423 protein-coding genes, 3 tRNA genes, 1 rRNA gene and 1 pseudogene (1 of these 428 only partly in view) are annotated in these 445,389 nt (G+C 69.4%); 235 read left to right on the forward strand and 193 right to left on the reverse strand.

The annotated features are described in order from the left end of the window. Positions 1–77: ribosomal RNA gene (locus ACZ6WN_RS00005) — 16S ribosomal RNA — on the reverse strand; the annotation flags it as partial. 972 nt (positions 78–1,049) lie between these two features. Beyond that, positions 1,050–1,418, reverse strand: a complete 369-nt coding sequence (locus ACZ6WN_RS00010) for a VOC family protein (RefSeq protein WP_465861874.1) — start codon at positions 1,416–1,418, stop codon at positions 1,050–1,052. Between the two features lie 47 nt (positions 1,419–1,465). Between ACZ6WN_RS00010 and ACZ6WN_RS00015 the strand changes: the two genes are divergently transcribed. Then, positions 1,466–2,035 (forward strand): TetR-like C-terminal domain-containing protein, encoded by a 570-nt coding sequence (locus tag ACZ6WN_RS00015; RefSeq protein WP_465861875.1) that lies wholly within the window; start codon positions 1,466–1,468, stop codon positions 2,033–2,035. A 13-nt stretch (positions 2,036–2,048) separates the two neighbouring features. On the opposite strand, the gene ACZ6WN_RS00020 is transcribed toward ACZ6WN_RS00015, so the two are convergent. Continuing rightward, positions 2,049–2,444, reverse strand: coding sequence for a TIGR03618 family F420-dependent PPOX class oxidoreductase (locus ACZ6WN_RS00020; RefSeq protein WP_465861877.1), 396 nt, complete (start codon positions 2,442–2,444; stop codon positions 2,049–2,051). Between the two features lie 23 nt (positions 2,445–2,467). Further along, positions 2,468–3,058: a dihydrofolate reductase family protein gene (locus ACZ6WN_RS00025; protein WP_465861879.1), complete on the reverse strand. Its 591-nt coding sequence runs from the start codon at positions 3,056–3,058 to the stop codon at positions 2,468–2,470. A gap of 94 nt (positions 3,059–3,152) precedes the next feature. Between ACZ6WN_RS00025 and ACZ6WN_RS00030 the strand changes: the two genes are divergently transcribed. Then, the gene (locus ACZ6WN_RS00030) at positions 3,153–3,623 is read left to right on the forward strand and encodes a winged helix-turn-helix transcriptional regulator (protein ID WP_465861880.1); all 471 of its coding nucleotides are present in this window, start codon (positions 3,153–3,155) and stop codon (positions 3,621–3,623) included. On the opposite strand, the gene ACZ6WN_RS00035 is transcribed toward ACZ6WN_RS00030, so the two are convergent. Next, positions 3,612–3,989 (reverse strand): winged helix-turn-helix transcriptional regulator, encoded by a 378-nt coding sequence (locus ACZ6WN_RS00035; protein WP_465861881.1) that lies wholly within the window; start codon positions 3,987–3,989, stop codon positions 3,612–3,614. The genes ACZ6WN_RS00030 and ACZ6WN_RS00035 overlap by 12 nt on opposite strands. A gap of 89 nt (positions 3,990–4,078) precedes the next feature. Here ACZ6WN_RS00035 and ACZ6WN_RS00040 point away from each other — a divergent pair, with 89 nt between their 5' ends. Beyond that, the gene (locus tag ACZ6WN_RS00040) at positions 4,079–4,924 is read left to right on the forward strand and encodes an SDR family oxidoreductase (protein ID WP_465861883.1); all 846 of its coding nucleotides are present in this window, start codon (positions 4,079–4,081) and stop codon (positions 4,922–4,924) included. Between the two features lie 2 nt (positions 4,925–4,926). Here ACZ6WN_RS00040 and ACZ6WN_RS00045 read toward each other — a convergent pair whose 3' ends face one another. Beyond that, a complete protein-coding gene (locus ACZ6WN_RS00045; RefSeq protein ID WP_465861885.1) occupies positions 4,927–5,421 on the reverse strand; it encodes a GNAT family N-acetyltransferase in 495 nt (164 codons plus the stop codon). 122 nt (positions 5,422–5,543) lie between these two features. Between ACZ6WN_RS00045 and ACZ6WN_RS00050 the strand changes: the two genes are divergently transcribed. Both ACZ6WN_RS00050 and ACZ6WN_RS00055 read left to right on the forward strand, forming a co-directional pair. Continuing rightward, positions 5,544–7,127: a flavin monoamine oxidase family protein gene (locus ACZ6WN_RS00050; RefSeq protein WP_465861886.1), complete on the forward strand. Its 1,584-nt coding sequence runs from the start codon at positions 5,544–5,546 to the stop codon at positions 7,125–7,127. Between the two features lie 26 nt (positions 7,128–7,153). Then, positions 7,154–7,783 (forward strand): Rid family hydrolase, encoded by a 630-nt coding sequence (locus ACZ6WN_RS00055; RefSeq protein WP_465861887.1) that lies wholly within the window; start codon positions 7,154–7,156, stop codon positions 7,781–7,783. A gap of 74 nt (positions 7,784–7,857) precedes the next feature. On the opposite strand, the gene ACZ6WN_RS00060 is transcribed toward ACZ6WN_RS00055, so the two are convergent. Both ACZ6WN_RS00060 and ACZ6WN_RS00065 read right to left on the reverse strand, forming a co-directional pair. After that, entirely contained in the window at positions 7,858–8,076 is a 219-nt protein-coding gene (locus ACZ6WN_RS00060; protein ID WP_336736908.1) for a hypothetical protein, read from the reverse strand. Between the two features lie 75 nt (positions 8,077–8,151). Then, entirely contained in the window at positions 8,152–9,564 is a 1,413-nt protein-coding gene (locus tag ACZ6WN_RS00065) for a flavin-containing monooxygenase (protein ID WP_465861889.1), read from the reverse strand. 136 nt (positions 9,565–9,700) lie between these two features. Between ACZ6WN_RS00065 and ACZ6WN_RS00070 the strand changes: the two genes are divergently transcribed. After that, the gene (locus ACZ6WN_RS00070) at positions 9,701–9,904 is read left to right on the forward strand and encodes a (2Fe-2S)-binding protein (protein WP_357333508.1); all 204 of its coding nucleotides are present in this window, start codon (positions 9,701–9,703) and stop codon (positions 9,902–9,904) included. Positions 9,905–9,988: 84 nt separating this feature from the next. Continuing rightward, positions 9,989–10,477, forward strand: a complete 489-nt coding sequence (bfr, locus tag ACZ6WN_RS00075; RefSeq protein ID WP_141801930.1) for a bacterioferritin — start codon at positions 9,989–9,991, stop codon at positions 10,475–10,477. Between the two features lie 26 nt (positions 10,478–10,503). Here bfr and ACZ6WN_RS00080 read toward each other — a convergent pair whose 3' ends face one another. The 4 genes from ACZ6WN_RS00080 to ACZ6WN_RS00095 form a co-directional block, all read right to left on the reverse strand. Further along, positions 10,504–10,890 carry a VOC family protein gene (locus ACZ6WN_RS00080; RefSeq protein WP_465861890.1) on the reverse strand — a complete coding sequence of 129 codons (387 nt, stop codon included), beginning with the start codon at positions 10,888–10,890 and terminating at the stop codon, positions 10,504–10,506. 10 nt (positions 10,891–10,900) lie between these two features. Then, the gene (locus ACZ6WN_RS00085) at positions 10,901–11,491 is read right to left on the reverse strand and encodes a hypothetical protein (protein WP_465861891.1); all 591 of its coding nucleotides are present in this window, start codon (positions 11,489–11,491) and stop codon (positions 10,901–10,903) included. A gap of 131 nt (positions 11,492–11,622) precedes the next feature. Next, the gene (gene glpK, locus ACZ6WN_RS00090) at positions 11,623–13,140 is read right to left on the reverse strand and encodes a glycerol kinase GlpK (protein WP_465861892.1); all 1,518 of its coding nucleotides are present in this window, start codon (positions 13,138–13,140) and stop codon (positions 11,623–11,625) included. Positions 13,141–13,196: 56 nt separating this feature from the next. Beyond that, a complete protein-coding gene (locus ACZ6WN_RS00095; protein WP_465861893.1) occupies positions 13,197–14,045 on the reverse strand; it encodes an MIP/aquaporin family protein in 849 nt (282 codons plus the stop codon). A 181-nt stretch (positions 14,046–14,226) separates the two neighbouring features. On the opposite strand from ACZ6WN_RS00095, the gene ACZ6WN_RS00100 reads away from it, so the two are divergent. From ACZ6WN_RS00100 to ACZ6WN_RS00115, 4 genes are all read left to right on the forward strand, one after another. Continuing rightward, on the forward strand, positions 14,227–14,997 hold the full coding sequence (locus tag ACZ6WN_RS00100) for an IclR family transcriptional regulator (RefSeq protein WP_465861894.1): 771 nt from the start codon (positions 14,227–14,229) through the stop codon (positions 14,995–14,997). Beyond that, positions 14,994–16,496 (forward strand): glycerol kinase GlpK, encoded by a 1,503-nt coding sequence (gene glpK / locus ACZ6WN_RS00105; protein ID WP_465861895.1) that lies wholly within the window; start codon positions 14,994–14,996, stop codon positions 16,494–16,496. The genes ACZ6WN_RS00100 and glpK (ACZ6WN_RS00105) overlap by 4 nt, the downstream gene beginning before the upstream one ends. Positions 16,497–16,627: 131 nt before the next feature. Further along, entirely contained in the window at positions 16,628–19,072 is a 2,445-nt protein-coding gene (locus tag ACZ6WN_RS00110; protein ID WP_465861896.1) for a hypothetical protein, read from the forward strand. Positions 19,073–19,210: 138 nt separating this feature from the next. Beyond that, positions 19,211–19,903 carry a carbon-nitrogen hydrolase family protein gene (locus ACZ6WN_RS00115; protein ID WP_465861897.1) on the forward strand — a complete coding sequence of 231 codons (693 nt, stop codon included), beginning with the start codon at positions 19,211–19,213 and terminating at the stop codon, positions 19,901–19,903. Positions 19,904–19,958: 55 nt separating this feature from the next. On the opposite strand, the gene ACZ6WN_RS00120 is transcribed toward ACZ6WN_RS00115, so the two are convergent. The 6 genes from ACZ6WN_RS00120 to ACZ6WN_RS00145 all read right to left on the reverse strand — a co-directional run bounded on the left by ACZ6WN_RS00120 (position 19,959) and on the right by ACZ6WN_RS00145 (position 25,441). Beyond that, a complete protein-coding gene (locus tag ACZ6WN_RS00120) occupies positions 19,959–20,732 on the reverse strand; it encodes a MerR family transcriptional regulator (RefSeq protein WP_465861898.1) in 774 nt (257 codons plus the stop codon). Positions 20,733–20,772: 40 nt separating this feature from the next. Beyond that, positions 20,773–21,537: an ABC transporter permease gene (locus ACZ6WN_RS00125; protein ID WP_465861899.1), complete on the reverse strand. Its 765-nt coding sequence runs from the start codon at positions 21,535–21,537 to the stop codon at positions 20,773–20,775. After that, positions 21,537–22,325 (reverse strand): ABC transporter ATP-binding protein, encoded by a 789-nt coding sequence (locus ACZ6WN_RS00130; protein WP_465861900.1) that lies wholly within the window; start codon positions 22,323–22,325, stop codon positions 21,537–21,539. Before ACZ6WN_RS00130 ends, ACZ6WN_RS00125 begins: the two co-directional genes overlap by 1 nt. A gap of 351 nt (positions 22,326–22,676) precedes the next feature. Further along, positions 22,677–23,789 (reverse strand): ImmA/IrrE family metallo-endopeptidase, encoded by a 1,113-nt coding sequence (locus ACZ6WN_RS00135; RefSeq protein WP_465861901.1) that lies wholly within the window; start codon positions 23,787–23,789, stop codon positions 22,677–22,679. Further along, positions 23,780–24,271: a hypothetical protein gene (locus ACZ6WN_RS00140; protein WP_465861902.1), complete on the reverse strand. Its 492-nt coding sequence runs from the start codon at positions 24,269–24,271 to the stop codon at positions 23,780–23,782. Before ACZ6WN_RS00140 ends, ACZ6WN_RS00135 begins: the two co-directional genes overlap by 10 nt. Before the next feature lie 504 nt (positions 24,272–24,775). After that, positions 24,776–25,441, reverse strand: coding sequence for a TetR/AcrR family transcriptional regulator (locus ACZ6WN_RS00145; protein ID WP_465861903.1), 666 nt, complete (start codon positions 25,439–25,441; stop codon positions 24,776–24,778). Positions 25,442–25,666: 225 nt separating this feature from the next. On the opposite strand from ACZ6WN_RS00145, the gene ACZ6WN_RS00150 reads away from it, so the two are divergent. Both ACZ6WN_RS00150 and ACZ6WN_RS00155 read left to right on the forward strand, forming a co-directional pair. After that, the gene (locus ACZ6WN_RS00150; RefSeq protein WP_465861905.1) at positions 25,667–26,953 is read left to right on the forward strand and encodes a helix-turn-helix domain-containing protein; all 1,287 of its coding nucleotides are present in this window, start codon (positions 25,667–25,669) and stop codon (positions 26,951–26,953) included. Further along, positions 26,950–27,843 (forward strand): phosphotransferase enzyme family protein, encoded by an 894-nt coding sequence (locus ACZ6WN_RS00155; RefSeq protein WP_465861906.1) that lies wholly within the window; start codon positions 26,950–26,952, stop codon positions 27,841–27,843. Before ACZ6WN_RS00150 ends, ACZ6WN_RS00155 begins: the two co-directional genes overlap by 4 nt. Positions 27,844–27,963: 120 nt before the next feature. Here the strand turns inward: ACZ6WN_RS00155 and ACZ6WN_RS00160 are convergent, their stop codons facing one another. The 3 genes from ACZ6WN_RS00160 to ACZ6WN_RS00170 form a co-directional block, all read right to left on the reverse strand. Further along, positions 27,964–28,329, reverse strand: coding sequence for a hypothetical protein (locus ACZ6WN_RS00160; RefSeq protein WP_465861907.1), 366 nt, complete (start codon positions 28,327–28,329; stop codon positions 27,964–27,966). Between the two features lie 67 nt (positions 28,330–28,396). Continuing rightward, the gene (locus tag ACZ6WN_RS00165) at positions 28,397–28,870 is read right to left on the reverse strand and encodes an agglutinin cell wall attachment protein (protein WP_465861908.1); all 474 of its coding nucleotides are present in this window, start codon (positions 28,868–28,870) and stop codon (positions 28,397–28,399) included. A 193-nt stretch (positions 28,871–29,063) separates the two neighbouring features. Beyond that, the gene (locus tag ACZ6WN_RS00170) at positions 29,064–29,513 is read right to left on the reverse strand and encodes an Lrp/AsnC family transcriptional regulator (protein WP_465861910.1); all 450 of its coding nucleotides are present in this window, start codon (positions 29,511–29,513) and stop codon (positions 29,064–29,066) included. A 72-nt stretch (positions 29,514–29,585) separates the two neighbouring features. Between ACZ6WN_RS00170 and ACZ6WN_RS00175 the strand changes: the two genes are divergently transcribed. Then, positions 29,586–30,245 carry a LysE family translocator gene (locus ACZ6WN_RS00175; RefSeq protein WP_465861912.1) on the forward strand — a complete coding sequence of 220 codons (660 nt, stop codon included), beginning with the start codon at positions 29,586–29,588 and terminating at the stop codon, positions 30,243–30,245. 21 nt (positions 30,246–30,266) lie between these two features. Here ACZ6WN_RS00175 and ACZ6WN_RS00180 read toward each other — a convergent pair whose 3' ends face one another. Continuing rightward, the gene (locus ACZ6WN_RS00180) at positions 30,267–30,656 is read right to left on the reverse strand and encodes a DUF1801 domain-containing protein (RefSeq protein WP_465861913.1); all 390 of its coding nucleotides are present in this window, start codon (positions 30,654–30,656) and stop codon (positions 30,267–30,269) included. Between the two features lie 103 nt (positions 30,657–30,759). Between ACZ6WN_RS00180 and ACZ6WN_RS00185 the strand changes: the two genes are divergently transcribed. Further along, entirely contained in the window at positions 30,760–31,218 is a 459-nt protein-coding gene (locus ACZ6WN_RS00185; RefSeq protein ID WP_378728062.1) for a MerR family transcriptional regulator, read from the forward strand. 32 nt (positions 31,219–31,250) lie between these two features. Then, positions 31,251–32,297, forward strand: a complete 1,047-nt coding sequence (locus tag ACZ6WN_RS00190) for an NAD(P)-dependent alcohol dehydrogenase (protein ID WP_465861914.1) — start codon at positions 31,251–31,253, stop codon at positions 32,295–32,297. On the opposite strand, the gene ACZ6WN_RS00195 is transcribed toward ACZ6WN_RS00190, so the two are convergent. Continuing rightward, on the reverse strand, positions 32,261–33,085 hold the full coding sequence (locus tag ACZ6WN_RS00195; protein ID WP_465861915.1) for a pentapeptide repeat-containing protein: 825 nt from the start codon (positions 33,083–33,085) through the stop codon (positions 32,261–32,263). The two genes, ACZ6WN_RS00190 and ACZ6WN_RS00195, sit on opposite strands and share 37 nt — an antisense overlap. A gap of 28 nt (positions 33,086–33,113) precedes the next feature. Continuing rightward, entirely contained in the window at positions 33,114–34,034 is a 921-nt protein-coding gene (locus tag ACZ6WN_RS00200) for a patatin-like phospholipase family protein (RefSeq protein ID WP_465861916.1), read from the reverse strand. Between the two features lie 58 nt (positions 34,035–34,092). Here ACZ6WN_RS00200 and ACZ6WN_RS00205 point away from each other — a divergent pair, with 58 nt between their 5' ends. Together ACZ6WN_RS00205 and ACZ6WN_RS00210 are read left to right on the forward strand one after the other, a co-directional pair. Next, positions 34,093–34,461 (forward strand): pyridoxamine 5'-phosphate oxidase, encoded by a 369-nt coding sequence (locus tag ACZ6WN_RS00205; RefSeq protein WP_465861917.1) that lies wholly within the window; start codon positions 34,093–34,095, stop codon positions 34,459–34,461. A gap of 63 nt (positions 34,462–34,524) precedes the next feature. Continuing rightward, on the forward strand, positions 34,525–35,433 hold the full coding sequence (locus ACZ6WN_RS00210) for an NAD(P)H-binding protein (protein ID WP_465861918.1): 909 nt from the start codon (positions 34,525–34,527) through the stop codon (positions 35,431–35,433). Positions 35,434–35,445: 12 nt separating this feature from the next. Here the strand turns inward: ACZ6WN_RS00210 and ACZ6WN_RS00215 are convergent, their stop codons facing one another. From ACZ6WN_RS00215 to ACZ6WN_RS00260, 10 genes are all read right to left on the reverse strand, one after another. After that, a complete protein-coding gene (locus tag ACZ6WN_RS00215) occupies positions 35,446–36,156 on the reverse strand; it encodes a lysostaphin resistance A-like protein (RefSeq protein WP_465861920.1) in 711 nt (236 codons plus the stop codon). Between the two features lie 93 nt (positions 36,157–36,249). Further along, on the reverse strand, positions 36,250–37,227 hold the full coding sequence (locus ACZ6WN_RS00220; protein WP_465861921.1) for a cyclase family protein: 978 nt from the start codon (positions 37,225–37,227) through the stop codon (positions 36,250–36,252). Next, the gene (locus ACZ6WN_RS00225; protein ID WP_465861922.1) at positions 37,224–37,472 is read right to left on the reverse strand and encodes a hypothetical protein; all 249 of its coding nucleotides are present in this window, start codon (positions 37,470–37,472) and stop codon (positions 37,224–37,226) included. Before ACZ6WN_RS00225 ends, ACZ6WN_RS00220 begins: the two co-directional genes overlap by 4 nt. Before the next feature lie 16 nt (positions 37,473–37,488). Next, the gene (locus ACZ6WN_RS00230) at positions 37,489–38,832 is read right to left on the reverse strand and encodes a TRAP transporter large permease subunit (RefSeq protein ID WP_465861924.1); all 1,344 of its coding nucleotides are present in this window, start codon (positions 38,830–38,832) and stop codon (positions 37,489–37,491) included. Beyond that, positions 38,829–39,647, reverse strand: coding sequence for an NAD(P)-dependent oxidoreductase (locus ACZ6WN_RS00235; RefSeq protein ID WP_465861925.1), 819 nt, complete (start codon positions 39,645–39,647; stop codon positions 38,829–38,831). The genes ACZ6WN_RS00230 and ACZ6WN_RS00235 overlap by 4 nt, the downstream gene beginning before the upstream one ends. Before the next feature lie 33 nt (positions 39,648–39,680). Next, a complete protein-coding gene (locus tag ACZ6WN_RS00240; RefSeq protein WP_465861926.1) occupies positions 39,681–40,082 on the reverse strand; it encodes a universal stress protein in 402 nt (133 codons plus the stop codon). After that, the gene (locus ACZ6WN_RS00245; protein ID WP_465861928.1) at positions 40,079–40,759 is read right to left on the reverse strand and encodes an RraA family protein; all 681 of its coding nucleotides are present in this window, start codon (positions 40,757–40,759) and stop codon (positions 40,079–40,081) included. Before ACZ6WN_RS00245 ends, ACZ6WN_RS00240 begins: the two co-directional genes overlap by 4 nt. Further along, complete coding sequence (locus ACZ6WN_RS00250; RefSeq protein ID WP_465861930.1) at positions 40,759–41,754, reverse strand: Bug family tripartite tricarboxylate transporter substrate binding protein; 996 nt, start codon at positions 41,752–41,754, stop codon at positions 40,759–40,761. Before ACZ6WN_RS00250 ends, ACZ6WN_RS00245 begins: the two co-directional genes overlap by 1 nt. Positions 41,755–41,788: 34 nt before the next feature. Then, positions 41,789–43,294, reverse strand: coding sequence for a tripartite tricarboxylate transporter permease (locus ACZ6WN_RS00255; RefSeq protein WP_465861931.1), 1,506 nt, complete (start codon positions 43,292–43,294; stop codon positions 41,789–41,791). A gap of 4 nt (positions 43,295–43,298) precedes the next feature. Beyond that, on the reverse strand, positions 43,299–43,862 hold the full coding sequence (locus tag ACZ6WN_RS00260) for a tripartite tricarboxylate transporter TctB family protein (RefSeq protein WP_465861933.1): 564 nt from the start codon (positions 43,860–43,862) through the stop codon (positions 43,299–43,301). Positions 43,863–43,986: 124 nt separating this feature from the next. Here ACZ6WN_RS00260 and ACZ6WN_RS00265 point away from each other — a divergent pair, with 124 nt between their 5' ends. The 3 genes from ACZ6WN_RS00265 to ACZ6WN_RS00275 all read left to right on the forward strand — a co-directional run bounded on the left by ACZ6WN_RS00265 (position 43,987) and on the right by ACZ6WN_RS00275 (position 45,926). After that, complete coding sequence (locus tag ACZ6WN_RS00265) at positions 43,987–44,745, forward strand: IclR family transcriptional regulator (protein WP_465861935.1); 759 nt, start codon at positions 43,987–43,989, stop codon at positions 44,743–44,745. Positions 44,746–44,761: 16 nt separating this feature from the next. Then, positions 44,762–45,409 (forward strand): class I SAM-dependent methyltransferase, encoded by a 648-nt coding sequence (locus ACZ6WN_RS00270; protein WP_465861937.1) that lies wholly within the window; start codon positions 44,762–44,764, stop codon positions 45,407–45,409. Between the two features lie 76 nt (positions 45,410–45,485). Further along, positions 45,486–45,926 carry an iron chaperone gene (locus tag ACZ6WN_RS00275; RefSeq protein ID WP_465861939.1) on the forward strand — a complete coding sequence of 147 codons (441 nt, stop codon included), beginning with the start codon at positions 45,486–45,488 and terminating at the stop codon, positions 45,924–45,926. Here the strand turns inward: ACZ6WN_RS00275 and ACZ6WN_RS00280 are convergent. Both ACZ6WN_RS00280 and ACZ6WN_RS00285 read right to left on the reverse strand, forming a co-directional pair. After that, positions 45,923–46,270, reverse strand: a complete 348-nt coding sequence (locus tag ACZ6WN_RS00280; protein ID WP_465861941.1) for a hypothetical protein — start codon at positions 46,268–46,270, stop codon at positions 45,923–45,925. The genes ACZ6WN_RS00275 and ACZ6WN_RS00280 overlap by 4 nt on opposite strands. A 40-nt stretch (positions 46,271–46,310) precedes the next feature. After that, on the reverse strand, positions 46,311–46,832 hold the full coding sequence (locus tag ACZ6WN_RS00285) for a DnaJ family domain-containing protein (protein ID WP_465861943.1): 522 nt from the start codon (positions 46,830–46,832) through the stop codon (positions 46,311–46,313). Between the two features lie 70 nt (positions 46,833–46,902). Here ACZ6WN_RS00285 and ACZ6WN_RS00290 point away from each other — a divergent pair, with 70 nt between their 5' ends. Beyond that, positions 46,903–47,505 carry a TetR/AcrR family transcriptional regulator gene (locus ACZ6WN_RS00290; RefSeq protein WP_465861945.1) on the forward strand — a complete coding sequence of 201 codons (603 nt, stop codon included), beginning with the start codon at positions 46,903–46,905 and terminating at the stop codon, positions 47,503–47,505. A gap of 136 nt (positions 47,506–47,641) precedes the next feature. Further along, a complete protein-coding gene (locus tag ACZ6WN_RS00295) occupies positions 47,642–50,671 on the forward strand; it encodes a 3-keto-alpha-glucoside-1,2-lyase-like domain-containing protein (RefSeq protein ID WP_465861947.1) in 3,030 nt (1,009 codons plus the stop codon). Positions 50,672–50,723: 52 nt separating this feature from the next. Here the strand turns inward: ACZ6WN_RS00295 and ACZ6WN_RS00300 are convergent, their stop codons facing one another. Next, positions 50,724–51,623: an AraC family transcriptional regulator gene (locus ACZ6WN_RS00300; protein WP_465861949.1), complete on the reverse strand. Its 900-nt coding sequence runs from the start codon at positions 51,621–51,623 to the stop codon at positions 50,724–50,726. 177 nt (positions 51,624–51,800) lie between these two features. Between ACZ6WN_RS00300 and ACZ6WN_RS00305 the strand changes: the two genes are divergently transcribed. Genes ACZ6WN_RS00305 through ACZ6WN_RS00315 form a run of 3 tightly spaced genes read left to right on the forward strand, consistent with a single transcriptional unit; the run spans position 51,801 to position 54,411 of the window. Beyond that, positions 51,801–52,145, forward strand: coding sequence for a putative quinol monooxygenase (locus ACZ6WN_RS00305; RefSeq protein WP_465861951.1), 345 nt, complete (start codon positions 51,801–51,803; stop codon positions 52,143–52,145). A gap of 5 nt (positions 52,146–52,150) precedes the next feature. Further along, a complete protein-coding gene (locus ACZ6WN_RS00310; protein WP_465861952.1) occupies positions 52,151–53,143 on the forward strand; it encodes an alpha/beta hydrolase in 993 nt (330 codons plus the stop codon). Further along, positions 53,143–54,411 carry a low temperature requirement protein A gene (locus tag ACZ6WN_RS00315; protein ID WP_465861953.1) on the forward strand — a complete coding sequence of 423 codons (1,269 nt, stop codon included), beginning with the start codon at positions 53,143–53,145 and terminating at the stop codon, positions 54,409–54,411. The genes ACZ6WN_RS00310 and ACZ6WN_RS00315 overlap by 1 nt, the downstream gene beginning before the upstream one ends. On the opposite strand, the gene ACZ6WN_RS00320 is transcribed toward ACZ6WN_RS00315, so the two are convergent. The 4 genes from ACZ6WN_RS00320 to dnaB all read right to left on the reverse strand — a co-directional run bounded on the left by ACZ6WN_RS00320 (position 54,380) and on the right by dnaB (position 57,574). Continuing rightward, complete coding sequence (locus tag ACZ6WN_RS00320) at positions 54,380–54,658, reverse strand: DUF6510 family protein (RefSeq protein WP_465861955.1); 279 nt, start codon at positions 54,656–54,658, stop codon at positions 54,380–54,382. The genes ACZ6WN_RS00315 and ACZ6WN_RS00320 overlap by 32 nt on opposite strands. Before the next feature lie 40 nt (positions 54,659–54,698). Next, a complete protein-coding gene (locus tag ACZ6WN_RS00325) occupies positions 54,699–55,400 on the reverse strand; it encodes a ferredoxin reductase (RefSeq protein ID WP_465861956.1) in 702 nt (233 codons plus the stop codon). A gap of 26 nt (positions 55,401–55,426) precedes the next feature. Continuing rightward, positions 55,427–56,026 carry a sulfite oxidase-like oxidoreductase gene (locus ACZ6WN_RS00330; RefSeq protein WP_465861957.1) on the reverse strand — a complete coding sequence of 200 codons (600 nt, stop codon included), beginning with the start codon at positions 56,024–56,026 and terminating at the stop codon, positions 55,427–55,429. Between the two features lie 117 nt (positions 56,027–56,143). Then, positions 56,144–57,574 carry a replicative DNA helicase gene (gene dnaB, locus ACZ6WN_RS00335; protein ID WP_396988869.1) on the reverse strand — a complete coding sequence of 477 codons (1,431 nt, stop codon included), beginning with the start codon at positions 57,572–57,574 and terminating at the stop codon, positions 56,144–56,146. Between the two features lie 473 nt (positions 57,575–58,047). Between dnaB and ACZ6WN_RS00340 the strand changes: the two genes are divergently transcribed. Both ACZ6WN_RS00340 and ACZ6WN_RS00345 read left to right on the forward strand, forming a co-directional pair. Next, on the forward strand, positions 58,048–59,400 hold the full coding sequence (locus tag ACZ6WN_RS00340; protein WP_465863504.1) for an MATE family efflux transporter: 1,353 nt from the start codon (positions 58,048–58,050) through the stop codon (positions 59,398–59,400). Positions 59,401–59,458: 58 nt separating this feature from the next. Beyond that, positions 59,459–60,034 (forward strand): DinB family protein, encoded by a 576-nt coding sequence (locus ACZ6WN_RS00345; protein WP_465861958.1) that lies wholly within the window; start codon positions 59,459–59,461, stop codon positions 60,032–60,034. 73 nt (positions 60,035–60,107) lie between these two features. Here ACZ6WN_RS00345 and rplI read toward each other — a convergent pair whose 3' ends face one another. The 7 genes from rplI to ACZ6WN_RS00380 form a co-directional block, all read right to left on the reverse strand. Beyond that, positions 60,108–60,560, reverse strand: a complete 453-nt coding sequence (gene rplI, locus ACZ6WN_RS00350) for a 50S ribosomal protein L9 (RefSeq protein ID WP_465861959.1) — start codon at positions 60,558–60,560, stop codon at positions 60,108–60,110. 11 nt (positions 60,561–60,571) lie between these two features. Further along, on the reverse strand, positions 60,572–60,808 hold the full coding sequence (gene rpsR, locus ACZ6WN_RS00355; RefSeq protein ID WP_008355445.1) for a 30S ribosomal protein S18: 237 nt from the start codon (positions 60,806–60,808) through the stop codon (positions 60,572–60,574). Between the two features lie 98 nt (positions 60,809–60,906). Continuing rightward, positions 60,907–61,497, reverse strand: a complete 591-nt coding sequence (locus ACZ6WN_RS00360) for a single-stranded DNA-binding protein (RefSeq protein WP_465861961.1) — start codon at positions 61,495–61,497, stop codon at positions 60,907–60,909. Positions 61,498–61,616: 119 nt separating this feature from the next. After that, complete coding sequence (gene rpsF / locus ACZ6WN_RS00365) at positions 61,617–61,904, reverse strand: 30S ribosomal protein S6 (protein ID WP_091044123.1); 288 nt, start codon at positions 61,902–61,904, stop codon at positions 61,617–61,619. Between the two features lie 103 nt (positions 61,905–62,007). Continuing rightward, entirely contained in the window at positions 62,008–65,271 is a 3,264-nt protein-coding gene (locus ACZ6WN_RS00370; RefSeq protein ID WP_465861962.1) for a heavy metal translocating P-type ATPase, read from the reverse strand. A 5-nt stretch (positions 65,272–65,276) separates the two neighbouring features. Beyond that, positions 65,277–65,480 (reverse strand): heavy-metal-associated domain-containing protein, encoded by a 204-nt coding sequence (locus tag ACZ6WN_RS00375; protein ID WP_465861963.1) that lies wholly within the window; start codon positions 65,478–65,480, stop codon positions 65,277–65,279. 34 nt (positions 65,481–65,514) lie between these two features. Next, on the reverse strand, positions 65,515–65,835 hold the full coding sequence (locus ACZ6WN_RS00380) for a metal-sensitive transcriptional regulator (RefSeq protein ID WP_008355454.1): 321 nt from the start codon (positions 65,833–65,835) through the stop codon (positions 65,515–65,517). A 74-nt stretch (positions 65,836–65,909) separates the two neighbouring features. Between ACZ6WN_RS00380 and ACZ6WN_RS00385 the strand changes: the two genes are divergently transcribed. From ACZ6WN_RS00385 to ACZ6WN_RS00400, 4 genes are all read left to right on the forward strand, one after another. Continuing rightward, positions 65,910–66,704, forward strand: coding sequence for a deoxyribonuclease IV (locus ACZ6WN_RS00385; protein WP_465861965.1), 795 nt, complete (start codon positions 65,910–65,912; stop codon positions 66,702–66,704). Positions 66,705–66,711: 7 nt separating this feature from the next. Beyond that, complete coding sequence (locus ACZ6WN_RS00390; protein ID WP_465861967.1) at positions 66,712–67,749, forward strand: LLM class flavin-dependent oxidoreductase; 1,038 nt, start codon at positions 66,712–66,714, stop codon at positions 67,747–67,749. A gap of 102 nt (positions 67,750–67,851) precedes the next feature. Continuing rightward, a complete protein-coding gene (locus ACZ6WN_RS00395; protein WP_465861969.1) occupies positions 67,852–69,909 on the forward strand; it encodes an acyltransferase family protein in 2,058 nt (685 codons plus the stop codon). 416 nt (positions 69,910–70,325) lie between these two features. Then, entirely contained in the window at positions 70,326–70,946 is a 621-nt protein-coding gene (locus tag ACZ6WN_RS00400) for a DUF5317 family protein (protein ID WP_465861971.1), read from the forward strand. Positions 70,947–71,165: 219 nt separating this feature from the next. Here ACZ6WN_RS00400 and ACZ6WN_RS00405 read toward each other — a convergent pair whose 3' ends face one another. Then, complete coding sequence (locus tag ACZ6WN_RS00405) at positions 71,166–73,076, reverse strand: CHAT domain-containing protein (RefSeq protein ID WP_465861972.1); 1,911 nt, start codon at positions 73,074–73,076, stop codon at positions 71,166–71,168. Positions 73,077–73,112: 36 nt separating this feature from the next. On the opposite strand from ACZ6WN_RS00405, the gene ACZ6WN_RS00410 reads away from it, so the two are divergent. Continuing rightward, entirely contained in the window at positions 73,113–73,463 is a 351-nt protein-coding gene (locus tag ACZ6WN_RS00410) for a hypothetical protein (RefSeq protein WP_465861973.1), read from the forward strand. 149 nt (positions 73,464–73,612) lie between these two features. Here ACZ6WN_RS00410 and ACZ6WN_RS00415 read toward each other — a convergent pair whose 3' ends face one another. From ACZ6WN_RS00415 to ACZ6WN_RS00425, 3 genes are read right to left on the reverse strand one after another with little or no spacing between them, the layout of a single operon-like run. Beyond that, positions 73,613–75,163, reverse strand: a complete 1,551-nt coding sequence (locus ACZ6WN_RS00415; protein WP_465861974.1) for a S8 family peptidase — start codon at positions 75,161–75,163, stop codon at positions 73,613–73,615. Between the two features lie 13 nt (positions 75,164–75,176). Next, positions 75,177–75,689, reverse strand: a complete 513-nt coding sequence (locus ACZ6WN_RS00420) for a hypothetical protein (RefSeq protein WP_465861976.1) — start codon at positions 75,687–75,689, stop codon at positions 75,177–75,179. After that, on the reverse strand, positions 75,689–76,300 hold the full coding sequence (locus ACZ6WN_RS00425; protein ID WP_465861977.1) for an RNA polymerase sigma factor: 612 nt from the start codon (positions 76,298–76,300) through the stop codon (positions 75,689–75,691). The genes ACZ6WN_RS00420 and ACZ6WN_RS00425 overlap by 1 nt, the downstream gene beginning before the upstream one ends. 290 nt (positions 76,301–76,590) lie before the next feature. Here ACZ6WN_RS00425 and ACZ6WN_RS00430 point away from each other — a divergent pair, with 290 nt between their 5' ends. Together ACZ6WN_RS00430 and ACZ6WN_RS00435 are read left to right on the forward strand one after the other, a co-directional pair. Further along, the gene (locus ACZ6WN_RS00430) at positions 76,591–77,748 is read left to right on the forward strand and encodes a lipid II:glycine glycyltransferase FemX (RefSeq protein WP_465861978.1); all 1,158 of its coding nucleotides are present in this window, start codon (positions 76,591–76,593) and stop codon (positions 77,746–77,748) included. Between the two features lie 7 nt (positions 77,749–77,755). Then, complete coding sequence (locus tag ACZ6WN_RS00435) at positions 77,756–78,808, forward strand: alanine racemase (RefSeq protein ID WP_465861979.1); 1,053 nt, start codon at positions 77,756–77,758, stop codon at positions 78,806–78,808. Here ACZ6WN_RS00435 and ACZ6WN_RS00440 read toward each other — a convergent pair. After that, on the reverse strand, positions 78,766–80,202 hold the full coding sequence (locus tag ACZ6WN_RS00440; RefSeq protein ID WP_465861980.1) for a glycosyltransferase family 87 protein: 1,437 nt from the start codon (positions 80,200–80,202) through the stop codon (positions 78,766–78,768). The genes ACZ6WN_RS00435 and ACZ6WN_RS00440 overlap by 43 nt on opposite strands. A gap of 12 nt (positions 80,203–80,214) precedes the next feature. Beyond that, positions 80,215–82,752, reverse strand: coding sequence for a transglycosylase domain-containing protein (locus tag ACZ6WN_RS00445; RefSeq protein ID WP_465861982.1), 2,538 nt, complete (start codon positions 82,750–82,752; stop codon positions 80,215–80,217). A 559-nt stretch (positions 82,753–83,311) separates the two neighbouring features. On the opposite strand from ACZ6WN_RS00445, the gene ACZ6WN_RS00450 reads away from it, so the two are divergent. Next, entirely contained in the window at positions 83,312–83,965 is a 654-nt protein-coding gene (locus ACZ6WN_RS00450) for a PadR family transcriptional regulator (RefSeq protein ID WP_465861983.1), read from the forward strand. 44 nt (positions 83,966–84,009) lie between these two features. Continuing rightward, positions 84,010–85,092: an inositol-3-phosphate synthase gene (locus ACZ6WN_RS00455; RefSeq protein ID WP_465861984.1), complete on the forward strand. Its 1,083-nt coding sequence runs from the start codon at positions 84,010–84,012 to the stop codon at positions 85,090–85,092. Between the two features lie 151 nt (positions 85,093–85,243). Here ACZ6WN_RS00455 and ACZ6WN_RS00460 read toward each other — a convergent pair whose 3' ends face one another. Beyond that, the gene (locus ACZ6WN_RS00460; protein WP_465861985.1) at positions 85,244–86,008 is read right to left on the reverse strand and encodes an ABC transporter permease; all 765 of its coding nucleotides are present in this window, start codon (positions 86,006–86,008) and stop codon (positions 85,244–85,246) included. A gap of 90 nt (positions 86,009–86,098) precedes the next feature. Between ACZ6WN_RS00460 and ACZ6WN_RS00465 the strand changes: the two genes are divergently transcribed. Further along, positions 86,099–87,364, forward strand: coding sequence for a helix-turn-helix domain-containing protein (locus ACZ6WN_RS00465; RefSeq protein WP_465861986.1), 1,266 nt, complete (start codon positions 86,099–86,101; stop codon positions 87,362–87,364). A gap of 16 nt (positions 87,365–87,380) precedes the next feature. Here the strand turns inward: ACZ6WN_RS00465 and ACZ6WN_RS00470 are convergent, their stop codons facing one another. From ACZ6WN_RS00470 to ACZ6WN_RS00480, 3 genes are all read right to left on the reverse strand, one after another. After that, positions 87,381–87,836: an SRPBCC family protein gene (locus ACZ6WN_RS00470; RefSeq protein ID WP_465861987.1), complete on the reverse strand. Its 456-nt coding sequence runs from the start codon at positions 87,834–87,836 to the stop codon at positions 87,381–87,383. A gap of 61 nt (positions 87,837–87,897) precedes the next feature. Next, positions 87,898–90,960, reverse strand: coding sequence for a hypothetical protein (locus tag ACZ6WN_RS00475; protein ID WP_465861989.1), 3,063 nt, complete (start codon positions 90,958–90,960; stop codon positions 87,898–87,900). A 117-nt stretch (positions 90,961–91,077) separates the two neighbouring features. Continuing rightward, positions 91,078–92,529, reverse strand: coding sequence for a CCA tRNA nucleotidyltransferase (locus tag ACZ6WN_RS00480; protein WP_465861990.1), 1,452 nt, complete (start codon positions 92,527–92,529; stop codon positions 91,078–91,080). Positions 92,530–92,579: 50 nt separating this feature from the next. Between ACZ6WN_RS00480 and ACZ6WN_RS00485 the strand changes: the two genes are divergently transcribed. The 5 genes from ACZ6WN_RS00485 (at position 92,580) to trxA (ending at position 99,822) form a co-directional block, all read left to right on the forward strand. Beyond that, positions 92,580–94,751, forward strand: coding sequence for a DUF6049 family protein (locus ACZ6WN_RS00485; RefSeq protein WP_465861992.1), 2,172 nt, complete (start codon positions 92,580–92,582; stop codon positions 94,749–94,751). Then, a complete protein-coding gene (murJ, locus tag ACZ6WN_RS00490) occupies positions 94,748–96,385 on the forward strand; it encodes a murein biosynthesis integral membrane protein MurJ (protein WP_465861993.1) in 1,638 nt (545 codons plus the stop codon). The genes ACZ6WN_RS00485 and murJ overlap by 4 nt, the downstream gene beginning before the upstream one ends. Before the next feature lie 52 nt (positions 96,386–96,437). After that, positions 96,438–98,189 carry a protein kinase family protein gene (locus ACZ6WN_RS00495; RefSeq protein ID WP_465861994.1) on the forward strand — a complete coding sequence of 584 codons (1,752 nt, stop codon included), beginning with the start codon at positions 96,438–96,440 and terminating at the stop codon, positions 98,187–98,189. Between the two features lie 205 nt (positions 98,190–98,394). Then, positions 98,395–99,369, forward strand: a complete 975-nt coding sequence (trxB, locus tag ACZ6WN_RS00500) for a thioredoxin-disulfide reductase (RefSeq protein WP_465861995.1) — start codon at positions 98,395–98,397, stop codon at positions 99,367–99,369. Positions 99,370–99,492: 123 nt separating this feature from the next. Then, on the forward strand, positions 99,493–99,822 hold the full coding sequence (gene trxA / locus ACZ6WN_RS00505) for a thioredoxin (RefSeq protein ID WP_091044069.1): 330 nt from the start codon (positions 99,493–99,495) through the stop codon (positions 99,820–99,822). Positions 99,823–100,059: 237 nt separating this feature from the next. Here the strand turns inward: trxA and ACZ6WN_RS00510 are convergent, their stop codons facing one another. After that, positions 100,060–100,716, reverse strand: a complete 657-nt coding sequence (locus tag ACZ6WN_RS00510) for a GNAT family N-acetyltransferase (protein WP_465861996.1) — start codon at positions 100,714–100,716, stop codon at positions 100,060–100,062. A gap of 67 nt (positions 100,717–100,783) precedes the next feature. Here ACZ6WN_RS00510 and ACZ6WN_RS00515 point away from each other — a divergent pair, with 67 nt between their 5' ends. Beyond that, complete coding sequence (locus ACZ6WN_RS00515; protein WP_465861998.1) at positions 100,784–102,100, forward strand: aminotransferase-like domain-containing protein; 1,317 nt, start codon at positions 100,784–100,786, stop codon at positions 102,098–102,100. A gap of 152 nt (positions 102,101–102,252) precedes the next feature. Here ACZ6WN_RS00515 and ACZ6WN_RS00520 read toward each other — a convergent pair whose 3' ends face one another. The 3 genes from ACZ6WN_RS00520 to rsmG form a co-directional block, all read right to left on the reverse strand. Next, positions 102,253–103,293, reverse strand: coding sequence for a ParB/RepB/Spo0J family partition protein (locus ACZ6WN_RS00520; RefSeq protein ID WP_465861999.1), 1,041 nt, complete (start codon positions 103,291–103,293; stop codon positions 102,253–102,255). A 154-nt stretch (positions 103,294–103,447) separates the two neighbouring features. Beyond that, positions 103,448–104,440, reverse strand: coding sequence for a ParA family protein (locus ACZ6WN_RS00525; protein WP_465862000.1), 993 nt, complete (start codon positions 104,438–104,440; stop codon positions 103,448–103,450). Between the two features lie 89 nt (positions 104,441–104,529). Then, a complete protein-coding gene (gene rsmG, locus ACZ6WN_RS00530) occupies positions 104,530–105,273 on the reverse strand; it encodes a 16S rRNA (guanine(527)-N(7))-methyltransferase RsmG (protein ID WP_465862001.1) in 744 nt (247 codons plus the stop codon). Between the two features lie 139 nt (positions 105,274–105,412). Between rsmG and ACZ6WN_RS00535 the strand changes: the two genes are divergently transcribed. Then, positions 105,413–105,703, forward strand: coding sequence for a GIY-YIG nuclease family protein (locus tag ACZ6WN_RS00535; RefSeq protein WP_465862002.1), 291 nt, complete (start codon positions 105,413–105,415; stop codon positions 105,701–105,703). Positions 105,704–106,361: 658 nt separating this feature from the next. After that, positions 106,362–107,117, forward strand: a complete 756-nt coding sequence (locus ACZ6WN_RS00540; RefSeq protein WP_465862003.1) for a L,D-transpeptidase family protein — start codon at positions 106,362–106,364, stop codon at positions 107,115–107,117. A gap of 88 nt (positions 107,118–107,205) precedes the next feature. Here ACZ6WN_RS00540 and ACZ6WN_RS00545 read toward each other — a convergent pair whose 3' ends face one another. From ACZ6WN_RS00545 to rpmH, 5 genes are read right to left on the reverse strand one after another with little or no spacing between them, the layout of a single operon-like run. Further along, positions 107,206–107,712, reverse strand: a complete 507-nt coding sequence (locus ACZ6WN_RS00545; RefSeq protein ID WP_465862004.1) for a Jag family protein — start codon at positions 107,710–107,712, stop codon at positions 107,206–107,208. A gap of 11 nt (positions 107,713–107,723) precedes the next feature. Continuing rightward, a complete protein-coding gene (gene yidC / locus ACZ6WN_RS00550; RefSeq protein ID WP_465862005.1) occupies positions 107,724–108,713 on the reverse strand; it encodes a membrane protein insertase YidC in 990 nt (329 codons plus the stop codon). Positions 108,714–108,717: 4 nt separating this feature from the next. Then, positions 108,718–109,035: a membrane protein insertion efficiency factor YidD gene (gene yidD, locus ACZ6WN_RS00555; protein ID WP_465862007.1), complete on the reverse strand. Its 318-nt coding sequence runs from the start codon at positions 109,033–109,035 to the stop codon at positions 108,718–108,720. Next, the gene (gene rnpA, locus ACZ6WN_RS00560; RefSeq protein ID WP_465862008.1) at positions 109,032–109,385 is read right to left on the reverse strand and encodes a ribonuclease P protein component; all 354 of its coding nucleotides are present in this window, start codon (positions 109,383–109,385) and stop codon (positions 109,032–109,034) included. Before rnpA ends, yidD begins: the two co-directional genes overlap by 4 nt. A gap of 25 nt (positions 109,386–109,410) precedes the next feature. Further along, the gene (gene rpmH / locus ACZ6WN_RS00565) at positions 109,411–109,548 is read right to left on the reverse strand and encodes a 50S ribosomal protein L34 (RefSeq protein ID WP_141778545.1); all 138 of its coding nucleotides are present in this window, start codon (positions 109,546–109,548) and stop codon (positions 109,411–109,413) included. A 611-nt stretch (positions 109,549–110,159) separates the two neighbouring features. Here rpmH and dnaA point away from each other — a divergent pair. The 3 genes from dnaA (at position 110,160) to gnd (ending at position 114,637) form a co-directional block, all read left to right on the forward strand. After that, entirely contained in the window at positions 110,160–111,830 is a 1,671-nt protein-coding gene (gene dnaA, locus ACZ6WN_RS00570) for a chromosomal replication initiator protein DnaA (RefSeq protein ID WP_465862010.1), read from the forward strand. A gap of 717 nt (positions 111,831–112,547) precedes the next feature. Beyond that, entirely contained in the window at positions 112,548–113,687 is a 1,140-nt protein-coding gene (gene dnaN / locus ACZ6WN_RS00575; RefSeq protein WP_465862012.1) for a DNA polymerase III subunit beta, read from the forward strand. Positions 113,688–113,728: 41 nt separating this feature from the next. Further along, the gene (gene gnd, locus ACZ6WN_RS00580) at positions 113,729–114,637 is read left to right on the forward strand and encodes a phosphogluconate dehydrogenase (NAD(+)-dependent, decarboxylating) (protein WP_465862013.1); all 909 of its coding nucleotides are present in this window, start codon (positions 113,729–113,731) and stop codon (positions 114,635–114,637) included. Between the two features lie 47 nt (positions 114,638–114,684). On the opposite strand, the gene ACZ6WN_RS00585 is transcribed toward gnd, so the two are convergent. Next, positions 114,685–115,083 (reverse strand): DUF2752 domain-containing protein, encoded by a 399-nt coding sequence (locus tag ACZ6WN_RS00585; RefSeq protein WP_465862014.1) that lies wholly within the window; start codon positions 115,081–115,083, stop codon positions 114,685–114,687. Positions 115,084–115,117: 34 nt separating this feature from the next. Then, positions 115,118–115,540, reverse strand: a complete 423-nt coding sequence (locus tag ACZ6WN_RS00590) for an NINE protein (RefSeq protein WP_465862015.1) — start codon at positions 115,538–115,540, stop codon at positions 115,118–115,120. A gap of 29 nt (positions 115,541–115,569) precedes the next feature. Between ACZ6WN_RS00590 and recF the strand changes: the two genes are divergently transcribed. The 5 genes from recF to ACZ6WN_RS00615 all read left to right on the forward strand — a co-directional run bounded on the left by recF (position 115,570) and on the right by ACZ6WN_RS00615 (position 122,991). Further along, a complete protein-coding gene (gene recF / locus ACZ6WN_RS00595) occupies positions 115,570–116,715 on the forward strand; it encodes a DNA replication/repair protein RecF (protein ID WP_465862016.1) in 1,146 nt (381 codons plus the stop codon). After that, positions 116,708–117,280 (forward strand): DciA family protein, encoded by a 573-nt coding sequence (locus ACZ6WN_RS00600; RefSeq protein ID WP_465862017.1) that lies wholly within the window; start codon positions 116,708–116,710, stop codon positions 117,278–117,280. Before recF ends, ACZ6WN_RS00600 begins: the two co-directional genes overlap by 8 nt. A 344-nt stretch (positions 117,281–117,624) precedes the next feature. Next, a complete protein-coding gene (gene gyrB / locus ACZ6WN_RS00605; protein WP_465863505.1) occupies positions 117,625–119,688 on the forward strand; it encodes a DNA topoisomerase (ATP-hydrolyzing) subunit B in 2,064 nt (687 codons plus the stop codon). Positions 119,689–119,737: 49 nt separating this feature from the next. Further along, positions 119,738–122,437, forward strand: coding sequence for a DNA gyrase subunit A (gene gyrA / locus ACZ6WN_RS00610; RefSeq protein WP_465862018.1), 2,700 nt, complete (start codon positions 119,738–119,740; stop codon positions 122,435–122,437). Continuing rightward, positions 122,437–122,991: a DUF3566 domain-containing protein gene (locus tag ACZ6WN_RS00615; RefSeq protein ID WP_465862020.1), complete on the forward strand. Its 555-nt coding sequence runs from the start codon at positions 122,437–122,439 to the stop codon at positions 122,989–122,991. Before gyrA ends, ACZ6WN_RS00615 begins: the two co-directional genes overlap by 1 nt. 65 nt (positions 122,992–123,056) lie before the next feature. Here ACZ6WN_RS00615 and ACZ6WN_RS00620 read toward each other — a convergent pair whose 3' ends face one another. Next, complete coding sequence (locus tag ACZ6WN_RS00620) at positions 123,057–123,548, reverse strand: type IV toxin-antitoxin system AbiEi family antitoxin domain-containing protein (protein ID WP_465862022.1); 492 nt, start codon at positions 123,546–123,548, stop codon at positions 123,057–123,059. A gap of 155 nt (positions 123,549–123,703) precedes the next feature. On the opposite strand from ACZ6WN_RS00620, the gene ACZ6WN_RS00625 reads away from it, so the two are divergent. After that, positions 123,704–123,777, forward strand: a tRNA-Ile gene (locus ACZ6WN_RS00625). Between the two features lie 131 nt (positions 123,778–123,908). Here the strand turns inward: ACZ6WN_RS00625 and ACZ6WN_RS00630 are convergent. Together ACZ6WN_RS00630 and ACZ6WN_RS00635 are read right to left on the reverse strand one after the other, a co-directional pair. Then, on the reverse strand, positions 123,909–124,379 hold the full coding sequence (locus ACZ6WN_RS00630) for a hypothetical protein (protein WP_465862023.1): 471 nt from the start codon (positions 124,377–124,379) through the stop codon (positions 123,909–123,911). A 134-nt stretch (positions 124,380–124,513) separates the two neighbouring features. Next, complete coding sequence (locus ACZ6WN_RS00635; RefSeq protein WP_465862025.1) at positions 124,514–125,443, reverse strand: MBL fold metallo-hydrolase; 930 nt, start codon at positions 125,441–125,443, stop codon at positions 124,514–124,516. A gap of 72 nt (positions 125,444–125,515) precedes the next feature. Here ACZ6WN_RS00635 and ACZ6WN_RS00640 point away from each other — a divergent pair, with 72 nt between their 5' ends. The 4 genes from ACZ6WN_RS00640 to ACZ6WN_RS00655 all read left to right on the forward strand — a co-directional run bounded on the left by ACZ6WN_RS00640 (position 125,516) and on the right by ACZ6WN_RS00655 (position 127,320). Further along, positions 125,516–126,460, forward strand: coding sequence for a hypothetical protein (locus ACZ6WN_RS00640; protein ID WP_465862027.1), 945 nt, complete (start codon positions 125,516–125,518; stop codon positions 126,458–126,460). An 80-nt stretch (positions 126,461–126,540) separates the two neighbouring features. Further along, positions 126,541–126,660: a DLW-39 family protein gene (locus tag ACZ6WN_RS00645; RefSeq protein WP_357333689.1), complete on the forward strand. Its 120-nt coding sequence runs from the start codon at positions 126,541–126,543 to the stop codon at positions 126,658–126,660. Positions 126,661–126,677: 17 nt separating this feature from the next. Further along, positions 126,678–126,750 (forward strand) — tRNA-Ala (locus tag ACZ6WN_RS00650). Between the two features lie 243 nt (positions 126,751–126,993). Further along, a complete protein-coding gene (locus ACZ6WN_RS00655) occupies positions 126,994–127,320 on the forward strand; it encodes a DUF6980 family protein (protein WP_465862029.1) in 327 nt (108 codons plus the stop codon). A 241-nt stretch (positions 127,321–127,561) separates the two neighbouring features. Here ACZ6WN_RS00655 and ACZ6WN_RS00660 read toward each other — a convergent pair whose 3' ends face one another. Beyond that, a complete protein-coding gene (locus ACZ6WN_RS00660; protein ID WP_465862031.1) occupies positions 127,562–128,197 on the reverse strand; it encodes a TetR/AcrR family transcriptional regulator in 636 nt (211 codons plus the stop codon). A 122-nt stretch (positions 128,198–128,319) separates the two neighbouring features. Here ACZ6WN_RS00660 and ACZ6WN_RS00665 point away from each other — a divergent pair, with 122 nt between their 5' ends. The 3 genes from ACZ6WN_RS00665 to ACZ6WN_RS00675 are packed head-to-tail and all read left to right on the forward strand — an operon-like array spanning position 128,320 to position 131,854. Next, complete coding sequence (locus ACZ6WN_RS00665) at positions 128,320–129,669, forward strand: flavin-containing monooxygenase (protein ID WP_465862033.1); 1,350 nt, start codon at positions 128,320–128,322, stop codon at positions 129,667–129,669. Continuing rightward, positions 129,666–130,523: an SDR family NAD(P)-dependent oxidoreductase gene (locus ACZ6WN_RS00670; RefSeq protein ID WP_465862034.1), complete on the forward strand. Its 858-nt coding sequence runs from the start codon at positions 129,666–129,668 to the stop codon at positions 130,521–130,523. The genes ACZ6WN_RS00665 and ACZ6WN_RS00670 overlap by 4 nt, the downstream gene beginning before the upstream one ends. Beyond that, a complete protein-coding gene (locus tag ACZ6WN_RS00675; RefSeq protein WP_465862035.1) occupies positions 130,520–131,854 on the forward strand; it encodes an MFS transporter in 1,335 nt (444 codons plus the stop codon). Before ACZ6WN_RS00670 ends, ACZ6WN_RS00675 begins: the two co-directional genes overlap by 4 nt. Here ACZ6WN_RS00675 and ACZ6WN_RS00680 read toward each other — a convergent pair. Genes ACZ6WN_RS00680 through ACZ6WN_RS00690 form a run of 3 tightly spaced genes read right to left on the reverse strand, consistent with a single transcriptional unit; the run spans position 131,827 to position 133,231 of the window. Next, entirely contained in the window at positions 131,827–132,444 is a 618-nt protein-coding gene (locus ACZ6WN_RS00680) for an SRPBCC domain-containing protein (protein ID WP_465862036.1), read from the reverse strand. The two genes, ACZ6WN_RS00675 and ACZ6WN_RS00680, sit on opposite strands and share 28 nt — an antisense overlap. Further along, positions 132,441–132,782 (reverse strand): ArsR/SmtB family transcription factor, encoded by a 342-nt coding sequence (locus ACZ6WN_RS00685; protein ID WP_465862037.1) that lies wholly within the window; start codon positions 132,780–132,782, stop codon positions 132,441–132,443. Before ACZ6WN_RS00685 ends, ACZ6WN_RS00680 begins: the two co-directional genes overlap by 4 nt. A 50-nt stretch (positions 132,783–132,832) precedes the next feature. Next, positions 132,833–133,231 carry a DUF1304 family protein gene (locus ACZ6WN_RS00690; protein ID WP_465862039.1) on the reverse strand — a complete coding sequence of 133 codons (399 nt, stop codon included), beginning with the start codon at positions 133,229–133,231 and terminating at the stop codon, positions 132,833–132,835. 170 nt (positions 133,232–133,401) lie between these two features. Here ACZ6WN_RS00690 and ACZ6WN_RS00695 point away from each other — a divergent pair, with 170 nt between their 5' ends. Further along, a complete protein-coding gene (locus tag ACZ6WN_RS00695; protein WP_465862040.1) occupies positions 133,402–133,821 on the forward strand; it encodes a MarR family winged helix-turn-helix transcriptional regulator in 420 nt (139 codons plus the stop codon). Between the two features lie 3 nt (positions 133,822–133,824). Here ACZ6WN_RS00695 and ACZ6WN_RS00700 read toward each other — a convergent pair whose 3' ends face one another. After that, on the reverse strand, positions 133,825–134,196 hold the full coding sequence (locus ACZ6WN_RS00700; protein ID WP_465862041.1) for a hypothetical protein: 372 nt from the start codon (positions 134,194–134,196) through the stop codon (positions 133,825–133,827). Between the two features lie 321 nt (positions 134,197–134,517). On the opposite strand from ACZ6WN_RS00700, the gene ACZ6WN_RS00705 reads away from it, so the two are divergent. The 6 genes from ACZ6WN_RS00705 to ACZ6WN_RS00730 all read left to right on the forward strand — a co-directional run bounded on the left by ACZ6WN_RS00705 (position 134,518) and on the right by ACZ6WN_RS00730 (position 139,306). Next, positions 134,518–135,522, forward strand: a complete 1,005-nt coding sequence (locus ACZ6WN_RS00705; RefSeq protein WP_465862042.1) for a TauD/TfdA family dioxygenase — start codon at positions 134,518–134,520, stop codon at positions 135,520–135,522. 150 nt (positions 135,523–135,672) lie between these two features. Then, positions 135,673–136,575 (forward strand): hypothetical protein, encoded by a 903-nt coding sequence (locus tag ACZ6WN_RS00710; RefSeq protein ID WP_465862043.1) that lies wholly within the window; start codon positions 135,673–135,675, stop codon positions 136,573–136,575. Positions 136,576–136,597: 22 nt separating this feature from the next. Beyond that, positions 136,598–137,473, forward strand: coding sequence for an SURF1 family protein (locus tag ACZ6WN_RS00715; RefSeq protein ID WP_465862045.1), 876 nt, complete (start codon positions 136,598–136,600; stop codon positions 137,471–137,473). Beyond that, positions 137,470–137,805, forward strand: coding sequence for a DUF3817 domain-containing protein (locus tag ACZ6WN_RS00720; RefSeq protein ID WP_465862046.1), 336 nt, complete (start codon positions 137,470–137,472; stop codon positions 137,803–137,805). Before ACZ6WN_RS00715 ends, ACZ6WN_RS00720 begins: the two co-directional genes overlap by 4 nt. Positions 137,806–137,883: 78 nt before the next feature. Then, a complete protein-coding gene (locus tag ACZ6WN_RS00725) occupies positions 137,884–138,393 on the forward strand; it encodes a peptidylprolyl isomerase (RefSeq protein ID WP_465862048.1) in 510 nt (169 codons plus the stop codon). Positions 138,394–138,499: 106 nt separating this feature from the next. Next, positions 138,500–139,306: a rhomboid family intramembrane serine protease gene (locus ACZ6WN_RS00730; RefSeq protein ID WP_465862049.1), complete on the forward strand. Its 807-nt coding sequence runs from the start codon at positions 138,500–138,502 to the stop codon at positions 139,304–139,306. Between the two features lie 144 nt (positions 139,307–139,450). Here the strand turns inward: ACZ6WN_RS00730 and ACZ6WN_RS00735 are convergent, their stop codons facing one another. Further along, on the reverse strand, positions 139,451–139,912 hold the full coding sequence (locus tag ACZ6WN_RS00735) for a cell division protein CrgA (protein WP_465862051.1): 462 nt from the start codon (positions 139,910–139,912) through the stop codon (positions 139,451–139,453). A 103-nt stretch (positions 139,913–140,015) separates the two neighbouring features. On the opposite strand from ACZ6WN_RS00735, the gene ACZ6WN_RS00740 reads away from it, so the two are divergent. After that, positions 140,016–140,744: a DUF881 domain-containing protein gene (locus ACZ6WN_RS00740; protein ID WP_465862052.1), complete on the forward strand. Its 729-nt coding sequence runs from the start codon at positions 140,016–140,018 to the stop codon at positions 140,742–140,744. Between the two features lie 23 nt (positions 140,745–140,767). On the opposite strand, the gene pknB is transcribed toward ACZ6WN_RS00740, so the two are convergent. From pknB to ACZ6WN_RS00775, 7 genes are read right to left on the reverse strand one after another with little or no spacing between them, the layout of a single operon-like run. After that, positions 140,768–142,576 carry a Stk1 family PASTA domain-containing Ser/Thr kinase gene (gene pknB / locus ACZ6WN_RS00745; RefSeq protein ID WP_465862053.1) on the reverse strand — a complete coding sequence of 603 codons (1,809 nt, stop codon included), beginning with the start codon at positions 142,574–142,576 and terminating at the stop codon, positions 140,768–140,770. Beyond that, on the reverse strand, positions 142,569–144,116 hold the full coding sequence (locus ACZ6WN_RS00750) for a protein kinase domain-containing protein (protein ID WP_465862054.1): 1,548 nt from the start codon (positions 144,114–144,116) through the stop codon (positions 142,569–142,571). The genes pknB and ACZ6WN_RS00750 overlap by 8 nt, the downstream gene beginning before the upstream one ends. Beyond that, positions 144,113–145,579 (reverse strand): peptidoglycan D,D-transpeptidase FtsI family protein, encoded by a 1,467-nt coding sequence (locus ACZ6WN_RS00755; protein ID WP_465862056.1) that lies wholly within the window; start codon positions 145,577–145,579, stop codon positions 144,113–144,115. The genes ACZ6WN_RS00750 and ACZ6WN_RS00755 overlap by 4 nt, the downstream gene beginning before the upstream one ends. Continuing rightward, entirely contained in the window at positions 145,576–146,979 is a 1,404-nt protein-coding gene (locus tag ACZ6WN_RS00760; RefSeq protein WP_465862057.1) for an FtsW/RodA/SpoVE family cell cycle protein, read from the reverse strand. Before ACZ6WN_RS00760 ends, ACZ6WN_RS00755 begins: the two co-directional genes overlap by 4 nt. Positions 146,980–147,002: 23 nt before the next feature. After that, on the reverse strand, positions 147,003–148,337 hold the full coding sequence (locus ACZ6WN_RS00765; protein WP_465862058.1) for a PP2C family protein-serine/threonine phosphatase: 1,335 nt from the start codon (positions 148,335–148,337) through the stop codon (positions 147,003–147,005). Then, positions 148,334–148,816 (reverse strand): FHA domain-containing protein FhaB/FipA, encoded by a 483-nt coding sequence (locus tag ACZ6WN_RS00770; protein ID WP_141802030.1) that lies wholly within the window; start codon positions 148,814–148,816, stop codon positions 148,334–148,336. The genes ACZ6WN_RS00765 and ACZ6WN_RS00770 overlap by 4 nt, the downstream gene beginning before the upstream one ends. Next, complete coding sequence (locus ACZ6WN_RS00775; RefSeq protein WP_045550788.1) at positions 148,813–149,520, reverse strand: FhaA domain-containing protein; 708 nt, start codon at positions 149,518–149,520, stop codon at positions 148,813–148,815. The genes ACZ6WN_RS00770 and ACZ6WN_RS00775 overlap by 4 nt, the downstream gene beginning before the upstream one ends. A 244-nt stretch (positions 149,521–149,764) precedes the next feature. On the opposite strand from ACZ6WN_RS00775, the gene ACZ6WN_RS00780 reads away from it, so the two are divergent. Both ACZ6WN_RS00780 and ACZ6WN_RS00785 read left to right on the forward strand, forming a co-directional pair. Then, a tRNA-Leu gene (locus tag ACZ6WN_RS00780) sits at positions 149,765–149,848 on the forward strand. A gap of 152 nt (positions 149,849–150,000) precedes the next feature. Continuing rightward, entirely contained in the window at positions 150,001–150,372 is a 372-nt protein-coding gene (locus ACZ6WN_RS00785) for a DoxX family protein (protein ID WP_465862061.1), read from the forward strand. Here the strand turns inward: ACZ6WN_RS00785 and ACZ6WN_RS00790 are convergent. After that, a complete protein-coding gene (locus ACZ6WN_RS00790; protein WP_465862062.1) occupies positions 150,369–151,022 on the reverse strand; it encodes a TetR/AcrR family transcriptional regulator in 654 nt (217 codons plus the stop codon). The genes ACZ6WN_RS00785 and ACZ6WN_RS00790 overlap by 4 nt on opposite strands. 69 nt (positions 151,023–151,091) lie before the next feature. Between ACZ6WN_RS00790 and ACZ6WN_RS00795 the strand changes: the two genes are divergently transcribed. From ACZ6WN_RS00795 to ACZ6WN_RS00820, 6 genes are all read left to right on the forward strand, one after another. Beyond that, complete coding sequence (locus ACZ6WN_RS00795) at positions 151,092–152,207, forward strand: oxygenase MpaB family protein (protein ID WP_465862063.1); 1,116 nt, start codon at positions 151,092–151,094, stop codon at positions 152,205–152,207. A gap of 96 nt (positions 152,208–152,303) precedes the next feature. Next, positions 152,304–154,856: a helix-turn-helix transcriptional regulator gene (locus tag ACZ6WN_RS00800; RefSeq protein ID WP_465862064.1), complete on the forward strand. Its 2,553-nt coding sequence runs from the start codon at positions 152,304–152,306 to the stop codon at positions 154,854–154,856. 66 nt (positions 154,857–154,922) lie between these two features. Beyond that, entirely contained in the window at positions 154,923–155,384 is a 462-nt protein-coding gene (locus tag ACZ6WN_RS00805; RefSeq protein ID WP_465862066.1) for a cupin domain-containing protein, read from the forward strand. A 24-nt stretch (positions 155,385–155,408) separates the two neighbouring features. After that, positions 155,409–156,602 carry a cytochrome P450 gene (locus ACZ6WN_RS00810; RefSeq protein ID WP_465862067.1) on the forward strand — a complete coding sequence of 398 codons (1,194 nt, stop codon included), beginning with the start codon at positions 155,409–155,411 and terminating at the stop codon, positions 156,600–156,602. After that, positions 156,599–157,132 (forward strand): TetR/AcrR family transcriptional regulator, encoded by a 534-nt coding sequence (locus tag ACZ6WN_RS00815; RefSeq protein ID WP_465862069.1) that lies wholly within the window; start codon positions 156,599–156,601, stop codon positions 157,130–157,132. The genes ACZ6WN_RS00810 and ACZ6WN_RS00815 overlap by 4 nt, the downstream gene beginning before the upstream one ends. Positions 157,133–157,200: 68 nt before the next feature. Beyond that, positions 157,201–158,058: an alpha/beta hydrolase gene (locus ACZ6WN_RS00820; RefSeq protein ID WP_465862070.1), complete on the forward strand. Its 858-nt coding sequence runs from the start codon at positions 157,201–157,203 to the stop codon at positions 158,056–158,058. A gap of 6 nt (positions 158,059–158,064) precedes the next feature. On the opposite strand, the gene ACZ6WN_RS00825 is transcribed toward ACZ6WN_RS00820, so the two are convergent. Further along, positions 158,065–158,790, reverse strand: a complete 726-nt coding sequence (locus ACZ6WN_RS00825) for a TetR/AcrR family transcriptional regulator (RefSeq protein WP_465862071.1) — start codon at positions 158,788–158,790, stop codon at positions 158,065–158,067. Positions 158,791–158,881: 91 nt separating this feature from the next. On the opposite strand from ACZ6WN_RS00825, the gene ACZ6WN_RS00830 reads away from it, so the two are divergent. Beyond that, positions 158,882–159,226, forward strand: a complete 345-nt coding sequence (locus tag ACZ6WN_RS00830; RefSeq protein WP_465862072.1) for a DoxX family protein — start codon at positions 158,882–158,884, stop codon at positions 159,224–159,226. A gap of 24 nt (positions 159,227–159,250) precedes the next feature. Here ACZ6WN_RS00830 and ACZ6WN_RS00835 read toward each other — a convergent pair whose 3' ends face one another. After that, positions 159,251–159,829 (reverse strand): PadR family transcriptional regulator, encoded by a 579-nt coding sequence (locus tag ACZ6WN_RS00835; RefSeq protein WP_465862073.1) that lies wholly within the window; start codon positions 159,827–159,829, stop codon positions 159,251–159,253. A 16-nt stretch (positions 159,830–159,845) separates the two neighbouring features. Between ACZ6WN_RS00835 and ACZ6WN_RS00840 the strand changes: the two genes are divergently transcribed. Continuing rightward, the gene (locus tag ACZ6WN_RS00840) at positions 159,846–160,664 is read left to right on the forward strand and encodes an alpha/beta hydrolase (RefSeq protein ID WP_465862074.1); all 819 of its coding nucleotides are present in this window, start codon (positions 159,846–159,848) and stop codon (positions 160,662–160,664) included. Here ACZ6WN_RS00840 and ACZ6WN_RS00845 read toward each other — a convergent pair. After that, on the reverse strand, positions 160,642–161,433 hold the full coding sequence (locus ACZ6WN_RS00845; protein WP_465862076.1) for an IclR family transcriptional regulator: 792 nt from the start codon (positions 161,431–161,433) through the stop codon (positions 160,642–160,644). The two genes, ACZ6WN_RS00840 and ACZ6WN_RS00845, sit on opposite strands and share 23 nt — an antisense overlap. A gap of 136 nt (positions 161,434–161,569) precedes the next feature. On the opposite strand from ACZ6WN_RS00845, the gene ACZ6WN_RS00850 reads away from it, so the two are divergent. The 15 genes from ACZ6WN_RS00850 (at position 161,570) to ACZ6WN_RS00920 (ending at position 176,488) form a co-directional block, all read left to right on the forward strand. Further along, positions 161,570–162,880: an MFS transporter gene (locus tag ACZ6WN_RS00850; protein WP_465862077.1), complete on the forward strand. Its 1,311-nt coding sequence runs from the start codon at positions 161,570–161,572 to the stop codon at positions 162,878–162,880. Beyond that, on the forward strand, positions 162,877–163,623 hold the full coding sequence (locus ACZ6WN_RS00855) for a fumarylacetoacetate hydrolase family protein (RefSeq protein ID WP_465862078.1): 747 nt from the start codon (positions 162,877–162,879) through the stop codon (positions 163,621–163,623). Before ACZ6WN_RS00850 ends, ACZ6WN_RS00855 begins: the two co-directional genes overlap by 4 nt. Continuing rightward, the gene (locus tag ACZ6WN_RS00860; RefSeq protein ID WP_465862079.1) at positions 163,620–164,573 is read left to right on the forward strand and encodes a sugar kinase; all 954 of its coding nucleotides are present in this window, start codon (positions 163,620–163,622) and stop codon (positions 164,571–164,573) included. The genes ACZ6WN_RS00855 and ACZ6WN_RS00860 overlap by 4 nt, the downstream gene beginning before the upstream one ends. Positions 164,574–164,599: 26 nt before the next feature. Next, on the forward strand, positions 164,600–165,529 hold the full coding sequence (locus ACZ6WN_RS00865; RefSeq protein ID WP_465862081.1) for a 2-hydroxyacid dehydrogenase: 930 nt from the start codon (positions 164,600–164,602) through the stop codon (positions 165,527–165,529). Positions 165,530–165,618: 89 nt separating this feature from the next. After that, positions 165,619–165,723 carry a mycofactocin precursor MftA gene (mftA, locus tag ACZ6WN_RS00870; protein WP_465862082.1) on the forward strand — a complete coding sequence of 35 codons (105 nt, stop codon included), beginning with the start codon at positions 165,619–165,621 and terminating at the stop codon, positions 165,721–165,723. Continuing rightward, positions 165,723–166,007 carry a mycofactocin biosynthesis chaperone MftB gene (mftB, locus tag ACZ6WN_RS00875; RefSeq protein ID WP_465862083.1) on the forward strand — a complete coding sequence of 95 codons (285 nt, stop codon included), beginning with the start codon at positions 165,723–165,725 and terminating at the stop codon, positions 166,005–166,007. The genes mftA and mftB overlap by 1 nt, the downstream gene beginning before the upstream one ends. Next, positions 166,004–167,236 (forward strand): mycofactocin radical SAM maturase, encoded by a 1,233-nt coding sequence (gene mftC, locus ACZ6WN_RS00880; protein WP_465862084.1) that lies wholly within the window; start codon positions 166,004–166,006, stop codon positions 167,234–167,236. The genes mftB and mftC overlap by 4 nt, the downstream gene beginning before the upstream one ends. Continuing rightward, positions 167,233–168,435 carry a pre-mycofactocin synthase MftD gene (gene mftD, locus ACZ6WN_RS00885; RefSeq protein ID WP_465862085.1) on the forward strand — a complete coding sequence of 401 codons (1,203 nt, stop codon included), beginning with the start codon at positions 167,233–167,235 and terminating at the stop codon, positions 168,433–168,435. Before mftC ends, mftD begins: the two co-directional genes overlap by 4 nt. After that, positions 168,419–169,114, forward strand: coding sequence for a mycofactocin biosynthesis peptidyl-dipeptidase MftE (gene mftE / locus ACZ6WN_RS00890; RefSeq protein ID WP_465862086.1), 696 nt, complete (start codon positions 168,419–168,421; stop codon positions 169,112–169,114). The genes mftD and mftE overlap by 17 nt, the downstream gene beginning before the upstream one ends. Further along, a complete protein-coding gene (mftF, locus tag ACZ6WN_RS00895; RefSeq protein ID WP_465862087.1) occupies positions 169,111–170,517 on the forward strand; it encodes a mycofactocin biosynthesis glycosyltransferase MftF in 1,407 nt (468 codons plus the stop codon). The genes mftE and mftF overlap by 4 nt, the downstream gene beginning before the upstream one ends. A 102-nt stretch (positions 170,518–170,619) precedes the next feature. Next, on the forward strand, positions 170,620–171,912 hold the full coding sequence (gene mdo, locus ACZ6WN_RS00900) for an NDMA-dependent methanol dehydrogenase (protein WP_465862088.1): 1,293 nt from the start codon (positions 170,620–170,622) through the stop codon (positions 171,910–171,912). 86 nt (positions 171,913–171,998) lie between these two features. Continuing rightward, a complete protein-coding gene (locus ACZ6WN_RS00905; RefSeq protein WP_465862090.1) occupies positions 171,999–173,186 on the forward strand; it encodes an AAA family ATPase in 1,188 nt (395 codons plus the stop codon). Positions 173,187–173,205: 19 nt separating this feature from the next. After that, on the forward strand, positions 173,206–174,726 hold the full coding sequence (locus tag ACZ6WN_RS00910) for a VWA domain-containing protein (RefSeq protein ID WP_465862091.1): 1,521 nt from the start codon (positions 173,206–173,208) through the stop codon (positions 174,724–174,726). After that, complete coding sequence (gene mftM / locus ACZ6WN_RS00915; protein WP_465862092.1) at positions 174,723–175,643, forward strand: mycofactocin oligosaccharide methyltransferase MftM; 921 nt, start codon at positions 174,723–174,725, stop codon at positions 175,641–175,643. The genes ACZ6WN_RS00910 and mftM overlap by 4 nt, the downstream gene beginning before the upstream one ends. A 242-nt stretch (positions 175,644–175,885) precedes the next feature. Next, positions 175,886–176,488, forward strand: coding sequence for an acetate uptake transporter (locus ACZ6WN_RS00920; protein WP_465862093.1), 603 nt, complete (start codon positions 175,886–175,888; stop codon positions 176,486–176,488). 25 nt (positions 176,489–176,513) lie between these two features. Here ACZ6WN_RS00920 and ACZ6WN_RS00925 read toward each other — a convergent pair whose 3' ends face one another. Genes ACZ6WN_RS00925 through ACZ6WN_RS00940 form a run of 4 tightly spaced genes read right to left on the reverse strand, consistent with a single transcriptional unit; the run spans position 176,514 to position 181,047 of the window. Continuing rightward, positions 176,514–177,197, reverse strand: coding sequence for a MadR family response regulator transcription factor (locus ACZ6WN_RS00925; protein ID WP_465862095.1), 684 nt, complete (start codon positions 177,195–177,197; stop codon positions 176,514–176,516). Positions 177,198–177,216: 19 nt separating this feature from the next. Continuing rightward, positions 177,217–178,593: a MadS family sensor histidine kinase gene (locus tag ACZ6WN_RS00930; RefSeq protein WP_465862096.1), complete on the reverse strand. Its 1,377-nt coding sequence runs from the start codon at positions 178,591–178,593 to the stop codon at positions 177,217–177,219. Then, positions 178,590–179,834, reverse strand: a complete 1,245-nt coding sequence (locus tag ACZ6WN_RS00935) for an iron-containing alcohol dehydrogenase (RefSeq protein ID WP_465862097.1) — start codon at positions 179,832–179,834, stop codon at positions 178,590–178,592. Before ACZ6WN_RS00935 ends, ACZ6WN_RS00930 begins: the two co-directional genes overlap by 4 nt. A gap of 1 nt (position 179,835) precedes the next feature. Next, positions 179,836–181,047 (reverse strand): helix-turn-helix domain-containing protein, encoded by a 1,212-nt coding sequence (locus tag ACZ6WN_RS00940; RefSeq protein WP_465862098.1) that lies wholly within the window; start codon positions 181,045–181,047, stop codon positions 179,836–179,838. Between the two features lie 157 nt (positions 181,048–181,204). On the opposite strand from ACZ6WN_RS00940, the gene exaC reads away from it, so the two are divergent. Genes exaC through ACZ6WN_RS00965 form a run of 5 tightly spaced genes read left to right on the forward strand, consistent with a single transcriptional unit; the run spans position 181,205 to position 185,482 of the window. Further along, positions 181,205–182,728, forward strand: a complete 1,524-nt coding sequence (exaC, locus tag ACZ6WN_RS00945; RefSeq protein ID WP_465862100.1) for an acetaldehyde dehydrogenase ExaC — start codon at positions 181,205–181,207, stop codon at positions 182,726–182,728. After that, entirely contained in the window at positions 182,728–183,138 is a 411-nt protein-coding gene (locus tag ACZ6WN_RS00950; RefSeq protein WP_465862101.1) for a DUF779 domain-containing protein, read from the forward strand. The genes exaC and ACZ6WN_RS00950 overlap by 1 nt, the downstream gene beginning before the upstream one ends. After that, entirely contained in the window at positions 183,113–185,056 is a 1,944-nt protein-coding gene (acs, locus tag ACZ6WN_RS00955; protein WP_465862102.1) for an acetate--CoA ligase, read from the forward strand. Before ACZ6WN_RS00950 ends, acs begins: the two co-directional genes overlap by 26 nt. A 1-nt stretch (position 185,057) precedes the next feature. Beyond that, positions 185,058–185,336, forward strand: a complete 279-nt coding sequence (locus ACZ6WN_RS00960) for a hypothetical protein (protein ID WP_465862103.1) — start codon at positions 185,058–185,060, stop codon at positions 185,334–185,336. A gap of 23 nt (positions 185,337–185,359) precedes the next feature. Further along, complete coding sequence (locus ACZ6WN_RS00965; RefSeq protein ID WP_465862104.1) at positions 185,360–185,482, forward strand: hypothetical protein; 123 nt, start codon at positions 185,360–185,362, stop codon at positions 185,480–185,482. A gap of 23 nt (positions 185,483–185,505) precedes the next feature. On the opposite strand, the gene ACZ6WN_RS00970 is transcribed toward ACZ6WN_RS00965, so the two are convergent. Next, positions 185,506–186,444, reverse strand: a complete 939-nt coding sequence (locus ACZ6WN_RS00970) for a helix-turn-helix transcriptional regulator (protein ID WP_465862105.1) — start codon at positions 186,442–186,444, stop codon at positions 185,506–185,508. Positions 186,445–186,587: 143 nt separating this feature from the next. On the opposite strand from ACZ6WN_RS00970, the gene ACZ6WN_RS00975 reads away from it, so the two are divergent. The 5 genes from ACZ6WN_RS00975 to ACZ6WN_RS00995 all read left to right on the forward strand — a co-directional run bounded on the left by ACZ6WN_RS00975 (position 186,588) and on the right by ACZ6WN_RS00995 (position 192,401). Next, positions 186,588–187,808: a cytochrome P450 gene (locus tag ACZ6WN_RS00975; RefSeq protein ID WP_465862106.1), complete on the forward strand. Its 1,221-nt coding sequence runs from the start codon at positions 186,588–186,590 to the stop codon at positions 187,806–187,808. Between the two features lie 3 nt (positions 187,809–187,811). Further along, a complete protein-coding gene (locus ACZ6WN_RS00980) occupies positions 187,812–188,834 on the forward strand; it encodes a 2Fe-2S iron-sulfur cluster-binding protein (RefSeq protein WP_465862107.1) in 1,023 nt (340 codons plus the stop codon). Positions 188,835–188,944: 110 nt separating this feature from the next. Then, positions 188,945–190,045: an S-(hydroxymethyl)mycothiol dehydrogenase gene (locus ACZ6WN_RS00985; protein ID WP_465862109.1), complete on the forward strand. Its 1,101-nt coding sequence runs from the start codon at positions 188,945–188,947 to the stop codon at positions 190,043–190,045. After that, positions 190,045–190,653 carry an MBL fold metallo-hydrolase gene (locus tag ACZ6WN_RS00990; RefSeq protein ID WP_465862110.1) on the forward strand — a complete coding sequence of 203 codons (609 nt, stop codon included), beginning with the start codon at positions 190,045–190,047 and terminating at the stop codon, positions 190,651–190,653. Before ACZ6WN_RS00985 ends, ACZ6WN_RS00990 begins: the two co-directional genes overlap by 1 nt. A 41-nt stretch (positions 190,654–190,694) precedes the next feature. Continuing rightward, the gene (locus ACZ6WN_RS00995; protein WP_465862111.1) at positions 190,695–192,401 is read left to right on the forward strand and encodes a cation:proton antiporter; all 1,707 of its coding nucleotides are present in this window, start codon (positions 190,695–190,697) and stop codon (positions 192,399–192,401) included. Positions 192,402–192,410: 9 nt separating this feature from the next. On the opposite strand, the gene ACZ6WN_RS01000 is transcribed toward ACZ6WN_RS00995, so the two are convergent. After that, positions 192,411–192,788 carry a winged helix-turn-helix transcriptional regulator gene (locus ACZ6WN_RS01000; RefSeq protein WP_465862112.1) on the reverse strand — a complete coding sequence of 126 codons (378 nt, stop codon included), beginning with the start codon at positions 192,786–192,788 and terminating at the stop codon, positions 192,411–192,413. Positions 192,789–192,901: 113 nt separating this feature from the next. On the opposite strand from ACZ6WN_RS01000, the gene ACZ6WN_RS01005 reads away from it, so the two are divergent. Beyond that, a complete protein-coding gene (locus ACZ6WN_RS01005; RefSeq protein WP_465862113.1) occupies positions 192,902–193,267 on the forward strand; it encodes a DoxX family protein in 366 nt (121 codons plus the stop codon). 8 nt (positions 193,268–193,275) lie between these two features. Here the strand turns inward: ACZ6WN_RS01005 and ACZ6WN_RS01010 are convergent, their stop codons facing one another. The 3 genes from ACZ6WN_RS01010 to ACZ6WN_RS01020 all read right to left on the reverse strand — a co-directional run bounded on the left by ACZ6WN_RS01010 (position 193,276) and on the right by ACZ6WN_RS01020 (position 196,474). Beyond that, positions 193,276–194,832, reverse strand: a complete 1,557-nt coding sequence (locus ACZ6WN_RS01010; RefSeq protein WP_465862114.1) for a multicopper oxidase family protein — start codon at positions 194,830–194,832, stop codon at positions 193,276–193,278. Next, on the reverse strand, positions 194,829–195,239 hold the full coding sequence (locus tag ACZ6WN_RS01015) for a hypothetical protein (protein WP_465862115.1): 411 nt from the start codon (positions 195,237–195,239) through the stop codon (positions 194,829–194,831). The genes ACZ6WN_RS01010 and ACZ6WN_RS01015 overlap by 4 nt, the downstream gene beginning before the upstream one ends. Before the next feature lie 74 nt (positions 195,240–195,313). Next, a complete protein-coding gene (locus ACZ6WN_RS01020) occupies positions 195,314–196,474 on the reverse strand; it encodes an ROK family protein (RefSeq protein ID WP_465862117.1) in 1,161 nt (386 codons plus the stop codon). Between the two features lie 166 nt (positions 196,475–196,640). Between ACZ6WN_RS01020 and ACZ6WN_RS01025 the strand changes: the two genes are divergently transcribed. The 3 genes from ACZ6WN_RS01025 (at position 196,641) to ACZ6WN_RS01035 (ending at position 199,739) form a co-directional block, all read left to right on the forward strand. Beyond that, positions 196,641–197,810, forward strand: coding sequence for a glycoside hydrolase family 19 protein (locus ACZ6WN_RS01025; protein ID WP_465862119.1), 1,170 nt, complete (start codon positions 196,641–196,643; stop codon positions 197,808–197,810). A 191-nt stretch (positions 197,811–198,001) separates the two neighbouring features. Beyond that, positions 198,002–198,865: an alpha/beta hydrolase family protein gene (locus ACZ6WN_RS01030; protein ID WP_465862121.1), complete on the forward strand. Its 864-nt coding sequence runs from the start codon at positions 198,002–198,004 to the stop codon at positions 198,863–198,865. A 100-nt stretch (positions 198,866–198,965) separates the two neighbouring features. Beyond that, positions 198,966–199,739, forward strand: coding sequence for an IclR family transcriptional regulator domain-containing protein (locus ACZ6WN_RS01035; protein ID WP_465862123.1), 774 nt, complete (start codon positions 198,966–198,968; stop codon positions 199,737–199,739). Positions 199,740–199,756: 17 nt separating this feature from the next. Here the strand turns inward: ACZ6WN_RS01035 and ACZ6WN_RS01040 are convergent, their stop codons facing one another. Genes ACZ6WN_RS01040 through ACZ6WN_RS01075 form a run of 8 tightly spaced genes read right to left on the reverse strand, consistent with a single transcriptional unit; the run spans position 199,757 to position 207,630 of the window. After that, positions 199,757–200,713, reverse strand: a complete 957-nt coding sequence (locus tag ACZ6WN_RS01040) for a PDR/VanB family oxidoreductase (protein ID WP_465862124.1) — start codon at positions 200,711–200,713, stop codon at positions 199,757–199,759. Continuing rightward, on the reverse strand, positions 200,710–201,216 hold the full coding sequence (locus tag ACZ6WN_RS01045; protein ID WP_465862126.1) for a hypothetical protein: 507 nt from the start codon (positions 201,214–201,216) through the stop codon (positions 200,710–200,712). Before ACZ6WN_RS01045 ends, ACZ6WN_RS01040 begins: the two co-directional genes overlap by 4 nt. Beyond that, on the reverse strand, positions 201,213–202,328 hold the full coding sequence (locus ACZ6WN_RS01050) for a zinc-dependent alcohol dehydrogenase (RefSeq protein ID WP_465862127.1): 1,116 nt from the start codon (positions 202,326–202,328) through the stop codon (positions 201,213–201,215). The genes ACZ6WN_RS01045 and ACZ6WN_RS01050 overlap by 4 nt, the downstream gene beginning before the upstream one ends. Continuing rightward, positions 202,325–203,197 carry an ABC transporter ATP-binding protein gene (locus ACZ6WN_RS01055; protein ID WP_465862129.1) on the reverse strand — a complete coding sequence of 291 codons (873 nt, stop codon included), beginning with the start codon at positions 203,195–203,197 and terminating at the stop codon, positions 202,325–202,327. The genes ACZ6WN_RS01050 and ACZ6WN_RS01055 overlap by 4 nt, the downstream gene beginning before the upstream one ends. Positions 203,198–203,230: 33 nt before the next feature. After that, the gene (locus ACZ6WN_RS01060; RefSeq protein WP_465862131.1) at positions 203,231–204,067 is read right to left on the reverse strand and encodes an ABC transporter permease; all 837 of its coding nucleotides are present in this window, start codon (positions 204,065–204,067) and stop codon (positions 203,231–203,233) included. Then, entirely contained in the window at positions 204,064–205,140 is a 1,077-nt protein-coding gene (locus ACZ6WN_RS01065; RefSeq protein WP_465862133.1) for an ABC transporter substrate-binding protein, read from the reverse strand. Before ACZ6WN_RS01065 ends, ACZ6WN_RS01060 begins: the two co-directional genes overlap by 4 nt. Positions 205,141–205,151: 11 nt before the next feature. After that, positions 205,152–206,435 (reverse strand): Rieske 2Fe-2S domain-containing protein, encoded by a 1,284-nt coding sequence (locus ACZ6WN_RS01070; RefSeq protein WP_465862135.1) that lies wholly within the window; start codon positions 206,433–206,435, stop codon positions 205,152–205,154. Next, positions 206,422–207,630, reverse strand: a complete 1,209-nt coding sequence (locus tag ACZ6WN_RS01075; protein ID WP_465862137.1) for an MFS transporter — start codon at positions 207,628–207,630, stop codon at positions 206,422–206,424. Before ACZ6WN_RS01075 ends, ACZ6WN_RS01070 begins: the two co-directional genes overlap by 14 nt. A gap of 122 nt (positions 207,631–207,752) precedes the next feature. Here ACZ6WN_RS01075 and ACZ6WN_RS01080 point away from each other — a divergent pair, with 122 nt between their 5' ends. The 3 genes from ACZ6WN_RS01080 to ACZ6WN_RS01090 all read left to right on the forward strand — a co-directional run bounded on the left by ACZ6WN_RS01080 (position 207,753) and on the right by ACZ6WN_RS01090 (position 210,197). Continuing rightward, positions 207,753–208,559 carry an IclR family transcriptional regulator domain-containing protein gene (locus ACZ6WN_RS01080; RefSeq protein ID WP_465862138.1) on the forward strand — a complete coding sequence of 269 codons (807 nt, stop codon included), beginning with the start codon at positions 207,753–207,755 and terminating at the stop codon, positions 208,557–208,559. 61 nt (positions 208,560–208,620) lie between these two features. Then, positions 208,621–208,983 (forward strand): non-heme iron oxygenase ferredoxin subunit, encoded by a 363-nt coding sequence (locus ACZ6WN_RS01085; protein ID WP_465862139.1) that lies wholly within the window; start codon positions 208,621–208,623, stop codon positions 208,981–208,983. Continuing rightward, a complete protein-coding gene (locus ACZ6WN_RS01090; protein WP_465862140.1) occupies positions 208,980–210,197 on the forward strand; it encodes an NAD(P)/FAD-dependent oxidoreductase in 1,218 nt (405 codons plus the stop codon). The genes ACZ6WN_RS01085 and ACZ6WN_RS01090 overlap by 4 nt, the downstream gene beginning before the upstream one ends. A 73-nt stretch (positions 210,198–210,270) precedes the next feature. Here ACZ6WN_RS01090 and ACZ6WN_RS01095 read toward each other — a convergent pair whose 3' ends face one another. Further along, a complete protein-coding gene (locus ACZ6WN_RS01095; RefSeq protein WP_465862141.1) occupies positions 210,271–210,801 on the reverse strand; it encodes a Dps family protein in 531 nt (176 codons plus the stop codon). A gap of 137 nt (positions 210,802–210,938) precedes the next feature. On the opposite strand from ACZ6WN_RS01095, the gene ACZ6WN_RS01100 reads away from it, so the two are divergent. The 10 genes from ACZ6WN_RS01100 to ACZ6WN_RS01145 all read left to right on the forward strand — a co-directional run bounded on the left by ACZ6WN_RS01100 (position 210,939) and on the right by ACZ6WN_RS01145 (position 221,808). Beyond that, a complete protein-coding gene (locus ACZ6WN_RS01100) occupies positions 210,939–211,913 on the forward strand; it encodes an AraC family transcriptional regulator (RefSeq protein ID WP_465862142.1) in 975 nt (324 codons plus the stop codon). Between the two features lie 233 nt (positions 211,914–212,146). Beyond that, positions 212,147–213,439, forward strand: a complete 1,293-nt coding sequence (locus ACZ6WN_RS01105) for an ABC transporter substrate-binding protein (RefSeq protein ID WP_465862143.1) — start codon at positions 212,147–212,149, stop codon at positions 213,437–213,439. Further along, complete coding sequence (locus tag ACZ6WN_RS01110) at positions 213,436–214,224, forward strand: ABC transporter ATP-binding protein (protein WP_465862145.1); 789 nt, start codon at positions 213,436–213,438, stop codon at positions 214,222–214,224. The genes ACZ6WN_RS01105 and ACZ6WN_RS01110 overlap by 4 nt, the downstream gene beginning before the upstream one ends. A gap of 136 nt (positions 214,225–214,360) precedes the next feature. After that, positions 214,361–215,077: an ABC transporter ATP-binding protein gene (locus ACZ6WN_RS01115; RefSeq protein ID WP_465862146.1), complete on the forward strand. Its 717-nt coding sequence runs from the start codon at positions 214,361–214,363 to the stop codon at positions 215,075–215,077. Then, the gene (locus tag ACZ6WN_RS01120) at positions 215,077–215,943 is read left to right on the forward strand and encodes a branched-chain amino acid ABC transporter permease (protein ID WP_465862147.1); all 867 of its coding nucleotides are present in this window, start codon (positions 215,077–215,079) and stop codon (positions 215,941–215,943) included. Before ACZ6WN_RS01115 ends, ACZ6WN_RS01120 begins: the two co-directional genes overlap by 1 nt. After that, positions 215,940–216,962: a branched-chain amino acid ABC transporter permease gene (locus tag ACZ6WN_RS01125; protein WP_465862148.1), complete on the forward strand. Its 1,023-nt coding sequence runs from the start codon at positions 215,940–215,942 to the stop codon at positions 216,960–216,962. The genes ACZ6WN_RS01120 and ACZ6WN_RS01125 overlap by 4 nt, the downstream gene beginning before the upstream one ends. A 101-nt stretch (positions 216,963–217,063) precedes the next feature. Beyond that, positions 217,064–217,921: an alpha/beta fold hydrolase gene (locus ACZ6WN_RS01130; RefSeq protein WP_465862149.1), complete on the forward strand. Its 858-nt coding sequence runs from the start codon at positions 217,064–217,066 to the stop codon at positions 217,919–217,921. 130 nt (positions 217,922–218,051) lie between these two features. Beyond that, positions 218,052–219,842, forward strand: coding sequence for an FAD-dependent oxidoreductase (locus ACZ6WN_RS01135; RefSeq protein WP_465862151.1), 1,791 nt, complete (start codon positions 218,052–218,054; stop codon positions 219,840–219,842). A 26-nt stretch (positions 219,843–219,868) separates the two neighbouring features. After that, on the forward strand, positions 219,869–220,921 hold the full coding sequence (locus ACZ6WN_RS01140) for a maleylacetate reductase (RefSeq protein WP_465862152.1): 1,053 nt from the start codon (positions 219,869–219,871) through the stop codon (positions 220,919–220,921). Continuing rightward, positions 220,921–221,808, forward strand: a complete 888-nt coding sequence (locus tag ACZ6WN_RS01145) for an intradiol ring-cleavage dioxygenase (RefSeq protein WP_465862153.1) — start codon at positions 220,921–220,923, stop codon at positions 221,806–221,808. Before ACZ6WN_RS01140 ends, ACZ6WN_RS01145 begins: the two co-directional genes overlap by 1 nt. Before the next feature lie 188 nt (positions 221,809–221,996). Here the strand turns inward: ACZ6WN_RS01145 and ACZ6WN_RS01150 are convergent, their stop codons facing one another. The 5 genes from ACZ6WN_RS01150 to ACZ6WN_RS01170 all read right to left on the reverse strand — a co-directional run bounded on the left by ACZ6WN_RS01150 (position 221,997) and on the right by ACZ6WN_RS01170 (position 228,073). After that, positions 221,997–222,986: a hypothetical protein gene (locus ACZ6WN_RS01150; protein WP_465862154.1), complete on the reverse strand. Its 990-nt coding sequence runs from the start codon at positions 222,984–222,986 to the stop codon at positions 221,997–221,999. A 94-nt stretch (positions 222,987–223,080) separates the two neighbouring features. After that, positions 223,081–223,830, reverse strand: a complete 750-nt coding sequence (locus tag ACZ6WN_RS01155; protein WP_465862155.1) for a Clp protease N-terminal domain-containing protein — start codon at positions 223,828–223,830, stop codon at positions 223,081–223,083. Positions 223,831–223,862: 32 nt separating this feature from the next. Next, a complete protein-coding gene (locus ACZ6WN_RS01160) occupies positions 223,863–224,669 on the reverse strand; it encodes a class I SAM-dependent methyltransferase (RefSeq protein WP_465862157.1) in 807 nt (268 codons plus the stop codon). A gap of 140 nt (positions 224,670–224,809) precedes the next feature. Next, a complete protein-coding gene (locus ACZ6WN_RS01165) occupies positions 224,810–226,153 on the reverse strand; it encodes an FAD-dependent oxidoreductase (protein ID WP_465862158.1) in 1,344 nt (447 codons plus the stop codon). 645 nt (positions 226,154–226,798) lie between these two features. Then, complete coding sequence (locus ACZ6WN_RS01170) at positions 226,799–228,073, reverse strand: HNH endonuclease signature motif containing protein (RefSeq protein WP_465862159.1); 1,275 nt, start codon at positions 228,071–228,073, stop codon at positions 226,799–226,801. Between the two features lie 536 nt (positions 228,074–228,609). On the opposite strand from ACZ6WN_RS01170, the gene ACZ6WN_RS01175 reads away from it, so the two are divergent. After that, complete coding sequence (locus ACZ6WN_RS01175) at positions 228,610–230,631, forward strand: ArnT family glycosyltransferase (RefSeq protein WP_465862160.1); 2,022 nt, start codon at positions 228,610–228,612, stop codon at positions 230,629–230,631. Next, positions 230,628–231,854: a glycosyltransferase gene (locus ACZ6WN_RS01180; RefSeq protein ID WP_465862162.1), complete on the forward strand. Its 1,227-nt coding sequence runs from the start codon at positions 230,628–230,630 to the stop codon at positions 231,852–231,854. The genes ACZ6WN_RS01175 and ACZ6WN_RS01180 overlap by 4 nt, the downstream gene beginning before the upstream one ends. On the opposite strand, the gene ACZ6WN_RS01185 is transcribed toward ACZ6WN_RS01180, so the two are convergent. After that, the gene (locus ACZ6WN_RS01185) at positions 231,851–232,690 is read right to left on the reverse strand and encodes a helix-turn-helix transcriptional regulator (protein WP_465862163.1); all 840 of its coding nucleotides are present in this window, start codon (positions 232,688–232,690) and stop codon (positions 231,851–231,853) included. The genes ACZ6WN_RS01180 and ACZ6WN_RS01185 overlap by 4 nt on opposite strands. 101 nt (positions 232,691–232,791) lie before the next feature. On the opposite strand from ACZ6WN_RS01185, the gene ACZ6WN_RS01190 reads away from it, so the two are divergent. Further along, complete coding sequence (locus ACZ6WN_RS01190) at positions 232,792–233,814, forward strand: aldo/keto reductase (protein ID WP_465862164.1); 1,023 nt, start codon at positions 232,792–232,794, stop codon at positions 233,812–233,814. 8 nt (positions 233,815–233,822) lie between these two features. Here ACZ6WN_RS01190 and ACZ6WN_RS01195 read toward each other — a convergent pair whose 3' ends face one another. Then, positions 233,823–234,902, reverse strand: a complete 1,080-nt coding sequence (locus ACZ6WN_RS01195) for a citrate synthase (protein ID WP_465862165.1) — start codon at positions 234,900–234,902, stop codon at positions 233,823–233,825. 114 nt (positions 234,903–235,016) lie between these two features. On the opposite strand from ACZ6WN_RS01195, the gene ACZ6WN_RS01200 reads away from it, so the two are divergent. From ACZ6WN_RS01200 to ACZ6WN_RS01220, 5 genes are all read left to right on the forward strand, one after another. After that, complete coding sequence (locus ACZ6WN_RS01200) at positions 235,017–235,997, forward strand: DUF2332 family protein (protein WP_465862167.1); 981 nt, start codon at positions 235,017–235,019, stop codon at positions 235,995–235,997. Between the two features lie 327 nt (positions 235,998–236,324). Then, positions 236,325–237,854 carry a Re/Si-specific NAD(P)(+) transhydrogenase subunit alpha gene (locus ACZ6WN_RS01205; RefSeq protein ID WP_465862169.1) on the forward strand — a complete coding sequence of 510 codons (1,530 nt, stop codon included), beginning with the start codon at positions 236,325–236,327 and terminating at the stop codon, positions 237,852–237,854. Between the two features lie 11 nt (positions 237,855–237,865). Further along, positions 237,866–239,266 (forward strand): Re/Si-specific NAD(P)(+) transhydrogenase subunit beta, encoded by a 1,401-nt coding sequence (gene pntB, locus ACZ6WN_RS01210; protein ID WP_465862170.1) that lies wholly within the window; start codon positions 237,866–237,868, stop codon positions 239,264–239,266. 85 nt (positions 239,267–239,351) lie between these two features. Beyond that, the gene (locus ACZ6WN_RS01215; RefSeq protein WP_465862171.1) at positions 239,352–239,987 is read left to right on the forward strand and encodes a YitT family protein; all 636 of its coding nucleotides are present in this window, start codon (positions 239,352–239,354) and stop codon (positions 239,985–239,987) included. Between the two features lie 53 nt (positions 239,988–240,040). Beyond that, a complete protein-coding gene (locus ACZ6WN_RS01220; RefSeq protein WP_465862172.1) occupies positions 240,041–240,655 on the forward strand; it encodes a nitroreductase family protein in 615 nt (204 codons plus the stop codon). A gap of 2,129 nt (positions 240,656–242,784) precedes the next feature. Here the strand turns inward: ACZ6WN_RS01220 and ppgK are convergent. Next, positions 242,785–243,540, reverse strand: a complete 756-nt coding sequence (ppgK, locus tag ACZ6WN_RS01225) for a polyphosphate--glucose phosphotransferase (protein WP_465862173.1) — start codon at positions 243,538–243,540, stop codon at positions 242,785–242,787. Positions 243,541–243,617: 77 nt separating this feature from the next. Between ppgK and ACZ6WN_RS01230 the strand changes: the two genes are divergently transcribed. After that, entirely contained in the window at positions 243,618–245,036 is a 1,419-nt protein-coding gene (locus ACZ6WN_RS01230) for a fatty acid desaturase (RefSeq protein ID WP_465862174.1), read from the forward strand. A gap of 67 nt (positions 245,037–245,103) precedes the next feature. Here the strand turns inward: ACZ6WN_RS01230 and ACZ6WN_RS01235 are convergent, their stop codons facing one another. Both ACZ6WN_RS01235 and ACZ6WN_RS01240 read right to left on the reverse strand, forming a co-directional pair. Next, entirely contained in the window at positions 245,104–247,446 is a 2,343-nt protein-coding gene (locus tag ACZ6WN_RS01235; RefSeq protein WP_465862175.1) for an MMPL family transporter, read from the reverse strand. 21 nt (positions 247,447–247,467) lie between these two features. Further along, complete coding sequence (locus ACZ6WN_RS01240; RefSeq protein WP_465862177.1) at positions 247,468–248,031, reverse strand: TetR/AcrR family transcriptional regulator; 564 nt, start codon at positions 248,029–248,031, stop codon at positions 247,468–247,470. 112 nt (positions 248,032–248,143) lie between these two features. Here ACZ6WN_RS01240 and ACZ6WN_RS01245 point away from each other — a divergent pair, with 112 nt between their 5' ends. The 6 genes from ACZ6WN_RS01245 to ACZ6WN_RS01270 all read left to right on the forward strand — a co-directional run bounded on the left by ACZ6WN_RS01245 (position 248,144) and on the right by ACZ6WN_RS01270 (position 257,970). Then, positions 248,144–248,716 carry a TetR/AcrR family transcriptional regulator gene (locus ACZ6WN_RS01245; RefSeq protein ID WP_465862179.1) on the forward strand — a complete coding sequence of 191 codons (573 nt, stop codon included), beginning with the start codon at positions 248,144–248,146 and terminating at the stop codon, positions 248,714–248,716. A gap of 60 nt (positions 248,717–248,776) precedes the next feature. Continuing rightward, positions 248,777–249,991, forward strand: a complete 1,215-nt coding sequence (locus ACZ6WN_RS01250) for a M15 family metallopeptidase (protein WP_465862180.1) — start codon at positions 248,777–248,779, stop codon at positions 249,989–249,991. A 51-nt stretch (positions 249,992–250,042) separates the two neighbouring features. Next, positions 250,043–251,995, forward strand: coding sequence for a M13 family metallopeptidase (locus ACZ6WN_RS01255; RefSeq protein WP_465862182.1), 1,953 nt, complete (start codon positions 250,043–250,045; stop codon positions 251,993–251,995). Between the two features lie 165 nt (positions 251,996–252,160). Next, the gene (locus ACZ6WN_RS01260; protein ID WP_465862183.1) at positions 252,161–253,828 is read left to right on the forward strand and encodes a M4 family metallopeptidase; all 1,668 of its coding nucleotides are present in this window, start codon (positions 252,161–252,163) and stop codon (positions 253,826–253,828) included. 404 nt (positions 253,829–254,232) lie between these two features. Further along, positions 254,233–255,858, forward strand: a complete 1,626-nt coding sequence (locus tag ACZ6WN_RS01265) for an ABC-F family ATP-binding cassette domain-containing protein (protein WP_465862184.1) — start codon at positions 254,233–254,235, stop codon at positions 255,856–255,858. A 27-nt stretch (positions 255,859–255,885) separates the two neighbouring features. Further along, a complete protein-coding gene (locus ACZ6WN_RS01270; RefSeq protein ID WP_465862185.1) occupies positions 255,886–257,970 on the forward strand; it encodes a DEAD/DEAH box helicase in 2,085 nt (694 codons plus the stop codon). 12 nt (positions 257,971–257,982) lie between these two features. Here ACZ6WN_RS01270 and ACZ6WN_RS01275 read toward each other — a convergent pair whose 3' ends face one another. Beyond that, positions 257,983–258,678 (reverse strand): response regulator transcription factor, encoded by a 696-nt coding sequence (locus tag ACZ6WN_RS01275; protein WP_465862187.1) that lies wholly within the window; start codon positions 258,676–258,678, stop codon positions 257,983–257,985. Continuing rightward, on the reverse strand, positions 258,675–259,877 hold the full coding sequence (locus ACZ6WN_RS01280; protein WP_465862188.1) for a sensor histidine kinase: 1,203 nt from the start codon (positions 259,875–259,877) through the stop codon (positions 258,675–258,677). Before ACZ6WN_RS01280 ends, ACZ6WN_RS01275 begins: the two co-directional genes overlap by 4 nt. A gap of 164 nt (positions 259,878–260,041) precedes the next feature. Between ACZ6WN_RS01280 and ACZ6WN_RS01285 the strand changes: the two genes are divergently transcribed. The 3 genes from ACZ6WN_RS01285 to ACZ6WN_RS01295 all read left to right on the forward strand — a co-directional run bounded on the left by ACZ6WN_RS01285 (position 260,042) and on the right by ACZ6WN_RS01295 (position 262,319). Then, on the forward strand, positions 260,042–260,347 hold the full coding sequence (locus tag ACZ6WN_RS01285; RefSeq protein WP_465862190.1) for a hypothetical protein: 306 nt from the start codon (positions 260,042–260,044) through the stop codon (positions 260,345–260,347). Further along, positions 260,334–261,641 (forward strand): cytochrome P450, encoded by a 1,308-nt coding sequence (locus ACZ6WN_RS01290; protein WP_465862192.1) that lies wholly within the window; start codon positions 260,334–260,336, stop codon positions 261,639–261,641. Before ACZ6WN_RS01285 ends, ACZ6WN_RS01290 begins: the two co-directional genes overlap by 14 nt. A 291-nt stretch (positions 261,642–261,932) precedes the next feature. Further along, positions 261,933–262,319, forward strand: a complete 387-nt coding sequence (locus tag ACZ6WN_RS01295) for a hypothetical protein (RefSeq protein WP_465862193.1) — start codon at positions 261,933–261,935, stop codon at positions 262,317–262,319. Positions 262,320–262,338: 19 nt separating this feature from the next. Here ACZ6WN_RS01295 and ACZ6WN_RS01300 read toward each other — a convergent pair whose 3' ends face one another. Beyond that, complete coding sequence (locus ACZ6WN_RS01300) at positions 262,339–262,653, reverse strand: hypothetical protein (protein ID WP_465862194.1); 315 nt, start codon at positions 262,651–262,653, stop codon at positions 262,339–262,341. Between the two features lie 455 nt (positions 262,654–263,108). On the opposite strand from ACZ6WN_RS01300, the gene ACZ6WN_RS01305 reads away from it, so the two are divergent. Beyond that, positions 263,109–264,443, forward strand: a complete 1,335-nt coding sequence (locus ACZ6WN_RS01305) for a hypothetical protein (RefSeq protein ID WP_465862195.1) — start codon at positions 263,109–263,111, stop codon at positions 264,441–264,443. Between the two features lie 103 nt (positions 264,444–264,546). Here ACZ6WN_RS01305 and ACZ6WN_RS01310 read toward each other — a convergent pair whose 3' ends face one another. Further along, complete coding sequence (locus ACZ6WN_RS01310; RefSeq protein WP_465862196.1) at positions 264,547–265,041, reverse strand: hypothetical protein; 495 nt, start codon at positions 265,039–265,041, stop codon at positions 264,547–264,549. A 253-nt stretch (positions 265,042–265,294) separates the two neighbouring features. On the opposite strand from ACZ6WN_RS01310, the gene ACZ6WN_RS01315 reads away from it, so the two are divergent. Beyond that, complete coding sequence (locus ACZ6WN_RS01315) at positions 265,295–265,588, forward strand: DUF4333 domain-containing protein (protein ID WP_465862198.1); 294 nt, start codon at positions 265,295–265,297, stop codon at positions 265,586–265,588. 8 nt (positions 265,589–265,596) lie between these two features. Here the strand turns inward: ACZ6WN_RS01315 and ACZ6WN_RS01320 are convergent, their stop codons facing one another. The 6 genes from ACZ6WN_RS01320 to ACZ6WN_RS01345 form a co-directional block, all read right to left on the reverse strand. Continuing rightward, a complete protein-coding gene (locus ACZ6WN_RS01320; RefSeq protein WP_465862199.1) occupies positions 265,597–266,115 on the reverse strand; it encodes a hypothetical protein in 519 nt (172 codons plus the stop codon). Next, positions 266,112–267,665 carry a putative T7SS-secreted protein gene (locus ACZ6WN_RS01325; RefSeq protein WP_465862200.1) on the reverse strand — a complete coding sequence of 518 codons (1,554 nt, stop codon included), beginning with the start codon at positions 267,663–267,665 and terminating at the stop codon, positions 266,112–266,114. The genes ACZ6WN_RS01320 and ACZ6WN_RS01325 overlap by 4 nt, the downstream gene beginning before the upstream one ends. Further along, entirely contained in the window at positions 267,602–268,150 is a 549-nt protein-coding gene (locus ACZ6WN_RS01330) for a type VII secretion target (protein WP_465862201.1), read from the reverse strand. Before ACZ6WN_RS01330 ends, ACZ6WN_RS01325 begins: the two co-directional genes overlap by 64 nt. A gap of 109 nt (positions 268,151–268,259) precedes the next feature. Next, a complete protein-coding gene (locus ACZ6WN_RS01335; RefSeq protein ID WP_465863506.1) occupies positions 268,260–269,051 on the reverse strand; it encodes an endo alpha-1,4 polygalactosaminidase in 792 nt (263 codons plus the stop codon). A 68-nt stretch (positions 269,052–269,119) separates the two neighbouring features. Further along, on the reverse strand, positions 269,120–270,727 hold the full coding sequence (locus ACZ6WN_RS01340; RefSeq protein WP_465862202.1) for a DHA2 family efflux MFS transporter permease subunit: 1,608 nt from the start codon (positions 270,725–270,727) through the stop codon (positions 269,120–269,122). Between the two features lie 34 nt (positions 270,728–270,761). Beyond that, positions 270,762–271,496 (reverse strand): molybdopterin-dependent oxidoreductase, encoded by a 735-nt coding sequence (locus ACZ6WN_RS01345; RefSeq protein WP_465862203.1) that lies wholly within the window; start codon positions 271,494–271,496, stop codon positions 270,762–270,764. 107 nt (positions 271,497–271,603) lie between these two features. On the opposite strand from ACZ6WN_RS01345, the gene ACZ6WN_RS01350 reads away from it, so the two are divergent. The 5 genes from ACZ6WN_RS01350 to ACZ6WN_RS01370 all read left to right on the forward strand — a co-directional run bounded on the left by ACZ6WN_RS01350 (position 271,604) and on the right by ACZ6WN_RS01370 (position 279,039). Further along, complete coding sequence (locus ACZ6WN_RS01350) at positions 271,604–274,303, forward strand: DEAD/DEAH box helicase (RefSeq protein ID WP_465862204.1); 2,700 nt, start codon at positions 271,604–271,606, stop codon at positions 274,301–274,303. Beyond that, positions 274,300–274,983 carry an SWIM zinc finger family protein gene (locus ACZ6WN_RS01355; RefSeq protein ID WP_465862205.1) on the forward strand — a complete coding sequence of 228 codons (684 nt, stop codon included), beginning with the start codon at positions 274,300–274,302 and terminating at the stop codon, positions 274,981–274,983. Before ACZ6WN_RS01350 ends, ACZ6WN_RS01355 begins: the two co-directional genes overlap by 4 nt. A gap of 34 nt (positions 274,984–275,017) precedes the next feature. After that, complete coding sequence (locus ACZ6WN_RS01360) at positions 275,018–275,581, forward strand: SACE_7040 family transcriptional regulator (protein WP_465862206.1); 564 nt, start codon at positions 275,018–275,020, stop codon at positions 275,579–275,581. Between the two features lie 66 nt (positions 275,582–275,647). Next, positions 275,648–277,174 (forward strand): carboxyl transferase domain-containing protein, encoded by a 1,527-nt coding sequence (locus ACZ6WN_RS01365; protein ID WP_465862207.1) that lies wholly within the window; start codon positions 275,648–275,650, stop codon positions 277,172–277,174. Further along, a complete protein-coding gene (locus ACZ6WN_RS01370; RefSeq protein ID WP_465862209.1) occupies positions 277,174–279,039 on the forward strand; it encodes an acetyl/propionyl/methylcrotonyl-CoA carboxylase subunit alpha in 1,866 nt (621 codons plus the stop codon). Before ACZ6WN_RS01365 ends, ACZ6WN_RS01370 begins: the two co-directional genes overlap by 1 nt. Positions 279,040–279,043: 4 nt before the next feature. On the opposite strand, the gene ACZ6WN_RS01375 is transcribed toward ACZ6WN_RS01370, so the two are convergent. Continuing rightward, on the reverse strand, positions 279,044–279,547 hold the full coding sequence (locus ACZ6WN_RS01375) for an RICIN domain-containing protein (protein ID WP_465862210.1): 504 nt from the start codon (positions 279,545–279,547) through the stop codon (positions 279,044–279,046). A 125-nt stretch (positions 279,548–279,672) separates the two neighbouring features. On the opposite strand from ACZ6WN_RS01375, the gene ACZ6WN_RS01380 reads away from it, so the two are divergent. The 4 genes from ACZ6WN_RS01380 to ACZ6WN_RS01395 all read left to right on the forward strand — a co-directional run bounded on the left by ACZ6WN_RS01380 (position 279,673) and on the right by ACZ6WN_RS01395 (position 284,157). Beyond that, complete coding sequence (locus tag ACZ6WN_RS01380; RefSeq protein ID WP_465862211.1) at positions 279,673–280,611, forward strand: hydroxymethylglutaryl-CoA lyase; 939 nt, start codon at positions 279,673–279,675, stop codon at positions 280,609–280,611. Between the two features lie 100 nt (positions 280,612–280,711). Next, complete coding sequence (locus tag ACZ6WN_RS01385; protein WP_465862213.1) at positions 280,712–281,821, forward strand: hypothetical protein; 1,110 nt, start codon at positions 280,712–280,714, stop codon at positions 281,819–281,821. After that, positions 281,821–282,948: a hypothetical protein gene (locus ACZ6WN_RS01390; protein WP_465862214.1), complete on the forward strand. Its 1,128-nt coding sequence runs from the start codon at positions 281,821–281,823 to the stop codon at positions 282,946–282,948. Before ACZ6WN_RS01385 ends, ACZ6WN_RS01390 begins: the two co-directional genes overlap by 1 nt. Positions 282,949–282,978: 30 nt before the next feature. Further along, positions 282,979–284,157 carry a hypothetical protein gene (locus tag ACZ6WN_RS01395; protein WP_465862215.1) on the forward strand — a complete coding sequence of 393 codons (1,179 nt, stop codon included), beginning with the start codon at positions 282,979–282,981 and terminating at the stop codon, positions 284,155–284,157. Here ACZ6WN_RS01395 and ACZ6WN_RS01400 read toward each other — a convergent pair. Next, entirely contained in the window at positions 284,154–284,756 is a 603-nt protein-coding gene (locus ACZ6WN_RS01400; protein ID WP_465862216.1) for an AAA family ATPase, read from the reverse strand. The genes ACZ6WN_RS01395 and ACZ6WN_RS01400 overlap by 4 nt on opposite strands. 90 nt (positions 284,757–284,846) lie before the next feature. Beyond that, on the reverse strand, positions 284,847–285,545 hold the full coding sequence (locus tag ACZ6WN_RS01405) for an EcsC family protein (RefSeq protein WP_465862217.1): 699 nt from the start codon (positions 285,543–285,545) through the stop codon (positions 284,847–284,849). Positions 285,546–285,713: 168 nt separating this feature from the next. Here ACZ6WN_RS01405 and aat point away from each other — a divergent pair, with 168 nt between their 5' ends. Next, complete coding sequence (gene aat / locus ACZ6WN_RS01410) at positions 285,714–286,334, forward strand: leucyl/phenylalanyl-tRNA--protein transferase (RefSeq protein ID WP_465862218.1); 621 nt, start codon at positions 285,714–285,716, stop codon at positions 286,332–286,334. Here aat and ACZ6WN_RS01415 read toward each other — a convergent pair. Beyond that, positions 286,331–286,657 carry a rhodanese-like domain-containing protein gene (locus ACZ6WN_RS01415; RefSeq protein WP_355228780.1) on the reverse strand — a complete coding sequence of 109 codons (327 nt, stop codon included), beginning with the start codon at positions 286,655–286,657 and terminating at the stop codon, positions 286,331–286,333. The two genes, aat and ACZ6WN_RS01415, sit on opposite strands and share 4 nt — an antisense overlap. Before the next feature lie 9 nt (positions 286,658–286,666). Further along, positions 286,667–287,530: an Fpg/Nei family DNA glycosylase gene (locus ACZ6WN_RS01420; protein WP_465862219.1), complete on the reverse strand. Its 864-nt coding sequence runs from the start codon at positions 287,528–287,530 to the stop codon at positions 286,667–286,669. 205 nt (positions 287,531–287,735) lie between these two features. Between ACZ6WN_RS01420 and ACZ6WN_RS01425 the strand changes: the two genes are divergently transcribed. Continuing rightward, entirely contained in the window at positions 287,736–288,932 is a 1,197-nt protein-coding gene (locus ACZ6WN_RS01425) for an AAA family ATPase (RefSeq protein ID WP_465862220.1), read from the forward strand. Between the two features lie 28 nt (positions 288,933–288,960). On the opposite strand, the gene ACZ6WN_RS01430 is transcribed toward ACZ6WN_RS01425, so the two are convergent. From ACZ6WN_RS01430 to ACZ6WN_RS01440, 3 genes are all read right to left on the reverse strand, one after another. Beyond that, on the reverse strand, positions 288,961–290,025 hold the full coding sequence (locus tag ACZ6WN_RS01430) for a LacI family DNA-binding transcriptional regulator (protein WP_465862222.1): 1,065 nt from the start codon (positions 290,023–290,025) through the stop codon (positions 288,961–288,963). A 113-nt stretch (positions 290,026–290,138) separates the two neighbouring features. After that, the gene (locus ACZ6WN_RS01435; RefSeq protein ID WP_465862224.1) at positions 290,139–291,458 is read right to left on the reverse strand and encodes an Nramp family divalent metal transporter; all 1,320 of its coding nucleotides are present in this window, start codon (positions 291,456–291,458) and stop codon (positions 290,139–290,141) included. A 271-nt stretch (positions 291,459–291,729) separates the two neighbouring features. Further along, entirely contained in the window at positions 291,730–292,644 is a 915-nt protein-coding gene (locus ACZ6WN_RS01440; protein WP_465862226.1) for a dihydrodipicolinate synthase family protein, read from the reverse strand. 239 nt (positions 292,645–292,883) lie between these two features. Here ACZ6WN_RS01440 and ACZ6WN_RS01445 point away from each other — a divergent pair, with 239 nt between their 5' ends. The 3 genes from ACZ6WN_RS01445 to ACZ6WN_RS01455 all read left to right on the forward strand — a co-directional run bounded on the left by ACZ6WN_RS01445 (position 292,884) and on the right by ACZ6WN_RS01455 (position 294,279). Next, positions 292,884–293,051 (forward strand): hypothetical protein, encoded by a 168-nt coding sequence (locus tag ACZ6WN_RS01445; RefSeq protein ID WP_465862228.1) that lies wholly within the window; start codon positions 292,884–292,886, stop codon positions 293,049–293,051. A gap of 99 nt (positions 293,052–293,150) precedes the next feature. After that, a complete protein-coding gene (locus tag ACZ6WN_RS01450; protein WP_465862229.1) occupies positions 293,151–293,495 on the forward strand; it encodes a VOC family protein in 345 nt (114 codons plus the stop codon). 31 nt (positions 293,496–293,526) lie between these two features. Next, a complete protein-coding gene (locus ACZ6WN_RS01455) occupies positions 293,527–294,279 on the forward strand; it encodes a hypothetical protein (RefSeq protein WP_465862231.1) in 753 nt (250 codons plus the stop codon). Here ACZ6WN_RS01455 and ACZ6WN_RS01460 read toward each other — a convergent pair. The 9 genes from ACZ6WN_RS01460 to ACZ6WN_RS01500 are packed head-to-tail and all read right to left on the reverse strand — an operon-like array spanning position 294,239 to position 303,912. Then, entirely contained in the window at positions 294,239–295,423 is a 1,185-nt protein-coding gene (locus tag ACZ6WN_RS01460) for an acyl-CoA dehydrogenase family protein (RefSeq protein WP_465862232.1), read from the reverse strand. The two genes, ACZ6WN_RS01455 and ACZ6WN_RS01460, sit on opposite strands and share 41 nt — an antisense overlap. Positions 295,424–295,464: 41 nt before the next feature. Further along, positions 295,465–296,616, reverse strand: a complete 1,152-nt coding sequence (locus tag ACZ6WN_RS01465) for an acyl-CoA dehydrogenase family protein (RefSeq protein ID WP_465862235.1) — start codon at positions 296,614–296,616, stop codon at positions 295,465–295,467. Beyond that, positions 296,616–297,533 (reverse strand): 3-hydroxyacyl-CoA dehydrogenase family protein, encoded by a 918-nt coding sequence (locus ACZ6WN_RS01470; protein WP_465862236.1) that lies wholly within the window; start codon positions 297,531–297,533, stop codon positions 296,616–296,618. The genes ACZ6WN_RS01465 and ACZ6WN_RS01470 overlap by 1 nt, the downstream gene beginning before the upstream one ends. Then, positions 297,530–298,309 (reverse strand): enoyl-CoA hydratase/isomerase family protein, encoded by a 780-nt coding sequence (locus ACZ6WN_RS01475; protein ID WP_465862237.1) that lies wholly within the window; start codon positions 298,307–298,309, stop codon positions 297,530–297,532. The genes ACZ6WN_RS01470 and ACZ6WN_RS01475 overlap by 4 nt, the downstream gene beginning before the upstream one ends. Then, positions 298,306–299,508: a 3-oxoadipyl-CoA thiolase gene (gene pcaF / locus ACZ6WN_RS01480; RefSeq protein ID WP_465862238.1), complete on the reverse strand. Its 1,203-nt coding sequence runs from the start codon at positions 299,506–299,508 to the stop codon at positions 298,306–298,308. Before pcaF ends, ACZ6WN_RS01475 begins: the two co-directional genes overlap by 4 nt. Beyond that, complete coding sequence (locus tag ACZ6WN_RS01485) at positions 299,505–301,145, reverse strand: AMP-binding protein (protein ID WP_465862239.1); 1,641 nt, start codon at positions 301,143–301,145, stop codon at positions 299,505–299,507. Before ACZ6WN_RS01485 ends, pcaF begins: the two co-directional genes overlap by 4 nt. Before the next feature lie 24 nt (positions 301,146–301,169). Further along, complete coding sequence (locus ACZ6WN_RS01490; protein WP_465862240.1) at positions 301,170–301,910, reverse strand: SDR family NAD(P)-dependent oxidoreductase; 741 nt, start codon at positions 301,908–301,910, stop codon at positions 301,170–301,172. A gap of 27 nt (positions 301,911–301,937) precedes the next feature. Then, on the reverse strand, positions 301,938–303,086 hold the full coding sequence (locus tag ACZ6WN_RS01495) for an acyl-CoA dehydrogenase family protein (RefSeq protein WP_465862241.1): 1,149 nt from the start codon (positions 303,084–303,086) through the stop codon (positions 301,938–301,940). A 28-nt stretch (positions 303,087–303,114) separates the two neighbouring features. Continuing rightward, the gene (locus tag ACZ6WN_RS01500; protein ID WP_465862242.1) at positions 303,115–303,912 is read right to left on the reverse strand and encodes an enoyl-CoA hydratase-related protein; all 798 of its coding nucleotides are present in this window, start codon (positions 303,910–303,912) and stop codon (positions 303,115–303,117) included. Between the two features lie 132 nt (positions 303,913–304,044). On the opposite strand from ACZ6WN_RS01500, the gene ACZ6WN_RS01505 reads away from it, so the two are divergent. From ACZ6WN_RS01505 to ACZ6WN_RS01530, 6 genes are all read left to right on the forward strand, one after another. After that, positions 304,045–304,716, forward strand: a complete 672-nt coding sequence (locus tag ACZ6WN_RS01505) for a TetR/AcrR family transcriptional regulator (protein WP_465862244.1) — start codon at positions 304,045–304,047, stop codon at positions 304,714–304,716. Positions 304,717–304,781: 65 nt separating this feature from the next. Beyond that, a complete protein-coding gene (poxB, locus tag ACZ6WN_RS01510; protein WP_465862245.1) occupies positions 304,782–306,506 on the forward strand; it encodes a ubiquinone-dependent pyruvate dehydrogenase in 1,725 nt (574 codons plus the stop codon). Positions 306,507–306,818: 312 nt separating this feature from the next. Continuing rightward, entirely contained in the window at positions 306,819–307,229 is a 411-nt protein-coding gene (locus tag ACZ6WN_RS01515) for a hypothetical protein (RefSeq protein WP_465862246.1), read from the forward strand. 326 nt (positions 307,230–307,555) lie between these two features. Beyond that, entirely contained in the window at positions 307,556–307,996 is a 441-nt protein-coding gene (locus ACZ6WN_RS01520) for a hypothetical protein (protein ID WP_465862247.1), read from the forward strand. A gap of 15 nt (positions 307,997–308,011) precedes the next feature. Further along, positions 308,012–308,323 (forward strand): hypothetical protein, encoded by a 312-nt coding sequence (locus tag ACZ6WN_RS01525; protein ID WP_465862249.1) that lies wholly within the window; start codon positions 308,012–308,014, stop codon positions 308,321–308,323. A gap of 17 nt (positions 308,324–308,340) precedes the next feature. Further along, complete coding sequence (locus tag ACZ6WN_RS01530) at positions 308,341–309,069, forward strand: hypothetical protein (RefSeq protein WP_465862251.1); 729 nt, start codon at positions 308,341–308,343, stop codon at positions 309,067–309,069. Positions 309,070–309,146: 77 nt separating this feature from the next. On the opposite strand, the gene ACZ6WN_RS01535 is transcribed toward ACZ6WN_RS01530, so the two are convergent. After that, complete coding sequence (locus tag ACZ6WN_RS01535) at positions 309,147–310,601, reverse strand: dihydrolipoyl dehydrogenase family protein (RefSeq protein ID WP_465862252.1); 1,455 nt, start codon at positions 310,599–310,601, stop codon at positions 309,147–309,149. 1 nt (position 310,602) lies between these two features. Next, entirely contained in the window at positions 310,603–311,175 is a 573-nt protein-coding gene (locus ACZ6WN_RS01540) for a hypothetical protein (protein WP_465862253.1), read from the reverse strand. A gap of 139 nt (positions 311,176–311,314) precedes the next feature. Between ACZ6WN_RS01540 and ACZ6WN_RS01545 the strand changes: the two genes are divergently transcribed. Further along, complete coding sequence (locus tag ACZ6WN_RS01545; RefSeq protein ID WP_465862255.1) at positions 311,315–311,887, forward strand: TetR/AcrR family transcriptional regulator; 573 nt, start codon at positions 311,315–311,317, stop codon at positions 311,885–311,887. 60 nt (positions 311,888–311,947) lie between these two features. Here ACZ6WN_RS01545 and ACZ6WN_RS01550 read toward each other — a convergent pair whose 3' ends face one another. The 6 genes and pseudogenes from ACZ6WN_RS01550 to ACZ6WN_RS01575 all read right to left on the reverse strand — a co-directional run bounded on the left by ACZ6WN_RS01550 (position 311,948) and on the right by ACZ6WN_RS01575 (position 316,953). Continuing rightward, complete coding sequence (locus tag ACZ6WN_RS01550) at positions 311,948–312,874, reverse strand: ABC transporter substrate-binding protein (RefSeq protein WP_465862256.1); 927 nt, start codon at positions 312,872–312,874, stop codon at positions 311,948–311,950. 28 nt (positions 312,875–312,902) lie between these two features. Continuing rightward, positions 312,903–313,604, reverse strand: coding sequence for an ABC transporter permease (locus ACZ6WN_RS01555; RefSeq protein ID WP_465862257.1), 702 nt, complete (start codon positions 313,602–313,604; stop codon positions 312,903–312,905). Beyond that, a complete protein-coding gene (locus ACZ6WN_RS01560) occupies positions 313,601–314,257 on the reverse strand; it encodes an ABC transporter permease (RefSeq protein WP_465862259.1) in 657 nt (218 codons plus the stop codon). Before ACZ6WN_RS01560 ends, ACZ6WN_RS01555 begins: the two co-directional genes overlap by 4 nt. 335 nt (positions 314,258–314,592) lie before the next feature. Continuing rightward, positions 314,593–315,315, reverse strand: a pseudogene (locus ACZ6WN_RS01565) (ABC transporter ATP-binding protein); the annotation flags it as partial. Between the two features lie 214 nt (positions 315,316–315,529). Continuing rightward, complete coding sequence (locus ACZ6WN_RS01570) at positions 315,530–316,063, reverse strand: cysteine dioxygenase (RefSeq protein ID WP_465862261.1); 534 nt, start codon at positions 316,061–316,063, stop codon at positions 315,530–315,532. Further along, complete coding sequence (locus tag ACZ6WN_RS01575) at positions 316,060–316,953, reverse strand: amidohydrolase family protein (RefSeq protein ID WP_465862263.1); 894 nt, start codon at positions 316,951–316,953, stop codon at positions 316,060–316,062. The genes ACZ6WN_RS01570 and ACZ6WN_RS01575 overlap by 4 nt, the downstream gene beginning before the upstream one ends. A 65-nt stretch (positions 316,954–317,018) precedes the next feature. Here ACZ6WN_RS01575 and ACZ6WN_RS01580 point away from each other — a divergent pair, with 65 nt between their 5' ends. Then, complete coding sequence (locus ACZ6WN_RS01580; protein ID WP_465862264.1) at positions 317,019–318,035, forward strand: NADP-dependent oxidoreductase; 1,017 nt, start codon at positions 317,019–317,021, stop codon at positions 318,033–318,035. Between the two features lie 6 nt (positions 318,036–318,041). Here ACZ6WN_RS01580 and ACZ6WN_RS01585 read toward each other — a convergent pair whose 3' ends face one another. Beyond that, positions 318,042–319,409 carry a lytic murein transglycosylase gene (locus ACZ6WN_RS01585; protein WP_465862265.1) on the reverse strand — a complete coding sequence of 456 codons (1,368 nt, stop codon included), beginning with the start codon at positions 319,407–319,409 and terminating at the stop codon, positions 318,042–318,044. A gap of 193 nt (positions 319,410–319,602) precedes the next feature. On the opposite strand from ACZ6WN_RS01585, the gene ACZ6WN_RS01590 reads away from it, so the two are divergent. The 5 genes from ACZ6WN_RS01590 to ACZ6WN_RS01610 all read left to right on the forward strand — a co-directional run bounded on the left by ACZ6WN_RS01590 (position 319,603) and on the right by ACZ6WN_RS01610 (position 323,424). After that, complete coding sequence (locus tag ACZ6WN_RS01590; RefSeq protein WP_465862266.1) at positions 319,603–320,373, forward strand: hypothetical protein; 771 nt, start codon at positions 319,603–319,605, stop codon at positions 320,371–320,373. Then, positions 320,370–321,101 (forward strand): SDR family NAD(P)-dependent oxidoreductase, encoded by a 732-nt coding sequence (locus tag ACZ6WN_RS01595; protein WP_465862268.1) that lies wholly within the window; start codon positions 320,370–320,372, stop codon positions 321,099–321,101. Before ACZ6WN_RS01590 ends, ACZ6WN_RS01595 begins: the two co-directional genes overlap by 4 nt. A 57-nt stretch (positions 321,102–321,158) precedes the next feature. Continuing rightward, on the forward strand, positions 321,159–321,518 hold the full coding sequence (locus ACZ6WN_RS01600) for a DoxX family protein (RefSeq protein ID WP_465862269.1): 360 nt from the start codon (positions 321,159–321,161) through the stop codon (positions 321,516–321,518). 60 nt (positions 321,519–321,578) lie between these two features. Beyond that, positions 321,579–322,349: a glycerophosphodiester phosphodiesterase family protein gene (locus tag ACZ6WN_RS01605; RefSeq protein ID WP_465862270.1), complete on the forward strand. Its 771-nt coding sequence runs from the start codon at positions 321,579–321,581 to the stop codon at positions 322,347–322,349. A 136-nt stretch (positions 322,350–322,485) separates the two neighbouring features. Further along, positions 322,486–323,424, forward strand: a complete 939-nt coding sequence (locus ACZ6WN_RS01610; protein WP_465862272.1) for a DUF5926 family protein — start codon at positions 322,486–322,488, stop codon at positions 323,422–323,424. 60 nt (positions 323,425–323,484) lie between these two features. On the opposite strand, the gene ACZ6WN_RS01615 is transcribed toward ACZ6WN_RS01610, so the two are convergent. From ACZ6WN_RS01615 to ACZ6WN_RS01650, 8 genes are all read right to left on the reverse strand, one after another. Next, a complete protein-coding gene (locus ACZ6WN_RS01615) occupies positions 323,485–324,357 on the reverse strand; it encodes an AraC family transcriptional regulator (RefSeq protein ID WP_465862273.1) in 873 nt (290 codons plus the stop codon). A gap of 96 nt (positions 324,358–324,453) precedes the next feature. Beyond that, positions 324,454–325,392: an adenylate/guanylate cyclase domain-containing protein gene (locus ACZ6WN_RS01620; protein ID WP_465862274.1), complete on the reverse strand. Its 939-nt coding sequence runs from the start codon at positions 325,390–325,392 to the stop codon at positions 324,454–324,456. 152 nt (positions 325,393–325,544) lie between these two features. Next, positions 325,545–325,916, reverse strand: coding sequence for a Crp/Fnr family transcriptional regulator (locus ACZ6WN_RS01625; protein WP_357334012.1), 372 nt, complete (start codon positions 325,914–325,916; stop codon positions 325,545–325,547). 104 nt (positions 325,917–326,020) lie between these two features. Beyond that, positions 326,021–327,223 (reverse strand): arginine deiminase, encoded by a 1,203-nt coding sequence (locus tag ACZ6WN_RS01630; RefSeq protein WP_465862276.1) that lies wholly within the window; start codon positions 327,221–327,223, stop codon positions 326,021–326,023. Between the two features lie 25 nt (positions 327,224–327,248). Continuing rightward, positions 327,249–327,851, reverse strand: coding sequence for a TMEM165/GDT1 family protein (locus ACZ6WN_RS01635; protein WP_465862277.1), 603 nt, complete (start codon positions 327,849–327,851; stop codon positions 327,249–327,251). A gap of 46 nt (positions 327,852–327,897) precedes the next feature. Next, positions 327,898–329,091: a nickel pincer cofactor biosynthesis protein LarC gene (larC, locus tag ACZ6WN_RS01640; protein ID WP_465862278.1), complete on the reverse strand. Its 1,194-nt coding sequence runs from the start codon at positions 329,089–329,091 to the stop codon at positions 327,898–327,900. After that, the gene (larB, locus tag ACZ6WN_RS01645; protein ID WP_465862279.1) at positions 329,088–329,768 is read right to left on the reverse strand and encodes a nickel pincer cofactor biosynthesis protein LarB; all 681 of its coding nucleotides are present in this window, start codon (positions 329,766–329,768) and stop codon (positions 329,088–329,090) included. Before larB ends, larC begins: the two co-directional genes overlap by 4 nt. Positions 329,769–329,771: 3 nt before the next feature. Then, positions 329,772–330,611, reverse strand: a complete 840-nt coding sequence (locus ACZ6WN_RS01650) for a prephenate dehydratase (protein ID WP_465862280.1) — start codon at positions 330,609–330,611, stop codon at positions 329,772–329,774. A gap of 24 nt (positions 330,612–330,635) precedes the next feature. On the opposite strand from ACZ6WN_RS01650, the gene ACZ6WN_RS01655 reads away from it, so the two are divergent. Then, positions 330,636–331,046 carry a DUF4446 family protein gene (locus ACZ6WN_RS01655; RefSeq protein WP_465862281.1) on the forward strand — a complete coding sequence of 137 codons (411 nt, stop codon included), beginning with the start codon at positions 330,636–330,638 and terminating at the stop codon, positions 331,044–331,046. A gap of 398 nt (positions 331,047–331,444) precedes the next feature. Here the strand turns inward: ACZ6WN_RS01655 and ACZ6WN_RS01660 are convergent, their stop codons facing one another. Further along, positions 331,445–333,016 carry a bifunctional phosphatase PAP2/diacylglycerol kinase family protein gene (locus ACZ6WN_RS01660; protein WP_465862282.1) on the reverse strand — a complete coding sequence of 524 codons (1,572 nt, stop codon included), beginning with the start codon at positions 333,014–333,016 and terminating at the stop codon, positions 331,445–331,447. Positions 333,017–333,173: 157 nt separating this feature from the next. Between ACZ6WN_RS01660 and ACZ6WN_RS01665 the strand changes: the two genes are divergently transcribed. From ACZ6WN_RS01665 to ACZ6WN_RS01695, 7 genes are all read left to right on the forward strand, one after another. Beyond that, the gene (locus tag ACZ6WN_RS01665) at positions 333,174–335,750 is read left to right on the forward strand and encodes a hypothetical protein (RefSeq protein ID WP_465862283.1); all 2,577 of its coding nucleotides are present in this window, start codon (positions 333,174–333,176) and stop codon (positions 335,748–335,750) included. A 112-nt stretch (positions 335,751–335,862) separates the two neighbouring features. Beyond that, positions 335,863–336,543 carry a peptidoglycan-binding domain-containing protein gene (locus ACZ6WN_RS01670; protein WP_465862284.1) on the forward strand — a complete coding sequence of 227 codons (681 nt, stop codon included), beginning with the start codon at positions 335,863–335,865 and terminating at the stop codon, positions 336,541–336,543. 52 nt (positions 336,544–336,595) lie between these two features. Further along, entirely contained in the window at positions 336,596–337,867 is a 1,272-nt protein-coding gene (gene serS, locus ACZ6WN_RS01675; protein WP_465862286.1) for a serine--tRNA ligase, read from the forward strand. Next, a complete protein-coding gene (locus ACZ6WN_RS01680; protein ID WP_465862287.1) occupies positions 337,864–338,721 on the forward strand; it encodes an HAD family hydrolase in 858 nt (285 codons plus the stop codon). Before serS ends, ACZ6WN_RS01680 begins: the two co-directional genes overlap by 4 nt. Positions 338,722–338,749: 28 nt before the next feature. Further along, positions 338,750–339,262: a GNAT family N-acetyltransferase gene (locus ACZ6WN_RS01685; RefSeq protein WP_465862288.1), complete on the forward strand. Its 513-nt coding sequence runs from the start codon at positions 338,750–338,752 to the stop codon at positions 339,260–339,262. Next, entirely contained in the window at positions 339,259–340,059 is an 801-nt protein-coding gene (locus ACZ6WN_RS01690; RefSeq protein ID WP_465862289.1) for an HAD family hydrolase, read from the forward strand. Before ACZ6WN_RS01685 ends, ACZ6WN_RS01690 begins: the two co-directional genes overlap by 4 nt. 17 nt (positions 340,060–340,076) lie before the next feature. Beyond that, on the forward strand, positions 340,077–340,670 hold the full coding sequence (locus tag ACZ6WN_RS01695) for a hypothetical protein (RefSeq protein ID WP_465862290.1): 594 nt from the start codon (positions 340,077–340,079) through the stop codon (positions 340,668–340,670). A gap of 58 nt (positions 340,671–340,728) precedes the next feature. Here ACZ6WN_RS01695 and ACZ6WN_RS01700 read toward each other — a convergent pair whose 3' ends face one another. Further along, positions 340,729–341,619, reverse strand: coding sequence for a sterol desaturase family protein (locus tag ACZ6WN_RS01700; protein ID WP_465862291.1), 891 nt, complete (start codon positions 341,617–341,619; stop codon positions 340,729–340,731). A 72-nt stretch (positions 341,620–341,691) separates the two neighbouring features. Here ACZ6WN_RS01700 and ACZ6WN_RS01705 point away from each other — a divergent pair, with 72 nt between their 5' ends. After that, positions 341,692–342,336, forward strand: a complete 645-nt coding sequence (locus ACZ6WN_RS01705; protein WP_465862292.1) for a TetR/AcrR family transcriptional regulator — start codon at positions 341,692–341,694, stop codon at positions 342,334–342,336. A gap of 102 nt (positions 342,337–342,438) precedes the next feature. Further along, positions 342,439–343,707 (forward strand): alpha-hydroxy-acid oxidizing protein, encoded by a 1,269-nt coding sequence (locus tag ACZ6WN_RS01710; RefSeq protein WP_465862294.1) that lies wholly within the window; start codon positions 342,439–342,441, stop codon positions 343,705–343,707. Between the two features lie 53 nt (positions 343,708–343,760). Here the strand turns inward: ACZ6WN_RS01710 and ACZ6WN_RS01715 are convergent, their stop codons facing one another. Then, positions 343,761–346,145: a hypothetical protein gene (locus tag ACZ6WN_RS01715; protein ID WP_465862295.1), complete on the reverse strand. Its 2,385-nt coding sequence runs from the start codon at positions 346,143–346,145 to the stop codon at positions 343,761–343,763. Between the two features lie 166 nt (positions 346,146–346,311). On the opposite strand from ACZ6WN_RS01715, the gene ACZ6WN_RS01720 reads away from it, so the two are divergent. The 5 genes from ACZ6WN_RS01720 to ACZ6WN_RS01740 all read left to right on the forward strand — a co-directional run bounded on the left by ACZ6WN_RS01720 (position 346,312) and on the right by ACZ6WN_RS01740 (position 351,832). After that, positions 346,312–347,250: a carbohydrate kinase family protein gene (locus ACZ6WN_RS01720; protein ID WP_465862296.1), complete on the forward strand. Its 939-nt coding sequence runs from the start codon at positions 346,312–346,314 to the stop codon at positions 347,248–347,250. Further along, complete coding sequence (locus ACZ6WN_RS01725) at positions 347,247–348,155, forward strand: pseudouridine-5'-phosphate glycosidase (RefSeq protein WP_465862297.1); 909 nt, start codon at positions 347,247–347,249, stop codon at positions 348,153–348,155. Before ACZ6WN_RS01720 ends, ACZ6WN_RS01725 begins: the two co-directional genes overlap by 4 nt. Before the next feature lie 74 nt (positions 348,156–348,229). Next, positions 348,230–349,618: a purple acid phosphatase family protein gene (locus ACZ6WN_RS01730; protein WP_465862298.1), complete on the forward strand. Its 1,389-nt coding sequence runs from the start codon at positions 348,230–348,232 to the stop codon at positions 349,616–349,618. 56 nt (positions 349,619–349,674) lie between these two features. After that, the gene (locus tag ACZ6WN_RS01735; RefSeq protein ID WP_465862299.1) at positions 349,675–350,742 is read left to right on the forward strand and encodes a glycosyltransferase family 2 protein; all 1,068 of its coding nucleotides are present in this window, start codon (positions 349,675–349,677) and stop codon (positions 350,740–350,742) included. A gap of 196 nt (positions 350,743–350,938) precedes the next feature. Continuing rightward, positions 350,939–351,832, forward strand: a complete 894-nt coding sequence (locus ACZ6WN_RS01740; RefSeq protein ID WP_465862300.1) for an alpha/beta fold hydrolase — start codon at positions 350,939–350,941, stop codon at positions 351,830–351,832. On the opposite strand, the gene ACZ6WN_RS01745 is transcribed toward ACZ6WN_RS01740, so the two are convergent. After that, the gene (locus ACZ6WN_RS01745; protein WP_465862301.1) at positions 351,749–353,098 is read right to left on the reverse strand and encodes an MFS transporter; all 1,350 of its coding nucleotides are present in this window, start codon (positions 353,096–353,098) and stop codon (positions 351,749–351,751) included. The genes ACZ6WN_RS01740 and ACZ6WN_RS01745 overlap by 84 nt on opposite strands. A gap of 120 nt (positions 353,099–353,218) precedes the next feature. On the opposite strand from ACZ6WN_RS01745, the gene ACZ6WN_RS01750 reads away from it, so the two are divergent. The 8 genes from ACZ6WN_RS01750 to ACZ6WN_RS01785 all read left to right on the forward strand — a co-directional run bounded on the left by ACZ6WN_RS01750 (position 353,219) and on the right by ACZ6WN_RS01785 (position 361,868). Next, positions 353,219–353,593, forward strand: coding sequence for a YciI family protein (locus ACZ6WN_RS01750; RefSeq protein WP_350662949.1), 375 nt, complete (start codon positions 353,219–353,221; stop codon positions 353,591–353,593). Positions 353,594–353,600: 7 nt separating this feature from the next. Further along, complete coding sequence (locus ACZ6WN_RS01755) at positions 353,601–354,848, forward strand: RNA polymerase sigma factor (RefSeq protein ID WP_465862302.1); 1,248 nt, start codon at positions 353,601–353,603, stop codon at positions 354,846–354,848. A 98-nt stretch (positions 354,849–354,946) separates the two neighbouring features. Beyond that, positions 354,947–355,309 (forward strand): YciI family protein, encoded by a 363-nt coding sequence (locus ACZ6WN_RS01760; RefSeq protein ID WP_465862304.1) that lies wholly within the window; start codon positions 354,947–354,949, stop codon positions 355,307–355,309. 114 nt (positions 355,310–355,423) lie between these two features. Beyond that, the gene (locus ACZ6WN_RS01765) at positions 355,424–356,236 is read left to right on the forward strand and encodes a hypothetical protein (protein ID WP_465862305.1); all 813 of its coding nucleotides are present in this window, start codon (positions 355,424–355,426) and stop codon (positions 356,234–356,236) included. A 23-nt stretch (positions 356,237–356,259) separates the two neighbouring features. After that, positions 356,260–358,191 (forward strand): M3 family metallopeptidase, encoded by a 1,932-nt coding sequence (locus ACZ6WN_RS01770; RefSeq protein ID WP_465862307.1) that lies wholly within the window; start codon positions 356,260–356,262, stop codon positions 358,189–358,191. 202 nt (positions 358,192–358,393) lie between these two features. Then, on the forward strand, positions 358,394–359,662 hold the full coding sequence (locus ACZ6WN_RS01775) for a mechanosensitive ion channel (RefSeq protein ID WP_465862308.1): 1,269 nt from the start codon (positions 358,394–358,396) through the stop codon (positions 359,660–359,662). Positions 359,663–359,830: 168 nt separating this feature from the next. Next, on the forward strand, positions 359,831–360,685 hold the full coding sequence (locus tag ACZ6WN_RS01780; RefSeq protein WP_465862310.1) for a PadR family transcriptional regulator: 855 nt from the start codon (positions 359,831–359,833) through the stop codon (positions 360,683–360,685). Positions 360,686–360,770: 85 nt separating this feature from the next. Continuing rightward, on the forward strand, positions 360,771–361,868 hold the full coding sequence (locus ACZ6WN_RS01785; protein ID WP_465862311.1) for an N-formylglutamate amidohydrolase: 1,098 nt from the start codon (positions 360,771–360,773) through the stop codon (positions 361,866–361,868). On the opposite strand, the gene ACZ6WN_RS01790 is transcribed toward ACZ6WN_RS01785, so the two are convergent. Both ACZ6WN_RS01790 and ACZ6WN_RS01795 read right to left on the reverse strand, forming a co-directional pair. Beyond that, positions 361,865–363,220 (reverse strand): anaerobic C4-dicarboxylate transporter family protein, encoded by a 1,356-nt coding sequence (locus ACZ6WN_RS01790; protein ID WP_465862312.1) that lies wholly within the window; start codon positions 363,218–363,220, stop codon positions 361,865–361,867. The genes ACZ6WN_RS01785 and ACZ6WN_RS01790 overlap by 4 nt on opposite strands. A gap of 99 nt (positions 363,221–363,319) precedes the next feature. Beyond that, on the reverse strand, positions 363,320–364,552 hold the full coding sequence (locus ACZ6WN_RS01795) for a low temperature requirement protein A (RefSeq protein WP_465862313.1): 1,233 nt from the start codon (positions 364,550–364,552) through the stop codon (positions 363,320–363,322). Positions 364,553–364,591: 39 nt separating this feature from the next. Here ACZ6WN_RS01795 and ACZ6WN_RS01800 point away from each other — a divergent pair, with 39 nt between their 5' ends. Next, the gene (locus ACZ6WN_RS01800; protein WP_465862314.1) at positions 364,592–365,263 is read left to right on the forward strand and encodes an SIMPL domain-containing protein; all 672 of its coding nucleotides are present in this window, start codon (positions 364,592–364,594) and stop codon (positions 365,261–365,263) included. A gap of 3 nt (positions 365,264–365,266) precedes the next feature. Here the strand turns inward: ACZ6WN_RS01800 and ACZ6WN_RS01805 are convergent, their stop codons facing one another. Further along, positions 365,267–366,430, reverse strand: coding sequence for an ROK family transcriptional regulator (locus ACZ6WN_RS01805; protein WP_465862316.1), 1,164 nt, complete (start codon positions 366,428–366,430; stop codon positions 365,267–365,269). Positions 366,431–366,537: 107 nt separating this feature from the next. Between ACZ6WN_RS01805 and edd the strand changes: the two genes are divergently transcribed. Both edd and eda read left to right on the forward strand, forming a co-directional pair. Then, a complete protein-coding gene (gene edd, locus ACZ6WN_RS01810; protein WP_465862317.1) occupies positions 366,538–368,421 on the forward strand; it encodes a phosphogluconate dehydratase in 1,884 nt (627 codons plus the stop codon). Further along, positions 368,414–369,043 (forward strand): bifunctional 4-hydroxy-2-oxoglutarate aldolase/2-dehydro-3-deoxy-phosphogluconate aldolase, encoded by a 630-nt coding sequence (gene eda, locus ACZ6WN_RS01815; protein ID WP_465862319.1) that lies wholly within the window; start codon positions 368,414–368,416, stop codon positions 369,041–369,043. The genes edd and eda overlap by 8 nt, the downstream gene beginning before the upstream one ends. A gap of 29 nt (positions 369,044–369,072) precedes the next feature. Here eda and ACZ6WN_RS01820 read toward each other — a convergent pair whose 3' ends face one another. Further along, on the reverse strand, positions 369,073–370,386 hold the full coding sequence (locus ACZ6WN_RS01820) for an exo-beta-N-acetylmuramidase NamZ family protein (RefSeq protein ID WP_465862320.1): 1,314 nt from the start codon (positions 370,384–370,386) through the stop codon (positions 369,073–369,075). A 290-nt stretch (positions 370,387–370,676) separates the two neighbouring features. Between ACZ6WN_RS01820 and ACZ6WN_RS01825 the strand changes: the two genes are divergently transcribed. The 3 genes from ACZ6WN_RS01825 to ACZ6WN_RS01835 all read left to right on the forward strand — a co-directional run bounded on the left by ACZ6WN_RS01825 (position 370,677) and on the right by ACZ6WN_RS01835 (position 373,623). After that, a complete protein-coding gene (locus ACZ6WN_RS01825; protein ID WP_465862322.1) occupies positions 370,677–370,931 on the forward strand; it encodes a DUF3311 domain-containing protein in 255 nt (84 codons plus the stop codon). Next, entirely contained in the window at positions 370,928–372,568 is a 1,641-nt protein-coding gene (gene mctP, locus ACZ6WN_RS01830; protein ID WP_465862323.1) for a monocarboxylate uptake permease MctP, read from the forward strand. Before ACZ6WN_RS01825 ends, mctP begins: the two co-directional genes overlap by 4 nt. 374 nt (positions 372,569–372,942) lie before the next feature. Beyond that, positions 372,943–373,623 carry a hypothetical protein gene (locus ACZ6WN_RS01835; RefSeq protein ID WP_465862324.1) on the forward strand — a complete coding sequence of 227 codons (681 nt, stop codon included), beginning with the start codon at positions 372,943–372,945 and terminating at the stop codon, positions 373,621–373,623. A gap of 81 nt (positions 373,624–373,704) precedes the next feature. Here ACZ6WN_RS01835 and ACZ6WN_RS01840 read toward each other — a convergent pair whose 3' ends face one another. Together ACZ6WN_RS01840 and ACZ6WN_RS01845 are read right to left on the reverse strand one after the other, a co-directional pair. Then, complete coding sequence (locus ACZ6WN_RS01840) at positions 373,705–374,319, reverse strand: YceI family protein (RefSeq protein ID WP_465862325.1); 615 nt, start codon at positions 374,317–374,319, stop codon at positions 373,705–373,707. Positions 374,320–374,507: 188 nt separating this feature from the next. After that, the gene (locus ACZ6WN_RS01845) at positions 374,508–374,639 is read right to left on the reverse strand and encodes a hypothetical protein (RefSeq protein WP_465862326.1); all 132 of its coding nucleotides are present in this window, start codon (positions 374,637–374,639) and stop codon (positions 374,508–374,510) included. Between the two features lie 214 nt (positions 374,640–374,853). On the opposite strand from ACZ6WN_RS01845, the gene ACZ6WN_RS01850 reads away from it, so the two are divergent. The 4 genes from ACZ6WN_RS01850 to ACZ6WN_RS01865 all read left to right on the forward strand — a co-directional run bounded on the left by ACZ6WN_RS01850 (position 374,854) and on the right by ACZ6WN_RS01865 (position 379,732). Next, positions 374,854–375,117, forward strand: coding sequence for a hypothetical protein (locus tag ACZ6WN_RS01850; RefSeq protein ID WP_465862327.1), 264 nt, complete (start codon positions 374,854–374,856; stop codon positions 375,115–375,117). 26 nt (positions 375,118–375,143) lie between these two features. Continuing rightward, a complete protein-coding gene (gene glmS, locus ACZ6WN_RS01855) occupies positions 375,144–376,967 on the forward strand; it encodes a glutamine--fructose-6-phosphate transaminase (isomerizing) (RefSeq protein WP_465862329.1) in 1,824 nt (607 codons plus the stop codon). Positions 376,968–376,990: 23 nt separating this feature from the next. Continuing rightward, complete coding sequence (locus ACZ6WN_RS01860) at positions 376,991–377,803, forward strand: MOSC domain-containing protein (RefSeq protein ID WP_465862330.1); 813 nt, start codon at positions 376,991–376,993, stop codon at positions 377,801–377,803. A 72-nt stretch (positions 377,804–377,875) separates the two neighbouring features. Next, positions 377,876–379,732, forward strand: coding sequence for a DEAD/DEAH box helicase (locus tag ACZ6WN_RS01865; protein WP_465862331.1), 1,857 nt, complete (start codon positions 377,876–377,878; stop codon positions 379,730–379,732). A 196-nt stretch (positions 379,733–379,928) separates the two neighbouring features. Here ACZ6WN_RS01865 and ACZ6WN_RS01870 read toward each other — a convergent pair whose 3' ends face one another. Together ACZ6WN_RS01870 and ACZ6WN_RS01875 are read right to left on the reverse strand one after the other, a co-directional pair. Next, positions 379,929–380,567, reverse strand: a complete 639-nt coding sequence (locus ACZ6WN_RS01870) for a permease prefix domain 1-containing protein (protein WP_465862332.1) — start codon at positions 380,565–380,567, stop codon at positions 379,929–379,931. 93 nt (positions 380,568–380,660) lie between these two features. Continuing rightward, positions 380,661–380,981: a PadR family transcriptional regulator gene (locus tag ACZ6WN_RS01875; RefSeq protein ID WP_465862333.1), complete on the reverse strand. Its 321-nt coding sequence runs from the start codon at positions 380,979–380,981 to the stop codon at positions 380,661–380,663. Positions 380,982–381,069: 88 nt separating this feature from the next. Between ACZ6WN_RS01875 and ACZ6WN_RS01880 the strand changes: the two genes are divergently transcribed. The 3 genes from ACZ6WN_RS01880 to ACZ6WN_RS01890 all read left to right on the forward strand — a co-directional run bounded on the left by ACZ6WN_RS01880 (position 381,070) and on the right by ACZ6WN_RS01890 (position 386,302). Then, on the forward strand, positions 381,070–383,160 hold the full coding sequence (locus tag ACZ6WN_RS01880; RefSeq protein WP_465862334.1) for an MMPL family transporter: 2,091 nt from the start codon (positions 381,070–381,072) through the stop codon (positions 383,158–383,160). Between the two features lie 125 nt (positions 383,161–383,285). Continuing rightward, on the forward strand, positions 383,286–384,308 hold the full coding sequence (locus tag ACZ6WN_RS01885) for an SGNH/GDSL hydrolase family protein (protein ID WP_465862335.1): 1,023 nt from the start codon (positions 383,286–383,288) through the stop codon (positions 384,306–384,308). 194 nt (positions 384,309–384,502) lie between these two features. Next, positions 384,503–386,302: a penicillin-binding transpeptidase domain-containing protein gene (locus tag ACZ6WN_RS01890; protein WP_465862336.1), complete on the forward strand. Its 1,800-nt coding sequence runs from the start codon at positions 384,503–384,505 to the stop codon at positions 386,300–386,302. 271 nt (positions 386,303–386,573) lie between these two features. Here ACZ6WN_RS01890 and ACZ6WN_RS01895 read toward each other — a convergent pair whose 3' ends face one another. The 3 genes from ACZ6WN_RS01895 to ACZ6WN_RS01905 form a co-directional block, all read right to left on the reverse strand. Next, complete coding sequence (locus ACZ6WN_RS01895) at positions 386,574–388,076, reverse strand: flotillin family protein (RefSeq protein ID WP_357334098.1); 1,503 nt, start codon at positions 388,074–388,076, stop codon at positions 386,574–386,576. Between the two features lie 15 nt (positions 388,077–388,091). Beyond that, positions 388,092–388,607: a hypothetical protein gene (locus ACZ6WN_RS01900; protein ID WP_465862337.1), complete on the reverse strand. Its 516-nt coding sequence runs from the start codon at positions 388,605–388,607 to the stop codon at positions 388,092–388,094. 79 nt (positions 388,608–388,686) lie between these two features. Beyond that, on the reverse strand, positions 388,687–389,370 hold the full coding sequence (locus ACZ6WN_RS01905; protein WP_465862339.1) for a pirin family protein: 684 nt from the start codon (positions 389,368–389,370) through the stop codon (positions 388,687–388,689). Positions 389,371–389,385: 15 nt separating this feature from the next. Here ACZ6WN_RS01905 and ACZ6WN_RS01910 point away from each other — a divergent pair, with 15 nt between their 5' ends. Then, complete coding sequence (locus tag ACZ6WN_RS01910; RefSeq protein WP_465862340.1) at positions 389,386–390,636, forward strand: glycoside hydrolase family 1 protein; 1,251 nt, start codon at positions 389,386–389,388, stop codon at positions 390,634–390,636. A gap of 3 nt (positions 390,637–390,639) precedes the next feature. On the opposite strand, the gene ACZ6WN_RS01915 is transcribed toward ACZ6WN_RS01910, so the two are convergent. Together ACZ6WN_RS01915 and ACZ6WN_RS01920 are read right to left on the reverse strand one after the other, a co-directional pair. Next, a complete protein-coding gene (locus tag ACZ6WN_RS01915) occupies positions 390,640–391,059 on the reverse strand; it encodes an HIT family protein (RefSeq protein WP_465862341.1) in 420 nt (139 codons plus the stop codon). Between the two features lie 10 nt (positions 391,060–391,069). After that, the gene (locus ACZ6WN_RS01920; RefSeq protein ID WP_465862342.1) at positions 391,070–393,070 is read right to left on the reverse strand and encodes an NADPH-dependent 2,4-dienoyl-CoA reductase; all 2,001 of its coding nucleotides are present in this window, start codon (positions 393,068–393,070) and stop codon (positions 391,070–391,072) included. 63 nt (positions 393,071–393,133) lie between these two features. Between ACZ6WN_RS01920 and ACZ6WN_RS01925 the strand changes: the two genes are divergently transcribed. The 4 genes from ACZ6WN_RS01925 to ACZ6WN_RS01940 all read left to right on the forward strand — a co-directional run bounded on the left by ACZ6WN_RS01925 (position 393,134) and on the right by ACZ6WN_RS01940 (position 397,020). Further along, positions 393,134–393,988 (forward strand): ABC transporter substrate-binding protein, encoded by an 855-nt coding sequence (locus tag ACZ6WN_RS01925; protein ID WP_465862343.1) that lies wholly within the window; start codon positions 393,134–393,136, stop codon positions 393,986–393,988. Between the two features lie 17 nt (positions 393,989–394,005). Further along, entirely contained in the window at positions 394,006–394,860 is an 855-nt protein-coding gene (locus tag ACZ6WN_RS01930) for an amino acid ABC transporter permease (RefSeq protein ID WP_465862344.1), read from the forward strand. After that, positions 394,857–395,621, forward strand: coding sequence for an amino acid ABC transporter ATP-binding protein (locus ACZ6WN_RS01935; protein WP_465862345.1), 765 nt, complete (start codon positions 394,857–394,859; stop codon positions 395,619–395,621). The genes ACZ6WN_RS01930 and ACZ6WN_RS01935 overlap by 4 nt, the downstream gene beginning before the upstream one ends. Before the next feature lie 169 nt (positions 395,622–395,790). Then, positions 395,791–397,020, forward strand: coding sequence for an ATP-binding protein (locus ACZ6WN_RS01940; protein ID WP_465862346.1), 1,230 nt, complete (start codon positions 395,791–395,793; stop codon positions 397,018–397,020). A gap of 71 nt (positions 397,021–397,091) precedes the next feature. Here ACZ6WN_RS01940 and ACZ6WN_RS01945 read toward each other — a convergent pair whose 3' ends face one another. Beyond that, positions 397,092–398,540: a glyceraldehyde-3-phosphate dehydrogenase gene (locus ACZ6WN_RS01945; RefSeq protein ID WP_465862347.1), complete on the reverse strand. Its 1,449-nt coding sequence runs from the start codon at positions 398,538–398,540 to the stop codon at positions 397,092–397,094. 166 nt (positions 398,541–398,706) lie between these two features. After that, on the reverse strand, positions 398,707–400,092 hold the full coding sequence (locus ACZ6WN_RS01950; protein ID WP_465862348.1) for a protein kinase domain-containing protein: 1,386 nt from the start codon (positions 400,090–400,092) through the stop codon (positions 398,707–398,709). 186 nt (positions 400,093–400,278) lie between these two features. Here ACZ6WN_RS01950 and ACZ6WN_RS01955 point away from each other — a divergent pair, with 186 nt between their 5' ends. Continuing rightward, entirely contained in the window at positions 400,279–401,457 is a 1,179-nt protein-coding gene (locus ACZ6WN_RS01955; RefSeq protein WP_465862349.1) for a CaiB/BaiF CoA transferase family protein, read from the forward strand. Between the two features lie 115 nt (positions 401,458–401,572). On the opposite strand, the gene ACZ6WN_RS01960 is transcribed toward ACZ6WN_RS01955, so the two are convergent. Further along, positions 401,573–402,403 carry a hypothetical protein gene (locus ACZ6WN_RS01960; protein WP_465862351.1) on the reverse strand — a complete coding sequence of 277 codons (831 nt, stop codon included), beginning with the start codon at positions 402,401–402,403 and terminating at the stop codon, positions 401,573–401,575. Between the two features lie 272 nt (positions 402,404–402,675). Between ACZ6WN_RS01960 and ACZ6WN_RS01965 the strand changes: the two genes are divergently transcribed. Beyond that, positions 402,676–404,190, forward strand: a complete 1,515-nt coding sequence (locus tag ACZ6WN_RS01965; RefSeq protein WP_465862352.1) for a flavin-containing monooxygenase — start codon at positions 402,676–402,678, stop codon at positions 404,188–404,190. A 95-nt stretch (positions 404,191–404,285) separates the two neighbouring features. After that, positions 404,286–404,954 (forward strand): TetR/AcrR family transcriptional regulator, encoded by a 669-nt coding sequence (locus tag ACZ6WN_RS01970; RefSeq protein WP_465862354.1) that lies wholly within the window; start codon positions 404,286–404,288, stop codon positions 404,952–404,954. 7 nt (positions 404,955–404,961) lie between these two features. Here ACZ6WN_RS01970 and ACZ6WN_RS01975 read toward each other — a convergent pair whose 3' ends face one another. After that, positions 404,962–405,879 (reverse strand): LysR family transcriptional regulator, encoded by a 918-nt coding sequence (locus tag ACZ6WN_RS01975; protein WP_465862355.1) that lies wholly within the window; start codon positions 405,877–405,879, stop codon positions 404,962–404,964. Between the two features lie 81 nt (positions 405,880–405,960). Here ACZ6WN_RS01975 and ACZ6WN_RS01980 point away from each other — a divergent pair, with 81 nt between their 5' ends. After that, positions 405,961–409,374, forward strand: a complete 3,414-nt coding sequence (locus tag ACZ6WN_RS01980) for a bifunctional proline dehydrogenase/L-glutamate gamma-semialdehyde dehydrogenase (protein ID WP_465862356.1) — start codon at positions 405,961–405,963, stop codon at positions 409,372–409,374. Positions 409,375–409,481: 107 nt separating this feature from the next. Continuing rightward, entirely contained in the window at positions 409,482–409,886 is a 405-nt protein-coding gene (locus ACZ6WN_RS01985) for a DoxX family protein (protein WP_465862357.1), read from the forward strand. Between the two features lie 17 nt (positions 409,887–409,903). On the opposite strand, the gene ACZ6WN_RS01990 is transcribed toward ACZ6WN_RS01985, so the two are convergent. Continuing rightward, entirely contained in the window at positions 409,904–411,523 is a 1,620-nt protein-coding gene (locus ACZ6WN_RS01990; protein WP_465862358.1) for a Coagulation factor 5/8 type domain-containing protein, read from the reverse strand. Between the two features lie 102 nt (positions 411,524–411,625). Next, positions 411,626–412,198: a hypothetical protein gene (locus ACZ6WN_RS01995; protein WP_465862360.1), complete on the reverse strand. Its 573-nt coding sequence runs from the start codon at positions 412,196–412,198 to the stop codon at positions 411,626–411,628. A gap of 161 nt (positions 412,199–412,359) precedes the next feature. Between ACZ6WN_RS01995 and proC the strand changes: the two genes are divergently transcribed. Then, positions 412,360–413,148, forward strand: coding sequence for a pyrroline-5-carboxylate reductase (proC, locus tag ACZ6WN_RS02000; RefSeq protein WP_465862361.1), 789 nt, complete (start codon positions 412,360–412,362; stop codon positions 413,146–413,148). Positions 413,149–413,242: 94 nt separating this feature from the next. Here proC and ACZ6WN_RS02005 read toward each other — a convergent pair whose 3' ends face one another. Continuing rightward, positions 413,243–414,391, reverse strand: a complete 1,149-nt coding sequence (locus tag ACZ6WN_RS02005) for an acyl-CoA dehydrogenase family protein (RefSeq protein WP_465862362.1) — start codon at positions 414,389–414,391, stop codon at positions 413,243–413,245. Between the two features lie 120 nt (positions 414,392–414,511). Here ACZ6WN_RS02005 and ACZ6WN_RS02010 point away from each other — a divergent pair, with 120 nt between their 5' ends. The 5 genes from ACZ6WN_RS02010 to ACZ6WN_RS02030 all read left to right on the forward strand — a co-directional run bounded on the left by ACZ6WN_RS02010 (position 414,512) and on the right by ACZ6WN_RS02030 (position 420,826). Further along, positions 414,512–415,105 carry a MerR family transcriptional regulator gene (locus ACZ6WN_RS02010; RefSeq protein WP_465862364.1) on the forward strand — a complete coding sequence of 198 codons (594 nt, stop codon included), beginning with the start codon at positions 414,512–414,514 and terminating at the stop codon, positions 415,103–415,105. Positions 415,106–415,158: 53 nt separating this feature from the next. Then, positions 415,159–416,370 (forward strand): acetyl-CoA C-acetyltransferase, encoded by a 1,212-nt coding sequence (locus ACZ6WN_RS02015; protein ID WP_091043431.1) that lies wholly within the window; start codon positions 415,159–415,161, stop codon positions 416,368–416,370. Between the two features lie 135 nt (positions 416,371–416,505). Further along, a complete protein-coding gene (locus ACZ6WN_RS02020) occupies positions 416,506–418,671 on the forward strand; it encodes a 3-hydroxyacyl-CoA dehydrogenase NAD-binding domain-containing protein (protein ID WP_465862366.1) in 2,166 nt (721 codons plus the stop codon). Between the two features lie 137 nt (positions 418,672–418,808). Continuing rightward, on the forward strand, positions 418,809–420,236 hold the full coding sequence (locus ACZ6WN_RS02025; protein WP_465863507.1) for a DUF4232 domain-containing protein: 1,428 nt from the start codon (positions 418,809–418,811) through the stop codon (positions 420,234–420,236). Between the two features lie 71 nt (positions 420,237–420,307). Continuing rightward, positions 420,308–420,826, forward strand: a complete 519-nt coding sequence (locus ACZ6WN_RS02030) for an SPFH domain-containing protein (protein WP_465862367.1) — start codon at positions 420,308–420,310, stop codon at positions 420,824–420,826. A gap of 34 nt (positions 420,827–420,860) precedes the next feature. Here ACZ6WN_RS02030 and ACZ6WN_RS02035 read toward each other — a convergent pair whose 3' ends face one another. Further along, positions 420,861–423,683 carry a M4 family metallopeptidase gene (locus tag ACZ6WN_RS02035; protein WP_465862368.1) on the reverse strand — a complete coding sequence of 941 codons (2,823 nt, stop codon included), beginning with the start codon at positions 423,681–423,683 and terminating at the stop codon, positions 420,861–420,863. A 194-nt stretch (positions 423,684–423,877) separates the two neighbouring features. Here ACZ6WN_RS02035 and ACZ6WN_RS02040 point away from each other — a divergent pair, with 194 nt between their 5' ends. From ACZ6WN_RS02040 to ACZ6WN_RS02055, 4 genes are read left to right on the forward strand one after another with little or no spacing between them, the layout of a single operon-like run. Then, positions 423,878–424,423, forward strand: coding sequence for a PadR family transcriptional regulator (locus ACZ6WN_RS02040; protein WP_465862369.1), 546 nt, complete (start codon positions 423,878–423,880; stop codon positions 424,421–424,423). After that, complete coding sequence (locus tag ACZ6WN_RS02045; protein WP_357337057.1) at positions 424,420–424,569, forward strand: hypothetical protein; 150 nt, start codon at positions 424,420–424,422, stop codon at positions 424,567–424,569. The genes ACZ6WN_RS02040 and ACZ6WN_RS02045 overlap by 4 nt, the downstream gene beginning before the upstream one ends. Beyond that, entirely contained in the window at positions 424,562–425,284 is a 723-nt protein-coding gene (locus ACZ6WN_RS02050) for an ABC transporter ATP-binding protein (protein WP_465862371.1), read from the forward strand. Before ACZ6WN_RS02045 ends, ACZ6WN_RS02050 begins: the two co-directional genes overlap by 8 nt. Then, the gene (locus ACZ6WN_RS02055; RefSeq protein ID WP_465862372.1) at positions 425,281–427,956 is read left to right on the forward strand and encodes an FtsX-like permease family protein; all 2,676 of its coding nucleotides are present in this window, start codon (positions 425,281–425,283) and stop codon (positions 427,954–427,956) included. The genes ACZ6WN_RS02050 and ACZ6WN_RS02055 overlap by 4 nt, the downstream gene beginning before the upstream one ends. 118 nt (positions 427,957–428,074) lie before the next feature. On the opposite strand, the gene ACZ6WN_RS02060 is transcribed toward ACZ6WN_RS02055, so the two are convergent. Further along, the gene (locus ACZ6WN_RS02060) at positions 428,075–428,434 is read right to left on the reverse strand and encodes a VOC family protein (protein ID WP_465862374.1); all 360 of its coding nucleotides are present in this window, start codon (positions 428,432–428,434) and stop codon (positions 428,075–428,077) included. A gap of 114 nt (positions 428,435–428,548) precedes the next feature. Between ACZ6WN_RS02060 and ACZ6WN_RS02065 the strand changes: the two genes are divergently transcribed. Genes ACZ6WN_RS02065 through ACZ6WN_RS02095 form a run of 7 tightly spaced genes read left to right on the forward strand, consistent with a single transcriptional unit; the run spans position 428,549 to position 437,575 of the window. Further along, a complete protein-coding gene (locus tag ACZ6WN_RS02065) occupies positions 428,549–429,148 on the forward strand; it encodes a TetR/AcrR family transcriptional regulator (protein ID WP_465862375.1) in 600 nt (199 codons plus the stop codon). Next, positions 429,145–429,951: a TIGR03084 family metal-binding protein gene (locus ACZ6WN_RS02070; protein WP_465862376.1), complete on the forward strand. Its 807-nt coding sequence runs from the start codon at positions 429,145–429,147 to the stop codon at positions 429,949–429,951. Before ACZ6WN_RS02065 ends, ACZ6WN_RS02070 begins: the two co-directional genes overlap by 4 nt. After that, entirely contained in the window at positions 429,948–431,786 is a 1,839-nt protein-coding gene (locus ACZ6WN_RS02075) for an acyclic terpene utilization AtuA family protein (protein WP_465862377.1), read from the forward strand. Before ACZ6WN_RS02070 ends, ACZ6WN_RS02075 begins: the two co-directional genes overlap by 4 nt. Then, positions 431,783–432,916 carry an acyl-CoA dehydrogenase family protein gene (locus ACZ6WN_RS02080; RefSeq protein ID WP_465862379.1) on the forward strand — a complete coding sequence of 378 codons (1,134 nt, stop codon included), beginning with the start codon at positions 431,783–431,785 and terminating at the stop codon, positions 432,914–432,916. Before ACZ6WN_RS02075 ends, ACZ6WN_RS02080 begins: the two co-directional genes overlap by 4 nt. Next, positions 432,913–434,484, forward strand: a complete 1,572-nt coding sequence (locus tag ACZ6WN_RS02085) for an acyl-CoA carboxylase subunit beta (RefSeq protein ID WP_465862381.1) — start codon at positions 432,913–432,915, stop codon at positions 434,482–434,484. Before ACZ6WN_RS02080 ends, ACZ6WN_RS02085 begins: the two co-directional genes overlap by 4 nt. Positions 434,485–434,489: 5 nt before the next feature. After that, a complete protein-coding gene (locus ACZ6WN_RS02090) occupies positions 434,490–436,397 on the forward strand; it encodes an acetyl/propionyl/methylcrotonyl-CoA carboxylase subunit alpha (RefSeq protein WP_465862383.1) in 1,908 nt (635 codons plus the stop codon). Then, the gene (locus tag ACZ6WN_RS02095) at positions 436,394–437,575 is read left to right on the forward strand and encodes an acyl-CoA dehydrogenase family protein (protein ID WP_465862384.1); all 1,182 of its coding nucleotides are present in this window, start codon (positions 436,394–436,396) and stop codon (positions 437,573–437,575) included. Before ACZ6WN_RS02090 ends, ACZ6WN_RS02095 begins: the two co-directional genes overlap by 4 nt. A gap of 67 nt (positions 437,576–437,642) precedes the next feature. Here ACZ6WN_RS02095 and ACZ6WN_RS02100 read toward each other — a convergent pair whose 3' ends face one another. Together ACZ6WN_RS02100 and ACZ6WN_RS02105 are read right to left on the reverse strand one after the other, a co-directional pair. After that, positions 437,643–438,338: an RDD family protein gene (locus ACZ6WN_RS02100; RefSeq protein WP_465862386.1), complete on the reverse strand. Its 696-nt coding sequence runs from the start codon at positions 438,336–438,338 to the stop codon at positions 437,643–437,645. A gap of 51 nt (positions 438,339–438,389) precedes the next feature. Continuing rightward, entirely contained in the window at positions 438,390–438,950 is a 561-nt protein-coding gene (locus ACZ6WN_RS02105) for an RDD family protein (RefSeq protein ID WP_465862388.1), read from the reverse strand. A 96-nt stretch (positions 438,951–439,046) separates the two neighbouring features. Between ACZ6WN_RS02105 and ACZ6WN_RS02110 the strand changes: the two genes are divergently transcribed. After that, complete coding sequence (locus ACZ6WN_RS02110) at positions 439,047–440,180, forward strand: YihY/virulence factor BrkB family protein (RefSeq protein WP_465862389.1); 1,134 nt, start codon at positions 439,047–439,049, stop codon at positions 440,178–440,180. On the opposite strand, the gene ACZ6WN_RS02115 is transcribed toward ACZ6WN_RS02110, so the two are convergent. After that, positions 440,177–440,755, reverse strand: coding sequence for a protein-L-isoaspartate O-methyltransferase family protein (locus ACZ6WN_RS02115; RefSeq protein WP_465862390.1), 579 nt, complete (start codon positions 440,753–440,755; stop codon positions 440,177–440,179). The genes ACZ6WN_RS02110 and ACZ6WN_RS02115 overlap by 4 nt on opposite strands. Positions 440,756–440,774: 19 nt before the next feature. On the opposite strand from ACZ6WN_RS02115, the gene ACZ6WN_RS02120 reads away from it, so the two are divergent. Together ACZ6WN_RS02120 and ACZ6WN_RS02125 are read left to right on the forward strand one after the other, a co-directional pair. Then, positions 440,775–441,542 (forward strand): enoyl-CoA hydratase family protein, encoded by a 768-nt coding sequence (locus ACZ6WN_RS02120; protein WP_465862392.1) that lies wholly within the window; start codon positions 440,775–440,777, stop codon positions 441,540–441,542. Positions 441,543–441,658: 116 nt separating this feature from the next. Further along, entirely contained in the window at positions 441,659–443,848 is a 2,190-nt protein-coding gene (locus tag ACZ6WN_RS02125; RefSeq protein WP_465862393.1) for a HelD family protein, read from the forward strand. A 19-nt stretch (positions 443,849–443,867) separates the two neighbouring features. Here the strand turns inward: ACZ6WN_RS02125 and ACZ6WN_RS02130 are convergent, their stop codons facing one another. The 3 genes from ACZ6WN_RS02130 to ACZ6WN_RS02140 all read right to left on the reverse strand — a co-directional run. Then, the gene (locus ACZ6WN_RS02130) at positions 443,868–444,512 is read right to left on the reverse strand and encodes a nucleotidyltransferase domain-containing protein (RefSeq protein ID WP_465862394.1); all 645 of its coding nucleotides are present in this window, start codon (positions 444,510–444,512) and stop codon (positions 443,868–443,870) included. A gap of 112 nt (positions 444,513–444,624) precedes the next feature. Then, a complete protein-coding gene (locus ACZ6WN_RS02135) occupies positions 444,625–445,242 on the reverse strand; it encodes a hypothetical protein (protein WP_465862396.1) in 618 nt (205 codons plus the stop codon). Then, a protein-coding gene (locus tag ACZ6WN_RS02140) for a SigE family RNA polymerase sigma factor (protein ID WP_465862397.1) crosses the window boundary here: on the reverse strand, positions 445,239–445,389 show its 3' portion. 350 nt of this gene lie beyond the right edge of the window; 151 of the gene's 501 nt are visible here — the last part of the coding sequence; the start codon falls outside the window, past its right edge; it ends in the stop codon at positions 445,239–445,241. The genes ACZ6WN_RS02135 and ACZ6WN_RS02140 overlap by 4 nt, the downstream gene beginning before the upstream one ends.

Below are 445,389 nucleotides of genomic sequence, written 5' to 3' on the forward strand. Positions count from 1 at the left end.
GGGCCTTTCCGCTCGACTTGCATGTGTTAAGCACGCCGCCAGCGTTCGTCCTGAGCCAGGATCAAACTCTCCGTTGAAAAACAACACCAAACACATTGTAAACAACATGCTTGGAAAAAGAGATGCCCTGACAGGAGACACTGACATGTTCACCAGTCCCGAAAGACTGGATAATTGCCAGAATCAATTGTCAAAGAAACCATCAACCATCATCCCCTTGGGATGTAGGTCGACGGGGCATAACAAACTAATTCGTCGACTATGACACACTGTTGAGTTCTCAAGAATCACACGCACACCGGTAGATTTCGGAACATCCGTTCCCAGCCAGTCCGGTGACTGCTTTATTCGCTTTATATTTTCTTGCTTTGTTCTTCGTGCTGAACCCTACCAGGCTTTCTTTCGCTTTCGCAATTCGGCGTTTCTCGCGCTTTCCTTGCCAGCTCCAGACCCTTTGGCCGGTCCTGCCTCGCAGACTTTATCAGAGCCACTCTCGCTTCTCCAACTCGGCGCTTTCGCGCTTTCCCGCTGGATTAGCAGTTGTTTCTCTGCTTCGTCTTACCCGACTTTAGCGGAGTGTTTCTCGCTTTCGCAATTCGGCGCATTCCGCGCTTTCCCGCTGAAAGTTCGAAGCTTTATCCGCTTCAGTCCTGGAGGACTTTAGTGGCTTTCGCTCTAATCACCAATTCGGGAAACCCGCGGTGTTTATCGCTTCAACCTGCCCACTCATGACCGCCCTGATCTGGTTGGACCAGATCCGGCTGAGGTTCTTTCGCCGATTCGAAGATCAACATCTAGAACACCCTGGCTCGAGCCATGCTCGAAGAGTGGAGGTGGCCGCTCCGGGGCCGGAAGCCCGCCCGAAGACTCGCGCTTGCTTCCCGCCGCACCCTGGCGACTCGGAGAACACTACACACACCCTGACGCCGTTTCAAATCGCCAGGGCAACTTTTTTCGTGCGATGTTCTGGCCCCCACTCTAGACCCCCGGCACAAGGCACGTGGCCCCTTTGAGCCACCCGGTGCCAGGAGCCTCGTGGACCACATCGGTCAGGCGGGGGTGAAGAGCTCGACCGGGTTCCCGGCCGGGTCCTCGATCACTGCCTGGGCGCCACCCCGGCCATCGATGCGGCTGGTGCGTACCCGGGCGCCGGCCTCACTCAGGCGCCGGAGCTCCTCGTCGATGTCGGGCACCTCGAGCTGGATGCGGCTCCAGCCACCAGGGCTCGGAACCTTCCCGTCGTCGGCAGCGTGCCCGGCACCGCCGGCACCGGGAGTGTTCAGCATCAGCCGCAGGCCGTGTCCCTCGAGCATCGCGAACCCGCCGGCCGTCGGGCCGACATCCTCGAACCCGAGCTCGCGGTAGAAGGCGACGGCGGCAGGGATGTCGTCGACGATGTAGCGGAATCCGGGAACCATCTGTCTCTCCTCTCTGCAACACTACTGTTGCATAGTAGGCTCCCGGCATGGCTTCTCGTCAAGGGCGCACGGATCCCCGCGTGGTGCGCAGCCGGGAGCGGGTGCTCGAAGCGGCGCTCGCGGAGCTCGCCGAACGGGGTTATGGCGGATTCAGCATCGACGGCGTCGCCACCCGCGCCGGCGTCGCCCGGAGCACCATCTACCGGCTCGGCCACGATCGGCTCAGTCTGGTCGCGGCGGCCATGGAGACGCTCAACGTGCAGCCGCGGCCGGAGGCCGGGGGACAGGACCCGCGCGCCGATGTGGTCGCGATCGTCGGCCACCTCGCCTCCGCCATGCAGTCCTCGTTGATGTCCGACTGCCTCCCCGCCGTGCTCGACGGCGCCGAGCGGGACGCCGGTCTGCGGGAGCTGCACCACCGTTACAGCGCGCAGCGGCGTACGCGGTTGGTCGATGCGCTCACCCGGCTGCAGGAGTCCGGACATGCTGTCGGGGATCCGGAGCGGGCGGCGGAGGCACTGGCGGGGGCGGTGTTCTACCGGCGGCTGATGACGCCGGCTCCGCTGCGTACGGACGAGGTCGAAGGGTTGGTGTCGACCGTTCTCGGGGAGCGATGAGCCGGAGGAGGAATCAGCCGACGCCGATGTGCTGGTAGTCGAGGTCGATCAGGGCGATGGCGCGGTCGCCGAACGCGTCGACCTCTCGGGGGTAGGGCGCGCCGGTGTAGCGGGTCGCGATCTCGTCGATGATCTCCCAGCGGCTCTCGTCCTCGACCCAGTCGACGACGCGGCCACGGAGGATGACCGGCATGAAGTCGTTCTCCTGAGGCGCCAGGGAGAGCGCGATGCGCGGGTCGGTGCGGAGATTGCGGTACTTGCGGCCGCGGTTGCCGGTGAGGAAGACGACGTGGTCGCCGTGGGTGCCGACCCAGACCGGGGAGGTGCGCGGGGCGCCGTCGGGTCCGATGGTCGCGACATGGGCCAGGTTGGTGCCCTCGAGGAAGGGACGTACGTCGGGGTTGATCATGGTCTGCTCCTCTGCTGCTGTGGTCAGCGGATGACGCGGTAGTGGAGGTGGGTGACGCCGGGTGCGGGGACGACGTCGACGATCTCGAGCGAGATGTGCTCGGGGAGCTCGTTGAAGAAGCGGCGGCCGGCGCCGAGGAGCACCGGGACCTGGTGGAGGACGATCTCGTCGACGAGGCCGGCTCTCAGGGCTTCGGTCACGACGCCGCCGCCCATGAGCCCGATGTCCTTCCCGCCGGCCTGCTTCTCGGCGAGGGCGACGGCGTCCTCGATGGTGGTGGCGAAGGTCTGGCGCTCATGGGTCGCCGGAGCGGGACGATGGGAGAGGACTACCAGCGGGGCCGTGGGGTGCGGCGCACCGCCGTTGTCCCAGCCGGAGTCGTCGTAGGTGTTGCGGCCGGCGAGGCTGACCCCGTCGCGCGCGGCCAGGGCGTCGAAGACACGGGCGCTCGGCTCGGAGAGCTTGAAGCCGTCGAACACCTGGCTGGGGGTGTCGCCGTCGAAGTACCAGTCGAAGAGGACGCCGCCGTCCCCCAGGCCGCGGCCGGGACCGGGGCCACGTCCGGTGATGAAACCGTCGACGGAGACCGAGAGTGCTGCGAGGACCTTGCTCATGATCGCTCCCTGAGGGTTGGAGTTTCCTGAAGAGACTCAGCGACCGTAGCATCCTGAGTTCCTTCAGGGAACCCCAAATGGTAGATTCGGCTCCATGCAACGTACGAACTTCGGTGACATGGCCTGCTCGATCGCGCGGACGCTCGATGTGATCGGGGAGCCGTGGTCGCCTCTCGTGCTGCGCGACATCTGGGTGGGGATGAACCGGTTCGACCAGATCCAGGCGGATCTCGGGATCTCGCGGAAGGTACTCACCGAGCGGCTCGGACATCTGGTCGAGCAGGGGGTGCTGGAGAAGCAGGCGTACGACAACCGGCCGCGCTACGAGTACGTGCTGACGCAGAAGGGGCGCGAGCTCGTCGACATCCTGATGGTGATGGCCGGCTGGGGCGACAGGTGGCTCGCGGGCGAGGCCGGGCCGCCGGTCCTCTACCGGCACCACGCGTGCGGGGAGATCGGGCAGGTCGACCTGCGGTGCTCGCACTGCGGCGAGCCGATGCACGCCGACGACGTCGAGGTGCTGCCCGGGCCCGGGGCTGCGACGCAGCCGGCGTCAGCGGGGTAGCGGGCCGGTGTAGGCCTCCCGCGACTTCTCCACCGCGGGCATGTTCGCCTCCGACCAGCTGCCGACGGCGGCGAAGACCGACTGCAGGCTGCGGCCGAGGTCGGTGATGTCGTACTCCACCCGGGGTGGGACCTCCGCGTGGTAGCGGCGCTCGACGAGTCCGTCGCGCTCGAGCTGGCGCAGGCGCTGGGTCAGCACCTTCGAGGAGATGGTGCCGAGGCGGCGCTCCAACTCCACGAAGCGCTGGGTGCCGAACTCGTGCAGCGTCCACAGGATCGGCGTGGTCCAGCGGCTGAAGATCAGCTCCACCGCCGGCGTGATCGGACACGCCTCCACCGGCTCGTCGGTGCTCGGACGCCAGGTCATGTCGCTCCAATACTTACCTTGGGGAACCCACTGTATCGAGGGATCTAACGTCGGCGCGAACGCAGATCCACACTCGAATGGAGACCACGATGATCGTCATCACCGGAGCAACCGGAAACGTCGGCCGACCCCTCGTCGAGATCCTGGCCGCGGCCGGCCACACCGTCACGGCCGTCTCGCGCGGGGCTTCGGCGCCGCTACCGGCACATCCTGGAGTCGTCACCGCGGTGGCCGACCTCTCCGACGTCTCGACCCTGGCCCCGGCCCTGGCAGGGGCCGACGCGCTGTTCCTGCTGGTCAGCGGCGCCGGCGCTCATGTCGACGGACCAGCGTTGATGAAGCATGCCGAGGCGGCAGGCGTACGCCGCGTCGTGCTGCAGTCCTCGGAGGCCGTCGGCACGCGACCGGGGACGCCGTCGCACGCGCCGCTCGTCGAGCTCGAGGACGCGGTGCGGAGCTCGGCGATGGAGTGGACGATCCTGCGCCCGGGCGGTTTCGCGAGCAACGCGCTCGCGTGGGTGCCGATGGTCCAGGAGACGAACAGCGTCCACGCGCCGTTCGGTGACGTCGCGCTTCCCGTGGTCGATCCGCTCGACATCGCCGAGGTCGCTGCCGTGGCTCTGACCGAGGACAGGCACTCGGGGCGGATTTACGAGATCACCGGTCCGGTCGCGATCACTCCTCGCGAGCAGGTCGCGGAGATCGCCGCCGCGACCGGGCGGGCACTGGAGTTCGTCGAGCTGAGCCCGGAGGAGGCGTTGAACCAGATGGCGACGTTCATGCCGTCTGCCGTCGCGGAGGGGACGCTCGCGATCCTCGGGCACCCGACCGACGCCGAGCGGGCGGTCAGCCCGCACGTCGAGGAGGTGCTCGGCAGGCCTGCGCGCGGGTTCGGGGAGTGGGCGCGGCGGTTCGCCGCTGCGTACGGGGCCTGAGGTCAGACGCCGCCGGCGGCGCCCAGTTCCAGCAGCGCGGCGCCGTCGATGCGGTGGACCTCCCACTCGTCCTGGGGGACCGAGCCGAGGGAGCGGTAGAAGGCGATCGAGGGCTCGTTCCACGTCAGCACCCACCACTCGAGACGGCGCCAGTCGTTCTCGACGCAGATCTCGGCGAGGCGTACGAGGAGGGCCTTGCCCGCTCCGGCCCCGCGGTGCTCGGGGTCGACGAAGAGGTCCTCGAGCCAGATGCCGTTGCGGCCGGTCCAGGTGGAGAAGGTGACGTACCAGACCGCCATGCCGATGACCGTGCCGTCGGCCTCGGCGACGAGGCCGCGGGTGGTCGCGGTGCCGGACTCGGGGAAGAGCGCCGCGGTGAAGTCGGCCTCCGTGGCCTCGACGGCGTCGGGCTCCTTCTCGTAGTCGGCCAGGGCGTGGACGAGGCGGAGGATCTCGGGTACGTCGGCGGGAGCTGCCTCGCGGATGGTGACGGTCACGGTGCCGATCCTAAGGCTACTGACGAGTTGGGGAACAAGCGTTCTAGCGAGACGCAAACGCAATCGCAGTGCAACAAAGGCTACCTACGTTGCGGGGCGTCCCCAACAGATTGGATCCCCACATGACGCAGACTCAGTCACGTCGGAACTTCCTGCGCAACGTCGGCCTCGCCGGCGGCGCAGGTGTCATGTTGCACAGCATGGGTGCACTCGGGCTCACCTCGGCCCACGCCGCCGAGACCCCCGGCTTCACTCCTCCCAAGCCTTCCGATCTCGCCCGGGCCGGCAGCAAGTCGGTCGTGATCCTCGGCGGCGGCATCGCCGGGCTCACCGCTGCGTACGAGCTGCTCAAGGGTGGCTACAAGGTCACCGTGCTCGAGGGACGCGAGCGGCCGGGCGGCCGCAACTTCACCGTGCGCGGCGGCACCCGGGTGACCGATCTGAACGGCGTCACGCAGGTGGCCGGGTTCTCCAAGGGTCAGTACATGAACGCGGGGCCCGGGCGGCTGCCGCAGAGCCACATCACGCTGGACTACTGCAAGGAGCTGGGCGTCCCGATCGAGGCGTTCACCAACCAGAACGCCAACGCGCTGCTCTACTACCCCGGCGACCACGGCATCGGCGCGGTGCAGATGCGTCAGGCGAAGGCGGACACGTACGGCTATGTCTCCGAGCTGCTCGCGAAGGCGACGGACAAGGGGGCCCTGGACGAGGAGCTGACCGCCGCCGACAAGGAGGCGCTGATCGCCTTCCTGCGGAGCTTCGGCGACCTCGGCTCCAAGGCGGAGGGGTACGCCTACACCGGCTCCAGCCGCGCGGGCTACACCGTCGAGCCCGGTGCCGGGCAGGAGTCCGGCACGGAGGTGGCGCCGAACGCGATGAGCGCCGTCCTCGCGGCGGGCCTGGGTCAGTACTTCTCCTTCGAGTTCGGCTACGACCAGGCGATGATGATGTATCAGCCGGTCGGCGGCATGGACGCGATCCCCCACGCCTTCGCCAAGGCCGTGGGCGCGCGGAACATCCGCTACGGGGCCGAGGTCGTCGAGTGGAACAACACCACGACCGGCGTCTCCGTGGCCTTCAAGGCCCGCGGGAGGACCGAGACCATCAAGGCCGACTTCGCGATCAACTGCATGCCGCCGCAGATCGCGGCCAAGATCCCGCACAACCTCGGCGCCGACGTCACCGCGAGCCTGAAGTCCTTCGGGCCCTCGAACGCCGGCAAGATCGGGATCGAGTACGACCGGCGCTGGTGGGAGGAGGACTTCCGGATCTACGGCGGCATCACCAACACCCGCCTCGACCTGCGCAACATGTGGCACCCCTCGTACGGGTTCAACGGCGACCGGGGCACGATGATCGGCTACTACAACACCGGGAGCGCGGCCGACGCCTACGGCGTGCTCAGCCCGGCCCAGCGGCTCTCGCGGGCGGTGGACATGGGCAAGCAGATCTTCGGAGACGTCTACGGCGAGGGCATCACCGCCTCCTACAGCCAGGACTGGAAGACGCAGAAGTTCTCCGAGGGGGCCTGGGCCTACTCGACGACGGCCGACACCGATCCGCTCTACACCCGGCTGCTGGACGCCACGGGCAACACCTACTTCGCCGGTGACCACCTCAGTCACGCCGTCGCCTGGCAGCACGGTGCGATCACGGCCGCCCGGGCGGCCGTCGAGAAGCTGCACGCGCGGGTGACGGCATGATGTCGCCGCGTACGAAGGTGGTGGCTGTGGTCGGGTTGACCGCGGCTCTGGTCGCTCCGACGGCGGCGGTCGCCGGCAGCAAGTGGTCGCCCTTCCCGCCACGTGGTGGGGAGACGATCTCGGTGCTGCCCGCGGGGCAGGACAACCCGTCGATCGCCAACGGTGTCGCGATCGGTCCGGACGCGGCGATCTACAAGACCAGCGGGCTCGGTCCGTCCCGGCTCAACACCGGGGCGAGCGGCGAGGCGGCCTACATCGACACCGCGGTGTTCCCCGGTGGTGAGCTGCCGCCGGGGGTGACCATCACCGAGGCGCAGGGGATCAACGTGCTGCGCCGGATCGGGGAGAACCTCGAGGCGGCCGGGCTCTCCTACGACGACGTGATCACGATGCGCGTCTTCCTGCAGAACCCAGCGGGCGAGGCGAAGATGGACTTCGCGGGCTGGAACCGGGCCTACCGGCAGTTCTTCGCGAACACGTCGGTCTCGACGGGCGAGGCGGTCCCGGTGCCGCTGGGCTCTGCTCCGCCGGCGGCTCCGATGGTCGTCAACCCTGCCCGTCCGTCACGGTTCGCGCTCGAGATCGAGAACCTGCCCGTGGACGGCTGGCTCGTCGAGGTGGAGGTCGACGCCGCCTATCCGGTGAAGCGGAAGTAGTAGGCCTCGGACACAGAGATCGCCCTCCTCGAGCACTGCTCGGGGAGGGCGATCTCGTTCAGCTCAGACGGTGGTCAGAGCTTGGCAAGCTTGGAGAAGGGGCTGGCGATGCGCACCAGCCGGGGACCGAAGTCGACAGTGACTGCGGCCGTTTCCTTGTTGACGACCCGACCCAGGCCGAAGGAGTCGTGGGAGACGAGGTCTCCGGACTCGAACTGCTCAATGACCGGCTCGGGATCTGCCTTGAAAGGACTCGCGGCGAAGTGTCGCCGCCGGGGGGTTGAGGTAGTCATCCCTTCGAGTATGTGGCCTACCACACGGATAAGGGAAGGAACAGATCGGGCACAAAGACCTATCAGGACGGTTCCTCAGGCGGTCGTGTAGTCGGCTTTCCGGTAGCTGGCGCTGCGGCGGTAGCGGGCCGAGATGGTCGGCCAGTTGGTGGTGATACGGCCGTTCTTCTCCCGGTACCAGGACGTGCATCTGCTCCAGACGCTGTCGGCCAGCTTGTCCTGGATCCGGGCGTCGTAGGCCTCCTCGACCTCCGCCCGCACCTCGAGCGGTCCGGCGTCGGCGACATGGTCGGCGTACCGGCCGAGGTAGCGGGCCTGGGTCTCCAGGAAGTAGATGATCGAGCCACCCCCGGTGTTGGTGTTCGGGCCGTACATGATCAGCAGGTTGGGGAAGCCCGGGACGGTCATGCCGTGATAGGCGTGGGCACCGTCCTTCCAGTGGGTGTGCAGGTCGCGGCCCTGGGTGCCGGTGATCGTCATCGGGGCGAGGAACTCGGTCGCCTTGAACCCGGTGCCCCAGATGATCACGTCGACCTCGTGGTGCTGCCCGTCGGCGGTCGTCACGCCGGTCGAGGTGATCTCGACGATGTCGTCGGTGATCAGGTCGACGTCGGGCTGGGCCAGCGCCGGTAGGTAGTCGTCGGAGAAGAGGACACGTTTGCAGCCGATCGGGTAGTCGGGCCAGACCTTCTCGAAGAGGCCCGGCTTCGCAGCGGTCTGAGCCTTCATGTGGCTCTTGGACCAGGCGAGTACGGCCACTCCGAACGGCTTGAAATGGAAGGTCGTGGTGAGCCACTCGGCCTGGACCCAGATCTTCGCGCGGTTGAGGAGCTGCAGGAGGGGCCGCGCGGGATCGGACCGCTCGTAGTCCTTGCGGGGAACGATGTAGGGCGCCGAGCGCTGGAAGAGGAGCACCTTCGCCGCGTCCTTCCGCACCTCGGGCACGAACTGGATCGCGCTGGCGCCGGTGCCGATCACCGCGACCCGCTTGCCGGCGAGGCTCAGGTCGTGGTTCCACTCGGCGGAGTGGAAGGTCTCACCGCGGAACGTGTCCGCGCCGGGGATGCTCGGGATCGAGGGCCGGGAGAGCTGCCCGACAGCAGGTACGAAGAGGTCGACCGTCTCCGTCTCCCCGGTGCTGAGGTCGAGCTGCCAGGTCTTCGTCTCGTCGTCCCAGCGGGCGGCGGTCACCTCGGTGTGGAAACGGACGTGGCGGCGTAGGTCGTACTTGTCGACGACCTGGTGGATGTAGTCGAGGATCGCGGGCTGGCGGGAGAACTTGTGGGGCCAGTGCGGGTTCGGCTCGAAGGAGTAGGAGTAGAGGCTGGAGGGTACGTCGCAGGCGGCGCCCGGGTAGGTGTTCTCCCGCCAGACACCGCCGACGTCACCGGCCTTCTCGAACACGACGATGTCGTCGTGGCCGCGCTTCTTGAGCTCGATCGTGGCGGCCAGGCCGCCGAAGCCGGTGCCGATGACTGCGATGCGCAAGAGATCCTCCGAGTGCCGGGAGCGACAGTGTGACCTGGACCATACCGGGAGAATGTGAATCTTCGCGAGCGGACCTAAAGGTAAGAAGTGGGACGCCCGCTCGTCATCGCGATTAGGTTCGGCTAACCTAAACCTCATGATCGTCTGCCAGTGCCGAGTCGTCACGGACCGTGACGTCGACGCCGCGCTGGCCGACGGGGCGCGCACGGTCAGCGCGATCTGCCGCTCGACGGGCGCCGCTCAGGACTGCGGGTCGTGCATCTTCTCGGTGAAGAAGCTCGTCAGCCGCCATCTCGAGCAGGAGTGCACGCACCTCGCGGCCGACGGCGCCGCGAGCTGACGCAACCGGTCACAAACTGAGTCTGTCCTCACTCCCGGGGTGCCGTGCGAGTATCGGGAAAGATCCCGTTACCGGAGGTGCCTCATGCAGCCAGTTGATCCACGCGTCGTCGAGCTCCTCAACGAGGCGCTCACGTTCGAGCTCACGGTCACCAATACGTACTTCCTGCATGCCCGGATGCTCGACAACTGGGGTCTGCCCAAGCTCGGCAAGGTCTTCTACGACCTCTCCATCGACGAGATGCGCGACGCCGACGACCTGATCAACCGGATCCTGATGTTCGACGGCCACCCCAACGTGCAGCGCCTCAACGCGATCCAGGTCGGCGAGACCGCCGAGGAGATGCTCTCCCTCGCCCTGGCGAGCGAGCGCGCCGCGGTCGCCCAGTTCAACGCCGGCGGCGAGGAGTGCCACCAGCTCGGCGACCACGGCACCGCTGCCGTCTTCGAGGAGATGGTCCGCGACGAGGAGAAGCACGCCGACTGGTTCGAGTCCCAGCTCGACGCGATCGACCGCGTCGGGCTGCAGGCGTACCTGGCTCAGCACGTCGGTGCGGGCGAAGGACCCGGCTGAGCGACCGGGTCCCGTCGCCCGCTGTGTCAGGCAGGTGACATGTCGTCGATGCAGAGGATGTTCTCCTCGCTGTCCTTGAACCAGGCGGCGTGACCCGCCTCGCCCATCCCGGCGACGTCACCGTCCCAGGTGACCCCAGGCATGTCGTAGTGCTCGAAGCTGACGCCCTTGGCGCCCAGGTCGTCGACCTCCTTGCGGACGTCGGCCACGTGGAACTGGGCGATCGTGTGGCCGGCCTTGCCCGCCTGGTCGGTCTCGTAGAGGTGGAAGGACGTCCCGCCCCTCGTCGTATAGACCAGCCCGCCGGGGTTCTCGTCGGCCGGCTCGAGGCCGAGCTTGTCGGCGTAGAAACGACGCGCCCGCTCAAGGTCGGCGGCCGGGATGTTCGCCATCACGCTGCTGTCGGTCAGCATCACGGCCTCCTCAGGCGCTCTCGAACCACGGGTGGTGGAGGTCGTAGAAGGTCGCGCCCTTCATCACGTAGTCGAGCTCGCGGCGTACGTCCTCCGGGGGCTCGATCTGCTCGCCCTTGCGCGCCGCGTCCTCGCTGGTGAACGCGACGGTCTCGACGAAGCTGCCGTCCTCCTCGATCGCGAGGGTGCCGCCGATGATCTCGGGGCGTGCCTCGTGCAGCATCGTGGTGTCGGCCATCATCGCCTTGAGGCGGCTCGGGTCGTCGACGCGACCACGGATGATCTGCACGAAACCGGCGTCGTCGGAGCCACCGTCCATCATCAGCGTGACGTCGTCGCAGTCGTGGAACTCCATCGGTCCGTCCATGACCTCGGCCATCTTCGCGGCCCACTCCCCCTGCTCGGGGCGGTCGGAGTTGGCCATCGCCATCTCCTTGGACTCGAAGCGGACCACCCCGACGAGCTGGCCGTCGTCGGTGAATCCGTAGGTGCCGCCGAGCCAGCCGGTCGCGCCCGGCGCCAGGTCGCGGCGCCACTCGTCGAGCAACTGGTGGGCCTCGTCCTGGCGGGTGCAGGGACCCTGAATCATCTGGATGAACATGCTGCCTCCTCGGTCGTCGGTGTGCCAACGGACCGGTCGAGGCAGGTCCTGGGCCCCGGCCGGGCCCATTCGCAACGTACGTCCGACCGGGTGGCCCGCACATACCCCAAACGGGCGTTTTCAGAACGCCGTCAGTCGACGTCGACCCAGTTCAGCGTGCGGTCGACGGCCTTGCGCCAGCCGGCGTACCCGGACTCGCGCTGCTCCTCGCTCCAGGCCGGCTTCCAGCGCTTGGACTCGTTCCAGTTCTGGCGGAGCTCGTCGGTGTCCTTCCAGAAGCCGACGGCGAGCCCGGCCGCGTAGGCGGCACCGAGCGCGGTGGTCTCGGCGACGACCGGACGGCTGACCTCGACGCCGAGGACGTCGGCCTGGATCTGCATGCACAGCTCGTTGACGGTGACGCCGCCGTCGACCTTGAGCACCTCGAGGCGTACGCCGGAGTCCTTCTCCATCGCGTCGGCGACGTCGCGGCTCTGGTAGCAGATCGACTCCAGGGTCGCCCGGGCGATGTGGCCGCTGGTGTTGAACCTGGACAGGCCGACGATCACGCCGCGGGCGTCCGAGCGCCAGTAGGGGGCGAAGAGTCCGGAGAAGGCCGGGACGAAGTAGACGCCGCCGTTGTCCTCGACCTCCTTGGCCAGCGTCTCGGACTGGGCGGCGTTGCTGATCACCCGGAGCTGGTCGCGCAGCCACTGCACCGCGGAGCCGGTGACGGCGATCGAGCCCTCCAGGGCGTACGTCGGGGGCTGGTCGCCGAACTGGTAGCAGACCGTGGTGAGGAGACCGTTCTGGGAGCGGACCAGCTCGTGACCGGTGTTGAGGAGGAGGAAGTTGCCGGTGCCGTAGGTGTTCTTGGCCTCGCCCGCGTCCAGGCAGACCTGGCCGACCATCGCCGCCTGCTGGTCGCCGAGGATGCCGGTGATCGGGATCTCGCCCTTGAGGGGCCCGTTCGCGAGCGTGGTGCCATAGGCGTTGGGCTCGGAGGAGGGCCGGATCTCCGGGAGCATCTGGCGCGGGATGTCGAAGAAGCCGAGCAGCTCGTCGTCCCAGTCGAGGGTCTCCAGGTTCATCAGCATGGTGCGGCTGGCGTTGGTGACGTCGGTGACGTGGACGCCGCCGTGAGGCCCGCCGGTCAGGTTCCAGACGACCCAGCTGTCGGTGGTGCCGAAGATGGCGTCGCCGCTCTCCGCGGCCTCGCGGACGCCGTCGACGTTCTCCAGGATCCACTGGATCTTCCCGCCGGCGAAGTAGGTCGCGGGCGGGAGGCCGGCCTTGCGGCGGATGATGTCGCCGCGCTCGTCCTTGTCCAGCGCGGAGGCGATCCGGTCGGTGCGGGTGTCCTGCCAGACGATCGCGTTGTAGTAGGGCCTTCCCGTCCTTCTGTTCCACACGACCGTGGTCTCGCGCTGGTTGGTGATGCCCAGCGCGGCGATGTCCTCGTGGGTCAGCTTCTTGCGGTTGAGGGCCGTCTGGATCACCGAGCTGGTGCGCTCCCAGATCTCCACCGGGTTGTGCTCCACCCAGCCGGCCCGCGGCATGATCTGCTCGTGCTCGAGCTGGTGGCGGGCGACCTCGTTGCCGCCGTGGTCGAAGATCATGCAGCGGGTGCTGGTGGTGCCTTGGTCGACGGCTGCGACGTAGTCGGGCATGTCGGTCCTTTCGGGTTCTTGCTGTGTCCAGGGGTGTCGGGCGGGGCGATCGGTGGTCAGGCGGCGGCAGGCAGGTCGCTGGTCTCCTCAGCCTCCTCCTCGGCGGGCAGGAAGCGTGCGATCAACACCTTGTACGCTCCGGCGCCGATGAGTCCACCGACAAGCGGGGCGACGATCGGGATCCAGAAGTAGAGGTCGCCCGCGGCGGTCACCCAGGCGCCGTCGTAGCCGGTGACGAAGGAGGCCAGGCGTGGACCGAAGTCACGGGCGGGGTTGATGGCGTAGCCGGCGTTGGCGCCCCAGGCCATGCCGATCCCGACGATCACGAACGCGATCGCGACGGGCGCGAACCAGGCGATCGGCGCCGAGTTCTTCGCGTCCGTGATCGCCATGATCAGGAACAGCAGGATCGCGGTGCCGATCACCTGGTCGGCGAAGGCGGTGGTGAGGCTGATGCCGAGTGCGGCGTCGCCGTTGCCCGGAAGGGTCGAGAAGATGCCCTGGGTCGCGTGGGTGTGGCCGGGGTCGACGCTGGCGATCGCATCGCCGTAGGCCGCACGCACGATGAGGGCCCCGACGAAGGCGCCGAGGATCTGGGCGATGCTGTAGGGCAGCACCTTGCGCCACTCGAAGTCGCTGAAGACGGCCATCGCGAGGCTGACGGCCGGGTTGAGGTGGGCGCCGCTGATGCGTCCCGCGGTGTAGATGCCCAGCATCACCCCGATCCCCCACGCCCAGGCGATCGAGTCGTGGTCGCCCAGGCCGCCGTCGCCGGTCACGACCTGGGCGACCACACCGACTCCGAACAGGATGAGGATCATCGTCCCGGCGAACTCCGCGCTGAGCTCTCCGATGAGCGTTCGACGTGCTGCCGAAACGGAGCCCGAGGCGTTTCGTGTGTTCATGCGCTGCTCCTGCCGTGTGGGGGTCGGGCGGACCTCAGCACCGTAGGGACACGTGACGGGCGTCACAACAGGATGCGTTCGACATTGCTGAACGCCGGCCGTCTCGCGGGGCGGAACCGGGCGGTCTCGTGATGGGCGAACCGGAGGTGGGGGATTTGTTCGGCCCCTACGCTTTTACCCGATGTCTCGGACCGTGCAATCCGTCGAGCGGGCGGCTGCGCTGCTGCGTGTGCTCTCCGCCGAGAGTGAACCGATGCCTCTCGGCCGGCTGGCGGCCGCCGTGGGGCTGGCCAGGCCGACCGCGCACGGGTTGTTGCGTACGTTGGTGGAGGCGGGGTTCGTCGACCAGGAGCCGGCCACCGGCCGCTACCTGGTGGGAGCCGGGCTGCTCCATCTCGGGTCCGTGACGCTGGACCTCAACGAGCTGCGCTCGGAGACGCTGAACTGGGTGGACACGCTGGCGGCGCGTACGGGCGAGGAGGCGCGGATCGCGGCCCACCGCGAGGGCTCCGCGGTCGTGGCGCACCATGTCATCCGGTCAGGGCCGGGGATGCAGGCGATGGACACCGGGCGGGCGCTCCCCCTGCATGCGACCGCCCTGGGGAAGGTGCTCGTGGCGTTCGATCCCGGCGCCGCCCGCAGCATCGTCGGGCGGAGGCTGGACCGGCTGACGTTCCGGACGATCACCGACCGCCCGGCCCTGCTGCGGGCGTTGGCGGACGCACGCGACACCGGATGGGCCTCGGCCGTCTCCGAGGCACGACCGGAGCTGGCGGCGATCGCGGCGCCGGTGCGTGACCGGGGTGGCTATGTCGTCGCAGCCGTGGGCATCGCGGGACCGGTGGTGCGACTCTGCGACGCGCGCGGGCTTCCGCGCCACGATCTCGTCGAGGAGGTCGTCGGTGTCTCCCGGTCGATCTCGCGGGCGCTCGGTCACGGCCGGGCGGCATGAGTCCGCCGCAGTATGTCGCCGCGCTGGACCAGGGCACGACCTCGACCCGGTGCATGCTCTTCGACCGCGAGGGCCGCATGCTCTCGCTGGCACAGCGGGAGCACCATCAGCACTATCCGCGCGCGGGCTGGGTCGAGCACGACCCAATGGAGATCTGGGACATCGTCTGCCGGGTGCTTCCGGAGGCGCTCGCGGATGCGGGTGCTTCGGTGGACCAGGTCGTCGGGCTCGGGATCACCAACCAGCGCGAGACCACGGTGGTGTGGGACCGGCACACCGGCCGGCCAGTCCACCACGCGATCGTGTGGCAGGACACCCGGTCGTCCGCCGTGCTGCCCGCGGTGGCCGGGGACATGCCGGCGGAGGAAATCCAGGCTCGGAGCGGGCTGCCGCTGGTGACGTACTTCTCCGGGCCGAAGGTGCGCTGGCTGCTCGACTCGTCCCCGTCGCTGCGGGAGCGTGCGGAGCGTGGGGACCTGCTGTTCGGGACGATGGACTCCTGGCTGGTCTGGAACCTGACCGGCGGGGTCTCCGGCGGGGCGCATGTCACCGACGTGACCAACGCCAGCCGGACGATGCTGATGAACCTCAGCACGCTCGACTGGGACCCGGAGCTGCTGGCGGCGATGCGGGTCCCGCGGGCGATGCTTCCCGAGATCCGGCCGACGGTCTCCTCCTTCGGGACGACGGTCGCGCCGATCTCCGGGATCCCGCTGACGGCGGTGATCGGCGACCAGCAGGCATCGCTGTTCGGGCAGGCGGGCTTCGACCGGGGCGACGCGAAGTGCACCTTCGGCACGGGCGGGTTCCTGCTCCTCAACACCGGCACCTCCCCGGTCCGGTCGGAGCACGGGCTGATCACGACGGTCGCGCACGCGATGGAGGGTGAGCCCGCCGCCTATGCGCTGGAAGGGTCGATCGCCGTCGCCGGCTCGCTCGTGCAGTGGTTCCGCGACAGCCTCGGCCTGATCCGCTCGGCGGCCGAGATCGAAACTCAGGCGCTGACCGTCCCCGACAACGGTGGCTGCTACGTCGTCCCGGCGTTCACCGGCCTGTACGCACCGCACTGGGAGCCCGATGCCCGCGGCGTGATCGTCGGGCTGACCTCGTACGTCACGAAGGCGCACCTGTGCCGCGCGGTCCTCGAGGCCACTGCCTGGCAGACCCGCGAGGTCGTCGACGCGATGAACGCCGACGCCTCCGCCCCGCTGACGCGGCTGGCCGTCGACGGCGGCATGACCGCCGACAACCTCCTCATGCAGACCATCGCCGACTTCCTCGACATCCCCGTCGTCCGTCCGATGGTGGCCGAGACGGTCTCCCGCGGTGCCGCCTACGCGGCCGGGCTCGGGGCCGGATACTGGCCCGACCGGCAGGTCCTGCGGCGGCACTGGCGACGGGCAGCCGAGTGGTGGCCCGCCATGTCCGCGGCCGCCCGGGACGCCGAGTTCGCCCGGTGGCGGCGGGCGGTCGAGCTCGCGATCGGCTGGGGTGCGTAGATCTGACGGCGTTCTGTGATTCGGGTTGCCACCGGTGTCGGTTCGTGGTCCAATCCGGTGTTCTCGGCGGCTCCCCATGGGGGCATTTTCAGCATGTGGGTGCCTCATCATCGGGAGACAGAATGCGTCGCTTGGCCTCGTCCGTGCTCGTCCTGGCGGGAGTTCTGACCGGCTTGGTGCTGGTGAGCTCGCCGGCGCATGCCGCGTTGTCGGTCACCATCTATGCCTCAGCCTCGACCGTTCCCGAGGGATCCACCGTCACCTTCACCGGCAGAGCGACCGACGCGCGCCTCGGCAGCGTCGTACGTCTCCAGCGCCAGCGCACCGACGGGAGCTGGGCGGTCGTCTCGTCCCGCAAGCTGGTGGACACCCGGCGCTACCGCTTCACCACCACCCCTCCTCGTGGCTACCAGAAGTACCGGGTCGTGAAGCCGGCTCAGCTGGGCCAGCCCGGCAGGGTGTCCGCGACCAAGACCATCAAGGTGACCTGGCGTCCGACGGTCACCCTGGGCACCGTGAAGCATCAGGTCGTCGACTACTCCACCGGTGCCGTCACGACCTCCACCAACGGCAAGACGACCCGGCTCAGCGCTGGCTTCGAGCTGCGTCGTGAACTGCAGCGCGCTGACGGCACCTGGGCACTGCACGGCCGCGTACGCATCACGTCCGACCAGACCTGGCGCGACCGTTTCTCCAGCCGCCACGGGCAGCGGTTCCGCTACGTGGCCCCTGCCTATGGGTCCCGGCTCGCCAGGGCGAGCAGCTCGTTCGTCGTCGATGGGCACTGGACGCCGACCATCACGGCCAGCGCGTCGGTCGATGAAGCTACGGGAAAGGCGAGGCTACGCGGCAGCACGACAGGACTGACGGAGGGCGTGGCCGCGCAACTTCAGTACATCAAGCCAGACGGCACCTGGAGTGACACGGGTCCCAAGATCTCCGTGGGAGCAGACGGAGCCTATTCGCAGGTCTTCGAGCCGAGCATGACCGCGACCTATCGAGTCAGCGTGCCGGCGAGTGGTCTCCGCCGTGCTGCTTCCTCGCCGTCTTTCCAGGTTGCCGAGAGCGGACCGATGCGAGTCGACCTCAACAGCAACATCTCTGTGGTGTTCCCACGCGGATCGACTCAAAGGACGCTCATCGTCGCGATCGAGGAGGGGCAGACATTCACATACAGCGGCCCGTACGGCCTGACAGTGAAGGTCTCCGACCCTGCGGGAAATGCGATGCCCGGCTTCGAATCACCGATCTACCCCATGACCGCAATCGCCCCGTCGACGGGTGACTACCTCATCACCCTGACGATGGTTGCCGACGAGGTTTGGGAGAACACGGCCGATGTCGCCCTCAGCAAGCCGCGCGTGATCGACACCGCGATCGACGGCCCGGCCACCGACCTGGGCAACGACTTTCGTGGGCAACTCGTCGACCTTCAGTTCGACGCCAGCAGTGGCGCGATGATCTCGGAATTCTCGGCCGAGTACACAGATGTCACCAGGCAGCTGCTCGATCCAGCAGGAGAACCTGTGCCTCGCTTCTTCGGGTCAGCCAAGCTGTGGCAAGTTGAGAACAGTGGCCGCTACACCCTCCGGTTCTCACCGACCACGTCGTGGTCACGATCGGGCCAAGAGGTGCTGTCGGCCGCGAGCGCGGCAATGACATTGGACGGCTCCCCGGCGCAGATCCACCTCGACCGCCCTGGTCGAACCGGAGTCGCGACGGTGGATGTTCCGGCAGGCGTTGACCTACAGGTGTCGAACATCGATGACTCAAATCTGAGCGAGTCCCTCGTCAGTCCTGACAGGAAGGCGGTGTCCGGTTCCAGCGTCCCCTCGACTCAAGCAGGCACGTACTACCAGGTTGTGTCGACCCGAAGCGGCTCGGCAGACGTCGACTACTACGCCACCACACCGCTCGAAATCGCCGCTGCGGCAGGCGGCACGACCGCCTACGATCGAGGACCTGCCCCATATCGCAAACTCGACGTCGCGATTCCGGTGGCAGCAGCGCAATTGTTGTCCTTCGAAGTCCTGGACGACACGGGGACGTTCTGCACGGGCGCTGGGTTCGGCAACACGGCGACGGATCCCATCGACTGGATCCTGATCAGCGACGACCACCCTGGCGTATTTTCTGCTGACGAATCAGGAGTCGTCGATCTGGGCGTGACGCCATGCTCTGCCACCGGCGGTATCCGGCTCACCGAGGCCACCATGGTCGAACCAACGTTGACTGGCTCAACCGTCGATGGGGCTGGCAGAACCGTCGAGACCCACGAGGTCACCGTCGAGGCAGCACAGCCCGGGCAAGTCATGCTCGTGGACTACAACCCCGGCACCCACCTCGGAGAGGTCGAGATGCGTGCCACCGGCTCGACATTCTCCGCCCAAACCACTTATTCGCTGGGAGTTGGCTTCCCCCCGACCGCCTTCACCACGTCGTTCGGCCCCGTGCCCTTCGACCGCCTCTGGACGAGCAAGAGCTGGTCATACCCGTGGCGGCAGTACTACTTCCTGTACGCCGGGGCGGCCGAGACCGGCACGCTCGACCTGCAGTTCACCTACACGCATAAGTGAGCTCGGCTGGGACACCGGGGAAGGCGCGGCCGCGCGCCGTGGGAAAGATGTCGCGATGCTGGGCTCGGCTGTCTAGGGTCTTGCCGTGCTCGATCTTCGTCCTGTGACCAAGGCTCACCCGCACACCCAGGAGTGACAGTGGATCAGCTGTTGAGCATCGCGGTGGCACAGCCGAGGTGCGCGCCGTTCGACGTGAAGGCGAACGCGGTCGCGCATGCGGAGGCCATCCGGGCGGCGAACGCGCGGGTGGTCGTGTTCCCGGAGATGTCGTTGACGGGGTACGAGCTGGAGGCAGCGCCGGTGCGGCCGGACGACGAGCGCCTGGCTCCCATCGTCGCCGCGTGCGCCGAGACCGGGGCGCTCGCCCTGGTCGGCGCGCCTGTGCCAGGTCCCTACATCGGCGTCCTCGCCATCGACGGCGCAGGCGCGCGCGTTGCCTACGGGAAGGTGCACCTCCACGGCAGCGAGACCGACCACTTCCTCGCCGGCGAGCCGGCCGTGATCGAGGTCGACGGGTGGCGGCTGGGGCTCGCCATCTGTCGCGACACGGGCATTCCCGAGCACGCCGCGCAGACCGCAGCGCTGGGCATCGACGGGTATGTCGCTGGAGTCATCCACGCCGACCACGAGGTCGATGTCCTCGGCGAACGCGCCCGCCGGGTCGCGGCCGACCACGGGGTGTGGGTCGCCACGGCAGCCTTCGCGGGCCCCACCGGCGGCGGTTTCGACCGGACCTCCGGACACTCGGGCATCTGGGCGGCCGACGGGGAGCTGCTGGCGGAAGCGAGCTCCGAACCCGACGAGACCGCGACGGCCGTCGTCAGCAGATGATCGGCCGGGCAGTGGCCCCTGAACCGCCGACCGATCACCCCGGACGTACGTCCTGCTAGTCCTGGATCCGCTCGAGCTTGGTCCAGCCGGTGTAGCCGCGCTTCTCGACCAGGCGCATGAGGTCGCCGGCGACGGGGACCTGCTCGACGAACATCGAGTCGAGCAGGGCGACGAGCTCGGGCGGCATGGCCTGGTCGTCGTCGACGTAGGCGGCCCAGTCCTCCGGGGAGATCGCCTCGAGCTGCGAGACGATCCGGTCGGCCATGGCCTCCAGGCGGGGGTCGCCGGGCTGCCAGTCGAGCATCGCCTCGAGCTCGCGATAGGTCTCGACGACCGACGGGTCGTCGAGCTGGCCGACCTTGCTGCGGATGAACGCCTCCATGCTCTGCGGCTGCTGGGCCGCGACCAGGATCCAGGCGTCGCGCTCGCCCGCGATCATGCGCTCCGGGATGCCGAGCTCCCGCATCCGCTCCAGGTAGGCGACCGCCTCCGGCGGGAGGGCGAGCCCGTCACCGTGGACGAGGCGGGCGATCCGCTCGCGGTGGGCCTGGCGCTCGCGGATCTCCTGACGGAGACGCTTGTCGATCTCGGCGACGGCCTTCTTGAAATCGTCGTCGCCGGCGTCCAGCAGCTCCTTGACACGGGAGAGCGGGACGCCGGCGTCGGCGAGGATGCGGATCTTGATCAGGTCGACCACGGCGGCGGCGTCGTAGCGCCGGTATCCCGAGTGGTCGCGCTCGGGCTCCACCAGCAACCCTTTGGCGTGGTAGTGACGCACTGCCCGGACGGTGACTCCTGCGGAGGAGGCCAGCTGGCTGATCGTGAGCATCCCCGAATAGTGACGGGAACGCCCGGGTTTGTCGCGTGGTTTAGGCGAACTTGCGGCGGTAGGCGGCGGTGGCCAGGACGTACGCGACGACCAGCAGGCCGACGCACCAGGCCAGTGCGATCCACAGCTCGTTGCCCAGCGCCTGACCGGAGAAGATCGCCCGGATGGAGTCGACGATCGAGGTGACCGGCTGGTGCTCGGCGAAGGCTCGCACCGGGCCGGGCATCGTGTCGGTCGGCACGAACGCCGAGCTGAGGAAGGGCAGGAAGATCAGCGGGTAGGAGAACGCGCTGGCTCCCTCGACCGTGCCGGCGGTCAGCCCCGGGACCACCGCGAGCCAGGTCAGCGCGAGGGTGAACAGGGCCAGGATGCCCACGACCGCGAGCCAGTCGAGCACGCTCGCGCCGGTGCGGAAGCCCATCAGCAGGGCGACCAGCACGACCACGACCAGCGAGATCATGTTCGCGACCACCGAGGTCAGCACGTGACCCCACAGCACCGCGGACCGGGCGATCGGCATCGACTGGAACCGGTCGAACATGCCGCCGTTCTTGTCCTGGAACAGACGGTAGGCGGTGTACGCGATGCCGGAGGCGATGGTGATCAACAGGATGCCGGGTAGCTGATAGCTGACGTAGCTCTCGTGGGAGCCGGTGTCGATCGCGCCGCCGAAGACGTACACGAACATGAGCATCATCGCGACCGGGGTGATCGCGGTGGTGACGATGGTGTCGGGGCTGCGGCCGATGTGTCGCAGGGAGCGGCCGAGCAGGACGGCGGTGTCGCCGAAGAATCGGGTGGTCATCAGGACTCCTTCACGGTGACGGCGGACTTGCCGTTGGACTTGCTGGTGATGGCGAGGAAGATCTCCTCGAGGGACGGCTGCTTCTCGACGTACTCCTGCTTGGCCGGCGGGAACATCGCCTTGAGCTCGGCGAGCGTTCCGTTGGCGATGATGCGGCCCTCGTGGAGGATCGCGATCCGGTCGGCGAGCTGCTCGGCCTCCTCGAGGTACTGCGTGGTGAGCAGGACCGTCGTGCCGCCGTCGGCGAGCTCCTTGACGGTGGCCCACACCTCGATCCGCGCCTCGGGGTCGAGGCCGGTGGTCGGCTCGTCGAGGAAGATCACCGGCGGGTTGCCGATGAGGCTCATCGCGATGTCGATCCGGCGACGCATACCACCGGAGTACGTCGCGACCTTGCGGTTGCCGGCCTCGGTGAGCGAGAACCGGGCGAGGAGCTCGTCGGCGACCGCGCCCGGGTTCTTCTGACGGAGCAGCTTGGCGATCAGGATGAGGTTCTCGCGACCGGTGAGGATCTCGTCGACGGCGGCGAACTGGCCGGTGAGGCTGATGGCGCCACGTACGTCGTTGGCCTGCGTCGCCACGTCGAAGCCGTTGACCGTCGCCTGGCCGCCGTCCGCCTTGAGCAGCGTGGTCAGGATCTTCACGGTCGTGGTCTTGCCGGCGCCGTTGGAACCGAGGAGGGCGAAGATGCTGCCCTTCTCGACGCTCAGGTCGACGCCCTGGAGGACGTGTACGTCGCCGTAGGACTTGGTCAGTCCGGCGATCTGGATTGCTGGTGTCGGGTTCATGTCGAATAGCGTCGAGGGTTGACGCTGGGTCAAGGTCAAGCGGAAGTTCCGACCTTTTTTCGACGGCCCCGATCGAGGCCTTCAGCGATGCGAAATCGCTGATCCGGAGGGGATGTCCGTGTGCATGCTCGGACCAGTCACGGTCCGGGCCTGCTTGAGTTCGCTACCGGTGCAGACCTCCGCTGTTCCTTTGTGAGCATCACCGATCCTCGCCGATCCCCCTCGGCGATCCAGACCTCGTCGGGCACGTTTTCGGCTTGTCGTACGCGTACTGTGGCGGCACAACCAGACGAGAAATCTGAGTTAGCCGATCCTGCACGGAAGCGGGAGCGGGCTCGGGCAACTGCTGCTTCAGGCGTCGCGCACGAGCTGCAACGAAGCCGTCGATCGCCCTGTCGCTCCCCCACCGTGAATCGGCTGCAGGGCTAGCCCGTGAAGGAGATCTTGGAGAACCTCGCTTCGCCAATGCAGCTCAGCGGCAACATCGGACTGGCGAATGCCTCGCTGACGCAACGCTCCGAAGGCCTTGGTAAGCAATTGTGAGCTCTCTCTTGCCGCGTGCTGAGTGTCGGGCTCGCCGCGGCGATACCCAAGCTGGGAAAGCTGGCGGCACGTAGTGGTGTACGTCCACTCCGTGGTGAGCCCGACCTCTCGAAGTCGGTGTGTTAGCGCCATCGCAGAAACTCCCCATCGGCCCTTGGCCGCCAGGATCTTCTCGACATTTGCATTCCGCAGACCGCTTGCCAATACGTCCTCCTCGGGCATCAGCATCGAAGCGGCGAACCGGTTGGCCTCAAGTTCCCGCGCACGACCGTCGACGTCGTGCGAGGAGTGCAACACAAGATGGGCGAGCTCGTGGCAGGCGTCGAAACGGCCGCGCTCGCGACTCTTGGTCATGTTCAAAACCACGTAGGGAGTGCCGTCGTACCAAAAGCTGAACGCATCTACAGAGGAGAGGTGCTCGGGCAGGGCGAAAACACGTACGCCATGAGACTCAAGAAGGTGCACGACACTGCGGATGCGGGAGTATCCCATGCCCCACTGGGCGCGGAGACGCTGCGCGCTGAGGGCAGGCTCGAGCGCTCCTCGCTCGTACATGGGTACTTGGGTTTCTGGGAGCCGCAACCGCTCCTCGAGCCATCGGTTCAGCACGATTGCAAGCGACCCCGTAGCAAGTGCTGCCTTCTTCTCGCGTGCTGGCATCTTGCTCAGGGCACGAAAGTACGGCATAGCCTCCTCGAGTTCTGGCAGTGGATCGCCGCTGAAGAACGAGACCGGCACATTGAGTGCAGTCGCTATGCGATCGAGGTAGGAGTCGAGTGGACGACTTTGCCCTTTCTCGTAGTTCGCGATGCTCTGTGGCGAGATCTCAGTTAGACGACTGAGTTCCAGACGGGTCATACCCGCCCGCTCGCGAGCGAAAAGCAGACGCTCGGGTGTGAAGGACCACGGGTCTACTTCCACTCGACAGAGACCTCGTTCTCCGGGCCCTCGTCGTCACCCTCATCAACGTTCGGCTCGCCCTCGCCGAAGCGCTGTTCGGGCAGCAGGATTCGTTCGGCCCAGCCGGCGGGCTTGCCTGCCTGAAAGTCAGTCGGCAGCGAGAGCTCCGCTCGAATGCTTTCGTCAGTCACATTGAGGAGCAGCACCCACGTGAAGAACGCACGACCCTCGTGCTCCTCCGAGACCTGCGGCCGAGAGACCGCGAACGGCAAAGTAAGCTGCGCGTTGTTGTCCTGGATCTTCTGACCAGTTGCAGCACCATGGGCGTTACGGCTGCGCGGCTCAGTACCAGCATCGACACCGGTGTTCTCGTCACCAGATTGAATGATGATCGAGACGCCGTACTCAGTGGAGAAGGTCCGAGGTTGGCCGCCAGCCTCGTCGTGATCCCAGCCCCGGGGAACCAACCAACGCCGGAGGACGGCCACGCACTCCTGATACATGTATGTTCCTGCCCCGGACGACGGGTGGAACGCGGTCGTGGACGCGTATGCGGCACCAGCAGCGCGTACCACTCGCAGGAGGCCTTCAAGGGTGAGGCCCATTTGGGCGAGCCGTGACTCTACCTCGGGTCCTTCTTCGTGCAATGACATACGGCAACTGATCCTGACGTGCGATGCCTACCTCCGGGCCGACCCCGGTTAGCAAATATCTAACCTCATTTGAGGTCCGAAAATCAACAAGCAGGTTGGCTGTCCATCAGCCGGGAAGTCGCCCCGAGCCCACCGCTTTGGGTAGTGGCCACGCTGCAGCGAGGTGGCTGCGACTCGGCGGAGGTCGGAGATGTAGAACCACTTCAGCTCCCCGAGGGCCAGGCACGTGAAAGGTCGTCGGGCCATCGCGCCCCCACGCTGGCGGCGACTCGACGACCCGTTAATGAGTTCCGTCTGGCCGGCTGAACCGCTACGCAACCCACGCAGCGGCCCAGCCAGGTGTCTCTCGGGCGGCTATTCGTCCAGAAGCTCGGAACGGACGACCGCGGAAGCCAGCCTGACCTGCTCATCGGTGGCGCCGCAGTGCCGCAACGCAGACTCCGCGATCATGTGGCGAGTGGTGCCGTGGATCGGGTCGCCGTCATCCCGGTACCTAACCACCACGGCGACCAGGTGTTCCAGCAGAGTCCCGTTGACCTCGAGGCCGGCGACCCGGGCACCGAGGCGCGCGTAGGCGATGACCAGATCGCGATGAATCAGCTGGTAGGGCCGGGATTCCTCCAGGGCCCGCACGTCAGGGAACGTCGGCAGCCGCCCGCAGTTGTGCGGAGCGTGAGCGAGGGTGCCGGTGTCAACCATCACCAACGCGTACAGCGCACTGGCTGCCCCGTGTGCCTCGGCGAGGGCCTCGATCTTGTCGAGCTGCTCGAGCGTCGGGCGCACCGTTCGCGCCAGCAACTCCTCGAGGATTCCGGGCTTCCCGGCGAAGTGATAGTAGATGGACGCCTGGCGGATCCCGACGGCATCGGCGATGTCCCTGGTAGAGGTTGCGGCGTAACCACGCTCGGTGAACAGGCGGGCGCACACGTCGAGGATCTGGTCTCGAGGCGACAGCGTGCTGTCGACCGCCGGAATGTGCCGGGGACGGCCGGGTCGAGGACGTCTGGCTGCGGAACTCATAGAGACTCCGTCTGGGGTGGTCGGTGGATTGGAGCCCAGGACGCCGACCGCATGGACGGAAACCCTTTTCGGCGCCCCGGGCGTTCTCAAGCCTGGTCAGAAACGGAGCCCGCTGGAACGACCCACTGCCGCCCTTACGCCGCCCAATCGCTCCTCTTCGTCGCTCGAACCTGGTTCAATGCCGAGGTGGATACGTGGACGGGAGCGGATGCACGACGGCTGCGCATGGTCGCACTGCGCATGAGCCTGCGAGAGTTCGCCGACCACCTCGGTGTCTCCCACCGCACGGTTTCCAAATGGGAACAGGCCGGCGCGTCCCGCCAGCCACGACCACACATGCAGGCCATCCTCGACACGGCCCTGGCCAGGGCAGACGACGCCGCCAAGGCTCGGTTCACACAAGCGGAGACATCGACCAACCTTGCAGACAGGCCCAAGGGGGATCATCCGGCGCCTGACACATCCCGCCAGCGGCATTTGCCTTCGTCGGACCGCCGCCAGTTCCTGCAGACCCTCGGTGCGGTCGGTGCCGTTGGGATGGGTGCATCGCTCGATGGGATTGCACACGAGCTGGAGGCTCTGGCCCCGAGGTCGACGATCAGTGAGGCTGATATTGCTCGACTGCGCTCGGCAGGAGAGTTCTTTAGCTCGTGGTCGCATGCGCACGGGAGCGAGCAGATCGGTCATGCCGTCTCGTCCGAGATGAGCCGCGCGGCGAACCTGTTGAAACTGCCGTGCCCGCCGCGGCTTCGGCTCGAGTTGCTCGCGGCGGTCGGTCAATTGGGCGTCGCCACCGGTGCTCTGCTGTTCGACTCCCATCAGCACCAACTCGCCGATCGGGTGCTGGGTTTTGCCACCGCCTGTGCCGAGGACGGCGGTGACTGGCACCTTCGCGCGAAGTCGTTGTCCTGGCGGGCACGGCAAGCCGTCTGGGTTGGTGATGCCGAGGGCGCCCTGACCCTTGCGCAGCTGGGGCTCGTTCGCCGTGATCGGCTCACGGCGACGGAGCAGGCCATGCTGCTGACCGCAGTGGCCCGGGCTTACGGCCGGCGGGGCGATGTCGATGCGACGCTGCAGGCTGTTGGCGAGGCTGACGATGCATTCGCTCGGGCCGATCCCGGCAACGACCTACCGTGGATGGCCTACTACGACCACGCCCAACACTGTGGCGACACGGGACACGCGCTCGCCGAACTGGCTGTCCACGGCGTACGTGTAGAGGACACCACCCGCCGGCTCGCCACCGCGGTCGAAGAGCATCCCGACTCCTACATCCGGTCGCGGGCTATCAGCGGGTTCAAGCTGGCTGCGCTCACCATGCGTACCGGCGACCCGGACCGGGCGGTTGAAGTGGCTCGGACTGCTGTCGGTGACGCTGCTGGTGTGCTCTCGAAGCGGCTGCATCGGACTGCGATGGAGATCGCCCATTCTGCTCGTTTTCATCAGCACGATCGGCGCGACGAGGTGGCTGAAGTGCTGGCGACCGTTAACACCGTTGGCGTCGCCTCGTGAGCCAGGCACCAGTGCTCGGGCCGAGCGAGATTCTCGCTGCTGCCTGCCGTCGAGTTGGGTTTTCAGCTGCGGATGCACAGCTGCTGAGCGCTGGCGAGAACCACGTCTACCGCCTCCCGGGCGGAGCGATCGCGAGAGTCTCCAAATCTGGCCAGGAGCAGGCCGCCAGCCGAGAGCTCTTCCTGGGTAACTGGCTCAACACCAACGGAGTCCGAGCGGTCCAGCCCTACGCAGCCCTTCAGGTCGAACAACCCATCGTCGTCGAGGGCCACCCGGTCACCTTCTGGCATGACCTCGGCGACCACCGGCCGGGCACGCCCCGCGAGGTCGCGACCGCGTTGAAGCAACTCCACTCACTGCCCATCCTCGGCGAGATGGTCGCGCACGTGGCTCCGTTCGTACGCCTCGAGGAACGCATCACTGCCGCGACCTGGTTGCCGGCCGACGATCGCACCTGGCTGCTGGTGAGGCTCGCGGACCTTCAAGCAGCGTGGGCGGATCGGCCCCGTGGCCTTCCTGACTCTGTGATCCACGGAGACGCCTGGGCCGGCAACGTCGTCAGCACCACCGAGGGGGTCACATTCCTCGACCTGGAGCGGTGCACCATCGGTCCTCCCGAGTGGGACCTGACTTCGACCGCGTGCCGGGTGACGTCCTACTCAACACTGTCGGCGCAGGACTACGCCGACTACTGCGACGCCTACGGACGCGACGTCACCCGATGGGACGGGTTCGACCTGTTCCGCGACATCCGCGAGCTCCGAGTCACCTGCTACGCCGCCTTCCGAGCCCAGCACGACCCAGCGCTGAGGTCATACGCAGTCACTCGGGTCGACTGTCTTCGTGGGTTGAACGGTCCGCGACCGTGGCACTGGGACCCGCTGCCGTAGCTGTGATCGAGGGGCACCTTCATCGCGTTCAAGACACTCATGCCGACCACGGATGGTTGCAGACGCCCCACGCAAGACCCGCTCGGTTGCAGCGCGCTCGACAACTCCATCCTCGATTCATCAACGGCTGGCTGCCAAAGCCTGGAACCCGAGTGCACCGAGCGCAAAGCTCCAGACGAGTTGAAGAGCAAAGATCGGGCCAGCAAAGGTGTGCCCGATCAGGACACTGGCTGTGAACGCGAGGATGCAGGCGGCGCCGCCGACAAAAGCAGCCGCCAAGGAAACGATCGCCAGCGGAACCGGCCGGCGCCCGCGGAAGGCCATGGAGTAAGAGAACACCATCAGCGTTGACCATCCGACGAGGGTGGTTGTGGCCGCAGCAAGGAAGGTCGTCAACGGCATACCCGAGAGTTCGCCAGCGCTGAACGATGCGGTGATGGCCGTGGACGCCACGAATGAGACTGCGAACAACACGACGAACGCCAAGACCGTCCACGCCTTCCGCGTCGTCTTGCTCCGATCTGCAGACACGCGTCCGCTCGCAGCAGTCTGTCTAGGACCCACGTCGTGCCTCAGCGACCTTCTGACGTAGCCAGTCAGGGGTGCTCTCCTCGTCGCGCGGAAAGGCTTCGAGGTCGAGGGCGTACATCTCAGGATTCACGGCGCGGCGCCACAAGGGCTCGTCGTCGCGGTTGAACGAGGCGGTGGCCGCGATCTTCTCACCGTTGCCGTCGGTGTTGGTGATGGTCCACTGCCCGGAGAACCAGGCGCCCCTTCCGGGCCGGTACATGACCCGCCTGAGCTCGTCGATCAACGGGATGACGACGTCCGGAGGCAGGGCGTAGTCGATGTAGCCGCCTGGTCGTTGGATGTCGATGCGGCCGTCGGAGACGCTCGAGAGGTTGCGGTGGTTGAAGACGAGCGCCGTCCAGTCGCCGTCGACCTCGTCAGGGAGACGGATGGCGATCTGCTCGAAGAGCTGTTCCTGCCGAACCGCCGAAGGAGCGATCACATCACTCACTGACATTGCCGAGCCTTTCGTCGTCGGTGCGTACGCCCGCAGTCGCCCGATCCGGCTCCGGGACACCGGAGCCAGCAGTGTCTCGCAAGAGACTGGCACAGCGCTTCAACTCGCGGCCGAAGTCACACATCAAGAAGTCGAGCCGTTTGCCTTCGCTGGGCTTGCGAGGCTGTGACGTACGTCTTCGGCATCGTGGGGGTCAGTCGTTGCTCTTGACGGCCTTCATCGTGGGGTGGGAGACCATGCGGTGGACGCCCGGGAGCGGGTACATCTTCTCGGTCTGGAAGCGTTCGAAGGCGTTGCTGTCGGCGACGTCGACGCGGATCACGTAGTCGATCTCGCCGTAGACGCGCCTCATCTCGGTGACCTCTTCGTAGGAGGCGACCATCTCCTCGAACTGATCGACGACCTCCTTGCTGGTCATCGTGATCTGCACCAGCAGATAGACGCAGAAGTCCCGCCCCGCGGCGACCGGGTCCAGCCGGGCCCGGTAGCCGGCTATCACGCCGGACTCCTCCAGGCGCCTGACCCTGCGCAGACAAGGCGCGGGGGTCAGGCCCACCCGCGAGGCGAGCTCGACGTTGCTCAACCGACCGTCGACGGTGAGTTCACGAAGTATTGCTCGATCAGTGGCATCGATGGTCGTCATACTGCTCAGTCTGCGTCAAAACGGACATTATCGGCAATCAAAGTGCTCAAAATGAGCGATAGAATGGCGTCCATGCTGGAACAACTGCTCGCCTTCGCGGCGACGTCGCTCGTCGTCATCGTCGTGCCAGGCCCGGACATGATGCTGACGCTGCGCAACGCCGCCCGCGGCGGGCGCGCCGGGGCCCTCTGGACCGCGGCGGGCATCATGACCGGCCTCGCCATCCTCGGCACCGCAGCGGCCCTCGGCATCACCGCCCTGCTGACCGCCTCCCCCACCCTGTTCCAGGTCGTCCGGATCGCCGGCGGCATCTACCTCGTCTACCTCGGCATCCAGGCCCTGCGTGCCTATGTCCGCGCCCGCCGCGAGCATCGGACGCCCGGGGTGGCGGCGGCCGCCGCCGCGGTCCTGCGCCCCGGCCCGGCCCGCATCGCGCGCTCCGCGTGCTTCCGCCAGGGGCTGCTGAGCAACCTCCTGAACCCGAAGGTCGCCGCCTTCTACCTGTCCCTGTTCCCGCAGTTCGACCTCTCGCCGCTGACGCCGTTCGCGCAGCACATCGCGCTCGCGGCGACCTTCTGGGTGCTGTGCCTGGTCTGGTACGCCGGACTGATCACCGTCATCACCCGGCTCGCGCCCCGCCTGCAGTCACCGGCGTTCGCGCGGCGTACGGAAGGATTGGCGGGCACCGCGATGACCGGGCTCGGCGCGCTCGTGCTCACCGGGTCGGCCTGAGCCGAGCTCAACCCCTCCAGCTCAGCCCTTCTGCAGACGGCGCCAGCCGCCGGCCCGGTTGTTGGCCACGATCGCGCGCAGCAGCTCGGTCAGCGCCGGGCGGTCGATCGGGTCATCCCGGTAGATCTGGATGGCTCGCCCGGTGGCGTTGCCGTGGCCCTGGTTGATAATCCCGGCCGGGTCGGGGGCGGTCGGGTCGTAGAGGAACAGGTTGATGTGATCCTTGGTGGCGAGCAAGGCGCAGACGTTGCCCTTCAGCACGAAGTAGGGCTGGACCGTCCGCTTGATCGTCTCCTCGATCTCCGGGTCGGCGTCGTGGATGATCTCGCGCAGCTCGCGGCAGATGTCGCGCTGCCACTCGGGCAGACCGTCGAGGTAGGCGTCGACTCCGGCATGGGTGCGGATGGTCATGATCGCAATGTAGACCCCGCCTCCGGGCACCCGGCAAGGCGATAAACAAATCGACAAATCATCTCTTTGACTTCAAGTACTTGAAGTTCTTAGCGTCTTTGGTGTGACTGCATCAACGACTCGGACGTACACGATCCGAGAGGTGGCGACGCTGACCGGACTGCCGGCCAGCACCCTGCGCTACTACGAGACGATCGGGCTGACCTCGCCGGTCAGCCGCGGCGCGAGCAGCGGACACCGGGTCTACGACGAGACCGACCTGGACCAGCTGACCGGCGTCGCCTGCCTCGCCGCGATCGGCCTCTCGATCGACGACATGAGGACGTACGTCGCCAACAGCCGCCTCGGCCGCGACGGCGCCGAGGAGCAGATCGACCTGCTCATCGGCCATGCCGAGCACCTCGCCCGGGAGGCCGAGCACCTCGAGCTCCGGCGGGCGTACGTCGGACTGAAGACCGACTACTGGCGAGCCGTCTCCGCGGGCGACGAGGCCCGCGCGGAGGAGATCGGCGATCGGGCACACGCGATCGCCGACCAGATCCGCAGTCGCGAGAACCACTGATCCACCTATCTCAGACCCCAGGAGAACCATCCATGCGCGTCAACGCGTACGCAGCACCTTCCGCCGGCGAGCCGCTGGCCCCGATCACCATCGAGCGCCGCGAGGTCGGCGCCAACGACGTCCTCATCGCGATCGAGTACGCCGGCATCTGCCACTCCGACATCCACACCGTCAACGGTGACTGGGGCCCGCAACCGTTCCCGGTCGTCCCGGGCCACGAGATCGTCGGCCGCGTCACCGAGGTCGGCTCGTCGGTCACCGACCACCAGGTCGGCGACCGCGTCGGCGTCGGCTGCTTCGTGAACTCGTGCCGCGAGTGCGACCACTGCCGCAACGGCGACGAGCAGCACTGCTCGACCCCCGGCGGCGGCGTCGGGACGTACGCCGCGAAGGACCGCGACGGTTCGTTCACCCAGGGCGGCTACTCGACCCACGTGGTCGTCGACGCCCACTTCGCGCTCAAGGTCCCCGAGGGCATGGACCCCGCGGCCGCGACGCCGCTGCTGTGCGCCGGCATCACGACGTACGCACCCCTGAAGAAGTGGGGCGCCGGCCCGGGCAAGAGGGTCGCGATCGTCGGCCTCGGCGGGCTGGGCCACATGGGCGTCAAGATCGCCCACGCGATGGGCGCCGAGGTCACCGTGCTCTCGCAGTCGCTGAAGAAGCAGGAGGACGGCCTGCGGCTCGGCGCGGACCACTACTACGCCACCTCGGACCCGGCGACGTTCTCGACCCTGAAGAACAGCTTCGACCTGATCGTGAACACCGTCAGCGCCGAGATCCCCGTCGACGACTACCTCGGGCTGCTCGACGTGGACGGCACCCTGGTCAACGTCGGCGCCCCGCCGGAGCCGCTGAGCGTCAACGTGTTCTCGCTGCTCACCAACCGCCGCAACTTCGCCGGCTCGATGATCGGCGGCATCGCGCTGACCCAGGAGATGCTCGACTTCTGCGCCGAGCACGGCATCGGCTCCGAGATCGAGGTGATCTCGGCGGACCAGATCAACGAGGCGTACGCCCGGGTCCTGGCCTCCGACGTGCGCTACCGCTTCGTGATCGACACGGCCACGCTGGCCTGAGCCCCTGCGGTCCCGGCCCAGTGGGCCGGGCGGTCACGCCCTGCGGGCAGGCGGGTGCTCCCGTCTCCTCGCAGGGCGTTGACCTGCGCCTGACCGAGGAAGAGTGCCCGGGAGAGGTCCGCGCCCGCGACCGCCGCGTCCCGCAGATCCGCGCCGAGCAGGTCGGCCTCGGCGAGGTCGACGCCGCGTAGGTCCGCGGCCACCAGGAGTGCGCCCCTGAGATCGGCGCGGCGCAGGTCTCGCCGGCGCAGGTCACGACCCATCAGGTCGGCACCCGCCAGCGCCTGGCCCGCGGGGTGGCGTACCTCTGCGCTCACCCGGCGGAGCGCGCTCCCGACGGCCGAGTGGAGTGCCCCGAGGTCGGTGTCGAGCACCTGGTCGGCGGAGCAGGCCGCCGCGGCAGAGACCTGCGCGGTCAGCTCGGCGAGGTCCTGTGACGGGCTTCTCTCGGCGGCTTCCTCGAGCAGCGCCAGCATCTCGTGCAGGTGCCGCATCACCGCGAAGACGTCGGACATCTCCTGCCGCAACGCCGGGTCCGTACGCCAGTCGGCACCGCCGAAGGTCACCTGGGTGACCTGCTGACCGGCGCCGAAGCACTCGAACACCGTGCAGCCCGCATATCCGCGGTCGCGCAGCCGGTCGTGGATCCCGCACCCGAAGTCAGGCCCGAGGTGGCGGCAGGGATCGCCGCCTGCCTTGTCCTCCGGAAAGTCCGCCGAGCGGGTGAAGGGCAGCGCCACGCAGCACAGGCCCGCGCAGCGGGAGCAGTCGGATCGGTAGATGCTCATCGGAGGCAGGCTACGCCGCTGGGCTGCGTCAGCATCCGGCGTCGTCCAGCGCCTTGGCCGTCAACTGCCGGCCGAGCTCGATCATCTCGGCGGCGCGATGGAAGTCGAGCGTGCGGGCGGCGTCGACCGGCACGGTGATCAGGACGTCCGGCGGCAGCCCCGCCAGCCGGTAGCGCGCGATCATCTCCTGCATGGCATCCCACGACAGCGTCATGACGTCGGCGACGCGCAGGTCGGGCTGAGCGCGGTTCGACTCCGCCCTCGGGGCCGTGGTCATCTCGCCGCCGACGCCCAGCTTGCCGCGGAGCCGCCGGAAGACCTTCGTACCGTCCTCGTCAGCGGCGACGTCGGCGGAGTTCTCGACCACCGGCGACTGCGTCCCGCGCTGGGTGCGCCGGCCCTGCAGCGAGACCGCGATGGTCAGGTCGGCCGGCGTGGCGGCGGTCGGGTCCATCGGCAGCGGGTTGAGCAGGCCGCCGTCGACGAGCACCCGGCCGTTCCACATCACCGGCAGGAAGACGCCGGGGATGCCGATCGAGGCCCGGATCGCCTTGACCAGCGGGCCGCGCTGGAACCACACCTCACGGTGCGACTCCAGGTCGGTCGCGACCGCGGTGAACGGGATCGGCAGATCCTCGATGAGCTGCTCGCCCAGCAGGTTCTCCAGCTCCGCGACGACGCCCTCGGCGTTGAACGCGCCGCCCGCCCGCCACTTCGGGTCGAGCAGCCGCAGCACGTCGATCTGACGCAGCGCCGTCGCCCAGCGGGCGAAGTCCTCGTCCTTGCCGGCCGCGACCAGGCCGCCGACCAGCGCCCCCATCGAGGTGCCCGCGACCGTCACGATCTCGTGTCCCCGCGCTCGCAGCTCCTGTACGGCGCCCAGGTGGGCGTAGCCACGTGCACCGCCTGCCCCCAGGGCGAGCGCGACCCGCTTGCCATTCATCGCCATGCCTCCATGATCCCCGATACCCCGCCGGCGCTCTGCACGTCGGACTAGGGTGCCGGATATGAGCATCCCGGTCGCCCTGCCCGATCTCGCCGCGACCCTCGAGCGCTTCGGCAGCGGTTTCCTGCTGACCACCGCGGGCGAGCGGATCAAGGTCGTGGTCGTGGATCCGGTCGTCGAGGGCTCGAGCCTGCGGATCTCCGATCCCGGCGGCGGCACGCGTGCGAACCTCGCCACCAACCCGGTGCTCACCCTGACGTACGCCCCGCTCACGCCGCGCGAGCACGCGCTGATCGTCGACGGCACCGGCCGCGTCGAGGGGTCCGATGTCCTGGTGACGCCCACCGGCGCGGTGCTGCACCGGCCGGCGTCGCACGCATCCGGGCCTGTCCCCGAGGACGGCTGCGGGCAGGACTGCCGTCCGGTCTGACGTCGACGAAGGGCCGTCCGCGCGTCGCGCCGCGTCACCTGACGGCGTCCGTAGGCTCGACCCATGGACACCTCGACCACCGTGCTCGTCACCGGCGCGACCGGGTTCATCGGCCGGCGGCTCGTCGCGGAGCTGACCGAGCGCGACCTCACGGTGCGGGCGATGACCCGGCGCCCGGACGACTACGACGGCCCCGGCGAACCGGTCGGTGCCGACGTCGACGACGCGACGACCCTGCCGGCCGCACTCGACGGGGTCGATGTGGCGATCTACCTGGTGCACTCGCTCGACCATGACGACTTCGAGGAGCGCGACGCCCGGGCCGCACGAGCCTTCGGGGCCGCCGCCGCCAGAGCCGGGGTGCGCCAGATCGTCTATCTCGGCGGTCTCGGCGACGACGGGGATCTCTCCCCCCACCTGCGCTCACGACGTGAGGTCGAGACCCTCCTCGGCGAAGCGGGTGTGCCGGTCACGGTGCTGCGGGCCGCGATCGTCGTCGGCCGGGGCGGCGTCTCCTGGGAGCTGACCCGGCAGCTGGTCAAGAACCTCCCCGCCATGGTGGTGCCGAGGTGGACTGCCACCCGCACGCAGCCCGTCGCCGTGGACGACGTGATCCGCTATCTCGCGGGCGTCATCGACAACGAGGACGCCATCGGTGAGATCTTCGAGATCGGCGGCCCGGAGGCGATGACGTACGTCGACATGCTGACCGTCGCCTCCGAGGTGGCCAACGGCCGAACGATCCCGGTCGTCCCGGTGCCGGTGCTGACGCCTCGGCTGTCGTCGTACTGGCTGGCGCTGGTGACCGACGTCGACGTGACCACCGGGCGCAACCTGATCGACTCGATGACCACCGAGGTGGTCGTGCGCGACCGTCGCATCCTCGATGTCGTGCCAGGCGAGCCGCTGCCCTATCGGGAGGCCGTACGCCGCGCCCTGGCCGAGCGGCTGGCCGAGGAGAACGCGCTCTGAGCCGTCGGTGTCTCAGCCGAAGAAGAGGGGCAGCGCGAGCAGCATCGACAGCGACCACGCGCAGTGGGTGAGGATCGGCGCGAGGACGCCACCGGACGCACGCCGCTCGAGCCCGACCACGACGCCGAGCAGGATGGCGGCGAAGGCCAGCATCACGTTGCCGGTCGCGAGCGTCGCGATCACGTAGGCCACCGACGTCCAGGCGACCGGATGGCGAGGTAGGGCGGCGTAGACCGCGCCGCGGAAGAACAGCTCCTCGGCCACCCCGTTGACGGCCGTCACCACGATCAGGATCGGGAGCGAGCCCTGGTCGGCGAAGTCGAGCACCGAGCGCACCTGCCGGTCCAGCCACGGGATCTCACGTACGACGAGACCGCCGATCACGAAGATTCCGGCCAGACCGAGGCCGAGCAGGATCGGCGGCAGCACGGGACGTACGAGCCGCCGTCGGTCCTCCCCGTCCTGCCGGCGCCAGGTGCCGATCCGTCCCAGGTGCAGCGGCCCGGACGCGAAGGCGCCGACGGCCCAGACTCCGGCCAGGGCGAAGGTCGCCGGATAGAACCAGACGCTGCCCGGCTCGATGCGGAGCGATACACCGAGCACCAACGCACCGAGCACCACGAAACCGACCGTGACCACCTGGCGGCGCCGCAGGCCGGCGTCGCTCTGTCGGTGATCGCGCGGCACGACGTCCCATAAGGACCTGCGCACCCAGCTGCGCACGGCACTCCCCTCGCTCCGGTGACGGCTGCGTCCAACGTACGTGCCCGGCAAGCCGATCACACCGGATCGGGGCGGCCCGCGATCGACGTGTCGTCAGATGATCGCGACGGCGTTCGCCGGTGAGCCGGTGCCACCGGTGACGTTGAGCGGCTTGACGCTGAGGAAGGCCTCCCACCGCTGCAGCGCGTCCATGCGGCGTGCCAACGGCCCCAGCCGCCACAGCTCACCGAGCGGCATGCCGAGCTTGGCCAGGAACTCCTGGTGCATCATGCCGCGGTCGTTCGGCGCCGACCGGAGGAACGGCGAGTCGGGCACGGGCGGCAGGCACTCGACGGCGAAGGTGTCCGCGGCGAGCAGGGCCAGACCGGTGTCCCAGGCCCAGTCGAGGACCTCCTCGCTCTGCGCGATCCCGGTGGCGCGGCGGAGGGCCTGCTGGGCCAGCTTCTGCTCGGCGGTGAGCTCGAGGAACCACTCGCACCACCCGGTGTGGAGCATGACGATGTCACCGGCACGCAGCTCGATCGCCTGCGCGGTGAGGGCCTGGTCGATGTAGTCGTACGGGATCGGCTGACCGGCCTCGTGGTCGAGGGTCTCCTCGCGCCGGGCGAGGAGGCCGGCGACGTCCACCAGGACGCCCCGGCTGACGATGGGGCGGTCGGCCCAGACCTGGATGCCGAGGTCCTCGGTCCCAGGGATGATCAGCTCGTCGGCGGTTCCGCCGTAGAACCCGGCGTCGTCGGCCCGCCGGTGGCGCAGCCCGTCGACCTGCGTCGAGGACTGGAGGTAGTAGCGGTCGAGGTAGTCGTCGCGGTGAGCCGGGTGGTTGCCGTAGATGATGTGCTCGGCCGGCTTCCGGGCCTGGGACATCCCCGGCATGAACGCGTTGATCGGATAGTCCAACCCGTACGCCTCACCCAGCTGGACGAGCCCTGCCGCGGCCACCACGCTCTCCTCGTCCGCGAACGACGGGGTGCCGCGCCACGGGTCCTCGAAGAGCTCCCAGGAGGTGCCCCGCAGCGGGCCGGGGCGGTCGTGAAGCTCGGCCCTGCTCGGGCGGTCGTGCATGGTCATCTCTGTGCTCCGGCCTCGTCACGTGCCGTCGCCTCGGAGCCGACGTGGGTGATCAGATAGGCCGCGACGGCCGAGATCGAGGCGGCGACGCACAGGATCGTCTTGAACAGGCCGTTCGGGTCGACGACGAGAGCCTGGCTGCCGACGGCCAGCCCCACGGCCTGCAGGCCGATGAGCGCGAGACCGCCGAGCAACGCGACGGCCAGCGACGCGGTGAAGACGGTGTGGAGGATCGATCGGGTCATGGGTGTCCGTCCTTTCTCAGACCGGGAGGATGCCGGAGGCCACGAGCACGCCGATGCCGAGCAGCGGCAGCGCGTAGTACACGAGCATCCTGCGGAACGTGTGTAGCGGATCGACGCCGGCGATGCCACAGGCGACGTAGAGCGGCGCTCCGCCTGGCGGCACGGCGGCCTCGCAGGACGAGAAGATGAGGACGGCGACCGCCGCGGTGGTGGCAGGTACGCCGGCGGCCGCGAGCGCGGCGACGCCGACCACACCGACGGCCGCCATCGTGGCGGTGCTCGAGAGCGGTGCCGCGACGGCGACGACGATGATCCCGATGACCAGGGCCAGCAGCCATACCGGCAGGTCGAGGCCGTCGAGCAGCCCGGCGAGCTGCTCGGGCAGGCCGGTCGTCGCCAGCGCGTTCGCACCCGCGAACGCGAACAGGACCGTCAGCCCGACGACACCGAACCGCGGCGCCGAGCTGCCGATCAGCTCGACCCATCCCCTGCCGTCGCGCGGCAGCCGGTCACGTCCGAGGAGCAGGCCGATCAGGATGAGGATGACCGGCATCCAGAAGATCGGGCTCAGCGCCTCGGTCACGTCGGTGTCGATCCGCTCGGTGAGCGCCTGTGCGACGGAGCCGGTGGTGAGCACGATCGGGACCGCGATCCCGGCGAACAGCAGCAGGGTCGGCCAGCCGCGGGAGAACGCCGCCCGGACGTCCCGGCCGCTGCGCGACACGGTCGGCCCGCTCCCGTGGGTGGAGCGGCGGACCAGCAGGTAGGTGACGATCAGGCGGTGGAGCACGCACCACAGACCACCGATCAGCAGCGGCACGATCAACGAGTCGATGTCGACGAGCGCACCGCCGACCGAGGATCCGACCAGGACGAACATCGAGGCGCTGAACGGGAAGGTGATGCCCATGCCGGCGTTGCCGGCCACGATCGTGGCGGCCGTGGTGCGGTCGACGCGGGTGCGCTCCATCCACGGGATCGTCACCGACCCGACGGTCGCGGCGATCGCGGCCTGGTTGTGGACGATGCTGCCGAGGCCGGCGGAGGCGACGGTCGAGACGTACGCCGGGCCGCCGCGGCGGTGTCCGATCAAGGCGTCGAGCAGGTCGATCATCCGGTGGGTGACGCCCGCCCTCTCCAGGAGGTAGCCCATGAACACGAAGATGACGGTGGCGTAGACGATCTCGTCGACGAGCGCGGCGGAGAGCGCGTCCCAGCCTGCGCTGAGGAACCGGCCGCCGTTGAACACCGCGGCGACGACGAAGCCGACCACCATCGCCTCACCGACGTTGCGGCGGAGCACGGTCGTCCAGGCCAGGATCACCGCCAGGTAGACGCCGAGCGCCCAGACACCGATCACGACGGCTTCCCGTCGCCGGCGATCCGCTCCAACGCTGTCATCGAGGCCTCCGTCATCTCGGCGTGGACCCCCAGGTCGGCGAGGTAGGCACTGGTCGAGCGCATCTCCGCCGCCCGTCGGGCGGCGTGCTTCGCCGTTCCGGTGAGGAAGCGGTCGATGACCGCCTGTCCGTCCCCGGCGAGAACGCCCGCGATCTGACCACGGACCCACTCTTCCATCCCGGCACCGCGGCCGGCACCGACCGCCTCGACGACGACCGAGGCGAGCCCCTTCATGAAGACGCTGCGCAGCAGCTTGTGCGCCATGGCGTCGCCGAGGTCGCCACCCACCACCTCGACCGGCGTGCCCAGCGGCCGCATCATCTCCGCGACCGCCTCACCCGCCGGTCCCGCGGCCATCAGCGGCGTCGCGGTGCCCAGCTGGATGACCGGCCCCAGGATGGCCACATCGACCAGGCGTACGTCACTCCGGTCCTCGAACACCGTCTCCAGCGCCCGCTTCTCCATCGGTCCCGAGGAGGTGAAGTCGGCATAGACGGCGCCCGGGGCGAGCGAGACGGCCACCGACTCGGCGACCGAGCGGCTCGCCGAGGCCGCGGTCAGGGTGACCACGATCCGGGCGCCCTCGACCGCCTTCTCCAGGGTGTTCGCCACCTCGACGCCTGCCGGCGACTCGTGAAGATAGGGGTCGAAGCCGGTCACCCGGTGGCCGGCCTCGGCGAGGGCGGTGCCGTAGATGCGGCCCACCTCGCCGAGACCGAGGATCGCCACGTGGGCGGCCTGGAGCGGACTGTCGGAGATCGTGCTGTGTGACATCGTCGAACTTTCGGTGCGTGGGAGGGTCAAGGGTCAGTCGTCGGTGGGGATCCGGATGGCCAGGACGTCGCAGGGCGCGCGCAGCAGCACGGTCTGGGCCGTGCTGCCGAGAAGGAACTTCCCGGTGCGCGATCGGCGGCGGAGACCGACGACCACCAGGTCGGCGCTCATCCGCTCCGCCTCGTCGATGAGGGTCTCGGCGACGGAGACGGCCTCGCTGTACTGGCGTACCTCGACCTCGAGGCCCTGGTCCGCCAGTCGCTGCCGCACCGCCTCGAGGTCCGCGAGCGGGATCAGACCGCGGTCGGCGTAGGCGCCACCGGTCGAGGAGTTCACGACCAGGAGCGCGGCTCCGCGGGTCCGGGCCTCCCGAACGGCGCCGGCGAGAACTCGCTCGCCGGCGTCGCCGGGCATGTAGCCCACGATGATGGTCATCGCTGCTCCCCCGCGGCGGCGACGCCGAGGGAGGCGTCGATGTCGCGACGGGTCGCCTCCTCGGCCGCGTGCTTGGCCTCGGCCCGGTCCGCGATCACGGCCGCGGACTCGAGCGGGACCACGACGACCCCGTCCGCGTCCCCGACGATGATGTCGCCGGGACGTACGACCACGCCGGCGACGGCGACGTCGACGGAGAGGGCGTAGGGACCGTGCTTGTAAGGGCCGGCAGGGGTACGGGACCGGGCGAAGACGGGCATCTCGTACTCGGCCAGGCCCTCGGCGTCGCGGACCGCGCCGTCGAGGAGGAAGCCGGCGACACCGCGCGCCTTGGCCTTGCCGCCGATGAGCTCGCCGATGAGGGCGCGCGACTCGTCGGCGCCGCCGCTCACCACGATCACCTCACCGGGCTCGACCTGGCTGAGCGCCTGGTGGATGCCGAGGTTGTCGCCGGGACGGGTCCACACCGTGAACGCGGTGCCGACCATGCTGGCGCCGGGCCAGGCAGGGGCGATCACGGAGTCGACCGGGCCCAAGCGGTCCATGGCGTCGCCGATGTTGGCGGTGGGGAGGCGGCGGAAGCGGTCGAGGAGGGCCGCGTCGGGACGCTCGGGCCGGGCCGTGGCGACGCGGCCGCCGGGGGTGAGCTGCTGGTCGGCGAGGATGCTGTCGGTCATCAGCTGTCCGCCTTCACCAGCGGGAAGAGGTCGCCGAAGGTCTTCTCGGTGTCGTCCCAGTAGGCGGAGTACTCCTCGGCGTCCAGGTAGGACGGGGCGAGGCCGGCGTCGGTCATCTTCTTCTGGAACGCCGGGTCCTCCATGATCTCGCCGATGGCGGTGGACATCTCGTCGACGACCTCGTCGGGCGTACCTGCCGGGAAGGCGTAGCCGCGCGAGGAGGAGATCTCCACGTCGTAGCCGGACTCCTTGAACGTCGGTACGTCGGGCAGCGACTCGGCGCGCTCGGCGTCCATCACGCCGACGATGCGGACCTTGCCCGAGTCGGCCAGCGGCTGCAGGTCGCTCACGTTGGTGAGGAGGACGTCGGTGTTGCCGCCCAGGAAGGCGGTGGTGGCGGCGGTGCTGCCGTCCGCGAAGTGCACCGGAGCGAGGTCGGCGCCGGTGACCTCCTTCAAGCTGGCGAGGGCGAAGTGCTCGTTGCTCGCGACGCCGGTCGTGGTCGCGCGCAGCTTGCCGGGGTCGGCCTTGGCGGCCTCGACCAGGTCCTTCGGGGTCTTGATGTCGCTGTCGGGGGCGACCGCGACCGCAGTCGGGTCGACGACCTGGAGGGCCACGGGGGCGAAGCTGTCGCGCTCGTAGGTGGCCTTGCGGCTCTCGTCGAGCACGGTCATGATCGCCGACGGGAACGTGGTGGCGGCCATGGTGTAGCCGTCCGGCTCCGCCTGGGTCAGCGCGGTGTAGGCGACCTGGGAGTTGGCGGCAGGCTTGTTGACCACCGTGATGGTGGCGTCGAGCTTGTCCTCGAGCTCCTTGGCGAGCATGCGGGCGCCGATGTCGGTCGGGCCGCCCGCGTCGTACCCGATGACGAGCTCGATGGGCTTGGCCGGGTAGTCGCCGGCCACGGCGCTGGTGCCGGACTGGGAGCAGGCGGCGAGCGACAGGCACGCGAGCCCGACGCCGGCGAGGGTGATTGCGCGAGGTGCGCGGTTCATGGTGATGACCTTTCGTCGTGAAGGGAGGGGTGGGTCAGACTTCGGCGTCGGTGGGCAGCCCCGCCTTTCTCTTCAGTCCTGCGCTGAGCACGGAGGCGGCGAGGATCGCGAGGGCGACCAGGAGGAAGACCAGCGACAGCGGACGGTCGACGAAGACCCCGAAGTCACCCTGGGAGATCTGCAGGGACTCCCGCAGCGCGCTCTCGATGAACGGGCCGAGGATGAGCGTGAGGACCAGCGGCGCGAGCGGCAGGTGGACCTGTCGGAAGACGAAGCCGACGATGCCGAAGAACACCATCACGTAGATGTCGATGACGCTGTTGTTGACGGCGTACGAGCCGATCACGATGAAGGCGAAGATCACCGCGCGCAGGACCGAGTAGGGGATCGCCAGGATCCGGGTCCACAGGCCGACCATCGGGACGTTGAGCACCAGCAGGAGCAGGTTGCCGACGAACAGGCTCGCGATGACCGTCCAGACCAGGTCCGGGGCCTCGGTGAAGAGCTGCGGTCCGGGGGTGAGCCCGTTCTGCAGGAAGGCGCCCATGAGCACCGCGATCGCCGGCGAGGCCGGGATGCCGAGGGTGAAGAGCGGGATGAAGGCGGCGTTGCTGTGCGAGTTGTTGGCCGTCTCGGGAGCGGCCACGCCCTCGATCGCGCCGGAACCGAGCTCCGTGCGGTGCCGGGAGACCTTCTTCTCCGTGCTGTAGGCAAGCAGCGACGAGATCGCCGAGCTCACTCCCGGGATGAGGCCGATGACGGTCCCGATCGAGGCACCTCGTCCGATCGCGGGCGCGGCCCGGCGTAGGTCTGTTCTCGTCGGCAGCAGCTGGCGGAGCGTCGGCGCCGTGGGCTTGGGAGCCGCGCCACCACTGGTGGCGAGCAGCTCGCCGAGCCCGAAGATTCCGACGAGGACGGGTACGTAGCTGATGCCGTCGAAGAAGTGCGGCTGGTCGAACGTGAACCGCGGCAGCCCCATCACCGGGTCGATGCCGACCATCGCGATCAGCAGGCCGAGGCAGGCCGAGATGAGCCCCTTGAGGACCGAGCGCCCCACCAGACCGACCAGCAGGGCCAGGCCGATGAGCACCAGGGAGAAGAACTCCGGAGGTCCGATCCGCAGGCCGAGGTCCGAGAGCGGCTTCGCCGCCAGGACGAGCGCGAGAGTGGCGACCGTCCCGCCGATGAAGGAGCCGATCCCGGCCGTCGCCAAGGCTGCACCGGCCCGGCCGCGCAACGTCATCTGATAGCCGTCGATGCAGGTGATCGCCGACTCGCCCTCGCCCGGGATGTTCAGCAGGACGCTCGTGATCGTCCCGCCGTACGCCCCGCCGTAGAAGATCGCGGCCAGCATGATGATCGCGCTCGCCGGATCCATCGTCAGCGTGAGCGGGATCAGGATCGCCATGCCGGCGGTCGAGCCGATGCCCGGGAGGATGCCCAGGATCGTGCCCAGCAGGCAGCCGATCAGGGCGAAGAGCAGGTTCTGCGGCGTCAGCGCGGAGGCGAAGCCGTCGAGGAGTGCGGTGAAGGAGTCCATGACCTCACAGCCCCAGGTCGCGCAGGAAGGGGATGCTCGAGACCGGCAGCGGAACCGTCAGCAGCCGGGTGAAGGCGTAGAAGACGCCGAAGCTTCCGATCACGGCGATGACGAGCGACTGCAGGAGCCCCCGGCGCCCGATCACCAGCAGGTGGAAGAGCAGGAAGACCAGCATGCTGACCTGGTAGCCGACCGGCTCGAGGCAGGCGGCCAGCACGCACAGGCTCACCAGGATGGCCAGCACGCTCGGCAGCGAGTAGTCGGGCGTCTCCTCCTCGTCGGCGGCCGGCTCGCTCCGGAGCTCGGGGCGGAGCCGTGCTCGCAGCTCCTGGCCGAACCAGACGAGGCCCAGCACGACGAGGAGCACGCCGAGCCAGAGCGGGAAGAAGCCCGGCCCGGGCCCGAGATCGTCCCAGTAGCCGAGGGAGCGCGAGCCGATGAACGCGGCCGCGCCGATCGCGACGACGAGCGCCGCGACGACCAGCGGCAGTACGGACCGCCGGCGGTCGTCGGCGGTCGCTGGACCGGTTGCCGCCATGGAGGCGGTGATGTTGGTGTTGTCGCTCATATTTCTCATTCTGTGATAAGGTGTATCACGGCATGAGGAACTATCCGTGACGGTCGTCACCCTGTCAAGCCCTCGCGGTCGAGGGTGCGAGGATTCGAGCGTCGCGACGAAACGGAGGAGGCCCGTGAGCGAGGAGAAACCGTCCAGCACGATGCGCTCTCTGGAGAGAGCCATCGACGTCCTCGAGGTCCTCGAGGCGACACGTACGCCGCTTCGGCTGAGCGAGGTCGCGCGCCGAGCCGGCCTGCATGTGGCGACGACGCAGCGCATCCTCAGCACGCTCGAGGCACGTGGGCGCGTCGAGCAGGACGGCACCGGCTACCGCACCGGCGTCGCGATGCTGTTCGGGGCGCACGCCTACCTGGCCACCAACCGGCTGGCCGCCACCGCGCCGATGATCCTGCAGCAGCTCGCCACCGCCACCGGACTCACCGCGTCCGTGTTCGTGCGCGCCGGCTCCTCCCGTGCGGTGATCGCCCGGGTCGAGGGCAGCGACCCGTTGCGCTACGTCCTCCCGATCGGCGAGCGGCTCCCGCTCCACCTGGGCGCGGGCAAGGTCATCGCTGCGTACATGGATCCCGAGGAGCTCGACTCAGCGCTCGGCGGGATCGACGAGTTCACTCGGGCCGACGGGACACGGGTCTCGCCCGAGGACTTCCGGAACGAGCTCGAGGAGATCCGTCAGCGCGGTTGGGTCGCCTCCCACGACGAGCGGGTGGTCGGCGCATCCTCCGTCGGGGCTCCCCTGATCAGCCCCACCGGCGAATGTCTGGCGGCGATCCAGGTCTCCGGCCAGACCACCAATCCCGCCTTCGCCGATCCCACTCCCCTCGGGCACGAGGTCCGCCAGGCGGCCGGTGCTCTCACCTCACGCCTCGGCTGACCAGGAGTCGTCTCCGATGCCCGATGACTGGCTGAACCAGACCCGCGAGTCGTACGACACCGATGCCGCCGGCTATGCCGAGCAGGTACGCGGCCTGCTGGACGATCGTCCGTACCTGCGTGCCGGTCTGGCCGTGTTCGCCGAGTCGGTGCGTGCCGGCGGGGGCGGGCCGGTGGCCGACGTCGGCTGCGGTCCTGGGTACGTCACCCGGCACCTCCACGACCTCGGCGTCGATGCGTTCGGGATCGATCTCTCCCCCGAGATGATCGCCATCGCCCGGCACGACCACCCCGATCTCGGGTTCGAGGTCGGGTCGATGACCGATCTGCCGCTGGCGGACCGATCCGTCGGCGGCGTCCTCGCCTTCTGGTCGGTCATCCACATCCCCGACGCGGCGGTGCCCGGGGTGTTCGCGGAGTTCCGGCGGGTGCTGCGGCCCGGCGGCTCGGTGCTGGTCGGGTTCCACGTCGGCGAGGAGACCCGGCACTCGAGCATCGGCTACACCGGGCGCCCCATCGACGTCGACAGCCACCGGCGTACGCCCGAGCAGATCTCCCGGTGGCTGCGGGAGGCCGGGTTCGACATCGAGGCCGAGCTCCTCATGCGGCCCGACGACGAGGTGCCGGGCGCGATCGTCTTCGGCCGGCAGCCTCTCGCCAACTGATCAGGAACGAAGAAGCGTACGGGGCCTCCCTCTCCTTAGGCTCGTCTCAACAGACCAGCTAGGAAGGGACAGACCGATGGCGAAGAGCAGCACGTTCACCGAGGAAGAGAAGGCCGCCATGAAGGAGGCCGCCGCCGAGCGCAGGACGGCCGCCAAGCGTGGCACCGGCAGCAAGAAGGCGGCGGCCGACCTTGCGGACTGCCTCGAGAAGATCGAGGCCATGGACGACAACGACCGCGCGATCGGCGAGACGCTCCACCGGATCGTCACCACGCACGCGGGCGACCTCGCCCCGAAGACCTGGTACGGCATGCCCGCCTACGCCAACTCCGACGGCAAGGTCGTGGTGTTCTACAAGTGCGCCGGGAAGTTCAAGATGCGCTACGCCGAGGTCGGCTTCCAGGAGTGGGCGAACCTCGACGACGGCGACATCTGGCCGACCGTCTTCGCCGTCACGTCGATGACGCCGGCCGTCGAGGAGAAGCTCACCGAGCTCGTGAAGCGGGCGGTTCGCTAGCCGGCGTGATGCTCGCGGTAGCGCTGGTAGAGCCGTCCCAGGAACGCCTCGAGCTCGGCGGCCATCTCGTCCTCCAACGTCGGGAACGAGAAGGTCGCCTTGCCCGTGCGGCGCTTGCGGAACGCCTCCGACGAGCCTTCGAGCGCTTCCGGCCAGGTGTCGACGGCGATCGCGTAGAGACTCACCTTCTGCGCGCTGCGCTTGACCGCGGCGAAGTAGTCGTGGGCACCGGAACCCGGCCAGCGCAGCGACGGCATCCCGTAGATCGTCGCGTCCTCGAGCTCGTCGCGGTATCGGTCGAGGAGCGCCCAGATCCGGGCTTCGACGGCATCGAGGTCGGCCATTGACGGAGCGTACCGAACGCCTCGGGCCCCGGCGGGACGCTCACCCGTGACGGAAGAGCCGGAATCGACGGCGTCGCCGATCGTCCCTGCGCTCCGCCTCCCGAGCGTGAGCGCGGGCGCGAGCCCGGGCGGCACGCGCCGCGCGCCGGGCGGCCCATGCGGCCACCGCGAGGTCGGGGTCGCGCGGCATCGTGATCAGCGGCGGTCCTGCCGGCGGCTCGTAGCGTGCGCGGATCACGCGTGCGTTGAAGTCGTCGATCTCGCGACGTACGGCCTTCTCGTCCGCCAGCTGGTCCAGGCGCTCGTCCAGCGCGGCGTCGTCCTTGCGGAGCTGGATGGAGGGTGGCAGCAGCACGACGTGCTCACGCTCGACGAGCTTCCTGACCCACCACTCCGGATCGTGCTGGTCCGGGAGGTCGATCGGCTCACCACTGCCCGGCAGGTCCTCGAAGTCGCCGCGCGCGATCGCCTTCCGGACCTGGAAGTCGGCGAGCAGCGCGACGGCGATGGCGTCGTCGATCGCATAGGCGTACGGGTCGTGGGGCTGCACGTCGATCACCATCACTCCGCTCGACCGTGGATACAAGTCACCTGTATTATGTCACGCGTATTGAAACGAGGAAGGGGACGGAATGCCGAAGCAGGTCGACCACCGCGAGCGACGGGAAGCGATCGCTCACGCGCTGTGGCGGGTGGTCGAGCAACAGGGCTGGCCGCGAGCGACGATGCGGGAGGTCGCCCGCGAGGCGGACGTCTCCCTCGGGCAGCTTCAGCACTACTTCTCGTCACGTGCCTCGATGCTGACCTTCGCGACGGAGTTCGCCTCCGAGCAGACCTCGCTCCGGGTCGCGCAGGCCCTGACCGGGCTCGACCAGCCGCCACATCCGCGGGACGTCCTGCGGGTGGTGCTCACCGAGATGCTCCCGCTGCACCCCGGTGCGCACGCCACCAGCCGCATGAACGCCGCGTACGTCCTCGAGGCGCTGCACGATCCCGACCTGCGCGAGGTCGCCCGCGTCGGGCTCCGCGAGGGACGGGACAAGGTCGAGCACCTCATCCGAGAGGCGATGGCCGACGGTCAGATCGCGGCGGACCGAGACCCGGTGATCGAGACCGACCTCGTCCTCTCGCTGACCGGTCTCACGCCGCTCCTGGAGCTCGGCGTGATCGAGCCCGGCGCCGCGCTCGCGGCCGTCGACCAGCAGCTCGACCGCCTCTTCGGACCGAGAGGCTGACCCGCATCGCCGGCGCAGTTCTGGAGCCTGCGCACATTTCCAACTTACTTGCGAAAGTTCCAATACTTCTTGACGAAGTCTCACGGGATCCCTACCTTCGGATGTGACTCACGCCACATATCTCGCGGAGGCCCCCATGATCCATGTCCCCCCGTCCAGGGCCGTGCTCGGCCCACTCGTCGGCCTGTCAGTCGTGGCCGCGCTGCTCGGCAGCGGCCCCGCGGCCGCCGCCGAGGAGGCGGAGCTACCACCACAGGAGCCCGGCGTCACGCTGCGCACCTACGACATGAGTCGGCCGATCGACCAGCTCTGCACGCTGCGCGCGGGCCAGACACCCAACGTCGACAAGCTCACCTCGGTCATCGACTACGACTCGCCGGCCGACTTCGGCCTCGCCGACAGGTTCATCTCGCACGCCCTGGCCAACCTGCGCATCGACGCTGCCGGGACGTACAACTTCCGGCTGATCAGCGACGACGGCTCCCGACTGGTCATCGACGGCACCGAGGTCATCGACCACGACGGGCTTCACGGGGAGACTGCCAAGGACGGTGCCGTCACCCTGAGCGAGGGCTACCACGACCTGCGCGTGGAGCACTTCGAGGACGGCGGCGGCGAGGTGCTGCGGCTGCAGTGGCGTCCGCCGGGCGCCGCTGACTTCTCGCTGGTGCCGACCGACGTCCTGAGCACCGAGGCAGGCGTGGTGCGGGTGACCGCACCGGGCACGAAGTACTGCGAGGGGCAGAACGACACCGCCGGCGACGGCATGCAGCTGGACAGCGTCCACCCGGCGTACGACCTCACCGACCTGCGGCCGGACGGCTTCGAGCCGATGGTGTCCGCGCTGGACTGGGCGACGGACGGCCGGCTCGCCGTGGTGACATCCGGGTCCGTGAGCCCCTCGGGCTGGGTGGAGGACCCCGAGCCCGGCGAGATCTTCCTGCTCAGCAACGCCCGCACCGCCACCGGACCCGAGGACGTCACGGTCGAGAAGGTCGCGACCGACCTGTTCAACCCGATGGGCGTGGCCGTCATCGGTGAGTCGATCTTCGTCTCCGAGCGCGACCAGCTCACCGAGCTGACCGACCCCGACGGGGACGGCTTCTACGACGAGCACCGGAAGGTGGCGGAGTGGCCCTTCGGCGAGAACTTCCACGAGTTCGCCTTCGGCCTCCTCCACGACAAGGAGAGCTTCTACGTCAACCTCTCCGTCGCGATCGACTTCGGCGGGGCGACGACCGACCCGCAGCCGGCGAGCAACCGCGGGACCACGCTGAAGATCTCGCGCAAGACCGGTGCGATCACCTACCTCGCCGGCGGGCTGCGTACGCCCAACGGGATGGTGCGCGGACCCGGCGGCGACCTGTTCGTGATGGACAACCAGGGCGCCTGGCTGCCCAGCTCCAAGCTGGTGCACGTCGAGCCGGGTCGGTTCTTCAACCACTACACCAACCCGGCCGGCCCGTTCGACGACCAGCCGGTGACCGACCCGACCCTGTGGGTGCCGCAGGGCGAGATCGGCAACTCCCCCAGCAGCCCCGTGATGCTGAAGAAGGGCGCGTACGCCGGTCAGCTGGTCTTCGGCGACGTCACCTACGGCGGCCTGCAGCGCGGCTTCCTGGAGAAGGTCGACGGCGAGTACCAGGGCGCGGTCTTCCGCTACTCCGCGGGCCTCGAGGCGGGGGTGAACCGCAGCCTGCTCGGTCCCGACGGTTCCATCTACGTCGGTGGCATCGGCGAGGCCGGTAACTGGAGCGAGCCCGGCAAGCTCCGCTACGGCCTGCAGCGGATGAGTCCGGGCGACGGCTCGGCGTTCGACATGCTCTCGATGCGCGCCACCCGCGACGGGTTCAAGATCCGTTACACCCAGCCGCTGTCCCAGGAGACGGTCGACAAGATCGCCGCCGATCCGAACGCCGCGTTCCGGATGACCCACTGGCGCTACGCGCCGAGGCCGACCTACGGCGGGCCGAAGATCGACGAGCGTCCCTTGTTCGTCTCCGGTGCCGAGGTGTCCGCCGATCGTACGTCGGTGAAGCTCACCGTGGAGGGCCTGGAAGAGGGCCGGGTCGTGCACCTGCGCTCGCCGCGGCCGTTCACCGCCGTGGGCGGGGACGAGCTGTGGAACACCGAGGCCTGGTACACGCTCAACTCGATTCCCGGCTATCAGTCGCCCGCCGACCGCAACTACCTCGAGGCGGAACAGGCGACCCTGCGTGGCAGCGCCAACGTCGCGGTCGAGCACAACGGCTACTCCGGTTCCGGGTTCGTGGACGGCTTCGGCAACGTCGGCGCTTCGGTCACCTTCGACGCGAAGGTCGCTCGCGCCGGGACGTACCCGGTCCGGCTGCGCTACGCCAACGGCCCCGACCCGGCGCCCGGCACGAAGCGGGTCTCGGTCCACCTCAACGGCACCGAGGTCGAGCCGTGGGCGCTGGAGTCCACCGGCGACTGGCAGACCTGGGGGACCGCGACCCGGGCGATGAAGCTGAAAGCCGGGGTCAACCGGATCACGCTCCGCTACGACGAGGGTGACGAGGGGAACGTCAACTTCGACGCCCTCAAGATCGGCGGCGGCGAGGACATCTGTACGCCGCAGCGACCCGCCCGGGGCTATCAGTCGCTCTTCGACGGAACCCTGGCTTCGCTGGCCTCGTGGCGGATGGCCGGACCGGGCTCGTTCGGCCGGCAGGACGACTGCTCGCTGCGTACGACCAACGGTCTGGGCCTGCTGTGGTACGCCGAGCAGGAGTTCAGCGAGTACAGCCTGAAGCTCGACTGGAAGCTGCTCCGCGATGACAACGGCGGCGTCTTCGTCGGCTTCCCCAACCCCGGCAACGACCCGTGGGTCGCGGTCAACCAGGGCTACGAGATCCAGATCGACGCCTCCGACGCCGCCGACCGCACCACCGGCGCGATCTACACCTTCCAGGGTGCCGACCCCGAGGCGGTCGCGGCCGCCCTCAGGCCGGTCGGGTCATGGAACTCGTACGACATCCGAGTCGAGGGGTCGACGATCAAGGTCTTCCTCAACGGGACCTTGGTGAACGACTTCACCAGCACCGACCCCGCCCGCGACCTGGCCGGTTTCGTCGGCCTGCAGAACCACGGCGGAGGTGAGACCGTCTACTACCGCAACGTCCAGGTGAAGGAGCTCACCGACTGACGTCGATCAGCGTTCGCGCCGGCGGGGCGCCTCCTCGACACGAGGAGTGTGCTCACGCCGGCGCGGACGCTCTCCTCAGCCGGCTGGTGTCGCGGCCAGGGGCCTCGCCGTAGCGACGGCGGTACTCGCGGTTGAACTGGGTGGCGCTGTCGTAGCCGACGCGATGCGCGACCGTCGCGACGTCGTCGGCTCCGGCGACCAGGAGCAGTCGTGCCTGGTGGAGCCGGATCTGCTTCTGGAACTGGATCGGGCTGAGCGCTGTGACGCCCTGGAACTTGCGATGGAACGCGGAGACGCTCAGCCCGCAGCTGCCGGCGAGGTCGTCGACGCGGAACGGTTCGGCGTAGTTCTCGGTGATCCACCGCACTGCGCGGCTGATCTGGGTGGTGCAGCTGTCGGCGATCCCGATCTGGGCGAGGTTCGCTCCGAGCGGGCCGGTGAGCAGCCGCCAGAGGATCTCCCGCTCGGCCATCGGCGCGAGCACCGCCCGGTCCTGCGGCCGGTCGAGGAGGCGCACCATCCGTACGACGGCATCGACCAGCTCGGGCTCGGCATCGGCGACACCGATCGCAGGAGGAGCAGCGCTGGTCCGCACCGGCACGACCCCGGGTGGCGCCTCCAGCAGCAGTGACGCAATGGCGGCTGGCCGCAGCACCAGCCCGAATCCGAGTGCGGGCCGGTCCGGAGAGGCTTCGCTGTAGTGACCGGTGATCGGGACGTCGACGGAGGCGACGAGGTACTGCCCCGGACCGTACTCGAGGACGCGATCGCCCACCGAGATCCGCTTGCGCCCCTGGGTGATCAGCGCGAAGACCGTGCCGGAACCGTTGGTCGACGGTGCCTCCACCGCATCGGCGCGGGCGAGCAGCATCCCCTCGATCGGGGTCGTCTGGTCAGGACGGGCGTGCTTCTCGATGCGTCGTCGCAGCTCCTCGAGCGGGGTGTCGGTCACGTGAAGAAGGTACGTCGCCCACCTGGCCGTCGTCGCCTGGTTCTGCTTTGTCGAGCAGGATCAGGCAATCATCTGCAATGTCTGGTCTCACGCCGCGAGAGCCCGGACTGGTTCGCTGAACGGGTCGAAAAGCCCCGCACCGATCGGTGCGGGCACACCACCCGAGAGGCGACAGCGATGAACATCGAGTACGGATTCCAGGCGACCATGACCGCCAAGGAGGGGAAGGCGGACGAGCTCGTCGAGCTCCTGCTCTCCGGTCCCACCGTCGGGCCCTCGGCACACGAGGGCTGCCTGGTGTTCCTGGTCAGCCGGTCGGCCACCCAGCCCGACGTGGTCCACCTCGTCGAGGGCTGGGTGAGCGAGGAGGTGCACCACACCGTCTTCGACGACCCCGAGTCGCAGGACTACATCGCCCGCTTCGCCGAGCTCGTCGCCGACTCGACGTACGCCGACTTCGTCCCGCTGGGTGGCAAGGCGATCCTCGCCCCGGCCACGGCCCCCTCCACCCCGGGCCGGTGATCGCGATGAACGAACTGGCCGCCGTGACGACCGCCCGCCCGGGTCTCGATCCGGAGCTCGACGCCCTGCTTGCCGAGATGCCCGAGATCCCTCCTCTCGACGCGGAGACTCTTCCCGCGATTCGCCCCTTCGCGACCGTCGACGCCGAGGTGGCGCTGGCCGGGCACGACCTGAGCAGGCGCGACATCACCGTCCCCAGCTTCGACGGCGTACCCATCCCTCTCACCGTCCTCACCCCGGCCACGGGCGACGAAGCCCGCCCGGCAGCACCGTGCGTCTACTGGGTGCACGGCGGTGGGATGGTCATGGGTGACCGCTTCTCGCAGATCGACATCCCGCTCGACTGGCTGCGGACCTTCGGCGCCACCGTGGTGTCGGTCGACTACCGCCTCGCCCCCGAGGCGTCGGGAACCACGCTCGTGGAGGACTGCTACACCGGTCTCAGCTGGGTGGCGTCGCACGCGGACGAGCTCGGTATCGATCCCGCTCGCATCATCGTGGCCGGTACGAGCGCCGGTGGCGGGCTCGCGGCCGGCACCACGCTTCTCGCGCGCGATCGACAGGGCCCGGCGATCGTGGCGCAGGTCTTGATCTGTCCCATGCTCGACCATCGCAACACGACGGAGTCCAGCCGCCAGTTCACCGGTCCCGGCGTCTGGTCCCGCGAAGCCAACGAGTTCGGCTGGCGATCGGTCCTCGGCGACGTTGCCGACCGTGGCGAGGTGCCCGAATACGTCTCGCCGGCGCTCGCCGAGGATCTCGCCGGGCTCCCGACCACCTATGTCGACGCCGGTAGTGCCGAGGTCTTCCGCGACGAGGATGTCGCGTACGCGTCCCGCATCTGGGCGGCGGGCGGGCGGGCCGAGCTCCACGTCTGGGCCGGCGGCTTCCACGGTTTCGATGCCCTCTTCCCCCAGACCCGGGTAGCGCGGGCGGCCCGTGCTGCCCGGAGCGACTGGCTCGCGCGCGTGCTCCGAGACCCGGGGCTCACGAGCTGATGGCCGCCCCACTGGCACACCGCCGCCGCAGTCTGACGGGTCGCTCGCCGGCCGAGCAGCACCGATCGGCCACGCCGCTGGAGCTGCTGTACGACCTGGTCTTCATCGTCGCCTTCGGGCAAGCCGCTGACGAGCTGGCGCACCACGTCGCGGCGGGCCGGGCAACGGCCGGGATCGTCGGGTTCGGCCTCGGGGTCGTTCTGATCTCGTGGGCCTGGGGCAGCTACACCTGGTTCGCCTCGGCCTACGACGAGGACGACTGGATCTGTCGGCTCACCACCATGGTGCAGATGGTGGGCGTCGTCATCGTCGCACTCGGGCTGCCCGAAATGTTCGCCTCGTTCGCCGGTGACGAGAACGGTGGCTACGGCATCGTGGTCGGCGGCTACGTCGTCATGCGCGTGCCGATGGCACTCCAGTGGCTGCGGGCGGCGCGCAGCGACCCGATCCGGCGGCCCGCACTGATGACGTACTTCTGGACCATCGCCATCGCCCAGGCAGGATGGACCTTCCTCGTGGCGGCTGCCCTCCCGCTGCCCGCTGCGGCAGCCATCGGAGTGGCGCTGCTCGCGATCGAGACGGTCGGGCCGGTGGTTGCGCAGCGCGGGAAGGGCGGGACTCCGTGGAACGCCGACCACGTTGCGGAGCGCTACGGCCTCCTGGTCATCGTCGCCCTCGGCGAGGTCGTCTTCGGCACCGTCGCCGCGGTGTCGGCGACGGTGCACGGTCCCGCCGGCTGGAGCATCGAGGCGGCCGCGACCGTGACCGCGGGCATCGGCCTCACGCTGGCGATGTGGTGGATGTACTTCACCGTCCCCTCGGCACTCGTCCTGCGAGTCCACCGGGAGCGGGTGTTCTTCTGGTCCTACGGACACCACGTCATCGTGGGCGCGATCGTGGCTGTCGGTGCCGGCTTGCACGTCGCCGCACTCCGCCTCGAGCACGACTGCCAGATCGGGGCCGTGCCCACCGTCCTGACCGTGGCGATCCCCCTCGTGATCTTCGTCTGGATGCTGTACGCCCAGTGGGGCACCCTGGTCAGGGTCGGCAACCGTCGACACCTCGGCCTGATCATCGGCACCTCGGCGGTGACCGCTCTGGCGGTCGTCCTGGTCGCGGCGGGCGCCTCCATCGCCGTGGGCCTGGCGGTGATCGCGGCCGCGGCCGTGATCCCCATCGCGGGGTTCGAGCTCGTCGGACACCGCGATCTAGCAGCTGCGCTCGCTCCGCACGCTCTCAGCGGATCGGAACGTCGACCGTCGAGGTGAAGTGGAACGAGGTGGCTCCGGCGAGGTCGAGCCAGGTGCCTGAGGGCGTCGTCGCCACGCGGATGACGTACTCGGTGCACCCTGGGCAGCGGCCCACGTAGCCCGGCTCGGGACCGTAGACGACGAGTTCGGCCAGCGTCGTCGACAGCCCACAGGCTCGGCACCGCACCTGGGCGGTGGTGGCTTCGACGGTGAAGATGTCGGCGAGCGGTCCTGCTAGCGCGTTGCCGTCCCGATGTTCGCTCATGACAGGGGTTTCCTTTCCATGACTCGTGCAGTGGTCTCGCTCACCGGCCGCCGAAACGTTCGGTACGGATCCGGTCGGCAGGGTGCCCGGCTGCGAGCAGGTGGTTCGCCGCCTCTTCGACGAAACCGGTGGGGCCGCAGACGAAGCAGGTGGGCGTCGCACCCGACGTCCAGTCGTTTCCGTCGTCGAGATCGCTCGGGCGGAGTCGACCTGGCGGACGCGTCTCGGTCGGTGGTGCGGTGCGTGTGTAGAGCCAGGTCACCGAAGGCCCTCCGGCCTGGGCGGCGAGCCGGGTGAGTTCGTCTCCGTAGATGCGATCCTGCGGGGTTCGCACGGAGTGGACGAGGCGAAGTGGGGTCTGGATGTCGGCTCGATCGCGAGCACGGATCATGGACATGAGGGGAACGACGCCCGATCCGCCCGCGACGAGGAGGACAGGCGAGGGGTCCTCCTGATCCCACACGAACCAGTTGCCGAGGGGGCCTCGGATCTCGAGCTGGTCGCCGATCATGGCGATATCGGTGAGGAAGGCGGAGACCTCGCCTCCGGGCAGGCGCTGCACGGTGATCTCGATGACGCCGTCGTCGGCCGGCGCCGCGAGTGAGTAGCTGCGTACGGCCTGGTAGCCGTCCGGGGCGGTCAGCCGCACATCGACGTGCTGCCCGGGCAGGTGACCGTTCCATTCGTCGACCCGCAGGGACAAGGTGTGGGCCGTGGCCGTCTCCGCGCGACTTTCGGTCACGGTGGCGCTCTGCCAGCGCCGCGCTCCTAGTCGCCCTGGTATCGCTGCTCGCGCCATGGGTCGCCGTAGTCGTGATAGCCGAGCGACTCCCAGAAGCCCGGGTCGTCGTCCTCGACGAGATCGAGGCTCTTGATCCACTTGGCGGACTTCCAGAAATACAGGTGCGGGACCAGAAGCCGAGCTGGTCCGCCGTGCTCGGCGGGGAGGTCGTCACCGTCGTGTTCGTAGACGATCCAGGCCTTGCCGTCGAGCAGGTCCTCGAGCGGAAGGTTCGTGGTGTAGCCGCCGTAGGAGCGAGCCAGCACGTACTCGGCCGCGGTGTCGACGTCTGCCAGGAGATCGTCGATGGCGACACCTGTCCAGGTGGTGTCCAGTCTGCTCCAGCGCGTCACGCAGTGGATGTCGACCGTGATGTCCTGGGCGTCCAGGGCTATGAACTCGTCCCATGTCCAGGATCGCAGGGCCTGGTTTCCGTCCCTCACGCTGAACGTCCACTCGTCCCTCCGGATGGCGGGTGTCGGGCCGGCGGACAGCACGGGAAAGTCGTCGGTCAGGTATTGCCCAGGAGGCAGTCGATCGTCTTGTGCAGGGTGCCTGCCCGTGAAGCCGCGCGTCACGTGCACCATCTCAAGCCACCTACCCTTCTCTAGAGGGTCAGCGGCTGTCGGGTGCCGCGTCCCATCGCAGCGTAGTTCGAAACCTCGGCCTCGGTGGTGGGAACGAGCTCGGCGTCGACCGAGGCGTCAGTGGGCCATGTCGACGAAGCGGCTGTAGTGACCCTGGAAGGCGACGACGAGGTCGCGGGTGGGGCCGTTACGGTGCTTGGCGATGATCACGTCGGCCTCGCCGGGGCGGGTCGACTCCTTCTCGTAGACGTCGTCGCGGTGGAGGAGGACGACCATGTCGGCGTCCTGCTCCAGCGAGCCTGACTCACGGAGGTCGGAGACGGCGGGGCGCTTGTCGGCGCGCTGCTCGGAACCACGGTTGAGCTGGGACAGCGCGATGATCGGGACCTCGAGCTCCTTGGCCAGCAGCTTGATCTGGCGGGAGAACTCCGAGACCTCGAGCTGACGGGACTCGACCTTCTTGCCGGAGCTCATCAGCTGGAGGTAGTCGATGACGATGAGCCGGAGATCGTGGCGCTGCTTGAGCCTTCTGGCCTTGCTGCGGATCTCCATCATCGTCATGTTGGGGCTGTCGTCGATGAACATCGGCGCGCTGGAGACCTCGCCCATCTTGCGGGCCAGCTTGTTCCAGTCGTCGTCGGACATGTTGCCGTTGCGGATGTGGTTGAGCGGCACCTTCGCCTCGGCGCTCAGGAGACGCATGGTGATCTCGGAGCGGCTCATCTCCAGGCTGAAGAAGACGCTGGTCAGGTTGTTGTGGATCGAGGCGGCCCGGCAGAAGTCGAGGGCCAGCGTCGACTTACCCATCGCGGGTCGCGCCGCGACGATGATCATCTGGCCGGAGTGGAAGCCGTTGGTGAGCTCGTCGAAGTCGGCGAAGCCGGTGGGGACACCGTAGAGACCGGCCTCGCGGTTGGAGATCGCCTCGATCTCGTCCAGGACGCCGTCCATGATGTCGGCGAGCGGGGAGTAGTCCTCACCTGAGCGCTTGTCGGTGAGCTTGAAGACCTCGGCCTGGGCCTCGTCGACGATGTTGTCGACCTCGCCCTCGCCGGCGTAGCCGATCTGCACGATCTTGGTGCCGGCCTCGACCAGGCGGCGCAGGACGGACTTGTCGCGGACGATCTCGCCGTAATAGGCGGCGTTGGCGGCGATCGGGACGTTGGAGGCGAGCGTGTGCAGGTAGGGCGCTCCGCCGATGCGCTCCAGCTCGCCCTTGCGGCGCAGGTCGTCGGCGACGGTGACCATGTCGGCCGGCTCGCCGCGGCTGTAGAGATCGAGGATCGAGTCGTAGATCGACTCATGGGTCGGACGGTAGAAGTCGGTGCCGCGCAGCGTCTCGGAGACGTCGGCGATCGCGTCCTTGGAGATCAGCATCGAGCCGAGGACGGCCTGCTCGGCAGCCATGTCCTGCGGAGGTGTGCGGTCGTTGACCGCGCGCGGAGCGTTGCCCGGCTCGTACGCCGCGGGGCCGTCGCCCCACTCCTCGAACGGCGGCTCCGGGAAGTCACCCGGACCGTTCATCGAGCCGGTCTCAGTGACGCTCATTCCCTTGCCCCTCCGTGGTCTTCGGATCGTCGCGGCGTGATCTCGGTCGATTCGGTCCCACGCTACGGGTCGGCACCGACAGTTCTGTTCACACAGTCCTGGGCCGACCCTCGACGACACCTCAAGTCTCCGCGACCTTACGTCGCATGCCACATCGGCGACAGGGGGTTATCCACAGGCCCTGGGGATAACCAGGGGATAGCGGTGGACGAGACCCTGGTCAATGTGAACAGCCTGGGGAGCCGCCTGTGCATAACTAGGGTCACCTCATGGGTAAACCATGTCTGACCTGCTGTTTTGTTGTCCATAGGCTGTGGACGAAAGAAAGTCGACAACCCGTCGGCGTTCATCGCCGAGATCGTCGTACACGCTTGGGCGTTTTGTCGACATAGCGCCGCAACGACGTTTTCCACAGGTTTTCCACCTGCCCTGGAAAACGCTCCGCGCCGACGGTGCTTAACCTTGAGACCGTGATGAGCCCGGCGGATGCGAAGACCTACTCGAAGACCGACCGCCGGGGCCTCGACAAGGAGATCTGGCGGCTCGCGATCCCTGCCTTCCTGGCCCTCGTCGCCGAGCCGCTCTTCCTGCTGGCGGACTCCGCGATCGTCGGCCACCTCGGCACCCGCGAGCTCGCCGGCCTCGGCGTCGCGGGCGTCGTGCTGCAGACGATCGTCGGTCTCTGCGTCTTCCTCGCGTACGGCACCACCGCATCGGTCGCCCGCCGCATCGGCGCCGGCGACACCGCCGGTGCGCTGCGGCAGGGCATCGACGGAATCTGGCTCGCGGTCATCATCGGGGTCGTCGTCACGGTCCCGGTCATGGTTCTGGCCGAGCCGCTCAGCCGGGCGGTCGGCGCGGGCGACGAAGTGGTCGGGCCGGCGACGACCTACCTCCGGATCGCCGTCCTCGGGGTGACGCCGCTGCTGATGATGCTCGCGGCCACCGGGGTGCTCCGTGGGCTGCAGGACACCAAGACCCCGCTGGTCGCGGCGGTCGTCGCCAACGTACTCAACATCGTGCTCAACCTCGCCCTCGTCTACGGCGCCGGGCTCGGCATCGCAGGCTCGGCGATCGGCTCGGTGATCGCGCAGGTGCTGGCGGCCGGGATGCTGACGTACGTCGTGGTGCGGGCCGCCCGCGGCCAGGACGTCCCCCTTCGCCCGGATGCGCCCGGGATCCGGGCCTCGGCCCGGGCCGGCGTGGCCCTCGTGGTCCGTACGCTGACGCTGCGCATGGCGCTCCTGGTGACGACCTACGCCGTCACCCATCTCGCCGTCGGCGACCAGGCGGTCGGGCTGGCGACCCACCAGATCGCCTTCACGCTGTGGACGTTCCTGGCGTTCGTGCTCGATGCGATCGCGATCGCCGCACAGGCGCTGACCGGACGGTCGCTGGGAGCCGGCGATATCGGGGAGACCCGGGCCATCACGGCCCGGATGGTGTGGTGGGGCGTCGTGATCGGGGTCGCGGCCGGCGTACTCCTGGCTGCTCTCGCGCCGTTCCTCGGCGCGCTCTTCACCGAGGACGAAGCAGTGCGGGAGCTGCTGGTGCCGGTCGTGCTCGTGGCGGCGATCGCGCAGCCGATCGCGGGCGTCGTCTTCGTCCTCGACGGGGTGCTCATCGGCGCCGGCGACGGGCGCTACCTCGCCTGGGGTGGGGTCTGGACCCTGGTCGCCTATGTCCCGCTCGTCGCCCTGGCCGTCGCGCTCGGTGGTGGGCTGGTGTGGGTGTGGATCACCTTTGCCGTCGGCTTCATGGGCGCGCGTTTCGTGGTGCTGACGCTCCGTGCCCGAAGCGACCGCTGGCTGGTCACCGGCGTCTGAGCCCGCCGACGACCCATACTCGGTTGCGCCGGATCCGGCTTGGCGCGAAGGTCAGGTCATGCCTGCCGATCCGAAGAGCACACTGAAGACGTACATCGATGCGCGCCGCGAGGCGCTGATCTCCAAGGTCGAGGGCCTCTCGGAGCGCGAGGCGCGGCTGCCGCGTACGCCGACCGGCACCAACCTCCTCGGCATCATCAAGCATGTGACCGGGGTCGAGGCCGTCTACCTCGGGGCGACGTTCGGCCGTCCGTTCCCGCATCCCGAGGAGCTGATCTCGGACGAGGCCTTCGAGATCGACCCGCAGGCGGACTGGTACGCCACCGAGGACGAGACCATCGAGGGCATCATCGATCTCTACCGTCGGGTCATCGCCCACGGCGACGAGACGATCGAGGCGCTGCCGCTGGACGCCGTCGGCCACGTACCGCACTGGGGCGGCGAGGAAGTCACCCTGCACCAGATCCTCGTCCACCTCTTCGCCGACCTCGCCGGTCACGGTGGACAGGCAGACATCCTCCGTGAGGAGGCGGACGGCGCGGTCGGCTGGCGCAAGCCCGGCGACAACGTTCCCTCGGAGTACGACTGGCCGGCGTATGTCGCCAAGCTGACCGAGATCGCGAACAAGTTCTGACCCGAGGCGGCTTCTCGGCGAAAACGAACAGGCCCGCCTCCCGAAGGAGGCGGGCCTGTGGGGAATCCCTAGATCAAGCGGGGACCACGTTGAGGGCCAGCTTGGCGGACACCTCGTCGTGGAGCTTGACGGAGACCTCGTGAGCACCGAGCGCCTTGATCGGGTTGCCCAGCGCGATGGTGCGCTTGTCGATCGACTCGCCGGTGGTCTCGGAGACCGCGGAGGCGATGTCGGCGGCGGTGACGGCGCCGTAGAGGCGGCCGTCCTTGCCGGAGCGGACCTTCACGTTGACCGTGCTGGCCTCGAGCTTGCCCTTGATCTCGGCGGCGTGAGCCTCGTCGCGCACGGAGCGAGCCGAGCGCGCAGCCTTGATGGATTCGGCCTGCGACTCGGCGCCGCGGCTCCACCGGATGGCGTCGCCACGCGGGATCAGGTAGTTGCGGGCGTAGCCGTCCTTGACCTCGACGACGTCACCGGCGGAACCCAGCCCGGTGACCTCCTGCTGAAGGATGATCTTGGTAGCCATGTCGATCCTCCTCAGCGACCGGTGGAGGTGTAGGGCAGCAGAGCAACCTCGCGCGCGTTCTTGACGGCGATGGCCACGTCGCGCTGGTGCTGGACGCAGTTGCCGGTCACGCGGCGGGCGCGGATCTTGCCGCGGTCGGAGATGAACTTACGGAGCAGGGTGGCGTCCTTGTAGTCGACACCGGTCGCCTTCTCCTTGCAGAACTGGCAAACCTTCTTCTTAGGCTTGCGAATCACTGCCTTGGCCATTGTGGTGCTTCCTTTCTAGAAGCCCGGCCCCCGCCGCGGAGCGGCATATGGGGTGAGTGCCGGAATGGTTGAGGGATTCGGGATTGGTTTGTTGCTGATCAGAAGGGAGGCTCGTCGTTGCCCACGCCCGGGGTCGCCCACGGGTCGTTGGCCGGCGCGCCGCCGCCCGCGTTGGCGGGCTGCTGCGGAGCCGGCGAGGCCCACGGGTCGTTGCCACCGGCCGGAGCCTGCTGGCCACCGCCCTGGGGGCCGCCGTAGCCGCCGCCCTGGTTGTAGCCACCGCCCTGGTTGTAACCGCCGCCGCCACCCTGGCCGCCGGACTGGCGGCTGGCCTTGGTGACCTTGGCGGTCGCGTAGCGGAGCGAGGGACCGATCTCGTCGCACTCGAGCTCGAAGACAGTGCGCTTCTCGCCCTCACGCGTCTCGTAGGACCTCGACTTCAGGCGGCCCTGAGCGACGACACGCATGCCGCGCTGCAGGGACTCGGCGACGTTCTCAGCAGCCTGGCGCCAGATCGAGCAGCGCAGGAAGAGGGTCTCCCCGTCCTCCCACGCGTTGGTCTGCCGGTTGAAGCTGCTGGGCGTCGAAGCAATCGTGAAGTTGGCAACGGCTGCACCCGACGGCGTGAAGCGAAGCTCCGGGTCGTCGGTGAGGTTGCCGATCACGGTGATGACGGTGTCGCCTGCCATGAGATCTCCCTTTGGTCTGATCTGGGTGTCGGTGTCGGTCAGGAGTCCAAACTCAGATGAATTGGCCTAGAGCCCAAAGATAGGGCCCCGCACCGACAATTCCGACGGTGACATCCGCGTCACTTGGACGGGCGGATGACCTTCGTACGCAGGATCTGCTCGTTGAGGCCAAGCTGGCGGTCGAGCTCCAGAACGGTCTTGGGCTCGGCGGTCAGGTTGACGACGGCGTAGATGCCCTCGGCGTTCTTGTTGACCTCATAGGCCAGACGACGGCGTCCCCAGACGTCAACGTTCTCGACGGTGCCACCATCAGTGGTGACGACCTTCAGGAACTTGTCAAGGGTCGGGGCGACGGTGCGCTCATCGAGGCTGGGCTCGAGGATCACCATTACTTCATAGGCGCGCATAGCGTTCTCCACCTCCTACGGACTCGGCGGCCATGGTCTCTCCATGGCAGGAGGGCTGATGCGATGTCTCACATCCATCTGTGGAAGGGGACGCGTCAGGGTATCAACCAGCGGTTTCCGCGGCCGAATCCACAGCCTCCACCGTGAACGGCACCGTGATCACCTCGCCGTCGCCGAGGCGGAACTGCGCCCAGAGGCGGTAGAGACCGGCCTTCGGCACGTCCAGGTGCAGCCCGAGCTCGGGCCCGAACGAGGCGCCGGGGACCGCCAGCTCGTCGCCCTCGGCGTGGCCGTGCACGAAGGTCTTGCCGTCCGCGCTCATGACCACGACGTGGCCGGCCGCCCCGAGGTAGGGCTGTAGATCGTCGACAATCTTTCCGGTGCTGTCCGTGAACCTGAAGTGCAGGTCGCTCTGCTGGTCGGCGACCGGCGTGCCCTCGAGCGTGACGGTGAGATTGTCGACAGTCGACGATCTCGGGCTCGCCTCCAGCGGGACGGCCGGGGGCTGCGTACCTTCGACGGTGAGCTGCTGCCGGTCGAGCACATCGGCCATGTCGGCCCGGCGGCGGAACTCGGTGTCGATGCGGTAGGTGCCTCCGGCGGGGAAGGTCACGTCGGTCTCGAGCTCGCCCGGACGGCCGGTCGGCTCGGCGTGGAGGTGGCGGAACCAGGAGAGGTCCTGGCTGGTCACGATGACATGCATCCAGGCCTGGTGGGTGCGACCGAGGTCGGTCACCGGGTCGCCGGTCGCGGCGTCCGTGAGGAGGAACCGGAGCCCGCCCTCCTGCCGCGTGATCGCGACGTCGATGCCGGACTCGTCGGAGGTGACAGGGGCGATGTCGTTCTCGTGCATCTCCGTCATCGACGGTCGCATCGGGCTCATCCCCTGCGCCCACTCCAGGATGCCGTTCATCCCGCGCTGCGCCGGCTCGGTGCGCGACAGGTAGGTCAGGCCGGCTCCGATCGAGATCGCGATCACGGCCGTGACCAGGAGATATCCGCCGTCGCGGACACGGGTGACGAAACCCCGGCCGGCGTACGCCGCGGGCGTCTCGGGGCGGCGGAAGCCGCGCAGGCGCAGCGCGTTGGTGACCACGCTGACCGAGCTCATCGCCATCGCGGCGCCGGCGAGGACCGGATCGAGGAGGGCGAGCGCGGCGACGGGGATGAGGAGGACGTTGTAGGCGAACGCCCAGAACAGGCCCTGCTTGATCGTCGCGACGGTGCGGCGGGAGAGCGCCAGCGCGGTCACCACGCCGCGGAGGTCGCCGCCGACCAAGGTGATGTCGGAGGCGGCCAGGGCGACGTCGGTGCCGGTGCCGATCGCGATCCCGACGTCGGCCTGGGCCAGCGCCGGGGCGTCGTTGATCCCGTCGCCGACCATCGCGACGACCTTGCCCTCGTCCTGGAGCTGCTTGATCCGGGCGAGCTTCTGCTCGGGCAGGAGTCCGCCGGCCGCGTGGCGTACGCCGACCTCGGCGGCCACCTTCGCCACCGTCGCGGGCGCGTCTCCGCTGAGGATGTGCACCTCGACACCTGAGTCCTCGAGCAGGCGCACGGTCTCCTTGGCCTCGTCACGGACCTGGTCCGCGACCCGGATCGACCCGGCGTACGCCCCGTCGACCGCAACCAGGACCGAGCCGTTGTCGGCGGCGTCGATGCCCTCCTCGGCCAGCATCGCCGAGTTGCCGACGACGACCCGTCGCCCGTCGACGACCGCGCTGATCCCGCGTCCCGGGTGGGCCTCGAACGCCGAGACGTCAGGCGCGTCGGCCGAGGCGTCACGTACGTCGCTCGAAACGTCACCGAGTGACGGCTCGGCCGACGCGAGCGACCTCTCGGCCGACGTAGCCGCCGCTTCGGCCGACGCGCGTGACGCCTCGGCTGGGTTGGCGCGGGCTCGGAGGGCAGTGGCGAGGGGGTGGTCGCTGCCGGTCTCGGCGGCGGCGGCGATCCGGACCAGCTCGTCGCGGGTCCAGCCCGGGGCCGGGGAGATGTCGGAGACCTCGGGCTTGCCGTGGGTGATCGTGCCGGTCTTGTCGAAGACGATGGCGGTGACGGAGCGGGCGCGCTCGAGGGTCTCGCCCGAGCCGACGAGTACGCCGAGCTCGGCGGCGCGACCGGCGCCGACCATGACCGCGGCGGGCGTGGCCAGACCGAGCGCGCAGGGGCAGGCGATGATGAGGACCGCGATGGCGGCGGTGACGGCGCTGGTGAGCCGCTCGGCGTCAGGCCCGAGGACCAGCCAGCCGACGAAGGTCAGAGCGGCCACGACCAGGACGGCGGGCACGAACACCTCGGAGACCCGGTCGGCCAGGCGCTGCAGCTTGGTGCCGGAGCCCTGGGCCGACTCGACCATCGCGATGATCTGCGCCAGCGTGGTCTCGGAGCCGACCGCGGTCGCCTCGATCTCGAACGAGCCGGTCTGGTTGATCGTGGCGCCGATGACGATGTCACCCTCGGCCTTCCGCACCGGGTCGCTCTCGCCGGTGAGCATGGACTCGTCGACGTAGGACGCCCCGGCGACGATGCGGCCGTCGACCGGGATCTTCTCCCCGGCGCGCACGCGGATCCGGTCGCCGACCTTCAGGTTCGCGACCGGGACGGTGACGTCGCGACCGTCACGGACGACGGTGGCCGTCTCCGGCATCAGGCCGACGAGGGCCTTGACGGCGTCGGCGGTGCGCGACTTGGCCCGGGCCTCGAGCCAGCGACCCATCAGCACCAGCGCGACGATGACCAGAGCGGTCTCGAAGTAGAGGTGGAGCGGCAGGCCCCATGCCTCGGCCTGCCCCATCCACAGGGTCACGAACGCGCTGTAGGCGAAGGCGATGCCGGTGCCGAGGGTGACCAGGGTGTTCATGTCGACCGAGCCGTGGCGCAGACCCCTCGCCGCGGCGAGGTAGATGTCACGGCCCGCCCACCACTGGGTGATCGCGGCGACGACGAGCACGATCGACATGACCGGCTCCATGGCGTCGACCGGGAGCGGGACGTACATCAGGGCCATCAGGCCGAGCCCCACCACCAGGGCCGTGATCCATCGCCGCTTGAGCTGGACGAGCTCTGTCTCGCGGCGTACGTCTCGATCGTCCTCGTCCGCCTGAGGCTCCTGCGGATTGTCGACAGTCGACGATCGCAGGACGGCCTGATAGCCCGCCTTCTCGATGGCGGCGCTGATCTCGGCGAGGTCGGTGCGGGAGGGATCGAAGTGCACCAGGGCGCTCTCGGTGGCGAGGTTGACGTTGGCGTCCTCGACACCCTCGACGCGGCTGATGGCCTTGGTGACACGGCGCACGCAGCTCGCGCAGGTCATGCCCTCGATCTCGAGCTGCTGCTCTGTGGGGGTGGTGGCGGTGGGGCTCATCGTGATCAGGCCAGCGAGTAGCCGGCCTCTTCGACGGCCGCACGGATGGCGTCGTCAGAGATCGGCTCGGAGGCGGTGACGGTGACGTTGCCGGAGGCCAGGTCGACGTCGACGTCGCTCACGCCGGCGATCTCGGTGACCTCCTCGGTGACGGAGGCGACGCAGTGACCACAGGTCATGCCGACGACGGTGAAGTTCTGGGTGCTCATGAGGATCTTCCTAGAGTTGTTGGATTGTTGACAATCAGGACCGGACGAGGCGCGCGATGGCAGCAGAGGCCTCGGCGAGCTTCTCGTCGGCCTCGGCGCCACCGTTCTGGACCGCACCGGCGACGCAGTGACCGAGGTGCTCGTCGAGCAGCCCGAGAGCGACCGCCTGGAGCGCCTTGGTGGAGGCGGAGACCTGGGTGAGGATGTCGATGCAGTAGGCCTCGTCCTCGACCATCCGCTGCAGCCCGCGCACCTGACCTTCGATGCGCTTGAGGCGCTTGAGATAGGCCTCCTTGTTCTTGTTGTGCAGGTATCCGTGATCCGCGTGGCCTTCGGGCCCGGTGTGCTCGTCCATGCGGACTACCATACCCCCGTAAGGTATGAAGTCAAGCCGTCGGAGATGTCGGTGGCGCGTCCTAGACTGGCCCCATGGCTGTTGCGATCGGTGCCCACGTAGACCAGACCGACCCCGTTGCCGAGGCGACCGCGCGCGGCGCGAGCCTGGTGCAGTTCTTCCTCGGCGACCCGCAGTCCTACAAGGGCCCGGTGGTGACGTACGCCGAGGGCGCCGCCGCTCTCAAGGCCCGCGCGGAGGAAGCCGGCGTCGATCTCTACGTCCACGCGCCCTACATCATCAACGTCGCCACGACGAACAACCGGATCCGGATCCCGAGCCGCAAGCTTCTCCAGCAGCACATGGACACCGCGGCCGAGGTCGGCGCCAAGGGCCTGATCGTCCACGGCGGCCACGTCAACAAGGACGACGACCCGGCGAAGGGCTTCGACAACTGGCGCAAGGCGATCGAGGCGACCGACATCAAGGTGCCGCTCCTGATCGAGAACACCGCGGGCGGCGACAACGCGATGGCGCGCTACCTCGACCGGATCGCCGGGGTCTGGGAGGCCATCTCCACCGCCGAAGGTGCCGACGACGTCGGCTTCTGCCTCGACACCTGCCACGCCCACGCCGGCGGCAACCCGCTCGAGACGGTGGTGGAGGACGTCCGCAAGATCACCGGCCGCATCGACCTGGTCCACTGCAACGACTCCCGCGACGAGTTCGACTCCGGAGCCGACCGCCACGCCAACTTCGGTGCCGGCCGCATCGACCCCGACCTCCTCGCGGGTGTGGTCCGCGACGCCGGCGCCCCGGTGATCTGCGAGACCCCGGGCGGTGCCGCGGAGCACACGAGCGACTTCGCCTGGCTGCGCGAGCGGCTCTGATCACGACATGACGCGACGCCTCCGCAGGCTCGGTTTCCTCACGATCGGGCTCTTCGATCCCGCCGCCCCGGCCGCCGGCCACGAGGAGACCCTGCAGATCATCGAGCTGGGCGAGGAGCTCGGCTTCGACTCGGCCTGGCTCCGCCACCGACACCTGCAGCACGGCATCTCGTCCCCGATCGCGGTGATGGCCGCGGCCACTCAGCGCACCTCGCGGATCGAGCTCGGCACGGCGGTCACGCCGCTCGGTCTGGAGAACCCGTTCCGCCTCGCCGAAGACCTCGGCACCGTCGACGTACTCTCCGACCGCGGCAGCGGCGGCCGGATCAACCCGGGCGTGAGCGTCGGGCCGCCGATGAACTATGACTCGTTCAAGGAACACCTCTACCCCGACACCCACGACGTCGAGGACTTCTCCTACACCCGCGTCGAGCGGCTCCTCCACAACCTCGAGGGCAAGCCGGTCTCGTCGTTCGAGGGCACCCGCGGCATCGAGACGTTCTCCCGGAGCATCCAGCCGCAGTCCCCGGGCCTGCGCGAACGGGTCTGGTACGGCGGCGGCTCCACCCGCAGCGTCACCTGGGCCGCCGAGCACGGTCTCAACCTGCTCACCTCGAGCGTCATCGACGCCGAGGGCGACGATTTCGCCCACATCCAGCGCGCCCAGATCGACCTCTTCCGCTCGCTGCACCCCGCCGGTGAGGCCGCCCGCGTCTCCCAGGGCCTCGTCGTCATCCCCACCGACTCGGCCACGCCGGAGCAGAAGCAGAAGTACGAGGCGTACGCCGCGGCCCGGCTGCCCCGCACCCGCGAGCCGCAGCAGCTCGGCCCGCACAAGCGCGCCTATTTCGCCCCTGACCTGGTCGGAAGCAGCGAGCAGCTGGCAGAGAAGCTCGGCGACCACGCGGGCTTCCAGGCGGTCGACGAGGTCGCCTTCGCGCTGCCGTTCACGTTCGCCCACGAGGACTATGTGCAGATCCTCACCGACATGGCGACCAGGCTGGGCCCGATGCTCGGCTGGACGCCGGGATCACGCGGTCGCTGAGACAAGGGTTTGCTGAGAGGTCCCTGAAGAATCGGCGAGAAGGACCACCCAGCGGGACCGTCGACTATGACCCAACAGGGCCATTGACATATTCTCCTTCGAATGAGTTCGAACTGGCGCGCCGATATTCAGGGTCTCCGTGCCGTCGCTGTCGGTCTGGTGATCGCAGGACATGCGGGACTCTCCGGGTTCGAAGGTGGATTCGTCGGAGTCGACGTCTTCTTCGTCCTGTCCGGGTTCCTGATCACCACTCTGCTGCTGCGTGAGACCGACCGCAGCGGAAGGGTCAGCATCAGCCAGTTCTACGCCCGCCGGGCCCGCCGGATCCTGCCGGCGGCGACCGCGACGATGCTGGTCGTACTCACCTACAGCGCGATCGTCCTGCCGCAGACGCGCACCGACCAGATCGCGGGCGACGCAGGGTGGGCGGCGGTCTTCCTGGCCAACGTCCACTTCGCCAAGGAGGCCGTCGACTACTTCCACAGCGCCGCACCGTCGCCGTTCCAGCACTACTGGTCGCTCTCCGTCGAGGAGCAGTTCTACGTCGTGTGGCCGCTGCTGGTGCTCGCCGTGGCGCTCTGGATCCCGAAGCACCACCGCCGGCGCGCGATCACCGCGCTCGCCGCCCTCGTCGCGGTCCTCAGCTTCGCCTGGTCGCTGCACGCGACCGCCGCCGACCCGACCACGGCCTACTTCTCCACCCCCGCCCGCGCCTTCGAGCTCGCCGCCGGCGCCCTGCTGGCCTGCCTCGCGGGGCGCCTGCAGGTCGCGACGACCTCGACCACGCGCGGACGCGTCGCCGCAGCGGCCTTCGGTGTCGCCGGCGTCGGCACGCTCGTCTACGCCACCGCCAACTTCAGCGAGGCGACCCACTTCCCGGGCTGGCACGCCCTCGTCCCGGTGCTCGCCACGGTCGCGCTCCTGATCGCCGGCCCTGCCACCCCGACCGGCTGGCTGCTCTCGAAGCAGCCGCTGCGCTACCTGGGTGACATCTCGTTCAGCCTCTACCTGTGGCACTGGCCGATCCTGATCCTCGCCCCCGAGGCGATCCCCGGCGGCGGCGTGCGCCAACTGCTGATCATGCTGGCGCTCATCCTGGCCGCCTCCGCGGCGAGCTACCACTGGATCGAGATGCCGTTCCAGCGCCACCGGATCCCGCACCTCACCAAGGGCCGACGCGCGCTCGCCCTCTGGCCCGCCGCCGCTGCCCTCGCCCTGGTCGCGGGCACGAGCTCGCAGGCGTACGCCGGCTATCAGGTCGATGTCGCCAAGGCCAACGCCGAGGAGTGGTTCCAGGAGAACCCCGACGTCCTCGAGACCGACGACAAGCCGGTCACCGGCGTACTGAAGACCACCGTCAAGGCCGCCGAAGAGGGTGCTCCGCTGCCGCCCGAGGTCGAGTTCGACGCCTCCGACTCATGGGCCGAGCGCGGCGGCTACTGCTACGCGGGCTACGGCGAGACGAAGCTCGACGGCGACTGCGTCTACGGCGACGGCAAGGCCGATCGCACCGTCGCCGTCGTCGGCGACTCCCACATCGGGATGTGGCTGCCCGCCCTCGACACCCTCGCCGAGCGCCAGCGCGTGAAGCTGGTCCCGTTCGTGAAGCTCGGTTGCGCCGCGTACGGCGTGAAGCAGAAGTCCTCGAAGATGACCGTCGAGGAGTGCGAGGACTTCCGGAAGTGGACCAACGAGCAGATCACCAAGCTCAAGCCGGACACGATCGTCGTCGGCGCCCGCGGCATGCTCGACATGGAGGAGCGCGACGGCATCTCCACCGAGGAGCAGTGGCGTGAGGGCGTACGCCACGGCGTCAGCGCCTTCGAGAAGATCACCCCGGACGTACGCGTCTTCGCCGACGTCCCGTCCGTCGACAACGACCCCGGCGACTGCCTCTCCGACGCCCGCAACCTCCTCGAGGACTGCGTGGTGAAGGCCGACGGCACCGAGGTCGACTCCAACGAGGTGACCCAGGAGGCGCTCGAGGGCACCGCTGCGACGTACGTCGACATCGTCGACCTCGTCTGCACCGAACGCTGCCCGCTCGTCGTCGGCGACGTCGTCACCTACTACGACGACTCCCACATCACCGCGACCTGGGTCGACCGGGTCACCCCCGCGCTCGGCAAGCGCCTCGGCCGTCTGGACCGTTCCGCCTAGAACACATTCCAGTTCTGCGCCTGTCGGCCATTGCCGTGGCGCTTCCGGCGCGGAAGAATTGAAGGTTGCCGGGCGGGGCAGTCCGTCCCCTCACCGCCCCGCTCGGCCCGGCGTCCCGGCGTCCCGGCCGAGCGTCAGCGACGGTCGCCCTGTCGGGCCCGTTGGGCCTGAGTCCGACGCGGGTTGGGCATCCCCCTCGTGCCCAACCCGCGCTGCGGCCCCGAAACCGCCGCCTCCCCCAAGGCGGCGGCACCAGCGTCCGAACCGAATTCCCCCGAATCTCGGGCCGGACAGCACCAAGGAGTTGGCATCGGACCACCTGATACACGGTCCTCAAGATTTTCCTGCCGGACGGTTCGGGACGAGTTGCCTCGTTCCCCTCACTGGTGCGGCAGGACGCCATTACGCTCCTTCGCATGCCCGGCCCAGGAATGCTCACGCTGATGGTGCTGCCCGCGGTCATCGGCCTCATCATCGTCGCCCGTCCGAACGTCGCGCTGTCGCTGAAAAGAATCCGCGGCACGTGGCTGATCGCCATCGCCGCTGCACTTCAGTTCGTGCATTACCGCGGTTGGTGGCCAGAGCAGGTGCCGGAGGGCACCGAGCGGCGTATCTACGCGGTCTTCATCATTGCAGTCGCACTGACGTTCTCCTGGCTGAACCGAACGTTGGGGGATCGGGCAACGGGTCGTTGGTCCTTGTCGCTCATCCCGCTTGGAGCAGCATCCAACGCGATCCCGATCGCGGTGCTCGGGGCGATGCCGTACAGCATTTCCGGTGCGCGCATCGCGGGTTATTCCGAAGCGGATCTGGTCACCGACGCCCCCGGCTATATCCGTCTCGAGGATGTCTCACCGCTCTGGACGCCGCTCGCAGACCTGATCCCGATCCCCGTGCTGATGAAGGTCTTGAGCATCGGTGACCTCTTTCTGATCTCTGGCCTCGTTCTCTTGATCGTGGCCTGTTCCCTGCCCCGCGCCGACGCAGTTTCAGAACCAGCCCACGCCGGGGACGGGTCCGTCCAGCCGTCGGTGTGATCCACACCGAGCTCCGTCTCTACCCCACGATAGGAGGAACCAATGAAGTTCGACGACCTCAAGGCACGCGTGTACCTCGCAGGCGCCACGATCGTGCCCACCGCACTGGCGATCTACGCCCTCGCAGCCCCACACAACGAGCCCAACTAGGGCAACGAATCGGGCGGGCGGGGGTCAATAGGGTCGTCGCCCGCCCGGACCGCTTCTCGGAGGGTCGACTTACGAGAAGCAGACGAAGGGCGCCGGCGGAGCGTCGGTGGTTGCGGCCGGGAGAGACTCGGCGAGGGCCTCGGCCGGGGCCAGGCCCTTCGCGAGAGCGCCGTGGAGACGGCTGAACACCTCGTACGCAGCTTCGTCGGCGACCACGGCAGGCGAGGCGATCACGGCGCGGGCGCCGGCGTGGAGCCAGGCGCCGACGAGCCCGATCAGCTCCTCGCCCCAGCGGATCGTCGATCGTCCGACCTCACAGGCAGAGAGGAGCACGACGTCGGGGACGGCGGAGAGGCCGTCGATGTCGTAGCCGTACCAGGTGCCGTCGGCTAGCTCGAGGCCGGAGAAGAGCGGATTGTCGGCGGAGTGGTGGCCGTGGGCGGCCAGATGGAGTACGTCGACCTCGGCGGCCAGGGCGGACACTGCTGCCGCGGTGGCGTCGCTGCCGGTGAGCAGGTGTGCCCCCGACCAGGCGGTGGCGCTCTTGGCCACCTCATCGGCGGCACGCATGACTCGTGGACCGGCGACGAACCCGGCAGCCGCCGTGCGCAGCGGAGTGTCGGCGCGGCTCAGCCAGGCGGTGGCGCTCTGGGCGACCGTCACCGGTCGGCCGGTGAATCCCGACAGCAGCGTCCACGGCACCGCCGCCAGCACGGCGGACGGAGTCAGGACGACCGGGCGGTCGCCGATCCGCTCGAGGATCGGAGCGACGAGGAGATCGGAGAGCTGCTGGAGCCGGACGGTCAGGTCGCTGCGTACCGCCACACCCAGGGGGCCCGGAAGATGGGTCGCGGCGACGTCGAGATCCGGCAGCAGGCCGCCCAGGAGTGAGCGGAGCGCGGCCTGATCGCCGAGGTCGATCCGGGTGGCGGTATCGCTGGTCGCGATCACGGCGACCAGGCGGCCGGCTGCCACGACATAGGCGACCAGCGCATGGTCACCGATGCGTTCACGCAGCTCAGGCAGGGAGATCGGATCAGAGACCTGGCCCGATCCCTTCACTCGCCAGGCCCGCTGGCGGATCTGCTCACGCAGCTCGGCCTCGCGCTCCGGGGTCACCTCACCGCGGAGCTCCGCCAGGTCGGCGGCGAGGTCCGGATCGGATGGTGGTCGCACCGGCTGGACCCGTGACGCCAGCATCCGAGATCGCTCCGACCACTCGAAGAGCACGTCGGTCTCGCCCGACTCGACGGCCAGCTCCAGGCCGCGCCTCGCCAGGGTGCGACCGTGGCCGGAGACATTGGTCTGCAGGTCCAGACTGCCGAACGAGCTCTGCCACAGATGGAAGTCGTCGAGCCCCGACCGGAGCTCGCGTAGCCCAGCCACGGCGCGCCCCGCGGCCACTGCCAGCTCGGCGCGAAGCTCGCGCTCCAGCAGGCGGATGTCGATGGGTGCCTCAGACGGGACCGGACCGATGACACGTCCGCTCGCTGGTCTTGCCGGCAAGCCGGCGTCCTCCGCCGAACGAATGCGCGCCAGTCGGGCCTGCATACGTACCCGGAGAGCCGGCCAGCTCAGGCCTTGCTCCTCGAGCGGGCCGGCCAACGCTTCGCCATCCTCGCTCGGATCGACGCGCGCCGTCACCGCTGCCTCGAACGCGACCGCCCGTGCTCGCAGCGCCAGCCCCGTCGCCCTCGCCTCCTCGAACCACACCAGCGCCGAGCGCGCCATCCGCTCCGCCTCGGCCGGGTCGGTCGCGAGCAGGTGCGACGCCAGCGCCAACTCGGCTTCCCCCTGCCGCTGGCGCTGCTTCTTCGATCCGTACGCCTCGGCCGCCTGCCGCAGCATCTCCCCGCCCTGCCGGGTCAGGCCAGCCGCCATCAGCACCTCGGCCCGGTCGGCGTCGCACACGGCTTTCAGGAGCGGTCCCGCCGCGGCCTGCACGTCATAGCACGACTCCATCAGCGCGAGAGCCCCCACCAAATCCCCGGCCAGGAAGAACGCATACGCCCGGTTGTGATCCGACTGTGCTGCGGATACCTCATCGTCGGCCTCGCGGTAGCCGATCGCCGCCAACTCGAACTCGCGCGCAGCGAGGGCCGGTTCGTGCTGGTCGAGGTATACGGTTCCGCGGTTGTTGTGTGCTTTGGCGAGCTTGGCCGGCTGTCCTTGGAGAGCATCGATCGCTTGCCCAAACGTCTCCAGGGCATCACTGGCACGCCCCGCTCGTCTGAGCAGCGTCGCACGTTGCTGCAGCAGGGCGCCACGAGTCGCGAGGGCCAGTCCGGCTCCGCCCAACGCACGATCAAGGCGGTCCAGGGCATGATCGAGATCCGACTCGTCCGCGGCAAGAAACGCCATGGATGACTCGATCCGCGCCATGAGGTCTGGATTTTGGGCGAGCGCTTGCGCCCGTCGGAGCAGTTCATGCGCTTCTGTGAAGTCGCCGGCGTTGAGCGCGGCCACCCCGAGACGATGTAGCTCCTCGGGCGGCTCGTCCCCCCGCGGCATCACGATCAGCGCCTCAGGCTCGTCAGCTCTTCGAGTGCGGCCCAAGCGCGCTTCACGTCGTCCTCGGTGGAACCCGGCGACCCGTTTCCGAAGATGTGTTGGGCGATACGTCCGGCCATCAACGGCGCGGCGAACGATGTCCCGCTCCACAGGCCGAACCCACTGCTGAAGTCGTCTGGATCAAGGCTCGACCGGCGGCGTCCCATGAATTCGGTCGCCTGCGTCGCCTGGTACCCGCCATTGAACACAGCCGGGAAGGTACTCACTACGCCGGCGCCTACTTCGTGTGCGCGCACCCACGGTCCGGCATTGCTGAAGATCGCGTCCGTGCCGTTGGGATTCAGCGCTCCTACCGAGACGATCGGCAATTCACCTGGCCGCACGGGCACTGGGCCCTGGCCATCGGTCCACGGGGCGAATGCTGCTGGGAAGGCAGGACGGGAGGTGGCGTCGTTCCCTGCCCCGCAGACCACGACCGTTCCGTTCGCCGAGAGGTCCGCCAGGATGTCATACAGCGTCCCATCGAACAGTTCGTCGGCCGGCGTCTCGTGGTAGTAGCTGATCGACAGACTGAGCACGTCGATTCGCCGTCCGCGGGGATCACCGTCCCTGTAGAGGCGGACGAGCTCCGCGATCTGTGCGAGGGCCGTGATCCAGTCCGTCTCAGTCACCGGGCCGTCCGGCGGAACGATTCGCCATGAATAGATGTCCGCATCTGGGCACGCCTGGTGTACGAGGCCGGCGATGAAGGTGCCATGGCCAGCCACGGGGTCGATCAACCCATCGAGACGACCCACCTGATCTCCGTCGACCTCCGAGTTCGGGACGTTGCTCCCCCAACCGACCTGGTGGTTGTCGAGGCGTACGTCGCGCTCGACGAAGTCGAGCCATGGGTGCTGGCCGCATCCGGTGTCCAGGATCGCAACTACCGGTCGGGCCCGGTCCCCCAGTTCCTGATCGGAGCGTCGATGGGGCCGCGCACCGACGAAGGCAACCGGCTGTCGTCCGCCGGTTCCCAGGGGGTCGTATCCGGTTCGGCCGTCTGCCTGGTTGTGGGGATCGGGCTGGTTGTGGGGGTCGGGCTGATTGTGCGGATCCGGCTGGTTGTGGGGGTCAGGCTGATTGTGCGGATCCGGCTGATTGTGTGGCACCGGCACCAAGACGTGCTCGAGGCTGACACCGCGTACATTTTCGGGGCCCTCGGCGCGCAAGTACTGCAGAACCGTCCACGCATCAGGAGCCTGAGATGCCTTGCCCGGACGCACGCCGAGCCGCACGCGACGTACGCCGAACCGGAGATCGACGGCGCACTCGGGCTCGTCCTCGGCGAGCGCGCGCCAGCCAAGACCCTTGGCAGCCTTCTCGATGCGCTTGAAGGTGTCCTCGAAGTCGACCGACTTGGAGATCAGCAGGACTGAGGACGAGTAGATCGTGGAACGTGCGTTGACCCCGTCGACGGCGACAGCGTTGGTCGGGTCGAGGACGCGGGCCTCGGTGGAGCCGTAGGCGACCGACAGGAGCGGCTCGCGCTCTCTCCGGGTGGGGCGGTGGACCATCGTTACTCCTGGATCAGATCTCGAACGTGGGGGTCAGGAAGGCGGCGGAGCCGTCGGCGGGCTCGAAGCGGAGCCGGATGAGACCGGCAGGCAACGAGGTGAGCTCGAAGCGGCCCGAGGCGCCGAGGGTGACGGCGACGATCGGCGTACGGACTTCGTCGGCGCGGATGGCGCGGACGGTCATGGGTGAACCGGGGACGACCCAGCCGTCGAGGCGGGCCGTGGTGTCGGTGTCGGACGCGACACGGACAAGGACGTCGACGCCGGACTGCGCGAAGCGCAGGGTGTAGGCGGAGCGGGCGGAGGCGGGAGCCGCGGAGCGGACACCGGCAACCTCGGCACCGGACGAGGACTCCACCAGGAGCATCAGCTCCAGGTCGAGCCCGAGGCCGGACTCCTCGGCGGCGCCGGCGGCGGCCGCCTGCATCCGGGAGATCAGGCCGCCAGGGACCGGATCACCGGCGACGTACGCCTGTCGAACCAGGCCCAACAGCTCCTCGCGAGTGGGCTCCTCCGAGCGACCCATCACGACACCTCCCCTTCACCGAGCTGAGCACGGAGTGCGTCCCGCAGCTTCCCGAGACAGCGGCCGCGGGTGGGACCGATGCTGCCGATGGGCATCTGGAGCTCTTCGGCGAGGCCGGCGTAGTCGGGCCGGTCGGAGAAGGCGATCACGCGCAGCAGCCGCCGGCACCGTTCCGGCAGCGACTCCACGGCCGCCCAGATGAGCGAGTTGCGGTCGCCCTCGACGACCTGGGACTCGGCCGAGCGCTGTGTCGGCACGCGGGACTCGAGCGCCTCGTCCTCCACGGGTACGTCACGACCGGACCGCTTCGCGACCCGCCAGGCCTCGCGGCGTGTGGTGAGGGTGAGCCAGGCACCGACGGCTGCGGTGTCGAGAATCGAGGAGTGCTTGCGCACGAAGGTGAGCCAGGTGTTCTGGACGACGTCCTCGGCCTGTTCCGGGGTGAGCCGGTAGGAGCGGGCGACCTGCCACAGGACCGGGGTCATCGTCGCGACCAGCTCGTCGAGGGCGGCGGAGTCACCGCTCAGCCAGCGGTCGAAGTCGGCGGTGGCCCGGGACCACACGGTGGCGGGTGCGTCGGCATGACCGACCCCGCGTCGTACCCGTGTCACAGTCCCCTCCTCGACCGGCGGCCTCCGGGTCGGCGCCGAGCCGCTGGGGGGCCAGACGACACGCGGGCGTGTCATCGTGGTGGTCATAGTTGCTGTCACGGCTCCAAGGAGGCCCAGGCCCCAGCCGTGATACATCTGGTCGCTGACAATAGCGTCTCAGCGCGCCCGACTCACCGGGTAGCGGCGCGATTGTCCCCACAATGGGGCGGCGGGACGCTCACGGACGGTGGTCCCGACGAGCTCGACCACCGGGATTCGGCCCTACCACCGGAGCGGGTAGCCTTCTGCGGGTGAGTCTCACCGTGCGCCCCATCACCGCTGCGGAGCATCTCGCCTTCATCGAGAAGCAACCCAGCGTGAGCTTCCTCCAGACCCCCTCGTGGGCCCGGGTCAAGACCGAGTGGCGCTCGGAGTCGATCGGATGGTTCGACCAGGGCGGTGCCCTCGTCGGCGCCGCGCTGGTGCTGCACCGGCCGGTGCCGAAGCTGGAGCGGTTCACCCTCGCCTATCTGCCGGAAGGTCCGAGCATCGACTGGTCGGGCGACCTCGCTCCGTGGCTGGAGCCGCTGGCGACGTACCTGAAGAAGAACGGCGCCTTCGGCATCCGCATCGGCCCGCCGGTCACGACCGCGACCTGGAGCGCTGCGCAGGTCAAGGACGGCATCGCCGACGACACCGTGCAGCGGCTCAACCAGCTCACCCCGACGCATCGCGACGCCACCGGCGCGCGCGTCGTCTCGCAGCTCAGGGCGGCGGGCTGGCGGCTCCAGTCCCCCGAGGACGGCTTCGGAGCGGGGCAGCCGCAGTACAACTTCGTCATCCCGCTCGCTCACGAGGACGGCACCCCGAAGTCCGAGGACGAGGTCCTCAAGGGGATGAACCAGCTCTGGCGCCGCAACATCAAGAAGGCCGCCAAGATGGGCGTCGAGGTGAGCGTCGCCACCCCCGTCAACCCGGCGGACGGCGACTTCGAGGGTGATCTGAGCGCCTTCCACGACCTCTACGTCCACACCGCCGCGCGCGACCACTTCACTCCTCGGCAGCGCAGCTACTTCAGCACCATGTTCTGGGCGATGTCGACCGAGGACCCGGAGCGGATCAAGCTCTTCCTGGCGCGGCACGAGGGCGACCTGGTCGCCGCCACGATCATGGTCCGCGTCGGGCAGCACGCCTGGTACTCCTACGGTGCCTCCTCGACCGAGAAGCGAGACGTACGTGGCTCCAACGCCCTCCAGTGGGCGATGATCCAGGACGCCATGGCCGCCGGCGCGACCACCTACGACCTACGCGGCATCACCCCGACGCTCTCCACCGACGACTCCCACGTGGGGCTGATCCAGTTCAAGGTCGGCACCGGTGGCCAGGCGGTGGAGTACGCCGGGGAGTGGGACCTGCCGCTGAACAAGCCGATCTACACGGCCTTCGATGTCTACATGAAGAGGCGCTGATCTCCGTATGCCGCTGAAACTGACCGTTGACGCCGATCGCTGGCGCAAGCACGTCCAGACCTTCGCCGAGGCGACCCCTGGCCTGGTCCCGGTGGCGAAGGGCAACGGCTACGGCCTGACCCTGCGCAAGCTCGCCCACCAGACCGAGTGGCTCGACAGCCTCGGCACCGGCGTCGACACGCTCGCGGTCGGCACCTACAACGAGGTGTGGGAGGTCGCGACCCGGTTCAGCGGATCGATCTACGTCCTCACCCCGTGGCGGCCCTACTCGCCCGAGATCAACCCGGAGATCGCCGACCGGATCATCCACACGATCAGCCGCCCCGAGGACCTGCCGCTGCTGCTCGAGCGCCAGCCCGGCGCGCGGGTGATCCTGGAGCTGGTCACCTCGATGCGGCGCCACGGGATGACGCCGAGCGACCTGTGGCCGACCGCCGCCCTCGCCCGGGAGCACGCCCGCTTCGAGGGCATCACCATGCACTTCGGTCTCGACGGCGGTTCGCTGGCCGAGGTCCGCGCCCAGATGGACGCGGTCGTCGGCGCCGAGGCGAAGACGGTGTGGGTCTCCCACCTGAGCGCCAACGAGCTGGCCCAGCTGCGCGCGGCCTACGGCGACATCGTCTTCCGGCCCCGCGTCGGCACCGCGCTGTGGCTCGGTGACCGCGGCGCGCTCACCGTGACCGCGACCGTCGAGGACGTGCACCCGCTCGAGCGGGGCTACTCCTACGGCTACCGCGGCCGCACCGCCCTGCGCGCCGGCCACCTGGTGGTCGCCTCCGGCGGCACCGCCCACGGGATCGGGCTCGAGGCGCCGCTGGGCGACACCCACCTGCGCTCCCGGGCCCTCGCGGTCGCCCGCGGCGGGCTCGACGCCATGGGGCAGTCGCGCTCGCCGTACACGCTCGACGGCAAGGCGCTCTGGTTCGCCGAGCCGCCGCACATGCAGGAGTCGATGCTCATGCTTCCGTCCGGCGCGCGCGTGCCGGAGGTCGGCGAGGAGCTCGAGGTGCGGGTGCGCTACACCGCGACCTCGTTCGACGAGATCATCCTGGACTCCTGAGTCTCCGCGCGAGCCTCGGTCCACCGGACCGGGTCGCGCCACGGCTCGTAGATCTCCCGGACCACGACCACGACCAGGTAGATCTCGGCGGCGACCCGGGCGAGGATCGCGAACCAGTAGACCGGCTGGTCACCGCCGCTGCTGGCCAGGATGTCGGCCAGGTACCACCAGACCGCGACGAAGTAGAAGAGCTCACCGGCCTGCCAGATGAGCTGGTCACGCCAGCGCGGAACGGCCAGGACGGCCAGCGGCAGCAGCCACAGGACGTACTGCGGTGAATAGACCTTGTTGACCAGCAGGAACCCGGCGACGATCAGGAAGCCGAGCTGCGCCAGCCGCGGCGTCTCCCGGGCGGTCAGCCCGATGATGAGTACGCCGCTGCACCAGGCGATGAAGAAGGCCCAGGAGACGAGGTTGACCGTCTGCGCCGAGATCGCCGCGTCGCCGGCCTGCTGAGCTACGAGCCACAGCGAGCCGAGGTCGGGGCCGCGCTCGGAGTTGAAGCTCCAGAAGACCTTCCACTCCTCCAGGCCGGTGGCCATCGCGGGCAGGTTGGCGAGCACCCAGGCGAGGACCGTCGCCAGGGCGGCGACCGCCAGGTCGTAGTAGCGGCGGCGCCGGATGCAGATCACCACGAGCCCGCCGAGCAGGAAGAGCGGGTAGAGCTTGGTCGCGCAGCCGAGCCCGATGAGGATGCCGGTCAGCAGCGGCCGATCACGCGACCACGCCCACAGCGCACCGGCCACGAAGACCACGGCCAGCATGTCCCAGTTGATGATCCCGGTCGCCGCCAGCACCGGGGCGAGCGCGAAGGCGGCCGCGTCCCAGGGCCGTCTTCGGTGCGTACGCGCCAGGAACCACGCCGAGAGCAGCGCCGCGACCGCGAAGCCGATCACGTTGACGATGATGAAGACCCTGATCTCGTGGTGCATGCCCGGCAGGCCCCAGAAGCTGGAGGTCTCCACGAGATGGCGCTCGTCCTCGTCCGGGGTGTCGGTCAGCCAGTCGGTGACGTGCGAGGTCGCCCAGGCGTAGTAGGAGATGCCGACCGGGTACTCCATCACCTGCGGGTAGCGGGCCCGGACGTCGGGATCGGAGGAGTAGGGCCACTCGTGCTCGGCGAGGCCGCGGTCGACGTAGAGATAGGGCAGGTCGGAGTAGCAGAAGTTGGTGTACCTGGACTCGCCGTTGGTCCAGGTGGCGTTGTAGCAGGTCTGCTTGGAGACCATCCCGACCGCGAACGTGAGCGCGGTCAGGAGCAGCAACAGGCCGACCGCGCTGAACCAGCGCCGTCGGCCGTGTGCGAGTCCCCCGAGAGGACCGCCCACGGCGGTGGAGGCGGTCCTGACGACCGGATCCTCCGCCGCCGGGGCGGTCACTGGACCATCTGTCACGAAAGTAGTGCCCTATCCGGTGGTTGCTCCGTTGCCGCCACCATTATTGCCATCGGCCGGTGGGGAGGACGACTCACAGTCGCCGAACCAGTCACAGGCGGTCTCGGTGACGGTCGGGTCGGTCGCCTCGGGCTCGTCCGGGGTCTGCGTCGCGCCCGGTTCGCCGTCGGTCGCGCCGTCGGTGGGCTCCTCGCTGGGCGTGGGCTTCTCGATCGGGATGCACAGACCCTTGCGCTCGTCCTTCTTGGAGCAGTCCTCGGACGGCGTGGGGGTCGGGGTCGGGGTGGTGGTCAGCGACGGCTCGTGACCGTCCATCGGCGCCTCGCCGTCCATCCAGGCCGGCTCCGGGAACTCCTCGAGGTCGAGGTCGTCGGTCAGCGTGCCCATGATCTGGGCCCACGTCTCGGCGGGGTAGCCGGCACCGAAGTAGGAGTCGAGCCAGCCGTCGAGCTTGCCGGCACCCTTCCCTCGGACGTACATCACTGCTGTGGCGAGCTGAGGGGTGTACCCCGCGAACCACGCCGAGGACACGTCACCGTCGTCGTTCGTCGCCGTACCAGTCTTGCCCGCAGCCGGCTGGTTGATGACGTCGACCGTCTTTCCGGTGCCATCCTTCACGACCTGCTGCAGGGCGTACGAGGTGTCGTCGGCGGCGTCCTCGGTCATCGCCCGCTCTTCGCCGTCGCGTTGGCCCCATTCGTAGACGACATCGCCATCGGCGTCGACCACCTTCGATACGACGTGAACAGTGTTGCGGACGCCACCGTTGGCGATCGTTGCGTAAGCATTCGCCATGTTGATCGGGCTCGTCCGTGCCTTGCCCAGGGTGATCAGATAGTCCTTGGCATAGAAGTCCGTGGAGAAGGCAGGCATCGACCGGTAGTCCGCCGGCGCGTCCTCGGCGTCATCCGCCTGCGGCGGCAAGCCAGCCTTGACCGCCATGTCGTAGACGTCCTTACTGCCGTTGGGCAGTGCCGTCGACATCTGGACGAACGAGGTGTTGACCGACTCCTCCATCGCCTTGATGCCGGTGATGTGGTCGCCGTAGCCATGGCCGGTCGGGTCCGCCGCAGTCTGGCCCGAGTTGCGGACCACGCGGTCGGTGCCCGGGATCTCCCAACCGCCCTCACCGGTCCAGGTGTCCTTGAGCGAGTAGCCCGCCTCGAGAGCCGCGGCGAGGGTGAACGGCTTCATCGTCGAACCGGCCATGCCGCCCGAGGCCGCCCAGTTGATCTGGGAGTCGAGGTAGTCCTGGCCACCGTAGAAGCCCTTGAGCGCACCGGTCTTCACATCGACCGTGGCGGCGCCCACGTGCAGCTCGTTCTCCGGGTGCTTGGCGTTGACCGCCTTCTTGTCCTCAGGACGTACCTCCGTGACGGCGTCCTGCGCGGCCTTCATCGCCTTCGCGCTGAGCGTGGTGGTGACCTTCAGGCCCTTGCTGTCGATCTCCTCCTCCGTGAAGAGGGGGTTGCCGTTCTCGTCCTTGAGGGACTTCAGCTCGTTCTTCACCAGGGTGAGCGCGTGGCCCTTCTGGCCGCCGAGGCGGCTGTCGGCCTTCGGCTTGGGGAACTTGGGCAGCGCCGCCTTCGCCTTCTCGAGGGTGGCCTCGTCGTAGTCGCTGAGCGCCTTGCCCTGGCTCTTCAGGTCGCCCATGCCGTTGAGGACGTACTGGTAGCGGCCGAGCAGCTCGGTGCCACCGGCGTCCGCGCCGGCCTTCTCGGGGTCGAACCCGTTCGGGTTGTTGAGGATCGCGGTCAGCGCCGCGGCCTCCCGGATGTCGAGATCCTGGGCCGACTTGCGGAAGTAGGTCTTGGCCGCGGCCTGGACGCCGTAGGCACCGCGCCCGAAGTAGACGGTGTTGAGGTAGCCGGTGAGGATCTCGTCCTTGGACTTCTGCCGGCTGATCTTGAGCGAGATGACCGCTTCCTTGACCTTACGCGTGTAGGTGCGCTCCTGGGTCAGGTACAGGTTCTTGACGTACTGCTGGGTGATCGTGGAGGCGCCGCCCTGGCTGCCGGTGGTGGCGTTGGAGAAGAGCGTGCGCGCGATGCCCTTGAGGTCGATGCCGTTGTTCTCGTAGAAGCTGCGGTCCTCGGCTGCCACGGCCGCGTCCTTCACCAGCGCGGGCATCTCGTCCACGGTCAGCGCGTCACGGTTCTGGTCGCCCGCCTGGAAGCGGCCGACCTCCTTCTTCCCGCCGGCGTAGTAGACGAAGCTCGACTCGGCCTCGAACGCCGCGTTGGCGCTGGGGACCGAGATCATGTTGTAGGAGATGATCACGGCGGCGCTGCCGATCAGCGCCATGACCAGGGCGAAGATCGCGGCGGCCTTGCCGATCCGGACCGCCAGGCCCTTCTTGTCGACCTCCGGGTCGTTGAACCGGTCCAGCGCCGCACCGAAGGCGGCCTTGGGGTCACGCTTCTGACGACCGGGACCGCCCTGCTCGGGACGCGCCGGCCGTTGGCCGAGACGGTCGACCGGGGGCTCACCGGGACGACGGGGGCCCGGGTAGGGCTGCCGCTGACCAGGACGGGGTCCGCCGGGAGGCATCGGACGCTGGCCACCACGTGGCTGGGGGCGACCGCCTGGCGGCTGACCCTGCGGAGCGCCCTGCGGACCGCCCTGGGGGCGGCGCGGTGCCGGCGGGCGACCCGGACCACCCTGCGGTGGGCGCGGTCCGCCCTGGGGTCGTCCTTGCTGCCCACCGAGATCGGCTCTGCGGGGACTGGCGCTGCGGGGGCTGGGCCTCTGAGAGAAGCCGCCGGATGGGTCGCTCACGGGTGTTGCACTGCTCCTGTGACTGCCCGGCACGTGACCGGACGGGCTGACACTGACAATCCCCCGACGTCGCTGAATCCCCCCGAGGGAATCCCATCAACCTGACGCGCGACGCTTGCCTGACTTCCCCGGGTGGTTCCTCGGGTAGGTGAACGGCAGCCATCAGCGTACGCAATCGACGCTAGCGCTCCCGCATCCACGCCCAGCGTGCCTCGAGTCACCCGACGTCAACAGTTCGGTGACGGTTGCATCGAAGTGGTCACCTCAGGCGTAGTCAGACAAGACTTAGGTCTCTATTTGCCGTCACGGATATATCGGTACGATAGGTCGCATGGCACGTCGCGCAGAGACGATCGAGTTGGCAGTCCTTGGGCTGCTGCACGAGTCGCCTATGCATGGCTACGAGCTGCGCAAGCGGCTCAACCTGATGCTGGGCTGGGGGCGAGTGCTGTCGTACGGCTCGCTCTACCCCGCTCTGAAGAAGATGCTGCGCAAGCACCTCATCGAGGAGGAGGCGCAGTCCGTGACGCCGGTGACGCGGCGGCCGCGGATCGTCTACCAGCTGACGCCTGCCGGAGAGCGTGAGTTCACCCAGCTCATGTCCGAGGTCGGTCCGATGGCCTGGGAGGACGACAACTTCGACATCAGGTTCGCGTTCTTCGGTCGCACCGACATGGAGATCCGGCTGCGCGTCCTCGAAGGACGTCGCAGCCGCCTCCAGGAGCGGCTCGACCGGGTGCAACGCGAGCTTGCCATGACCCAGAAAGAGGTCGACTCCTACGCCCGCGAGCTTCAGCGTCACGGCGTCGAGTCGGTCGAGCGGGAGGTCCGATGGCTCTCCTCGCTGATCGACGCCGAGCGCAACCCCAGGCCTGCGAACGACGAGCAGGCAGCGGGTCGGGGGGATCTGGGGGATGACGATGGCGTACGCGACGAAGCGGACGTCTCGCGCACAGCGCAGAGCAGCCAAGAGAACGAGAAATGACCTCCAGGCCGGTGAGTCGGCCGGGAGTATTGGAAGGAGCCCCGATGGGTTCGGTTCGTGTAGCAATCGCGGGAGTCGGCAACTGTGCCAGCTCCCTGGTCCAGGGCGTGGAGTACTACAGGGACGCCGACCCGGCGGGAAGCGTCCCGGGCCTGATGCACGTCACGTTCGGCGACTACCACGTCTCTGACGTCGAGTTCGTCGCTGCCTTCGACGTCGACGACAAGAAGGTCGGCAAGGACCTCTCCGAGGCGATCAACGCCTCCGAGAACAACACCATCAAGATCGCCGACGTCCCCTTCAAGGGTGTCGAGGTGCAGCGTGGCCCCACGCTCGACGGTCTGGGCAAGTACTACAGGCAGACCATCTCCGAGTCCGGCCTCGACCCCGTCGACGTCGTCTCGATCCTGCGTGAGAAGGAGGTCGACGTCCTCGTCTCCTACCTTCCCGTCGGCTCGGAAGAGGCGGACAAGTTCTACGCGCAGTGCGCGATCGACGCGGGCGTCGCCTTCGTCAACGCGCTGCCGGTCTTCATCGCCTCCGACCCGGAGTGGGCCAAGAAGTTCGAGGACGCCGGCGTCCCGATCGTCGGTGACGACATCAAGTCGCAGGTCGGTGCCACCATCACCCACCGCGTCATGGCCAAGCTGTTCGAGGACCGTGGCGTCGCGCTGGACCGTACGTACCAGCTCAACGTCGGCGGCAACATGGACTTCAAGAACATGCTCGAGCGCGAGCGCCTGGAGTCCAAGAAGGTCTCCAAGACCCAGGCGGTCACCTCGAACCTCAAGGGCGAGCTGGCCGACAAGATCGACGACCGCAACGTGCACATCGGCCCGTCCGACTACGTGCAGTGGCTCGACGACCGCAAGTGGGCGTACGTCCGGCTCGAGGGCCGCGCGTTCGGTGATGTCCCGCTCAACCTGGAGTACAAGCTCGAGGTCTGGGACTCCCCCAACTCCGCCGGCATCATCATCGACGCCGTCCGTGCCGCCAAGATCGCCAAGGACCGCGGCATCGGCGGCCCGATCATCCCGGCCTCGGCCTACCTGATGAAGAGCCCGCCGGTGCAGATCGAGGACACCGAGGGTCGCGTTCAGCTGGAGGCGTTCATCCGCGGCGAGTGATCCTAACCGGACCGGCCCCGAGGACTCTCGGGGCCGGTCTGCTCGCGTCTGGGGGGGTAGTCCGGTAGCGAACTGTCCATATACCGGCGAGTAATAGACAGTTCGCTACCGGACTACCCCGACCGTCCCCTCGACTCCCCCGGAGCGCTCCTCAGAAGCGGATCGCGTCGATGATCCTGACCCGCGCGGCGATCATCGCCGGGAGGATGCCGGCGACCGCGCCGACCGCCAAGGCGACGGCGAGGCCCAGCAGGGCAGCCGAGAGCGGGAACGGCGGGACGTCGTCGATGCCCTCGAGGACGTACTTCTCCACCAACGGGTTCTTGATCGCGGCCACGGCCAGGAGCACGCCGATCACACCCGCGACGACGGTGGCCACGACGCTCTCCATCAGCACCGAGAAGAACACCCGCCCGGTGGTCGCGCCGAAGCTGCGCCGGATCCCGATCTCCCGGATCCGCTGCTGGATGGTCACCAGCGCGATGTTGAGCAGACTCAGGGCGCCGAGGAGCAGGATGATCCCGGCGATCCCGATGATCACCCACTTGATCGGGCCGATCGGGTCCTCACCGCCCCACGCCATGTAGTCGTCGCGCTGGGCGTCGACCTGAAGTCCCGGGAGCTCCGCGCGCATCGCTGCGCCGATCTCTCCGGCGAGCTCGTCGGCGCCCTCGATCGGCACCCACATCTCATAGCTGGCGTCCATGGGTGCTCCGGTCTGCCAGTGCTCGAGCGAGTCGGCCAGCATGAACGCGCGGGGCGTGCCGTAGCCGCGCGGGCTCGTCACGCCGACGATCGTCGCGGTCACCGACAGCCCCTGGCCCTTCATGTCCACGGACGTCGGCAGCTGCGTGCCCTGCAGACCGAGGCCCTGCCCCGTCGGGCTCTGCGGCCGAATTTCGGCCGGGTTTGTCAACACTCCATCCACGGACATCTCGAACACGTGTTCCATCCCCTAGACTCCGGGCCCGAACGATCGACCGCCTCAGCCCGGGAGAACCCCACGATGCGTCCCGACAACGACACGACCCCGACCGGCAAGGGCGCCACCGGAAGCGGACGCGGCCTCATCCTCTTCGGCGCCGTCTCGGTCGCGCTGATCTCGACGGCTGCCGCGTACGTCGCCATGGTCGGCTTCGGGCGGGACGTGCTCGCCATGGGCGCGATCAACGCCTACGCCTTCGCCGGTGTCTTCGAGCTCTCGCTGGTGACCGTGGCGCTGATGGCCCGCGAGGCGGCCCAGCAGGACCGGCCGGCGCAGACCCTGCTGACCCTGACGTGGCTGCTGTCGGCCGCGTCCGGGTTCTTCGCCGGCTGGCACGAGATCCACCTCGGCCACGCCGCCACCGCCGCGGCGTTCCGGTTCATCGTCCCGCTCCTGGCCGCCCTGATGTGGCACCTGGCGCTCGTCGGCGACCGCCACCTGGCCATGGAACGCTCCTGGTCCGACCTGCGGATGGGCGCCCGGATGCATGCCCTCCTGGCCACCCGCGTCGAGTGGCGCCGGGCTCGCGACACGGCGGTGCGGAAGCGTACGGCCAGGTCGCGCCGGAAGCTCGAGCGGGCGCAGAAGCGCTACTGGCGCGCCGAGGCGGTGGCGCTGCGGTCGGTCGCCCCCGGTGCGATGCGCGACCAGATCACCCAGTGGGTCGACGCCTTCGCCGCGGTCGCCGAGGGCACCCGCCAGGCCGACCGGCTGCCGATCACCCTGCCCGACGTGCACGAGGCGCTGAGCGTGCCGGTGGTGCAGCAGGTCCCGCACCTCACGACCGCTCCCGCTGCCGACCGTGCCATCGAGGCGCCCGCCGACATCCCGTTCGACAGGACCACCGACACCGTCTCCGACTCGGTCACCGACGTACCCCGCGAGGTGACGCCGTCGCGGGAGACCCGGACGCGCGAGATGGCGTCAGCCCTCGCGACCCCCGACACCCGCCGCCGCGTCTCGAGCCGGGTGAGCGAGGCCGCGCGCTCCGCCGCCGGGATGACGCCGGAGTTCAGCAACGGTCGCGCGACCACCAAGCTCTCCGACGCCGACGCTCAGCTCCTCGACCGGATCCCGTTCCCGGAGAACATCCCCGACCCCGAGCCGGCCATGGACTACCCCGACATCTTTCCCGACGAGATCGCGGAGCTGATGGCGAATCTCCCCGACGACAAGGCCGAGGCCTCCCGGCTCCTCGTCGACGCCGGCGCCCGGGTCCCCGACGTGGCCGCGCGGCTCGGCGTCTCCACCAGCAGCGTCTACCGCTGGACCAAGGCAGGGGCCTGACGCCTCGGCGTGTCGCTCAGCCCTCGAGGTCGGCCTTGAGCTTGGCGAGCGTGGTCGCCATGCCCGTACGCAGCTCCTTGGTGAAGTTCTCCTGACCGCCGAACGCGACCTTCGTCAGGGAGCGCGAGAGCGCGGAGATGCCGGTCGGGGTCTCGCGGCGGTGGGTCACGACGGTCCCGTCGGCGGTCTCCGCGAGCTGGTAGGACCACACCGTGGTGTTCTCGGTGATCCGGAAGGCGAAGTCGGAGTGCGGGGTGAAACGTACGACCTTGGCGTTGGTCGGCCAGTGCTTCCAGCCCTGGTGGTTGATGTTGAGGAACCGCGTCCCCTTCTTGACCTGCCCGAACACGACCGTCTTCACCACCTGCGGGCTCCACGAGGACATCCGCGGAAGGTCCGTGATCGCAGCCCACACCTGGGCCGGCGTGGCGTTGATGGTGGTCGTTGCCTCGAGATCTGTGATCGTCGTCATGCCCGGAACCGTACCGTCAGTATGGCTCGATGGACAGTAGTCGCCCAGATGTCAACCAACCTCAGCCGAGGCTGACCTTGGTCTCGATCGAGGTCGAGGTGTCGGTGCCCGCGCCACCGTTGCCGTAGTCCCTGCCTGATCCGCCGTGGAGCCTGTCCGGCCCGCTCCCGCCGTAGAGGCGGTCGTCGGCGCCGTAGCCGTAGAGGACGTCGCGACCGCCGCCGCCCTGGAGCACGTTCCTGGAGCCGTTCCCCTCGAGCCTGTCGTCGTAGCGGCTGCCGGTGAGGTTCTCGAAGCCGCTCGAGGTGTCGGTGCCGGCACCGCCGCTCGCACGTGTCAGGGAGGCGGTGACGCGACCACCGGCGGAGGCGTACGTCACGGTGTCCGTGCCCGCCCCGCCGATCAGGCGGTCGGCGCCCGAGCCACCGCTGATCGTGTCGTTCCCGTACGACCCGTTGATGACGTTCGCGCCCGAGGAGCCCGTGAGCACGTCCGCCACGGACGAGCCCGTCAGGTTCTCGACCGTGCTGATCCGGTCGTAGCCGGATCCACCGGTGTTCTGCGACGACGTCGTGGCAAGCGTGACGCGGACCCCCGTGCGGGACGCGCTGGCGTAGGCCACGGTGTCCGTGCCACCGGACCCGATCACGGTGTCATCGCCTGCACCGGGGTCGATCGTGTCGTTGCCGTCACCACCCGTAAGTACGTCGTTGCCGCCCAGCCCCTCGAGGTGGTCGTTGCCTGCGCCGCCAGAGATCGTGTTCGCCGAGCTACCGCCCCGGAGGTCGTCGGCATAACGGCTCCCGGTGACCGCCTCGACCTCGGCGAGGTGGTCGACGGTCTGGCTGTAGTAGCTGGCCGGCATCCAGGCCCGAGCACCGGCCTTCGCCGCGGCGTAGGTGACCGTGTCCCTGCCGCTGCCGCCGAACACGTCGTCGCCGTACTCTCCTCGGGCAACGGGCGCGCCCACGATCGTGTCGTTGCCGTCACCGGCCCTCGCCTGATCGACACCGGCGCCGACATCGAGCCGGTCGTCACCGGCCTCACCGTGGATGACGTCGTTCCCGGCCCCGGCCGTGACGGTGTCGTTGCCGTCGCCCGCGTAGACGATGTCGTTGCCCACTCCCAGGTCGATGCTGTCATTGCCCGCACCGGACCTCACGGTGTCGTTCCCGTCGCCGCCGGAGATGGAGTCCCTGGCCGCGCCGCCCTCCAAGAGGTCGTTGCCGAGCCCACCGATCAGGGTGTTGTCGCCGATGCCGCCGCGTACGGTGTCGGCGTCGGCCCCACCGTCGACACGGTCGTTGCCGTCGCCTCCGTCGAGCGAATCGAGTCCGGACGATCCGATGATCGAGTCGTCTCCGGCCTCTCCGCCGACGGTGTCGTCGCCTGCGCCGCCGTCGATCACATCGTCTCCGGCACCGCCGAGGACATGGTCGTTCCCAGGGCCACCGTCGATCCGGTTCGCCCGCGCGTCTCCGTAGAGGCGGTCGTAACCAGCTGAACCGATGACGCCTTCCACGCCGGCCGGGACCGTGTACTCGACCCACCCCGAGACCTTCGCGAACGAAGCCATGTCCGTGCCAGGACCACCGTCGAACCTCTCAGACCAGTAGTTCACCCGGTAGTCGTCGACCTGGAACTCGAGGAGGTCGTCGCCTTCTCCTCCGGAGATGGAGTACTCGTCGCAGTAGAGGCGCTGCCCGGCGATGAACCGATCGTCGCCGTCGCCGCCGGCCACGTCACAGAAGAATCCGGCCTCGACGACGTCGTCGTACGCCGACCCGACCAGGCTCCACTCATGACCGTCGGTGGACCCCACGCCGAACGTGTCGGTCCCCTGCCCGACGACGGTCATCTGGTTCTGCCCGAAGGAGCTCGGCGTCATCGTGATCGGGCCAGGCGCAGCCGCATACGAGATCGACGCCTCCACGTCGTTGAAGGTGTCGTCTCCCGGTCCACCTCTGAGCTGATCCATTCCTTCGCCACCGGCGAGGGTCGACCCGCTGGGACCTGCAGCGAGAGTGTCCGCGAAGCGGGAACCGATCAGGGTCTCCGTCCCGGAGATCGTGTCGCTCCCCAGACCGGTGTCCTGAGCGGTGGCCGTCGCCAACGAGACCGTCACGGCCACGGGCGAGGACGCGTAGGTGATCTGGTCGTCACCGTCGCCGAGATCGAGGACGTCATCGCCCATGCCCACGTACGCCTCGTCGTCGCCCGCTCCGCCGAAGAGCTGGTCGTCGGCCACCTCCTGGTCGAATGCGTGCCCGTCCCCCAGGCCGTTCTCGTTGAGCACGTCTCCGCCCGCACCGCCGTGGAGACGATCTGCCCCGGCGCCGCCGCTGAGAAAGTCTCGCCCCGCGCCGCCGTGGATAGTGTCCGCGCCAGGTCCGCCGTTGAGCGTCTCGACCGCCTTCCACGAGCCCGGCGCTTCGACCAGATCGGTCCCGATGATCGTGTCGTCGCCCTGGCTGCCGATCACGAAACGTACGCGGGGCGCGGCGCCGTCGCGCGCGGCGCGGATGATGTCGGTGCCGGCCCCGCCGGTCACCTTGACGACCATGCGGCCGTCGACCTCGACCGGGTTCAGATCGATCTCGACCGGGCCGGCGACATCCGCGTACGACAGGTAGTTGGTGTCGGCACCGATCTCGTCACCGGCGTACGGCCAGGTCACAGTGTCATTTCCAGCGCCGGGCAGAACAGTGTGGGTCACCCCGTTCAGGCTGTGGCAGGTCACCTGGATGGAGTCGTCACCGGCGCCACCCGCGTAGAGGTTGTCATCGACATCGCACGCCTCGATCACGCCGTCGCCGATGCTGTCGTTGCCGGCACCACCGAAAAGCGAGTCGTCACCGTCCTCGCCGAACAGCCGATCGTCACCCTCGCCACCGCAGATGGTGTCGTTCCCGCCGAGCCCGTTGATCGTGTCGTCCCCGGGCGTACCGAGGATGACGTCCGCGCCCTCGGTGGCGGCGTCCGCTGCATTGAGGTCGATCGTGACCGGAAGACCGTTGCAGACGGGGGTCTCCGTGTCCGCAGCGCTGGCGGAGGCGAGCCCGACGGTCATCAGGCCGGCCATGAGGAGACCACCGACGACGTACGCCGGGGAGAGAAGACGCATGGAAGACTTTCGAGCTCGGTGGGGGCGAGCCGAAGGGCTCACGCAGCGCCGGACAGCCTCACGACGCGCGGGTTTACGTTAAGACCCAACCATGACGAGCGACATAGCCCGAAAGGGCTATGCGGAGCGCTCGGACCACCAGTCGAGGAGCCGCTTGGCGGCCTCGTCCTCGGAGAGGACGCCCTCGTCGAGACGCAGGTCCATGAGGAACTTGTACGCAGCCCCGACATCACGACCCGGCGAGATCCCCAGCAGCGACATGATCTGGTTGCCGTCGAGCGCGGGGCGGAGGGCGGCGAGCTCCTCCTCCTCGGAGATCCGCTCGATGCGGGCCTCGAGGGCGTCGTAGGTGCGGGCGAGGCGGTCGGCCTTGCGGCGGTTGCGGGTGGTGCAGTCGGCGCGGGTGAGGATGTGGAGCCGCTCGAGCTGGTCGCCGGCATCCCGCACGTAACGGCGCACCGCGGAGTCGGTCCACTCCCCGTCGCCGTAGCCGTGGAAGCGCAGGTGCAGCTCGACGAGCGAGGAGACCGCCTCGATCTCGTCGTTGGAGAAGCGCAGCGCCTTCATCCGCTTGCGGGTCATCTTGGCGCCGACGACGTCGTGGTGGTGGAACGAGACGGTGCCGTCGTCGTGGAACTTGCGGGTGCGGGGCTTGCCCACGTCGTGCATCAGCGCTGCGAAGCGCGACACGAAGTCGGGCCCGCCGCCGAGGCGCGCCTCCTGGTCGATCGACTGCTCGAGCACGGTCAGGGTGTGCTCGTAGACGTCCTTGTGCCGGTTGTGCTCGTCGCGCTCCATCCGCAGCGCGGTCAGCTCGGGCAGCACCAGGTCGGCCAGCCCCGTCTCGACAAGCAGCGAGAGGCCCCGGCGCGGGTAGGGCGCGCAGATCAGCTTCACCAGCTCGTCGCGGACCCGCTCGGCGGAGATGATCGAGATCCTCGAGGCCATGTCCTTCATCGCGGCGACGACCTCGGGCGCGACCGTGAAACCGAGCTGGGCGGCGAACCGCGCCGCCCGCATCATCCGCAGCGGGTCGTCGGAGAAGGACGCCTCCGGTGTCCCCGGCGTACGCAGCACCCGGGTCGCCAGGTCGACGACACCGCCGTAGAGGTCGACGACCTCACGGCCCGGCAGCCGCACCGCCATCGCGTTGACGGTGAAGTCGCGGCGTACGAGATCGTCGGCCAGCGACGTGCCGTAGGCCACCGCCGGCTTGCGCGAGTCGGCCGCGTAGGCCTCGGACCGGTAGGTGGTGACCTCGATCTGCCACGGGCCCTTGCGGGTGCCGATGGTGCCGAAGTCGCGGCCCATGTCCCACAGCGCCTCGCCCCACGTACGCAGGATCTTCTCGGTCTCCTCGGGGCGGGCCGAGGTCGCGAAGTCGAGGTCGTTGTGCGGACGGCCGAGCATCGCGTCGCGGACGGGGCCGCCCACCAGCGCCAGCTCGAAGCCCGATCGAGCGAAGACCTCACCTAGGGAGTCGATCACCGGTGCGATACGGTCCAGTTCAGCAGTCACCGATCGCTGAACATCGGCGACGCTGATCGGGGGAAGCTGGCTGTCGGACACAACGCCGCAGTCTACGAGGACCGCACCCCCTGAAAGATATTCTCGAAGTCATGCCAGTCCGCCAGCATCAGGCGAGGCCGCCACGGCCACGTGGGCGAGTCACCGCCGCACTCGTCCTGACGCTGCTGGCACCCCTTCTGCTGCTGCTTCCGGCGCCCGCGCAGGCCGACGAGGAGGCCGCCGAGACCGATCCGCTCACGGTGAGCATCGACCAGCTCGACACGGTCAGCCTCGACGGCCGCACCAAGGGTCGGATCAACGTACGCGGCAAGGTCGTGAACACCACCGACGAGGAGTGGAGCGGCGTCAAGGTCTACCCGTTCGTCGGCGACACGCCGATGACCACCTCCGAGGAGCTGGCCGAGGCGGCCGAGATGCCCGCCGACGCGCTGGTCGGCGAGCGGATCGTGGCCGAGGGGGCGTACGCGACGATCCCCGACCTGGCGCCCGGCGAGACGTACTCCTGGTCGCTGACGGTGCCGCGCAAGCTCCTGCAGGTCACCCAGCCCGGCGTCTACTGGTTCGGGGTCCACGCGCTGGGGGCGACCACGCCCACCACCGCCGACGGCCGGGCGCGCACGTTCCTTCCGCTGGTCAAGGAGCCCAACAAGCGGGCCAAGGCCGAGAAGGTCTCGCTGGTCATGCCGCTGCGCCGCAGCGTGGTCTACAACGCCGACGGCAGCGTGAACTACCTCCCGGGCTGGACCCGGGACCTGGGCGCCGGCGGGCGGCTCTTCCGGATGCTCGAGACCGGCGCCGAGATGCCCGACCTGACCTGGGCGATCGACCCCGCGCTGATCGATGCCGTACGCAACCTCGCCGAGGGCAACCCGGCGCGCAACCTCGGGCCGACCGACGGTGAGGACGAGCCGGAGGAGAGCGGGAGCCAGAGCGCGTCGCCCTCTGCCTCCGCGCTGCTGCCGAGCCCCTCGGCCAGCACCGACACCGATGCCGAGGAGACGATCGACGAGGAGGCCGCTGCCGCGCAGCAGGCCGCGACGGTCTGGCTGAGCCGCCTCGAGGACGCGCTCGCCGGCCACGACCTCATCGCCCTCCCCTACGCCGATCCGGACCTGTCCGCGCTCGCCACGACCGACCCCGACCTGCTGGCCACCGCGCGTGAGCACACCGCCCAGGCGCTCGCCGAGCTCGGCATCAAGGCGACCTCCGCCGTCGCTCCGCCGACCGGCTACCTCGACCGCGCCGCGGTCAACCTGCTCGAACCGGGTGCGGTCAACCTGGTCAGCGACAAGATGTTCCGCGGCAGCACGCCGGTCATCGCCGACCTCGACGGTCACCAGATGATCGTGACCTCGTCCGGTGCCGCCGCCGGCGGGCCGGGACCCAACGACCCCATCGACGCGATCTCGGTGCGGCAGCGTCTCGTCTCCGAGGCTGCCCTGCTCCGCGGCTCCGGCAAGCCGCTCATCGCGGTCCTCCCCGACGGCTGGCACCCTCCGCAGAGCGCTGCCTCGTTCGTCGCCCCGTGGAAGAAGGCCGCCTGGATATCGTCCTCGACCCTGACCGAGGCCGTCGCCGGGCAGAAGGCGACGTCGATCACCGCCGACAAGCTCCGCTACCCCCGCCGTGAGATGAAGGCCGAGATCTCCGCCGACCGGATCGGGACGGCCAACGATCTCATCGGCGCCGGCGAGATGCTGCAGCGGATCCTGACCCACAACGACGAGGTCGCCTCCGACATCACCAACGAGGCCCTGACCACGACCTCCTACTCCGCCCGCAAGGGCGACGCCGACCCGGCCGCCGACGCGCTGAACGAGGTCAGCTCCGAGCTGAGCTCGATCACCGTGGCCGTACCGCCGAAGGTGATCCTCTCCAGCATGAAGGGTGGCGAGTTCCAGGTCACCCTGAGCAACGAGCTCGACGAGCCCGTCACGGTGCGGCTGGACGCGATCACCGACGAGTCGCTGCGGGTCGCGACCTCCGAGCCCGTCCAGCTCGACGCCAACTCCAAGGCCAGCTTCAACCTCGCCGCGAGCATGCGCGACACCGGCACCCACACCGCCCTGATCGTCGTCACCGACACCAAGGGCAACCCGCTGGGCGCCCACGCCTCCGTCCCGATCCGCCCCTCTCAGGTGAGCGGAGTGATCTGGTGGTTCGTCGGCACCGGCTGCGCGCTACTCTTCGCGGCGATCGCCGTGCGACTCACCCGGCGCATCATGAAGGCCAAGAAAGCACGTACGTCAGGAGCGATGTGACAGCCACCGAGCAGAAGTCCGGCGGAAGCTCGGTCCTGGCCAACAGTGCGGTGATGGCCGCGGGGACGACGTTCTCCCGACTCAGCGGCTTCCTCCGATCCGCCCTGTTGGTCGCGGCCTTGGGCTCCGGGATGCACGCCGACGTCTTCAACATCGCCAACACCGTCCCCAACATGCTCTACATCCTGTTGGCGGGCGGCGTCTTCAACGCCGTGCTCGTGCCGCAGCTGGTGAAGGCGCAGAAGAACGACGAGGACGGCGGGGCGGCCTACACCGACCGGATCATCACGCTCGCCGGGCTCTTCCTCGGCGCCGTCACGATCCTCCTCGTGCTCGGTGCGCCGCTGCTGATGCGCCTCTACCTCGGCGCCGACTGGTACAACGCGGATCACGAGGCCCAGCTCGAGTCGGCCATCGACTTCGCCCGCTGGTGCCTGCCCCAGGTCTTCTTCTACGGGATGTTCGTGCTGGTCGGGCAGGTGCTCAACGCCCGCGGCAGCTTCGGCCCGATGATGTGGGCCCCGATCGCCAACAACATCATCGCGATCTCGACCCTGGTGATCTACCTGGTCGTCTTCGGCCCCTCTGCCGTCGGTGGCTTCACCACCGGCCAGGAGATTCTGCTGGGCCTGGGCTCGACGCTCGGCATCGTTCTTCAGTTTGCGCTGCTCCTGCCGGTCCTGCACAAGGCCGGCGTACGCTTCCGTCCCCGCTTCGACTTCCGCGGCGCGGGGCTCTCGCAGACCGCCAAGCTGGGCATGTGGACGGTGCTCTTCGTGGTCGTGAACCAGATCGCCTACACGATCGTGACGCGGCTCGCGTCGACCGGTGTGGCCGCGGAAGGCACCGGCTACACGGTCTACTCCAACAGCTTCCTGGTCACCCAGGTGCCCCACTCGATCATCACCGTCTCGCTGGCGACGGCGATCCTGCCGCTGCTCTCGCGCCACGGCGCCGCCGGCGAGCTGCCCGAGCTGGGACGTACGCTGTCGCACCAGCTGCGCAACGCGCTCGCCATCGTGGTCCCGATCGCCGCGCTGATCCCGGTGCTCTCCGAGGACATCGCCCACCTCCTGTTCGGCTACGGCGCCGGTGCCGACGCGTTCAAGGACTACGCACCGACGCTGACGGTCTTCGCGGCCGGGCTGGTCTTCTTCACGATCCACTACCTGCTGCTGCGCGGCTTCTACTCGCTGGAGCAGAACCGCACCGTCTTCTTCATCCAGTGCTCGGTCGCCAGCACCAACATCGTCGCCGCGCTGCTGCTGACCCGGGCGTTGCCGGCGGAATACACCGCCCCGGCCCTCGCCGGCGCCTACACGCTGTCCTACCTGGTCGGCTCCGTCGTCTCGTACGTCGTGCTCAAGCGCACCCTCGGCGACCTGGACGGTCGCGGCCTGCTCGGCTTCCTCGCTCGCCTGGTCATGGTGACGGTGGTCGCGGCCGCCGCCGCCTGGCTGCTGCGTACGGCACTGGGCATGATCAACGACGAGCCGACGATGGTGCTGGCCTTGATCGGGGCCGCTATCGTCGGGGCGCTGCATCTCGGCATGCTGCTCCTCGGGGCGCAGGCTGCCCAGGTCAAGGAGCTGACCACGATGGTGCAACAGGTTGCCCGACGGCTGCGCCGTTGACCATCGGACAGCCTCATCACTGTCTGGCAAGGTCTGAAAGAATGGGTCCGATATGGAGTTCACGCAATCAGGCGACGTCCTCGCCGGCAGATACCAGCTGACGGATCTGCTGAGCGAGTCCCGTGAGGGACGCTTCTGGCGCGCCCAGGACGCGGTGCTCGGCCGCCCGGTTGCCGTGCACGTCCTCGACGCCCGCGACGAGCGTGCGCCGCGCCTGATGGCCGCGGCCCGCAACTCCGCTGCCGTCGGTGACCCCCGGATGCTGCGCGTCCTCGACGCCGCCCAGACCGACCAGGTGGCGTACGTCGTCAACGAGTGGGGCGAGGGCGCCTCGCTCGAGAACGCGCTGGCCGCCGGTGGCCCGCTGCCGCCGCAGCAGGCCGCCTGGATCGCCTCCGAGGTGGCCGACCTGCTGGTCCTGGCCCACGACCAGGGCCATGCCCACGGCCGGCTCAACCCCGAGGCCGTGCTGCTCGACGACCTCGGTGCGGTGCGCGTCATCGGCTTCGGTGTCGACGCCGCGCTGCACGGGATCGACCCCGACACGCGTGACTCCCAGCGCCGCGACCGCGTCGACGCCGTCGGCGTCCTCTACGCCGCGCTGACCGGCAAGTGGGCCGGCGAGACGCTGTCCTCGATGCCTCCCGCGCCGCGCGACCACGGCCGCGTGCTCCGTCCCCGGCAGGTACGCGCCGGGGTGCCGCGGCCGCTCGACGACCTGTGCGACCGGGTGCTGGGCAGCGGCGCCGACATGCCGCCGCTGACCGCGGCCGAGCTGCACTCGGCGCTCGCGGGCTTCTCCGGTGAGCCGACCGCGCCGCTCAACCGGCCCTCGGCGGTCGACGAGGAGACCCAGGCGATGGCTGCGCCGACCCAGGCCGAGCCGGCCGAGGCACGGGCTGCGTCGAACGCCATCGGCGTGGCCCCCGACGCCGTACGTCCCCAGCGCCAGCGTCCGTCCTCCCCGCCGCCGATGCAGGACCCGACCCCGTCGAAGCCGCTGTTCGCCGACGAGACCCCGGGCTACGTACCGCCGCAGCGCCCCCAGCAGGCGCCTCCGGCCGCCGCCCGCCGTCCGGTCGCCCCGGATGCCTCCTACAACGGCTGGCAGGGCCCCTGGACCGGCGCCAACGTACCGATCGCCGAAGAGCCGGACTACAACCAGAAGCCCGGTGCCAACTGGCTCCGCATCGCCATGGGCGTCGGCCTGGTGGTCCTGGTCCTCATCGCCGGCTCGATCGCCTGGAACATCGTCAGCGACGACCCCAACACGACCGCCGAGAACCCCGGCACCGGCAACAACGGCGGCGACACCACGGCCGAGGCCAAGCCGACCCCCATCAAGGGCATCACCGCCAAGGACCTCGACCCCCACGGCGACCCGCCCACCGAGACGCCTGACCTCGTCGACTACGTGGTCGACGGGGACACGAAGGGTCTGGCCTGGCGTACGTCCCGCTACAACGACCAGATCGGTGACCCGGCCGACAACCCCCGTTCCCTCAAGCCCGGCATCGGCCTGGTGCTCAACCTCAAGGGCGAGTACGCCATCGACTCCCTGAAGTTCAACATGATCGGGGAGCCCACCGAGATCGAGATCTACGTCGGTGACTCCCCGTGGAGCGATGATCCCAGCGGCGCCCCCGCCGCGACGGGCAGCGTCGGCACCGAGGGCGAGATCAAGGTCGACGACGCCCCCGAGGGCAGCTACGTACTCGTGTGGATGACCGGTCTTCCCCAGGTCGACGGCGGCTATCGAGCCGAGGTCAAGGAAGTCCAGGTCCTCGGCACCCCCGTCTCCTGACGAAGCGTCGGTCCCGTCGGCCGAGGCGTCAGCTACGTCGGCCGAGAAGTCGCTCCCGTCGCCCGAAATGTCACACCGGTGCCGCTTCGACCGACGTACGTGACGCCTCGGCCGACGCGGGTGACGTCTCGGCGTTCAGGGCCTTGGAATGTACGTGGCCTACGATCTGTTGTGCAGTTCGCCAGCCACACCTGAGGAGCCATTGATGCCGACCCCGTCGTCCCCGACCGACCCCCGCAACGTGATCGTCGTGGGTTCCGGCCCGTCGGGCTACACCGCAGCGGTCTACAGCGCCCGCGCCGGACTGCAGCCGCTCGTCTTCGAGGGGTCGGTGACCGCCGGCGGTGCGCTGATGAACACGACCGAGGTGGAGAACTTCCCCGGTTTCCGTGACGGCATCATGGGCCCGGAGCTGATGGACAACATGCGTGCCCAGGCCGAGCGCTTCGGTGCCGAGCTCGAGCCCGACGACGTCGTCGAGATGGACCTCACCGGGCCGGTCAAGATCGTCAAGACCGCGACCGACACCCACTACGCGAAATCCGTCATCCTCGCCACCGGCTCGGGCTACAAGAAGCTCGGCCTGCCCCGCGAGGACGAGCTCTCCGGCAAGGGCGTCTCCTGGTGTGCGACCTGCGACGGCTTCTTCTTCCGCCAGAAGCCCATCGTGGTCGTCGGTGGCGGTGACTCCGCCCTGGAGGAGGCCCTCTTCCTGACCCGCTTCGGCTCCTCGGTCACCCTGCTCGTACGCCGCGACGAGCTGCGCGCCTCCAAGATCATGCAGGAGCGCGCCTTCGCGGACCCGAAGCTCGACATCGCCTGGAACTCCGTGGTCGAGTCCATCAACGGCGAGCACACCGTGGAGAGCATCACGGTCAAGGACACCAAGACCGGCGAACTGCGCGAGCTCGAGTGCGCCGGCCTGTTCATCGCGATCGGCCACATCCCGCGGTCCGAGCTGCTCGTGGGCCAGGTCGACCTCGACGACGAGGGCTACGTCCTGACCAAGGACGGCTCCACGGCCACCAACATCGAGGGCGTCTTCGCCGCCGGTGACCTGGTCGACCACGTCTACCGGCAGGCGATCACCGCCGCCGGCACCGGCTGCCAGGCCGCGCTCGACGCGGAGAAGTTCCTCGCCCACCAGGCCCACGCCGAGGCGGCTGCCGTCTCGGCCTGATGGCCGCGTCTACCCTGGTCATCTCGACAAGCTCGATGACCGGGCGCCCGGGAATGCGCAACGCAGACCCAGCGTTCTGACCACAGACTTCCCAAATCCGTCCCTACCGAGAAGGAACCCATCGTGGCTGACAACATGACCGCCGTGACCGACGCCGAGTTCGACTCGACCGTTCTGAAGTCCGACAAGCCCGTACTGGTCGACTTCTGGGCCGAGTGGTGCGGCCCGTGCCGCCAGGTCTCCCCGATCCTCGAGGAGCTCGCCGGCGAGCACGGTGACAAGGTCACCTTCACCAAGATGAACGTCGACGAGAACCCGGTCACCCCGTCCACCTACCGCGTCACCGGCATCCCGACCATCAACGTCTACCAGGGCGGCGAGGTCGTGAAGTCCATCGTCGGCGCGAAGCCGAAGGCCGCGCTCCTCAAGGAGCTGCAGGAGTTCATCGGCTGACAACAGCTGTCACCCGATGGCGCGCCACTGTCACGGTGGCGCGCCATCGTCATTTTGCCGAGGCGTCAACCCCGTCGGGCGAAGCGTCGCTGCGGGCGGTCGAGGCGTCGCTTGCGTCGGGCGACGTGGCACGTGTTCGAGACAGGTGGCACTGGTTGCGGCCGGGTGGTCTCGACAAGCTCGACCACCGGGCGGGAATCGTGGTCTCGACGACCGCTACCGTTTCACGGGAAACATTCACTCGCCGTCGCGGTGCAGCTCGGTGGAGGCGGGTGAGGGGTGGGTGCGCGGGCGTACGACCTCTCGCAGCCGCTCCCAGGCGGACTCGAAGTCGTCGATCCAGGTGACCGTCTGCTTCAGGTCCATCCGCATCCGCGGGACGGTGGGGTGGTCACGGTGGGTCTTGAACCCGACCCGGCCGAGGAAGTCGGCGGGGGCGGCGCAACGCCGGCCATGGATGCCGCTCAGGGGCCCCACGTCCCCGAAGGCCTCGATCGCCCGGAACTGACCGCGTTGCACCAGGTCACGGGCCATTCCCTGCACCAGCATCCGGCCGATCCCGCCGCCGGCGCGACGCGGATCGATCCACACCGTGGTCATCAGGACGGCATCGGCTGAGACCGGTCCGGAGGGGAACGAGGCCACCCGCGGGACGAAGACCGGCGGGGCGTAGAGCACGAAGCCCACCGGCGTACCGTCCACCACGGCCACCCGGCCGCACGATCCCCACTCGCGGAGCACCTCGGAGATCCAGGCTTCCTTGACCCCGATCGTCTGCGCGGAGTCGACGCGGCGATGGCCGACGGGGTCGCGCTCCCAGAACAGACAGGCGCGGCACGGCGCCGGGACCTCGGCGAAGAGGTCCAGCGTCAGGGGAAGGATCCTGCGTGCCATGTCTCACCCTTGTTCATCGGTTAAGGGTCTGTCACCAGCGTATGCGATCCTTCATGATGGTGACACCATGAATGATCTTCCCCAGCGCGCAACATCATCCCGCCTCGACCCCTACGCCGACCGCTACGCCGCCCGCACGGCAGGCATGACGGTCTCGGAGGTGCGAGCTCTCTTCGCAGTCGCAGCGCGCCCGGAGGTCGTCTCGCTGGCCGGCGGCATGCCCAACATCTCCAGCCTCCCGCTGGACGTGGTCGGCGACTCGATCAAGGACCTGATCCTGACCCAGGGTCCGACCGCGCTGCAGTACGGCGGCGGTCAGGGCGATCCCGTTCTGCGTGAGCAGATCTGCGAGGTGATGCGCCTGGAGGGGATCGAGGCCCACCCCGACGACGTCGTCGTCACCGTCGGCTCCCAGCAGGCCGTCGACCTGGTCACCCGCGTCTTCTGCGACCCCGGTGACGTGGTGATCTGCGAGGCTCCTTCGTACGTCGGGGCTCTCGGTGTCTTCAAGGGCTACCAGTGCGACATCGTGCACGCCGAGGTCGACGCCGACGGCCTGATCCCGAGCGCGCTCGAGCAGGCGATCGTGTCCACCAAGTCCGCGGGCCGCAAGGTGAAGTTCCTCTACACGATCCCGAACTTCCAGAACCCGACCGGCGTCACCATGACGCCCGAGCGCCGCACCGAGATCCTCGAGATCTGCCGGCGCCACGACATCCTGGTCCTGGAGGACAACCCGTACGGTCTCCTCGGCTTCGACGACGAGCCCCGCCCGGCGATGCGCGCGCAGGACCCGGGTGTCATCTACCTCGGCTCCTTCTCCAAGACGTTCTCCCCCGGCCTGCGGGTCGGCTGGGCGCTGGCGCCCTCCGCGATCCGCGAGAAGCTGGTCCTGGCCCAGGAGTCCGCGACGCTCTGTCCGCCGCCGTTCAACCAGATGGCCGTCTCCGCCTACCTCGCCAACCACGACTGGCAGGGTCAGATCAAGGAGATGCGGGAGATGTACCGCGAGCGCCGCGACGCCATGCTCGACGCGCTCGAGGACTACATGCCCGCGGCGTGCACCTGGACCAAGCCCGACGGCGGCTTCTTCGTCTGGCTGACGCTCCCCTCCGGCATCGACAGCAAGGCGATGCTGCCTCGTGCCGTCACCTCGCGCGTCGCGTTCGTCCCCGGCACCGGCTTCTTCGCCGACGGCTTCGGCGCCTCCTCGATGCGGATCTCCTACTGCTATCCCACCCCGGAGCGGATCCGAGAAGGCGTACGGCGCCTGGCGGGTGTCATCGAGGCCGAGATGGAGCTCCTGGAGACGTTCGGTGCCACCGGCCCCATCCCTGGTCTTCCCATCCGCGGCGCCGAGCACCCCTCGACGAACACGCAGTAGGTCGGCTCTCGTCGGTCGGGCCTCTCGGAGACCTCTTCCGAGGTCATCACGGCAGGCTCGATGACCGTCACCGAGCGTCATCTCGACAGGCTCGATGACCGGCTCGAAATCCCTCTAGCTATTTGTCGACAAAGCGCTTTAGCGCTTGATGGCTAAACGGCTTCGTCGGATGCGGGCGACATCAGCTCGACGATGCGGCGTAGGTCGTCCAGCGTGGCGAACTCGACGGTGATCTTCCCCTTGGAGCGGCCCAGATCGACCTTGACCCGAGTGTCGAAGCGGTCCGAGAGCTTGTCGGAGATCTCCTTGAGCCCAGGAGCCGTCGGCTTGGCTCGCCTGACACGCGGCGTCGCGAAGGCGTCGCCGTCCGGGTCGCCCAGGGCGACGATCTCCTCGAGGCCGCGTACGGAGATGCCTTCCGCGACCACCTTCTGAGCGAGCTTGTCCTGCTGCGCCTCGCCGTCGACCGCGAGCAGTGCCCGGGCATGACCCGCCGAGAGCACGCCGGCGGCGACCCGGCGCTGGACCGACGGAGACAGCTTCAGCAGCCGGATCGTGTTGGAGATCTGCGGCCGCGACCGACCGATCCGCTGGGCGAGCTCGTCGTGGGTGCACTCGAAGTCGTTGAGCAGCTGCTGGTAGGCAGCCGCCTCTTCGAGCGGATTCAGCTGTGAGCGGTGCAGGTTCTCCAGGAGCGCGTCCCGGAGCATGTCGGTGTCGTCGGTCTCGCGGACGATCGCCGGGATGACATCGAGGCCGGCCTGCTGCGTCGCGCGCCACCGGCGCTCACCCATGACCAGCTCGTAGGAGTCGGTCGCGACTTTCCGGACGACGATGGGCTGCAGAAGGCCGATCTCTTCGATCGAGTGGACCAGCTCGGCCATCGCCTCCTCGTCGAAGACCTGACGAGGCTGCACGTGGTTCGGATGGATCTGCTTGACCGGCAGCTCGGCGAAATACGCGCCGTCGACGGGCGCCAGATCCGAATTCTGGATCTGGCGGCCTTCCGTCGAGTCGGTGGACCCGGGGTCCACGGAGGGGCCAGAAGTCGCTCCAGCGGAAAGGTCCGAATGCCGGACGTCAGGCTGGACAGGGGCGCTGTCCGCCGACTCGTTCCCACCAGCAGGAGGAGCGGTCGGGATCAGTGAGCCCAGACCTCGTCCGAGACCACGCTTCGGCGGCTGCTTACTCATTTCTTCATGTCCCCCATGTCAGATTCTTGCTGCTTTGCGGGTGGTCTCGACAAGCTCGACCACCGGTGTTCCGTCCGCTTTGCGGGTGGTCTCGACAGGCTCGACCACCGGTGTTCTGCCCGGTTCGTGAGTGGTCTCGACAGGCTCGATCACCTCAGTGCTCGCCCTGTTTGGCAAGCTCCTTGGCGGCCTCGAGATAGCTCAGCGCACCCGGCGAGCCGGGGTCGTACGTCATCACCGTCTGGCCGAACGAGGGCGCCTCGGACACGCGCACGGCGCGGGGGATGAAGGTGCGCATGACCGTGTCGCCGAAGTGCTCACGCACCTCCTCGGCGACCTGCGACGCGAGGCGGGTGCGGGCGTCGTACATCGTGATCAGCATCGAGGAGACCCTGAGCGTCGGGTTGAGCGCGGCGCGCACCATCTCGACCGTCTTGAGGAGCTGGCCCAGACCCTCCAGCGCGTAGTACTCCGCCTGGATCGGGATCATGACCTCGGTGCTCGCGACGAGCGCGTTGACCGTGAGCAGGCCCAGCGACGGCGGGCAGTCGATCAGGACGTAGTCCCACCGGTCCTCCGCGTCACCGACTCGGGGGGACTTGGCCAGCGCCTGCTTCAGGCGCTGCTCACGTCCGTCCTCCTCGACGAGCTCGACCTCGGCGCCGGCCAGGTCGATGGTCGCCGGCACCAGCTCGAGGCCCTCGAGCTTCGGGACCGGCACGACGACGTCCTCGAGAGTGGCCCCCTCGACCAGGACCTCGTACGTGCCCGGTGTGCCCTGGAAGTGGTCGACGTCGAACGCGGTGCAGGCGTTGCCCTGCGGGTCGAGGTCGATGACCAGCACCTTCTGACCGAGCTGAGCGAGCGCCGCGGCTATGTTCACCGTCGAGGTGGTCTTGCCGACGCCACCCTTCTGATTCGCGGAGACGATCACCCGGGTGCTCGCCGGGCGCGGCAGCGGCGGCCGGTTGCTCGCCGCGCCACGCGCCAGGAGCGTGTGCTCGGCAGCGGCTGCCAGCGGCGTCGCCTCCGTGGCGAAGTCGTTCTCGAAGGACGCGATGTCCCCGGCCGTACGGAGCCTGATCGACACCGGTTCGTCGGTTTCACGTGAAACGGCGTTCTGTGCGCTCTCGTCGTCGTACGGCATGTTTCCTCATCCTCATCGTTCGGTCATCGAGCTTGTCGAGATGACGTCTCACGCCCGAAAGCTCGTGGTCTCGACAAGCTCGACCACCTTCAGCGGCGGCGGCTCTTCTTGCGGGACCCGCCCTTGGGCCCCTTCTGGCCGCCGCCCTTCGGGACCGGCGGCCAATCTACCCGTGCGGGATCCGACCAAACCACCCGAACCGCGACAGTTGTCGTCTCCAAAACGCCTACACCGAGCTCCGAGACCGTCGGCGGCGCGCATCCCCACTTCTTCAGCGCCGCGTCGGCCTCGTCGATCTCCGCCTCGATGCTCGACCCCTTCATCGCGACGAGCGCGCCGGTGGGAACGACCAACGGCATCGACCAGTCGAGCAGCTTGCCCAGGCCGGCGACGGCTCGTGAGGTCACGACGTCGAACCCGAGCTCGCCGTGGAAGGCATCCGCCCTCCCCCGCAGCACCGTAACGTTCTCGAGCCCGAGATCCTCGGCGACCTCCTCGAGAAAGGTCGTACGCCGCAGCAGCGGCTCGATCAGCGTGATCTGCAGATCCGGACGGGCGATCGCGAGAACCAGACCAGGGAGTCCCGCGCCCGACCCGATGTCCGCCACCGCAACTCCCTCGGGGATCACCTCCCCCAGCACGGCGCAGTTGAGGATGTGCCGATCCCACAGCCGCGGAACCTCCCGTGGCCCGATCAGCCCGCGCACCACTCCCGCGTCGGCGAGCCAGGCGGCGTACCTTTCCGCGAGCTCCAACCGATCAGTCGGAAAGACCTTCTCCGCCCGAGGGTCGAGCCCGCCCAGACCACCCACGTCCCCACGTTCCTCGCTCACACACAAACTGTTTCACGTGAAACGCACAACCAAGAACTCCCCATGCCCCGGTGGCCGAGCCTGTCGAGAGCACCTTTGGTGCAGAGGTCTCGACAAGCTCGACCTCCGGACTGTCGGTGGTCCCGCTCATGATGAGGACATGGCTTACACCTACATGCTTCTCTGCGCCGACCGAACGCTCTACGTCGGGAGCACGACAGACCTCGAGCGCCGCTTATCCGAGCATCGCGTCGGCCTCGGCTCGGAGTACACCCGCCATCGACTGCCTGTGGAGCTGGTCTGGTACGAGCAGTACGACGACGTGGAGCACGCCTTCTTGCGGGAGAAACAGATCCAGAACTGGAGCCGGGCCAAGCGACTGGCGCTCGTCAGAGGCAAGCCCGGCGAACTCCCCCGCCTGGCCAACACCTCGACGACCCCCCACCCCTGACCCTCTCGGCAGCAAGGGTCATCTCGACAAGCTCGATGACCCACCCGGTGGTCGAGCCTGTCGAGACCACGAGACCCGCGGCCCCACCCGAGGTCATCTCGACAAGCTCGATGACCAATCCCGCACGTCGTGTCGGCGGGGTTGGTGGCCGACCCCGGTGGTCGAGCCTGTCGAGACCACGAGACCCGCTGTCGCGCCTACGGTCATCTCGACAAGCTCGATGACCAATCCCGCACGTCGTGTCGGCGGGGTTGGTGGCCGACCCCGGTGGTCGAGCTTGTCGAGACCACCACTCCGGCACCCCACGTACGTCATCTCGGCAAGCTCGATGACCGACCGCCCACGTCGTCTCGGCAGGGTTGGTGGTCGAGCTTGTCGAGACCACCGAAGTCACCTTCCCACGCGCCCTGATGTCGACAGTTTCACGTGAAACACACCCAGCTGGAGACGCGTGGAAGAACGTCGGCCCAACGAATCCGCGGAAGGGTTCTGAAAGGCGTCGTGGGGGCGTCGGGTGCGCTAAAGTCCGCGAGCAGCCTCGCGAATCTGATGCAACCGCGCACGCTGCTCGAACGTCTTAGTCGTAACAGGTCGCACTCGGGGTGCGACTCCAGGAGCCCGTGCGACCGGGCCACCATCCATGACCCACGGAGCTGATGTGAACGTCCGTAGAACCCCGGTGGCGATCTTCCTCACCACCATCCTCGCCCTGGGATTCTCCCTGGGCTCGATCGCGGCGCCGAGCAGCGCCCAGGCCAGCGCGCCGTCGGCCTCCGTCGGGCAGATCGGTCTGCACACGGCGTACAAGGCGCTCTATCAGCAGGGCTCGACCGGGATCGGGGTGCGCAGGATCCAGGCCCGCCTCAAGGAGCGGCGCATCTACAGCGGTCGGGTCACCGGCAACTACGGTTCGAAGACGACCGGCGCGGTGAAGGTCTTCCAGCGCAACCAGCGTCTGACCGTCACCGGCAAGGTCAACCAGCGCACCCTCGACCGGCTCCGCTCACTGACGAGCACGCCGACCGACGCGGCGCTCTACAACCTCGACCGTCGCTGCCTCACCGGCCGCGTGCTCTGCGTCGACAAGACCGACCGCCGGATGCGCTACGTACGCGCCGGCAAGATCGTCCGGGCGATGGACGCCCGCTTCGGCTGCTCCGACACCAAGACCCGCGAGGGCGCGTTCAAGGTCTACCGGAAGAGCCGCAACCACGTCTCCTCGATCTACCACACGCCGATGCCGTACGCGATGTTCTTCAACGGCGGCCAGGCGGTGCACTACTCGTCCGACTTCGCCGCCCGCGGCTACAACGGCTGCTCCCACGGCTGCGTGAACGTACGCAACAAGTCGTCGATCGCGTGGGTCTTCGACCAGATCCGCGTCGGTGACCGGGTCGTCGTCTACTGGTCCTAGCCCTGGCGCCGTTCCACGTGAAACGGCCACACAAAGAGATCGCCCCTCGTGCCACACGGCACGAGGGGCGATTCTCTTTGTCTCAGCGTCACTCAGGCAGGACGACCACGTAACGCCGCGGCTCGACACCGGAGGACTCCGAGGTGAGCCCGGCGGCGGCGACGGCGTCGTGGACGACCTTCCGCTCGAAGGGCGACATCGGCTTCAGCGAGACCGGGGCACCGGACTCCTTGACCTTCGCGACGGTCTCCTCGGCGAGCGCCATGAGCGTCGAGCGACGGTCGGCACGGTAACCACCGACGTCGAGCATCAGGCGGGACCGCTCGCCGGTCTCGCGGTAGACGGCGAGCCGGGTCAGCTCCTGGAGCGCGTCCAGGACCTCGCCGTGGCGGCCGACCAGCTGCTGCAGGTCGCCCCCGACGATCGAGACGGCTGCACGGTCGCCCTCGACGTCCATGTCGAGGTCCCCGTCGAGATCGGCGATGTCGAGCAGCTCCTCGAGGTAGTCCGCCGCGATGTCACCTTCCTGCTCGAGCTGCTTGAGGCGCGTCTCGTCGCTGACCTCCTCCACAGTCTCAGTCACGGTCTCGCTCACATCCTGAGTCGTCACTTGGTTCCCCCGTCCTTCTGGGTCGTGGAGCGACCGGCGCTCGTGCCGGCCTTCTTCCGCTGGCTCCTGGTCTGGCTCTTGGGCTGGGTGCGCTGCGCCGGACGCTTCTCGGCCGCCGCCTCGTTGGCCTCGGCGATGTCGATCTCCGCCTCGGGCTGGCCCTTCTTACGGCGCTTCTCCCGGTCGCGCTCCTGCTTGGCGTCGAACGCCGGCGTCCCCGGTGCGGGGTTGTTGCGGATCACGTAGAACTGCTGGCCCATCGTCCACAGGTTGGAGGAGGTCCAGTAGAGGATCGTTCCGACCGGGAAGGCGATACCACCGACGGCGAACACGACGGGCAGCACGTAGAGCAGCAGCTTCTGCTGCTGGGCGTACTGACCGGTCATGGCGTCGGCCGGCATGTTCTTCGACATCAGCTGACGCTGCGTGAGGAAGGTGGTGGCGATCATTGCCACGACCAGGAACCCGGTCAGGAAGTACGTGCTCATGTGGTCGGCCGTCGTGAACTGGTCCGACAGCAGCGAGCCGAGCCAGGTCGACGTCGCGAACTCGTGCGCGGCCTCGTCGCTCAGGAATCCCTTGCCGATACCGTCCGAGGCGTGCTCGAGCATGCGGAACAGCACGAAGAAGATCGGCATCTGCAGCAGCAGCGGCAGGCAGGACGCGAACGGGTTGGTGCCCGAGTCCTTGTAGAGCTTCATGGTCTCGTTGGCGAGCTTCTCGCGGTCGTGACCGTACTTCTTCTGCAGCTCCTTCACCTTCGGCTGCAGCAGCTGCATGTTCCGGCTGGAGTTGATCTGCTTGACGAACAGCGGGATCAGCATCGCGCGGATGGTCACGGTCAGGCCGACGATGGCCAGGGCCCACTGCCAACCTTCAGACGGAATGACGTACGAGAACGCCTTCTGCCATACGAGCAGGATGCCCGAGATGGCGTAATACAGCGGTGTTGCGATCCATCCGAACAGATCGCCTATGGCTCCCACGGAATCAGGCTCCTCGGTTTGGGGAGTCCGCACTTACACGGACAAGGTCTTCAGGGTCTCTTCGCATTTTCTGCGGGGTGGGTACGGGATCGAAGCCCCGGGTCTTCGCCCAGGGGACGCAGCGGGCCAGACGGCGCGCCGTCAGCCAGCTCCCGCGCCAGGGGCCGTGCGTCCTGACAGCCTCGAGCCCGTACGCCGAGCACGACGGGTAGTAGCGACACACGTCGCCGTAGAGCGGGCTGATGAGAGTCCGCCACACGTGAAGCAGTCCGATCAAGACGTACGCCACCGCGGCGTTCACTCCACGCACCAGCGCCCTCATCGGAGCACTCGCTCCAGGCAGCGCCGCAGATCGGCGCCCAGGGCGTCGTAGTCGGCGTCGGCAGCAGCGGGAAGTGCACGGACCACAAGCACAGCAGAGCCCGGGAGTCCGCTCAGGGACTCCCGGGCCTGATGACGCAGTCTGCGCTTCACACGATTCCGGACGACGGCCGGACCTACGGCCTTGCTCACCACGAAGCCCACCTGCGGCTCGGTCTCCCGGTCGGCATCCGTGCCGGTGCCGGGGACGAGCAGGTGGACCACCAGGCTCTTCGAGCCCGCGCGCTTGCCCCGTCGTACTGCTTCCTTGAAGCCCGACGAATCGATCAGTCGGTGGCGCCGCGGCAACACGCGCGTGGTGGCTGAGGCCGCGGCCTCAGACGGTCAGGCTCTTGCGACCCTTGCGGCGGCGCGTCGCGAGGATGGCACGGCCGGCACGGGTGCGCATGCGCAGGCGGAAACCGTGCGTCTTGTGACGGCGGCGGTTGTTCGGCTGGTAAGTACGCTTGCTCACGGGGTGCTTCCTTAGTTGTGTGGTGGCCGGCTGCTCACCGGCGGGTCATCAGGGGGGGGTCGCCCTCGGTGGTTCCAGGTGGGCCGTTTCAACAAGCACCGCCCGTCCGCGCCTCGGCGACCAAGGCGTGGACATGCGGCACCCGTAGATTCCGGGCGACCTAGCAACGGTACGTGGATCGCGAAACCACGGTCAAACTCACGCCCTATCACACCTCTGTGATTCGCCCCCAACCTGTGGAGGACGGGTTGCCCGTGACCCTCGCCAGCCGGTAACTTCGTCCTCTACCGAGGTTTCCCTGCACATCGTCAGGAGCATCGGCCGCATTCGGGGGGATGCCACGCTGGGAACTAGATTTCCCACCTGACCTGCCGAAACGGTCGGATTCTCGAGAGCGGCGACGTGTCTCGGTTGATCTCCGATGCCTACATTCGGGGATGCTCCACAGCTTGTGGAAAAGTCTGTGGAGGATGTAGACCAGACCGCTGCATCAGTCCAGGCTGCATCAATACACGACCACCCACCCGAGCCATCAGGGAAGGCAGGAACCTGTGGAGCACTCCGGCCTAGCGCCAGAACCACAGCCAGATCTCCAGTCCGCATGGACGAAGGTGGTCGCCGAGCTCCCCCCGAACCAGCGGGCCTGGCTCCGGGACAGCGAGCCGCTCACCCTGCACGGGTCGACCGCGATCGTCGAGGTCCCCAACGACTTCACCCGCAACCAGATCGAGGGCCGCCTGCGTGGCTCCCTGGAGCGGTCGCTGGGCGAGATCTTCCAGCGCGAGATCCGCATCGCGGTCACCGTGAACCCCGATCTCGACGTGACACCGGATCCCGACACCCAGGCGATCATGATCTCCGAACGGGAGATCGCCGCCGCGGACGCGGCCGCCGCTGCTGCCCTGCAACAGCAGTCGGCCTTCCCGCACCAGTCGGCGTTCCCGCACCAGTCGGTCTACCCGCCCAACTCGCCCGGACTGATCCCCGGCGTCCCGCCGGCGACCGCGCCGCACGACGAGCCGGGTGCTCCCGCGGCGTACGCGGCCCCGCAGGCTCCCATCGCTCCGCCTCCCGCTCAGCAGCCGGCGCCGCCCGCGGCGCATGACGACGTACGCCCCGGGTATGGCGACATGTCGACAAATCCCCCGGCGCCTCCGGTGGCTCCCGTCGAGGAGCCGGTCCCGCCGCGTCCCCTCGTCCCGGGTCCGCCCACACGGCCGAGCGAGCCGAGCCACAACGTCCTCGAGACCCGCCTGAACCCGAAGTACACCTTCGAGACGTTCGTCATCGGGTCCTCCAACCGGTTCCCGCACGCGGCCGCGGTCGCGGTCAGCGAGGCGCCCGGCAAGGCGTACAACCCGCTGCTCGTCTACGGCGAGTCCGGCCTGGGCAAGACCCACCTGCTGCACGCGATCGGCCACTACGTGCGGAGCCTCTACTCCGGGGCGAAGGTGCGCTACGTCAGCTCGGAGGAGTTCACCAACGAGTTCATCAACGCGATCCGCGACGACCGGCAGGACCGGTTCAAGCGGCGCTACCGCGATGTCGACGTCCTGCTGATCGACGACATCCAGTTCCTGGAGGGGAAGACTCAGACGCAGGAGGAGTTCTTCCACACCTTCAACACGCTCCACAACGCCAACAAGCAGATCGTGCTCACCTCCGACCGTCCGCCCAAGCGGCTCGAGGCGCTGGAGGACCGACTGCGCAACCGGTTCGAGTGGGGTCTGATCACCGACGTCCAGCCGCCCGACATCGAGACCCGCATCGCGATCCTTCGGAAGAAGGCCGCCATGGAGCGGCTCACCGCGCCGCCGGACGTGCTCGAGTTCATCGCGAGCAAGATCCAGACCAACATCCGTGAGCTCGAGGGTGCCCTGATCCGGGTGACGGCCTTCGCCAACCTCAACCGCCAGGACGTCGACCTGACGCTGGCCGAGATCGTCCTCAAGGACCTGATCCCCGAGGGCGGCGAGCCCGAGATCACCGCCGGCCTCATCATCGCCCAGACCGCCGCCTACTTCGGGCTGTCGATCGACGAGCTCACCGGACCCTCGCGTGGGCGCCACCTCGTCATGGCCCGCCAGATCGCCATGTATCTGTGTCGCGAGCTCACCGAGGACTCCCTGCCCAAGATCGGCAAGCACTTCGGCGGCCGCGACCACACCACCGTCATGTACGCCGAGCGCAAGATCAACCAGCTGCTCGCCGAGCGCCGGGCCGTCTTCAACCAGGTCTCCGAGCTCACCAACCGCGTCAAGATGCAGGCGCGTCAGGCCTAGAGCCGAACAAGAACGTACGCGGCAGCGACCCCACCACCGGTGGTCGAGCTTGCCGAGACCGCCCGACCGTGGCTCACGGGGTGGTCTCGACAGGCTCGACCACCGGTCTTTTGCGTCCTCCCGCCAGGCCCTCAGGCGCGTCGTCCTCGTGGTGGGCTGTTCGCGTTTTGAGATTTCCAAAACCCACAGGCCGAGATTTCCCAGGTTGTCCACAGCCCACAGCCTGGGTGGAACCTGTGGAGAACCGGCGGTTCAAATGGGATGGAAAAGGGGATGGCCTGTGCACAAAACACTCGAACGGGCCGACAACTCTCCACAGCCCACAGTGACGTGCGTCATTTCAGCATGGCGTCCACATCCCCTGTGGAATCACATTTCCTGGGATGACCAGGGAAGACGCCGCTCATCCACATTTCCCACAGATGCTCTTACGACGTACGAAACTATTTATATCCATGGATCCTCCGTGAAATTCCACGAACGCCCTTCCCTGGGGACAACCCGCTCGGCGAAGCGAGTGCACAGGTGCGCCTGTGCAGACCCGACACAGCTGAGCGCTTACCGGTTGTCGGCGGTCCGTGGCAGGATGCGTACTCCAGGTCATGTCAACGCGGGGGCGTTCCGGAACCGGTGTCGTCTTCCCCAAGGGTTCAAGCACAGCCCGGAGCGCATGTCCTCATACGCCCCGATGTCGAGTTAGAAGAAGGACAGGTCATCGTGAAGTTCCGCGTCGACCGCGACGTGTTCGCGGATGCTGTCGCCTGGGCTGCCCGCAGCCTTCCGGTCCGCCCCAGCACCCCGGTGCTCTCAGGTCTCCTGATCGAGGCGGGCCACGAGGGCCTGGTGCTCTCGACATTCGACTACGAGACCTCCGCGCGGGCGACACTCTCGGCCGAGGTCGCCGACGAGGGCAAGGCACTGGTCTCCGGCAAGCTGCTCGCCGACATCTGCCGCAGCCTTCCGGCCAAGCCGGTCGAGATGGTCACCGACGGTTCCCGCGTCTCGCTCACCTGCGGGAGCGCGCGGTTCAGTCTCCAGACGATGCCGGTCGAGGACTACCCGACCCTGCCGGAGATGCCGACCGCGGCCGGAACGGTGAAGTCGGAGCTGTTCGCCCACGCCGTCGCCCAGGCCGTGACCGCTGCCGGTCGCGACGACATGCTCCCGGTGCTGACCGGCGTGCGGCTCGAGATCGAGGGCTCCACGATCTCGCTGCTCGCCACCGACCGCTTCCGGCTCTCCCACCGCGAGCTCGAGTGGAACCCGGCGACTCCCGACGAGAGCCTGGCGGCCCTGGTGCCGGCGAAGGTCCTCGGTGACACCGCCAAGTCGCTGACCAGCGGCAGCGAGGTCACCCTCGCGCTGTCCACCACCGGCACCGGCGAAGGCATCATCGGCTTCGAGGGCGCGGCCGCGGGCGGCGTACGTCGCACCACGACGCGCCTCCTCGACGGTGAGTTCCCGAAGGTGCGCAGCCTGTTCCCCGCCGAGCACCTGACCACCGCGCTGGTCGACAAGGCCTCACTGATCGAGTCGGTCAAGCGCGTCGCCCTGGTCGCCGAGCGCAACACCGCGGTCCAGATGGTCTTCGAGGACGGCGTCCTCACCCTCGACGCGGGTTCCGGCGACGAGGCCCAGGCCTCCGAGTCGATCGAGGCGACCATGGAGGGTGAGGGGCTGACGACCGGGTTCAACCCGCAGTTCCTCCTCGACGGGCTGGGGGCCATCGACCAGCAGGTCGTCGAGCTCGCGTTCACCCAGGCTCCCAAGCCCGTGGTGATCAGCGGCAAGCCGGCCGAGGGCGGCGAGGACCCGGGGTTCCGCTACCTGCTGATGCCGAGGCGCCTGCTTTCCTGACAGCTGTTGCTCGTAGTGTGGTCTCGACAAGCTCGACCACCGTGGATAGGAAATCTCGTATGCACATCGGACTCGTGGGTCTCGGCAAGATGGGTGGCAACATGCGCACCCGGCTGCGGGAGGCTGGTCACACGGTCGTCGGATACGACCGCAACCCGGACCTCGCCGACGTGGCGAGTCTCGCGGAGCTGGTCGAGGCGCTCCCCAGTCCCAAGGTGGTCTGGGTGATGGTCCCGGCGGGCGACCCGACGCGTTCCACGATCGCCGAGCTCAAGGAGCTCCTCGGCGAGGGCGACCTCGTGGTCGACGGCGGCAACTCGAAGTACACCGATGACGCCAAGAACGCCGCGAGCCTGGCCGAGAACGGCATCGGCTTCGTCGACTGCGGTGTCTCCGGCGGTGTCTGGGGTCTGCAGAACGGCTACGCCCTGATGTACGGCGGCTCCGAGGAGAACGCCGCCAAGGTGATGCCCGCATTCGAGGCGCTCAAGCCGACCGGCACCGAGGACGGGTTGGTCCATTGCGGTTCCACCCCGGGGGCCGGCCACTTCTCCAAGATGGTCCACAACGGCATCGAGTACGCGATGATGCAGGCCTACGCCGAGGGCTGGGAGCTCCTCGACAAGGTCGACATCGTCGACAACGTCCCCGAGATCTTCGCCTCGTGGCGCACCGGCACGGTCGTACGTTCCTGGCTGCTCGATCTGCTCGTCGACCAGCTGCGTGCCGACGAGCACCTCGACAAGATCAAGGGCTACGCCGACGACTCCGGCGAGGGTCGCTGGACCGTCGAGGCAGCGATCGAGAACGCCGTCCCGATGCCGGCCATCTCGGCCTCGCTGTTCGCGCGGTTCGTCTCGCGGCAGGAGGACGACCACGCCATGAAGGCGATCGCCGCGATGCGCAACGGGTTCGGCGGGCACGCGGTGATCTCGGAGTCCGAGGCCTGATTCCAGCCACCCGCTTGCGCGGGGGTGGTCTCGACAAGCTCGACCACCTAGATGGGGTCGATTGCTCCGGTCAGGGTGAGGATCAGGCGGACGGCGCCGTAGGCGACGAAGAGCGCGAAGAGGCCGAGGACGACGCGGCTCTTCACGAGCTTGTCGAGGTCGGTCGGGCGCTTCCCGGCGAGCCGGGAGCGGACCGAGACCACGGCCAGGAGGACGACGGCCAGGATGAGCACCGGCCCGAACCAGTTGCTCGCCAGGGAGGAGCCGATGTCGCCGTGCATCAGGTAGACCCAGGACCGGGTCAGGCCGCAGCCGGGGCAGGGTAGCCCGGTGAGGGCGCGGAACGGGCAGAGCACCGGGCCGTCCTCGATACCGCCGGCGGGCAGGAGCGCGGCGACCACGATCCCGCCGATGCCGATGGCGGCGGTGACCTCCGTGGAGCTCACCGCCGCGAGGCGGTCGTGCAAGCGGTGACTCCGCTCAGGCAAGAGGTCTGCCGTCGGCATCGGAGAACTTTCGGGTAGCGATGAGAATGACGTCGATGATCCACCAGACATAGAGACCACCGCAGGTGACCAGCTTGAGGATGCCGAGGCCGATCTGCCCGACATAGAAGCGGTCGACGCCCAGCGTACCCAGGAAGATCGAGAGCAGCAGTGCTACGAGCCACTCGCTGCGCGAGAAGACGCCCGGGATCTGTTTCACGGGAAACCACTGCTGCGCGGCGCCGAGGCTGGCCGGCGTATCGGCCTTGATCTGGCCCGCGGCCGCCATCTGAGCGAGCTGCTCGACGGGGTAGGGCCCATAGACCTCACCCATCATCGACACGTAAAACGGCCCGCCGGGCGCTCCATGGGCGGGTTGCCCTGGAGGCGGACCGTACGGGTTGGGAGACTGGGTCATGCAGGCACCTTAACGAGAGAGGAAACCCGATGTACGTCTCACACCTCTCTCTGCATGACTTCCGCTCCTATCCGAACGTCGAGGTCCCGTTGGAGGCGGGCGTCACCGCTTTCGTCGGGCGGAACGGCCAGGGCAAGACCAACCTGGTCGAGGCCATCGACTATCTCTCCCGTCTGCAGTCCCACCGGGTCGCCACGGATGCGCCGCTGGTCCGGGCCGGCGCCGAGCAGGCGGTCGTGCGCGCCGCCGTCGTCCGTGACGGTCGCACCGCGACGCTCGAGGTCGAGATCAACGCCGGCCGCGCCAACAAGGCCCGGATCAACAAGAGCCCGCTCCCCCGCACGCGCGACCTGGTCGGCCTGGTCCGCACCGTCGTCTTCTCCCCCGAGGACCTGACCCTCGTCAAGGGGGACCCCTCCGACCGGCGGCGCTTCCTCGACGACCTGATGATCCTGCGCGCACCCCGCCTGGCAGGCGTACGCAGCGACTACGACCGCGTCCTCAAGCAGCGCAACTCGCTGCTGAAGACCGCCGGCCTCGCGCGCGGATCCGCTCGCGAGGGTGCGCTCGCCACCCTGGCCGTCTGGGACGACCACCTCGCCGGCATCGGTGCCGAGATCCTCGCCCAGCGGCTCTCCCTGGTCGAAGCGTTGAAGCCGTACGTCGGCAAGGCCTATGAGACGGTCGCCCGCGGCGCGAGCCGGGACGACGCCGAGATCACCTACAAGCCGGTGGTCGAGCCTGTCGAGACCACTCCGACCGTCGAGACGCTCCGCCAGGCGATCCTCGAGGAGCTGGCCCGCCGCCAGAAGGACGAGCTCGACCGCGGCATCAGCCTCGTCGGTCCCCACCGCGACGACCTGCTCCTCCACATCAGCGCCGGCTCCGAGCGGCTCCCGGTGAAGGGCTACGCCAGCCACGGCGAGTCCTGGTCGTTCGCACTGGCGCTCCGGTTGGCGGCGTACGACCTGCTGCGAGCCGATGGCGACGACCCGATCCTGATCCTCGACGACGTCTTCGCCGAGCTCGACAGCCAGCGCCGGGTCCAGCTGGCCGAGCTGGTCGCCGACGCCGAGCAGGTCCTGGTCACCGCGGCGGTTCCCGAGGACGTACCCGCTGCGCTCGCCGGTGCCCGCTACCACGTCACGGCCGGGGAGGTGACCCGCGGTGAGTGACGAGGACCCGGTGGTCGAGCTTGTCGAGACCACCGCCGAAGGCGGTGAGGAGGAACCCGAGAAGCGCCCCGACGGCCTCGACCTCGCCCGCTCCCTGACCCGCGCCACCGCGAAGATGCCCGCCCCGAAGGCGGGGATGCGGAAGAAGCGGCGTGCGCCGGACAACGCCACCCGGCGTGGCACGGTCTCCGGTGCCCGGCCCGACGACCGCGACCCCCAGCTCATCGACTCGGTGGTGAGCCGGATGGTCAACGACCACGGTTGGGACACCTCGCTGCGCGTCCACGGCGTGATGGCCCGCTGGCCGGACATCGTCGGCGAGGAGATCGCCGACCACACCACCCCGGAGTCCTACGCTGACGGCAAGCTGTCCGTACGCACCGACTCCACCGCCTGGGCCACCCAGCTCAAGCTGCTGGCGCCCAACCTGGTGAAGCGTCTCAACGAGGAGCTGGGCCACGGCACCGTCCTCGTCATCGAGGTGCTCGGCCCGCATCTGCCCTCGTGGAAGAAGGGTCCCCGAGGCGTACGCGACGGCCGCGGACCGCGCGACACCTACGGCTGAGAGCGGGTCGTGAACATGTGTTCGAGGCTCGGTGCGTGAGCCGCGATCTGCCGCTCTGGACGCCCTCCGGATGTATAGGGACTCACCGAGCCCCCTGCTGGGAGCGCAGAGATGCCGTCAGGAGACGTACAGACGGCTATTTCGGTCACAGTTGCCCCTCAGGAAAGGCCGCATGCGTGGAATCCGGGGTTCTACGGGGTAACATAGAGGTTGGGTCGATCGTCCTAGGTTTTACTTCCCCGGCGCTGGTCGGCCCGTTGCATGCCCGACCGACACCACGTCCGAATCCGGACCGAAATGACAGGTGGATCGCACCGGTGACCGCTGCCGACCAGACGACTCCTATGCCGGACGACAAGACCACAGACGGAGTCGAATACGACGCGTCTGCCATTCAGGTCCTCGAAGGGCTCGAAGCGGTCCGCAAACGACCGGGTATGTACATCGGCTCGACGGGCTCCCGCGGCCTGCACCACCTGATCTGGGAGATCGTGGACAACGCGGTCGACGAGGCGCTCGCCGGCTACTGCGACACCATCAAGGTGACGCTGCGCGAGGACGGCTGGGTGAGCGTCGCCGACAACGGCCGAGGCATCCCGACCGACACCGCGGCCGGCCAGGAGATCCCCGCTGCGACCCTGGCGCTGACCGTGCTGCACGCCGGCGGCAAGTTCGGTGGTGGCGGCTACAAGGTCTCCGGCGGTCTGCACGGCGTCGGCTCCTCCGTGGTGAACGCGCTCTCGACCAAGCTCCACATGGAGATCAAGAACCGGGGCCGGCTGTGGGAGCAGGAGTTCACCCGCGGCGTACCCGACTACGACCTGCGCGAGGTGCGCGAGCTCGAGGAGGGCGAGCGCACCGGCACCACGATCTCCTGGCTCGCCTCGAGCGACATCTTCGAGTCGACCGACTACAACCTCGAGACCATCTCGAGCCACTTCCGCGAGACCGCGTTCCTCAACAAGGGCCTGCGCATCGAGCTGCGTGACGAGCGTCCGGAGGCCTCCGCCATCGCCGAGGCCGTCGAGGACGGCACGATCGAGTCCGACGCCGACAGCGCCGACGAGCTGCACAGCTCCGGCAACGGCGAGCGGGTGCTGGAGCAGTCCTTCTACTACGAGCGCGGTCTGGCCGACTACGTCGACCACCTCAACAAGCGCAAGTCCCCGGTCTCCAGCATCATCGCCTTCGAGACCGAGACCGACGAGAAGGCGCCCAACCCGATGAGCGTCGAGATCGCCATGCAGTGGCAGGCGTCCTCCTACAACGAGTCGGTCCACACCTTCGCCAACACGGTCAACACCCCCGGCGGCGGCACCCACGAAGAGGGATTCCGCGCCGCGCTCACCACCCTGGTCAACCGCTGGGGCGAGGAGTGGGGTCTGATCAAGAAGAAGGAGGACCGGCTCACCGGTGACGACATCCGTGAGGGTCTCACCGCGATCATCTCGGTGAAGATCAGCGAGCCGCAGTTCGAGGGTCAGACCAAGGACAAGCTCGGCAACACCGAGGTCAAGGGCTTCGTGCAGGGCGCCGTCAACGACCAGCTCGGCGCCTGGCTGGAGCAGAACCCGGCCGAGGGCAAGGAGGTCATCCGCAAGTCGATGGCCGCGGCCTCGGCCCGGATCGCGGCCCGCAAGGCCCGCGACCTGGCCCGCAACCGCAAGGGCATCGGCGGCGGTGGCGGCCTGCCCGGCAAGCTCGCCGACTGCCAGTCGACCAACCCCGAAGAGTGCGAGATCTTCATCGTCGAGGGTGACTCCGCGGGTGGCTCGGCCAAGTCCGGCCGCGACCCGCGGATCCAGGCGATCCTCCCGATCCGAGGCAAGATCCTCAACGTCGAGAAGGCCCGGATCGACAAGGTGCTGGCCAACCAGGAGGTCCAGTCGATCATCTCCGCGCTGGGCACCGGCGTGCACGACGACTTCGACATCAACCGGCTGCGCTACCACAAGATCGTGATGATGGCCGACGCCGACGTCGACGGTCACCACATCAACACCCTGCTGCTGACGCTGCTGTTCCGGTTCATGAAGCCGCTGATCGAGCAGGGCTACGTCTACCTCGCCCAGCCGCCGCTCTACCGCCTGCGCTGGAACAAGCCGGCCGAGCACGAGTTCGTCTACTCCGACGCCGAGCGTGACGCCCTCATGCGTGACGGCCTCGAGCAGGGCAAGAAGCTGCCCAAGGAGAACCCGGTCCAGCGCTACAAGGGTCTGGGCGAGATGAACGCCGACGAGCTGTGGGAGACCACGATGGACCCCTCGCAGCGGCTGCTGCTGCAGGTCACCCTCGAGGACGCCGCCCACGCCGACGAGATCTTCTCCATCCTCATGGGTGAGGACGTCGCCGAGCGACGCTCCTTCATCCAGCGCAACGCCAAGGACGTCCGATTCCTCGACATCTGAGTCTCGCTGAGGCCCTAAATACCGATAGACGCACGCAGAAAGTGAAATCGTGACCGAGACTCCTCCGGAAGGCTCCGGGCAGACCGCTGCCGGTGGCCGGATCGAGACCGTCGAGCTTCAGGCCTCGATGCAGTCGAGCTACATCGACTACGCGATGGCCGTCATCGTGGGTCGGGCCCTGCCTGACGTACGTGACGGCCTCAAGCCCGTCCACCGGCGGGTGCTCTACGCGATGTACGACGGTGGCTACCGCCCCGACCGCGGCTTCTCGAAGTGCGCCCGCGTCGTCGGTGAGGTGATGGGTAACTACCACCCCCACGGTGACACCGCGATCTACGACACCCTGGTCCGGCTCGCGCAGCCGTGGGTGATGCGCAACCCGCTGATCCACGGTCAGGGCAACTTCGGCTCGCCCGGTAACGACCCGGCCGCGGCCATGCGTTACACCGAGTGCCGGATGGCGCCGCTGGCGCTGGAGATGGTCCGCGACATCACCGAGGACACCGTCGACTTCGGCCCCAACTACGACGGCCGCTCCCAGGAGCCGGCGATCCTGCCGGCGCGGTTCCCGAACCTGCTGGTCAACGGCTCGGCCGGCATCGCGGTCGGCATGGCGACCAACATCCCGCCGCACAACCTGCGTGAGGTCGCCGCCGGCGCCAAGTGGGCGCTCGAGCACCCCGACGCGACCAAGCAGGAGCTCCAGGACGCGCTGATCGAGCGGGTCAAGGGCCCCGACTTCCCCAACGGCGCGCTGATCGTCGGCCGCGAGGGCATCGAGCAGGCCTACCGCACCGGCCGCGGCTCGATCACCCAGCGTGCGGTGATCGACGTCGACGAGGACAACAAGGGCCGCACCACCCTGGTCATCACCGAGCTCCCCTACATGGTGAACCCGGACAACCTCGCCCAGAAGATCGCCGACCTGGCCGACACCGGCAAGGTGCAGGGCATCGCGGACGTCAAGGACAACACCTCCTCCCGCACCGGGCAGCAGCTCGTGGTCGTGCTCAAGCGCGATGCTGTCGCCCGGGTCGTACTCAACAACCTGCTCAAGCACACCGAGCTGCAGACCAACTTCTCCGCCAACATGCTGGCGCTGGTCGACGGCGTGCCGCGCACGCTCTCGATCGACCAGTTCATCTCCAACTGGGTCGAGCACCAGATCGACGTCATCCGGAGGCGTACGGCATTCCGGCTGCGCAAGGCCGAGGAGGACGCCCACATCTGGCGCGGCCTGGTCAAGGCGCTCGACCAGCTCGACGCGGTCATCGCGCTGATCCGCTCCTCCCCCGAGGTCGACGACGCCCGCCAGGGCCTGATCCGGCTGCTCGACATCGACGAGGTCCAGGCCAACGCGATCCTCGACATGCAGCTGCGTCGCCTCGCGGCGCTCGAGCGACAGAAGATCGTCGACCGCCTCGCCGAGCTCGAGCTGATCATCGCCGACCTTGAGGACATCCTCGCCAACGTGACCCGTCAGCGTCAGATCGTCATGGACGAGCTCGACGAGATCGTCGCGAAGTACGGCGACGACCGGCGCACCCAGATCATCGCGGCCGACGGCGACCTCTCCATGGAGGACCTCATCCCCGATGAGGAGCTGGTCGTCTCGATCACCCGCGGCGGCTACGCCAAGCGCACCCTCGCGAACGAGTACCGCACCCAGAAGCGCGGTGGAAAGGGCGTACGCGGCGCCACGCTGCGCGGCGACGACGTGGTCGAGCACTTCATCTCGACCACCAACCACCACTGGCTGCTCTTCTTCACCACCGCCGGCCGGGTCTACCGGATCAAGGCCTACAACCTGCCCGAGGCGGCGCGTGACGCCAAGGGTGGTCACGTGGCCGGGCTGCTCTCGTTCCAGCCGGACGAGTCGATCGCCCAGGTGCTCGCGATCCGCGACTACGAGCAGGCGCCGTACCTCGTGCTCGCCACCCGCTCCGGTCTGATCAAGAAGACCCGTCTCGGCGACTACAACTCGCCCCGTCAGGCCGGCGTCATCGCGATCAACTTCCGCGAGGACGACGACGAGCTGATCGGCGCCGAGCTGGTCAACTCCGAGGACGACATCCTGCTGGTCTCCCGCAAGGGTCAGGCGATCCGCTTCCGCGCCGACGACAACCAGCTGCGGCCGATGGGCCGGGCGACCTCGGGTGTCACCGGCATGAAGTTCCGGGAGGGCGACTCGCTGCTTTCGATGTCGGTCATCCGGGCCGAGCACGTCGCCGCCGAGATCGCGGCCGGGCTCTCCGAGGCCAACGAGGACACCGCGGACGTCGCGGCTCCCGTCTCCGGTGCCGAGTCGCCCGACGAGGTCAAGGAGCAGTTCGTCTTCACCATCACCGACGGCGGCTTCGCCAAGCGTACGAAGATCTCCGACTACCGGCTGCAGTCCCGCGGCGGTCTGGGCATCAAGACGATGGCCCTGGCCAACGCCGACCGCGGCGGTCTGGTCGGTGCGTTCATCGTGGTCGACGGCGACGAGATCCTCTCGATCACCGCGACCGGTCAGGTCGTACGCAGCCCGATCAACGCCGACTTCCGGCCGACCGGTCGCTCCACCCAGGGCGTCAAGTTCGTCTCGCCCAAGAAGGGTGACTCGGTCGCCGTCGTGGCGCGTTCCGTCGAGGCCCGCGAGGTCGACGATGACGTCGTCACCGGGACAGAGGTTGCAGATGATGTAACAATCGGTGGAGACGACGAGCACGGAGCGTCGTCCGAGACCACGACGGAAGATGAATCCTGATGACGGACCGCACCGCCGACCGCACGACCGGGGGAGTCGCGATGACCGAGCGGAACGAGACCGCACAGCCGGTGACCCAGCGGATCACGGACACGGTCGCCAACGCGGCCAGGCGTACGACCTCCGCGGTAGCCTCGACCGCCCGCACCTCCGGCCCTGCCGGCGCGGAGCGGGACGCGGTCAGCGCCTCGGCTCGCCGGGCCCGGCTCAGCCTGAGTCGCATCGACCCGTGGTCGGTCATGAAGATGGCCTTCCTGCTCTCGATCGCGCTCAGCGTCGTGGTGATCGTCGCCGTCTTCGTGATCTGGTCGGTGCTCGGTGCCGCCGGCGTGTGGGACTCGATCAACCAGGCGGTCCAGGACGTCGTCGGTGACTCCAGCGCCGGCTGGAACGTGCAGGACTACCTCGGTCTGGCCCGCGTCATGGGCTTCACCATGGTCGTCTCGGTCGTCAACATCGTCCTCATGACCGCCGTCGCCACCCTCGCCGCGTTCCTCTACAACATGGCCGCCGCCCTGCTCGGCGGCGTCGAGGTCGAGCTCACCGAGAACTGAGCCCGCCCGAAGCTCGCAACCTGGGGAGGGTCATCCGAACACCGTTCGGATGACCCTCCCCAGGTTCATTCGTTCAGGGGGCACTCCTGGCCGCAGCTCCGCACCGGCCCGCTCCAGCCGTTGTCCTCGACCCTGAGGCGTGGCGGATTCCCTCCGTACGCCTCGAGTTCCAGGCCCCGCATCCGGTGGATGACGACGCTGGTCTGAGGCATGACCCTGCGGGAGTGGTCGATCGCGACGTGGATCGGCCGACCGTCGTCGCGGCCCCTGGGCGCCTCGAGACTCGTCCGGCACAGCACGGCTGGATCGGCATAGAGCACCGCTGCCCAGGCGCGCTGCTCCCAGGTGAGCGGTCCGGTGTGGTCGACATAGACGCGCGGGTGCACCCGGCGCAGCTCGTTGCGGCGTACGGCCCGCTCGATGTCGACCCTGCTGAGCCCTCCCGCGGTGAGCTGCGCATAGCTGGCGACGCCGTGCTGCATCCGCCGTTGTGCATCCAGCATCCGCGCCGCATCCTCGCGCGCGAAGATCGTCGACAGGTCCTCCGAGTCGGACATGCTGGAACCCTCACCCTGGGGAGGTTTGTCCGAAGCAGGTTCGGAAGGACCTCCCCAGGGTCGATGGGGTGTCATCGTTTTGGTGCCTCGGGCAGCAGCCGGGTAATGTTTCCTCTCGCCTGCTGGTAGGGGCTTCCACCCTCCAGTTGGCGCCTGCGCTTATAGCTCAGACGGTTAGAGCACCACACTGATAATGTGGGGGTCGGAGGTTCAAGTCCTCCTAAGCGCACAGCACTCGCCCTGAACTCCGGTTCGGGGCGTTTCTGCTTTTCGGGCCTGGCTTTCGGCCGCTGTCGCCGCGCCCCGTGGTCATGGTGGCCGAGGGGTGACCAAGGATCCGCCGCGCGACTCATGACGGTCCTACGGGTCCACGGGAAACCAGACGGAGGCCTGACCACACTGGTCGGCAGTACGTTCGCCTTGCTCGGGCCTCGCGTGGAGGCGGCTGATCGAGACCAGGTATCGGCCTGGTCCGGCCGACTTGAGGTCGCGGTCGTACGAATCGTGGTCGTACGGCAAGACCTCCAGGTACTCATCAAAACGCTCGTCCTCGTGACTGACGAGGCACAACACGTGCCAGTCTGCATCTTCCGGAGCGGCCGTCCCCTCCATCCAGCCCTCAGCGGACGGGAAGCGTTCGCGGTAGAACTCGACCAGGTCAGCCTGCTCGGCGCTCCCGATATCGATCACGACTTCCAGGCCCCGCATGGGGTCGTCGTCGTCCCAGCCCTTCGCGTCCGCGATGACCGTCGCGTTGGGTGGCACGGGCGGCTCGTCCGGGTAATCGAAGTCCGCACCGTAGATCGGGGCACACGCTGTCAGCGCGGTCATGCCGATGAGGCACGAGGCCAGACCAAGCGCGCGTAGGAGTGGGCGATCCGTCACGCAGTCATCCCATCAGTCAGAGGCAATCGGCGCGCGCGAATCCAGATGAGACGCGATGCTGTCCCCAGTTCCGACTCGTTTCAGAGCCGACTGGACGCGTCGTGGTCGTGGGTCGGGACGACCCGCATGAGGTGACGAGCCAGGTGGAGGCGGTGGAGGGTGGCGAAGGCGGCGTCGCGGTCCTCGTCGACGAGGTCTCCGGGGAACGCGGGCTTCTGCCTGATCAGGTCGATCTGGTCGTAGTGCCAGGCGGCGTCGCCGGCGATCAGGACCCAGCCGGAGGCGGTCCGGGCGAGGACGCCGATGCTGCCCGGCGTATGGCCGGCGAGCTCGACCAGCAGGACGGAGCTGTCGCCGAACAGGTCGTGGGAGGCGGTGAAGGTGGCGACGGGCGGGCCGTCGAGGTCGTACGTCTCCACCGGCCGGCCGTCGGTCAGGGCCGGGCGTACGCCGCCGACGGGCGGGCGACCGGGGCCGAGGATCCAGTCGCGTTCGGTGGTCCGCAGGTGTACCGGGAGGCCGGGCAGGTCCAGGAGGCCGCAGACGTGGTCCCAGTGCGCGTGGGTCGGCAGAGCGAAGTCGGGACTGACCTGTGCCGTGTGGAGCGAGTCGACGGTGGAAACCGTGTCCGCGGGCGGAGTGACCAGGCGGCGTAGCAGCACCGGGAGCTCGCTCAGCGCTCGATCTGGGGCGTCGCGGCAGTAGGACGGATCGACCACGAACGTCGCCTCGGGATGACTGATGACGAAGCAGGTCATCGCGTTGCGTCCGCGTCGGAGGAGGCCGGCACCCTCGATGAGGCCGCCGGCGGGGAGGGCGCGCGGGACCTGGGGCATCGTTCGTACCGTCACCGTTCGATCACCCGGAGGCAGCCCGGCGTCGGTGATCGCGGCGAGGAGGCGCTCATCCGGACGCCGAGGGCGCAGCAGGCCGCGGCCGAAGCCACCCAGGGCGCCGAGCATCTCGCGGGTCGTCGGGGTGGCAGCAGAGGCAGTGGGATCACTCGTCACAGAGGGAACGTAGCGACTCTCGGACGGTGGGCCATCCGCCCACGGTAGGAACCGCATGCGAACATCACCATCATGACGAAGATCGACCTTCCGTTCGACCTCGATTCCATCCCGGGCCGTACGCGCCGATGGGTCCGGGGCGGGATGAAGCGCACCGAGAGGTGGGGGCGGCGGATGGGTGGGCGGGTCGGTCCGCTCATCCCCAACACGCTGGCCACCGGCGGTGCCGACGACTGGACGCCGCAGGGGCTGGGCTACGACCCGGAGACCAATGTGCTGGCCCAGAGCTACTACTCCCATGCCAAGGGTTCGGCGCTGGTCCTGGTCGAGCTGAAGAGCGGCAAGACCGTCGCCGAGGTGCTGCTGGTGGGCCACAACGGCAAGTCAGGACCGGGTCACGCCGGCGGCGTCGCGGTCGACGGCGACGACGTCTGGGTGTCCAAGGGTGCCGGCGGCGCCGGCAGGCTCTACCGCTACTCGCTGTCCGCGATCCGCGAGGCGGAGAAGGCCGCCGAGGTCGAGCCGATCGAGGCACCGGTGAAGGTGGCGGCCGGCTCCTACTGCCGGATCCGTGGCAACCGGCTCTACGTCGGCGGCTTCGGCAACCAGACGCTGTTCGCCTACGAGAAGAGCGCGAACGGTGAGTGGGACTTCTCCGAGCCGGTCCTCTCGACCACCACCCCGCCGAAGGTCCAGGGCGTCGTCGTGCGCCGCGACGAGTACGTCTTCTCCTCCTCGTTCGGCCGGCACCGGCCGAGCACGATCTTCGTCTGCGAGAAGAAGCCCGACGGCGGCGTCGGCGCGGTGCGGCGCAAGTTCAGGTTCCCGAACATGGCCGAGGCCATCGTCGAGGTCTCCGGCGAGCTCATCACCACCTACGAGTCCGGCGCCTCCCCCTACAGCCGGCCCTCGGCGTACGGGTTCGGGATCCTGACCGGCCGGATGTGGGCGAGCACCCACATGACCCTCACCCCCATCGCATCCCTGGGCCTGGCCCCCGACCCCGAGGCCGGTTGATTTCGTACGCCTCATGGCGGGCCGGTACGCTTTCCTGGTCTAACGGGCAGCGATGCTCACCACGACTCGCAGGAGAAGACATGAAGAAGATCGTCCTCGTACTGCTGGCCGCGGCTGGCATCCTCCTCGCCAAGAAGAAGCTCGACCAGTCCAACCCCGAGAAGGGTCACTGGGCCGAAGCGACCGACAAGGTGAACTGACCGACGGACACCCGTCCGGGGCGTTGGCGCAATTGGTAGCGCACCTGCTTTGCAAGCAGGGGGTTAGGGGTTCGAGTCCCCTACGCTCCACCCACTCTGACCAGGCACAACGCGAGAGCGAGTAAGCCTGAGTCATGGTCCAAGGGAGAAATCCTGACGAACTCCCTGACTAGGCCGCGTCATTGTCGTCGCCATCCCCATCCCCATCCTCGGTCTCATCAGAGGCGCCCTCCGAGGGCACGCGGCCTCCGGCTGGTCCCCGACGTGCCGCGCACATGAAGAAGAGCGCCCAGTCATTGACGAAGCGCTCACTCTCTCCGGCATCATTCACCCATGCCGGTCAGCCACACACATTGCTGCGACCAACTCCAAGTGCAGGCCGAGCTCAGATGCGACACGCACCCCGAGACCGGATCGTGCGGCGACTACCTCATCGGCTACAGCCCCGAGTTCGACGAATACGGCATCTGGATCCACGACGGACCAGAAGGATCTGCCCACTCGTGGCGAGGCATTCAGTTCTGCCCGTTCTGCGGAGCCGGATTGCCCGAAAGCCGATCCGACCAATGGTTCGACCTCCTCGAGGAGTTGGGCCTGGAGCCGAAAGACGCGCCGCCAGCGATGCTCGCCTACGGCTGGTGGTTGGCCGTAGTCAACTAGCTGCCCACCAACCAGCCGACGCACCGACAAATGTGCCCCGGTTCCTTCGGCTGATGACGAGGGCGGGGCAGCCGTAGCGGCGTACGTTCTCCAGCCCTCGACGAGTCGAGCCGAGGTGGGTTTGTACGTCAGGGGCTGCCCGCCAGCCCCATGCTTGCCCTAAGCTCCACCACTTCTGAGTCAGGGTTGACCGATACGGTCGCGCCTGATTCTCACGGGACGTACGCGCGGTTCCGGCTGGTCAGCCGGGTGTCGGGATCACTCTGTCGATGACGGTGTGCAGGTGGTTGCGGAAGCGGTCGAGGGTCGCGGGGTCGCCGGTGGGGACGCGGTTGCCGTCGGTGTCGATGATGCCGGCCTGGGCGAACGAGTGGGCGGTCCACACGATGGTGAAGACGAGCATCTCCACGTCGACGTCGGCACCGATGCCGGCGCGGGACAGAGCAGCGCGTACCGCGCTCGCGACGTCGGCGATGAGCGGACCGGCGAGGTCGCTCTCGAACTCGATGAGGTCCTTGCCCTCCGAGAGCCAGCGCCGCATCCACAGCGCCGGCACCTCGCGGTGCTCGAGGCAGAAGGCGAGGTACGCATCGACGAAGTCGATCAGCCCAGCCATGGTCTCGCTGGGGGTCGGGCCCGTGGACTCGAGGTGCTTCAGCGCGTCGAGCACGACCGCGCGCTGGGCGTCGTGGGCACGGCGCATGACCTCGCGGTAGAGCTGCGGCTTGCTCCCGACGTGGTAGGCGACGGTGGCGATGTTGAGTCCGACGGCGTCCGCGATCGCGCGCGTGCTGGTGGCGTCGTAACCACGTTCCGCGAAGAGATTCGTCGCGGCGACCATGATCCGCTCTCGACTGTGGGTGTCGTCGCCGCTCATGGGCCCGAGGATAACGGTCTCCATCACTTGTTGGAGAAATCCTCGGAAGAACCTTGTCCTGCTCTCCATCATGCGATTGACTGACGCCGATTCGGAGACATCCGGAGACTTCAGGAGGGTTCATGGACATCACCGACGTGGCGGTGATCGGCGCCGGCGCGGCCGGGCTCACCGCGGCGAAGGCGTTGCTCGAGGAAGGGTTGTCGGTCACCGTGCTCGAGCGCGGTGACCGTCCGGGCGGGCTGTGGGCACGCGAGAACGCGAGCGGTCTGTCGTCCGCCTACGAGAGCCTCCACCTCAACACCAGCAAGGGCCGGACCGAGTTCGCCGACTTCCCGATGCCGGCCGACTGGCCCGACTACCCCTCCGCGGACATGATCGCGGGCTATCTGGCGGCCTATGCCGACGAGCACGGCGTGACCGAGCGGATCCGCTTCGGTGCGACCGTGACCGGCGTACGACGCACCGGTGAGGGGTGGGAGGTGACCGCGACCGGGCCTGACGGCGCCACCACCGAGTCCTACGACGCGGTCGTGGTCGCGAACGGTCACAACTGGGATCCGCGCTGGCCGGGCCCGGCCTACCCCGGCGACTTCGCGGGTCGCCAGATGCACGCCCACGACTATCGCTCGCCGAGCGTCTTCGCAGGTCAGCGGGTGCTGGTCGTCGGGATGGGCAACTCGGCGATGGACATCGCCGTCGACGCCTCGCAGGTCAGCGACGGACCGGTGCTGCTCTCGGCCCGGCGCGGGACCCACATCGTGCCGAAGTACCTCTTCGGCCGACCGGCAGACGCGACCGGCGCCGCCCTCGCCCGGCTCCCCTGGCGTCTCCGGCAGCGGATCGCCGAGACGATGCTGCGGGTCGCGGTCGGCCGGCCGGAGGCGTACGGACTGCCGGCGCCGGCCGGCGGACTGTTCCAGAACCATCCGACGATCAGCGACACGATCCTGCACCGGCTGACCCACGGCGAGGTGGTCGCGCGGCCAGGGATCGAGCGCTTCGACGGCACCACCGTCAGGTTCACGGACGGGAGCGCCGAGGAGGTCGACGTCATCGTCTGGGCGACCGGCTACCAGGTCAGCCTGCCGTTCCTGGGCAGTGAGTGGACGGGCGACGACCCCGAGTCGATGCCGCTGTTCATGCGGGTCTTCCACCTCGAGGACCCCACGCTGGCCTTCACCGGGCTGATGCAGTCGACCGGCGCCGCGCTGCCGGTCGTCGAGGCCCAGGCCAAGCTCGCCGCAGCCTGCTTCAGCGGCCGCTATCAGCTCCCCGCACCTGCCGCGCAGCGGGCCGCGGTGACCAAGGCGTACGCCGCGGCGCTGGCGCGGTGGGGGACGAAGCGGCCGATGATGCGCATCGACTTCGACCAGTACGTCGCCGCGGTACCCCGGGAGATCGCGGCGGGCACCGGTCGTGCCGGCCGGTCGCGGACACCGTCGACCACCAGTGAGGAAGCCCGCGCATGAGCAAGCAGAGCAGACAGAGCAGGCAGAACCAGCAGGACGTACGCGGCAAGCGGGTCCTGATCACCGGAGCGTCGGGCACCATCGGCCGCGCGCTGGGCGCCCGGCTGGTGGCCCAGGGAGCACAGGTCGTCGGGCTCGACCTCCGCCCGACCGGCGATGAGCTGTATCCGGTGATCGCGTGCGACATCACCGACGACGCCGGCGTCGTGACGGCGGTCGCCGACGCCGTCGAGAGGCTGGGCGGAGGGCTCGACGTCCTCGTCAACAACGCGGGCATCGGTGGTCCGGCTCCCGCGGAGCTGCCTCCCGGCGAGGAGGTACGCCGCCAGCTCGACATCAACCTGGTCGGCACCTGGCGGGTCACCGGGGCGTGCGTCGAAGCACTCGTCGCCAGCCGGGGCCGCGTGGTGATGGTCGCCTCGCGGATGGCCGTGCTCCAGCTGCCGCTGGCTGCTGCGTACGGTGCGTCCAAGCGGGCGATGGTCGCCTATGCCGATGCGCTGCGCCACGAGCTCGGCACCCACGTCGGGGTCACCTGCGTCTATCCGTCGGCGGTGCGCAGCCCGATCCACGACTCGACCGCGGCCGCGGGGCTCTCCCTGGAGGGGATGAGCACCTACGAGCCGTTGGAGGGCGTGGTGGACGCGATCGTGCGCGCGGCCCTGTCGACCCGCGTACGCCGCGACGTCACCACCACGCGCAAGGGAGCGGTCGAGTTCTTCATCGCACGCCACCTGCCGGCGGTGTCGGACCGCATCGTGCGGCGCACGCTGGCCGAGCGGGCGCGCGCCGGCGCCTTCGACTCGGCCGACCTCGCCGCCGGGGTCGTGCGCAGGCACCGGGAGCTGGCATGACCACGCTGCCGGCGGTGCGCCGAGCACCCGTCGGGACCTTGTCGGAGTACGGCATCGGCTCGGTCGGGATGGGCGTCTGGGTCACCGTCCCGGGCCTGTTGCTGCTCTACTTCCTCACCGACGTGCTGGGCGTCGCGCCCTTCCTGGCGGGCCTGACGATCCTGGCGCCGAAGGTGATCGACGTGATCGTCCACCCGATGCTCGGCTCGCGCTCGGACCGTGAGGCCGTACGCCTCGGGCACCGTCGCTCAATGATGACCCGCGGAGCACTGCTCGGCGTGGCGATGGCCGCGCTGTTCGCCGTCCCCGCCGGCCTCGACGGCTGGTCGGCCGCCGCGTGGGTGTGCTGCTGGCTCGTCGTCGGCAACCTGCTCTTCGCGAGCTTCCAGGTGCCCTACCTGACGACGGCGTCGGACCTCGACATCGGCTATCACGAACGCACCCGCGTCTTCGTCTACCGGATGGCCTTCCTGACCGTCGGGCTGCTCGGTGCGGGTGTCGTGGCCCCGGCGCTGACGGCGTCCGGCACCCGCTCGGCGTACGCCCGGATGGCCGTCGTCCTCGGTGTCGTCATCGTGGTCACCGCGTTCGTCGCGATCCGAGGCGTCCGGCGGCTCACCGCCGAGTGCGGGGTGCGGCCTCCGGAGCGGGGGTCGGCCCACTCGGTGCTCGACGACCTCCGCGTGGCCTGGCGCGATCGCAGCTTCCGGTTCCTGGTGCTGTCCTACCTGCTGACGGGGACCACGACCCATCTGTTCCTGGCCGCGCTGCCCTTCGTGACCGACCACATCTTCGACGACAAGAAGCTGACGGCGCTGCTGATGGGCCTGTTCCTCGGCCCCGCCCTGATCGCCGGGCCCGGCTGGCGTGCCCTCTCGCGCAGGATCGGCAAGCAGCGCGGACTGCTGCTGTGTCAGTCGATCTTCGTGGCCGGCTCGCTCGTGCTCCTGGCCGGGGCGGCGGTCGGGATCGTGGTCGTCGCGCCCGCGGTCGTCGCGCTCGGTGTCGCCTTCGCCGGCCTGCAGCTGTTCGCGTTCTCGATGGTGCCCGACGTGGTGGACGCGGCCCGTTCCACCGGCGTCTCCCGTGCGGGTGCCTACACCGGAGCCTGGACGGCCACCGAGGCGCTCGGGACCGCGCTCGGCCCCTACCTGTACGCCGGGGTGCTCGGGATCGGTGGCTTCGTGTCGGGCACCGCCGGCGAGCAGATCGTGCAGCCGCACTCGGCGCTGGTGGCCGTGGTGGTCGGGTTCACGATCGTGCCCGCCGTCCTGATGACCGGGGCGATCCTGCTGCAGCGCCGCTACGAGCTCGACCCGACCGCGTCCTGAAGCCGGGCGGCGTACGCCGGCCGCAGCTCGTCCGACCGCGCCATCACCCGCTGCACGACGAGGGCCGAGGCTTCCTCGGTCGGGGATGCCGGGCCGTCGTCGAGGAGACCGGCGAGATGGTCCAGGCAGACGTGCCAGCCGACGGCGCTGTCCGTGTTCGGGGTGGGGTCGCCGAACCAGGTGGTGAAGGTCAGGCGGGTGCCGTCGCCGGTGGGCTCGAGCTCGAAGCGGAGCAGGTCGGTCAGCTCCTCGCGACCGTCCATCCCCCAGGTGAACTCGAAGGTCCGAGGCGGGTCCCAGACCCGCAGCTCCCCTTCCGAGACGAAGCTGCCCGGGTCGACCCCCATCTCCTCGATCGCCTCGGTGGTGCTCGCCAGCTCCAGGCCCTCGGGCCAGAACGGGAGGCTCAGGCGCGCGCCGACGGCTCGCTCACCGACGATGTCGGTCGGGAACCAGTGCCGCAGGCCGTCCGGCTCGGTCAGGGCCCGCCACACCTTCTCGGGTGCATGGTCGAGCAGGCGTACGTAGCGAAGGCCGATCCGCTCGCCGTCGCGGATCACCTCGCCCATGGGTCCGGTCGTCGTGGTCATCTCTCGCTCTCCTCCTTGTGTGCCGGGTCATCGAGCTGGTCCAGGTGACGCTCGAGCGCATCCAGGCGTTCGGCCCACATCCGGCGGTAGGGCGCCAGCCACTCCTCCAGCTCCCGGAGCCGGCCGGGACGCAGCCGGTAGTGACGGCGCGGTCCGTCGATGCGTACGTGGACCAGGTCTGCCTCACCCAAGGTCCGCAGATGCTTGGACACGTTGGGCTGGGCGAGCCCCAGGGTCTCCACGAGCTCGCCCACCCCCATCTCGCGCTGGCGGAGCAGGTCCAGGATCTGCCGACGGGTCGGGTCGGCGATCACGCTGAAGACGTCTCGGGTGGGCACGCCTCAAATATGCTCCAGACGGAATATTCCTGTCAAGGAATATGAGGTCGTCACACCGCGATCGCGATCAGCGCGATCGCAGGCAGGACCGAGGCGGCGACCGTGCCCCTGACGCTGCCGCCGCGCGGGAGCCAGAAGCCGAGGGCGTCGGCGATGCCCATGAAGAGCGAGGCGACCAGCATGTAGATGCAGGTGACGACCACGACGGTGACCCCGGTGGACTCGTCGCCGAAGTTGACCATCCACAGGCCGATGAGCGTGCCGACCCCGGCGAGGGCGTTGCGGGCGCCGATGCAGAACGACCACAGGTGGACGTTGCGGATGCCGTGCGGCTCGATCCCGAGGAACCGCTGGACCTCGGGGCGGTGGATGAAGAAGGCCTCGAAGGGGAAGACGGCGATGAGGATGAGCGCGGCGATGGCGGCGCTGAGCTGTGCGACTGCGTTCATGGTGGCCTGCTCGGGACGGGCCTCGGCGCGCGAGGCTGCGGAGATCGTGGAAGCAACACGCGTCCGGCGGAGCCCCGTGAACAGACGGCTGTCTGGACACCGGAGAGCGGTATGATAGTCAGTCTTACTGACCATATTGACCAGGCCGCCGCACAGTGTCAAGGGGTTCGATGGACGTCGCAACGCTCATGCTCATCGCCTACCGGGCGATGGACGAACGCGTCATCTCCGCGATGCGGGACGCCGGCTACCACGTGACCGTCGCGCAGGCTCGGCTCGCCCAGCGCATCGCCGAGGACGGCTCGCGCCTGGTCGATCTGGCCGAGCAGGCGCAGGTCACCAAGCAGACCGCGAGCGTGCTGGTCGCGGCGCTGGAGCGTGAGGGGCTCGTCGAGCGGGTCCCGGACCCGGTCGACGGCCGCGCGCGGCTGATCAGGTTCACGGCGGCAGGACAGGAGGCCGCCGACCGCGCACGTGAGGTGGTGATGGGCGTCGAGCAGGAGTGGAACGAGCACCTCGGCCCCCGGCTGGCGTCCGCCCTTCGGGAGGCGCTCACCTCGCTGCGCGAGCTCGTCGATCCGTACCGGTGACGCTCAGCCGGCGGTGGCCAGCAGGAGGACGAGCCCGACGACGTAGAGGGCGACCGCGAGCACGCCGCCGGCGACCACGACCAGGACGGCGAGCTTCTTGCGGGCCAGGCGGACGATCCCCCAGATGCCGAAGACGAGCCAGCAGATCCACGGGGTGAAGACCATCACCGCGATGCCGATGTTCATCATCGTGTAGCTGCAGGTCTCGGAGCACCCGTCGCTGGCCATGATGGAGAGCGCGCCGAAGAAGCTGGCCATGACGCTCGCGCCGAAGCCGAGCACGATCAGGACGATCGTCAGCACCACGTCGGCCGTCGAGCCGCCGAACCCTGCCGTCGTTCGCGGTGGTGCTCCCGGAGGCGTCATCGCAGTCATGGTGCTCAGGATAGGGGCCGGAACGGGCTGCGTGATTCTTCGAGAAACCGCACCAGACGGGCAAATTGCTGGTAACTGACAGACCGCAAGGAAGATACATTCCCTAAACAGGTTCACGGCGATTGCGCAAGGGGACTAATACCTATCGTCTCGATATTTGGACCTATCACTCGTTTGAATTCCGTACGGCGGAACAAAGTGGTCCCGAACTTAGGAAACCCTTTGGTGCGGGCGCCAGGAAACGCTTCTGACGAACCCCTCCACCGCAAAGTCCGAGAGGTCAATGTTGTGGGCGCAGAGTCCGTAGTCACCCGGGTCGAGATGACCCCGGCAGAGTCCCAGGCCGCAGCCGAGCTGTCGGAGTCGTTGCTCGCCCGGTTCGAGAGCCCGGTCTCCTCGGAGTTCCTCGAGACCGCGCCGTTCCTCGGCGGTCAGCTTCCCGAGAGCGTCGCCCGGGCGATCCGTGCATTCCGCTACGGCGACGCGACCGACGCCCTGGTGGTCAGTGGGCTTCCGGTGACCGCCGGCCCGACCCCGCCGCACTGGAACCACCCCGACGCCCAGGCGCCGCACATGGCCGACTTCTGGCTCGCCCTGATCATGGCTCAGCTCGGCGACGCCGTCTCCTGGTCCTCGCTGCAGGGTGGCCAGCTGGTCAACAACATCCTGCCGATCCAGAAGCAGGAGAGCCTGCAGACCGGGCACAGCAGCGACGTCGTGCTCGACCTGCACATCGAGGACGCGTTCAGCAACCTCCGCTGCGACCACCTCGGGCTGATCTCGCTGCGCAACGAGGACATGATCCCGACCACCGCGGTCGGCATCAGCTCGATCGACGTGACCGGCCCCGAGTACGCTCCGCTGTTCGAGCCGCGCTACGTCATCCACCCCGACGACGAGCACCTGCGGAACCTCCGCGAGGCCGGCGTCAACGAGGGCGAGCTGCTCGCCGCGCCGACCGCGGTGCTCTCGGGCTCGCCCCAGGCCCCCGACGTCCGGCTCGACCCGCCCTACATGGCGGCGCTGCCGGGTGACGTCGAGGCCGACCGGGCGCTCCAGCTGCTCATCATGGAGCTCTCCGCGAACGTCGAGGACGTCGCGCTGGCTCCCGGCGAGATCCTCATCGTCGACAACCACCGTGCGCTGCACGGCCGCAAGCCCTTCACGGCTCGCTACGACGGCACCGACCGTTGGCTCCGCCGCCTCACGACCGTCAAGGACCTGCGCCGCAGTCGGGTCGCTCGGTCGGAGGCCTCCTCGCGGATCATCGACCCGGTGCTCGAGCCTCTTCCCGCATCCCTTGAGCTCACAGGCGCTGGTCGCTGACGCTCGGGATCCAGGAGGCCGCAGGCGTGTTTCGCCTGCGGCCTCCATCTATTTCCTGACACCCGGTTCCTGACACCCGGCCGGGTGCGCACCTTCTCAGTGGGACCGATGTGCCACCTACCGTGACGGCGATCGGGAATACTCGTTGGGGTGAACGTGAGGCGATGGGGCATGTGCGTGCTGGCCGTCGGGCTGGCGCTCGCGCTGGTCGGCTGCGGGGACGACAGCGAGCCGAAGAAGCCGGAAGCGGCGGCGTCGGAGGACACCTACCCCGTGTACGCAGCGACCATGGACCCCGCTCAGGCAGCCATGACGTTCGTGCCGGAGGACGCGAAGACGCTGGCGGTGACCGACTACGACGAGGTGAAGTCGCTCTTCGGGCTCGACGACGTCACCAGCCGGTCGAGTCCCGCGGACCAGCGTGACCTGTGGAACCGGGCCGACAAGCAGGCTGCCCAGGTCAGCGGCGGCCTGCTGCGCGGGGTCGACCAGCGTCTGCAGGACACCTACCAGTGGGGCGCGGCCGACGTGACCTGGGAGGCCAGGTTCACCGGTGGCGGAAAGGACGGGTTCGTCATCAAGGTCGCCGACCGGGTCAAGCCGGAGAAGGCGATCAAGGCCGGGGTCGGCCCGCTGAAGGGCGCGACGTACGACCCGAAGACCCACCTGATCACCAAGAACGCGGCCACCCCTGACACCGAGAACTGGGCCGCACAGCCGACGATGCTCGCCGTCGCCGGTGGCCCGGCGACCTCGACGTACGTCGTGAAGGGCTGCGCCGAGGGCGGGCCGAAGGAGAAGACCCGACTGGCCCCGGTCGAGGCCTACTCGGTCGAGTTCGGTGGCGGGCTGGCCACCCTGCGTCTGGGCGAGGACCGCGACGACCTGTTCTACCGGCTGAAGTTGGCTGATCGGGTCGCTGCGTACAAGAAGGTCTTCACCCACGGGGTCGCCGATCCGTCCTCGGGGCGGATCGGCTTCCGGGTGACGAGCCCGGTGACCGCCGCGACCCTGGTCACCGAGGAACCCGTCCCGTTCGCGGTCTGTGACTGAGGGGCCGTACTCTGGGAGTGCTATGGCCGCCCAGACCAGTCCCCCGCGCAGTGCCTATCCGCTTGGGATCTTCTCCCCCCGGTTGTGGGGTGCGCACGCGCTGATGGTGATCTTCGTGACCGGCGCGGTGCTGCTCGGGGTGTGGCAATACCAGTCGAGCCAGCAGGACAAGCAGGACCAGGTCGCGGAGCTGGTCCACGCGAAGCCGAAGGCGTTCACCGACCTGATCGGCCCCAACGATGCCTTCCCATGGGAGCAGATCGGCCGCCCCGTGACCGTCTCCGGCATCTGGATGCCCGACGAGACCATCTTCATCGACGGGATGGAGCGCGGCTCTCAGGTCGGCTTCTGGGCCGTCACGCCGGTGCTCGTGGAAGACACCGAGTCGGCCGTCTACGTCGTGCGGGGCTGGACCCCTGAGGTCGGCACCGCACCGCCCGCGCCGCGCGGCCACGTGACCGTCACGGGTTGGCTGCAGCCCAGCGACTGGACCGACGTCGCCGACGACCGCAAGTCCGACAACGTCTTCCCGCAGCTGGACGTCTCCGACCTGATCTCGCGCACCAGCTACGACCTCTACAGCGCCTATGTCGTGCGCTCGCCGGTCGAGGACAACTGGCCGTCCAGCTCGATGCCGGTCAACGACGGCGCCACGGACGTCGCCGACGTGCCGGCGCCGCAGCTGCCCGAGCCGGAGGCCACGACGGGGCTGCGCAACCTCCTCTACGCGATCGAGTGGTGGCTGTTCGGGATCTTCGGGATCTACGTGTGGTGGCGCTACGTGCGCGACACCCTCCGCCCCCGGCCCGACGACGAGGGCGACGATGACGAGAGCGACGGCAGCGAAGAAGACCCTGAGAAAACCACTCAGGATCTGCGCGTACGCTCAGACGCGTGAACAAGCTGTTCGGCACCTACAAGGTGCTTGCGTACGTCGTGGGCGTGCTGCTGCTCGTCGGCACGATCTCCTCGCTGTTCAAGTACCTGCTCCCCGAGGGCACCGCTCTGCAGTCCTTCGGCGAGGCGATGACGCCGCTGTGGGTCGCGCACGGCTGGATCTTCATCATCTACGTGATCGTCGCCTTCCTGCTGACGCAGAAGGCCCGCTGGACGATCCCCGAGTTCCTGCTGATGATGATCGCCGGCCTGATCCCCGGGCTGATCTTCTGGGTCGAGCGCCGCGTGGCCGCCCGGATCGCACCCAAGCTGACCGAGGGCGCGACCTCCTGACCTCTGGTCCGCGACCGACGTTGTGGGAGGATCGAGGGGTTACATCCCGTACCAATCCCAATGTCGGAAGGGCAGGTCATGGCTGACCAGAAGGCCATCCTCCACACCAATCACGGTGACATCACGATCACCTTGTTCCCCAACCACGCTCCGGAGACGGTCGCCAACTTCGTCGGCCTCGCGACGGGGACCAAGGAGTACACGGACGACGCCGGCCGCTCCGGTGTTCCCTACTACGACGGTCTCGGCTTCCACCGTGTCATCGACGGGTTCATGATCCAGGGCGGTTGCCCCCTGGGGACCGGTACGGGCGGCCCGGGCTACACCTTCAAGGACGAGCCGCACCCCGAGCTCACCTTCGACAAGCCCTACCTGCTCGCGATGGCCAACGCCGGCCCCGGCACCAACGGCTCGCAGTTCTTCATCACCACCGGCCAGGCGCCGTGGCTGAACTTCAAGCACACCATCTTCGGTGAGGTCGCCGACGAGGAGTCGAAGAAGGCCGTCGACTCGATCTCCAGCACCAAGACCGGCGCGATGGACCGCCCGGTCGAGCCGGTCGTCATCGAGACCGTCGAGATCGTCTAGCTTGTCCGACTCGACCCCGGTCGGGGTGCCGGTCTGCTACCGCCACCCCGACCGTGAGACGCATATCCGCTGCCAGCGCTGCAGCCGCCCGATCTGCCCTGACTGCATGACGCCCGCCTCGGTCGGCTTCCAGTGCCCCGAGTGCGTGCGTGAGGGCCACAAGTCCGTACGTCAGCCCAAGCGCTTCACCGGCGCGCGGGTGAGCTTCCGGGCGCTCCCGGTGACCTTGTCGCTCATCGGCGTCAACGTCCTGGTCTGGCTGAGCATCGTGCTCACCGGTGGGTCCGGGTCGAGGATCGCCGACTTCCTCGCGATCCGTCTGCAGGGCTACTGCCTCACGCCGGACGGCGGGTTCGCGATGCCGAACGACGTGTGCCGGGCGAGCGGCTACACCTGGATGCCAGGAGTCGACGACGGCGCGCTCTGGCAGCTGCTGACCTCGACGTTCACCCACGTCTTGATCATCCACCTGGCCGTGAACATGCTGTCGCTCTACATGCTCGGCTCGTTCCTCGAGCCGATCGTGGGTCGGCTGCGGTTCCTGGTCTTCTACCTGATCTCCGGCCTGGCGGGCTCTGCCCTGGTGGTCTGGGCCTCAGCGCCGGCCGGCTCGACCGTCGGCGCCTCCGGGGCCATCTTCGGGCTCCTGGGCGTCCTGGTGGTCCTGTTCATGAGAGCCGGGCAGTCGCTCGCTCCGCTGCTGCCGGTGCTCCTGATCAACGCAGGCATCACCTTCTTCGGCAACGGCATCTCCTGGCAGGGGCACGTCGGTGGCTTCCTCGGCGGCCTGGTGGTCGCCTGGATCTTCACCCAGTTCCGGGCCGACCGGAAGGCGCCGTTGCAATGGGCTGCGCTGGGTGCCTTCACGTTGGCGCTGCTTGCGCTGATCGGCGTACGGATCCTGATGTTCTGACGCCTTCGAGGTAGGTGTTTTCGGGGCGTTTTCACGGCGTGGACAAATCCACAGGTGTGGATGAGGCTGTGGAGAACTACACCCGTGTAACGCAAAGCGGCGCAAACCAAAGGTTTGCGCCGCTTTCGCAGGTCTACGAAGGGGTCACTCCCACTTCGTGGCGAAGGTGAAGCCCACCGCCATGAAGCCGATGCCGACCAGCAGGTTCTTCTGGCCCAGGTCGTTGAAGACCCAGATCTTGTCCAGGTGGTCGTTGGCGAAGACGTAGAAGACGCAGATCCAGATCAGGCCGATGACGAAGCAGCCGAGCATGCCGACGACGACGCCGCGGCCACGGCCCAGCGGGGTCTTCGGGTGGGCGGCGACGGCCAGGCCCAGGAAGAGCAGGACGAAGCCGATCAGGTAGTTCCACCCCTCGAGCTTCTGCACCGGCTTCGGCCCGGTGAAGTCGCCACCGACCTCGTTGGGGCGGACCCCGACGTAGTAGTAGACGATCCAGCCGATACCGAGGGCGATCAGCAGCAGGGCGACCCCGAAGCGGGGAGTCAAGATCGGCTCCTTGGGAAGGTCGAGATCACTCTTCTTCGAGAGCTTGAGCTTGGCCACGGGTGATGCTCCTCAGACAAATATGATTGCTGCGCATACCCTAATGGTCGTGAGCTCCGGAACCCAGGCTAACCCCACCTCTAAACCAAAGCGATGGTCCCGCGTGACCTCGTGGAGGGTCGGTACGCCCATCGTGGTGCTGCTCTGCGGCGGCCTGCTCGCGGTGAGCTTCGTGAACGCCGACGGCACCGACCTGCGTCCGGGCCGCTACGAGGACCTGGCGACGCTCGTCGACGGCGAGCGGATCCGCTACAACCGCCTCGAGGCCCAGCTGGCCGACCTGCAGAGCGAGGTGGACGGGCTCACCAGCGGCGTCACCGACAAGGACGTCAAGAAGCTCCAGCACCAGTCCGCGAGGCTCGCCGACCCCGCCGGCACCTCCGACCACAGCGGCGCCGGCATGCAGATCGTCCTGGGCGACGCGCCCTCGGAGGTCCAGCAGAGCTACACCGGTGACGACCCCAACTCCCTCGTCGTGCACCAGCAGGACATCCAGGCGGTCGTCAACGCGCTCTGGGCGGGTGGCGCCGAGGCGATCACGATCGCCGGCAAGCGGATCATCACCACCACCGGCATCAAGTGCTCCGGCAGCACGGTGCAGCTCGACGGCGTCCCCTACCCCCAGCCGTACGTCATCGAGGCGGTCGGCGACCCCGACCGGCTGCAGGCCGCGATCGACCGTGACGACCACGTGCAGAACTACCGGGCCGACGCCAGCGACCCCAACGTCCAGATCGGCTGGTTCCTCAAGCCGCTGACCTACCTCACCGCGCCGGCGTACGACGGCCTGCTCGACGTGAAATACGCGAAGCCCCTGCCTCAGCAGAAGTGAGACAGGGGCTCTCGCGGGTCGGGCTACGGCACTGCGGGAGTGCTCGGCGGTAAGGCCGGGTCACACGTCGGCGGGTCACCCGGCTCGGCGGTCTGGGTGGCCGAGGCCGACGGGTTGGCCGGGTCGGTGCCCGGCACGAGCGTCTGACAGCTCGGCAGGGCCTCCTCCTTCGTCGAGACGAAGATGATCACCTGGCCGTCCTGCGCGAGCGGAGTGCCCTTGGCCGGCGTCTGCTCGACGACCGTGTCCTTGGGCTTGTCGGTGTTGGGCTCGTCCTTGCGGACCGGCGTGAAGCCGGCGTTGCGGAGGATCTCCTCCGCCTGCTCGGCCGTCTTGCCGACGACGTTGGGGACCTTGTTCGGGCCCTTGGAGACGGTGAGGGTGACGACCGTGGCCTTGCCGGTGGTGACGCTCTCGCCGTCGGCGGGGTCGGTCTCGATCACGGTGCCCTTGTCCTCGTCGGAGTCCGCGGCCTCGATCTTCACCGTGAAGTTGTAGGGATCGCCCTCGAGGAGCGACTTGGCCGTCTTCTGCGGCGACCCGATCACGTTGGGCATCTCCCTGTTCGGGGGCCCGGTGGAGACCGTCAGGGTGACGGTGCTGCCCTCCTCGACGTCCTGGCCGGCGGACGGGTCCTGGGAGATCACCACGCCGACCGCGACGGTGTCGCTCGACTCCCGTTTGACCTCAACCTTCAGCTTGGCCGCGCTCAGCTCGGCCCTCGCCTTCTCCTCGGTCAGGCCGGTGACGTCAGGTGCCGGGTTGCTCTGCGGGCTGAGGGCCGCAGGCAGGAAGTAGGCGCCCAGACCGATGAGGCCGACGATGACCAGGCCGAGCAGGATGAGCACCCACGGGCGCGGGCCCTCGGCGCGGTCGTCCTGGGGCGGGTAGTAGCCACCGTTGGTGGGGTCGCCACCGTAGGGACCGACTGCGCGGTTCTGGGCGACCTGGGTCTGGTCCATGCTCGGCGGCACGGTCGCCTGGACAGGGCGTCCGGCGAGGTAGCGCTCGATGTCGGTGCGCATCGCCTGCGCGGACTGATAGCGATCCTCGACCCGCTTGGCCAGCGACTTCATCACGATCGCGTCGAGCTCACGGGTGAGCGTCGGGTCGTGGGCCGAGGGAGGCTGGGCCTGCTCGCGTACGTGCTGGTAGGCCACCGAGACCGGTGAGTCGCCGACGAACGGCGGGCGGCCGGTGAGCAGCTCGTAGAGGAGGCAGCCGGCCGAGTAGACGTCGGAGCGGGCGTCGACCTGCTCGCCGCGGGCCTGCTCGGGGCTGAGGTACTGCGCGGTGCCGACAACGGCCGCGGTCTGCGTCATCGTCGACTGGGCGTCGTTGAGCGCCCGGGCGATGCCGAAGTCCATCACCTTCACATCGCCGGCCGGCGTCAGCATGACGTTGCCCGGTTTGATGTCGCGGTGGATGATGCCGTTGCGGTGGCTGTAGTCGAGCGCGTTGAGTACGTCGGAGCTGATCTCCAGCGCCCGCTCGGGCAGGATCTTGCGACCCTCACGGAGCACGTCGCGCAGCGTGCGGCCGGCGACGTACTCCATCACGATGTAGGGCTGGGCGACGCCGTCGTCGGACTTCTCCTCGCCGGTGTCGTAGACCGACACGATCGAGGGATGGTTGAGCTTGGCCGAGGACTGCGCCTCGCGCCGGAAGCGCGCCTGGAAGGTCGCGTCGCTGGCGAGATCGACCCGCAGCCGCTTGATGGCGACCACGCGGCCGAGCCGATGGTCGGTGCCCTTGCGGACCTCCGCCATGCCGCCCCGGCCGAGGAGCTCGCCGACCTCGTAGCGACCGGCGAGGAGAGCTCCCTCAGCCATTGCCGCCCCCGTTGCCGTTGCCATTGCCGTTGGTGTTCTCGTCGCCGGGGAGGTCGGGGAAGACCCAGCCGTCGGAGGACTCTCCGTCGGTCGGCTCCTCCTCGTCGCTCTCCTCCTCGTCAGGCTCCTCGGCAGGAGGCTGCTCGACCACGGGGCGCTCGCCGTAGTAGCGGATCGTGATCGGGTCGCCCTCGTAGAGGTTGCGGGTCGGGTCGAGGCCGGAGACGGTGTCGGGCTCGTAGCTGCCGTCGTTGTCCTGGACGGCGACCTTGACCTTCAGGCCGAGGTCGCCCAGCTCGGAGCGCACCTCGTCGACGTTGCGGCCGACGTAGTCGTCCTCGTCGATCTCGACGGGCTTCGGCTCCTCCTCGGCCTCCTCCGACGGCGTGGGCTCGGCGGAGGCCGACGGGGTGGTGGACGTGTCGTTGGCCGGCGGGGTCTTCGGATCCGCGGCGAGGGTCGAGATGATCCAGATGACCGCGATGATCACGGCCACGAGCATCAGGATCACGACGATGTTGAACGGCTTCTTGTACCAGGGCTTCTGCTCGTCGTCCTCGTCGTAACGGTCGTACGGGTCCTGGTAGCGAGGCGGCGGCGGGCCCTCGGGACCGCCCGCGGCGCCCTGCATGCCGACGTAGTTCTGAGTGGGCGAGGGCACCGGGTCCATGACCGACGTGGCCGTCGCGTCGCCGGGTGCCGCGGCGACGACGGTCGTGGCGTCGGCGTCCGGGTCGGCGGCGCCGTGGCCGATCATCGCGCTGGTGAACGCGGCCGCGTCGGCGTAGCGGAGGGTCGGGTCCTTCTGCAGGCTCCGCATCACGATCGCGGCCAGATCGGCCGGGACGTGGTCGGGCAGCGGCGGGACCGGGTCGTGGAGGTGGGCGATCGCGGTGGCGACCGGGGTCTCCTTCTGGAACGGCCGGTAGCCGGCCAGACACTCGAAGGCGACCACACCGAGGGAGTAGACGTCGGAGGCCGGCGTGGCCTTCTCGCCACGCGCCTGCTCGGGACTGAGGTACTGAGGCGTGCCCATCACCTGGCCGGTGCCGGTGATGCCGGTCGACGCCTGGGCCCGGGCGATGCCGAAGTCGGTGACCTTCACCTTGCGCTGCGGCGTGACCAGCAGGTTGGCGGGCTTGACGTCGCGGTGGACGATGCCGGCCCGGTGGGCCGCGGCCAGCGCGTCGCCGGCCTGACCGAGCAGGTCGCGTACGACCTCGGGCGCCAGCGGCCGACCGTCACGGAGCAGCTCGGAGAGCGGCTTGTGGTCGACGAGCTCCATCACCAGGAACGGCCGCATCAGGCCGGAGGCGGTCGGCATCTCGCCGACGTCGTAGACGGCCACCACATTGGGGTGGTGGAGCGCCGCGGCATGCTTCGCCTCGGACTCGAACCGGGACCGGCCGATCGGGTCCTCGGCGTGCTCGGGCTTGAGGAGCTTGATCGCGACCTCGCGGTTGAGGGTCGTGTCGGTCGCCCGCCACACCTCGCCCATCCCGCCGGTGCCGATGAGCTCGTGGAATACGTAACGACTCATGAGATCGCTGCCTCCATCATGGCCTTCGCGATTGGGCCGCCCAGCCGTCCGCCGGCGATCTCGCTGCGTTCGGTGCCGCTCTTCTGGACCATCACGGCAACCGCGATGGACGGGTTCTCCGCCGGGGCGAACGAGGTGAACCAGGCGTACGGCGGCTTGTCCGGCGTGCTCTGCGCTGTGCCGGTCTTGCCGGCGACGCTCACGCCGTCGATCGCGGCCGCCTCGGCGGTGCCGTTGTCGACGGTGCTGACCATCATCTGGGTCAGGATCTCGGCGGTGTCCTGCGAGACCGCGGGCTGGTTGTCGATCGTGGTCGGGTTGCCCTGGTCGATGACGTCGAGAGACGAGGAGGTGACCCGGTCGACGAGGTAGGGCTTCATGACCTCGCCACCGTTCGCGATGCCGGCCGAGACCATCGCCATCTGCAGCGGGGTCGCGATCACGCTCTGCTGACCGATCGCGGCGCGGGCCTGCTCGGCCTTGCCGTCGTTGTCCGGGTACTGGCTGATGGCCAGCGGGCCGATGTCGTCCAGGTAGTCCTGGCCGAACCCGAACGCCTCGGCCTGGTCCTGCATCTGCTCGTCGGTGAGCTCCATACCGAGAGAACCGAACGCCGTGTTGCAGGAGACCTCGAGAGCGCGGGTGAGGGTGATCTCCTCGCCTCCGCAGCTGGTGCCGTTGAGGTTGGGCAGGTCGGTGGTGGTGCCGGGCAGGTCGAGGGAGGCGCCGCCGTAGACCATGCTGTCGCCGTCCATGCCGAGGTCCTCGATCGCGGCCGCGGCGGTGACCAGCTTGAAGGTCGAGCCCGGCGGCAGCGCGGTCTGGATGGACCGGTTGAGCAGCGGCTCGTTGTCGTCCTTGGCGAGCTGGTTGTAGGACTTCTGTGCAGCACCGAAGTCGTGAGTCGCCAGCTTGTCCGGGTTGTAGGTCGGCGTGGAGGCCATGGCCAGGATCCGGCCGGTCTTGGGCTCGATCGCCACCGCCGCGGCCTGGACGTCCTCACCGAGCGCGGTCAGGCCCTCGTACGCAGCGTCCTGGACCTTCGAGTCGATGGTGAGCTCGACGTTGCCGCCGGCCGGCTCGGAGTTGGTGACCAGGTCGACGAGCCGGTTGGTGAAGAGCTTGTTGTCCTTGCCCGACAGCACCGAGTCCTGGGAGCGCTCGATCCCGGTCTGGCCGTAGGAGTAGGACATGAAACCCGTGATCGGGGCGTACTTCTTGCCGCCGGGGTAGACGCGCTGCCACTCGTACTTGTCGTCGCTCGGCTTGCTGGTGGCGACCGCCTTCTTGCCGACCAGGATGTCGCCGCGCTGCTGCGAGTAGGCCTCTTCGGTGACCCGTCGGTTGTCGGCTCGTTCGTTGTACCAGCCGGCCTTGAAGAACTGGACGTACGTCAGGTTCAGCATCAGCGCCACGAACAGGATCAGGCAGCCGACGCTGAGCGTGCGGATAGGGCGGTTCACTTGCTCATCGCCCCTTTGTCGAGCTTGACGATCTGGGTCTCCTCAGCGGCGAGGTCTTCGTCGGACGGCGCCGTCGGCAGTGGTCGGCGGGACTGGTCCGAGACGCGCAACAGCAGGGCCACGATCACCCAGTTGGCGACCAGCGAAGATCCACCATACGAGAGGAACGGTGTGGTCAGACCGGTCAGGGGGATGAGCCCGGTCACGCCGCCGACGACCACGAAGGTCTGCAGCGCGACCGAGGTGGCGAGGCCGACGGAGAGCAGCTTGCCGAAGTCGTCGCGGGCCACGATCGCGGTGCGCAGGCCGCGCTCGACGATCAGGCCGTAGCAGAGCAGCAGCGCCAGGAGCGCGGTCAGACCGAGCTCCTCGCCGATCGCCGGGATGATGAAGTCGGAGTTGGCGTAGGGGACCCGCCAGGGCTCGCCGGAGCCGAAGCCACGACCGATCATGCCGCCCCAGGCCATCCCGAACAGCCCCTCGACCAGCTGCCCCGAGGAGGTGCCGTTGAGCGGCTCCGGGTAGTAGTCGAACGGGTTCAGCCAGGTCAGCACGCGGACGCGGACATGGCTGAAGAGGCTGATCGCGGCGAAGACTCCGCCCGCGAAGAGCAGCCCGCCGACGACGATCCAGCCCTTGCGCTCGGTCGCGACGTACAACGTCACCACGAAGAGGCCGTAGAAGAGCAGGCTGGAGCCGAGGTCGCGCTGCAGCACCAGGATGGCGAGGCTGATGACCCACATCATCAGCAGCGGGCCGAGGTCGCGACCGCGCGGCAGATCGATGCCGGCGAAGCGGCGCCCCGCCAGGGCGAGCGCATCGCGGTGGACCGCCAGATAGCCGGCGAAGCAGATCACCAGCAGCACCTTGGCGACCTCGCCGGGCTGGAAGCTGACCGGCCCGAGGTTGATCCAGATCCGCGCGCCGTTGATCTCCTTGCCGATGATCGGGAGCATCGGCAGGATCAGCATGACGACCGCGCCGAGGCCGGCGGTGTAGGTGAACCGCTGCAGCATCCGGTGGTCGGGCACCACGAAGAGCGTGATCAGGAACAGGACGACGCCGATCGTCATCCAGATCAGCTGCTGGCGGGCGAAGGCGTCGGACTCGCTCGCCCCCGCGGCCAGGTCGAGCCGGTGGATGACGGCCAGACCGAACCCGTTGAGCATCGCCACGAGCGGAAGCAGTACGGGGTCGGCGTACGGAGCCAGGAGGCGTACGCCGATATGGGCCGCCACCAGGAGCGCGACCAGCCAGGTGCCGTAGCCGACGATGTCGACCGGGATCTTCTCCTGCACCCCGAGGCCGACCGCTGCGTAGGCTCCGATCCCGACCGCGAGGGCCAGGATCAGCAGGACCAGCTCCGCTCCCCGCCGCGACCGGTGGACGAAGACGGGCATGGAGCTAGCCGGCGTGAACCCGCTCATGACCCGCTTCCCGCGTCTGCAGCGCTCTGGTCGGCCAGCGACTGCACCTTCTCCTGGGCGCCTGCCAGGTCCTTGCTGTGGATGCCGTCCTCGAGCTGGTTCTGGTAGGTCTCGGCCAGGTCGGCGACCTTCAGGTTCGAGGTCTGGTAGGGCTCGGAGAGATCGAGGCCGATCATCGTGGTGGGTACGCCACGGAAGATGGTGACGTTGCCGTCCTGCTCGCCGATGTACCACTGGTTCTGCGACCAGACGAACGCCGTCGCGACCGCGATCCAGACGACACCGAGGACGGCCATCAGACCGAACGCCCAGCGCAGCCGCGGGTGCTTGGCCGGCGCCTGGAGGGCGTAGCGCATCTCCTCCGGGTCGGAGGCGATCGCACCGTCGGGGATCTCTTCGTCGATCGGGTCCAGCTCGCCGGTGTCACCCATCCGGTGACCGCGGAACAGGGCGGTCATCTGGCCGGTCTTGGTGGTCCTCCGCTTGAGCTCGGCCGCCGCACCCACCATCTGGGCCTCGAGGCCCGGGGACGGGATGGTGTCGCTGGGCACCACGTCGGCGACCACGCAGGTCACGTTGTCGGTGCTGCCGGAGTCGAGGGAGACCCGGACCAGCTCGACGGCTGCGTACTCGGGCGTGCCGGTGGCCAGGATGTCGGCGATCCGGGGGTCGTCGACGTAGCCGCAGACACCGTCGCTGCAGAACATCAACCGGTCGCCGGCGGCGAGGTCGACGATGAACAGGTCGGGCTCGAGCTCCCGGGTGCCGTCGAGCGCCTTGAGGATCAGGTTGCGGTGGGGGTGGGTCTTGGCCTCCTCCTCCGTGATCCTCCCCTCGTCGAGCAGCGTCTGCACGAAGGTGTGGTCGTGGGTGACCTGGTGGATCGCGCCGTTGCGGAGGAGATAGGCACGGCTGTCGCCCACATGGCCGACGGTCAGCTTGGAGCCGTCGAAGAGGCCGACGGTCGAGGTCGTGCTGGTGCCGTTGAGCGTCGGGTCGTGGTCGACCAGGTGGCCGATCTCGTCGTGGGCCATGTGCAGCGCGTGCGAGACCAGGCCGATCAGGTCGTCGTCGACCAGCCCGAGGGCCGGCTCCTCGTCGAGCTTGCGCAGCTGCTGGACGGCGGTGCTGGAGGCGATGTCGCCGCGGGCAGCGCCGCCGACACCGTCGCAGACGGTCAGCAGCCAGGGGCCGGCGTACCCGCTGTCCTGGTTGTCCTTGCGCACCCGGCCGACGTCCGAGACCGCCGCGAACTCGAGGCGGAAGGGTCGTCCGTCGGCGGCGCCGGGGCTGGCAGCGGGGTCGGGGGTGGGGTCGGTCGCAGCGGTCACTTGCGCAGCTCCAGGATTGTTTTACCGATCCGCACCTGGGTCCCGAGAGAGATGGCGGTCGGCTGATTGATCCGGACGGACCCGATGTAGGTGCCATTGGTCGATCCGAGGTCCTCCACGAACCACTGGTCGCCGGAGACGGCGATCCGGGCGTGGCGGGTGGAGGCGTAGTCGTCATCGAGGATGATCGCGGCATCGCTGCCGCGGCCGATGACGATGGGTGCCTGCGAGAGGGGCACGGTCACGCCGGCGTTGGAGCCGGTGGTGACGGCCACATGCGTGGGTACGCCGCGCCGCGGGGCCCTCGCCGCGGCAGCCTTGCCGCGAGCGGGCGGGGCCGCCGGCTGGCCGCCGGCCGAGGCGTTGGTGACCCGCGCGCCGAACATGTCGGAGCGGATCACCGACAGCGCGGCCAGCACGAAGATCCACAGGATCGCCAGATAGGCGACCCTGATCAGGAAAAGGGTCAGCTCGCTCAACGGCGCTCCTCCACGATGTGCGCGGTGATGACGGTGGTGCCGATGCGCACCTGAGAGCCGTCGTCCAAGGTGGCACTCGCCATCTTCTGCCCGTTGACCAGCATGCCGTTGGTCGAGCCGAGGTCATAGACCTCGACGCGCACACGGTCGCCGGCCTGCTTCGAGCGGAACTCGATGTGGCGGCGGCTGATGCCCGGGTCGTTGATGCGCAGGTCGGCATCCGTCCCACGCCCCACGACGAGGTTTCCGTGGAGCGGGTGCCGGGTGCCGTTGATCTCCAGGTAGGCCTGCGCGCGGCTCACCTGGGTGTCGCTCATGTCTGCGCCCGAGACCGCCGCCTGGGCGCGGCTGCGCACCCGGAACCGGCCGATCGTCAGGTCCTTCGCCTCGCCGAACTCGATGCTCACGCGGCCGGGGAAGACGAACCCCTGCGCCTCGGCGTGGTCCATCAGCTGGCGCTTCAGCTCTTCCTTGAGGTGGGGTCCGTAGGACTCCAGCTTGCTCAGGTCGCTGGAGGAGAGCTCCACGAAGAAGTCGTTGGGGACCAGGCGCCGCTGGCGGCTGAGCACCTGGGCGTTGTTGTCGATCTCGCGCTGGAGCGCGGCGACGATCTCCACCGACTTCACCTCGGACCGGAACGCCTTGGCGAAAGCGCCTGAGATGAGCTGCTCCAACTTCTGCTCGAACTTCTGCAGGCCGCTCACGTTGTTGCGCTCCTCTCAGGTGCCGGGGTGGGCCGGTCGGGGTCGGGTGGTCAGTCGCGTACAGGCATAGTGGTCCCCGGGATTCGGCCCGATCGTATCGGTGCACCCTAGGGGATCTGCCACTTCCCGCATTCTGCGTGGTTTCGATCCTCCCACGATCCGGTGACCACCAGCGCCAAGGCTGGCGGGGTGCCGTCGTTTTGGGTCAGCGGGTGCCCGTGGGCTAACGTTTCCTCTGCTGCACGCGCGAGTGGCGGAATAGGCAGACGCGCACGGTTCAGGTCCGTGTGTCCGAAAGGACGTGGGGGTTCAACTCCCCCCTCGCGCACGTGTGAGAAGCCCCGGTTCGAAAGAACCGGGGCTTCGTTCATTTCTGGTCGACGCGGTGATCTGGAGCGCGTTCGGCTGATGTCACAGATCGCCGAGATGTTCCGTCGAGGGTGTGAAACATCGGGAATCAACTGAACATCTGGAGACATCATGAACATCGCGCTGTGGATCGTCGCCGGCGTCTTCGCCTTCGGCTACATCGCCGGCGGCATCGTCAAGCTGACGATGCCCTATGAGAAGTACGCAGCGAAGCTGCACTGGCCCGAGGACTTCACGCCCGGAAACGTGCGGTTCATGGGCGTCGTGGAGGTGCTCGGTGGCATCGGGCTGGTCCTGCCCGGTCTGGTGAACGTGGCGCCGGTGCTGGTGCCGGTCGCCGCCTCGTGCATGGCGCTCTACATGGCCGGCGCGATCACCGAGCGGATCCGGCGGGCGGAGTACAAGGAGCTGCTCGGGGACCTGGTGTTCCTGGCGGCGATGGTCTTCGTCGCGTGGGGGCGCTTCGCGATCGAGCCGTTCTAACGGCTGGGGTCGGTGAACGAGGACATCAATGTCTCGATGGTCGCCATCAGGCGGTCCTTGTCGTAGCGATCCGGGTCCTCGAGGGTCAGCCGGGCGAACTCCTCGGCGGTGACCAGCGTCAGGTGGGCAAGGAGGTCGACATCGACCTCCTTGCTGTCATTTCCGGTGTCACCGCGCCGCTCGAGCCCTTCCTGGAAGGCGTCGGCGAGGTAGCCGCGGATCAGCTCCCGGGTGGCGTCGATGCGGTCGCGTACGACGGTCGGCGCGTTGCGGGTGAGGCCGAGCACGGGGCGCCACACGTCGGGCTCCTTGCGCACGATGTCCAGCAGAGCGGCGTACGCCTCGAGCGCCCAGTCGGCGACGTCCTGGTCGCCGCCGGGCTGGGGCATCAGGCGGAGGGCGGAGGCGAGAGCGCGGCGCTGGGTGCGGTCGAGCAGGGCATGGAGGAGCGGCTCGAGCCCGTCGTACGCGCTGTAGACGACCGGGCGGGTGACCTCGGCCTCCTGGGCGATCGCCTCGATGGAGACCGACTCGTAGCCGTCGCGTGCGATCACCCGCAGCGCTGCGTCCAGCAGGTGCTCGCGTCGCTGCTCGACCGGCAGCCGCGGTGCGTAGCGGCGTTTTGCCCGGGGCGGTGTGTCGGGGGTCACCTGGACACAATATTACAGAGGTGTAGATTACGCTGAACCTACAGTGGTGTAGCAAAGAGGAGAAGCACGATGGTGTTCGGTGTCAAGACTCACCAGCAGCTGATGAAGCAGTACGAGCCCATGGCCGACTACGGGTTCCTCGGGCCGGACTCGGTGGCGTGGAAGGTCTGGAGCCACCCGACCTCGTACGTCCTGGGCTTCGCTCGTTCGGTGACGATCGAGCACTTCGACCCCAACCTCGCCGCCGCGGTGGTCCAGTCCGGGGGCGTGAAGTATCGGCCCTCGACCCGCTACGGCCGCACGCTGCGCTACTTCGCCATGCAGCTCTTCGCCGGCGCGGAGCAGACGTGCCGGGCCGCCGACGTGCTGGTCAAGGTGCACTCCAAGGCGATCGGCCACGACCCGGTGACGGGTGGTGAGTACGACGCCAACAAGCCGTCCTCGCAGCTGTGGATCCACATGACGGCGTGGCACTCGATCCTCAAGTGCTACGAGATGTTCGGTCCGGGGCGTCTCTCGGAGGACGAGGAGAACCGGTTCTGGGCGGAGTGCCGTGAGATCGCGAAGCTGCAGACGATCGATCCGGCCACCGTGCCCGCCAGCCGTGACGAGGTGCACCGGTACTTCGAGGACTGGCGCCCGCACCTGGCCGCCTCCGAGGCGGCCCAGGACATGATCCACTTCATCATCCCGCTGAAGGTCGCGCTGCCGCCGGGGATGCCGGCGTGGCAGAAGACGCTCCTCGCGCCGACGATGTGGGTGATGAGCAAGGGGGTCATCTCGACGTACCCCCGCTACATGCGGGAGATGGCCAACCTCCGCCAGGGGCCGCTCCTCGATGCGGCGGTGCGCCTCCCGAACAAGCTCCTCCACGGCCTCCTCTTCCGCTCCTTCAACGCCCGGCTCGCGCTGTTCGGCCTGCTCGCGCCGCAGGCCACACCGGTCGCAGCCCCGGCCATCCTCGGCATCCCGCCGCTGAGCGACCGGGTCTGGGAGGTCCGCGAGGCACAGGCCCACTTCGGCTTCGACCACCCCGACGCCGCGCACCCCGACCTGCGGGCCAAGCAGCGCGAACGGGTCTTCGAGAAGGGCGAGAGCCCCAGCGACGAGGGCCTGCTGGAGTCCCAGCAGCACATCGGCTCGATGGACGTGCACGCGGCGGCCCACGTCGGACGCGCGTCCTAGAGGGCCGGCTCGGCGCTCCGCTGCGCAGGGGGTGGCGGAGCGCTGATGCGCATTTTGAGTGATGCGCCCACGGGACCGGGTGACTAGCCTGACGCCATGGAGCGGCCGTGGCCGCTGACCGGCCGGGACGAGGAGCTGCGGAAGGTCGCGGCGGCGATCCGGCCCGGTGCGGCGGGCGTCATCGTTGCGGGACCGGCGGGGGTGGGGAAGACCCGGCTCGCCCGTGAGGCGTTGGCGGGCTCGGCCGGGCACGGGGGACCGGCCGTGTACGCCCAGGGGAGCACGGCCGCCCGGCCGTTCCCGTTGGGTGCTTTCGCCGGTCTGCTCGACCTCCCGCCCGGCGAGGCCGCCGAGACCATCGGCCGGGCGCTCGACCAGATCACCCGGAAGCTGCCGCGCGTGCTGATGGTCGACGACGCCCATCTGCTCGACGAGCACTCCGCGATCGTGGTCCATCGGATGGTGGCCCGGCGGCTGGCTCCGGTCCTGATCACGCTCCGCACCGGGGAGCCCGCTCCCGACATCGTGACCTCGCTGTGGAAGGACGAGCATCTCCCGCGCCTGGACCTGGCGCCGCTGGCCGCCGAGGAGAGCACCCGGCTGATCGCGCAGGTCCTCGGCGGTCCGGTCGACACCGACTCCGCCCATCGGCTGTGGACGATGACCGAGGGCAGTCCGCTGTTCCTGCGGCACCTGCTGGCCGGGGAGCTGGCGGCGGGACGATTCAGCGCGGCGTCCGGGATCTGGCGCTGGACCAGCGAGCCGGCGATCTCCCCCGAGCTCGCCGGTCTGCTGGAGCGGGAGATGGGGGAGCTCGCGGCCGGGGTGCGGGACGTCGTCGACGTGGTCGCCCTGGCGGAACCGGTCACGGTCCCGACGCTGTCCGCGCTGACTTCGTCGGCCGACGTCGAGGAGGCGGAGGATCGCGGGCTGGTGCAGACGGACGGCCTCGTCGCCCGGCTGGCGCACCCCCTCTACGGCGAGGTACGCCGCGCCGCGATGGGAACGCTGCGCGCCCGCCGCCTCCGCGGCCGGGTGGCGCAGACCCTGGACCCCGAGCCGGATCCGATCCCCCGGGCCGTGCTGACCCTCGACTCCGACCTGCCACCGGAGCCGGCGCTGTTCCTGCGGGCTGCCGAGGCCGCGACCCGGATGTACGACCTCCCGCTGGCCGAGCGACTCGCGCGGGCGGCCGCTGCCACCGGCGACCTCGCCGCCAGGATCGTGCACGGCGCCGCCCTCTCCTGGCTCAGCCGCGGCGAGGAGGCCGAGGCGATCCACGAGGACATCGTCGCGGCCGCCGCCGACCCGGGCATGCTCGCGATGGTGCAGCTCCATCGCACCGGGAACCTGCTCTTCACGATGGCCCGGCCCGCCGAGGCCCATCAGGCGCTGGCCGCGGCCGAGGCCACCGGGGCCGTCCCGGCTCACGTCGCGGCGATGTCGCTCGTGCTGGGTCTGGTGGACGGCGAGACCGCCACCGTGCTCGCCCGGGCGCCGCAGCTGCTGCGGAGCGAGCTTCCCGACGATCTGGCCGCCATCCTGGTCGCCACCTCGGCATCCGCGGCGGCCGCCGTCACCGGCGAGCACGACCTCCTCGAGGAGGCCGCCGTCGTGGGCGGCCTGACCGCCGACCGGGTGCCGACCGTCATCCCCGGCTTCGGGCTCGCCGACTTCCAGGTGCTCGGGCATCGTCTCGCCGGCACCCCCGACCGGGGCGCGGACCTGGCCCGGAGGATGCGCGCGGCATCGGCCGATCTTCCCGGGCCGGCCAGGCTCATGGGACTCGTCGTCGCAGGTCACGCCGCCCTCGCCCAGGGCCGGGTATCCGACGCGCTGCTCTCCCTGCGCGAGGCCTGGGCCGGGCTGGAGGGTTCGGGACACGAGTTCGGGTTCCGGTGCCGTACGTTGCTGGCGACCGCCCTGGCGCAGGCGGGGCGACCGGAGGACGCCGCGCCGCTGCTGGCCGGCGTCGCTGCCGGGCACCATCCGGCGTACCGGCTCTATCTGCCCGACGACCGGCTCGCGCTGGCGTGGGGCGCCGCGGCCGATGGGTGGACGACGGAGGCGATCGGGCTCGCCGTCGCCACGGCGGATCTCGCTCGCGAGGCGGGTTCGCCCGCCTACGAGGTCCTTGCCTGGCAGACCGCGGTCCAGCTCGGCGACACGACGGTGGCGCCGGCCCACCGGCTCGCGCCGCTCGCCGGGCTGGGTCCTCGCGCCGAGGCGGCCCTGGCCCATGCCCGAGCGTGGGCGGACGAGGACGGCGACGCGCTGCTCCGGGTGGCCCATGCGTGGGCCCGGCTCGGTGATCTCGTCGCCGCGGGCGACGCGGCGGCGCAGGCCGCCGACGTGCATCGCCGCGCGGGGAGGCAGGGATCGGGCATGACCGCGGCGGCCGCCGCGGCGAAGCTGGCCGAGAGGTCAGGCGCCCGCACCCCGGCGCTCATGGTCGCGGCCACGCCGCTGCCGCTGACCGCGCGCGAGCGCGAGATCGCCGTCCTCGCCGCCCGAGGGCTGTCGAACAAGGAGATCGCGGCGCGACTGACCCTGTCCGTGCGCACCGTCGAGGGGCACCTCTACCGGGCAAGCCGCAAGCTGGGCGTCTCCGAACGCACCGCGCTGGCGGACCCTCTCGGAGTCGAGTAGCGCACTACTCGCTGCACTCCGGCTCCCGCGGCTGATGCTGAGAAGCATCCAACCGAAGGAGGAGTCATGAGCACCACCTACGTCCGGCCCGACGAGGGCCGGCACACCCCGATGGTCGACGGCGACCACATCGCGAAGGCCACCGTCAAGGACGCCGAGGGGGCCTTCGAGGTCTTCGAGGTGATCGCACCCGCCGCCCCGATGACGCCGCCGCACGTCTCGCCGTGGAGCGGGGTGCTGTACCTGCTCGAGGGCCGCATCACGGCGTACGTCGACGGTACGCCGTACCAGGTCGAGCCCGGCGGACTGGTCGTCTTCCCTGCCGGCACCCCCGCTACCTTCGAGGTCGTCGGCGACTCGGCCCGGGCCCTCGCGATCACGACCGGCGACGGCGCCGGCAAGTTCTTCGCCGACTTCGCCGCCTCCGTCCCCGCGGACCTTCCGGTAGCCGACTCGATGGCCGCGATCCTCTCGGTCACCGAGCGCCACGGTGTCGCGCTCGCGGGAACGCAGCCATTGACAAACTAGAAATCAGTGTCGATTCTGTGAGACATGACAAGCGATGTGTCTCATCCGGTCGCCGCGTACGTCCCTCCGACCGGACCCTCCTGGGCCGACCCGTGGCCGATGTACGCCGCGCTGCGCGAGCACGAGCCGGCCCACCATGTCGCCAAGGGGGACTACTGGGTCCTGACCAGGCACGACGACGTCTACACGGCGGTCCGCGACCACGAGACGTACAGCTCGACGGGCGGCCTGACGACCGCTCATGACGAGCTCGAGCGGATCGGCCTGGCCGACAACCCGCCGATGGTGATGACCGATCCGCCGGCCCACACGGCGTTCCGGAAGCTGGTGAACCGCGGGTTCACGCCGAAGCAGGTCGAAGACGTGACTCCGCGGGTCACCCAGTTCGTCGTGGAGCGGGTCGAGCGGATCCGGGCCGCGGGCGGCGGCGACATCGTCGAGGAGCTGTTCAAGCCGCTGCCGAGCATGGTCGTGGCCCACTATCTCGGCGTCCCCGAGGCCGACTGGGGCCGCTTCGACGGGTGGACCGACGCGATCGTGACGGCCAACGCGGCGCAGGACGAGAGCATCGGAGCCGGTGCCGCCGCCGAGCTCATGGGCTACTTCGCCGAGCTGATCGAGCGGCGCCGACGCGATCCCGGTGACGACACCGTCTCCCATCTCGTCGCCGCCGGGGAGGCCGACGACGACGCCGGTCTGCTCCGGGTGCTCGCCTTCGCCTTCACGATGGTCGCCGGCGGGAACGACACGACGACCGGGCTGCTGGGTGGCGGCCTGCCGCTGCTGGCGGACCGGCCCGACCAGCGCACGCTCGCCCTCGACGACGTCCCGGCCGCCGTCGAGGAGCTGCTGCGGCTCACCTCGCCCGTCCAGGGTCTCGCCCGGACCACCACCCGCGACGTCACGCTCCACGACGTCACCATCCCCACCGGCAAGAAGGTCCTGCTCTGCTACGCAGCGGCCAACCGCGACCCCCGTGCCTTCGGCGCCGACGCCGACGAGCTCGACGTCACCCGCCGGCCGCGGCAGATCCTGACCTTCGCCCACGGCGCCCATCACTGCCTCGGCGCCGCGGCCGCCCGGATGATGGGCCGGGTGACGCTCACCGAGATACTCACCCGGATGCCGTCCTTCACCGTCGACCACGGCTCCCTGGCGTGGGCGCCGGGGAGCTACGTACGCAGGCCCGTCAGTCTCCATGTCGAGGTGACCGGATGAGCTGGCTGGAGGCGGAGCGGAGCGAGCTCGCCGCCGAGCGGATCCTCGACGCCGCGGGCGCGCTCTTCGTGGAGCGCGGCGTCGACAAGCCGGGCATGGACGAGGTCGCCCGGGCGGCCGGCTGCTCGCGGGCGACGCTCTATCGCTACTTCGAGAACCGGCAGGCCCTGATCCACGCCTTCGCCCACCGCGAGGCCCGGCTGATCACGAAGGAGGTCGCCCAGGTCACGGCCGACGTGACCGACCCCCGCCGCCGTATCGTCGAGTCCGTCCTCGCCTGCCTCGCGGCCGTGCGCGAGCGCCCCCACCTCGCCGCGTGGTACGCCGGAGACAGCACCCTCCTCCGCGAGGTGCTCCGCGACTCCCCGATCATCCGCGGGACGGCGGAGAGCTACCTCGCCTCCGGTGCCGAGGACCCCGACCTCGCGGACTGGGTCCTGCGCGTCGTCCTGTCGTTCCTCACCGATCCCGGGGACGACGACGCCCAGGAGCGGCGCCTGCTGGAGCGGTTCCTGACGATTCCTGGGTGAAGACCGGTTCGGCGCGGCTAGCGTTCAGGTACGGCCACGTGGCCGACTTCGCCGAAGGGAGCACCACCATGTCCACCCTCACCTCCCGGGAGAACGACGAGATCGAGCGAGCCAACGCGGACGGACGGCCCGTCGTCGCGTTCGTACACGGCCTCTGGCTCCTGTCCAGCAGCTGGGACCGCTGGCGTGCCCTCTTCGAGGAGAACGGCTACGCGACGATCGCTCCGGGCTGGCCCGACGACCCCGAGACCGTCGAGGAAGCACGCGAGCGGCCCGAGGTGTTCGCCCGCAAGATGGTCCAGGCCGTCACCGACCACTACCTGGAGGCGATCGGCGCGCTGACGGCCAAGCCGGCTGTCGTCGGCCACTCCTTCGGCGGGCTCATCGCCCAGAAGATCGCCGGCACCGGTGCATCGGTCGCGACGGTCGCGATCGACCCGGCGCCGGGTCGAGGCGTGCTCCCCCTGCCGCCGTCGGCGCTCAAGGCCGGATCACCGGTGCTCGGCAACCCGGCCAACGCCCGACGGTCGGTCACGCTGACGTTCGAGGAGTTCAGGTACGGCTGGACCAACAACCTCACCGAGGAGGAGTCCCGGCAGCTGTACGACGAGTACCACGTCGCGGCCTCCGGGGTCCCGATCTTCCAGGCCGCGGTGGCGAACCTGAACCCGTTCAGCGAGACCAAGGTCGACTACAAGGCAGCGGACCGCGGGCCGATCCTGCTCATCTCCGGGGAGAAGGACCACACCGTGCCGCACGCGATCACCCACGCGGCGTACAAGAAGCACGCGCACAACACCCATGCCACCACCGAGTTCGCCGAGATCCCGGGCCGCGGCCACTCCCTGACCATCGACAGCGGGTGGCGCGAGGTGGCCGAGACCGCGCTCGCCTTCGTCCAGAAGCACCACCCGGCCGCCGGCTGAGTCCCCTCAGGTCGCCCGGCCACGACGTCGTGACCGGGCGCTCGGGACCAGCAGGCTGAGCAGGATCTGGCGCGGGGTGAGCGGCGGTACGTCGATCGGGTGGGCGCCCTCGGGGCGGAACGCGTCGAGGTAGAAGGCCAGGTTGCGCCGCCAGGCCTCGGGGGCGGTGGCTCCGGTCACCTCGATGACCTTGCTGTGGGAGAGGACGACGAAGAGCAGGTCCTCGGGGGTGAGGTCGGGTCGGACCGCGCCCGAGTCCACCGCCCGCCGGACCACGGCCTCGATGGTCTGCTGGATCTCCGTGCGCAGGACAGCGAGCTCGGAGCCGCCCTCGAAGTGGGTGGACATCAGGTTGACGTAGCCCGAGGCGGCGGCCTCCAGCTCGCAGCTCGAGGTGAGGTACGCGACGAAACCGTCCCACGGGTCCTCGGCCGACAGCGCCGCCTGAGCGGTGGCGAGATGGGCCTGCAGGGGTTCGACGAGGACGGACTTCCAGAGCTCGACCCGGTCGGGGAAGTGGCGGTAGAGGGTGCCGGAGCCGACGCCGGCCTCGGCCGCGACGTGGTCGAGGGGCGCGTGGATCCCGTCGCGCTGGAACACGGCCTGGGCGGCCGCGATGATCCGCTCGCGGTTGCGGATGCTGTCCCGCCGCTCGGCACGCGCGGGACGGCGGGGCCGGGACTCGCGTGCAGGTCGTTCCGGACGGTCGTCGTGATCGCGCGGGCACCCCATGGCGCCAGCCTACGACGGGCTCGGGAATACCGGGGACTACTCCCCGCTTCCTATACCGGAGACATCAGTCCGGATCATCTAGGAGTCCATCATGTTCATCGCCACGCTCGTCCTGAGCATCCTGTTCGCGCTGCTGCTGCTGTTCTCGGCGTACGGCAAGCTGACCCACAACCCTGCCCAGGCCGAGACGCTGGAGAAGGTCGGCGCCACCCGGATCGTGCCGATCCTGGCGCTGCTCGAGATCGCCGGCGCGGCCGGCCTGATCATCGGCCTGTTCTGGTGGCCGCTCGGGGTCGCGGCCGCGATCGGCACGTTGCTGTACTTCCTCGGCGCGGTCATCGCGCACGTGCGCGTGCGGGACACCCAGATCGCCCCGGCCGCGGTCTTCGCGGTCGTCTCGGTAGCGATCATCGCGCTGCGTACCGTCTCGGCCTGAGCGGAGCCGGGATGCGCGCGGGGCCTACCCGCGTCGTTCGGCGGCGGCGAGCTCCGCGCGCATCCAGGCGCACCACTCCAAGGACGTACGTCGTGACCGGATGCCGCCCTCGAGGGTGATCCGGCTGGCGAACAGCGGGTTCGCGGGATCGCGGACCCCCGGGTCCTCGGAGATCTCGGCCAGCTCCTCGAGGTAGCGGTCGAGGACGCTCCGGTGGGCTGCCTCGAGCCGGGCGACCAGGTCGTCGGCGGCGGCGGGCTCCACGGTCCAGAGGGACCACAGCCGGAGGACCTCCAGGTCACGGACGGGCTGCGGCTCGAGGTCGCCGGCGACCCATGCCGCCAGGGCATCCCGCCCGGCCGCGGTGATCCGGTAGCGCTTCGTCGGGCGCGGGCCGGCTCCCTCGATGACCTCGTGGTCGACCAGTCCGGCGGCGTCGAGACGGTTCAGCTCCGGGTAGATCTGGGAGTGGCGGGCGGTCCAGAAGTAGCCGATCGGCTGGCGCATCCGCTGCGCGACCTCGTAGCCGGTGCTCGCGCGCCGCGCCAGCAGGCCGAGGATCGCGAAGCCGAGGTTGGACGTGGTCGCCCCGGAGTCTCGCATATGTCAATATTGACATATGCGGAGCGTGAGGGGCGTAGCGGCTGGGGCGGCGATCCTCGGCCTGGTGCTGGCCGGGTGCGGTGCGGAGAACGGTGCCGGCGGGAAGGGCGGCCCCGGCCCGGCGAAGGTGTCGGGCCCTGCGCTGCCGACGGACGGCCCGTACCTCGAAGGCGAGCTCGGCGCTTGTTTCCTGCCGGAGACCGACGCCGGGGTGGAGCCGATCCAAGTCGCCGGCAAGGACCTCGAGCTGCCGGCCATCCGTTTCTCCCCTCCGGAGGGCCGCGATCCGTCGGCGGTGCTGGTGATGCTTCACCAGACCGACGGCGACCGCTGCGGCTGGGGCGACTTCGGCATCCTGGCGGCTCTCGAGGGTGTCGCCGGCCTCTCGTACGACCAGTGCGGCTACGGCTCCGCCGACTGCAGCATCAAGGATCTCGACGACCCGGTGCCGCAGGTGCGGGCCGCATTGAGCGAGGTCGAGAAGCGGTGGCCGGACGCGCCGGTCGTGCTGGTCGGCGCGTCCATGGGTGGCAGCCAGACCGTGCGTGCCGTCGCTGCCGGCGTCGACGTCGACGGCTGGGTCGACCTGTCGGGGCCGTCCCGCTGGGCCGGCGTCGACCTGGCCTCCGTCGCCGACGCGATCAGGACACCCGGTCTGGTCGCGATCGCCGAGGACGCCGACGGTGCCGAGGAGGCCGACGCCGCCCAGGCGCTGGCGCAGGCCACGTCCTCGCAGTTCCTGCACGCTGAAGGGGGCCACGGCTGGGAGCTGGTCGTCGAGGAGGGCCGGCTCTCGCCGCTCGGTCAGCAGGTCATCGCGTACGCGACGAGGTGATCGGGAGCACGACCTCGAGCCGCTGTGCCGCGGCTCGCAGGTGTGGGAGCAGCTCGATCATCCGGTCCATCTCCATCCGGTAGGACGGGGCGGCGATCGAGACTGCGGCGACCGCATGACCGTCCGGGCTGAGGACGGGCACACCGATTGCGCGGATGCTGATCTCGTGCTCCTCGTCCGCGACGGCGTACCCCTGCTCGCGCACCCGGTCGATCATCTCCGCGAACGCGGCGCGGTCGGAGATCGTGTGGGGCGTCATCGCGACCAGGTCCAGGTCGTCGACCAGCTCCTTCCGCTCGGCGTCGGGGGCGAAGGCCACCAGCACCTTGCCCATCGACGTGCAGTGCAGTGGGCCGAGACCACCGGGCGTGCCGATCACACTGACCTGCTGGGGGCCCTGGACGTGGTGGACGTAGAGCTGGTTGTGGGCCGAGCGGACCGACATCAGCGAGGTCTCGCGGGTCTGCTCGGTGAGCTCCTCCAGTGCCGGAAGCGCCGAGCCGGCGAAGCCGCGGCGATGGGCGACGTACTGGGCCAGGGAGAAGACCTTGAGCCCGAGCGAGTAGCGCTTGCTGTCCTCGTCGAAGGTCGCGTAGTCGTCGCGGATCAGCGCGGCCGCGAGCCGGTGGCAGGTGCTGAGCGGGAAGCCGGTCTCGCGGCTGAGCGTCGAGAGCGGTACGCCGGAGGGGTAGGCGCTGAGGTGGTCCAGCAGGAGCAGTGCCTTGCCGACCATGTCGCGCTTGGCTCCGGCGTCGGTCGTGTCGTCCATGAGCGACATTCTTCCATATCGTGGAAGCGATATCTGAAAGATGAAAGGAATGCGTTGACGGGTCGATGTGGCCGCCGCCACACTCGCATGGTGAAAGTGACTTCCGCCACGCGGGAGTGGAGCGAAAGGACCCCCGATGACCACCTCCGACCTGCGCGCCGAGTCCGGCGCGACGGCGATCGGCACGCAGCGCTGGGCGCGCCTGCTGCCGATCGTCTTCATCACCTACAGCCTCGCGTACCTCGACCGCTCCAACTTCTCCATCGGCATCGCCGGCGGGATGGCCGAGGACCTCGCCATCACGCCCGCCGTCTCCGCGCTGATCGGCGCGGCGTTCTTCCTCGGCTACTTCGCCTTCCAGATCCCCGGCGCGATCTACGCCGAGCGGCGCAGCGTCCGCTCCCTGATCTTCTGGAGCCTCCTCGCCTGGGGCGTGCTCGCCTCGGTGCAGGGACTGCTCAGCTCGGCGACCGCGCTGATCGTCGTACGCTTCCTGATCGGTGTCGTCGAGGCGGCGGTGCTGCCGGCGATGGTGATCTTCCTCAGCCACTGGTTCACCAGCCGTGAGCGCGGCCGCGCCAACACCTTCCTGATCCTCGGCAACCCGGTCACCGTGCTGTGGCTGACGGTCGTGTCGGGCTTCCTCATCGAGGCCACCGACTGGCGGTGGATGTTCATCATCGAGGGTCTGCCCGCGGTCGCCTGGGCGTTCGTCTTCCGGGCGATGGTCAGCGACCACCCCCAGCAGGCGACGTGGCTCAAGGCGCCCGAGCGTGATGCCGTGGTCGAGCAGCTCGACCAGGAGCAGCGCGCGCTGACGCCGGTCAAGGGCTACGGCGAGGCCTTCCGGTCGCGCAACGTCGTCCTGCTGTCGCTGCAGTATTTCCTGTGGAGCGTCGGCGTCTACGGCTTCGTCTTCTGGCTGCCCTCGATCGTCAAGGCGGCCTCGGGCGAGGGCATCGGGATGTCCGGGCTCATCTCGGGGATCCCGTACGTCCTCGCCGTCGTCCTGATGGTCGTCAACAGCCGCGCCTCGGACCGCGCCGGGACGCGCGGCCGGTTCGTGTGGCCGTGGCTGCTGGTCGGTGCGGTGGCGTTCTACGGCTCCTACCTGCTCGGACCCGACCAGTTCTGGCTCTCCTTCGTCCTGCTCGCCGTGGCGGGCGGTGCGATGTACGCGCCGTACGGGCCGTACTTCGCGCAGATCCCGGAGTTCCTGCCGCGCAACGTGGCCGGAGCGGCGATCGCGCTGATCAACTCCTTCGGTGCGCTCGGCGGGTTCGCCGGCAGCTACCTCGTCGGCTGGCTCAACGGAACGACCGGGAGCACCGACGCGTCGTTCCTGCTGATGGCCGGCTGTCTGGCGTTGGCCGCCGTGGTGATGCTGCTGGTCAAGGCGCCGGCCGCGGAGTCTGCATCGGAGCCCGCTGCGGGGACCGCGCGATGAGGATCGCCCGCATCGAGCACGCTGGCGGGATCGACCATGCGGTGGTCGAGCCCGACGGCTACCGGCTGATCGAGGACGTGTTCGCGGAGGAGATCCGGTCTCAGGGCCAATGGGTGGCGCTCGCCGCTGCGCGCCTGCTGGCTCCGGTCGAGCCGCGGACGGTGGTCGGGATGGCCCACAACACCGGGCCCGGCGACCGACTGCTGGCGCCGCAGGCGTTCCTCAAGCCGGCCCGGTCCGTCATCGGTCCCGGTGACCCGGTGCCGGTGTCGGCCGACCTCGGCCTGGTCCACGCGGAGGCCGAGCTCGCGGTCGTGATCGGAGGCTCGGGCTCCGTGCTGGGCTACACCGTCGCCAACGACGTCACCGGTCGCGACCTGCAGGCCCAGGACCCGCTGTGGACGCAGGCCAAGGGACAGCGCGGGTTCACCCCGCTCGGACCCTGGATCGAGACAGATCTCGACCCTGCTCGCGAGAGCGTCGGTCTCGAGGTGGACGACGCGACAGCGCCGCCGGCCGGCATGGACCGGCTGGCGCGTGGCGTCGCCGAGGTCGTCGAGTGGGTCAGCGGCTTCCTCCCGCTCGGTCCGGGCGACGTGATCCTGACCGGCGCCCCGGGGGCCAGCCTCCCGATCCGGCCGGGACAGCAGGTCACCGCGAGCGTCGTGGGCATCGGGGAGCTGGTCAACCCGGTGGTCGAGGGTGGCGCGGGAGCTCGGCGTTCGGAGAGGGGTGCGGCATGACGGGTATCGACGTGGTCACGTTCGGCGAGGCGATGGCGATGTTCGTCGCCCAGGAGAGCGGTCCGCTGCACCGGGCCGCCAGCTTCGTGCAGGCGACCGCCGGGGCCGAGACCAACGTGGCGACTGGGCTGGCCCGGCTCGGCCATCGGTCCGGCTGGATCGGACGCCTGGGGGACGACCCGCTCGGTCTGTTCATCGAGGAGGAGCTCGGCAGCTGCGGGATCGACCTGTCCCGGGTCGAGGTCGACCACGCGGCCCCGACCGGCTTCCAGCTGAAGTCGCGGGCCGACGGCGGCGATCCCGAGGTCGTCTACTTCCGGCGTGGGTCGGCGGGCAGCCGGCTGGCGTGGAGCGAGCCGATGGAGGCGTACGTCTCCTCCGCCCGTCATCTCCACCTGACCGGCATCCCGCTGGCGATCTCCGAGACGGCACGGGACTTCGCGTTCCGGGCGGTGGCCGCGGCCCGGGCGGGCGGCGCGAGCGTGTCGTTCGACCCGAACCTGCGCCCGTCGCTGTGGGCGAACGAGCAGGAGATGGTCGCCGTCGTGAACGAGGTCGCGGCCCTCGCCGACTGGGTGCTGCCCGGAGTGGAGGAGGGGCGGGTGCTGACCGGTCACCGCGACCCCGAGCGCATCGCCGAGCACTATCTCGCTGCCGGGGCCACGCGCGTCGTGCTCAAGAACGGCTGCGACGGGGCCGTCTCCTTCGGGCCGGAAGGCACCGTGCGGCAACCGGCGTTCCAGGTCGAGGCGGTGGATACCGTCGGTGCCGGCGACGGGTTTGCCGCCGGGCTGATCAGCGGCCACCTGGACGGGCTGGAGATCGGGTCGGCGCTCGAGCGGGCCGCGGCCGTCGGGGCGCTGGCCACGACCTCCGCCGGTGACAAGGACGGACTGCCGGACCGGGAGCGGCTGGAGCGCTTCCTCGCGACCAGCTCGGTCCCGGCATGATGACTTCGACGAAAGGAAACAGCTCGATGCGCGTACTCGTGCCGTGGGCCCACCTCGAGGACCAGATGGGCGGCTGGCCCGACGGCCTGCAGGTGGAGGTGTATGACGGCACCGGAACCCCGCCGGCCGGCCTCTCCGACGTGGAGCTCTACGTGCTGCCGTACGGCGTGAGCGCGGGTCGCGACCTGCTGCCGCGGATGACCGCGCTCCGTGCCGTACAGAGCCTGAGCGCGGGGGTGGAGAAGGTGCTCCCGCTCATCGGCCCCGAGGTCACGCTCTGCAACGGGCGGGGGCTGCACGACGCCAGCGCCGCCGAGCACGGCCTCGGCCTGATCCTCGCCGCGCAGCGGGAGCTTCCCCGCTGGGCGCGTGACCAGGACGCCGGCCGCTGGGCACCCGAGCACACCCGATCGCTGGCCGACTCGCGGGTGGTGATCGTCGGGTACGGCTCGATCGGCGCCGCGCTCGAGCAGCGGCTGCTCGCGTGTGAGGCCGACGTGGTGCGGGTCGCGTCCACGGCGGACCCCGGGCGGGACGTGCACGGCGTGGACGAGCTGCCGAGCCTGCTGCCCGGCGCCGACATCGTGGTGCTGACGCTCCCGGAGAAGCCCGGCACGATCGGCCTGATCGGCGCCGAGCAGCTCGCGGTGCTGCCCGACGGCGCGCTCGTGGTGAACATCGGCCGCGGCCGCACGCTCGACACCGGCGCGCTCGTGGCCGAGCTCTCCGCGGGGAGGTTGCGGGCGGCGCTCGACGTCGTCGACCCCGAGCCGCTCCCCGCCGATCACCCGCTGTGGTCGATGGCCGGCGCGATCGTGACGCCGCACGTCGGTGGCGGCGCGGCGACCTTCTACCCACGTGCCGAGCGTCTGGTGGCCGAGCAGCTGCGGCGCTTCGCCGACGGCCGTCCGCTGCTCAACGTGGTGCCCCGATCGGGCGTGGCCACACCTCCCTGATCCTGCCCGCAAGACTCTCCGATCGGGGAGGTTGCTCGGCTCACGCCGTCACTAACGTGCGAACGGTCACCACGTGAGAGGAGCAGCAGATGGAACCCCAGAACGAGTCGAACCCGGCCGACGCCGCGGCCGACGTCGCCACCGAGGACCTCATCGAGGAGGTCTCGATCGACGGAATGTGCGGCGTCTACTGATGTCCGACCGCATGCTCGAGGAGCCGTGGACACTCTCGCCCTCGGTGGCGCTGCGTCCCGAGCCCTTCGGGGCGCTCGCCTACCACTTCGGCAACCGGAAGCTGACCTTCCTCAAGCGGCCGGAGCTGGTCGAGGTGGTCCGGCTCCTCGAGCATCACCCCTGTCTCCGCAACGCGCTCGACGCCGCCGGCATCCCGCCGGAGCAGCACGACGCGTACGCAGCGGCGCTCCGCGCCCTCGCCGAGACCGACATGATCCGCCCCCGTCACCAGGAGGCAGCGTGACCATCGCACCTGAACGCCCCACCACTCCCCAGGGCCGTCCCGCAGGCGGCAGCCTCGTCGAGCAGTTCGAGTTCGGCCTCGACGCCCCGATCTGCCTGACCTGGGAGCTGACGTACGCCTGCAACCTCGAGTGTGCCCATTGCCTGTCGAGCTCGGGCCGGCGCGACCCGCGCGAGCTCAGCACCGAGCAGTGCAAGGCCGTCATCGACGAGCTGCAGCGCATGCAGATCTTCTACGTGAACATCGGCGGCGGGGAGCCGACGATCCGCCCCGACTTCTGGGAGCTCGTGGAGTACGCCGTCGACCACCAGGTCGGCGTGAAGTTCTCCACCAACGGCTTCCGGATCACTCCGGAGCGGGCCGCGTTCCTGGCCTCGACGGACTATGTCGACGTACAGATCTCGCTGGACGGCGCGACGGCGGAGGTCAACGACCGCGTCCGGGGAGCGGGCTCGTACGACACCGCCCTGCTCGCGCTGCGCAACCTTCGCGACGCCGGCTTCTCCGACGCCAAGATCTCCGTGGTCTGCACCCGGGAGAACATCGGCCAGCTCGACGACTTCAAGGCGATCGCCGACGAGTACGGCGCCACCCTGCGCCTCACCCGGCTGCGCCCCTCGGGTCGCGGCGCGGACGTCTGGGACGAGCTGCACCCGCTCCCCGAGCAGCAGCGTGAGCTCTACGACTGGCTGATGGCTCATGGCGAGGACGTCCTCACCGGGGACTCCTTCTTCCACCTCGCCGCCTATGGCGAGTCGCTCCCGGGCCTCAACCTGTGCGGCGCCGGGCGGGTGGTGTGCCTGATCGACCCGATCGGCGACGTCTACGCCTGCCCGTTCGCCATCCACGACCAGTTCCTGGCGGGCAACCTGCTCGGCGAGGGCGGCTTCCAGGAGGTCTGGCAGTCCTCGGAGCTGTTCACCGAGCTGCGCTCGCCGCAGACCGGCGGCGCCTGCACCAAGTGCCAGCACTTCGACGCCTGCCGCGGCGGCTGCATGGCCGCCAAGTTCTTCACCGGGCTGCCGCTGGACGGCCCGGACCCGGAGTGCGTCCAGGGCTACGGCGAGACGGCGCTGGCCGGCGATCGGTCCGTTCCGCAGGCGAGCCAGGACCACTCGCGCAGCCAGGCCAGCCGCAACGCACCGGTGCTGCTGAACCTCGGCACCACCCGGCGGCGCCCCGTCTCCGCCTGCAACGAGGACCCGCTCGCCGGAGGTGACCTGTCGTGAAGCTCGAGAACCCCTGGAAGCGGAACCCCTGGTTCGAGTCGGTCGCGGTGGCTCAGGAACGAGCCCGGCGACGGTTGCCGAAGCCGGTCTACGGCGCCCTGGTCGCCGGCTCCGAGCGTGGCCAGAGCATGACCGACAACCAGGCCGCCTTCGCCGAGCTCGGCTGGGCACCCCACGTCCTCGGCCAGCACGCCAAGCGCGACCTGGGCACCACCGTCTTCGGCCACGCCGTCCCGCTGCCGGTCCTGATCAGCCCGACCGGGGTCCAGGCCGTCGATCCCGACGGCGAGGTCGCGGTCGCCCGGGCCGCCGCAGCCCGCGGCACCATCATGGGGCTGTCCAACTTCGCCTCGCGGTCGGTGGAGGAGGTGACGGCGACCGGTGCGACCACGTTCTTCCAGATGTACTGGACCGGCGACCGGGAGACGATCGTCCAGCGCATGCAGCGGGCGCACGCCGCCGGCGCCCAGGGGCTGATCGCCACCCTCGACTGGTCCTTCTCGATGGGCCGGGACTGGGGCAGCCCGGAGATCCCGGAGAAGGTCGACCTGCGCACGATGATGCGGCTGTCACCGCAGGTGGCCACCCGGCCGCGGTGGGCGTGGCAGTTCGGGCGTACGGGCTCCTTCCCGGACCTGACCGCGCCGAACCTCGCCCCGCCGGGCGGGAGCGCGCCGACGTTCTTCGGTGCCTACTACGAGTGGATGACCACCCCGCCGCCGACCTGGGAGGACGTCGCCTGGATGCGCGAGCAGTGGCACCAGATCAGTGGCACCCCGTTCGTCCTCAAGGGCGTCTGCCGGGTCGACGACGCGCTCCGCGCGGTCGATGCCGGGGTCGCGGGCATCTCGGTCTCCAACCACGGCGGGAACAACCTCGACGGCACTCCGGCCGCGATCCGGATGGTCAAGCCGATCGCCGACCGCGTCGGTGACCAGGTCGACGTGGTGATGGACGGAGGCGTACGCCGCGGCTCGGACGTCGTCAAGGCGCTCGCGCTCGGGGCGAAGGCGGTCCTGATCGGCCGGGCCTACCTGTGGGGGCTGGCGGCCAACGGCCAGGCCGGTGTCGAGAACGTCCTCGACGTGCTCAGCGGCGGCATCGACTCGGCGCTGCGCGGGCTCGCGGTCGGGTCGGTCACCGAGCTGCGGCCGGAGCACCTGCTCGTCCCGGACGGCTTCCATGTACGCACTCCGTGACGCCACCTGGCCACAGGTGAACCGGGGTACGGTCCTGCTGGTGCCCGTCGGCTCATTGGAGCAGCACGGGCCGCACCTGCCCCTCGACACCGACACGACCATCGCGACCGCGGTCACCCAGGGCGTGGCCGAGCGGCTCGCGGAGCAGGGTGTCCCCGGCTGGGTGGCGCCGCCGATCGCGATCGGCTCCAGCGGCGAGCACCAGTCGTTCGCCGGCACCGTGTCGATCGGGAGCGATGCGCTGCACCTGGTCGTCGTCGAGCTGGTCCGTTCCGCCCGCACCTGGGCCGAACGGGTCGTGCTCGTCAACGGCCACGGCGGCAACGCGGCCGCGCTGACCAGCGCGGTCAACCAGCTCGCCTTCGAGCGGCAGTCCGCCTGCTGGCTGCCCTGCCGCACCGAGGAGTTCGACCTGCACGCGGGCCGCACCGAGACGTCCCTGATGCTGCACCTGCGCCCGGACGCCGTCCATCTGGATCTGGCCGAGCCCGGCGACACCCGGCCGCTCGCCGAGATCCTCCCGCTCATGCGCGCGGGCGGGGTCGAGGCGGTCTCCGCCAACGGCGTGCTCGGCGACCCGACCGGTGCCACGGCGGCGGAAGGAGCCGATGCACTGACCATGATGATCGAGCAGACCACCCTGGACGTCCTGGCTCCCGGCGGCGTGGCAGTGGGGTGAGATACCCGATCGGCTTCCGGGCCCGAGTCCGCGAGGACGTACGCCGCATCGACCGACGCCTGCTGGTCGGTGGGTCGCCGCTGCGGGCCGTGCGGCTCACCGACGCCGCGCTGCGACTGCTCGAGGACGGCGAGATCACCGTGGTCGACGCGGCGACCGACGCGCTCGCCGCGAGACTCGTCGATGGCAACCTGGCCGATCCCGTGCTCCGTGGTGAGGGGGTGGATCCGGGCGAGCTCACGGTGGTGATCCCGGTGCGTGACCGGCCCGACCAGCTCGACCGCGCCCTCTCCTCGTTGGGCGGCCTCCATCGCATCGTCGTCGACGACGCCTCCCACGACCCCGATGCGGTCGCGGCGGTCGCCCGCCGCCACGGTGCCCACCTCCTGCAACTGCCGGAGAACCTCGGGCCCGCCGGTGCCCGTAACGCCGGCCTGCGGGCGGTGCGCACCCCGTACGTCGCCTTCGTCGACTCCGACGTCACGGTCGCGGCGAGCACGCTCCGCAACCTCTCCCGCCACTTCGCCGACAGCCGCGTCGCGCTGGTCGCGCCGCTGGTCCGCAGCCGTGCCCGGAGCCGGTCGCCGCGGTGGTTCGAGCGCTTCGACGAGGACGACTCCTCCCTTGCCCTCGGCACCCGGGCCTGCGTCGTACGTCCCGGGGCCGCGGTGGGCTGGCTGCCCAGCGCCTGCCTGGTGGGGCGTACCGACCGGCTCGGCGCGGGGTTCGAGGAGTCGATGCGGGTGGGCGAGGACGTCGACCTGGTCTGGCGGCTGGTCGAGGCCGGCGAGGTGGTCCGCTACGACCCGGAGCAGGTGGCCTGGCACGACACCCGCACCACGGTCCGCGGCTGGCTGGGCCGCAAGTACCTCTACGGCACCGGCGGCGCCGACCTCGCCGTGAGACATGGCCGTAAGGGCGCCCCGGCGGTGATGACGGCGAGCATGGCGGCCACCGCGGCCGCGCTGATGGTGCACCGCCGGTGGTCGCTCCCGGTCGCCGCCGCGGGCATCGTCTACGGCACGATCTCGCTGCGACGACGCCTGCCGGAGACGCCCGGACGGGACCGGCTCGCGGTCCGGCTCTGCGCCCAGGGACTCGGCTGGACGGTCCGCCAGGAGGCCGCGCTGCTGCTGCGCCACTGGTGGCCGCTGACCCTGCTCCTGGCCCCGCGCAGCGCGCTGGTCCGGCGTGCGCTGGCCGCCTCCCTGGTCATCGACGTGGTCGTCGCCCGGGTCGACAACCCCGGCACGCGCTACCGCCCGCTGGCCCGGAGGCTCGACGACATGGCGTACGGCGCGGGCCTCTGGGCCGGCGCTCTGAGAGCCCGTTCGGTGACCTGTCTGCTGCCGCGCCGACCTGGCCAGAAGACCGGCCAGGGAGGCACCTCTCCCAACGGGTAGGTAGGCCCCTCCCGGGCCGGGCTGTTTCCCGTTCCTCGCCTGTTCGCGGCTCTGTCGGCGTACCTAGTGTGCTGAGCGTCACACCACCAACGGAGGTTTGCCATGCAGGTCGACGAACTACTCAAGCCCTTCCCGATCAAGGAGTTCCACCCCTTCCCCCGTGCCCTCATGGGCCCCGGCGCTCACGAGATGATCGGGCCCGAGGCCCTCAAGATGGGCTTCCGCAAGACCCTGGTGATGACGTCCGGCCTGCGCGGCACGGACATCGTCACCAAGATCGTCGAGTCGATGAAGTACCACGGCCTCGAGGTCGTCGTGTACGACAAGGTCGAGTCCAACCCCAAGGACTACAACGTCATGGACTCGGTGAAGCTCTACCAGGAGAACGAGTGCGACTCGTTCGTCTCCATCGGCGGCGGCTCGTCGCACGACGCCTGCAAGGGCGCGCGCATATCGGTCGCCCATGACGGCCGCAACGTCAACGAGTTCGAGGGCTTCAACATGTCCGAGAACCCGAAGAACCCGCCGCACATCGCCGTCTCGACGACGGCCGGCACCGGGTCCGAGACGTCCTGGGCATACGTCATCACCGACACCACCACCGACCCCGACAACCCGCACAAGTACGTCGCCTTCGACGACGCCTCGGTCGCCAGCCTGGCGATCGACGACCCGGTGCTCTACTACGACTGCCCGGTCGACTACACCGCGCAGTGCGGCTTCGACGTCCTGGCGCACGCCAGCGAGCCGTACGTCTCCCGGATCAACTTCCAGCCCTCGCTCGGCAACGCGCTGCACGCGATCAAGCTGACCTCGGAGAACCTGCGGCAGGCGGTCTGGAACGGTCAGGACCTCGGCGGCCGCGAGGGGATGATGTACGCCCAGTACATCGCCGCCCAGGCGTTCAACTCCGGCGGCCTCGGCATCATCCACTCGATCAGCCACGCCATCAGTGCGTTCTACGACACCCACCACGGCCTCAACAACGCGATCGCGCTGCCGCGGGTGTGGGCGTTCAACATGCCCACGCACTACAAGCGGTTCGCCGACATCGCCCGTGCGATGGGCGTCGACACCCACGGCATGACCGACGTGCAGGCCGCCGACGCGGCGCTCGCCGCGGCGATCCGGCTGCTGCGCGACGTCGGCATCACCGAGCGATTCGTGGACGTCACGAAGGACACGTACTCGAAGAACCGGCTCGGCCAGGGGCCGACCGCCTACTACGAGAACGCCCCGACGATCCTCGGCGACGCCGCAGACGTCGACCGGATCACCAACCACGTCCTCGGCGACGCGTGCACGCCCGGCAACGCCAAGGAGTGCACGTTCGAGACCGTACGTCCGGTGGTCGACCACTGCCTCAACGGCGACCTGGACGACCTGCTCGGCTGATCGTCTCCCCCTGTGGCGGGTCCGGCCCGCTGAGATCACCAGCCGGACCCGCCACCTCGCCCGACCCACCACCTCGAGGAGTGCACGTGTCGACCACCACCGAACCGACCCAGGGCTTCACCGACGTCGAGGACACCCGCGCCCAGCTGGCGGCGTGCGGCTACCTCGCCGACGACCGGCTCGCCACCACGGTCTTCCTGCAGACGCGGCTGGAGAAGCCGGTCCTGCTCGAGGGCCCGGCGGGCGTCGGCAAGACCCAGCTGGCCGAGAGCCTCGCCACCGCGACCGGGCGCCGCCTGATCCGGCTGCAGTGCTACGAGGGCCAGGACGAGACCAAGGCGCTCTACGAGTGGGACTACGGCAAGCAGCTCCTCTACACCCAGATCCTGCGCGAGAAGATCGGCCAGGTCGTCGAGGACGCCGCCGACCTGAACGAGGCCGTCGAGCGGATCGCCAAGCAGGACTCGGTGTTCTTCTCCCAGCGCTTCCTGGCCGCCCGGCCGCTGCTCGAGGCGATCGACTCCGACACCCCGGTCGTGCTGCTCATCGACGAGGTCGACCGGGCCGACGAGGCCCTGGAGGCGGTGCTGCTCGAGCTGCTCGCGGAGTTCCAGATCTCCATCCCCGAGATCGGCACGGTGACCGCCAAGACCATGCCGTACGTCGTGCTGACCTCGAACAACACCCGCGACCTCTCCGCCGCGCTCAAGCGCCGCTGCCTGCACCTCTTCCTCGACTACCCCGACGCGGCCCGTGAGCTGGAGATCATCCGGTCCAAGGAGACCGGCCTCGCCGACTCCCTCGCGGCGCGGCTGGTCGACATCGTCCGCGGCATCCGCGAGCTCGAGCTGCGCAAGGCGCCCAGCATCTCCGAGACCGTCGACTGGGCTCGGACGCTGGCGGTGCTCGGCGTCGAGGAGCTCACCGCCGACGTGCTCTCCACGACGCTCAACGTGGTCGTGAAGTACGAGCGTGATCTGAAGCGGGTCATGGAGGCATTGCCACGGCTCGTCGACCCGAATGCCGAGGTGCCCGACCACCTGCACGGCCATGGGCACGGTCACGGGCACGGCCATGGCCACTCTCACGCAGCCGAGGACCGTGTCGAGGACGACGTCGACGGCCGCGCCGAGCGGAGGGCGAAGGACCAGCCCGGCCGGCACAACGCGGGCTACTACGGCGGCGCCGGCGGCACCGGGCCGCGTACGGCACCGGCGGTGTCGACGAGCCAGGGCAGCCGGGCGTTCCCCTCGGCCCGCAAGCGTCCGGTCTGAGCGGGGATCGAGGCCCGACATGGAGACCGCACTGCACCGGTTCATCCGGCTGCTCCGGCTCTACGGCGTACGCGTGAGCACCGCCGAGGTGATCGACGCGATGCACGCGGTCGCCCAGCCCGGGGTGCTCGAGCGGCGCGACGTGCTCCGCGCGGCCCTGACCGCGAGCCTGGTCAAGGACCGCCGCGACCTGGACACGTTCGACCTGGTCTTCGACCGGTTCTTCGGGCTGCGGCCGGTCGTCGAGGAGGAGGACGAGCACGGGCACACCCACGACGACCTCTCCGACGACGGGCAGCTGACCGACTTCACGCTCTCCGAGGAGCCCGGCGAGGTGCCGGAGGACGGGCACAGCCACGGCAAGCCGGACGACATCAAGGAGTACTTCAAGCCCGAGGACATGGCGCAGCGCTACAACCTCCACCAGGAGGCCAACAAGATCGACATCGCCGCGCTCACCGACGAGATCGTCCTCTCCAACGACCCGAAGTCCAGCCCCGGCGAGGCCGCGCGGGTCCAGCTCTCGACCAGCCGGATGCACAACCCCGGCAACCCCGGTGAGCTCATCCGCGAGGCCGGGATGCAGCTCGACACCGAGCTGTCCGTGCAGGAGGAGATCGCCCTGCTGAGCTGGCTCGAGGAGCGTGACCCCGAGAGCGCCGTCGACGACGAGGACGGCCTCGCGGAGCTGCGCAAGGCGCTGGCCCCGTGGCTCGCGACCCTCCCCGAGCGGATCCGGGACCACCTCGAGCGGCTGATGAGCATGGAGCGCGAGATCGAGTCGCGGGAGATCCGGGCGGCGCAGGCCGAGACCGTCGCCGAGCACGACCGCGCCGCGCTGGAGGAGTCGCTGCGCCGGCTGCTCAGGAAGCTCCACGGCGCTCCGCGCCCGCGGCGTACGGTGGCCGCCCGCGGCGTCGTCGACGGCCGCCGGACGATGCGCGCCAACATGAAGTACGACGGCGTGCCGTTCCGGCCGGTCACCGTCGCCAAGGCGCACGACCGGCCCCGGCTGCTGGTGCTCTGCGACGTCTCACTGTCCGTACGCTCCACCGCCCGCTTCACGCTGCACCTGCTGCACAGCCTGCAGTCGGTGGCCACCTCCGTCCGGTCCTTCGCGTTCGTGAAGGACCTGGTCGAGATCACCGACCTGTTCGCCGAGCACCGGATCGAGGACGCGCTGTCCTTGGTGCTGTCCGGGCTGCCGGCCGGCGGGGTGCTCGACGTCGATGCCGACTCGGACTACGGCTCCTCGTTCGAGCAGTTCCTCGAGCAGTTCGGCTCGGCCGTGAACCGGCGGACCACGCTGGTGATCCTCGGCGACGGTCGCGGCAACGGCAAGGATCCCGGCTTCGCCGCCTTCGAGGAGCTCACCCGCCGCGCCCGCTCGACGATCTGGCTCACCCCGGAGCCGCGCTACTCCTGGGCGCTCGGCGGCTGCGACCTGCCGGAGTACGCGGAATGGTGCGACAAGGTCCAGGTGGTGCGGAACCTGCGCGGGCTGGACAACGTCACCCAGACGATGTCGGTCGGTCGATGACCACGCCGCTCGGCGAGCCGGCCGTGATCGACGCGTTGCGACCCGGCCCCGAGGCCGGGGTCTACCGCGACGAGCTCGTCAGCGTCCGGGCCTGGCAGGGCCCGCGCCCGCGGCGCCATCTGGGGACGATCCGCACCCGCCACTTCGACGTGCACCGTGAGGGCCACCAGGTCCATCTGGTCCACTGCCTGCGTACGGACCAGATCGACGACGACCTCTCCGGTCTGCTGGCCGAGGAGCTCTTCCAGCCCGGCTGGCTGCGCGGCCCGGACCTGTTCGAGCGGCTCTTCACCGGGATCGTGGTCAGCAGCGCCCCCGACCCGGAGCAGGCGTGGGCCGCATTCTACCGCAACACGCTGCGGCACGTGGAGGTGGCGTTGGGCCGGCCCGGTCCGGCCGCCGCTGCTCACGGGACCGTCGCCGAGTACGCCCCGGTCTACCGCTTCGTCGAGCAGCAGCTGGCAGCCGGCTCCGTCCTCGAGGTGGGCTGCTGCTTCGGGTTCCTCTCGCTACGGCTGGCCGCGGCCGGCCGGGAGGTCACCGCCTCCGACCTCTCCGCCGGCACCGTCGCGCTGCTGCGCGCCGCGGCGGCCCGGCTGGAGGTGCCGCTGGCCACGCGAGCGGCCGACGCGACGCGGCTGCCGTGGCGGGACGGGGCCGCCGACAACGTGCTGCTGATCCACCTCCTCGAGCACATCGAGCCGAGCCTCGGCGACCGGGCGGTCGCCGAGGCGATCCGGGTGGCGCGCCGCCGGGTGGTGATCGCCGTACCCCTCGAGGACGAGCCCGACGAGACCTGGGGACACGTCCGGACCGTCTCGCTGGACGACCTCGCCGCCTGGGGCGAGGCCTCGGGGCACCCCCACCGGGTCCTCGAGCACCACGGTGGCTGGCTCGTCATCGCCACCGACCGCTGATCGTTCCTCCCCGGTCGACCTGTCCGTCGGCGACGCGCATCGTCCGGCCTCCGCGCGGTGCCGCGTCAGGCCTGGTCAGAGGCCGGTCCGACCTGTCCGTCGGCCGCACGCACCCGGGTCCACGGCCTGTCCGCGGGCAGGTGTACGACCGCCCGCTCGGTGGGTCTGTCGGTGTGTCGTACGTCACTACGTTGTGAGGACCGTAGCCCAGCCCGGACGACGGTTGACCCTTGGAGGAACTGATGACGAACACAGCCATCGAGGCAGTACCCACCACGCACGGCGCCGCACCGACGACGTGGGGCGACCCGTTCCCGCTCGGCCTGGCCAGCTTCGGGATCTCGGCGCTCGTCCTGGCCACCGTGATGTCGGGGATCGTGGACGCGGCAGCGCTGCCGGCGGTCCTGCCCCTCGCGCTGGCGCTCGGCTTCGCGACCGAGCTGGTGGCCGGCCTGGTCCACTTCCGGCGCGGCGAGACGTTCCCGGCCCTGGTGTTCACCGCGTACGCCGGGTTCTGGCTCTCCTATGCCCTGCTCGTGCAGTTCTACGGCCCGATGGTGACCGCCGATGGCGCCGCGATCACCGGGATGTTCCTGCTGGCCTGGGCGCTGTTCACCACCTACATGCTGCTGGCCGCGCTGCGCACCAACACCACCACGATCGTGATCTTCGTGCTCCTGGCCGGGGTCTTCTACCTGGCGGCCTTCGGGTCGTTCCTCGGCAGCGCCGCTCTCGGCCGGACCGCAGGCTACGTGCTGATCCTGGACGCCCTGGTGGCGCTCTACGCCTCGGCCGCGATCATCGTGAACACGACCTGGGACCGCACGGTCCTGCCGGTGCCGTGATCCCGCTCGGCCGCCGGGCCGTCGGTCAGAGGAGTCCCATCTTGGACGCCTCGTACACCGCCTCGGCCCGGCGGCTGACGCCCAGCTTCCGCAGGATGTTGCCCACATGGAACTTCGCGGTGGTGTCGGAGATGTAGAGCCGGTGGCCGATCGCACGGTTCGAGAGCCCGTGCGCGAGCAGCTCCAGGACCTCGAGCTCGCGCGTGGTGAGCTCGGAGTCGTCGCTGGTCACCGGCATGTTCACGCCCCGGATCATCGCCGCCGCGGAGCGCGCGTCGAAGGCGCTGCCGCCGCTCGCGACGTCGCGGATCGCCCGGACGAGGCCGGTGGTGTCGACGTCCTTGACGACGTAGCCGCGGGCACCGGCGCGGATCGCCTGCATCACCAGCTGCTCGTCCAGAAACGTCGTCAGCACGAGGATCAGCGCCTCCGGGTGCCGCTGGGTCAGCGCGGCGCACAGCTCGAGACCCTCGGCGTCCGAGGACGAGGAGAGCTTCAGGTCGAGCAGCACGATGTCGGGGCGGGCGCTGTTGACCCGGGCCAGCGCCTCGGCGGCCGTCGCCGCCTCCGCGACGACCCGGAGGCCCGGCTCGCGCTCGAGGATCGACCGCAGCCCCTGCCGGACGATCGCGTGATCATCGACCAGCAGCACGTCGATGCCGGCCGTGGCCTGGGCGGGGGCCGCCTGCGGTGGGCTGAGCGTGTTCATGGGTTCCTCCTCGAAGCGGCTACTGCGGGTCCTCGATGAGCCCGCAGATCGTTCCCCGGCCGCGGTCCACGACTGGCAGCGGCACCCGGAGCTCCACCCGGACACCGCCGAGGTGCGAGCGCCGGAACGCGACCGTGCCGCCGAGCTCGCTGATCCGGGTCTCGATGTTCGCCAGGCCACGGTGCCGGCCGTCGATCGAGGCGCCGCGCTCGAGCCGCAGCTTCCGGGCGAGCAGGCCCGGATCCCCACGGCCGTCGTCGGCGACCCCGACGTAGAGCTCGTGCTTGCGGTAGCGGAGCCTCAGCACCGCCTGGGACGCCTCGGCGTGGATCGCCACGTTGAAGAGCGCCTCCCCGACCGCGCGGGCGATGTCGTGCTTGGCCTCCGCCGGCATCGGGCACACCTCGCCCTCCACCCGCACCGAGACGTCCAGGTGGGGACGGTGGTGCTCGGCGACCTCGTGCAGCAGCTCGGGCAGCGAGGAGACCGTGTCACGGTGGGGCTGGTGGAGCGCGTAGATCGCCCGGCGGAGCTGCTCCACGGCGTCCTGGGTGAGCTGCTTGGCGGTGCCGAGGAGCTCGGCGATCCGCGCGCCGGCCGGTCCCAGGTCCTCCGTCTCGCCCCGCGCGACCTCGACCGACATCCCTGCCGAGAGCACGAACTGGGTGACGCTGTCGTGGAGCTCTCGTGCGATGCGGTGGCGCTCGTGGTCGACCAGCTCGCGCTGGTGGGCCACCAGCAGCCGTTCCTCGGCCTGGCGCAGCTCGCGGGTCCGCTGCTCGAGGTCCCGCTCCCGGGCACCGACCTCGTCGTAGAGCCGCTGGGCGCGGCGATGCTGGGCGAGCCCGGCCTGGTACTGCTCGGAGGTGTGCAGCGCCACGGCGGCCTCGTTGGCCAGGATCCGCAGCACCGACAGGTCCCCGGGCTCGGGGTCGTCGGCGAGCCCGTGGAGGCCGACCAGGCTGCCGATCATGACGCTCTCCAGCGTCATCGGCACCCGCACCCAGCGCGCCGGCCCGGGCGCCCCGGTGGCATGTCCGGCCCGGATCGCGCCGAGCTCGCGGCGTACGACGCCGGGGAGCTCCTCCTCGTCGCCGACCACCCGTCCGTCGTGGCCGACGACGATGAACCGCGGTCTGGCTCCGGGCAGATGGCCGTCGGCCAGGGCCAGGATCGTCCACTCGGCTGCGAGGTGCACCGCCGCGGCGCGGGCGACCTCCTCCAGGAGCGCTCGCGGACCCTCCACGGTGCGCACCAGGGCGCGCGAGATCGAGTCCATGGCGCGTACGGCCTGCTGCATGCGCTCGTCGGAGCGCAGGAAGGCGCGGTAGTAGGACCGCTTGCCGGAACGTACGCCGGTGAGCGCCGCCAGATCGGGTGCCGGACCGGCGCTCATAGGGCTTCCCGGAAGAGCGCGTGGATCTCGGCGCGGCTCGCGGGTCGCGGGTTCGTCGTCAGGCAGGCGTCGTCGAGGGTGGTCACCGACAGGGTGTCGAGGTCGGTGTCGGTCACCCCCAGGTCTCGCAGCCGGCGGGGTACGCCGACGTCGTCGGCCAGGCGCCGCACGTGGTCGGCGAGCATCTCGGCCGCGACGTCCCCCGGAACCCCGTCGACCGGCAGGCCGGCGGCTCGGGCCAGGCCGACGAAACGTTCGGGGACCGAGCGCGCGTTGTAGCGGATCACGTGCGGCAGCAGGACCCCGTTCACCACGCCGTGCGGGGCGTCGAGCAGCCCGCCGACCTGATGGCTCATCGCATGGGTCGCGCCGAGGATCGCGTTGGTGAACGCCAGACCTGCCTGCAGGCTCGCCTGCGCCATCATCGCGCGGTGCTCCATCGCGGTCGGATCGGTGACGGTCGAGCGCAGATGCCGGCAGACGAGCGCGACCGAGCTCATCGCGTGCCCGTCGGCCAGCGGGTTGTGCGCCAGCGAGACGTACGACTCGATGCCGTGGGTCAGCGCGTCCAGGCCGGTGGCGGCGTTGAGCGCCTCCGGCATCGTGGTCAGCAGCCGCGGGTCGGTGATGGAGACGTCCGGGACCAGCGCCCGGCCCATGATCGTGATCTTCACCCGGCGGTCGGTGTCGGTGACGATGCAGAACTGGGACACGTCGGCCCCGGTCCCCGAGGTGCTCGGGATCATCAGCATCGGCGGGATCGGCCGGGCGATCTGGTCGATCCCGGCGTAGTCGAGGATGTCGCCGCCGTTGCCCGAGAGCACCGCGACGCCCTTCGCCGCATCCATGCAGGAGCCGCCGCCGATGGCGACGATGACGTCGGCCTCGGCCTCGACGTAGCGCTCGTAGGCGCGGCGTACCTCGTGGTCCTTGGGGTTCGGTGTGACACCGGTCCACAGCACCGGGACGAGCCCCTCGGCCCGGAGCAGCCGGAGCAGCTCGTCGACCCAGCCGGCCTCGACGATGCCGGGGTCAGTGACCACGAACGGTCGCCGGGCCCCGAGCCGGGCGGCCGCGTAGCCCGCCTCCTCGAGCGCGTTGTGGCCGAAGACGACCTCGGGAGCCTGGAACTTCACCACCTGGTCCGGCGGAGCAGAGGGCGTCGGGACCTGCTCCTGCCGAGGAGCCGTCTCCCGGTCGCGAGCCATCACCGCCGTCGTCGGCGCCACTCCAGCCGTCATCTCAGAGACCGACCTCGCGGTCCAGGCGGGCGATCTGGCCGTCGGCGAGGGCCAGCAACGGGGAGCCGGACGGCAGCAGGGTCCGGAGGCGGAGCCACATCTCGTAGTCGTCGGCGCCCCACGCCGACCGGGTCCACGTCGAGACCAGGTCGGGCTGACCCGACTGCAGCACCGCCGCGCGCAGCTGCTGCGCCAGCGTCTCGCGGAGCCGGACCACGCCCGGCGCGACCGAGCGCGGCAGGATCGGGCCGCGGTAGCAGCGGAGCGCGCCCGCGACGTCGCCCACCGCCAGCCGTGCCTCCACGCCCAGCCAGTCACCGGTCACCTCGGTCGTGAGCCGGTAGGGCCGGGAGGCGAGGAACTCCTCCCCGAGCAGGTTGCGCAGCCGGTTCAGCTCGGCGCGGAGCGTCGAGGAGCCGCCGTCGTCCTCGTACAGCAGGACGGCGAGCTCGTCGCCGGAGAGCCCGCGCGGGGCGCTGGCGAGGAGCAGGAAGATCTCGCTGTGGCGAGGGGAGAGCCGCAGCTGGGCGCGGTGGCCACGGCCGTCGTCGATCGAGAGCAGCAGGTCCTGGCGGCCCAGGGTCTCGACGGCGATGCGCGCCCAGCCCGGCCGGGTCTCGGGCGGCCTCGGCAGCAGCTGCTCGCGGGCGAGCTCGGACTCCGCGAGCCTCGCGGCGGCGCGCACCATCGCCATCGTCTGGGGTACGACGATGGAGTCACCGCCGGTGATGTCGAGGACACCGAGGAGGCGGGAGTCGCCCGGGTCGTGGATCGGCGTCGCGGCGCAGCTCCACTGCTGGACCGAGCGCCGGAAGTGCTCGGCGGCGACGACGCTGGTCGGCCGGTCGAGCCGGAGCGCGAGCCCGGGCGCGTTCGTGCCGGCGAGGCGCTCGTCCCAGTTGCTCCCCTCGACGAAGCCGATCCGCTCCGCGCGCCGGAGCGCCGTCGAGGCACCGCACACCCAGAGCAGCTGACCGGCCTCGTCCGAGACGGCCATGATCGCGTCGCAGTCGCGCGCCGCCTGCCCGAGCACGTCGTCGAGAAGTGGGAACACGCGAGCCAGCGGGTGGGCGGCACGTACGTCGTGGAGCTGGTCCTCGGCGAGCGTGATCGGCGCGGACGTGTCGTCCGCGGTCACCCCGGCGGCCGCGGACCGGTGCCACGAGTCCGCCACGGCTGCACGCATGGAAGGGCTCTGCTTCGTCTCGTTCATCCGGACCTCCTCAAGTGATGAGGGTCACATTTGAAGGTTGCATTCACGTTGCATCCATCGACTGCGGTGACCGCAACGTTGCTGCAACCTCGCCGTTCCTAGCGTCTGTGACCACGATCACGCCCCAATGCCTGAACTACGTGTAGGAGAAATCCCGATGACCGTATACACAGCTCCCGGCCAGCCCGACTCGCTGGTCACCGTCCAGGGTCGCTACGGCCACTACATCGGCGGCGACTGGGTCGACCCGGTCAAGGGCGCCTACTTCGAGAACATCTCGCCGGTGAACGGCAAGCCGTTCACCGAGATCGCCCGGGGCACGGCCGAGGACATCGAGGCCGCCCTGGACGCCGCACATGCTGCTGCTCCGGCCTGGGGGAAGACCTCGACCACGGAGCGGTCCAACATCCTGCTCAAGATCGCCGACGTGATGGAGGAGAACCTCACCGCGATCGCCGTCGCCGAGACCTGGGAGAACGGCAAGCCGGTCCGCGAGACGCTGGCCGCCGACATCCCGCTCGCCATCGACCACTTCCGCTACTTCGGCGGTGTGCTGCGTGCCCAGGAGGGCACCATCGGCGAGATCGACGAGAACACCGTGGCGTACCACTTCCACGAGCCGCTGGGCGTCGTCGGCCAGATCATCCCGTGGAACTTCCCGATCCTGATGGCCGTCTGGAAGCTCGCCCCCGCCCTGGCCGCCGGCAACGCGGTCGTGCTCAAGCCCGCCGAGCAGACCCCGTGGTCGATCCTCAAGGTCGTCGAGCTGATCGGCGACCTGCTGCCCGCCGGCGTGCTCAACGTCGTCAACGGCTTCGGTGTCGAGGCCGGCAAGCCGCTCGCCTCCTCGCCGCGCGTCGCCAAGGTCGCCTTCACCGGCGAGACCACCACCGGCCGGCTGATCATGCAGTACGCCAGCCAGAACATCATCCCGGTGACCCTGGAGCTCGGCGGCAAGAGCCCGAACATCTTCTTCGACTCCGTCGCCGCGGAGAAGGACGCCTTCTACGACAAGGCGCTGGAGGGCTTCACCATGTTCGCCCTCAACCAGGGCGAGATCTGCACCTGCCCCTCGCGCGCGCTGGTCCAGCGCTCGATGTACTCCGACTTCGTCGGCGACGCGATCGCCCGGGTCGAGAAGATCAAGCAGGGCAACCCGCTCGACGACACCACGATGATCGGCGCGCAGGCCAGCAACGACCAGCTCGAGAAGATCCTGTCCTACATCGAGATCGGCAAGGACGAGGGTGCCAAGGTCCTCACCGGTGGCGAGCGGAGCATCCTCGAGGGCGACCTCGCCGAGGGCTACTACGTGCAGCCGACCGTCTTCGAGGGCGACAACTCGATGCGGATCTTCCAGGAGGAGATCTTCGGACCGGTGGTCTCGCTGACCGGCTTCGACGACGAGGCGGACGGTCTCAAGATCGCCAACGACACCCTGTACGGCCTCGGTGCCGGGGTCTGGTCGCGTGACGGGTCGCAGGCCTTCCGGGCCGGCAAGGAGATCCAGGCTGGCCGGGTCTGGACCAACTGCTACCACGCCTACCCGGCCCACGCGGCCTTCGGCGGCTACAAGCAGTCCGGCATCGGTCGCGAGACCCACAAGATGATGCTGGACCACTACCAGCAGACCAAGAACCTGCTCGTCAGCTACAGCCCCGACGCCCTCGGGTTCTTCTGATGAGCGCGACCCACGCCCCCTCCCTTCCGGCGCGGGTCGCCGTGACCGACGAGGCGGCGGACCTGCTCCGCCGTCTCGTCGGTATCCACGGGCCGGTCATGTTCCACCAGTCCGGCGGATGCTGCGACGGCTCTGCCCCGATGTGCTACCCGAGCGGCGACTTCCTGCTCGGCGACGCCGACATCCACCTGGGCGACCTCGACATCGGGCTGGACGATCAGGTGCCGGTCTGGATGTCGCGCTCGCAGTTCGAGTACTGGTCGCACACCCATCTCACCATCGACGTCGTCCCCGGCCGCGGCGCCGGGTTCTCCCTCGAGGCGCCCGAGGGCGTGCGCTTCCTGATCCGATCGCGACTGTTCACAGACGAGGAGGCACAGCGCCTTGACCGAGAAACTGCTCAGCACTGACCGTCCGACCCGCTTCGAGCCGCCGGCCGAGCTGGCCGCGGCTGCCAACGTCACCGCCGAGGCGTACGCCCGTGCCGAGTCCGACCTCGAAGGCTTCTGGGCCGAGCAGGCCGAGCGGCTGACCTGGGCCGAGCCGTTCACCGAGGTGCTGGACTGGTCCCGGGCACCGCACGCGAGGTGGTTCGCGGACGGGAAGCTCAACGCGGCGTACAACTGCGTCGACCGGCACGTCGAGGCCGGCCGTGGTGACAAGGTGGCCTTCCACTTCGTCGGCGAGCCCGGTGACACCCGGGACATCACCTACGCCGAGCTCAAGGACGAGGTGTCCCGAGCCGCCAACGCACTGACGAGCCTCGGAGTGGGCAGCGGCGACCTGGTCGCGATCTACCTGCCGATGATCCCCGAGGCCATCGTCGCGATGCTGGCCTGCGCCCGGATCGGAGCCACCCACACCGTGGTCTTCGGCGGGTTCTCGGCCGAGGCCCTCGCCTCCAGGATCGAGGACTGCCGGGCCAAGCTGGTCATCACCTCCGACGGCGGCTACCGGCGCGGGGCTCCGTCGCCGCTGAAGCCGGCCGTCGACGCCGCCCTGGCACGGCTGGGCAGCCAGAGCCCGGTCGACCACGTCCTCGTGGTGCGCCGCACCGGGGAGTACGTGCCCTTCGACGACGCCACCGACCTGTGGTGGCACGACGTCGTCGACAGCGCCTCGCCCGAGCACACGCCCGAGGCGTTCGACGCCGAGCACCCGCTCTACGTCATGTACTCCTCGGGCACGACCGGGAAGCCCAAGGGCATCCTGCACACCACCGGCGGCTATCTGACCGGCGCGGCCTACACCCACCATGCGGTGTTCGACCTCGAGCCGGACACGGACGTCTACTGGTGCACCGCCGACATCGGCTGGGTCACCGGACACAGCTACATCGTCTACGGCCCGCTCGCCAACGGCGTCACCCAGGTGCTCTACGAGGGCACCCCCGACAGCCCGCACCGGGGTCGCTGGTGGGAGATCATCGAGCAGTACGGCGTGACCCTCTTCTACACCGCCCCGACGGCGATCCGGACGTTCATGAAGTGGGGACGCGAGATCCCGGACACCTACGACCTCAGCTCGCTGCGGATCCTCGGGTCGGTCGGCGAGCCGATCAACCCCGAGGCGTACCTCTGGTACCGCAGCGTCATCGGCGGCGACCGCTGCCCCGTCGTCGACACCTGGTGGCAGACCGAGACCGGGCAGATGATGATCAGCCCCCTCCCCGGGGTCACCGCCGGCAAGCCCGGCTCGGCGATGCGGCCGTTGCCCGGCATCGGCGCCGACGTCGTCGACGAGGAGGGCCGCTCGGTGCCGAACGGGTCGAGCGGCTACCTGGTCCTCACCCAGCCGTGGCCGGCCATGCTGCGTACGTTGTGGCAGGACGACGACCGCTACGTCGAGACGTACTGGACGCGCTTCGCGGACCTCGGCTACTACTTCGCCGGCGACGGCGCCAAGAAGGACGAGGACGGCGACATCTGGGTCCTGGGACGCGTCGACGACGTGATGAACGTGTCCGGCCACCGCCTATCCACGAGCGAGATCGAGTCCGCCCTGGTCTCCCACCCGCGGGTCGCCGAGGCCGCCGTCGTCGGCGCTGCCGACGAGACCACCGGCCAGGCGGTCTTCGCCTACGTGATCCTGCGCTCCGGGGACGGCAACACCGGCGACGCGCTGGTCCAGGAGCTGCGCAGCCATGTCGCCAAGGAGATCGGGTCGATCGCGAAGCCGCGGCAGGTCACGATCGTCCCGGAGCTGCCCAAGACGCGGTCCGGCAAGATCATGCGCCGCCTCCTGCGCGACGTCGCCGAGGGCCGAGACGTCGGCGACACCACCACGCTGAGCGATCCGAGCGTCATGGCGCTGATCGCGGAGGGATGAGATGGCTGGGCCCGCCACCGGCGTCGATCCCCGGACGATCGGACGTAGCTGGATCATCGTGTCCAGGCACCGCCAGCCTGCGGGAACAAGGGTTCCCGGGCCGTGGGGCGAGGCTCATCTCAAGCGGATCGGCACCCAGGTGACCCTCTGCGGTGAGCGCGCCCAGGGATGGCACGCGTTCTGGCACCTGCGGTCCGACGACGTCCGCCGGTGGTGCGCCGACTGCTCCGCCGCGGCCCGCCCGACCCGCACCGTGTCGGGAATCCTGACCACCAAGTGACCCCGCGAGGAGGAGGACGAATCATGAAGGCCGAGATCCGCACCTGCGGCTGCCCTGAGGTGTTCCATGAGCTCGGGCTGCACACGCGCGAGGGCGTGCTGCCGGGGCCGCGCTGGTTGCAGGTGCTGGCACAGCTGCTGGGCTGAAGTCGACGACGCCCGCGCCGGGGTCAGTCCCTGACCTCGGACGGCGCGTTGCCGTAGCGCCGGCGGTGCGCCGCCGCGAACCGGCTGGCGGACGAGAAGCCCCAGCGCGCGGCGACGTCGCCGATGGCGAGCGCCGGGTTGCCGGCCAGGTCGGCATGGGCCCGCTGGAGCCTGATGTCGAGCAGGTACTGCGTGGGTGACTGACCGACCCAGCGCTGGAACCCCTCCTGCAGCCGCCGCACGCTGGTGCCGGCGAGGGATGCCATGTCCGCTGCGGTCCAGGCCCGGGCCGGGTCGTCGTGCAGGGCCTCGACGACGGCCCGGATCATCCGTGGCTGTGCCGCGGGCCGTACGCCGCCGTCGGGAGAGCACGCCTCGATCAGGCCGACCGCCACCGCGCCGGCGAGCTGGCGGCGGACGAGCTCGCTGTCGGCGAAGAGGTCAGGGTCGTGCAGGTTGGTGGCCAGGCTGGTGACCAGGTGGTGCCACGCCCGCGCGCGACCGTGCTCGATCGACATCTGCTCGGGCAGCAGGGTGCGTACGTTGACCCGGTCGGTGCCGAGGACGCGTTCGGCCTCCACCTCCAGCCAGGAGCTGTCGAACTTGACGCCGAGCACCGTGCAGGTGGCATCCCAGTGGCTGATCAGCGAGGGGGTGTCGGGGCGGAAGACCGTGCCCTGGCCGGTCACCGAGGTGATCTCCCCGAACCTTCCCCGGCTCTCGAGATGCCCCGTGATCGGCATGTTCACCTCGAACGCCCCGGGGTAGTCGCAGTCGACCGCCACATCGGCACCCCAGCCGACGTGCCCGATCAGCACCGGCCCGAGGTCGAGGGTGCGCAGCGTGAGCCGAGGCTCGCGGGTCCCGCCGAGCAGCGTCAGCTCGTGGGGGAAATACGCCTGGGCGACCACGTTGGAGGCCTGCCCCCAGTCCCGTGGGGCGACGCGCCGGCGACCGGACATGTCGCGGAGTCTACCTGAGACGTCAGTCACAAACAGGTCGCGCATCCGGTGCCGAGAGCGCGCATTCCGTGTCGCCCCGGGGCTGTGACGGACCTAACTTCGACCTCCCAGTGTCGATCCGTCCACCTTCTGAGGAGCACCCGATGACGACCGCACAGCAGGACCTGACCTGGCTCGACGACGTGACGATGAGCGACCTCGAGCGGAATCCCTACCCGACCTACGAACGCCTCCGTCGTGAGGCACCGCTCGCCTTCGTCCCGGTCCTCGGCTCCTACGTCGCCTCGACCGCCGAGGTGTGCCGCGAGGTGGCGACCAGCCCCGACTTCGAGGCCGTGATCACGCCGGCCGGAGGCCGCACATTCGGTCACCCCGCGATCATCGGCGTCAACGGCGACATCCACGCCGACCTGCGCGGCATGGTCGAGCCGCAGCTGCAGCCGATCGAGGTCGACAGCTGGGTCGACGACCTGGTGCGCCCGATCGCCCGCAAGTACGTCGAGCAGTTCGAGGACCGCGGCCGTGCCGAGCTCGTCGGCGAGTTCTGCGAGCCCGTCTCCGTCCGCTCGCTCGGCGACCTGCTCGGGCTGCAGTCGGTCTCCTCCGACAAGCTCCGCGAGTGGTTCCACAAGCTGAACGTGTCGTTCACCAACGCCGCGGTCGACGAGAACGGGGAGTTCACCAACCCCGAGGGGTTCACCCCGGGTGACGAGGCCAGGGCGGAGATCCAGGAGGTCGTCGACCCGCTGATCGACCACTGGATCGAGCACCCCGAGAACACCGCGATCTCCCACTGGCTCCACGACGGCATGCCGCCGGGAAAGACCCGTGCCCGCGAGTACATCTACCCCACGATCTACGTCTACCTGCTCGGCGCGATGCAGGAGCCCGGCCACGGCATGGCCTCCACGCTGGTGGGGCTCTTCAGCCGTCCCGAGCAGCTGGAGGAGGTCGTCGACGACCCGTCGCTGCTGCCGCGAGCCATCTCCGAGGGCATGCGCTGGACCTCCCCGATCTGGTCGGCGACCGCCCGGATCAGCACCAAGCCGGTCACCGTCGCCGGTGTGGACCTGCCCGCCGGCACCCCGGTGATCCTCTCCTACGGCTCGGCCAACCACGACACCGGCAAGTACGACGCGCCCACCGAGTACGACCTGCACCGACCGCCGCTGCCGCACCTCGCCTTCGGCGCCGGCAACCACGCCTGCGCGGGCATCTACTACGCCAACCAGGTGATGCGGATCGGGCTCGAGGAGCTCTTCGAGGCGATCCCCAACCTGGAGCGCGACACCGACGAGGGCGTCGAGTTCTGGGGCTGGGGATTCCGCGGCCCGACCAGCCTGCACTGCACCTGGGAGGTCTGAGCCATGTCCGCCGCGATCAGCGTCGCCGGCCGCCGCGTCGAGTGCGCCGGTGACCAGTCGATCCTGGAGGCGCTCCTGCGGGCCGGCGTCTGGATGCCGAACTCCTGCAACCAGGGCACCTGTGGCACCTGCAAGCTGCAGGTCGTGCGCGGCGAGGTCGACCACGTCGGGTCGCCGCTGGAGACGTTGACCGCGGACGAGCGTGCCGGTGGCCTGGCGCTGGCCTGCCAGGCCCGGCCGCTCGGAGAGACCGAGGTCGCGCTGCGTGGCTCGGAGATGGGGCGTACGACCCACGTGCTGCGCGACCTCACCGCCACCGTCGTCGGGGTCGAGGACATCGCCCGGGACACCCGGCGGATCCTGCTCGGACTCGAGGAGCCGCTGGCGTTCTCGGCGGGCCAGTACGTCGAGCTCCTCGTCCCCGGCACCGCCGAGCGCCGGCCGTACTCCCTCGCCAACACCGCCGAGGAGGACAAGGTCCTCGAGCTCCACGTACGCCGCGTCCCCGGTGGTGTGGCCAGCGACTGGCTCTTCGGGCCGGTGGCGGTCGGCGACCGGGTCGAGGTGCGTGGCCCGCTCGGTGACTTCCACGCCCCCGACCCGGAGAAGGACGAGGGCGAGCCGATGGTGCTCATCGGTGGGGGCACCGGGCTGGCGCCGCTGATCGGCATCGCCCGCACGGCGCTGGAACGCCATCCCAAGCGGCTGATCGCGCTCTATCACGGCGTACGCACCGAGGCGGACCTCTACGACGTCGACCGTCTGGAGGAGCTGACGATCCGCTATCGGGGCTTCAGCTTCGTCACCGTGCTCTCCCGGGAGTCCGTGCCGGGTCATCGCGACGGCTACGCCCCCGACGCGTTCGTCGAGGACATCGCGAGCGCGCGGGGCTGGTCGGGTTGGCTCTGCGGCTCGCCGGCGCTGGTGGAGGCCGGGGTCAAGGCGTTCAAGCGGCGCCGGATGGCACCTCGGCTGATCCACCGGGAGAAGTTCGAGCCGGCCGACGGGCGCGGGCCGGGCGCCTGAGCCGCGGGGCAACCCCCGGACACCGAGATCGGCCCTTGCCGAGATATATCACGAACCCCCAGGATAGGGCCCGAGCGACCGGATGCCTCCGGTGCCTCGAGAGGAGAGAAATGCAGCAGGTCAAGGCCGTCATCGCCCGCGCGAAGGGAGCTCCGGTGGAGCTGGTGACGATCAACGTGCCCGATCCCGGACCGGGTGAGGCGGTGGTGAAGATCCAGTCGTGCGGGGTGTGCCACACCGACCTGCACTACCGCGAGGGCGGGATCAACGACGACTTCCCGTTCCTGCTGGGCCACGAGGCCGCCGGCGTGGTCGAGGCGGTCGGTCCCGACGTCACCGGGGTGGCGCCGGGCGACTTCGTGGTGCTCAACTGGCGCGCGGTCTGCGGCAGCTGCCGGGCGTGCAACCGGGGCGAGCCGCAGTACTGCTTCGCCACCTTCAACGCGACCCAGAAGATGACCCTCGAGGACGGCACCGAGCTGTCTCCGGCGCTGGGTATCGGCGCCTTCGCCGAGAAGACGCTGGTCGCCGCCGGTCAGTGCACGAAGGTCGACCCGAACGCCCGGCCGGCGGCGGTCGGGCTGCTGGGCTGCGGCGTGATGGCCGGGCTCGGCGCGGCCATCAACACCGGTGGTGCGACCCGCGGCAGGTCGGTCGCCGTCATCGGGTGCGGAGGCGTGGGCGTGGCGGCGATCGCCGGCGCGGCCCTGGCCGGTTCGAGCCCGATCATCGCCGTCGACATCGATCCCCAGAAGCTCGAGCGCGCCGCGGCCATGGGCGCCACGCACACCGTGGACTCCTCCGAGACGGACCCGGTGGAGGAGATCCGGCGGATCTGCTCGGAGACGTACGACGGTGCCGAGGGGGCCGACATCGTCGTCGAGGCCGTCGGCCGCCCCGAGACCTGGAAGCAGGCCTTCTACGCCCGTGACCTGGCCGGCACCGTCGTCCTCGTCGGGGTGCCCACCCCGGACATGAAGGTCCCCGACCTCCCGCTGATCGACGTCTTCGGCCGCGGCGGCGCGCTCAAGTCCAGCTGGTACGGCGACTGCCTCCCCAGCCGCGACTTCCCGATGCTCGTCGACCTCTACCAGCAGGGTCGTCTCGACCTCGACGCCTTCGTCAGCGAGGAGATCGGGATCGAGGACATCGAGGCGGCCTTCGAGAAGATGTATCGCGGTGGGGTACTGCGCTCGGTGGTGGTGCTGTGATGGACGTACGCATCGATCACGCGATCACGAGCGGCACCTTCAGCCTCGACGGCGAGACCCACCAGGTCGACAACAACCTGTGGGTGGTCGGCGACGACCGGGAGTGCCTGGTCATCGATGCCCCGCACTCGGTCGAGGACATCCTCGCGGTCGTCGGTGACCGCCGCGTGAAGGCGATCGTGTGCACGCACGCCCACGACGACCACGTACGCGTCGCACCGGCGTTGCGCGAGGCCGTCCGGGCGCCGATCCTGCTCCACCCCGACGACAGGCCGCTGTGGGAGCTCACCCACACCGACGAGCTCTGGGACGCAGACCTCTCCGACGGGCAGGTGATCGAGATCGGCGACACGGCGCTGACGGTCCTGCACACGCCGGGCCACGCGCCGGGTGCGGTCTGCCTCTGGGCGCCCGACCTGGGGTGTGTCTTCACCGGAGACACCCTCTTCCAGGGCGGACCCGGCGCGACCGGGCGCTCCTACAGCGACCGGCCCACGATCGAGGCCTCCATCCGGGCCAAGCTGTTCGCCCTTCCCGGCGACACCGTCGTCCATACCGGTCACGGCGAGGACACCACGATCGCCGCGGAGGCCGCCGCGCTGGGTTGATCGCCGAAGACTCGGGCCCACCGGAACATAGACTCCCGAACGTGGACCATCGGTTAATGCTGATCGTCGGGGCGGCGCTGGCGATCATGATCGCGGCGTCGGTGTTCGCGCGGCGTACGGGGGTGGCGGCGCCGCTGCTGCTCGTGGGGCTCGGGATGGGGGCGAGCTATCTGCCCGGGGCGCCGATGATCGAGCTCGATCCGGAGCTGATCCTGGCGGGCGTGCTGCCGCCGCTGCTCTACTCCTCCGCGGTCAACCTGCCGGTGATCGACTTCCGGCGCAACCTGCGGCTGATCAGCTGGCTCTCGGTCGTGATGGTGATCGTCTCGGCGGTCGTGATCGGGGCGGTCGTGCACTGGCTGTTCCCGGAGATCTCGTTCCCGCTCGCGGTTGCGCTCGGAGCGGTCGTCAGCCCCACCGACGCGGTCGCGGCGACGGCGATCGGCCGCCGGGTCGGGCTGCCGCCGAGGGTGATGACCGTGCTGGAGGGGGAGAGCCTGGTCAACGACGCCTCCGCCCTCGTCGTCCTCCGGACGGCCGTCGCGGGGATCGCGGCGGCCAGCTCGTTCTCGCTGGGACGTACGGCCCTGGAGTTCGGGTGGGCCGTGCTGGGCGCGCTCGTGATCGGCGGCCTCGTCGGCTGGCTCACCGTGCTGCTCCGGCAGCGGCTCGACGACCCGGTGCTCAACACGACGATCTCGTTCGCGGTGCCGTTCATCGCCTACTTCCCGGCCGAGGAGCTGAACGCTTCCGGAGTCCTCGCCGTGGTCATCGCCGGCCTGGTGACCGGCGCCCTCGGCAGCCGCCGGTTCAGCGCCCGCGACCGGCAGACCCAGGCCACGACCTGGACCACGTTCAACTTCATCCTGGAGAGCGGCGTCTTCCTGGCGATGGGCTACCAGCTGCCCGACTTCGTCGATGCCGCGCAGGGCGAGACCACGCCGGGCGAGATGGCCGGGCTCGTCCTGGTCATCGTCGGTCTGCTGGTCGTGCTCCGGTTCGCCGGCCTCGCCGGTCCCGCGCTCCGGGACATGGAGGAGAGCAAGGAGGACGTACGCACCCGCCTGGACCAGTTCGAGGAGAAGCTCGACTCGCTGACCCCTGCCGACGACCGGGAGGACGCCCGGATCAGCGCGGCCCGGCGACGGCTGGCCCGGGGCCGGGCGGACATCGACTTCGAGGAGCGCGAGCCGATCACCAAGCGCGGGTTCCTCACCATCGGCTGGGCGGGAATGCGCGGGGTCGTCACGGTCGCCGCCGCGCAGACCATCCCGGCCGGCACCTCCCACCGGGCGACGGTCGTGCTCGCCGCCTTCCTGGTCGCCCTCATCACCCTCGTGCTCTTCGGCCTCACGCTCCCGGCCGTGATCCGCCGGATGGGATTCTCGCCGGAGAGCGCCAAGGACAGGCACGACGCGTTCCTCGCGCTGCTGCGTCAGATCGGCGACTCGGCCGTCGACACCCTCGGACCGCTGGAGTCGCAGACCATCGACGGCGAGCCGATCGACCCGAAGCTGGTGACCAAGCTCAAGGACAGGATCCTCCCGCGGGTGCTCGCGGGCGTACGCGAGACGCCGAGACTGCGGCCGGCGACGCTGGAGCAGACGATGATCCTGCAGCTGCGCTACCTCGACGCGATGCGCGAGGCGCTCGCCGTCGAGCGCAGCATCGGCGCCTACAGCTCGCACACCTACGCGAGGGTCGAGTCGATCCTCGACGACATGGAGAAGCGCCTCGACATGACCTGAGTCGTCCGGTCAGCTCTGACGGGCGTCGTAGCGCCGGCGCTCGTCCTCGATCCGGGGGTTGTGCCGGACGGCCCACTCGGCCAGCCTCACCGCCGGCCCGACGAGGGTCCGGCCCATGTCGGTCAGCTCGTACTCCACCCGCGGAGGCACCTCCGGGTAGCTCGTACGTGCCACCAGACCGTCGCGCTCCAGATGGCGGAGCGTCAGGGTGAGCATGCGCTGCGAGATGCCCGGCACGCGCTGTTTGAGATCGCCGAACCGGATCCGGCGGCCGTCGAGGGTGGCGATCACCAGCAGGCTCCACTTGTCGCCGATGCGGTCCAGGATGCCGCGGATCGCGCGTCCGCCGTCCCCTCGGATCAGGCAGGCCTTCTCGTAGTCCGACATCGCGCTCCCCTCCGTCCGCTCGGGCACACCGGTGTGCCTTTTGTACGCCGCCCGAGACCGGTCCATGCTGGCGCTCGATCGGTCAGTTACTCATCGTAACCAAGGAGTTCGACATGGTGGTCGCGTACTGGATCGTCGCCGGGTTGCTCGCGGCGTTCTACCTGTTCTCGGGCGGGATCAAGGTGGTGCGGAGCCAGGAGCAGCTGGCACCGATGATGGCGTGGGCCGGCACGGCCGTCCCGATGGCGGGAGTCAGGGCGATCGGCCTGGTGGAGATCGCCGGTGCGCTCGGGCTGATCCTTCCGCCGCTCACCGGCATCGCCCCGAGCCTGGCGATCTGGGCAGCGGCGGGTCTCGCGCTCGTGCAGGTGCTCGCCGCCCTCTTCCACCTCTCGCGCGGCGAGCGGCGCGACCTGTGGCTCAACGGTGTGCTGGTGCTGTGGGCGCTGGTCACGCTGTTCCTCGCCACTCGTCGGTAGCTCCTCGGTCATACGGTCTCGAAGCGGGCCATCATCGCCATGTCCTCGTGCTCCAGGTTGTGGCAGTGGATGAGAAACCTGCCGGCATACCTCTCGAACTTCACCCTGACCCGCACGGCCTCGTAGGGACGTATGTCGACGGTGTCCTTCCAGCCGAGGTCCATCGGGCCGGGGCCGCGGTTGCCGCGGCGCAGGACCTGGAAGGGCGAGAGGTGGACGTGGACGGGGTGGTGGGCGTCGGTGAAGAACTCCCAGATCTCGGTGGACCCCAGCGGCACCTGGGCCTGGGGGACGGCCGGGTCGAAGGGCTTGCCGTTGATCCCCCAGCCGCGGCGACCGTGGACGCTCGCCTGCCGGAAGTGCCACCGGCGGACGACCGCACCGTCGGGCTCCTCGGGCGCGGGTACGTCGACGAGGACCGCAGGGATCCGGACGTCGTCGGTCGCGCGGCGAGTGATCCGGAACCGCATCACCTGAGCGGTCCGGCCGGTGCCGAGACGGTTGCGCATCTTGACCGTCGTCCCCGGCGCGAGCGAGCGGAAGTCGACGACGACGTCGAACCGCTCGCCGGAGGCCATCGTGATCTCGTCGTGCGTGGCGGGGGCGGCCAGGAGGCCGCCGTCGGAGCCGATCTGGGTGAGCTTCACCGGCTGCCCGTCGGAGGTCCGCAGACCGAGTGCGTAGCGGCGCGCGTTGGAGGCGTTGAGCAGCCGTAGCCGATACTGCGCCGCCTCGACCTCCGCCTCGGGCCACGGGGCACCGTTGACGAGGATGACGTCACCGAGCACACCGGCCATGTAGCGGTCTTCGACGCCCGGCGCACCGAGGAGCTCGGGGTCGAGCGCCGGATAGCGCAGCGCGCCGTCCTCGTCGAAGGCCCGGTCGGCGATCATCAGCGGCATCTCCCGCTCCCCTCGTGGCAGCGAGAGGGCGTCCTCCTCGTCGTCGCGAACGATGTGGAAACCTGCCAGCCCGCGCCACACCTGCGGGGCGGTGAAGTCCATCCGGTGGTCGTGGTACCAGAGCGTCGTCGCCGGCTGCTCGAGCGGATAGCGGTAGTCCCGCTTTCCTGTCCTGACCTGCGCCTTCGGATCGGTCATGGTCTCGTGGCCGCCGCCATGACCAGCATGGTGGGCGTGGTGCGACTCGAAGCCCGGCGGCACCAGCAGATCCGTCGGCCAGCCGTCGCTCTCGGCGGGGGTGTGCCCGCCATGGAGATGCGTCGCGGTGGGCAGGGTGAGGGAGTTGGTGTGGCGTACGGTCACCGCCTCCCCGCGGCGGGTCTCCAGCGTCGGTCCGGGAAAGACCCCGTCGTACGTCATCATCTCGGTCCGCAGTCCGGGCAGGATCTCCATCGAGGCGGGGCGCTGGGCGATCTCGATCATCCCGCCCGAGGGCCGCTTGACCGGCGGCAACGGCAACGGGATCTCGTACGCCTTCGGCAGCCGTGCCGCGCTGCGCAGGATCCGTCCGGTCTGCCCGGGCGCCTCGCCGCACGCGGCCAGCGACCCGGCGACCGGGACGGCCAGGCCGGTCCCCAGGAGGGTGCGTCGCCCGATCCTCATCCCCGGACCTCCCGCGGGCTGCCGGCGCCACGACGCAGCGAGGCGATGGCCAGGGCCACCGCGATCCCGACTGTGAGGACGCCGACCGGAACGTGCAGCTGGAGGACACGGGTGTAGCCGAGGATCGCCTGGACGTGGATGAGGAAGAAGAGCGCGACCGACCAGATGAGGAACCACCAGCGCCCCTGCATCGAGACGACGGCGACCGCGGCGATCGGCAGCAGCAGGCCGAGGCCCTGCAGCGCGGCCGCGCCCGCGGAGTGGAGGCCCAGCGCCTCGAAGGTGCCGGCGAAGTAGGAGCCGATGAAGATCGGCTGCCCGATCGCAAAGAGCGCGGTCACCACCGCGACGACTCGGAAGCAGAAGAGGCTGATGCGTGGTCGGCGTTCGCGTATCTGTGGGGTCACGCCCTCCACAATATGTAGACAGAATACCTATGGCATCCGGCGTTCCCCTGACCGCCGGCGGATCCTCGTCGGGGTCAGCCCTGGTGGGCGAAGACCTCGTCGCGGGCGGTGTCGAGACCCATCTGGAGGGCGCCGCGGAGCACGGCGTCGCCCGAGATCTCGGTGGGGACGACGGTGGGGACGTTGGGGCCGAGGGCGGCGATCGCCTTCTGCACGCGGGCGGCCAGGACCGGCCCGCCGGCGCACCCGACCTCTCCGGCGAGCACGCACAGCTCGGGGTCGAGCACGACGCAGATGCCCGCCAGGCCGAGGGCGAGCCTCCTGGCCAGCTCCTCCAGGAACGGCTCGGCGTCGGGGTCGCCCGCGGCGGCCGCGCGCACGCAGTCCACGCCGCTGCCGCTCAGCCCGAACGCGCGGGCGAGGGTGTCCATGGCCTCGACACTGACCAGCGACTGGAAGGCCGCGTGCTGCGGGCTGTCGGTGCCGTGCGGGGTGGACGCGCCCGGGACCGCCAGATAGCCGATCTCGCCGGCACCGCCGCCGGCGCCGCGGTGGAGGCGGCCGTCGATGATCACCGCGAGCCCCAGGCCGCGGTCGATCCAGGCGAGCACCGAGTCCTTGACCCCGTGGGAGGCGCCGGCGGACTGTTCGGCGAGCCCGGCCAGGTTGACGTCGTTCTCGATCAGGACCGGCCGCTGGAAGCTGCGGCGGAGGTCCTGCAGGACGCCCGCGCGCCAGTCCGGCAGGTCGTTGGCGAAGCGGAAGTCGCCGGTGCGCGGGTCGATCATGCCGGGCGTACCGATCGAGAGGCAGCGCAGCTGCGACATCGTGATGCCGGCGCTCCGGGTGGCGTCGGCGACGGTCGCCCGCACCGCCTCGACCGGGTCGGAGGCCTCGTGGGGGTCGAGCGCGCCGGTGGCCAGCTCGACGCCGGTGATGTCGGCGACCGAGGCGGTGATCCGGTCCGGACCGATGTGGAGGGCTGCGACGTAGCCCACCGACGGGACCACGCCGTAGAGCGCCGCGTTGGGGCCGCGGCCGCCCTGCTGGGTCCCGACGACCTCGACCAGGCCGCGCTCGCCCAGCCGGGTCAGCAGCTGGCCCGCGGTCACCTTCGAGAGGCCGACGAGCTCGCCGAGCCGGGTCTTCGTGATCGGCCCGTTCGAGAGCATCAGGTCGAGCGCCGCGCGGTCGTTGGTGTCGCGGATCAGGTGTGTCTTGGGTGGTCTCGACATCGGCGGCGCTCCTTTCGAGGGTCGGGGTGGCGTACGGAAGGCCAACTTAACAATGGCAGGGCTCGCGCCGGTGTTTGTCCACGATGGGTCTAGACGGTAACTGTAAAGGAACCTTACAGTGGGGTCTTCGATCGCCATCCATCTCAACCCCCTCAAGGAGCTTGGAATGCGTACTCACACAAAGATCGCCGTTCTCGGCGGGATCTTGCTGGCGCCCGTTCTGGCCATGTTGCCGACGAGCCCCGCAAGTGCGCACGGCTACATCTCGAACCCGCCGAGCCGGCAGGCCCAGTGTGCTGCCGGCACCGTCGAGTGCGGGGACATCAAGTACGAACCGCAGAGCGTCGAGGGCCCGAAGGGCCTGACCAGCTGCTCCGGCGGCAACTCCCGCTTCGCGGAGCTCGACGACGACTCGAAGAACTGGCAGGTCACACCCGTCGGTAGCAGCCAGACGTTCAGCTGGTCGCTGAGCGCCCGGCACAGCACCAGCACCTGGCAGTACTTCATCGGTGGCACCAAGATCGCCGAGTTCGACGACGGCGGTGCGCAGCCGCCGGCCACCGTCGAGCACCAGGTCGACTTCGGGTCGTTCACCGGCCGGCAGAAGGTCCTCGCGGTCTGGAACGTCGCCGACACCGCCAACGCCTTCTACGCCTGCATCGACGTGAACATCGGCGGCACCGCCACCGACCCGGAGGCGCCGGCGCCGGTGGCCGGTGAGTTCCCGGTCAGCGAGGAGCAGTTCAACCAGCTCTTCCCCAACCGCAACCCCTTCTACACGTACGCGGGCCTCGTCGAGGCGCTCGGCGCCTACCCGGAATTCACCAATGCCGGGGACGAGGCGACCCAGAAGCGGGAGGCCGCCGCGTTCATCGCGAACGTCGCCCACGAGACCGGTGACCTGCTCTACGTCGTCGAGCAGAACCAGGCCAACTACCCGCACTACTGCGACCCCAACCAGTCCTACGGCTGTCCCGCGGGCAACGACCAGTACTACGGCCGCGGCCCGGTCCAGCTGAGCTGGAACTTCAACTACAAGGCCGCCGGGGACGCGCTCGGGATCGACCTGCTGAACAACCCCAACCTGGTCGCCACCGATCCGGCGGTCGCCTGGAAGACCGGGCTCTGGTACTGGAACACCCAGAACGGCCCGGGCACCATGACGCCGCACGCGGCGATGGTCAACGGCGCCGGATTCGGCGAGACCATCCGGTCCATCAACGGCTCCATCGAGTGCAACGGTGGCAACCCGGGCCAGGTGCAGAGCCGCGTCGACAACTACCGCGAGGTCACCTCGCTGCTGGGGGTCGACCCGGGCGGGAACCTCTACTGCTGAGATCCAGCCGTACTGAACACAGGCGGCGTACGCAGCCCAGCTGCGTACGCCGCCGTGTTTCTGTTTTGTGACAAGTGCCCAACGAGGTTCTGCCTCCGTGCCGGTGCCCGCCGCCCCGCCGCGCCCCTACCGTCGAGTAGCAACCGGAACCTCGGACAGCCCGGGGCCGGATGGACGAAGGAGCATGCTCGGTGCTCAGATCACTCTCTCTCCGAATCGCCGCGGTCGCCGCGGCCGTCACTCTCCCCCTCTTCGGTCTGGTCGCGCCGGCCGACGCGGAGAGCCCCTACGAGCGCGGACCGGACCCGACGTCGGCCAGCGTCCTGGACAACGGCACGTTCTCCCTCTCCACCGCCTCGGTCTCCTCGCTGGTGACCGGCTTCGGTGGCGGGACGATCTACTACCCCACCTCGACCAGCGAGGGGACGTACGGCGGCGTCGTGCTCGCGCCCGGCTACACCGCCTCGTCCTCGAGCTATGCCTCCGTCGCCCGGCGGGTGGCCTCGCACGGGTTCGTGGTCTTCGCGATCGACACCAACTCCCGCTACGACCAGCCCGACAGCCGTGGCTCACAGATCCTGGCCGCGGTCGACTACCTCAAGGAGGACGCCTCCTCCGCCGTGGCCACGCGTCTGGACGAGACCCGGATCGCGGTCTCCGGCCACTCGATGGGCGGCGGCGGCACGCTCGCCGCGGCCAACCAGGACTCCTCGGTCAAGGCCGCCGTCGCGCTCCAGCCCTGGCACACCGACAAGACGTGGCCCGGCATCCAGGTCCCGACCATGATCATCGGCGCGGAGCTGGACACGATCGCGCCGGTCGACTCCCACTCGATCCCGTTCTACACCTCGGCCACCGGGGCCCGGGAGAAGGCGTACGGCGAGATCAACAACGGCGACCACCTCATCGCCAACACCGATGACGACTGGCAGGGGCGCCTGTTCGTCACCTGGCTGAAGAGGTACGTCGACGACGACACCCGCTACTCGCAGTTCCTCTGCCCGGCGCCGTCCTCGGTCAACCTGTCCGACTACCGCAACACCTGCCCGGACTGACCCGTCGGTCCTGACGTACGCAACGAACCGGCCACCTCGGGGGAGGTGGCCGGTTCCGTGTGCCCGGCGCTCGCTGCACCGGCTCCGATAGGGTCGGATCATGCCCACGACCAGCCCGAAGGGCGAGGAGATCGTCGGATCACTGCTGCGCGGTCTGGACGTGATCGGCATCCTCAGCGACGCCGAGCAGCCGCTGTCGCTGGCCGAGGTGGCGACCCTCGCCGACACCTCGCGGGCCACCGCGCGGCGGCTGCTGCTGACCCTGGAACGCGTCGGGTACGTCCGCACCGACGGTCGCACCTTCCAGCTGCGCCCCAAGGTGATGGAGCTCGGCGACGCGTACCTCGAGGGGCTGGGGCTCCCGCGGCTCCATCCTCACCTGACCTCGCTCGCCGAGCGGGTGCGTGACACCTGCTCGCTGACCGTCCTGGACGGCGACACGGTCGTCTACGTCGACCGTGTCAAGGCGGACCGGCTGATGACGGTCAACATCGCGGTGGGCACCCGGATGCCGGCGTACGCGATGTCCAGCGGTCGCGTCCTGCTCGCCGACCTCGATCCCGAGGCGCTGCGCGACTACCTCGAGCACCTGCACGCCGAGCCGCTCACCGGCCGCACCGCGGTCGCCCGCGACGAGCTCGCCCGCAGGATCGCCCAGGCCCGCAAGGACGGCTACGTCATCACCGACCAGGAGATCGACCCGACGCTGCGCTCGATCGCCGCGCCCGTACGTGGGCCCGACGGTCGCGCCATCGCCGCGGTGAACGTCGCCACCCATGTCAACCGCACCTCGGTCGAGCAGCTGCGCGAGGAGATCCTGCCCGAGCTGCTCGCCACCACCCGCGCCATCGAGGCGGAGCTCGCCGCCTCCTGACGCCGCGGTGCTCGCCCTCAGAGGTCGAGCACCAGCCGGGGGCTCCTGGAGCGCCCGACGCAGACCATCATGGTCTTGCCGGAAGCCCGTTCCTTCTCGTTGAGGATCGTGTCGTGATGCTCCGGGACACCCTCGAGGACCGTGGTCTCGCAGGTGCCGCAGAAGCCGTCCTCGCAGGAGGTCATGACGTCGCAGTGGCCCTCGATGACCTCGAGCAGACCCTGGTCGGAGCCGACGGTGAGCACGGTTCCCGACCTGCGCAGCTCCACCTCGAAGGAGTCACCGGTCGAGGCCTCGGCCAGCGCTTCGCCGTCGGAGGCGAACTTCTCCAGCCGCAGCTGGGCGGACCGCCCCGCCTTCTCGCACCTCTCCTCGAGCTCCTTGAGCATCGAGATCGGGCCGCAGGCGTAGATGAGGGTGTCGTCGCTGACGCCGTCGACGAGCGAGGCGAGGTCGGGGCGACCGGTCGACGAGCTGACGACGACCTTGACGTTCGGGCCGGTCGCGAGCTTCTCGCGGAACGCCATCGACTCCAGGTGGCGGCCGACGTAGACGAGCTCGTACGGCGACTTCTCCCGCTCGGCGCGGATCACCATCGCCAGCATCGGGGTGATGCCGATGCCGCCGGCGATGAACAGGTAGCGCGGGGCCGGCTCCAGCGGGAAGTGGTTGCGGGGGCCGCGGATGCGGACCCGCTTGCCGACCAGTGCGGTCTCGTGGACCTCCGCGGAGCCGCCCCGGCCCTCGGGCTCGCGGAGCACCGCGATCCGGTAGAAGCTCAGGTCGGCCGGTGGGCTGCACAGGCTGTACTGCCGCACGAGTCCCGAGGGCAGCTCGATGTCGAGATGCGACCCGGGCTCGTAGGCCGGCAGCAGACCGCTGTCGGGCACCAGCTCGAGCGAGATCACCCCGTCGGCCTCCAGCTTCGCCTGCCGCACGGTGACCTCGAAGAAGTCCTGCTCCTCGCCGGTCATGCCGACATCTCCTGCTCCGTCGTCGCGGCGTCGGCCTCCGTGCGGGCACCGCCGCGCAGCACGTCGAGCAGCGCGGCGAGCAGCTGGGGGCCGCGTACGGTCACCAGCATGTCGACCTCCTGGCGCAGCGTGATCATGGCCGAGGCGCCGGCCGGCTCCTGCCAGTGCTCGGGGGCGACGAGGACGGCGGCGATCAGGTCGCCACCTCCGCGTGCCGCGGTGCACACCTCGCGCACCACCTGCTCGGGGACCTCGGTGAGGTCGCTGCCGACGAGGACGACCATGTCGGCCGACTCGGCGACGGCGCCGGTGCCGGCGGGCATCGGCGGCACCCAGGCGCCTTCGCCCAGCGGCTTGGTGAGCGCCTCGACCGGGTCCGGCCCGGACAGGATCTGGACGCCCTCGACCCCGAGCGTCCGCAGCTCGTCGACGAGCCGGGCGCTGCCAGGACCGAGCGGCACGACGAGAACACGGGCCTCATAGGACCTACGCAGGGGGTTCATCGGGTCTCCTTCACAGACTCGGAACGGGTGGGGTCGGCCCGCAGCCACGGGTCGATTACGACATGAGGGGTGAGCGGAGCCCTGCCCTGGTCCATGTCGCGCAGGCTCTGTCCGACCTGCTCCAGGGGGACGTTGTGCGTCGGGATCCGCTCCAGGCCGGTCCTGCCGGAGGAGAGGAGCTCGATGGCCCGGGTGACGGCCTGCGGCGACCGGCCGCGTACGCCACGCACGGTCAGCAGGTTGCGGACGATCGCGGTCGGGTCGAGCGCGGCGTCGCCGCCGCTGAGCCCGGCGATCACCAGCACCCCGAAGCGGCCCAGCAGCTGGAGGGCGGTCGCCATGGTCTGCGGGGTGCCGATGGTGTCGATGACGGCGTCGAGCGGGCCGTACTTCTCGCGGACGACATCGATGACGGTCTCGTCGTTGAGCTCCGTGGCCGCGCCGAGCCGGCGGGCCAGCTCGAGGCGTCCCGCGCTGGACCGGCGACCGAGCGCGATCACGGTCTCGGCGCCGCCCGCGACGGCGGCGGCCACGCAGGAGAGCCCGTGGTAGCCGGGGCCGATGACGGCGACCTTCGAGCCCGGGCCGACGCCGCCGGCGCCGAGGGTCCAGTCGACGGCGTTCGCCAGCGGCAGCGTCCAGGCCGCCTGGTCGACTCCGAGGCGGTCGGGCAGCGGGTGGAGCACGTGGCGGGAGGAGAGCTCCATGAACTCCGCGTTGCCGCCGTGCAGCCCCGAGGCGCGGGAGGCCGGGATCATCCCGACCCGCTCACCCCCGGTCCACAGGTCGACCGCGGCGCACAACCGGTAGCGGCCGGCCGAGCACTCGGCGCACGTGCCGCAGCTGACGTACTCCTCGACGGCGACGCGGGTGCCGACCTCGAGCCCGAGCGCCTCAGCGTCCTCGGGGGTCAGGTGGTCGATGCGGCCGATCGTGTGGTGACCGAGCACCGCGGGAGCCTCGAGCCCCCGCTGGTGCAGCATCACGTCGGTGCCGCACACGGCGGAGGACTCGACGCGCAGCCTGCTCACCGAGGCCGGGAGCACCAGCTCCCGGACCTCGGTGTCGCCGGCCCCGTCACTGACGGCGGCGCGAACCAGCAGATCGTTCATCGGCGGAAGAGCCTCCGCTTCTTCGGGGCGACGCGGGCGTCGGCCTGCTGCTTGGCCTTCTCGACCTCTTCCTTCAGCTGGCTCCAGATGCCGTAGACGATCTCGCCGTACTCCTGCTCGTGGCGCAGCTGCAGGACGTCGCGCGGCCGTGCGAACGGCACGTCGATGAACGCCTTGGCCCGGCCCGGCTGCGCGCTCATCACCATGATCCGGTCGCTCAGCGTGACGGCCTCGTCGACCGAGTGGGTGATGAAGACGACCGTCTTGCGGGTCTCGTCCCAGATGCGGAGCAGCTCGGCCTGCAGGAGCGTCTTGTTCTGCTCGTCGAGGGCCGAGAACGGCTCGTCCATCAGCAGGATCTCGGGGTCGTTGGCGAACGCACGGGCGATCGAGACGCGCTGCCGCATACCGCCGGAGAGCTGGTGCGGGTAGGCGTCGGCGAACTTCGTCAGGCCGGTCGCGTCGAGGTAGTGCCCGACGGTGTCCTTGATCTCCGACCTCGGGGCGCCCCGCACGGTCAGGCCGTACGCGGCGTTGTCCCAGACGCTCATCCACGGGAAGATCGAGTCGCCCTGGAAGACCATCGAGTTCTCCGGGCGGCCGTCGGTGCCACCGGCGACCTCGATCGTGCCCTCCGAGGCCGACTCCAGGCCGGCGAGCATCCGCAGGAGGGTGGTCTTGCCGCAGCCCGACGGCCCGACGATCGTCAGGAACTGGCCCTGGGGTACGTCGAGGTCGAAGGAGTCGACGGCGGTCACGACGTGGCCGCCGGGGACCGTGAAGCGCTTGCTGAGCCCGCGGATCCGGATCTTCGGGTCGGCCATGGCCGACGCCGCCTCGGTGGGGGCCGGTGCAGTGGTGTTGGACATGATGGGGTGGTCCGTTCCTCTAGTAGGCCGCCGTCAGTGGCGGGTGATCCACGGGGTGAGCTTGTGACCCACGAAGCCGACGATGAGGGCGAGCAGGAGCCCGACGAGCGCGAAGACCAGCAGGTAGGCGTACATCGACTCGATGGTGAAGAGCTGGAAGGAGTTCCAGACCATGAAGCCCCAGCCGTTGCCCTGGCCGCCCATCATCTCGGCGATGGCGAGCATGATCAGGCCCATGCCGGCGCCGAGCTCGAGGCCGGTGATGACGTTCGGCATGGCCCCGGGGAGCGCGACGGTGCGGAAGACCGTGAACCGCTTGGCCCCGAAGTTCTCGGCGACGTCGTAGAAGATCGCCGAGACGTTCGAGACCCCGGTGTAGGTGTTGATGACGACGGGGAAGAAGACGCCCATCGCCACGAAGTACCAGATCGTGTCCTCGCCCAGGCCGAAGAAGAGCAGGAACAGCGGCAGCACCGCGCTCTTCGGGACGGGGTAGAGGGCGGAGATGATCGGGCGTACGGCCGCGTTCACGACCTTGTTGAGACCCATCGCGACCCCGATGACGACGGCGGGGACCGCCCCGACCAGAAAGCCGACAAGCAGGCGGGTCAGGCTGTGCTGGGACTGGGCCCACAGCTCACCGCTGGCCGCCTCGGTCCACAGCGCCTGGAAGATCAGCGTCGGCGCGGGGAAGAACCGGTCGTCGAGGACGCCGCCGCGGGAGAGGGCATCCCAGGCGACCAGGAGGACGATCGGGCTGAGGATCGAGATGGCGCGCAAGGCGCCCTTGCTCGAGGTACGGCGCTGCTTCACCTGACGGGCGGCGACCGCTCCCGTGGAGGTGACGGCCGCTTCGGCGACGTTGGTCATGACACTCTCTCCTTGCTCGCGGCCTGGGCCGCCTCGTCGACGAAGCTGGTGTCGACCAGCGAGTCGAAATCGATCTGCGACGTGCCCGTGAAGAGGCCCTGCTCGACGAAGAAGTCGTAGTCCTTCTTCAGGCTCTCGATGTTGAGAGACGCGTCCGGGTTCACGAAGCTGGGGACGGTCTGCTTGACCGCCTCGGGCTCGGACTTGATGTGGTCGGCGATGATCGCGGCGATCTCGTCGGCGTCCGTGCCGGTCCACCTGCCACCCTCGACGGCAGCGCTGTAGTCGCGCGCGGCCTGCGTGTAGGCGTTCATGAAGCACTGGGCCGCCTCGGCCTGCTCCTTGGGGAAGTCGCCGCTGTAGAGGAGCACGGCGAGCTGCTGGTTGTTGTAGACCGTGGTGGAGTCCGCGAGCTTCACCGCCGCACCGCTCTGCTGGGCCCTGGTCGCGGCCGGCTCGGTGGTGAGCGCGGCATCGATCGAGCCGTTCTGCAGGGCGGCGACGTGGTCGGGGAAGCCGAGGAAGCTGTGCGAGACGTCGTCGTACGTCAGCCCCTCGTGCTCCAGCAGAGCGGCCAGCGTCGACGAGGTCGCCGTGCCCGGAGCGGGCTCGGCCACCTTGAGGCCCTCGAGGTCCTTGACGCTGGAGACCTTGCCCGAGTCCACGAGCTCCTTGCGGACCAGCAGCGGCATGTAGTCGTGGTGGGTGACCAGCTGACCCTTGTCGGCGACGATCTTGATATCGATGTCGCGGGCGATGCCGTTGTAGAAGCCGGCCGACGGAGCGCCGGCCCCGACAGCCAGGTGGCCGGCCGCCAGGTACGGCACCATCTCGCCGGCCGACTTGAACGGGCGGAGCTTCACCTCGAGGCCCTCCTCGGCGAAGTAGCCCTTGTCCTGGGCGATGAAGAGCAGCGCGTCCGAGAGGCTGTTGGTGATGCCGGCCTCGACCTCGACGCCGACGCAGGACGTCGCGCCCGAGGCCGCGGTGCCGCAGCCTGCCATGGTCATCGCGCCCACGGTGGCGGCCATGACGGCCACCACCGCGCGCGAGCGCTTGAAGTGTGTACGCATGAGTCAGCCGATCAGATCGAGTGGAAGTTCTCGCCGGGCTTGACCACGAGGACGTCCTTCGCGCCCTCCTGGAAGGGCACGTCGCGGGGAAGCAGGATCGAGGTGGAACGCACGCTGGTGTGCGCGGGGTCGAGACCGGGCAGGTCACCGGAGTCGACGTCGTCGAGGGCGGCGAGCAGGCGGCGGCGGGCCACGATGATGGCCGCGTCGGAGGTGCCGAGGCGCTCCTTGGTGCGGTCGGCGACCACGCCCATCGACTCCTGCAGCGAGAAGTCCTGAGCAGCGATGCCCGCGATACCGGAGAAGGTCTCCTTGCGGCGCTGGGCGCCGCGGTCCATGAGGTAGTCGTTCTCGGCCGAGGCCAGCGGGTCGTACGTCCCCGGCTTGTACTTCACGTGGATGCCGTCGCCACCGTTGAGGGCGTTGATCTCGCGCTCGCCGAAGTCCTGGGTGGGGTGGTAGTTCCAGCTCCAGGCCCAGCAGGTCTCGTCGTCGATGGGGACCCAGGCGTGGCCACCCATCGGGTTGTGCTCACCGAACGGCGGGATGATCGTGTACCACGGCATCATCCACTGCGTGATGCGCCAGTAGTAGTTCTCCTCGTCGGCGTTCCGGCGCGCACCGATCAGCAGGCCGCCGTCCGACTCGGCCACCTCGAACTTCGGGCGGGTGTCGGCCTTGAGGTACTTGTTGCCCTCGGTGCCGGAGTGCAGCGGGTCGTCGTCGAGGTTGAACCGGTGCGCGAAGGAGACGTGGCTGGAGTCGATGCCGCCCTCCATCGCCTGCAGGTAGTTGGAGAACTGGCGACGCTTCGAGATGAAGCGCTTCTCCGGGTTGAGACCCATCCACTCCAGGTTCGGCAGCGGCGGCTCCGTGCCCGGGTCGCCCATGTAGGCCCAGATCAGGCCGCCGGCCTCGACGGCCTTGTACGCCCGCTGCTTGATCTTCGAGCAGAACTTGCTGCCCTCGGGCTCGGACGGCATGTCGACGCAGTTGCCGTCGATGTCGTACTTCCAGCCGTGGTAGGCGCACCGCAGGCCGCCCTCCTCGTTGCGCCCGAAGTAGAGGGACGCCGTGCGGTGGCTGCAGAACTCGTCGATCAGGCCGATGCGGCCCTCGGAGTCACGGAACGCGATCAGCTTCTCGCCGAGCAGCTGCACCCGCACGGGGTCGCAGTCGGCGCCCTCGATCTCCTCGGCGAGCAGCGCGGGGATCCAGTAGCGACGGAACAGGTTGCCCATGGGGGTGCCCGGACCGGTCTGGGTCAGCAGGTCGTTCTGTTCACGGGTGAGCATGCAGGTTGCCTTTCAGAGGGGTGATGCGGCGGGGAAGGCTGATGAGTGCCGCCGCCACGAAGGCGGCCAGCGGAACCAGCCAGGCGACGCCGAAGCCGGCGCCCAGATCGAGGGTGAGTCCGAACGCGAGCGGTCCGGTGCCGAAGCCGAGGTACATGCCGGTGGCCAGGAACGCCGTCGCGGGGCCGAGGGACTCGACGGGGACGGTGCGGATCAGGACCACCATGGTCACGGAGTTGGAGGCGAGCGCGGCCGCGCCGAACACGGCGGCGCCGACCCACACCAGCCAGCTGCCGAGCAGGGTCGAGGCCATCACGAGCACGACACCGAGCGCGGCGCCGACGGCCAGCGTGAGGAGCGTCGAGGCCTGCCGGGAGCCGGCGTCGGCACGGCGGCCCCACCAGATGCGGCTCAGCAGTCCGACCAGCCCGACCAGAGCGGCGATCAGGCCCGCGGGGCGCAGGCCCAGACCGAGCTCCACGTGGGCGAAGAGGGGCAGGTGGGCGTTGGTCGCCTGGAGGCCGAACCCGATGAAGAACGTGTACGCCGTCAGCATCGCGACCGAGATCGGCCCGGACTCCTCGGGCCTGCCCTGCGTCCGGTCTGGGGCCGCCACGGGACGGGTCGCGAGCGCGCTGACGACGCCGAGGAGCCCGAGGACGCCACCGGCGGCGACGGCCCAGCGCCACCCGGCGACGGCCGCGATCAGGGGAGCGGTGAGACCCGCGACGAGCTGCGCTGCCTGGACCCCGGACTGCTTCCAGCCGATGAGGGCACCCCGCTGCCGCACCGGCATGCCGGCGACCATCCGGTTGGTGGCCGGGTTGGACAGCGCCTGGGCCACACCGCTCAGCACGCCCGCGACCACCACGACGGCGTACGACTCGGCGAGCGCCAGCACGGCGAGACCGGTGACCGAGCCGACGGAGACCGCGACCATCACGGTCCGCGCGCCGAAGCGGCTCGAAGGCCCGCCGAGGAGGAGTGCCGAGAGCGCTGCCGCGCCGAAGGTCACGGTCGAGATCGCGCCGTACTCCGCCGGGCTCAGGTCGAGGTCGGCGATCACCAGCGGGGAGATCGCGGTGAGCGTGTAGAGGAACAGCGGCCCGATGCCCATGCACACGAACAGCGACATCCACAGCGCCGGGGAGACCTGCTCCCGGGTGCTGGTGACGTCGGTTGTGTGGCTGTTCATTAGACCTCATTCCGCTATGCGCACAACTGTGCATTGTGACCGCGGACACACGGTTACACGACGGAGACCTCAGGTCAAGTGGGGAGCGCGAAAAACTGCCCGATCTTCGTTAAGGTGTGCGCATGGCGGAACGGATGTTGGCGGACGATGATCGGCGGATCTCCGACCGTGACGTCGTCCAGTCCCTGGTGCGAGGTCTGGACGTCGTGCGGGCCTTCGACGGCGCTCATCCCGAGCTCTCGCTCGACGAGGCGGCCGAGCGCACCGGCTTCAGCCGCTCGGCGACGCGGCGGCTGCTGCGTACCCTGATGACCGCGGGGCTGGCGGTGTACGACGGCCGGCACTACCGCCTCACCTCGCGGCTGCTCGACCTCGGCTACGCCAGCCAGTCACGCCTCTCGCTCGCCGAGGTGGCGCTGCCTCACTGCGAGGAGCTCTCGCGCCGGCTCGGGCGGACGGTGTCTCTCGCCCGGCTCGACGGCGACAGCATCGTCTACCTCCTGAGGGTCGGCGCACCGCGTCTGGTGGCCGTCTCGCTGCACGTCGGCAGCAGGCTGCCGGCGTCTCTCCCGGCCATCGGCCGGGTCGTCCTGGCCGGTCTCTCCGACGAGGAGCTGGCCCGCTTCCTCGCCTCCGACGCCTTCCGGGAGCAGTCGGAGCGCACGGGACTGTCCGCCGATGACCTGCTCGAGGAGCTGGTCGACATCCGCGCTCGCGGCTGGTGCCACGTCTCGGAGGTCCTCGAGGCCGGGCTCAGTGCGGTCGCGGCGCCGATCCGCGACCGGGACGGCCGGGTGGTCGCCGGGCTCAACGTCTCGACGCGCACCGGAGGCCAGGCGCCCGTGCTCGATCTCCTCGACACGGTGCCCGACCTGATGCGTACGGCCGCGCGTATCGGCGACGACCTCCACCACACCCACCAGGTCTGAGACGCGCGCCCCGGGCGGGGGAGGGGGCCGATCCTGGTGGGCGACGTTGGAAGATGGGGGCATGACCGGAAATAGTGGAAACGGCGGAAGCAGCACAGGCATCCGCGTCGCGTCCGTCGATGACATCCCGGAGGGTGAGGGGATCGCGATCTCCTCCGACATCACCGGCACCGAGGACGACATCGCCATCCTGCGCGACGACGACGGCACCTGCTGGGCCCTCAACGACACCTGCACCCACGAGACCGCCTCGCTCGCCGAGGGCTGGGTCGAGGACGGCGACGTCGAGTGCCCGCTGCACTCCTCGCGGTTCAACCTCAAGACCGGCAAGGTCGACGGCCTCCCGGCCACCCGCGACACCGTGCCGCACCGCGTCGAGGTGCGCGACGGGGAGGTCTACCTCTTCCCCGGCGAGAGGCCGTGACGGTCTCCTCGGTTGTCGTCGTCGGTGGCGGCATCGCCGGTGTGTCGACCGTCGCGGAGCTGCGGAAGAACGGGTACGCCGGTGAGCTGACGCTCGTCTCGGCCGATGCCGTTCCCTATGACCGCCCGCCGCTGTCGAAGGCGTACCTGGCCGGCGAGAAGCCGCTCGACGCCATCGCGCTGCAGCGCCCGGACTGGTACGCCGACCAGCAGATCTCGCTGATCGGTGACGCTGTCGCCGTCTCGGTGCGCCCGGATGTCGGCGAGGTCGAGCTCGCCGACGCGCGGGTGCTGTCGGCGGACCGAATCGTGCTCGCCACGGGCGGTCGAGCGGTGCGACCGGCGTTCGGCGAGCTCCGACGGGACGCGCCCGTCCATGTGCTGCGGGACATCGCGGACGCCGACCGGTTGCGCACGCAGCTGGTGCCCGGGGCGCGGCTCCTGATCGTGGGTGGCGGCCTGATCGGCGCGGAGGTCGCCTCGACCGCACGCGGGCTGGGGGCCGAGGTCGTCCTGGTCGATCCGCTGGATCCCCCTCTTGCCGCGGCGGTCGGGACCGAGGTGGCCAGGTGGCTGCACGGCCTGCACGCCGAGCATGGTGTGGAGGCGCTGACGACCACGGTCGAGACGCTGCTGGAGACCCGGGCCGGGGTCGCCGTGCAGCTGAAGGGCGAGCCGGACTCGCGCCGGTTCGACGCCGTGCTCCTGGCGGTCGGTCTGGTCTCCGAGACCGGGCTCGCCGAGGCCGCGGGCCTGGAGACCTCCCGCGGCATCCTGGTCGACTCCGGCCAGGTGACCAGCCACTCGTCGGTCCTCGCGGTCGGAGACTGCGCCCGCCTCCGCGACCACCATCGCGCCGAGCACTGGGAGGCCGCCCAGCGGGACGGCGCCCGGGCGGCGGCGACGATCCTCCAGACCGAGCCTCCGCCCGCCACCGCGCCCTGGTGGTGGTCGGACCGCTACGGCCTCCATGTCGAAGGGATCGGCGAGATGCGGTCGGCGGACGCCGAGCACCAGACCGTCGTACGCGGCGTGGTCGGCGAGCCGCCCTTCGCCGTCTTCACGCTCCGTGGCGAGCGCGTCGTCGGCGCGGTCACGGTCGACGACCCGGCTGCCGCCAAGGCGGTCCGCCGCCTGATCGACCGAGGCGTCGACGTACCTCCCGCTGATCTCGCGGATCCGGCTCAGAACCTACGAACCCTGCTGCGCCGGTGACGGTACTCGGCGATGAGGAAGGCGAAGGCGCCCCGCGAGCAGCTCGCGGGGCGCCTTTCGTGGGCGAGGCGGCTCAGACGGTCAGCTGAGCCGGCTTCGACTGGTTGGCGACGCGGTTCTCGGAGTCGATGAACCAGGCCAGCTGCTCGATCCGGGTGATGATCGCGTGCAGCAGGTCGGCGGTGGTCGGGTCCTCGGCGTCGATGTCGTCGTGGATCTCACGAGCGGTCTTCGAGGTGGCGTAGAGCGCGGCGGCGGCGAGGTCGGCGGCGGTCGCGGTGTCGACCTCGGTCGCCGGGAGCGGCGCGAGGGTGGTGTCCTCGGCGACAGTGCCGGTGCGGCCGTCGGGAAGGATGTAGAGCGCGCGCATGCGCTCGGCGACCTCGTCGGTGAAGTCGCGGGCGGCGTCGACGACCTCGTCGAGGACGAGGTGCATGTCGCGGAAGTTCTTGCCCACGACGTTCCAGTGCAGCTGCTTGCCCTGCAGGCTGAGCTCGGTCAGATCGACGAGCAGGCGCTGCATCTGGGTCGCGAACGCCGGGCTCGGGATGAACGCGGGGTGCGAGGTGTGGGTGGCGCTGCTCGTGTCGGTCTTCGTGGCCATGTTCGGTTGGTCCCCCAGATTGAAGTGTCGGACTTTCGTGGTGACACCCACTGTGCCACCTTTTCTTGAACGATTCCAGAAAGGTAAGTCTTCCCTAAGTCATCGCCGTTGCTCTCGGCACGCAATAGAGTCGGGTCGTGCCGCCAGCCGGAGCCGACCCAGTCCCCCTCGTCGCGCGGGTTCCTCGTCCGGAGGTCTTCGAGACCAACGGACTGAGCGAGGACGCGCAGATCGAGGCCTGGGAACATCACAACGCCTGCGCGCTGGTCGCGCTCTCCTGCCGGCCGATCGACGGCCACGGATTCGACGCGCAGGAGGTCAACCTGCAGCTCGACGAGATCCACCTCGCCCGGGTCCGGGCGACCCGGCACATCGTCGAGCGGCCGGCCAGCCTCGTTAAGGAGATCCCCGCCCGGTCGATCGCCGTCTACGCCAGCCTCCGCGGCGAGGCGATCCTGGAGTACGCCGGGCGCCGCCAGGTCATCCGGCCGGGCCAGCTGATCGTGTGCGACGTCGACGCGCCGTTCCTGCGGGGCTTCGGGCACGGGCTCGAGGAGCTCGCGGTCAAGGTGCCGGTGGACGCCTTCGCAGCCCGCACCGGGATGGCGTCGATGCCGTCGCCGCTCGTCCTCGACGCCGGCCGCGACCAGGACCCGCACGGCCGGGCCCTCGTGCAGATGGTCGGCCGGGCGCTGCGGCCCTACGATCCGGTGCCGGCCGACGAGGACGCTGTGCTCGACCTCATCTCGGTGATCGCGACCGCCGGGAAGGTCTCGCTGGCCACCGCCCATCGGGCCGCGGCGAAGGCGTTCATCGAGGACCATCTCGTCGACCCGGGCCTCTCCGCGACCACCGTCGCCGCGGGCGCCGGCATCTCCGAGCGACACCTCTCCCGGCTCTTCGCGGATGCCGGCACCAGCGTCCCCCGCCACATCCTCGGCCGCCGCCTCGAGCTCGCCTACGCGATGCTCGCCACCGGCTCGGACCCGGCCATCCGCACCGTCGACGTCGCGGAGAGGTGCGGCTTCACCTCGGCGTCGTACTTCTCCCAGGCCTTCCGCAAGCGCTTCGGCGTCGCCGCCGGAGACGTACGCCGCGCCGCCCGAGCCTGACTCCGGCCGAGGCGTCAGGCGCGTCGGCCGAGTGGTCGCAGGAGTGCCAAGTCGGCCGACCGGAGTGACTTCTCGGCCGACGTACCCGACTTCTCGGCGCGAAAGGGTGACAAGTCCACCAAAGTCCGATAGGTCTTCCATGCGATTTTCCGCCAACCAGACCCTGCTTCCCACCTGTAGGGGCGTTGGCGGACGACACTCTCGAACACCCCACACTCTCTAAGGAGACGTACGTGCGCAACGGACTCACCACCGGACGCAGCCTGAGCATGGCTGCCGCCGGTGTCGCAGCGATGGCGCTGACCTTGACGGCCTGCGGGTCGGGCGGCATCGACGACGAAAGCGGTGGCGGAGAGGACACGCTCACCATCGGGTTCGTCTCGACCGAGACGGGTTCCTCGGCGCCGTTCGGCGAGGCGAACAGCTTCGTCGTCGACGAGCTGGAGACCTACTTCAAGGACCACCCGGTCAAGGCGGGCGACAAGGAGCTCGACGTCGAGATCGTGGTGCGTGACGCGCAGAGCGACACGACGAAGGCCGGGGCGGTGGCCGGCGACCTGATCAACAAGGACGGCGCCGACATCATCGTCGCCTCCTCGACGCCCGACATCGTCAACCCGGTCTCGGAGCAGTGCGAGGCCAACTCGATCCCGTGCATCACCACGGTCGCACCGTGGCAGCCGTTCGCGATCCGCAGCGGCGACAAGCCGGCCGAGCTGAAGTACAGCTACCACTTCTTCTGGGGCCTCGAGGACGTCTCGGCGGTCTACGCCGACATCTGGAGCAAGGTCCCGAACAACAAGAAGGCCGGCGGCCTGTTCCCGAAGGACCCGGACGGCGAGGCCTGGGGCGCCAACTTCCCGGCGCTCACCGAGGCGTCCGGCGTGAAGATCGACAACCCGGGCAACTACCCCAACGGCACCAAGGACTTCTCCGCCCAGATCAGCGCCTACAAGGGCCACGACGTCCTGGTCGGCGTCCCGATCCCGCCGGACTTCACCACGTTCTGGCAGCAGGCGAAGCAGCAGGGCTACAACCCGAAGGTCGCGACGATCGGCAAGGCGCTCCTGTTCCCGAGCAGCGTCGAGGCGCTGGGCCCGATCGCCCACAACCTCTCCACCGAGGTGTGGTGGACCCCGACCGCTCCCTACAAGTCCTCGCTGACCGGCCAGTCCGCGCAGGAGCTGGCGGACGCGTACGAGGAGAAGACCGGCAAGCAGTGGACCCAGCCGCTGGGCTTCGCGCACGCGCTCTTCGAGGTCGCGACCGCGGCCGTGACCGAGGCCGGCTCGACCGACGCCGACGCGATCACCAAGGCGCTGTCCGGGCTCGAGGTCTCCACGGTCGTCGGTGACGTCGCGTGGGGCAAGGACGACAGCGTCCCGCCGTACGTCGCCAAGACCTCCCTCGCGGGCGGTCAGTGGCGCCAGGTCGAGGGCGGGGAGCACCCGTTCGAGCTGGTCGTCGTGCAGAACTCGCTGGCTCCCGACGTACCCCTCGGGGGCGAGCCCGAGGCGCTCAAGTGACCTCTGCCCCACCATCGGGCGAGCCAACGGTCGAGGTCTCCAGCAGCGCGCCCGGCGCGCTGCTGGAGGCCGAAGGCCTGGCCAAGGCGTTCGGCCAGGTCGTCACCGCCCGATCCGTCTCCTTCCACGTGGCCGCCGGCGAGGCGCTCGGCATCGTCGGACCCAACGGCGCCGGCAAGTCCACGCTGCTCAACCTGGTGACCGGCACCCTCCCTGCCGACGCAGGCACCATCCGCTTCGACGGCACCGACATCACCCGGATGCCGGCCGCGCGGCGTACGGCTCTCGGCATCGGGCGTACGTTCCAGATCCCCCGCCCCTTCGAGGGACTCACCGTCTTCGAGAACGTGCTGGTCGGGTCCACCTTCGGCGCGGGCATGCGCCGTCGCGAGGCCGACGAGCAGGCCTGGCAGGCGCTGGAGACCGCCTCGCTCGCCCATCTCGCCAACACCCCCGCCGGCTCGCTGCGGCTGCTCGACCGCAAACGGCTCGAGCTCGCCCGCGCGCTGGCCACCCGGCCCCGGCTGCTGCTCCTCGACGAGATCGCCGGCGGACTCACCGAGCACGAGCTGCCCGCGCTGATCGAGACCATCTCGGCGATCCGCGACGGCGGCACCGGCGTCGTCTGGATCGAGCACATCGTGCACGCGCTGCTGCAGGTCGTGGACCGGTTGATGTGCCTGGCCCAGGGCGACGTCGTCGCCACCGGCGACCCGCGCGAGGTGATGGCCAGCGACGCCGTCGCCGCCGTCTATCTCGGCTCTCCCGACCTGGAGGGCGAATGAGCCCGGCGGATGCTCACCGAGGCGATGTCCTGAGCTTGTCGAAGGGTAACTCGGTCGGCACGCACTCCCTTCGCGGAGTTCCACGAAGCAAGCACCCGTTCACCGAGTTACCTCGGTCAGCATTCGAGGGAGACCGATGACCCTGCTCGAAGTCGACGCGATCGACGTGAGCTACGGCGACTTCCGCGCCCTGCACGGCATCACCCTGACCGTCGCCGAGGGCGAGACCCTCGCCGTGATCGGCGCCAACGGCGCCGGCAAGTCCACCCTGCTGAAGACGATCGCCGGCCTACTTCGTCCGAGCTCCGGCCGGATCCGTTTCGACGGCCACAACGTCTCCCACACCCCCGCCCACCGGCGGGTCCGCGAGGGCATCGCGCTCACGCCGGAGGGACGCCGGATCTTCGCCTCGCTCACCGTCGAGGAGAACCTCAAGGTCGGCGCGCACGGACGCCGCCCGGGGCCGTGGAACCTCACCACCGTCTACGACGCGTTCCCGCTGCTCGCGGAGAAGAAGACGCGGCGTGGGGCCCACCTCTCCGGCGGTGAGCAGCAGGCGACCGCCATCGGCCGGGCGCTGATGTCCAACCCGAAGCTGCTCCTGCTCGACGAGGTCTCGCTCGGCCTCGCCCCCGTCGTGATCGCCGACATCTACCAGGCCCTCCCCGCCATCGCCGCGAAGGGGACGACGGTGCTCGTGGTCGAGCAGGACCTCACCCAGGCACTCTCCGTCGCCGACCGGGTGCAGTGCCTCCTCGAGGGCCGCACCGTCCTCGAGGGCGCGGCGGCCGACGTCTCCCGGGAGCAGGTCCAGGCGGCGTACTTCGGGGTCGACGAGCAGGAGGCGGGCTGATGGACTGGATCAACGCGGTCCTCCAGGGGCTCCTGCTCGGTGGGCAGTACGCACTCCTCGCCTGTGGCCTGAGCCTCATCTTCGGCGTGATGCGGATCGTCAACCTCGCCCACGGCGTGCTCGCGGTCGCCTCGGCCTACCTCGCGCTCTGGCTCGTCCAGCAGACCGGGATGCCGGCGTTCCTCACCATCGTCATCGTGATCCCGGTGCTCGCCGCGGTCGGGTACGCGATCCAGCGCGGCCTCTTCAACGCGGCGCTGCGCCACGGCGAGCTGTCGCCGCTGCTGGTCTCGTTCGGCCTGGCGGTCATCGGCGCCAACCTGCTCCAGGAGATCTTCACCGCCGACTCGCGCAAGATCTCGATCGGCGACCTGGCGACCTCGTCGATGAAGCTGGGCGACCTACGCATCGGCGTCTTCTCGCTGCTCACGCTCGTGGTGGCGGTCGGTGTCATCGTCGGCCTGCAGCTCTACCTCTCCCACACCCGCATCGGCCGCGCCATGCGCGCGACCAAGGACGACCCCGAGGCGGCCACGCTCATGGGGATCGACGAGAGGCACATGTACGCCCTGGCCACCGCGATCGCGATCGGCACCGTCGCCCTGGCCGGTGTCTTCCTCGGCATGTCGACGCAGTTCAGCCCGACGTACGGGGACCTGGTCCTCATCTTCGCCTTCGAGGCGGTCATCATCGGTGGTCTCGGCTCGCTGTGGGGCACGCTCCTCGGCGGGCTGGTGCTCGGCGTCGCGCAGACCGTCGGCGCCCAGATCGACCCGGCCTACGGCGTTCTCGCCGGCCACCTGGTCTTCCTGGTCGTGCTCCTGTTCCGGCCCCAGGGCCTGCTCCCGAAGGCGGTCGTCGCATGACGGTGGACACTCTGACCGGCACCACCACCCTGAAGGTCGTACGCGGCGGCTGGCCGTCGCTGGCCGGCGGCGGCGTCCTCGCTGCGGCGGTGGTGTTCCTGGCCGCGGCACCGTGGTTCGTGTTCAGCCCGGGCGACGTGACCAACCTGGTCACGCTCTTCGCGCTGATCATCCTCGGCACGACGTGGAACCTGATGGCCGGCTACGGCGGGCTCGTCTCGATCGGGCAGCAGGCCTACATCGGTGCGGGCGGCTACGGCGTGATCAAGCTCGCCGACGTCGTCGGGCTGCCGATCCCGCTCGCCGTCCTGGCGGCCGGCGTGGTCTGCGCGGCCCTGGCCATCCCCACCTCGTTCCTGCTGTTCCGGCTGGTCGGGGGCTACTTCGCGATCGGCACCTGGGTCGTCGCCGAGGTCTTCAAGCTGGTCACCCAGGAGCTCCCGGGCTTCGGCGGCGGCTCCGGCCTCTCGCTCACCGCCTTCCAGGGCGTCGACCGGGTGACCCGGATCGCGACCGTCTACTACCTGGCGCTCGCGCTGGCGGTGCTCGTCGTCCTCGTGACGTACGTCCTGATGCGCTCGCGCGTCGGCCTCGGTCTGACCGCGATCCGTGACGACACGGTGGCGGCGGCGTCGCTCGGCGTCGCGGTGCGGCGCTCGCAGCGGCTCGTCTACGTCGCCGCCTCCGGGGGTGCCGGCCTGGCCGGCGCGCTGATCGCGGTCAACGGTCTGCGGGTCTCCCCGGACTCGATGTTCTCGGTCCAGTACACGGCGTTCATGATCTTCATCGTCGTCATCGGCGGGCTGGGGACGATCGAGGGACCGATCCTGGGCGCGGTGATCTTCTTCGCGCTGCAGCAGCTCCTGGACTCCTACGGCACCTGGTATCTCATCGCGCTCGGTGCCGTCGCGATCGCCGTGGTGCTGCTGGCTCCACGCGGTCTGTGGGGCCTGATGACGCGTGGCCACTACGAGGTCTTCCCCGTCGGCCACACGGTGCTGCCTATCCACCGCTCCTGAGAGTTATCCACAGGGTTGTGCACAGGTGGGGGAATGGTGTGGATCGCTTGGTCGCTTGGTCGATCCCACCTGGCGCACTACTCGTGAGTAACATAAAGCGCGTGACCGAGACGAGCACCCCCACGACCACCCCCGAGGCCCACGCGATCGAGCGTGCCGAGGGCACCAGCTTCACGCTGACGGTCGTCCGTGCGGCGGACCCCGAGGCGCCGGCCCTGCTGATCGTGCCCGCGATGGGCATGCCGGCCGGCTACTACGACAAGCTGATCGTGGCCTTCGCGGAGGCGGGGATCAACGTCGGCCGGATGGAGCAGCGCGGCCACGAGGAGAACGGCGGACGAGTCGCCGGCTGGGGCTACGACTTCGGCTACGCCGGCCTCGTCGACGACATCGCCGCCGCCGTCGACCGCCTCGGCGAGCTGATCCCGGCCGCGGCCGGTGCGACGTACGTCCTCGGGCACAGCCTCGGCGGACAGGCGGCCAGCGCCTATGCCGCGCTGTACCCCGACCGGGTCGCCGGGCTGATCTACGTCGCCTCGCAGACCCCCTACTGGCGCAACTACGGCCCGGGTTTCCTGGTCGCCAGCCAGGCGATGGGCCTCATCGGCCGGGTCGTCGGCCACTTCCCCGGCAAGCAGCTCAAGTTCGCCGGGCGCGAGGCGCGGACCCTGATGCGGGAATGGGCCAGGTACGCCCGCACCGGCCGGCTCCGCCTCGGGAGCCCGGCGCGCGACGTCACCGCGGACATGCGAGCCCTGGCGAAGCCGGCGCTGATCGTCTCCATCGAGGGCGACTGGCTGGCGCCCAGCGAGACGGTCGACGAGATCCACCGGCGGATGCCCGGTCTCGAGGTCGCGCGCGTGCACCTGGACGAGCCCGGCATCGACCACTTCAAGTGGGCCCGCAAGCCGGACTCGACCATCGCCGCCGTGAAGGCGTGGCTCCCGCTCGACAGCTGATCCGGGCCGAGTCGCGTACGCATTTCCGCCAACCCGCGACCCCACCTTTGAAGCGGCCCGAGCGGGCCGGTAAGACTCGCCCTGAGGCTGCGATCCCACACCCCGCCGCGGCCTCGGAAAGGTGAGGAACATGCCAGTCTTCGACGACGGCCAGAAAGAGACCGAGGTCCCCGAGACCGAGGATGTCGTGACCACCGACGTCCTCGTCGTGGGATCCGGTCCGGCCGGTGCGTCCGCCGCGCTCTTCCTGAGCGAGCTCGGTGTCGACAACATCATGATCACGAAGTACCGCTGGACCGCTAACACCCCGCGGGCGCACATCACCAACCAGCGCGCCATGGAGATCTTCCGCGACCTGGGCATCGAGGAGCAGGTGCTCGCCGACGCGACGCCGCACGAGCTCGTCGGCGACACCGTCTTCTGCACGAGCATCGCCGGCGAGGAGATCGGCCGCATCCGCACCTGGGGCACCCGGCCCGACCGCGAGGCCGACTACCAGCTGGCCAGCCCGTGCCTGACCGTCGACATCCCGCAGACCTACCTCGAGCCGATCCTGGTCCGCAACGCGACCGAGCGCGGCACTCAGACGCGGTTCTCCACCGAATACCTGAGCCACACCCAGGACGACGAGGGCGTCACCACGATCGCCCGCGACCGGCTGACCGGCCACGAGTACAAGATCCGGTCGAAGTTCCTCATCGGCGCCGACGGCGCCCGCACCCAGGTCGGCGCCGACATCGACCTGCCGCTCGAGGGCGCGATGGACATCGCCGGCTCGATGAACATCACCTTCAAGGCCGACCTCTCCGAGCTCGTCGACCACCGCCCCTCGGTCCTCTACTGGGTCATCCAGCCCGGCTCGAACGTCGGCGGCATCGGCACCGGCCTGGTCCGCATGGTCCGCCCGTGGGACGAGTGGCTGATCGTGTGGGGCTACGACATCAACCAGCCGCCGCCCGAGCTGACCGAGGAGTACGCCGTCAAGGTCATCCGCGACCTGCTCGGGATGCCCGACCTGGAGCCGGACGTGACCGGCTACTCGCTGTGGGGCGTCAACGAGATGTACGCGACCCACGCCCAGAAGGGCCGCGTCTTCTGCGCCGGCGACGCCATCCACCGGCACCCGCCGTCGAACGGTCTCGGCTCGAACACCTCGATCCAGGACTCCTACAACCTGGCCTGGAAGCTCGCCGCGGTGCTCCAGGGGTACGCCGAGCCGTCGCTCCTGGAGTCCTACTCCGCCGAGCGCGCCCCGGTCGCCAAGCGCATCGTCACCCGCGCCAACCAGTCCGCCCGCGAGTTCGGCGAGCTCTTCGAGGCGCTCGGTGTCGTCGGTCTCGAGGGCGAGGAGATGGCCCAGGCCATCGAGGAGCGCAAGGCCAACACCCCCGAGGGTGCGGCCAAGCGGGCCGCGCTGGTCACCGCGATGGAGCGCAAGAACTACGAGTTCAACGCCCACGGCGTCGAGCTCGGCCAGTTCTACGAGTCCGACGCGATCGTCTCCGACGGCACCCGGCCGGCGCCGACCGACGACGAGGACCTCTACCACCGGATGTCGACCTCGCCGGGCGCGCACCTGCCGCACGCCTGGGTCGGGGACAACGTCGAGAAGCACGCGATGCTCGACCTCGCCCCCTACACGCAGTGGACACTGATCACCGGCGTCGCGGGTGAGGCGTGGGAGGACGCGGCGGAGGCGGCGCGGACGAAGTTCGGGATCCCGCTCCAGACCGTCGTGATCGGCCCGGGCCGGGCGGTCACCGACCTCTACTTCGACTGGGCCAAGCTCCGCGAGGTCGAGGAGTCGGGTGCCCTCCTGGTGCGCCCCGACAAGCACATCGCCTGGCGGTCGATGTCGCTCCCCGAGGACCCCGGCGCCGTGCTGGGCGAGGCGGTCGCGACGCTGCTGGGCAAGGCCTGATCGTTCCGGCTGAGCGGGGGAATCTCATGAAGTTCACGCACGAGTCGCTGCCGCAGCGAGTCCGCTTCGCCACCGGCGAGGCGCCCGCGGCGGTGGCCGCGGAGATCGACGAGCTCGGTGCGCGGCGGGTGATGGTCATCGCCGGCGCGCGCGAGGCCGAGCTCGCCGCCCGGGTGACCGCCGACGTACCGGTCGCGCTGCGCCACGACGAGGTCGTGATGCACGTGCCGGTCGAGGTCGCCGAGCGGGCTCGTGAGCGGGCGGCTGAGGCCGCCGCCGACGCGCTGGTGTGCGTCGGCGGGGGCTCGACCACCGGCCTCGCCAAGGCCGTCGCGCTCACCACGGGGCTGCCGATCGTGGCTGTCCCGACGACGTACGCCGGGTCCGAGGCGACCAACGTCTGGGGCCTGACCTCGGGGGAGACCAAGACCACCGGCGTCGACGCCCGGGTCCTGCCGCGTACGGTCGTCTACGACGCGGCGCTGCTGAGGACGCTGCCCTGGGAGATGACCGTCGCCAGCGGCCTGAACGCGCTCGCGCACAGCGTCGACGCGATGTGGGGGCCGCGTGTGGACCCCATCGACCAGGTCAACGCCGCCGAGGGGATCCGAGGGCTCGCCGCCGGCCTGCCGAAGGTCGCGCGCGACTCCGCCAGCGTCGAGGGGATCGAGCAGACCCTCTACGGCGCCTACCTGGCGGCGGTCTCGTTCACCTCCGCCGGGTCCGGGATGCACCACAAGATCTGCCACGTGCTGGGCGGCATGTTCAACCTGCCGCACGCCCAGACCCACGCCGTCGTGCTTCCGCACGTGCTCGCCTTCAACGCGCCGAACGCCCCTGAGGCGGAGGCGCGGATGGCGGCCGCGTTCGGAGCATCGAGCGCCGTCGAGGGGCTGGCAGAGCTGCGCACGGCGCTCGCCGCGCCGCAGGCGCTCCAGGACTACGGCATGCCCGAGGAGGGCATCGCCAAGGCGGTCGCGCCGATCCTGGCCGCGATCCCCGACAACAACCCGACCCCGGTCACCGAGGAGAACCTGACCGCGCTGCTGACCGCGGCGTGGGCGGGAGAGGAGAGCTGATGGCCACCGAGATCTCACCCCAGCAGCAGGCGGTCGAGCAGACCCTGGTCGACACCGTGGTCGCGTCCTTCGACGCCTGCGAGGACCCGCGCCTGAAGGAGGTCATGGTCTCCCTGACGCGGCACCTGCACGCCTTCATCCGCGACGTACGCCTCACCGAGGAGGAGTGGGGCGAGGCGATCGACTTCCTGACGAAGGCCGGCCACATCACCGACGACGTACGCCAGGAGTTCATCCTCCTCTCCGACACCCTCGGCGCCTCGATGCAGACGATCAACATCAACAACGAGGCGTACGCCGATGCGACCGAGGCCACGGTCTTCGGGCCGTTCTTCGTGGAGGACTCCCCGGCGATCGAGCTGGGTGGGGACATGGCGTTCGGGGCCCCGGGCGAGCCGTGCTGGGTCTCGGGGACGGTCACCGACACGGACGGGAAACCGCTGGTCGGAGCCAGGATCGAGGTCTGGGAGGCCGACGAGGACGGGCTCTACGACGTCCAGCGTGACGCCGGTTCCCGGGCAGCGCGGGCGCACCTGTTCACCGACGCCGACGGCGGCTACCGGTTCTGGGGGCTGACGCCCACGCCGTACCCGATCCCCGACGACGGCCCCGTCGGCAAGATGCTGACCGCGGTCGGGCGCTCGCCGCTGCGTGCCTCGCACCTGCACTTCATGGTCAGCCACGAGGGCTGCCGCACGCTGGTCACCCACATCTTCCCCGAGGGCGACCCGATCGGCTGGAAGGACACCGTCTTCGGCGTCAAGGAGTCGCTGATCAAGAAGTTCGAGCAGCAGCCTGCCGGCGCGGCCACGCCGGACGGACGGGTCGTCGACGGCACCTGGTCGAAGGTGCGGTTCGACATCGTCCTGGCCCCCAGCGGCGTCTAGCGGCGAATCCGGGGTAGTCCGGTAGCGAACTGTCTATTACTGACGGGTATATGGACAGTTCGCTACCGGACTACCCCGGAAATGAGTCGTCCCTGGCACATGTCGGGCACAGGGGTGTTGTTCCGGCGTGCCAGGGGCAGCGGAGAGCGGAGGGGTCGGTCCGTAGTGGGGCGGCCCCTCCGTGCGGGTCACGGCGTGGGATGGACGGTGTAGGTGAAGTCCTCGTGAACCAGGACGTTGCCGGCGGAGTCCGTGATCACGAGGTGGTCGGTCACGCGGGAGTCGGGCGGATAGGAGTCGAACCCGATCGCCACCTCGGTCACGGTCTCCCCTTCGGGGAGGAAGGATCCCTTCACGTCGAGTCCGCCCGGCGGGGCCGGATGGTCCAGGGTGATCCGGAGAATCCCGTGCACCCAGCCGTCCGAGCCCTCGGGCGTCAGGATCGGCTCGTTGACGGTGAACCGGTCACCGGCCCGGAAGGGCCGGATCTCCGGTCGGACCTGCATCGTCCGGGCGGCGCTCTTCCCGTTGCGGGCCGCCCTGATCGTCACGTTGAACGCGGGCAGGGTCCCGACCGCCGGCGCCTTCGTGACCGCCGTGAACGACGCCGTACGCCGCCCGGCCTGAACCGTGAGCGTGCCCGGGACCGTGACCCAGGACGAGTTCGAGGTCAGGGTCACCGCCAGCGACGTCTTGGCGACACAGTCGAGCGTGACCGTCCCGGTGGCGTTCTGACCGGCGTGGACGTAGGCGGGCAACGCCACCGCGGTGGGCACCGGCGCGGGGTAGCACGGGGTGACGGTGCGGACGAGCGTCGCGCGGCGTACCACCTGCCGGTAGACGGCCTTGACTCTGCCGCTGCTGCGGACCGTCGTGGGTGAGGTCCGGACGGTGACCTCGCGCGTGCTCCGGCCGCCGGCGACATAGACGTACGCCGGGACCCGGATGCCGGTGCTGGCCCACAATTGCACCTTCGCGCGCCGGGGCGTTCGGCAGGTGAGCCTGATCGTCGCGGTGGTCGACGCGCCTCCGGCGACGGTGCTCCGGGCGAGCGTCAGCGACTTGAGCGCGGGCCGGCAGGCCGCCTCCGCTGACGGTGCCGTCACCGCGACAGGCACGTTGAGGACCGCGGCGACCAGGACGAGGCCGAGGACAAGTCGGGCAACACAGCGTGACATGGGTACCTCCAGATCCTCGGAACGTAGCGAAACCGTCGGCACGTGCTGCGCGCTCGTGCCGACGGTCCCTCAGATCAGGTAGTCCCCGGGCGGGCTACTCCGCGGTGTCGGTGTCGGCGAAGTCGACCTTGAGCGAGTCGAGGATCGAGGTGATGCTCTGCTCGGTCGCCTCCTTGTCGACGCCGGCGTCGTGGAGGATCCCGGCGCCGTCCTCGTGCTCGAGGAGGGCGAGCAGGATGTGCTCGGTGCCGACGTAGGAGTGCTCGAGCCGGAGGGCCTCGCGGAAGGTCAGCTCGAGCACCTTCTTGGCGTCGGCGGTGAACGGGATCATCTCCCCGACCTCGCCGTAGGGCTCCGGGGTCGCGGCGGTCGCCACCTCGCGGACCTTGTCGAGGGTCACGCCCTGGGCCCGGATCGCGTGGCCCGCGACCCCTTCGGGCTCGGCGAGGAGACCGAGCACGAGGTGAGGTACCCCGGTCTCCGCGTTCGCGGCCTTCCGGGCCTCACCTTGGGCGGCGACGACCACCGTGCGGGCGCGCGGGGTGAACTTCGCGAACCCGGCGCTCGGGTCGAGCGACTGGTCGCCGGCCTTGGGGACGTACTTCTTCTGGGCCGCCTGCTTCGTCACCCCCATCCGGGTCCCGATCTCGGTCCAGGAGGCGCCGGAGCGGCGAGCCTGGTCGACGAAGTGCCCGATCAGATGGTCGGCCACCTCGCCCAGGTGCTCACCGACGACCATCGCGTCGGCGAGCTGGTCCAAGGGCTCGGTCCGAGCCTTCTTGATCGAGTCGATCAGGGTGTCGAGGCGTACGGCCTTGAGGGCAGGGTCTGGGGTGCTGGTCATGCGTTTCTCCTAGGTCGATCGACAATGACGGGTCATGGCACGTGCCGGAACGGGACCGCGATGCCCACGGTGACGGTGTTGAGCGTGAACGTCCCGCCGAGGTCGTCGATGGCCGCACCGACCACCTCCAGCACCGGCGCACACTGTTCGGCGGACAGCCGGGTGAGGAAGCCCTGCGTCGGAACGAAGTCGAGCCACTCCTCGCGCGTGACGTCACGCGACCACGAGAAACGCCACGGCTCCGGCTCGGCGAACCCGCCGAGGTCGACGAAGCGCTCGCCGACCTGCCGGGCACCCGCTTCGTACGTCTTGTCCGCCTGCTTCATGCCACCCAGGCCGGGAGGGAGGTCGGGAACGACCTTCCTCAGGCCCTCGAGAAGTGCGTCGCCGACCGGCGCGGGCGGCTCATAGACGTTCCAGAAGGCTGCGAACAGGCCGCCGGGACGCAGTACGTTGCGCACCTTCGCGGCGCCGGCCACCGGATCGACCCAGTGCCACGCCTGTGCGGCGACGACCGCGTCGAACGTACGTCCCGCGGCATCCCAGTCCTCGAACCGCGACTCCTCCACGACGAGCCCGCGCGAGCGTGCGTACGCCGCCATCCGCCCGTCCGGCTCGACGCCGAGCACGTGCGCACCGGCCGCCTGAAGCTGCCTGGCCTCGATCCCGGTCCCGCACCCGACGTCCAGGATCTCGGGTCCCGGGGAGAGGTCCAGGGTGCGGGCGATCAGTTCGTCGGGATAGGCCATCCGCGCTCTGTCGTAACGGTCGGCATCAGCACCGAACGACTCGGCCATCTCCCGTTGTCGGTGTGCGGGGGCGGATCCCGATGCGGTCATGCGTCAACTGTAGGTTGACGATCGCGTGGCGTCAACCCCGGGTTGACGCACGGTGGAGGGCGGGCCGTCCGAAGAGCAGCGAAATGCGAGCGGGCCGGTCATCCGTGGAGGATGACCGGGCCCGCTGCGTACGTGATGTGTCAGCTGTTGGAGATCTGGATCATCTCGTCACGGGGGACGACCTTGATCCGCTCGCGGCCCTGGGCCTCGCCGAGGGAGCGCTCGTGGTTGTCGAGCCTCTCCCAGCCCTCGATGGTGGTGAACTCGACGCCCTTGCCGGAGAGGTGCTCGAGGACCGCCGCCGGGGAGGCGTGCTCGGCCGGCTTGAGCTTGTCGAGGTCGTGGAGGAGGTTGTCGATGGTCTCCTTGGCGTCGGACTTGGTGTGGCCGATGAGGCCGACCGGTCCGCGCTTGATCCACCCGGTGACGTACGTCCCGTCGATGTGCTCGCCGTTGAGGTCGAGCACTCGACCGCCGGCGTTGGGGATGACGCCGTTCTCGCTGTCGAAGGGCACGTCGGGGAGCGCCTCGGAGAGGTAGCCGACGGCGCGGTAGACGGCCTGGACCGGGGTGTCGGTGAACTCACCGGTGCCGGTGACGGTGCCGTCGCCGTTGTATTCGGTCTTCTCGCTGCGCAGCGCGACCACCTGACCGTCCTCGCCGACGATCTCGACGGGGTTCTGCATCATGTGGATGACGATCTTGTGGGGCTTGTCGCTGGCGGGCGCCTCCATGTACTTCAGGAGGATGTCGGCCACCAGCTTGGTCGCCTTGTGGCTCTGGATAGCCTTCTCGCCGGCCTCGTCGATCTCGAAGCCCTCCTCCTCGACGACCACCTGGACCGACGGGGAGTGGGAGAGCTCGCGCAGCTCCATCGGGCTGAACTTGATGTGCGCAGGGCCGCGGCGGGCGTAGACGTGGACCGTCTTGGCCGGGTTCTTCTTCAGGCCCTGGTAGACGTTGTCGGAGATCTCGGTGACCAGCTGCTCGTCGGCGGGCTTGGCCAGCATCCGGGCGACGTCGAGGGCGACGTTACCGGCGCCGAGGACGGCGACCTCCTCGGCGTCGAGGGGCCACTCGCGGGAGACGTCGGGGTGACCGGCGTACCAGCTGACGAAGTCGGCCGCGCCGTAGGACTGAGGCAGGTCGATCCCCGGGATGTCGAGCTCGCGGTCGGCCATCGCGCCGGTGGCGAAGATGACGGCGTCGTAGAACCGGTGCAGGTCGTCGAGCTTGAGGTCTGTGCCGAAGTCGACGTTGCCGATGAAGCGGATGCTGTCCTGGTTCAGGACGCGCTTCAGAGCCTTGATGATCTCCTTGATTCGCGGGTGGTCAGGAGCCACGCCGTAGCGAACCAGGCCGTAAGGGGCAGGCAGACGCTCGATGACGTCGACGCGCGCACCAGGGTGCTCCTTCGTGAGGATGTCGGCAGCGTAGATGCCGGCCGGGCCGGCACCGACGATCGCAACGCGGATGTCACGCATAAGGGAGTTCAACCTTCCGTGGATGTACTAAGGCAAGCCTAAAGGGGGTCGTGTAACCCTCCGAATCCGTTCCACCAGGTGGTTACGACGTCGAGCGTGGGTTTCACGCTCAATACTAGAACGTGTTCTTGTTTTGGGGGTGTCTGGGAACGTGATCTCGGACACGTACGGCGCGTCGCGCCCTGCTTTTCGGGCTTGCTGGGCTTGGTCGTCGAGCTCTGTCGAGGCTGGTTTGGTCTCGGGACGCCGCTCTCGGGTTGCCGTGGCTTGGTGTCGGTGTTCGCCGCCGACCCTTGCCTCGATTGTTTCTCGATCACGCACCGCGTCAAGGACAGGGTGCGCCCGCCGCTTCGCGGTGGCCTGCGGCCATCCTTGACCCGGTACCCGATCGAGAAAGATTTCGCCTGTATCGGGTCGGCGGCGAGGGTGTGGCGCAGCGGATTCAGTTGGGCACGGGCTTGGGGGCTGTGGCTGGCGTCCACAGCAAGCTCGAGGTCTCTTCGTGTGTACAACAGCCGAAGCGCCGCGTATCCGAACGCTTCCCCCTGCACCGGGTCGGGAAGTGTCCGCACGGGTGGTGAACGCGCGCAGATACGGGCCGGCACGACGGTGGCCCGGCCGGGACGACTCAGAACTCGGGCCGGTTCAGGGGCGGCGGGTGAACCGGATGGTCCCATCCGGCAACCGCTCATGGATGTAAGCCGGGTTGTGCGCCAGACGGTGATGATGCGGACACAACAAAGCCCCGTCCTTCAGGTCGGTCTTCCCACCGGCGGCCCAGGGGTCGAGGTGGTGGGCGTCGCACCATTCCGGGGGCATGTCGCAGCCTTCGGCTTGGCAGCACTTCTGCTGGAGTCGGAGTGCTTTGCGTTGGATGGGTTGGAAGAACCGGCTTGCTCGGCCGGCGTCGAGGACCTCACCATCGCCACCGAGGACCCAGGGGATGATGGTGGCGTTGCAGGCCATCCGCCGTGCCTCGGCGGCGGTGATCGTGGTGCCGTTGGTCTCGTCATAGCCCAGGGTGGCCACCCCGAGGTCCTTCCGGAGCTCCTCGAGGCTGATCACTACGTTAACCACGGTGGCGTCGCCACCATGGCGGGGCAGCGCGGCGGGGTCGATAGTCTCCAGCAACCGGGAGAACCCTTGGCCCATCATCCGCTCCCACGGCGGCAACGGAGCACCCTTGCCGACGAGGTGTTGTTTGCGGGGCTGGGCGTAGGCCTCGACGAGTCGTTTGAACCGCATCCCGATCGAGGTCGGGAGGACTCCCTCGAACCCGATCGTGCCGTCGTGGTTGTCCCAGACCCGCAATGCGGTCTTCTGCTGGGCCCGTTGCTCCTCAGCCAGGAGCGCCCGGGCTTCGGCGTCCTCGAACCGGACCGGGTCGATCTCGACCAGGATCCGTTTGCCCACGGTCCGCAGCTGGTTCACGGTCAACGTGCGCGCGTACTCGACAAGCAGCTTCTCAGCCGACACCAGGTCCTCGCCGCTGGTGACCGGGTCGGTCTTGATCTTGTCGAGTGCGTTGGTGATCACCCGGGCCTTGTCCAACGACACCACACCCTCGGCCAGCCCGGCAGCCACCAGGTCGTACCTGGCGACCCCGGTGGCGAGTTTGATCTGCGAGCGGGCCGCACCCTTGTCGATGAGCAGTTCGGCCCGCATCCAGGCCGAGGCGTCTTTCGCGCCGGTCTCTTCTGCGATGTCACCGGCGCTGGCGAGCACCTGAACACTGACCGCGCCGAGCTTGGCCTGGAGTTTCTCCAGCCGCTTCAACGCGTCTTTCTTCTGCTCGGTGCGCCAGTAGGCGGGGTCCCTGGTCAACAGTGTGTCGAGGGCGGTTTCGATGGCGGCCAGTTCGGCGTCGATCGCGTCACCGGGGTCGGTGCCCCAGCGGTCGATGTCGCGCCCGAGACTCATCGCCATCCCCTCTCTCAAAGGTGTGTTGTGATGGCTCTGATTCTACGCCTCAACCGCTCTCTTTACTATCTATTATCCCTGTTCAGATGCACTTTTTGCGGTGAGCGAGCATCCTCGCTTCTGTGAATGCTAAGTGGCCCGAAGGGTCACCCTTCACGCCCCAGCAACGCCATCCGTCCCAGGAATGAAATGCACCGCGCCACACCCGGGCCGCCGCCCCGATAGCCAGCCAAATCTTTTCTCGATCTGGTCCGGAGTCCAGGACCGCGAAGCGGCCGGCGAAGCCGGCGCCCGCAGGGCGTCCTTGACGCCGGACCAGATCGAGAAGACCCTCAAAGAACGGGTCGGCGGCCCAGACCAGCCCCGAAGAACGGTCACGCACAGGGTGTTCTCGACAAGCTCGACCACCGGGAGCCGACTCGGCAGGGTTTCGCCACCCTGCCACTGCAGCGAGACAGGACTGTGAACCACAGCACACAGGGTGAGCACAGCCGGACCGTAAGCCCGCCACAGTCCAACGCCCGAGCCTCGTGGGTATGACCCAGCTCCTCGAACCAGCGACGACGAGAACGGCACCCGAGCCGACAGCGACACCACGATGGCGCCCGACACCCGAGCGCGCGTCCCTGATCATTCTGCTCGCCCTGACCGCGGTGGCGTACCTGTGGACGCTGTCCGAGTCGGGGTACGCGAACCAGTATTACTCCGCGGCCGCGCAGGCCGGGGGTGAGAGCTGGAAGGCGTGGTTCTTCGGGGCGCTCGATGCGAGCAGCTCGATCACGGTCGACAAGCCGCCGGCGTCGCTCTGGGTGATGGGCCTGTCCGTACGCATCTTCGGGCTGTCGTCGTGGAGCATCCTGGTCCCGCAGGCACTGATGGGCGTGGCGACGGTCGGCCTGACGTACGGACTGGTCAAGAAGGTCGCGCCGTGGCAGGCGGGGATCGCGGCGGGGGCGTTCACCGCGCTGACGCCGGCGGCGGCGCTGATGTTCCGGTTCAACAACCCGGACGCGCTGCTGCTCCTCCTGCTGGTCGGCGCCGGGTTCTCGACGCTGAAGGCGATCGAGACCGGCAAGGCGCGCTGGATGGTGCTGGCCGGTGCGCTGCTCGGGTTCGGCTTCCTCACCAAGATGCTGCAGGCGTTCCTGATCATCCCGGCCATCGCCCTCGTCTACCTGATCGCGGGCAAGGGCTCGTTCGGGAAGAGGGTCGCGCACGGCATCGGCTGCTTCGTCGCCATGGTCGTGAGCGCCGGCTGGTACATCGCGATCGTCGAGCTCATCCCCGAGTCGTGGCGTCCCTACATCGACGGCTCGACCGGCAACTCGCTCCTCGAGCTGACGCTCGGCTACAACGGCGTCGGCCGGCTCAACGGCGGTGACTACGGCGGCCTCGGCAACGCCGGCTTCTCCAGCGCGGCCGGGATCCTGCGCCTCTTCCAGGGCGTCTCCGGCGGCATGGTCTCCTGGCTGCTCCCCGCGGCCCTGCTGTTCCTCGTCACCGGGCTCGTCGCGCTGCGCAAGGCGCCACGGACCGACCTGACCCGCGCCGCGCTGATCCTCAGCGGCGCCACGATGCTCGTCACCGGGCTGGTCTTCTCCTTCATGGAGGGCATCTACCACGACTACTACGTGGTCGCGCTGGCTCCGTGGATCGCGATCACCGCGGTCGTCGGCACGGTCGTCATGTGGCGCGACCGCGACAGCCTCTTCGCCCGGATCACCCTGGCGGTCGCCATGGCCGGCAGCTCGATCTGGGGCTGGGTGCTCCTCGGACAGTCGGGCGAGCAGCCGTACGACGCGCTGCGCTGGCCCGTCCTGATCATCGGTCTTGGGCTCGCCGCCGCGTTCGTCTTCGCGGACAGGCTCACCCGCCGGGCCGCGGCCGCGGTCCTCGCGACCGCCGCCGTCACCCTCGGCGTCGGGCCTGCGGCGTACGCGATCCAGACGATCGGCACCGCCCACACCGGCTCGATCGTGACGGCGGGTCCGTACGAGGGCGGCGGCCTGGGCGGGATGGGCGGTGGTCGCCCGGGCGGTGCCGGCGGTGGCCCGGGTGCTCAGACCCAGAACGGCACCCCGCCGACCGGCCAGATGCCCGGAGGAACGCCCGGGGCGACGCCCGGCGGCATGCCCGGCGGACCCGCTGGAGGGATGCGCGGCGGCGGGATGATGGGCGGCGGCCAGGTCGACGAGGAGCTCGCCGAGGCGGTGAGCACCAACGCCGGCAACTACACCTGGGTGGCCGCGACGATCGGCTCCCAGACCGCGGCCGGACTCCAGCTCGAGACCGGCGAGGCCGTGATGGCGATCGGTGGCTTCAACGGCACCTCGAACAGCATCACGCTCGAGCAGTTCCAGGAGTACGTCGCGAACGGCGAGATCCACTACTTCATCGCCGGCGGCGGCATGGGCGGCATGGGCGGGATGGGCGGCACGAGAGGCGGCGGCGACGAGACCTCCAGCGCCTCCGAGATCAGCGCCTGGGTGGAGGAGAACTTCACCCAGACCACCATCGGCAGCAGCACCGTCTACGACCTGACGGCGGACGCGTCGTGACCGCGGGAACGGAGCTCTCGGACGGCGGGTGGGTCCTCGAGGAGAAGCGGCTGCTGACGGCGGTCGACCTGGTGATCCCGGTGCACAACGAGGAGAAGGACCTGGAGACGTCCGTCCGCCACCTCGACGGCTACCTGCGCACCCTGCCCCACTCCACGACCATCACGATCGCCGACAACGCCAGCACCGACGGCACCTGGGAGATCGCGCAGCGGCTCGCGACCGAGATCACCAGGGTCCGGGCGATCCATCTGGACGAGAAGGGCCGGGGCCGGGCACTCAGGGCGGCCTGGTCCACCTCGCATGCGGAGGTGGTCGGCTACATGGACGTCGACCTCTCCACCGATCTCCGAGCCCTGCCGCCCCTGCTCGCCCCGCTCCTCTCGGGCCACTCCGATGTCGCGATCGGCTCCCGGCTGGCCCGTGGCAGCCGGATCGAGCGCGGCCCGAAGCGGGACTTCCTGTCCAAGGGCTACAACCTGCTGCTGCGCGGGGTGCTCTCCGCCGAGTTCACCGACGCCCAGTGCGGCTTCAAGGCGATCCGGCGTGATGTCGCCGAGCGGCTGCTCCCGCTGATCGAGGACGGCAGCTGGTTCTTCGACACCGAGCTGCTCGTGCTCGCCTCCGAGGCCGGGCTGCGCATCCACGAGGTTCCGGTCGACTGGGTCGACGACCCCGACTCCCGTGTCGACATCGCGGCCACCGTCAAGGAGGACGTACGCGGCATCGCTCGGCTCCTGAAGGGGCTGGTGTCGGGACGGATCGACCTGCGCGGCGTGGCCTCCCCGAACGCGGTCACCGTGACGACTCCCCAGCGGGGGTTGCCCGAGCAGCTGATGCGGTTCGCCGCCGTCGGGGTGATGAGCACCCTGGCGTACGTCGTCCTCTACTCCCTCCTCCGGGTCACGGTCGACGCCCAGATCGCGAACCTGGTGAGCCTGCTGGTGACCGCGGTCGCCAACACGGCCGCCAACCGCCGGCTGACCTTCGGGATCACCGCGCGGCAGGGTGCCGTCAAACATCACGTCGCCGGGCTGCTGGCCTTCGCGCTGGGGCTGGCGCTGACGTCGGGCTCCCTCGCGCTCCTCCACCTGGCCTCCGCGATGCCGGCCAGACCGACCGAGCTGGTGGTGCTCGTCGTCGCCAACGCCGCCGCCACCGTGGTGCGGTTCGTGATCCTGCGGGTGGTGATGGCCGCCCCGCGCGCGGCGGTCGCGGCCTAGGGGAAGGCCTGGGTGCCGATCACCCGGAGCAGGTCGAGCTTCTCGGCCGCGTCGGTGCCTTCGGCGGGGAAGTAGGCGACCAGCTGGATCTCCTGCCCCTCGCTGAAGAGCACCTCGCAGCGCACCTCGACCGCGCCGACCTCGGGATGGAGGAATGTCTTCCGGTCGGCACGGCGTACGCCCACCTCGTGGCGCTCCCAGAGCTCGCGGAACTCCGCGCTCGCGGCGAGCAGGTCGTCGACGAGACCGGTGACGTCGGGGTCGCCGGCGCGACGGGCGTGGGTCGCGCGCAGGTCGCTGACGTGGACGGCCGAGATCCGGTCCCAGTCCTCCTCGGGCATCTGCCGGAAGTCCGGGTCGGTGAACCAGCGCCACACCATGTTCTCGACCTTCCTCCGGCCGTCCCGGCCGCCGCCGCGCAGGTGCCCGAGCAGCAGGTCGGCCATCGGGTTGGTGAAGAGCACCTCGCCGAGGTCGTTGCAGATCATCACGGGCAGGTCGGTGAGCCGGTTGGCGAGAGCGACGAGCCCGGGACGTACGTGGCCCCGGCGGGGCGGCGGGGTCATCCCGGCCAGGTAGTAGAGGTGGTCGCGCTCGTCGAGGTCGCACTGCAGCGCGCGGGCGACCGCGTTGACCACCGACTCCGAGGGCGCCGACCCGCGGGCCTGCTCCAGCCGGGTGTAGTGGTCGGTGGACACACCGGCGAGCATCGCGACCTCCTCGCGCCGGAGGCCGGGCGTACGCCGGCGGGTGCCCTCGGGCAGGCCGACGTCGGCCGGGCGGATCAGCGCCCGGCGTCGGCGGAGGAAGTCGGCGAGTGCCTCGCGGTCGGTCACACCGACCAGTATCGATCCGGAGCCGATCCTCATCCAGGGAGACGCTGTCCCTGGATGAGCCGGCCCTGCCGTACGTCTCGGGGAGCCCGCACAGTGGTGGCATGACGAACTCACAGGCAACCCAGACACAGTTCCAGAAGCGCCGGCTCGGCAGCACCGGACCGGAGGTCACCTCCCCCGCGCTCGGCGGGATGAGCCTCTCCGGCGCCTACGGCGCCGTCGACGACGAGGAGGGCGTACGCGTCATCCACGCCTACCTCGACGCCGGCGGCACCCTCATCGACACCGGCGACTTCTACGGCGCCGGCCACAACGAGATGCTGATCGCCCGGGCGCTGCGCGAGCGGAACCGCGACGACGTGGTGCTCTCGGTGAAGTTCGGCGCCCTGCTCACCCCGGTCGGGCTGCCGGTCGGCTTCGACGGCCGTCCCGAGGCGGTGAAGTCGTTCCTGACCTACTCGCTGCAGCGGCTCGGGACCGACCACATCGACATCTACCGCCCCGCCCGCCTGGACCCGCAGGTGCCGATCGAGGAGACCGTGGGTGCGGTCCAGGAGCTGATCGATGCCGGCTACGTACGCCACATCGGGCTGAGCGAGCTCAGCGCCGACACCATCCGGCGGGCCGCCGCGGTGGCCCCGATCAGCGATCTGCAGATCGAGTACTCCCTGCTCAGCCGGGAGATCGAGACCAACGGCATCCTCGACACCTGCCGCGAGCTGGGCATCGGCATCACCGCCTACAGCGTCCTCGGCCGCGGCCTGATCGGGGGCAGCGGCGCGCTCGGCGGCGCGCTCGCGCACATGCCGCGGTTCCAGGGCGACAACCTCGACCACAACCGCGCGCTGCTCACCACCCTGGAGGAGATCGCCGCGGCCAAGGACGTCACCCTGGCGCAGCTCGCGATCGCCTGGGTCGCCGCCCGTGGTGAGCACATCGTGCCCGTCATCGGCTCTCGCCGGGTCAGCCAGGTCGAGTCGATGGCCGGGGCGAACGCGGTCGTGCTCGACGAGGCCGACCTCGCTCGCATCGACGCGGCGGTGCCGGTCGGTGCCGCCCGCGGCGACCGCTACCCCACCCAGTTCATGGACCAGCTCGACAGCGAGCGTCCGGCCGCGGGCTGATGTACCGGTCAGGCGGTGGGGTCGGTCGCCCGCCAGCGCAGCGGGTCCTCGCCCGACTCCTCGACGACGTGCGCGGCCAGGCCGACCGTACGGCCGACCTGGAAGAGCACCTCCGCGGCGTCCTCGGGCAGACCGCAGGTGAGGACGAGCGCGGCGAGGGCGCCGTCGACGTTCGGCCGGCGCTCGGTCCGCTCCGCGATCTCGTCCAGGCGCGCCAGGGTCGGTGCGGCACCCTCGACCAGGGCGAGGCGCGCGAGGATCGCGTCCGCTCGCGGGTCGCCCTCGGGGTGGCGCCAGTGCCCGAAACCGGGCAGCCGCTGCTCCGCGTCCTCCGGGCCGGCGCTCCTCAGCACCGCGAGGGCGGACGGACCGATGCCGCCGTGCAGCTGCCCCGAGAGCGCGGCGTAACCGGCGACCAGGCAGTCGTACGCCGAGGCCCGGGCCGAGGCCGCGACCCGCGCCGCGACCACCGAGGCGGCCAGGCCGTGGTCGACGAGCGCGACCAGCGCGGTGCTGAGCGTGGCCACCTCCCGCGGGCTGCCCGGGCGCCCGGCGACGGCGGCGAAGATCGCGTCGGGGAGCGGCCGTCCCGGCTCCGCCTGAGCACCGAGTGCGACGGGCGCGGCGGAGAGCAGCCCCTTGGCGACGCCCGCGGCAGCGGCGGGCTCGACCCGCTCGCCGGGGGACCCTGCCCACTGCGCGAGCGCGGGGAGCCGGCGGTCGAGCGGCAGCGCGGTCAGGTGCTCCGGCACCTCGACGGCGATCGCGGGGTCGGTGCCCAGGACCAGGTCGACCACCTCGTCCCACGGCTCATCGGCCAGGTCGGCCAGCGGCACGCCGCGCAGGAACAGCTCCCCTTCGCGCACCTCGCTCACGCTCGAGCGGACCGCACGCATCGGCAGCACGCCGAGCGGGGAGCCGGGATGGTGACGGGTGCCGGCCAGCGCGTCGATCTCGGCGCGGTCGAACAGGCTCTCCCCACCGCTGCGTCGCCGGGTGAGCAGGCGCCGGCTGACATAGGTGTAGAGCGTCGTGCGCTTGACCCCGAGGCGCTGAGCCGCCTCCCGGGTCGTGATCCACTCCGTCACGACCTCACTCTCGCCCATCTACCGGCTCCGGCGCCATGTCGACTCGATCGACATCGCGCGGTGCTGCTCCGCGGAGGCACGGTGAGCTCCCGACCCGTTCCAGGAGGAGACGCCATGCTGCCGCTGAACGACCTGACCGACATCCGGGAGAGCTACCGCTACCACGCCGCCGAGATGTCCACCTCGCCCTGCTACCACGCCTGGGCGAGCGCCGTCGCCGACGACCCGGAGGTGCTCCGGGTGCTGAGCGAGCTGCCCGCGCTGAAGCAGCAGGCCAACCTCGTCTTCGCCGCGGCCAGGTGGCACGGCCTGGAGCCTGGTCCGTACGAGAACCTGCGGGCAGTGCTCCTCGGCCCGGCGTGGCCGGCGGTGCGCGAGACGATCCTGGCGCGGCGTACGCAGACCAACGAGGTGGCTCGGCTGGCGGCGCTGACCCCGGCGCTCGGCATGCTCGGGGACGGCCCGCTCGCCCTGGTGGAGCTCGGTGCAAGCGCCGGCCTGTGTCTCTACCCGGACCGCTACGACTACCGCTGGGACGGCGCGGGCGAGCTCGGCGGATCGGGCGGGCCGACGCTCCGGGTCCCGACAGTCGGGCCGGTTCCGGTCCCCGCCCGACACCCACGCATCACCGCTCGCATCGGGATCGACCTCAACCCGCTCGACGTCACCGACCAGGAGGACATGAGCTGGCTGCTCACCCTGATCTGGCCGGGCCACGACGAGCGCCACGACCGCCTCGCCGCCGCGATCGAGGTGACCAGAGCCGAGCCACCCCACCTCATCGCCGGGGACATGCTCGACCGGCTGGACGACGCGCTCGAGGTCGCCGCCGCCTCGGGCGGTGTGCCCGTGGTCCATCACAGCGCCGCCGTGGCCTACCTGGACGAGCGCGATCGCGTCGAGCTCGAGAACCGCATGCGTGCGCTCGTCGCGGCCGGCCGCTGCCACTGGATCAGCCTGGAGGGTCCACGGGTGATCCCCTCGCTCGCCCCGGCCGCCCCGAGCTCGCTCGCTCCGGACCACTTCTCTCTCGCGGTCGACGGACGAGCCGTCGGCTGGTTGCAGGGCCACGGCGCGACGCTCGGCTGGCTCTGATCGCGGAATTTCGGGGTAGTCCGGGAGCGAACTGTCCATTACTCGCCAGTAAATGGACAGTTCGCTCCCGGACTACCCCGACATCACCACATCCCACCCACTCGCAGCACCCGTGAGGCCGTGAGGAAGACCACAGGTATTGGACCGATACAACCGGACAACCCTGGTGTCCACGGGCTGATCTGCCCTACCGTTACCGGCCAGTAACCAGCACGGTGGGGTTCCGGACCCGGCCGGTCATGAATCGGTCACGCGCTGATCGGCTGACCGGGGTCCCACCTTGCTGGAGACTGAAGACACTGCGCAGCTAGACCCAAGGAGTCGAGGATGCTCATCGGAGTGACCCGAGAGACGAAGCCCGGGGAGACCCGGGTCGCGGCCACCCCCGCGACCGTCAAACAGCTGACCGGTCTGGGCTACGACGTCGTCATCGAGGGTGGAGCCGGCGAGGCGTCCAGCTTCAAGGACGAGGCGTACGCCGAGGCCGGCGCCCGCATCGGCACGGCCGCCGACGCGTGGGGAGCCGACCTGGTCTTCCGGGTCAACGCCCCCTCCGTCGGCGAGGTCGAGCTGCTGAAGAGCGGCGCCACCCTGGTCGCCCCGCTGGCGCCGGCGCAGAGCAGCGAGCTGCTCGACGCCCTGGCCGCCCGCAAGGTCGACGCCTTCGCGATGGACGCGGTGCCGCGCATTTCGCGGGCACAGTCCATGGACATCCTCTCCAGCCAGGCCAACATCGCCGGCTACCGCGCCGTCGTCGAGGCCGCCCACCGCTTCGGCCGCTTCTTCACCGGCCAGGTGACCGCCGCGGGCAAGGTGCCGCCGGCGAAGGTGCTCGTGGCCGGTGCCGGTGTGGCCGGTCTGGCCGCCATCGGTGCCGCGAGCTCGCTGGGCGCGATCGTGCGCGCCACCGACCCTCGTCCGGAGGTCGCCGACCAGGTCAAGTCGCTCGGCGGTGAATACCTGAAGGTGGAGGTCGAGGTCGAGAAGTCGACCGACGGCTACGCGAAGGCGACCTCGGAGGCGTACGACCAGCGCGCCGCGGAGATCTACTCCGAGCAGGCCGAGGACGTCGACATCATCGTGACGACCGCGCTGATCCCGGGGCGCCCCGCCCCGAAGCTGATCACCGCGGCCGACGTCGCGTCGATGAAGCCCGGCTCGGTCATCGTCGACATGGCGGCCGCGATGGGCGGCAACGTGGAAGGCACCGTCAAGGACGAGGTCGTCACCACGCCCAACGGCGTCACGATCATCGGCTACACCGACCTGCCTGCGCGCCTGCCCGCGCAGTCCAGCCAGCTCTACGGCACCAACCTGGTCAACCTGATGAAGCTGGTGACGCCCGAGAAGGACGGCGTGCTCGCCCTCGATCTCGAGGACCAGGTCCAGCGCGGCCTGACCGTCGTGCACGACGGTGGCGTGCTCTGGCCGCCGCCTCCGGTCCAGGTCTCCGCCGCTCCGGCCGTGACCGCGCCCGCCGAGGTCGCGGTCAAGGAGGAGAAGAAGCCGCTCTCCGCCGGTGCGAAGCTCGCGCTGGTCGGCACCGGCGCGCTCGCGCTCTTCCTGCTCAACGCGGTCGCTCCGGCCGAGATCACCCGGCACTTCACGGTGCTGACGCTGTCGGTGGTCATCGGGTTCTACGTGATCGGCCATGTGCACCACGCGCTGCACACCCCGCTGATGTCGGTGACCAACGCGATCTCCGGGATCGTCGTCGTGGGCGCCCTGCTGCAGCTCACCGTCGCCGACAACGTGGTGCTCGTGCTCGCGGGCATCGCCACGCTGCTGGCGAGCATCAACATCTTCGGTGGCTTCGCCGTGACCCGCCGCATGCTCTCGATGTTCCGGAAGGCCTGAGGTAACACGTCATGGATATCTTCTCGATCGCCGGCGCCGCCTACCTCGTCGCCGCCCTCCTCTTCATCCTGTCGCTGGCAGGTCTGTCCAAGCACGAGACCGCCTCGCAGGGCTGGCTCTACGGCGTGGCCGGCATGACGCTGGCGCTCGTCGCGACCGTCATCCAGGTCGTCGACGACGGCACCACCACCGCGGTGATCGTCCTGGTCGCCGCCGTCGCGGTCGGCGCGGTCATCGGCCTGTGGCGCGCCAAGGTCGTCGAGATGACCGGCATGCCCGAGCTGATCGCGCTGCTGCACTCCTTCGTCGGTCTGGCCGCCGTCCTGATCGGCTGGAACGGTCACCTCGAGGCCGCTGCCGGTCACATCGAGGGCGGCGCGATCCACTCCGCCGAGGTCTTCATCGGCGTCTTCATCGGTGCGGTCACCTTCACCGGCTCGATCGTCGCGTTCCTCAAGCTCTCCGCTCGCATCTCCTCGGCCCCGCTGATGCTGCCCGGCAAGAACATCATCAACATCGGCGCCCTGGTCGTCTTCGTGATCCTGACGGTCGTCTACGTCATCAACCCGACGCTCCCGCTGCTGATCGCGGTCACCGTCGTCGCGCTGGCGCTCGGCTGGCACCTGGTCGCCTCCATCGGTGGCGGCGACATGCCGGTCGTGGTCTCGATGCTCAACAGCTACTCCGGTTGGGCCGCGGCCGCCTCGGGCTTCCTCCTGGGCAACGACCTGCTGATCGTCACCGGTGCCCTGGTCGGCTCCTCGGGTGCGTACCTCTCCTACATCATGTGCAAGGCGATGAACCGCTCGTTCATCTCGGTCATCGCCGGCGGATTCGGCATCGAGGCCGGCCCGTCCGGTGACGTCGACTACGGCGAGCACCGCGAGATCAACGCCGAGGACACCGCCGAGCTCCTCGCCGGCGCGTCCTCCGTCGTGATCACCCCGGGCTACGGCATGGCCGTCGCCCAGGCGCAGTACCCGGTCGCCGAGCTCACCCGCATCCTGCGGGACAAGGGCGTGGACGTACGTTTCGGCATCCACCCCGTCGCCGGCCGTCTGCCGGGCCACATGAACGTGCTGCTGGCCGAGGCCAAGGTGCCCTACGACATCGTCCTGGAGATGGACGAGATCAACGACGACCTGGCCGAGACCGACGTCGTCCTGGTCATCGGTGCCAACGACACCGTGAACCCGGCCGCCGCCGAGGACCCCAGCAGCCCGATCGCGGGCATGCCCGTCCTGCGGGTCTGGGAGGCCAAGAACGTCGTCGTCTTCAAGCGGTCGATGGCTGCGGGCTATGCCGGTGTGCAGAACCCGCTCTTCTTCCGGGGGAACTCGCAGATGCTCTTCGGTGACGCCAAGGCCAAGGTCGACGAGATCGTCAGCGCTCTCGCCCGGGTGCCCGCCTGATCTGGTCAAACACCGCCTGACCAGCGGAAACGTGACGCAAGTCTCGCGCTGGTGAATTCTGCACGGATCGGATACGACACCCAGAATGAGTGTCGTGTCCGAGCCGTTCGCAGATTCCCTCGAGTCGATCCGCGTCCCCCACACCCTGCTGGAGGACGCGCTCGGCTACGTGACCAGCATCGTGGTGACCTCGCTGGGTCTTTACCTGATCCAGTCGGTCGGCGCGGTGACCGGCGGCACCGCCGGCCTGAGCCTGCTGGTGAGCTACTGGACCGGGCTGCCGTTCGAGGTGCTGTTCGTCCTGGTCAACCTGCCCTTCTTCGGGCTCGCACTCTCCAAGAAGGGCATCGGCTTCACCCTGCGGTCGTTGGGCTGCGTCATCGCGGTCTCGGCGATGACCCGGGTCCACGCCGACCTGCTTCCGCTCGACGGGCTCGACACCGTCTACGGGGTCGTGGCGGGCAACCTGCTCGTCGGCCTCGGGCTCCTGGTGATCTTCCGCCACGGTGCCTCGCTCGGCGGGTTCAACGTGCTCGCCCTGCTCCTGCAGGAGCGGCTCAGCCTCAGGGCCGGGTACGTCCAGATGGGCCTCGACGTCAGCGTCGTCCTGCTCGCGCTCTTCGTCGTCTCGCCCGTGACGGTCCTGCTGTCCGCCGTCGGTGCGGTCGTCCTCAACATCATCCTGGCCTTCAACCACCGGCCGGGCCGCTACCTCGCCTGACGCTCGCTGAGACAGTTTGTCTCCCAAGTCAGTAGACATTGCAGAATAGAGGCATGACAGCCGCGAAGCGCGCGCCCCAGGCCGGCGCCGAGGACCTGACCGAGCACCTGCGCGACCGCTGGTCGGTGAGCGTCTTCGACCCGGCCCACGAGCTCGCCGACGCCGAGATCAGGCTGCTCCTCGAGGCGGCCCGGTGGGCGCCGAGCGCGGGCAACAGCCAGCCGTGGTCGTTCCTGGTCCTGCCCCGCGGATCGGCCGGGCACCAGACGTTCGTCAGCCACCTCTCGCGCGGCAACTCCGGCTGGGTGCCGCGGGCCTCCGCGGTGTTCGTCGCGATCTCCCAGGTCAGCGTGGGCCCGGACGGCACCGGTCCGAAGTGGTCGGACTACTCCCACTACGACCTCGGTCAGGCGGCCGCGCACCTGACCGTCCAGGCCGCCTCCCTCGGCCTCTCCTCCCACCAGTTCGCCGGGTTCGACCACGACGCCGTGGCGGCGGCCTTCGGTGTACCGGACTGGTGGAAGGTGATGACCGGGATCGCGGTCGGCCTCCACGGCGACCCCGCGCAGGTCGATCCCCGCGACGCGGAGCGCGAGGAGCGCGAGCGCGTCCGGCGCCCGCTGGAGGAGGTCGCGTACGCCGACAAGTGGGGTACGCCCTGGGCCTGACGCCCCGGCTGTGCGTCCCGGAAGGCGCTAAAGAAGACGTACCCGTCGGGGCATCGGTCTAAGGTGCCGGGGTGGAGAACGGTCAGGGAGCAGGTCGACTCCGGCGCGCAGCGGCAGGTCTGTTCGTGCTCGGGGTCCTGGGCGCCGGCCTGGTGATGACGACGCCGGCGGCCGTCGCGGCGCCCGACGACGGCGTCGCCGAGTCGTCGCGCACCCGCTACGTCCTCGATGAGGGCGTGGTCCGGGTGAAGTCCAAGATCACCGTCACCAACCAGCAGCCGAGCACGGCGACGACCTACTACTTCCTCACCGGTCACGCGATCCCGATCCCGGCCGGTGCGAAGAAGGTCCGGGCGACCAGCAACGGCTCGCGGCTCGCGGTGAGCACCGAGCGGATCGAGGGCACCGGTCTCGAGGTCGCCACGGTCTCGTTCCCGAACCTCTACTACGGCAAGTCGCGCACGATCACCTGGACGTACGAGCTGCGCGGCGCCCCGGTCCGGGCGAAGAAGAACCACATCCGGATCGGCGACGGCTATGCCGTCTTCCCTGTGCTCGGTGTCGGTGACGACAACTCGGTGACCGTCGAGGTCGTGCTGCCGCGGACGATGGACTTCTCCAGCTCCGTCCCCGGATTCACGAGCAAGACCAAGGGACACACCACGACCTGGAAGGCGAAGGGCGACTTCATCGAGGGCGGCGTGTCCGCCCGCGACCCGAAGGTCTACGACGAGGAGAAGATGGCCGTCGGCGACACCGATGTCTCGCTGCAGAGCTTCCCCGGCGACAAGGAGTGGCGAGAGTTCGCCAAGAAGCAGGTACGCGCCGGACTGCCGGTCCTGGAGGAGACGATCGGGCACGAGTGGCCCGGCGGCCTCGACACCATCCGCGAGGACGTCTCCTCCGAAGCGCTCGGGTATGCCTGGTTCGACCCCGACGCCGACGAGATCGTCGTCTCGGAGGACCTCGACGCCGCGGTCCTCTACCACGAGATGACCCACGCCTGGATCAACCCGGACACCGTCCGCGGGCGGTGGCTCTCCGAGGGGCTGACCGAGATGGTCGCTCAGCGGGTCACGAAGGAGACCGGCGCGAAGGGGCAGAGCTACGACAAGGTCAAGCGGCGCAGCAAGGACGCCTTCCCGCTGACGACATGGGACTCGTCGGGCCGGGGTGTGGAGGCGGACGTGTACGGCTACTCGGCCTCGCTCACCGCGGTCTCCGCGATGGTCGAGGACCTCTCCGACGAGCAGCTCACCGCCCTGCTCAGCGACGTCTACCGCGGGCGTACGGCCTACACGAACGACTCCGACGGCGATGCCGCGCGGCCGGGCGACTGGGCCACGTTCCTCGACCTGGCCGTCAAGCACGGCGCTTCCCCGAAGAAGGCCGAACGAGCGCTGCGCACCTGGGTCCTCACCAAGCCGGACGCGGGGAGGCTCAAGACGCACGGCGAAGCCCGCGCGCGGTACGAAGAGCTCGACCGGGCCAACGGTGACTGGGTCCCGCCCGCGGGCGTGCGCGACCCGATGTCGTTCTGGCAGTTCCACAGCGCGGAGACCGTCATCGAGATGGTCGAGGGCAGCAGCAAGGACGCCGTCGCCGTGCAGGAGGCAGCCGAGGCGGCCGGGATCCCGGTGCCCGCCGCGGTCGAGAAGGCGTACGAGACGGCGAACGTCACCAGTGAGTACCAGGACCTGGCCACCCTGCTGCCGAGAGCGGCCGAGGCGACCGCGGAGGTCGGCGCGGCCACTGCTGCGGTCGACGGCACCCAGAACCCCGTCACCGAGCTCGGCGAGCTCGTGCTGCTCCTGGACGTGGGTGCCGCGAGCGCACGCGAGGACCTGGACAACGGGCATCTCGACGACGCCTCGGCGACGGCAGCCGCGGTCCAGGGCCGGGCGCCGTGGGCCCTCTGGGTGGGGCTCGTCGCGCTGGTCGTGCTGGCCGGGGTGGCGTACGCGATCTTCCGGGGTGTCCGGAGCCCGGCCGCTCAGCGCCGGATCGCCGCGGCCCGGCGACGGCGGGCGGACCGGAAGGCGTTCCTCGCGCAGGTGAAGGAGACGAGGAAGGCGGGTGCTCCGTGGGATCGACCGGCGCCGCGCCCGCCGGTGGCCCCGCCGCCGTCGTCAGTCGGTGGCGAGCTCTTCGGCGTACAGCGCGGCCCCGACGGCTCCCGCGGTGTTGAGCAGCTTCGCCGGGATGATCTCGGTGTCCAGCTCCAGCAGCGGCAGGAATTCCGCCGCCTCCTTCGAGACTCCTCCGCCGACCAGGAATAGGTCGGGGGAGAAGAGCATCTCCAGGTGCTGGTAGTACTTCCGCAGCCGCTTGGCCCAGTGCTTCCAGGAGAGCTCCTCGCGCTTGCGGGCGACGTTGGAGGCACGGGTCTCTGCGTCGTGGCCGTCGAGCTCGAGGTGGCCGAGCTCGGAGTTGGGCACGAGCACGCCGTCGTAGAGGAGCGCCGAGCCGATGCCGGTGCCGAGCGTGGTCATGATGACCAGCCCCCGGCGACCCTTGGCAGCGCCGTAGCGGACCTCGGCCAGGCCGGCGGCGTCGGCGTCGTTGACCACGTGCACGTCGCGCCCGGTGGCCGCGGTGAAGATCGCGTCCGCGTCGGCGCCGATCCAGGACTTGTCGATGTTGGCCGCGGAGTGGACCACCCCGTGGCGTACGACGCCGGGGACGGTCACGCCCACCTTCCCGTCGTAGTCCGGGAACTGGGCCAGCAGGCCCACGAAGATCTCGGCGATGGCTTCCGGGGTCGAGTGTTCAGGGGTCGGGATGCGTACGCGTTCCGCGGCGAACTCGCCGGTGGCGAGATCGATCGGGGCACCCTTGATGCCCGTGCCGCCGAAGTCGATGCCGAAGGGCAGGCTCGTCGTCATGCGTCCATCCTATTTACAAGCGCCGACGGGACGTACGACACTTGACAGATCATCCTGATTTGTCAAGGGAGACGACGATGGAGATCGCCAACAGCACCGTGCCCGACGGTTCCACCGAGCAGTGGCGCGACAAGAAGCGCTATCTGTGGCTGCTGGGTCTGGTGGTGCCGCTGCTCGGGTTCATCGCGATCGGCGGCTGGCATCTCACCGACATCGGCGCGTTCCTGTGGACCGGGCCGATCATCATCCTCGTCGTGGTGCCGGCGATCGACCTGTTCGCGGGGCTCGACCAGTCCAACCCGCCCGACGACATGATCGAGGCGCTGGAGAACGACCGGTACTACCGCTGGATCGTCTACTCCTACCTCCCGCTGCAGTACGCCGTCTTCCTCGGCGGCATGGCCATCGCGGCTCACGGCGCCTTCGACGGCCACACGCTGAGCATGGTCGACCGGGTCGGGCTGGCGATCTCGGTCGGCTGCATCGGCGGGATCGGCATCAACACCGCCCACGAGCTCGGCCACAAGCGCGAGGACGTCGAGCGCTGGCTCTCCAAGGTCGCGCTCGCGCAGAGCTTCTACGGCCACTTCTACATCGAGCACAACCGCGGCCACCACGTCCGCGTCGCGACACCCGAGGACCCGGCCTCGGCCAAGGTCGGCGAGTCCTTCTACACCTTCTGGCCGCGCACGGTCTCGGGGTCGTTGAAGAGCGCGTGGAGGCTGGAGAAGAAGAGGTACGCCCGCCGCGACCAGCACCCGTTCCGGATCGGCAACGACGTGCTCAACGCCTGGCTGATGTCGGCCGTGCTCTGGGGCGCGCTGATCGTCTGGCTCGGGCCGGCGGTGGTCCCGTTCCTGGTGATCCAGGCGGTCGTCGGGTTCTCGCTGCTCGAGGTGATCAACTACATGGAGCACTACGGGATGCTGCGGCAACGCGTCGGCCGACGCTACGAGCGCGTCGACCCCAGCCACTCCTGGAACTCCAACAACATCGCCACCAACGTGCTGCTCTACCACCTGCAGCGCCACAGCGACCACCACGCCAACCCGGTACGCCGCTACCAGACCCTGCGTGACTACCGGGAGTCCCCGGTGCTGCCGACCGGCTATGCCGGGATGATCCTGCTCGCGATGGTGCCGCCGCTGTGGCGCCGGGTGATGGACCCCCGGGTGCTCGCGCACTTCGACGGCGACATGTCGCGGGCCAACATCCTGCCGCGCAAGCGGGACCGGATCCTGGCGAGGTATCCCGCGCCCGTCGCGGATCGTGCCGAGGCCGGCGACGAGACCGTCGCGCAGGTCATCGGCCAGGAGGTGCTGGCCGCCCGCTGTCCCGGGTGCGGCTACACCTACCGGGTGGAGGAGGGCAACGAGGCAGAAGGGTTCGCCGCCGGCACATCGTGGGGGGACGTGCCGGACGACTGGTGCTGCCCGGACTGCGGCGTGCGCGAGAAGGTCGACTTCGTGCCTCTCGCCTCGGACTCCGTCGCGTAGCCGTCCTCGGACGGCGACAGCCCCCAGCCTCGTACGAGACCGGGGGCTGTCTGCTGCCGGGCGACGCTCAGCGCTTCGCGAGCTCGGGTTCCCGCGGCTCCTCGGCGTAGCGGTCGGCGAGGTAGTGCCGCTCCAGGCTCTCGCCCTCGACATCGACGTTGGGAAGGATCCGGTCGAGCCACTTCGGCAGCCACCAGGCCTTCTCCTTCATCAGGTACATCAGCGTCGGGATGAGGAGCATCCGCACGATGAAGGCGTCGAAGACGACCGCCGCCGAGAGCGCGAAGCCCATCGACTTGATGATCGGGTCGTCCATCAGGATGAAGCCGGAGAACACCGCGGTCATGATCAGCGCCGCGGCGGTGACGACGCGGGCCGAGTTGCGGAACCCGTCGACCACGGCCTCGCGGTAGGAGGCGCCGTGGACGTGGGCCTCGCGGATCCGGGTCACCAGGAAGACCTGGTAGTCCATCGCCAGCCCGAAGACCAGCCCGATCAGGAAGATCGGGATGAAGCTGACGATCGGCTGGCCCTCGAAGATGCCGAAGGCGCCCTCCTGGAAGATCGCGACCGTGGCCCCGAGCGTGGCCAGGACCGAGAGCAGGAAGCCGAGGGTCGCGGTCAGCGGCACCAGGATCGAGCGGAAGACGAGCATCAGCAGGATGAACGCCAAGCCGATCACGATCGCGAGGTAGGGCAGCAGCGCGTCGTTGAGCTTCTCGGAGATGTCGGACATGATCGCCGAGGTGCCGGTGACCGCGAGGTCGGTGCCGGTCGCCTCCTCGATCGCACTCTCGCCGTCACGCAGGTCGGCGAGCAGATCTTCGGTCGCCTCGTCCTCCGGGGCGGTCTCCGGCTCGATCAGGATGACCGCGCCGTTGTCGTTGCCCGAGGGCGGGACCACCTTCGCCACGCCGTCCAGCGAGGCGGCCCAGTCGGCGACCTCGGCGTACGCCTTCTGCTTCGCGGCCGTGTCACCGGACATGTCGCGGGCGTCGACCACGAGCATCATCGGGTCGAGGCGGCCCGGGCCGAAGCCCTCTTCCACCAGCTCGACCGCCTGGCGGCGCGAGCTGTCCGCCGGAGCGGTGCCGTCGCCCGGCATGCCCAGGTGCAGGTCCTTGAACGGGATGGCCAGCGAACCGAGGCCGACGACGGCGATCAGCACCCACACGATCGGCGCCTTGCCGATGAACCGGGCCCAACGTACGCCGTTGTTGAGGATGTGGCCGTCGGCCTCACGCTTCGGGTTGTAGCGGCGTACGGTCAGGCCGAAGGCCTTCGACTTGAACAGGCCGAGGATCGCGGGCAGCAGGGTGAGCGCGACCAGGACCGCGACCACGACGGTGACGGCGGCGCCGAGACCCATCGCGGTCAGGAACGGGATGCCGACGACGCTGAGCGCGGCGAGGGCGATGACGACGGTCAGGCCGGCGAAGACGACCGCGGAGCCGGCGGTGCCGACCGCGATGCCGATCGCTTCCTCGCGGTCGTCGGTGTGGTCGAGCTCGCTGCGGTAGCGCGACAGGATGAAGAGGGCGTAGTCGATCCCGACCGCCAGACCGATCATCGTGGCGAGCATCGGGGTCGTCGAGGAGACGTCGGTGAAGGCGGTCAGGGCGGTGATGCCCATCGTGCCGATGCCGACGCCGACGCCCGCGGTGATGATCGGGAGGCCGGCGGCCACGAACGAGCCGAATGTGATCAGCAGGATGAACAGGGCGATGATGATGCCGAACAGCTCCGAGCTGGCGCTGCCGATCTCCATGACCTGCATGCCCTGGCCGCGCACCTCGATCTGCAGGCCGGAGGCCTCGGCGGCGTCCTCGACGACATCGGTGACCTCCTGCTGCATCTCGGGAGTCACGTCGGTCGCCTCGAGGTCCTCGAACTCGGTCGAGATGAGGCCGATCCGGCCGTCCTCGGACAGCGTCGGCTGGGCTTGGAGCTGACCGAGCAGCATCTGCAGCGCCTGCTGCGTCGTCACCTCCTGGCCGCTCTCGGCCGACATCGCCTTCGCGGTCGCCGGAGCCGCGGCCTCGGCCATCTCCGGCGTCCAGAGGTAGGAGATCTGGTCGGGTACGTCGTCGAGCGCGGCGAGCTTCGTGACGAGGTCGTTCACCGCTGCCTGGTTCTCGGGAGTCGTGAGGGTCTCGCCCTCGGGAGCGGCGACGACCACCTCGATCGAGGCGGCGTCGAGCACCGAACCGCCTTCGGTGCCCATGATCTCGGGCAGCTCCTCGGCGGCCTCGACCGACTCGAGGCCGGGCATGGTGAAGGTCGTGGACATCGGCTTGGACATCGTGGTCGCCACGGCGCCGATGCCGATGATCACCACCAGCCAGGCGGCGATGAACACCGGCCATCGCCGGTAGGCGGTCTTTCCGAGTCGATAGAGCAGCTTGGCCATCAGGGGTTCTCCCTAGGTAGGTCAGAAGAGATCGACGAGGTCGTCGAAGATCCGGGTGAAGTGGTCGGCGACGGTGCCGTCCGACGGGTTCTCGAGATAGCGGTCGAGCGCGGCGTCGAAGACGACGATCACGAGCTTGAGGAGGACTCCGGCGAGCTCCGGAGACATGCTGTTGCCCTCGCGCGCGGAGAGCACCTCGGCGAAGTGGTGGGTGCCCTTCTCGAAACGGCCGTGTGCCGCCTCGTGCACCTGGGGGTTGCGGACGAGGACGTGCCGAACGAGCCGGAGCTCCTCGCCGTCGATGTGGTCGGCCTCGAGCAGCGTGCGGACCAGGGCGCAGAGGTCGGCGCGCAGCTCGCCGGTCGGCCCGCCCTCCACGAACGTCGAGACCAGCGCCGGGTCCGGGTCGTGATCGGGGCCGAGGACGGCGTCCATCTTGCCCGGGACGTGGTTGAACAACGTACGCCGCGAGACGCCGACGCGGTCGGCGAGATGGTCCATGGTCCACCCGTCGTAGCCGAACTCCTCGGTGAGCTCGAGCGCGGCACGGTGGATCGCCTTGGGGGTCCCCTCGAGCCGCTTCACGACGTTGCACTTTCACTCATAGAGTGCATTCTTGCACCCTGGGGGTATTGGGTGCAAAACAATGTGGGCTGGTTCACCTCGCCGTGCCGGAGGGCCACTAGACTTGGCGCCCATGGGGGACCGCCGACCTGAGACCACCACGCGGCAGCGGATCCTCGACGCTGCCGTCGAGATGACCACCGAGACGGGATGGGCGAGCGTGACGATGTCGCGCATCGCCGAGCGGTGCGGGGTCAGCCGGCAGACGGTCTACAACGACATCGGCGCCAAGCCGGCGCTGGCGAAGTCGCTGATCCTGCGTGAGCTCGAGCAGTTCCTCGCCGTGGTGAGCGCGGCCTTCGACCAGGAGGACGACTTCCTCCCGGCGATCCGCCAGGCGACGTACGCCGTCCTCGACCGTGCCCAGGACAACAAGCTGCTGCACGCGGTGGTCTCGGCGACCCACGGCGCCGACACCGAGCTGCTGCCCTACCTGACCAGCCACAGCGAGGGGCTGCTCGGCTACGCGACCGAGATCATCCACGAGCACATCGAGAGGTTCGACCACGGGCTGAGCGACCACCAGGCGGATGTCGCCATCGAGACGGTCGTGCGGGTCGTGCTCAGCCACGTCATGCAGCCCACCAAGTCGCCCGACGAGACCGCCGACGACATCGCCTGGCTGTTGTCGCGCGTCCTTGCCTGAGTTACCCGTGAGTTGGGTGCTCACCGGCCCTCGCCTAACCTTCCTGCGGGGAGGTAAAGGATGCGAAAGGTCTCGTTGAGAGCGACCGCGGCGATCGGCGCGGTCCTCGTGGTGACCCTGGCAGCCTGTGCGGGCGAGCCGTCGAAGCCCGGCTCGGGCTCGCCGAGCAGCAGCCCCAGCGCCAGCAAGCCCGCGAAGGACGAGAGCCCCGTCGCCGACCCCTCCCACGCCGTCGACATCCCCGGCAAGCGCGAGGGCACGCTGCACTCCACCGACCTGCTGATCCTCTCCGAGGACACCCTCTCCTCCGGCGACGTCAAGAAGATCCGGGGACTCGACGGCGTCTCCGGCGTCGAGCAGATCTCGATGGCCCAGGTCAGCGTCGAGGGACGGCTGGTGAAGGTGGTCGCCGTCGACCCGTCGACCTACCGCAACTTCGCCCCCTTCCAGAGCGCCGACTCCGACGAGGTCTGGCAGCGCGTCGCCGGCGGCGAGGTGGCGATCGACCCCGAGCGTCAGGACGAGCTCCCGGCCGACAAGGACGGGTTCGTGAGGCTCGGCTCCAAGAAGGACGCCGCCTCCGTCCACGTCGGCGCCTACGCTCCCCAGCCGCCGGGGCTCGCCGCGGCCGTCGTCAACCACAAGTGGGGCGAGGAGATGGGCATGGAGAAGGGCAACGCGCTCATCGTCTCCACCGCCGCCATCGCCCCCAACCGCGTCGTCAAGCCGATCCAGAAGGTCGTCGGCTCGGACGCCTCGGTCCAGCGCCTCGACGTCGTCGCCCGCGCGGGTCTCGACCCCAACGCTCCCCAGAAGGCGTACGTCGTCGGCACCGTCGCCGAGGCCGTCGGCAACTACACCTACCGGGCCAACGGCGACGGCACCATCACCCCGGCCGCGAGCTGGGTGAGCTCCCACATCGTGACCGCCCAGGTGCCGATCCTCGGCTCGGTGACCTGCAACAAGGTGATGATCCCGCAGCTGCGCGCCGCGCTGCAGGAGGTCGTCGACCGCGGCCTGGCCAAGACGATCGACCCGAAGCAGTACGCCGGCTGCTACTACCCCCGCTTCATCGCCAACACCACCCAGCTCTCCAACCACGCCTTTGGCACCGCCGTCGACCTCAACACCGCCGGCAACCAGCGCGGCACCGTGGGCGAGATGGACCGCACCGTCGTCTCCATCTTCGAGCGCTGGGGCTTCACCTGGGGCGGCAACTGGAAGTGGACCGACCCCATGCACTTCGAGATGAACCGCATCGTCAAACCGGGCTGACCCTGGGGTTGTTGCCCACCCGCTTGGGATGCCGCATCTACGCTGGGGCCTGTGACGATTCTTGATGACGCCCGCCCGGGCATGGACGACAACATCCGGCCGCAGGACGACCTGTTCGGGTTCGTCAACGGCACCTGGCTCCGGGAGGTCGAGATTCCGTCCGACCGGTCCAGCTGGGGGCCGTTCGTGATGCTCGCCGACCAGGCCGAGAAGGACGTGCGCGCGATCATCGAGGAGCTGGCGGCCTCCGGCGGCGAGCCGGGCAGCGACGCCCAGAAGATCGGCGACCTCTTCGCGAGCTTCATGGACGAGGAGGGGGTGGCCGCGCGCGGCGTACGTCCTCTCGATGGCCTGAGGGCTGCCGTGGACGGGCTCCGCGACGCGGACGACCTGGCGGCGTTCCTGGGCGAGGTCGAGCGGATCGGCGGGCACGGGCTGTTCGGGTCCTACGTCGACAACGACGACAAGGCCTCCGACCGCTACATCTTCAACCTGCTCCAGGGTGGCCTCGGGCTGCCCGACAAGGACTACTACTTCGACGAGAAGTTCGCCGAGGTGCTCGGGAAGTACGCCGACTACCTCGAGCGGCTCTACACCCTCGCCGAGCACCCCGACCCGCGTGCGGCCGCCGAGACGATCATCCGGATCGACACCCGTCTGGCCGAGGGCCACTGGGCGCGTGAGGAGACCCGCGACAAGCAGAAGACCTACAACCTGCTGACCCTCGCCGAGCTGCGCGAGCTGGCCCCCGGCTTCAACTGGGATGCGTACGTCCGCAACCTCTCCGGCTCGAAGCTGACCACCGAGGCGGTGCTCGGTGAGGTGGTCGTGCGGCAGCCGTCCTTCTTCGCCCACCTCTCCACCGTGCTCGGCGAGGTCGACATCGACGACTGGAAGCTGTGGCTCTACTTCCACGTGCTGCGCTGGGCGGCGCCCTACCTGACCGACGACTTCGTCGAGACCAACTTCGACTTCTACGGGCGCACCCTCAACGGCACCCCCGAGCTGCGCGAACGCTGGAAGCGGGGCGTCGCGATCGTCGAGGGCGCCCTCGGCGAGGCGGTCGGCAAGGAGTACGCCGCGCGCCACTTCCCGCCCGAGGCGAAGGCCCAGATGGACGAGCTCGTCCACAACCTCCTGGAGGCCTATCGCAAGTCGATCTCCGAGCTCGACTGGATGGGCGAGGAGACCAAGGAGAAGGCGTACGAGAAGCTCGACAAGTTCACGCCGAAGATCGGCTACCCGTCGAAGTGGCGCGACTACTCGGCGCTGCAGATCAGCAAGGGCGACCTGATCGGCAACGTCTCCGCGGCGAGCGTCTTCGAGACCGACCGGCAGCTCGGCAAGCTCGGCGGCCCGGTGGACCGCGACGAGTGGTTCATGCTGCCGCAGACGGTCAACGCCTACTACAACCCCGGCACCAACGAGATCTGCTTCCCGGCCGGCATCCTGCAGCGCCCGTTCTTCGACAAGGACGCCCACCCGGCGGAGAACTACGGCGGCATCGGCGCGGTGATCGGCCACGAGGTCGGCCACGGCTTCGACGACCAGGGTGCCCAGTTCGACGGCGACGGCAACATGCAGGACTGGTGGTCGCCGGAGGACAAGGCGGCCTTCGAGGTGAAGACCAAGGCGCTCATCGAGCAGTACTCGGCACTGTCGCCGCGGGATCTCCCGGGCGAGTTCGTCAACGGTGCGCTGACCGTCGGTGAGAACATCGGCGACCTCGGTGGTCTGACGATCGCGCACACCGCCTACATGCTCGCCACCGGTGGTTCCGCCGGGGTCGGCGACCGGCAGCGGCTCTTCCTCAACTGGGCCTACGTCTGGCGTACGGTGCGCCGCAAGGAGCAGGCGCAGCAGTACCTGACCATCGACCCGCACAGCCCGCCGGAGTTCCGTGCCAACATCGCGCGCAACCTGGACGAGTTCCACGAGGTCTTCGGCACCGCTCCGGGCGACGGACTGTGGCTCGATCCGGAGGACCGCGTACGGATCTGGTGACCCGTGCAGGTAGGGGTATTGGTTAATATTCGATAACAACGTAAAGGAGTTACGCGGGGAGGCGGCCTCATAAATCCGCATTGCAGGAAATTGTTTCTTCTCGGTATCGATTCTGGTGCAAGGATTCCGTGCATCCTGGTCCCCACAATCGAGGAGAACCCCACGATGCGTATTGCTCGAGTAGCGGGAGCGGCAACCGCCGCCGCTGTTGCAGGAACTGCCTTCATCGCCTCCTTCGGAAGCCCAGCCGGCGCCACCCCTGCCGGCTCTGCCTCCACCATCACGCCTGAGACCCTGGCCGCTCAGAAGGTCATCGACGACGAGTCGATCGCGGACAAGGCCATCAGCGCCCTGACGAGCAAGCCGTCCACCTGGAAGGTCGGTGCGGGCCAGGAGCTCGAGCCCGTGGTGACCCTGAAGGACGCCAACGGTGCCACCCATGTTCGGATGAACCGGACGTACGAGGGCCTCGAGGTCGTCGGCGGCGACCTGGTCGCCCACCAGAGCAAGGCCGGCACCCTGACCTCGGTCTCCCAGGGGCTGACCAAGGTGCTCGACCTCTCGGTGAAGCCGGCCATCACCGGGCCCGTGGCCACCAAGGCCGCGCTGACCCTGGACGCCGTCACCAAGACGATCACCGACCTCCAGGCCGACAAGAAGTACGCGCCCGAGCTCGTCGTCGACGCGGTCGACGGCACCCCGACGCTGGCCTGGCGGGTGACCACCAAGGGCAAGCAGGCCGACGGTACCCCCTCGCGCCTCGCGAGCTACGTCGACGCGGCCTCCGGCAAGGTGCTGCGCCGGGTCGAGGGCATCCACACCATCGACGGCGAGGGCAACACCCTCTACTCCGGGACCGTCCCGCTGCAGGTGAAGCAGAACGGCTCGAAGTACGAGCTGCGTGACGAGACCCGTGGCGGCACCTACACGACCGACATGAACAACGCCGAGGACAGCCTGCTGTGCCAGCTCCTCGGGTTCGGGTGCGCGGCCGGGACGGTGGTCACCAGCCCGACCACGACCTTCGGCACCGGCTCCAACGCCGACCGGGCGACCGCGGCGGCTGACGCGCAGTACGGCACCAACGTCACCTGGGACTACTTCAAGAACGTCCACGCCCGCGACGGCATCTTCGGTGACGGCTCGGGCTCCTACAACCGGGTCCACTACGGCAACGGCTACGTCAACGCCTTCTGGGACGGCGAGAAGATGACGTACGGCGACGGCGACGGTGTCGGCTACGGCCCGCTGGTCTCGCTGGACGTCGCGGGCCACGAGATGACCCACGGTGTCACCGAGCACACCTCGGGCCTGGAGTACTCCGGTGAGTCCGGCGGGCTGAACGAGTCCACCTCGGACATCTTCGGGACGGCGGTCGAGTTCTACGCCGACAATGCCGAGGACCAGGGCGACTACCTGATCGGTGAGTCCTTCATCCTCGACGGTGGCGACCCGCTGCGCCGGATGGACAACCCGTCCTTCGACGGCAACTCGGTCAACTGCTGGTCCTCCTCGACCGGTGACCTCGACGTCCACTACTCCAGCGGTGTCGGCAACCACTTCTTCTACCTGCTCTCCGAGGGCTCGGGTGCGAAGACGATCGGTGGGGTCGAGCACTCGAGCACGACCTGTGACGGCTCGACCATCGCCGGGATCGGTCGCGACAAGGCGGAGCAGATCTGGTTCCGTGCCAACTCGACCTACTTCACCTCGACCACCGACTACGCCGGTGCGCGCGACGCGACGGTGAAGGCGGCCTCGGACCTCTACGGTGCCTCCAGCCCCGAGGTCGCGGCCGTCGAGGCGACGTGGACCGCGGTCTCCGTGAGCTGACCTGAATCCCTCCTCTCCACCAGCGGTTTCGACGGCGCCCTCCCTTCAAAAGAGGGCGTCGTCGACCGCTTTTGGTAACTAAAGTACGAATTCGGGCGTGTGGTTATGTCGGTGCGGCGATTGGACGCATACTGGAGATGCCGGGCCGGTTCTGCGGGTCCCCGTGGGGGAGGACCAACAGCGCCGGCTCGGCGTTGTCATGTGCACCTGGGTGAATAACGGTTCGCGTGGACGGGTCGTGGCTGGCTACCGTGGAGGCATGCACTCCGGTATCGCCTACATGCGCCTGCGTCCCGTCGCCTGACGGCGGCGCTCCGAGGCATACTCCCGCCGCTGTCCGGCCCTCTGCCGGGTAGCTGCCATCGCGCTCCCGGCTCCCGTATGCGAGCTGGAAGTTCACTGTCGTGTCTGTACAGACCCACCACACCTCTGCCCACCTGCGCGCCGAGGACATCTCGGTCACCCGGGGCGGGCGCCCCGTCCTGCGTGACGTCTCCCTGACCGTCTCCGCCGCCAACCGGTCCCGGTTGGCCGTCGTCGGCGAGAACGGCCGGGGCAAGACCACCCTCCTCCATGTCCTCGCCGGACTGCTCGTCCCCGACGCCGGCCGTGTCCAGCGGCACGGCAGGCTCGGTCTGGCGCAGCAGGCCCTGGACGTACGTCCTGGGGACACCGTCGGCACCCTCACCTCGGCCGCGCTGGCCGAGTCGCACGCCGCGCTCCGGTCGCTCGACGAGGCTGCGGTGGCGCTGTCCGAAGACCCGGCGGACACGTCCGGGACGTACGCCGCCGCGCTGGAGCGCGCGACCATGCTGGATGCCTGGGACGCCGACCGCCGGGTGCAGATCGCTCTCGAGGCGCTCGGTGCCTGCACCGACCCTGCCCGCGAGCTGGTGACGTTGTCGGTCGGCCAGCGCTACCGGGTGCGGCTGGCCTGCCTGCTCGGGGCGCACCACGACCTCCTCGTGCTCGACGAGCCGACCAACCACCTCGACGCGTCCGGGCTGGCGTTCCTGACCGAGCGGATCCGGGCACATGCCGGGGGCGTCGTGCTCGTCTCTCACGACCGCGCGCTGCTGCGTGCGGTCGGTGAGGAGTTCCTCGACCTGGACCCGAGCGAGGACGGTCGGCCCAGGACCTATGCCGGGGGCTACCTGGGCTGGCAGGACGGCCGCCGTCGCGACCGGGAGCGCTGGGAGCAGGACCATGCGGCCCAGCAGGAGGAGCACCGGCGTCTGCAGGACTCGGTCTCCGCGGCGCGGGATCGGCTGAGCACCGGCTGGCGGCCGCCGAAGGGCACCGGGAAGCATCAGCGACAGACTCGTGCGCCGGGGTTGGTGCGGTCCTTCAACCGCGACCTCGCGGCGCTCGAGGCGCACCGCATCTCTGTGCCGGAGCCGCCCATGTCGCTGGGCTTTCCCGTGCTCTCGCCGGGAGCGGGCACCCTGTTGCGGTGTGACGCGGTCAGTGTTCCGGGCCGCGTGGACGGGCCCGTCTCCGTCGAGATCGACGCCGGCGACCGGTTGCTGGTCACCGGACCGAACGGCGCCGGCAAGTCGACGTTGCTGCAGGTCATGAGCGGGATCCTGGTGCCGTCGGCGGGGTCGGTGCGGACCTCGGCGGGAACGCGGGTCGCGCTGGTCGGACAGGAGGAGCCGTCCTGGGATCCGGGGCTGACCGCAGCCGAGATCTACGATCGGCACTGCGGCCGGCTGGTCGCCGCCGGGGTGGTGCCAGAACGGGCGGTCCCGTCGCTGCGGTCGACCGGACTCGTGGACGCCGAGGCGCGGCGTACGCCTGCAACGCAGCTGTCCCAGGGGCAGCAGCGGCGGCTCGAGCTGGCGCTGCGGCTGGCCTCGCGTCCGCAGCTGCTGATCTTGGACGAGCCGACGAACCATCTCTCGGCCGGGCTGGTCGACGAGCTGACGGCCGCTCTGCGGTCGACGCAGGCGGCGGTCGTGGTGGCCACGCACGATCGTCAGATGCTGAGCGACCTCTCCGACTGGCCGATGTTGGCGCTGGGGAAGTAGTCGGTGGTCCCTGGTAGACCTAGGTGCATGACTGATCTGGCCACCGACGTACGTGCTCGTGCCGAGGCGCATCTGCGTGCCCTCGTGGGCCGCGATGACGCGACGCTGCGCGAGGACCAGTGGTCGGCGATCTCGGCGCTCGCCGTCGAGCGTCGCCGGGCGCTGGTCGTGCAGAAGACCGGTTGGGGGAAGTCGGCGGTCTACTTCGTGGCCACGCTGCTGCTCCGCGAGGCGGGTCTCGGGCCGACCGTGATCGTCTCGCCGCTGCTCGCGCTGATGCGCAACCAGATCGCGGCGGCGCAGCGGGCCGGGATCCGGGCGGTGACGATCAACTCGACCAACCCCGAGGACTGGGCCTCGATCGAGGAAGCCATCCACGCGGGCGAGATCGACGTCCTGCTGGTCTCGCCCGAGCGGCTCAACAACCCGAAGTTCCGCGACGCGGTGCTGCCCCGGCTGGCGGCCGAGTGCGGCCTGCTGGTGGTCGACGAGGCTCACTGCATCTCCGACTGGGGGCACGACTTCCGGCCCGACTACCGCCGGATCCGCACACTGCTGGCCGATCTTCCCGAGGGGATCCCGGTGCTTGCGACGACCGCCACCGCCAACTCCCGGGTGACCGCGGACGTCGCCGAGCAGATGGGTTCGGGGGTTCTCGTGCTCCGGGGATCGCTGGACCGGGAGTCGCTGCGGCTCGGGGTGGTCACGCTGAAGACCCCCGAGCAGCGGCTCGCCTGGCTCTCCGACCATCTCTCCGAGCAGCCCGGCTCCGGCATCGTCTACTGCCTGACCGTGGCCGCGACCGAGGAGATCGCCGACTATCTGCGCTCCCGAGGCCATGACGTGGCCGCCTACTCGGGGCGTACGGAGGCGGCCGAGCGGGCCGAGCTGGAGGAGTCGCTGGCCGCCGGGAAGGTCAAGGCGCTGGTGGCGACCTCGGCGCTGGGGATGGGCTTCGACGCGACGCTCGGGTTCGTGGTCAACATGGGCGCGCCCTCCTCGCCCGTCTCCTACTACCAGCAGGTCGGCCGCGCCGGCCGTGGCACCTCCGACGCCTCTGTCGTGCTGCTCCCCGGCATCGAGGACCGCGACATCTGGGCCTACTTCGCATCGCTGGCCTTCCCGCGGGAGGAGCAGGTGCGCCAGACCCTGGGCGTCCTCTCCGAGGCGGGCAGGGCCTTGTCGACGCAGGCGCTGGAGACGTACGTCGACCTGTCGCGGTCGCGCCTCGAGCAGATGCTCAAGGTGCTCGACGTCGACGGCGCCGCTCGCCGGGTCGGTGGTGGCTGGGAGGCGACCGGAGTCCCGTGGGACTACGACGCGGAGCGGTACGCGCGGGTCGCCGAGGCCCGGCGCCGGGAGCAGGACGCCATGCTCGCCTACATCTCGACCGACCAGTGCCGGATGCGGTTCCTGCGCGAGCAGCTCGACGATCCGGGCGCCGTCGACTGCGGCCGGTGCGACAACTGCGGTGGCTTCGCGGTGACGTCGTCGGTCTCCGAGGGTGCGGTCGAGGAGGCCTCGGCGCGACTGTCGCGTCCCGGAGTCGTCGTGGAGCCGAAGAAGATGTGGCCCACCGGTCTCGATCGGCTCGGCATCGCGCTCAAGGGCAAGATCAAGGAGGGTCCGCTCGAGGGTCGCGCGGTCGCGCGGCTGACCGACCTCGGCTACGGCCAGGCGCTGCGCGACCTCTTCCGCGAACCCGCCCAGGACGGCCCTGTTCCGGTGCCGCTCGTGCGGGCGGTGGTCGAGGTCCTAGGTGACTGGCGGCCCCGGGTCGGTGGCATCGTCTACGTCGAGTCCGCCACCCGTCCCACCCTCACCCGCGACTTCGCCGAAGGCCTCTCGCGCTATCTTCGCGTCCCGGTCCTCGGCTCGTGGGCCATCGTCGACCCCGACGTCGGCCCCGGCCAGGGCGCCTCCAACTCCGCCCAGCGCGTCGCCGCCATCGGCCGCCGCTTCTCGCTCCACGCCGATGTCCCACCGGGCGCCGACGTACTCCTCATCGACGACCGCATCGCGACCGGCTGGACCGTCACCCTCGCCGCCCGCGCCCTGCTCGACGCCGGCGCCGCCACCGTCCATCCCCTGGTCCTCGCCACCACCACCTGACCCCTCCGCCGGTCAGATCGCCGGCCGGACGATGCCGTGGTCGTACGCGAAGACGATGGCGGCGGCACGGTCGCGGAGGTCGAGCTTGGCGAAGATGCGGCCGATGTGGGACTTGACGGTGAGCTCGGAGATGACGAGGCGCTCGGCGATCTCGGAGTTGGTCCAGCCGGAGGCGACGCCGCGGAGGACCTCGAGCTCGCGGTCGGTCAGCTCGGAGACCTCGACGGTGCTCGACGCCGACGGCGCGACGGCGGAGCGGTAGGTGGCCAGGACGCGGCCGGTGATGGCGGGGTCGAGCCAGGCGTCGCCGAGGGCGACGGAGCGTACGGCCATGACCAGCTCCTCGGCGGGCGAGTCCTTGAGGATGAAACCGGCGGCCCCGGCACGGAGGGCGCCGGAGACGAGCTCGTCCTCGTCGAACGTGGTCAATACCAGCACCGGCGGCGCCGAGGGCAGCGCCCGCACCAGGCCGGTGGCGGTGATCCCGTCGATCTCCCGCATCCGAAGATCCATGACCACGACATCGGCCGGGTGGGCCTCGAGAGCCGCGACCACCTCCGAGCCGTCACCGCACTCGGCGACGATCTCCAGCCCGTCGCGCCGTCGCAGGATGCGGCGCAGGCCGCTGCGTACGAGCTCCTGGTCGTCGACCACGATCACCCGGATCGGCGAGGCTGTGCTGCCGGCGGCGGGGTTGATCGACGTCATGCGAGAGCCTTGCGTACGAGACAGTGCGGTGGGATCACCAGGTCAACCTTCCACATCGACTCCTCGGCTCCCGCCGACAACCGGCCGCGGAGCTGCTCGGCGCGGGCCGCCATACCGGCCAGCCCGGACCCCTCGCCGACCCCGCGCCGCGGGTCGACGAGCGGGTTCTCGACCGAGAGACGTACGCCTTCGTCCACGGCCAAGGAGACCGAGACCGGCGCGCCGGGAGCATGACGGATGGCGTTGGCGAGGGACTCCTGAAGGATCCGGTAGACGCCCAGCCCCACCCCCGCATCGACCTCGGAGAGGTTGCCGGTGGTCGAGAACGTGATCGACTGCCCGGCGCTGCGGCCGTCCTCGACGAGCCGAATCACGTCTGGTGCACCGGGGAGCGGTGTCGTCCCCGCGCCGGAGGCCGACAGCCCGCCGATCGTACGCCGGATCTCCGCCATCGCCCGGCGCCCGACAGCTTCCGCATCGACGAGAGCGGACACCGCCTCGTCCGGGTCGTCCCCCTCGGCGACGGCCCGCCGAGCCGCGGTCAGGTGCAGCAGGGTTATCGACAGCGAGTGTCCGACGAGATCGTGGATCTCGCGCGCGATCCGGGTGCGCTCGGCCTCCGTGGCCCGCGCGTGCTCCTGCGCCCGCGCGAGCCGTTCGGCGCGCAGCGCCCGCATCTGGGCGAGCATCATCAGGCCGCAGACCCAGCCGACGAAGAGCAGCAGCAGGTGGACCCCCACGCCGCTGCGGGTGTCCGCGGCGAAGACCCACATCACCACCCCCGAGGCGATCCCGTAGAGAGTGCCGGTGCGGAGACCCTCGCGGATGACCATCTCGAGCGTGATCGGCACCAGCACAGCCGGCGCGAAGTCGTGCTGGGGCCAGAACGCCGTCGCGGGTTGGGACATCAGCCAGCCCGCGCCCACGAGCGTGGGCGCCACATCGATGACCCACATGTGGTGCGTGAGCCATTCGCTGGAGGACGGGATGAAGAACATGCTCAGCGACGGGATGACGATGACCAGCCCCGCCAGCACCATCGGGGGGTCGAGCTCGCGCTGAAGCACCGCCACGACGACCACGCCGATGAGTGCGGCAGCCGACAGCAGTGGCGCCCACCAGGGGACGTCGAGGTCCTTGCTACGTACGCGACGGTCCAGGAAGTCGCGCACATCGCGAGCCAGGCCCAGGACACTCATACGACCAAGTCTAGGAACGCGTGACCCGGGCCGCATCCGCCCACGGCAGGCGGTCGGCCTGCTACCACGGTAGGAACGCAGGTGCCTGCCAGCGGCCGATGCGCAGGCGTGAGGCGGATCCGTAGCGTCGAACCATCGCGACGACGACGGAGACGGTGAGGACCATGACGTGGAACCAGACCCATGAGCGCTACCGGCTGCTGAACGAGGCGGAGGCCGAGCTGCGATCCGGCTTCGCACACCGGCTGCCGTGGTCGCCGGCCTATGCCGAGGCCTTCGGCACCCCGGAACGGCTGGCCCAGGCCCTCCGGCACCGCTGGCGGATCCGGTTCCAGGCGCAGCTCGACCCGACGCTGTCCCAGGAGGAGTACGAGGCGACCTTCGCCGACCTGCTGGCCGAGCTGGCCCCGTTGATGGGCCGGATCGGCACGCACGAGTTCCGGGAGGAGCTGGCCGATGCCTCGGCGTGAGCTGTCGCCGATCGAGCGGTCGAGGTCGTACGCCCGCTGGGCACTCTCCCAGGGCATCAACCGTGCGGTGCTGAGCCTCGCGTCGAGACGCGGCGACCCGCTCGCCGAGCTGATGTGGTCGCGGGACGTACCGGACTACCGCCGTCTGCGAGCGCGCGGCCCGGTTCACACCAACCCGTTCATGGCCGGCACGGTCTCGTACGCCGCTGCCGATGAGATCCTTCGCAGCAGCGACTTCGGCGTCGGTGACGGCCAGGGCGAGCTGCCCGTGCCGCTGCGATGGCTGCTCGGGAAGGTGAGCGCTCCTGACGCCCTGGGCCCGGTCGACCCGCCGTCGATGCTCGCCGTCGACCCGCCGCTGCACACCCGCTACCGCAAGCACGTCTCCAAGGCGTTCACCGCCCGCCGGATCAGCTCGATGGCCGAGATGGTCACCGCGGTCGCCGGCGACCTGCTCGACGAGATCGACCCGCGCGAGGGGCGGGTCGACATCATCGAGAGATACGCCGCGAAGCTCCCGATCGCCGTCATCGCCGAGCTGTTGGGCGTGCCTGAAGCGGACCGGCCGGACATCCTCCGCTGGGGTGACCAGGCTGCCGCGATCCTCGATCCGGGACTGTCGTGGCGGGACTACTCGCAGGTCGAGACCGCGATGCGGTCGCTCCACCACTGGTTCGAGGACCACGTACGCCACCTTCGCGCCGACCCGGGTGACGACCTCCTCAGCGCCCTGGTCATCGCGGGCGATCTCGACGACATCGAGCTCCACGCCCTCGGCCTCCTGCTCCTGGCGGCGGGCTTCGAGACGACCGTCAACCTGCTCGGCAACGCGGTGGCCGCTCTGGACGCTCACCCGTCCCAGCGCGCGCTGTTTCTCGCCGATCCGTCGCTCGTCGACGGCGTCATCGAGGAGACCTTGCGCTGGGACCCGCCGGTCATGGCCACCGTCCGCGAGGCCTACGCCGCAACCAACGTGGCGGGCGTGGACGTCGCCAAGGGCACCGCCGTCGCCGTCGTCCTCGGTGGCGCCAACCGCGACCCGTCGGCGTTCGAGGACCCCGACACGTACGACATCACCCGCCCCAACGCCGACCAGCACCTCTCCTTCTCCGCCGGCGCCCACTTCTGCCTAGGTGCCAGCCTCGCCCGCCTCGAAGCCCGCGTAGGCCTCCGCCTCCTGTTCGAGCGCTACCCCGATCTGCATGTCGAAGGCGAAGCCGTACGCCGCCCCACCCGCATCCTCCGCGGCTACGCATCCCTCCCCGTCGCCCTCGGAGGGCGGCCCGTGAGTTGACGTCGACGCTGCCTGCGCGGGACGGAACTTGAGCACGAACGATCTTGACCCTTGCTGCCGCTTCGCTCGGCTTGACAAGAGGATGTCGCGGCGACGGACATCCAGTCAGTCATCGTCTCTTTCGAGGCGAGCCGAACCAAAGATCCTCTCTTCGGATAGTTGCAGCCGCACGGATGGAGCCCCAACGACTTCAGCGGCAAGCTAATCGCGCGCTGACAAACGGTGTGCGGAGTGATGTACTGATGTCGCGCACCCGGCGGGGGTACGCACGGATTCAGCGGGAGGATCAGCATGGGTGACACCGACGAGATCAGGGCCGACCTCGACAAGCTGAACGATGCCCACAAGAACCTAGTCGCGGAGCGTGACCTCGTGAAGAGTCTTAATCTGGGGGACGCTCCTGCTGCCGCAGCGTTCGGCGGGTCGGCGTTGGGTCAGTCGTTGGCGCAGACGGTCGCGCGGGCGCATGCGAATCTGATCGAGGCGAAGCAGGACACGGTGCGGGGTTTGGATAAGTACGCCACCGCAACTCATGACGCCCAGACCGACATCATGGAGACCGACGAAGGCCAGGCCGCGGTGGCGCAGACCATGGCAGAGGCGCTACAGGCGTTGAGCAACCCGCTGGTGATGTTCAACAGGAAGGGCACCGCGTTCGGGAAGTCCATGCCGATCTGACGCCCTCCTCGGATGGGACTTAGAGGGTCTTGTACGTCGCCATGATCGGTGTGATCAGCGTCTCGGCGCCCTTCCGGTCGATATCAGACTTGTTGAACTCCCAGGTGACCGTGACCTGATCGCGAGTCGTTGACGCGACGGTTCCGTAGTGGTCTTGCCAGGTGAACTCGGTCTCGGCGCGGAAGTGGTAGAAGGACGTCCCGTTGATGGTCTCATCAGGAAGTCGCTCGATCTTGGTGAGGCTGGAGTCTTCCTTCAGTTGGCTGTGAACGAGCTTCGCAAGTCCCCCAACGGCTTCGTCGAGTTCTCCGTCGGCGCCGTAGGCATCAGCCATGAGCCCACCTGAGCCCGGGGAGAGCCCGACAGAGTTCTTTGGCGCACGCATCGTCTGGGACTGCTTGCGGTTGGAGCTGAGAGTCCAGTCTGGAGGAACTTGGAGCTGAGCGACGTCGACCGATGCGACCTGCCAGTCAGCAGGCACAGTCGGGTCGCTAGGGCTCTGGCCGGGGGACGCCTCGGACGTGGAGTTGGCCGACGTGCTTCTCGTGGGATCGGTGGTCGGGCTTTCGTCGCTCCCGCACCCGGCAAGGACAATACTGAGCGAGGTGGCCAATGCGGCGATGGTGATCGCCCGAGACGTCTTCATGGGCCATGACCCTAGAGCAGTTCTCCGGAATCGCTTGGCAGGTCCAGGGATCGCACGGTGTAATTTCAGTGGTCGGGGTCGTCTGTGCCCCTCGAATCGTTCTCGGGAGGGGACACGACATGGCTGGCGTACAAGGCCCTTGGATGGCTCGGCTTAAGGCGTATGTCGAAGGTGCCGACGAGGCTGTCCTCGACGCACTGACTGACCGTTGGAACGACGGAGAGCGCACGTTCCGTGCCGCGGGACGCACTCTCCATGAAAACGGCAAGAAGGTCGAAGATGGGTTCTCCTCGTCTTCGGAGTCTGGTCAGGCTGCACGACAAGGTATGCAGCAGGCGGGTGAGAAGACGGCAGACAAGAGCGACGTGCTGAAGGAAGCGGTTGCCGCGTTGCGGCATTACCGAGGCACGCTGTCAACGGCTCGGTCGCAGTACGCCACGTTGGCGGCCGGTCTGCCGAAGTCGCATGGTCCGGCGCCGGACCCAGCGGACTACCCGACCAGTGGGACGGGCGTGGATGGTGAGGCGAACGCGGCGGCGCTGAAGAACAAGCAGGCTGAACATGCGGCCGCTGAGGCGGCGATCGCGCATGCGGAAACTGAGGCAGCTGCACAGGTCGGCTACGTTGACGATGCGGTGCGCGAGGACGAGCCGAAGATCCGTGCTCTGTATGACGATGGCACCAACTCTGAGCCGCTCCCGGCGGGGACATCGGGATCGCAGCCGGGGTCCTACAGCCAGATCCAGGCCGCGAAGGCGCGGATGGCGAAGTACAACTCTGGCACCCTCTACCCTGACGGCTGGGGCCACGAGCTGATCGCTCAGGAGAAGGCGAACATCGAGGCGCACAAGGCTGAGAACAAGCCCGAGTGGAACGGCACTGAGTGGATCAACGCCGACGGCACCCCCGCTCCCGCGACCTCGTACGCGATGGTCGAGACCGCTGACGGCCTCGCGCCGCTGGCAGGCGGTGCTGGCGGGATGTCTGCCCTCGCGATCGCCGGCGGGGGAGCCCTGCTCGGTGCCGGTGTGGCCAAGGCGATCGCCAGCAAGCTCTCCGCTGGTGCATCTGCCAAAGCAGCAACCGCCGGCGCTGCATCGAGATCAGCCGCTGCCCGATCCGCAGGCGCCAGGGCGGGCACTGCCGGCGCACGGGCGGGAGGTGGTGCAGGCGCTGGCGGCCGTGGTGCAGGCGCGCGCGGTACGGGAGCAGGCGCGCGTGGTACGGGAGCAGGCGCGCGTGGCACCGGTGCCGGAGGACGTGGCGCCGGCCGGGGCGGCGCCGGTGGCCGAGGCGGAGCCGGTGGAGCGGGTGGCCGCGGTGCCAAGAAGCGGGACCAGAACGGCAGCCAGAACCAAGAGTGGGAAGCCGACTACACCGACGACTGGACCGAGACCGCAAGCGACGTCCTGGACCCCAACGCGTCCCGCGGGTGGGTCCCGAACGCGCCCGACGACAACGACGGTAAGCGAAGCTGACTCGTTCAGTTCGATGAGGACTGCTCCCGGATGCTGGACCGCCAACATCGCTGAACGGCGTTGGCCGTCTGGACAGTTCTCGATCGGAGCGGACTCGGTACGTTCAGCGTGCGAAGAGCTTGCCCAGCAGGCCCTTGTGTTTCCATCCGTGCGACTGGAGCCATGCGAAGAGCGGATCCTTGATGCGACTCGTCTCAAATGTGTACACAACGGGCTGGAAGCCGACCTCGGGGTCTTTCCCGCCGGTGGAACTCGATCCGAAGCCACCGAACGAGAAGCCTGCCTCCTTCCTGATCGACTTGCCGGAAGACCAAGACTTCTCGCCACCGATCGCGAAGCCATCCTCGGTGAAGCCGACGCGAGCTTCCACCTCGGTGCTGAAGTCTTGGTAGTCATACGTGCCGCTGCGCTCATCCAGAGTCACAGTCAGTCGGTATGACTTGTCGATGTGTTCGATCTCAGTCGCGTAGAGGGTCGTGGCTTTGACGATGTCCCACCAGCCAATGATCTGCGTCCCTTGGGCGTAGTAGCTGAAGGGCTCCGTTGGCAGGTTGAGGTTCACGATCTGTGGGAGCATCTCGGGAAGCGGCGTCGGCATGTCTCATTCCTACCTCGGAACCTTCATGTGCGCCACCAGCGCCTCCTCTGCGCTTCGTCGTGCCCGACAGTGGAGGATGGACGCGTCCCAGGCATGCCGAGTTGCGGGGCTACAGTGCGAAGGCGGTACAGCGAGCCTCGCGGAAGCCGTGAATCGCGGTTGCAGGTGTCGTCACACCTCAGTGTCGCCGGAAGTTGACGCCGTTTGCATTAGAGTGCAGACATCGAACGTCGTCAACACTCAAGGACCACCCATGCTCGGACGGAAAGTGGCATCCTCTACGATCGCGATCGCAGCGCTCTTTGGGCTTGCTGCCTGTGGAAGTATCGCTGAGGACGACCTCGAGAAGAACGTGACTGATCAGCTGGAGAAGATGGCTGGGCAGCGTCCTGACAAGGTCGACTGCCCTGGCGATCTGAAGGCAGAGGTTGGTAGCGAGATCCGGTGCACCCTTACTGCGGGCGGGGACACTCTTGGACTCACCGTCACGGTGACGTCGGTCGAGGGCACCGATGCCAAGTACGAAATTCAGGTCGACGAAAACTAGAAGCGTTGTCAGCGGGCGGCGAGCATATCTTCTGCTCCGGGAACGATGACCACTCGCTCGATGAAGTCGCGAAATTCGGATCCCACAGTTGCCCACTGGCTGTACTTGCACGTCACCGTGAAGATGAGCACGATGCGCTTTCGAGGGTCGTCTCCATCTACCACGGCTTCAATTACCTGTGCTTGGTAGAGGTCGAATCGCGTCCCCTCGATGTTCGCTTCCACTTCGAGGAGTTGGACGAGAGCAGGGGCACGCGACGACCCAGTTCGAGCTCGCTTCACCACATATACGGCCGCCCCTTGATCAAGCAGAGACACGCGCGTCTCGTCAGCGATTTCCTCAAGGCTCGCGGGATCGGTCCGGACCGATCCCCTGACGCTAAGAATGGGAACGTAGTTCTCCGTGTGGAAGCCGAACCTTACGGCTGCAAACGCTGCATCCTCTGCGTCGAGCGATTCAGGATCGACTTGGCGCCATTCTCTGTTGGGCATTTCGATCTCGACCGGAATAGGGAGTGCCGCCGTCATAGAAGTCCCCCAATCAACTTCGCTACCGATTCCCCTGTCTTCCTCGCTTCGCCCGGGTCAAACGTCATATGGTCGATGACCTTCCTGGCGCCGTCTGTGTCTCTGGCGGTTGTGATCCACTCGTCCGGGGTCATTGAGAAATTGTCAGCTATCTGATCCGGGTGCGCGATCATATCTTTTCCGGTGTCGTACATTTCGGGAAAGTCTAGGACTACCTCCGGGGTCACCTTTGCGCCAAGGCCCACGGCGAGTCCTGCGGCTGCTTTGATGTTCACGCGACCGTCTTCCCAGCCGACATCCAGGTCGGCTGCGTATCCAGCGCCGGCCCAACCCTCGACGTCGGCTCCCGCCCCCAATCCGCCGGCCCCGACTTTACCGCCACCGCCGATCTTGCCGCCCGCAAAGGCTTCGCTTCCGACATGGGCACCCTTATTGTTGAGCGTTAGCGAGTTCTCTGTCTCGGCGCCGCCGCTGCCATAGGCGGAAAGGTCGCCTTTCAGATATCCATGCTCCGCGCTGAACTCGCGTTTTCCGTTGATCAGATTGATGTGGGCGTTGGCTTCGAGGGTCAACCCTTCTTTGGTAAGCTTGGCGGCGATCTCGCCGTCTGCGCTATACAGTGTGTATGTTCCATCCCCGCTGATCTTTAGTTCGCCTACGTCTTCGGTCCACTTTTCTTCGAGCTTGTAGACATAGGCTTCGCCGTTGGCGCCAATGAACTGAATATTTTCGCCGTCAACCTTGAATCCTTCGAGGGTGCCTTCGGCGCCGAAGACGTCTCCTGGTATTCCGGCTTCCCTAAAAGCGGAACGCAACTTGTCTATGACAGCTATAAGGGCTTTGGGGTCGCCATCTTTTAGTTTTGATATCGCATCCGGAAGGGATGTGCCTAGGGAACTCTCCTGCTCGTCGAAGGCTGCTTGTGATATAGCCGCTAATCCGGCTGAATCAAAAGTGCTTCGCGCGTCATCGAGGATCTGCTGCGCCTCTTCACGCAGGGGTTGGCCGGGATCCTTGAATGGTCCAGGCTGGGTCAGCGCGATCGGTGGGACTACCTGGCCCGAGTGAATTGCAGAATTGTGGGCGGTGACCTGTCGATTGTAAGCGTCGATATCATCCTGGTGGTTGGCTTCGGCAGACCTGGTTGCTGCCTCGGCCTCATCCCACTTGGCGACCGCGTCTGCGGCAGAGTTCTGCGCCGACCTTAATGAGGTTGCGTAGGACTCTAGGGCTAGTGCTGAACGCTTCAAGCGTTCGACATAGAGGTCCCACTTCCGGACTAGTCCGACCCGCGTAAGCGAGTAGGCCATTTGGGTGATGCCCGTCCAATCGGGGATCTCTACGTGTTCGAACTCGGCTGCGAGCTTGGCTGCACTGCGCGCCTCTTCTTCGAGGGCCATGACCTGCTCTCCGACCGCGGTGACGGATCCTCTGATCAACTCCGTCGGATCTTTGGTCGAGCCTAGCGAAGCCCCGGAAGGCAAACTCACGATCCACTTCCATCGGTCCGGACTGGGCGGACTCCAGAGACACTCCCGCCATCGTTCCATTCGGCTGGCATCGGATCGGCTTTCGGGGCCGGAGAGTTGCCGTCGAAGTGACCGAGAAGGTCATTGGACTCGCTGGGGCGTCTTCCGCCCCAGATCGCAGGGAGTGGCACTCGTTGCCCGCCATCGGAGCACCTGATGCCTCGCTCGATGTCGGATGCATGGTCGCCGGCGTCCTGGTCGGCCCCCTGGATAGCGGCCGCCGCGTCACCGAGAGAGCCTGCGAGCTTCTCTGTTTCGGTCGCTAGCCCCTGACGGGCGTCCTTCAGATCGTCACGCAGATCGGAAAGCCAGTCCGTGATCTCGATGTGCCCGATCTGACCGGAGGCGGGTTGAGGGCACGCCTTCGGCTTGTTCAGGCCGTCTACTACCTCTGTGTACCGTTTCGATGCACGGCGGACGTCTGCGGGATCCACCCGAAGATCCATGGCAACTCCTTCAGCCCGAGAATGTTGCGAGGGATGAGCCCCGCTGCAGCACTTCAACATTTAAGCCCAAGTTCTGCGGTTTGGGTACGTCAATGTCCAATGGCTTCGCGCGCCGGCGGAGAAAGGGGTGCAACGCGGAAGCACATGCCGACCCAGAGGATGCGGCCCTTCAGCAGGCGTCGTAGACGTACGCCGGCTCGTTCTGTCCTACGAGGTCGCGGTCGCGGAGGATGGTGAGCGGGGAGCGGGTGGGGTCGGCGCAGACATCGGCGAAGGAGAGGTCGGCTTCGGCGAGGGAGTCGGGGTATTCGATCTGGAGCACGTGCGAGCCGTAGACATCGGTGTAGGCGGCGCACTCGGTGTAGGCGCCGCATTCTTCGACGACGGCGAAGTCGAAGCCCAGGTCGTCGTGGGCGGGGCGGGCGGCTTCGGCGGCGTTCTTCTGGGCGATCGCGAGATTCGCGTCGTGAGCAGCGGAGACGTAGGCCGCGGCCAGGGCGAAGGCGCCTTCCCGGGAGATCGAGTCGAAGCGGGTCCAGGTGTCGAGGTTGTCGATCTCGACGGCGTCGAAGCCGTCGTCGGCGCATCCCTGGATGATCGGGCCGATGACCTCGAGGATCGCCGCACGTGCAGATGCGGTGGAGGGGTCGAGGACGATCTCGTCGGGCCAGTCGGGGTCGCGTACGGGATCGCCGGAGGCGTCGCGCAAAAGTGCGGACGGGCGATCGGACCAGTCGGCGCCTGGCTGGGTTTGGAAGCCGTTGACGTAGCAGACGTTGTAGGCGCCATCGAGGGGCTCGGTGGTGGCGTCGCGTGCGACCACGTCGATGGGAGTGCCGTCTGGTAGCTGATCAGCGGTTCCGCCGAGTTGGTAGTCGAATGTGCCCTCGGTCGGCGGGAGAGCGTACGCGTCATCGGCGTCCGAGGATGCGGGGGATCCGCAGCCAGCGAGGGCGATCAGGCAGACGAGCGCGACGAGGGCCGGGCTGCCAGTGGCAGCCCGGCCCTGCGTACGCGCACGTGAGCGGGTCAGTGGAGGACCGTCGGAGCGGCGGCTCCGTGCTCGGCCTTGCTCTTGGGCAGGAACCACGCGGGGATGAGCGTGACGAGCACCAGGATCGCGGCGATCACGAAGGTGGCCGAGAAGGCCTCGGCCATCTCGGCCGGAATGGCCTGGAAGAGCTCCGGCAGCTTGGCCGGGTCGAGACCCAGCGACGCGGCAGCCTCCCCGACCTTCTGCTGGTTGGCCGGGTCGGCCAGGAACTTCTCCAGGCCGTCCGAGGAGACGCCGAGCTCGTCGGCGAGGTCACCGGCCGCGGAGATCGACTCCTTGCCGGCCAGCGCGTTGGTGAGCAGCACCGAGAAGAGCGCGGTGCCGGCGGAGGCGGCGACCTGCTGGACGATGTTCACCAGGGTCGTACCTCGGGCGATGGTGTGCTCGCGCAGCGTCGCCTGGGCGGCGGCGAAGGTCGGCATCATCGTCGCGCCCATACCGAGGCCCATGATGAACAGCGACAGGAGCAGGTACCAGTAGGGCGTGGCCTCGTCGAGCCGCGAGAACATGAACATGCCCACCGCGATCGTGGTGAGACCGCTGAGCACGATCTTGCCCGGGCCGGTGCGGTCCGCGAGCATGCCGGCGATCGGCATCGTGACCATCGCGCCCAGGCCCTGCGGAGCCAGCAGCAGGCCGGCGTGGAGGGCGTCCTCGCCGCGTACCTGCTGGTAGTAGAGCGGGAAGAGCAGCGAGGCACCGAAGAACGCCATCGCGAAGATCGACAGGGTGATCACCGCGACGGTGAGCTCCTTGTTGCCGAAGAGGCGTACGTCGATCAGCGGGTGATCGTTGCGGGACGACAAAGCCCACGGGATGAACGCGGCGATCAGCACCAGGCCCGCGACCATGAAGGAGAGCACCTTGGTGTCCAGGACCGTGCCGGCCTCGGGGATCGAGGAGACGCCGTAGAGGAACAGCGCCAGACCCGGGGACAGCAGCACCATGCCGAGGAAGTCGAAGGACTGCGACGGCTCGACGTGGTCCTTGGGCAGCGCCCGCCAGGCGTAGACGATGGCGATGACGCCGATCGGGATGTTGATCAGGAAGATCCAGTGCCACGAGGCCGAGTCGATCAGGGCGCCACCGATGATGGGGCCGAGGATGGGGCCGAGGAGCATGGGTACGCCGAGGATCGCCATCACACGGCCGACCCGCTCCGGGCCGGCGGCGCGGGTCAGGATCGTCATGCCGAGCGGCATCAGCATGCCGCCGCCGAGGCCCTGGATCACGCGGAAGGCGACCAGCATCGGCAGCGAGGTGGCCAGCGCGCACAGCGCCGAACCGAGCGCGAACAGCACGATCGCGGTCATGTAGAGGCGTTTGGTGCCGAACCGGTCGGCGGCCCAACCGGTCAGCGGGATCACCGTCGCGAGGGCGAGGGTGTAGCCGGTCATCGTCCAGGCGACCTCGGCAGAGGTGGCGTCGAACTCGCGCTGGAAGGTCTCCAGTGCGACGGAGACAACGGTGATGTCGAGGATCGACATGATCGATCCGAGCACTACGACGCCTGCGACGATGAGCACGCTCTTGTCGAGGTGATCGTCGGGCGCCTTCTCAGGCTTGGCAGAAGTGTCTGTCACGGGTTGACAGCCTACGTGTGAGTTGATAGGTCCCCTAGCCATTATTTACTTTTGAATGGTGACCTGGCTCACCCGCGACCTTGCCTCGCCGAGCGGCCGCGGCGAGCAGGAAGACCTTGATCGCTCGGTAGACCGGGCGTACGAGCCGGCCGGGCAGCGTGCCGTGGCGCTCCTCCTCCCAGACTCGTGCTCGCGGGTGGGACAGCAGCAGCCGGTCGAGCAGCGGCGGTGACCCCGGCGACGGCGCTCCGGCGAGCACGTCGATGCGGCACACATGCTTGATGTTGGCGTACCCGTACTGCGCCGGGCTGACCAGTCGCAGCGGCGCGCCGTGGGCGCCGTCGAGCGGCCGGCCGTCGAGCCGGTCGGCGAGCAGGACGTCGTCCGCCAGGAGATCGCCGAGCTCGGCGAGAAAGTGTTCGCCGTCGAGGCCGCGGACCATCGCGTGAGTGACGGTCGTGCCGGGCACGAGGGCCGGTGCGACGTACCGCCGATAGACGTCGGCGAAGGCGGCGCCCTCCCAGCGGAGGCCGGTCACCGACCAGCCGGCCACGCAGTGGAAGTCGGCATGGAGCTCGCGACGATCAGCGCCGACGAGCTCGTCCACGGCGATCTCGATCGGCGCGGTGAGCGCTCCGTCGAAGACCACCGTCGGGCGTGCGGACACGGCCGGTGGGGGCTGGGCGACACGTCGCCCGAAGCGTGGGAAGAAGTCGATCTCCCGCTGTCCGGGCGGGAGTGCGGTGCGTGGGTGAGCGGTCTCGGTCATGTCAGTCACCGTGACAGCGCCCCGAACTGCGCGCCTCAACCTTCGGGGGCGAACCCCTCATCCTCGAGGATGAGAAACAGTCGGTGGTGGCGGCTACGGTCGTCTCCATGTCCTTCGTACCCGTCACCGGCCGTGCGGTCTTCCGGCCCGCGCAGCCGCCACGGGACTCGGCCGTGGAGTTCGTGGACTCGCGGCGGTCGGTGTCGTTGCCGATGCGGGCCGCGCTGCCGGTGCTGAAGAAGGCGTACGCAGCGACCGACCTGCATCCCTCGGTCGCTCTGGTCGCGTCGGCAGCTCATCTCGGGCTCCGGTTCGTGGCTGCGGGGCAGCTCGAGCCGGCCGATGGTTCGTGGGCGGTCCGCTACACGCCGGAGGACGAGGAGCGGGTGCGGCTGCTGGCCTCCTCGCGCGCCTATGAGGATCTCGACGACGAGGCGGCCGAGCTCCTGGTGCGAGAGGTCGTGGCCGCGGTCGCGGACGCGGTGCCGACCTCGGCGCCGAAGGCATCCGGATCGGGCGCGTTCCGGGAGTCGCTGCAGACCCGGCTGTCGCGCTATCGGACCGACGAGGGCCCGGTGACGGCCTCGCTGCCGTCGCTGGTGCGGCTCTCGTTCCGGGTCGAGGCCCCGGAGGAGGATCTGCTCGCCGGGTCGCTGACGCTCGTGCCGCAGGTGCACGACGAGGCCGACCCCCTGCACGTGGCCGACGCCGCGAGACTGTGGGACGAGGCCGACGATCACGGGTTCGGCCCCCGGGCGCGTACGCATGCGCAGGTCGCCCTTCGTGGTGCCGCGGAGGCGTGGCCCGTGCTCGACAGGCTGCTCGACCTGCCGGTGCCCTCGTCCCTGACCCTGGCGAACGACGAGGTCGTCGACCTGCTCGAGGACGGGGTCGAGCGGCTCCAGGGGCGCGGTGTCGACGTGCTCTGGCCGCGCTCCCTCTCACGCGACCTGACCACGTCGGTGGCGGTGGATCGGGCGCCGTCGACCTCCACCCGTGCGCGCGAGGACCTGATGCGGGAGTCGCCGCTCGGGGAGAAGGGCCTCTTCGCCTTCCAGTGGCAGGTGGCGCTCGGCGGTGAGCCGCTGGACGCCGCCGAGATGGACGCGCTGGCGGCGGCCGCGGGTCCGGTGCTGCGGCTGAGAGGTGCGTGGGCGGTCGTCCATCCCTCGGTGCTCCGCCGTGCGCGCAAGCGGCTGCTCAAGCGGATCAGCGGCGGGGAGGCGCTGGCCGTCGCCCTGACCGGCCAGGTGCCGAAGGAGGTCGCCGAGGCGGCGCCGGGCGAGAAGGTGATCGTCGGGGCCTCGATCGCGCGGCTTCGGGACGAGGTGATCGCGGCGACGTCGGGCCCGGCGGTCGAGGTGCCACCCGAGCTGCAGGCCACCCTGCGCGGCTATCAGGTCGAGGGGCTGACCTGGCTGGCCGGGATCACCTCGCTCGGCCTGGGCGGATGCCTGGCCGACGACATGGGTCTCGGGAAGACGCTGATGACCATCGCGCTCCATCTCCATCGGCAGAAGGAGCACGCCGGGCCGACCCTGGTGGTGTGCCCGGCGAGCCTGCTGGGCAACTGGGAGGCCGAGCTCGCCCGGTTCGCGCCCGAGGTGGAGGTGCGGCGCCATCACGGTGCCGAGCGTGATCTCGACGGTGCGAGCGGCGTGGTGCTGACGACGTACGGGACGATGCGGCGCGACACCGAGCTGCTCTCGGCGGTGCCGTGGGGGCTCGTCGTCGCCGATGAGGCGCAGCACGTGAAGAACGCCGCCTCGGCGACCGCGAAGGCGCTGCGCGAGATCCCGTCGCACGCCCGGGTGGCGCTGACCGGCACCCCGGTGGAGAACAACCTGACCGAGCTGTGGGCGCTGCTCGACTGGTGCGTGCCGGGGCTGCTCGGCAGCCGCCTCGCCTTCCGGAGGGCTTGGGCGAGCCAGATCGAGGCCGGCGCCGACGTCGGGAAGGCGAAGGAGTTCGCCGCGCTGGTCGGCCCGTTCCTGCTGCGGCGCCGCAAGTCGGACCCCGGGGTTGCTCCTGAGCTGCCGCCCAAGACCGAGACCGACCACCTGCTGTCGCTGACCCGCGAGCAGACGGTGCTCTACGAGGCGTACGTCCGCGACGCGATGGCCCGCATCGAGCGGCTCGACGCCGACGACCCGCAGCGTCGCGGCCTGGTGCTGAGCCTGCTCACCGGGCTCAAGCAGATCTGCAACCACCCGGCGCAGTTCCTGAAGCAGGAGGGCGGCCGGATCACCGGGCGGTCGCAGAAGATCGACATCCTCGACGAGCTGGTCTCGACCGTCCTCGCCGAGTCGGGGGCGGTGCTCGTCTTCACGCAGTACGTCGCGATGGCCCGTCTCCTCGAGGCCCACTGGGCCGCCTCCGGTGTCGAGCACCAGTTCCTGCACGGCGGCACCCCGGTCGCGGAACGCTCCCGGATGGTCGAGCGCTTCCAGGACGGTGAGGTGCCGGTCTTCCTGCTCTCGCTCAAGGCCGGTGGGGTCGGGCTCAACCTGACCCGCGCCGACCACGTGATCCATGTCGACCGGTGGTGGAACCCGGCCGTCGAGGACCAGGCGACCGACCGGGCTCACCGCATCGGTCAGACGCGTACGGTCCAGGTGCACCGGCTCATCACCCAGGGCACCGTCGAGGAGCGCGTCGCCGAGCTCCTGCAGCGCAAACGGGTCCTCGCGGACGCGGTCCTCGGAGGCGGCGAGGCCGCCTTCACCGAGCTGTCCAACGCCGAGCTCCGCGAGCTGGTCAAGCTCGGCCCCCAGCAGCGCCGGAAGCGCCGCCGGATCGCCTCATGAGCCTGGCGTTGACCTTCGCCCGCGAGCCGCACCGGCGCGGGATGGTGCGGGTCGAGTCGTGGTGGGGGCGGGCGTTCCTGCGGGCGATCGAGGAGCTGGCGTACGACGACAACCAGCTCTCCGGAGCCCGCTCGATCGCCCGCTCGGGGCGGATCGGAGGTCTCGTCGTCGAGACCGGGAGATTCGCCGCGGCGGTCGATGACGAGCGCGGGTTGTGGACGGTGACCGGCACGGTTCCGGTGTTGAGCGCAGACGACGTCGCCGCGCTCTCGGAGGTCCTCGGCGCATCGGCCGAGCGGGCCGAGGCACTCCTCGTCGGAGAGCTGCCGCTGGACGTGGCCGAGCACGCCGAGGAGGCCGGGGTCGAGCTGGTGCCCTACGGCGAGGAGCTCGCGGTGACCTGCACCTGCGGTCACTGGCATGCGGTGTGCGGCCACTCGCTCGCAGTGCTGCACCAGCTCTGCTGGACGGTCGATCGCGACGCTTCCGTCCTGCTCCATCTGCGTGGAGCGGAGCGTGAGGAGCTGGTGGGCCGGCTGCGGAGGGCGATCCCCGGGGACCGCGACGAGGGGCCGGCGGCCGAGATCGCTGCGCCTGGCGAGGCGACCCGAGACCAGGTCGATGACGTCGAGATCGCGCTCGACGCGGTGCTCCGAGCACGCCATCTGCTCGAGGAGTGAGATGCCTGTGGTGATCACGCGATAACCTCGTGCAATGACCTCGGCCCCGACGAAGACCAGGCGCGAGCAGATCCTGGACACCGCGGCCGAGCTCTTCGCGGCGCGCGGCTTCCACGGAGTCTCCGTCTCCGAGCTCGGCGCTGCCTGCGGCATCTCCGGCCCGGCGCTCTACAAGCACTTCCCGAGCAAGGACGCGATGCTCGCCGAGATGCTCGTCTCGATCTCCCAGGAGCTGCTCCGTGAAGGACGGGTCCGGGTGAAGGGCGCATCGAGCACCGCAGAGGCCATCGAGGCGCTGATCGACTGGCATGTCGACTTCGCGCTGCGTGACCGGGCCCTGATCGTCGTGCAGGAGCGCGACTGGCAGTCGCTGCCGCACGAGGCGCGCGAGCAGGTGCGCACCCTGCAGCGGAAGTACGTCGACCTCTGGGCCGACCAGCTCCGCGACCGCGACCCGGCGTTGACCCCCGACACCGCCCGGGCGATGGCCCACGGCGTCTTCGGGCTGATCAACTCCACCCCGCACAACCGGGTCCTCCCCGAGGAGCCGACCCGCGCCGTGCTCACCAAGATGGCCCGCGCCGCCCTCGCCGAGTAGCGGTCCGCGCGGCCGACTTCGGAGTGGGGCTTGTCACACGAGGTTAATGAACGTTAACCTCCTCCCATGGCGTCGAATCTGCGCGAGCTGACCGACGAGCTGCGTGAGCGGCTCGAGCGTGTACGGCAAGGGGGGAGCGAACGCTCCCGGCAACGGCACACCGACCGCGGGAAGCTGCTTCCGCGCGACCGGGTGGACGGACTCCTCGACCCGGGGTCGCCGTTCCTGGAGGTGAGTCCGCTGGCGGCGTACGGGATGTACGACGACGGGGATGAGTGGGCGGTGCCGTCCGCGGGGGTGATCGCCGGCATCGGGCTGGTCGCGGGCCGCAAGTGCATGGTCGTCGCCAACGACGCGACCGTGAAGGGCGGCACCTACTACCCGCTGACCGTCAAGAAGCACCTGCGGGCGCAGACGATCGCGGCGGAGAACAACCTGCCGTGCATCTACCTCGTCGACTCCGGCGGCGCGTTCCTGCCGAAGCAGGACGAGGTCTTCCCCGACCGCGAGCACTTCGGGCGGATCTTCTTCAACCAGGCCAACATGTCCGCGAAGGGCATCCCGCAGATCGCCTCGGTGATGGGCTCGTGCACCGCCGGCGGCGCCTATGTGCCGGCGATGAGCGACGAGACGGTGATCGTGCGCGACCAGGGCACGATCTTCCTCGGCGGTCCGCCGCTGGTGAAGGCGGCCACCGGTGAGGAGGTCACCGCCGAGGAGCTCGGCGGCGGTCTCGTCCACGCGACGAAGTCGGGCGTCGTCGACCATCTGGCCGACGACGACAAGCACGCCCTCGAGATCGTCCGTGGCATCGTCTCGACGCTCCCTGAGCAGGAGACGCGGACGACGACGTACGACGAGCCCGTGGAGTGCCCCGAGACGCTCGCCGACGTGGTGCCCGCCGACACGAAGACCCCCTATGACGTACGCGAGGTGATCCGCCGCATCGTCGACGGCTCCCGGCTCCAGGAGTTCAAGCAGCTCTACGGCGAGACGCTGGTCTGCGGGTTCGCCCACATCGAGGGGCAGCCGGTCGGGATCGTCGCCAACAACGGCATCCTCTTCTCCGAGTCGGCGCTCAAGGGTGCCCACTTCGTCGAGCTGTGCAACCAGCGCGGCATCCCGCTGGTGTTCCTGCAGAACATCACCGGCTTCATGGTCGGCAAGGAGTACGAGAACAGGGGCATCGCCCGCGACGGCGCCAAGCTCGTCACCGCGGTCGCCTGCTCCGTGGTCCCGAAGTTCACCGTCGTCATCGGCGGGTCCTACGGCGCCGGCAACTACGGCATGTGCGGACGTGCCTACGACCCGCGGTTCCTGTGGATGTGGCCCAACGCGCGGATCTCGGTCATGGGCGGCGAGCAGGCCGCATCGGTGCTCGCGACGGTCGCGGGCAAGCCGGACGACGAGGAGTTCAAGGCGCCGATCCGGGACCAGTACGAGACCCAGGGCTCGCCCTACTACGCCACCGCGCGTCTGTGGGACGACGGCATCATCGACCCCGCCGACACCCGACGGGTGCTGGCGATGGGGCTCGCGGTGGCGGCGAACGCGCCCACGCCCGAGCCCAACTACGGAATCTTCAGGATGTGATGACCGTGTTCGAGAGTGTTCTGGTCGCCAACCGCGGCGAGATCGCACGCCGTGTCTTCCGCACCTGTCGTGAGCTGGGGATCCGCACGGTCGCGATCTACACCGCGCTCGATGTGGACGCGCCCCACGTACGCGATGCCGACGAGGCCGTCGAGGTCGCGTCCTATCTCGACGCCGACGCGGTGGTCGCGGCCGCCGCCGAGGCAGGCGCCGAGGCCGTCCACCCGGGCTACGGGTTCCTCTCCGAGCGGGCCGAGTTCGCGCGGGCGGTGGCGAAGGCCGGGCTGACCTGGGTCGGCCCGACGCCCGAGGTGATCGAGCAGATGGGCCGCAAGGACGCGGCCCGGGAGATCGCGGTCGCCGCCGGCGTACCCGTGGTTCCGCGGGGCGAGGACAGCCCCTATCCGCTGCTGGTCAAGGCCGCGGCCGGTGGTGGCGGCAAGGGCATGCGCATCGTCCGCTCGCCGGAGGAGCTGGACGAGGCGCGGGCGGCTGCCGCCCGCGAGGCGCTCAGCGCCTTCGGCGACGAGACCCTCCTGATCGAGAAGTACGTCGAGCGTGGCCGCCACATCGAGGTCCAGGTCTTCGGTGACACCCACGGCAACGTCATCCACCTCTTCGAGCGCGACTGCTCGACCCAGCGCCGCCACCAGAAGGTGATCGAGGAGGCCCCGGCCCCGACGCTCACCGACGAGCAGCGGAACCTGATCCTGACCAGCGCCGTCGCGCTCGCGAAGCAGGTCGGCTACACCGGCGCCGGGACCGTCGAGTTCCTGCTCGACGACGCCACTGGCGACGCCTACTTCCTGGAGATGAACACGCGCCTCCAGGTCGAGCACCCCGTGACCGAGGAGATCACCGGTGTCGACCTCGTCGCGCTCCAGCTCCGGGTCGCGGCCGGTGAGCCGCTGGGCATCACCCAGGACGACGTACGCGTCGACGGCCACGCCATCGAGGTCCGGGTCTACGCGGAGGACGCCTTCGAGGGCTTCCTGCCCCAGGCAGGCCGGACGAGCATCGTGCGCTGGCCCGAGCGTGCTCGCGTCGAGCACGCCCTGGAGAGCGAGCAGGTGGTCAGCACCGCCTACGACCCGATGCTCGCCAAGATCATCGTCCACGGCGCCGACCGCGAGGCGGCTCGGGCGGCGATGATCAAGGCGCTCGACGCGACCGCCGTCCTCGGCCTGACCACCAACACCGGCTTCCTGCGGGTGCTGGCCGCCTCTGACGCCTTCCGCGACGCGGAGATCGACACCGCCTGGCTCGACCGCAACGAGGTGCCCGCACCTGACCCCGACGTCCCGCGGACCCTCGTCGCGTGGGTCAGCGCGATGCTGGCGGCGGTCTCGGACACCACGACGCCCTTCCGCGCCGACGGCTGGCGGCTCGCCGGCTCGCCGGCGCCGACGATCGTCGACCTCGACCGCAGCGTCACCGTCGACCGCTCGTCCGGCCGCGTGGATGACCATCTGGTCAGGCAGATCAGCGCGGCCGACCACGTCCTGGTCGCCATCGTCGACGGCGTACGCCACTGGGCGGCCATCAACGTCCAGCCCGGTCTCGCCGAGATCGTCCACGAGGGCCACCGGTTCGACTTCTCCCCGCCCGACCGCGTCGCCGGCGCCGCCGCCCATCACAGCGACGGGGCCGTCGAGGCCAAGATGCCCGGCACCGTCATCGACGTCCGCGTCCAGGTCGGCGACCAGGTCGAGGAGGGCCAGGTCCTCGGCGTCATGGAGGCGATGAAGATGGAGGTCTCCCTCAAGGCCCCGTTCGCCGGCACCGTCACCGTCGTGGGTGTCGGCGCCGGCTCCCAGGTGCCGCTCGGGGCGGAGCTGTTCGTGGTGTCGCCCGATGCGGACTGATCCGTCAGTACCAGCTCTGGTTCTCGCTGCTGTCGCACTCGGCCAGGCTCCCGACGTACGGATCCCGGATGCACCAGTCGTAGGCCTCGTTCTGGAACCTGATGGTCCCGTCGGCCCAGCGCTTGACCCACCAGCTCTGCTGCTCGCTGTCGTTGCACGGGAGGCTGCGCAGGAAGATGACGCCGGTGCCGGTGCCCAGCTGGGCGTGCAGGCACTCCCCGGTCCTGCCGTTCTGGAGGCGACGGGTGCCGTCGTTCCAGACCTTCACGGTCCACTGCTGCGTGGAGACGCCGGCGCAGGCCGCGGTGCGCGGCTCGGTCGTGGTGTCCTCGAGGCACAGCCCCGTGGCCTGGTTGCGGAAGGTCTGGGTCGCGGCCGATGCGGATGTTGCGAAGCCGGCGACGAGTCCGGCGGTGGTGATGATCGTCGTGATGACAGCGGCCAGCAGAAGGGCCGCGGAGCGATGCGGGCCGCGCGGCCGCACCATGGTGAGAGTCGGGTTCGACATGTGAGGACCTGCCTGTCGTTCAGGCTCGGACCCGGCTGTCCGAGCGTCGGTTCGACGGTGTCAGAGCGCGCTCTCAGATCTCTGTCTCGTATCTGTCAGACCCCACGAGGACTAGGTTGGCAAGCATGAGTGATCTCCCCGCAGTCGTACGCCACGACGACCTGCCCAGCAGGATCACGATCTACGAGGTCGGTGCGCGTGACGGCCTCCAGAACGAGAAGACGGCGATCGACACCGGTGTGAAGGCCGACCTGATCACCGGGCTGCTCGACGCCGGACTGAGCCCGGTGGAGGCGACGAGCTTCGTGCACCCGAAGTGGGTGCCGCAGCTGGCCGACGCGAAACAGCTCATGGAGGAGCTGGTCGACCGCCTCGGCGACAGGGCGCGAGAGCTCCCGGTGCTCGTGCCCAACGAGAAGGGTCTCGACCGGGCGCTGGAGCTGGGGCTGCGGCACATCGCGATCTTCGGCAGCGCGACGGAGACGTTCGCCAACAAGAACCTCAACCAGACCTTCGACGGTCAGTGGGCGATGTTCGAGCCGACGATGAACCGCGCGAAGACGGCAGGCATGACTGTCCGCGGCTACCTCTCGATGTGCTTCGGCGACCCCTGGGAGGGGCGGGTCGAGATCGCGAAGGTGGTCGAGGCGGGCAAGCGGCTCCTCGATCTCGGCGCCGACGAGCTCAGCCTCGGCGACACGATCGGCGTCGCGACGGCAGGGCACGTGAAGGCCCTCATCGAGGCATTCACACACGCAGGCGTCACGACCGACCGGCTCGCGCTGCACTTCCACGACACGTACGGCCAGGCCCTGGCCAACACGCTCGCCGGCCTCCAGAGCGGCGTGACCACCTACGACGCCAGCGCCGGCGGCCTGGGCGGGTGTCCCTACGCCAAGAGCGCGACCGGCAACCTGGCCACCGAGGACCTGCTCTGGATGCTCGACGGCCTGGGGATCGAGCACGGCGTCGATCTCGACAAGGTCGCCGACACGAGCAGCTGGCTGGCCGGCCATCTCGGCAGGCCGAGCCCCTCGGCCGTCGTACGTGCCCTGCGGTCCTAGCTGGCCGTACGTCCTAGACTGCACACAAGAGTGACGGCCGGGTGACAAAAGACGGACCGCCGCGACAATCTCTACTAACTTGGTGCAGAATAGCGGGATCATGGCGCGCAAAGTCTTTCTCCACGTCGGCGCTCCGAAGACGGGCACGACATACCTCCAGGACAGGTTGTTCCACAACCGGGTGTCCCTGGAGAAGCATGGCGTCTTCTACCCGGTCGGCAGCCAGCCCGACTTCTTCCGGCCGGCGCTCGACCTGATCGACCGCCCGTGGGGCGGGATGAGGAAGACCGTCCACGGCGAGTGGGACACGCTGGTCAAACGCGTGCGCCGCCACGAGTCCGAGACGATCCTGATCAGCCACCACCTCTTCGCCGGCGCCAGGCCCGACCGGGTCGAGAAGGCGATGACCGACCTCGGTGAGGGCGGTCGCACCGAGGTGCACATCGTCTACACCGCCCGCGACATCGCGCGCGTGCTGGCAGCCGAATGGCAGGACCAGGTGCAGCGCGAGCGCAAGGTCACCTTCGCGCGCTACCTCGAGCGGATGCAGACCGCGAAGCAGTCGCGCTCGGCCGCCTGGTTCTGGCGTACGCACGGCCTGCCCGACGTGCTCAGCCGGTGGGGTCGCAACCTGCCGCCGGAGCGCGTGCACCTGGTCACCGTGCCGCACGACGGGGCGCCGAGCGAGGTGCTCTGGCGCCGGTTCTGCGAGGTCGTCGGGATCGAGGAGTCCTGGGCCCCGATCGACAGCGACCGCCACAACCAGTCGCTCGGCCGGGCGGAGGCGACGCTGCTGCGCCGGCTCAACGCGCGGCTCGAGTCGCAGGAGCTGCCCCGCGAGGACTACCGCCACATGGTCACCGAGGTGATCGCCAAGCGCACCCTCGCCCACCGTGACGGCCGCGAGCGGGTCACCCTGCCGCCGACCGTCTTCGACTGGGCAGACCAGGTCGCCGACTCCTGGATCGAGTGGGCCGAGCTGGCCAAGGTCGACATCTCCGGCGACCTCGACGACCTCCGCCCGCAGCGCCCCGACGCCGACGTCGAGTGGATCGACCCGGATGCGCCGCGCGCCAAGGACGTCGCCGACGCGGCGATCGACGCCCTGGTCGCGGTCGTCGTCGAGGCCGCCCGCACCGACCCGCCCCAGGGCCCGGTCGCCTCCCGCGCCGCCAGGGTGATGCGGCGGGTCAAGGGGCGACGCTCCTGATGCCAGCCACGCCGACACCCACCAGGGGTTGGGGTTGGGCCGCGCACCTGCGCGAGGGCGGTACGACTCCTTGGACGTCCTGGTCCGAGCCCGCCGCGCCCTTCACGACCGCACACCTGCCGGGTGCCGAGCTGCTCGAGCTGCTGCGGCGGCTCAACGAGACCGGCCCCTCGGAGCCGCACCGGGTCGAGGCGCTGCTGCGCACCAGCCCGCCCGGCCGTGGCCGCCGCGACCTGCCGCTGCTCGGGGACACCGAGACGAGGACGTACGGTCCGCTGCCGGTCGATCCGGCGACGCTGTCGCCGCGGGAGCTGCTGAGGGCGGCGAGCGTGCGGTTGGCCGAGGACCTGCTCGCCACCGGGGAGACCGAGCCGGTCACGCGCCGGCGGAGGTGGTCACGCCGGCCCAGGAAGACGGAGCCCGACCAGCAGCGGTATCCCTATCGCCTGGTCGGCTCGCCGTGGCTCACGCTGCCGATCCGCGAGGAGCTCGAGCGGCAGGGACGGCTGCCCGGCGGCGAGGACTACACCGTCTACGTCCTCGGCGGCCCGCTGGACGAGGTCGCCGCCGGCGCGTGGAAGTTCCGCACCTTCACCAACCGGGTCAACCCGTGGCACATCTGGATGCGCGACGCGCAGTGGCGCGGCTGGTTCGGGCCGCGGGCCGACCTGCCCCGGATCGCCCGGTGGTGGGCCGACCGGGTCGGCAAGGACCGCGTCGAGATCGTCACCGACCCCGCTCTGCTGCCCGGCCTCCTCGGCGTGGACAGCCTGCCCGGCCCCTGGCCGGTCTCGGCCGAGGCCAACGAGGTCGCCCGCGTGATCGGGCAGGTGCTCAGCGTACGAACCGACCTAGAGAGCCAGCGGAAGCTGTTGCTCGACCGGCTGCGACCGCGGCTGGAGAAGCTCGAACCGCTCGTTCCGGACGCCCGGGAGGTCGGCGTTCCCGCGGAAAGTTTGGATTGGGTCGAAACACAGGCGCGGGCCCAACGTGATGCATTGGTCCGAGCCGGATACGCTCTCCACGGAGACCCTGACCGGCTGCTCCCCTCAGGGGCGGCGACGCAGGGTCCCGATGAGCGCCGGGCGCTGGCGCTCGCGTTGTCATTGCTGGCGGGGCGTTCCTAGAGGAGTAGAACGTTGGAGACTGGGCGGCGCGTGCTGCTTCATGTCGGCACACCGAAGACGGGCACGTCCTATCTTCAAGACGTCCTCTTCCACAACCGGGAGTCCCTCGCCGAGCAGGGAGTCCACTACTTCGCCGACCGCTTCGACGCCCACTTCCTCGCGGCCCTCGACCTGATGGACCTGCCCTGGGGCGGCATCGAGGAGGAGGCGACCGGCGCCTGGGACGCGCTCGCGGAGAAGGTGCGCGCCGTCGAGAACGGCACCGTGATCATCTCCCACGAGATCCTGGCGAGCGCTTCCTGGCAGCAGGCCAAGCATGCGCTCGACTCGCTGGGCGACTCCGAGATCCACATCATGCTCTCCGCGCGCGACCTGGCCCGGCAGATCCCGGCCGAGTGGCAGGAGAACGTCAAGCACCGCTCGGTGGTGAGCTACGCCGACTTCCTCGACGAGATCCGCGACCCCGCCCGCGAGGGACGGATCGGGTCCTGGTTCTGGGGTGTCCAGGAGCTGCCCGACATCCTCGACCGGTGGACCCAGGGCATCGCGCCCGAGCGTGTCCACCTGATCACCGTCCCGCCGCCGGGGTCGCCCTCGACGCTGCTGTGGGAGCGGTTCTCCACCGCCTTCGACCTCGACGACCTGACCATCGACTTCGAGGGGATCGACCGCGGCAACCCGTCCCTCGGCGTGCCCGAGGCCGCCCTGCTCCGTGAGATCAACCTGGCGGTCGTGCCGGTGCTCGAGCCGGCCGACTACCGGCCGTTCGTGCGCGAGTTCCTGGCTCACCGCACGCTGGCCAAGCGCCGCGACTCCGCGCGCCTGGCGCTCTCCCCCTCGATCCTGCCGTGGGTCGAGTCGCTCTCCGAGAGCTGGGTGAAGGCCCTCTCCGGGCGCGGCTACGACGTGGTCGGCGGCCTCGACGAGCTGCTCGTGCCGGAGGATCTCGCGGGCAAGCCGTTCATCGACCCCGACACCATCTCCTCGCGCGAGGTCCTCGACGCCGGCGTCGCCACCATCGACGCGCTGCTCCAGGAGGCCATCCGGCTGCGCAAGTCGGAGGAGCGGCTGGAGGACGAGGTCGGCCGGCTCCGTGCCGAGTTGGAGCACACCCGGTCGCTGGTCCCGAAGCAGCGTGCCCGCGAGGGTCTCGAACGTCGCTGGTGGGGCCGCGCGGTCCTGAAGGTCTACCGGCTCCTTCGGCGCTAGAGGATCGCCTCGAGCCGTTCCGCGGCGCGGGCACGGTCGACGACGTGGACGCGGTCCCAGGACCCGTCGGCGTCACCGAAGGTCGCCGCGGTCAGGAGCCGCGGCTGGTGGTCGGTCCAGCGGTGCCAGTGACGGTCGAAGGACTCCGTGCGGAGGATCCGCCCGCGCTCGTGCTGGCCGTCGATCGCGGCGACGCGCGGCACGTCGATCATGACCAGCGACGTACGCCAGCCGCGGGCATGGGCGATCCGCCCGAGCAGCTCGCGCCGGCCGGGCCTGGTGGCCGGGTCGTGGACGAGGAGGGCGTGGGCACCGGGGGCCGGGCCGAGCAGGACGAGGACCAGGGTCGCGATCGCGTGCCACAGGTGCACCAGCGGCCGGTAGACGCGGTAGGGCACCTCCGGCAGCCGAGCCGCGAGCCAGCGCCCCGGCGTCTCCGGATCGAGAGTGCGTACGTCACGACGTCGGCCGGCGACGTCGCGGATCAGCGTGCTCTTGCCGGCGCCGGGCACACCACCCAGGAGAAGCAGGTGAGGTCTGTCCTCGACCTCGGCAGGGCGGGCCGGGCTGATCGGGGCGCACGTCGTGTCGACGGTCATCTGCTGCTCCTCCCAAGCGGACACCAACAGTGTGGGGCTCCGTGCTCGGAGGAACGTGGGAGGAACCTGTGAAGTTCCTGTGCGCCGGCCTCAGCCGTTGTCGGCGTGACGCGGCAGCAGCTCGCGCGATGCGTAGCGACCGATCTGGTAGGTCACCCACCCGTCGGCCCCGGCGCCGACGACGCCGCCGACCAGGGGCACTCGCTTGGCGGCCATGGAGATCATGCCCCTCCCGGTGACCCGGCTGAGCAGCTCCTGAGCCACCTCCGAGGCGACGAGGGCATCGATCGTGCGGTCGTAGGTCGGCGCGGTCGCGATGGCCATCGGCGGAGCGGGGATCTTCTTCGCCTTGATCTGCTTGCCGACCTTCTCCTCGCTCAGGAGGGTGAGCAGGATGCCGTTGCGCACCCGAGGATCGGTCAGGTCGTAGCCGCGGAGATGCGCGATCACGGCCACCATCCGGCACTGGATGATGGCCATCCCGGTGATGTTGGCCGGGAGCGTGATCGCCTGGGTGACCACACCGCCGATGTTGGTCGCGAAGCCGCCGACACCGGCCAGCCGCACGTGGTTGTCGATGACGTGCTTCACCGCGAGCTCGACGTCGTTGTCGTGCTCCTTGAGGTGCTTCTCGGCGGCCGCGGCCGCTGCTGGGAGCGGGCCGACCCCGACGATCGCGTGGTGCAGCGCCTGCCGGACCACGGTGGTGGTCACGCCGGGCGCGGACTGGATGACCTTGGGTGCGAGCCGGCCAGCCGCACTGGTGAGCACTGACTTGGGACCGATCATGGGGCAAATCTTAAATGTGTGGTGGTTGGGGCCGTACGGGGACGATAACGTTTCGTCGTGGCGAATCTTGGGGGTCCGATCGAACCGGAGCCGTCGCCGTGGGCCTTCGCCGACCTTCGGGACCCAGGTGCAGGCCATGGCGGGGCAGAGCTGGACGATCTGGTGGGAATGGGTGCGGACGTCGCGCCCGGGACACTCCTGGCCGCATACCGGCACGGGATCTTCCCGATGCCCGGGGAGTCCCCGCGCGATCCGATGATGTGGTTCTCGCCGGTCAGGCGCGGCGTACTTCCGCTGGACGGGCTCGTCGTCTCGCGGTCCTTGCGCAGGTCGGTGCGGGACTTCGAGATCAGGATCGACACCCGCTTCGACGAGGTGGTGGCCTCGTGCGCCGACCCGCGGCGACCGCACGGCTGGATCGACAAGCGGATCCGCCGGGCCTACGGCACCCTGCACGAGCTGGGCTGGGCTCACTCGGTCGAGGCCTGGCAGGACGACCGCCTGGTCGGTGGGCTCTACGGCGTTGCCATCGGCGGTCTCTTCGCCGGGGAGTCGATGTTCCACCGTGTCCGGGACGCGTCCAAGGTCGCCCTGGTCGGGCTGGTCTCGGCGCTGCGCGACGCGGGGTCGATGGACCAGCGGATCCTGGACGTGCAGTGGCGCACCGACCATCTGGCCTCGCTCGGCGTCGTCGAGGTGGGTCGCAACGACTACCTCGACCGCCTGGAGAAGGCGCTCAGGCTGCCGCTCCCGGAGGCGTTCGGCGGTCCGGGGGCCCAGCGGATCTAGAGGACGTACGCCTCGGCGCCGGTCTCGCTGACCATCGGCCGCCCGGCCGCGGCCCAGTCGAGCATCCCGCCGGCGAGGTTGACGACCTCGAAGCCCTGCTGGGCGAGGTAGTTGACCGCCTGGGCGCTGCGACCGCCGACCTTGCAGACCACCAGGGTCTGGCCCTCGGGAAGCTCACCGAGGCGTGCCGGGAGCTCCTGGAGCGGGATGTGGGTCGCTCCCTCGATGTGGCCGGCTGCCCACTCGTCGTCCTCGCGGACGTCCAGGACTGCCACGGGCAGGGGATCGGGCACTCCGGCGATCTCGACGGTGGGGATGGTCACCCGTCAAGCCTACTTGAGGAGCCTGGACATGCGGCGATCGGCGAGCGGCTTCCCGCCGGTCTGGCAGGTGGGGCAGTACTGCAGGCTCGAGTCGGCGAAGCTGACCTCGAGGATCGTGTCCCCGCAGACCGGGCACTTCTTGCCGGCCTTGCCGTGCACGGCGAGGTTGGACTTCTTCTCGCCCTTCAGCTCGCTCATCGCCAGGCCGGAGTCGCGCGCGACGGCCTCCTGGAGGGTCGTTCGCAGCGCGTCGTAGAGGCTCTCCGACTCCTCCTCGGTCATCTCGGCGGGCTTGAACGGCGACATCTTCGCCGCCCACAGGATCTCGTCGGAGTAGGCGTTGCCGATGCCCGCGATGATCGACTGCATCCGCAGCACGCCCTTGATCTGCTTGCGGCCCTGGCGTGCGAGGATCTCGCGGAACCGGGCCAGCGTGAAGTCGTCGGCGAGCGGGTCAGGACCCAGCGAGGCGACGCCCGGGACGTCCTGGGGGTCGTGGACGACGTAGAGCGCCAGGCGCTTCTTGGTGCCGCCCTCGGTGATGTCCAGCCCGGAGCCGTCGTCGAGTACGACCCGGATCGCCAGCCCCGACTTCGACCCCGGCCGGGGCGGTGTCGCCGGGACCTCGTCGCGCCATCTGATCCACCCGCCGCGGGCCAGGTGCAGCACCAGATGGACGCCGCTCGCCTCGATGTCGATGAACTTGCCGTGACGGGTCACGTTGTCGACGAGCGTGCCCTCGACGGCGGTCAGCGGCGGGTCGTACGTCTTCAGGGCGCTGAACTGCGCGACATGCACCTTCGTGATCGCGCGGCCGTCGAGGCGCCCGCGCAGGTCCTCGGCGAGCGCTTCCACCTCGGGGAGTTCCGGCATGTCCGCGAGTCTAGGTCGTCAGGCTTGCACTCGGGGAGAGAATCCCGCTATGATCGAACACACGTTCGAGACTAGCGGTCGATGTGAGAGTCTGCGCCTTTCTAAGGTTCATCCTAGAAAGACGAATAGAGACCTACGTTCATGAAAGATGTGGATCGCTAGCAAAATCTAAGACGCGTCCTAGAGATGTGGATATCGTCTGATCATGGACCCGATCCGCAATCCGTACGCTCCTGGAGCCGGTCAGCGGCCCCCCGAGCTCGCCGGGCGTAACGAGCAGCTCGGGCAGTTCGACGTGGTGCTGGAGCGGGTGGCGCGCGGTCGCCCGGAGCGATCGCTGGTGCTCACCGGCCTCCGTGGCGTGGGCAAGACGGTCCTGCTCAACACGCTGCGGTCGGCGGCGGTCCGCAAGGGCTGGGGCACCGGGAAGATGGAGGCGCGCCCCGACCAGTCGCTGCGCCGGCCGCTCTCGAGCGCCCTGCACCAGGCGGTGCGCGAGCTCGGTCACCCGAGCTCCGACGACGTCGACCACGTGCTCGGCGTGATCCGCTCCTTCGCCCAGCGGGAGGCCGGCCCCAACGCCAAGCTGCGCGAGCAGTGGTCCCCCGGCATCGAGGCGCCGGCCGTGCGGGGCCGGGCCGACTCCGGTGACATCGAGATCGACCTGGTCGAGCTGCTCACCGATGTCGGCGGGCTCGCCGCCGACGTCGGCAAGGGCGTCGGGGTCTTCATCGACGAGATGCAGGACCTCGGCCCCGACGACGTCTCGGCGATGTGCGCGGCCTGCCACGAAATCAGCCAGTCGGGGCTCCCGGTGATCGTCGTCGGCGCCGGTCTGCCGCACCTGCCGGCCGTGCTCTCGGCGAGCAAGTCCTACTCCGAGCGGCTCTTCTCCTACCAGCGCATCGACCGCCTCGAGCGCGAGGCCGCCGACCGCGCCCTCGCCGCCCCGGCCGGCGAGGAGGAGGCCGAGTTCGAGTCCGCCGCCCTCGCGGAGATGTACGCCGCCACCGGCGGTTACCCCTACTTCATCCAGGCCTACGGCAAGACGGTGTGGGACCAGGCGCCCCGCTCCCCGATCACCGTGGAGGACGTCAAGGTGGCGGCCCCCGAGGCCGAGCGCGAGCTGGCCGTCGGCTTCTTCGGCTCACGCTACGAGCGCGCCACCCCCGCCGAGCGCGACTACCTGCGCGCGATGGCCGATGCCGCCGTCGAGCTCGGCGCCGACGACATCGGCACCGTCGCCACCGCCGACGTCGCCGCCTTCCTCAACAAGAAGCCGCAGTCGCTCTCCCCGGCGCGGGACGCGCTGATGAAGAAGGGCCTGATCTACTCCGGCGAACGCGGCCGGATCGCCTTCACCGTCCCCCATTTCGGCCGCTACCTGCGTCAGCAGGGCTGAGCGGCTGGAGGTCTGCTGAAGCCGGAACTCACGCCACCGGCATCGTGGGGGGTGCCGTGGAGGCGCGCGGGATCAGCGAGGGCATCACGGTCGTGGTGTCGCCGGGTCGCACCTCTCCGGGTGCTGCGAGCAGACGAGCGAGGGCGGCGACGGCGCGCGCGGCGATCTGGTCGAACGGCACGTGAACGGTCGTGAGGGGCACCGGGAGGCGTGCGGCCAGGGGGATGTCGTTGTAGCCCACGACCGAGAGCTGGTCGGGGACGCTCAGTCCGGCGGCCCGGGCGGCCGCCAGCACACCGACGGCGGTGTTGTCGTTCACGGCGAACACGGCGGTGGGCCGCGGTGACGAGGCGAGGATGCGGCGACCGACCTCCTCCCCGGACTCCATCCCGAACGTCGACGGGTGGATGAGATGGTCGATGTCATCGATGCCGGCCTCGGCCATCGCTCGCCGGAACCCGGCAACACGTCCGACGGCGCTCGTCGCGTACGACGGCCCGGCGACCAGCGCGATCTCGCGGTGACCGAGGTCCAGGAGGTGGCGCGTCGCGAGGTAGCCGCCGAGCTCGTCGTCGCCGACGACGGCCGGCGTCACGCCGTCGTGTCGCAGCGCGAGGACCAGGGGGACGCCTCGCTCGCGCAGGTCGGGGATCACCGCGTCGTCCGACCGTGCGGTGGTGAGGACGAGGCCGTCGACGTGCTGGTCCAGAAGGCTCTCCACCGCAGACCGTTCGGAGTTCGGGTCGTCGGCGGTGGTGGCCACGATCGCGAACATCTGTCGCTCGGCCGCGGCGGCCGCGATGTTCTCGAAGAGGATGGCCATCACGGTGTCGCTCAGCCGGGGTACGAGGACGCCGATGGTGCCGCTCTGCTGGCGGCGAAGGGCGGAGGCACGGGAGTCCTTGCGATACCCCAGGCGAGCGGCTACCTCACGCACGCGTTCCGCGGTTTCGTTGCGAGAGGGTGGCAGTCGCTCGTCCAGCACCCGGGAGACGGTCGACGTGCTGACGCCGGCCTCGCGGGCGACGTCGCGGATCGTCGCGCGTGCGGATCGTGCCGCGCCTGGCGTATCCGTGCCCGCTGCATCCGCCATGTGTCACCTCCTCGCCGTCGGCGCGAGCATAACCGCTCCGACGGGTCGGGATTGCGGAGCGCGACGGCCCGGTCGGCAGGTGCTGCCGACCGGGCCGTACGTCCGCCTCGAGGTCACACGTTCGAGAGCATCGTGGTGATCGTGTCGATGAGCTGGTAGCACATGGCGATGATGGTGATGAGCCCGACCGCGGCCAGCACGTTCTGCCACCAGTGGTTGCGCAGGTCGCCCATCAGGCGGCGGTTGTTGGCGAGAATCACCAGCAGGATGCCCAGGAGCGGGGCGATCAGGACGGTCATCGCCTGGGCGGCGATGATCAGCTGCACCGGCGATGTTCCGGCAGCGAGGATGGTGACGCTCGCGCCGAAGGTGAGCACGCCGACGATGCCGATCCGTACCCGGCTGGAGGAGATCTGGTTCCCCAGCCCCAGGCCGTCGGCGAGAAGCGTTCCGCCCGCGGTGGCGTTCGCGATCATCGCGGAGAGGGCGGCACCGAAGAAGCCGAGGGCGAAGATCGTACGCCCGACCTCGCCGGCCACGGGCTCCAGGACAGCGGAGAACTGCTGGATCGTGGCGCCGGCGGGTCCACCCTCGCCGGCGAGCGTCGCCGCGGCCGCCGCGATCACGAGCGCGGTCATCAAGCCGGGGGCGATGATCCCGGGGATGGTGTCGGCGATCGTCGTGTCGCGGTAGTCGGCTCGCTGGAGGCCGCGCTCGCGGCTGGCGTAGCCGGCGTAGAAGGCGGCGTTGAGCGAGAAGTTGGTGCCGACCAGGGCAACGATGAGGAGGCCGACACCGTGCGGGACCGTGGGCACGACGGCACCTTCGGCGGCACCGAGCCAGTCCGGCTTCGTGACGATGGCGGTGACGATGAACGCGGCTGCCATCAGGGCGACGATGGCGAGCACCAGCTTCTCGATCACCTTGTAGGCGCTGCGCGTGAAGAGGATGGCGACGACGAGGACGCTGCACGCGATGGTCCAGATCACCGGGTTGCCGCCGAGGACCAGGGAGAGGCCGAGGCCGGTGCCGACCGCGTTCCCGACCGAGAAGCACAGCGTGATGCCGAAGACGCCGAGCCCGGCGGCGACGCCGGTGGGCTTGCCGAGCGTCTCCTTGATGGTCGCCACGACGGAACCGAGTGAGGAGATCCCGATGCGGACGCTCATGTCTGCGAAGACGAGCATCAGCACGGTGGAGAGGACGATGACCCAGATCAGGTCGTAGGTGTAGAGGCTCCCTGCCTGGACGGCGGAGACGAGATTGCCCGGCCCGAACTGCCACGCACCGACGATGAAGGCCGGCCCCATCAGTTTCAGCATCTGAAGGAATCCGCGCTTGCGCGGCGGGGAGGCTGGGCGGGGCGAGGCGTCCACGGTCTTGGACGATACGGCGGCCGGTGCGGCGGCTGGTACGGCGTTGGGGTGGGACATGGGAGGTCCTCTCATCTCGGCACTCCCCGGATGACGGTGGGATGTGCGGAAGAACGCTCACGACGCGTCTGGCGTCGGATGGGGCGGCAGCCGACCGGGACAGTCGACATGATGCCGTCGAGGGCTGCTCCGCGCGAAGCCCTGTGAGGGACGAGGCGCTGCGGAGAGTGGGCGGCGTGGTGGCGGTTCGTGTTGTGCGGTGTGGGTGCCGGCCCGTGCGGGTTGCCGCAGGGCCGGCACGGTGTAGCCGGCGTCGGTGCCCGACCTCGGCTCAGATGATGCCGGCGTGCTTGAGCGCGAGCGAGATCTCGCCCTGGGCCTCGGGCGCCAGCGGCAGCAACGGCGGGCGTACGGCGGCGTGCTCGAGCTTGCCGCGCTCGACCAGGGCCAGCTTGAGCGCGACCGTTCCCTCCATGTGGGAGCCGCGGTGATAGACGTTCTTGGTGACGGGCAGGAGGGCGTCGTGGATGCGGCGAGCCTCGGAGTAGTCCTTTGCCTTGCCTGCCGCGATGAACTCGACCAGCAGCTCCGGCGCGATGCCTCCGTAGCCGACCAGCAGACCGTCGACATCGAAGATGGTGTGCAGCAGATACTCGTCGTGGCAGCTCAGGATCTGCAGGTCGGGAAGCTCCTGGCGAAGAACGGGGATCTCGGTGTCCCAGCGGCGCATGTTGCGCACCCCGTTCTTGGTGGCGAAGACGCCGGGCTGGGCACCGATCTCGAGCTGGGTGGCGAGGTCGTAGGTGGCCTTGGTGGCGTCGGGGTACTGGAACAGGATCAGCGGGAGGCCGGACTCCTCGTGCACGATGCGGTAGCGCTCCTGGGGCGCACCCTTCTGGTAGCCGAAGCGCAGCCATCCATGAGAGGGGTAGAGGAGCCCGGCACGGGCGCCCGCCTCCATCGCTCGCTTGGCCTCGAGGCCGGCGACCTTGTCGCCCTCGCCGGTGATCCCGGCGATCACGGGGACGTCCCCGGCGTTCTCGACGGCGACCTCGATGACTCGCACCTGCTCCTCGGGGGTGAGGTAGGTGCCCTCGCCGGCGTGGCCCAGGTAGACCAGGCCCGTGATGCCGGGGGTCGAGGCGTACCAGCGGGTGAGCGAGGCGAGTGCGTCGTAGTCGACCTCGAGGTCGCGAGTGAAAGGTGTGACGGGCGCGGGGGTGAGGCCGCGGAGGTCGAGGTTCATGAGTGGGCTCCTCGTGTTCGATGGATGGGAACGTTTGCGGGAACGTTCCCGTTCATAGTGTGTGACCGACCTCATACACGTCAAGGGCGCGGCTGAAAGTTTGCTTTGGTGCGCGTGCGAGCTGAGGGACCACCGTCCCGGCGTACGGGCAGTTCGGCCCTCACCGATGAGTCGATGGCGGCTCTAGCGTCGTGAGCAGGCGCAGTCGTGGGGACGCGCGGTGGAAGGTGGGATCGCCGATGACGATCGTCTGGTTCATCATCTGGCTCATCGCGAACAACGTGGGGGCCGATGAGCCGCTCCTGTTCGACCCGGTCAACGTCTGGACCGGCACGCTGATCCTGGCGATCGCGCTGGACCTCGCCGGGTCGCACGCAGCGGCGGTCTCGTCGAGGCGAGAGCAGTGACTCCGGGGGCAGGACCAATGACCAGCCGGCGCGGCCCTTCTCCCCTGTGATCGTGCCGGCGCCTCGTCGGATGCTCGACCGAGACGAAAGGAGACGGTGGTGGCACATCCTGTGGTGCACTTCGAGATCGCCGGATCGGACGGGTCGGGACTGGCTGCGTTCTACCGCGACCTGTTCGGCTGGGACATCAACGAGTCCGGCCCCGACTACTGGCTGGTCGAGCCCTCGGAGGGCGGCATCGGAGGCGGGGTCATGCAGGCCCGCGGCGAGATGCCCTCCTACGTCACGGTGTACGCCTCGACCGACGACCTCGAGGGCAGCCTCCGTCGCGTCGGCGAGCTGGGCGGCGAGACCGTCGTGCCGCCCACCGAGATACCCGGTGTCGGGCTCTTCGCGATGTTTCGCGACCCCGGCGGCAACATCATCGGACTGTTCCGTGAGTGATCCAGCAGGGTGGCGGACCGAGGCGGGGCCCGTGACGAGCGAGCGACCTGCCGACCCGCTCCCGTCGCGAAGCCGCTGGACCCCCGGGCGGGTCGTCGCCGTCGTGGCCGGCAGCGTCCTCCTGGTGATCTCGCTCGGCTTCCTCGCCGGCGGAGCCGCTCTGACGGTGGCCTCGTTCCTGCGCGACTCCGACGGCTATCTGATGACCGACGTGGTCGCGATCTCCGCTCCGGGCCACGCGATCACCTCCGAGACGATCTCCGTGGAGACCGGCCCCGGGGTGGACGTCCCCGAACGACTGATCGGCGACGCGAGGCTGGTCGTCACCTCGGCCGACGAGCGGCCGGTCTTCGTCGGCATCGCGCGCTCCGAGGACGTCGCCGCGTACCTCGACGGCGTCCAGCACTCGACGATCGACGGCTTCGACGGCCGGACCCCGACGTACGACGCCGTGGCCGGGGGCCCTCCGACGATTCTTCCCGCGGACGCCGGGATCTGGACCGCCTCGACCACCGGCACCGGACCGCGGACCCTCACCTGGGACATCGAGTCGGGCGACTGGACCATCGTGGTGATGAACGCCGACGGCAGTGCGCCGGTGACCGCCGTCGCAGCGATCGGGGCGACCGTGCCGATGCTGGGCGCCGCGATCGGTGTGTTGCTCGGCATCGGTGGCGTACTCCTGCTGGTGTCGCTCGCCCTCCTGCTCGGTGGGCTGCTGTCGGCCAGCAGGGCGGAGCCTTCTAGCGGTAGGCCGCCTGCCCCGTCAGCGCCTGGCCGATGATCAGCTGGTGCACCTCGCTGGTGCCCTCGTAGGTGAGGACCGACTCCAGGTTGTTGGCGTGGCGCATGACCGGGAACTCCAGCGTGATGCCGGCGGCTCCGAGGATGGTGCGGCACTCCCGTGCGATCGCGATCGCCTCGCGGACGTTGTTGAGCTTGCCGAGCGAGATCTGCTCCGGACGGAGCAGTCCCTCGTCCTTGAGCCGGCCGAGCTGGACGGCGAGCAGCATGCCCTTGCCGAGCTCGAGGGTCATGTCGGCGAGCTTGGTCTGGGTGATCTGGTACGCCGCGAGGGGCTTGTCGAAGATGTCCCGTCCGGCCGCGTAGTCGATGGCGGTCTCGAGGCAGTCGCGGGCAGCACCCAGGGCGCCGAAGACGATGCCGAAGCGCGCCTCGTTGAGGCAGGAGAGCGGACCTCGCAGGCCCCTGACCTCGGGGAAGGCGGCGGAGGCGGGGAGTCGTACGTCGTCGAGCACCAGCTCGCTGGTCACCGAGGCGCGCAGCGAGAGCTTGTGCTTGATCGCCGGGGCGGAGAAGCCAGGGGTGTCGGTGGGGACCACGAAGCCGCGGACGCCCTTGCCGTCGCTGCCCTCGTCGGTCTGGGCCCAGATCACGGCGACGTCGGCGACGGAGCCGTTGGTGATCCACATCTTGTTGCCGGTCAGGATCCAGTCGCCGCCGGCGTCGCGCTGCGCGCGGGTCCGCATGCCGCCGGGGTTGGAGCCGAAGTCGGGCTCGGTGAGACCGAAGCAGCCGATCGCCTCCCCGGCGGCCATCCGGGGCAGCCACTCCTGCTTCTGCTCCTCGCTGCCCCACTTCCAGAGGGCGTACATCGCCAGCGACCCCTGGACCGAGACCAGCGAGCGCAGCCCGGAGTCACCCGCCTCGAGCTCGAGACAGGCGAGGCCGTACGCCGTCGCGGAGGTCCCGGCGCAGCCGTAGCCCTCCAGGTGCATGCCGAGGACGCCGAGGTCGCCCAGCTCCTTGGCCAGCTCTGTGGCGGGGATCTGGCCGGTCTCGTACCAGTCGGCGACATGGGGTTTCACCGATTTGTCGACATAGGCGCGGACGGTGTCGCGGATGGCACGGTCCTCCTCGGTGAGGAGGTGGTCGATCGAGAACAGGTCGAACGGGGTCTGGGCCATGACGGGCCCTCCTTCCGGGATCGGGAACGGGGTGGAGCGGCTCAGGCGAAGGCGTTGATGCCGGTCTCGGCGCGGCCGATGAGGAGCTTCTGGATCTGGCTGGTGCCCTCGTAGAGGGTCATCACGCGGGCGTCGCGCATGTACTTCTGGACGGGGTACTCATCGACGTACCCGTAGCCGCCGAAGGCCTGGATCGCCAGGTTGGCCGCCTTGACCGCGGCCTCGGAGGCGAACAGCTTGGCCTTGCAGGCCTCGGTGCCGAAGGGTTCGCCGGCCTCGATGAGCGAGGCGGCTCGCCAGGTGAGCAACCGCGCGGCGTCGGCGTCGACCGAGATCTCGGCGATCATGTCCTGGACCAGCTGGTAGGAGGCGATCGGCTTGCCGAACTGACGGCGCTGGGTCGTGTAGTCGACCACCGCCTCGAGGCAGCCCTGGATGATCCCCGTGCATCCGGCGCCGACCGAGACCCGGCCCTTGTCGAGCGAGGTCATCGCGAACTTGAAGCCGTCGCCCTCGGCGCCCACGAGCGCGTCGGCCGGGACGCGTACGTCGTCGAAGCTCAGCTCGGCGGTGGCCTGGCCCCGCAGGCCGAGCTTGCCGTGGATCTCGGTGCGCCCGAAGCCGGGTGCGTCGGTGGGCACGAGGAAGGCCGAGATGCCCCGGGCACCCTCGCCGCCGGTGCGGGCGAAGACCAGGCACACGTCGGCCCAGGTGCCGTTGGTGATGAAGATCTTCGAGCCGTTGATGACCCAGTCGCTGCCGTCGCGTACGGCCCGGGTCTTCAGGCCCGAGGGGTCGGAGCCGTTGTCGGGCTCGGTGAGCCCGAAGCAGCCGAGTCGGGTGCCGGTGGCGATCCCGGGGAGCCACTGCTGCTTCTGCTCCTCGGAGCCGTGGTCGAGCAGGACCTTGCCGAACAGGCCCATCGAGACCGACACGATGCCGCGGATCGAGGAGTCGGCCCGGCCGAGCTCCTCCATGCCGAGGCAGTAGGTGATGTAGTCGCCGCCGACGCCGCCGTACTCCTCGGGGATGGTGAGCCCGAAGAAGCCGAGCTCGCCGAGCTTGGGGACGATCGCGAGGTCGACGGCCTCGCGCCGGTCCCACTCGGCGCGGTACGGCACGACCTCCTTGTCGAGGAAGTCCCGCGCCATCTGCTTGAACGCGACCTGCTCCTCGGTGAGCGTGAGATCCATCAGTGCTGTCCCTTCAGGTCGGCGGTGCCGGTGCGGTTGCCCGCCTCGTCGTAGGTGTAGAAGCCACGGCCGCTCTTGCGACCGAGGTGGCCCTGCTCGACCAGCGCGGTCACGGTCGCGGAGGGCGCATCGGTGGGGTCACGGGTCTCCTCGAAGCGGGCGGTCTTGGTGAGGTAGCCGATGTCGATGCCCGTGAGGTCCATCAGCTCGAACGGCCCCATCGGGTAGCCCAGCGCGGTCCGCGCGGCGGTGTCGATGGCCTCGACCCCGGCGTAGCCGCCCTCGAGCAGGCCGATCGCCTCGTCGCGTACGGCACCGAGGAGACGGTTGGCGAGGAAGCCCGGGATCTCGTTGTCGAGCACCACCGGGGTCTTGCCGAGGCGTCGCGCGAACTCCACGGCCCGCTCGAGAGTGGCGTCGGTCGTGAGCGGGCCGCGCACCACCTCCACGCACGCCATCACCAGGGCCGGGTTGAAGAAGTGCAGGTTGAGGAACCGGTCCGCGCGGGCGGTGGCGGAGGCCATCGAGGACGGTACGAAGCTGGAGGAGTTGCTGGCCAGCAGCGTCCTCGCGGGGCAGAGCCCGTCCAGCCGCGCGAAGAACGCCCGCTTGAGCGGCAGCCTCTCCACGATCGCCTCGATCACCAGGTCGACCGCGGCGGTCTCCTCGGTCAGCTCGGTGGTGACGGCCAGGCGACCGAAGGCGGCCTCGACCTCCTCGCCCACCCGGCGGCCCTTGGCGACCTGGCGGCCCTTGGCGACCTGGCGGTCGAGCCGCTCGTGCAGATCGGTGAGCGCACGGTCGAGCGCGCCCCGGTCGATGTCGTAGAGGGTGACCTCGCACCCGGCGAGCGCGGCGACCATCGCGATCTGCGAGCCCATGGCCCCGGAGCCCGCGACGAGAACCTTCTCGATCATCGTCCGCTCCACTCCGGTGCCCGCTTGGCGAGGAAGGCCTCCGCGCCCTCGCGCTTGTCGTCGGTGGTGTAGAGCAGCGACTGGGCCAGCTGCTCCACGACGAGTCCGGTACGCCGATCCGCATCCATCCCGGTGCGGATCACCGTCTTCGCCAGCCGAACGGCCAGCGGCCCCTTGGCCAGGATCGACCGCGCCACCTCGTGTGCCGTCGGGAGCAGCGCGCCGGGCTCGGTGACCCGCGTGACCAGACCCGCGTCGAGCGCCTGCCGCGCGGTCAGCAGGTCGCCGGTCAGGATCAGGTCGATCGCCCGGCCGACCCCGACGAGCCGGGCGAGCCGCTGGGTGCCCCCGGCGCCGGGCAGGACCGACAGGTTGGTCTCGGGCAGCCCGAACCGGGCGGTGTCGGCGGCGATCCGGATGTCGCAGGCCATCGCCAGCTCGCAGCCGCCGCCGAGGGCGTAGCCGTTGACCGCGGCGATCGTGGGCTTCTCGTACGCCTCGACCTCGTCGTAGAGCCGCTGCATCGTGGACGCCAGGCCGGTGTGAAGGTCGTAGCTCCGCAGCTGGCCGATGTCCGCGCCGGCGGCGAAGGCCTTCTCCCCGGCACCGGTCAGCACGACGGCGCCGACGGTGTCGTCCTCACGGAAGGCGTCGAGCGCGGCGCGGAGGTCCGCCTGGACCTGGGCGTTGATGGCGTTGCGTACCTCGGGCCGATGGAGGGTGATCACCGCGACGCGGTCGGTGACCGCGACCCGGAGGGTGTCGTAGCTCGTCATGGGGTCTCCAGGAGTAGTGAGATGCCCTGGCCGACGCCGATGCACATGGTGGCCACGGCGCGGCGTGCGCTGCGTAGAGACAGCTCGAGGGCGGCGGTGAGGGCGAGGCGGCCTCCGCTGGCGCCGAGCGGGTGGCCCAGCGCGATCGCGCCGCCGTTGGGATTGACGTGCTCGGCGTCGTCGGGCAGCCCGAGCTCGCGGGTCACCGCCAGCGCCTGCGCGGCGAACGCCTCGTTGAGCTCGATCACGTCGATGTCGTCGAGCGTGAGCCCGGCGCGGTCGAGGAGCTTGCGGGTCGCCGGGACCGGCCCGATCCCCATGATCCGGGGCGGTACGCCGGCGACGGCTGCGCCGCTCACCCGGGCCAGCGGCGTGAGGCCGTAGGTGGAGACGGCCTGCTCGGAGGCCAGCAGCACCACGGCGGCCCCGTCGTTGACGCCGGAGGAGTTGCCCGCCGTGATCGAACCGTTCTCGACGATCGGCCTCAGCCCGCCGAGCTTCTCGAAGGTCGTCGAGCGCGGGTGCTCGTCGGTGTCGACGATGACCGGGTCGCCACTGCCGCGGATGGGCACCGGGACCGAGGTGATCTCTCGCGCCAGCCGGCCGTTCGCGATCGCCTTGGCGGCCCGCACCTGGGACCTGAGGGCGAGCTCGTCCTGGTCGGCGCGGCTGATCCCGCGCTCGGTGGCGAGGTGCTGTGCTGTCCGGGGCATCGCATCGGTGCCGTACGCGGCTTTCATGGCGGGGTTCACGAACCGCCAGCCGATGGTGGTGTCGTGCACCTCGGTGGTGCGCGACCACGGTCCGGCGGCCTTCGGCATCACCCACGGTGCGCGGGTCATCGACTCCACGCCGCCGGCGATCACCAGGTCGGCCTCACCGGAACGGATCATCCGGGCGCCCTGCGCGACCGCGTCCAGCCCGGAGCCGCACAGCCGGTTGACCGTGCCGCCCGGCACCTCGACCGGCAGGCCGGCGAGCAGGCCGGCCATCCGGGCGACGTTGCGGTTGTCCTCGCCGGCCTGGTTGGCGCAACCGAGGAGCACGTCGTCCAGGCGCGCCCAGTCGACCGTAGCGTACCGATCGACCAGGTGGCCGATCACGTGAGCCGCGAGATCGTCGGGCCGGACCGCTGCCAGCGCGCCGCCGTAGCGCCCGAACGGCGTACGCAGCCCGTCGACGAGATAGGCCGTGCTCATCGCGCGTCCCCCACGTCGCCGGAGACCTGCTCGCGCAGCTGGAACTTCTGGATCTTGCCGCTCGGGGTCTTGGGGAAGTCGTCGAGCACGACCACCTTCTCGGGCCAGTACTGCTTCGCGACCCCCTTCTCGGCGAGGAACGCCTGCATCTTCTCCATCCCGAAACCGGTGTGCCCGTCGTGGAGGACCACGCAGGCGCAGGCCCGCTCCTGGAGCCGCGGGTCCGGCATCGCGACCACCGCGACCGCGTCGATGTCGGGGTGCTCGTAGAGGACGTTCTCGATGTAGGCGACCGGGATGTTCTCCCCGCCCCGGATGATCACGTCCTTGGTCCGACCCGAGATCCGGAGGTAGCCGTCGGCGTCGATGTGGGCCAGGTCGCCGGTGTCGAACCAGTCGCCCCGGTCGTCGGCGGCCGGCCGCAGCTGCTCGCGGGTGAGCTCGAGCCGCTCGGCGTAGCCGACGAACAGGAACGGTCCGCGCACCTGCAGTGCGCCCTCCTCGCCGGCCGGCAACTCCTCCCCGGAGGTCACGTCGACGACGCGGATCTCCATCCCGGGCCAGGGGTAGCCGTCGGTCTCGACGATCTTCTCCTCGGGGTCGCCCGGGATGCCGATCGTGACCAGCCCCTCCTCGGACTGGCCCCAGCCGCCGACCACGACCAGACCGGGCAGCTTCAGCTTGGCCTCGCGGACCATCGCCCGCGGGATCGGCGCGCCCATGCAGCAGAACCGCACCAGCGACCTCGTGTCGTGATCGGCCAGGTTGGCCGCGGTGATCAGGTCGTGCAGGAACGGCGTCGCGGCCGAGGTGTAGGTGATCCGGTGCTTCTCGATCAGCTCCACGAAGGCCTGCGGATCCCAGACGTCCTGCAGGACGCAGGTGGCGCCGTTCTGCACGTTGAGCCGGGCGCCGTACAGGAAGCCGGTCAGGTGAGCCAGCGTCGAGGCCATGTGGAGCACGCTGTCGCCGGTGATGCCGAGGCGCCCCGGCAGCGGGTCGTTGGCCGCCACCATCGTGTTGTGCGTGTGCATCACGCCCTTCGGTTCCCCGGTGGTGCCGGAGGTGAAGATCAGCAGCGTGACGTCGTTCGGGTCGGGCCGGAGCTCGTCGAGCCCGCCGGGATCCTGGCCGTCGCCCGCGGCCGCGAGGTCGGTCCAGGACTGCTCGCCGACCACCACCACCTCGGGATCGAAGGCCCAGTCCGTACGCAGCCGCTCGATCATCGCGGGATAGTCGAACCCCCGGAACTCGGCGGGCACCACGATCAGCTTCGACCTCGCCGTGCCGACCATGAAGCCGACCTCGCGCTCCCGGTAGATCGGGATCAGCGGGTTGCTGACCGCACCGACCCGGGTCGCGGCGTAGTGGACCACGATCCACTCGATCCAGTTGGGCAGCTGGAAGGAGACGACGTCGCCGGGGCCGATGCCCTTGGCCCGCAGGCCCAGCGCCACCCGGTCGACCTCCGCCTGGAGCTCGGCGAAGGTCACCTGACGACGGCTGTCGACGAAGGCGACCTTCTCCGGGGTGGCCGCGGCCGCCTCGGCGAGGAAGTCGGTGATGACCTTGTCGGGCCAGTGCCCGGCGCGGGTCTCCCGAGCGATCCGCTCGGGAGACAGCAGTGTCTCGAACATGTCCGGTTCCCGTTCCTGAGCCGGTCAGCTCATGGTGAGGCCGCCGCTGACGCTGACGGTCTGGCCGGTGATGAAGGAGGCCTCGTCGGAGGCGAGGAAGGCGATCGCGTTGGCGAGGTCCTCGGGCTGGCCGAGACGACGAAGCGGGATCGCCCGCTGCAGCGCCTCGCGCAGCTTGTCGCCGCCCATCGAGGCGAACAGGGCGGTGTCGGTCGGGCCCGGGCAGACGCAGTTCACGGTGACCTTGGCGCGGGCCATCTCGCGGGCCATCGCCTTGGTGAACGCGATCACGCCGCCCTTGGCGGCCGAGTAGACGGCCTCGCCCGAGGAGCCGACCCGGCCGGCGTCGGAGCCGAGGTTGACCACCTTTCCGGAGCCCTGCTCGGCCATGATCGGCAGCACCTTCTTGGACGTGTTGAGCACGCCGTAGAGGTTGATCTGGATGATCCGGTCCCAGGTCTCGGGCTCGGAGTCCACGAACGGCTCGCCCTTGTCCCACCCCGCGTTGTTCACGAGTACGTCGATGCGGCCGAGCTCAGCGACGACCTGGTCCACCATCGCGTCGACCGAGCCGCGGTCGGTGACGTCGGTGCGGATGCCGATGGCGCCGTTGCCGAGGGCCGTCGCGGTCTGCTTGGCGGTCTCCTCGTTGATGTCGGTGACGACGACCGTCGCCCCTTCCGCGCTGAGCTTGGCGGCGACGCCGGCGCCGATGCCCTGTCCGGCGCCGGTGACGATCGCGATCTTGCTGTCGAGCTTTCCCATGGTCTTGTCCCTTCGGGTGAGCGAGGCTCAGGGCGCGTACGCGCGACCGAGCAGGTTGCGGGAGATGACGAGCTTGGAGACCTGCGCGGTGCCGTCACCGATCTCCAGGCCGATGACGTCGCGCAGGCGCTGCCCGACCTTGTGCTCGGTCGAGTAGCCGATGTGCCCGAGCGTGAGCAGGCACTGGTGGATGACGTCGGTCGCGAGCTTGGGCGCCCAGAACTTCGCCATCGCCGCCTCCGCGCTGTGGTCGAGGTCGCTGTCCTTGCGCCACAGCGCCTCGTAGCAGACGTGACGGGCACCTGCGACGTACGTCGCCTGCTCGGCGAGCGGGAACGAGACGCCCTGGAAGGTGCCGATCGGCCTGCCGAACGCGACCCGGTCGCGCGACCACTGCAGGGCCTCGTCGAGGCTCTGCTGGGCGGCCCCCAGGCAGAGCAGCCCGATGATCGCCCGGGAGTAGTCGAAGCCCTGCATGACCGAGACGAACCCGCCGCCCTCCTCGCCGATCATGTCGGCGCGGGTGACCCGGACCCCGTCGAAGTGGATCGACGCCCGGCCGATGGCGCGGCTGCCGAGGTCGTCGAACGCGGTCCGGGAGATGCCGGGATCGGACATGTCGACCCAGAAGGCGCTGACCCCGCGGGCCCCGTCCCCTCCGGTACGCGCCAGCACGACGGCGCCGTCGGCGGCCATGCCCAGCGTGATCGAGGTCTTCTCCCCGCTGAGCACCCAGGCGTCGTCCCCGTCGGGGACGGCCTTGAGCCCGAGGCTCGCCGCGTCCGTGCCGGCTCCCGGCTCGGTGATCATGATGCAGGGCACGGTCTCGCCCGACGCGATGCCGGGCAGCCACGCCTGCTTCTGCTCCTCGGTGCAGTTGCGCACCAGGATGTCGCTGATCAGCGCGGTGTTGATGATCAGGTAGCCGGCGTTGAAGTCGGCGCGGCCGACCTCTTCCGCGGCGATGCCCGCGATGACCGCGGTGGCGTCCTGGCCGCCGTACTCCTCCGGGATACGGAGGCTGGTCAGCCCCATCTGGGCCATGTCCAGCGCCTGCTGGCGCCGGAACACCGCCGCCTTGTCGTCGGCCTGATAGTGCGGCGCGAGGACCTTCTCGGCCCACCGGTGCACCTCGATGCGGAAGGCCTCTTCGTCCTCGTCGAACCCGTAGTGCATGGTCTCTTCCTTCGCTCGCGGCTGCGGCTCAGTGCCAGGTGACGTGCGGGGCGAAGTCGGGGGTGCGCTTCTCGGCGAACGCGGTCGCGCCCTCCATGCCCTCGGGCGAGACGCCGAAGATGTCGAGCGCGCTCATCGCCATGTTCGACAGCCCGGCCTGGTGGTCGGTGTCGGCGTTGAAGGACTGCTTCAGGAAGCGGATCGCGGTCGGGCTCAGGGCCGCGACCTCCTCGCACCAGGCCTTCGCCTCCTTCAACAGCTCGTCGCCGGGAACGACCTTGTTGACCAGCCCCATGTCGAGCGCCTCCTGCGCCGAGTACTGCCGGCAGAAGAACCAGATCTCGCGGGCCTTCTTCTCGCCCACGACCCGAGAGAGGTACGCCGACCCGAACCCGGCATCGAAGGAGCCGACCCGCGGACCGGCCTGGCCGAAGCGCGCGGTCTCGCTGGCGATCGAGACGTCGGCGAGCACCTGGAGGACGTGGCCGCCCCCGATCGCGATGCCGTTGACCGCCGCGATGACCGGCTTGGGGATGTCGCGCATCAGCTTGTGCAGATCGCCGATCCGGAACCGGCCCAGCTCGGCCGGACCGTAGTCGCCGGTCTCGGCACGCTGCTTGACGTCACCACCGGTGCAGAACGCCTTCTCGCCCGAACCGGTCAGCACGACGGCTCGTACGTTCTCGTCGGACCAGGCCGCGTTGAAGGCGGCGATGAGCTCGTCGACCGTCTTCGCGCGGAACGCGTTGTAGCGCTCCGGCCGGTTGATGGTGATGATCCCGGCCGCGCCGTCGATCTCGTAGGTGATGTCCTCGAACTCGCTCACAACTGCCTCCACGCCGAAGAATGAATATTGGTTCAGTGAGAGTGAACGTATATTCATTTTCGAAGAGGGTCAACGTCTCCTGGGGAGTTTTTGCCCTAGGATGAATCTCGATTCACCCCCGAAGGAGGCCTCATGTCCGAGCCCGTCACGTCGATCAAGCCGCCCGATGCCGCCCGGCAGGCGCTGGTCGAGCACCGCTCCCGTCAGCTGCTCGACGCGGCCGCCCGGCTCATGGAGCGCGACGGCTCCGAGGCGGTCTCGATGCAGGCCCTGGCGGCCGAGGCGGGGGTGAGCGTCGGCCTCATCTACCGCTACTTCGGCAGCAAGGATGACGTCCTCCTCGCCGTCATCACCGACGTGCTCGACGCCTTCGCGACCGCGGTCCCTGCCGCCGTCGAGGAGGCCGGCGAGGATCCCGTACGCCGCCTGGCGGCCGCGTTCGCGGCCTACTGCCGGGTCATCGACTCCCACCGCCACGCCGCGGTGCTGACCTATCGCGAGTCCAAGTCGCTCGACGAGGCCGGCCGCGACCGGATCAAGCGGCTCGAGGTCGAGACCAGCGAGCCGCTGCGCGCCGCGGTGCGCGACGGTGTCGAGGCCGGGAAGCTGGTGGCCGCCGACCCCGACCTGGTCGCCTACAACCTGCTGCTGCTCGCCCATGCGTGGGCCCTCAAGCACTGGTACTTCGAGCAGACCAGGACCCTCGACTCCTACATCCGCGACCAGCTCGCCCTCGCCCTACGGGCGATCCGCGCGGACGATCTCGGCGAGGCGTACGCCGATCTTCTCTCCGTCGGTCGTTGAGCCTGCCCGGGTCTCCATGGCCGCCGATCTACGGTGGACGACGTACGCGCCGAGAAGGAGACTGCATGTCGACCATCGCCGAACAGATCGTGTCCACCTTGTCCGCCAGCGGCGTCCGCCGCGTCTACGGGATCCCGGGCGACTCTCTCAACGGGTTCACCGACGCGCTCCGCAAGCGCGGGGACATCAGCTGGATCCACGTACGTCACGAGGAGGCCGCCGCGTTCGCGGCGGCCGCCGACGCGGCCACCACGGGTGAGCTCGCGGTGGTCGCGGGGAGCTGCGGGCCGGGCAACCTGCACCTGATCAACGGGCTCTTCGACGCCAACCGATCACGGGTGCCGGTGCTCGCGATCGCCGCGCACATCCCGACCGCCGAGATCGGCACCGGATACTTCCAGGAGACCCATCCGCAGGAGCTGTTCCGGGAGTGCTCGGTCTACACCGAGTACGTCGCCCAGCCGAGCCAGATGCCGCACGTGCTCGAGATCGCGATGCGTACGGCGGTCGAGAAGCAGGGGGTGGCAGTGCTGGTCATCCCCGGCGACGTCGCGCTGGCCGAGTCCGTGGTCGAGCGGACCGTCGAGATCCGCCCGACGCGCTCCCGGGTCATCCCCGACGAGGACGCGATCAGGCGGGCGGCCGACCTGCTGAACGCCGGTGAGCGGGTCACCATCCTCGCCGGTGCCGGCTGCGCCGGCGCGCACGACGAGGTGGTGGCCCTGGCCGAGACGCTCGGCGCCCCGGTGGTGCACGCGCTTCGCGGGAAGGAGTTCCTGGAGTACGACAACCCCTACGACGTGGGGATGACCGGCCTGCTGGGCTTCGCCTCCGGCTACCGCGCGATGGAGCGCGCCGACACGCTGCTGATGCTCGGCACCGACTTCCCCTACCGGCAGTTCTTCCCGAAGCACGCCAGGACCATCCAGGTCGACGTACGCGGCGAGCAGCTCGGTCGTCGCCACCCGGTCGACCTCGGGTTGGTCGGGACGGTCAAGGACACGGCCTCGGCGTTGCTGCCGCTGCTCGACCGCAGCGGTGACCGGCGGCACCTGGACGACTCCCTGGACCACTACCGCCGCACCCGGACCAAGCTCGACGAGCTGGCCACCCCGTCGAGGTCCAAGGCGCCGATCCATCCGCAGTACCTCGCTCGGCTGGTCGACCAGACCGCCGCCGACGACGCCGTCTTCATCCCTGACGTCGGGTCGCCGGTGGTCTGGGCGGCGCGCTATCTGACCATGAACGGTCGCCGCCGGCTGATCGGCTCCTTCGCCCACGGTTCGATGGCCAACGCGCTGTCGCAGGCGGTCGGCGCCCAGGTCGCCCACCCGGGCCGGCAGATCGTCGCGCTCGCCGGTGACGGCGGGCTCACCATGCTGCTCGGTGAGCTGGTCACGCTCATCCAGAACCGGCTCCCGGTCAAGCTCGTCGTCTTCAACAACTCCTCGTTGAACTTCGTCGAGCTGGAGATGAAGGCTGCCGGCTTCGTCACCTACGGCACCGACCTGGTGAACCCGAACTTCGCCGACGTCGCGAACGCGATGGGCATCTACGCCCGTCGCGTCGAGCACTCCGCAGATCTGCCGGACGCGGTCGCCGACGTCCTCGGCCACGACGGCCCTGCGCTCCTCGATGTCGTCACCGAGCGCCAGGAGCTCTCCATCCCGCCCAACATCACCGCCGAGCAGCTCAAGGGCTTCACCCTCTACGCCCTGCGGTCGGTCATGTCCGGTCGAGGTGACGAGCTGATCGACCTCAGCAAGGCCAACCTCCGCCAGCTGTTCTAAACACTTCGTAAGGCCTGACATGGGAGGGCGAGGAGCAGCCGAGCAGCCGAGCAGAGGAAGTACGACTTCACGGCGGCGTTTTGCGGGAACCGCGCGACCATGGATGTCGCGCTCTCCCTGAACGTGCGAAAGGTCCCCGGTTCAGGTCGGGGCGATGAGGGCTCGCATCGTGAACGTGGAGGATCGGCGCATGGTGCACGATCTCCTCGATCGCACAGCGCCGCACTGATAGTTTTCCTGTCGGTGGGTCGTCAGATCCGCTGATGAGGCCGTGCTGTGGCCTCGTGCCGATCGGGCGGCTGGAGGATCGCAGTGCTTGCAGATCTGAGCAAGACGACGCGCAAGTCGCGGACGGTCTTGGCATTCGTTGCGCTGTTCGCAGTCTCGTTCGCGGTGTCCACGGCCATCACCACATCGTTCAGCGCTGGTGAGCTGTCGGGGATGCCCTTGGTCGCCTTCCTCGTGGCGGCTGCAGCGACCCTTGCCGGATGGCTGACGCTGATTGCGTTCTCGTACTCCGTGGGCTTCCGGGGGCGCCGGCCAGTCGCGCTGGTGGCCGCTTCCTTGGTGGCCGCTCTTGTCGGCGGGGCCGTCTGCATGCTCGCCCTCACGGCCAGCGTTCTGACGGGGCACACGTTTGCTGGCCCGATTCTCGTTCTTCAACTCATATGGAGCTTCGCCCTCGGTGTACTCGGGTTCCTGGCTCTAGCAGGCAGCCGTTGATCAATCAGGGATGGAGTCGCGCAAATGGACCGGTACGACGTCGAGCGTCATGTGGCTGATCGGAGTCTGATCTGATGGATCTCGAGCCCCTGCATGAGCTCCGGGATGAGTCGATGCGCCTCCTGGCCGCGGTACGGACGGCCTCCGACGGCGATGCCCCGTCCATGACAGGGACACACGCTGGTTCCCGTGTCACCATCGATGGTCGGGGAATGGTGTCCGAGGTCTCCATCGACAGCAGTTGGCGGCAGGATCCCACCGTCAGATCCCCAGCGGACCTTGTACTTCTCGCATACCGAGAGGCATGTACCGCTCGTCTCCAGAACATGCTCGAGCGCATCGAGGAAAACTCGGCGCGCCCGCCGCTAGAGCAGAGGTTGAAGGCTGCGAACACGGTTCCTGACCCACCTCGTCCTTCCGCTGCGGCGGCGGAGAAGGCGATGTCTCAGATTCGCGAGCTCGGCGGTATCCGCGTTGCTACCCAGGACATGATCAGGGAGCTCACGGAAGTAGGCAAGGAGACCTTCGAAGCACGACTAGCCGACGGACGCGTCGTGGCCCGGGCGAACCGTCAGTGTGAGGTCACCTATCTGAGTGTCGATCCGTCATGGGCGCGCGAGGTGTCTGAAAAGTCGATCTCCCAGTATGCCGCGGCCGCGATGAAGAATGCCCAGGATCTCGGGGCCGCAGCGCCCTCGCTCGACGACCTGATGTGGAAGACCCCATTAGGGCAAGCATTCGGACTCATGGCAGAGCGACACGAGTAGATCTGAGGAGCAGATATGGTCACGGTTGCGGCAGCGGTTGCGGCGCTCACAGCAGATGCAGATCGCTGGACTGGTGTATCGAAGGCCCTGGGTGACGCGGCGACCGCGGTCGGTGGTCTTTCCGTTGCGGCGGGTGATTTCCCCAGCCGAGGCGGGGTGGACACCCTTTACCCGGCGCTGATGGAAAAGGTCACCAGCCTCCTGATAAGTGGCCGGAACGAGGCTCAGGAAGTGTCCGAGGAGCTCCGCCACGTCACGCGCGTGATCACTGGCGCCGACGAAGATGCGAAGGCGTCGATCGAGCAGTTCTGGGACTACACCTTCTGACGAGGAGACACGGAACGATGACGACGAAGAACGATCTCTACGGGATGCTGGAGGAGGCCGACGGCCTCATCGAGGATCTGCGCGATGCGGTGAACTTTGTGCTTCAGCACTTGCCCTTTTACGTGCCCGAAAGTGTTACAGACAAGATCTTGTCTGAGTGGGACAAGCTGAGTGCGAAGGCGACGACGGAGCTCTCCTCGTTGCGAACCAGCGTCGATGAGTCGGGGGAGGAACTGAGCCTGCGGGCTGCGGCCGACGGCTGGTCTGATCGCGTCAAGGCTGGTATCTCCGGGCTTTCGGGACGGATCGAAGAGGGAGCCTTGACCGCAGAAGACGCGACGACCTTCCAAGGGCTGGCGGCCGACGCGTATCGCGCCATCATTCCGGGACAAAAGAGTGCTATCGGCGCCATCGCTGGTCATCCGGACGACATCTCGTCCGGATTGGACGAGCTCGCTGGTGCCATTCAGACCTGGACGATCGCCTATGGTGTCGCACTCGTCGCCCTGCTGGGCGGAATCGCATCAGCGATCGCCGGAGTCGCAGCGTCCGAGACGGGTGTGGGTGCCATCGTCGGTCTCGCTGCCGCGATTGTCTGTTTCGCGACCCTCACAGGTTCCATTCTGTATGCAGAGAGCGAGCTCACGAACTCCGTTCAGGCGGTAGAGGGTAAATGGCGCGCCCTTCTCAATGAGTGGACTGGATTCGACGGTCAGGCCTGGCCCAATGCCGTATTCCCGCATTGAGCTTCCTCTCGTTTACCGAGCGCCTCTTGGTGTCTTACCGACGCCGACTTGGTGCATTCCAGCGGCCGATCGCATAACTAGCGATCGCGTCCGGCGGTCTCGAGCAGGCGCAGCCAGATCTCGCTGATCGTCGGGTAGGCGGGCACCGCGTGCCAGAGGCGGTCCAGCGGAACCTCGCCGACGATGGCGATCGTGGCGGCGTGCAGGAGCTCGGAGATGTCCGGGCCGACCGCGGTGAAGCCGACCAGGGTCTTGCGCTGCTCGTCGATGACCATCCGCGCCTGGCCGTGGTAGCCGTCCGCGTGCAGCGAGGCTCCGGCGACGGAGCCGAGGTCGTAGTCGACGACGCCGACCTCGATACCGGCCGCCTCGGCCGACTCGGCGGAGTGTCCGACGGCGACCACCTCGGGGTCGGTGAAGATCACCTGGGTGGTCGCGCGCTCGTCGGCGGTGGCGGCGTGACGCCCCCACGCGCTCAGGTCGGGCTCCTCGCCGCGCGCCTTGGCCGCGATCAGGTCGCCCAGCCCGCGGGCCTGGTATTTCCCGTGGTGGGTCAGCAGCACCCGGTGGTTGACGTCGCCTGCGGCGTAGAGCCAGCCGTCCTCGAGCTGCCCGCTGTCGTCGACCACGGCCAGGGCGTCGTCGACCGTCAGCCAGCTGCCGGGCTCGAGGCCGACGTGCTCCAGGCCGAGGTCCTTGGTGTTGGGCACCCGGCCGGTGGCCACGAGGACCTCGTCGGCGGTCACCTCGGTGCCGTCGGAGAGCGTCAGATGCACCTCGCCGGCATCGTCGCGCCGCACCTCGTCCGCGCCGAGGTCCAGGTGGAGCGTGACCCCGTACGTCCGGAGGGCCTCGGCCACCTGCTCGCCCGCGAACTTCTCGACGCTCGGCAGCAGTTGGGTGCGCGAGATCAGGGTCACCTGCGACCCGAGGGCGCTGTAGGCGGTCGCCATCTCGGCGCCGACCACCCCGCCGCCGATGATCGCCAGGCGATCGGGGACGGACGTGGCGCCCGCAGCCTCGCGGTTGGTCCAGGGCCTGGCCTCGTCCAGCCCCGGGATCGGCGGGATGAGGGCGGAGCTGCCGGTGGAGACGACCACGGCGTGGCGTGCCTGGAGGTCGGTGGTGGTGCCGTCGCCGGCGGTGACCGTGACCGAGCGGGTGCCGGTGATGCGCCCGTGCCCGCGGACGAGCGTGACTCCGGCCCCGGTCAGCCACTCGACCTGGCCGGTGTCCTTCCAGTGGGAGGTGAACTCGTCGCGCCGGGCGAAGACGGCGGCGGCCTCGAGCGTGCCCGTGACCGCTTGACCGGCGGCCGGAAGGGCACGGGCGGCGCGCAGCGCCGCCGCGTCCCGCAGGAGGGCCTTGGTCGGCATGCATGCCCAGTAGGAGCACTCGCCGCCGACGAGCTCGCGCTCGACGATCGCGGCGGTCAGGCCACCCTGCACGACGCGGTCTGCGACGTTCTCGCCGGTCGGGCCGGCGCCGATGATGATGACGTCGACGGTGAGGTCTTGGCTGGTGCTCGTCATGTCAGTTGACCTTACCCGCGCGCTGGCGCAGTCGGAGGGCAGAGATCAGGAAGAAGATGCCGCCCAGCGTCGCGTAGCCCGCGAGGCCGGTGAGGGACGCCTTCGGGCCGGCGGCCATCAGGATGAAGCCGGTTCCGGCGAAGGTCGAGATCCCGCCGCTGAGGATCATCGCCCACTGGCCACCGAGTCGGTAGCGGCGCACCGCGACGAACAGCTGGACCAGGCCGGCGGTGATCGCCCAGACGCCCCACACCCGCAGGATCCCCGGGATCCCGGAGGTGGCAGCGACGGCGACGCCGACGGCGGTGAGCAGGCTGAGTGCCATGTTGACGTACAGCAGGACGCGGGGGCCGTTCGCGCCTGAGGTGCGGTGGTCGACCACCGCGGCCACCACGTCGAACAGCGGATAGATCACCAGCAGCGCGATGCTCGCGGCGTTGAGCGTGGTTGCGGTGAGGGCGACGAGTGCGGCCCAGACGATCGCGAACCCGAAGCGGGCGAGGTAGAGCTTGGGCAGCGCCTGGGGCGGGGCGCTCAGTGTGCCGGAGTGGCCGGTCTCGACGGAGGTGGACATCGGATCCCTTTCTCGGATCAAGCATGAGACAGAACGATCGTTCTACCTGAGTCGAGAGTCTGCCCCAGCCGTCGGACAAATGCAAGACCGATCGTTCTGTCTGCTACCGTCGAGACAAGGAGAACGAGAGGAATGACAGATGTCTGAGGCGCGGGATCGACTGCTCAGCACGGCGAGTCGGCTCTTCTACACCGAGGGTCTGCACTCGGTCGGAGTCGATCGTGTGATCGCCGAGGCGCAGGTCACGCGGGCGACGCTCTATCGCCACTTCCGGAGCAAGGACGACCTCGTCGTGGCGTACCTGACGCAGGCCGACGAGGCGATCCGGGCGCGCGTGGAGGCCGCCCGGGCGGAGATCGAGGACCCTGACGATCTCATCCGGACCATCGGCCGGTCGATCGCCGCGGACATCCAGAGCGAGGGGTTCCGGGGCTGCGCGTTCCTCAACGCCGCGGCCGAGTATCCGAGCCCGGCGCATGTGGTCCATCAGGCGGTGCTGGAGCACCGGCAGTGGTTCCTGGCCACGATGACCGAGCTCTTCGACCGGACGGGGAAGCCGGACTCGGACTTCGCCGGTCGCCACTTCGTCATGCTGCGGGACGGCGCCATGGCGGCCGGCTGCCTGACCGATCCCGGACCCGTCTGCGAGACGTTCCTGCGCGGGCTCGAGGGACTCCTCACCTACCGCAGCGGGCTCGTCGCGCGCCCGTAGCCTCGCGTCAAATGGTTCCGGCTCGGCGCCGCGATACGCGACGCCGAGCCGGAACAGGTGTCAGCTCACGCCGTTGTCGGCGAGGAACTCCTTGGCGACGGTCGCCGGGTCGGCCTTGTCGACCTGGACCTTCGCGAGGGCCTCGGTCAGGTTGGCGGTGGTGAGCGCCTCGGAGACCGCGTTGAGTGCGGTCTCGGCGTCGTCGGTGAGCGCCTCGGAGCGGATCAGCGGGACGATGTTCTGGGAGAGGAAGAGGTTCTCCGGGTCCTCCAGGACGACCCAGCCGTTGGTGGGGATCGCCGAGTCGGTGGAGAAGACGTTGGCGACGTCGATGTCGCCCTTCTTCAGCGCGCTGGTCGTCAGCGGGCCACCGGCGTCGAGCGGCTTGAACTCCTTGAACGTGACCCCGTAGACCTCGTCGAGCCCGACGAGGCCCTGGTGACGCTCCTTGAACTCCGGGGCGCCGCCGAGGGTGAGGTTCTTCGCGACCGGCGCGAGGTCCTCGATGCTCGTCAGGGAGTACTTGTCGGCCGTCTCCTTGGCGACGGTGAGAGTGTCCTTGTCCTCGGCCTCCGACTGCGGCAGGGTCTCGCTGCCCTCCGGCAGGACGTCCTGGAGCGCCTCGTAGACGTCCTCGGGGGCGGAGACGTCCTCCGGGATACCGTCCGGCTTCAGGTAGGCCAGCAGGGCGCCGTTGTACTCCGGCAGCAGGTCGATGTCGCCGCTCTTGAAGGCCTCCATGTAGACCTCACGGGACCCGATGTTGGGCTTGGTCTCGACCTTGACGCCCTCGGCCTCGAGAGCCTGGGCGTACATCTCCATGAGCAGCTCGCTCTCGGGGAAGTTGGCCGAGCCGACGACGATCGTGCCGCCGCCGGAGTCTGAGTCGGATCCGGAGTCGAGCGGGTCCCCGCCGCAGGCGGTCAGGGTGCCTGCCACGGCGAGCGTCGCGAACAGATACGCGGTGGTGCGGGTTCGGCGGGACATTGAGATACCTCTCGGGTTGCTGGATAGGTCAGCCGGCGGGTTCGGGGCGGACGGTGGTCGGACGGTTGACGGCGTCACGCCTGCCGACGCCGGGCGACACGAGGAGCCGCTGGGCCCCCGCGAGCGCCAGGTCGATCGCGACCGCGAGCACGGCGAGCACGATCGCGCCGGCGACCACCTGGTCGTACTGAAGGGTCGCCAGCCCGTCGAAGAGATAGCGCCCGAGACCGCCCAGGCCGGCGTAGGCGGCGATGGTCGCGGTCGAGACCACCTGGAGCGAGGCGTTGCGCAGGCCGCCGATGATGATCGGCAGCGCGATCGGGACCTCGACCCGCCCGGCGATCTGGGCCTCGGTCATGCCGACGCCTCGCGCCGCGTCGACGGTCTCGTCGGCGACGGACTGGATGCCGGCGTACGTCGTGGCGAGGATGGGTGGGATGGCGAGCACGACCAGCGCGATCGTGACCGGGACCAGGCCGATCCCGACCAGACCGAGCGCGAGCATGAGCACGCCGAGGGTCGGCAGCGCGCGGCCGGCGTTGCCGAGGTTGATGGCGATCAGCGCACCACGGCCGGTGTGGCCGATCAGCAGACCGATCGGGAACGCGATCACGGCTGCGATCACCAAGGAGAGGACGGTGTAGCCGAGATGCTCGAGGATGCGCTGGGGGAAGCCGTCGGGGCTGGTCAGAGACCAGTTGGCGGCGTCGAACAGGTAGTCGAGACTCATCGCGCACCCGCTCTCGCCCACGGGGTGAGGCCGCGCTGGAGGGCGACGATGAGGACGTCTGCGACGACCGCGAGGGCCACCGAGAGGACCAGTCCGATGATGATCGGCGGCAGGTAGAAGCCGAGCTGGAACCCTCGGGTGAAGAGCTGCCCGAGGCCGCCGATGCCGATCAGGGCCGCGATGCTGACCATGCTCACGTTGGCCACCGTCGCCACCCGCAGACCGGTCAGGATCACCGGCATCGCCAGCGGCAGCTGGACCGTGAACCAGCGGCGTACGGGTCGATAGCCCATCGCGGTGGCGGCCTGCAGGACGGTCGTGTCGACCGCGTCGAGACCGTCGGCGGTCGTGCGGACGAGCAGCGCGAGCGAGTAGAGCGTGAGCGCGATGACCACGTTGATCGGGTCGAGGACGCTGGTGCCGAGGATGCCCGGGAGCAGCAGGAGCAGGGCCAGCGACGGGATGGTGTAGATCACGCTGCCCGCGGTGAGCGCGATGTGGCGCGCCGGGACGTAGCGGTGGACCAGGGCCCCGAGCGGCAGGGCGAGGACGAAGGCGATGGCCACCGGCAGCAGCGCGAGCCAGATGTGCTGGACGAGCGCGGTGAGGACGTCGTCGATGTTGGTCTCGAGATAGCTCCAGAGCTCGCTCACCGGGCCTCCTTCGAGGCGGCCAGTGCCGTCAGTCGCTCCCGCTGCTGCGAACGTACGCTGCCGGCGAGGTCCTCGAGCAGGACCAGCCCGTCGGCACGACCCTCGGCGTCGACCCGGACCGCGGCACCGGCGGGCGAGAGGATGACCAGGTCGGTGACCGTACGCAGGTTGGCGCCGTCGCTGAAGGTGCCCTCGGTCGGGAGGAGCCCGTCCGAACCGCGCCAGCCCAGCGGTCGGCCGTCCGGGTCGACCTCGAGGGTGAGCCCGTCGACGTCGCGGTCGATGGGCTGGAGCGCGACCGAGCTCCCGTCGGCGAACCCCAGGCCCCGGAAGCCGCGGTCGCGACCGACGAGCGAGGAGACGAAGTCGTCGGCCGGGGCGGCGAGGAGGTCGGCCGGCGGGGCGAACTGGGCCGGCCGGGCGCCTTGGGCGAAGACGGCTACCTTGTCGCCGAGGCGGATCGCCTCGTCGATGTCGTGGGTGACCAGGACGATCGTCTTGCCGAGCTGGCCCTGGAGCCTGAGCAGCTCCTGCTGGAGGTCGTCGCGCACGACCGGGTCGACGGCCGAGAAGGGCTCGTCCATGAGCAGCACCGGCGGGTCGGCCGCGAGCGCACGGGCGACGCCGACGCGCTGCTGCTGGCCGCCGGAGAGCTGTGCCGGGTAGCGCTCGCCAAGGTTGGCGGCGAGCCCGACGCGCTCGAGCAGCTCGAGGGCGCTCGCGCGGGCCTCCCGGCGGGAGACGCCCTGCAGGATCGGGACGGTCGCGACGTTGTCGAGCACCGTGCGGTGCGGGAAGAGCCCGGCGCCCTGGATCACGTAGCCGATCTCGCGCCGCAGCTGTGCCTCCGGGCGGCTGGTGACGTCGTCACCGTCGATCAGGATGCGGCCGGAGCTCGGCTCGATCATCCGGTTGATCATCCGCAGCGCGGTCGTCTTGCCGCATCCCGAGGGCCCGACGAACACGGTGATCTTCCCGGTGTCGACCGCCAAGGAGAGGTCTTCCACGGCAACGGTGCCGTCCGGATAGCGTTTGGTGACGCCCTCGAACTCGATCACAGCCACCGCTCCTGTCTGTCGTTCTCCACCTGCGGACGCCGTTGCACAAGATCCTCAGCCTGCCAGATCACGCGGAGGAACAGAAGATATTAAACGGATAGGCAAACTGGGGTTTGCTGCCTCTCGGTCCTGGATACTTGAAATGTGCCACATCCGCCCCGGCCTGTCGGTCAACCGGGACCCGACGCCCGAGATGTCGGTGCGGCGGCGGGGTTCAGTCCTCCAGCGGGCGCAGCTCGTCGGCATAGGAGACCGAGACGCGGCGCATCACGCCGTCGTCGCTGATCGCGTACTGCCCCATCCGCCACAGCGGCGGCGAGTAGGCGTGGATCGAGGCCGAGCCGTCGACAGCGCCGCTCATCCGGTGGATGTGGTCGGGCCCGAAGCCGAAGCTGCGACCCGCGCCGACCTCCCGTTGCACGGGCTCTCCGCCGAACCTGGGCTGCTGCTCGACGACGGCTCCGTGGGTCACCGCGACCGCACCCGAGGAGATGTCGTGGTCGTGCCAGCCGGTGTCGTCGACGGTGTTCCAGCACAGCAGCCAGACGTCGATGTCCTTGTCCCGGTAGAGCGAGACGTAGTGGCGCCCGCCGGTGTCGTGGCGCAGCAGGTGCTCCCAGCGTTCGGGGTGCGCCGCGAGCTCGTCGACCCAGGCGCGGAGCTCCCCGGGCGTGAGGGTGCGGTCCGGCAGAGCGGGCAGGTCCGCGGCGCTCAGGACGGTGTCGACGGTCGGTTCGGCGATGGTCATCGGTCTCCTCCGGTGAGCAGGTGGTCGGGGTTGGTGACGAAGATCGCCCGGGTCAGGGCTTCGCCGAGGCCGGGGTCCGTGGGCTCGGCGTAGGGCCGGTCCGAGCCGTTCACGAGCGGGTCGACACCGACCACGCGCGACATCGCGTCGATCGCCTGGGTGCCGTAGGACGAGGTCTCGTAGTAGACGTGCCGGTCGATCGCGCCGAGGTGGCCGCCGCGCTGGGCGAGGCGCTCGTGGTGGAGCGGTGCGAGCCCGGCCAGCGCCACGAAGGCGATCCGCAGGGTCGGCAGCAGCGACCGTCCCGCGACGTGCCAGGAGTGCCACGCGGCGCTCTGCTGGGCGACGTACGAGGTCAGGGCGGGCCACCAGCCGGGCACGACGTCTGCCTCGTGGGGGCCGGCGGGTCCCGGGTGCACGAGGACGGGCAGATCGGCCTGCTGGGCGATGGCGAGCACGGGGGCCAGGGCCTCGAGGGCGGACGGGGTCGCCAGGGCTGTCGCGGGCACCTGGAGGCCGTGGACGCGGTCGTGGGCGAGGGTCGCCGCGAGTCCGTCGAGGTCCGGGCCGACGAGCCCGGGCGCTGCCCACAGCCCGTAGTCGGTGGGCAGGTCGTCGGCGAAGCCGTGCCACGCGTCGAGCAGTCCGTGTGCCTCGTCCGGCGCGAGCGACTCGATCCCCAGCGGGCTGGAGAGGGAGAGCAGCACGAGCCCGTCCTCCTGCGCCGCGCGACGGGTGAGATCGTGATCTGTGGGGTCGACGGAGTAGGGCGGCTCGCCGTCGAGATGGAGCACCCAGCCGTCGAGGTACGGGGGCTGCCGCCGGCGGCGCAGCTCCTCGATCAGTGCCGGCGGCCACAGGTGCTGGTGGACGTCGACCTGGCGCTTCATGGGCTAAGTCAATAGGTTTAGTCGTGATTAAGCAAGCCTGACCGCCGATGAGGCACCATGGCCGGATGACCGACACCAACACCCAGGTCCTGCTCCGCTCCCGCCCGGTCGGCGAACCGACCGCCGAGGACTTCTCGATCGTCACCTCCGAGGTGCCGTCCCCTGCGGAGGGGGAGGTGCTGCTGCGCACCAAGTTCCTCTCGCTCGACCCCTACATGCGAGGCCGGATGAGCGATGCCCCCTCGTACGCCGAGCCGACCGCGCTGGGCGACGTGCTGCCCGGCGCCACGGTCGCCGAGGTGGTGGAGTCGCGAGATCCGTCGCGGCAGGTCGGCGACGTGGTGCTGGCGTACGGCGGCTGGCAGTCCTTCTTCGTCGCGCCGGCAAGCCACACCCGTCGCCTCGACCCGTCCGTCGCGCCCGTGTCCACCGCGCTCGGTGTGCTCGGGATGCCGGGGTTCACGGCGTACGCGGGGCTGACCCAGATCGGGCAGCCGAAGCCCGGCGAGACCGTCGTGGTGGCGGCGGCGACCGGTCCTGTGGGCGCCACCGTCGGCCAGATCGCGAAGATCCTCGGCTGCCGCGCCGTCGGCATCGCCGGCGGGCCGGAGAAGGTCGCGCATCTGAGCGAGCTCGGCTTCGACGCTGCCCTCGACCACCGCGCACCCGACTTCAAGGAGCAGCTGAGGACGGCGGTGCCCGACGGGATCGACGTCTACTTCGAGAACGTCGGCGGCCATGTGTGGAACGCGGTGCTGCCGCGGCTCAACAAGTTCGCCCGGGTGCCGGTCTGCGGGATCGTCGCGCACTACAACGACACCTCCGCGCCCGAGGGGCCCGACCGGGCGCCCGGACTGATGCGGCACGTGCTCAACAAGTCCCTGCTGATCAGGGGTTTCATCCAGGACGAGTTCGTCCGCGACCACCAGAAGACGTTCCTCACCGAGGCGGCCGGCTGGCTCGCCGAGGGCAGGCTGCGCTACCGCGAGGACATCACCGAGGGGCTCGAGAACGCGCCCGCCGCGTTCAACCGGATGCTCCGGGGTCAGAACTTCGGCAAGACGGTGATCCAGGTCAGCTGACCTCGATCACCCCGCGGGGACCTCCTCCTCGGGGGCCGTGGCCTCCGGGGAGGGGTTCTTGACGGTGGGGAACTTCTCGGACTCAGCGAGGGTGCGGAGGTAATCCCTGATCGTGAGGTCGGTGGGCATCGCGGTCTCGGGCTCGAACTTCGCGATGCAGTCGGCAACGACAGCGGCGTAGGTGTCGGGCTCGCTTGCTTCGAGCGTCTCGTAGACCGCCGTGGTCGCCGTCTTGCAGGGCGCCTCGAGCGTCGCTGCCGTGGCGGCGTCGGTCGGCTCCGGCTCCTCCGTGGTCGGGGGATCCGTGGGCGTCGGAGTCGGGGTGGGCGTGGGCGTCGGGGTGGGCGTCGGGGACTCGGTCTCGCCGCCCGAGGTGTTGTCGCCGGAGTCGGGGTCGCCGCCCGTGCTGTTGTCGGTGGGGGCGGGCGCCTTGCTCGGCGCCGGGGTCTTGACCGGCTCCTTGACCGGCGCGGCCCTGGTCTCCGACTTGGTCGTCGGCTTGACCGTGTTCGAGGTGACCGGGAGCGGGGAGGCGGTGGGTCGCATCGACGAGGTGGTCCCACCGTCCACGCTCGGGGAGCCGGGGAACTCGCCGTTGCGGTACTGCCCGGCGATCTTCAGCACTGCCTCGACGTACGTGTCGCTCTGGTTGTAGCGGTAGACCGCGGAGCTGGCGCCGGCGTCGGTGCTGACGTCCTCGGTGCCGGCGCACAGGTAGGCCGCGGTGGCGACGGCGGCGTCGTCCACGTCCTGGGGGTCGCGGCGGTTGTCGCCGTCACCGTCGGCGCCCACGACGGTCCAGGTGGAGGGGATGAACTGCATCGGCCCGACCGCGTGGTCGTAGACCGTGTCGTGGTCGTAGAGCCCGTTGTCGGTGTCGCGGATCGCGGCGTAGTTGCCGGCGCCGTTGAGCTGCGGGCCGATGATGGCGGGGAGGGCGAGACCGTTGGAGTCGAGCTCGCTGCCGCCGAAGCGTCCGTGGTTGCTCTCGACCATGCCGATCGCGGCGACCAGCGCCCAGTCGATGCGGCAGGAGGCATCGGCGTCGTTGAGCACGGTGGCCGAGCGCTGGTACGCAGCCAGGGCGACCGGCGGGATCGACAGCTCCTCGGCGTTGGAGGCCAGCCTCACGGCGTCGGTCGGGGTCAGGTTCTTCACGCCACCCAGACCGCCGGAGATGCCGAGAGGGTCCTGAAGAGCGCCCGGATCGGGCAGCTCGGGCTGCTGGTGACCGGTGTCGAGGTTCCCCTCGTTGGGGGCCGCGACGGCGAAGGCAGCGGTCAGTGCGACGGCGGCAACGGCCCGAGGCCCGATGCTGGTCAGCGCCGCTGTACTGATGCTTCTGGCCCAGAATTTTCGGGGTGCTTTGCTCATGCCGGTCTCACCTCTTCCACGCGTGGGGTACGTGTCCGTCCCATGAGCCTACCCAGGTATCCCATCGACGTGCTCGGCAAATAAGAAATCCCCTTCCTTGGTGAAGAACGTCAACGGTCGGGCCATCTGACGTTGGGCTGGAGTTCCCCGGCTCGCCGCCTGGGCTCACCTTGCGCCTGTCACCGTGGACGACATGACTGAACGGACTCGTCTGTGGATGGTTCCGCTGGTCGCGGCCGCGGGTTGGGGCATCGGTTTCCTGCCCCAGCTCGTCCAGCCGCAGCCCCTCCTGCTCGCCCCGATGGTCGCCGAGCTGGTCTCGTTCACGCTGCTCGCGGCCGCGCTCGGTGGGCTCGCTGCGGGGCTGCGCCCGGACCGACGGCTGCTCGGTGCCGTGCTCGCCGGCGCCGGTGTCGTCGCCGCGGCCTGCTCGGGGCTGATGTTCGCCGCGGGACCGGCGGCGACCGACTCCTCGATGCTGACCCATCTGATCGCCGTCGCCGCGATCACGACGCTCGCCGGTCTCGCCGCCGGGATCGCCGCGAGCCTCGGGCCGTGCGTGCTGCGGGCTCCGATGCTGGCCGCGCCGGCTGTCTGCGTACCTCTCTGGCTGGACGGGATGCTTCCCGGCGAGCTGCCGTCGTCGGTGATCGACGCGCTGCTGGCGGCCGCGCTGGTGACCGTCCTCGTGACGTCCGTACGCCGCGCCGTCGATGTCGTCGCCTGGGTGCCCGCCTGGATCCTGGGCTGGGCGATGCAGACGCTGCTGACGGTGCTGGTGGCCATCGGCGTACTCATCCAGGAGGGCCGCTCCGTCGATGCCGGGCTGCTCTCCGCGCACCTCGTCTACTTCCACGAGCGCTGGAACGAACCCGCGGTGCACTACCCCGCCGGATGGGCGCTCGCCGGCGTCCTGGCACTGGCGTTGGTGGGCTGGCGGCTGCGTGACACCCTTCGGGTGTGAAAGACGGATCTCTGCGCACGCTCATCACCGGAGGCACCCGCGGCATCGGCGCCGCCATCGCTCATCGGCTGGCCGCCGAGGGCCATTCCCTCGTGCTCGGCTACCTCTCCGACGAGGCTGCGGCCGTCGCCACGCGCGACGAGGTCCGCGCCCTCGGGGCCTCCTGCGAGATCGTGGCCGCGGACATCACCACCGACGCCGGGATCGCCTCGCTCTTCGAGGCCGCCGGCCCGCTCACCGGCGTGGTCAACAACGCGGGCGCGACCTACCGCTACGCGCCCCTCACCGAGACCCCTGCGGACGAGATCCGCAGGACGTACGACGTCAACCTGGTCGGTCCCACGCTGGTCGCCCGCGCGGCCGTGTCGGCGCTCGCCGAGGACGGCGGTGTCATCGTGAACATCTCCTCAGGCGCCGCGACGCTGGGGTCGCCGGGAGAGTACGTCCACTACGCCGCCGCGAAGGCCGGGATCGACGCGCTCACCAAGGGCCTCGGGCTCGAGGTCGCCCCGCTCGGCATCCGGGTCGTCGCGGTCGCCCCCGGGCTCACCGAGACCGACATGCACGCCAGCACCGGAGACCCCGGCCGGATCGCGCGGATGGCGCCCCAGATCCCGATCGGCCGCGCGTCCTCGCCCGACGAGGTCGCCGAAGCGGTCGTCTGGCTGATGAGCGACAAGGCCTCGTACGTCACCGCGACGACGCTGCGGGTGGCTGGCGGGCGGTGATGTCACAGGACGGCGGGCTGTCCCGTCCTGGTGGGCATGAACATCATCTTGTGGACTGTGACGATCTTTCTCGCTGCCGGTTTCCTGGCCGGTGGACTGGCGATGCTGCTGCTGTCGAAGGAGCGGTTCCGCAACGCGTTCGACGGATGGCGCTACGCCGATGACTTCCCGGACGGCTTCCTCAAGGTCATCGGCGTGATGAAGCTGCTGGCCGCCGCCGGGCTGATCCTGCCTGCCGTGACCGGGGTCGCGACCTGGCTGGTGCCGCTCGCCGCACTCGGGCTGGTGCTGCTCATGACCGGTGCGACGACCACCCGCATCATCCGCAAGGAGTGGGGTGCCGCCGTCGGCGACCTCGCCTTTTGGTCGCTGGCGGCGTTCGTCGCCTTCGGTCGTCTCGAGCTCGTCCCGTTCTAGGTCCGCGGCTTCTCGCTCGTGTCGCACACCGAGCCTGGGTCCATGCTTCACAATCTCCTCATGAGGCCCCAGGTGGTCGCGCATCGCGGCGCCAGTCATGAGATCGCGGAGCACACCCTGGCTGCGTACGTCGCAGCCCTGGATGCGGGTGCGGACGCCCTGGAGTGCGACGTCCGGCTGACCATGGACGGGCATCTCGTCTGCGTCCACGACCGGCACCTGCGCCGGATCGGCGCGCGGGGCCTGGTCTCGGAGATGACCCTCGCCGAGCTGCAGGCGATCGACTTCGCGGCCTGGAAGAACGGGTTCTGGGAGGGCGAGGACGAGCCGCCCGACCGGGACATGCGGGGCGTGCTCACGCTGCACCGGCTGCTGCGGGTCGTGCGGGACTACGGCCGGCACGTCGAGATGGCGATCGAGACCAAGCACCCCACCCGCTACGGCGGACTGACCGAAGGGCGGCTGGTCGACGTGCTCAACGACTTCGGCTGGGCGGGGCCGGGCAGCCCGGTCCGGGTGATGAGCTTCTCCTTCACAGCGCTGCAGCGGGTGGAGAGGCTGGCACCGGGCGTACCTCTGGTCCAGCTTATCGACCGCGCTGCCAACTGGTCGCTCCTGCGTCACGCGATCGGCGAGGGCTGGTGGCTGGGAGCCGGGATCGAGATGCTCACCGCCCACCCCAAGCTCGCGCGGCGGCTGGCGTCGAAGGGCCGCAACCTCCACGTCTACACGGTCAACACCGAGGAACAGCTCAAGCTCTGCCTCGACCTCGGGGTCAAGGCGGTCATCACCGACCGTCCGGGGTTCATGCTGGAGCTGCTCGGCCGCTGAGGCTGTGCAGCTGAGCAGGTGGCCGGCCCTGGTGTAACACGTCGTTCGTAGGACTATCCGGTCGTTCAGATAGGGCGAGTAGTCCTACGAACGACGTGTTACAGGGGGAACGAGCGCGGCAGGTTAGGGTTTGGCCGTGGCCAAGAAGTCCCGAGTCAAGAACCGTCAGGCGGCTGCGGCCCCGACGGAAGGTCCCAACCCGCGCGCGGCCTGCCCGTGCGGGTCCGGCAAGCGCTACAAGGCGTGCCACGGTGCCGCCGGTGGCGCGTTCGTGGGGCGCCCGTTCGAGGGCCTGCCCGGGGAGTGCGATCTGGTCGCGCTGCGTGAGCTGGTGCCCTCGGCGACGGTGTCGCTCACGGTGAAGGGCTTCGAGTCGACCCCCGTCACACTGGGCACCCTGCTGCCCGGTGCCGCGCCGGCGATGTCGCGCGACTCCGGCGAGGTCTGGGCCGGGCTCCAGGTGCAGCACAACTACGGCGACGTCTCGCGGGACGTGGCCGCGGCGCTGCTCCAGGCGCTGGAGAGCCGCGCTGCCGGTGAGTCCGGGATCTTCGGTCTGACCACCGCGCCCGGCCCCGGGCCGCGGCTGCAGGACCTGGTGACCGACTCGTCCCTGGACGTCACCGTCCACGAGGGCTTCGACTGGTGGCTGGCCGACGTCGAGGACAAGGGCGACTTCGAGCACGCGCTCGAGCACGCCAACGAGTCGGTGCTGCCGACGCAGCGACTGACCTCGGTCGAGGCTGCGTACTGGACCTCCGTGGGCTCCAAGGAGCACCTGCGCTGGGTGATGCCCGAGCCCGAGGACGCCCTGCTGACCGCGCTCGCGCGGCTGCACGTGACCGGCGACGACGTGATCGTCCCCGACGCCCGCTTCGTCGGCATGTTCCGTGCCCACGGTCTGCTCGCCCCCGTCTGGGACCTGCCGGTCGGCACCGGCGCCGAGGCGCTCGAGGAGCCGGCGGTGGCGTTCAAGAAGCTGCTCGACGAGGCCCTCGCCGACGACTCCGAGATCACCCCGGAGGTGCGCTCCGCTCGCGCCGGGCTCGCGAACCGGCAGGTCACCATCCGCTGATCCCCGCTGGTCTCGACACGGATTCGTTCGTTCCTCACGAATCCGTGTCGACCAGCGTGGTCACCGCTCGACCGGCAACCAGAGCTCGCACGACGCGTACGTCTCGGTGAGCTCGAGGTAGCGCAGGACGGACGGGCCGGGGCGGAGCCGCCACGGGTTCGACGGGAACCAGTCGGTCGCGGTGGCGGCCCAGAGCTGCTGCAGCGCCTCGGGGTGCGGGCCGCTGGAGGCGAAGACCGCCCAGGAGCCGGCCGGCACGGTGATGACATCCAGCCCCTCCGGCACCGATGCCGACGTCGTGACCGCGACCCCGTGCAGATAGGTGATCATCGACCCCTCCGGCGCATCGGGCGACGGGGACTCGGTGACGGCGAGGATGCCGCGCGGATCGGTGTCGTTGAGCTCCTTGAGCCGAACATGCTCCGAAGGCTCGAGAGAGGCGATGTGGGCCTGGATGTGCGGGTTCACGCCCTCGTAGATCAGCGGGACCTTGGTGGCGTGGCCGACCAGCCGGAGCTCGGGCATGTCGTTGATGGTGACGTCCATCGGGGTGCTCCCTTCGACGCTCAGACGGAACCTGAGCGTGGGTTGTGTGCGTAGCGGACCACCGGATCGACGTACGTCGGCGGGCGCCGAACCGTGCACGGCACGGAACGCGCGCCCGAACGCCTCGGTCGAGCCGTAGCCGTAGCGCACCGCGACCTCCAGGAGGTCGGGGGCGCCGGCCACCAGGTCGGCCGCTGCCAGGGTCATCCGGCGGCGGCGTACGTACTCCGACAGGGGCATCCCGGCCAGCGCCGAGAACATCCGGCGCAGGTGGTATTCGGTGGTGCCCTGGTCGCGTGCGACCCGAGCCACGTCCACCTCGCCGGTGAGCCCCTCGTCGAGCTCTGCCTCGACCAGGTCGACCAGGGTGTTGAGCGTGCCGATCATGTGGTCCTCCTTTCACCATCAAGCCTGGCTGGGGAGCACCTCTCCGGGCCCGACTTCTCTGGCCCGGTTCGGTCGGGTGGGTTCGGTCGGGTGGGTTCAGTCGGGTTGGGAGCGCAGCCGGAACGCCTGCAGGCGGGAGTAGCCCTTCACGCTCGCCCGCCGCATCTTCTCGATCCGGAAGCCGTCGACGTCCTCGAGCGCGGCGGCCGCGTTCTCGTCGATGACCACCGACGAGGGCCGGGCCAGGGTCGTGAGGCGGGCGGCGATGTTGACCGTCGGGCCGAAGACGTCGCCGAGCCGGAGCACCACGTCACCGTAGGATATCCCGGCCCTGACGTGCGGGAACGCGCTGTCGCGGTCCTCTCCGAGGGCGGCCAGCTCGAGCGCCGTCCGGGCCGCCGCCTCGACGTCCTCGAAGGTGAAGAAGACCCCGTCGCCGAGATACTTGATCACCCGTCCGCCGTGCTCGACCACGACGTCGGAGCAGGTGTCCTCGAACTCCTCGACCCAGTCGACCAGCTCCTTGTCGCTGAGCCGCTTCGAGCGGGAGGTGTAGCCGACGATGTCGAGGAAGCCGACCGCCAGCGGCACCGCGGTGGCGTCGGCGACGGTGAGCATCCGGCGCGCGGCGCTGACCAGGTGGCGGCGCCAGACGTAGTCCTGCAGCGACTCGACGAGCGGCAGCACCTGCGCGCTCAGCGCGACCAGGTCCTCGACCTCGTCGCCGCCCCGCTCCCGGGCGACCTCGGCCAGCAGCGACGTCTGCCATTCGGCCAGGCGCGCGTAGGAGCGCCCCCAGGTCCGCACGAGCGCCGCCTGCCGGTCCTCGCTGAGCACCCCGAGGCGTACGAGCTCCTGCGTCATCCGCAACGCCTCGACATCGGCCTCCGTGAAGGCGACCTCGTCCTCGCCCGCGTGCGGAAAGCCGAGGTGATGCCAGAGGTCTTCGGTGACCTCCATGGGTACGCCGGCAGCAGCCGCGACCTCGACGCGGGTCAGCGTGGGCGTCTGGCCGAGGACGAGGGACTCGACCACGGCCAGCGCCTCGGCCAGCTCGATGTCGGCCTCACGGCTGCGGCCCTGGCCGAGGCCCTCGTCAGCCTGATCGTCGGGGTGCTCGTCGGGGTGCTCGTCGGGGTGCTCGTCGGGGTGCTCGTCGGCCTGCTCCGAGGCCTGGTCGTCGAACGTCAGGAGCCGAACCTCTCCTTGGCGACCTTCTCCAGCGCCCTCGCGAACGTCGGCATCTCGACGGAGAGCTGCTGCAGCTTGTCGGCGCTGAGGTGGATCAGGTCGAGCGGGGTGAGGGCGACGATGGAGGCCGTGCGCAGCGAGCCCCTCATGATCGCCGCCTCGCCGATGATGTCACCGGGACCGCACTGGGCGATCTCCTCCTTGTCCCGGCGGACCGAGACGGTTCCGTCGAGGATGATGTAGGCCTTGTCCGGCGGGGTGTCCTCCCAGATCGGCGACCAGCCCTCCGGCAGATGCACACGGGTGCCGGTGGCGCTGATGTGCGCGATCTCCTTGGGCGTGAACATGGAGAAGAACGACTCGGTCACGAGGGTTTCCTTCGGGGTCGGCTGTGGGGTGGCTGCCGCTGTGTGACGGCGGTTACAGAGTTCAACGATGTTCGTCTACAGGGGTTACCCGCGGGTTCGGTCGGTTATGCGGGCAGCGGGTCGCGGGCGATCGGGCAGCTCATGCATCGCGGGCCGCCGCGGCCGGAGCCCAGCTCCGAGCCGGCGATCGCGATGACCTCGATGCCGGCCGACTCCAGGGCCCCGTTGGTCTGCGTGTTGCGCTCGTAGGCCACGACCACGCCCGGCGCCAGGGCCAGGGTGTTGTTGCCGTCGTCCCACTGCTCGCGCTCGGCGGCGACCGGGTCGAGCCCGGTGTCGATGTGGTGGAGCTTGTCGATGCCCATCGCCTCGGCCGCGACCTCGAGGAACGGGCGGGGGTCGGCGATGTTCAGCCGGCCGTCGTCGCCCGCGGGGGTGACGGCGTACGCCACCAGCGAGTCGACCGCGTTCGGGTAGATCACCATCTTGTCGGTGTTCACCAGGGTGGCGATCGTGTCCAGGTGCATCGTCGCGCGCTCCTGCGCGATCGGCACCGCGAGCACGGTGTGGGCGAGCTCCTCGGCGAAGACCTGGCGGGCGAGCCGCTCGGCCCCGGCGGGGGTGGTGCGCTCGCCGACGCCGACGGCGACGACACCGGGAGCGAGGAGGAGTACGTCCCCGCCCTCGACGTGCTCCAGGTGGGCGCCGTGCAGCCGTGGGCTGGCCCGGAAGCGCGGGTGGAACTGGTAGATCAGCTCGGTGAGCGCGGTCTCGCGCTTGCGGGCCGGCATCGCCAGCGACGTGACCGTGGCCCGATCGCGGATCCACACCGAGGAGTCGCGGGTGAAGAGCAGGTTGGGCAGCGGGTCGATCAGGAAGTCGTCGTGGGCGAGGAGGCTGGTGACCAGACCGTGGCCGCCGCGTACCTCGTCGTTGCGGATGCCCGCGGTCAGGTGGTCGGTCAGCTCGGCCGGCCCGGCGTCGGCGAGGGCACCGCTCAGGTAGTCGCGCAGGGTGTCGCCCAGGGTGAGCGAGCCCAGCACGTTGTCGAGCGCCAGCTTCCGCGCCTCGGGCACCTCGAGGGTCTCGGTGAGCAGGTCGGTCAGGTAGAGCACCTCGACGTCGCGATCCCGCAGCGCGGCCGCGAAGGCGTCGTGCTCGTCCTGGGCCCGCTTCACCCACGGAATACCGTCGAAGAGGAGCTTGTCGTTGTTGCGCGGCGTCAGCCGGGTCAGCTCCCGGCCGGGCCGGTGGAGCATTACCGTACGCAGTCGACCGACCTCGCTGTCGGCGCCAAGTTCAACCATGGCGGGCAGCCTAGGCGAACCTCGCTCAGGCGAGCACCTCGACCAACGTCAGGATGCCCAGGACGAGGCAGACGAGGGCTCCGATGTAGTGGAGTACGTGCAGCTTGATGAACCGGAGCAGCGTACGTCCCAGCAGCACGGCGAGCCCCGACACCGTCAGCAGCGCGGCCCAGGAGCCGATGAAGACCGAGACCGGGTCGTGGTAGCGGGCCACCAGCGAGACGCTCAGCAGCTGGGAGAGGTCTCCCCACTCGGCCGCGAAGAGGACCGTGAAGCTCGCCAGGACCTGGCGGAAGCCGCGTACGTCCTTGGCCTTCTCGGCGAACTCGCTGGCGTCCTCCTCGGTCGCGGTGCCGTGGTGGCGGCGCCCCTCGATGAACAGGAACACCGCGCCGCCGAGGAAGAGCAGGGCGGCGACGATGTGGATCAGGTCGGTCGGGAGAAGCGTGGCCACCCCGCCGATCGCCACCGCGATGAGCGTCTGGATTGCGAACGCCGCCCCCACCCCGAGCCACACGAAGATCGGCCGGTACTTCGTCGACAGCACCAGCGTCGCCAGGAACGTCTTGTCCGGCAGTTCGACGACGAAGATCGCGGCGAAGGCCAGCGCGATGACGGTGATGTCCATCAGGGGTTCCGTTCCAGTTCTTTACGTCCGGCCCCTATCGTCGCACTCACGAATCCGGCTCGACCAGCGGGTGGGCGAGGGCTTTGGCCTCCGCGAGTACGTCGATCGCCGGCCGATCGAGCGCGGCGGCCGCGCGGGCGACGTCGTCCCACTCGGGTTGCAGGTTGACGATCTGGCCGTCGAGGCGGGCGGCCTTGACGGCGATCGGGTGTCCGTCGACGGTCACGGTGAGGAGCTCGCGGGGCAGGGCGTGCTTGACGACCTCGTGCTCACGTACGCCGATCGTCGAGGTCTCCCGGAAGAACACCCGCCGGACCGCGTCGGCGGCATCGGCACGGGTGAGAGCGTGGAGGGTGTAGGCCGGGCGGCCCTTCTTCATCAGGATCGGCGTGACCCAGGCGTCGCGTGCGCCGGCCGCCAACAGCGCGTCGAGAGCTCCGGGGATGAGGCGCGGCTCGAGATCGTCGATGTTCGCCTCGATGACGAGCTCGGTCGGCGCAGGATCCTCCGGCCTCACCGCAGGATCACCGATCAGCAGCCGTAGGGTGTTGGACCAGCTCTCCGGGTTCCTGCTGCCGGCGCCGATGCCGATCGCTCGCGTCGTCATCGGCGGCTGGCTGCCGTAGGCCGTGGCGAGAGTGACCAGCAGGGCGGCGCCTGTGGGCGTGCACAGCTCCATCTCGGGATGTCCGGGAGGCCCCGCGAAGGAAGGTACGCCGGTGAGCAGCCGCGCCACGGCCGGCGGCGGCACCGGGAGGGTGCCGTGGGCGGCCCGGATCCAGCCCGACCCGACCGCGACGGGCGAGACCACGATCTCGTCGGCGCCCAGGTGCACGAAGCCGGCACAGACCCCGACGACGTCGGCGATCGCGTCCAGCGCCCCGACCTCGTGGAAGTGGACCTCCTCGGGAGAGATCCCGTGGACGGTCCCCTCGGCGACGGCGAGGCGCTCGAAGACCTGCAGCGCCAGGTCACGCACGGCGTCGTCCAGCGCGGCGCCGGTGAGCAGCGCACGGACGTCGGTCCAGGTGCGGTGATGGACCGAGTCGGCGATCTCCACATGGCACCGGGTCGCGGCGAGAGCGCCCCGGGTCACCTGCTCCGCGGCGAGATCCACCGGCTCGGGGGCCACTGCAGCGACCGCCGAGGCGATCACCGAGACGGGCACGCCGGCCCCGATGAGCGCGCCGAGCAGCATGTCACCCGAGGCTCCCGAGGAGGCATCGATCCAGATCCTCATCGAGCCCGCCGTGCGATCCGGGCCGCAGCGACCCCGGCACCGTAGCCGTTGTCGATGTTGACCACGGTCACGCCGGGAGCGCACGAGTTGAGCATCGCGAGTAGCGCGGCCAGGCCACCGAAGGAGGCGCCGTAGCCGACGGAGGTCGGCACCCCGATCATCGGCACGCCCACCAGCCCGCCGACCACGGAGGGCAAGGCACCTTCCATCCCCGCGACGACGATGAGGCAGTCGGCGTCGTCGAGGCGGTGGCGTACGGCCATGAGGCGGTGGATCCCGGCGACACCGACGTCGGTGATCCGCTCGACACCGGCACCGTGGACCCGGCAGGTGAGTGCCGCCTCGGCTGCGACCGGCCCGTCGGAGGTCCCGGCGGCGACGACGCACACCCGGCCGTGCGGGGTCGGCAGCGGCCCGAGGGTGACCGCGCGGGCCTCGGCATCGTGCACCGCCGTCGGCAGCTCGGCCGCGACACGAGCCGCCGCCTCGGCGGAGACCCGGGTGGCCAGGACCGCCCGCGAGGGATGCGCCTCGTGCAACCGGCGCAGGATCGCGACGACCTGCTCGGGGGTCTTGCCGTCGGCGTACACGACCTCGGGGTCACCCGTGCGCCGCTCGCGGTCGAGATCGACGCGGGCGAACCCGAGGTCGGCGACCGGCTCGTCCTCGTCCGGCATCGCTCAGAGCCGGGCGGGATCGGCGGGGTAGACCCCCAGCAGCTTCACGTCGGTGGTGAAGAAGGCCAGCTCCTCCAGGGCCCGCTTCAGCCCCGGCTGGTCGGGGTGACCGTCCACCTCGGCGAGGAACTGGGTGGCGGTGAACTTCCCGTCCACCATGTAGGACTCCAGCTTGGTCATGTTGACGCCGTTGGTCGCGAAGCCGCCGAGCGCCTTGTAGAGGGCCGCCGGGAGGTTGCGTACGTTGAAGATGAACGAGGTCACCACGGGACCCTGGTCGGCGGGCGCCTGGATGAAGTCGGGCGAGAGCACGACGAAGCGGGTGGTGTTGTGGTCGGCGTCCTCGATGTCGGTGGCGAGGACGTCCAGCCCGTAGATCGAGGCGGCCAGCGGCGGGGAGATCGCGGCCATCGTCGGGTCACCGGCCTCGACGACCTCGCGCGCGGCACCGGCGGTGTCGCCGGAGACGACCGGCGTGAACCCGTGCTCCCGGATGATGTTGCGGCACTGCCCCAGCGCGTGGACGTGGGAGTGGACCGTACGGATGTCGTCGAGATGGGCGCCCGGAAGGCCGAGCAGGTGGAACCGGATCCGCAGGTAGTGCTCGGCGATGATGTGCAGGTTCGACTCGGGCAGGAAGTGGTGGATGTCGGCCACCCGTCCGGCCAGGGAGTTGTCGATCGGGATCATCGCCAGCGACGCCTCACCCGCCTCGACGGTCGCAAAGACGTCCTCGAACGAGGCGCACGGCACCGACTCCAGCTCGGGGTAGTGCCGTTGGCAGACCATATGTGAGTTGGACCCTGGTTCGCCCTGATAGGCGATGCGATGTGGCTCGGACACAGCGACAGTCTAGATTCGCCCGTTGTGCTCGCTCTTGCCATTCTCAGTCTGCTGACAGCAATCGCCGCTCTGGTCCTCGCCGGAGCGGCCTGGCAGAAGACGAAGGACGTACGCCGCCCCGACCCTGCCGCCGTCGAGTCGCTACCGACCGACGTCGCCGGTCTGCGCGCCGAGGTCGCGGCCCTGCGCGCCGAGTCGGCGATGGATCTGCGCCACCTCGCGGTGGTGCGTTTCGACGCCTTCGGAGACGCCGGGGGCCATCTGAGCTGGTGCCTCGCGCTGCTCGACGACAACGGCGACGGGGTCGTGCTCACCTCGATCCACGGCCGCACCGAGGCGAGGTCGTACGCGAAGAGCATCAGCGCCTGGAAGTCGTCCCAGCTGATGTCGCCCGAGGAGACCGAGGCCGTCCAGCAGGCGAGGCCCAAGAGCTGATCCGGACGAAAAACGACGCCGGCACGCTCGGGCGTGGCGGGGGAACCGTTCCGAGCGTGCCGGTTTCAACCCGGGCTGCGGGTGGGACGGCCCGGGAGTCGACCACTGGTCGCGGGGGATTTCCGACCAGTGTGTGGGTCTTGCCACGTCGTCTGTCGGAGTCAGGCTTGAGCCCGGCAGAAGACGCCGACTCGGCTGACGCCGAGTCGTGTCAGACACCTTATGAACATTTACTGATCAACAAGACATCTGAGTCGGCGAGTCGTCCCGGATCGACACGAGAATCGATGGCAAACGCGCTGAAAGGAGGCAGAAAATAGGACCTTGGCCTCTGATTCGCGGGACTTTCGGCCCCTCCGCGTGTCGTGGGATTAGGGACCTAATCGGGACAAGGCCTGTCAGCGTGGCACGCGGACGAGCAGACGCCCGGGGAGGCACTGCATCCGCAGCTCCCGGCCCTCGGAGATCGTGTCTCCGTCCAGCTGGCGTGGCTGGTCGTGGTTGGTCCGGATCACGACGCTGGCGCCGGTCATCCGGTTGATCAGGTTGTCGGTGCGTGGCCGCTTGCTCAGCACCCGGACCGCGAGCGGGAGCCAGGACCAGAACCGCTGCGGATAGAGCAGCACCACGTCGATGAGTCCGTCATCGAGCGCGGCCGCCGGCAGCAGCGGCATGTTGGCCTGGAGGTAGCCGACGTTGCCGACCACGACCGTGCGGGCCCGATGCCGCGTGAACTCGCCGTCGTCGACGGAGATCTCCAGCCGCATCGCCGGGAACATCAGGCTCTTGAAGGCGGAGAGGACGTACGCCATCCAGCCGATCCGCTTCTTGATGTCCTCGTTGACGCCGCTCATGATCGCGGCGTCGAAGCCCATCCCGGCCATGACCAGGAAGTTCGTGTCCTCGAGGTTGTCGCCCGAGACCTCGACCAGGTCGATGGCCTGGTCCTGCCCGGTGAGCGCGACGTCGATCGCGGCGCGGATGTAGAGCGGGATCGAGAGGTTGCGGGCGAGCAGGTTGCCGGTGCCGCCGGGGACGATCCCCACCGCGATCCCGGTGCCGGCCAGGGCGGAGCAGACCTCTCTGACCGTCCCGTCGCCACCGCAGACGAGCACCAGGTCGGCGCCCTCCGCCTGGGCCGCTCGTGCCATGCCCTTGCCGGGGTCGTCGACCGTGGTCAGGTGCCAGGTCGGCGTCTTCCAGCCGGACTCCCTGGCCATCGTGTCGACCATCGTCTTGAAGTGCTCGACCGACTCGACCTTGATCGGGTTGAGGACGACCGCGATCCTCCGGTTGCCGCGCACCGAGTCGACCAACGGCCGTCGCCCCAGCGCGTGCGAGGTGGGCAGCGGCGTATAGATCGCCATGCCGAGGAAGACGGCCCCGGCGGCGAGGAGGATGCCGCCGAGCACGTCGGAGGGGTAGTGCCGGCCGAGGAAGACCCGGTCGGCGACGACGAGCACGACCAGCAGGACGAGGCCGGTGTAGGCCAGGCGACGGATGCCGCGGCGGCGTACGAACATCGTCACGACCACCGCGATCACACCCGCCAGCACCGCGATCCCGGTCGCATGACCGGACGGGTACGCCGGTGACTCGTGCAGCCACGACGTCAGCTGCCACGCGGGCCGGTCCCGGTCGATGAGCAGCACCAGCCCGCGGCGTACGACCAGGGTGATCACCACGACGCCGAGCACGTAGAGCGCGGCGCGCGGATACTTCCGGAACAGTCCCGCGGCGACCAGGAGGGCGACCCCGACCGGGAGATACCAGTCCGTGCCCACCTCGACGACGTGCCAGAAGTCGAGCATCCAGCCGTGCTCCGCCGTCACCGCCGTCGCGTCCCGGCCGAGCTCGTCGATCGTCGAGACCGGCGGCCACCCGTTGATCCCCGCGATCCCGATCAGGGCGCACAGAGCGAACAGCGAAGCCGCCCAGAGCAGCAGGGCACGGCGCGAGAGATCAAGCACGATGAGTCAGTATGCGCGAAACGTGATCCACACAGTGAATGAACGGGCCGTCCAAAACCGCACGCGGGGCCTGATGGAAAGCGCTATCGTTCGCTCTCCGCGCATGATTCGGGTCGGCGCCGGCATCCCTCGGTCCCTCGTCGTTGTGAGGTCTCTCATGCGCTCGCGCGTCTCCTCGTACGCCCTCCTCGGGCTGCTCTCCGTCCCCGCTGTCGCCCTCGGCGTCGGTGGCCTCCTCGCCGGCTCCGCCGCCGCCGCCGAAGGTGAGTGCGGTGGCAAGCCCGTAACCGTCGATCTCTCGGTCGAGGGGCAGGTCCCAACCGAGGGCGATGACGTGATCTTCGTGCCAGACGATCACTCGGTCGATGCGCTGGGCGGTAACGACATCATCTGTGTCGCGGGGTCGGGCACCGCCACGATCGCGGCGGGCGCGGACGATGATGTCGTGTATCCCGCCTATGGGAACCGGGTCGACGCGGGAGAGGGCAACGACACCATCATTGGTGAGAGCGGGTCCATCGACGCCGGGCCGGGGAATGACGTCATCCGCTCTACGCGGCAGCAGTTCGCTGCCACGGGCGGCGAGGGCGACGACGTTCATCACGTGGAGTCTGGTGCAGGCTGGTTCGAGGGCGGCGACGGCAACGACACCTTCTGGGGCGGCGACGGTGATGACCTTGTGCGCGGCGGCGCTGGGAATGACGTGGTCCACGCCGGCGCAGGTGATGACACCGTTCACAACGAAGCCGGTGATGACCAGATCTACCTGGGAGACGGCGACGACGGTGCGTTCTCAAGCAGCAACGGGCTCGGCGCGGACGTCATTCAGGGCGAGAACGGGGCTGACTTCATCCATGTAAGGGCGATTGGTGCAGCCGGCGACGTCATCGACGCTGGTTCGGCAGACGACGCAATCGACACACTCAGCATCTCCGGCTCCACGGTTGGCATCAACCTCGACATGGCGTCAGGTGGCACCGATTGGGACGCCACCTTCGCGGGGTTCGAAGGGGTGGAAGCGACGGACTTCGCCGACGTGATCACCGGTACGAGCAGTGACGACACCATCGACGTCGGCAACGGTGCCAACCGTGTCATCGCTGGTGACGGCAACGACACGATCGACGGTGGGCGCGATGTCGACCAGATCGATGCTGGCGCAGGCGATGACATCGTCCGGGCTTGGGAGGGGAACGACGAACTCCGTGGGGGCATCGGTGACGACGTGATCAGCGGAAGCGCGGGAGATGACTCCGTCAACGCCGGTGACGGCAACGATCGGATCGATGACAGTTCGGGCTCCGATGTCATCCACGGGGACTCAGGGGACGACACCATTCTTCCGAACGAGTTTTCTCCGGACGACTTCGACAGCCTTTATGGCGACAGCGGCAATGACACGATCACTGGCGGCCGGTTCGGTCACGACACCATTGATGGCGGCGATGGCGCCGACACGTTGACCGCCGTGGAAGCAGGTGCCGTCATCAGGGGCGGACTGGGCGATGACGCCATTCACCTCGGTGACTCGGAGACGTGGTCTCAGAGCGCCTATGGCCAGGATGGCAACGACACGATCCGAGTCGGCGCGGTCGGCGCCTCTGTGTCCGGCGGCAACGGCAGCGACGTGATCCAAGGCGGTGCAGGATCGCTCGATGCCAAGGGCGACGCGGGCGATGACAGGATCTTCGCCGCTGTGGGGTCGAGTTCGATCGACGGCGGGGCAGGAAACGACCTCATCGAGGGTGGATCCGGCCACGACAGTCTTGTCGGCGACCTCGGTTACGACACGATCCGGGGCCACGGGGGTGTCGACATCATCTACGGCGACCGGAACTACGGCGACGTCGCGGATGGAGACAGCGACACCATCGATGCCGGCGACGGCAATGACCAGGTGGATGCAGGGGCTGGCAGCGACGCAGTCTCTGGTGCTGGCGGTGCCGACATCATCGATGCTGGTGACGGCAATGACTCGATCACAGGCGGAGACGGTGACGACACGCTCGGTGGATCCAGCGGGAACGACCGGCTCACCGGCGGCAGCGGCAACGACAAGCTCACGGGCAGCTACGGAAACGACCGGCTCGATGGTGGCAGTGGCAACGACACGCTGTCCCCCGGCGCCAACAACGACACGGTCATCGGCGGAACGGGAATCGACGTGATCGACTACCGCGGCGCGAGCTCTGGCGTTCGTCTGAGTCTCGCTACGACAGGTGCACAGAGCACGGTCGGCTCCGCGACAGACGCGACAACGCAGGTCGAGAACATCTACGGCAGCTCCTACGGAGACCGTCTGACAGGCACGTCTGGGGCCAACGTACTTCTCGGCGGAGGCGGCAGCGACACGATCTTCCCCGGCCTCGGCAACGACCGCGCGGAGGGTGGCTCGGGCACCGACACCGTCGCGTACTCGAACGTACGCAACGGCGTGAAGGTCGCGCTCAATACGACCTCGACCCAGTCAACGGGGGCGGGAGCGGATCGGCTGCTGACCTTCGAGCGGCTGACCGGTACGAACTACGCAGACGTCCTGCGGGGCAACAGCGGAGCCAACAAGCTGGTCGGCCTCGGTGGTGCGGACCGGATCGAGGGCGGTTCGGGCGACGACTCGCTCTACGGGCACGGCGGCAACGACCGGCTCGTCGGCGGCTACGGCCGCGACTACGGCGACGGCGGCACCGGCACCGACAGCAGCTCGTCCGTCGAGCGGCGCGTCCGCATCCCGTAGTCACGCAGGTACGGGAGAGGTACGGGTTCGGGCAGCATCACCGGTTCGCGACACTGCCACTTTCGAGTGCTGAGCAGATGAATCGAGAGGGACCCCTACAGTGAAGACATCGATGCGGTTGCGCATGGGCGGCCTGCTCGCGGCGGCGGCCGTGGCAACGGGCGGGCTCGTGGCCGTGGACGCCGGCACGACGCCTGCGGAGGCTGCGGTCAGCTGCACGATCAGCAGCCCGAAGACCGTACGTCCCGGCAACACCGGCAGCTGTGTGACACTGCTCCAGAAGGTGCTCGGCGGGCTCAAGCCGGACGGTTCGTTCGGGTCCTCGACCACCGCCCGGGTGAAGGACTACCAGAGCGCGAAGGGGCTGGCGGCGGACGGCATCGTCGGGTCGCGGACCTGGTCGAAGATCAAGGCGGGCATGTCCGGCAGCGGCACGATCATCTCCTCGAGCGCGACCGCGAACTGGTACGCCTGCGTCATCGTCCGCGGCGGCCAGTCGGTCCGCTACACGGTCACCAACAAGCGCAGCACGGGGTGGAAGCAGGCCACGATCACCACCAGCGGCTCGCTGGCGAACCCGGTGATCCGTGGCTCGATCCCCAGCAAGGGCACGCGTTCGACGGCGTCGAACCCGTCGGGCTTCCCGAAGACGTACGCCACCTCGGCCGCCTACATCACCTACACCGGCGGCACCTACTTCACCAACGACTCCTACGGCTACGACTTCCCCAACCGGACGGTCTACCGCTCCTGGCTGCGCCCGTGCGGCAAGACCAGCCCGGTCTACTGGTGACCGGCCGATTACTGAAGTGAGATCTGGTGGTCCGGTCGACTAGCCTTGCCGCATGATCGACCCGCGCATCCTCCGCGAAGACCCCGACCGCGTACGTGCCTCGCAGGAGCGCCGTGGCGCGTCCTCCGACGTGGTGGACCGGGCGCTGTCCGCGGACAGCGCCCGGCGCGCGGCGATCGCGGACTTCGAGGCCAAGCGGGCCGAGCAGAAGCAGATGGGCAAGAAGGTCGCCCAGGCCAAGGGCGAGGAGAAGCAGCAGCTGCTCGCCGAGGTGAAGGACCTCGCGGCCGCTGTCAAGGCGGCCGAGGCGGCGCAGGGCGTGGCCGAGGAGGAGTGGAAGAAGGCTCTCAAGGCCATCCCCAACCTCGCCGACGACGCCCCGGCCGGCGGCGAGGACGACTTCGTCCTGATCGAGAAGGTCGGCAAGCCGCGTGACTTCGAGGCCGAGGGCTTCGAGCCGCGTGACCACGTCGAGCTGGGCAAGCTGCTCGGTGCGATCGACCTCGAGCGCGGCGCCAAGGTCTCGGGCAGCCGCTTCTACTTCCTGACCGGGGTCGGCGCAGAGCTCGAGTTCGCGCTGATCAACCTGGCGATGGAGCAGGCCCGTGAGGCCGGCTTCACCCAGGTCATCGCGCCCGCTCTGGTGCGCCCGGAGGCGATGGAGGGCACCGGCTTCCTCGACCAGGTCGACGACGGCGTCTACAAGATCGAGGACGACGACCTCTACCTGGTCGGCACCTCGGAGGTGCCGATGGCGGCCTACCACTCCGACGAGATCCTCGACCCCGACACGCTGCCGCGGCGCTACGCCGCCTTCTCCTCGTGCTTCCGCAAGGAGGCCGGCTCGGCGGGCAAGGACACCAAGGGCATCATCCGGGTCCACCAGTTCGAGAAGGTGGAGATGTTCGTCTACACCACCGTCGAGGAGTCGTACGCCGAGCACCAGCGCCTCCTCGAGTGGGAGAAGTCGTTCCTGGACAAGCTCGAGCTCGCCTACCAGGTCATCGACGTCGCCGCGGGCGACCTCGGTCCGAGCGCGCTGCGGAAGTTCGACTGCGAGGCGTGGATTCCCACCCAGGGGAAGTACCGCGAGCTCACCTCGGCCTCCAACTGCACCACCTTCCAGGCGCGCCGCCTCAACATCCGCGAGCGGACGGAGACGGGCACCACGCCCGTCGCCACCCTCAACGGCACGCTCACCGCGATCACCCGCGCCATCGTCGCCGTCCTGGAGACCCACCAGCAGGCCGACGGCTCGGTGCGGGTGCCGAAGGCGCTGCAGAAGTGGCTCGGCCGCGAGGTGCTGGAGCCGATCCAGAAGTGAGCACCACCGAGAGTGCCGCCGCCCGGCCCGGTGAGGCCGCCTGGCAGCCGAAGCTCGTCGCGCTCGACATCGACGGCACCCTGTTGCGGTGGGTCGACGGCACCGGGACCACGTCCGAGGCGCTCTCGGACAAGGTGCGTGACGCGGTTCGCCGTGCCTACGACACCGGGGCCCAGGTCGTCCTCTCCTCGGGCCGTTCGATCCACGCGATGACCGGCATCGCCGACCTCCTCGGAATCCCCGACGCCGGTGCCGACCGGCTCTGGTTCGTCGCCGCCAACGGCGCGGTCGTCTCGCGCTACCCACCGGCCGAGGTCGTGCACGAGGAGACCTTCGACGCGCGGGCTGCCGTGCAGGCGATCCTCGAGCGCCGGCCGAACGTGCTCGTCGCGGTCGAGAACCGCGGCGTCGGCTACCGGATGAACCGTCCCTTCCCGGAGGGCGAGCTGGGCGGCGACCGGACCATCACCCCCGTCGAGGAGATGGTGGCCGAGCCGGTCTCCCGCGTGATCATCCGCGACCCCGACGCGACCCCGGAGGACTTCCTCGAGCTCGGCCGCGACCTCGGTCTGCACGGCATCGACTACGTGGTCGGCTACACCGCCTGGCTCGACCTCACCCCGGTCGGCGTCTCCAAGGCGTCCGGCCTCTCCTACGTCTGTGATCAGCTCGACCTCGAGCCGACCGACGTCCTCGCCATCGGTGATGGCCGCAACGACGTCGAGATGCTCGAGTGGGCCGGCCGCGGTGTGGCCATGGGCAACGCCCCCGACGAGGTCCAGGCGATCGCTGACGCGGTGACCGCCCACGTCGCCGACGACGGCGCGGCGCTCGAGCTCTCCCGCTGGTTCTGAGAGTGCTGTTCTGAGAGTCTTGGCGCTCGTGACTCTTCCCACCACCATCATCACGGAGCGGCTGACGCTGCCGTTGTGGACCCGCGCCGACGTCGACGCCATTCGCGATCCCGACGGCGGGGTCGGGCGGCCGCAGAGCTGGCACCCGCAGTTCCCGCGCGAGGACGACCGCGACGCGGCGACGATGTGGGTCCAGGGTGACCGGTGGAGCTCCCGCTACATCATGCGCAACGGGACCGTGCTCGGCTCGATCGGCTTCTTCGGGCCGCCCGACGCCGCCCCCGACGGCACCCCGGAGACCGAGGTCGGCTACGGCCTGATCGAAGAGGCACGCGGGTGGGGTTTCGCGACCGAGGCGCTCAAGGGTCTGCTGGCGTGCGCGGACGAAGAGGGCGTACGCATCCGGGCTTCGGTCGAGCCCACCAACGCAGCCAGCCTCCGAGTGCTCGCCAAGTGCGGGTTCACCGAGCTGCGTGGCGCCGACGAGGACGGGCATCTGGTGATGGCCAGGCCGGTGCCCGGTGGCAGAATGGAAGAATGAGGACGCCGAAGCTCGTCGCCACCGACCTCGACGGCACCCTGGTCAGAGCGGACGGCTCGGTCTCGGACTTCACCCGTGACGTGCTCGTGAAGCTCGAGGAGATCGGCGTTCCGGTCATCTTCGTGACCGGCCGGCCGCTGCGCTGGACCCGTGAGCTCTTCGAGCACATCGGCAGCGTCGGACTGGCGATCGTCTCCAACGGGGCCCTGGTCTGGGACGTCGCTGCCGATCAGCCCCGGCTCACCCGGCTGATCGAGCCCACCCTGACCGCCGAGGTGGCGGCGGCGCTGAAGGCGAGCCTTCCCGGTCTGACCTTCGCGACGGAGTCGCTCGAAGGATGGTCGTGCGAGCCGGCGTTCGCGGCGCACGTCTCGGACGCCAGGCGGCCGGCCAGGCGCAGCGCGCCGATCGAGGAGCTCGCCGACGAGCCGCTGATCAAGCTGCTCGCCCGCCGTGGCGACGACGATGACGCCGACGAGCTGCTCGCTGCGGCGGTGGCCGTCGTCGGTGATCGGGTCAACGTCACCCACTCCTCGTTCCCGCTGCTCGAGATGAGCGCCCCCGGGGTCACCAAGGCCTCCACGCTGGAGCTGGTCTGCACCGAGCTCGGCATCTCCGCCGCCGACGTGATCGCCTTCGGCGACATGCCCAACGACCTGCCGATGCTGACCTGGGCCGGCACCTCGTACGCCATGGCGGACGCCCATCCGAGCGTGGTCGCGTGCGCGTCGCACCTGGCGCCCGGGCACCAAGATGACGGTGTCGCGCGGGTCCTGGCTGGAGTCTTCGGCCTGTGACTGGTTTGATCTTCGCCATGCGCCGCGTCCCTCAGTTCCTCGCTGCCCTCGCTCTCGCGGTGACAGCGGTGGTCATGACGAGCCCAGCCCCCGCCTCGGCGGCCCCGGTCACGGCTCCCGCGAAGTGCCCGGCCTTCGAGCTCGCCGACGCGGTCACGGAGCCGCTGGTCTTCCACGCACGGGTGACCGGCCCCGGGAAGGCCGCCAAGAAGGGCGGCGCGGTGGTCTATCCGGTGACCGTCGTCAAGGCGCTCAAGGGCGTCACCGGCGGCAGCAGCCTCGAGGTCGCGCTCAACCCCGGCGTGTGCCAGAAGAAGTCGCTGACCGCCAATGAGGACTACTACTTCTTCGCGCAGAAGAAGGGCGACACGATCCTCGCCGCCGGCAGCGCGCCGCGCGTCGAGGAATACACCGACAAGCTCCAGGCCGAGATCGCCAAGGAGTTCCCCGAGGTGATCGCCCCCGAGCCTCAGCAGGTGAGCTTCAGCGAGCCCGCGTCGCCCGAGGGCCAGAAGCTCGTCGAGGTCGCCGCCCCGGGCGTCGTACTCCTCGTCGTCGGCCTCCTCGGCCTGATCATCGTGATGATCCTGGGGCGACGCCGCTCGGCCTGACGGGCTGGATGTTCGTCTAGGTATGCAGCCGAACCCTCACATCCCTAGCGGAACTCCGCTAGGGATGTGACGACTGGCCTGCATACCTAGACGAACCGTCGCCCTCCGGCGCCCACCCCGGCGGCCGGAAGACGTAGCTCAGCCTGAGCCGCCAGCCGTCGGCGCTGCGTACGTCGTTCCAGAGCTCCCGGAAGGCGCCGTACTCCAGCCGGAGAAGGTTGTAGGTGTCGACCTTGTAGGTCAGGCCGTACGTCGGGCGCTGGCGCTCCTGCTGGAACGTGCCGAAGAGGCGGTCCCAGACGATCAGGATCCCGGCGTAGTTCTTGTCCAGGTACTCCGGGTCGGAGCCGTGGTGGACGCGGTGGTGCGACGGGGTGTTGAGCACGAGCTCCAGGGGCCGCCAGAGCTTGCCGATCGTCTCGGTGTGCACGAAGAACTGGTAGATCAGGTTGATCGAGAAGGCGATGTAGATAGCCGCCGGGGAGATGCCGAGGAACGGCAGCGGCAGGAAGAAGAAGAACTCGAACCACGGGTTCCACTTCTGCCGCAGCGCGGTCGCGAACGTCATGTACTCGCTCGAGTGGTGCGCCTGGTGGGCCGCCCAGCCGACTCTCGTCCGGTGCACGAAGCGGTGGTTCCAGTAGTAGGCGAGGTCGACGACCACGACCGAGATGGCCAGACCCCACCACGTCTCCGGGATCTGCCACAGCGACGCGTAGGCGAAGATCGCCGCGTAGACCGCGAAGGTCAGCACCTTGAACAAGGTCATCGACACGATCGACCCGAGGCCCATCAGGACCGAGGTGCGCGCGTCCTTGAAGACGTAGCCGGTCAGGTTGTCGTCGTGGTCGAGCCACTTCAGCGCCGCGAGCTCGATGAGGATCGAGATCACGAAGAACGGGATCGCGTACGTCAACGGGTTCTTCAACGGGTCGAGCATGTCGTTCATGGAGGACCTCCCGGGGATATGACCTTTGAGTAAGTTACCTCAAGGTCATATGCCACCGCTAGACTCGTGGACATGTCACGGGCCAACGCTGGAACCAAGGGCGTCCCGCGCGCCGACCGCGAGCTGCAGATCCTGCGCGCCGCCTGCGAGGCCTTCGGCACCACGGGGTTCGCCAAGGCGTCGGTCGCCGGGATCGCCGCCGACGCCGGCATCTCGAAACCGCTGGTCTACCAGTACTTCGGCTCCAAGGAGGGCCTCTTCCTGGCCAGCTTCAACTACGGCGCCGAGACGCTCGCCGCCGAGATGGAGCGCGTCGCCGCCGACGACTCGGTCGGCCTCGAACGCGGTCTGCGCACCCTCGACGGTCTCTTCCGGACCCTCGAGCCGCAACCCTGGTTGTGGCGGCTCCTCTTCGACCCGTCTGCGCCCGACGACGGCGAGGTGGCCGCCGCCCGCGCCGTCTACACCGACCGGATCACCCGTCTCGCCGTCGAGGGCGTCGGCGAGCTGATGAGGCTCGTAGGCGATGACGACCCTCTCGACGCCTCCGCCCTGACCGCGGTCTGGATGAACGCGGTCGATGCGCTGATCACCTGGTGGCTCGACCACCCGGGAGTCACCCCGGCCGAGATGACGGAGCGGTGCCACCGCCTGATCACCGCGATCTCCGGCGCCGCGCTGCCGCCGCAGCTCGCGGCTGAGCTCAGCATCGGCTGAGCCCGAGGCGTACGACGGGGAGATCTGCAGGGGTTACCGGCGCGTAGTCCTCTGCAGAACTCCCCGTCGTATCTCCTCGCCGGAACCAGTAACCTACGCGGCGTGAGCATCGGCAGAGACCTGCAGTCGGCGATCTTCCGCAAGGGCCTGTTCGGCCGTCGGCCCGTGGTGCCGACCGAGCCCTCGGCGCTCGCCGAGGCCGCCCGGCTGGCGATGAGCAAAGAGGCCTGGGCGTACGTCGACGGCGGAGCCGGCCAGCAGCGCACCGTCGCCGCGAACACCGCAGCCTTCGACCACTTCCGGCTGGTGCCCCGCATGCTGACCAACGTGGAGACCCGCGACCTGCGTACCACGCTGTTCGGGGTGGACATGCCCGCGCCGCTGATGCTCGGCCCGGTCGGCGTCCTCGAGCTCGCCCACCCCCGCGCCGAGCACGAGGTCGCCGCCGCGGCCCGGGCGACGGGCATCCCGATGGTGATCTCCACCCAGGCCTCCGTCCCGATGGAGGAGGTCGCTGAGGACTTGGGCGACACCCCGCGGCTCTACCAGCTCTACTGGTCGAAGGACGAGTCGATCGTCGAGTCCTTCGTACGCCGCGCCGAGGCGATCGGCTCCGACGCGCTGGTCGTCACGCTCGACACGCACATGCTCGGGTGGCGTACGCGTGATCTCGATCTGGGCTACCTGCCGTTCGCGCGGGGCCTGGGGATCGCGCAGTACACCTCCGACCCAGCCTTCCGTGCCCTCGTCGACCAGCGGATCGCGGCCGGCTCCGGGACGAGCGTGCGCCCCGGGGTCCGCGAGATCCCCGCCGCCCTCGCCGCGGTCGCCTCGATGGCCCAGCACCACCCGGGCAAGCTCGTCGACAACCTCCGCTCCGGTCAGGCCCGCGCCGCGGTCGAGACCTTCCTCGACGTCTTCTCCCGCTCCGACCTGATCTGGGACGACCTCGACCGGCTGCGGGAGATGACCGACCTGCCGATCGTGCTGAAGGGGCTCCAGGCGCCCGAGGACGCCCGGCGCGCGCTCGACCACGGCGTCGACGGGATCATCGTCTCCAACCACGGCGGCCGTCAGGTCGACGGCGCCATCGCCTCCATCGACGCCCTGCCGAGCATCGTCGACGAGGTCGACGGCCGCATCCCGGTCCTCTTCGACTCCGGCATCCGCTCCGGCGCGGACATCCTCAAGGCGCTCGCCCTCGGCGCCGACGCGGTCCTCCTCGGCCGCCCCTACGTCTACGGCCTCGCCCTCGCCGGTGCCGCCGGCGTCCAGGCCGTCCTGGAGCACATGATCGCCGAGCTCGACCTCTCCCTCGGCCTCGTCGGCTGCCGCTCGGTCGAGGAGATCGGCCGCGAGCTCCTCGGCTGAGCCCGAGGCGGTGTCGAGAGCGCGTAGGAGCGCTCTCGACATCCGCGATCAGGTCAGATGGTCTTCGCGTACGACGTGATCGTCTTGGAGGTGTACCCCGACCGGGAGCCGATCACGGTCACGGTGACCTTCTTGCCGTTCCAGGTCTTGCGGAGCAACAGCGACGCCGACGTACCTCGCTTCACGACTGTCCCGTTGATCTTCCAGACGTACGTGACCGACGACGGGGACGGCGACCACGTCCCGCGCACGACGGTCACGGTGTGGCCGTACTCGACGGTGCCCTTGAGGTAGGGACGCGGAGCAGTGAACGTGCCCGCCACCACCACAGCCGTCTTCGAGCTGGTCACGGTCTTCGTCGTGTAGCCCGAGCGTGCCCCGACCACGCTCACCGTGATCTGCTTCCCCTTGGCCGAGGCCGGGACGACCAGCTGGTTCAAGGTGCTCGACCTGAGCGTCGTGGTGCCCGCCTTCCAGACGTACGTCACGGTGCTCGGTGTCGGCGACCAGGTGCCCCGCGAAGCCGTCAGGGTCTTGCCGACCTTGGCGGTGCCGCTGATCGTCGGCGTCGGTGCGACGAACGTCCCGACCACCTTGACGGTCCTGGCCGTCGACCACTTCGGTGCACCGGGGAACGCCTGATAGGTGTAGGTCAGCGTGTGCGAACCGACGGCGAGCTTCTTCGCCGGGATGGTCACCGACTTCGTGCGAGCGTCGAACGTCGCACCCCCGAGGACGGTCGAATCCTCGCTGACGGTGACTCCGCCGTACGGAGTGATCGCGTCGGCACTGAGCGTGACGTTCGACGTGTAGGTGTTCCCATGGATGTAGGACGATCCACCGCTCACCGTGATCGCGGGTGGTGTCGCGTCAGCGCCGGTGCCGACGTCAAACGTGTGCCTGGAAGTCTGGCTGGAGTTGCCTGCCCGGTCGACAGCGCAAGCGACCGCTTCGACGACGCCATACATCGAGGGCTCATCCGGCGTATAGGAGAATCCCGTTGTGGCAGTGGCGGGTGATGACGCGCCTGTGCTGCAATACGCGTCCTTACCTGCTGCGTATCGATACGTGACCACGTCGACGCCGCCTCCACTGACCCAGAAGTAGCCCGGCACTTCTGGACGACCGCGGGGTTTGTCCGCAACGTAGACGGCATCAGCGCCGACGACCGGTGTGATGGTCGGCGGCTCCGGAGCAGTCGTGTCGACTCCGAAGGTGCAGGTCGCGGAACCGCCGGCAGCACCGCTGCGATCCAGGGAGGTCACGTGGAGGTCGTACAGGTTTCCGTCGGTGAACAGGTCGATAGGAAGACTTACCCCGACCCTGGAATCCCCCTTACTCGCGGTAGCAGTCTTCTCGATGATCGGTGTGCCCTCGGGGGACTGACCTGACGGGAAGACTCGGAACGCAGCCGAGACCCACTCTCCCTCGTAGGCCGCGTCGGGATCAGAGACGAACGCGCTCGTGTAGATGTCCTGGTTCAGCCACTGCGGCTCTGAAGTGCACGGACCTTCTGTGCTGTACAACCTGCCGATCCGAAGGTCGGTGGGGTCGTTCGGTGCACGATTGAAAACGACGGACAGTGATGCGGACTGGATGAGGTTCCACCCGCAAGCCATGCACGTTTCGTCGGCGGCTCTGAGGCCGATTGTGAGCGGGTCAGAGGCTCCTGCGTAGCTCTTGGCAACGCCAGTTGCGTCAAGGCGGAAGTAGCCAGTCCAGTAGTCACTGCGGTTGCACCCTGTGGGCGCGTAACTCTCGGCACTTGCTGCCGGGCGTGTCCAGTCGGCCCCTCCGTAGATCTCGAGCGTGCCGATCGTGCAGGGGTCGCGATCGAACCATGCGGTGCTCGCACCGACGAGCAGGCGGGCAGAATCGATGTTCGCGGGCGTGAGGTCGGCAAGCAGAGCCTGGGTGTTGAACTTCCAGACAAGCCGCTGGCTCGACGGCTCCGCGTCGCACGCGCTGAGAATCGTGTCGCGCAGACTGTGGCCCGGCGGCACCTCTGCCGGGTTGCATGCGCCGACCCATTCACGCTCCGTGGTGGGATCCCAATCCGTCGATCCGGTAAGAGAGTTCTGCACTGTTCCAGTGCGGGGGCTGTATCCAGTCGACGCGAACGCCGGGGCGGCGGTTGCTTCGACGGACGCTGTGGCGTCGAGGCGTACACGGCCATCCTCGAGAGCCGTGAGGATGGAGGCGTCGTCCGGCTGAAGGACCGTGACCTCTTGGTCGCATGCATGAGCGATCGCTTGTGCCTGATCGATCGTCGCGGCCGTTGTCGAGCACGTGACCTCAGCGGTGGAGGTGGTGGCGGCCGAGGCCGGGACAAGGGCACAACCGACGGCCAGTGCGGCGACTGCGAGCCCTGAGATCAGCGCAAGAGTGTGCCGACGTTGAGACATGGCGAGACTGCCTTCGAGACGCGTCAGCGCCATGGTGGGCGCTGCCGAGGTGGGCGGCCCGGGCGACCCTGAGCACATACCCCATGAGGACGTATTCGCGCCGGACCGGCGGAATCTAGCACCAGCGGCGCGGCGCTGTCCGGCAAGTTCATACTTTATGAGGGGGCGTGATCTGTGAACCCCACTTACGATGCAGGTGATGAACCCGCAATCTCCGCCAGACATCGTCGTGATCGGCGGCTCCAACATGGATCTCCACGCTCGGGCGCACGAGCAGGTGGTGATGGGTTCGAGCATGTCCGGGTCCGCCGGCCTCTCGCCCGGCGGCGTCGGCCGCAACGTCGCGGAGAACCTGGCTCGGCTGGGTGACTCGGTGGCGCTGGTGTCGGTCGTCGGCGACGACCCGATCGGGGACGAGGTGATCAGCTACACCGAGGACGTCGGTGTCGACTGCACCTACGTCCGACGCCGAGCAGACGTACGCACCGGCACCTACAACGCCGTGCTCGACTCCTCCGGTGAGCTGGTGGTCGCGGTGGCCGACATGGCCGCGACCGACGAGTTCTCCCCGCTGGTCGTGGAGGCGGCCCGCGACCTGATCAAGAACGCTCGCGGTGTGCTCGTCGAGGGCAACATCCCGGTCCGCACGGCTGACGTGGCGATCGACCTCGCCCGCGAGTTCGACGTGCCCGTCGGGTTCGACCCGGTCTCGGTGCCGAAGGCGAGGCGGGCCCGTGACCTGATCCGGGCCGATCGCGAACTCTATCTCGTCACACCCAACCAGGCCGAGCTGGCCGCGCTGACCGACCTGCCCGCCGGCACCGACGCGGAGATCGAGAAGGCCGTCCACTCGCTGCACGACCGCGGTGTCGGCGTGGTCTGGGTGCGCCTGGGGTCCCGCGGCTCGGTGATCAGCTATGACGACGTCTACCAGGACCTTCCTGCCGTGCCGACCGACGTCGTCGACGTGACCGGCGCGGGCGACGCGATGCTGGCGGCGTTCACCCACGAGCTGCTCCGCGACGTCGACCTGGTCGAGGCGGCGCGCTTCGGCCACGCCGCGGCCGCGCTGACCTGCGGCACCCACGACACCGTCCGGATGGACCTCAACGAGAGCCTCGTGCGGGAGCTGGCGTGAAGGTACGGCTCACCGAAGAGGTCGGCGTCGCCCTCGCCGAGGGTCGCCCGGTGGTCGCGCTCGAGTCGACGATCATCAGTCACGGCATGCCCTATCCCGACAACGTCAAGATGGCCACCGAGGTCGAGCAGATCGTGCGCGACAACGGCGCCGTCCCGGCCACGATCGCGCTGCTCGACGGCATCCCTCGTGCCGGCCTCGACCACGACGACCTCGAGCTCCTCGCCTCCGACCCCGCGGTGACCAAGGTCAGCGTCCGCGACCTTCCCTACGTCGTCGCCCGCGGCCTCCACGGCGCCACCACGGTGGCGGCCACCATGCGCCTGGCGGCGATGGTCGGGATCAGGACGTTCGTGACCGGAGGGTTGGGTGGCGTACACCGCGGGGCAGCGACGTCCTTCGACATCTCCGCCGACCTGACCGAGCTCGCCCGCACCCAGGTCGCGGTGGTGAGCGCCGGGGTGAAGTCGATCCTCGACATCGGCCTGACCCTGGAGACCCTGGAGACCTACGGGGTCCCGGTGCTGGTCAACGGGAGCGACGAGTTCCCGGCGTTCTACTCCCGCAGCTCCGGGTTCGCGGCGCCGCTGCGCATCGACGGCCCCGACGAGGCCGCCGCGGTCATGAAGGCCACCTGGGATCTCGGCCTCCCCAGCGGCCTGGTCGTCGCCAACCCGGTCCCGGCCGCCGACGAGATCCCGGCCGAGGTGATCGGGAAGCACATCGACCAGGCACTCGCCGACGCCGACGCCCGCGACATCCACGGCAAGGACATCACCCCGTTCCTGCTGGCCAGGATCGTCGAGCTGACCGGCGGAGACTCGCTGGCGGCCAACATCGCTCTGGTGCGCGACAACGCAGCCTTCGGGGCGCAAATGGCCGCATCCCATGCTGCGAGTGTCTAACTCCTCACCACTCGTTCACCCCGGAGACACCGGACGTGGCCTAACGTCTCGTCTCCCTATGCGTTGATCCTCTCGTGACCGTCAGCCCCCACTCCGGCCCCACCAGAATCGGCCCGTCCCGGCGCACGCTGCTCAAGGCCGGCCTGATCGGTGGCGCCGGTGTCGTCACCGGCCCGATGCTGTGGACGCAGGCCGCCAGGTCGGCGGCACCGGCCACCGGCGTACATCTGTCCTACGGTGCCGACCCGGTGAGGCAGATGAACGTCTCCTGGTCGACGGCAGGGTCGGTGCAGGCACCGCGGCTCGACCTGGGCGTGACCCCCGACTACGGCCTCACCCTGCGGCCCGAGTCGCTCTCCTCGATCCGGGTCGACAGCGTCTACCACCACGTCGACCTCGGCGGCCTGAAGCCCGGCACCCGCTACCACTACCGGCTCAGCCACGACGGCGGTACGCCGACCAGGGGCTCGTTCACCACGGCACCGAAGGGCAAGGAGAGCTTCCGCTTCGCCGCCTTCGGCGACATGGGCGTCGCCGAGGACGCGGCGCGCAACGTGAACCTGATCCGTCAGCAGGGCGCCGAGTTCGCGTTCGTCGTCGGCGACATCGCCTACGCCGACACCGGCGGCCAGGGCAAGAGCGGAGAGCTGCAGCAGGACTTCGGCGTCTGGGACGAGTTCCTGACCCAGATCCAGCCCAGCGCCGACGCGATCCCGTGGATGACCGTCGTCGGCAACCACGAGATGGAGAACGGCAACGGCGAGCTCGGCTACGACGGCTACCGCGCTCGCTTCCGTCACCCCGGCAACGGCGCCGGCGGCGGTGAGGAGACCTACTCCTTCGTCCGCGGCAACGTCGCCTTCATCGCCCTCGACGGCAACGACGCGACGTACGAGTACACGCGGAACGCGGGCTACCTCGGCGAGACCCTGGACGGCTGGCTCGAGCAGCGGCTGGCCGCCTTCCGGGCCCGGGACGACATCGACTTCATCCTGGTCGGCTTCCACCAGTGCGCCTACTGCACCAACATCGCGCACGCCTCGGACGGCGGCATCCGCGACCGCTGGGAGGCGCTCTTCGACCGCTACCAGGTCGACGTCGTGATCAACGGCCACAACCACTGCTACGAGCGCACCCACCTCATGCGCGGCGGCAAGCCGGTCCAGGAGGCGCCGCGCGGTGCCACGGTCAGCACCCACCAGGGGACCATCTACATCACGGCCGGCGGCGGTGGCGGCTCGACCTACCCCGACGTCCTGCCGGTCCTCTCCTACTACACCGACAAGAACGGCCTGAAGATCCCCGAGCCGACCACCTACCGCGCCGTGGGCGACGCGACCCACTCGGTCGCGTTCTTCGATGCGCACCCGCGCGACGCCCACGGGCAGGCGAGGCTGGACCTCGAGGTCATCGCCACCGACGGCTCCGAGGTCGACACGCTCACCATCTCCAGGTCGCGTTGATGCGCACCCAATTAGAGTTGATGCGCGTGGGGGGATTCAGAAGGAGGAAGCCGAGGTTGCTGAGCGTCGTCGTGCCGGTCTACAACGTGGCCGACTATGTCGCGGACAGCCTCGACAGCATCCTTCATCAGCCGTTGCGCGAGTTCTGCGCCATCGAGGTGATCGTCGTCGACGACGGCTCGACCGACCGGTCGGCCGACATCGTCAAGGAGATCGCCGCGAAGGACCCTCGGGTCACGCTGATCACCCAGCCCAACTCAGGTGTCTCCATCGCCCGCCACACCGGGATCGCGGCGACCACCGGTGACCTGCTCACCTTCGTCGACCCCGATGACATCCTCCCCCGCGACGCCTGGAGCTCGATGGTGAGGACGCTGCGGCGTACGGGCTCCGACTTCGTCGTCGGCTCGGCCGAGCGGGTCACCCTGGTGAACGGCGAGGAGCGGAGGTACGTCACCCCGCTGATGCGCCGCAACCACACCCGGACGCGCCTCAGATGCCGGATCGAGGACGCCCCGCTGATGCTCGCGGACGTGTTCGTGTGGAACAAGATCTTCCGGCGCTCCTTCTGGACCGACAACGACATCACCTTCCCCGAGCGCACCCGCTACCAGGACCAGGTGGCCCTCACCCAGGCGTTCCTGGCCGCCAGGAACTTCGACGTCCTCACCGACGTCGTCTACGACTGGCGCGTCCGCTCCGACTTCTCCTCCGCGACCCAGAAGCGCGCGCAGATCGCCAACCTGCTCGAGCGGATCACCACCAAGCGCCAGACCGTCGAGCTCGTGGCCGGCTCGGGCTCGACGAAGCTGATGCGGACACTGCGCACCGAGATCCTGCCGATCGACATGTGGGAGCACTTCCGCGCCTCGGTCAGCCCCACCACCGAGGACCCCGACCGCTACTGGTCGCTGCTGCGCGGTGCCGTCCTCGAGTTCTGGTACGACGCCGGCGTCCCCTTCGAGGAGACCACCGTCCCGCGGGGCCAGCGCCTGATGGCCTGGCTGGTCGCGCAGGACCGGCGCGAGGACCTCGCCGCCCTCATCGAGACGATCGACGAGCGTGGTCCGGCCAAGGGGATCGAGGCGTTCGCCGCCGCGGAGGACCTCCCGGTCGGGCTCTGAGCGCGCCGTGATCCCGCGTTCCGGTGGCCTTCTCCACCGGAAGCCCAGGGGTGTATCACATGGCCCTAGTGGCTCAGGGACCTAAGACCTGCGATATACCCAGATGCACGGGGAATTGGGCGATTCCCGTTGCACGGGTGTTCCCCGGGGGGCAAGGTGTGGGCACCCCACGTCATTGCTTCGAGGAGCCCACTGAATGCCCAGCGTCGAGCTGTCGGCCGGTCCGATCGATTTCGAGGATACCGGCGGTGACGGACCTGTCCTCGTACTCCTCCACGGAGTGCCGATGGACGGCCGGCTGTGGCGCCGCGCGCTGCCCTACCTGGGTGGCTTCCGGGTGATCCGGCCGACGCTGCCGCTGGGTGGTCACCGGCAGCCGATGCACCCCGACGCGGACCTCAGCCAGCAGGGGGTGGCGAGCATCCTCGGCGACTTCCTGGACGCGCTCGACCTCCACGACGTCACCCTGGTCCTCAACGACTGGGGCGGTGGCCAGTTCCTCATCAACGCCGACCGCACCGACCGGATCGCGCGGCTGGCGCTGGTGGCGTGCGAGGCCTTCGACAACTACCCGCCCAAGGCGGCGCGGCCGCTGGCGGTGCTCTCGAAGGTGCCGCCGCTGTTCACCGCGGCGCTGCAGCTGCTCCGCCTGGAGAGCGTCCGGCAGATGAGCTCCGGCTACGGCGGGATGTCGGTCGACAAGAGCTACCACCTCTACGACGACCTCGTTCACGGCTGGTTCGCGCCCGCGCTGACCGACCGGGCGATCCGCCGTGACTTCATCAAGTTCGCGGGCGGCGCGCCCGGCCGCGACGAGCTGCTCGAGCTGGCCGAGGGGCAGCAGAAGTTCACCAAGCCGGTGCTCGTCGTCTGGGCCGACCAGGACACGATGATGCCCGCCGAGCACGGCCCGCGCCTGGCCGCGCACTATCCCGACGCGCGCCTGGAGATCGTCAAGGACTCCTCCACGCTGGTGCCGATCGACCAGCCCGAGGTGCTCGCCGGGCTACTTCGAGCCTTCGTCGGCGAGCAGGGCGTCGGCGGGAGCGGTCCGGTTGACCCGGTACGCGAGGAAGCTCGGGACGAGTAGCGCGCACAGCGCGATCCCGAGGAGGTTCAGCAGGCCACCTCCGGTGGTCGCGATCGCGGTGCCGACCACGGCCGCCGCGCCTCCGTGCAGGACGTCGGCCACCCGCGGGCCACCCGCGACGACGACCGTGAAGACCCCTTGCAGCCGGCCGCGTACGTTGTCGTCGGCCGCCGACTGCAGGATCGACATCCGGATGGCCGCGGAGGCCACGTCGGCGGCGCCGGCGACCATCATGAAGAGCACGCCGAGACCCAGCATCAACGTCGTGAAGTGGTCGGCGAAGGTGACCGTGAGCCCGAACAGGGTGATCCCGAGGGCCCACACGGCGATGCACCAGACGACCACGCGCCCCTGGGCCTCGATGCGCGAGACCCAGCCGGAGAAGATCCCACCGATGACCGCGCCGGCCGGGATGGCCGCGAAGAGCAGCGCGAACGCGATCCCGCCCTCCGAGGGACCGCCGAAGGACTCGTGGGCGATCTGCGGGAACAGCGCCCGCGGCATCGCGAAGACCATGGCGATCAGGTCGACGACGAAGCTCATCAGCAGCACCGGCTGATGGCGCAGGTAGGCGAAGCCGTCCCACACCGAGCGGAGGCCGGGCACCCTGCTCCCGGCGCCCTCGACCGGGATCCGGGGCAGGAGCACGACCGCGTAGAGGGTCGCGAAGAGCGTGACGGTGTCGATGGCGTACAGCCAGGTGAACCCGGTGAGGGGCAGCATCACGCCGGCGACCAGCGGCCCCGCGATCGCGCCCGCCTGGAAGACCGTCATGCTCAACGAGTTGGCGGCCGGGAGCAGGTGCGCGGGGAGGATCTTCGGCAGCAGCGAGTTCCGGGTCGGCTGGTTGACCGCGAAGAACGCCTGCTGCACCGAGAAGAGGCACAGCAGCGCCCAGACGTTGGTGTTGCCGAGCGCGGACTGGAGCCAGAAGAGCGCGCTGGTGACGATCAGCCCGGTGGTCGAGACCATCAGGATCGTACGCCGGTCGAAGTGGTCCGCGAGCGCGCCGCCGTAGAGGCCGAAGACGATCAGCGGGACCAGTCCGAAGACACCGGTGAGCCCGACGTACGCCGACGAGCCGGTGTCCGCGTAGATCTGGGCCGGCACCGCGACGACGGTCAGCTGCGCGCCGATCATCGTGATGATCCCGGCGATCCACAGGCGTCGGAAGTGCGGCTCCTGGAGGGGGCGGGTGTCCGCGACGGCACCCCTGAGCTTGTCGGTGATGCTCACCGCTGCCGGGCCTTCAACATGGTTACCCATGCTAAGCGAATGAATTTACCTGGAGAAATTCTGATGTCAGGTGTCGGATACCGAGGTAGATGTTCGTAGCAAGGGTGAGAGGCGGTCACCGGGGCCGCCCGACACGAAGGAGTGAGCACCATGGCCAAGTACCTGATGTCCGTCTGGGGTCCCGACTCGGACTACGAGAAGGAGAACTACGGCTACGCCTCGGAGGAGGAGATGATGAAGTCGTTCGAGGCGACCGGGAAGTTCAACGACAAGCTCCAGCAAGAGGGCTACTTCGTCTTCGCCGACGGCCTCGACGCCGCCAAGACGGCGACCGTCGTCGACGGCCAGGGTGAGAAGCCGGTCATCACCGACGGACCCTACGCCGAGGCCAAGGAGTACATGGCGGGCTTCTGGATCATCGACGTCCCCGACCTCGATGTCGCCCTCAAGCTTGCCGCCGAGGCCTCCGCGGCCTGCCTGGGCAAAGTCGAGGTGCGCCCGATGCAGACCGGCCCCGAGGCGTGAACCGCCGTTGATCGAGGTCGACGAGGCGATCACCCGGGCCCACCAGGGGGAGTGGGCACGGGTGGTCGCCAGCCTCACCAAGCGGTTCGGCGATCTCGACATCGCCGAGGAGGCCGCGGCCGAGGCGTTCACGGTCGCAGTCGAGCGCTGGCCGCTCGATGGCGTACCCCCCAACCCGGGCGCCTGGCTCACCACCACCGCCAACCGCCGCGCGATCGACCGGATCCGCCGCGAGTCCAAACGTGACGACAAGCAGAAGGAGGCCGTCGCGATGCACGATGACACCCCGCACGAGCCTCTCGGCGCCATCGAGGACGACAGGCTCCGACTGCTGTTCACCTGCTGCCACCCCGCGCTCGCGCCCGAGGCGCGGATCGCGCTGACCCTGCGGATGGTCGGCGGCCTGACCGTGCCCGAGATCGCGAAGGCCTTCCTGGTCCAGGAGACCACGATGGGCCAGCGGATCACCCGCGCGAAGACGAAGATCAAAGCCGCGCACATCCCCTACCGCGTCCCCGAGACGGCCGACCTCCCCGAGCGCGTCTCGGGCGTCCTGGCGGTCCTCTTCCTGGTCTTCAACGAGGGCTATCTCTCCTCCGGCGACCACGAGAACTCCGTACGCGGCGACCTGACGCTCGAGGCCATCCGGCTGACCCGGCTGGTCCGCGCCCTGCTGCCCGACGACGGCGAGGTGGCCGGCCTGCTGGCCCTGATGCTGCTGATCGAGGCGCGGCGTGCGGCTCGGGTCTCGGCGACCGGCGAGCTGGTCCGGCTCGACGAGCAGGACCGCGGCTCGTGGGATCTCGCGCTGATCGCCGAGGGTCACGCGCTGGTGCGCGAGCGGCTCAGCGTGGTCGCGAACGGTGGCCCGCGGCCCGGGCGCTACCAGATCCTGGCCGCGATCAACGCCGTCCACACCTCGGTGCGCGACGCCCGCGACACCGACTGGTCCCAGATCGTCGCGCTCTACGACCAGATGATCCGGGTCGACGGCTCACCCATCGTCCGCCTCAACCGGGCGATCGCCGTCGCGGAGCTGGACGGTCCCGAGGTCGCGCTCGCCGAGATCGACCGTCACCTGGGCCCCAGCCTGGACGACTACCACGCCTTCCACGCCACCCGGGCCGATCTGCTGCGCCGCCTCGGCCGCAGCGGCGAGTCCCGGGAGGCGTACGACAGGGCCATCGAGCTCGCCGAGAACGCCGCCGAGGTCGCGCTGCTGACCCGGCGACGGGACCAGCTCGGACGGAGCTGAAGAAATATCGTCCGAGGCTGTCGGATCGGACCGGCAGCGTTCGTAGAAGGAGTGAGAGGCGGTCACCGGACCGCCCCGGAGACGAGGAGACGAAACGAATGCCCGAATACATGATCGCGTTCAACGACGAGTGGGTGGCCGAGCACACGCCGGACCAGCTGCGCGAGAAGAGCATCGCCTCGAAGGCCGTGCTCGACGAGATGAAGGCAGCCGGGGTCTTCGTCTACGCCAACGGCGGGATCGACGCCTCGACCGCTCTCTTCAGCGTCGAGGCCGACCACGGCGAGGCGGTCTTCAGCGACGGTCCCTATGTCGAGACCAAGGAGCACATCGGCGGCTTCACGGTCATCGACGTGGCCGATGACGAGGCGGCGCGCTACTGGGCCGGCAAGGTGGCGGTCTGCCTCGACTGGCCGCAGGAGGTCCACCGCTTCCCCAACGAGTACTCCTGGGAGGACTGAGCCTCGGGGGCACAGGTGGCGTACCTGTGAACGATGCCCGCTAGGGTACGTCCGCTGCGCTTGGCAGCGCCTCTATCGGGCACTCCTCGGTGCCGGTCTCTCGCAGGAGCTTCGTTGATTCCCCACCGCCGTCTACGGACGCATCTCCTCACCCTGCTCATCGCCGGACTGCTCGGTGCCGGGCTGCTGACGGCCCAGCCCGCGGCGGCCGACACCGCACCCCGGATCACCAAGGCGACCGTCCGCACCTGGCTGCCGGTCAAGACGACCGGGATCATCTGGTGGCACCCCACCTTCACGTACGCCGCGAGCGACGACGTGGGCATCGCCGGATATCAGGTGCAGGTCAAGGCCGCACCGAGGAGCAGCGCGGCGTCCTCGCCCGCGAAGCTGAGCGCGGCGAGCTACGTCTGGCGCACCGACGGCTCCAGCACCTGGCTCTACCCGTCGAGGACCTCGGTCACCACGACCGTGGAGTCGGGCGGGGTGGCCTGCTTCCGCGTCCGGTCCAAGGACACCGCAGGGCTCACCTCGGCGTGGTCCGGCTGGCACTGCTCCCACGCCCCGATGCTGGCCGGGGAGACCTACTCCTGGTGCTGCGGGCCCAACCTGGTCACCGGCGTCAACCTCGACGGGAGCGCGGACGGCCCCGACGTCGTCTACGTGTCGACGCGCTACGGGAAGCAGCGCTCCAACGGTGCCTACTGCGCGAAGGGCGCCCGGCTCCGGGTCTACAAGGGGCCGCACCAGGGCAGGATGACCGTCCTGCTCGGCTCGGCGAAGGTCGGCACGGTCAACGCATGGTCGAGCACGGCCGGGTGGAAGTGGGTCGGCGTCCGGCGCACCTCCACGGCCTGCGGGCGGCTGTGGCTGGCCCCGCTGACCAAGGCTCCGGTGCAGATGACGAGGAACTACATCCTCTACTGACAGGGTCGTGGCAGGCTTGCCGCATGAGTACGCCTGAGCCGCTTGCCCTGCCCGACACCGAGGCCGCGGAGGCCTGGGTCAAGGAGCGTACGTCGGAGACGCTCACCCACGTGCGCGAGCTGGCCGAGCGCCTGCGGACCTCGCCACCGAGCGAGGCGATCGACGTGCTGAAGGCCTGGGACGAGCTCTCCCTGGAGCTCGGTTCGCTCGGCGGGCTGGCGGGCCTGCTCGCCAACGTGCACCCTGTCGAGGCGGTCCGCACCGCCTGCGAGGACACCGAGGTCGAGGTCGACCGGCTGCGCACCGAGCTCACCCAGGACCAGGCGCTCTACCGCGTCTTCGCCGACCTTCCCCCGGAGCAGACCGAGGCGCTCGACCCGCTCGCCGGGAGGCTCCTGGCGAAGACCCTGCAGGACTTCACCCGCGCCGGCGTCGACCGCGACGACGCCACCAGGGCCCGGCTCACCGAGATCAACGAACGGCTCACCGAGCTCAACCTGGAGTTCTCCCGGGTCACCCGGGACGACGTACGCATCACCGTGGCCACGCCCGAACAGCTGGACGGGATGCCGGCCGACTGGCTGGAGGCGCACCCGGTCAACGACCAGGGGCTCGTGGAGATCACCACCGACTACCCCGACGCGCTCCCCGCGCGGATGTTCGTGAAGGACCCCGCGATCCGTCGCGCCGTCACCGTGGCCGGGCTCGAGCGCGGCTGGCCGCACAACGAAGCGGTGCTGAAGGAGATGTTCGAGCTGCGCCACGAGCTGGCCAACCTGGTCGGCTACGAGGACTGGCCCGCCTTCGACGCCGCGGTGAAGATGATCGGCGAAGGACCGGCGATCCCCGAGTTCATCGACAAGATCGCCGGTGCCGCCGAAGGGCGGATGAAGCGCGACCTCGAGGTGCTCCTGGACCGCTACGCCCGCGATGTCCCGGGCGCCAGCGCGGTCTCCGCCGCCGACGCCCTCTACTACGAGGAGCTGGTGCGGCAGGAGAAGTACGACGTCGACAGCCAGGTGGTGCGTACGTTCTTCGACTTCGCGAAGGTGCACCAGGGCCTGCTGGATGTCACCGGGCGGCTCTTCGGGCTGCGCTACGAGCCGGTCGCCGACGTCGTCACCTGGCACGAGGACGTGAGCGTCTTCGACGTCTATCAGCAGGACGGCGACGAGGTCCTCGGCCGGATCTATCTCGACCTGCATCCTCGCGACGGCAAGTACAAGCACGCCGCGCAGTTCGACCTGGCGCCCGGCGTGAAGGGCCGGCAGCTTCCCGAGGGCGTGCTGGTCTGCAACTTCTCCCGCGGTCTGATGGAGCACGACCACGTGGTGACGCTCTTCCACGAGTTCGGCCATCTGGTCCATCACGTGCTCGGCGGCCAGGGCGAGTGGGCCCGGTTCTCCGGGGTCGCGACGGAGTGGGACTTCGTCGAGGCGCCGAGCCAGATGCTCGAGGAGTGGGCCTGGGACGCCGACGTGCTCCGGACCTTCGCCACCGACGCGGCCGGCGAGCCGATCCCGGCCGACCTGGTCGCGCGGATGCGGGCCGCGGACGACTTCGGCAAGGGCTACCACGCCCGGCAGCAGATGTTCTACGCCGCGATCTCCTACTGGTTCCACAAGGAGCGACCCGACGACCTGACCAAGCGGCTCGAGGAACTGCAGGCGGCCTACTCTCCCTACCCCTACCTCGAGGGCACTCACTTCTTCGCCAACTTCGGCCACCTGGGCGGCTACTCCTCGGCCTACTACACCTACATGTGGTCGCTGGTGATCGCGAAGGACCTCTTCAGCGCCTTCGACCGGGACGACCTGTTCGACCCCGAGGTGGCGGGTCGCTACCGCGATCTCGTGCTCGCCCGTGGTGGGGAGAAGGACGCGGCCGACCTGGTGGCCGACTTCCTCGGCCGGCCCTACTCCTTCGATGCGTACGCGGCCTGGTTGGTCTCGTGAGGCGCGTTTCACGGTGATCGTGACAGGCGGGGCCGGATTGTAAATCATTCGTCTATTTGCGTCCGCTGGAGCGCCAAACTTGCTTCACGGCTCCATCTGGACGAACGTCTCTGGAAGCAGAGGTGCCTGTTGCGTGCATCACTCGGGCTGCTCGTCGATCTCAGGCACCTTCTCAACTGAACCCTATTGAGGGGAGAGACAAATGGATGCCGTGAAGGACATCGACTGGGTGGGTCTCGGGAGCAAGGTGCTCGCCGCGATCGTCATCCTCGTCGTCACGTGGATCATTGCGAAGGTCGTCGCTTGGGCGTTCGCGAAGCTGACCTCGAAGATCCCGGTTCTCCAGAAGGCTGGAAATGACGGGGACAGCATCGGCAAGAGCCTCGGTTCCGTGGCTGCCCTGCTGGTGTGGCTCTTCGGTCTGATCGCGCTGCTCGACCTGTTCGAGCTCACCTCCGTGCTGGCACCGATCCAGAGCCTGCTCGACGGTGTGATGGGCTTCCTGCCCAACCTCATCGGCGCGGTCTTCGTCTTCATCGTCGGCGCGCTCGTCGCCAAGGTCGTCCGCCAGCTCGTCGAGACCGCGCTCGGTGCGGTCCCGTTCGACAAGTGGCTCGGCAGTGGCAGCAAGCTCTCCGGCCAGGTCGACGCGACGGTGGGTGTCGACACCACCGCCGACCCGTACGACGCACCGGCTGCCCCTTCGGGCGCTGCCGCGCAGATCGTCAAGGTCATCGGTCTCGTTCTCTACGCGATCATCATGATCGTGGTGGCCATCGCGGCCCTGCAGATTCTCGGGATCAGCTCGATCTCGCGGCCTGCCGAGCTCATGCTCGCCATGATCCTGGCTGCGATCCCGAAGCTGATCGCTGCCGCGATCCTGCTCGGTGTCGGTGTGGTCATCGCCCGCTTCGCCGCCGACATCCTGGGCCAGATCATCGACGGTCTCGGCTTCGACAACGCGCTGCGCTCGATGGACGTGCTGCCGGCCGACAAGAGCGCGACTCCGGTGATCACCAAGGTGATCCAGATCGGCATCGTGCTCTTCTTCGCCGTGATGGCGGCGCAGATGCTGGAGTTCCCGCAGATCACCGCGTTCATCAGCGAGGTGCTCGAGCTGGGTGGCCAGGTCATCTTCGGTGGCGCGATCATCGCCGCCGGCGTCGTGATCGCCGGTGTCATCGCGAAGCTGGTGCCCGGGTCGGCCTCGCAGATCCTGAAGTACGCCACGATCGTGCTCTTCGTCGCGATCGGGCTGAAGTTCATGGGTCTTGCCGACTCGATCATCAACCTCGGCTTCGGTGCCGTGGTCGTCGGTGGTGCCGCCGCGGCGGCGCTCGCCTTCGGCCTCGGTGGTCGCGAGGCTGCCGCCCGGCAGCTGGAGCGCCTGCAGGCCGAGAGTGGTGGCGTGCGTTCGGCCGCGACGCCGACCGCTCACAACTCGACGCCGCCGCAGACGCCCGGCGTCTGATCGCACCCACGACCCTCAGGGTCTGACTCCGGGAGCCCCCGACCGTGCTGAAGAGCGCGGGCCGGGGGCTCCTTCGTTTGTGGCTTGAATCGCTCTGATCCGCGGCGTAAGATCACGATATATCGCGAAGGAACGCGATCTAGTCTTCCCAACGTAGGAGAGAACCTGATGACGTACAACAACAGCAACCCCTGGGGTGAGTGGATCGACCAGATGGGTCGAGAGTTCGGCAAGGGCGGCCCGCGCCGCTCCCATGGCTGGCAGGGTGGGCCCGGTTGGGGCGGTCCCGGCGGCCCCGGTTGGCAGGGCGGTCACCACGGCCGCGGTCGTGGACCGGCTGGTCCGCCGCCGTGGATCGCGGCACTGCTCGGCTTCGAGAACCAGCCCCCGCAGCGGCCCGGTCCCCGGGTCCGTCGTGGTGACGTACGCTCCGCGATCATCTATGTGATGGCCGAAGCGGCCGAGCAGGGCCAGGTGATCAACGGCTACCAGGTGATCCAGCAGATCTCCGAGCGCAGCTCGGGTGAGTGGCGGCCGAGCCCCGGCTCGGTCTACCCGACCATCCAGCAGCTCGAGGACGAGGGTCTCGTGGAGTCCGACGACGAGCACGGCCGCCGGGCGATCCGGCTGAGCGAGGCCGGCAAGACCTACGCCGCCGAGCACGCCGACGAGCTGGCAGCCGTGTGGAAGCCGTTCGACAAGGCCGTCGACAACGCCCGCGGCCAGGGTCGCGGCGGCCGCGGTGGTCCCGGCGGACTGGGTGACCTGGCTGGCTTCGGAGTCCTCGGCGGCGAGCTCGCCCAGGTCCTCCCGGCCGTGTGGCAGCTCGCCACCTCCGGCACCGACGCCCAGCGTCAGGCCGCCGCCGACATCCTCGCCGACACCCGGCGCAAGCTCTACGGCCTCCTGGCCGCCGGCGACGACGAACACACCGTCACCGCCGAGCAGGTCGACGAGGTCGAGGAGAGCGACGAGACCGACGGTCCTGGCGACCAGTCGCCGGGGGCCGCGCCCACCGCCTGATGTGGTCGATCGCTTCAGGAGTCGTGCGTTTGCGCTGCTGCGCGTCGTACGACTCCTGATTCGTCTCTGAGCTAACTTCGGCTCCATGAGCGCATCTGCCCCGACTCTGATCCCAGCCGGCACGGTGTTCACGGCCGAGGAGATCACGGTCTGGGCGGATCGAGGACGGCGTACGCTCGAGGAAGCGCTCACCGAGGCCGACCTCCTGGTGAGCGCGCCGCACGCCGGAGCGGCGATCCCGGCCGAGCTCGCGCCCTACCTGGCACCGGAGCTGACCAAGCGCCTGCAGCACGACTTCACCGACTGCACCACGGCCGCGATCGTGCGCCGCTGGGCGCAGATCGACCCACGGGTCGTCGCCGTGATCAACCCGCACCCGCGCATGGTGCGCGACCCCAACCGGGCCAAGCCCGCCGACGTGGTCGCAACGCTGCGCGAAGCCCTGGACCGGGTGGCGGCGGCCGGGCGCTGGCAGCGCGTCGATCTGTCCGGCGTCGACGCGATCCGGCCGGTCACCTTCTCGTTCTTCCCGATCCTCGACGTCCCGGGCGACGCGGACGGTCTCACCCGGCTGTGCGAGGACTTCGCCCGTGTCGCCGAGCACGGTCTCGGAGTCTACGAACGGACCCGGGACGCGCTCCTCGACAGCATGCTGGAGCGCGCATCGGACCACGGTGGCCGGGTCACCACCCTCTCCTTCCACGACACCATGAACACCACGACCACGCCGGAGGGTGCGGTCGACGTCGCCCGGGATCCGAAGGACCGGCTCCCTGCGGTCGTCGCGCTCTCCAATCGCGGTGACGCCGAGGGGGAGTCGCGCGGCGACGACGACCGGCCGACGATGGCTCCCGCACGCCTGCGTGCTCTCGCCGAGGCGCACCGTCGTGGTTTCGAGGTGGCGGCCGCGGATGACGTACTGCTCAATCAGCCCTACCTCGGCAGCCAGGAGATCGTCGCGGCTCGGGCACGGTTCGCCGACTTCCACGCCGCTCATCCCGGCAGCGGAGTCGTCACCGACGCGGTGCAGGCCGAGTTCTTGCGGGAGTTCCTGCTCGGGGAGCGAGCGACCGCCCAGATCCAGCGGCCCGGCACCGACTGGCCCGCGGCCGACGTCGAGCAGATCGAACGGGTTGCTCAGGCCTGCAAGCGGGCCTGGGCCGACTACCGCTCCGGTTCCTAGAAGACGTCGACCGCTGTTCCGATCAGGAACCCGGCGGTGATCGTCGTCACGGCGAGGATGATCGTCGGCAGCGAGAACGAGTGGTCGATCAGCTTGGTGCCGAGCTTGGTGCTGCCCGAGGTGTCGAAGTTGGCGGCGGCGATCTGCGAACCGTTGGTGGGCAGCAGGTAGATGCCCGCGAACGCGCCGGCCCACATGCCGGAGAGCACGCCCAGCGGCATGCCGGCGCTCAGCGCGATCGGCACCACCGTGTTGGTCGCGGTCGACTGGCTCGTGGTGAGCACGCAGACGACGAACACGCCGAGCGCGAAGATCCAGGGCGCCCGGGTGACCAGGTTGCCGATGCCCTCGCTGATCAGGTCGGTGTGGGCATCGAGGAACGTGCTGGTGAGCCAGGCGAGACCGAGCAGCGCGATCGCCGAGACCATGCCGGCCTTGAAGACCGAGGTCGACGGAACCTCGCTCACCGTGGGCTTCGAGACCAGGATGATCAACGTACCGACCACGAACATGATCATCGGGATGAGCTCGTTCATCTCGAGGCGGGTCTCGGCGCCGAAGGGCGGACGGATGTCGGGGAAGAGCCCGAAGAGCACGATCGTCAGCACACCGCTGAAGAAGATCAGCGCGGCGTTGCGGCCGGCCACGGTCGCCTCCGGAAGCGCGGTCGAGGGGTCGTCGGACTTCTCGCCGGTGGTGTTGCCGGGAGCGGGGATCTCGCCGGCGGCGATCTTCGCCTGGATCTCCGGGTCGTCCTTGATGTCCTTGCCGAGACGGTTGACCACGATCGCGGACAGGACGATGCCGATGATGGCGGCCGGCAGGGTCACCATGATGATGTTGATCATCTCGAAGCCGTACGCGCTGGTGAACCCGATCATCGCGGCCATCGCCGCCGAGACGGGGCTGCAGGCGAGGGCCACGCCGGTGGCCACGACCGAGAGGGACAGCGGACGCGAGGGCCGGATCCCGTTGGTGTAGGAGACGTCCTGGATGACCGGCAGCAGCGGGTAGAGGATGTTGGACGTACCTGCGCCGACCGAGAAGAGGAACGAGATCAGCGGCGCGACGAAGGTGATCATCTTCGGGTTCTTCTGGATCGCCTTGGCGGCGACCGACACCATCCAGTCGATGCCGCCGGCCTGCTGCATCATCGAGGCGGACAGCACCACGGAGAGCACGATGATGATCGCCGAGGTCGGGATCGCTCCGGCGGGAAGCTGGAACACGAACACGAGGACGGCGACACCGAGGCCGCCCCACAGGCCGAGGCCGACACCGCTCGACCTCGTTCCCATCAGGATCGCCAGGATGACGACGGCGAGCTCGAGCAGGATGAGAACGACGTCCACGACGGTCCGATCTGTTGCAGGGAGAGGGGCCGTGGGGGCGGGTGGTCAAAGTTAAGCAGCGAGCAGCCTCGAGCGTGATGAGGCAGACGCGTGTCGCGCTCAGAGCGCCTCGAGGTGGCCGGCCACGTGCCGGTGTCCGATGGCCTCGTAGCCGACGATGGTGACCACCGGCGCCAGCGCGACGACGATGAGGCACCACGACACCGGCACCCCCGCGACCGCCAGCGCGATGCTCGCGACCAGCACGACGGCCGTGAGCACGACGAGGAGGATGTGGAACCGGTCGATCACGTGCAGGAAGGAGTTGTAGAGGAGGTACAGGAGCAGGGCGTAGGCAGCCACGGGGATGGTCACCGACGCGACCGTCCCGACCTCGCCGAGCTTGGACTCGTGCTCGAGCAGGTAGGCGGCCACGTGGAGGCCGGCGCCGGTGGCCGCGATCGAGGCGAAGAGCAGGATGTGTCCGTAGCCCCACAGGAACGATCGGTCGCGGCGGCGGTGGAGCACCTCGGCCCAGGGGATCACGAAGTAGGTCCACCACTGGCCGAAGGTCAGTCCGATCCCGGCGGTGAGCAGGAGGATCGCGTCCATGCTCCACCCGATCTCCGGGTTGTGGACGATCGCCGACACCACCGCGACCGTGCCGATGACGCCCTCGCCGAGGGTGATGATCACCAGGAGCCCGTAGCGCTCGGCGATGTGATGGGCGTGCCACGGCGTGCCGCCGAAGCGGCGCTCGGCGATGAACGGGCCGACCAGCTCGATCACCAGTGGCGCCAGCATCGCGGCGAAGGCCGTCGGTACGTCGAGCGGCAGGACGGCGATGATGCACCAGAGCACCTGCGCCGTGAGGATGGTGACCAGATAGACCTGGTGCGCGCCGCGCCGGGCGGGATCCTGGCGCCAGGCGCGCAGCCACTGGCCGCAGAGCGCGACCCGCATCACGACGTACCCGGCGATCAGGATCTCGTTGTGGAGCCGCTCGCCCTCGTGGATGCTCTCGAACATCTCGGGCAGGCCGAGGGCCATGATGATCACGCCGACCATCTGCACCATCGTGAGCAGCCGGAACGCCCAGTCGTCGGTGTCGTAGGCCGAGGCCATCCAGGAATAGTTGATCCACGCCCAGCAGATCGCGAACGACGCGAAGGAGAACGCCACGATCCCGGCCGCGACATGGCCCTCCGCGAGCTGATGGGCCAGCTCGTTGCCGCTCACCCCGAACGTCACCACGAAGGTGAGGTCGAAGAGCAGCTCCAGGGGTGTCGCGGTCCGATGCTCCTCGTGCGGGTCGCGGCCGGTCATCTGGCGCAGGCGGCTGGTTGCGGTCACCCTGGTGAGGATAGGTCCTGAGGACGTACGTTTCGTGGCATGAGTGAGATCCTGATCAAGGTGCGTGGGTCGCACCATGTCGAGGTGGCGCCCGAGCGGGGGATGGTGGCTGCCGAGGTCTGGTTCGACGGCGCCTCGCCGGAGCCGGTGATGGAGCGGCTGCAGCGCGGGCTGCACGGCGTACGCACCGAGCTCGAGCGACTCGAGCAGGAGGGCGCGATCGAGAGGTTCCGCATCCAGCGGGTGCACACCTCGGCCGAGCGGCCCTGGCACCAGGACGGCAAGCAGTTGCCGCTGGTGCACCGTGCGTCCGTGGGTCTCGCGGTCGAGTTCGTCGACTTCACGGCGCTGGCGGCCTGGGTCGGCCGCACCGCCGGCGACGAGGGGCTCCAGATCCACCACGTCTCCTGGCAGCTGACCGATGACAGCCGTCTGAAGGTCGAGCGGGACGTACGTCAGGAGGCGGTGCGCCAGGCCAAGGTGCGCGCCCAGGACTACGCCGATGCGCTCGACCTCGGCCCGGTCGCGGTCCGGAGCATCAACGACGTCGGCGTCAGCCGGGAGGTGGGGTACGCGTCGGCGGCGATGGACATGCAGGCCGCGCCCGCCGGGATGGCGAAGGGCTCGGGCGCGCCCGACCTGGCCTTCGACCCCGACAACATCTCGGTCTACGCCGAGGTCGAGGCGGCCTTCACCGTCGACGCCGGGTAGGCCTCACTTGGCGGCGGCGCCGAGATGGGCGTCGAGGCGCTCGGGGGAGAGCAGGTGGTTGATGACCACCGCGGCGCAGCCGACCATGCCGGTGGAGTCGGCGTGGGTGGAGGGGACGAAGCTCAGGTCACGGGTGGCCAGGGCGGTCGAGCGGGAGTAGACCGTCTCACGGACGCCCGCGGTGTAGAGGTCGAAGGCGCCGGCCATGTCGCCGCCGATGACGACGACCTCGGGGTTGAGCAGGTTGATCGCGATCGCCAGCACCTCGCCGAGCTGGCGCCCGGCCTCGCGCAGCAGGCCGCGGGCGATGGCGTCACCGGCGAGCGCGGCGGCGACCAGGTCGCGGATGTGTCCGGCGGAGACGCCGGAGTCGACCAGGCCCTGGGTCAGCGCCCAGCCGGCCGCGACCGTCTCCAGGCACCCGGTCGCGCCGCAGCGGCAGGGCCGCTCGCCGGCGGACTCGACCCGGGTGTGGCCGATCTCGCCGACGGCGCCGGCGTGGCCGCGCAGCACCCGGCCGTCGGCGATGACCGCCAGGCCGAGGCCGGTCGATGCCTTCACCACGAGCGCGTCGCGCGGGTGCAGCCCGCTGCCGAAGAGCTCGGCCGAGGCCAGGGCGTCGGTGTCGTTGACGAGCACCAGCGGGCCGTCGGTGAGCCGGTCGAAGTAGGGGTCGAGCGCGACGCCGTCCCAGCCCCGCATCACCGGTGAGTCGACCGAGACCAGGCGGACGGGGTCGACGACGCCCGGCAGGCTCATCCCGACGCCGAGCACGGGCGGCTCGATGCCCTCCAGGAGCCGTTCGAGCCGGTCGGTCACGTCGGGCATGAGGTCGTCGGCGGCGATGCCGACCTCGTGGTCGCGGGTGTCGCCGGCGAGCTCGCGGCCGTCGAGGTCGAAGACGGCGAGCTGGCTGCGGGAGCGCCCGATGGCCACGGCCAGAACCACCCCGGCGTCGGCGTTGAAGCTCAGCGAGCCCGGCGGCCGGCCGCCGGTGGAGGCGAGCTCCTCCCCGGTGAGGATCAGTCCGGCATCGACGAGAGCCGAGACCCGGGAGACCACGGCCGTACGCGACAGGCCGGTCGTCTTCTGCAGGTCGCTGCGGGTCAGGGCGCGTCCGGAGCGCACCAGAGCGAGCACGTCGGCGGCGGTTGTCATCTCGGGCATGGGGTGTAGCGTACGCCTCTTATGTCTTTCGTGTACCAAAGATTTACTTGTATCGATCCAAAGATCGTGTCAAGGTGTGCCAAAGCACACTGCCTTTTGGAGGACCCGTGACCGCCGTTTCCCCCACCGTCGCTGACGTCACCGCCCGTCTCATCGAGCGTTCCGCGGCCACGCGGGCCGACTACCTGGCACGCATCGCGTCCGCCCGCGCGACCGGTCCGGCCCGCGGCCGGCTGGCGTGCAGCAACCTGGCCCACGGTTTCGCGGCCTCCAGTGCGCCGACGAAGGCCGAGCTCAAGGTGATCACCCCCGCCGCGAAGCCCAACGTCGCGATCGTGACCTCCTACAACGACATGCTCTCCGCGCACGCGCCCTACGAGACCTACCCGCCGCTGCTCAAGGCCGCCGTGATGCGGGCCGGCGGGCTGGCGCAGGTCGCCGGCGGCGTCCCCGCGATGTGTGACGGCATCACCCAGGGCCGCGACGGCATGCAGGTCTCCCTCTTCTCGCGCGACGTGATCGCGATGTCGGCCGGGATCGCCCTCTCCCACGACATGTTCGACGCGGCGCTGATGCTCGGCGTGTGCGACAAGATCGTGCCCGGTCTCCTGATCGGGGCCCTCTCGTTCGGTCACCTGCCGACCGTCTTCGTGCCGGCCGGCCCGATGTCCTCGGGCCTCCCCAACAAGGAGAAGGCCCGCGTCCGCCAGCGGTACGCAGCCGGCGAGGCCAGCCGTGAGGAGCTGCTCGAGGCCGAGGCCGCCAGCTACCACTCGCGCGGCACCTGCACCTTCTACGGCACCGCCAACTCCAACCAGCTGCTGATGGAGGTGCTCGGCCTGCACCTGCCGGGCTCGTCGTTCGCCTCCCCGGACACCCTGCTGCGCGCCGCGCTCAACCGCGCCGCCGCCGCGCGCGCCACCGAGCTGGCGCTCGCCGGTGGTCCCGGCATCGGCGAGATGATCGACGAGAAGTCGATCATCAACGCCTGCGTCGCACTGCTCGCCTCGGGCGGCTCGACCAACCACACCATGCACCTGGTCGCCATCGCCCGCGCCGCCGGGATCCAGCTGACCTGGGACGACCTCTCCGACCTGTCGCCGGTGGTCCCGCTGCTCACCCGGATGTACCCCAACGGCTCCGCGGACGTGAACCACTTCCACGCGGCCGGCGGCGTCAGCTTCCTGATCCGCACCCTGCTCGAGGCCGGGCTGCTCCACGAGGACGTCACCACGATCCTGGGCCCGGGGCTGTCGACCTACACCCAGGAGTCGCGGCTCACCCGCGACGGCGAGATCGAGCTGGTCGAGGGCGCGCCGATCTCCGGCGACCTCGACGTGCTGCGCCCGGCCGACGACCCGTTCTCGCCCGACGGTGGCCTGCGGGTGCTGACCGGCGACCTCGGCACCGCCGTCATCAAGACCTCCGCGGTCGCGCCCGAGCACCGGGTCGTCTCCGCCCCGGCGATCGTCTTCGACGACCAGGCCGACTTCCTCACCGCCTTCTCCGAGAAGCGCCTCGACGGTCGCGACTTCGTCGCGGTCATCCGCTATCAAGGCCCCGCGGCCAACGGCATGCCCGAGCTGCACAAGCTCACCCCGGCGCTCGGGGTCATGCAGGACCGCGGCCAGCACGTCGCCATCGTCACCGACGGCCGGATGTCCGGCGCGTCGGGGAAGGTGCCCGCGGCCATCCACCTGACCCCCGAGGCCGCGCTCGGCGGTCCGCTCGCCCGCGTGCAGGACGGCGACCTGATCACCGTCGACGCCGTCGCCGGCACGCTCTCGATCGGGGTCGACCCGGACGAGTTCGCGCACCGCCCGACCACCGGTCGAGCGCCGCTCGACGCCGAGTGGCGCGGCACCGGCCGCGAGCTCTTCGCCGCCTTCCGTGCCACCGTCGGCTCCGCCGACACCGGCGCTTCCGTCTTCCCCTTCGCTCCCGTCCAGCAGAGCGCCGCATCGTCCCAGGAGAGCCCCGTCCATGTCTGACCTGAAGTCCACCGACCTGCTCGACCTCTCCCCGGTGATCCCGGTCGTCGTCGTCGACACGATCGACCAGGCCGTGCCCGTGGCTCGCGCCCTCGCCGAGGGTGGCGTGCCCGTGGTCGAGCTGACCCTGCGTACGCCGGTGGCGCTCGACGCGATCCGCGCCATCGCCGAGGAGGTGCCGGAGGTCCTGATCGGCGCCGGCACCGTGACCACTCCCGTGCTCGCCAAGGAGGCCGCCGCGGCAGGCGCCCAGTTCCTCGTCTCACCGGGCGCCACGCCGACGCTGCTCGGCGCGATGCGCGACACCGGCCTGCCGTTCCTGCCCGGCACCGCCACCGTCTCCGAGGCCCTCGCGGTGCTCGAGACCGGCCACACCGCGATGAAGTTCTTCCCCGCCGAGGCCTCCGGCGGCGCCAAGTACCTGGGCTCGCTGCCGTCCGTGCTCCCCGACGCGCGCTTCTGCCCCACCGGCGGCATCTCGCTCGCCACCGCCCCGAGCTATCTCAGCCTCGGCAACGTCGGCTGCGTCGGCGGCTCCTGGCTCACCCCGGCCGACGCCCTCGCCTCCGGCGACTGGGACCGCGTCACCGCGCTCGCAGCCGCCACCGCCGCCCTCCGCTGACCTCCGCTGACCTCGCCGGGTGGGCGAGGTCAGCGGTAGAGCAGGTACTGGCGACGGGTCGAGTCGAAGGCGGCGAGCTCGTCTCGCCAGGCCGCCTCGACCTCGTCGCCGGTGGCGCCAGCATCGATCTGCGTACGCAGCCTGGTCGATCCGGTGAGCTTGTCGATCCAGAACGGGCGGGCGGTGTCCCAGGAGTCCTGGCGCCAGGCGAACTGGGGGTAGAGCGCCTTGGCGGTGACCAGCATCTCGACACCGGTGCGGACCGGGTCGAAGCGGTCGCGGTCCTGGATCGTGACCTGCACGCCGCCGCAGACCTGGCCGGCGAACTTGTTGACCGAGGGGTTGAAGTACGCCTCCCGGAACGTCACGCCGGGCAGCCCGGCCTCCTCCAGCGTCGCGGCCCAGCGGTGGTCGACGAACGGTGCTCCGATCAGCTCGAACGGCTTGGTGGTGCCACGCCCCTCGGACAGGTTGGTGCCCTCGAACATGCAGGTGCCGGGGTAGGCCAGCGCGGTGTCGGGGGTGGGCATGTTGGGGCTGGGCAGGATGAAGTCGAGCCCGGTGTCGGCGTACAGCGTTCTTCTGCGCCATCCCGAGACCTGGACGATGTCGAGCCGCGCCAGCCGCCCGCCGGCGTGCTCCTCGAGGAACTCCCCGTCGAAGAACAGGGCCAGCTCGCCGACCGACATCCCGTGCTGCTGGACGATCTCCCGGGCGCCGACGCCCGAGGTGTACGCCGCGGTCATCATCGGTCCGCGGGCGGTCCCGCCCACGGGGTTGGGGCGGTCGAGGACCACGAAGCGCTTGTCGGTCGCGACGGCCGCCTGCATCGCCGTCCACATCGTCCAGATGTAGGTGTAGAACCGCGAGCCGACGTCCTGGATGTCGAAGACGACGGTCTCGACGTCGGCGGTCGTGAACAGTTCGGTCATCTTCGCCACGTTCGCCCCGTAGGCGTCGTAGACGGTCAGTCCGGTGCGCTCGTCGACGAAGGTGCCCTCCGAGCCGCCCGCCTGAGCGGTGCCGCGGAAGCCGTGCTCCGGACCGAAGACGCCGGCTATCCGGACCGCGCCCGACTCGTGCATCTCGTCGACGACGTTGCGCAGGTTGCGGAGCACGCCGGTGGGGTTGGTGATGATGCCGACCCGCTCGCCGGCCAGCACCGACCAGCCCTCGGCCGCGGCGCGTTCGGCGCCGGTCCTGACGGCCTGCGCCCGTCCGAGCGGCTCGGCAGCAGCGCTCGCCGACCCGCTCGATCCGGTGAGGAGCGGAGCCGCGGCCGCTCCCGCCGCAGCCGCGCCGAGCAGACGGCGCCGATCGATCCTGGGGACTTCAGTGCTCATGGGGGCGCTCCTGTGCCGAGGGGTGAGGATCACCTTGCAGGCTAGCCCTGGCGGCGCCGGTTCGGAGCCGAATTTCCGGGTCGCCGTCGCTGCGGGCCGGCGGGAGGGCGTACGCCCTTTCTGGTCCGCGCCCGGCACCGGCACGGTCTCCGAGGCGCGCGCTCGACCGTTCGTCCCGGCAGAACGACCGTTCGTCGTCGTCTCGGGTGAATTGGGCTGGACACGGTCCACGATTGTGACCAAGGTCACAGGTCGTCCAACCCCACTTCGACAGATCTCGGAGGTGACTCATGCCGTCCTCGTCCAAGGGCCCGTGGATCCTCGTCGGGATCCTCCTGGTCGCGGCAGCGGCACCGTCACTCGCGGTGCCGCTGTATGCGAAGGAGGATCCGACGCTCGCCGGATTCCCGTTCTACTTCTGGTTCCAGCTCGTCCTCATCCCCTGTTCGGTCCTGTTCACGACCATCGCCTACGTCGTCGCCAAGGCCGCGTTCCGGCGTGACCGCGCCGCCGCCGGGCGTCCGTGGAAGGAGGGTGGCCAGTGAGCGCGGTAGCAGTCTCCGTCTTCGCCTTCCTCTTCCTGCTGGTCACGATCCTCGGCTTCTCCGCCGCGCGCTGGCGCCGGGCGAAGTCGATGGACAACCTCGACGAGTGGGGTCTGGGTGGCCGCGGCTTCGGTACGTTCGTGGCCTGGTTCCTCATCGGAGGCGACCTCTACACGGCCTACACCTTCATCGCGGTGCCCGCGACGCTGTTCGCCGGCTCGGCCGTCGGCTTCTTCGCCGTGCCCTACACGATCCTCGTCTACCCGATCATCTTCGCGTTCCTGCCGAAGCTGTGGTCGGTCTCGCACAAGCACGGGTACGTCACCCCGGCCGACTTCGTCGTCGGCCGCTACGGCTCGAGGTCGCTGGGCCTGGCCGTCGCGATCACCGGCCTGCTGGCCACCATGCCCTACATCGCGCTGCAGCTGGTGGGCATGGAGGTCGTCCTCGAGGTGATGGGCCTGCAGAGCGACTCCTCGAACTGGTTCATCCGTGACCTGCCGCTCTTCATCGCGTTCGCGGTGCTGGCCGCCTACACGTACTCATCCGGGTTGCGGGCGCCGGCGCTGATCGCGTTCGTGAAGGACTCGCTGATCTACATCGTGATCATCGTGGCGATCCTCTACATCCCCTCGCAGCTCGGTGGCTGGGGCCACATCTTCGACACGGTGCAGAACAGCTTCGACACGTTCAACACCGAGAACGCCGACGCGATCGCCGCCGGTGACGCCGCCCCGAAGGCACTGTTCCCGGCTGCCGCCGCGGGCCAGTGGGCCTACGCCTCCCTGGCCCTCGGCTCGGCGCTGGCGCTGTTCATGTATCCGCACTCGATCACCGGCGTGCTTTCCACCCGCAGCCGCAACGTGATCCGTCGCAACGCCTCGCTGCTGCCGGCGTACTCGTTCCTGCTGGGGCTCCTGGCGCTGCTCGGGTTCGTCGCCCTCGCGGCCGGGGTCATGGTCGGCGACCCGCCGAACCCCCAGCTGGCTATCCCGCAGCTCTTCGAGGACCAGTTCCCGGCGTGGTTCGCGGGCGTCGCCTACGCGGCCGTCATCATCGGTGCGCTGGTGCCCGCGGCGATCATGTCGATCGCGGCGGCGAACCTGTGGACGCGCAACATCTACAAGGCCTACCTGAAGCCCGACGCGACCCCGCAGGACGAGGCCAAGCAGGCCAAGATCGTGTCCCTGATCGTGAAGTTCGGAGCGCTGATCTTCGTGCTGGCGCTCTCGAAGTCGTACGCCATCAACCTGCAGCTCCTCGGCGGTGTCTGGATCCTGCAGACGCTGCCGGCGATCGTCGTCGGGCTCTACACCCGGTGGTTCCACCGGTGGGCGGTCCTGGCCGGCTGGGCGGTCGGGATGGCGTACGGGACGATCGTCGCGTACGGCGTCTCCTCGCCCACGCAGGAGCACTTCGGTGGACCCCTGGCGCCGTTCCCGGGCACGGAGACGCCCATCTACATCGCGCTCACCGCGTTCCTGCTCAACCTCATCGTGGTCGTCGTCCTGACGCCGATCCTGAGGGCGCTCGCCGTGCCCGACGGGGAGGACGCCACCGTGGCGTCGGACTACTCGGTCGATGCCGGCGACGAGGGTGTCGTCGAGGAGCTGAGCTCGACGACGGAGGTGCGCTGAGGCTCACTGAGCCTGCCGCAAAGTCCCGCAAACACGCCCTCGCGACGTGTTTGCGGGACTTCTCGGATTTTCTTCGAAGAACTGCAACGTCAGCGCGAGGACGTACGTAACAAGTACTGAAGGCTCTGATTCGGACCGACTCGGGAGCGTCCATGGTGAGCAATGAGGCTGTAACGGCCTCGACGACCAGTCGAGGCGACGGCGTAAGCCGCGCCGCGATGGCTCGTGCCGCGACGATCGAGCGTCGAGATGAGCAACGGATCCATGCGGGCGATCGGACGCCGGGGGGCGTCGCCCTGCATGGATCTACCACCGGGCGTGAAGCTGGCCAGTCGACTGAGACTGCCGATCCGTCCGGTCCGATGGGTGGGGCTATGAGCGTGACCAGGAACTCGCTCGCCCCGCTCGGCGGGACCCCGTCCGCGCCAGCCGCGATCCCCGAGCGCTCGGGCGCCGGGTGCGGGCGCCGGCGGGGTCCCGCATTCCCACAACACCCGAACACCTCCGTCCAGAGCAGCTCGGAGGCCTGCGGCCACGGGCCGTACGACTCACATCAGGAGAACGCGATGAACTTCCTCGGGGGACTTCGGCGATCGGTGGCAGTGACGCTGCTGGCCGGTGGCTTGATCGCCGCCGGCGCCACGGTCGCGTGCGCCGACTCGCAGTCCGTTGAGCACGCTGACGGCCGGGGCGCCTCGGTGGCCCAGCCGATCAAGGCACCGGATCGTGGACCCGTGGGTCCGGTGACGGTCTCGGGAGCGGCAGCCGGCAACGACGGGGCGGTGACGGTGACGACCGATGGGACGACGGTCGTGGTCAGCGGCCGTGCGCACATCGAGTCTCCGGTCGACAACGCCGCCGGTGGTGGCGTCGTCCACCATGACGACGACGCCCGCACCCCGCTGGGCCGTGGCGTCGATCTCGGCACGGATCAGCTCGGCTTCGCCGGAGGAGCGACCGGTGACTCCTCATCCGTGGATGTCGTCGGAACCGCCCGCGTCGGGGCGGAGAAGCACTACTACGTTCAGGACGTCACGGGGCCCGACGCTTCCTGAGCGATGCGCGAACAGAGATGCGTCGGGCCACCGGGAGGTTCCCGGTGGCCCGACGCATAGTGGGTCAGCTCGACCGCAGGATCAGGCAGCCTCGTCGGCGTTCTTGATCGCGGAGATGTCGAACTCGAGCTTGATCTTCTCGGAGACGAGGACGCCGCCGGTCTCGAGGGCAGCGTTGAAGGAGAGGCCCCAGTCGGTGCGGTTGATCGCGACGGCACCCTCGAAGCCCACGCGGGTGTTGCCGAACGGGTCCTTGGCGGAGCCGGTCTGCTCGAAGGGGACGGTGACCGACTTCGTGGTGCCCTTGATGGTCAGGTCGCCGGTGATGTTCCAGGTCTCGCCGTCGAACTCGACCTCGGTCGACTCGAAGGTGATGTTGGGGTGGTTCTCGTTCTCGAAGAAGTCACCCGAGAGCAGGTGGCCGTCGCGGTCGGCGTTGCCGGTGTCGACGGAGTCAGCCTTGATCGTGAGCGACACCTTGGACTTGGCCGGCTCGGCGGTGTCGATCGTCGCGGTGCCCTCGAACTCCTTGAACGAGCCGCGGACCGTGGTCACCATCGCGTGGCGGGCCGAGAAGCCCAGACGGGTGTGGGCGACGTCGAGGGTGTAGTCACCCGAGATGTCCTCGATGGCGGCGGTCGGGGTGTCGAACTCGGTCGCGGCGGGGGCCGTGTCCTTCTTGCTGAAAATGCCCATAGCGGGTTAGCTCCTGGAAGAATTGGTTGAAACTGCAAGCATCATAACGGGGGAATCTCTCGCAATGTTCCCGCTCCCGTGGCCTTTCCTGACGACAGCGGAAGATTGGTTGCAGTGACAACGCTATCCCTAAACGCACGAGGCCCGCTCCCCTGACGGGGGCGGGCCTCGGAAGCGTTCAGCGGATGTCAGGCAGCGTGACGAGTGGTCGCGGGTGCACTGACTTCGACCCAGCGGGCCTCCAAGTGCTTACGGCCGCGGCGGTCGACGACGGGGAGCCAGCGGAGCTCGAGCTTGTTGGTCACTTCATTTCCCTTCATCAGACACCTCCTGTTCACCTTGTGTTCACCTAAGGTACCGCACCCCCACTCGGATGTCCAAGTAGTCCGTCAGGTGACGTGCGACGCTCCACATCGAGACCCCGAAGTGCGTGATCCGAGTGTCCCGCGCCCCACTTCGGCTGAAATCACGTGTTCTGCCCGAAATCGGGCAGAAATTTGAATGTCGCGGGTCGGGTAGCTCAGAGTGGGTGAGATGGATGCCGAGCAAGCGCTGATCGACCACCTGGTCGCCACCACCGGGCTCCGGCCTGCGGAGGCGGCGCGGGTGATCGAGGACGTGGTGGCGTACTTCGACGAACCGGTCGAGGCCTACGTACGCCGCCGGCATGCACAGCTGAAGACCTACGGCGCGAAGAACGACGCGATCTTCGCGCAGCTCGCCGATGAGCTTCGGGCGCGGGTCGTTGCCGCGCCGCAGCTGACCGAACGCCAGCTGCGTCGGCTCATCTACGGATAGAACGACGGATTGATTGGACGGGACACATGTGCGGAATCGTCGGCTACATCGGACCCCAGCAGGCCGCCGGCCTGCTCACCGAGGGACTGGCCCGGCTGGAGCACCGCGGCTATGACTCGGCGGGCGTCGCGGTGCTGGGCAGCAGGCTCCAGGTGGTGAAGAAGGCCGGACGCGTACGCGATCTGGTCGATGCGCTGCCGAAGCGGTTCGCCGGCAAGGTCGGCATCGGCCACACCCGGTGGGCGACCCACGGCCCGGCCAACGACACCAACGCCCACCCGCACGTCTCCGCCGACGGCCGCGTGGCCGTGGTCCACAACGGGATCGTCGACAACGCCGCCTCGTTGCGGGAGCGGCTCACGGAGGCGGGCGTCGAGCTGGTCAGCGACACCGACACCGAGGTCTTCGCCCACCTCATCGGGTCGTCGACCGCGGACACGCTGGAGGCCAAGGTCGTCGACGCGCTCTCCCAGGTCGAGGGCACCTGGGGCCTCGCCGTCGTGCACGCCGACTTCCCCGACCGCATGGTCGTCGCCCGCAACGGCTCGCCGCTGATCGTCGGCGTCGGCGACGGCGAGATGTACGTCGCCTCCGATCTGGCCGCGGTCGTGCGCCACACCACCACCGTCGCCCATCTCGACGACGGCGAGCTCGCGACCGTCACCGCCACCGGCTTCACGACGTTCCGCCAGGACCTGACGACGACCACCACGACGGCTCGCGAGGTCGACGTGGACCCGTCGGCGTATGAGTACGGCGAGCTCGCCGACGAGCCGCGGATGTTCACCGAGATCCTGGAGCAGCCGTCCTCGGTCGAGCGGGCGCTGCGCGGCCGGCTCGACGAGCGGTTCGGGACGGCCCATCTCGGCGGGCTCAACCTCGACCCGCGCGAGCTGCGGGCGATCCGCCGGGTGAAGATCCTCGGCTGCGGCTCCGCCTACTACGTCGGCCAGATGGGCGCCGGACTGATCGAGGAGCTCGCCCGGGTCCCCGCCGACGCCGAGGCGGCGTCGGAGTTCCGCTATCGCAACCCGATCATCGAGCCCGACACCCTCTACGTCGCCGTCTCCCAGTCCGGCGAGACCATCGACACGCTGCTCGCCGTCCAGGAGATCAAGCGCAAGGGCGGCCGGGTGCTCGGTGTGGTCAACGTCGTCGGCTCGGCGATCGCGCGCGCGGTCGACGGCGGCATCTACCTGCACGCCGGACCGGAGATCGCGGTCGCCTCGACCAAGGCGCTGACCAACATGTACGTCGCGTTCTCGCTGCTGGCGCTCCAGCTGGGCCGGGTGCGCGACCTCTCGATCGCCGACGGGAAGCGGCTCATCGCCGGCCTGCAGGCGCTGCCGACCCAGATCGAGGAGATCCTCAAGAGCGAGTCCCACCTCGAGGAGGTCGCGGCACGGCTGGCCGAGGCCGAGTCGATGTTCTTCGTCGGTCGCGTACGCGGCTACCCGGTCGCGCGCGAGGGCGCCCAGAAGCTGAAGGAGATCTCCTACCGGCACGCCGAGGCGTATCAGACCTCCGAGCTCAAGCACGGCCCGCTCGCGCTGATCTCGGAGTCCGTGCCGACCGTGGCGATCGTGCCCCAGGACGAGCTGACCGACCGCAACGTCGCGGCACTGCACGAGATCAGCGCCCGCCGAGGGCCGCTGGTCGTCGTCACCCACCCCGATGTCGACCTCGGGGAGCTCGACGCGCTGCGCGTGGACGTACCGAAGAACGAGGTCGAGCTCGACCCGATCCTGCTGACCATCCCGCTCCAGCTGATCGCCTTCCACGCCGCCAAGGCCCTCGGTCACGACGTGGACAAGCCGCGCAACCTCGCAAAATCGGTCACGGTCGAGTAGCGGTGTCCGCTTCAATGGGCCCCATGCGCCTGGCAGCGATCAACATCCATCCGGTGAAGTCGACGGCGATCAGACCCGTCCAGGAGGCGTACGTCGGCAGGGCCGGGATCGTGGGGGATCGCGAGTGGATGGTCGTCGACGGCAGCGGCAAGCTGGTCACGGCTCGTGAGGTGAGGGAGCTCTTCAAGGTCGTGGCCGACACCCCGTCGACCGGCGGGCCGGCGGGCGTGGACCTGCTGCTGAGCGCGCCCGAGATGGACCCGCTGGAGGTGGCGGTGCCTGCGCGGGAGACGCCGGCCGTCGGCGTACGTTTCTTCGGGAAGCCGCTCACGGCGCAGGCCGTCGGGGAGCCTGCCGACGCGTGGCTGAGGAAGGCGCTCGGTCGCGACGACCTGAGGCTCATGTGGTGTGCCGACCCGACGAAGCGGGCGATGAACCCGACGAAGTATCGGCCCGGTGAGTTCGCGGCCTTCCACGACTCCTCGCCGGTATCGCTGATCACGGACGCCTCGGCCGAGCAGATCGATGCGTGGGCCGACGGAGAGGTCCCTGCGGAGCGCTTCCGCGCCAACCTGCTGATCGAGGGTGCGCCCGAGGCGTTCGCCGAGGACGGCTGGCACGAGGTCGCGATCGGCGGCGCCCGATTCCGGGTCGCGGCCCCGATCGACCGGTGTGTGATGACGACCATCGACGCCGACACGCTGGAGTCGGGCAAGGACCCGCTCCGTGCGCTCGCCAAGCATCGCCGCTGGGACGGCAAGGTCTGGGCGGCGGTGCATCTCGCCGTCGCCCATCCCGGTGAGATCGTGGTCGGCGACGAGGTCATCGTCTCCTGAATGACCCTGAGTGACGGGGGCCACCGCGCCGAGGAATGCTGAGATCGTGCTATAAGGGCCTACCGTTGGAGGGTGAGCACCGACGCTGATTCTGCCGTATCCACCACTCCCGCGCCCGAGGAACCGAGCGCGCCCAGCGGTGGGTCCAGCGTGGAGGCCGATCAGGGTCCGACCTTCGACTCGCTCGGTCTGTCCGCCGGCGTCCTCGAGGCCGTCAAGGCGCTCGGTTACGAGACGCCGAGCGCGATCCAGGCCGCGACGATCCCCTCGCTGCTCGAGGGCCGCGACGTCGTCGGTCTCGCGCAGACCGGCACCGGGAAGACCGCCGCGTTCGCGCTGCCGGTGCTCTCGAACCTCGACGTCTACCAGAACGCGCCCCAGGCGCTGGTGCTCGCGCCGACGCGCGAGTTGGCCCTGCAGGTGTGCGAGGCGTTCGAGCGCTACGCGTCCAACCTCGACGGCGTACGCATCCTGCCGGTCTACGGCGGGCAGGGCTACGGTCCGCAGCTGACCGCGCTGCGTCGCGGCGTCCACGTCGTCGTCGGCACCCCGGGCCGGATCATGGACCACCTGGAGAAGGGCACGCTCGACCTCTCCCAGCTGCGTTTCCTGGTGCTCGACGAAGCCGACGAGATGCTTAACATGGGCTTCGCCGAGGACGTCGAGACCATCCTCGCCGACACCCCCGAGGACAAGCAGGTCGCGCTCTTCTCGGCGACGATGCCCGCGCAGATCCGCCGGCTGTCGAAGAAGTACCTTCGCGATGCGAAGGAGATCTCGGTCAAGGCGAAGACCCAGACCGCCGCCAACATCACCCAGCGCTACCTGATGGTGTCCTACCCCCAGAAGGTCGACGCGCTCACCCGCATCCTCGAGGTCGAGAACTTCGAGGGCATGATCGTCTTCACCCGCACCAAGTCCGAGACCGAGTCGCTGGCCGAGAAGCTGCGTGCGCGTGGCTTCGCCGCGACCGCGATCAACGGCGACATCGCCCAGGCCCAGCGCGAGAAGACCGTCAACCAGCTCAAGGACGGCTCCCTCGACATCCTGGTCGCGACCGACGTCGCGGCCCGCGGTCTCGATGTCGAGCGGATCTCGCACGTGGTCAACTACGACCTGCCGACCGATGTCGAGGCGTACGTCCACCGCATCGGCCGCACCGGCCGCGCGGGCCGCACCGGCGACGCGATCTCGTTCGTCACCCCGCGTGAGCGGTGGCTGCTGCGCGCGATCGAGAAGCACACCAAGGCATCGCCGACGCAGATGCAGCTGCCCTCGGTCGACGAGGTCAACGCCACCCGCCTCTCCCGCTTCGACGACGGCATCACGGCCGCCCTCCAGGAGGGCGAGAAGATCGAGTTCTTCCGCGACGTCGTGCGCCACTACGTCGACGAGCACGACGTCCCCGAGGTCGATGTCGCCGCCGCTCTGGCTGCGGTCCTCCACGGCGAGGAGCCGCTGCTGCTCGAGCCCGAGCCCGAGAAGCCGGCCTACGAGGACCGGCGCGGGCGTCGCGACCGCGATGACCGCGGCGGTGACCGTGGCCCCCGCCGCGAGACCGGCACGTCGCGTCACACCGGGCAGCCGCTGGCCACCTACAAGATCCAGGTGGGCAAGCGTCACCGCGTCGAGCCCCGCCAGATCGTCGGTGCCATCGCCAACGAGGGCGGCCTGCGCCGCGCCGACTTCGGCAACATCTCCATCCGCAACGACTTCTCGCTCGTCGAGCTCCCCGCGGACCTGGCTCCCGAGACCTGGAAGGCGCTCGAGTCGACCCGCATCTCCGGCAAGCTCATCGAGCTCTCCGAGGACTCCGGCGGCGGCCCCGTGCGCCGCTCGGGTGGCCGCTTCGACAAGGGCGGCCGTCAGGGCAGCTCCGACTTCGGCGACCGCCCCCGCAAGCCGCGGCAGAAGCGCAAGTTCGACTGACCCGAGACGTCGCCTGCGTTGGCCGAGGCGTCGCTTGCGTTGGCCGAGGCGTCACGTCGTGACGTGTCGCCCGACCTGAGTGACGTCTCGGGCGACCGGGGTGACGTCTCGTCCGACCGGGGTGACGTCTCGTCCGACCGGGGTGACGTCTCGCCCGACCGGGGTGACGTCTCGGGCGAGCGGGGTGACGTCTCGGCTAGCAGGCGGCGAGCGTGCGCTGGGCGGAGACGGCGACCAGCGCGAACGGCGCGGCCATGAAGGCGAGCGCGCTGAGAGCCAGGAGCACGGTGAGGCCGCCGGTCAGGGCAAGCATGGTGAAGCCGATGATCGGCACGATCATGGCGGTGGCCAGGGACCAGGCGGCGGTCAGCTGGGCCGTACGGCGCCCGATCCGGAGCCAGCGCTGACCGCTCGCAGTCGCCACCAGGGCGATGAGCGCGCCGAGGGCGCCTGCTGTGCCGACGTACCCGATGATGATGTCGAGCAGGTGGAAGAGGCCGCTGTCCGGGGCGGCCGAGTGGGCGCTCGCGCCGAGCTCGATCCCGCCGTCCCACAGGAAGGCCTGGGGGATCATGACGAGGACGAGCATGAGGGCGGTACGTCGCGCGGCACCGATCGCGACGGTGTCGCGGAAGCCGGGCGCGATGTCGTCGACGGAGCCGAAGTCGCGCAGCGCGAGCGCCTCGGCCTCGGTGGTCGTGTAGCCCGCGGCGGTGTAGGCGTCGGTCGCGTCCTCGAGATGGTCGCCGGCCTCGCGCAGGAGGTCGCGCCGGGTCCAGCTCGGGCCGGGGATCGCGGCCCGCAGGTCCGCAAGATAGACGTCGACGGCGCTCATGCGCTCATCTTCCGTCCTCGGCTGTGCCGGCCACATCAGGGAACCCCCTGAATGACTCGCCAGAGGTGACGTCTCGGCCGGCGGGGCGGCGGGTCAGGCTTCGCCGAGTACGCCGGAGACGACCTTGGCGAACGTGCGCCACTCCTGGCGGTGGGCGGCGAGGGCGGTGCGGCCGGCGGAGGAGAGCACGTAGGTGCGGCGCTTGCGGCCGCCGACCTCGGACCAGGAGCTGTCGAGGTAGCCCGCCTTCTCGAGACGGCGCAGCGCGGGGTAGATGGTGCCGGTGGGGAGGTCGAGCTCGCCACCGCTGCGGACGCTGAGGGCCTCGATGATCGCGTAGCCGTGGAGGGGCTGCTTCTCGACGACGGCCAGGATCAGCGAGTCGAGGTGGCCACGGAGGGCGTCGGCTTTCATGTAGACAGCCTACACAGTCCGCCGTACATTGTCTCCATACATGTTGTCTGGCTACCTATAGCCAGACGAGACAACGACAGGAGACATGATGACCACGCAGACGATCACGAGACCCAGCCCGCTGCGGCGGCTGGCGTCCTTCTCCCAGCGCCATCACTGGACCGCGCTGCTGTTGTGGGTGACCGTCCTGGTGGGCGTGACGGTGGCGGCGCAGAGCATCGGCGACGACTACCGCAACTCCTTCGACATCCCCGGCACCCAGTCGCAGGAGATGGCCGACCTGCAGGCGAAGCACGGCGGGTCGACCGGCGACGAGGTGCGTGCGGTCATCCATGACGAGCGCGGGTGGAACACCGACCAGCAGGCCGTGGACCAGCTGCTCGCTGACCTCGCCGAGGTTCCTCATGTCGAGACCGTCGAGGCGGCCGATCCGCAGCGCGGGTCGGTGAGCGAGGACGGTACGACCGCGCTGGTCACCGTCGTGATGGACGCCGAGGCGGGCGAGCTCCCGATCAGCGCCTACGAGCCTTTCCTCGACCTGGCGAACGAGACCTCGACCGGCGACCTCCAGGTAGAGATGGCCGGCGACTCGATGCGCGAGGTGAACGAGGGGGAGGGTGGCGGCTCCGAGGGGATCGGCATGCTCGCCGCCCTGGTGATCATGCTCTTCATGTTCGGCTCGTTCCTGGCCGCGAGCCTGCCGCTGATCACCGCGATCTTCGCGGTCGGCACGACCTTCGGCGTGGTCACGCTGCTCTCGCACCTGACCACGATCCCGGACTACACCGCGCCGATGCTGATGATCGTCGGGCTCGGTGTGGGCATCGACTACGCGCTGCTGGTCTTCTCGCGCTACCGCAGCGAGCTGCTCGGCGGCGCCACCCGCGAGGACGCCACGGCGACCGCCATCGACACCGCCGGCCGCTCGGTCCTCTTCGCCGGCGTCAGCGTGATCCTGGCGCTCTGCGGCCTGTACGTGCTGCAGCTGACCTCGATCCAGGGCGTCGTGCTCGGCGTCGCCCTCACCGTCCTGATGACCATGATCGCCGCCGTCACCCTGCTGCCGTCGCTGCTGACCCTGTTCGGCAAGCGCCTGGAGAAGTCCGTACGCAGGCACGCGGCCCGGTCGCGGCGTGAGCCCGGCCAGCGCTGGCGCGCCTGGGCCTCCGGCGTCCAGCGGCACCCGTGGGCCGCGCTGGTCGTCTCCCTGGTCGCGCTCGGCGCGCTGGCCGCCCCGGTCCTGGGCCTCCAGCTCGGTTTCGCCGATGCCGGCAACGACGACGCCTCCTCGACCACGCGCAAGGCGTACGACCTGGTCGACGAGAAGTTCGGCCCCGGTGCCAACGGCCCGCTCGTCGTCATGGTCGAGGGCTCCCAGGAGCAGGCGGTCGCGGCGTACGAGAAGGTCCAGGCGTACGCCGGCGTGGCCGCCGTGACGCCGCCGCAGCCGTCGGCCGATGGTGCGGTGTCCACCTCCATCGCCTTCCCGGAGACCGGCCCGCAGGACGCCGAGACCACCGAACTGGTCAAGGATCTCCGGGACGACCTCGGCGACGACGTCCTCGTCGGCGGGTCGACGGCGGCGCTGATCGACTACTCCGACGCGGTCGCGAAGAAGCTGCCGCTCTTCATCGGGCTCGTCGTCGGGCTCTCCGCGCTGCTGCTGATGTGCGTCTTCCGGTCCGTCGCGGGGGCGATCAAGGCGGCGATCCTCAACCTCCTCTCGATCGGCGCCTCGATGGGCGCGATGACGTACGTCTTCCAGGAGGGGCTGCTCGGGGTCGAGCCGGGTCCGATCGAGGCGTTCCTGCCGGTGATGACCTTCGCGATCGTCTTCGGGCTCTCGATGGACTACGAGGTCTTCCTGATCTCGCGGATGCGTGAGGAGTGGCTGCGCAGCGGCGACGCCCAGGAGGCGGTCCGGGAGGGGCTGGCGCACACCGGCGGCGTCATCACCGCCGCGGCCGCGATCATGGTCGTGGTCTTCGGTGCCTTCTGGTTCAGCCCGGACCGGATGCTCCAGGAGATGGGGTTCGTGATGGCGGTGGCGGTGCTGATCGACGCGGTCGTGGTGCGGTGCCTCGTCGTCCCGGCGGTGATGCGGCTGCTCGGCGCCCGCGCCTGGTGGCTGCCGCGCTGGCTCGACCGGATCCTGCCGCGCCTGCAGAACGCCGGATGAACCCGGCTGAGCGGGTTCCGGACAGTTACTTGGACGTGAAACAAATTTCCTGCGGGCGGGAGCAGGAGCGCGTACAACCGTAGAGAAGGGCCGCCCCCAGCGGTCCCCGGCTTTCGGGAGTTGCCATGAACGGTTCGATCTTCCGCCTGTCCAAAGTCCGCCTCGCGGTCTCCCTCACATCCATCGCCCTTCTCGGTGCCGGCCTCGCCGTCGCCCCCGGCTCCCCAGCCTCCGCGGCTGGGGAGCCTTACGTCGCGCTCGGTGACTCCTACTCCTCAGGAGTCGGCACCCGCACCTACATCAACGACGGCAGCAACTGCATGCGCTCGACCCTGGCGTACCCCAGCTTGGTCGCCGCCGCGAAGAGCTACAGCCTCAACTTCCGCGCCTGCTCGGGGGCGGTCGTCGCCGACGTCACCAACAGCCAGCTCAGCGCGCTGTCGAGCTCGACCCGCTACGTGACCATCTCGGTCGGTGGCAACGACGCCGGCTTCGCCGACGTGATCACCGAGTGCGCTCTCCCCGCCTGGGCGAGCGACTGCGCCGGAGCGGTCGCGGGTGCGCAGAACTACATCCGCAACACGCTCCCGGCCAGCCTCGGGACGCTCTACTCGAGGATCCGATCGGCCGCTCCCAGCGCGAAGGTGGTGGTCGTGGGCTACCCGAAGCTGTTCATGGGTGAGGACTGCAACGCGCTCACCTGGTTCAGCCCGTCGGACGAAGCGATCCTCAACGACACCGCGGTGCTCCTCAACAACACCACGGCCTCGCGGGCGAGCGCTGCCGGGTTCAGCTACGTCAACCCGATCAGCCGGTTCACCGGGCACGCGGTCTGTGACAACCCCGAGTGGGTCAACGGGCTCTCCAACCCGATCGCGGAGTCCTATCACGCCAACACCGCCGGCCACCGTGACGGCTACACCCCGCTGGTGAGCTCGCCGCTCACCGGCGCCGCCATCACCGCGACCCCGGCCGTCCTCGCCGCCGCCGAGGCGACCGGTCCCGCGCAGGCCGCCAGGCAGCGGAAGTACGCCGCCCTCGACCGCCACATCGAGCCGAAGGTGTTCCAGCCGCCGACCCGCGAGCGCCTGGAGAAGCTCGCCGACCAGCGCGGCGTCGACCTGGACGCCTGGCTGGCGACGCACTGATCCAGGTGGTGTGGAGCCGGGCGTGTCCACAGCCGCGCTCGGCTTCACAACCTCCGCGTTGGACAGGTGTAACCCAATCTTGGGGGCGAGGCTGATAGAACCGTTCCATGCGAGTCTCCCGGGGCATAGCGGCCCTTGCTGTTGCCTTACCGCTGCTTGCTGCCTGTGGTGGGGCCAAGGAGCCGGGTCCGAGCATGTCGACCCTGACCACGGCGCTGGAGACCGGCTCCTTCACGAAGGTCGACTTCGTGGCGAAGACCGATCCCGAGGTCGTCGCCACCGACTACAGCGACCTGACGGGCAACCTGTTCGGGAAGCTCGGCGCGCCCGACGTGTCCGCGACCAAGCCGGTCTTCTCCGGCCACGGCACCGACAGCGCGACGTCGACCCTCACCTGGGCGTGGGGACTGCCGGGCGGCCGGTGGACCTACGAGTCGGAGGTCGAGCTCCGCAAGACCGATGAGAAGTGGGAGTTCGTCTGGGAGCCGACGGTCGTCGCCCCGACGCTCGCCGAGGGACGCAGCCTCCACGTCGAGACCGTCCAGCAGCAGCGCGGCGAGATCCTGAGTACGTCGGGAGCGACCCTGGTCGCGGACCGGCCGGTCGTCACCGTCGGCATCGACAAGACCCTGATCGACCCCGTGGCCGCGCCCGCGGCCGCCCGCGACGTCGCCGCGATCGTCGGCATCAACCCGAAGCGCTACGCCAAGCGCGTCAAGGCCGCCGGTGACAAGGCGTTCGTGGAGGCGCTCTCGATCCGCAAGCCGATGATGACGAAGGCCAAGGCCGCGAAGATCGCCAAGATCAAGGGCGCCGCGATGCTCAACCGGACCCTCCCGCTCGGCCCGACCAAGGGGTTCGCCTCTCCGGTCGTCGGCATCGTCGGTGAGGTGACGGCGGAGATGATGAAGAAGAAGCCCGGGACCTACCTTCCGGGTGACCTCGCCGGGCTCTCCGGCCTGCAGGCGCGCTACGACGACCAGCTGCGGGGGAAGCCCGGGCTCCAGGTGGCGGTGCTCGGCGACGAGGGCGAGGTGCTCAAGAGGCTCTACAGCACCGACCCGATCGACGGGAAGTCGCTGACCGTCACCCTCGACGCGCGGCTGCAGAAGAACGCCGAGAAGATCCTGAAGCGCGTCAAGCCCGAGAGCGCCCTGGTCGCGATCCGGCCCAGTGACGGTGCCGTGCTCGTCGCCGCCAACGGCGAGGACAACAAGATGAACCTGGCCACCTACGGCCAGGCGGCGCCGGGCTCGACCTTCAAGACCGCGACGACGCTGGCCCTGCTGCGCAAGGGGCTCAACGCCAAGAGCCAGGTCACCTGCCCGGCCAAGGCCACCGTCGACGGCAAGACCTTCAAGAACGACTCGTGGTACCCGAAGTCGGCCCTCGGCGAGATCACGCTCGCCCACGCCGTCGCGGAGTCCTGCAACACCGCCATGGTCGGTGCGGCCGGCGAGGTCGGCCACGCCGAGATCGCCTCCGCCGCCGCCTCGCTGGGCTTCGGGATCGACCGCGACGCCGGCTTCACCTCCTACTTCGGGGAGATCCCCGAGCCTGCCGGAGAGACCGAGCTCGCCGCCGACCTGATCGGGCAGGGCAAGGTGCTCGCCTCGCCGCTCGTGATGGCCACCGTCATCGGCTCCATCCAGGCCGGCCACACCGTGGTCCCGACCCTCGTCGAGGGCCAGGTCGCCAAGCCGTCGGGCGTCGAGCCGCTCGCGGCCGACGAGGCCGAGCAGCTGCGTAGGATCTTCCGGGGTGTGGTCACCGACGGCACCGGTTCCGGTCTGGCCGACGTGCCGGGCAAGCCGGTGATCGCCAAGACCGGCACGGCCGAGTTCGACCGCAACGGCAAGCGCCTCACGCACACCTGGATGATCGCGGCGCAGGGGGACCTGGCCGTCGCCGTCTACGTCGACGAGGGCGAGAACGGTGCCGCCACCTCGGGCCCGCTCGTCGAGGCCTTCCTCCGGATGGTCGCCGAGCGCTAGCGACCGCGACTCTCGGTCGCAAATGAGAGGTGGCCCGGCCGTGAGGCCGGGCCACCATCAATTTCCCTCGGTGCTTCTCTACCGACGGGGGGAACAGTAGAGAAGCTCAAGGGGCGAGCCTGGCGGCCTTGCGGCCGCGAGGCCCGGTCGAGGCTTGGAGTGCTCCCTCCCTACGTCGACGTGGATACATAACCAGACTTGTTCCTGGCTGTCACGTTTATGTCCGTTTTCCCCGGGATTGGTGACCGGGTGTTGGCAAGGTGTGGATCGGTCACTGTCCGGCCGGGATCTCGGCGGTGCCGTTCACCGAGGTCGAGTCGGAGGCCTTGCGGAGCATCGCGCCGAGGTCGACGCCGGTCGCGGTCTTGAGCATGTTGAGGGTCTGGACGACGTTGTCGTTGACCTGCTTCGGGAGCGCACCGGCACCCTCGGTGGAGAGCACGGTGAGGTTGTCGATGGCGCTGATCGGCGCGGCGACCTCCCGGGCGACCTGGGGGAGGACCTCGATGAGCATCTGCAGGACGGCGGCGTCGTTGTAGGACGCGAACGCCGCGGCGCGCTTGTCCATCGCCTCGGCCTCGGCGTGACCGACGGCCAGGGTGGCCGCAGCGCTCGCCTCACCCTCGGCCCGGGTGGCCTCGGCGCCGGCCAGACGCAGCGCCTTCTGGGCGTCACCGCGCTTGGCGCCCTCGATGGCCTCGGCCTCGGCCAGCGCGGCACGGCGGGCCTTCTCGGCCTCACCGGAGAGCCGGGCCTGCTCGGCGTCGGCCTCGGCGGCGGCGATGGTCGCGGCCTTACGAGCCTCGGCGGCGGCGATCTCCGAGTTGCGGCGACCCTCCGCCTCCTGCTCGACGCGGTAGCGCTCGGCGTCGGCGGGCTTGCGCACCTGTGTCTCGAGCTGTCGCTCGGTCAGTGCCGCCTGGCGTACGGCGACCTTCTCCTGCTCGGTGAGGATGGCCTGGTCGCGGTCGGCCTGGGCCAGCGGGCCGGAGGCGGCGGCGTTGGCCGAGGCCGCGTCGGTCTCGGCCTTGATCTCGGCCTGCTTGAGCGCGAGCGCACGCTGGGCCACTGCGATCTCCTCCTCGGCCTTGATGCGGGCCTGCTCGGCGGCACGGCGGGCCTCGGCCTCGGCGATCGAGGCGGCCTGGGTGATCCGGGCGGCCTCCGGGCGGCCCAGGTTGGCGAGGTAGGAGCCGTCGTCGGTGACGTCCTGGATCTGGAAGGTGTCCAGGATCAGGCCCTGGCCGGTGAGCGAGGACTCGGACTCGTCGGCGACCCGCTGGGCGAAGGCGGCCCGGTCCCGGATGATCTGCTCGACGGTCAGGCCACCGACGATCGAGCGCAGCGCGCCGGCGAGCACCTCCTGGGTGAACGGCTCGATCTCCTGCTGCTGGGAGAGGAAGCGCTGCGCGGCCAGCCGGATCTGGTCGGCGTTGCCGCCCACCTTCACGATCGCGACACCCTCGAGGTTGAGCTTGATGCCCTGCCCGGAGACCGCGCCCCGGATCTGGACCGAGATACGGCGCGAGGAGAGGTCCATGGTCGCCAGCTTCTGGACGAACGGCACCACGAAGACACCGCCGCCGAGCACCACCTTCTGGCCCGAGAGGTCGGTGGTGAGCTGGCCGGTCTCGGGGTTGAGCACCGCCTTGCCCTTGCGGCCGGTGACGATGAAGGCCTGGTTGGGACCGGCGACCTTGTAGCGGCTGGTGACCAGCAGCAGAAGCAGGATGAGAAGTACGACAAGGCCGGCGATCGGCACCAGCAGTTCCATGGGGACCCCTTCAGGTCAGGAGGTGATCTCGCGCCAGGTCGGCGCGACGGTGACTGCCGTCGGTGAGAGGACGCCGGTCACGTGCACGGCGGTGCCGGGGGTGATGGCCTCGCCGGTGTCGGGCGCCTTGGCGTTGTAGGTCACCGTGTGGCCCCCGAGGGCGACCCGCACCACGCCGAACCCGTCGGCCGGGATCGTGGTGATCACCGCGGCGTCCAGACCGACCGCGGCCTCGCCCGAGGGTGCCGCGTCGGTGTGCTCCTCCTTCAGCAGGCGGGTCAGCCACAGCGCGAACCAGGCGAAGAGCGCACCGCCCACGGCGCCGATCCCGATGGCCGGGATCGTGCCGAGCGGGCCGACCGCGAGCGCGCCGCCGAACCCGAAGGCGGACACGAAGCCGCCGATCGCGGCGGTCGAGAACCAGTCGGCATCGAGCGCGCCGCCGAGGAAGCCGTCCAGGAGGTCGCCGATCACCAGCGACACCAGCAGGAGGCCCAGCCCGACGGCTCCGATGATCAGGAACGTCGTCACACCAAACCTTTCGGCAGAGTCTCCACACTGAGCAGCAGTCTGGTGCGGACTTTATCCGTCGAGCCGGGGCTTGTCCGCCCTATTCGAAGGTCCAGAGAAGAAGCTCCGTCGGTACGCCCGCAGCCACCGTGAATTCCGGCGGGAGATCCTCGCCGGCGGTGATCTCGAAGGCGTCACCGGCGGTGAGCGGCTCGGCCATCCCGCTGCGTAGGAGGGCGCCGGAGGCGACATGGAGATGGCGTAACCGGCCCTGCGGGAGGGTGATCTCGGCGGGCCCGTCGGTGCCGACATGGCCGACCCGGAGCGACCCTTGGTCCAGGCGGACCGCCTCGACCCACTCGCCCTCGACCGGGGTGACGTCGTGGACGGCGTACGCCGGCGCGCCGGTGCTGCCGGCGATCCAGACCTGGATGAACCGGGTGCCGGCGGCCGAGGCGAACTCGGAGTGGTCGACCCCGTCGCCGGTGGTGAAGACGCCGACCTGGCCGGGCGAGACGGTGCCGGTGGCGCCGGTCGAGTCGGTGTGGGTGACCTCGCCGGACAGCGGCCAGGTCACGATCGTGACCCCGGCATGGTGGTGGTTCTCGAACCCCTCACCGTTGCGCAGCAGGTGCTCGTCGTAGGCCACGATCGGGCCGAAGCCGACCCTGCTGGGGTCGTAGTGGGGTCCGAAGGAGTAGGTGTGCCAGGTGATTTTTCCTGGCCGTAGGCCGGGTGGACGTTCCGTGAATCGGGCGGTTCCTCGGCGGATCTGGGCAGTCACAGTCATGATTGTGCCGTGGCGTTTCCCAAGTTCCCGACTGGCTTCGTGTTCGGCACTGCAGACGCCACCCGGCCGGGGGGCGAGCAGGATGTTGCGCTGCTCCAACGTCTCGGTGCGCCGGGATACCGGTTCGCGGTCTCCTGGCGTGAGCTCCAGCCGGGTGGGCGCGGTGCCTTCGATCCCGATGCCCGCGCTCGTTACGACCGCCTGGTCGACGAGCTGCTCGAGGCCGGTCTGCGCCCGTCGGCCACGCTCTACGCCGGCGAGCTGCCGGAGCCGCTGGCTGCCGACGGCGGCTGGCTCAACCGCGCCACCGTCGATGCCTTCGGCGAGTACGCCCAGACGGTCGCCGACCTGATCGGCGACCGGGTCCCGGAGTGGGTGCCGGTCCAGGACCCGAACGTGGCCGGCTACCTCGGCTACGGCCTCGGCACGATCGCGCCCGGCCGGCGCGCGGGCTGGGGAGTCGTCGCCGCGATGCACCACCTGCTCCTCGCCCACGGCCGCGGTGTGCAGGTGCTGCGCGCCGCCGGGGTCGAGTCGGTCGGGTGTGCCAACCACCACGAGCCGATCTGGCCGCTCTCGGAGGATCCCGCCGACGTCGGCGCGGCCAAGCTCATCGACCTGGCCTGGAACGCGGTTCCGCTCGAGGCGATGCTGATGGGCCGCTACCCCCGCGACATCGCCGGACTCGCCGACGAGGTCGCGATGCCGGGCGACATGACCGTGATCCGCTCACCCCTCGACTTCTACGGGGTCAACTTCTTCGCCCCGCAGCGCATCGGCGCCTCCGCCGAGGGCGACGACATCCCGTTCCGGATGGTGCCGCTGGTCGGCTATCCCGCCACCGACACCGGCTGGGGCGTGGTGCCCACCGCTCTGCGGGAGTGGCTGATCATCACCCGCTCCCGCTATCGCGCCGCGATGCCGCCGATCGTGGTGACCGAGTGCGGGGCTGCGTACGACGCTCCGGTGGTGGACGGCGAGATCGACGACCAGGCCCGCATCGACTACCTCGAGGCGCACCTGGAGGCGGTCTCGGCCGCGATCGAGCGCGGGGTCGACGTCCGCGGCTTCTACGCCTACACCCTGCTCGACCGGGACGGCTGGGAGGCGCCGTTCACCGGCAAGGACTGGGAGGACGGCGTCGGCGGGAAGTACGGCCTGGTGCACGTCGACGCCGCCGGCGTGCGGACGCCGAAGCGGTCCTTCGGGTGGTACGCCGACATGGTCGCCGCCCACGCCGAAGGCGCTCCGACGGGCTGAGCCCTAGAAGGCGAGCTTCTCGCCGATCGCCTTGATCGCGTCCAGGTCGCCCGGCTTCGGCACCCACGGGAGGGTGAGCGAGTCCTTCGTCTTGTCCGTGTAGCGCGGGATCACGTGGAAGTGCAGGTGGAACACCGTCTGCCAGGCGGCCGGCCCGCAGTTGTTGAGCACGTTGACCCCGTCCGCCTGCAGCACGTCGACCGCCCGCTTCGCGACCGCCTGGGCGGTCTTGGCGGCCGCGGCGTAGACCGCCGGGTCGGCCTCCAGGACGTCCTTGGTGTGCGTCTTCGGCACCACCACCGTGTGACCGACGGCTGCCGGGGCGATGTCGGTGAAGGCGTACGTCTCTTCGTCCTCGTAGACCTTCGTCGAGGGGATGTTGCCCGCGACGATGTTGCAGAACAGGCAGTCGGGATCGCTCATGCGGGACAGGCTACAAGCCGGCGGCGACCTCGGTGCCCTGCCGGATCGCGCGCTTGGCGTCGAGCTCGGCGGCGACGTCGGCGCCACCGATCAGATGCCAGTGCTCCCGCTCGGTCCACAGGTCGCGCACCGACTCCTGACCGGCGCAGAGGATGACGTGGTCGACCTCGAGCGTGCGGGGCTCGCCGTCGACGGCGTAGTGGAGGGTGAGGGAGTCGTCGCCAGCCTCGATCTTGTCGTACGTCGCACCCCGGACCTGCGTGACGCCGTCCTGCTTCAGGTGGGCGCGGTGGGCCCAGCCGGAGGTCTTGCCGAGGCCGATCCCGATGGGGGTGGCCTTGCGCTGCAGCAGCGTCACCTGGCGGGCAGGGGCCTCGAGCACGGGCGTGGCGAGACCGCCGCGGAAGATCGCCGGGTCACCGACGCCCCAGCGGGCCTTCCACTCCTCGAGGGTCTCGGGCTGGTGGGTCAGCCAGGCGGACACGTCGACGCCGATGCCGCCGGCGCCGATCACCGCGACCCGGCGGCCGGGGACGACGCGGCCGGCGAGCACGTCGGCGTACGTCACGACCCGGTCGTCCTCGGAGCCGGCGATCTGCGGGAGCCGCGGCGTGACCCCGGTCGAGACGATGACGTGGTCGAAGGACTCCAGGTCGGCGGCGGTGGCCTCGGTGTCGAGGCGTACCTCGACGCCCAGCACCTCGAGGCGGCGGGTGAAGTAGCGCAGCGTGTCCTTGAAGTCCTCCTTGCCGGGCACCGCCATCGCGAGGCGGAACTGGCCGCCGACCTGCGAGGACTTCTCGAAGAGGGTCACCGCGAAGCCGCGCTCGGCGGCCGAGGTCGCGGCGGCGAGGCCGGCAGGTCCGGCGCCGACGACGGCCACGGTCTGCTTGAGCTTGGTCGGGGTGAGCACCAGCGTCGTCTCGCGCGCCGCGCGCGGGTTGACCAGGCAGGAGGCGGCCTTGTTGGCGAAGGCGTGGTCCAGGCAGGCCTGGTTGCAGGCGATGCAGGTGTTGATCTCGTCGGTGCGGCCCTCGGCGGTCTTCTTGGCGAACTCGGGGTCGGCCAGCAGCGGGCGGGCCATCGAGACCAGGTCGGCCTTGCCCTCCGCGATCGCCGACTCGGCGAGCTCGGGGGTGTTGATCCGGTTGGAGGCGCAGACCGGGATGTCCACCTCGGCCTTGAGGCGGGCGGTCATGTCGAGCCAGGCGCCGCGCGGGACCTGGGTGATGATCGTGGGCACCCGGGCTTCGTGCCAGCCGATGCCGGTGTTGAACACCGAGACGCCGGCGTCCTGGAGCGCATAGGCGAGCTCGACCGTCTCCTCCCAGGTCTGGCCGTCCTCGACCAGGTCGAGGATCGAGAGCCGGAAGATGATCGGGAAGTCGTCACCGACCAGCTCGCGGCTCCGGCGGACGATCTCGACCGGGAACCGCATCCGGTTGGTCGCGGTGCCGCCCCAGCGGTCCTCGCGCTGGTTGGTCCGCTCGGCGAGGAACTGGTTGATCAGGTAGCCCTCCGACCCCATGATCTCGACCGCGTCGTAGCCGGCCCGCTTCGCCAGCGAGATGCTCTTGGCGAAGTCGTTCACGGTCGCCTCGACAGCCTTGTCGGAGAGGGCCGCGGGCTTGAACGGGTTGATCGGTGCCTGGACGGCCGAGGCGCTGACCGAGAACGGCGTGTAGGCGTAGCGGCCGGCGTGCAGCACCTGCATCGCGATCGCGCCGCCCTCCTCGTGCACCGCGCCGGTGACCCGGCGGTGCTGGGCGGCGTGCAGCCGGGAGCTCATCTCGCTCGCGAACGGCTTGAGCCAGCCGCGCTTGTTGGGGGCGTAGCCGCCGGTGATGATCAGCCCGGTGCCACCGCGTGCCCGCTCGGCGAAGTAGGCCGCCAGCTTCGGGATGTCCCACGCGTGGTCCTCGAGGCCGGTGTGCATCGACCCCATCACCACGCGGTTGCGCAGGGTGAGCGACCCGATGGTGATCGGTGAGAGCAGGGATTCGTACGCCATGGACGTATGCTACTCACGAGTAATAAGAAGCGGCTAGTGCCCGTACCATCTACCATTCCGCACATGCGCACTCGCCTTACTGCCCTTCTCGTCGCTCCGCTCGCTCTCGCTGCCGCCCTGACCGCCTGCGGGAGCGAGGCCGAGGACAGCGCCGAGGGTGGCGCGCCCGCCTCGTGCGAGGCCGCCGACCTGCCGCTGAAGCAGGACGGCAAGCTGACCATCGGCACCGACTCCCCGGCGTACGAGCCCTGGTTCTCCGAGAACGACCCCAGCAACGGCAAGGGCTTCGAGTCGGCGGTCGCCTACGCCGTCGCCGAGCAGCTCGGGTTCGCCAAGGACGACGTCGTCTGGGCCAAGCAGGCGTTCAACACCTCCTACACGCCGGGCGAGAAGAAGTTCGACTTCGACATCAACCAGATCTCGATCACGCCCGAGCGGGCGGGCGTCGTCGACTTCTCGCAGGGCTACTACACGGCCTCGCAGGCGGTCGTGACCATGGAGGACGATGCCGCCAAGGCGGCTTCGCTCGAGGATCTGAAGGGGCTCAAGCTCGGCGCCCAGACCGCGACCACGTCGCTCACCGCGATCCGCGAGGACGTCCAGCCGACCACGGACCCGCTGGTCTTCGACACCAGCGACCAGGCCAAGCAGGCCCTGCTCAACGGCCAGGTCGACGCGCTCGTCTTCGACCTGCCCACGGCGTTCTACATCACCGCCGCCGAGATCGAGGGCAGCACGATCACCGGGCAGTTCGAGAGCAGCGAGAAGCCGGAGGAGTTCGGCCTGCTGACGGAGAAGGACAGCGGCCTAGCGCCGTGCCTCGACGAGGCGCTGACCGCGCTCGAGGAGGACGGCACCCTCGCCGCGCTCGAGAAGGAGTGGCTCTCCGACGTCGTCTCCGTTCCTGTGCTGAAGTGACAGGGTCGAGTCGTTCTGTGGAGGGGGCTCGACAGGCTCGACCACCGAGTGCGCGCGAGCTGGAGAGGCAGGCCGTACGCCGTCGGCTGAGGTTCCAGCAGGTCGCCATCGCCACCGCGGTGACCGTCGTGGTCGTGGTCGGGCTGGCGCTGCTGGTCGTCTCCTCACCGGGGTGGGACCGGGTCCGGGAGTACTTCCTGAGCTGGTCCCATGCACGTGACTCGTTCGCGGCGATCGCGGAGGGGTTCTGGATCAACATCCGGATCTTCCTGGTCGCCGAGCCGTGCGTGCTCGTCCTCGGCGCCCTCGTCGCGATCGCCCGCCAGACCACCTCCCCGTGGCTGGCGCCGCTGCGGCTCCTGGCGACCGGCTACACCGACCTGTTCCGCGGGGTGCCGTCGATCATGGTCGTGGTCATCTGCGGCATCGGGATCCCGGCGCTGGGCCTGTCCGGGGTGACCAGCTCGCTCTTCTGGCTGACCACGTTCGCCCTGGTGCTCTGCTACGGCGCCTATGTCGCGGAGGTCTTCCGCGCCGGCATCCTGGCGATCCATCCCACCCAGGTCGCCTCGGCCGAGGCGCTGGCGCTGACCCGCGCCCAGACGATGCGCTTCGTGGTCCTCCCGCAGGCCGTACGCCGCGTCGTACCGCCGCTCATGAACGACCTCGTCTCGCTGCAGAAGGACACCGCGCTGATCTCGGCCGTCGGCGTCTTCGAGGCGCTCCGGGCGGCCCAGGACTACCAGGGCTACCACTTCAACGGCACGCCGCTGCTGGTCGCTGCCGCCTACTTCCTCATCGTCGCGGTCCCGCTCACCCGGCTCACCGACTGGCTGATGCGGCGACAGATCGAGAAGGAGCAGGGCCGATGACGGGCTCGATGGCGTCAGGGCTGCTGGAGGCCAAGGGGCTGCGGAAGGCCTATCGAGGGAAGGCCCAGCCCGGAAAGGTTGTTCTGGACGACCTGGACCTGTCGGTGGCCGAGCACGACGTGGTCTGTCTGATCGGTGCCTCGGGATCGGGGAAGTCGACCCTGCTGCGCTGCCTCAACCTGCTCGAGACGATCGACGACGGGGTCATCACCTTCGACGGCCGGGAGATCTCCGACCCGCTCGTGGACCCGCGCTCGGTCCGCCGCGAGATAGGGATGGTCTTCCAGGCGTACAACCTCTTCCCGCATCTGTCGGTGCTCGACAACTGCACGCTGGCACAGGTGCGGGTGCACGGTGTTCGCCCTGGTGAGGCTGCCGATCGAGCCCGGGAGCTGCTGGCCCGGTTCGGCCTGGCCGACAAGGCCGACGCCCACCCCGACGCCCTCTCCGGAGGTCAGCAGCAGCGGGTCGCGCTGGTGCGCGCGATGTGCACCCGGCCGCGGCTGCTCCTCCTGGACGAGATCACCGCTGCTCTCGACCCCGAGCTGGTCGGGGAGGTGCTGGAGATCGTCCGGGCCGAGGCTGCCGCCGGCACCACGCTGGTCCTCGCCACCCACGAGATGTCCTTCGCCCGCGAGGTCGCCACCAAGGTCTGCTTCCTGGACGGTGGGCGCGTGCTGGAGCAGGGGCCGCCGGAGCAGCTCTTCGGTGATCCTGTGGAGGAGCGCACCCGCGCCTTCCTCGCCCGTGTCCGTCAGTAGGCGAGGAAGAAGGCAGCCCGGCAGATTTCCACAGGGTTTTCCACAAGGTGCGTGATGGTGGGGATGCGAGCCCGAGGATCTGCTGAAGGTAGCGTATCTATCATGCTAAAGGTAGCGTCCACCTCCTGCTGAAGGTAGCGTAGGCGGCGTGCCGTACTTACGAAGGACCGTGGACGACGAGCTTGATGAGCTGCTGAAGCTGGCGCCGGCGATCGCCCTCGACGGCCCCAAGGGAGTCGGTAAGACCGAGACAGCCAGTCGCCGGGCGAACGCACGCTGGCTGTTGGACGAACCGGATCAGCGGTCGCTCGTGGAAGCCGACCCCAGATTCCAGGACGCTGGGGAAGGCACCCTTCTCCTCGATGAGTGGCAACGCCTCCCGGAGGTCTGGGACTCCGTACGTCGTCGCGTCGACGAAGGTGCGCCCGCGGGACGGTTCCTGCTGACTGGAAGCGCGACGCCGCGAACCGGAGTCGACACGCATTCGGGTGTGGGGCGGATTCTCTCGCTGCGTATGCGACCGCTTGCGCTCTACGAGCGCGAGTCGACGACGCCGAGTGTCAGCCTCGGCGCGCTCATCCGGGGCGAGTCGGCCAAGATCCAGGGCGACACCGCATTCACGGCCGGACGGTACTTCCAAGAGATCGTCGCCAGTGGCTTTCCCAGCATCCAAGGAGAAGATCCGAGGCTGATCCGAACCTTTCTCGACGCCTACCTGCAGCGGATCATCGACCGGGACCTCCCCGATCATGGCTTGGCCGTGCGTCGGCCGGAAACGCTGCGCCGGTGGTTGGCGTCGTACGCAGCGGCGTCGTCGACGACGACCGCATACTCACGTCTGCTCGATGCGACCACGGCAGGGGACGGGAGTCAGCCGGCGAAGACCACCACGATCGCCTACCGAGACCACCTCTCGAAGATCTGGATCCTCGACGAGGTGTCCGGGTGGAGCCCCAGCCGCAGTCCGATCTCCCGCTTGCAGCAGGCGCCCAAGCACCAGCTCGCCGACCCGGCCCTCGCGGCTCGCCTCCACAATCTCTCCGCGGGCGCGCTTGGGTCTCCACGTGGGGCGCATCTGGCGGGACCGCTCTTCGAGTCGCTCGCCACGCTGTCGGTGCGTGTTGCCGCGCAGCTCGCTGAGGGCCGGGTCGGGCACCTTCGCACCACCAACGGCGACCACGAGGTGGACCTCGTGGTCGAAGGGGTGGACGGGCAGGTCGTCGGCATCGAGGTCAAGCTGGCGGCCAACGTCAACGACACCGACGTACGCCATCTTCTGTGGCTTCGCGAGCGTCTCCCGAACGACGTGGTCGACCTCGTCGTCCTCACGACGGGGTCTCGCGCGTACCGGCGCCCGGACGGGGTTGCCGTGGTTCCCCTCGCGTTGCTCGGTCATTGACGGGCGGGTGAATGAACGCTGCCCCGCCTCATCCGGAGATCGGACGGGACGGGGCAGCGTAGAGGTCGGGCTCAGACGGCGGCCGGGGCCGGGAAGGTCGGGTACTCGACACCGGAGATCGACTGCACGGTGCGGACGACCTGGCAGGAGTAGCCGAACTCGTTGTCGTACCAGACGTAGAGGATCGCGGAGTCGCCGTCGACGATCGTCGCGTTGCCGTCGACGATCGAGGCGGCGCGGGAGCCGATGAAGTCCGAGGAGACCGCGTCGCGGGCGGTGGTGAAGTCCACCTGGCGACGCAGCTCACCGGTGAGCGAGGCCTCGCGGAGGTAGTCGACGACCTCTTCCTTCGAGGTCTCGCTCTTGAGCGAGAGCGACAGGATCGCGATCGAGACGTCCGGGGTGGGGATGCGGATCGAGTTGCCGGTGATCTTCGCCTTCAGGTCCGGGAGCGCCTTGGCCACGGCGGAGGCGGCACCGGTCTCGGTGAGCACCAGGTTGAGCGGTGCAGAACGGCCGCGACGGTCGGCCTTGTGGTAGTTGTCCAGCAGGTTCTGGTCGTTGGTGAACGAGTGCACCGTCTCGACGTGACCGCGGACGATGCCGAAGCGGTCCTCCATCAGCTTCAGCGGCGGCACGATCGCGTTGGTCGTGCAGGACGCGCAGGAGATGACCTGCTCGTCGCCGGTGAGGGTCTGGTGGTTGACGCCGTGGACGATGTTGGGGACGTCGCCCTTGCCCGGCGCGGTCAGCAGGACCTTCTTGATGCCTGGGCGCAGGTGCTGCGAGAGGCCCTCGCGGTCACGCCACCTGCCGGTGTTGTCGATGAGGATGGCGTCCTTGATGCCGTACGCCGTGTAGTCGACCGTCGTCGGGTCGTTGGAGTAGATGAACTGGATCGGGTTGCCGTTGGCGATGATCACGCCATTTTTCTCGTCCACCGTGATGGTGCCGGCGAACTGCCCGTGGATCGAGTCGCGACGTAGCAGCGAGGCGCGCTTGATGAGGTCGTCCTCGCCACCCTTGCGCACGACCACGGCCTTCAGCCGCAGACCGTGGCGCGAGCCGGCCTTCTCGACGAGGAGCCGGGCGACGAGCCGGCCGATCCGGCCGAAGCCGTAGAGCACGACGTCCTGGCCGCCGTTGCGCGCGAGCTTGTTCTCGCCCGTGGCGCCGGACAGCTTCTCGGCGACGAAGTCGTCGACGGAGAGACCGCGCTGGTCCTCGGCGTACTGGACCGCGAGCAGGCCCAGGTCGATCTTCGAGGGACCGAGGTCGAGCTTCGCGACCGCCTGGAGCAGCGGGAACGTCTCGGTGACCGAGAGCTCCTCACCCTCGATCTGGCGCGCGAAGCGGTGCGCCTTCAGGATCGAGATGTCGGACTTGCTCACCAGCGACCGGCTGTGGACCAGGATGGTGACATCCTTCTCGCGGTAGAGCTTGCCGATGATCGGGATCATCGTCTCCGCGAGCTCCTCGCGGTGCTGCCAGTCGTTGAAGGTCTCGTCGGTGTCGCTCACAGCTCAACTTTCGGTTGCTCGGGAAGATGGACGGCACACCCCGCCAGGCTCGATTATCGGTACGACGGGACGCCCGGCCACCTTGATCGATCCAACCTCGGCCACGGTGTGACCGGGGTCTCTCAAACCCCTGTGAGCCGCCTCCCGGAACGAGCCGGGTACGCCGTCAGGGAGTCGCGGTCGCCGTCGGATCCCCGGCAGGATCCTCGGTCGGCTCGGCCGTCGCGGTCTCGGTCGGCTCGGCCGTCGGTGTCTCGGTGGCCGGGTCGGTGGCCGGGTCGCTGGGGGCCGTCGCGCTCGCGTCGGGTGAGGTCGAAGGAGTCGCGTCGCCGGTGGGGGCACCGTTGCTGGGCGCGATCTCGCCGTCGTCCTCGGCGCCGCCGCCACCGGGCTCCTCGTTCAGCCCGGGATCCGTCCCGGTGTCGACCGCGCCGCCGACGGGTGTGCTCGGCGCCGTGCTCTCCTCGCCGGTGGTCGGCTCGGCGGACGGGGTCACCTCGCCGACGGTCGGGGTGTCGTCCTCGCCGGTCAGGAGACCGGGGTTGGCGGCGACGGCCACACCGGCCGAGACGAGGACCACCGCCGCCGCGGCCAGCACCGCGACCTTCCACCGGCGGCCGGAGGGCTCGGCAGGCTCTGCGAACGTGGGCGCCAGCGTCGGCAGGTCGGCGGTGTTGCCGGAAGCCGTGGCAGGGTGTGGGGCGCGAGCGATCCCACCCGTGGCGAGTGCCGGCGGCAGCGCCCCAAGGCTGGTCTCCTCCGCCGAGGTGACTGGGGCGGGCAACAGGGTCCAGTCGCCGTTGGTGGCGAGGATGTCCGCGGCGGACGGGCGTGCGGCCGGGTCCTCGGCCAGGCACGCGGCGACCAGCGGACGCAGGTAGACCGGGCAGAGGCTCAGGTTGGGCGACTCGCCCTTGAGGAGATGTCCCATCGAGCCGATCTCGCCGCTGAACGGCCAGCGACCGGTGGCGGCGACGAAGGCGACCAGACCCAGTGCCCAGATGTCGACGGCGCTGGAGAAGGTGCCGGTCTGGACCTGCTCCGGTGCCTGGTAGCCGTAGGTGCCGACCGCCTTGCCGGTCTGGGTCAGCGCGGTGCCGTCGACCGAGCGGGCGATGCCCATGTCGATCACGCACGGGTCGGTGGTGCCGTAGAGGATGTTGCCCGGCTTGATGTCGCGGTGGACCAGCCCTGTACGGTGCACCGCGGCGAGAGCCTCGGTGACGCCGGCGACCAGCTGGCGTACGTCGATCTCGGGCAGGCGCTGGCCGTTGCCGACCAGCTTGCTGAGCGGCGGGTCGGGGACGTACTCGCTCGCCATCCAGGGCTGCTCGGCATCGGGGTCGGCGTCGAGGACCCGCGCGGTGAACCGGCTCTCGACCCTCTTGGCAGCCTCGATCTCACGCTCGAAGCGCGCGCGGAAGCCCGGGTCGGAGGTGAGCTCGGGGAGGATCACCTTCACGGCCGCCTGCATCCCGTTCGCGTCCTCGCCCAGGTAGACGACGCCCATGCCGCCGTGGCCGAGGCGGCCGGTGAGCGCGTACGGACCCATCTCGCGGGGATCGTTCGCGGTCAGCGGGCTGACCGAGCTGGGGCGGGACTGGGGGGATGTGGGGATTTCCCGAGACAACTTCTCTGCTCCTGTGCACCGGCGAGTGTGTCTCGGAGCGTATCGGACTCGGCTCCGCGATCAGGTCACGCCGGGCGGAGGGTTCCGTACTCTGCAAGGATCGCCGTCATGACTGAGTCGAGGGAGCAATCCACAGTGACATTGGGCCAGGGCACCGGACCGCTCCGCGGGGTCAAGGTGGTCGAGCTGGCAGGGATCGGGCCCGGGCCGCACGCCTGCACGATCCTCGCGGACATGGGTGCGGACGTGATCAGGGTCGACCGGCCGGGCGGCAACGTGCTCGGCGGCGGTGCCGGCGACCTGCTCACCCGCGGCCGCCCGAGCATCGCGCTGGACCTCAAGAACCCGGACGCGGTCGAGACCGTCCTGCGCCTGGTGGAGACCGCCGACGTGCTCATCGAGGGGCTGCGCCCCGGCGTCACCGACCGCCTCGGACTGGGCCCCGACGCCTGCCTGGAGCGCAACCCGCGTCTCGTCTACGGCCGGATGACCGGCTGGGGCCAGGAGGGCCCGCTGGCGCAGTCCGCCGGTCACGACCTCACCTACATCGCCACCACCGGCGTGCTCAACGGCCTCGGCCAGGACCCGGCCCGTCCGCACTTCCCGCTCAACCTGCTCGGCGACTTCGGTGGCGGATCGACCTATCTGGTGATGGGCATCCTGGCCGCGCTCGTCTCGGCGAAGACGACCGGCCAGGGGCAGGTCGTGGACGCCGCGATCGTGGACGGCACCGCCCACCTCGCCACGATGATCTCGGGGATGCTCGCCTCCGGCGCCTGGCACGAGCAGCGGCAGAGCAACCTGCTCGACGGCGCGATGCCGTTCTACGCGCTCTACGACACCGCCGACGGCCGACAGGTCGCGGTCGGTGCGCTGGAGGGCAAGTTCTTCGCCGAGATGGTCACCCGGCTCGGGCTCGACGGGGTCTGCCCGGGGCAGTACGAGATGGAGCGCTACGACGAGATGCGCGACCTCTTCACCAAGACCTTCGCGTCCAAGACGATGGCCGAGTGGGCCGAGCTCTTCGAGGGCACCGACGCCTGCGTCGCGCCCGTCCTCACCCCGTCGGAGGCAGCGACCCATCCGCACCTGCAGGCCCGCCAGACGTACGTCACCCAGCACGGCGTCACCCAGCCCGCCCCCGCTCCGCGGTTCAGCCGGACCACCTCCACCTTGGGTGCGGGGCCGGCCGCCAGCGCGGGTCAGCACACTCGCGAGGCCCTCGCCGCCTGGGGCATCGACGACGCCGACGCGCTGATCGAGAAGGGCGCGGCGTTCCAGGACTGACCGAGATCCTGCCGAGTCGGCGCGTCATGACGAGCCGACTCGGCAGGAGATGCGAACGGCGCGGCGTACGACCCGAAGGTCATACGCCGCGCCGTTTCAGGTGACGCGGGTCGGCTCAGTCCTTGTGGACCAGAGCGGCCGCGCGGCGACGCAGGACCACGACGAGCGCGGTGCCGGCAGCGGCAGCACCGGCGAGCATGGCCAGCAGCGGCCACATCGCGGGCACGGCAGAGTCGCTCTCACCGGCGAGGCCGGCGTCGATGTTGGTCGGGACGTCGGAGTCGGCGACCGGAGCCGAGGAGGACTCCTCGTCAGCGGGCTCGGTCTCGTCCGCGAGCGGGGTGGCCTCCGACGGGGACTCCGAGGGCTCCTCGGTCGGGGTCTCCGACGGCGACTCCGACGGGGACTCGGAAGGAGACTCGGACGGCGAGGGCGACTGGGTCGGCGCGTCGCAGTTCTCGAACCAGAAGACCTTGGACTTGGTGTCGTTGCCCTGGCTGCCCGGGGTGTGGACGGTGACCTTCACGTGGTAGCCCTGCTTGGGGTGGGCGACACCGGTCGAGTTGAGGGTGTAGACCTCGCTGGCGTCGAGGCCGTCGTCGGTGCCGGCGCCGGAGGCGGGGTCGCCGCCGACGAAGACCTCCGCGGGGCCGTCGACGGTGAGCTCACCGTCGAGGGTCGGCGCCTGCAGCTCGAAGGAGACCTTCGAGATGATGTCCTCGCCCTCGTCGAAGCCGTACCACTCGATGACGAACTTGCAGTCCTGGTGGGGATCGTTCTCCGGCGTGGTGTCGGGCGCGTCGTCGGGAGCGACGTACTCCTCGATCTTGACGGTGCCGTTGTTGCCGGCCGGGTCACCGTGGTCACCGGTGGCGAACGCCGGCGCTGCGGCGAGCCCGGCGAGGGAGACGCCCGCGACAACCGCGCCGGCGCGTACGAAATTCAACACTCGAAAACCTTTCGAAGACCATGACCGCACTGTGCGGTCCGCATGCAGCCTCAGCCATCGAAAGCGACGGGTGAGTGACCCCGAAGTCGCCGTGGATGCGTGCCGCCCCCACGGCTGCAGACCGCAGGTTAGCGGCCCCGCGTGCGCGCGTGGAAGTGGGGTGTCGCCGGTGTTACCGAGCCGTGCACGGCTGCCTGTCCTCCGAATTGCTTGCAAAAGTTCGCGGGACAGGGTGTCGCAATCAGATACTTCCGGGTAACCTCAGGCACATGCATGTCGACGTACTGATCATCGGGGCCGGCGTCTCCGGCATCGGAGCGGCCGCACAGCTCCGCGAGCGCCTTCCTGGCAAGACGCTCGCGATCCTCGAGCAGCGTGAGGCCAGTGGCGGCACCTGGGACCTCTTCCGCTACCCGGGCATCCGGTCCGACTCCGACATGTTCACCTTCGCGTTCAAGTGGCGGCCGTGGCAGAGCGCGCAGGCCCTCGCCGACGGTCATCAGATCCGCGACTACCTGCGCCAGACGGCGAAGGACTACGGCGTCGACAAGCTGATCCACTACGGCCACAAGGTCACCGGCGCCGCGTGGAGCAGCGAGGACAAGCAGTGGACGGTCTCCGTCGAGACCCCCGAGGGTCCGACCGAGATCACCGCCGGCTTCCTGTGGAACTGCTCGGGCTACTACGACTACGCCAACGGCTACCAGCCGGAGTTCGCCGGTCTCGACGACTACGAGGGCACCTTCGTCCACCCGCAGCACTGGCCCGAGGACCTCGACTACGCGGGCAAGAAGGTCGTCATCATCGGCTCCGGCGCGACCGCCGTCACCCTCCTGCCCAACCTGGCGGGCGAGGGCAGCGACCGGGCCGAGAAGGTGACGATGCTGCAGCGTACGCCGACCTACATCCTCTCCCGCCCCGGTCAAGACGCGATCGCCTCGCTGCTGAAGACGGCGCCGTTCAAGCTCCTCGGCAGGCTCCCGTTCAAGCGCGTGCGCGAGAAGCTCGGCCACGAGGCGGTCCGCTGGGAGAACATCGCGCTCACCGTCGGCACCTACCAGCTGGCGCGCCGGGCCCCCGGCGTCGTCAAGAAGGTGATCCGCGACCAGTGGATCAACGGACTCACCGCTCGCGGCGGCCGCCCCGGCATGACCAAGGACGAGGCGGTCGCGTACGTCGACAAGCACTTCAACCCGCCCTACAACCCGTGGGACCAGCGCATCTGCTTCGTCCCCGACGGCGACATGATGAAGTCGATCCGCGAGGGGTACGCCGCGGTGGTGACCGACCGGATCAAGACGTTCGTGCCGAAGGGCATCGAGCTCGAGTCGGGCGAGACGCTCGAGGCCGACATCGTCATCTCCGCCACCGGTCTCAACCTCAGGCTCTTCGGTGGCGTCGACTACACCGTCGACGGTGAGCCGGTCCGCCTGCCCGAGCAGATGGCCTACAAGGGCCTGATGATCACCGGGATGCCCAACTTCGCCTACACGATCGGCTACACCAACGCCTCCTGGACGCTCAAGGCCGACCTGGTCACCGACTACGTGATCCGGCTGCTCGACTTCATGGGCGAGAACGGCTACGACGTCGCCGGGGTCACCCGCGACCCGAGCGTCGAGGAGCGGCCGTTCATGGACCTGGCCTCCGGCTACATCCAGCGCTCGCTGGACCAGATGCCGAAGGCCGGCGAGCGCGCGCCGTGGGCCGCGAAGCAGAACTATCTCGTCGACATGAAGGGGCTCGGGGCGCCGGTCGCCGACGGGGTGATCCGGTTCTCCTGAGCCGTTCCTGGCGCCGGGCTCCGGAGCGACCTGTGATTACTGTGACAGGCGTTCCAGGCTCGGCGTGAAGTACGTGGGACTACGATGGTCCCACCATGGATGGCAGGGCAGTTCGCTGGAAGCGTCACAACGACGACCGACGAAAGCGCATCGTCGATGCCGCGATCGGTCTGATCGAGACCGACGGCGTCAACGTCAGCCTGCAGGCGATCGGCCAGGCCGCAGGGCTCTCCCGCTCGGTGGTCTACCGGCACTTCGCCGACCGGCGTGAGCTCGACCTCGCCATCCAGGCCGACATTCTCGACGGGCTGTGGGCCAAGCTCTTCCCGGCGATGGAGCTGACCGGATCGATCCGGCAGATCATCTCCCGCACCGTCGGGGCGTACGTCAACTGGGCGCTCGAGCACCCGCTCCTGCACCAGGTGGCCGACGTCGACACCGCGCCGAACGGCAGCGGTCCCCTGCAGCAGGGACTCGACCGGATCGCGGAACGGATCAAGGAGCTGATCCTGGCCGCGTTCGAGCTGACCGGAGTCGAGGTCTCCGAGGTCGACAAGAAAGCCGTCGACCCGCTGATCTACGGCCTGATCGGGATGGTCTTCGGCGCCGTGCGCCGCTGGGTCCACCTCGGCGAGGGCATTCCCGACGCCGAGCATCTGACCTCGGTCGTCACCGAGGCCGTCCTGGCCATGATCGACACCCGCACGACGGCGTACGGGCTCACGATCGACCACGACCAGCCGCTCGAGGACCTCTTCGCCTGATCGGCCCTCAGCCGGGCAGCGTCAGGTCCGGCGGCACCACGCGAGCCAGCGCGGCGCGGCACGCGATGATCCCCGGGGAGTCGGCGATGGCGGTCCGGGTCGCGGTGAAGACCGTACGCCGCGGCGAACCCGGCAGCTCGATGAGCCGCACCGCGGTCCGATGGCGGACCCGCATCAGGTCGGAGAGGAGGGCGACGGCGTTGCCGGACTCCACGAGCGCGACATGGGCCTCGACGTCGTCGGTCTCGTAGCGGACCTCGGGCTCGAAGCCGGCCCGGCGGCACTGCTCCTCGATCCAGTGGCGAGACGCCGTGCCCGGCGGCTCCATCGCCCACGGGACGCGGCCGGCGTCGGCCAGGGAGGAGATGTCGTCCCAGATCTTCCCGGAGCCGACGGGCGGGACGGCCAGCCGGAGCCGGTCGGTGGTCAGCGGCTGCCGGTCGAGACCGTCGAAGTGCGGTGCGCCGTGGTCGGGGTAGTGCTCGGCGACCACCAGGTCGAGCTCGCGCAGGGCGAGGTCGTTGAGGGCCTGCTCGGGCGCGCGCTGGGACAGCATGACCCGCAGCCGTGGATGACGCCGGGTCAGGTCGGCGAGGGCCTGCGGCATGTAGGCGAGCGCCACGGACTGGAAGACGGCGACCCGCACCGTGCCCGTGGTCTCGTCGCCGAGCGCCGTGACCGCGGCCTCGGCGGCCTCGAGCCGGGCGAGGATCTCGGTCGTGTGCTCGACGAGCACCTCGGCCGCGGCGGTGAGCTGGACCCGTCTTCCCGCCTTGGTCAGCAGGGGGACGCCGACCTCGCGCTCGAGCTGCCCGAGCTGCTGGGAGACCGAGGAGGGGCTCTGGTGGAGGGCCTCGGCGACCTCGGCCAGGGTGCCGCGGGCGGCGAGCTCGGCGAGGAGACGGAGGCGGCGGACGTCGAGCATCTAACCGTTCACCTCTACTTACGAATGATCTCCAGGAAACATCGCTTTATCTTACGTGACTCCGGTCGCATACTCGGCTCTATGACCACCAATGACGCGCTCATCGCCGAGGTCGACCACCTCGTTCGCGGCTGGCTGGCGAAGGCTTCGACCAAGCCCGCCGCCCCGGCCGCACAGCGCCTCGCCGACGTACTCAAGGACCCCGCCGGACTCGACTTCACCGTCGGGTTCGTCGACCGGGTGATCCGGCCCGAGGACGTACGCGTGGCCGCGGCCAGCCTCCGTGAGCTGGCCGGCAACGTACCTTCGTTCCTGCCCTGGCACCTGAAGCTGGGCGTGAAGCTCGGCGCGCTGATGTCGCTGGTCGCGCCGTGGTTCGTCATCCCGGTGGCCCGCCGTGCGCTGCGGCAGATGGTGGGGCACCTGCTGATCGACGCCTCCGACGCGCGCCTCGGCACGCAGATCGAGCGGATCCGCGAGCGCGGCGTGAACCTGAACATCAACCTCCTCGGTGAGGCCGTCCTGGGGCAGAAGGAGGCCGACCGACGACTGGCCGGCATCCGCAAGCTGCTCGCGCGCGACGACGTCGACTACGTCTCGGTGAAGGTCTCCTCGCCGGTCGCGCCGCACGCGGTCTGGGCCTATGACGAGGCGGTCGAGCACGTGGTCGAGCGGCTCCTCCCGCTCTACACCTACGCGGCGGAGTCCTCGGCCGCCGGGACGAAGAAGTTCATCAACCTGGACATGGAGGAGTACCGCGACCTCGACATGACCATCGACGTCTTCACGCGGCTCCTCGACCTTCCCGAGCTGGCCGATCTGGAGGCAGGCATCGTCCTGCAGGCCTACCTGCCCGACGCCATGTCGGCGATGATGCGGCTCCAGGAGTGGTCGGCTGCTCGGCGAGCGCGTGGGGGCGCGCCGATCAAGGTGCGTCTGGTCAAGGGCGCCAACCTGCCGATGGAGCACGTCGAGGCGTCGCTGCACGGCTGGCCGGTGGCGACCTGGTCGACCAAGCAGGACTCCGACACCAACTACAAGCGGGTGCTGTCCTGGGCGCTGACGCCCGAGCGGATGGCCAACGTGCGCGTCGGCGTCGCCGGCCACAACCTGTTCGACGTGGCGTACGCCTGGATCCTGGCCGGTCAGCGCCAGGTTCGTGACTCGGTCGAGTTCGAGATGCTGCTGGGCATGGCCGAGGGCCAGGCCGAGGCGGTCCGCGAGACCGTCGGTGGCCTGCTGCTCTATGTGCCGGTCGTGCACCCCAAGGACTTCGACGTCGCGATCGCCTACCTCGTGCGTCGTCTCGAGGAGGGCGCCAGCACCGAGAACTTCATGTCGGCCGTCTTCGACCTCAACTCCTCCGAGAGCCTCTACCAGCGTGAGAAGGACCGGTTCGTGCGCTCCCTGGCGGCCGTCGACGAGTCGGTGCCCCGGCCGAACCGGACCCAGGACCGCCGTGAGCCGGTGGCCGATGACGTGCAGCGGACGTTCGACAACACCCCTGACACCGACCCGCACCTGCCCGGCAACCGCGAGTGGGGCAAGGCGATCATCGCCCGGGTGGGCACGTCGACGCTCGGCGACCAGCTCGTCGCCGACCACACCGTGACCTCGGTCGATGCCGTCGAGTCCGTGCTCGAGGGCGCCGTCGGCGCCCAGGCCGACTGGGGCCGCAAGTCCGGCGCCGAGCGGGCCGCCGTGCTGCGGGCCGCCGCGGTCGAGGTCGAGCGGCGCCGGGCCGAATGGCTCGAGGTCGCTGCCTCCGAGTGCGGCAAGACGCTCGACCAGGGGGACCCCGAGGTCTCCGAGGCGATCGACTTCCTCAACTACTACGCGAGCCTGGCCGAGGGGCTCGACACGGTCGACGGCGCGCGGCAGGTGCCCGTACGCCTCACCCTGGTCACCCCGCCGTGGAACTTCCCGCTCGCCATCCCGACCGGTGGCGTCGCGGCGGCGCTCGCGGCCGGGTCGGCCGTGGTGATCAAGCCGGCTCCGCAGGCGCAGCGCTGCGGCTCGGTCCTGGTCGAGACGCTGTGGGCCGCGGGGGTGCCGAAGGAGGTGCTGCGCCTGGTCCACGTACCCGAGAACGAGGTCGGTCGCGCGCTGATCGCCTCGCCGCTGGTCGACCGGCTCGTGCTGACCGGTGCGTTCGACACGGCCGAGCTCTTCCGCTCGTTCCGTCCGGACCTGCCGCTGCTGGCCGAGACCTCCGGCAAGAACTCGCTGGTGGTCACGCCCGACGCCGACCTCGACCTGGCCGTCAAGGACCTCGTCTACTCCGCCTTCGGCCACGCCGGGCAGAAGTGCTCGGCGGCATCGCTGGGCATCCTGGTCGGCTCGGTCGCGACCTCCCGGCGCTTCCGTGACCAGCTGATCGACGCGGTGACCTCGCTGAAGGTCGGCTATCCGACCGACCCGACGGTGCAGGTCGGACCGGTCATCGAGCCCGCCTCCGGCAAGCTGCTCAAGGCGCTCACGACGCTCGCTCCGGGCGAGTCGTGGCTGGTGAGGCCGCGTCAGCTCGACGACACCGGGCGGCTCTGGTCGCCGGGGGTGAAGACCGGCGTCGTGCGCGGCTCCGAGTTCCACCTGACCGAGTACTTCGGTCCCGTCCTCGGTCTGATCTCGGCTGACTCGCTCGACGAGGCGATCGAGATCCAGAACCAGGTCGACTACGGCCTCACCGCGGGCCTCCACAGCCTCGACCGGGCCGAGATCTCGCAGTGGCTCTCGTCGGTCGAGGCCGGCAACGTCTACGTCAACCGCGGCATCACCGGTGCGATCGTGCGCCGCCAGCCGTTCGGTGGCTGGAAGAAGTCGGCCGTCGGTGCCGGGACGAAGGCCGGCGGGCCCCACTACCTGGTCGGCCTCAGCGACTGGGTCTCGGCCCCGGCCACCGAGCTCGCGACGCCGGCTCCCGCCGTACGGTCGCTCGTCGACTGGGCCGGCCGTCTGGGCATCGACGACATCGACATGCTCGAGCGTGCGGCCGGGTCGGACGCGGTCGCCTGGGAGCGCGAGTTCGGTGCCGCCCGCGACGTCTCGCGACTGACCGCCGAGGTCAACGTGCTGCGCTACTCCCCGGTGCCGGTCACCGTCCGCTACGAGGGCGGCCCCGTCGCTCACCTGCTGCGGGTCCTCGCCGCCGGTGTCGCCGCCGGGGCCCCGGTGACGGTGTCGGTCGCCGACGCGCTCGACGAGGAGACCGCCTCGCTGGTGCGCGCGACCGGAGCGACCTATGTCGTCGAGGACATGGCCGCGTGGGCGGCGATCCTCTCCGGCGCGCATGCGCCCAGCCGCGTACGCCTCCTGGGTGGGTCGCGCGATGTCTTCGCGGAGCAGAGCCAGGGCCGCGTCGACATCGCGCTCTACGCCCAGCCCGTCGTCGAGGCCGGCCGGGTCGAGCTGCTGACGTTCCTGCACGAGCAGGCCGTCTCGATCACCGCCCACCGCTTCGGCTCGCCGACCCCGCTGGTGGACAACCTCTTCTGACACCAATCCACGCCGAGTCGGCTCGTCATGACGAGCCGACTCGGCGCGGAGATCGGTGAGGACGAGCCGACTCATCGTGCTGCGGGGCGTTCTCCTAGAGTGATGCGATGACCTCGATCGCGCGCACGGTCGCGCGCCTCCTGCTGGGTGCGGCGATGGTGGGCGCCGGGGTGGCGCACCTGACCGCCCAACGCCAAGAGTTCCGAGCACAGGTGCCGGGCTGGTTCCCCGTCGACGAGGATCTGACGGTGCTCGCCTCGGGCGTCGTCGAGATCGGGCTGGGGCTGGCCTTCCTCCTGCTGCCGGGAAGGCGCCGGCTCATCGGGGCGCTGCTCGCCGCCTTCTTCGTGGCGGTCTTCCCCGGCAACATCGGGCAGTACGTGGAGGGCGTCGACGCCTTCGGTCTCGACACCGACACCAAGCGGTTGGTCCGGCTGTTCTTCCAGCCCGTGCTCATCCTCTGGGCGCTGTACGGCGGCGGTTGGCTGCGACGTTCGAGAAGCGACGACTGAACCGCACCAGCGCCGAGTCAGCCGGCGGCGGCCTGCGCCCCTGCCCACGTACGCAGGTAGGTCTCCGGGCCGCGGACGATGTCGTCGATGACGTCCTGACCGCCGGTGAGGCGGAGGTCCTCGAGGTAGTCGGGGACCATCCCGTAGTGGGCGACGCCGTCGGTGTTGTAGTCCCAGATCCGCTGGCCGGTGACCTGACGATCGATGAGCGAGCCGCCGTCGAAGCTGCGGAACGGGTAGGTGACCCGCGTCTTCGCCGGCCCGGGCGTGCCGCCGAAGCCGTTCATGTCGAAGCCGAACCCGATGCCCGCGCCGTAGCGGTCGCGGACGGGGGCGGTGCGGGCGTACTCCGCCAGGAACTGGTCGGTGCTGTGCCCGTAGATCGTCGAGAAGCCACCGAGGGCGTAGAGCCGGTCGAGGTAGCGCTCGTCCATCCAGGAGTGGCTGGCGAGCACCCCCGGGTAGTCGGTCTCCTCGAGGATGTCGAGGGCCCGGCCGGCGGCCTTGGCGCTCATGTGGTCGACCTCGACCATCATGCCGCGCTTGATCAGCCCGCGCAGCGCGTATTCGCCGAGGGCGGAGAGGCCGTAAGGATTGCAGACGGTGCCCGCGGGGTAGATCGGCGGCTGCGGCAGCCAGTCGAGCTCGGCGGGCCGGTCGACCAGGCGCGGGTTGTTGTCGTGCGGCTGGCCGGGGTCGCAGGCCTTGGGGGTCCAGAACGTGCCGGTGGTGAGGAACTGGCCGGCGTTGATCAGCAGCCCGGTCGCGCCCTCGTCGTAGCGGACCCCGCACAACGCGTTGTCGAACTTGTGGCACAGGAACATCGAGGAGACCCCGAGCGACTTCAGCTCATCGAGCCCGGCGTCGATGTTGGCGCGTGTGCACATGGCCAGCCGGAGCTTCTGGGAGCAGCCGAACGGTTCGGAGGTCTCCACCCCGAGCACGACGGCGAGCTTGCCGTCCTCGATCACCTCGCGCGCCTGGCCGGCATCGGTGACGATCCGGTACCAGCCCCGCCCCGCGCCGCCGTACTGCGCGTCGATGAAGGCCTGGGTGTCGTACGCATCCCGGGCCTGCCTCGGCACCGCGGTCATCTCGTCGCAGGACTGGTGGGTGCCCGGGTTGATCGCGCACAACGCCTTGTTGCTGGTCAGGTTCACGACCATGATCCGCTGCCCGGCACGCCAGGAGCGCTCGACCCAGCGGTAGTACATCTGCTGGTGGGTCAGCGAGTCGTAGGCCGGCCAGTCGGCGAACGACGGCCAGCCGGTCGTGTCGTGGAACCCGAGCGGGCTGCCCGAGCGGGTCAGGTTCTCCAGGAGCGCGGTCTCCCCGGCGATCCCGTGGGAGGGGCAGTCCTTCAGCGCGTCCGCGATCCCGGCCTCCGAGAAGACCTTCCCGCAGACCGCCGCCCCACCGATCCCGTCCTGCATGAACATGTGGCTGTGAGCGTCGATCAGCCCCCGAACCGTGCCGTCAGGGGCGGTGCCGGTGAACGGCTCACCGGTCACGTTGACCTCCGACTCCGGCGAGGGGAGCCGACGCTCCACCTCGCCTCCCGCAGCGGGCGGACCCACCATCGCGACCGTCGCCGCGAGGGCGACCACAGCAAGCAAGGACGTACGTCTGAAGCGCATGTGGCCTCCCGGTGACCAGCGGCGACTTACGGGTGCGGGTATCGAAACCTAGCAGTTGCTTGGGTCGCTCGGGGGTGGAATCGGCGCGAGACCTTCCGGCTGTCAGCCGCAGCGGCTGGCGGAGGCGCCTGAGGTGTAGCGCGCGGCCACCGAGCTTCCGGTCGCACCGTCCATGAATCGGTACAGCCCGTGGTCCGACTTGTGCCGGAGGATGCGGATCTTGTCGCTCCGGCCCGGTGAGATCGTGGCGGGGCTCTTGTACCTCATCAGCTCGTACTCGGAGTTGTTGGCCCAGGTGCCCGCCGGGGTCAGGTAGTTGTCCGCCCAGGCGAGGCCTGCTCGCATCGCGTTGTCGTAGGAAGCCTGTCCGCCCGCCCCGAAGACGGTGTTGTTCCACGCACGCGTGGCCGCCACCGTGCGTGGGCCGAAGACACAGTCGACGTCAGCGGAATCGAGCCTGCCGTCGAAGTACAGAACGGTCTGCCAGAGGCCGACCGCGTCCGCGGTCGAGTAGGTGCCGGGGCCGAACGGCCCCTCGTCGCCCCAGTCGTTCTGCCCTCCCGGGTCGGCGTCTACGTAGCCCTCGCCCGCGGCCGTGGCCGAGGTAGGACTGATCAGCATGGTGGTCGCGATGGCGGCTGCGACCAGAATGGAGCGGTAACGGAACTTGTGCATCGGAGTCCTTCGTGGCGTGGTCGTGGTCTTCTGAAGTCCCCCCGGGGCTGCTCGTCAACCGCTCGGAACGCTAGGGGAGCCGATGGCACTGCCGCTCCCGTACGTAACCCGTACCTCACCCGTCGGAGACGGTGAAGCGTGGGAGTTGAGAGACTGCAGCCATGACCATCGCGATCATCGGTGCAGGCAACATGGGCGGGGCTGTCCTCGCCGGACTTCTCGAGGCCGGTCACGCCCCGGAGGGCGTCATCGTCGTGGAGGCGCGCGAGGAGCAGGCGGCGGCGCTCCGGGAGAAGCACGGCATCCGTACGCTGCCGGCCGCCGAGGCAGCGGCCGAGGCCGATGTGGTGGTGCTGGCCGTGAAGCCCTACGGCGTGGTGCCGGTGCTGGAGTCGGTCGCGTCGGCCCTGCGCGAGGGGACCACGGTGATCTCCCTGGCCGCCGGTGTGCCGACCTCGGCGATGGAGCCCGCGGTCCCGGACGGCGTCTCCGTCGTGCGGGTGATGCCCAACACCCCGGCCCTGGTCGGCGCCGGCATGTCCGCGGTCGCGGGCGGGGCCAAGGCGACCCCGGAGGCGGTCGCCACCGCGGCCGACCTGATGGGTGCCGTCGGCAAGGTCGTCACGGTCCCCGAGTCGCAGATCGACGCGGTCACCGCGATCAGCGGCTCCGGCCCGGCGTACGTCTTCCTGATCGCCGAGGCCTGGATCGAGGCGGGCGTCCACCTGGGTCTGACCAGGGACGACGCGACCACGCTGGTCATCCAGACGCTCTCCGGATCCGCCAAGCTGCTCGAGAGCGGCACCCATCCGGCGGTCCTCCGCGAGCAGGTCACCTCCCCGGGCGGCACCACCGCCGCGGCCCTCGGTGCGCTCGAGCAGAACGGCCTGCGGGCGGCCTTCCTCGAGGCCACCCGCGCCGCCTACGTACGCAGCCAAGAGCTGTCCTAGCCGGCACCGCTGGTCGAGCCGTCCCCGGCGCCGCTGGTCGAGCCGCCGGAGACGCTCGCTGGCGCTCGCGGCTCGACCGACGGGGACCGCCGGGCTACAGCCCCAGGTGGCGGCTGATGATCAGCTTCTGCACCTCGGTGGTGCCGCCGTAGATCGTCTGGATGCGGCTGTCGATGAACGCCTTCGCGATCGGGTATTCCATCATGTAGCCGTAGCCGCCGTGGATCTGGACGCCCTGGTCGACGAACTTCTTCTGCAGCTCGGTGGTCCACCACTTCGCCATCGAGGCCAGGACGGTGTCGGCGGTGCCGGCGTTGAGCTGGGTGACGGCGTCGTTGAGGAACAGCCGGGCGAGGTAGGCCTCGGTGGCCATCTCGGCGAGGGTGAACGCGGTGTTCTGGAAGCGGCCGATGGGGCGGCCGAAGGCCTCGCGGTTGCGGGCGTAGTCGAGGGAGAGCTCGAGGACCTGCTCGACCGCGGCGACGGCGATCGAGGCGACCGAGATGCGCTCCTGCGGCAGCAGGGTCATCAGCGAGATGAAGCCGGAGCCCTCCTCGCCGAGCAGGTTCTCCTTGGGCACGACCACGTCGGTGAAGGAGAGCTCGGCGGTGTCCTGCGCCTTCATGCCGACCTTGTCGAGGTTGCGGCCGCGCTCGAAGCCCTCCATCCCGCGCTCGACCACGAGCAGCGAGATGCCGTGGGCACCGGCCTCGGGGTTGGTCTTGGCGACCACGATGACGAGGTCGGCGTTGATGCCGTTGGAGATGAACGTCTTCGAGCCGTTGAGGAGGTAGTGGTCCCCCTTGTCCACCGCGGTGGTGCGTACGCCCTGGAGATCCGAACCCGCGCCCGGCTCGGTCATCGCGACGGCGGTGATGATGTCGCCGGACACACAGCCCGGCAGCCAGCGCGCCTTCTGCTCGGGCGTGCCGAGGTGGGAGATGTAGGGGACGATGATGTCGGTGTGGACGAAGAAGCCGGGCCCGCTGGCGCCGATCTTCGCCATCTCCTCGTGGAGGACCGAGTTGAACCGGAAGTCCTTGATGCCGGGGCCGCCGTACTCCTCCTCGACGTCGAAGCAGAGCAGCCCGGTGTCGCCGGCCTTCTTCCACAGCTCGCGGGGGACGATGCCGTCCTTCTCCCACTGGTCATGGAAGGGCGCGACCTCCTTCTCGAAGAAGGCCTTCGCGGTGGCGCGGAAATCTTCGTGCTCGGCCTCGTAGATGGTGGGCTTCTCGGGCATGACACTCCTTGGTCGAGGTTCGATCTCATCGGGCTCACGACTGTGACGCAAGACACCGACGGAGCAACTGTGACAGTAACACTGGCGAAGTAGCAACACTTTGGTCTACGGTCCCTGGCTATGACCGAGACGACCGATGAGCTGATGACGATCGACGAGCTGTCGACCGTCACCGGGGTGTCGGTGCGGACGACGCGCTACTACGCGAGCCTCGGGCTGATCCCGCCCGCGATCAGGCGCGGCCGGATCGCCTACTACGGCCCCGAGCACCGCGCCCGCCTCGACATGGTCACCGCGCTCCAGGAGCACGGGTTCACCCTGCAGGCGATCGAGCGCTATCTGGCCAGGCTCCCGGCCGAGACCACCCGGGAGGATCTGGCGATGCAGCGCGCCATGATCACGTCCTGGGCCACCGAGCCGACCGACGACATCCAGGCCAGGATCGGCCGTGAGCTGATCGCGCTGGGGCTGCCCCGGGACGCGCTGGCCGCGGCGTACGCAGCGACCTCACGCCTCATGGCCGACCTCGCCGCCGAGCTCAACACGATCCTTCGCGACCAGGTGATCGACCCGTTCAAGCGGACCCACCACACCGCGGAGGAGGCCGCCCACCTCGAGGAGGTGCTCCCGCGGCTGCGCCAGCTGACCACCGAGGCCATCGTGGTGAGCTTCCAGGACGCGGTGAACCGGACGATTTCCCGCAATCTGTCGTGAACCTTTGGGCAACACCCTGTTGACTGTGACAGTTTTAGTGTCACAATCGGCGCATGGCTGAAGCATTCATCTATGACCACCTGCGCACGCCGCGCGGGAAGGGTAAGAAGACCGGAGCGCTCCACGAGGTCAAGCCGATCGACCTGGTGGTCGGCCTGATCGACGAGGCGCGCAAGCGGAACCCCAACCTCGACCCCGAGCGGATCGACGACGTCGTCCTCGGTGTCGTCACCCCTGTCGGCGAGCAGGGCGGTGACATCGCCAAGACCGCCGCCATCAAGGCCGGTCTCCCCGAGACGACCGCAGGTGTGCAGCTCAACCGTTTCTGCGCCTCCGGCCTCGAGGCCGTGAACCAGGCCGCCTCCCGCGTACGCGGCGGGTTCGAGGACCTCATCCTCGCCGGTGGCGTCGAGTCGATGAGCAAGGCGCCGATGGGCAGCGACGGCGGCGCCTGGGCGCAGGACCCCGACACCGCGCTCAAGACCGGCTTCGTCCCGCAGGGCATCGGCGCCGACCTGATCGCGACGCTCGAGGGCTTCAGCCGCGCGGACGTCGACCGCTACGCCGCGCAGTCCCACGCGCGCGCGGCCGCCGCCTGGGAGAACGGCTACTTCAAGGACGCCGTGATCCCGGTCGTCGACCAGACCGGTCTGACCGTGCTCGACCACGACGAGCTGATCCGCCCCGGCACCACCGCCGAGACGCTGGCCGGCCTCAAGCCGTCCTTCCTCCAGCAGGGCCAGGAGGCCGGCTTCGACGACGTCGCGCTGGCCAAGTACCACTGGGTCGAGAAGATCGACCACGTCCACCACGCCGGAAACTCCTCCGGCATCGTCGACGGCTCGGCGCTGATGCTGATCGGCTCCGAGGAGGCCGGCAAGGCCAACGGGCTCACCCCGCGTGCCCGGATCATCTCGGCCGCCGTCTCCGGCGCCGACCCGACGATCATGCTCACCGGCCCCGCCCCGGCCTCGCGCAAGGCGCTGGCCAAGGCCGGTCTCACCGTCGACGACATCGATCTGTTCGAGATCAACGAGGCGTTCGCCGCGGTCGCGATGCGGTTCATGAAGGACATGGGCATCGACGAGTCGGTCACCAACGTCAACGGCGGCGCGATCGCCATGGGTCACCCGCTGGGCGCGACCGGTGCCATCATCCTCGGCACCCTGGTCGACGAGCTCGAGCGTCAGGGCAAGCAGCGCGGTCTCGCCACGCTGTGCGTCGGTGGCGGCATGGGTATCGCGACGATCGTCGAGCTGGTCTGAGCCGGGTGGATGTTCGGCTAGGTATGCAGCCGAACATCCACATCCCTGGCGGAGTTCCACGTGGGAAGTGACGACTTCCCTGCATACCTAGACGAACATCCCGGCCCGAGCCGGCCCAGACGTTAGGAAGCACAGATGAGCGAGACCGCGGTCCGCTACGACAAGGACGCCGACGGCATCGTCGTCCTCACCCTGGACGACCCGAACCAGTCGGCCAACACCATGAACGAGCTGTACAAGACCTCGATGGCGGAGGCCGTCGAGAAGCTGTACGCCGAGGGAGACGACGTCACCGGCGTCGTGATCGCCTCCGCGAAGAAGACCTTCTTCGCCGGTGGCGATCTCAAGAACATGATCCAGGTGCGGCCGGAGAACGCCGCCCAGGTCTTCGAGGAGGTCGAGTCGATCAAGGCGACCCTCCGCAAGCTGGAGACCTTCCCCAAGCCGGTCGTCGCGGCGATCAACGGCGCCGCGCTCGGTGGCGGACTGGAGATCGCGCTGGCCGCGCAGCACCGCATCGCCCTGGACGCCCGCTACGACATCGGCCTGCCCGAGGTCTCCCTCGGCCTGCTCCCGGGCGGCGGTGGCGTCACCCGCGTCGTACGCCTCCTCGGCATCATGACCGGGCTGATGGACGTCCTGGGTCAGGGCACGAAGTTCAAGCCCGCCGCCGCCCTCGAGAAGGGTCTGATCCACGAGCTGGTCTCCTCCCCCGATGAGCTCGTGCCCGCCGCGAAGGCGTGGATCAAGGCCAACCCCGACGAGATCGCGCAGCCGTGGGACAAGCCCGGCTACAAGATGCCCGGTGGCAAGCCGACCTCGCCGGCGCTCGCCGGCTTCCTGCCCGCGTTCCCGCCGATCCTGCGCAAGCAGCTCAAGCAGTCCGACATGCGTGCGCCGAAGGCGATCCTGTCGGCCGCGGTCGAGGGCGCGATGGTCGACTTCGAGACCGCCACCCGGATCGAGTCGCGCTACTTCGTCTCGCTGGTCACCGGCCAGCAGTCGAAGAACATGATCCAGGCGTTCTTCTTCGACCTCGGTGCCATCGGCGCCGGCACGCTGCGCCCCGACGGCGTCGAGAAGTTCAAGGCCACCAAGGTGGGTGTGCTCGGTGCCGGGATGATGGGTGCGGGCATCGCGTACTCCTTCGCCCGGGCCGGTGCCGAGGTCGTTCTCAAGGACGTCGCCATCGAGTCGGCGGAGAAGGGGAAGGCGTACACCGCCAAGCTCAACGAGAAGGCGGTCTCGCGTGGCAAGCTGACCCAGGAGAAGGCCGACGAGATCCTCAACCGGATCACCGCGACGGTCGCGCCGGAGGACTTCGCCGGCGTCGACGTGGTCGTCGAGGCGGTCTTCGAGGACGTCGCGCTGAAGCAGAAGGTCTTCAGCGAGATCGCCCCGTTCGTCAACGAGGACGCGGTGCTCTGCTCCAACACCTCGACCCTGCCGATCACCGAGCTCGCCAAGGGGATCGACCGCCCGGCCGACTTCATCGGCCTGCACTTCTTCTCGCCCGTCGACAAGATGCCGCTGGTCGAGATCATCCGCGGCGCCGAGACCAACGATGTCGCGCTGGCCAAGGCGTACGACGTGGTCCAGCAGATCAAGAAGACCCCGATCGTGGTCAACGACAGCCGCGGCTTCTACACCTCGCGCGTCATCGGCACCCAGATCCAGGAGGGTCTGGAGCTGCTCGCCGAGGGCTTCGCGCCCTACTCGCTCGAGCGCGCCGCGACCCAGGCCGGCTTCCCGGTCGGGCCGCTGCAGATCGCCGACGAGCTCAACCACGAGCTCATGGTCAAGATCGCTCGTACGACCCGGGAGGCTGCCGGCATCGAGGAGCTGACCACCACGGAGAAGGTGCTCAACCCGCTCATCGAGGCGGGTCGCTCCGGCAAGCTCAAGGGCGCCGGCTTCTACGACTACACCGACGGCAAGCGAGGCTCGATCTGGGCCGACCTCGGCAGCGTGTTCCCGGTGGCCGAGAAGCAGATCCCGATCCGGGACGCCGAGGAGCGGATGCTCTTCATCGAGGCCCTGGAGACGGCGAAGTGCTTCGAGGAGGGCGTCATCACCTCCGCCGCGCACACCAACATCGGCTCCATCTTCGGCATCGGCTTCCCGCCGCAGACCGGTGGTGCGGCCCAGTTCATCACCGGCTACGAGGCCGCCGACGGCTCGATCGGCATCGACGCCTTCCTGGCCCGGGCCGACGAGCTCGCCGAGACGTACGGTGAGCGGTTCCGCCCGACGCAGTACCTCCGCGACCTCGCGGCGAAGGGTGAAGGCTTCCCGGCCTGACCTGTCTCCACAGCGATGTGGTGAACCGGCACGGATCCTGTGAAGGAACCGTGCCGGTTCTCTATTTGCGGGGCTGTCCGACCCTGTCCTGTGCGAGCGTGTGCCTTCCGAAGCTCTCGAGGAGGACGTACGTGGCGATGCCGGGCAGCACGCGGAGGCGCGAGCTCTGGGTGGGGATCGTGGTCGTCGGGCTCGTCCTGCTGGTCGTGATCGGGAGCGCGGTCGCGATGCTCTGGGCCCGTCCCGTCGTGTCAGCGGCCGGGACGCGGACGCCGGAGTCGCTGTCGAAGCTCCTCGATCTCTCCGACGAGTGGCGGTCCGTCCCCGGCGTACGCGAGGTGCTGGCCGTCGACGAGTCCAGGCGCATCCCAGGAGAGGACTTCGGGGAGGCCGACCGCGTGGAGCACTCGGTCAGCGTCGAGGTGACCCTGGAGGAGGATCTGTCCGGGGCCGAGGCGGCCGCGGCGAGCCAGGAAGTGCTCCGGCTGGTGCGCCCCGAGATGACCCGTCTTGCGCCCGAGGCGGAGGCGGACCGGGCCAGGGTCTCGTTCTCGCTGGGCCAGATCAGGGTCACGGTGGGCGAGCGTGGTCTGGACCGCGGTGACGGCATCGGTGATGCGATCGCTGATGCCGTCGCGCTGCGCGAGGCAGGGGCGACGTGGGTGTCGTCGACTGTCGCCGACCAGCAGACGGGCCGTCCTGCCAGGGCCGACGTCGAGGCGCCGCAGGACCGGCTGGTCGGGCTCGCCACGGTGGCTCGCGAGCGGCAGCGGCCGGTGGATCTCCACGGCGGCAAGGCGTGGTACCGGTCGAACGAGGTGCCCGACCCGGCGGCGGTGGGGCTCGTGGTGGCTGCCGCCGAGCGGCCGTCGGTGACCTCGGCGCAGCTGGCCGCTCCGTACGAACCGCTGATCGTCCTGGTCGAGGCCGCTGAGGGCGATCGCCTGATCGACGACGTCAGCCGGTGGCTCACCGGCTATCACGGCTTTCCCGTGCGGTCGGGGCAGCCGCTGGCGTACGCGGTCGAAGGGACGCGCGGCGGCAAGGTCGAGGGCTGGGTCGGCGGAAAGACCCCGGGGCCGACGACGATGCCACCGTTCGGCGATGCCGCGCCCTGGCCCGCCGACCCGGGAGCGCCGCCCTGTCGACCATCGGACCTCGAGGTCACCTTCGGTGGCCAGGATGCGGCGCTGGGATCGCGGCAGGCGTGGCTCCGGGCCCGCATCCTCGGCCGTCACGCCTGCGCGATCGAGGGCGTGCCCGTCGTCGAGTTCCTGAATGCTGCCGGTGCTCGGCAGACCGAGGTGACGGTCAAGCCCTACGAACCGTCGATGGTGCCCGAGCGCGTCGTCGTCCCTCCAGGACGGTCGGTGATGGCGGTGATCGACTGGCAGGCGATGTCCACCGCGAATGACCCGGACGTCACGACCGAGCTGCTCGTGACCGCGCTGCCCGGCAGCACGCCGATGACGCTCGGTGTCGCGGTGACCGACGGGCGGCGCGATCTCGACATCCTCGACGGGGCCGAGGTCAGGATCAGCCCGTGGGCGCAGGCCGCTGACTGACGTACGCAACCGGGACGAATGGGTGGCAGCGCCCATTCGAATTGGTGCCTGGGCCGAGAAGACTCGAAGCCATGGGGGAGATGGCGACGGTTCTGGTGATCGCGGCGATCGCGGTCGTCCTCGTGGCGGCCTCGTTGGTACGTCGGGCGCCCCGTGGTGAGTGCCTGGTGGTGACCAGGCACCGGCGGATCGTCCGGATCGCGTCCGACTCGATGACGCTGGCGGTCCCGGGCTTCCACGAGGTGCTCGAGTGGCCGACCGGGCAGATCGAGATCGCGGTCGTGGTCCGGACCCGGACCGGCGACGCCCAGGACGTACGCGTCCTCGTGACCTTCTCCGTCGACGTCGACCCGCCACGGGTCGGCGCCGCCTACATCGACCCGCGTGCGGTCCTGCACACGGCGCTGGAGCGACGGGTCGCCGAGGCGGTCCGAGCCCGTCCGGCATGGCGGCTGACCGGGCCCGACGGCCTCGAGGCCGCCATCGGGGGCATCCGGATCGACGGTCTCGCCGCTGGTGTCGTCACCGACGTGGTCATCGACGAGGTCGACCTGCTGCTGCATCCCGGCCGACCCGACGGTGACGGCTGAGCGCCACCGCCGGGTCAGGTCGGGTTGGGTCGGGTCAGCGGATGGTGCTGGTCGCCGCCGACGTCGCCGTCTTGGTGTGGTAGCCGGTCTTGCGGCCGGTCACCCGGACACGGATGCGGTCACCGCGGTCGACGGACCGAAGCCGGTACGACTTCCCGGTGGCCCCCGAGATCGCGACGCCGTTGCGCAGCCACTGGTAGGAGAACGTGATCCCCGACGGCTTCCAGCTGCCTGGATAGGCGGTGAGCAGGTAGCCGACCCTGCGGGTGCCGCCGATGGTCGGCGTGGCCGCGGTGAGATAGCCGGCCGCGATCTTCGCGGTCGCGGCGCTCGCCCGGACCCCTGGGTTGGCGGCGGGCCAGGACGAGGCGTACGCCGTCACCCGGACCCGGATCTCCTTGGTGTAGTCGGCCCCGGTGAGCTTGTACGTCGACGCCGTGGCGCCCGAGATGGCGGCGCCGTTGCGCAGCCACTGGTACTTCACCGTCGTGGCGGTCGGGCTCCAGGAGCCCTTCGTCGCGGTCAGGGTGTAGCCGACCCGCGCGGTGCCGCTGATCGTGGGCGGCGCGGTGCTGGCGACGGTCAGCGGGTTGCAGGTGTAGAGCTCGAGCTCGTCGATGAACCAGCCGACGAAGGAACCTTCGTTGTCGCCACGGACGAGCCACTGGAACTGGACCGTCTTCCCAGCGAACGCGGACAGGTCGACGCGGGAGCTCATCCAGCCGTTGGAGTCGCCACCGAAGCCGGTCAGCGGCTTGGTGGGGCTGTTGAGGAGCAGCTTCTGCTTGGGCCCGTTCACCCAGGCCGAGGCCGGGATCGCGGTGGCGACGCCGTTGACCAGCAGACGGGCCTCGCCCCCGTCGTAGTACTCCGGCGCCGGGTACGCGGGGTCGCTGCCGGTGTACCACTCGAAGAGATACCAGTGGCTGAACCGCAGATAGGTCCGCTTGCCTGTCGGCACCTTGACGCCAGCCGTCGTCAGGCCGCTGACGGTCGGGTCGCCATAGGCCTTGGGATCGGGGTTCATGCCGAACTCCGAGCCGTTGCCGTCGCGGTCGTTGGCGGGGATGCCCTGCGCGGCGTCGGGCGCCTGGTGCCACAGGCCGCCGCGGGTGCGCGACGGGGTGGTCATCGCGGCCTTCCCGGTGCTGCCCGCGGGGCAGGTGTTCGGCGCCTCCGCGGGCCGGGTCGCGCCCGCCTTGGTGGGCGACTTGGCCAGCTCGGTCGCGTCGGTGGCGAGGGTGACCTGGGTGCAGTCGTCAGCGGTGAAGCCGGCGGTGCCGGCGGCCACCAGCGCGGAGCAGCCGCTGGACAGCGTACGGCGCAGGTCGGCGTACTGGCTTCCGGAGACGAGGTGCTGGATCGTGTAGAGGTAGAGCGTCGCGGTCTTCTGCAGGGTCGGGTCACCGGCGTCGATGCCGGTGATCGAGCGGCCGTTGAAGGTGCCGCCCTGGGAGATGAGGTACGCCGTCTTGTTCCCGACGCCGCTGTTGGTGTGCACCCCGCCGCCGTCGGCGTAGTAGGTGAGGTCGTCGGCGTCCCACAGCGAGCTGGTCATCCGGTCGGGCTGGTCGTGCGTCGTCGGGTCGGCGAGATCGCGGATCGCGCCGAACGAGGAGTCCTCGCCGACGCGCCAGTCGGTGGGGGAGTCGCCGGGAGTCGCGTAGCGGTGGTCGACGATCTCGCCCATGATGTCGGCCATCGACTCGTTGATGGCGCCCGACTCGTACCAGTAGAAGAGGTTCGAGCTGTGCTCGATCACGCCGTGGGTCAGCTCGTGACCGACGATGTCGTCGACCACCAGGCCCTGGCCGAGGTAGATCTGCTGGCCGTTCCAGAAGGCGTTGTCCATCGGGCACGGCGGCGTGTAGCCGGGCTCCGTCGGCTCGCAGTAGCGGGTCGTCGCGGTGACCGCCTTGCCGGTGGCACCGCTGGACCAGCCGATCTCCTCGGTCAGGTCCAGCCCGAGGGAGGCGTAGAGGTCGGAGGTCGCACCGAGCAGGTCGTACGCCGTGTCGACGTCGGCGAGCCCGGAGGGCGCATCGCCCTCGCGTCGCTTGACCGTCAGGCTCGTGTCGGCGCAGCCGTTCGCCGCGGCGCGGACGTTGGCGTTGTCGCAGATCCGGCGGTTGGCATGGGCGATCTCGTTGACGTGCATGAGTACGCGGCCGCTGCCGGCGTGGGCGAGCACGGTCTCGCGGATGGTCGAGCCGTTGGTCACCGAGAACCGGAAGACGCTGGTCTCGCCGAGCTCCGGTCCGGCGACCAGGTCGTCGTCGTAGAGCCAGGCGCCCTCGTCGTTCACGGTGAGGCCGGTGGCTCCGTGGTGGGCCTTCGCGACCACCGCCTCGGCCGCCGCTTCGGCCTTCGCGCGCACGGACTCGTCCGGCGCGGTGACCTCGCCGACCGTGGCGTCGGAGAGGTTGGTGGCCGCCGAGGTGAGGCCGCGGTCCTTGTCCAGCCCGACGACGACCTCGCCGCCGAGGACCGGGAGGCCCGCGACGTACTGCTCGAACCTGGTCACCGACCCGCCGCCGACGGCCTTCTCGGTCGTCGTCTCGCGCAGGTCCGTCTTCTCGGTGCCCAGCGCCTCGGCGGCGCGGTCGAGGTGGGTCCTGGCTGCCTTGGCGGGCTTGACGGCGACGCCGAGCGGGTCGATGGCCTCGGTCTTGGAGCCGATGAAGTCGGCGGTGCCGTCGGTGGCGCGATGCACGGTCAGAGGGACGCCGGCGCGGTCCTTGTAGGTCGCGACCGGGTCGGGTTCGGCGGAGGCGGGCGGGGCCATCGGGATGACGCTGAGCCCGCTGAGGGCAAGCGCGGTCGCGGTCAGGGCGACGACGCGTCTACGAGGTGACACTTCGACTCCTTCGGGAGTGGGAGCGACCCGGAGGAGTTTCACGGGAACGCAGGACCGCCGGCCCGAACCCAGCGGGCAGAAGTCTCTCAGGTGGCCGCCGGTGCCGTCGCCCGTATTTCGGAGCGGCTTGCGATGGGATACATACTCGGTATATACATACTCAGTAAGTAACCAAGGGAGGTGATCGAGTGTCCGTGAAACACGCACTGCTGGCGCTGCTGGAGAAGCCGCGCTACGGCTACGAGCTGCGCGCCGAGTTCGAGCAGCGCACCGGCGCCAGCTGGCCGCTGAACGTCGGGCAGGTCTATACGACTCTGTCCCGGCTCGAGCGTGACGGCCTCGTCGAGGCCGGAGGGACCGACGCGGAGGGACGGTCCCTCTACCAGCTCACGGAGGCCGGGAAGGTCGAGGTGAAGGGGTGGTTCGACACCCCGGTGGAGCGTACGCAGCCGCAGCGCGACGAGCTCGCGATCAAGCTCGCGGTCGCGGTCGCGGTGCCGAGCGTGGATGTCGGCAAGGTCGTCCAGCAGCAGCGCAACGCGACGATGCAGGCGCTCCAGGGATACCGCCGCCAGTCGCGGTCCGGAGCCGGTGAGGACCTCGCCGGCGGGCTGGTCCTCGATCGCCTGATCTTCGCGGCCGAGGCCGAGATCCGCTGGCTCGACCACTGCGAGGCCCGGCTCCGCCGGGCGGCCGCGTCGAGCACCGCCCCGGACCCTGTCGACGGAGCGGACCGATGAACGCCGCCCTCGCCCACGACCTGCGCCGCCTCAGCCACGACCAGAACCGCTGGCTCGCCGACGCCCGCGAGCGGCTGAGCCGCCGTACCCACGCCACGCCCGTCAAGCCGGGCACCACTTCGACCAAGGAGTCCACCGATGAGTGAACCCGTTCTCCGGCTCACCGACGTGAGTCGCGTCCACGGCACCGGCGCCGCCGAGGTGCACGCCCTGCGTGGCGTCAGCCTCGCGGCGTACGCCGGTGAGCTGGTCGCCATCATGGGGCCGAGCGGCTCCGGGAAGTCGTCGCTGCTGACCATCGCCGGCGGCCTCGACTCACCGACCTCGGGGTCTGTGACCGTCGACGGCCAGGACCTCGACGAGGCCGGGGTCAGCGGGCGTGCCAGGCTGCGGCGTACGTCGATCGGCTATGTCTTCCAGGACTTCAACCTGATCCCGGCGCTGACCGCCGCCGAGAACGTCGCGCTGCCGTTGGAGCTCGACGGTGCCGGCCGCCGTCCGTCGCGGGACGCGGCGCGGACGGCGCTCGAGGAGGTCGGGCTCGACGGCTTCGCCGACCGGTTCCCCGACGAGATGTCCGGCGGGCAGCGGCAGCGGATCGCGATCGCCCGGGCGATCGTCGGCGATCGCCGCCTGATCCTGGCCGACGAGCCGACCGGCGCCCTCGACACCGAGACCGGCGAGGACATCCTCAAGCTGATCCGGGCGCGCTGCGACGCGGGTGCGGCCGGGGTGCTCGTCACCCACGAGCCGCGCTACGCCAGCTGGGCCGACCGGGTGATCTACGTGCGTGACGGGCTCGTCGTGGACGAGGCCGGCGAGACGCCGGGCACGGTGCTCGTGGACGAGGTGGAGGCATGAGCGGCGGCCTCGCGGGCTGGCGGCTCGCCCTCCGCCTCGGGCAACGCGAGGCCCGGCGGGCGAAGTGGCGCAGCCTGCTGGTCATCTTGATGATCGCGCTGCCGGTGGCGGGCGTGACCGCGGTCGCGGTGACGTACCGGACCTATGACGTCGACACCGTGGAAGGTCTCGACCGCCGGCTCGGCACCGAGGCCGCTGCGAGCATCGACGTCCAGGGCGCCGCTTCCGTGCGGCAGGGCATCGACCCCGAGAACGCGTCCGAATGGCTCGACGAGTCCGACGCCGACCCGCTCGACGCGGCCGGGGTCAAGGCCGTCATCGGGGACCGCCCGCTGCTCTCGGCGGTGGACCGGACCTTCGACGTACGCACCGACAAGGGGGTCACCTGGGCGAGCGGCCTGCAGACCGATCTGAACGACCCGCTCGCCGCCGGGCTGGTCCGGCTGACCGACGGCCGGCTACCGCAGAGTCCGGACGAGGTCGTGGTCAACTCCGACCTCGCGTTCCGTGGCCCGGGCCTCGGTGAGGAGCTGCTGATCCCGAACGGCGACACCGACGAGACGCGCAAGGTCGTCGGGATCGTCGAGTCCGCGAACGTACGCAACGACCCCTTCATCGCCGGTCAGGACCTGCCGGTGGACTACAGCAGCGAGCGTTCGACCTGGCTGGTCGGCGGTGGACCGGTGACCTGGTCCGACATCGAGGAGCTGAACGCGGCGGGTGCCTTCGTGCTCTCGCGCTCGGTCGTCATGGACCCGCCGGCGGCGGCGCGCGCGGCCGACAAGGAGCTTCGTCCGCCCCTGGGCGCCCCGGACGCGTCCGAGCTCGTGGTCCTCGTCCTCATCGTGGTCATGGTGATCCTCGAGGTGGTCCTGCTGGCCGGACCGGCGTTCGCGGTCGCGGCCCGGCGCCAGGCGCGCGACCTGGCCCTGATCGCGGCCTCGGGAGGCACTGCTCGACAGTCCCGGCGCGTCCTGCTCGGGATGGCGATCGTCATCGGTGCGGTCGCGGCCGTCGTCGGCGCCGTTCTCGGGATCGGGCTGGCGCGGCTGCTCCAGCCGTTGGCCCAGGATCAGGTCTCGGCCTGGTTCGGCCCGTTCGAGGTGCCGTGGCTCCAGGTCCTCGCCGTCGCCGTCATCGGCTTCGCGGCCGCGATCTGCGCGGCGATCGTGCCGGCCTGGATCGCCTCGCGGCAGAACGTCGTCGGCGTACTGTCCGGGCGGCGGTCCGAGAGCCTGCCCTCGCGGCGCTCGCCGATCATCGGTCTCGCGCTGGTGGTCGCCGGAGTCGCATCGGCGGCGTTCGGCACCCGGAACGCGCTCAGCGGGATCCCGATCGCTCTCGGCGTACTGCTCTGTGTCGCCGGGGTGCTGTTCATCCTCCCCGCCCTCGTCTCCGCCGCCGCGCGGTTCAGTGCCCGGCTGCCGTTGGTGATCCGGTTCGCGACCCGCGACGCCGACCGGCATCGCACCCGGACGGTGCCCGCTGCCGGTGCGATCGCGGTGACGGTGGTCGGTGTGGTCACGCTCGGGATCGCGTTCAGCAGCGATCAGGAGCAGAATCAGGAGAGCTATCTGCCCTCGTTCACGATCGGCGACGCCGTGGTGCATCCGCGACACGGCGCCACCGAGGGGGACGTCGACCCGGACGAGACGCGAGCGCGGTGGGAGAGCGTCGCCGCGCAGGTGGAGAAGGCCATCCCGGGCGCGAACGCGGCACTCACCGTCGGCGCGACACCCGACGACGACGGACGGTACGTCGTCGTGGAGACCGGTGATGGTGGGGCGATCCCGCTCGACACCACCATCGGCGAGTTCGGGGACCTCGTCGTCGCCGACGCCGACGGCACCCTCCCGCCAGCCGTGGCGCGGTCGCTCTCCGAGCCCGACGCCGCTGCGGCCACCGAGACCCTGCGGTCCTCCGGTGCGGTGGTGTTCACCACCGACGGCGAGCTGACCTCGTCGCAGCAGTCCGCGCGCCTGGTCATCAAGGAGTGGTCCGAGAAGGAGCAGACGGATCGCGACGCCGTCACCGTCGAGGTGCCGGCGACCTACCTCGACGTCGGTGAGCGGGCCGCGCCGGCGTACGCGGTCGTGACGCCGGCGATGATGCAGAAGCTCGGTGTCGAAGCGCAGGTCCTGGGCCTCTACGTCGAGAACGCCCGGCTCGGCGCCGATGCCGAGACGGACCTCGACGAGGCCCTGGCCGCGGGGCAGTTCCCCACGACGATCCTGATCGAGCGCGGCTACCAGGAGACGGACACCGCCGTGATCGTCTGGCTGCTCCTGGTCACCCTGGGTGCCGTGCTGATGATCGGCGGCGCGCTGACCGCGACGCACCTGGCGCTCAACGACGCCCGCCCCGACCTGGCGACCCTGTCGGCGGTCGGTGCCAGGACGCGTACGCGACGCGGGGTCGCTGCCTCGTACGCCCTGGTCGTGACGCTCCTCGGGGCGGTCCCCGGCGCGCTGATCGGGTTCGTTCCCGGGATCGCGATCAGCTATCCGATCACCACCGAGGGCTGGCCGGAACGCGACAGCGTCGCCGCGCACTACCTCGAGATCCCGTGGGAGCTCGTCGGCATCGTGGTCGTCGGGCTGCCCCTGCTGATCGCGCTCGTCGTCGCGGTCACCACCCGCGGTCGGCTGCCCATGGTGGCTCGCGTCGAATAGCGAGCCGAGGCGTCAGGTACGTCGGCCGAGGCGTCACTCCCGCGGATCGAGTTGGCATGTTGGTGCCGACTCGATCCGCGTACGTGACGTCTCGGCCGACGCGGGTGACGCCTCGGCCTCAGGCCTGGCAGAGGCAGAACGGGTGGCCGGCGGGGTCGAGGAAGACGCGGAAGGTCTTGCCGGGCTGGACCTCGTGCTTGGTGGCACCGAGGGCGATGGTGGCCGCCTCGGCGGTGTCGAGGTCGTCGACGAAGACGTCGAGATGGGTCTGCTGAGGGACGTCCTGCGACGGCCACTTCGGAGCGCGGTAGTCCTCGACACCCTGGAAGTTGAGGGCGCCGCCCTTGCCCCAGGCCTCGGCCCAGGTGCCGTCGTCGTCGACCTTGGTCTCCCAGTCCAGGAGCTGGGCGTAGAAGGTGGCCAGGGCTGCCGGGTCGGGGCAGTCGATGACCCAGTGTGGTGTGCGTGCGATAGCCATGTGGCCGACGTTAGGGGTGGTTCCGGACGTTCGGCTTCCGGCTGTCGGGACGTCGTCTCAGAAAAATACAGTCAGGGTTGACTGTTTGTTTCTGGCGCGGCAGAGTGCGTTCCTGTGAGCCAGGCCACCCGCGTACCCCAGGAACAGCGCACCCGCGCGATGCGGGCCCGCCTCCTCGACGCCACCGTCGAGCTGCTGGCCGAGCGTGGCTTCGCCGGCACCACGACCACCCTCGTCTCCCAGCGTGCCGGGGTCTCCCGAGGGGCGCAGCTGCACCACTTCCCGGCCAAGAACGACCTGGTCGTGGCGGCGGTCGAGCACATCACCGAGGCCCGTGGCGAGGCGCTGAAGGAGGCTGCCGGCGCGCTTCCGGAGGGCGGGCAGCGTACGCGGCACGTGCTCGCCATGCTCGCCGAGCAGGTCACCTCGCCGGTCTTCGCCGCGGCCCTGGAGCTCTGGGTCGCCGCCCGCACCGACGAGCAGCTGGCCGCGGCGGTGGGTCCGCTCGAGCAGCGCATCGGCCGGGAGCTCCACCGGGCCACGGTCGAGCTGCTCGACGTGGACGAGAAGAAGCCGGGGGTGCGCGAGCTCGTGCAGGCCACGCTCGATCTGGTCCGCGGCCTGGCTCTGGCTGACACGATTACCGACGACGCCGCCCGACGCGAGCGGATCCTCGATCACTGGGCCGAGGTTCTGGAAAGAGAGCTGCGATGAGTCTGCTGGATCAACTTCTCGAGGACCTCTCCATGGAGGGGTTCGAGCTGCGCCAGGTGGTGGCGGGGCTGAGCGAGGCGGGCTGGCGCGAGCCGACGCCCGCCGCGGGCTGGGACGTCGCCGCCCAGATCGCCCACCTGGCCTGGACCGACGAGGCCGCGATCGCCGCGACCGAGTGGGTGGCCGGTGACGCGACCGCCTGGGACGAGCTGGTGACCGAGGGGCTCAAGAACCCCGAGGGCTACGTCGACGAGGCCGCGCTGGCGCTGGCCACGATGCCGGCGACGGAGCTGTTGCAGCACTGGGACGGCGTACGCGGCGAGCTCGCCGGGGCGCTCGCGAACGTCCCGGACGGGCAGAAGCTGCCCTGGTTCGGGCCGCCGATGTCACCGGCCTCGATGGCGACCGCGCGGTTCATGGAGACCTGGGCCCACGGGCTGGACGTACGTGAAGCGCTGGGCCACACCTACGAGCCCAGCGACCGCATCAAGCACGTCTGCCACCTCGGCACCCGCACCCGCGACTTCTCCTACGGCGTCCACGGCCTGACCCCGCCGAGCGTGCCCTTCCGGGTCCAGCTGACCGCCCCCTCGGGTGAGATCTGGGAGTGGGGGCCCGAGGACGCGGCACAGAGCGTCCGCGGCCCGGCGTACGACTTCGCCCGCCTCGTCACCCAGCGCATCCACCGCGACGACACCGCGCTCGAGGCCACCGGGGACGACGCCGAGAAGTGGCTGAGCATCGCCCAGGCGTTCGCCGGACCCGCCGGGTCCGGACGGGCCCCGGAAGGGGACGCGCGATGATCACGATCGGCAACTGCTCCGGCTTCTACGGTGACCGGTTCTCGGCGATGCACGACATGCTCGAGGGCGGCCGGCTCGACGTGCTCACCGGCGACTACCTCGCCGAGCTCACCATGCTCATCCTCGGCAAGGACACGCTCAAGGACCCGACGACGGGCTACGCCAAGACCTTCCTGCGTCAGGTCGCCGACAGCCTCGACCTCGCCCTGCAGCGAGACGTCAAGATCGTCTCCAACGCCGGCGGTCTCAACCCCGCCGGGCTCGCTGCCGCCATCGAAGCGCTCGGCACCCGCGCCAAGGTGGCCTACGTCGACGGCGACGACCTCCGCGGTCGCCTCGACTCCCACCCCGACGCCCTGACCGCCAACGCCTATCTCGGTGCCTTCGGGATCGCGCACGCGCTCGATGCCGGTGCCGACATCGTCGTCACCGGCCGGGTGACCGACGCGAGCGTCGTCGTCGGGCCGGCGATCGCCCACCACGGGTGGAAGCGCGACTCCTACGACGAGCTCGCCGGCGCCGTGGTCGCCGGGCACGTGATCGAGTGCGGCACCCAGGCCACCGGCGGCAACTTCTCCGGCTTCCTGACCATGTCGCCGCAGGCGCGGGCGCGCCCGCTGGGCTTCCCGGTCGCCGAGATCGCCGTGGACGGCTCCTCGATCATCACCAAGCAGGACGAGACCGGCGGCACGGTCACCGTCGACACGGTCACCGCCCAGCTGCTCTACGAGATCCAGGGGCCGCTCTACCTCGGTCCCGACGTAACCACCGACCTCACCTCGATCGGTCTGGAGGAGGTCGGGATCGACCGGGTCGCGATCACGGGCGTGACCGGCACTCCGCCGCCGGCGACCCTCAAGGTCGCGGTCAACTCGCTCGGTGGCTACCGCAACTCCGCCGAGTTCGTCCTCACCGGGCCCGATATCGACGCCAAGGCCGCCTGGCTGCGCGACCAGCTCGACGCCGAGCTCCCGATCGGTCCCGACTACACCTGGTCGACCTACCGCATCCCCGCGCCCGACTCGCCGACCGAGGAGGGAGCCGCCTGCATCCTGCGGCTCTCCGCCAGGGCGGCGGACGCCGACGCCGTCGGGCGCGCGCTGACCGCTCCGGCCATCGAGCTGGCGCTCGCCTCCTACCCGGGCTTCCACGTCACCGCGCCCCCGGGACGGCCGTCTCCGTTCGGCATCTACAAGGCTGCGTACGTCCGGCGCGACCGCGCCGCCGAGACCGTCCATCTCCCCGACGGGTCGACCTACGAGGTTCCGTCCCCCCTCGCCTACGCCGAGGCGTCACGTACGTCGGCCGAGACGTCACGCGCGTCGGCCGAGGCGTCAGGTACGTCGGCCGAGACGTCACGCGCGTCGGCCGAGGCGTCAGGTACGTCGGCCGAAGCGTCAGGCGTGTCGACCGGAGTGACGTCTCGACCGACCGAAGTGACGTCTCGCTCGACCGGAGTGACGTCTCGGCCGACCGGGGCGACGTCTCGGCGAGCGCTGGGAGAGCTGGTGTACGCGCGGTCCGGGGACAAGGGCGGGGACGCCAACCTCGGGCTCTGGGTGCCACAGGGACGCCCGGAGGCGGCCGTCGAGTGGCTGCTGGAGAGCGTCACCCCGAAGTGGGTCAAGCAGCTGCTGCCCGAGACCGAGGATCTCGCCATCGACATCACCCCGCTGCCGCACCTGCGCGGCGTGAACATCGTCATCCACGACCTCCTCGGCGAAGGAGTGGCGGCCTCGACGAGGTTCGACCCGCAGGCGAAGGGCCTGGGCGAGTGGGCCAGGAGCCGATTTGTCGCCGTACCTGATGAACTCATCCCGGAGGAGCTCCTGTGAGCAACGACCTGTTCGATCTGGGCGCTGAGTTCGCCCGTCGCGAGGTCTTCCCCGATCTCCAGGCGTGGGAGGACGACCAGGAGATCCCGCGCGAGCTCCACCGGGCCGCCGCCAAGCAGGGTCTGCTCGGGATCGGCTTCCCCGAAGAGGCCGGGGGCGAGGGCGGCGGGCTGGCCGACACGGTCGCGGTGACCGAGGGGCTGATGTCCGAAGGCGCCTCGTCCGGCCTGCTCGCGGGCCTGTTCACCCACGGGATCGCGCTGCCGCACATCGCCAGGCACGGCTCGGACGACCTCATCGACCGATACGTGAAACCGACCCTGGCCGGCGAGAAGATCGGCAGTCTCGCGATCACCGAGCCCGACGGCGGGTCCGACGTCGCACACCTCCGCACGACCGCAACCCGCGACGGCGACGAGCTCGTCGTCAACGGTGCGAAGACGTTCATCACCAGCGGCGTACGCGCCGACTTCGTCACCACCGCCGTCCGCACCGGCGGGAAGGGCGCCGGCGGCATCAGCCTGCTCGTGATCGACAAGGACACCCCCGGCTTCACGGTCACCCGCAAGCTCGAGAAGATGGGCTGGAAGTGCTCCGACACGGCGGAGCTCGCCTTCGAGGACGTACGCGTCCCTGCCGCCAACCTCGTCGGCGAGGAGAACGCCGGCTTCGTCTACATCGCCGAGGCGTTCGTGACCGAGCGGATCGCGCTGGCCGTGCAGGGCTACGGCACCGCCGCCCGCTGCCTGGCCCTCACCGCCGACTACGCGCGCCAGCGCGCGACGTTCGGTGAGCCGCTGATCAAGCGTCAGGTCGTACGCCACAAGCTGGTCGAGATGCACCGGCAGGTCGAGGTCGCCAAGGCCTACACGCACGCGGTCGTCGCCCGTTACGACCGTGAAGGCTCGACGCAACAGACGATCGCCGAGGCGGCGCTGGCCAAGCAGACAGCGGTCGAGGCCTGCACCTGGGTCGTCGACCAGGCCGTCCAGCTCCACGGCGGGACGGGATACATGCACGGGACCGAGGTCGAGCGGCACTACCGCGACGCCCGGATCCTGCCGATCGGAGGAGGAGCCACCGAAGTGATGACGGACCTGGCCGCCAAGCTGTTGGGACTGGACCGATGAGCGGAAACAGAGAGGCCCTCCTCGAGAAGATCGAGGCCCTGGACGCCGAGCACGCCAAGGCGGCGGCCGGCGGCGGGGAGAAGTACGTCGCCCGCCACAAGGCCCGCGGCAAGCTCCTCGCCCGCGAGCGGATCGAGCTGCTCCTGGACGAGGGCAGCCCGTTCCTGGAGACCCAGCCGCTGATCGGCTGGGGCAGCGACTTCCCGGTCGGTGGCTCGATCATCACCGGCATCGGTGTGGTCGAGGGCGTCGAGTGCATGATCGTCGCCAACGACCCGACGGTGAAGGGCGGGGCGCTCAACCCCTACTCCCTCAAGCGCTCCTTCCGGGCGGCCGAGATCGCCGAGAAGAACGGTCTCCCGACGATCAACCTGACCGAGTCCGGCGGCGCCGACCTGCCCACGCAGAAGGACATCTTCATCCCCGGCGGCAAAGGCTTCCGCGACCTCACCAGAGCCTCCGCCCGCAAGCAGCCCACCATCTCGGTGGTCTTCGGCAACTCCACGGCCGGCGGTGCGTACGTCCCCGGCATGAGCGACTACGTGATCATGGTCAAGGAGGGCGCGAAGGTCTTCCTGGCCGGACCGCCGCTGGTGAAGATGGCGACCGGAGAGGACACCGACGACGAGTCGCTGGGCGGCGCCGAGATGCACTCCCGCATCTCCGGCTCCTCCGACTTCCTCGCCGTCGACGAGCACGACGCCATCCGTCAGGCCCGCCGGGTCGTGGCCCGGCTCAACTGGCGCAAGCGTGGCCCGCTCCCGAAGGCGTCCTACGAGCCCGAGCTCGACCCCGACGGCCTGCTCGACCTGATCCCGACCGACCTCAAGGAGCCGTTCGACCCGCGCGAGGCGATCCTGCGGATCGTCGACGGGACCGGCCCCGACAACGAGGTGCCGTTCGACGAGTTCAAGCCCCTCTACGGATCGAGCCTCTGCGTCGGCTGGGCCCGGCTGCACGGCTACGAGATCGGCATCCTCGCCAACGCGCGCGGCGTACTGATGTCGGAGGAGGCCCAGAAGGCGGCGCAGTTCATCCAGCTCGCCAACCAGAAGGACACCCCGCTGCTGTTCCTGCACAACACCACCGGCTACATGGTCGGCACGGAGTACGAGCAGGGCGGCATCATCAAGCACGGCGCGCTGATGATCAACGCCGTCTCCAACTCCACCGTCCCGCACCTGACCGTGATCATGGGCGCGAGCTACGGCGCCGGGAACTACGGCATGAACGGGCGCGCGTACGACCCTCGCTTCCTCTTCACCTGGCCTTCCGCGAAGTCCGCGGTGATGGGGCCGGCGCAGCTCGCCGGGGTGATGGAGATCGTCGCGCGCGAGTCGGCCGAGAAGAAGGGCGAGGTCTTCGATGCCGAGGGGTTCAAGGGCGTCAAGGAGATGGTCGAGGGGATGGTCGAGGAGCAGTCGCTGCCGATGTTCCTCTCCGGCCTCGGCTACGACGACGGGGTCATCGACCCGCGCGACACCAGGACCGTGCTCGGCCTCTGCCTCTCCGCCATCGCCACCCGACCCATCGAAGGCGCCATGAACTTCGGCGTCTTCAGGATGTGAGTGCCATGATCAACCGAATTCTGGTCGCCAACCGCGCCGAGATCGCCTCGCGCGTCTTCCGCACCGCCCGCAAGCTCGGCATCGAGACCGTCGCGGTGCACTCCGACGCCGACGCGGACCTGCCGTTCGTGGCCGAGGCGGACCATGCCGTACGCCTGCCCGGCAACGCCCCCACGGACACCTATCTCCGCGCCGACCTCGTCATCGAGGCGGCCAAGGTCGCCGGTGCCGACGCCATCCACCCGGGCTACGGGTTCCTGTCGGAGAACGCCGACTTCGCCCGCGCCGTCGAGGCCGCCGGTCTGGTCTGGATCGGGCCGAGGCCCGAGTCGATCGAGCAGATGGGCTCCAAGATCGAGGCCAAGAAGATCATGGCCGCTGCCGGCGTCCCGGTCCTGGAGGCTCCGGCCTCGCCGGTCGAGGCCGACCTGCCGCTGCTGGTCAAGGCCTCCGCCGGCGGTGGTGGGCGCGGGATGCGGATCGTCCGCTCTCTCGACGCTCTCGGTGCCGAGATCGCCAAAGCCGAGGCCGAGGCCGCGTCCGCCTTCGGGGACGGGACCGTCTTCGTCGAGCCGTACGTCGAGGCCGGCCGCCACGTCGAGGTCCAGGTCGTCGGTGACGGCGCCGGCAACGTCGCGGTCTTCGGTGAGCGCGACTGCTCGGTGCAGCGCCGCCACCAGAAGGTCGTCGAGGAGTCACCGGCCCCGCTGCTGCCTGAACCCGTCCGTGAGGCGCTCCACGAGGCGGCCCGCAACGCCGCCGCGGCGATCGACTACCGCGGGGCGGGCACCGTCGAGTTCCTCTACGACGCGGCCTCCGAGCGGTTCTGGTTCCTGGAGATGAACACCCGGCTCCAGGTCGAGCATCCGGTCACCGAGCTGGTGCACGGGGTCGACCTGGTCGAGCTGCAGATCGCTGTCGCGGAAGGTGTTGGTCTCGACACGCCTCCGCCTAGCGGCTCCGGCGGCTCGACCAGCGGGGTCGACGGGCATGCGATCGAGGTGCGGCTCTACGCCGAGGACCCGTCGGCGGACTATCAGCCGCAGTCCGGAGTCCTGACCAGGCTGGAGTTCCCGGGCGACGCCCGGGTCGATGCCGGCTACACCTCGGGCTCGGAGGTCAGCACCTTCTACGACGCGATGCTGGCGAAGGTGATCGTGCACGCGCCCACGCGCGACGCGGCGATCCGGCGGCTGGTCTCGGTGCTGCGTACGGCCAAGATCCACGGCCTGGTGACCAACCGGGAGCAGCTGCTCGGGATCCTCGGCTCGGATTCGTTCCGAAGCGGCGAGGTCACGACGGCCCTGCTCACGAAAGAAACTTTTCTTTCAACGGCCGACGACACCGGTGCCCCGGTCGCCGCCGCGATCGCCCTGGCCGAGCGGACCCGCCGCCCCGGGATCCCGGTCGCCTGGCGCAACGTCACCAACCAGCCGCAGCGGACCGTCTTCGAGGACGGCTCGGACGACGGCCGCGTCGTCGAGTGGTACGGCACGCGCGACGGCTACCGCATCGACGGATTCGAGGTCATCGACGCAGGTCAGGACCGGGTTGTGCTCGAAAAGGACGGCCTGCGCACGACGTACGCGATCGCGGTGGACAGCGACCGGATCGACGTCGACTCCTCGTTCGGCCACACCGCGCTGCGGAGGCGCCCGAGGTTCACCGATCCGGCGACCCAGACCCAGCCCGGAAGCCTGCTGGCGCCGATGCCGGGATCGGTCGTCAGCGTGCTCGCCGAGTCCGGCAGCAGCGTCACCGAGGGCCAGCCGCTGCTGGTCCTGGAGGCGATGAAGATGCAGCACACGGTGACCGCGCCCGCCGACGGCGTACTCACCCAGATCCACGTGAAACCAGGAACCCAGGTCGCCGCCGGCGAGGTGCTGGCCGTCGTCGAGGAGGAGACAGCATGACCACCGCCACTGTGCCCAACCCATTCGGTGAGCCCGAGGAGCGGATCGCGCTGCGCGAGGCGGTGGCGAAGCTGGCCGGGAAGTACGGCCACGACTTCGTCGCCAAGCAGGCCCGTGAGGGCGGCAAGATGACCGAGATGTGGCTCGAGATGGGCCGCAACGGGTTCCTCGGCGTCAACATCGCCGAGGAGTACGGCGGTGGTGGCGGTGGCATGAGCGACCTGGCCGCCGTGCTCGAGGAGGCCGCGACCGCCGGTGCCCCGCTGCTGATGATGGTCGTCAGCCCCGCGATCTGCGGCTCGATCATCGGGCGCTGCGGCACCGAGGAGCAGAAGAAGCGCTGGCTGCCTGCCATCGCCGACGGGAGCCTCCTGATGGCCTTCGGCATCACCGAGGCCGACGCCGGCTCGAACTCCCACAAGATCACCACCACCGCCAAGCGTGACGGCGACGAGTGGGTCCTGAACGGCCAGAAGACCTTCATCTCCGGCGTCGACGAGGCCGACTCGGTCCTCATCGTGGCCCGCACCGAGGACGCCAAGACGGGCAAGCTCAAGCCCGCTCTCTTCGTGGTGCCGACCGACTCCGAGGGCTTCACCAAGCAGGTCATCCCGATGGCCTGGGAGGCGCCGGAGAAGCAGTTCACCCTCTTCATCGACGACGTACGCCTCCCCGCCGAAGCCCTCGTCGGCGACGAGGACGGCGGCATCTGGCAGCTCTTCGCCGGCCTCAACCCGGAGCGGATCATGGGTGCCGCGCTCTCCTGCGGGATGGCCCGCTACGCGCTGGGCAAGGCGGTCGAGTACGCCGCCAGCCGCTCGGTCTGGAAGGACGCCCCGATCGGCTCCCACCAGGGCATCGCGCACCCGCTGGCGAAGGTCAAGATCGAGCTCGAGCAGGCCCGCCTGCTGTGGCAGAAGGCCGCCGCGCTCTACGACGCCGGTGACGACGCCGGCGCCGGGGAGTACGCCAACATGGCCAAGTACGCCGCCGGCGAGGTCGCCTGCAACGCCACCGATGCCGCGGTCCACACCCACGGCGGCAACGGCCTGACGGTGGAGTACGGCCTGGCCAACCAGCTCGTCGCCGCCCGACTGGGCCGGATCGCCCCGGTCAGCCGGGAGATGATCCTCAACTACATCGCCATGCACACGCTGGGACTCCCGAAGTCCTACTGATCCCGCGCACGAGAACAGAGACAGGGCCGGTCGCGCGAGCGACCGGCCCTGTGCCGTACGTCTGTGTCTACCGCTTCGGCTCGACGATGACGATCGTGCTGAGGATCTTGTCGGCGAAGGTCTGCCGCTTGTCGTCCCACAGCGGCCACAGGTAGCCGATGTAGCAGGCGAGCTGGTCGAGGTAGTGGACGAAGAAGCGCCCGATCGAGAACCAGGTGCCGAGGACCTGGCCGTCGGCCTCCTTGACGACCTTGATGCCGAGGACACCCTTGCCGATCGTGTAGCCGGTCTTGCCCTGCTTCAGGCCGTAGTTCCAGAACAGGAAGGCGAGGCTCACGAGGAAGCCGATGAACATGAGCAGCCCGCCGATGGCCATGAGCGCCCCGTTGGGTTCGCCGCCCGGCGTGTACATGCCGGTGTTCGGGTCGTACTCCGAGGTCCCGCCCGCGGCGGCTCCGCCGATGAGCAGGCCGTAGCCGATCCAGAACGGGATCATGGCCACCGCACCGACGAGCCCGTCGATGATGAACGCGCCCGCACGAGCACCCCAGGAGGCGTACGGCGGGGTCGGGGCGCCGTAGCCGTAGCCGGCCGGGGCCGCACCGTAGCCGGTGGGCGCGGCGGGGGCGGCGCCGTAGCCCGGCGCCGGCGGAGGCGGCGGAGCGCTGGGCTGACCGTAGGCCGGTGCCGGCGGCGGGGTCGGCGGCAGAGGCTGGCCGGAGGGGTCCTGCGGGGCGCCAGGGGGCGGGCCGTAGTTAGACATGCGCCGAGTATGGCCACATCGCAACGTAAATGTCAGCGCACACGCCACGCATCACGTCTGGGACCGCGGCTCCACGACGACCAGCGTGCCGACGATCTTGTCGGCGAAGGTCTGCCGCTTGTCGTCCCACAGCGGCCACAGGTAGCCGATCAGGCAGAACGCGTCGAGGATGTGGAGCAGCTGACGTACCAGCGCCGTCGGGGCGCCGATCGTGGCCTGCGGCTCCTTGCGGACCAGCTTGATCCCGATGACGCCCTTGCCGATGGTGTAGCCGGTGCGGCCCTGCTTGAGGACGTGGTTCCAGACGGCGAAGCCGATGAACCCGAACCAGCCGACCGCGGTGACCAGGAGGCCGAAGACGGTGACGAAGAAGCCGGACTCCTGCGACAACCCACCGCCCACGCCGGCGACCAGGTAGAACGGCACCAGCAGGGCCGCGTCGATCAGCGCACCGCTGACCCGCCGGCCCCAGGTCGCCAGCGGCGGGCCGGAGGGGACGTACGCCTGCTGTGCCCAGGGCGGGGCCTGCGGCTGCGGTCCACGAGCGGGGTCCTGCGGTGCGCCTGGCGGCGGCCCGGGCGGCGGGCCGAAGTTCGACATCTGGTGGGTCATCTCCTCGAGTGTGATGGCCTGCTGACCTGGCCGACGTTCAATCTATCGGGTCGCACAGGGGTTAGCCTGACCCTTATGGCTGGAGCGGCGACGGCAATGGATCGGGCTCAGCGCCGGTTCCCGCCGGTCGCGTTCCCGCTGGCTGTCCTCTACAAGTTCTGGGACGACCAGGGCAACAACCTCGCCGCGATCATCACCTACTACGCCTTCGTGGCGGTCTTCCCGCTCCTGCTGCTCGCCTCCTCGATCCTCGGTTTCGTGCTGGAGGGCAACCCGAGCCTGCAGGAGGCGGTGCTCGACACGGCGCTGGCGCAGTTCCCGATCATCGGCGACCAGCTCGGCCGCAAGGAGCTCACCGGGTCGACCGGCGCGATCATCATCGGTGGTCTCACGGCCCTCTACGGTGCCCTCGGCCTAGGCCTCTCGTTGCAGAACGCGGTCAACACCGCCTGGTCCGTGCCGCGCAACAGCCGTCCCAACCCGATCCTGCTGAGGGTGCGGGCGCTGCTCATGCTCGCCGCCGGCGGTCTGGCCATCCTCTCGGTGACCGCGTTGTCGCTGGTGCTGAGCCGCACCGACTTCCTCGGGTTCAAGGCGGTCGACGTCGGCTACTGGCTGGTCATCCTCGGCACCGTCGTGATCGTCACCGGGATGCTCTGCGTCGTCTTCCGGATGGCGACCACGCGCGACCACGCGCTCGGCCACGCCCTCCCGGGGGCGTTCACGTTCGCGCTGCTGTGGCAGGTGCTGCAGTACTTCGGTGCGGAGTTCGTCCAGCACGTGCTCGCCGCCACCCGCGGCATGAACCAGACCTTCGCGCTGGTCCTCGGTCTGGTCGCCTTCCTCTACATCGCCGCGCTGATGATCGTGATCTCGATCGAGGTCAACGTCGTCTACTCGCGCCACCTGTGGCCGCGCGCGCTGCTCACCCTCTTCACCGACGAGGTCGACCTGACCGAGGCCGACCGCCGCGCCTACGCGAGCTACGCCCTGATGCAGCGCCACAAGGGCTTCGAGACCGTCGCGGTCACCTTCGAGGGCCGGGACGGCAACAGCCACGAGATCGTCATGGACCCCTCCTGGCTCCGCAAGACCGCGCGGCGGATCCGGCGCCGCGACGAGTTCAGCCGGCCGATGCCGCCGACCAAGCCGCCGCCCCCGGTGCCGCCGGGCCAGCTGCGCGCGCTGCCGCACCCGGACGAGGACGAGCCGAAGCGGCGTACGCCCTAGGTCTTGCGCAGCGGCACGAAGCGATACCAGCCGTGGCTGCTGAGCCGCGCTGTGCCGGTCGCGTTGCGTTCGACCAGCATCATCAGGCCGGCGACCGGGACCACCATCCGACCGGGCGCGGCGAGCTGGTCCAGCAGCTCGTTCGGCAGCGCATCGGCCTCGGCGGAGACGAGGATGCGATCGTACGCAGCCTGCTGCGGCCAGCCGAGGACCCCGCTCTTCGCCTTCTCGATGCGAGCCCACGGCTGGCCGGTCGCGGCCAGGTTCCGGCGGCCGAACCTGACCAGGGTCGGCTCCAGCTCGACCCCGATGACGCTGCCCTCGGGACCGGTCAGGTGGGCGAGCAGCGCGGTGGTCCAGCCCGACCCGGAGCCGACGTCGAGCACCGTGTCGCCCGGTGCGACCTGGAGGAGCCGGAGCATGTCGGCCACGGTTCGCGGCTGTGAGTTGGTCTGCCCGTGGCCGATGGGAAGCGGCTCGTCGAAGCCCGCGAAGTCCCGCTCCTCGGGTGGCAGGAAGCCCTCCCGAGGGATGGCGGAAAATGCATGGAGGACCGGGTCCACACGTCCAGTCAAGCACCGTAGGGTCTGCCCCATGACTGAGTCGCCCGAAACCACCACCGAGCTCGTTCACCTCGACGTCGCCGACGGTGTCGCCACCATCACCCTCGACTCGCCGGCCAACCGCAACGCGCTCTCCCGCCAGCTGGTCACCGAGCTGTTCGAGGCCTTGCACGCGTCCGACAAGGACACCTCGGTCAAGGCGGTCGTGCTCCAGGCCACGGGCACCGTCTTCTGCTCCGGTGCGGACCTGTCCGAGGCTGCGACGGTGCCGATGGAGGAGGGCACCCGCGGGATCGTACGTCTCCAGCGCACCATCGTCGCCCTGACCAAGCCCGTCGTGGCGAAGGTCCAGGGCCCCGTGCGCGCCGGCGGCCTCGGGCTCGTCGCTGCCGCCGACATCGCGATCGCCGCCGACACCGTCTCCTTCGCCCTCACCGAGGTCCGGCTGGGCCTCGCCCCCGCCGCGATCTCCCTCTCGATCCTGCCCCGGATCGACTCCCGCGCCGCCTCCCGCTACTTCCTCACCGGCGACAAGTTCGACGCCGCCGAGGCGGCCCGCATCGGCATCCTGACCGCCGCCGTCCCCGCGGACTCCCTCGACGCCGAGGTCGCCGCCATCACCTCCTCGCTCCTCGAGGGATCCCCCCAGGGCCTGCGCGAGACCAAGCGCCTCATGGTCCGCGGCCTCGTCGAGCACATCGACGCCGGCGGCGAGGAGATGGCCGCCCTCTCCGCCCGCCTCTTCGGCTCCGACGAGGCCCGCGAGGCGATGACCGCCTTCCTGACGCGGAAGCGGTAGTCGACTGATGGCACCCGTGCCCGCATAACACCACGTCGGGGGTAGAGTTACCTCCTTGCCGTGCGCCATGGGGGGCGCACGGCGGGTGTGGATCTTTGTGACGGGGGAACATCCAGTTGAACGACAAGCTGGCTGAGCGCGAGATCGCTCAGGAGCAGGGGTTCGTAGATCGTGTCTACCTCCAGCTGGGGGAGTCGGCGCGCGCTGCGCAGGAGCTGGCCAACGAGGGCCGCGAACGTGGGGCCCTGGGGCACGAAGGCGGTCTGGTCGAGCGCGACGCGTTCGCCTTCCAGGCGGCGCGACGCATCGCACAGCTCGATGCCGCCCACGAGGGGCTGGTCTTCGGCCGCCTCGACCTCGACCCGTCGGTCGACCCCGAGCCGCGCTACGTCGGCCGCATCGGTCTGCGCGACGCCGAGCGTGACTCGCTGCTCATCGACTGGCGGGCGCCCGCGGCAGCGGTGTTCTACCAGGCCACCGCGGTCGAGCCGAGGTCGGTGATCCGGCGCCGGGTGCTCCGCTCCGAGGGGCAGAGCGTCATCGGTGTCGAGGACGAGCTGCTCGATGCCGAGGCGCTCGAGCGCTCCGGGGCCGACCTGCCGATCGTCGGCGAGGGCGCGCTGATCGCCCAGCTCAGCCGTGCCCGCGACCGCACGATGCACTCCATCGTCGCCACCATCCAGGCCGAGCAGGACAAGGCCATCCGTGCGCCGGGCAAGGGCGTCACGACCATCTCCGGCGGCCCGGGCGTCGGCAAGACCGTGGTGGCTCTGCACCGCGCCGCCTACCTGCTCTACACCGAGCGCCGCCGCTACGAGTCCGGTGGCGTGCTCATCGTGGGCCCGTCGGGCGTCTTCATGCGCTACATCGAGCGCGTCCTCCCGAGCCTCGGTGAGACCGCGGTGGCGCTGCGGTCGCTGGGTGAGGTCGTGGACGGCGTACGCGCGACGTGGCACAACGACTCCGCCGTCGCCGACGTGAAGGGCTCGGCCCGGATGGCCGAGGTGCTGCGCCGTGCCTCGCGCCAGCAGGCGCCGGGCTCCCCGCGCGAGTTCAAGGTCTTCTACCGCGACGACTCGCTGCGGCTGGACGGCAAGCGGCTCGGTGAGCTGCGGCGACAGCTGATGAGCCAGGGCCGGCGCAACCAGCAGCTGCGCCGCGTACCCCAGATGCTTCTCGACATCCTCTGGCGGCAGGTACGCGGCGAGCGCGGCCGCGAGCGGGGTCGCGAGGTCTTCAACGACGAGATGCTCGACAACCCCGCCTTCCTGGAGTTCGCCGCCGCGTGGTGGCCGGCGCTGGAGGCGCGCGAGGTGCTCGGCTGGCTCCGCGAGCCGGAGTTCCTCGCCCGCGTCTCCGAGGGCGTCCTGACCCACGACGAGCAGCAGCTGCTCCTCAAGTCGTGGGCCGGCCGCGGCCTGACCGATGCCGACCTGGCCATCGAGGACATCCCGCTGCTCGACGAGCTCCGCTACGCGATCGGCGACATCCCCGAGCAGGCGGCCGACGAGCGTGACGCCGACCAGAGCGGCATCGACATCGCCGAGCTGATGACCGCCTCCGACCGCGAGTTCGCCTCGGGCCGGGGCTGGCGTCCGCCGACCTACCGCATCGACGACGACCCGTTCGCCCACATCCTCATCGACGAGGCCCAGGACCTCACCCCGATGCAGTGGCGGATGGTCGGTCGCCGGGGACGTACGGCCTCCTGGACCATCGTCGGCGACCCCGCCCAGTCCTCGTGGCCGGTGGCGGAGGAGGCCGAGGCGGCCCGGGCCAAGGCGCTCGAGGGCAAGCCGGTCCACGCGTTCCACCTGTCCACGAACTACCGCAACTCGGCCGAGATCTACGCCTTCGCCGCCGCCTACGCCGAGAGGGTCGGGCTCAACGCCGACCTGCCCACCGCGGTCCGCTCCACCGGCATCGAGCCGAAGGTCGTCGAGCACGCGGTCGACCTGGAGAAGGCCACCCGGGAGGCGGTCGCCGAGATCGCGGCCCAGGTCGGCGGCACCGTCGGCATCGTGGTCCCGGTCGCGCGCCGCTCCGAGGTCAACTCGTGGCTGGCGTCGTGGTACGAGTTCGCGGCCGACGCTCCTTCAGCTGCCGCATCTGCCGCCGACCCGACCTCGGTGCCCTCCGGCGAGGACCGCATCGTCGTCCTCACCGGCCTGGACACCAAGGGCCTCGAGTTCGACGGCATCGTCGTGGTCAGCCCCGACGAGATCGAGCGCGAGTCGGCCACCGGCCGCGCCACCCTCTACGTCGTCCTCACCCGCGCCACCCAGCTGCTGACCACCGTCTCCTGACTCGGCGATGGTGGGGGAACTAGAGGGCCGCGATCCAGGGGTGGTCGGGCACGGTCTGCTCGAGCGCGCGCCGTAGCCAGCGGCGCCGGCGGTCGTCGAGCAACGGCAGGGTGTTGTCGAAGTCGAGCTGGTCCTTCGTGCGCAGCCCTGGGGCCTTGTAGAGGAGCTGGATCTCGGGCTGGAGACAACGGATCCCGTCGTGCTCCCAGACCGCCTCGGACATCGGCATCCGGATCGACCCGTCCCGCCGGTAGACCCACTCTGCGGCCGTGCCCGGGTTGAGCAGCAGGTCGTACTCCCACGGATCCTGAGCGCTCCGCCGGGTCCAGACCTGACCCTCGGTCTCCCAGAGGACATCGTCCGCGGCGCCGTCGGGATCGTCGTCGGGGAGCAGCGGACGCAGCGCCCCGGTGCCGGCCGCCCAGACGTCGAGGCGCCCGGCCAGATGTGTGCGCAGCACGGCGAGCTCGCTGCGGAGCACGCCGACGTCGATGTCCTCGTGCTCGCGACGTACGCCGGTGAAGGCTTCGATCGCCCAGCCGCCGGCGATCCACCAGGCGCCGGGATAACCCGCGAACAGTGCGGCCACATCGACCGGCGTGTGCGAGGCCCAGCGCCCATAGAGCCGCTCGAAGTCCTCATTGCTCAGATCGTTGACCGCCACCGGCGGAGCCTAGCCGTCATCGCCGACCCGGCGCGTCTGTCCCATCCGAAGCGCTCGAGTCGGCGCAACTGTCCCACGTTGTTGGGACAGATGCGCCGACTCGGCGTGAGGGTCAGCCGACGGACGGTTGGGCGTCGGTGGTGACCTCGACGCCCTCGGCGAACTCGACGAGCTGCTCGTCGGTGAGGTGGATGGTGTTCCACATCTGGATGACGACGGTGAGGTCGCGGTGGGCGTACTTGAGCATCGTCGCGCCGTCGGGGGTGGTGACGAGGGTGGCGGGTTGGCCGTTGACGGTGGTGTCGGTGCCACCTTCGGAGTCTGACGGGGTCGACTCGAGGGTGACCACGATCTTGTCCCGGAAGTCGCTGATGGAGGACGTGTCGTCGGGGCGGGCGACGGCGAGGACGAACTGGTCGGACCCCTGCAGCACGAACCCCTCGGGCACCTTCGCCACGGTGTAGCCGGGCATCTGGGTCCCGTGGTAGTCGACGAGGCGTACGTTGTCGGCGGCCTGCACCGTCGGCGCGCCGTCGTCGCCGGAGGTCAGCGCGATGCCGCCGAAGGCGCCGCCGACCGCGAGGGTGAGCGCGGCGCCGCCGAGAGCCGCGCGCTTGATCCGGCGGCGGGAGAGCGCCCGGTGGCCGCGGCGCAGATCGGCCGAGGCATCCTCCGCCGGGGCGGCAGGGGAGGGGGTCAGGCGGGCGAGCCGGTCGATCACGTCGTTCATCGGGAGTCTCCTGTCAGTTGGGTGGGGGTGAGCAGGGCCCGGAGCTTGTCCAGGCCGCGTGCGGTCTGGGACTTCACGGTCCCGGTCGAGCAGCTGAGCGCGTCGGCGACCTCCTCGACCGAGAGGTCGTGGACATGGCGGAGCACG

The organism is Nocardioides sp. NPDC054178 (assembly GCF_055585005.1).

What these genes read in the sequence shown, in the direction of transcription:
- ACZ6WN_RS01445 (WP_465862228.1), top strand. Translation starts at nt 292,884, where the DNA reads ATGACGATCGTCTGGTTCATCATCTGGCTCATCGCGAACAACGTGGGG.
- ACZ6WN_RS00035 (WP_465861881.1), bottom strand. Translation starts at nt 3,989, where the DNA reads ATGACCTGGCGTCCGAGCACCGACGAGCCGGTGGAGGCGTGTCCGATC.
- ACZ6WN_RS00855 (WP_465862078.1), top strand. Translation starts at nt 162,877, where the DNA reads ATGAGGATCGCCCGCATCGAGCACGCTGGCGGGATCGACCATGCGGTG.
- ACZ6WN_RS01050 (WP_465862127.1), bottom strand. Translation starts at nt 202,328, where the DNA reads ATGAACGATCTGCTGGTTCGCGCCGCCGTCAGTGACGGGGCCGGCGAC.
- ACZ6WN_RS00510 (WP_465861996.1), bottom strand. Translation starts at nt 100,716, where the DNA reads ATGGCACGCAGGATCCTTCCCCTGACGCTGGACCTCTTCGCCGAGGTC.
- ACZ6WN_RS00860 (WP_465862079.1), top strand. Translation starts at nt 163,620, where the DNA reads ATGACGGGTATCGACGTGGTCACGTTCGGCGAGGCGATGGCGATGTTC.
- pcaF (WP_465862238.1), bottom strand. Translation starts at nt 299,508, where the DNA reads ATGAGCACGGCCTATCTCGTCGACGGGCTGCGTACGCCGTTCGGGCGC.
- ACZ6WN_RS01280 (WP_465862188.1), bottom strand. Translation starts at nt 259,877, where the DNA reads ATGAGTGTCCTGGGCCTGGCTCGCGATGTGCGCGACTTCCTGGACCGT.
- ACZ6WN_RS00085 (WP_465861891.1), bottom strand. Translation starts at nt 11,491, where the DNA reads ATGTTCATCCAGATGATTCAGGGTCCCTGCACCCGCCAGGACGAGGCC.
- ACZ6WN_RS01320 (WP_465862199.1), bottom strand. Translation starts at nt 266,115, where the DNA reads ATGACGGCGGCACTCCCTATTCCGGTCGAGATCGAAATGCCCAACAGA.
- ACZ6WN_RS01045 (WP_465862126.1), bottom strand. Translation starts at nt 201,216, where the DNA reads ATGAACCCCCTGCGTAGGTCCTATGAGGCCCGTGTTCTCGTCGTGCCG.
- ACZ6WN_RS01125 (WP_465862148.1), top strand. Translation starts at nt 215,940, where the DNA reads ATGACGGTGGACACTCTGACCGGCACCACCACCCTGAAGGTCGTACGC.
- ACZ6WN_RS02045 (WP_357337057.1), top strand. Translation starts at nt 424,420, where the DNA reads ATGAACGCCGCCCTCGCCCACGACCTGCGCCGCCTCAGCCACGACCAG.
- larC (WP_465862278.1), bottom strand. Translation starts at nt 329,091, where the DNA reads ATGAGGATCTGGATCGATGCCTCCTCGGGAGCCTCGGGTGACATGCTG.
- ACZ6WN_RS00040 (WP_465861883.1), top strand. Translation starts at nt 4,079, where the DNA reads ATGATCGTCATCACCGGAGCAACCGGAAACGTCGGCCGACCCCTCGTC.
- ACZ6WN_RS00820 (WP_465862070.1), top strand. Translation starts at nt 157,201, where the DNA reads ATGTCCACCCTCACCTCCCGGGAGAACGACGAGATCGAGCGAGCCAAC.
- ACZ6WN_RS00515 (WP_465861998.1), top strand. Translation starts at nt 100,784, where the DNA reads ATGAATGATCTTCCCCAGCGCGCAACATCATCCCGCCTCGACCCCTAC.
- ACZ6WN_RS00455 (WP_465861984.1), top strand. Translation starts at nt 84,010, where the DNA reads ATGGGTTCGGTTCGTGTAGCAATCGCGGGAGTCGGCAACTGTGCCAGC.
- ACZ6WN_RS00830 (WP_465862072.1), top strand. Translation starts at nt 158,882, where the DNA reads ATGTTCATCGCCACGCTCGTCCTGAGCATCCTGTTCGCGCTGCTGCTG.
- ACZ6WN_RS00200 (WP_465861916.1), bottom strand. Translation starts at nt 34,034, where the DNA reads ATGGCGATGAATGGCAAGCGGGTCGCGCTCGCCCTGGGGGCAGGCGGT.
- ACZ6WN_RS01355 (WP_465862205.1), top strand. Translation starts at nt 274,300, where the DNA reads ATGAGCCTGGCGTTGACCTTCGCCCGCGAGCCGCACCGGCGCGGGATG.
- ACZ6WN_RS01400 (WP_465862216.1), bottom strand. Translation starts at nt 284,756, where the DNA reads ATGACCGTCGACACGACGTGCGCCCCGATCAGCCCGGCCCGCCCTGCC.
- ACZ6WN_RS00730 (WP_465862049.1), top strand. Translation starts at nt 138,500, where the DNA reads ATGACGCCCGCCTCGGTCGGCTTCCAGTGCCCCGAGTGCGTGCGTGAG.
- aat (WP_465862218.1), top strand. Translation starts at nt 285,714, where the DNA reads ATGGGTGCGGACGTCGCGCCCGGGACACTCCTGGCCGCATACCGGCAC.
- ACZ6WN_RS00840 (WP_465862074.1), top strand. Translation starts at nt 159,846, where the DNA reads ATGCGGAGCGTGAGGGGCGTAGCGGCTGGGGCGGCGATCCTCGGCCTG.
- ACZ6WN_RS02050 (WP_465862371.1), top strand. Translation starts at nt 424,562, where the DNA reads ATGAGTGAACCCGTTCTCCGGCTCACCGACGTGAGTCGCGTCCACGGC.
- ACZ6WN_RS00250 (WP_465861930.1), bottom strand. Translation starts at nt 41,754, where the DNA reads ATGAACCGCGCACCTCGCGCAATCACCCTCGCCGGCGTCGGGCTCGCG.
- ACZ6WN_RS00910 (WP_465862091.1), top strand. Translation starts at nt 173,206, where the DNA reads ATGGAGACCGCACTGCACCGGTTCATCCGGCTGCTCCGGCTCTACGGC.
- ACZ6WN_RS00315 (WP_465861953.1), top strand. Translation starts at nt 53,143, where the DNA reads ATGGCCGCCCCACTGGCACACCGCCGCCGCAGTCTGACGGGTCGCTCG.
- ACZ6WN_RS00205 (WP_465861917.1), top strand. Translation starts at nt 34,093, where the DNA reads ATGAGCATCCCGGTCGCCCTGCCCGATCTCGCCGCGACCCTCGAGCGC.
- ACZ6WN_RS00940 (WP_465862098.1), bottom strand. Translation starts at nt 181,047, where the DNA reads ATGAACGAGACGAAGCAGAGCCCTTCCATGCGTGCAGCCGTGGCGGAC.
- ACZ6WN_RS01985 (WP_465862357.1), top strand. Translation starts at nt 409,482, where the DNA reads ATGACCTCGATCGCGCGCACGGTCGCGCGCCTCCTGCTGGGTGCGGCG.
- ACZ6WN_RS00245 (WP_465861928.1), bottom strand. Translation starts at nt 40,759, where the DNA reads ATGACCGACAGCATCCTCGCCGACCAGCAGCTCACCCCCGGCGGCCGC.
- rpsF (WP_091044123.1), bottom strand. Translation starts at nt 61,904, where the DNA reads ATGCGCGCCTATGAAGTAATGGTGATCCTCGAGCCCAGCCTCGATGAG.
- ACZ6WN_RS01190 (WP_465862164.1), top strand. Translation starts at nt 232,792, where the DNA reads ATGACGAACTCACAGGCAACCCAGACACAGTTCCAGAAGCGCCGGCTC.
- mftB (WP_465862083.1), top strand. Translation starts at nt 165,723, where the DNA reads ATGTCCGACCGCATGCTCGAGGAGCCGTGGACACTCTCGCCCTCGGTG.
- ACZ6WN_RS01070 (WP_465862135.1), bottom strand. Translation starts at nt 206,435, where the DNA reads ATGCTCACCCGTGAACAGAACGACCTGCTGACCCAGACCGGTCCGGGC.
- ACZ6WN_RS00690 (WP_465862039.1), bottom strand. Translation starts at nt 133,231, where the DNA reads ATGAACGCAGTCGCACAGCTCAGCGCCGCCATCGCCGCGCTCATCCTC.
- ACZ6WN_RS01780 (WP_465862310.1), top strand. Translation starts at nt 359,831, where the DNA reads ATGACGTACAACAACAGCAACCCCTGGGGTGAGTGGATCGACCAGATG.
- ACZ6WN_RS01575 (WP_465862263.1), bottom strand. Translation starts at nt 316,953, where the DNA reads ATGAAGCGCCAGGTCGACGTCCACCAGCACCTGTGGCCGCCGGCACTG.
- exaC (WP_465862100.1), top strand. Translation starts at nt 181,205, where the DNA reads ATGACCGTATACACAGCTCCCGGCCAGCCCGACTCGCTGGTCACCGTC.
- ACZ6WN_RS01890 (WP_465862336.1), top strand. Translation starts at nt 384,503, where the DNA reads ATGTCGACCCTGACCACGGCGCTGGAGACCGGCTCCTTCACGAAGGTC.
- ACZ6WN_RS01705 (WP_465862292.1), top strand. Translation starts at nt 341,692, where the DNA reads ATGTCACGGGCCAACGCTGGAACCAAGGGCGTCCCGCGCGCCGACCGC.
- ACZ6WN_RS00400 (WP_465861971.1), top strand. Translation starts at nt 70,326, where the DNA reads ATGCCCGGCCCAGGAATGCTCACGCTGATGGTGCTGCCCGCGGTCATC.
- ACZ6WN_RS01550 (WP_465862256.1), bottom strand. Translation starts at nt 312,874, where the DNA reads ATGTCCCGCCGAACCCGCACCACCGCGTATCTGTTCGCGACGCTCGCC.
- ACZ6WN_RS01580 (WP_465862264.1), top strand. Translation starts at nt 317,019, where the DNA reads ATGACCGACACCAACACCCAGGTCCTGCTCCGCTCCCGCCCGGTCGGC.
- ACZ6WN_RS00670 (WP_465862034.1), top strand. Translation starts at nt 129,666, where the DNA reads ATGAGCAAGCAGAGCAGACAGAGCAGGCAGAACCAGCAGGACGTACGC.
- ACZ6WN_RS00140 (WP_465861902.1), bottom strand. Translation starts at nt 24,271, where the DNA reads ATGTATCAGGAGTGCGTGGCCGTCCTCCGGCGTTGGTTGGTTCCCCGG.
- ACZ6WN_RS01435 (WP_465862224.1), bottom strand. Translation starts at nt 291,458, where the DNA reads ATGTCCCACCCCAACGCCGTACCAGCCGCCGCACCGGCCGCCGTATCG.
- ACZ6WN_RS00390 (WP_465861967.1), top strand. Translation starts at nt 66,712, where the DNA reads ATGACGCGACGCCTCCGCAGGCTCGGTTTCCTCACGATCGGGCTCTTC.
- ACZ6WN_RS00420 (WP_465861976.1), bottom strand. Translation starts at nt 75,689, where the DNA reads ATGGGTCGCTCGGAGGAGCCCACTCGCGAGGAGCTGTTGGGCCTGGTT.
- ACZ6WN_RS00270 (WP_465861937.1), top strand. Translation starts at nt 44,762, where the DNA reads ATGCCCGATGACTGGCTGAACCAGACCCGCGAGTCGTACGACACCGAT.
- ACZ6WN_RS01055 (WP_465862129.1), bottom strand. Translation starts at nt 203,197, where the DNA reads ATGTCCAACACCACTGCACCGGCCCCCACCGAGGCGGCGTCGGCCATG.
- ACZ6WN_RS01750 (WP_350662949.1), top strand. Translation starts at nt 353,219, where the DNA reads ATGGCCAAGTACCTGATGTCCGTCTGGGGTCCCGACTCGGACTACGAG.
- ACZ6WN_RS01380 (WP_465862211.1), top strand. Translation starts at nt 279,673, where the DNA reads ATGAGTGATCTCCCCGCAGTCGTACGCCACGACGACCTGCCCAGCAGG.
- ACZ6WN_RS00305 (WP_465861951.1), top strand. Translation starts at nt 51,801, where the DNA reads ATGAACATCGAGTACGGATTCCAGGCGACCATGACCGCCAAGGAGGGG.
- ACZ6WN_RS01115 (WP_465862146.1), top strand. Translation starts at nt 214,361, where the DNA reads ATGACCCTGCTCGAAGTCGACGCGATCGACGTGAGCTACGGCGACTTC.
- ACZ6WN_RS00380 (WP_008355454.1), bottom strand. Translation starts at nt 65,835, where the DNA reads ATGGACGAGCACACCGGGCCCGAAGGCCACGCGGATCACGGATACCTG.
- ACZ6WN_RS00805 (WP_465862066.1), top strand. Translation starts at nt 154,923, where the DNA reads ATGAGCACCACCTACGTCCGGCCCGACGAGGGCCGGCACACCCCGATG.
- ACZ6WN_RS00655 (WP_465862029.1), top strand. Translation starts at nt 126,994, where the DNA reads ATGCCGGTCAGCCACACACATTGCTGCGACCAACTCCAAGTGCAGGCC.
- ACZ6WN_RS01520 (WP_465862247.1), top strand. Translation starts at nt 307,556, where the DNA reads ATGCTCGAGCGCATCGAGGAAAACTCGGCGCGCCCGCCGCTAGAGCAG.
- ACZ6WN_RS01715 (WP_465862295.1), bottom strand. Translation starts at nt 346,145, where the DNA reads ATGGCGCTGACGCGTCTCGAAGGCAGTCTCGCCATGTCTCAACGTCGG.
- mftE (WP_465862086.1), top strand. Translation starts at nt 168,419, where the DNA reads ATGTACGCACTCCGTGACGCCACCTGGCCACAGGTGAACCGGGGTACG.
- poxB (WP_465862245.1), top strand. Translation starts at nt 304,782, where the DNA reads ATGTCGACCATCGCCGAACAGATCGTGTCCACCTTGTCCGCCAGCGGC.
- ACZ6WN_RS00190 (WP_465861914.1), top strand. Translation starts at nt 31,251, where the DNA reads ATGCGCGTCAACGCGTACGCAGCACCTTCCGCCGGCGAGCCGCTGGCC.
- ACZ6WN_RS01935 (WP_465862345.1), top strand. Translation starts at nt 394,857, where the DNA reads ATGACGGGCTCGATGGCGTCAGGGCTGCTGGAGGCCAAGGGGCTGCGG.
- ACZ6WN_RS01460 (WP_465862232.1), bottom strand. Translation starts at nt 295,423, where the DNA reads ATGGCCCAGACCCCGTTCGACCTGTTCTCGATCGACCACCTCCTCACC.
- rpsR (WP_008355445.1), bottom strand. Translation starts at nt 60,808, where the DNA reads ATGGCCAAGGCAGTGATTCGCAAGCCTAAGAAGAAGGTTTGCCAGTTC.
- ACZ6WN_RS01150 (WP_465862154.1), bottom strand. Translation starts at nt 222,986, where the DNA reads ATGTCACGCTGTGTTGCCCGACTTGTCCTCGGCCTCGTCCTGGTCGCC.
- ACZ6WN_RS00645 (WP_357333689.1), top strand. Translation starts at nt 126,541, where the DNA reads ATGAAGAAGATCGTCCTCGTACTGCTGGCCGCGGCTGGCATCCTCCTC.
- ACZ6WN_RS01875 (WP_465862333.1), bottom strand. Translation starts at nt 380,981, where the DNA reads ATGAAAGCCGACGCCCTCCGTGGCCACCTCGACTCGCTGATCCTGGCC.
- ACZ6WN_RS01025 (WP_465862119.1), top strand. Translation starts at nt 196,641, where the DNA reads ATGCGTACTCACACAAAGATCGCCGTTCTCGGCGGGATCTTGCTGGCG.
- ACZ6WN_RS01860 (WP_465862330.1), top strand. Translation starts at nt 376,991, where the DNA reads ATGCGCCTGGCAGCGATCAACATCCATCCGGTGAAGTCGACGGCGATC.
- ACZ6WN_RS01085 (WP_465862139.1), top strand. Translation starts at nt 208,621, where the DNA reads ATGACCGGAAATAGTGGAAACGGCGGAAGCAGCACAGGCATCCGCGTC.
- ACZ6WN_RS00070 (WP_357333508.1), top strand. Translation starts at nt 9,701, where the DNA reads ATGATCGTCTGCCAGTGCCGAGTCGTCACGGACCGTGACGTCGACGCC.
- ACZ6WN_RS01950 (WP_465862348.1), bottom strand. Translation starts at nt 400,092, where the DNA reads ATGGGTCCGTACGCGCTCACCGGCCGCCTCGGCCACGGCGGCATGGGC.
- ACZ6WN_RS02055 (WP_465862372.1), top strand. Translation starts at nt 425,281, where the DNA reads ATGAGCGGCGGCCTCGCGGGCTGGCGGCTCGCCCTCCGCCTCGGGCAA.
- glmS (WP_465862329.1), top strand. Translation starts at nt 375,144, where the DNA reads ATGTGCGGAATCGTCGGCTACATCGGACCCCAGCAGGCCGCCGGCCTG.
- ACZ6WN_RS00920 (WP_465862093.1), top strand. Translation starts at nt 175,886, where the DNA reads ATGACGAACACAGCCATCGAGGCAGTACCCACCACGCACGGCGCCGCA.
- ACZ6WN_RS00950 (WP_465862101.1), top strand. Translation starts at nt 182,728, where the DNA reads ATGAGCGCGACCCACGCCCCCTCCCTTCCGGCGCGGGTCGCCGTGACC.
- pknB (WP_465862053.1), bottom strand. Translation starts at nt 142,576, where the DNA reads ATGGCTGAGGGAGCTCTCCTCGCCGGTCGCTACGAGGTCGGCGAGCTC.
- mdo (WP_465862088.1), top strand. Translation starts at nt 170,620, where the DNA reads ATGCAGGTCGACGAACTACTCAAGCCCTTCCCGATCAAGGAGTTCCAC.
- ACZ6WN_RS00255 (WP_465861931.1), bottom strand. Translation starts at nt 43,294, where the DNA reads ATGGACTCCTTCACCGCACTCCTCGACGGCTTCGCCTCCGCGCTGACG.
- ACZ6WN_RS01955 (WP_465862349.1), top strand. Translation starts at nt 400,279, where the DNA reads ATGACTGAGTCGAGGGAGCAATCCACAGTGACATTGGGCCAGGGCACC.
- ACZ6WN_RS00485 (WP_465861992.1), top strand. Translation starts at nt 92,580, where the DNA reads ATGCCAGTCCGCCAGCATCAGGCGAGGCCGCCACGGCCACGTGGGCGA.
- ACZ6WN_RS01505 (WP_465862244.1), top strand. Translation starts at nt 304,045, where the DNA reads ATGTCCGAGCCCGTCACGTCGATCAAGCCGCCCGATGCCGCCCGGCAG.
- ACZ6WN_RS00965 (WP_465862104.1), top strand. Translation starts at nt 185,360, where the DNA reads ATGAAGGCCGAGATCCGCACCTGCGGCTGCCCTGAGGTGTTCCATGAG.
- dnaB (WP_396988869.1), bottom strand. Translation starts at nt 57,574, where the DNA reads ATGAGCGTCACTGAGACCGGCTCGATGAACGGTCCGGGTGACTTCCCG.
- mftM (WP_465862092.1), top strand. Translation starts at nt 174,723, where the DNA reads ATGACCACGCCGCTCGGCGAGCCGGCCGTGATCGACGCGTTGCGACCC.
- ACZ6WN_RS01585 (WP_465862265.1), bottom strand. Translation starts at nt 319,409, where the DNA reads ATGAGCAAAGCACCCCGAAAATTCTGGGCCAGAAGCATCAGTACAGCG.
- ACZ6WN_RS01760 (WP_465862304.1), top strand. Translation starts at nt 354,947, where the DNA reads ATGCCCGAATACATGATCGCGTTCAACGACGAGTGGGTGGCCGAGCAC.
- ACZ6WN_RS01290 (WP_465862192.1), top strand. Translation starts at nt 260,334, where the DNA reads ATGCCTCGGCGTGAGCTGTCGCCGATCGAGCGGTCGAGGTCGTACGCC.
- ACZ6WN_RS01330 (WP_465862201.1), bottom strand. Translation starts at nt 268,150, where the DNA reads ATGTTGAAGTGCTGCAGCGGGGCTCATCCCTCGCAACATTCTCGGGCT.
- ACZ6WN_RS00100 (WP_465861894.1), top strand. Translation starts at nt 14,227, where the DNA reads ATGTCTCGGACCGTGCAATCCGTCGAGCGGGCGGCTGCGCTGCTGCGT.
- ACZ6WN_RS00750 (WP_465862054.1), bottom strand. Translation starts at nt 144,116, where the DNA reads ATGAGTCGTTACGTATTCCACGAGCTCATCGGCACCGGCGGGATGGGC.
- ACZ6WN_RS01605 (WP_465862270.1), top strand. Translation starts at nt 321,579, where the DNA reads ATGAGGCCCCAGGTGGTCGCGCATCGCGGCGCCAGTCATGAGATCGCG.
- ACZ6WN_RS01555 (WP_465862257.1), bottom strand. Translation starts at nt 313,604, where the DNA reads ATGAGTCTCGACTACCTGTTCGACGCCGCCAACTGGTCTCTGACCAGC.
- ACZ6WN_RS00275 (WP_465861939.1), top strand. Translation starts at nt 45,486, where the DNA reads ATGGCGAAGAGCAGCACGTTCACCGAGGAAGAGAAGGCCGCCATGAAG.
- ACZ6WN_RS00220 (WP_465861921.1), bottom strand. Translation starts at nt 37,227, where the DNA reads ATGACCATGCACGACCGCCCGAGCAGGGCCGAGCTTCACGACCGCCCC.
- ACZ6WN_RS00825 (WP_465862071.1), bottom strand. Translation starts at nt 158,790, where the DNA reads ATGGGGTGCCCGCGCGATCACGACGACCGTCCGGAACGACCTGCACGC.
- gyrB (WP_465863505.1), top strand. Translation starts at nt 117,625, where the DNA reads ATGCCGGACGACAAGACCACAGACGGAGTCGAATACGACGCGTCTGCC.
- ACZ6WN_RS00800 (WP_465862064.1), top strand. Translation starts at nt 152,304, where the DNA reads ATGGAGCGGCCGTGGCCGCTGACCGGCCGGGACGAGGAGCTGCGGAAG.
- ACZ6WN_RS01800 (WP_465862314.1), top strand. Translation starts at nt 364,592, where the DNA reads ATGAGTGAGATCCTGATCAAGGTGCGTGGGTCGCACCATGTCGAGGTG.
- ACZ6WN_RS00960 (WP_465862103.1), top strand. Translation starts at nt 185,058, where the DNA reads ATGGCTGGGCCCGCCACCGGCGTCGATCCCCGGACGATCGGACGTAGC.
- ACZ6WN_RS00990 (WP_465862110.1), top strand. Translation starts at nt 190,045, where the DNA reads ATGGACGTACGCATCGATCACGCGATCACGAGCGGCACCTTCAGCCTC.
- ACZ6WN_RS02105 (WP_465862388.1), bottom strand. Translation starts at nt 438,950, where the DNA reads ATGACCCACCAGATGTCGAACTTCGGCCCGCCGCCCGGGCCGCCGCCA.
- ACZ6WN_RS01700 (WP_465862291.1), bottom strand. Translation starts at nt 341,619, where the DNA reads ATGAACGACATGCTCGACCCGTTGAAGAACCCGTTGACGTACGCGATC.
- ACZ6WN_RS01870 (WP_465862332.1), bottom strand. Translation starts at nt 380,567, where the DNA reads ATGAGCGCCGTCGACGTCTATCTTGCGGACCTGCGGGCCGCGATCCCC.
- ACZ6WN_RS02090 (WP_465862383.1), top strand. Translation starts at nt 434,490, where the DNA reads ATGATCAACCGAATTCTGGTCGCCAACCGCGCCGAGATCGCCTCGCGC.
- ACZ6WN_RS00725 (WP_465862048.1), top strand. Translation starts at nt 137,884, where the DNA reads ATGGCTGACCAGAAGGCCATCCTCCACACCAATCACGGTGACATCACG.
- ACZ6WN_RS02120 (WP_465862392.1), top strand. Translation starts at nt 440,775, where the DNA reads ATGACTGAGTCGCCCGAAACCACCACCGAGCTCGTTCACCTCGACGTC.
- ACZ6WN_RS01695 (WP_465862290.1), top strand. Translation starts at nt 340,077, where the DNA reads ATGCGCCGCGTCCCTCAGTTCCTCGCTGCCCTCGCTCTCGCGGTGACA.
- ACZ6WN_RS00520 (WP_465861999.1), bottom strand. Translation starts at nt 103,293, where the DNA reads ATGAGTAAGCAGCCGCCGAAGCGTGGTCTCGGACGAGGTCTGGGCTCA.
- glpK (WP_465861895.1), top strand. Translation starts at nt 14,994, where the DNA reads ATGAGTCCGCCGCAGTATGTCGCCGCGCTGGACCAGGGCACGACCTCG.
- ACZ6WN_RS00675 (WP_465862035.1), top strand. Translation starts at nt 130,520, where the DNA reads ATGACCACGCTGCCGGCGGTGCGCCGAGCACCCGTCGGGACCTTGTCG.
- ACZ6WN_RS01260 (WP_465862183.1), top strand. Translation starts at nt 252,161, where the DNA reads ATGCGTATTGCTCGAGTAGCGGGAGCGGCAACCGCCGCCGCTGTTGCA.
- ACZ6WN_RS00015 (WP_465861875.1), top strand. Translation starts at nt 1,466, where the DNA reads ATGGCTTCTCGTCAAGGGCGCACGGATCCCCGCGTGGTGCGCAGCCGG.
- ACZ6WN_RS01315 (WP_465862198.1), top strand. Translation starts at nt 265,295, where the DNA reads ATGCTCGGACGGAAAGTGGCATCCTCTACGATCGCGATCGCAGCGCTC.
- ACZ6WN_RS01885 (WP_465862335.1), top strand. Translation starts at nt 383,286, where the DNA reads ATGAACGGTTCGATCTTCCGCCTGTCCAAAGTCCGCCTCGCGGTCTCC.
- ACZ6WN_RS01310 (WP_465862196.1), bottom strand. Translation starts at nt 265,041, where the DNA reads ATGCCGACGCCGCTTCCCGAGATGCTCCCACAGATCGTGAACCTCAAC.
- ACZ6WN_RS00290 (WP_465861945.1), top strand. Translation starts at nt 46,903, where the DNA reads ATGCCGAAGCAGGTCGACCACCGCGAGCGACGGGAAGCGATCGCTCAC.
- ACZ6WN_RS00195 (WP_465861915.1), bottom strand. Translation starts at nt 33,085, where the DNA reads ATGAGCATCTACCGATCCGACTGCTCCCGCTGCGCGGGCCTGTGCTGC.
- ACZ6WN_RS01040 (WP_465862124.1), bottom strand. Translation starts at nt 200,713, where the DNA reads ATGACCGGCGAGGAGCAGGACTTCTTCGAGGTCACCGTGCGGCAGGCG.
- ACZ6WN_RS01095 (WP_465862141.1), bottom strand. Translation starts at nt 210,801, where the DNA reads ATGGCCACGAAGACCGACACGAGCAGCGCCACCCACACCTCGCACCCC.
- ACZ6WN_RS01430 (WP_465862222.1), bottom strand. Translation starts at nt 290,025, where the DNA reads ATGGCGGATGCAGCGGGCACGGATACGCCAGGCGCGGCACGATCCGCA.
- ACZ6WN_RS00435 (WP_465861979.1), top strand. Translation starts at nt 77,756, where the DNA reads ATGCCGCTGAAACTGACCGTTGACGCCGATCGCTGGCGCAAGCACGTC.
- ACZ6WN_RS01740 (WP_465862300.1), top strand. Translation starts at nt 350,939, where the DNA reads ATGCCCAGCGTCGAGCTGTCGGCCGGTCCGATCGATTTCGAGGATACC.
- ACZ6WN_RS00590 (WP_465862015.1), bottom strand. Translation starts at nt 115,540, where the DNA reads ATGACCCAGTCTCCCAACCCGTACGGTCCGCCTCCAGGGCAACCCGCC.
- ACZ6WN_RS00125 (WP_465861899.1), bottom strand. Translation starts at nt 21,537, where the DNA reads ATGACCACCCGATTCTTCGGCGACACCGCCGTCCTGCTCGGCCGCTCC.
- ACZ6WN_RS01690 (WP_465862289.1), top strand. Translation starts at nt 339,259, where the DNA reads ATGAGGACGCCGAAGCTCGTCGCCACCGACCTCGACGGCACCCTGGTC.
- ACZ6WN_RS00330 (WP_465861957.1), bottom strand. Translation starts at nt 56,026, where the DNA reads ATGGTGCACGTGACGCGCGGCTTCACGGGCAGGCACCCTGCACAAGAC.
- ACZ6WN_RS02010 (WP_465862364.1), top strand. Translation starts at nt 414,512, where the DNA reads ATGACCGAGACGACCGATGAGCTGATGACGATCGACGAGCTGTCGACC.
- ACZ6WN_RS01215 (WP_465862171.1), top strand. Translation starts at nt 239,352, where the DNA reads ATGAGTGTCGTGTCCGAGCCGTTCGCAGATTCCCTCGAGTCGATCCGC.
- ACZ6WN_RS00535 (WP_465862002.1), top strand. Translation starts at nt 105,413, where the DNA reads ATGGCTTACACCTACATGCTTCTCTGCGCCGACCGAACGCTCTACGTC.
- ACZ6WN_RS01745 (WP_465862301.1), bottom strand. Translation starts at nt 353,098, where the DNA reads ATGGGTAACCATGTTGAAGGCCCGGCAGCGGTGAGCATCACCGACAAG.
- ACZ6WN_RS02015 (WP_091043431.1), top strand. Translation starts at nt 415,159, where the DNA reads ATGGCTGAAGCATTCATCTATGACCACCTGCGCACGCCGCGCGGGAAG.
- ACZ6WN_RS00470 (WP_465861987.1), bottom strand. Translation starts at nt 87,836, where the DNA reads ATGACGACGATCACAGATCTCGAGGCAACGACCACCATCAACGCCACG.
- ACZ6WN_RS01915 (WP_465862341.1), bottom strand. Translation starts at nt 391,059, where the DNA reads ATGAGCGATCCCGACTGCCTGTTCTGCAACATCGTCGCGGGCAACATC.
- ACZ6WN_RS02070 (WP_465862376.1), top strand. Translation starts at nt 429,145, where the DNA reads ATGAGTCTGCTGGATCAACTTCTCGAGGACCTCTCCATGGAGGGGTTC.
- ACZ6WN_RS01845 (WP_465862326.1), bottom strand. Translation starts at nt 374,639, where the DNA reads ATGAAGGGAAATGAAGTGACCAACAAGCTCGAGCTCCGCTGGCTCCCC.
- pntB (WP_465862170.1), top strand. Translation starts at nt 237,866, where the DNA reads ATGGATATCTTCTCGATCGCCGGCGCCGCCTACCTCGTCGCCGCCCTC.
- ACZ6WN_RS00700 (WP_465862041.1), bottom strand. Translation starts at nt 134,196, where the DNA reads ATGACTGCGATGACGCCTCCGGGAGCACCACCGCGAACGACGGCAGGG.
- ACZ6WN_RS00175 (WP_465861912.1), top strand. Translation starts at nt 29,586, where the DNA reads ATGCTGGAACAACTGCTCGCCTTCGCGGCGACGTCGCTCGTCGTCATC.
- ACZ6WN_RS00340 (WP_465863504.1), top strand. Translation starts at nt 58,048, where the DNA reads ATGAGCCCGGCGGATGCGAAGACCTACTCGAAGACCGACCGCCGGGGC.
- ACZ6WN_RS01970 (WP_465862354.1), top strand. Translation starts at nt 404,286, where the DNA reads ATGGATGGCAGGGCAGTTCGCTGGAAGCGTCACAACGACGACCGACGA.
- ACZ6WN_RS01000 (WP_465862112.1), bottom strand. Translation starts at nt 192,788, where the DNA reads ATGTCGGACTACGAGAAGGCCTGCCTGATCCGAGGGGACGGCGGACGC.
- ACZ6WN_RS00630 (WP_465862023.1), bottom strand. Translation starts at nt 124,379, where the DNA reads ATGACCGCGCTGACAGCGTGTGCCCCGATCTACGGTGCGGACTTCGAT.
- ACZ6WN_RS01525 (WP_465862249.1), top strand. Translation starts at nt 308,012, where the DNA reads ATGGTCACGGTTGCGGCAGCGGTTGCGGCGCTCACAGCAGATGCAGAT.
- ACZ6WN_RS00415 (WP_465861974.1), bottom strand. Translation starts at nt 75,163, where the DNA reads ATGGTCCACCGCCCCACCCGGAGAGAGCGCGAGCCGCTCCTGTCGGTC.
- ACZ6WN_RS00375 (WP_465861963.1), bottom strand. Translation starts at nt 65,480, where the DNA reads ATGAGCACCCAGAACTTCACCGTCGTCGGCATGACCTGTGGTCACTGC.
- ACZ6WN_RS00395 (WP_465861969.1), top strand. Translation starts at nt 67,852, where the DNA reads ATGAGTTCGAACTGGCGCGCCGATATTCAGGGTCTCCGTGCCGTCGCT.
- ACZ6WN_RS01840 (WP_465862325.1), bottom strand. Translation starts at nt 374,319, where the DNA reads ATGGGCATTTTCAGCAAGAAGGACACGGCCCCCGCCGCGACCGAGTTC.
- ACZ6WN_RS01220 (WP_465862172.1), top strand. Translation starts at nt 240,041, where the DNA reads ATGACAGCCGCGAAGCGCGCGCCCCAGGCCGGCGCCGAGGACCTGACC.
- ACZ6WN_RS00850 (WP_465862077.1), top strand. Translation starts at nt 161,570, where the DNA reads ATGACCACCTCCGACCTGCGCGCCGAGTCCGGCGCGACGGCGATCGGC.
- ACZ6WN_RS01120 (WP_465862147.1), top strand. Translation starts at nt 215,077, where the DNA reads ATGGACTGGATCAACGCGGTCCTCCAGGGGCTCCTGCTCGGTGGGCAG.
- ACZ6WN_RS01135 (WP_465862151.1), top strand. Translation starts at nt 218,052, where the DNA reads ATGCCAGTCTTCGACGACGGCCAGAAAGAGACCGAGGTCCCCGAGACC.
- ACZ6WN_RS00080 (WP_465861890.1), bottom strand. Translation starts at nt 10,890, where the DNA reads ATGCTGACCGACAGCAGCGTGATGGCGAACATCCCGGCCGCCGACCTT.
- ACZ6WN_RS00970 (WP_465862105.1), bottom strand. Translation starts at nt 186,444, where the DNA reads ATGTCCGGTCGCCGGCGCGTCGCCCCACGGGACTGGGGGCAGGCCTCC.
- ACZ6WN_RS00020 (WP_465861877.1), bottom strand. Translation starts at nt 2,444, where the DNA reads ATGATCAACCCCGACGTACGTCCCTTCCTCGAGGGCACCAACCTGGCC.
- ACZ6WN_RS02095 (WP_465862384.1), top strand. Translation starts at nt 436,394, where the DNA reads ATGACCACCGCCACTGTGCCCAACCCATTCGGTGAGCCCGAGGAGCGG.
- ACZ6WN_RS00345 (WP_465861958.1), top strand. Translation starts at nt 59,459, where the DNA reads ATGCCTGCCGATCCGAAGAGCACACTGAAGACGTACATCGATGCGCGC.
- ACZ6WN_RS00695 (WP_465862040.1), top strand. Translation starts at nt 133,402, where the DNA reads ATGGACGTCGCAACGCTCATGCTCATCGCCTACCGGGCGATGGACGAA.
- ACZ6WN_RS00235 (WP_465861925.1), bottom strand. Translation starts at nt 39,647, where the DNA reads ATGTCACACAGCACGATCTCCGACAGTCCGCTCCAGGCCGCCCACGTG.
- ACZ6WN_RS00240 (WP_465861926.1), bottom strand. Translation starts at nt 40,082, where the DNA reads ATGACCATCATCGTGGGCTACATGCCCGGCGACGCCGGCGAGCGAGTT.
- ACZ6WN_RS01060 (WP_465862131.1), bottom strand. Translation starts at nt 204,067, where the DNA reads ATGACCAACGTCGCCGAAGCGGCCGTCACCTCCACGGGAGCGGTCGCC.
- ACZ6WN_RS00795 (WP_465862063.1), top strand. Translation starts at nt 151,092, where the DNA reads ATGGTGTTCGGTGTCAAGACTCACCAGCAGCTGATGAAGCAGTACGAG.
- ACZ6WN_RS01540 (WP_465862253.1), bottom strand. Translation starts at nt 311,175, where the DNA reads ATGTCCACCTCCGTCGAGACCGGCCACTCCGGCACACTGAGCGCCCCG.
- ACZ6WN_RS01530 (WP_465862251.1), top strand. Translation starts at nt 308,341, where the DNA reads ATGACGACGAAGAACGATCTCTACGGGATGCTGGAGGAGGCCGACGGC.
- ACZ6WN_RS00165 (WP_465861908.1), bottom strand. Translation starts at nt 28,870, where the DNA reads ATGTCAGTGAGTGATGTGATCGCTCCTTCGGCGGTTCGGCAGGAACAG.
- ACZ6WN_RS01325 (WP_465862200.1), bottom strand. Translation starts at nt 267,665, where the DNA reads ATGGAACGATGGCGGGAGTGTCTCTGGAGTCCGCCCAGTCCGGACCGA.
- ACZ6WN_RS00120 (WP_465861898.1), bottom strand. Translation starts at nt 20,732, where the DNA reads ATGCTCACGATCAGCCAGCTGGCCTCCTCCGCAGGAGTCACCGTCCGG.
- ACZ6WN_RS02085 (WP_465862381.1), top strand. Translation starts at nt 432,913, where the DNA reads ATGAGCGGAAACAGAGAGGCCCTCCTCGAGAAGATCGAGGCCCTGGAC.
- proC (WP_465862361.1), top strand. Translation starts at nt 412,360, where the DNA reads ATGACCATCGCGATCATCGGTGCAGGCAACATGGGCGGGGCTGTCCTC.
- ACZ6WN_RS01350 (WP_465862204.1), top strand. Translation starts at nt 271,604, where the DNA reads ATGTCCTTCGTACCCGTCACCGGCCGTGCGGTCTTCCGGCCCGCGCAG.
- ACZ6WN_RS00225 (WP_465861922.1), bottom strand. Translation starts at nt 37,472, where the DNA reads ATGACCCGATCGATCCTCCACACCGTCTTCACCGCGTCGCTGGCCGTC.
- ACZ6WN_RS01545 (WP_465862255.1), top strand. Translation starts at nt 311,315, where the DNA reads ATGTCTGAGGCGCGGGATCGACTGCTCAGCACGGCGAGTCGGCTCTTC.
- ACZ6WN_RS01080 (WP_465862138.1), top strand. Translation starts at nt 207,753, where the DNA reads ATGGCGGAACGGATGTTGGCGGACGATGATCGGCGGATCTCCGACCGT.
- ACZ6WN_RS01375 (WP_465862210.1), bottom strand. Translation starts at nt 279,547, where the DNA reads ATGTCGAACCCGACTCTCACCATGGTGCGGCCGCGCGGCCCGCATCGC.
- ACZ6WN_RS02030 (WP_465862367.1), top strand. Translation starts at nt 420,308, where the DNA reads ATGGGGGAGATGGCGACGGTTCTGGTGATCGCGGCGATCGCGGTCGTC.
- ACZ6WN_RS00835 (WP_465862073.1), bottom strand. Translation starts at nt 159,829, where the DNA reads ATGCGAGACTCCGGGGCGACCACGTCCAACCTCGGCTTCGCGATCCTC.
- ACZ6WN_RS00935 (WP_465862097.1), bottom strand. Translation starts at nt 179,834, where the DNA reads ATGACGGCTGGAGTGGCGCCGACGACGGCGGTGATGGCTCGCGACCGG.
- ACZ6WN_RS01440 (WP_465862226.1), bottom strand. Translation starts at nt 292,644, where the DNA reads ATGAACCTCGACCTCCGCGGCCTCACCCCCGCGCCCGTCACACCTTTC.
- ACZ6WN_RS01420 (WP_465862219.1), bottom strand. Translation starts at nt 287,530, where the DNA reads ATGCCGGAACTCCCCGAGGTGGAAGCGCTCGCCGAGGACCTGCGCGGG.
- ACZ6WN_RS00170 (WP_465861910.1), bottom strand. Translation starts at nt 29,513, where the DNA reads ATGACGACCATCGATGCCACTGATCGAGCAATACTTCGTGAACTCACC.
- ACZ6WN_RS01535 (WP_465862252.1), bottom strand. Translation starts at nt 310,601, where the DNA reads ATGACGAGCACCAGCCAAGACCTCACCGTCGACGTCATCATCATCGGC.
- ACZ6WN_RS00465 (WP_465861986.1), top strand. Translation starts at nt 86,099, where the DNA reads ATGCGTCCCGACAACGACACGACCCCGACCGGCAAGGGCGCCACCGGA.
- rplI (WP_465861959.1), bottom strand. Translation starts at nt 60,560, where the DNA reads ATGGCTACCAAGATCATCCTTCAGCAGGAGGTCACCGGGCTGGGTTCC.
- ACZ6WN_RS00095 (WP_465861893.1), bottom strand. Translation starts at nt 14,045, where the DNA reads ATGAACACACGAAACGCCTCGGGCTCCGTTTCGGCAGCACGTCGAACG.
- ppgK (WP_465862173.1), bottom strand. Translation starts at nt 243,540, where the DNA reads ATGACGACGAGCCTGCCCTTCGGCATCGACTTCGGCGGCACGGGCATC.
- ACZ6WN_RS01165 (WP_465862158.1), bottom strand. Translation starts at nt 226,153, where the DNA reads ATGCGTGACATCCGCGTTGCGATCGTCGGTGCCGGCCCGGCCGGCATC.
- ACZ6WN_RS02075 (WP_465862377.1), top strand. Translation starts at nt 429,948, where the DNA reads ATGATCACGATCGGCAACTGCTCCGGCTTCTACGGTGACCGGTTCTCG.
- ACZ6WN_RS01995 (WP_465862360.1), bottom strand. Translation starts at nt 412,198, where the DNA reads ATGCACAAGTTCCGTTACCGCTCCATTCTGGTCGCAGCCGCCATCGCG.
- ACZ6WN_RS00050 (WP_465861886.1), top strand. Translation starts at nt 5,544, where the DNA reads ATGACGCAGACTCAGTCACGTCGGAACTTCCTGCGCAACGTCGGCCTC.
- ACZ6WN_RS01275 (WP_465862187.1), bottom strand. Translation starts at nt 258,678, where the DNA reads ATGACGTCGATCAACCCCGCCGCCGGCAGCACAGCCTCGCCGATCCGG.
- ACZ6WN_RS01250 (WP_465862180.1), top strand. Translation starts at nt 248,777, where the DNA reads ATGCGAAAGGTCTCGTTGAGAGCGACCGCGGCGATCGGCGCGGTCCTC.
- ACZ6WN_RS00815 (WP_465862069.1), top strand. Translation starts at nt 156,599, where the DNA reads ATGAGCTGGCTGGAGGCGGAGCGGAGCGAGCTCGCCGCCGAGCGGATC.
- trxB (WP_465861995.1), top strand. Translation starts at nt 98,395, where the DNA reads ATGCCGACCCCGTCGTCCCCGACCGACCCCCGCAACGTGATCGTCGTG.
- ACZ6WN_RS01010 (WP_465862114.1), bottom strand. Translation starts at nt 194,832, where the DNA reads ATGAGGATCGGGCGACGCACCCTCCTGGGGACCGGCCTGGCCGTCCCG.
- ACZ6WN_RS00010 (WP_465861874.1), bottom strand. Translation starts at nt 1,418, where the DNA reads ATGGTTCCCGGATTCCGCTACATCGTCGACGACATCCCTGCCGCCGTC.
- ACZ6WN_RS01300 (WP_465862194.1), bottom strand. Translation starts at nt 262,653, where the DNA reads ATGGCTGATGCCTACGGCGCCGACGGAGAACTCGACGAAGCCGTTGGG.
- ACZ6WN_RS00145 (WP_465861903.1), bottom strand. Translation starts at nt 25,441, where the DNA reads ATGAGTTCCGCAGCCAGACGTCCTCGACCCGGCCGTCCCCGGCACATT.
- ACZ6WN_RS01160 (WP_465862157.1), bottom strand. Translation starts at nt 224,669, where the DNA reads ATGACCGCATCGGGATCCGCCCCCGCACACCGACAACGGGAGATGGCC.
- mftA (WP_465862082.1), top strand. Translation starts at nt 165,619, where the DNA reads ATGGAACCCCAGAACGAGTCGAACCCGGCCGACGCCGCGGCCGACGTC.
- ACZ6WN_RS01155 (WP_465862155.1), bottom strand. Translation starts at nt 223,830, where the DNA reads ATGACCAGCACCCCAGACCCTGCCCTCAAGGCCGTACGCCTCGACACC.
- ACZ6WN_RS01145 (WP_465862153.1), top strand. Translation starts at nt 220,921, where the DNA reads ATGGCCACCGAGATCTCACCCCAGCAGCAGGCGGTCGAGCAGACCCTG.
- ACZ6WN_RS00760 (WP_465862057.1), bottom strand. Translation starts at nt 146,979, where the DNA reads ATGCCCGTCTTCGTCCACCGGTCGCGGCGGGGAGCGGAGCTGGTCCTG.
- ACZ6WN_RS00060 (WP_336736908.1), bottom strand. Translation starts at nt 8,076, where the DNA reads ATGACTACCTCAACCCCCCGGCGGCGACACTTCGCCGCGAGTCCTTTC.
- ACZ6WN_RS01245 (WP_465862179.1), top strand. Translation starts at nt 248,144, where the DNA reads ATGGGGGACCGCCGACCTGAGACCACCACGCGGCAGCGGATCCTCGAC.
- ACZ6WN_RS00715 (WP_465862045.1), top strand. Translation starts at nt 136,598, where the DNA reads ATGGCCGCCCAGACCAGTCCCCCGCGCAGTGCCTATCCGCTTGGGATC.
- ACZ6WN_RS01005 (WP_465862113.1), top strand. Translation starts at nt 192,902, where the DNA reads ATGGTGGTCGCGTACTGGATCGTCGCCGGGTTGCTCGCGGCGTTCTAC.
- ACZ6WN_RS00320 (WP_465861955.1), bottom strand. Translation starts at nt 54,658, where the DNA reads ATGAGCGAACATCGGGACGGCAACGCGCTAGCAGGACCGCTCGCCGAC.
- ACZ6WN_RS00865 (WP_465862081.1), top strand. Translation starts at nt 164,600, where the DNA reads ATGCGCGTACTCGTGCCGTGGGCCCACCTCGAGGACCAGATGGGCGGC.
- ACZ6WN_RS01140 (WP_465862152.1), top strand. Translation starts at nt 219,869, where the DNA reads ATGAAGTTCACGCACGAGTCGCTGCCGCAGCGAGTCCGCTTCGCCACC.
- ACZ6WN_RS01850 (WP_465862327.1), top strand. Translation starts at nt 374,854, where the DNA reads ATGGATGCCGAGCAAGCGCTGATCGACCACCTGGTCGCCACCACCGGG.
- ACZ6WN_RS01835 (WP_465862324.1), top strand. Translation starts at nt 372,943, where the DNA reads ATGAGCGTGACCAGGAACTCGCTCGCCCCGCTCGGCGGGACCCCGTCC.
- ACZ6WN_RS00620 (WP_465862022.1), bottom strand. Translation starts at nt 123,548, where the DNA reads ATGTCCGACTCGGAGGACCTGTCGACGATCTTCGCGCGCGAGGATGCG.
- ACZ6WN_RS01425 (WP_465862220.1), top strand. Translation starts at nt 287,736, where the DNA reads ATGGACCCGATCCGCAATCCGTACGCTCCTGGAGCCGGTCAGCGGCCC.
- ACZ6WN_RS02020 (WP_465862366.1), top strand. Translation starts at nt 416,506, where the DNA reads ATGAGCGAGACCGCGGTCCGCTACGACAAGGACGCCGACGGCATCGTC.
- ACZ6WN_RS02060 (WP_465862374.1), bottom strand. Translation starts at nt 428,434, where the DNA reads ATGGCTATCGCACGCACACCACACTGGGTCATCGACTGCCCCGACCCG.
- ACZ6WN_RS00930 (WP_465862096.1), bottom strand. Translation starts at nt 178,593, where the DNA reads ATGAGCGCCGGTCCGGCACCCGATCTGGCGGCGCTCACCGGCGTACGT.
- glpK (WP_465861892.1), bottom strand. Translation starts at nt 13,140, where the DNA reads ATGCCCGACTACGTCGCAGCCGTCGACCAAGGCACCACCAGCACCCGC.
- ACZ6WN_RS00615 (WP_465862020.1), top strand. Translation starts at nt 122,437, where the DNA reads ATGACGGACCGCACCGCCGACCGCACGACCGGGGGAGTCGCGATGACC.
- ACZ6WN_RS00925 (WP_465862095.1), bottom strand. Translation starts at nt 177,197, where the DNA reads ATGAACACGCTCAGCCCACCGCAGGCGGCCCCCGCCCAGGCCACGGCC.
- ACZ6WN_RS00845 (WP_465862076.1), bottom strand. Translation starts at nt 161,433, where the DNA reads ATGGACGACACGACCGACGCCGGAGCCAAGCGCGACATGGTCGGCAAG.
- ACZ6WN_RS01920 (WP_465862342.1), bottom strand. Translation starts at nt 393,070, where the DNA reads ATGGCGTACGAATCCCTGCTCTCACCGATCACCATCGGGTCGCTCACC.
- ACZ6WN_RS01965 (WP_465862352.1), top strand. Translation starts at nt 402,676, where the DNA reads ATGCATGTCGACGTACTGATCATCGGGGCCGGCGTCTCCGGCATCGGA.
- ACZ6WN_RS01345 (WP_465862203.1), bottom strand. Translation starts at nt 271,496, where the DNA reads ATGACCGAGACCGCTCACCCACGCACCGCACTCCCGCCCGGACAGCGG.
- ACZ6WN_RS01615 (WP_465862273.1), bottom strand. Translation starts at nt 324,357, where the DNA reads ATGATCGGCACGCTCAACACCCTGGTCGACCTGGTCGAGGCAGAGCTC.
- ACZ6WN_RS01590 (WP_465862266.1), top strand. Translation starts at nt 319,603, where the DNA reads ATGACTGAACGGACTCGTCTGTGGATGGTTCCGCTGGTCGCGGCCGCG.
- ACZ6WN_RS01895 (WP_357334098.1), bottom strand. Translation starts at nt 388,076, where the DNA reads ATGGAACTGCTGGTGCCGATCGCCGGCCTTGTCGTACTTCTCATCCTG.
- ACZ6WN_RS00260 (WP_465861933.1), bottom strand. Translation starts at nt 43,862, where the DNA reads ATGAGCGACAACACCAACATCACCGCCTCCATGGCGGCAACCGGTCCA.
- ACZ6WN_RS01230 (WP_465862174.1), top strand. Translation starts at nt 243,618, where the DNA reads ATGGAGATCGCCAACAGCACCGTGCCCGACGGTTCCACCGAGCAGTGG.
- eda (WP_465862319.1), top strand. Translation starts at nt 368,414, where the DNA reads ATGTCTGACCTGAAGTCCACCGACCTGCTCGACCTCTCCCCGGTGATC.
- ACZ6WN_RS01175 (WP_465862160.1), top strand. Translation starts at nt 228,610, where the DNA reads ATGACCCAGCTCCTCGAACCAGCGACGACGAGAACGGCACCCGAGCCG.
- ACZ6WN_RS01235 (WP_465862175.1), bottom strand. Translation starts at nt 247,446, where the DNA reads ATGGCCAAGCTGCTCTATCGACTCGGAAAGACCGCCTACCGGCGATGG.
- ACZ6WN_RS02110 (WP_465862389.1), top strand. Translation starts at nt 439,047, where the DNA reads ATGGATCGGGCTCAGCGCCGGTTCCCGCCGGTCGCGTTCCCGCTGGCT.
- ACZ6WN_RS01980 (WP_465862356.1), top strand. Translation starts at nt 405,961, where the DNA reads ATGACCACCAATGACGCGCTCATCGCCGAGGTCGACCACCTCGTTCGC.
- ACZ6WN_RS00705 (WP_465862042.1), top strand. Translation starts at nt 134,518, where the DNA reads ATGACCCCGGCAGAGTCCCAGGCCGCAGCCGAGCTGTCGGAGTCGTTG.
- ACZ6WN_RS01805 (WP_465862316.1), bottom strand. Translation starts at nt 366,430, where the DNA reads ATGCCCGAGATGACAACCGCCGCCGACGTGCTCGCTCTGGTGCGCTCC.
- ACZ6WN_RS02135 (WP_465862396.1), bottom strand. Translation starts at nt 445,242, where the DNA reads ATGAACGACGTGATCGACCGGCTCGCCCGCCTGACCCCCTCCCCTGCC.
- ACZ6WN_RS00975 (WP_465862106.1), top strand. Translation starts at nt 186,588, where the DNA reads ATGACGACCGCACAGCAGGACCTGACCTGGCTCGACGACGTGACGATG.
- ACZ6WN_RS01880 (WP_465862334.1), top strand. Translation starts at nt 381,070, where the DNA reads ATGACCACGCAGACGATCACGAGACCCAGCCCGCTGCGGCGGCTGGCG.
- ACZ6WN_RS00130 (WP_465861900.1), bottom strand. Translation starts at nt 22,325, where the DNA reads ATGAACCCGACACCAGCAATCCAGATCGCCGGACTGACCAAGTCCTAC.
- ACZ6WN_RS00985 (WP_465862109.1), top strand. Translation starts at nt 188,945, where the DNA reads ATGCAGCAGGTCAAGGCCGTCATCGCCCGCGCGAAGGGAGCTCCGGTG.
- ACZ6WN_RS00445 (WP_465861982.1), bottom strand. Translation starts at nt 82,752, where the DNA reads ATGCCTCCCGGCGGACCCCGTCCTGGTCAGCGGCAGCCCTACCCGGGC.
- ACZ6WN_RS01630 (WP_465862276.1), bottom strand. Translation starts at nt 327,223, where the DNA reads ATGGTTGAACTTGGCGCCGACAGCGAGGTCGGTCGACTGCGTACGGTA.
- ACZ6WN_RS01990 (WP_465862358.1), bottom strand. Translation starts at nt 411,523, where the DNA reads ATGCGCTTCAGACGTACGTCCTTGCTTGCTGTGGTCGCCCTCGCGGCG.
- ACZ6WN_RS00310 (WP_465861952.1), top strand. Translation starts at nt 52,151, where the DNA reads ATGAACGAACTGGCCGCCGTGACGACCGCCCGCCCGGGTCTCGATCCG.
- ACZ6WN_RS00785 (WP_465862061.1), top strand. Translation starts at nt 150,001, where the DNA reads ATGAACATCGCGCTGTGGATCGTCGCCGGCGTCTTCGCCTTCGGCTAC.
- larB (WP_465862279.1), bottom strand. Translation starts at nt 329,768, where the DNA reads ATGCCGGACGAGGACGAGCCGGTCGCCGACCTCGGGTTCGCCCGCGTC.
- ACZ6WN_RS01035 (WP_465862123.1), top strand. Translation starts at nt 198,966, where the DNA reads ATGCCCACGACCAGCCCGAAGGGCGAGGAGATCGTCGGATCACTGCTG.
- ACZ6WN_RS00385 (WP_465861965.1), top strand. Translation starts at nt 65,910, where the DNA reads ATGGCTGTTGCGATCGGTGCCCACGTAGACCAGACCGACCCCGTTGCC.
- ACZ6WN_RS01465 (WP_465862235.1), bottom strand. Translation starts at nt 296,616, where the DNA reads ATGGATCTCACGCTCACCGAGGAGCAGGTCGCGTTCAAGCAGATGGCG.
- ACZ6WN_RS01305 (WP_465862195.1), top strand. Translation starts at nt 263,109, where the DNA reads ATGGCTCGGCTTAAGGCGTATGTCGAAGGTGCCGACGAGGCTGTCCTC.
- ACZ6WN_RS02100 (WP_465862386.1), bottom strand. Translation starts at nt 438,338, where the DNA reads ATGTCTAACTACGGCCCGCCCCCTGGCGCCCCGCAGGACCCCTCCGGC.
- ACZ6WN_RS00285 (WP_465861943.1), bottom strand. Translation starts at nt 46,832, where the DNA reads ATGGTGATCGACGTGCAGCCCCACGACCCGTACGCCTATGCGATCGAC.
- serS (WP_465862286.1), top strand. Translation starts at nt 336,596, where the DNA reads ATGATCGACCCGCGCATCCTCCGCGAAGACCCCGACCGCGTACGTGCC.
- ACZ6WN_RS00475 (WP_465861989.1), bottom strand. Translation starts at nt 90,960, where the DNA reads ATGCGTCTTCTCTCCCCGGCGTACGTCGTCGGTGGTCTCCTCATGGCC.
- bfr (WP_141801930.1), top strand. Translation starts at nt 9,989, where the DNA reads ATGCAGCCAGTTGATCCACGCGTCGTCGAGCTCCTCAACGAGGCGCTC.
- ACZ6WN_RS01370 (WP_465862209.1), top strand. Translation starts at nt 277,174, where the DNA reads ATGACCGTGTTCGAGAGTGTTCTGGTCGCCAACCGCGGCGAGATCGCA.
- ACZ6WN_RS01720 (WP_465862296.1), top strand. Translation starts at nt 346,312, where the DNA reads ATGAACCCGCAATCTCCGCCAGACATCGTCGTGATCGGCGGCTCCAAC.
- ACZ6WN_RS01490 (WP_465862240.1), bottom strand. Translation starts at nt 301,910, where the DNA reads ATGGGAAAGCTCGACAGCAAGATCGCGATCGTCACCGGCGCCGGACAG.
- ACZ6WN_RS01975 (WP_465862355.1), bottom strand. Translation starts at nt 405,879, where the DNA reads ATGCTCGACGTCCGCCGCCTCCGTCTCCTCGCCGAGCTCGCCGCCCGC.
- ACZ6WN_RS01635 (WP_465862277.1), bottom strand. Translation starts at nt 327,851, where the DNA reads ATGGACATCACCGTCATCGCGCTGGCCTTCGCCGCGATCTTCGTCGTC.
- ACZ6WN_RS01485 (WP_465862239.1), bottom strand. Translation starts at nt 301,145, where the DNA reads ATGTTCGAGACACTGCTGTCTCCCGAGCGGATCGCTCGGGAGACCCGC.
- ACZ6WN_RS00525 (WP_465862000.1), bottom strand. Translation starts at nt 104,440, where the DNA reads ATGCCGTACGACGACGAGAGCGCACAGAACGCCGTTTCACGTGAAACC.
- ACZ6WN_RS01295 (WP_465862193.1), top strand. Translation starts at nt 261,933, where the DNA reads ATGGGTGACACCGACGAGATCAGGGCCGACCTCGACAAGCTGAACGAT.
- ACZ6WN_RS00295 (WP_465861947.1), top strand. Translation starts at nt 47,642, where the DNA reads ATGATCCATGTCCCCCCGTCCAGGGCCGTGCTCGGCCCACTCGTCGGC.
- ACZ6WN_RS01170 (WP_465862159.1), bottom strand. Translation starts at nt 228,073, where the DNA reads ATGAGTCTCGGGCGCGACATCGACCGCTGGGGCACCGACCCCGGTGAC.
- ACZ6WN_RS01925 (WP_465862343.1), top strand. Translation starts at nt 393,134, where the DNA reads ATGCGCACTCGCCTTACTGCCCTTCTCGTCGCTCCGCTCGCTCTCGCT.
- ACZ6WN_RS00180 (WP_465861913.1), bottom strand. Translation starts at nt 30,656, where the DNA reads ATGACCATCCGCACCCATGCCGGAGTCGACGCCTACCTCGACGGTCTG.
- ACZ6WN_RS01020 (WP_465862117.1), bottom strand. Translation starts at nt 196,474, where the DNA reads ATGTCGAGACCACCCAAGACACACCTGATCCGCGACACCAACGACCGC.
- ACZ6WN_RS01405 (WP_465862217.1), bottom strand. Translation starts at nt 285,545, where the DNA reads ATGATCGGTCCCAAGTCAGTGCTCACCAGTGCGGCTGGCCGGCTCGCA.
- ACZ6WN_RS01360 (WP_465862206.1), top strand. Translation starts at nt 275,018, where the DNA reads ATGACCTCGGCCCCGACGAAGACCAGGCGCGAGCAGATCCTGGACACC.
- ACZ6WN_RS00280 (WP_465861941.1), bottom strand. Translation starts at nt 46,270, where the DNA reads ATGGCCGACCTCGATGCCGTCGAAGCCCGGATCTGGGCGCTCCTCGAC.
- ACZ6WN_RS00030 (WP_465861880.1), top strand. Translation starts at nt 3,153, where the DNA reads ATGCAACGTACGAACTTCGGTGACATGGCCTGCTCGATCGCGCGGACG.
- ACZ6WN_RS00665 (WP_465862033.1), top strand. Translation starts at nt 128,320, where the DNA reads ATGGACATCACCGACGTGGCGGTGATCGGCGCCGGCGCGGCCGGGCTC.
- ACZ6WN_RS01495 (WP_465862241.1), bottom strand. Translation starts at nt 303,086, where the DNA reads ATGCACTACGGGTTCGACGAGGACGAAGAGGCCTTCCGCATCGAGGTG.
- ACZ6WN_RS00370 (WP_465861962.1), bottom strand. Translation starts at nt 65,271, where the DNA reads ATGAGCCCCACCGCCACCACCCCCACAGAGCAGCAGCTCGAGATCGAG.
- ACZ6WN_RS01770 (WP_465862307.1), top strand. Translation starts at nt 356,260, where the DNA reads ATGAGTACGCCTGAGCCGCTTGCCCTGCCCGACACCGAGGCCGCGGAG.
- ACZ6WN_RS00210 (WP_465861918.1), top strand. Translation starts at nt 34,525, where the DNA reads ATGGACACCTCGACCACCGTGCTCGTCACCGGCGCGACCGGGTTCATC.
- ACZ6WN_RS01570 (WP_465862261.1), bottom strand. Translation starts at nt 316,063, where the DNA reads ATGACCATCGCCGAACCGACCGTCGACACCGTCCTGAGCGCCGCGGAC.
- ACZ6WN_RS01825 (WP_465862322.1), top strand. Translation starts at nt 370,677, where the DNA reads ATGCCGTCCTCGTCCAAGGGCCCGTGGATCCTCGTCGGGATCCTCCTG.
- ACZ6WN_RS00025 (WP_465861879.1), bottom strand. Translation starts at nt 3,058, where the DNA reads ATGAGCAAGGTCCTCGCAGCACTCTCGGTCTCCGTCGACGGTTTCATC.
- ACZ6WN_RS01775 (WP_465862308.1), top strand. Translation starts at nt 358,394, where the DNA reads ATGGATGCCGTGAAGGACATCGACTGGGTGGGTCTCGGGAGCAAGGTG.
- ACZ6WN_RS00660 (WP_465862031.1), bottom strand. Translation starts at nt 128,197, where the DNA reads ATGAGCGGCGACGACACCCACAGTCGAGAGCGGATCATGGTCGCCGCG.
- yidD (WP_465862007.1), bottom strand. Translation starts at nt 109,035, where the DNA reads ATGAGGGCGCTGGTGCGTGGAGTGAACGCCGCGGTGGCGTACGTCTTG.
- ACZ6WN_RS00360 (WP_465861961.1), bottom strand. Translation starts at nt 61,497, where the DNA reads ATGGCAGGCGACACCGTCATCACCGTGATCGGCAACCTCACCGACGAC.
- ACZ6WN_RS01065 (WP_465862133.1), bottom strand. Translation starts at nt 205,140, where the DNA reads ATGCGTACACACTTCAAGCGCTCGCGCGCGGTGGTGGCCGTCATGGCC.
- ACZ6WN_RS00450 (WP_465861983.1), top strand. Translation starts at nt 83,312, where the DNA reads ATGGCACGTCGCGCAGAGACGATCGAGTTGGCAGTCCTTGGGCTGCTG.
- ACZ6WN_RS02025 (WP_465863507.1), top strand. Translation starts at nt 418,809, where the DNA reads ATGCCGGGCAGCACGCGGAGGCGCGAGCTCTGGGTGGGGATCGTGGTC.
- ACZ6WN_RS01470 (WP_465862236.1), bottom strand. Translation starts at nt 297,533, where the DNA reads ATGATCGAGAAGGTTCTCGTCGCGGGCTCCGGGGCCATGGGCTCGCAG.
- ACZ6WN_RS01285 (WP_465862190.1), top strand. Translation starts at nt 260,042, where the DNA reads ATGACGTGGAACCAGACCCATGAGCGCTACCGGCTGCTGAACGAGGCG.
- ACZ6WN_RS00810 (WP_465862067.1), top strand. Translation starts at nt 155,409, where the DNA reads ATGACAAGCGATGTGTCTCATCCGGTCGCCGCGTACGTCCCTCCGACC.
- ACZ6WN_RS00680 (WP_465862036.1), bottom strand. Translation starts at nt 132,444, where the DNA reads ATGACCACGACGACCGGACCCATGGGCGAGGTGATCCGCGACGGCGAG.
- ACZ6WN_RS01475 (WP_465862237.1), bottom strand. Translation starts at nt 298,309, where the DNA reads ATGACGAGCTACGACACCCTCCGGGTCGCGGTCACCGACCGCGTCGCG.
- ACZ6WN_RS01365 (WP_465862207.1), top strand. Translation starts at nt 275,648, where the DNA reads ATGGCGTCGAATCTGCGCGAGCTGACCGACGAGCTGCGTGAGCGGCTC.
- ACZ6WN_RS01270 (WP_465862185.1), top strand. Translation starts at nt 255,886, where the DNA reads ATGACTGATCTGGCCACCGACGTACGTGCTCGTGCCGAGGCGCATCTG.
- ACZ6WN_RS01670 (WP_465862284.1), top strand. Translation starts at nt 335,863, where the DNA reads ATGCGGTTGCGCATGGGCGGCCTGCTCGCGGCGGCGGCCGTGGCAACG.
- ACZ6WN_RS00150 (WP_465861905.1), top strand. Translation starts at nt 25,667, where the DNA reads ATGGTCGCACTGCGCATGAGCCTGCGAGAGTTCGCCGACCACCTCGGT.
- ACZ6WN_RS00640 (WP_465862027.1), top strand. Translation starts at nt 125,516, where the DNA reads ATGACGAAGATCGACCTTCCGTTCGACCTCGATTCCATCCCGGGCCGT.
- ACZ6WN_RS00980 (WP_465862107.1), top strand. Translation starts at nt 187,812, where the DNA reads ATGTCCGCCGCGATCAGCGTCGCCGGCCGCCGCGTCGAGTGCGCCGGT.
- ACZ6WN_RS01075 (WP_465862137.1), bottom strand. Translation starts at nt 207,630, where the DNA reads ATGAACAGCCACACAACCGACGTCACCAGCACCCGGGAGCAGGTCTCC.
- ACZ6WN_RS01820 (WP_465862320.1), bottom strand. Translation starts at nt 370,386, where the DNA reads ATGAGCACTGAAGTCCCCAGGATCGATCGGCGCCGTCTGCTCGGCGCG.
- ACZ6WN_RS01785 (WP_465862311.1), top strand. Translation starts at nt 360,771, where the DNA reads ATGAGCGCATCTGCCCCGACTCTGATCCCAGCCGGCACGGTGTTCACG.
- recF (WP_465862016.1), top strand. Translation starts at nt 115,570, where the DNA reads ATGTACGTCTCACACCTCTCTCTGCATGACTTCCGCTCCTATCCGAAC.
- ACZ6WN_RS01390 (WP_465862214.1), top strand. Translation starts at nt 281,821, where the DNA reads ATGCCAGCCACGCCGACACCCACCAGGGGTTGGGGTTGGGCCGCGCAC.
- ACZ6WN_RS00495 (WP_465861994.1), top strand. Translation starts at nt 96,438, where the DNA reads ATGGAGTTCACGCAATCAGGCGACGTCCTCGCCGGCAGATACCAGCTG.
- ACZ6WN_RS01200 (WP_465862167.1), top strand. Translation starts at nt 235,017, where the DNA reads ATGCTGCCGCTGAACGACCTGACCGACATCCGGGAGAGCTACCGCTAC.
- ACZ6WN_RS01665 (WP_465862283.1), top strand. Translation starts at nt 333,174, where the DNA reads ATGCGCTCGCGCGTCTCCTCGTACGCCCTCCTCGGGCTGCTCTCCGTC.
- ACZ6WN_RS01205 (WP_465862169.1), top strand. Translation starts at nt 236,325, where the DNA reads ATGCTCATCGGAGTGACCCGAGAGACGAAGCCCGGGGAGACCCGGGTC.
- ACZ6WN_RS02005 (WP_465862362.1), bottom strand. Translation starts at nt 414,391, where the DNA reads ATGCCCGAGAAGCCCACCATCTACGAGGCCGAGCACGAAGATTTCCGC.
- ACZ6WN_RS01385 (WP_465862213.1), top strand. Translation starts at nt 280,712, where the DNA reads ATGGCGCGCAAAGTCTTTCTCCACGTCGGCGCTCCGAAGACGGGCACG.